The 461,373-nt window shown below is 67.6% G+C and carries 302 protein-coding genes, 6 pseudogenes and 1 riboswitch (2 of these 309 only partly in view); of the genes and pseudogenes, 171 read left to right on the top strand and 137 right to left on the bottom strand.

What is annotated here, in order from left to right; all coding sequences use genetic code 11:
• The 3 genes in view from BJ970_RS32480 to BJ970_RS32470 are tightly spaced (each overlapping or abutting the next) and all read right to left on the bottom strand, a layout consistent with a single transcriptional unit that may run on beyond the window.
• A protein-coding gene (locus tag BJ970_RS32480) for a sugar phosphate isomerase/epimerase family protein (RefSeq protein WP_221468341.1) crosses the window boundary here: on the bottom strand, window positions 1–675 show its 5' portion. Its footprint begins 333 nt before the window's first position; the window shows 675 of its 1,008 coding nt (coding positions 1–675); the start codon lies at window positions 673–675; its stop codon lies beyond the left edge, outside the window.
• On the bottom strand, window positions 668–1,438 hold the full coding sequence (locus tag BJ970_RS32475) for an SDR family NAD(P)-dependent oxidoreductase (RefSeq protein ID WP_184731349.1): 771 nt from the start codon (window positions 1,436–1,438) through the stop codon (window positions 668–670). Before BJ970_RS32475 ends, BJ970_RS32480 begins: the two co-directional genes overlap by 8 nt.
• Window positions 1,435–2,547, bottom strand: coding sequence for a 2-hydroxyacid dehydrogenase (locus tag BJ970_RS32470; protein ID WP_221468340.1), 1,113 nt, complete (start codon window positions 2,545–2,547; stop codon window positions 1,435–1,437). Before BJ970_RS32470 ends, BJ970_RS32475 begins: the two co-directional genes overlap by 4 nt.
• A 30-nt stretch (window positions 2,548–2,577) precedes the next feature.
• Between BJ970_RS32470 and BJ970_RS39205 the strand changes: the two genes are divergently transcribed.
• The 4 genes from BJ970_RS39205 to BJ970_RS32455 all read left to right on the top strand — a co-directional run bounded on the left by BJ970_RS39205 (window position 2,578) and on the right by BJ970_RS32455 (window position 5,687).
• Window positions 2,578–2,709 (top strand): hypothetical protein, encoded by a 132-nt coding sequence (locus BJ970_RS39205; RefSeq protein ID WP_281399658.1) that lies wholly within the window; start codon window positions 2,578–2,580, stop codon window positions 2,707–2,709.
• 75 nt (window positions 2,710–2,784) lie between these two features.
• Window positions 2,785–2,997, top strand: coding sequence for a hypothetical protein (locus BJ970_RS32465; protein WP_184731345.1), 213 nt, complete (start codon window positions 2,785–2,787; stop codon window positions 2,995–2,997).
• A gap of 114 nt (window positions 2,998–3,111) precedes the next feature.
• Window positions 3,112–4,929, top strand: coding sequence for a gamma-glutamyltransferase family protein (locus BJ970_RS32460; protein WP_246471921.1), 1,818 nt, complete (start codon window positions 3,112–3,114; stop codon window positions 4,927–4,929).
• A 62-nt stretch (window positions 4,930–4,991) separates the two neighbouring features.
• Window positions 4,992–5,687 carry a YoaK family protein gene (locus tag BJ970_RS32455; protein ID WP_312864581.1) on the top strand — a complete coding sequence of 232 codons (696 nt, stop codon included), beginning with the start codon at window positions 4,992–4,994 and terminating at the stop codon, window positions 5,685–5,687.
• 37 nt (window positions 5,688–5,724) lie between these two features.
• Here BJ970_RS32455 and BJ970_RS32450 read toward each other — a convergent pair whose 3' ends face one another.
• Window positions 5,725–6,459, bottom strand: a complete 735-nt coding sequence (locus BJ970_RS32450; RefSeq protein ID WP_312864580.1) for a GntR family transcriptional regulator — start codon at window positions 6,457–6,459, stop codon at window positions 5,725–5,727.
• Window positions 6,460–7,137: 678 nt separating this feature from the next.
• On the opposite strand from BJ970_RS32450, the gene BJ970_RS32445 reads away from it, so the two are divergent.
• The 8 genes and pseudogenes from BJ970_RS32445 (at window position 7,138) to BJ970_RS32410 (ending at window position 27,984) form a co-directional block, all read left to right on the top strand.
• Entirely contained in the window at window positions 7,138–13,191 is a 6,054-nt protein-coding gene (locus BJ970_RS32445; RefSeq protein ID WP_184731340.1) for a type I polyketide synthase, read from the top strand.
• Window positions 13,192–13,317: 126 nt separating this feature from the next.
• Window positions 13,318–18,714: pseudogene (locus BJ970_RS32440) on the top strand (thioester reductase domain-containing protein); the annotation flags it as partial.
• Between the two features lie 984 nt (window positions 18,715–19,698).
• On the top strand, window positions 19,699–21,051 hold the full coding sequence (locus BJ970_RS32435) for a Vgb family protein (protein ID WP_184731330.1): 1,353 nt from the start codon (window positions 19,699–19,701) through the stop codon (window positions 21,049–21,051).
• Window positions 21,052–21,381: 330 nt separating this feature from the next.
• The gene (locus BJ970_RS32430) at window positions 21,382–22,284 is read left to right on the top strand and encodes a hypothetical protein (RefSeq protein ID WP_184731328.1); all 903 of its coding nucleotides are present in this window, start codon (window positions 21,382–21,384) and stop codon (window positions 22,282–22,284) included.
• A 5-nt stretch (window positions 22,285–22,289) separates the two neighbouring features.
• Window positions 22,290–22,631, top strand: a complete 342-nt coding sequence (locus tag BJ970_RS32425) for a hypothetical protein (protein WP_184731326.1) — start codon at window positions 22,290–22,292, stop codon at window positions 22,629–22,631.
• A gap of 371 nt (window positions 22,632–23,002) precedes the next feature.
• The gene (locus BJ970_RS32420) at window positions 23,003–23,743 is read left to right on the top strand and encodes an alpha/beta fold hydrolase (RefSeq protein ID WP_184731324.1); all 741 of its coding nucleotides are present in this window, start codon (window positions 23,003–23,005) and stop codon (window positions 23,741–23,743) included.
• Between the two features lie 416 nt (window positions 23,744–24,159).
• Window positions 24,160–26,421, top strand: coding sequence for a LuxR C-terminal-related transcriptional regulator (locus tag BJ970_RS32415; RefSeq protein WP_312864631.1), 2,262 nt, complete (start codon window positions 24,160–24,162; stop codon window positions 26,419–26,421).
• A gap of 135 nt (window positions 26,422–26,556) precedes the next feature.
• Window positions 26,557–27,984, top strand: coding sequence for an amidohydrolase family protein (locus BJ970_RS32410; protein WP_184731320.1), 1,428 nt, complete (start codon window positions 26,557–26,559; stop codon window positions 27,982–27,984).
• 571 nt (window positions 27,985–28,555) lie between these two features.
• Here BJ970_RS32410 and BJ970_RS32405 read toward each other — a convergent pair.
• The 5 genes from BJ970_RS32405 to BJ970_RS32385 form a co-directional block, all read right to left on the bottom strand.
• Window positions 28,556–28,837 carry a hypothetical protein gene (locus tag BJ970_RS32405; protein ID WP_184731310.1) on the bottom strand — a complete coding sequence of 94 codons (282 nt, stop codon included), beginning with the start codon at window positions 28,835–28,837 and terminating at the stop codon, window positions 28,556–28,558.
• Between the two features lie 419 nt (window positions 28,838–29,256).
• Window positions 29,257–29,592: a hypothetical protein gene (locus tag BJ970_RS32400; protein WP_184731308.1), complete on the bottom strand. Its 336-nt coding sequence runs from the start codon at window positions 29,590–29,592 to the stop codon at window positions 29,257–29,259.
• A 79-nt stretch (window positions 29,593–29,671) separates the two neighbouring features.
• On the bottom strand, window positions 29,672–30,016 hold the full coding sequence (locus BJ970_RS32395) for a hypothetical protein (protein WP_184731306.1): 345 nt from the start codon (window positions 30,014–30,016) through the stop codon (window positions 29,672–29,674).
• Between the two features lie 201 nt (window positions 30,017–30,217).
• Window positions 30,218–30,808 carry a hypothetical protein gene (locus tag BJ970_RS32390; RefSeq protein ID WP_184731304.1) on the bottom strand — a complete coding sequence of 197 codons (591 nt, stop codon included), beginning with the start codon at window positions 30,806–30,808 and terminating at the stop codon, window positions 30,218–30,220.
• A gap of 496 nt (window positions 30,809–31,304) precedes the next feature.
• On the bottom strand, window positions 31,305–32,528 hold the full coding sequence (locus BJ970_RS32385) for a helix-turn-helix domain-containing protein (RefSeq protein WP_184731302.1): 1,224 nt from the start codon (window positions 32,526–32,528) through the stop codon (window positions 31,305–31,307).
• Between the two features lie 404 nt (window positions 32,529–32,932).
• Between BJ970_RS32385 and BJ970_RS38475 the strand changes: the two genes are divergently transcribed.
• Window positions 32,933–33,559: a hypothetical protein gene (locus tag BJ970_RS38475; protein ID WP_312864579.1), complete on the top strand. Its 627-nt coding sequence runs from the start codon at window positions 32,933–32,935 to the stop codon at window positions 33,557–33,559.
• Between the two features lie 755 nt (window positions 33,560–34,314).
• On the opposite strand, the gene BJ970_RS32375 is transcribed toward BJ970_RS38475, so the two are convergent.
• Window positions 34,315–35,532 carry a helix-turn-helix domain-containing protein gene (locus tag BJ970_RS32375; RefSeq protein ID WP_184731300.1) on the bottom strand — a complete coding sequence of 406 codons (1,218 nt, stop codon included), beginning with the start codon at window positions 35,530–35,532 and terminating at the stop codon, window positions 34,315–34,317.
• Window positions 35,533–35,785: 253 nt separating this feature from the next.
• Here BJ970_RS32375 and BJ970_RS32370 point away from each other — a divergent pair, with 253 nt between their 5' ends.
• Window positions 35,786–35,923, top strand: a complete 138-nt coding sequence (locus BJ970_RS32370; RefSeq protein WP_184731298.1) for a hypothetical protein — start codon at window positions 35,786–35,788, stop codon at window positions 35,921–35,923.
• A gap of 116 nt (window positions 35,924–36,039) precedes the next feature.
• Here the strand turns inward: BJ970_RS32370 and BJ970_RS32365 are convergent, their stop codons facing one another.
• The 4 genes and pseudogenes from BJ970_RS32365 to BJ970_RS32350 all read right to left on the bottom strand — a co-directional run.
• Window positions 36,040–36,321: a hypothetical protein gene (locus tag BJ970_RS32365; RefSeq protein WP_184731296.1), complete on the bottom strand. Its 282-nt coding sequence runs from the start codon at window positions 36,319–36,321 to the stop codon at window positions 36,040–36,042.
• Between the two features lie 233 nt (window positions 36,322–36,554).
• Window positions 36,555–37,028 (bottom strand): hypothetical protein, encoded by a 474-nt coding sequence (locus BJ970_RS32360; RefSeq protein WP_184731294.1) that lies wholly within the window; start codon window positions 37,026–37,028, stop codon window positions 36,555–36,557.
• Window positions 37,029–37,585: 557 nt separating this feature from the next.
• Window positions 37,586–38,176, bottom strand: coding sequence for a hypothetical protein (locus tag BJ970_RS32355; protein WP_184731292.1), 591 nt, complete (start codon window positions 38,174–38,176; stop codon window positions 37,586–37,588).
• A 354-nt stretch (window positions 38,177–38,530) separates the two neighbouring features.
• Window positions 38,531–39,199, bottom strand: a pseudogene (locus BJ970_RS32350) (Crp/Fnr family transcriptional regulator); the annotation flags it as partial.
• A gap of 335 nt (window positions 39,200–39,534) precedes the next feature.
• On the opposite strand from BJ970_RS32350, the gene BJ970_RS32345 reads away from it, so the two are divergent.
• The 5 genes from BJ970_RS32345 (at window position 39,535) to argS (ending at window position 46,689) form a co-directional block, all read left to right on the top strand.
• The gene (locus tag BJ970_RS32345) at window positions 39,535–41,001 is read left to right on the top strand and encodes a helix-turn-helix domain-containing protein (RefSeq protein WP_184731290.1); all 1,467 of its coding nucleotides are present in this window, start codon (window positions 39,535–39,537) and stop codon (window positions 40,999–41,001) included.
• The gene (locus BJ970_RS32340) at window positions 40,998–41,906 is read left to right on the top strand and encodes a phosphotransferase family protein (protein ID WP_184731288.1); all 909 of its coding nucleotides are present in this window, start codon (window positions 40,998–41,000) and stop codon (window positions 41,904–41,906) included. The genes BJ970_RS32345 and BJ970_RS32340 overlap by 4 nt, the downstream gene beginning before the upstream one ends.
• A gap of 393 nt (window positions 41,907–42,299) precedes the next feature.
• Complete coding sequence (locus tag BJ970_RS32335) at window positions 42,300–43,835, top strand: pyridoxal phosphate-dependent decarboxylase family protein (protein WP_312864578.1); 1,536 nt, start codon at window positions 42,300–42,302, stop codon at window positions 43,833–43,835.
• Entirely contained in the window at window positions 43,832–44,629 is a 798-nt protein-coding gene (locus tag BJ970_RS32330) for a class I SAM-dependent methyltransferase (RefSeq protein WP_184731285.1), read from the top strand. Before BJ970_RS32335 ends, BJ970_RS32330 begins: the two co-directional genes overlap by 4 nt.
• Window positions 44,527–46,689: an arginine--tRNA ligase gene (gene argS / locus BJ970_RS32325; protein ID WP_246471919.1), complete on the top strand. Its 2,163-nt coding sequence runs from the start codon at window positions 44,527–44,529 to the stop codon at window positions 46,687–46,689. Before BJ970_RS32330 ends, argS begins: the two co-directional genes overlap by 103 nt.
• Before the next feature lie 639 nt (window positions 46,690–47,328).
• Here argS and BJ970_RS32320 read toward each other — a convergent pair.
• The 3 genes from BJ970_RS32320 to BJ970_RS32310 form a co-directional block, all read right to left on the bottom strand.
• Window positions 47,329–47,721, bottom strand: a complete 393-nt coding sequence (locus BJ970_RS32320) for a hypothetical protein (RefSeq protein ID WP_184731283.1) — start codon at window positions 47,719–47,721, stop codon at window positions 47,329–47,331.
• Between the two features lie 17 nt (window positions 47,722–47,738).
• Window positions 47,739–49,418, bottom strand: a complete 1,680-nt coding sequence (locus BJ970_RS39725; protein WP_221468339.1) for a restriction endonuclease fold toxin-2 domain-containing protein — start codon at window positions 49,416–49,418, stop codon at window positions 47,739–47,741.
• Between the two features lie 261 nt (window positions 49,419–49,679).
• Entirely contained in the window at window positions 49,680–49,925 is a 246-nt protein-coding gene (locus tag BJ970_RS32310; protein ID WP_184731279.1) for a hypothetical protein, read from the bottom strand.
• Window positions 49,926–49,948: 23 nt separating this feature from the next.
• On the opposite strand from BJ970_RS32310, the gene BJ970_RS32305 reads away from it, so the two are divergent.
• On the top strand, window positions 49,949–50,485 hold the full coding sequence (locus tag BJ970_RS32305; protein WP_246471918.1) for a radical SAM protein: 537 nt from the start codon (window positions 49,949–49,951) through the stop codon (window positions 50,483–50,485).
• The gene (locus tag BJ970_RS32300) at window positions 50,482–50,820 is read left to right on the top strand and encodes a dTMP kinase (protein ID WP_312864577.1); all 339 of its coding nucleotides are present in this window, start codon (window positions 50,482–50,484) and stop codon (window positions 50,818–50,820) included. The genes BJ970_RS32305 and BJ970_RS32300 overlap by 4 nt, the downstream gene beginning before the upstream one ends.
• On the opposite strand, the gene BJ970_RS32295 is transcribed toward BJ970_RS32300, so the two are convergent.
• Together BJ970_RS32295 and BJ970_RS32290 are read right to left on the bottom strand one after the other, a co-directional pair.
• Complete coding sequence (locus tag BJ970_RS32295) at window positions 50,784–51,053, bottom strand: hypothetical protein (protein WP_184731277.1); 270 nt, start codon at window positions 51,051–51,053, stop codon at window positions 50,784–50,786. The genes BJ970_RS32300 and BJ970_RS32295 overlap by 37 nt on opposite strands.
• Window positions 51,054–51,182: 129 nt before the next feature.
• Entirely contained in the window at window positions 51,183–51,896 is a 714-nt protein-coding gene (locus BJ970_RS32290) for a tyrosine-type recombinase/integrase (RefSeq protein WP_184731275.1), read from the bottom strand.
• Window positions 51,897–52,250: 354 nt separating this feature from the next.
• On the opposite strand from BJ970_RS32290, the gene BJ970_RS32285 reads away from it, so the two are divergent.
• The 3 genes from BJ970_RS32285 (at window position 52,251) to BJ970_RS32275 (ending at window position 53,781) form a co-directional block, all read left to right on the top strand.
• A complete protein-coding gene (locus BJ970_RS32285; RefSeq protein WP_184731273.1) occupies window positions 52,251–52,841 on the top strand; it encodes a hypothetical protein in 591 nt (196 codons plus the stop codon).
• A gap of 174 nt (window positions 52,842–53,015) precedes the next feature.
• Window positions 53,016–53,366, top strand: a complete 351-nt coding sequence (locus tag BJ970_RS32280) for a hypothetical protein (protein WP_184731271.1) — start codon at window positions 53,016–53,018, stop codon at window positions 53,364–53,366.
• 79 nt (window positions 53,367–53,445) lie between these two features.
• Complete coding sequence (locus tag BJ970_RS32275; protein ID WP_184731269.1) at window positions 53,446–53,781, top strand: hypothetical protein; 336 nt, start codon at window positions 53,446–53,448, stop codon at window positions 53,779–53,781.
• 267 nt (window positions 53,782–54,048) lie between these two features.
• On the opposite strand, the gene BJ970_RS32270 is transcribed toward BJ970_RS32275, so the two are convergent.
• From BJ970_RS32270 to BJ970_RS32260, 3 genes are all read right to left on the bottom strand, one after another.
• Complete coding sequence (locus BJ970_RS32270) at window positions 54,049–55,659, bottom strand: IS1182 family transposase (RefSeq protein ID WP_446689105.1); 1,611 nt, start codon at window positions 55,657–55,659, stop codon at window positions 54,049–54,051.
• Window positions 55,660–55,737: 78 nt separating this feature from the next.
• Window positions 55,738–56,139, bottom strand: coding sequence for a hypothetical protein (locus tag BJ970_RS32265; RefSeq protein WP_184731267.1), 402 nt, complete (start codon window positions 56,137–56,139; stop codon window positions 55,738–55,740).
• Between the two features lie 68 nt (window positions 56,140–56,207).
• A complete protein-coding gene (locus BJ970_RS32260; RefSeq protein ID WP_184731265.1) occupies window positions 56,208–57,272 on the bottom strand; it encodes an alkene reductase in 1,065 nt (354 codons plus the stop codon).
• 125 nt (window positions 57,273–57,397) lie between these two features.
• Between BJ970_RS32260 and BJ970_RS32255 the strand changes: the two genes are divergently transcribed.
• From BJ970_RS32255 to BJ970_RS40440, 8 genes and pseudogenes are all read left to right on the top strand, one after another.
• Complete coding sequence (locus tag BJ970_RS32255) at window positions 57,398–57,895, top strand: MarR family winged helix-turn-helix transcriptional regulator (RefSeq protein WP_184731263.1); 498 nt, start codon at window positions 57,398–57,400, stop codon at window positions 57,893–57,895.
• Between the two features lie 317 nt (window positions 57,896–58,212).
• Window positions 58,213–58,401 (top strand): annotated as a pseudogene (locus tag BJ970_RS32250) (threonine dehydratase); the annotation flags it as partial.
• Window positions 58,402–58,613: 212 nt separating this feature from the next.
• Window positions 58,614–59,108, top strand: a complete 495-nt coding sequence (locus tag BJ970_RS32245; RefSeq protein WP_184731261.1) for a LysM peptidoglycan-binding domain-containing protein — start codon at window positions 58,614–58,616, stop codon at window positions 59,106–59,108.
• A gap of 394 nt (window positions 59,109–59,502) precedes the next feature.
• Window positions 59,503–59,715: a hypothetical protein gene (locus tag BJ970_RS32240; RefSeq protein WP_184731259.1), complete on the top strand. Its 213-nt coding sequence runs from the start codon at window positions 59,503–59,505 to the stop codon at window positions 59,713–59,715.
• Window positions 59,716–59,740: 25 nt separating this feature from the next.
• Window positions 59,741–60,385, top strand: a complete 645-nt coding sequence (locus tag BJ970_RS32235) for a WXG100 family type VII secretion target (protein WP_184731257.1) — start codon at window positions 59,741–59,743, stop codon at window positions 60,383–60,385.
• A 23-nt stretch (window positions 60,386–60,408) separates the two neighbouring features.
• The gene (locus BJ970_RS32230) at window positions 60,409–60,777 is read left to right on the top strand and encodes a YbaB/EbfC family nucleoid-associated protein (protein WP_184731255.1); all 369 of its coding nucleotides are present in this window, start codon (window positions 60,409–60,411) and stop codon (window positions 60,775–60,777) included.
• Window positions 60,774–61,415, top strand: coding sequence for a hypothetical protein (locus BJ970_RS32225; RefSeq protein WP_184731252.1), 642 nt, complete (start codon window positions 60,774–60,776; stop codon window positions 61,413–61,415). Before BJ970_RS32230 ends, BJ970_RS32225 begins: the two co-directional genes overlap by 4 nt.
• Before the next feature lie 137 nt (window positions 61,416–61,552).
• Entirely contained in the window at window positions 61,553–61,663 is a 111-nt protein-coding gene (locus BJ970_RS40440; protein WP_512700301.1) for an RNA-binding protein, read from the top strand.
• A gap of 123 nt (window positions 61,664–61,786) precedes the next feature.
• Here the strand turns inward: BJ970_RS40440 and BJ970_RS32220 are convergent, their stop codons facing one another.
• The 5 genes from BJ970_RS32220 to BJ970_RS32200 all read right to left on the bottom strand — a co-directional run bounded on the left by BJ970_RS32220 (window position 61,787) and on the right by BJ970_RS32200 (window position 65,644).
• Window positions 61,787–62,179: a DoxX family protein gene (locus BJ970_RS32220; protein WP_184731250.1), complete on the bottom strand. Its 393-nt coding sequence runs from the start codon at window positions 62,177–62,179 to the stop codon at window positions 61,787–61,789.
• 63 nt (window positions 62,180–62,242) lie between these two features.
• On the bottom strand, window positions 62,243–64,066 hold the full coding sequence (locus BJ970_RS32215) for a caspase, EACC1-associated type (protein ID WP_184731248.1): 1,824 nt from the start codon (window positions 64,064–64,066) through the stop codon (window positions 62,243–62,245).
• A 294-nt stretch (window positions 64,067–64,360) separates the two neighbouring features.
• Window positions 64,361–64,705 carry an alpha-amylase inhibitor gene (locus tag BJ970_RS32210; protein ID WP_184731246.1) on the bottom strand — a complete coding sequence of 115 codons (345 nt, stop codon included), beginning with the start codon at window positions 64,703–64,705 and terminating at the stop codon, window positions 64,361–64,363.
• A 155-nt stretch (window positions 64,706–64,860) separates the two neighbouring features.
• A complete protein-coding gene (locus BJ970_RS32205) occupies window positions 64,861–65,019 on the bottom strand; it encodes a hypothetical protein (protein ID WP_184731244.1) in 159 nt (52 codons plus the stop codon).
• 52 nt (window positions 65,020–65,071) lie between these two features.
• A complete protein-coding gene (locus BJ970_RS32200; RefSeq protein WP_246471917.1) occupies window positions 65,072–65,644 on the bottom strand; it encodes a TetR/AcrR family transcriptional regulator in 573 nt (190 codons plus the stop codon).
• Between the two features lie 47 nt (window positions 65,645–65,691).
• On the opposite strand from BJ970_RS32200, the gene BJ970_RS32195 reads away from it, so the two are divergent.
• Entirely contained in the window at window positions 65,692–66,486 is a 795-nt protein-coding gene (locus BJ970_RS32195; protein ID WP_312864576.1) for a class I SAM-dependent methyltransferase, read from the top strand.
• Window positions 66,487–66,593: 107 nt separating this feature from the next.
• Here BJ970_RS32195 and BJ970_RS32190 read toward each other — a convergent pair whose 3' ends face one another.
• Together BJ970_RS32190 and BJ970_RS32185 are read right to left on the bottom strand one after the other, a co-directional pair.
• Window positions 66,594–67,964: a sensor histidine kinase gene (locus BJ970_RS32190; protein ID WP_184731240.1), complete on the bottom strand. Its 1,371-nt coding sequence runs from the start codon at window positions 67,962–67,964 to the stop codon at window positions 66,594–66,596.
• Window positions 67,961–68,659, bottom strand: coding sequence for a response regulator transcription factor (locus BJ970_RS32185; RefSeq protein ID WP_184731238.1), 699 nt, complete (start codon window positions 68,657–68,659; stop codon window positions 67,961–67,963). The genes BJ970_RS32190 and BJ970_RS32185 overlap by 4 nt, the downstream gene beginning before the upstream one ends.
• Before the next feature lie 137 nt (window positions 68,660–68,796).
• Between BJ970_RS32185 and BJ970_RS32180 the strand changes: the two genes are divergently transcribed.
• Together BJ970_RS32180 and BJ970_RS32175 are read left to right on the top strand one after the other, a co-directional pair.
• Window positions 68,797–69,786, top strand: a complete 990-nt coding sequence (locus BJ970_RS32180; protein WP_184731236.1) for a DUF1259 domain-containing protein — start codon at window positions 68,797–68,799, stop codon at window positions 69,784–69,786.
• A gap of 94 nt (window positions 69,787–69,880) precedes the next feature.
• The gene (locus tag BJ970_RS32175; RefSeq protein ID WP_246471916.1) at window positions 69,881–70,948 is read left to right on the top strand and encodes a YncE family protein; all 1,068 of its coding nucleotides are present in this window, start codon (window positions 69,881–69,883) and stop codon (window positions 70,946–70,948) included.
• A 266-nt stretch (window positions 70,949–71,214) separates the two neighbouring features.
• On the opposite strand, the gene BJ970_RS32170 is transcribed toward BJ970_RS32175, so the two are convergent.
• Together BJ970_RS32170 and BJ970_RS32165 are read right to left on the bottom strand one after the other, a co-directional pair.
• Window positions 71,215–72,609, bottom strand: coding sequence for an FAD-dependent oxidoreductase (locus BJ970_RS32170; protein WP_184731234.1), 1,395 nt, complete (start codon window positions 72,607–72,609; stop codon window positions 71,215–71,217).
• 17 nt (window positions 72,610–72,626) lie between these two features.
• A complete protein-coding gene (locus BJ970_RS32165; protein ID WP_184731232.1) occupies window positions 72,627–73,958 on the bottom strand; it encodes an MFS transporter in 1,332 nt (443 codons plus the stop codon).
• 215 nt (window positions 73,959–74,173) lie between these two features.
• Here BJ970_RS32165 and BJ970_RS32160 point away from each other — a divergent pair, with 215 nt between their 5' ends.
• The 15 genes and pseudogenes from BJ970_RS32160 (at window position 74,174) to BJ970_RS32095 (ending at window position 91,767) form a co-directional block, all read left to right on the top strand.
• Window positions 74,174–75,184, top strand: coding sequence for a LacI family DNA-binding transcriptional regulator (locus tag BJ970_RS32160; RefSeq protein ID WP_184731230.1), 1,011 nt, complete (start codon window positions 74,174–74,176; stop codon window positions 75,182–75,184).
• A gap of 185 nt (window positions 75,185–75,369) precedes the next feature.
• Window positions 75,370–76,263 (top strand): dihydrodipicolinate synthase family protein, encoded by an 894-nt coding sequence (locus tag BJ970_RS32155; protein WP_184731228.1) that lies wholly within the window; start codon window positions 75,370–75,372, stop codon window positions 76,261–76,263.
• Between the two features lie 153 nt (window positions 76,264–76,416).
• A complete protein-coding gene (locus tag BJ970_RS32150; RefSeq protein WP_184731226.1) occupies window positions 76,417–77,433 on the top strand; it encodes a dihydroxyacetone kinase subunit DhaK in 1,017 nt (338 codons plus the stop codon).
• Window positions 77,430–78,038 (top strand): DAK2 domain-containing protein, encoded by a 609-nt coding sequence (locus BJ970_RS32145; protein ID WP_184731223.1) that lies wholly within the window; start codon window positions 77,430–77,432, stop codon window positions 78,036–78,038. The genes BJ970_RS32150 and BJ970_RS32145 overlap by 4 nt, the downstream gene beginning before the upstream one ends.
• 231 nt (window positions 78,039–78,269) lie before the next feature.
• Window positions 78,270–82,295, top strand: a complete 4,026-nt coding sequence (locus BJ970_RS32140) for an alpha/beta fold hydrolase (protein WP_246472102.1) — start codon at window positions 78,270–78,272, stop codon at window positions 82,293–82,295.
• 275 nt (window positions 82,296–82,570) lie between these two features.
• Window positions 82,571–83,563: a substrate-binding domain-containing protein gene (locus BJ970_RS32135; protein WP_184731219.1), complete on the top strand. Its 993-nt coding sequence runs from the start codon at window positions 82,571–82,573 to the stop codon at window positions 83,561–83,563.
• Window positions 83,563–84,129, top strand: a pseudogene (locus tag BJ970_RS40390) (ATP-binding cassette domain-containing protein); the annotation flags it as partial. The gene BJ970_RS32135 and the pseudogene BJ970_RS40390, both read left to right, overlap by 1 nt.
• A gap of 141 nt (window positions 84,130–84,270) precedes the next feature.
• Complete coding sequence (locus BJ970_RS40385) at window positions 84,271–85,125, top strand: ATP-binding cassette domain-containing protein (RefSeq protein ID WP_446689111.1); 855 nt, start codon at window positions 84,271–84,273, stop codon at window positions 85,123–85,125.
• Between the two features lie 106 nt (window positions 85,126–85,231).
• A complete protein-coding gene (locus tag BJ970_RS32125; RefSeq protein WP_246471915.1) occupies window positions 85,232–86,152 on the top strand; it encodes an ABC transporter permease in 921 nt (306 codons plus the stop codon).
• Window positions 86,152–87,264, top strand: coding sequence for a zinc-dependent alcohol dehydrogenase family protein (locus tag BJ970_RS32120; protein ID WP_221468337.1), 1,113 nt, complete (start codon window positions 86,152–86,154; stop codon window positions 87,262–87,264). The genes BJ970_RS32125 and BJ970_RS32120 overlap by 1 nt, the downstream gene beginning before the upstream one ends.
• Window positions 87,261–88,187 (top strand): DUF4380 domain-containing protein, encoded by a 927-nt coding sequence (locus BJ970_RS32115; protein ID WP_184731213.1) that lies wholly within the window; start codon window positions 87,261–87,263, stop codon window positions 88,185–88,187. The genes BJ970_RS32120 and BJ970_RS32115 overlap by 4 nt, the downstream gene beginning before the upstream one ends.
• Window positions 88,175–88,924: an SDR family NAD(P)-dependent oxidoreductase gene (locus tag BJ970_RS32110; protein WP_184731211.1), complete on the top strand. Its 750-nt coding sequence runs from the start codon at window positions 88,175–88,177 to the stop codon at window positions 88,922–88,924. The genes BJ970_RS32115 and BJ970_RS32110 overlap by 13 nt, the downstream gene beginning before the upstream one ends.
• A 31-nt stretch (window positions 88,925–88,955) precedes the next feature.
• A complete protein-coding gene (locus BJ970_RS32105; protein WP_184731209.1) occupies window positions 88,956–89,690 on the top strand; it encodes a FadR/GntR family transcriptional regulator in 735 nt (244 codons plus the stop codon).
• The gene (gene dgoD / locus BJ970_RS32100; protein WP_184731207.1) at window positions 89,687–90,832 is read left to right on the top strand and encodes a galactonate dehydratase; all 1,146 of its coding nucleotides are present in this window, start codon (window positions 89,687–89,689) and stop codon (window positions 90,830–90,832) included. The genes BJ970_RS32105 and dgoD overlap by 4 nt, the downstream gene beginning before the upstream one ends.
• Before the next feature lie 128 nt (window positions 90,833–90,960).
• Window positions 90,961–91,767, top strand: coding sequence for an SMP-30/gluconolactonase/LRE family protein (locus BJ970_RS32095; protein ID WP_184731205.1), 807 nt, complete (start codon window positions 90,961–90,963; stop codon window positions 91,765–91,767).
• Between the two features lie 221 nt (window positions 91,768–91,988).
• On the opposite strand, the gene BJ970_RS32090 is transcribed toward BJ970_RS32095, so the two are convergent.
• Window positions 91,989–92,174 (bottom strand): DUF4926 domain-containing protein, encoded by a 186-nt coding sequence (locus BJ970_RS32090; RefSeq protein ID WP_184731204.1) that lies wholly within the window; start codon window positions 92,172–92,174, stop codon window positions 91,989–91,991.
• 368 nt (window positions 92,175–92,542) lie between these two features.
• Between BJ970_RS32090 and BJ970_RS32085 the strand changes: the two genes are divergently transcribed.
• The 8 genes from BJ970_RS32085 (at window position 92,543) to BJ970_RS32050 (ending at window position 96,360) form a co-directional block, all read left to right on the top strand.
• A complete protein-coding gene (locus BJ970_RS32085; protein ID WP_184731203.1) occupies window positions 92,543–92,869 on the top strand; it encodes a hypothetical protein in 327 nt (108 codons plus the stop codon).
• 190 nt (window positions 92,870–93,059) lie between these two features.
• The gene (locus BJ970_RS32080; protein ID WP_184731202.1) at window positions 93,060–93,359 is read left to right on the top strand and encodes a hypothetical protein; all 300 of its coding nucleotides are present in this window, start codon (window positions 93,060–93,062) and stop codon (window positions 93,357–93,359) included.
• Complete coding sequence (locus BJ970_RS32075) at window positions 93,359–93,646, top strand: hypothetical protein (protein ID WP_184731199.1); 288 nt, start codon at window positions 93,359–93,361, stop codon at window positions 93,644–93,646. The genes BJ970_RS32080 and BJ970_RS32075 overlap by 1 nt, the downstream gene beginning before the upstream one ends.
• Window positions 93,643–93,903, top strand: coding sequence for a hypothetical protein (locus BJ970_RS32070; protein WP_184731197.1), 261 nt, complete (start codon window positions 93,643–93,645; stop codon window positions 93,901–93,903). Before BJ970_RS32075 ends, BJ970_RS32070 begins: the two co-directional genes overlap by 4 nt.
• 10 nt (window positions 93,904–93,913) lie before the next feature.
• Entirely contained in the window at window positions 93,914–94,300 is a 387-nt protein-coding gene (locus BJ970_RS32065) for a group I truncated hemoglobin (RefSeq protein WP_184731195.1), read from the top strand.
• Between the two features lie 140 nt (window positions 94,301–94,440).
• Entirely contained in the window at window positions 94,441–94,662 is a 222-nt protein-coding gene (locus tag BJ970_RS32060) for a hypothetical protein (protein ID WP_184731193.1), read from the top strand.
• Window positions 94,663–94,693: 31 nt separating this feature from the next.
• On the top strand, window positions 94,694–94,939 hold the full coding sequence (locus BJ970_RS32055; protein ID WP_184731191.1) for a hypothetical protein: 246 nt from the start codon (window positions 94,694–94,696) through the stop codon (window positions 94,937–94,939).
• Between the two features lie 281 nt (window positions 94,940–95,220).
• Complete coding sequence (locus BJ970_RS32050) at window positions 95,221–96,360, top strand: uroporphyrinogen-III synthase (protein WP_184731189.1); 1,140 nt, start codon at window positions 95,221–95,223, stop codon at window positions 96,358–96,360.
• A gap of 40 nt (window positions 96,361–96,400) precedes the next feature.
• Here the strand turns inward: BJ970_RS32050 and BJ970_RS38465 are convergent, their stop codons facing one another.
• The 5 genes from BJ970_RS38465 to BJ970_RS32025 all read right to left on the bottom strand — a co-directional run bounded on the left by BJ970_RS38465 (window position 96,401) and on the right by BJ970_RS32025 (window position 99,965).
• Window positions 96,401–96,835 carry an RrF2 family transcriptional regulator gene (locus BJ970_RS38465; protein ID WP_184731187.1) on the bottom strand — a complete coding sequence of 145 codons (435 nt, stop codon included), beginning with the start codon at window positions 96,833–96,835 and terminating at the stop codon, window positions 96,401–96,403.
• 113 nt (window positions 96,836–96,948) lie between these two features.
• Window positions 96,949–98,322 (bottom strand): caspase family protein, encoded by a 1,374-nt coding sequence (locus tag BJ970_RS38460; RefSeq protein ID WP_184731185.1) that lies wholly within the window; start codon window positions 98,320–98,322, stop codon window positions 96,949–96,951.
• Window positions 98,323–98,327: 5 nt separating this feature from the next.
• Complete coding sequence (locus BJ970_RS32035; RefSeq protein ID WP_184731183.1) at window positions 98,328–98,708, bottom strand: hypothetical protein; 381 nt, start codon at window positions 98,706–98,708, stop codon at window positions 98,328–98,330.
• 442 nt (window positions 98,709–99,150) lie between these two features.
• Window positions 99,151–99,591, bottom strand: a complete 441-nt coding sequence (locus BJ970_RS32030; protein ID WP_184731181.1) for an SRPBCC family protein — start codon at window positions 99,589–99,591, stop codon at window positions 99,151–99,153.
• Between the two features lie 125 nt (window positions 99,592–99,716).
• Window positions 99,717–99,965, bottom strand: coding sequence for a hypothetical protein (locus BJ970_RS32025; protein WP_184731179.1), 249 nt, complete (start codon window positions 99,963–99,965; stop codon window positions 99,717–99,719).
• Between the two features lie 32 nt (window positions 99,966–99,997).
• Between BJ970_RS32025 and BJ970_RS32020 the strand changes: the two genes are divergently transcribed.
• The 5 genes from BJ970_RS32020 to BJ970_RS39715 all read left to right on the top strand — a co-directional run bounded on the left by BJ970_RS32020 (window position 99,998) and on the right by BJ970_RS39715 (window position 103,014).
• Window positions 99,998–100,249 carry an FAD binding domain-containing protein gene (locus tag BJ970_RS32020; RefSeq protein WP_312864574.1) on the top strand — a complete coding sequence of 84 codons (252 nt, stop codon included), beginning with the start codon at window positions 99,998–100,000 and terminating at the stop codon, window positions 100,247–100,249.
• A 118-nt stretch (window positions 100,250–100,367) separates the two neighbouring features.
• Window positions 100,368–101,096, top strand: coding sequence for an MFS transporter (locus BJ970_RS32015; protein ID WP_221468336.1), 729 nt, complete (start codon window positions 100,368–100,370; stop codon window positions 101,094–101,096).
• A gap of 156 nt (window positions 101,097–101,252) precedes the next feature.
• Complete coding sequence (locus tag BJ970_RS32010) at window positions 101,253–102,104, top strand: MmyB family transcriptional regulator (protein WP_184731177.1); 852 nt, start codon at window positions 101,253–101,255, stop codon at window positions 102,102–102,104.
• Complete coding sequence (locus tag BJ970_RS39720; protein WP_312864573.1) at window positions 102,101–102,487, top strand: aldo/keto reductase; 387 nt, start codon at window positions 102,101–102,103, stop codon at window positions 102,485–102,487. Before BJ970_RS32010 ends, BJ970_RS39720 begins: the two co-directional genes overlap by 4 nt.
• A complete protein-coding gene (locus tag BJ970_RS39715) occupies window positions 102,487–103,014 on the top strand; it encodes an aldo/keto reductase (protein ID WP_312864572.1) in 528 nt (175 codons plus the stop codon). The genes BJ970_RS39720 and BJ970_RS39715 overlap by 1 nt, the downstream gene beginning before the upstream one ends.
• 28 nt (window positions 103,015–103,042) lie before the next feature.
• On the opposite strand, the gene BJ970_RS32000 is transcribed toward BJ970_RS39715, so the two are convergent.
• The 5 genes from BJ970_RS32000 to BJ970_RS31985 all read right to left on the bottom strand — a co-directional run bounded on the left by BJ970_RS32000 (window position 103,043) and on the right by BJ970_RS31985 (window position 107,297).
• Window positions 103,043–104,038: an alpha/beta fold hydrolase gene (locus BJ970_RS32000; RefSeq protein ID WP_184731175.1), complete on the bottom strand. Its 996-nt coding sequence runs from the start codon at window positions 104,036–104,038 to the stop codon at window positions 103,043–103,045.
• A gap of 24 nt (window positions 104,039–104,062) precedes the next feature.
• Window positions 104,063–105,235, bottom strand: a complete 1,173-nt coding sequence (locus BJ970_RS31995; RefSeq protein ID WP_184731173.1) for a cytochrome P450 — start codon at window positions 105,233–105,235, stop codon at window positions 104,063–104,065.
• Complete coding sequence (locus tag BJ970_RS31990; RefSeq protein WP_184731171.1) at window positions 105,210–106,394, bottom strand: terpene synthase family protein; 1,185 nt, start codon at window positions 106,392–106,394, stop codon at window positions 105,210–105,212. The genes BJ970_RS31995 and BJ970_RS31990 overlap by 26 nt, the downstream gene beginning before the upstream one ends.
• A 223-nt stretch (window positions 106,395–106,617) precedes the next feature.
• A complete protein-coding gene (locus tag BJ970_RS39195; RefSeq protein WP_281399657.1) occupies window positions 106,618–106,743 on the bottom strand; it encodes a hypothetical protein in 126 nt (41 codons plus the stop codon).
• Between the two features lie 293 nt (window positions 106,744–107,036).
• Entirely contained in the window at window positions 107,037–107,297 is a 261-nt protein-coding gene (locus BJ970_RS31985) for a hypothetical protein (RefSeq protein WP_184731169.1), read from the bottom strand.
• Window positions 107,298–107,908: 611 nt separating this feature from the next.
• Between BJ970_RS31985 and BJ970_RS31980 the strand changes: the two genes are divergently transcribed.
• The 3 genes from BJ970_RS31980 (at window position 107,909) to BJ970_RS31970 (ending at window position 109,223) form a co-directional block, all read left to right on the top strand.
• Window positions 107,909–108,184, top strand: a complete 276-nt coding sequence (locus tag BJ970_RS31980) for a hypothetical protein (protein WP_184731167.1) — start codon at window positions 107,909–107,911, stop codon at window positions 108,182–108,184.
• 444 nt (window positions 108,185–108,628) lie between these two features.
• A complete protein-coding gene (locus BJ970_RS37345) occupies window positions 108,629–109,096 on the top strand; it encodes an aldehyde dehydrogenase family protein (RefSeq protein ID WP_312864571.1) in 468 nt (155 codons plus the stop codon).
• Window positions 108,993–109,223: a hypothetical protein gene (locus BJ970_RS31970; RefSeq protein WP_184731166.1), complete on the top strand. Its 231-nt coding sequence runs from the start codon at window positions 108,993–108,995 to the stop codon at window positions 109,221–109,223. The genes BJ970_RS37345 and BJ970_RS31970 overlap by 104 nt, the downstream gene beginning before the upstream one ends.
• Before the next feature lie 171 nt (window positions 109,224–109,394).
• Here BJ970_RS31970 and BJ970_RS31965 read toward each other — a convergent pair whose 3' ends face one another.
• Both BJ970_RS31965 and BJ970_RS31960 read right to left on the bottom strand, forming a co-directional pair.
• A complete protein-coding gene (locus BJ970_RS31965; protein ID WP_184731164.1) occupies window positions 109,395–109,559 on the bottom strand; it encodes a hypothetical protein in 165 nt (54 codons plus the stop codon).
• An 828-nt stretch (window positions 109,560–110,387) separates the two neighbouring features.
• Entirely contained in the window at window positions 110,388–110,576 is a 189-nt protein-coding gene (locus tag BJ970_RS31960) for a hypothetical protein (protein ID WP_184731162.1), read from the bottom strand.
• Between the two features lie 848 nt (window positions 110,577–111,424).
• Between BJ970_RS31960 and BJ970_RS31955 the strand changes: the two genes are divergently transcribed.
• Complete coding sequence (locus BJ970_RS31955) at window positions 111,425–111,706, top strand: hypothetical protein (protein ID WP_312864570.1); 282 nt, start codon at window positions 111,425–111,427, stop codon at window positions 111,704–111,706.
• Between the two features lie 184 nt (window positions 111,707–111,890).
• Here the strand turns inward: BJ970_RS31955 and BJ970_RS38455 are convergent, their stop codons facing one another.
• The 3 genes from BJ970_RS38455 to BJ970_RS31940 all read right to left on the bottom strand — a co-directional run bounded on the left by BJ970_RS38455 (window position 111,891) and on the right by BJ970_RS31940 (window position 140,639).
• A complete protein-coding gene (locus BJ970_RS38455; RefSeq protein WP_246471913.1) occupies window positions 111,891–112,310 on the bottom strand; it encodes a hypothetical protein in 420 nt (139 codons plus the stop codon).
• Window positions 112,311–112,391: 81 nt separating this feature from the next.
• Window positions 112,392–139,772 (bottom strand): DUF8616 domain-containing protein, encoded by a 27,381-nt coding sequence (locus BJ970_RS31945; RefSeq protein ID WP_184731160.1) that lies wholly within the window; start codon window positions 139,770–139,772, stop codon window positions 112,392–112,394.
• Window positions 139,773–140,021: 249 nt separating this feature from the next.
• Window positions 140,022–140,639 (bottom strand): TetR/AcrR family transcriptional regulator, encoded by a 618-nt coding sequence (locus BJ970_RS31940; RefSeq protein ID WP_184732511.1) that lies wholly within the window; start codon window positions 140,637–140,639, stop codon window positions 140,022–140,024.
• Window positions 140,640–140,735: 96 nt separating this feature from the next.
• On the opposite strand from BJ970_RS31940, the gene BJ970_RS31935 reads away from it, so the two are divergent.
• The 3 genes from BJ970_RS31935 to BJ970_RS31925 all read left to right on the top strand — a co-directional run bounded on the left by BJ970_RS31935 (window position 140,736) and on the right by BJ970_RS31925 (window position 145,208).
• Entirely contained in the window at window positions 140,736–141,785 is a 1,050-nt protein-coding gene (locus tag BJ970_RS31935) for an NAD(P)-dependent alcohol dehydrogenase (RefSeq protein WP_184731158.1), read from the top strand.
• 402 nt (window positions 141,786–142,187) lie between these two features.
• Window positions 142,188–143,189 (top strand): right-handed parallel beta-helix repeat-containing protein, encoded by a 1,002-nt coding sequence (locus tag BJ970_RS31930; protein ID WP_184731156.1) that lies wholly within the window; start codon window positions 142,188–142,190, stop codon window positions 143,187–143,189.
• Window positions 143,190–143,399: 210 nt separating this feature from the next.
• The gene (locus BJ970_RS31925; RefSeq protein WP_184731154.1) at window positions 143,400–145,208 is read left to right on the top strand and encodes a protein kinase domain-containing protein; all 1,809 of its coding nucleotides are present in this window, start codon (window positions 143,400–143,402) and stop codon (window positions 145,206–145,208) included.
• A gap of 54 nt (window positions 145,209–145,262) precedes the next feature.
• Here BJ970_RS31925 and BJ970_RS31920 read toward each other — a convergent pair whose 3' ends face one another.
• The 4 genes from BJ970_RS31920 to BJ970_RS40435 all read right to left on the bottom strand — a co-directional run bounded on the left by BJ970_RS31920 (window position 145,263) and on the right by BJ970_RS40435 (window position 158,181).
• Window positions 145,263–146,738 carry a condensation domain-containing protein gene (locus tag BJ970_RS31920; RefSeq protein WP_184731152.1) on the bottom strand — a complete coding sequence of 492 codons (1,476 nt, stop codon included), beginning with the start codon at window positions 146,736–146,738 and terminating at the stop codon, window positions 145,263–145,265.
• A complete protein-coding gene (locus BJ970_RS37340) occupies window positions 146,735–150,004 on the bottom strand; it encodes a non-ribosomal peptide synthetase (RefSeq protein ID WP_221468334.1) in 3,270 nt (1,089 codons plus the stop codon). Before BJ970_RS37340 ends, BJ970_RS31920 begins: the two co-directional genes overlap by 4 nt.
• Entirely contained in the window at window positions 149,926–154,443 is a 4,518-nt protein-coding gene (locus BJ970_RS31910; protein WP_246472093.1) for a MupA/Atu3671 family FMN-dependent luciferase-like monooxygenase, read from the bottom strand. The genes BJ970_RS37340 and BJ970_RS31910 overlap by 79 nt, the downstream gene beginning before the upstream one ends.
• Window positions 154,444–157,002: 2,559 nt before the next feature.
• Window positions 157,003–158,181, bottom strand: a complete 1,179-nt coding sequence (locus tag BJ970_RS40435; protein WP_184731150.1) for a helix-turn-helix domain-containing protein — start codon at window positions 158,179–158,181, stop codon at window positions 157,003–157,005.
• Window positions 158,182–158,357: 176 nt separating this feature from the next.
• Between BJ970_RS40435 and BJ970_RS31900 the strand changes: the two genes are divergently transcribed.
• The 3 genes from BJ970_RS31900 (at window position 158,358) to BJ970_RS31890 (ending at window position 165,059) form a co-directional block, all read left to right on the top strand.
• The gene (locus BJ970_RS31900; protein WP_184731149.1) at window positions 158,358–158,543 is read left to right on the top strand and encodes a helix-turn-helix domain-containing protein; all 186 of its coding nucleotides are present in this window, start codon (window positions 158,358–158,360) and stop codon (window positions 158,541–158,543) included.
• A gap of 203 nt (window positions 158,544–158,746) precedes the next feature.
• On the top strand, window positions 158,747–164,251 hold the full coding sequence (locus BJ970_RS31895; RefSeq protein ID WP_184732509.1) for an ATP-binding protein: 5,505 nt from the start codon (window positions 158,747–158,749) through the stop codon (window positions 164,249–164,251).
• A gap of 49 nt (window positions 164,252–164,300) precedes the next feature.
• Window positions 164,301–165,059, top strand: a complete 759-nt coding sequence (locus BJ970_RS31890; protein WP_184731147.1) for an SDR family oxidoreductase — start codon at window positions 164,301–164,303, stop codon at window positions 165,057–165,059.
• Here BJ970_RS31890 and BJ970_RS31885 read toward each other — a convergent pair.
• From BJ970_RS31885 to BJ970_RS31870, 4 genes are read right to left on the bottom strand one after another with little or no spacing between them, the layout of a single operon-like run.
• Window positions 165,031–166,815, bottom strand: coding sequence for an ABC transporter ATP-binding protein (locus BJ970_RS31885; RefSeq protein WP_184731145.1), 1,785 nt, complete (start codon window positions 166,813–166,815; stop codon window positions 165,031–165,033). The genes BJ970_RS31890 and BJ970_RS31885 overlap by 29 nt on opposite strands.
• Window positions 166,812–168,602, bottom strand: coding sequence for an ABC transporter ATP-binding protein (locus BJ970_RS31880; protein ID WP_184731143.1), 1,791 nt, complete (start codon window positions 168,600–168,602; stop codon window positions 166,812–166,814). Before BJ970_RS31880 ends, BJ970_RS31885 begins: the two co-directional genes overlap by 4 nt.
• On the bottom strand, window positions 168,599–173,278 hold the full coding sequence (locus BJ970_RS39710; RefSeq protein ID WP_184731141.1) for a non-ribosomal peptide synthetase: 4,680 nt from the start codon (window positions 173,276–173,278) through the stop codon (window positions 168,599–168,601). The genes BJ970_RS31880 and BJ970_RS39710 overlap by 4 nt, the downstream gene beginning before the upstream one ends.
• Window positions 173,275–173,985: a VOC family protein gene (locus tag BJ970_RS31870; protein ID WP_184731139.1), complete on the bottom strand. Its 711-nt coding sequence runs from the start codon at window positions 173,983–173,985 to the stop codon at window positions 173,275–173,277. Before BJ970_RS31870 ends, BJ970_RS39710 begins: the two co-directional genes overlap by 4 nt.
• Window positions 173,986–174,090: 105 nt before the next feature.
• Here BJ970_RS31870 and BJ970_RS39705 point away from each other — a divergent pair, with 105 nt between their 5' ends.
• Window positions 174,091–175,701 carry a methyltransferase gene (locus BJ970_RS39705; RefSeq protein ID WP_184731137.1) on the top strand — a complete coding sequence of 537 codons (1,611 nt, stop codon included), beginning with the start codon at window positions 174,091–174,093 and terminating at the stop codon, window positions 175,699–175,701.
• A gap of 4 nt (window positions 175,702–175,705) precedes the next feature.
• Here the strand turns inward: BJ970_RS39705 and BJ970_RS31860 are convergent, their stop codons facing one another.
• The 4 genes from BJ970_RS31860 to BJ970_RS31845 are packed head-to-tail and all read right to left on the bottom strand — an operon-like array spanning window position 175,706 to window position 185,932.
• Complete coding sequence (locus tag BJ970_RS31860) at window positions 175,706–176,764, bottom strand: Gfo/Idh/MocA family oxidoreductase (protein WP_184731135.1); 1,059 nt, start codon at window positions 176,762–176,764, stop codon at window positions 175,706–175,708.
• Window positions 176,761–177,765, bottom strand: coding sequence for a saccharopine dehydrogenase NADP-binding domain-containing protein (locus BJ970_RS31855; RefSeq protein ID WP_184731133.1), 1,005 nt, complete (start codon window positions 177,763–177,765; stop codon window positions 176,761–176,763). The genes BJ970_RS31860 and BJ970_RS31855 overlap by 4 nt, the downstream gene beginning before the upstream one ends.
• Window positions 177,762–185,171, bottom strand: coding sequence for a non-ribosomal peptide synthetase (locus tag BJ970_RS31850; protein ID WP_184731131.1), 7,410 nt, complete (start codon window positions 185,169–185,171; stop codon window positions 177,762–177,764). Before BJ970_RS31850 ends, BJ970_RS31855 begins: the two co-directional genes overlap by 4 nt.
• Window positions 185,168–185,932 (bottom strand): thioesterase II family protein, encoded by a 765-nt coding sequence (locus BJ970_RS31845; protein WP_184731129.1) that lies wholly within the window; start codon window positions 185,930–185,932, stop codon window positions 185,168–185,170. The genes BJ970_RS31850 and BJ970_RS31845 overlap by 4 nt, the downstream gene beginning before the upstream one ends.
• Before the next feature lie 419 nt (window positions 185,933–186,351).
• Here BJ970_RS31845 and BJ970_RS31840 point away from each other — a divergent pair, with 419 nt between their 5' ends.
• The 6 genes from BJ970_RS31840 (at window position 186,352) to asnB (ending at window position 194,265) form a co-directional block, all read left to right on the top strand.
• The gene (locus BJ970_RS31840) at window positions 186,352–187,908 is read left to right on the top strand and encodes an ABC transporter substrate-binding protein (protein ID WP_184731127.1); all 1,557 of its coding nucleotides are present in this window, start codon (window positions 186,352–186,354) and stop codon (window positions 187,906–187,908) included.
• Window positions 187,905–188,849 carry an ABC transporter permease gene (locus tag BJ970_RS31835; RefSeq protein ID WP_184731125.1) on the top strand — a complete coding sequence of 315 codons (945 nt, stop codon included), beginning with the start codon at window positions 187,905–187,907 and terminating at the stop codon, window positions 188,847–188,849. Before BJ970_RS31840 ends, BJ970_RS31835 begins: the two co-directional genes overlap by 4 nt.
• Window positions 188,846–189,634: an ABC transporter permease subunit gene (locus BJ970_RS31830; RefSeq protein WP_184731122.1), complete on the top strand. Its 789-nt coding sequence runs from the start codon at window positions 188,846–188,848 to the stop codon at window positions 189,632–189,634. The genes BJ970_RS31835 and BJ970_RS31830 overlap by 4 nt, the downstream gene beginning before the upstream one ends.
• Window positions 189,635–189,708: 74 nt before the next feature.
• Window positions 189,709–191,205, top strand: a complete 1,497-nt coding sequence (locus BJ970_RS31825) for an ABC transporter ATP-binding protein (protein ID WP_184731120.1) — start codon at window positions 189,709–189,711, stop codon at window positions 191,203–191,205.
• The gene (locus BJ970_RS31820; RefSeq protein ID WP_184731118.1) at window positions 191,193–192,428 is read left to right on the top strand and encodes a cytochrome P450 family protein; all 1,236 of its coding nucleotides are present in this window, start codon (window positions 191,193–191,195) and stop codon (window positions 192,426–192,428) included. Before BJ970_RS31825 ends, BJ970_RS31820 begins: the two co-directional genes overlap by 13 nt.
• A 19-nt stretch (window positions 192,429–192,447) precedes the next feature.
• A complete protein-coding gene (gene asnB / locus BJ970_RS31815; RefSeq protein ID WP_184731116.1) occupies window positions 192,448–194,265 on the top strand; it encodes an asparagine synthase (glutamine-hydrolyzing) in 1,818 nt (605 codons plus the stop codon).
• A 360-nt stretch (window positions 194,266–194,625) separates the two neighbouring features.
• On the opposite strand, the gene BJ970_RS31810 is transcribed toward asnB, so the two are convergent.
• From BJ970_RS31810 to BJ970_RS31780, 7 genes are all read right to left on the bottom strand, one after another.
• Window positions 194,626–194,940: a Psi4 family immunity protein gene (locus BJ970_RS31810; protein ID WP_184731114.1), complete on the bottom strand. Its 315-nt coding sequence runs from the start codon at window positions 194,938–194,940 to the stop codon at window positions 194,626–194,628.
• The gene (locus tag BJ970_RS40260) at window positions 194,940–195,164 is read right to left on the bottom strand and encodes a colicin D domain-containing protein (protein WP_376775160.1); all 225 of its coding nucleotides are present in this window, start codon (window positions 195,162–195,164) and stop codon (window positions 194,940–194,942) included. The genes BJ970_RS31810 and BJ970_RS40260 overlap by 1 nt, the downstream gene beginning before the upstream one ends.
• Window positions 195,058–195,645: a hypothetical protein gene (locus BJ970_RS31800; RefSeq protein ID WP_184731111.1), complete on the bottom strand. Its 588-nt coding sequence runs from the start codon at window positions 195,643–195,645 to the stop codon at window positions 195,058–195,060. Before BJ970_RS31800 ends, BJ970_RS40260 begins: the two co-directional genes overlap by 107 nt.
• 61 nt (window positions 195,646–195,706) lie before the next feature.
• Window positions 195,707–195,940, bottom strand: coding sequence for a WXG100 family type VII secretion target (locus tag BJ970_RS31795; RefSeq protein ID WP_312864630.1), 234 nt, complete (start codon window positions 195,938–195,940; stop codon window positions 195,707–195,709).
• 349 nt (window positions 195,941–196,289) lie between these two features.
• A complete protein-coding gene (locus tag BJ970_RS31790; protein WP_221468332.1) occupies window positions 196,290–197,036 on the bottom strand; it encodes a class I SAM-dependent methyltransferase in 747 nt (248 codons plus the stop codon).
• Between the two features lie 193 nt (window positions 197,037–197,229).
• Window positions 197,230–198,612, bottom strand: a complete 1,383-nt coding sequence (locus BJ970_RS31785; protein ID WP_184731105.1) for an HNH endonuclease signature motif containing protein — start codon at window positions 198,610–198,612, stop codon at window positions 197,230–197,232.
• A gap of 736 nt (window positions 198,613–199,348) precedes the next feature.
• Window positions 199,349–204,241 (bottom strand): type I polyketide synthase, encoded by a 4,893-nt coding sequence (locus BJ970_RS31780; RefSeq protein WP_376775159.1) that lies wholly within the window; start codon window positions 204,239–204,241, stop codon window positions 199,349–199,351.
• Window positions 204,242–204,422: 181 nt separating this feature from the next.
• Between BJ970_RS31780 and BJ970_RS31775 the strand changes: the two genes are divergently transcribed.
• From BJ970_RS31775 to BJ970_RS31760, 4 genes are read left to right on the top strand one after another with little or no spacing between them, the layout of a single operon-like run.
• On the top strand, window positions 204,423–205,457 hold the full coding sequence (locus BJ970_RS31775) for a ketoacyl-ACP synthase III family protein (RefSeq protein WP_184731101.1): 1,035 nt from the start codon (window positions 204,423–204,425) through the stop codon (window positions 205,455–205,457).
• Window positions 205,457–207,082 carry a (2,3-dihydroxybenzoyl)adenylate synthase gene (locus BJ970_RS31770; RefSeq protein ID WP_184731099.1) on the top strand — a complete coding sequence of 542 codons (1,626 nt, stop codon included), beginning with the start codon at window positions 205,457–205,459 and terminating at the stop codon, window positions 207,080–207,082. Before BJ970_RS31775 ends, BJ970_RS31770 begins: the two co-directional genes overlap by 1 nt.
• Window positions 207,069–207,293: a phosphopantetheine-binding protein gene (locus BJ970_RS31765; RefSeq protein ID WP_184731097.1), complete on the top strand. Its 225-nt coding sequence runs from the start codon at window positions 207,069–207,071 to the stop codon at window positions 207,291–207,293. Before BJ970_RS31770 ends, BJ970_RS31765 begins: the two co-directional genes overlap by 14 nt.
• A 1-nt stretch (window position 207,294) precedes the next feature.
• The gene (locus BJ970_RS31760) at window positions 207,295–208,800 is read left to right on the top strand and encodes an amidohydrolase family protein (protein WP_184731095.1); all 1,506 of its coding nucleotides are present in this window, start codon (window positions 207,295–207,297) and stop codon (window positions 208,798–208,800) included.
• On the opposite strand, the gene BJ970_RS31755 is transcribed toward BJ970_RS31760, so the two are convergent.
• The 3 genes from BJ970_RS31755 to BJ970_RS31745 all read right to left on the bottom strand — a co-directional run bounded on the left by BJ970_RS31755 (window position 208,709) and on the right by BJ970_RS31745 (window position 212,239).
• Window positions 208,709–209,986, bottom strand: coding sequence for a helix-turn-helix transcriptional regulator (locus BJ970_RS31755; RefSeq protein ID WP_184731093.1), 1,278 nt, complete (start codon window positions 209,984–209,986; stop codon window positions 208,709–208,711). The genes BJ970_RS31760 and BJ970_RS31755 overlap by 92 nt on opposite strands.
• Before the next feature lie 153 nt (window positions 209,987–210,139).
• Window positions 210,140–210,862 (bottom strand): TetR/AcrR family transcriptional regulator, encoded by a 723-nt coding sequence (locus tag BJ970_RS31750; protein ID WP_184731091.1) that lies wholly within the window; start codon window positions 210,860–210,862, stop codon window positions 210,140–210,142.
• A gap of 288 nt (window positions 210,863–211,150) precedes the next feature.
• Window positions 211,151–212,239 (bottom strand): CaiB/BaiF CoA transferase family protein, encoded by a 1,089-nt coding sequence (locus BJ970_RS31745; protein WP_184731089.1) that lies wholly within the window; start codon window positions 212,237–212,239, stop codon window positions 211,151–211,153.
• A gap of 271 nt (window positions 212,240–212,510) precedes the next feature.
• Here BJ970_RS31745 and BJ970_RS31740 point away from each other — a divergent pair, with 271 nt between their 5' ends.
• The 8 genes from BJ970_RS31740 to BJ970_RS31705 all read left to right on the top strand — a co-directional run bounded on the left by BJ970_RS31740 (window position 212,511) and on the right by BJ970_RS31705 (window position 223,675).
• Window positions 212,511–214,160 (top strand): class I adenylate-forming enzyme family protein, encoded by a 1,650-nt coding sequence (locus tag BJ970_RS31740; RefSeq protein ID WP_184731087.1) that lies wholly within the window; start codon window positions 212,511–212,513, stop codon window positions 214,158–214,160.
• Window positions 214,157–215,083, top strand: a complete 927-nt coding sequence (locus BJ970_RS31735; RefSeq protein WP_184731085.1) for an SMP-30/gluconolactonase/LRE family protein — start codon at window positions 214,157–214,159, stop codon at window positions 215,081–215,083. Before BJ970_RS31740 ends, BJ970_RS31735 begins: the two co-directional genes overlap by 4 nt.
• Window positions 215,080–215,802: a carboxymuconolactone decarboxylase family protein gene (locus BJ970_RS31730; RefSeq protein ID WP_184731083.1), complete on the top strand. Its 723-nt coding sequence runs from the start codon at window positions 215,080–215,082 to the stop codon at window positions 215,800–215,802. The genes BJ970_RS31735 and BJ970_RS31730 overlap by 4 nt, the downstream gene beginning before the upstream one ends.
• 119 nt (window positions 215,803–215,921) lie before the next feature.
• The gene (locus tag BJ970_RS31725; protein WP_312864569.1) at window positions 215,922–217,214 is read left to right on the top strand and encodes an MFS transporter; all 1,293 of its coding nucleotides are present in this window, start codon (window positions 215,922–215,924) and stop codon (window positions 217,212–217,214) included.
• 72 nt (window positions 217,215–217,286) lie between these two features.
• Window positions 217,287–218,291: an alcohol dehydrogenase catalytic domain-containing protein gene (locus BJ970_RS31720; RefSeq protein WP_184731079.1), complete on the top strand. Its 1,005-nt coding sequence runs from the start codon at window positions 217,287–217,289 to the stop codon at window positions 218,289–218,291.
• Window positions 218,292–218,563: 272 nt separating this feature from the next.
• A complete protein-coding gene (locus BJ970_RS31715; protein ID WP_184731077.1) occupies window positions 218,564–219,781 on the top strand; it encodes a helix-turn-helix domain-containing protein in 1,218 nt (405 codons plus the stop codon).
• 860 nt (window positions 219,782–220,641) lie between these two features.
• Complete coding sequence (locus tag BJ970_RS31710; RefSeq protein ID WP_281399656.1) at window positions 220,642–221,865, top strand: helix-turn-helix domain-containing protein; 1,224 nt, start codon at window positions 220,642–220,644, stop codon at window positions 221,863–221,865.
• 517 nt (window positions 221,866–222,382) lie between these two features.
• Window positions 222,383–223,675, top strand: a complete 1,293-nt coding sequence (locus BJ970_RS31705; RefSeq protein ID WP_312864568.1) for a helix-turn-helix domain-containing protein — start codon at window positions 222,383–222,385, stop codon at window positions 223,673–223,675.
• A 578-nt stretch (window positions 223,676–224,253) separates the two neighbouring features.
• Here the strand turns inward: BJ970_RS31705 and BJ970_RS31700 are convergent.
• The 3 genes from BJ970_RS31700 to BJ970_RS31690 form a co-directional block, all read right to left on the bottom strand.
• A complete protein-coding gene (locus tag BJ970_RS31700) occupies window positions 224,254–224,445 on the bottom strand; it encodes a hypothetical protein (RefSeq protein WP_184731071.1) in 192 nt (63 codons plus the stop codon).
• Window positions 224,446–224,507: 62 nt separating this feature from the next.
• Window positions 224,508–224,861 carry a YciI family protein gene (locus BJ970_RS31695; protein WP_184731069.1) on the bottom strand — a complete coding sequence of 118 codons (354 nt, stop codon included), beginning with the start codon at window positions 224,859–224,861 and terminating at the stop codon, window positions 224,508–224,510.
• A gap of 127 nt (window positions 224,862–224,988) precedes the next feature.
• Complete coding sequence (locus tag BJ970_RS31690; protein WP_184731067.1) at window positions 224,989–225,600, bottom strand: NIPSNAP family protein; 612 nt, start codon at window positions 225,598–225,600, stop codon at window positions 224,989–224,991.
• A 430-nt stretch (window positions 225,601–226,030) separates the two neighbouring features.
• On the opposite strand from BJ970_RS31690, the gene BJ970_RS31685 reads away from it, so the two are divergent.
• The 10 genes from BJ970_RS31685 to BJ970_RS31645 all read left to right on the top strand — a co-directional run bounded on the left by BJ970_RS31685 (window position 226,031) and on the right by BJ970_RS31645 (window position 239,351).
• Window positions 226,031–226,660 carry a GntR family transcriptional regulator gene (locus BJ970_RS31685; RefSeq protein WP_184731065.1) on the top strand — a complete coding sequence of 210 codons (630 nt, stop codon included), beginning with the start codon at window positions 226,031–226,033 and terminating at the stop codon, window positions 226,658–226,660.
• Window positions 226,661–227,025: 365 nt separating this feature from the next.
• Complete coding sequence (locus BJ970_RS31680; protein WP_184731063.1) at window positions 227,026–228,195, top strand: ABC transporter substrate-binding protein; 1,170 nt, start codon at window positions 227,026–227,028, stop codon at window positions 228,193–228,195.
• Entirely contained in the window at window positions 228,195–229,271 is a 1,077-nt protein-coding gene (locus tag BJ970_RS31675; protein ID WP_184731061.1) for an ABC transporter ATP-binding protein, read from the top strand. The genes BJ970_RS31680 and BJ970_RS31675 overlap by 1 nt, the downstream gene beginning before the upstream one ends.
• Window positions 229,268–230,101 (top strand): ABC transporter permease, encoded by an 834-nt coding sequence (locus BJ970_RS31670; RefSeq protein WP_184731060.1) that lies wholly within the window; start codon window positions 229,268–229,270, stop codon window positions 230,099–230,101. The genes BJ970_RS31675 and BJ970_RS31670 overlap by 4 nt, the downstream gene beginning before the upstream one ends.
• Complete coding sequence (locus tag BJ970_RS31665; RefSeq protein ID WP_184731058.1) at window positions 230,098–230,913, top strand: ABC transporter permease; 816 nt, start codon at window positions 230,098–230,100, stop codon at window positions 230,911–230,913. Before BJ970_RS31670 ends, BJ970_RS31665 begins: the two co-directional genes overlap by 4 nt.
• Window positions 230,910–232,976 (top strand): hydantoinase/oxoprolinase family protein, encoded by a 2,067-nt coding sequence (locus BJ970_RS31660; protein WP_184731056.1) that lies wholly within the window; start codon window positions 230,910–230,912, stop codon window positions 232,974–232,976. The genes BJ970_RS31665 and BJ970_RS31660 overlap by 4 nt, the downstream gene beginning before the upstream one ends.
• Window positions 232,969–234,831, top strand: a complete 1,863-nt coding sequence (locus BJ970_RS31655; protein WP_184731054.1) for a hydantoinase B/oxoprolinase family protein — start codon at window positions 232,969–232,971, stop codon at window positions 234,829–234,831. Before BJ970_RS31660 ends, BJ970_RS31655 begins: the two co-directional genes overlap by 8 nt.
• Entirely contained in the window at window positions 234,828–235,748 is a 921-nt protein-coding gene (locus BJ970_RS38435; RefSeq protein WP_246471911.1) for an LLM class flavin-dependent oxidoreductase, read from the top strand. The genes BJ970_RS31655 and BJ970_RS38435 overlap by 4 nt, the downstream gene beginning before the upstream one ends.
• Window positions 235,745–238,687 carry an amidohydrolase gene (locus BJ970_RS39700; protein WP_312864567.1) on the top strand — a complete coding sequence of 981 codons (2,943 nt, stop codon included), beginning with the start codon at window positions 235,745–235,747 and terminating at the stop codon, window positions 238,685–238,687. Before BJ970_RS38435 ends, BJ970_RS39700 begins: the two co-directional genes overlap by 4 nt.
• A gap of 4 nt (window positions 238,688–238,691) precedes the next feature.
• Window positions 238,692–239,351 carry a GntR family transcriptional regulator gene (locus tag BJ970_RS31645; RefSeq protein ID WP_184731050.1) on the top strand — a complete coding sequence of 220 codons (660 nt, stop codon included), beginning with the start codon at window positions 238,692–238,694 and terminating at the stop codon, window positions 239,349–239,351.
• Between the two features lie 46 nt (window positions 239,352–239,397).
• On the opposite strand, the gene BJ970_RS31640 is transcribed toward BJ970_RS31645, so the two are convergent.
• Complete coding sequence (locus BJ970_RS31640) at window positions 239,398–239,970, bottom strand: TetR/AcrR family transcriptional regulator (protein ID WP_184731048.1); 573 nt, start codon at window positions 239,968–239,970, stop codon at window positions 239,398–239,400.
• A 211-nt stretch (window positions 239,971–240,181) separates the two neighbouring features.
• Here BJ970_RS31640 and BJ970_RS31635 point away from each other — a divergent pair, with 211 nt between their 5' ends.
• Genes BJ970_RS31635 through BJ970_RS31625 form a run of 3 tightly spaced genes read left to right on the top strand, consistent with a single transcriptional unit; the run spans window position 240,182 to window position 243,787 of the window.
• Complete coding sequence (locus tag BJ970_RS31635; RefSeq protein ID WP_184731046.1) at window positions 240,182–240,634, top strand: (2Fe-2S)-binding protein; 453 nt, start codon at window positions 240,182–240,184, stop codon at window positions 240,632–240,634.
• On the top strand, window positions 240,621–241,580 hold the full coding sequence (locus tag BJ970_RS31630) for an FAD binding domain-containing protein (RefSeq protein WP_184731044.1): 960 nt from the start codon (window positions 240,621–240,623) through the stop codon (window positions 241,578–241,580). Before BJ970_RS31635 ends, BJ970_RS31630 begins: the two co-directional genes overlap by 14 nt.
• On the top strand, window positions 241,580–243,787 hold the full coding sequence (locus BJ970_RS31625) for a xanthine dehydrogenase family protein molybdopterin-binding subunit (protein ID WP_184731042.1): 2,208 nt from the start codon (window positions 241,580–241,582) through the stop codon (window positions 243,785–243,787). Before BJ970_RS31630 ends, BJ970_RS31625 begins: the two co-directional genes overlap by 1 nt.
• On the opposite strand, the gene BJ970_RS31620 is transcribed toward BJ970_RS31625, so the two are convergent.
• The 5 genes from BJ970_RS31620 to BJ970_RS31600 all read right to left on the bottom strand — a co-directional run bounded on the left by BJ970_RS31620 (window position 243,759) and on the right by BJ970_RS31600 (window position 250,895).
• The gene (locus BJ970_RS31620) at window positions 243,759–246,452 is read right to left on the bottom strand and encodes a hypothetical protein (protein WP_184731040.1); all 2,694 of its coding nucleotides are present in this window, start codon (window positions 246,450–246,452) and stop codon (window positions 243,759–243,761) included. The two genes, BJ970_RS31625 and BJ970_RS31620, sit on opposite strands and share 29 nt — an antisense overlap.
• Window positions 246,453–246,603: 151 nt before the next feature.
• Window positions 246,604–248,988, bottom strand: coding sequence for an ATP-binding protein (locus BJ970_RS31615; protein WP_184731038.1), 2,385 nt, complete (start codon window positions 248,986–248,988; stop codon window positions 246,604–246,606).
• A 189-nt stretch (window positions 248,989–249,177) separates the two neighbouring features.
• Window positions 249,178–249,375, bottom strand: coding sequence for a hypothetical protein (locus tag BJ970_RS31610; RefSeq protein WP_184731036.1), 198 nt, complete (start codon window positions 249,373–249,375; stop codon window positions 249,178–249,180).
• A gap of 64 nt (window positions 249,376–249,439) precedes the next feature.
• The gene (locus tag BJ970_RS31605; RefSeq protein WP_184731034.1) at window positions 249,440–250,048 is read right to left on the bottom strand and encodes a GGDEF domain-containing protein; all 609 of its coding nucleotides are present in this window, start codon (window positions 250,046–250,048) and stop codon (window positions 249,440–249,442) included.
• A 220-nt stretch (window positions 250,049–250,268) separates the two neighbouring features.
• The gene (locus BJ970_RS31600; protein ID WP_184731032.1) at window positions 250,269–250,895 is read right to left on the bottom strand and encodes a helix-turn-helix transcriptional regulator; all 627 of its coding nucleotides are present in this window, start codon (window positions 250,893–250,895) and stop codon (window positions 250,269–250,271) included.
• A 1,208-nt stretch (window positions 250,896–252,103) separates the two neighbouring features.
• Here BJ970_RS31600 and BJ970_RS31595 point away from each other — a divergent pair.
• The 9 genes from BJ970_RS31595 to BJ970_RS31555 all read left to right on the top strand — a co-directional run bounded on the left by BJ970_RS31595 (window position 252,104) and on the right by BJ970_RS31555 (window position 266,179).
• On the top strand, window positions 252,104–253,294 hold the full coding sequence (locus tag BJ970_RS31595; RefSeq protein ID WP_246471910.1) for a YVTN family beta-propeller repeat protein: 1,191 nt from the start codon (window positions 252,104–252,106) through the stop codon (window positions 253,292–253,294).
• 459 nt (window positions 253,295–253,753) lie between these two features.
• On the top strand, window positions 253,754–258,739 hold the full coding sequence (locus tag BJ970_RS31590; RefSeq protein ID WP_184731030.1) for a WXG100-like domain-containing protein: 4,986 nt from the start codon (window positions 253,754–253,756) through the stop codon (window positions 258,737–258,739).
• 156 nt (window positions 258,740–258,895) lie between these two features.
• Complete coding sequence (locus tag BJ970_RS31585; RefSeq protein WP_184731028.1) at window positions 258,896–259,735, top strand: mycofactocin-coupled SDR family oxidoreductase; 840 nt, start codon at window positions 258,896–258,898, stop codon at window positions 259,733–259,735.
• 66 nt (window positions 259,736–259,801) lie between these two features.
• Window positions 259,802–260,938, top strand: a complete 1,137-nt coding sequence (locus BJ970_RS31580) for an NDMA-dependent alcohol dehydrogenase (RefSeq protein ID WP_221468330.1) — start codon at window positions 259,802–259,804, stop codon at window positions 260,936–260,938.
• 63 nt (window positions 260,939–261,001) lie between these two features.
• Window positions 261,002–262,546 carry a sugar ABC transporter ATP-binding protein gene (locus tag BJ970_RS31575; RefSeq protein WP_184731026.1) on the top strand — a complete coding sequence of 515 codons (1,545 nt, stop codon included), beginning with the start codon at window positions 261,002–261,004 and terminating at the stop codon, window positions 262,544–262,546.
• Window positions 262,543–263,601, top strand: coding sequence for an ABC transporter permease (locus BJ970_RS31570; protein WP_184731024.1), 1,059 nt, complete (start codon window positions 262,543–262,545; stop codon window positions 263,599–263,601). The genes BJ970_RS31575 and BJ970_RS31570 overlap by 4 nt, the downstream gene beginning before the upstream one ends.
• Before the next feature lie 48 nt (window positions 263,602–263,649).
• Window positions 263,650–264,789 (top strand): sugar ABC transporter substrate-binding protein, encoded by a 1,140-nt coding sequence (locus BJ970_RS31565; protein WP_184731021.1) that lies wholly within the window; start codon window positions 263,650–263,652, stop codon window positions 264,787–264,789.
• A 35-nt stretch (window positions 264,790–264,824) separates the two neighbouring features.
• Window positions 264,825–265,163, top strand: a complete 339-nt coding sequence (locus BJ970_RS31560) for a DUF4286 family protein (protein WP_184731019.1) — start codon at window positions 264,825–264,827, stop codon at window positions 265,161–265,163.
• A gap of 116 nt (window positions 265,164–265,279) precedes the next feature.
• Window positions 265,280–266,179, top strand: a complete 900-nt coding sequence (locus BJ970_RS31555; protein ID WP_184731017.1) for an IclR family transcriptional regulator — start codon at window positions 265,280–265,282, stop codon at window positions 266,177–266,179.
• A gap of 24 nt (window positions 266,180–266,203) precedes the next feature.
• On the opposite strand, the gene BJ970_RS31550 is transcribed toward BJ970_RS31555, so the two are convergent.
• Window positions 266,204–266,728, bottom strand: coding sequence for an NsdA family TPR-like regulatory protein (locus BJ970_RS31550; protein ID WP_246472176.1), 525 nt, complete (start codon window positions 266,726–266,728; stop codon window positions 266,204–266,206).
• Between the two features lie 154 nt (window positions 266,729–266,882).
• Window positions 266,883–266,945, bottom strand: a pseudogene (locus BJ970_RS38420) (hypothetical protein); the annotation flags it as partial.
• Between the two features lie 321 nt (window positions 266,946–267,266).
• Here BJ970_RS38420 and BJ970_RS31545 point away from each other — a divergent pair.
• Window positions 267,267–268,451: a methyltransferase domain-containing protein gene (locus tag BJ970_RS31545; protein WP_184731015.1), complete on the top strand. Its 1,185-nt coding sequence runs from the start codon at window positions 267,267–267,269 to the stop codon at window positions 268,449–268,451.
• Window positions 268,452–268,466: 15 nt separating this feature from the next.
• On the opposite strand, the gene BJ970_RS31540 is transcribed toward BJ970_RS31545, so the two are convergent.
• The 12 genes from BJ970_RS31540 to BJ970_RS31485 all read right to left on the bottom strand — a co-directional run bounded on the left by BJ970_RS31540 (window position 268,467) and on the right by BJ970_RS31485 (window position 281,229).
• A complete protein-coding gene (locus tag BJ970_RS31540; protein ID WP_184731013.1) occupies window positions 268,467–269,555 on the bottom strand; it encodes an LLM class flavin-dependent oxidoreductase in 1,089 nt (362 codons plus the stop codon).
• Window positions 269,548–270,330, bottom strand: a complete 783-nt coding sequence (locus BJ970_RS31535) for an SDR family NAD(P)-dependent oxidoreductase (protein ID WP_184731011.1) — start codon at window positions 270,328–270,330, stop codon at window positions 269,548–269,550. The genes BJ970_RS31540 and BJ970_RS31535 overlap by 8 nt, the downstream gene beginning before the upstream one ends.
• 20 nt (window positions 270,331–270,350) lie before the next feature.
• A complete protein-coding gene (locus BJ970_RS31530) occupies window positions 270,351–271,805 on the bottom strand; it encodes an aldehyde dehydrogenase family protein (RefSeq protein WP_184731009.1) in 1,455 nt (484 codons plus the stop codon).
• Window positions 271,806–271,837: 32 nt separating this feature from the next.
• Window positions 271,838–272,719, bottom strand: a complete 882-nt coding sequence (locus BJ970_RS31525; RefSeq protein WP_184731008.1) for an SMP-30/gluconolactonase/LRE family protein — start codon at window positions 272,717–272,719, stop codon at window positions 271,838–271,840.
• Window positions 272,716–273,519 (bottom strand): ABC transporter ATP-binding protein, encoded by an 804-nt coding sequence (locus tag BJ970_RS31520; protein WP_184731006.1) that lies wholly within the window; start codon window positions 273,517–273,519, stop codon window positions 272,716–272,718. Before BJ970_RS31520 ends, BJ970_RS31525 begins: the two co-directional genes overlap by 4 nt.
• Window positions 273,516–274,226 carry an ATP-binding cassette domain-containing protein gene (locus BJ970_RS31515; RefSeq protein ID WP_184731004.1) on the bottom strand — a complete coding sequence of 237 codons (711 nt, stop codon included), beginning with the start codon at window positions 274,224–274,226 and terminating at the stop codon, window positions 273,516–273,518. Before BJ970_RS31515 ends, BJ970_RS31520 begins: the two co-directional genes overlap by 4 nt.
• A complete protein-coding gene (locus BJ970_RS31510; RefSeq protein WP_184731002.1) occupies window positions 274,223–275,317 on the bottom strand; it encodes a branched-chain amino acid ABC transporter permease in 1,095 nt (364 codons plus the stop codon). Before BJ970_RS31510 ends, BJ970_RS31515 begins: the two co-directional genes overlap by 4 nt.
• Window positions 275,314–276,204, bottom strand: a complete 891-nt coding sequence (locus BJ970_RS31505) for a branched-chain amino acid ABC transporter permease (RefSeq protein ID WP_184731000.1) — start codon at window positions 276,202–276,204, stop codon at window positions 275,314–275,316. The genes BJ970_RS31510 and BJ970_RS31505 overlap by 4 nt, the downstream gene beginning before the upstream one ends.
• 34 nt (window positions 276,205–276,238) lie before the next feature.
• Window positions 276,239–277,459: an ABC transporter substrate-binding protein gene (locus BJ970_RS31500; RefSeq protein WP_184730998.1), complete on the bottom strand. Its 1,221-nt coding sequence runs from the start codon at window positions 277,457–277,459 to the stop codon at window positions 276,239–276,241.
• A gap of 64 nt (window positions 277,460–277,523) precedes the next feature.
• Complete coding sequence (locus BJ970_RS31495; RefSeq protein WP_184730995.1) at window positions 277,524–278,768, bottom strand: CaiB/BaiF CoA transferase family protein; 1,245 nt, start codon at window positions 278,766–278,768, stop codon at window positions 277,524–277,526.
• Window positions 278,765–279,991: a CaiB/BaiF CoA transferase family protein gene (locus BJ970_RS31490; RefSeq protein ID WP_184730993.1), complete on the bottom strand. Its 1,227-nt coding sequence runs from the start codon at window positions 279,989–279,991 to the stop codon at window positions 278,765–278,767. Before BJ970_RS31490 ends, BJ970_RS31495 begins: the two co-directional genes overlap by 4 nt.
• Entirely contained in the window at window positions 279,988–281,229 is a 1,242-nt protein-coding gene (locus BJ970_RS31485; RefSeq protein WP_184730991.1) for an FAS1-like dehydratase domain-containing protein, read from the bottom strand. Before BJ970_RS31485 ends, BJ970_RS31490 begins: the two co-directional genes overlap by 4 nt.
• Window positions 281,230–281,358: 129 nt before the next feature.
• Here BJ970_RS31485 and BJ970_RS31480 point away from each other — a divergent pair, with 129 nt between their 5' ends.
• Complete coding sequence (locus BJ970_RS31480) at window positions 281,359–282,261, top strand: IclR family transcriptional regulator (protein WP_184730989.1); 903 nt, start codon at window positions 281,359–281,361, stop codon at window positions 282,259–282,261.
• Window positions 282,262–282,279: 18 nt separating this feature from the next.
• Here BJ970_RS31480 and BJ970_RS31475 read toward each other — a convergent pair whose 3' ends face one another.
• Window positions 282,280–284,652 (bottom strand): glycoside hydrolase family 65 protein, encoded by a 2,373-nt coding sequence (locus BJ970_RS31475; protein ID WP_312864566.1) that lies wholly within the window; start codon window positions 284,650–284,652, stop codon window positions 282,280–282,282.
• 285 nt (window positions 284,653–284,937) lie between these two features.
• Between BJ970_RS31475 and BJ970_RS31470 the strand changes: the two genes are divergently transcribed.
• From BJ970_RS31470 to BJ970_RS31460, 3 genes are read left to right on the top strand one after another with little or no spacing between them, the layout of a single operon-like run.
• Window positions 284,938–285,417, top strand: a complete 480-nt coding sequence (locus BJ970_RS31470) for a MarR family winged helix-turn-helix transcriptional regulator (RefSeq protein WP_184730985.1) — start codon at window positions 284,938–284,940, stop codon at window positions 285,415–285,417.
• Window positions 285,414–286,223, top strand: a complete 810-nt coding sequence (locus BJ970_RS31465; RefSeq protein WP_184730983.1) for an ABC transporter ATP-binding protein — start codon at window positions 285,414–285,416, stop codon at window positions 286,221–286,223. The genes BJ970_RS31470 and BJ970_RS31465 overlap by 4 nt, the downstream gene beginning before the upstream one ends.
• Window positions 286,183–287,004, top strand: coding sequence for an ABC transporter permease (locus BJ970_RS31460; protein WP_184730981.1), 822 nt, complete (start codon window positions 286,183–286,185; stop codon window positions 287,002–287,004). The genes BJ970_RS31465 and BJ970_RS31460 overlap by 41 nt, the downstream gene beginning before the upstream one ends.
• A gap of 39 nt (window positions 287,005–287,043) precedes the next feature.
• Here the strand turns inward: BJ970_RS31460 and BJ970_RS31455 are convergent, their stop codons facing one another.
• The 3 genes from BJ970_RS31455 to BJ970_RS31445 form a co-directional block, all read right to left on the bottom strand.
• Entirely contained in the window at window positions 287,044–288,480 is a 1,437-nt protein-coding gene (locus BJ970_RS31455; protein WP_184730979.1) for an HNH endonuclease signature motif containing protein, read from the bottom strand.
• Between the two features lie 639 nt (window positions 288,481–289,119).
• Window positions 289,120–289,572 carry a VOC family protein gene (locus BJ970_RS31450; RefSeq protein ID WP_184730977.1) on the bottom strand — a complete coding sequence of 151 codons (453 nt, stop codon included), beginning with the start codon at window positions 289,570–289,572 and terminating at the stop codon, window positions 289,120–289,122.
• A gap of 151 nt (window positions 289,573–289,723) precedes the next feature.
• A complete protein-coding gene (locus BJ970_RS31445) occupies window positions 289,724–291,997 on the bottom strand; it encodes an arylsulfatase (protein ID WP_221468329.1) in 2,274 nt (757 codons plus the stop codon).
• A 164-nt stretch (window positions 291,998–292,161) separates the two neighbouring features.
• On the opposite strand from BJ970_RS31445, the gene BJ970_RS31440 reads away from it, so the two are divergent.
• From BJ970_RS31440 to BJ970_RS31430, 3 genes are read left to right on the top strand one after another with little or no spacing between them, the layout of a single operon-like run.
• Entirely contained in the window at window positions 292,162–293,253 is a 1,092-nt protein-coding gene (locus tag BJ970_RS31440; RefSeq protein WP_184730975.1) for a LacI family DNA-binding transcriptional regulator, read from the top strand.
• A gap of 34 nt (window positions 293,254–293,287) precedes the next feature.
• On the top strand, window positions 293,288–294,628 hold the full coding sequence (locus BJ970_RS31435) for an MFS transporter (protein WP_184730973.1): 1,341 nt from the start codon (window positions 293,288–293,290) through the stop codon (window positions 294,626–294,628).
• 36 nt (window positions 294,629–294,664) lie between these two features.
• Window positions 294,665–295,678 (top strand): NAD(P)-dependent alcohol dehydrogenase, encoded by a 1,014-nt coding sequence (locus tag BJ970_RS31430; protein ID WP_184730971.1) that lies wholly within the window; start codon window positions 294,665–294,667, stop codon window positions 295,676–295,678.
• Window positions 295,679–295,731: 53 nt separating this feature from the next.
• Here the strand turns inward: BJ970_RS31430 and BJ970_RS31425 are convergent, their stop codons facing one another.
• From BJ970_RS31425 to BJ970_RS31415, 3 genes are read right to left on the bottom strand one after another with little or no spacing between them, the layout of a single operon-like run.
• Window positions 295,732–296,580, bottom strand: a complete 849-nt coding sequence (locus BJ970_RS31425; protein WP_184730969.1) for an SDR family NAD(P)-dependent oxidoreductase — start codon at window positions 296,578–296,580, stop codon at window positions 295,732–295,734.
• Between the two features lie 27 nt (window positions 296,581–296,607).
• Window positions 296,608–296,973 (bottom strand): DUF6114 domain-containing protein, encoded by a 366-nt coding sequence (locus BJ970_RS31420; protein WP_184730967.1) that lies wholly within the window; start codon window positions 296,971–296,973, stop codon window positions 296,608–296,610.
• The gene (locus BJ970_RS31415; RefSeq protein WP_184730965.1) at window positions 296,973–297,578 is read right to left on the bottom strand and encodes a DUF6230 family protein; all 606 of its coding nucleotides are present in this window, start codon (window positions 297,576–297,578) and stop codon (window positions 296,973–296,975) included. The genes BJ970_RS31420 and BJ970_RS31415 overlap by 1 nt, the downstream gene beginning before the upstream one ends.
• A 367-nt stretch (window positions 297,579–297,945) precedes the next feature.
• On the opposite strand from BJ970_RS31415, the gene BJ970_RS31410 reads away from it, so the two are divergent.
• From BJ970_RS31410 to BJ970_RS31395, 4 genes are all read left to right on the top strand, one after another.
• Window positions 297,946–305,415, top strand: coding sequence for a type I polyketide synthase (locus BJ970_RS31410; RefSeq protein WP_184730963.1), 7,470 nt, complete (start codon window positions 297,946–297,948; stop codon window positions 305,413–305,415).
• Window positions 305,416–305,733: 318 nt separating this feature from the next.
• Window positions 305,734–314,346: a collagen-like triple helix repeat-containing protein gene (locus BJ970_RS31405; protein WP_446689110.1), complete on the top strand. Its 8,613-nt coding sequence runs from the start codon at window positions 305,734–305,736 to the stop codon at window positions 314,344–314,346.
• Window positions 314,347–314,405: 59 nt separating this feature from the next.
• Window positions 314,406–315,068 (top strand): transcriptional repressor LexA, encoded by a 663-nt coding sequence (lexA, locus tag BJ970_RS31400; protein ID WP_184730959.1) that lies wholly within the window; start codon window positions 314,406–314,408, stop codon window positions 315,066–315,068.
• A gap of 257 nt (window positions 315,069–315,325) precedes the next feature.
• Window positions 315,326–316,420: an LLM class flavin-dependent oxidoreductase gene (locus tag BJ970_RS31395; RefSeq protein WP_184730957.1), complete on the top strand. Its 1,095-nt coding sequence runs from the start codon at window positions 315,326–315,328 to the stop codon at window positions 316,418–316,420.
• Window positions 316,421–316,606: 186 nt separating this feature from the next.
• Here the strand turns inward: BJ970_RS31395 and BJ970_RS31390 are convergent, their stop codons facing one another.
• The 11 genes and pseudogenes from BJ970_RS31390 to BJ970_RS31340 form a co-directional block, all read right to left on the bottom strand.
• Entirely contained in the window at window positions 316,607–317,038 is a 432-nt protein-coding gene (locus BJ970_RS31390) for a DUF6069 family protein (RefSeq protein ID WP_184730955.1), read from the bottom strand.
• Window positions 317,039–317,316: 278 nt separating this feature from the next.
• On the bottom strand, window positions 317,317–317,640 hold the full coding sequence (locus BJ970_RS39180) for an ATP-binding cassette domain-containing protein (RefSeq protein WP_184730953.1): 324 nt from the start codon (window positions 317,638–317,640) through the stop codon (window positions 317,317–317,319).
• Between the two features lie 121 nt (window positions 317,641–317,761).
• Window positions 317,762–317,923 (bottom strand): annotated as a pseudogene (locus BJ970_RS40255) (ATP-binding cassette domain-containing protein); the annotation flags it as partial.
• A complete protein-coding gene (locus BJ970_RS31375) occupies window positions 317,920–318,735 on the bottom strand; it encodes an ABC transporter permease (protein WP_312864565.1) in 816 nt (271 codons plus the stop codon). The pseudogene BJ970_RS40255 and the gene BJ970_RS31375, both read right to left, overlap by 4 nt.
• Entirely contained in the window at window positions 318,732–319,679 is a 948-nt protein-coding gene (locus BJ970_RS31370) for an ABC transporter permease (RefSeq protein ID WP_184730951.1), read from the bottom strand. Before BJ970_RS31370 ends, BJ970_RS31375 begins: the two co-directional genes overlap by 4 nt.
• A complete protein-coding gene (locus BJ970_RS31365; protein WP_312864564.1) occupies window positions 319,679–321,199 on the bottom strand; it encodes an ABC transporter substrate-binding protein in 1,521 nt (506 codons plus the stop codon). Before BJ970_RS31365 ends, BJ970_RS31370 begins: the two co-directional genes overlap by 1 nt.
• Window positions 321,196–322,374 carry an MFS transporter gene (locus BJ970_RS31360; protein ID WP_184730949.1) on the bottom strand — a complete coding sequence of 393 codons (1,179 nt, stop codon included), beginning with the start codon at window positions 322,372–322,374 and terminating at the stop codon, window positions 321,196–321,198. The genes BJ970_RS31365 and BJ970_RS31360 overlap by 4 nt, the downstream gene beginning before the upstream one ends.
• The gene (locus BJ970_RS31355) at window positions 322,308–323,042 is read right to left on the bottom strand and encodes a pyridoxal-phosphate dependent enzyme (RefSeq protein ID WP_376775155.1); all 735 of its coding nucleotides are present in this window, start codon (window positions 323,040–323,042) and stop codon (window positions 322,308–322,310) included. The genes BJ970_RS31360 and BJ970_RS31355 overlap by 67 nt, the downstream gene beginning before the upstream one ends.
• Window positions 323,043–323,238: 196 nt before the next feature.
• A riboswitch (cobalamin riboswitch) is annotated at window positions 323,239–323,409 on the bottom strand.
• A 187-nt stretch (window positions 323,410–323,596) separates the two neighbouring features.
• A complete protein-coding gene (locus BJ970_RS31350) occupies window positions 323,597–324,118 on the bottom strand; it encodes a hypothetical protein (RefSeq protein WP_184730947.1) in 522 nt (173 codons plus the stop codon).
• 465 nt (window positions 324,119–324,583) lie between these two features.
• The gene (locus BJ970_RS31345; RefSeq protein ID WP_184730945.1) at window positions 324,584–325,996 is read right to left on the bottom strand and encodes an MFS transporter; all 1,413 of its coding nucleotides are present in this window, start codon (window positions 325,994–325,996) and stop codon (window positions 324,584–324,586) included.
• Window positions 325,997–326,071: 75 nt separating this feature from the next.
• Complete coding sequence (locus BJ970_RS31340; RefSeq protein WP_184730943.1) at window positions 326,072–326,986, bottom strand: NAD(P)-dependent oxidoreductase; 915 nt, start codon at window positions 326,984–326,986, stop codon at window positions 326,072–326,074.
• Between the two features lie 186 nt (window positions 326,987–327,172).
• Here BJ970_RS31340 and BJ970_RS31335 point away from each other — a divergent pair, with 186 nt between their 5' ends.
• From BJ970_RS31335 to BJ970_RS39165, 9 genes are all read left to right on the top strand, one after another.
• Window positions 327,173–327,829 carry a GntR family transcriptional regulator gene (locus BJ970_RS31335; protein ID WP_184730941.1) on the top strand — a complete coding sequence of 219 codons (657 nt, stop codon included), beginning with the start codon at window positions 327,173–327,175 and terminating at the stop codon, window positions 327,827–327,829.
• Window positions 327,826–328,989, top strand: a complete 1,164-nt coding sequence (locus tag BJ970_RS31330; RefSeq protein WP_184730939.1) for a mandelate racemase/muconate lactonizing enzyme family protein — start codon at window positions 327,826–327,828, stop codon at window positions 328,987–328,989. Before BJ970_RS31335 ends, BJ970_RS31330 begins: the two co-directional genes overlap by 4 nt.
• Window positions 328,986–330,434: an aldehyde dehydrogenase family protein gene (locus tag BJ970_RS31325; protein WP_184730937.1), complete on the top strand. Its 1,449-nt coding sequence runs from the start codon at window positions 328,986–328,988 to the stop codon at window positions 330,432–330,434. The genes BJ970_RS31330 and BJ970_RS31325 overlap by 4 nt, the downstream gene beginning before the upstream one ends.
• A gap of 365 nt (window positions 330,435–330,799) precedes the next feature.
• Window positions 330,800–331,246, top strand: coding sequence for a VOC family protein (locus BJ970_RS31320; protein ID WP_184730935.1), 447 nt, complete (start codon window positions 330,800–330,802; stop codon window positions 331,244–331,246).
• A gap of 300 nt (window positions 331,247–331,546) precedes the next feature.
• On the top strand, window positions 331,547–332,239 hold the full coding sequence (locus tag BJ970_RS31315; protein WP_184730933.1) for a hypothetical protein: 693 nt from the start codon (window positions 331,547–331,549) through the stop codon (window positions 332,237–332,239).
• 87 nt (window positions 332,240–332,326) lie between these two features.
• Window positions 332,327–333,532: a cytochrome P450 gene (locus BJ970_RS31310; protein ID WP_184730931.1), complete on the top strand. Its 1,206-nt coding sequence runs from the start codon at window positions 332,327–332,329 to the stop codon at window positions 333,530–333,532.
• A gap of 20 nt (window positions 333,533–333,552) precedes the next feature.
• The gene (locus tag BJ970_RS31305) at window positions 333,553–334,389 is read left to right on the top strand and encodes an SDR family NAD(P)-dependent oxidoreductase (RefSeq protein WP_184730929.1); all 837 of its coding nucleotides are present in this window, start codon (window positions 333,553–333,555) and stop codon (window positions 334,387–334,389) included.
• Between the two features lie 149 nt (window positions 334,390–334,538).
• Window positions 334,539–336,572: a carbamoyltransferase family protein gene (locus tag BJ970_RS31300; RefSeq protein WP_184730927.1), complete on the top strand. Its 2,034-nt coding sequence runs from the start codon at window positions 334,539–334,541 to the stop codon at window positions 336,570–336,572.
• A 72-nt stretch (window positions 336,573–336,644) separates the two neighbouring features.
• Window positions 336,645–341,297 carry a WXG100-like domain-containing protein gene (locus BJ970_RS39165; RefSeq protein ID WP_184730925.1) on the top strand — a complete coding sequence of 1,551 codons (4,653 nt, stop codon included), beginning with the start codon at window positions 336,645–336,647 and terminating at the stop codon, window positions 341,295–341,297.
• A 189-nt stretch (window positions 341,298–341,486) separates the two neighbouring features.
• Here the strand turns inward: BJ970_RS39165 and BJ970_RS31290 are convergent, their stop codons facing one another.
• Window positions 341,487–354,530 (bottom strand): type I polyketide synthase, encoded by a 13,044-nt coding sequence (locus tag BJ970_RS31290; RefSeq protein ID WP_184730923.1) that lies wholly within the window; start codon window positions 354,528–354,530, stop codon window positions 341,487–341,489.
• Between the two features lie 540 nt (window positions 354,531–355,070).
• Between BJ970_RS31290 and BJ970_RS31285 the strand changes: the two genes are divergently transcribed.
• The 9 genes from BJ970_RS31285 (at window position 355,071) to BJ970_RS31245 (ending at window position 403,810) form a co-directional block, all read left to right on the top strand.
• Window positions 355,071–355,919 carry an SDR family oxidoreductase gene (locus BJ970_RS31285; protein ID WP_184730921.1) on the top strand — a complete coding sequence of 283 codons (849 nt, stop codon included), beginning with the start codon at window positions 355,071–355,073 and terminating at the stop codon, window positions 355,917–355,919.
• Window positions 355,920–356,411: 492 nt separating this feature from the next.
• Window positions 356,412–366,740, top strand: coding sequence for a type I polyketide synthase (locus tag BJ970_RS38400; RefSeq protein ID WP_446689106.1), 10,329 nt, complete (start codon window positions 356,412–356,414; stop codon window positions 366,738–366,740).
• Between the two features lie 104 nt (window positions 366,741–366,844).
• Window positions 366,845–377,608, top strand: a complete 10,764-nt coding sequence (locus BJ970_RS31275) for an SDR family NAD(P)-dependent oxidoreductase (RefSeq protein ID WP_184730917.1) — start codon at window positions 366,845–366,847, stop codon at window positions 377,606–377,608.
• Between the two features lie 291 nt (window positions 377,609–377,899).
• Window positions 377,900–398,884: a type I polyketide synthase gene (locus BJ970_RS38390; RefSeq protein WP_184730915.1), complete on the top strand. Its 20,985-nt coding sequence runs from the start codon at window positions 377,900–377,902 to the stop codon at window positions 398,882–398,884.
• Window positions 398,885–398,967: 83 nt separating this feature from the next.
• Complete coding sequence (locus tag BJ970_RS31265) at window positions 398,968–400,110, top strand: aromatic ring-hydroxylating dioxygenase subunit alpha (protein ID WP_184730913.1); 1,143 nt, start codon at window positions 398,968–398,970, stop codon at window positions 400,108–400,110.
• Between the two features lie 55 nt (window positions 400,111–400,165).
• Entirely contained in the window at window positions 400,166–401,386 is a 1,221-nt protein-coding gene (locus BJ970_RS31260) for an acyl-CoA dehydrogenase family protein (protein ID WP_184730911.1), read from the top strand.
• Between the two features lie 65 nt (window positions 401,387–401,451).
• Window positions 401,452–402,609 carry an acyltransferase family protein gene (locus tag BJ970_RS31255; protein WP_184730909.1) on the top strand — a complete coding sequence of 386 codons (1,158 nt, stop codon included), beginning with the start codon at window positions 401,452–401,454 and terminating at the stop codon, window positions 402,607–402,609.
• 92 nt (window positions 402,610–402,701) lie between these two features.
• The gene (locus BJ970_RS31250; protein WP_184730907.1) at window positions 402,702–403,454 is read left to right on the top strand and encodes a thioesterase II family protein; all 753 of its coding nucleotides are present in this window, start codon (window positions 402,702–402,704) and stop codon (window positions 403,452–403,454) included.
• Between the two features lie 35 nt (window positions 403,455–403,489).
• Window positions 403,490–403,810 (top strand): O-linked N-acetylglucosamine transferase, encoded by a 321-nt coding sequence (locus tag BJ970_RS31245; protein ID WP_184730905.1) that lies wholly within the window; start codon window positions 403,490–403,492, stop codon window positions 403,808–403,810.
• Window positions 403,811–403,908: 98 nt separating this feature from the next.
• On the opposite strand, the gene BJ970_RS31240 is transcribed toward BJ970_RS31245, so the two are convergent.
• Window positions 403,909–405,291 carry a hypothetical protein gene (locus BJ970_RS31240; protein ID WP_184730903.1) on the bottom strand — a complete coding sequence of 461 codons (1,383 nt, stop codon included), beginning with the start codon at window positions 405,289–405,291 and terminating at the stop codon, window positions 403,909–403,911.
• A 1,016-nt stretch (window positions 405,292–406,307) separates the two neighbouring features.
• On the opposite strand from BJ970_RS31240, the gene BJ970_RS31235 reads away from it, so the two are divergent.
• The 12 genes from BJ970_RS31235 (at window position 406,308) to BJ970_RS31180 (ending at window position 420,405) form a co-directional block, all read left to right on the top strand.
• Window positions 406,308–407,687 carry an MFS transporter gene (locus BJ970_RS31235; protein ID WP_184730901.1) on the top strand — a complete coding sequence of 460 codons (1,380 nt, stop codon included), beginning with the start codon at window positions 406,308–406,310 and terminating at the stop codon, window positions 407,685–407,687.
• Window positions 407,684–408,460 carry an SDR family NAD(P)-dependent oxidoreductase gene (locus BJ970_RS31230; protein ID WP_184730899.1) on the top strand — a complete coding sequence of 259 codons (777 nt, stop codon included), beginning with the start codon at window positions 407,684–407,686 and terminating at the stop codon, window positions 408,458–408,460. The genes BJ970_RS31235 and BJ970_RS31230 overlap by 4 nt, the downstream gene beginning before the upstream one ends.
• On the top strand, window positions 408,461–409,876 hold the full coding sequence (locus tag BJ970_RS31225; RefSeq protein ID WP_312864563.1) for an aldehyde dehydrogenase family protein: 1,416 nt from the start codon (window positions 408,461–408,463) through the stop codon (window positions 409,874–409,876).
• Between the two features lie 188 nt (window positions 409,877–410,064).
• Window positions 410,065–411,498 (top strand): sodium:solute symporter family protein, encoded by a 1,434-nt coding sequence (locus BJ970_RS31220; protein ID WP_184730896.1) that lies wholly within the window; start codon window positions 410,065–410,067, stop codon window positions 411,496–411,498.
• Window positions 411,498–413,138 carry a thiamine pyrophosphate-dependent enzyme gene (locus BJ970_RS31215; RefSeq protein WP_184730894.1) on the top strand — a complete coding sequence of 547 codons (1,641 nt, stop codon included), beginning with the start codon at window positions 411,498–411,500 and terminating at the stop codon, window positions 413,136–413,138. Before BJ970_RS31220 ends, BJ970_RS31215 begins: the two co-directional genes overlap by 1 nt.
• Window positions 413,135–414,385 (top strand): alpha-hydroxy acid oxidase, encoded by a 1,251-nt coding sequence (locus BJ970_RS31210; RefSeq protein ID WP_221468326.1) that lies wholly within the window; start codon window positions 413,135–413,137, stop codon window positions 414,383–414,385. The genes BJ970_RS31215 and BJ970_RS31210 overlap by 4 nt, the downstream gene beginning before the upstream one ends.
• A 9-nt stretch (window positions 414,386–414,394) precedes the next feature.
• Entirely contained in the window at window positions 414,395–415,795 is a 1,401-nt protein-coding gene (locus BJ970_RS31205; protein WP_184730892.1) for a UbiD family decarboxylase, read from the top strand.
• A 34-nt stretch (window positions 415,796–415,829) separates the two neighbouring features.
• Complete coding sequence (locus BJ970_RS31200; protein ID WP_312864629.1) at window positions 415,830–416,783, top strand: LysR family transcriptional regulator; 954 nt, start codon at window positions 415,830–415,832, stop codon at window positions 416,781–416,783.
• Complete coding sequence (locus BJ970_RS31195) at window positions 416,770–417,411, top strand: UbiX family flavin prenyltransferase (RefSeq protein WP_184730887.1); 642 nt, start codon at window positions 416,770–416,772, stop codon at window positions 417,409–417,411. Before BJ970_RS31200 ends, BJ970_RS31195 begins: the two co-directional genes overlap by 14 nt.
• A gap of 158 nt (window positions 417,412–417,569) precedes the next feature.
• Entirely contained in the window at window positions 417,570–417,953 is a 384-nt protein-coding gene (locus tag BJ970_RS31190; RefSeq protein ID WP_184730885.1) for a hypothetical protein, read from the top strand.
• Between the two features lie 61 nt (window positions 417,954–418,014).
• Window positions 418,015–419,895, top strand: a complete 1,881-nt coding sequence (locus BJ970_RS31185) for a peroxidase family protein (protein ID WP_184730883.1) — start codon at window positions 418,015–418,017, stop codon at window positions 419,893–419,895.
• Window positions 419,896–419,940: 45 nt separating this feature from the next.
• The gene (locus BJ970_RS31180; RefSeq protein WP_184730881.1) at window positions 419,941–420,405 is read left to right on the top strand and encodes a hypothetical protein; all 465 of its coding nucleotides are present in this window, start codon (window positions 419,941–419,943) and stop codon (window positions 420,403–420,405) included.
• Between the two features lie 402 nt (window positions 420,406–420,807).
• Here BJ970_RS31180 and BJ970_RS31175 read toward each other — a convergent pair whose 3' ends face one another.
• From BJ970_RS31175 to acs, 3 genes are all read right to left on the bottom strand, one after another.
• The gene (locus tag BJ970_RS31175) at window positions 420,808–421,026 is read right to left on the bottom strand and encodes a hypothetical protein (RefSeq protein WP_184730879.1); all 219 of its coding nucleotides are present in this window, start codon (window positions 421,024–421,026) and stop codon (window positions 420,808–420,810) included.
• A gap of 241 nt (window positions 421,027–421,267) precedes the next feature.
• The gene (adhP, locus tag BJ970_RS31170; protein ID WP_184730877.1) at window positions 421,268–422,284 is read right to left on the bottom strand and encodes an alcohol dehydrogenase AdhP; all 1,017 of its coding nucleotides are present in this window, start codon (window positions 422,282–422,284) and stop codon (window positions 421,268–421,270) included.
• Between the two features lie 296 nt (window positions 422,285–422,580).
• Entirely contained in the window at window positions 422,581–424,533 is a 1,953-nt protein-coding gene (gene acs, locus BJ970_RS31165; protein ID WP_221468325.1) for an acetate--CoA ligase, read from the bottom strand.
• 488 nt (window positions 424,534–425,021) lie between these two features.
• Here acs and BJ970_RS31160 point away from each other — a divergent pair, with 488 nt between their 5' ends.
• From BJ970_RS31160 to BJ970_RS31145, 4 genes are all read left to right on the top strand, one after another.
• Window positions 425,022–426,500, top strand: coding sequence for a GAF domain-containing protein (locus BJ970_RS31160; RefSeq protein ID WP_184730873.1), 1,479 nt, complete (start codon window positions 425,022–425,024; stop codon window positions 426,498–426,500).
• A gap of 185 nt (window positions 426,501–426,685) precedes the next feature.
• Window positions 426,686–427,912: an iron-containing alcohol dehydrogenase gene (locus BJ970_RS31155; RefSeq protein ID WP_184730871.1), complete on the top strand. Its 1,227-nt coding sequence runs from the start codon at window positions 426,686–426,688 to the stop codon at window positions 427,910–427,912.
• Between the two features lie 5 nt (window positions 427,913–427,917).
• A complete protein-coding gene (locus BJ970_RS31150) occupies window positions 427,918–429,288 on the top strand; it encodes a MadS family sensor histidine kinase (RefSeq protein ID WP_184730869.1) in 1,371 nt (456 codons plus the stop codon).
• The gene (locus BJ970_RS31145; protein WP_184730867.1) at window positions 429,281–429,964 is read left to right on the top strand and encodes a MadR family response regulator transcription factor; all 684 of its coding nucleotides are present in this window, start codon (window positions 429,281–429,283) and stop codon (window positions 429,962–429,964) included. The genes BJ970_RS31150 and BJ970_RS31145 overlap by 8 nt, the downstream gene beginning before the upstream one ends.
• 98 nt (window positions 429,965–430,062) lie before the next feature.
• Here BJ970_RS31145 and BJ970_RS31140 read toward each other — a convergent pair whose 3' ends face one another.
• The 8 genes from BJ970_RS31140 to mdo form a co-directional block, all read right to left on the bottom strand.
• Window positions 430,063–430,713: a hypothetical protein gene (locus BJ970_RS31140; protein WP_184730865.1), complete on the bottom strand. Its 651-nt coding sequence runs from the start codon at window positions 430,711–430,713 to the stop codon at window positions 430,063–430,065.
• 26 nt (window positions 430,714–430,739) lie between these two features.
• Window positions 430,740–431,462, bottom strand: a complete 723-nt coding sequence (locus tag BJ970_RS31135) for a hypothetical protein (RefSeq protein WP_184730863.1) — start codon at window positions 431,460–431,462, stop codon at window positions 430,740–430,742.
• Between the two features lie 15 nt (window positions 431,463–431,477).
• A complete protein-coding gene (locus BJ970_RS31130; protein ID WP_184730862.1) occupies window positions 431,478–431,819 on the bottom strand; it encodes a hypothetical protein in 342 nt (113 codons plus the stop codon).
• Complete coding sequence (locus tag BJ970_RS31125; RefSeq protein WP_184730860.1) at window positions 431,812–432,519, bottom strand: hypothetical protein; 708 nt, start codon at window positions 432,517–432,519, stop codon at window positions 431,812–431,814. Before BJ970_RS31125 ends, BJ970_RS31130 begins: the two co-directional genes overlap by 8 nt.
• Before the next feature lie 344 nt (window positions 432,520–432,863).
• Window positions 432,864–433,778, bottom strand: a complete 915-nt coding sequence (gene mftM / locus BJ970_RS31120; protein WP_184730858.1) for a mycofactocin oligosaccharide methyltransferase MftM — start codon at window positions 433,776–433,778, stop codon at window positions 432,864–432,866.
• On the bottom strand, window positions 433,775–435,289 hold the full coding sequence (locus BJ970_RS31115) for a VWA domain-containing protein (protein WP_184730856.1): 1,515 nt from the start codon (window positions 435,287–435,289) through the stop codon (window positions 433,775–433,777). The genes mftM and BJ970_RS31115 overlap by 4 nt, the downstream gene beginning before the upstream one ends.
• Window positions 435,290–435,298: 9 nt before the next feature.
• Window positions 435,299–436,444: an AAA family ATPase gene (locus tag BJ970_RS31110; protein WP_312864562.1), complete on the bottom strand. Its 1,146-nt coding sequence runs from the start codon at window positions 436,442–436,444 to the stop codon at window positions 435,299–435,301.
• A gap of 56 nt (window positions 436,445–436,500) precedes the next feature.
• Window positions 436,501–437,793, bottom strand: a complete 1,293-nt coding sequence (gene mdo, locus BJ970_RS31105; RefSeq protein ID WP_184730851.1) for an NDMA-dependent methanol dehydrogenase — start codon at window positions 437,791–437,793, stop codon at window positions 436,501–436,503.
• 537 nt (window positions 437,794–438,330) lie between these two features.
• On the opposite strand from mdo, the gene BJ970_RS31100 reads away from it, so the two are divergent.
• From BJ970_RS31100 to BJ970_RS31060, 9 genes are all read left to right on the top strand, one after another.
• Window positions 438,331–438,531: a hypothetical protein gene (locus BJ970_RS31100; RefSeq protein WP_184730849.1), complete on the top strand. Its 201-nt coding sequence runs from the start codon at window positions 438,331–438,333 to the stop codon at window positions 438,529–438,531.
• A gap of 145 nt (window positions 438,532–438,676) precedes the next feature.
• Window positions 438,677–438,859 carry a hypothetical protein gene (locus BJ970_RS31095; RefSeq protein ID WP_184730847.1) on the top strand — a complete coding sequence of 61 codons (183 nt, stop codon included), beginning with the start codon at window positions 438,677–438,679 and terminating at the stop codon, window positions 438,857–438,859.
• Window positions 438,860–438,923: 64 nt separating this feature from the next.
• A complete protein-coding gene (locus BJ970_RS31090; RefSeq protein ID WP_184730845.1) occupies window positions 438,924–440,198 on the top strand; it encodes an ATP-binding protein in 1,275 nt (424 codons plus the stop codon).
• Window positions 440,199–440,798: 600 nt separating this feature from the next.
• Complete coding sequence (locus BJ970_RS31085) at window positions 440,799–441,848, top strand: phytoene/squalene synthase family protein (protein ID WP_184730843.1); 1,050 nt, start codon at window positions 440,799–440,801, stop codon at window positions 441,846–441,848.
• Window positions 441,845–442,195, top strand: coding sequence for a lycopene cyclase domain-containing protein (locus BJ970_RS31080; protein ID WP_184730841.1), 351 nt, complete (start codon window positions 441,845–441,847; stop codon window positions 442,193–442,195). The genes BJ970_RS31085 and BJ970_RS31080 overlap by 4 nt, the downstream gene beginning before the upstream one ends.
• Window positions 442,192–442,518 carry a lycopene cyclase domain-containing protein gene (locus BJ970_RS31075; RefSeq protein ID WP_184730839.1) on the top strand — a complete coding sequence of 109 codons (327 nt, stop codon included), beginning with the start codon at window positions 442,192–442,194 and terminating at the stop codon, window positions 442,516–442,518. Before BJ970_RS31080 ends, BJ970_RS31075 begins: the two co-directional genes overlap by 4 nt.
• A complete protein-coding gene (locus BJ970_RS31070) occupies window positions 442,515–443,273 on the top strand; it encodes a class I SAM-dependent methyltransferase (RefSeq protein WP_184730837.1) in 759 nt (252 codons plus the stop codon). Before BJ970_RS31075 ends, BJ970_RS31070 begins: the two co-directional genes overlap by 4 nt.
• Window positions 443,263–444,828 carry an FAD-dependent oxidoreductase gene (locus tag BJ970_RS31065; RefSeq protein WP_184730836.1) on the top strand — a complete coding sequence of 522 codons (1,566 nt, stop codon included), beginning with the start codon at window positions 443,263–443,265 and terminating at the stop codon, window positions 444,826–444,828. Before BJ970_RS31070 ends, BJ970_RS31065 begins: the two co-directional genes overlap by 11 nt.
• On the top strand, window positions 444,825–445,835 hold the full coding sequence (locus BJ970_RS31060; protein ID WP_312864561.1) for a Rieske (2Fe-2S) protein: 1,011 nt from the start codon (window positions 444,825–444,827) through the stop codon (window positions 445,833–445,835). The genes BJ970_RS31065 and BJ970_RS31060 overlap by 4 nt, the downstream gene beginning before the upstream one ends.
• Window positions 445,836–445,850: 15 nt before the next feature.
• Here the strand turns inward: BJ970_RS31060 and BJ970_RS31055 are convergent, their stop codons facing one another.
• The 5 genes from BJ970_RS31055 to BJ970_RS31040 form a co-directional block, all read right to left on the bottom strand.
• Window positions 445,851–446,993 carry a methyltransferase domain-containing protein gene (locus BJ970_RS31055; RefSeq protein WP_184730834.1) on the bottom strand — a complete coding sequence of 381 codons (1,143 nt, stop codon included), beginning with the start codon at window positions 446,991–446,993 and terminating at the stop codon, window positions 445,851–445,853.
• A complete protein-coding gene (locus BJ970_RS39160) occupies window positions 446,993–447,124 on the bottom strand; it encodes a hypothetical protein (protein WP_281399653.1) in 132 nt (43 codons plus the stop codon). The genes BJ970_RS31055 and BJ970_RS39160 overlap by 1 nt, the downstream gene beginning before the upstream one ends.
• A 225-nt stretch (window positions 447,125–447,349) precedes the next feature.
• Window positions 447,350–447,586 carry a hypothetical protein gene (locus BJ970_RS31050; protein WP_184730831.1) on the bottom strand — a complete coding sequence of 79 codons (237 nt, stop codon included), beginning with the start codon at window positions 447,584–447,586 and terminating at the stop codon, window positions 447,350–447,352.
• Window positions 447,583–447,762: a hypothetical protein gene (locus tag BJ970_RS31045; protein ID WP_184730829.1), complete on the bottom strand. Its 180-nt coding sequence runs from the start codon at window positions 447,760–447,762 to the stop codon at window positions 447,583–447,585. The genes BJ970_RS31050 and BJ970_RS31045 overlap by 4 nt, the downstream gene beginning before the upstream one ends.
• Before the next feature lie 275 nt (window positions 447,763–448,037).
• Window positions 448,038–449,237 (bottom strand): helix-turn-helix domain-containing protein, encoded by a 1,200-nt coding sequence (locus BJ970_RS31040; RefSeq protein WP_184730827.1) that lies wholly within the window; start codon window positions 449,235–449,237, stop codon window positions 448,038–448,040.
• Window positions 449,238–449,470: 233 nt separating this feature from the next.
• On the opposite strand from BJ970_RS31040, the gene BJ970_RS31035 reads away from it, so the two are divergent.
• Window positions 449,471–449,779 (top strand): hypothetical protein, encoded by a 309-nt coding sequence (locus BJ970_RS31035; protein ID WP_184730825.1) that lies wholly within the window; start codon window positions 449,471–449,473, stop codon window positions 449,777–449,779.
• 39 nt (window positions 449,780–449,818) lie between these two features.
• On the opposite strand, the gene BJ970_RS31030 is transcribed toward BJ970_RS31035, so the two are convergent.
• Together BJ970_RS31030 and BJ970_RS31025 are read right to left on the bottom strand one after the other, a co-directional pair.
• Window positions 449,819–451,186, bottom strand: coding sequence for a cation:proton antiporter domain-containing protein (locus tag BJ970_RS31030; RefSeq protein WP_312864560.1), 1,368 nt, complete (start codon window positions 451,184–451,186; stop codon window positions 449,819–449,821).
• A gap of 255 nt (window positions 451,187–451,441) precedes the next feature.
• Entirely contained in the window at window positions 451,442–452,689 is a 1,248-nt protein-coding gene (locus tag BJ970_RS31025; RefSeq protein ID WP_184730821.1) for an aminotransferase class III-fold pyridoxal phosphate-dependent enzyme, read from the bottom strand.
• Window positions 452,690–452,738: 49 nt separating this feature from the next.
• On the opposite strand from BJ970_RS31025, the gene BJ970_RS31020 reads away from it, so the two are divergent.
• Entirely contained in the window at window positions 452,739–454,511 is a 1,773-nt protein-coding gene (locus BJ970_RS31020) for a phosphoribosyltransferase family protein (RefSeq protein ID WP_184730819.1), read from the top strand.
• On the opposite strand, the gene BJ970_RS31015 is transcribed toward BJ970_RS31020, so the two are convergent.
• From BJ970_RS31015 to BJ970_RS30985, 7 genes are all read right to left on the bottom strand, one after another.
• Window positions 454,506–455,219: a PIG-L deacetylase family protein gene (locus BJ970_RS31015; RefSeq protein ID WP_184730817.1), complete on the bottom strand. Its 714-nt coding sequence runs from the start codon at window positions 455,217–455,219 to the stop codon at window positions 454,506–454,508. The two genes, BJ970_RS31020 and BJ970_RS31015, sit on opposite strands and share 6 nt — an antisense overlap.
• Before the next feature lie 9 nt (window positions 455,220–455,228).
• A complete protein-coding gene (locus BJ970_RS31010; RefSeq protein ID WP_184730816.1) occupies window positions 455,229–456,215 on the bottom strand; it encodes a glycosyltransferase family protein in 987 nt (328 codons plus the stop codon).
• The gene (locus BJ970_RS31005) at window positions 456,208–456,447 is read right to left on the bottom strand and encodes a DUF6137 domain-containing protein (protein ID WP_184730814.1); all 240 of its coding nucleotides are present in this window, start codon (window positions 456,445–456,447) and stop codon (window positions 456,208–456,210) included. The genes BJ970_RS31010 and BJ970_RS31005 overlap by 8 nt, the downstream gene beginning before the upstream one ends.
• 224 nt (window positions 456,448–456,671) lie before the next feature.
• The gene (locus BJ970_RS31000) at window positions 456,672–457,304 is read right to left on the bottom strand and encodes a histidine phosphatase family protein (protein WP_184730811.1); all 633 of its coding nucleotides are present in this window, start codon (window positions 457,302–457,304) and stop codon (window positions 456,672–456,674) included.
• A complete protein-coding gene (locus tag BJ970_RS30995) occupies window positions 457,301–458,200 on the bottom strand; it encodes a radical SAM family protein (RefSeq protein ID WP_184730809.1) in 900 nt (299 codons plus the stop codon). Before BJ970_RS30995 ends, BJ970_RS31000 begins: the two co-directional genes overlap by 4 nt.
• 32 nt (window positions 458,201–458,232) lie before the next feature.
• Window positions 458,233–459,849, bottom strand: a complete 1,617-nt coding sequence (locus BJ970_RS30990) for a GMC oxidoreductase (protein WP_184730807.1) — start codon at window positions 459,847–459,849, stop codon at window positions 458,233–458,235.
• On the bottom strand, window positions 459,846–461,373 hold the 3' portion of the coding sequence (locus tag BJ970_RS30985) for an ABC transporter ATP-binding protein (protein ID WP_221468324.1). It continues 293 nt past the right edge of the window; 1,528 of the gene's 1,821 nt are visible here — the last part of the coding sequence; its start codon lies beyond the right edge, outside the window; its stop codon occupies window positions 459,846–459,848. Before BJ970_RS30985 ends, BJ970_RS30990 begins: the two co-directional genes overlap by 4 nt.

Raw genomic sequence — 461,373 nt, 5'->3', positions numbered from 1 at the left:
ATGGCCGATGTCGTCGAGGAATCTGATCGCGTCGTCGGCACTGCCCAGGTAGGTGTTCTCGTACAGTTCGAGGGAGATCGCCACGCCTGCTGCGGCGGCGTGATCGCCGAGTTCCCGGAACCGCCGCACCGCCAGCTCCCGCACTTCCGGGTCGGGGGGTGCGGTGTCCGGCGGCACTGTCCAGAACCACAGTGCCTGCTGTTGTTGCGGTGTCAGCGCATCGTGGAGCCCGAGACAGACGATGTCGGCGCCTAGGAAGGCGGCCGCGTCGATGGTTCTGTGTGTGAAGGCGAGGTTGCGTTCCCCCCGGTCCGGATGGATCACGCTCTGCCGCACGACACCCACTCCCGGAACCGCGAGGCCGGCGTCGTCCAGGACATCGCGCAGGTCCGCTAGACGCGCGTCGTCGAGATCGCCGAGACGCAGCCAGGCTGTGGAAAGCTCAAGGTGGGTGAACCCGGCGTCGACGACAGGCTGCAGAAGACGACGCCACTCGGCGGGTTTCAGCTCGTCCACGGGCGTTTCGTCCGCCGCATACGCGGGAAACTGGAGCATGGCGGCGGCGATTGGCCAGTCGTCGGGAGCATGGGGAGTGCGGAGGTCGGACGGGCATGCCAACGACGGGCGCTCGGTGTGCACGGTCGTCGGCGTGCGGGTTCTCGGGGACTCAGCCAATGCGAAGACCTCCGTTGATGTTGTACGTTGCACCGGTGATGTAGCCGGCCTCTTCGCCGATGAGGAATTCGATGAGGGCGGCGACCTCGCGTGTCGTGCCGAGTCGGCCGACTGGAAGTTGCGCCAGGAATGCGGGTTTGCGTTCGTCGGTGATCCGGCCGCCCATGATGTCGGTGTCGATCGTGGCCGGTGCTACCACGTTGACGGTCACGCCACTGGGTGCCACCTCCAGTGCGAGTGCGCGGCTGAATCCCTCGATCGCTGCCTTGGAAGCCGCGTAGGTGGACTTGCTGTAAGTCCCGCCGCCGTTCTGCATTGCGGTCGACCCCAGATTCACCACCCTGCCGTAGCCACGCTCGACCAGACCGGGCACGATGCGCTTGCACGTGACGAACGTGCCGGTGGCGTTGATTCGCATAACGCGTTCCCAGGTGGCGAAGTCGGCGTCGAGAAGCGATGTCGGTGCGCTGATGCCCGCGATGTTCACGATGGCGGTGATCGGTGGCAACTCGGCCTCGAAACCGGATACGGCCGCGTCCACGGACTCCGGGTCGGCAATGTCGGCGACCGCACCCATTGCGGCGACATCGTGTTCGGCACCCAATGCGGCGGCGACCTTTTCGACCTCCAGGTCGATGTCGAGAAGGCCAAGACGCCAACCCGACGCCGCCAGCCGCCCCGCGAGCGCGCGCCCTATTCCTCGCTTCGACGCGGCTCCAGTGATGACCGCCGTACCACTGCGGAGGTCGGCGTTGTCTCTCATATCGTGTCCCTGTTGTCGTCTCGACCAGACCGAACAGCCGGCGGTAATGATGTGTTGACTACGTCTCGTGGCCGTTGCCCACGGCTGACCGCGATGAGCGCGGCCATCACGCTTGCCGAAACCGAGGCGGTGAACTGGTCCGTCCAGCACAGGGAATGCGGCGCGAGGATGACGTTGTCCAAATTGATCAGTGGGCTGTCCGTCCGCAACGGCTCTTCGGCGAACACGTCGAGTCCGGCGCCGGCCAGCCGCCCGTCCGATAACCGGGCGACGAGTGCGTTCTCGTCGACCACCGCACCACGAGCGATGTTGATCAGCCGGGCGGTCGGTTTCATCAGCGATAGTTCCGGTTCGCCGATGAGATGCTTCGTCTGGGGGGTGGCGGCGACGGCGACGATGACGTAGTCGCTCAACCTCAGCACGTCATCGAGCGAGCGCGATTCGATGCCGATCTCGGCCGCCGCGCTACCCCGGTCGGTCCGGTTGTAACCCAGCACGCGCAGCCCCAGCGTGCGCGCCCGGCGCGCGGTCTCCATCCCGACGCCGCCCAATCCGACGATCCCTACCGTCGCGCCGGCCAAGCCTGAACCTCGCCAAGCCGGGCGCTCTGCCCACCGGCCCTCCCGCACCAGCTTGTCCTTGACGACCAGGTTGTGCGCCAAGGCATACAGCAGCGCGATCGCGGAATCCGCCACCGGCAGCCGGACCGCGTCGGGCGTGTTGGTCACCGCTACACCGCGTCGAGTGCACGCATCGAGGTCAATGGCGTCAAAGCCGGCACCGAACCGTGCCACGTGCCGGAGCCTCCCGGATGCCGGTATCGAGTCGGCCGAAACTCGCTCTGGCCCCAGAACAAGTACGGCGTCGGCGTCCTGGAGTTGATCGGCCCGCAACTCCTCGACCGCATCGTCCAACACCCGCCAAGCCAAACCGGCATCGGTCAGCCGGGACAGCCCGATGTCACCAAAAACGGTGCTCCCGTCGGGCTCGGCATAACCTCTCGTGACAACGACTTGATAAACCACGATCGCCTCTCGCAGAATTCTGGAACCGCAGTCGAAACATAGGTCGACCACGCCGCGAAAAGAAGGCGCATCAAGAATGCACATGGCGCCATCGTGCTTCCCGATGGAGCAGCAATGCCACAAGATCGTGATTTTTACTTGGAAGCCGACCGCGAACCTGACGGCGACCTACCCGGATGGGAGAGCCCGGTCCTGATCAACCCAGGGGAGTTCAACTTCGGGCACGGTCCGGGTGAGGAGTGGTGACGGTACAAGATCGAAGCTGAGCAGAACGGCTATGCCCGCCGACAGGTGGCATCCGTGATGCGCGAGGAGTGACTGGTGACTGACCTGGACCGCATGGGCCGTGCCCCGTTGCACTACGCGGCCAAGGACAACGACGTCGCCACTGGGATCCGGTGCTGGGTAGTACGGGGTGGATGGATTCTGGCCCGGAGGGGGATTTCCCGATTTTGCCTGAACTTGTGGACAACCCTGCCGGAGGCGGTCGGTGTGGCGGGGCGGTCGGAGTCGGATTTGCGACGGGAGGTCTAGCGAGTCTGGCCAAATACGCAGCACTGGGGCGCCGTTTGGGGCCCTCGGAGGACTATGGTCCCGACTGACTTCGGCTTTATTGCATCCAATACTAAAGGTTTGCATACTGTTTGTATGGCTCATGACCCGCTTGCCCGGACGTCTACCGCACCGCCCGCGGACACCACGCGACCGACGCTGACCGGGTCCTTCGGCATGACCGCGTCGACCCACTGGCTGGCGACCGGAGCGGCTCAATCGGTCCTGGAGCGTGGCGGGAACGCCTTCGACGCCGCCGTCGCGGCCGCGTTCGTGCTGCACGTGGTCGAGCCCCACCTGAACGGTCCGGGCGGTGACCTGGTGGCGATCATCGCTCCGGCCTCGGGGGGCGTTCAGGTGGTCAACGGCCAGGGCCCGGCTCCTCGGGGCGCGACGATCGAGCACTTCCGGCGGGAGGGACTGACCGAGGTGCCTGGCGCGGGAGCGCTGGCCGCGGCTGTTCCCGGTGCGGTGGCGTCGTGGCTCGATCTGCTCGCCGAGCACGGGACCTGGGAGCTGGCGGATGTGCTGGCCTATGCGATTCACTACGCCGAAACGGGCCACGCGGCCGGGCGTGGGCTCTGCAATGTCATCGCGACGATGGCCGAGCAGTTCATCACCCGCTGGCCCACCTCGGCCGCGCAATGGCTCAGGGGCGGGGCCGCGCCGGAACCAGGGCAGGTGATCACGAACAAGGCCTACGCTCAAACGCTTCGTCGGCTCCTCGCCTGCGCGGCCGGCGGCGGTTCGTCTCGGGGCGAGCGCATCGGCAAGGCGGCCGAGGCATGGAGATCCGGGTTCGTCGCATCGGCCATCGCCGAGTTCGCCGCCACGGCCCACTGGCACTCCTCGGGCACCGACCATGCCGGCGTGATCGCCGTCAGAGACTTCGAAGAGTTCCGCCCGGCCTACGAAGCTCCGATGCGTCTGGAGTTTCGCGGCATCACCGTCGCCAAGCCCGGTTTCTGGGCGCAGGGCCCCGTGCTGCTCCAGACGCTGGCGATTCTTGACACCGTCGACGAGCGCCGGCTGGATCCGTCCACCGCGCTCGGGGCGCACACCATCCTGGAAGCCTTGAAGCTGGCGCTGGCCGATCGTGACTGCTACTACGGCGAGGCCGGGCGCGAACCGCGGAGCCTGACCTCGCTGCTGTCCCCTGACTATGCGCGGGAGCGTGCGGCCGCCATCGGAGAGACCGCGTCGCACGACTACCGGCCGGGCCGGGCACCGGGCCTTGAGCCACGGGTGCCGCCGCTGCTCGTCGCGGAGTCCCCCGGGCAGCAGGCCGGCGTGGGCGAGCCCACCGTGTTCCCGACCGGCGACACCCGCGGCGACACCTCCCATCTCGACGTGGTCGACCGCTGGGGCAACATGGTCTCGGCCACCCCGTCGGGAGGCTGGCTGCAGTCCTCACCGACCGTGCCGGCACTCGGCTTCTGCCTGGGCACCCGGCTTCAGATGACCTGGCTGGACCCCGAGAGCCCATCGGGATTGCGTCCCGGGCGGCGCCCGCGCACCACTCTCAGCCCCACCCTGCTGCTGCGGGACGGGCAAGCGTTAGCCGCACTGGGAACCCCCGGCGGAGATCAACAAGACCAGTGGCAACTGCTCTACCTGCTCAGGACGCTCGTCGGCAGGTACACGCCCCAGCAGGCCATCGACGCGCCGGCCTTCCACACCGTCTCGGCGATCAGCAGCTTCTGGCCGCGCGTATGGACTCCCGGCGGAGCGGTTGTCGAGCGGCGTCTGGGTAGCGAGGTCATCGAAGAACTCCTCCGCCGAGGGCACCGGGTCACCGTCTCATCGGACTGGAGCCTGGGGCGTCTCTCCACGGTGACACGCGACCCGGCGACGGGATTTCTCTCCGCAGCGGCCAACGCCCGCGGGGCCCAGGGCTATGCGGCGGGCCGATGAACGCTCTCCCCCCGAGCTCGCGAGCCACCCGGCCACGTTCGAGGCCCGGACACCGGTTCCCCGTGGCCGCGACACTGGTCCTCACCTTCTCGACGGGAGTCGCTGACGCGGTCGGCTACCTCGCCCTCGACAAGGTCTTCACCGGCAACATGACAGGGAACGTGGTGATCCTTGGCATGGGCATCGCCGGCGCCGCACGCCTTCCGGTGGCCGGCCCAGTCCTCGCACTGGCCGCCTTCATGGCCGGCGCGACGGTGGGTGGCCGGTCGATGCGCGGCGTCAGTGCCGGGTGGACACCGCGAAGCGCGTGGCTGCTCACCGTTGTGGGACTGGCCTTCGCCGCCGCCACCGGGCTCGCGGTGTCTCCCGTGACGCCGCACACCGCTCCGGCATTCGTCCTGACGGCGCTCCTCGCGGCCGGGATGGGCCTCCAAGCCTCGGTCGCCCGGCACATCGGCGTCAAGGACGTCACGACCGTCGTGGTGACGTCGACGATAACCGGTCTGGCCGCGGATTCCTGGATCGCGCGGCGCGCCCGGCAGCCCTGGTTCCGCCGGGCGAGCGCGATCGTCCTCATTGGAGCGGGCGCCTCGCTCGGCGCGGTGCTCGTCCACTTCGCGGTATGGGCAGGCGTGGCACTCCCCGCGATCCTGACGCTGCTGGTGGCCGTCACCCCCTGGATCCGGAGCGTGACCCACCGGTCCGGCAAAACCAGTGCGAGACCGGCTAGGAAACATCGCGGGCAATCCTCGGAGTGAACCGGTCAGCGGCTTGCTGCCGTCGGGGCAGCCTCGCTCAAGCCGAGGTGTCCTGCCGGTCCTCGATCCAGCGCGCCATCGCCTCCGCCGAGGACCGGATGTGCCGTCTCATCGCCGTCCCCGCGCGCCGGACGTCGCCGTTCGCGATGGCCTCGACGATGGCCTTGTGCTGCTCGTGGTTCTGCCGAAGCAGCCGGGAGTTACCGGCGTAAGCCGAGTAGGCCGAGTTCCGGGGCAAGCGGCGGCCGATGTCGGCGATGGCGATCCCCAGCTGGCGATTGCCGGAGGCCTCCAGGATGACGGAGTGGAACGCCTCGTTCGCCTCGGCCCAGAGCTGCCTCGGGTCCTCCGGCGAATCCGCTGCGCCGCTCGGGTTGGCCGACCGCTGGCGAGCTTCGTACTGCGGCCACACCGACCGCAGTCGCTCCAGCTGCCGGTCATCGATGCGCTCGGCGGCCAGCTCCGCCGCCAGGCCCTCAAGCTCCGCGCGCACGGCGCCCAGCTCCCGGATGTCCCGGCCGGAATGCCCGTTCACGCGAGCGCCCCGGTTCTGGACGATCGTGACGATCCCCTGCGCGCCCAGCACCCGCAGGGCCTCGCGGACCGGGGTCCTGCTGACGCCGAACTCGTCCGCGAGCGCCGCGTGGCGCAGCCAGCTGCCGACCGGGATGTCCCCGCTGAAGATGCGGCGCTGCAGTTCGTCGACCAGACGATCACTCAGTGATGTGTCGACCACGTTCGTCTCGTTCTCGCCCATGGACTTGCCGATCACCGTCCCACCAGCTGATTGAATGCTATTCTACTCCGCATGCACCCAAAGCTCTGAGCCTTGGCGTGCACAGCCGGTGGCTCGGTGTCACCGCTGGGCGGCTCCGGGCGCCGGTTCCTCGGTTCGCGGCAGGCCGGGAGTATCCGGTTTCTGTGGCAGACAGAGTCGGTCATCCGGATTCGTATGGTTTCGCCGGTATGTGACAGCGGGGCGGGTGTACCTCAACCGGTACAGACCGCAGCACCTTCGCTGGCGCGAATGTGCAAGGGTTGGGGTCCAAAGGGCACATTTAATGGCATGCGGCTATGCCACATCTGTTACGTTTGCGGCAACGCAAATGAGAGCACCAAGATCGTCCACGTTGGTTCGATTGGACCTGAATGTCTTGCCAAGATATCCCTTTTCTGGCAGTCGTGTTTGGATTTGTCGCGGCGCACCGGACTAAAGTTGCTGTCACGCGTCACGTTGGCAGGTTTAACGGGTATTTGACCGGGTCGGCGTTTGGTGGCGCGCTCCTCGCCGTGGTAGCCCCCTCTTTCCGGTCATGATGTTCGGAAGAAGCGCCGGTGAGACATCGTGAGTCTCGTGTGGACCGCGGCGTTTCCCCAGCATGCCAGGGAGTTCTTACCGCCGAACCGGAAGGACTTGTCGGTTCGGAAATGATCAAGGAGCGATGGCACGGTGCAACGCGATTCTGACTCGCTGTTGTGGGGACTGTCCGCGGTAAGCGCGGGCTCGTTGCGGGCGCAGGCAGGTTTGTTGCTCGACCGGCTACGCGCGCAGTCGGACTGGCGGCCGGCGGACGTGGGTTGGTCGCTCGCTCAGTGCCCAGCGGAAGGTTGGCGCGCGGCGCTCGCCGCCGACAGCCGGGATGGCTTTCTGGAGGCGCTTACGGCCCTTGCGCAAGGGCGCAGTGCCGCCGGGCTGGCGGACGGAAGCCCGGTCGATGGTGGCGTGGTGTTCGTGTTCCCCGGGCAGGGGTCGCAGTGGCAGGGTATGGCGCTCGACCTGATGGCGTCCTCGGTGGTTTTCCGGGAGCGGATGGCGGAATGCGCGGAGGCGTTCACGCCGTTCATCGATTGGTCATTGCTCGATGTCGTCAACGAGATCCCGGGCGCTCCTTCGCTGGAACGCACCGACGTCGTGCAGCCTGTGTTGTTTTCCGTGATGCTCTCGTTGGCGGCATTGTGGCGTTCGTACGGAATCGAGCCGTCTGCGGTGCTTGGGCACAGTTTGGGCGAGATTGCCGCCGCGGTCGTGGCCGGAGCGTTGTCGCTGGGCGACGGCGCCCGGATCGTGGCGCGGTGGAGCCAGTTGCAAGCCACGCTGTCCGGCCACGGCGCGATGATCTCCGTTCCGGCACATGTCGACGTCGTGCGGCCACGATTGATTGCGGGACTTGAGATCGCGGCGGTCAACGGCCCACGGTCGGTGATCGTCTCCGGCGATGCCGAGGCCGCTCGAAGGCTGCGCGACGAGTTCGCCGGGCAGGGAATCAAGGCCAGGACGATCGGCGTGGACCTGGCCGCGCACTCCGCGCACATCGACCGGATAACACCGCGACTGCGCGAGGCTTTGGCCCCGCTGCGCCCTCGCCCGCCCAAGACGCGTTTCTATTCGTCGGTCATCGCCGAAGAATTGCCCGAGGACGTGGCGCTGGACGCCGACTACTGGTGCCGCAACCTGCGTAGCCCGATCCAGTTCGAACGGGCCGTCCGCGCCGCGCTCACCGCCGGAAACGCGGTATTTCTTGAGGTCAGCCCGCATCCGGTGCTCACCGCGGCCATTCAGGAGACCGTCGAGTCGGCCGGTGTGCGCGCCGCCGTCCGCGCCTCGGTGCGTCGTCGTCAGGCGGGAATGGACAAGGTCGTGCGGACGCTCGGTGAGTTGTTCGTCGACGGCGTCGATATCGACTGGAAAGCGGTCTACCGAGACCACGACCGTCAGATCGTCGACCTTCCCGAGGCCATGCCGGAGGTCGAGGCGGATCCCGAACCACCGCTTCGCGAACGCCTGACCGGGATGTCCGAAAAGGACCAGAAGGCGTTGCTGGTCAACGTCGTCTGCCAGGAGGTCGAGGCGTTACTCGGCTCGGCCGACGCGGTGCGTCCGGATCGGCCGTTCCGCGACATGGGTTTCGACTCGGTGACCGCGCTGGGAATCCGTACCCGGATCGCCGCGGTTGCCGGAATGAGCCTGCCCGCGACCACGGTCTACGATTATCCGACCCCGGCCGAGGTGGCCGAGCTGATCAGGGTCACGCTGACGGATGCTGCACCGACGGTCGACGAATTCACGGTGCGGGCCGAGGACGATCCGGTGGTGATCGTCGGCATGGGGTGCCGTTATCCCGGTGGTGTCGGCAACCCGGACGATCTGTGGCGGCTGGTGTGTGACGGTGTGGATGCCGTGTCGTCCTTTCCCGCTGACCGCGAAGACGACTTCGCGAGCTCCTATGACGGCGAGTCCCGCCCGGCTGGCACCTTCTACCAGCGCGACGCCGGATTGTTGAGCGGAGTTGACCTGTTCGACGCGGGATTCTTCGGGATCAGTCCGCGCGAGGCCGCCGCGATGGACCCGCAGCAGCGGCTGCTGCTGGAGACCTCGTGGGAGGCGTTCGAGCAGGCCGGTATCGTGCCCGCTTCGCTGCGCGGCACCCGGACCGGTGTGTTCGTCGGCGCGATGACCATGGATTACGGCCCCCGCATGGACCAGGGAACCGAGGCGGAGGGGTACGTTTTCACCGGCAGGACCGGCAGTGTCATGTCCGGCCGGATCTCCTATCTGTACGGTTTCGAGGGCCCGGCGCTCACGGTGGACACGGCGTGTTCGTCGTCATTGGCGGCATTGCACCTGGCCGTGCAGGCGGTACGCCGTGGCGAGTGCGGCCTCGCGGTCGTGGCCGGGGTCACGGTCATGTCCGGCGCGGGCATGTTCGTGGAGTTCTCCCGGCAAGGCGGGCTCGCGCCGGACGGCCGGTGTAAGGCGTTCTCGGCGAGTGCGGACGGGTTCGGCTTGGCCGAGGGCGTCGGCGTGGTGCTGGTGGAACGGATGTCGGACGCCCGCCGGGAAGGTCACCGGGTCCTGGCCGTGGTGAAAGGCTCGGCGACCAACCAGGACGGCGCGTCCAATGGGATGACCGCACCGAGCGGCCGTGCTCAGCAGCGGGTGATCCGTGCTGCCTTGGCCGACGCGGGACTCCGTCCCTCCGATGTGGACGTCGTGGAGGCACACGGCACGGGTACCAGGCTGGGGGACCCGATCGAGGCCGGGGCGTTGCTCGCGACATACGGCCAGGATCGCGAACGGCCGCTGCTGCTGGGCTCGGTGAAGTCGAACATCGGGCACCCGCAGGCGGCCGCGGGTCTCGCCGGTCTCATCAAGATGGTCCAGGCCATGCGGCACGGTCTGCTCCCGAAGACACTGCACGTGACCGCGCCGACGTCCCATGTGGACTGGTCGGCGGGCTCGATCGAACTGCTGACCGAGCCGACGCCCTGGCCCGACACGGGTCGGCCGCGCCGAGCCGGCGTGTCCTCGTTCGGCGTGAGCGGGACGAACGCGCACGTCGTGCTGGAACAGGCCGCGGAGCCGGAGGATGACGTTGTCGAACCCGCCTCCGGCGTACTGCCTCTGTTGCTGTCGGCTCGCGACCAGGACGCCTTGCGCAGGCAGGCAGCGCGGATGGCGGAGTTCCTGGAGTCCCGGCCAGCGCTGGCGGACGTGACCTATTCGGCGGCGACTCATCGGTCGTCGATGGAGCATCGGGCGGTGGTACTCGGCCACGACCTCGACCACACGCTCGCCGGGTTGACCGCACTGGCCGATGGCACCCCGTCCGGGGATGTCGTTCAGGGCGTTGCCGAGCGCAGCGGGGTCGTCTTCGTGTTTCCCGGCCAAGGCGCGCAGTGGACGGGGATGGCGCAGGAGTTGGTGGCCTCCTCGCCGGTGTTCGCTACGCGGATGACCGAGTGTGCTCAGGCATTGGCCGAGTTCACCGACTGGGATCTGTTCGAGGTCCTGGGCGCCGCCGACGCCTTGCAGCGGGTTGACGTCGTTCAGCCCGCATTGTTCGCCGTCATGGTCTCGCTGGCCGCGCTTTGGCGATCACATGGCGTCGAACCCGCCGCGGTGATCGGTCACTCGCAGGGCGAGATCGCGGCCGCTTGCGTCGCCGGGGCGTTGAGCCTGCGCGATGCGGCTCGCATCGTCGTGTCCCGCAGCAAGATGATCCGGGACTCGCTGGCGGGTCGCGGGGGAATGGTTTCGGTTCCGCTGCCGGTCGCCGAGGTACGCGCGGGGCTTGCCGGCCGGGAAGGCCGGGTCTCGATCGCCGCGATCAACGGTCCACAGTCGACGGTGGTGTCCGGTGAACCGGCCGCGCTGGAGGAGGTGCTGACGACCTGGGACCGGGCGAAGCGGATTTCCGTGGACTACGCGTCACACTCGGCGCAGGTTGACATCCTCCGCGACGGGTTGCTGGACGTGCTCGCGCCGATCACGCCACGTGCGGCGGATATTCCGTTCTTCTCGACGGTGACCGGCGAATTCGTCGACGGCAGCGCGCTGAACGCCGAGTACTGGTACGAAAACCTCCGGCAGACGGTCCGGTTCGACGAGGCGATTCGTGCCTTCGACCGGCACGTGTTCATCGAGTGCAGCCCACACCCCGTGCTGGCGCCCGTACTGGACGCTACCGCGCTGGGATCGCTGCGACGCGGCGAAGGCGGGCTCGACCGGTTCATCGCGGCGCTCGCCGAGGCTCATGTGTCCGGCGTTTCCGTTACCTGGGAGGGAATTCTGTGTGGCAGGCGGATCGAGCTGCCGACCTATGCCTTCCGGCGGACGCGGTACTGGCTGGAGAGCGGCCGCCCGGCCCCCGCGGCGAAAGATCTCGGCCTGTTCACGGACGACGTTCTCCATGAGGTCGGCTGGGAACCCGGAGTTCTCGCGGAGAGCGGCCACGCCGATGTGGCGGTCATCGGAGCGAACCTGGCCGCCTCCAGCATCGGCGATGCGCCGGGTTATCCGGACCTGGCGGTCCTAGCCGGTGTACTCGGCGCGGGTGTTCCGGCACCGGATGTGGTGATGATGGCCGTTCCCAGCGTCGCACGTCCGGAAGTCGAGGACGTCGCGTCGCTCGTGCACGCCGCTGCGCATCAGGTTTTGGCGCTGGTCCAGGGCTTTCTGTCCGACGACCGGCTCGCCGACGTGCGGCTGTCATTGGTCACCGGCCATGCCGTCACGACCGGCAGCGAGGATCCGGCTCCCGTGTTAGAGGCCGCAGCGGTGTGGGGTCTGGTGCGTTCGGCCCAGTCGGAACACCCTGGCCGGATACAGCTGATCGATCTGGACGGCACCCCCGCGAGTCAATCGGCGCTGCGCGGCGCCTGCCGGTCCGACGATCCCCAGATCGCCATCCGCGATGGCATCGCCCACGTGCCCCGGCTGCGGCGTGCGGTCAACGTGGGCGACGCGCCGCCTCTCACGTTCCCCGCACACGGCACCGTCCTGGTCACCGGAGGAACCGGCACTCTCGGCGCGCTTACGGCACGACGCTTGGTGACCCACCACGGCGTAGGTCACCTCGTGCTGACCAGCCGCAGCGGAGCCGCCGCGCCGGGTGCGGCGGAGCTGACGGCCGAACTTGCCGAACTGGGCTGCAACGCCTCCGTCGTCGCCTGCGACGTGGCGGACCCGGTCGCCCTGGCGGCGGTACTGGACGCAATCCCCGAAGACCATCCGTTGATCGCGGTCGTGCACGCCGCGGGAGTTCTCGACGACGCCGTGATCGGCAATATCACCCCGGAGCGGCTCGATACGGTGCTGCGTCCCAAGGTGGACGCCGCTTGGAACCTGCACCGTCTCACCCGGCACTGCGCTCTGGAGGCCTTCGTCCTCTATTCGTCGATCGCGGGTGTTCTGGGCAATTCGGGACAAGCAGGCTATGCGGCCGCCAACACCGTCCTGGACGCCCTGGCCGCGCGCCGCCAGGCCGAGGGGCTGCCGGCCATCTCGCTGGCCTGGGGCCACTGGGCCGAGTCGAGCGGGATGACCGGCCACCTCACCACGGCCGACGTCGCACGCATGCACCGCGGCACAGGCATGACGGAACTGCCCACCGAACAAGCACTCGCGGCCTTCGACACCGCGTTGCGCGCTCGCGCCGACACCCTGGTTCCCGTCCGGTTCAGCCAGCAGGCTCTGCGTACGGTTGCCCTTGACGGCACGATCCCGCCTTTGCTCAGCCACCTCGCCACCGAGGCGGATCCGAGCGCGCCGACGGCACGGGGCTCCGTGGACGGTGCGGAGACTGACTCCCTCGCCCAGCGGCTGCCGGGGCTAAGTCACGCGGGGCAACAGCGTGAACTCCTCGGTCTGGTCCGTACTCATGTCGCCCTCGTGCTGGGCCATTCCAACCCGGATCCGATCAAGCCCGATGCCACGTTCCTGAGCCTTGGCTGCGATTCGCTGGCCGGCATGGAACTGAGGAACCGCCTCGCCGCGGCGACCGGACTGCGGTTGCCGGCGACGATCGTGTACAACCACCCGACGCCTGACGCGCTGGCCGGTTACCTCCGCACGAGGCTGGTGCCGACCGAACCCGAGCCCGGTGCCGATACGAGCACCACGGACACGTCCACCGATCAACGATCCAGCTTTGTCGTCAGCCGGATTTATGCGGCGACGAACGAGGAACTGTTCCGGCTCATCGACGAAACCCTCGGCGCGTGAGCGTCACCGGCCAAGCGCCAGAACCATCGAAAGTGTCTTATGAACGAGAACGAGAAGCTCGGCAAGTACCTGCGTCGCGTCACGGCGGAGTTGTTCGAGGTCCGCAACCGGTTGACGGAGACCGAAGCACGGCTTCGCGAGCCGATCGCGATCGTCGGCATGGCTTGCCGCTATCCGGGCGGGGTGGATTCACCGGAGGCGTTGTGGCAGGTCGTGGACGGCGGAAAGGACGTAGTCGGCGATTTTCCTACTGACCGGGGTTGGGATCTCGACGCGCTCTACTCCCCGGACCCGGACGCGCCTAGGCGTACTCACACCCGCTACGGCGGATTCCTGCACGACGCACCGTTGTTCGACGCGGCATTGTTCCGAATCTCACCGCGCGAGGCGGCGGCGATGGATCCGCAGCAGCGGGTGGTGCTGGAGACTGCGTGGGAGGCGGTCGAGCGGACCGGGATCGCGCCGAGCGACCTCGCCGGCACCCCGACCGGCGTGTTTCTCGGTGGCAGCGCGCAGGATTACGGTCCTCGCCTGCACGAATCCGACACCGGTTCCGCAGGTCATCTCCTCACCGGCAAGCACAGCAGCGTGATCTCGGGTCGCGTGTCGTATGTGCTGGGGTTGGAGGGGCCGTCGCTCACGGTGGACACGGCGTGTTCGTCCTCGCTGATGGCGATGCATCTGGCGGCGCAGTCGTTGCGGTCGGGTGAGTGCGACCTCGCGTTGGCCGGCGGGGTGACGGTGATGGCGTCGCCGGGGGTGTTCGTGGAGTTCTCCCGGCAGCGGGGGTTGTCCGCGGACGGGCGGTGCAAGGCGTTCGCCGCGGCTGCGGATGGCACCGGGTGGGCCGAGGGCGTGGGTGTGCTGGTGTTGGAGAAGCTTTCTGACGCGCGGCGAAACGGTCGTCGGGTGTGGGCGGTCTTGCGGGGGTCGGCGGTCAATTCCGACGGGGCGAGCAACGGGCTGACCGCGCCGAACGCGCTGTCGCAGCAGCGGGTGATCCGTGCGGCGTTGCGGTCGGCGCGCTTGTCGCCCGGTGAGGTGGACGCGGTGGAGGCGCACGGCACCGGGACCACGTTGGGCGATCCGATCGAGGCCGACGCGTTGCTGGCGGTCTATGGGCGCGAACGCGATCCGGAGCGGCCGTTGTGGTTGGGGTCGTTGAAGTCGAACATCGGTCACAGCCAGTCGGCCGCCGGGGTGGGCGGTGTGATCAAGATGGTCCAGGCGATGCGGCACGGGGTCCTGCCGCGCACGTTGCACGTGGATGAGCCGTCGCCGCATGTGGACTGGGCGTCCGGTGGGGTGCGGCTGCTCACCGAGGCGCAGCGCTGGCCCGAGACCGGCGTGCCGCGCCGGGCCGGGGTCTCGTCGTTCGGGGTCAGCGGAACCAACGCGCACGTCATCCTGGAACAGGCGCCCGAGGACACCGACCAAGCCGGTGCCGGGGTTGGTGAGCGTTCCGAGGCGGGGGTGGTGCCGTGGATCCTATCCGCTCACACACCGCGTGCCCTGACCGCGCAGGCCGAGCGATTGGCCGCGTTCCTGCGCGCTCACCCGGGTTCCGACCCGGTCGACATCGGCTTCTCGCTGGCGACCACCCGCACCTGGTTCGAGCACCGCGCGGTGGTTACCGCGAGCACTATTGCGGGTTTTGCGGGGGAGTTGCGGGACGTTTCGGTGTTGCGGGCGGGTCCGTCGGCGACGCTGTTCGCGTTCTCCGGTCAGGGCGGCCAATACCGGGGAATGGGGCGGGAGTTGGCCGGCCGGTTCCCGGTGTTCGCGGAAGCGTTTCACGCGGCGGCCGGCGAGCTGGACCGGCAGCTGGCCGGGCATGTCGGGTTCGCGGTGGCCGACGTGGTGTTCGGCACGGCCGGTGGCGAGACCGAGCTGGACCGGACGGTGTTCACGCAGGCCGGGTTGTTCGCGCTGCAGGTGGGGTTGTTCCGGTTGCTGGAGTCTTGGGGGATCGTCCCGGACCAGGTGGTGGGGCACTCGGTGGGCGAGTTCGCGGCGGCGCATGTGGCCGGGGTGTGGTCGTTGGCCGACGCGGCGGCCCTGGTCGCGGCGCGTGGCCGGTTGATGCAGGCGTTGCCGGCGGGTGGGGCGATGACCGCGGTGCAAGCCGGTGCGGACGAGGTAGTGCCGTTGCTGGGGGATCGATCGTCGGTGGACCTGGCGGCGGTCAACGCCACGGATTCGGTCGTGATCGCCGGGACGGAGCAGGCGGTGGAAGCGGTGGCGACGGTGCTCGCCGAGCGCGGCCGTAAGACCAGGCGGTTGACGGTGTCCCATGCGTTCCATTCGCCGTTGATGGAGCCGATGCTGGCGGAATTCCGGCGGATCGCGGGCACCGTCGACTACCACGCACCGGTGATTCCGGTGGTGTCCACGTTGACCGGACGGCCGGCCACCGAGGCGGAGCTGACCGATCCCGACTACTGGGTGCGGCACGTGCGAGGCACGGTGCGGTTCCATGACGCGATGTCCGCGATCGAACAGTCCACTGTGGTCGAACTGGGCCCGGATGCGACGCTGACCGCGCTGCTGCAGGACACCGGACATACCGCGGTCGCGACACAACGTCGCAACAAGCCGCAGGTCGACACCGTCCTGAGCACACTCGGGCAGGTGCACGCGGCTGGTCGCAGCGTCGACTGGCGGGCTGTTTATCCCGGCGCACGGGTCGTGGACCTGCCCACCTACGCCTTCCAGCGAGAACGCTTCTGGAGCAGCGTGCCGACCATGGCCGCGGTGTCACCAGTGGACGGGTTGTTCACCGTTGGCTGGAACGATCATTCCCGGAGCGTCACCCGAGCGGCCCGGGTGGTCCGGCTGGACGGCGAACACCCCGATCTGGGTGCCGTCGACGACGACACCGACACGATCCAGCTCCCACTGGCCGCCTCGTCCCGCGACGTGATCACCGAAACCCACGAGCGTGTCCAACGGACTGCGGCACTGCTGCGCGATTGGCTGGGCACCGAACGACTTCGCGCGACCCGGTTGGTGGTGACGGCGACCGGCGCCCTCAGTACCGGCGGCACCGACCCGGTCGACCCGGCCATCGCCGCGGTGTGGGGATTGCTGCGGTCGGCCGAGTCGGAAAACCCCGGCCGCATCACCTTGATCGACCACGACACCCACCCCGACAGCCGCACCGCCTTGCCGGAGGCGATCCACACCGACGAGCCCGTTCTTGCGCTGCGCCGTGGACGCACCTTCACCCCCGCGCTCGCCCCGCCGCCCACCTCCACCACACCCGTCCGGTGGTCTCCCGACGGCACCGTGCTGATCACCGGTGGGATGGGCGCCCTGGGCAGCCTTCTCGCCCGCCACCTCGTGACCCGGCATGGGGTCCGCAAACTGGTGCTCACCAGCCGCCGCGGCATCCATACCCCCGGCGCCACCGCACTACGCGACGAACTCACCGCCCTGGGCGCCCACGCCGACATCACCGCCGTCGATGTCTCCGACCGCGCTGCCCTGGCCGACCTCCTCGACGGGATCGACCTGACCGCCGTCATCCACAGCGCAGGCATCAACGACGACGGCACGATCAATTCGCTGACTCCCACCCAGATCGACAACGTGCTCGCCCCCAAGGTCGACGCGGCATGGCATCTGCACGAGCTCACTCGACACCTCGACCTGGACGCGTTCGTCCTCTTCTCCTCCATCGCCGGCACCTTCGGCGCCCCCGGACAAGGCAACTACGCGGCCGCTAATACCTTCCTCGACGCACTCGCCCACCACCGCCACGGCCAAGGACTGCCCGCCACCTCGATCGCCTGGGGCCTGTGGGACACATCCCAGACCGGCATGGCCGCACGCCTGACCACGAACGACATTCACCGAGTCACGCGCCAAGGCATCAAGCCCATCACGCCCTCCGCCGGCCTCGCGCTGTTCGACGCCGCGATGGGCAGCGAAGCACCCACCGTCGTCGCGAGCCCGATCGACCGAACGCTGATCGAGACGTCCGCGACAGCCCCCGGACTGCTGCGCACCCTCACCATCGGCACACCGGAGCAGGCCGACGGTCCATCGACCAGCGCTGAACAGCTGGCCGAGCTGTCCGGGGACGAACTTCGGTCCGCTGTTCGGAAACTCGTGCTCCGCAAGACCGCTACCGTGCTCGGCCACCGCGATGCCGATGCCATCGCGGACGACAGGCCGTTCCTGGAAATCGGATTCGACTCCTTGTCCGCGGTCGAGCTGCGTAACGGACTCGACGCCGCAACCGGGCTCCGGTTGGCCGCCACTCTCATTTTCGACCACCCCACGCCCAGTGCGTTGGTCAAGCACCTGATGAACCAGTTGGGCGATGGCGAGAGCCACGGGGAGACCTCACCGCGACCAGCGGTGGACTTCGCCTCGGAAATCCACCTGCACGATGCCATCGTCCCCGGCACGGGCGCACCCCGGCATGTCGCCGTCTCGGCGTTTCTCACGGGCGCCACGGGTTTCCTCGGGGCTTTCCTGCTGCGCGACCTGCTCCGGAAGACGCCTATGCACGTGCACTGTCTCGTCCGGGCGGACAACGAGAAGGACGGCCTCGACCGGATCCGGCAAAATCTGCGCTGGTACGGGCTTTGGGCGGACGACTACGGCCAGCGGATCACCGTGCTGCCCGGAGACCTGACCAAGCCACTGCTCGGTCTGGAGCCCACCAACTTCGAGAAGCTGGCCGACGAGGCCGACGTGATCTACCACGCGGGAGCGATGCCCAACTGGCTGTTCCCGTATCCAGAGCTACGTGCCGCAAACGTCGGCGGCACAACCGAGGTATTGCGCCTCGCTGCTATCCGAAGCGTGCCCGTGCACCACATTTCCTCCACCGGCGTCTATCCCACGCCCGCGGATCCCGGAACGCCATTCCGGGTGCAGGATCCCACCGGCCCCGGCGAGGCGTTGACCACCGGCTACCGCCAGAGCAAATGGGTAGCCGAACAGATCATTGATATCGGGCGGGATCGCGGACTGCCTGTCTCGGTGTACCGGGTCGACACGATCTCCGGCGCTCGGGACACCGGCGCCTGTCAAACCCGCGACTTCGTCTGGCTCACTGTCAAGGGCATGGTCGAGGCCGGCGCCGTGCCCCGCGGCCTCGCGGGACGGCTGTACTTGGTGCCCGTCGACTACGTCAGCGCCGCCGTGCTCGAACTCTCGGCCGACCCCAGCCACAACGGCCGCACATTCAACATTGCGAACGAGACCGCGATCGCCTTCGACCAACTGGTGGACTGCTTGCGCGAGTCCGGTTACCAACTGTCCGAATTGGACTGGGAGGACTGGCTGAAGCGGGTCAAGTCGGACGCCGGCAACGCGCTGACCCCGCTGCTGGACGACTTCGTCGCAATCCACACATCCGGCGCCGGCTACCCACTGGTGGACAACAGCGAAACCGCGAAAGCGTTGGCGACGACCGGTCTTGAGGACCCGGTGGTCACTCGGGAAACCCTCATGAGGTACGTGCGCTTCTTCGTCGAATCCGGCTACTTACCGTCACCGGCCAGCTAGGCGCATCGTCCAGGAATTTCGGTCGGGGTATAGATCACCTCGGGCACACAACCCACCGCACGGGTGGTCCTGGGGAACGCCAACCCAGCGCTGAAGACCCGATCGCTGATCAGCGGTCCTCGTTTTCGTGCGGCGTGGAGTTATTGGTACGTGCGTCGTCGAGTCGGCGGTGCGCCCCGTCCTTTGACCAAAGGACGCCATGCTGGATGCGAAAGTTCGAGAGTTCTTGCAGCAGCATGCGGCCAGCAAGCATTTGGTTGAAGTAATGAGGCGCATCGGGCTCATGGAATATACCGAAAACTACTATTCCGGTAGCGCTGGATCATGAAATGTAGAATCGGTGTAAAAATGATCCTCGCATGTTCCCTCGCGCCCGAGGTCGACTTTCGCATCGGGCCCGAGTGGGCGATGCTTCTTGTGTTGGCTAATCCGTCAGGGGAGGAACAACATCACTTGGATATGATCGCTGTTTTGGGCTAGTTTCAACGGCAATGGCAGCGATGTCGATCGGCGCTTGAAGGACTACATACCGGGTGCCGTGGTCGGTCTTGCCGTTGAACAACGATAAGTGCGCGCAGAGGAGGTGGCAGGTCCTCCTGACTGTGGTTCACGGCGTACGGCGGGAGCTCCCGGGGCAAGCACTTCGGCGACGTACCCGTGCACAAATTCAGATTTGTCCCGTTTCGCTGGTTTTCTATAACGATGCGTGGCACGCGGGTGTATGTCGAGAACGACGACCCGCGAAGGTTTATGGGGACGGAGTTACAAGCCACAGCGGAGACTTGTGTGAGCCGGACAAAACGCAAACGTGACAATGATGCGGTGTGGTTCACCGGCGAACATTATTGCAGTTTCATTTTCGGCGAGATCGCGGACGGGCGTGCCCGTGTCCAAGGTAGTGGTTACGGCATTACGGGCATCGCCGTACCAACGTACTGGGTAGTCAGTCAATTACTGCGAGAAAATTTGTGAACGGAGCTACTTATGCCGAACACCGTCGAGACCACACTCGTGACCGACAAACTGAGTCGTCCCACAGGGCTTGCCGTCGATGCTTCCGCCGGCATCGCCTACGTGTGCACATCAGGTTCTCTGACCAAGGTCACGCTCACCAACGGCGCCACCGCGACGGTCGCCACCGGGCTGGGCGACCCGCACACGGTCGTACTCGATGGCCAGGGACACGCCTACACTCCCGACATCGGCGGGAGAACCGGAAAGGTCGACCTGTCCACCGGAAAGAGCGAAACGTTCGGTCCTGAGGAGGCCAGTTATGCCTTCGGGATCGCGATGGCTCCGGCCAAGGACAGCGTCTATGTTCTGCACCGCTCGAGTGGGCCGCTCTTCCAGCTCGACACCACGGGAAAGCTGGTCAAGAAGTTCGACCTGCCTAGTGGCGACTACCACAGCGTGGCGATCGACCACGCCAATGCTTACGTCGTGCGCGACTTCCAGGCAATCCTGCGGGTCGACCTAGGCACTGGAAAAAACACTTCTCTCGCGGATGGTTTCTCAACGCTCTACGACCTGGCCTTGGACGGGCACGAGTCGCTCTACGTCCCCGACTACGACACGGGCATCCTGTGGAGAGTCAACCTCACCAGCGGTGAGAAGGAACAGGTCACCACGGGTTTCCAGGGCTGCCACGGCATGGGCTCCGACGGCAAGAACGCCTACGTCACCAGGCAGAGTCAAGGGAAGCTGCTCCGGGTCAGCAACGTCTTGTCGCCGGTGCGGCCGCCAACGATCACCACACCGAAGGAAAACGACCAGGTCCCCGCCGACCAGGTGATCAAGGGCACCGTGCCCGACGCCGACAAAGTCACCCTCACCGACGGTGCCACCGACCTCGGTGCCGCTGAGCTGAAAGGGACAGACTGGACGCTGAAGCCCAAAAGCACTTGGGCGTTCGGCAAACACGAGGTCAGCGCCGTCGCTCACAAGGCCACTGAGCAGTCTTTGCCTACGGCGGTCCACTTCACTGTCGCCGATCACAACCTCAAGACCGACCAGAAGCTGAACAACCACTGGCAACAGAATGGCAAGTACATCTACTCCTACGATTTGACCATCCACGCCGAGAAGGACCGCGTCTACGAATGGACCGTCTCCTTCGACGCCCGGCGTGGGGCCGTCCTGGATCCGGCCTGGGTCAAGGAATTCTGGGCCAAGGTCGACAAGGACGGATCCGACGGCAGGGTGGTGCTGTCCAACGTCGATGAGAAGCACACCATCGACCCCGACACTCCCCTCACCATCAGGGTGCGGATGCTGTGCCCGAGCGAGGACGCCATCTACAACCAGCTGGACAACCTCGTCACCCACCAAACGAAATGATCTTCTTCGGGTGGCTACCACGACGGATCCCTGAGCCCTGCTTCGAAACCCGCGTCCGCGAGCAGCGCTGGGCCGTCACCGGCGGCTGAGCGCCACCCTCGCCGTCGAACCGAACGCGGACGGGAATCGATCGTGTGCGCTTCCCGGTCACAGCCTGTCAAGCATGCCCGCTCCGTCCACAGTGCACATTCACTCCGGCGGACGGCACGCTGTTGGCGTCACAGCCCACCCCGGACTGAGCAGAACGCGCGCCCGACCCAGCATCGGACCGCCCCGTCCGGCACCTATGGAATACCGGCACCTATGGAATAACCGGAAGGAATGATATCCATGTTGCGCATCACCATCGACGTGTTCTCGGGTCGGCCCAACCCCTCCTACGAGCTCACCGACGCCGAAGCGCGCGACCTGCTCCAGGACGTCGCCCGTCGGCGGGACACCATCACCGGCGTCGCCGAAGGCTTCGACGGCCTCGGCTTCCGGGGCGTCATCGTGGAGTCGCTCACCGACGCGCTGGCCGATGAGTTCGGAGGCGACCTGCCGGCGAAATTCAAGGTCGGCGGAGGGGCCGCGGCCGACGAAGCGAACGGACTGGACATCGCCGAACGCCTCGTCCGCGGGCTGGCCGATCACGAGCCGGCGCCGGACTCGACGCCGGTCGGCGCGAGCCTGATGCAGTATCTAGTGGACCTCCTGCGTGAGCCCCCTGGCGCGGCCACCGGGAGGGACGCTCGGGGACCGGGCGAGTCGGAGCCATCCCCTCGCGACGACACCTGCGGGATCGAAAGCGACAAATTCGACCCCGACTTCTGGAATGCCGCGGACGTCATCACCAAGAACAACTGTTACAACTACGCGTCCGACTGGCGCACTGACACCTTCGCTCAACCCGGGCTGGGAGCGGGTGAAGTGTGGCAGTCGCTGTCCTGTCAGGACGTCACCAGAGCCGCGCTCGCGGATGGCTGCCACCGGCAGTTCGACTGCTTCCCGGACTCAGAGAAGCCGCGACGGCTGGTCGCGTTGGTCATGGCGCCGGACATCGACTACCACTGGTATCGGATCCATACCCACGAAGAGGGTTTCTGGGGGCATAAGCCGGGCGGCACCGCAGCACGCAACGTGGACAACAGCAATCGCCTCATCACGAATCCGGAGACTTGCGACCGGGGGATGTACACGCAGTTCTGCGGATACTTCTACACCTGCCTGTCGCAGCGGAACCGGATCAAATAACGCCCATGCGCGTGGAGCTCGACATCTTCAGCGGTCGGCCGAACCCGGCATGGGAGGCGACGCCGGAGGAAGAAGCCGCGATCCGCGCCCAGGTCGCGCTGCTGACCGACCGCTCCGGCACGGAGCTCAGCGATCGCCTTGGTTACCGCGGGTTCGTCGTCACCGACGAACCCCACGGGCGAACGATCAGGGTGCAGGGTCCGGTCGTTGAGGTCCGTGCGGCGTCGGGGTGGACGGGATGGGCCGACCCCGGCCGGTCGTTCGAAAGCACGCTCGCCGCGATCGCGCGAAGCCACATTTCACCCGAGTTGTACGAACTTCTCATCCGGGAGCTGGGATGCGCCTAGCGGCCGCGTGTCCGTTCACTCAGGCCGAGGCTACGTTGGGGAAGCGGCGTTTTCGCGCGAAATCGCCGCCAGCTCCGCACGAGGAACGCCGTTTTCGCGCGAAATCGCCAACCCCGCCATGCGGTCAGGGCGGGATGGACAGCCATGACGCCGATCACTCGTGTCTGGTTGGTTTCCGGTATGCGTGTCGCTACCGAAGGTTTGGGTAACTGGCCCTGCGCTGGAGGGGGTGCGCTGCACCCTCCCCAGCGGTGTGGCGGGGGTTTAGCGTGGCTGTCGCGGATGGTGTGCGACCGGGTAGATCGACGAGCCCACCATCTTCGCCACGTTCAACCTCACCAACCTCACCAACCTCAGTAAGGAGCCTGTGGATGCGGCTTCCGGTCGACGAAGCCGGGGACGGATCAACGGTCGTGTTGCTTCATGCCAGGCCGGCCGACCGCACGATGTGGCGCCGGCACCTGCCACTGCTCGCCGACGGCGGGGCGCACGCGATCGCGGTCGATCTGCCCGGCTATGGCCAGGCACCGGCGTCGGAAATCGCACCCTGGACCGCCGTGCTCGATACGGTCGATGCCCTCGGCGTCGACCGGTTCGCGCTCGCGGGCAACTCGCTCGGCGCGTTGATCGCCCTGCACACCACAATCCACGCCCCCGAACGCGTCACCGGGCTGGTGCTGGTCGGCTACCGGCCACACGACCAGCCAGCCTCCCCACGGCTGACCAAGGCATGGGAGCGTGAACAGGCCGCGTTGCAAGCCGACGATCTCGACGCCGCGGTCCAGGCCGGAGTGCAAGCTTGGACCGCCGAAAGCGCTGCACCGCAAGTAAAAGCACACGCCACCGACATGCTGCGCAACAACCTGAGACGGCAGTACATCGGCGGCGACACCCCGCCCGAGGTGTCCGACCCGGCAGCCCTCGATGAACTTTCCCACCCCGCCCTGATCGCGGTCGGGGAACACGACATGCCCGACTTCTACGAAGGCGGTGCGAAACTCGCCGCAGCGCTGGACGCCGGAGAACTCAACATCATCCCGGGCGCCGGCCACCTCGCACCCCTCGAACAACCAGAATCGTTCAGTCAACTACTCCTCGGCTTCCTCAACTAGCGCAACAGATCCGCCCAACCCAGAGCCTGCGGCTCGGGCCTGTCCGCTCAACGGTGCATCTGGTCCGGCACGCCGAGCCCACGTCCACGGCGGCCACCCTGGCGAGACGTCACTGTGCGTGAGCGCGGTGCGGACCCCGCCGGCTGGAAGGCGGCACCGGAGGCAACCCGCGATCGCTGCGCAGCCTGACGCCAACGGGTTCCAGGGCGGGACATCGAGGGGAAGGCGGGCTCCACTCCAATGACTCGCGCCGGTGGAGGCGAGCCGTGGGGCGATCTTTCGAATGGTTGCTTGACCTGTTCGTTATCGACGAATAAGCTGAATCGGTCATGTTCGTGGATGCACCCACCTGGCGCGCAGCTCAACCCCCGGTGGAACTCACGAGCTTTGTGGGACGTCGGCGCGAGTTGGCCGACGTGAAGAAACTCCTGAGCTCTTCGCGGTTAGTGACCATCACCGGTGTCGGCGGCGTGGGCAAAACCAGGTTGGCACTGCGGGCAGCCTCGTTGCTGAGGCGGTCGTTTCCGGGCGGTGTCTGGATCATTGAGCTGGCGAGCCTGAACGACCCTCGACTCGTCTCCGACACGGTGGCCGCCACGTTCGGCCTGCGACACCAGCCCGGCACGACGCAGTTGGCGAACCTGCCCGAGCGCTTTCGTACCCGCCCGCTCCTGCTCGTGCTGGACAACTGCGAGCACGTCCTCGATGCGTGCGCGCAGCTCGCGCACTCGCTGCTCGAACAGTGCCCGCTGATGCGGATCCTGACCACAAGCCGCCAACCCTTGGGCATCGGCGGCGAGACCGTCCTGGAGTTGGCTCCCTTCTCGGTTCCCCTGGAGATCGCAGGATTTCCGGGACGGACGAAGCCCCTTCGATACGCGGCAGTCGCGCTGCTGGAGGAGCGAGCTCAAGCCACAAACCCAGCTTTCACGGTCAGCGCGGACAACGCGCCGGTCGTCATGCGATTGTGCCGTCGGCTGGACGGCATTCCACTGGCGATTGAACTGGCCGCGGTCGCTCTTCGGTTCCTGTCGGCCGAGGAGATCGTGATGCGGCTCGATCATCGCTTTGAATTGCTGACCGGCGGAACCCGGGCGACACCGACCCGACAGCAGACCCTGCAAGACATGGTCGACTGGAGCTACGGGCTGTGCTCTCCTGCCGAACAGGTGCTGTGGGCACGGCTGTCCGTATTTGGTCCCGGGTTCGACCTGGAGGCGGCCGAAGCGATCGGTTCCGGCGATGACATCCAGACCGCCGATGTGCTCGATCTGATCAGAGGTTTGATCGACAAGTCGATTGTGACCGCGGAGCGGCATCCGGGCAAGATCCGTTATCGGCTGCTGGAGACACTCCGGGATTACGGCCGGGACCGGCTTGCCGAGCTCGGTGAGACCACCGTCGTCGGTCGCAAGCATCTCCACTACTACCGGCACGTCGCCGTGAAAGCCGAGGCGGAATGGTTAGGCGCCGGACACACCACGGTCTTCGCCCGGCTACGAGCCGAGCACGCCAACCTGCGTGAGGCGATGGAATTCTCGGCTTCCCAACCCGGCGAAGCGCAGGCCGGATCGGTGATCGCCGCCGCTCTTCGGTTTTTCTGGCTCAGCAGCGGCTATGTCTACGAGGGACGTCGTTGGCTTGATCGCCTCTTGGCGTTGACCGCGGAACGCGATTCGGTGCGTGTCAAAGCGCTCTACGTCAACGGGTACTTGAATACCACGCTCAACAACGCGCCATCCGCGACCGCACTGCTGGAGGAGGCCAGAGCGCTGGCCATGGAGCTGGGAGATCAACCAGGGGCGGCCTACGTCGCGCAGATCGCGGGGCTCACCGCCCTGTTCAATGAAGATCCTGCGCGGGCGCGCACGCTCTTCGAGGAGGCCCTTGCCGGGCATCGGCTGATTGGCGATCATGCTGCCGCTGCCTACGATCAGATCGAGCTCGCGTTGTCCGTCGCGTTCCTTGGCGATCACGAGCGCGCCGCCGCGCTGTTCCGTGAGTGCCCAGCCATCGAGGAAACCTACGGCGAACAGTGGATGAGATCGCTTGCCCTGTGGGCGCAGGGAATAGCCGACCTGCTTGCGGGCAATTATCAGCAAGCCGCCGTGGCGCAACTGGAAAGTCTCGTCCTGCGGCTCGACTTCCACGAACAGTTCCAGATCGGGTTGTGCGTTGAGATCCTGGCCTGCATAGCCAGCGCAGACGGTGACGCGGTGCGGGCTGCGACCTTGTTCGGCATGTGCCAGACGATCAAACAGAACGTCGACGCGTCGCTGTCCGGCCATAAACATATCGCGCGCCTCCACGACCGCTACGAGGCAAGAGCACGAAGGTCGCTCGGCGACAAGATGTTCCAGAAAGTCTTCCGCCGGGCCGCGCAGCTCGGCTTCGACGAGGGCATCGCATGGATAACCCAAGACCCGAACAAATCCGGGGAGATAAAAGGCCGCGCGACCGAAGAATCGCACGCCTCCATGCTTACTCCGCGCGAGCAAGAAGTGGCGGCGCTGGTCGCGCAGGGCAAGACCAACAAAGAAATCGCCGCCGACATGGTGATCGCCCGCCGCACCGCTGATTCCCACATCGACCACATACTGACCAAGCTCGGCTTCACCACACGAACCCAGATCGCCGCCTGGGTCACTCAACGGGAGACCGCACCGGAATCCGACTGACACCGCCGACGGACTCTCCGGCCGAGGTACCGATGCATGGGCCCAGACCGCACCGTCGCCGAGGCCGATCAACCCGAACGGCGGCACGTGCGGAAGGTATCCGATCGCGCGCCACACGGAGAGGAGCACGAGGCCATGCGAACTCTGATCGAGAACGCTGCGGTCGTCACGATGGACGACGTTCTCGGCGACTTCGAACGAGCCGACATCCTCGTCGAGGACGGTGTCATCGCCGAGATCGGAACGGACCTCGGCGTCGGCGATGCCGAGCGAATCGACGCCTCGTCGATGATCGCCATGCCGGGCATGGTCGACACCCATCGGCATACCTGGCAAACGGCGCTGCGCGGCATTCTGGCCGACGGGAACATCCTCGACTACCTGAGGGGATTCCGGCTGCAGATGGCCACGATGTACCGCCCGCAGGACATGTATGCGGGCAACTACCTCGGTGGCCTCGACTGCCTCAACTCCGGCGTGACCACATTGGTCGACTACTGCCACAACATCGTCACCGACGACCACGCACACGCTGCTGTCGCCGGACTGCGCGACTCGGGAGTGCGCGCGCTGTACGGACATGGCCTCCTGCCCATCACGTCGAACACGTGGTCGGAGACCCAAGGCGGGCTGGAGGAGTCGGCGGAAGAGGGGAACTTCGCCCGGCGCGCACGTCTGGCGCGGGAAATCCGCGATCAGTACTTCCCGAGCGAGGCTCAGCTGCTGCGTTTCGGCATCGCCCCGCAGGAACTGGCCATCGCTCCCTTCGGGGACGTCAAGCGCGAATTCGAGCTGGCCCGCGAGCTCGGCGCACGCATCACGTTCCACTCCAACCAGGTCCTCGTGCCCAACCTGTTCAAGGACATCGAGGTGCTGCACGCCCACGACATGCTCGGCAGCGATCTGCTCCTGGTACACGCGACATTCAGCACCGAGAGCGAATGGCGCCTGCTGCGGGGCACGGGCACCACGGTCTCGGTCTGCGCCGAGACCGAGATGCAAATGGGCATGGGATTCCCGGTTATCCGTGAGGCCACCGATAACACTCCCGGACCGAGCCTGGGCATCGACTGCACGAGCAGTACGGGCGGCGACCTGATTTCGCACGCGCGGCTCGTCCTGCAGGCGACCCGGTGGCGAGACGATCAGGAATACTACGTGCGATCGACGACTCCGACGGTCATGCGGTGGAAAACGCGCGACGCCCTGAGGTGGCTCACCGTCAACGGGGCCCGCGCCGCTGGCGTCGACGACGTGGCGGGCACCCTGGCTCCGGGCAAGCACGCCGACATCGTTTTGCTGGACATGTCGGGTGTCAGCCAGGCCGGCTGGAACCGCTCCGACCCCTGCGGCGCGATCATCGCGCAGGCCAACTCGGGCAACGTGCACACGGTGCTGGTCGACGGGCGGGTGGTCAAACGTGACGGCCGACTGGTGCACGTCGACGTCGACGGCGCGCTTGCGACGCTCGCGGAATCGCACGACTACCTCTACGACCAGATGGCCCAGCACGGCGGATTCATCCCGCAACCTCCCGCCGAGCTGCCGGTGTTCAATCGCTGAGTGCCAAGCCCTGCCTCCACATCACATGATCGCGGTTCCCGGGCAGGGAATTTTTAGTCCAACGTCCTGAATGGACCAGACGACGGACGACGGCGCGTCGTCGTGGCGGCGGATGCTGGCGCCGATCGGAAAGATCAAAGCGACTCATGCGCATGATGCATCAATCCGCTTCGGATGTGATTTGAGTACGCGGCCCGCACTCCCTAGCGTCGGTGACGCACCTCACTTGACCTGGGACGAAGGAATCCACGATGCCGCGGCGGAAGAGCATCCAGCTGGAAAGTTTTTCGCACGAGAATCCCGTCCCCGCGGCATGCCGGCTCGGCGGCCTGCTGTTCACCGGCGCGATTCACGGCGGTGGCCGCGGCAGCGACCCGGACCAGTTCTCCGACGACTTTGCCGAGCAATGCGGGCAATCGGTCAGGCGCCGAAGACTGTTCTCGCGCACGGCAACGAGTGACGACGGCAAGTTTTTAGGGTTCTTCTGTCCCGGCGGCGAGTGCGCGCATGCGGGACCGGCCCGCCGCCGGTGTGGGAGGGGAGGTGCAGCGGCGGCGGGCCGGAGCTTGTATCAGCGGATGGGTTGTCGGTTCAGATCGATGACACTTCCGGTGCGGAGTTCCGGCGACTTTTCATATGTGGTGGCGTTTTGGCATACCTCACAGGGCGCGCCGCCGCCTTGGTACATCACGAACGCTAGCGGGAGCATTTCGCGGCAGGCGCTTACGTGGTACTCCGTAACCTCGGCAGGGGTCTGGGATTCGGATTCGATGGTTTGGATGAATCCGCCTTCGGAGGCAAAGGCGTGGCTGAGGGCGTCCAGCCCGGACTGCCGCCAGGTGTATTCGTTCATGGCGATGCTTTCTGGTCGTGCTGCCCCACGGGCAGCGTCTTCTTGGATGGGCGAGCGGTCCCCGGTAGCGTCTGCGCCCACGCTGGGCACCAGCGCGGGATCGCCTGGGGGTCCGCGACGCGGGCGTGTCCGGACGGCATCTGCCGTGCACCGATTGTCCTTCTTCTCATCGCAGATCTCGATCAGCGTCAGGACGCATGCCGAGAAAGTCAGCAAGAACAACCCGGCAGAGTCTGTTGAGAAATAAAGGTTTCCTCGAAGTGATGCGGCGTATGGGGCCGTGGTCGCGGGCACATACGCCGGCCCTCTCCAGAGGTATCGGCACCCGCTGGGGGACGTCCGCGACGACACGAAGCGCTGCGGTAGCTGACGGGTCTCAGCGTTGCAACCACCACCGACCGGCTCGGGAAGTTCGGAACTCACGAGGCGATCCCTTCCACAGTGCTCAACTGGCCGGTCACGGTGCCGAACCCACGGTTTGCCACAGTGGAGGGCGCTGGGGGCAGCAGCCGTTGCGCATCCGTAGGGTGGGCACGTGCACAGTCCTGGCACTTGGTCAGAGTCCGTGCGGAGAAGCTCTCGCCGTTGAACGGAAACGCTGGCGAGTTGCACGCTGACCAGTAACCGACCCGGCCACAAACGTCAATCGGCCGGGCACCGGCGAAGATCCGGTGCTCAAGGTCCCGGAAAACGCCCACACCGACCATGTCGTGCTCGGCCGGGGGCAGCCCGGTCTCGGCGCCAACACCGGTCATCAGACGGCCCTCCTCTGCTCGGCGGTGAACCCAGTCAGCTTGTGCTCGGGCAGAAGGGCGACCTCCAGTAGGGACAGGATCATCGCGCACCACTCCGGGACTTTTGCGGGCGCGCCGCGCGCCACATGCCGCCGAGTTCGTTGAGGCGATCCAGCCACGGAGAGCCCGACTCCTTGACCCCATCCGAACCGTGCTCGCGCCGGTACAAAATCGTGAACTCCTGGCTGACACGGTCCCGGAAAACATGCACGACCTCGCCACGGGCACGCTTGCGCTGCATCGCGTACTCCAACTGCGGATGCACCTCCCGAACCAAGTCCAGGAAACCCGGCTCCTCCAGCGGAGGCAGATGAGCAGGACGTTCCTTCACATCGTCGCTGTCGGCCAGCAATAGCAGCGGCACGACTGCGTGTGCAGGACTCACCGTCATAGGGGGATCACGTCCTCGACAAGGTTGGTTGATCAGTCGTCCACTAAAACCTGCTGGGGCTTGCACGTGCCGAGCTGCTTTGGAGCGTGTCGAGCACCCGCCGAAACATCTGCGGCCTCTGCCGAATTCAGCTGATGCTCGGGGTGTCCCCAGCATCGGCACGCTGATCGTGACTTCGGCGACGGCACCGCGCGGTCAGGCTTGTGCGGTGTTCGCCGCTACTTCGCGGGCCAGGACCTCGGCCTGTTGGGTGGCTTGGTCACGTGGCATCGGGGCCATGCGACCCGCCGCGTCCACATCCCGCCCGGAATAACCCATCTTCAGGTTCAGGTTGCCGACAACGATGATGTAATCGACACCGTCCGTCGTGGTGCTGCGCACCGTGTACTCCCCGAAGCCCAGCACGCGCTCGAAGTCATTCGGCGAGTCTTCGCTGAGCCGGTCCAGCTCTTCCAACGCCCCATCGGAGCCGGATCTCGTATCACTGCTGCGGTGCAGGCTGACGTGCAAGGACAGTCTCCGTTCCAGCGGGTGCGCGCCTTCTGACCCCAGATCCCGGTACGTCCACGCGCAATAACCCGTGGTTTCCACCGACAGGGCATCGGTCTGCAACGACGCTCCGATCACCCGACTCGCCGTCGCCGGCGAGACCAAGTCGCAGATCCACGGCAACGCCTTGTACCGGTCATGGACCGGATCCAAATTGGAGTTTTCGCCGCATCCGGCCGCCAGCAGACCCAACGATGCCAGCACCACAACCGGCCACAGCGGAGTCAAGCTCCTCATTAGGTGTCAGTCTCCTTGGGACACAGTTGAACCGCTGGGCCGCCGCCACGCCGTTGGGACGGCGGCCCGGTCACGGCCTGACTCCGGCGACGACGCCAGTCCAGGCCGAGTCCATAGCCTGCGGCGAGATCGAGGAAGGCCAGTGCTCCCGCAGCGCCCGCCAGCGCTACTTCCCCAGCTCGAACACCTTTACCGCAGTGGGTAAACAGCTCAACGAGAACGCCGACGGTCTCATCCGGCAGCGAGAAATGGGTGGAGCCCGGCGAAATGTTCCACGTCGGCCGCGTACGGCCGGTAGCGGACGGCGTAGCTTTCGCGAAAAGTTTGGGCAAATACGGAGGCCACCGCAGGGGATGTCCAACAGCGCTTCCATTTCCACCGCAGCCTCCGTCGGCATCAGTCCACGGGCTAGCGGAGCGCGTTCCTTCCGACATGGAGGGCACGCTATGAGGTGGTGTGATGAGGTTTTGTCCTGTGAGGACAACTGACCTCAAGATCACCCGGTAGGGGAAACTCCCATCCGCCAGGCGAGTCCGCGCAGATCGCGGCCGCCGGCATCACGCCGGGCCTGCCGAAGCAAGTCCGCCACGGTCTCACGCACGAAGATGTTGTTACGGATCTTCTGCGGAGCAATCGACTCGGCCTTGATCAGTGACCGTATTCCCTGCTCCCGCGTTCGTTTCTCGCTGGCCAGCGCCCGGCCCAGGTCCGCGTAGAACACCGCGCGACGAGCTTTGGCCGGCAGGGGCAGGGCGTCTGGGCGCACGTGACGGGCGATCTCGGCGACCTTCGCTCCCTGCCCGAGTTCGGTTCCCAAACTCACCCGCCAGATCCCCACGTTGTCCGGACCGAAGTAGAGATATCCGAAGTTGTCGTGCCGTTCGGGAAGCCGCGAGGCCAGCTCTGTGGCCTCGCGCAAGTGATCGCGGGTGGTGTCTGCGTCCGACTGTGCCGCAGCCGCTAGAGCGGCATTGAGGTGCAGCATTCCGGCGGCCTGGAGAGCATTGGAGCAGTCCAGGTGAGGAGTCAAGGCGTCTATTCCGCGAACGCTCATCCCGTACTGGTGCGTGCGGCCCTGAGCCCCGGCGACGTTCCCCCGCAACCAGATGCCGAAGCCCAGCCATTCAGGCCGGTCCAGCTCTTGCGCACAGTCCTCCGCGAGACGGGCGGCCACCACCGGCCATCCTCGAACGCCGAGGTTCTTCGTCAGCACTGCGGCGGAATAAAACGTGTGGAGCAGACCTACCAAGACGTTCTGACGCTCATTCGGTTGTTGCACGTAGGCGGCGTGCAACTCGGTCAGCAGCCCCGGCACTACCGCACCCAGGGCGGCGTAGTCTGCGTTGGCTCGCAACGTATTGTTGAGGTGATCGACCTCGGCCGCCAGCGCCGCCCACGGCCTGGCCTGGACACCGGGGTCCACCCCCAGGTCCAGCGACGACAGCGCCGTTTCCACTTCCCGCAAGGCCGCGTGTGCGTCGCTTCCCACGGGATCGCTGGGCGCGTAAGGCGTTCCGGTCAACTCACCAGGGTCGATCCGGAGCGCGTTGGCCAGCGCCTCCAGCGTGGCGCGCGAGGTGACTGGCTGCTCTCCCCGCTCGATCCGGCCGAGGTAGCCGAACGAGATCCCCGCGAGATCCGCGGTTTCCTTCAGGGAGAGCTGACGCCAGGCACGCACCTCACGAAGGCGACGGCCCAGGGCCTTATCCTCATGGTCCATCGGGGTACACCCCTCTCGACGAGCGGCTGGAGCCGATCTCAACACACCACGGTACCCGATCTCGTCTAGTGTTCGTCACGTCAGAAAAACCAGTTCAGATAGTGATCACGGCAGCACCCGTCACCCGTGCTGTACGTAGCGCATGGCAGCTCTTTTCCCGTTCGCTTACCACCCATGACATCGCGACCTTCTCCTCACCGCAGGCTCAACGAAGGCCAACGGGCAGTTCTTGTCAGCCGAGTACAGCAGAAAAGTGCTCTTTCCAGTATTGGCCACTGGCGGGCCATTGCTTACCGCCCGAGCGAGGTCCAGAAAGTGACATTGCGTTGTGCGGGGCAGCGGACAGCGGCATGGCAAGGCCGACTAGGCTCTGCAGCAACATCACAAACTGCCGGGAGGTACCCGTGATTTGTGCGGTCATTTTCGACGTTGGTGAGACGTTGGTAGACGAGACCAGAGAGTACGGCACCTGGGCCGACTGGTTGGGGGTCCCGCGTCATACATTCTCTGCGGTGTTCGGTGCGGCCATTGCCCGCGGTCAGGACTATCGACAGGCCTTTCAATACTTCCAGCCGGGCTTTGACCTAGGCCAGGAGCGCCAGCGCCGAGCCGATGCCGGGCAGCCCGAGAGTTTCGACTCCGACCTCGCCGACGTGAGCACCCGCACGCGGTCCTCAAGCATCCGAGCATGTGGCGTGTGGGACAGTTCCCTGAGGACAGAGGGGCAACCGCCGGATGGTGTTCCCCTCGAAGGGAAGAACCTGTGTGGGAACGCGCCCCTCGGCATTGTTTCGAACGGCAGCCGCGCCGAAGAGTGTGTCGTAGAACTCCGGTTCGATCACCGCGACGGTCAGGATGTCGCCACACAAGGTCAACGCATCCAGCGTGAGGCCAAGACACCACACCTGGATCCTGCCGTCGACCTGAGCCGCATCCATGCTCGCGAAGGGCTCCTGCTGGACGTAGCGTATCGTCTTCCGCTGCCGTCATACTCGACTTGCCCCAGGAGTTCTTCGGCGTATTCCCGCTGAATATTGCGCCACAGCGAGAAGTCGGCGCGCAGCGCGGACGGAAAGACACTGGGAGGAAGGCCAGTGCTCCCGCAGCGCTCGCCCCCAGCGGGCATCGCAGTGCTTCCACCAGCGGCCCACCACTGCTCGCAGGCGCTGGCTCATGACGGACTCACCGCACCCGTGGGGCACCACGCTTCCGCAGTGACGCAGCCCCGTGAACGGTCAATTCCCATTCCTGTCCCGTGATCGTGATTCACACGCCGTCATGAGAATGACTACGCCAATTGCGATATAGCGCCGGCAGTCATAACCCAGCCACGAGCGAGAAACAGGTAGTTTTTCCTGTCAGGCAAAGAGAGTGCATCGAACAGTGGTGCATCGACACTGGTGCATCAGTGCGCGGGAGGAGCACGATCTCTGCTGTCCCGACGAAGCCACCAGCGCTACTTCCCCAGCTCGAACACCGTTACCGCAGTGGGTAAACAGCTCATCGAGAACGCCGACGGTCTCATCCGGAAGCGAGAAATACGTGGAGCCCGGCGAAATGTTCCACGTCGGCCGCGTACGGCCGGTAGCAGACGGCGTAGCTTCCGGGAAACTTCCGGGCAAATACGGAGGCCACCGCAGGGGATGTCCAACAGCGCTTCCATTTCCACCGCAGCCCCCGTCGGCATCAGTCCACGAGCTAGCGGAGCGCGTTCCTTCCGACATGGAGGGCACGCTACGAGCTGGCGTGATGAGGGTTTGTCCTGTGAGGACAACTGACCTCAAGATCACCCGGTAGGGACAACTCCCATCCGCCAGGCGAGCCCACGCAAATCACGGCCGCCGGCATCACGCCGGGCCTGCCGAAGCAAGTCCGCCACGGTCTCACGCACGAAGATGTTGTTACGGATACGCTGCGGAGCAATCGACTCGGCCTTGATCAACGCCCGGATTCCCTGCTCCCGCGTTCGTTTCTCGCTGGCCAGTGCTCGGCCCAGGTCCGCGTAGAACATAGCGCGACGGGCCTTTGCCGGCACGGCCTCAGGGCGCACGTGACGGGCGATCTCGGCGACCTTCGCCCCCTCCCCAAGCTCGGTTCCCAAACTCACCCGCCAGATCCCCACGTTGTCCGGACTGAAGTGAAGATATCCAAAGTTGTCGTGCCGTTCGGGAAGCCGCGAGGCCAGCTCTGTGGCCTCACGCAAGTGATCGCGGGTGGTGTCCGCGTCCGACTGTGCCGCAGCTGCTAGAGCGGCATTGAGGTGCAGCATTCCGGCGGCCTGGAGAGCATTCGAGCAGTCCAGGTGCGATGCCAAGGCGTCTATTCCGCCTACGCTCACCCCGTACTGGTGCGTGCGGCTATGAGAGCCAGCGGTGTGTCCCCGCAACCAGGTCGTAAAGCCGAGCCATTCAGGCCGGTCCAGCTCTTGCGCACAGTTCTCGGCGAGACGGGCGGCCATCACCGGCCATCCTCGAACGCCGAGGTTCTTCGTCAACACTGCGGCGGAATCAAAGGTGTGGAGCAGACCTACCAAGACGTTCTGACGCTCATTCGGTTGTTGCACGTAAGCGGCGTGCAATTCGGTCAGCAGCCCTGGCACTACCGCACCCTGGGCCGCATAGTCCGCAGCGGCTCTCAACGTATTGTTGAGGTGATCGACCTCGGCCGCCAGCGCCGCCCACGGCCTGGCCTGGACACCGGGATCCACGCCCAGGTCCAGCGACGAGAGCGCCTTTTCCACTTCCCGCAAGGCCGCGTGTGCGTCGCTTCCCACGGGATCGCAGGGCGCGTAAGGCGTTCCGGTCAACTCACCAGGGTCGATCCGGAGCGCGTTGGCCAGCGCCTCCAGCGTGGCGCGCGAGGTGACCGGCTGCTCTCCCCGCTCGATCCGGCCGAGGTAGCCGAACGAGATCCCCGCGAGATCCGCGGTTTCCTTCAGGGAGAGCTGACGCCAGGCACGCACCTCACGAAGGCGACGGCCCAGGGCCTTATCCTCATGGTCCATCGGGGTACACCCCTCCCGAATCGGCGAGGCCGCTCTCAACACGCCACGATACCCGATCTCGTCGCGTTTCCGTCACATCAGAAACCAGGTTCAGATTGGGGATGCAGTAGCCAGCTTGCCGGTGTGCAGCTGCGCACCGCATACATCCCGACACCTAGCACGCGTGCGAAGTCGTTCGGCGAGTCTTGGCTAAGTCCCCCAGCTACTCCAGCACCCCATCGTCCTGTGCCGCATCGAGGGTTGTGCCCAGTTGATGTCGTGGATCAACACGGTGGCGATGCGGCCGATCGCCCGGATAGCGGGACCCAACTACGCGGGCCTCGGCGAGATCACCCAAATGCGGGCAATCGGTCAGACGCCGAAGACCGTTCTCACGCACGGCAACGAGTGACGAGAGACGGCAAGCTTTGGGGGCTCTGCTGTCCCGCGGGCGAGTGCGCGCACGCGGGACCGGCCCGCCGCCGGTGCGGGGAGGGGGAGTGCAACGGTGGCGGGCCGGAGCTTGAATCAGCGGACGGGCTGTCGGTTCAGATCGACGACGCTGCCGGTGCGGAGTTCCAGCGACTTTTCATAGGTGGTTGCGCTTCGGCACACCTCACAGGGCGCGCCGCCGCCTTGGTACATCACGAATGCCAGCGGAAGCATCTCGCGGCAGGCGCTTACGTGGTACTCCGCTACCTCGGCAGGAGTCTGCGAATCGGATTCGACGGTGTGGATGAATCCGCCCTCGGACGCAAAGGCGTGGTTGAGGGCGTCCAGCCCGGACTGCCGCCAGGTGTACTCGTTCATGGCGATGCTTTCTGGTCGTGCTGCCCCACGGGCAGCGCCTTCTTTTCTTGGATGCGCGGGCGGTCCCCCGGTGGCTTCTGAGCCCACGGTGGGCACCTGCGGGGGATGGCCTGGGGGTCCGCGACGCGGGCAGATGTCCGGACGCACGGCAGGCCAGTGCTCATGCAGCGCTCGCCGCCAGTTGGCATCGCAGCTCTCGCCCCAACGGCGCAGCACCGTTCGCAGGCGCGGAATCACGACGGACTCACCGCACCCGTTACCGGGTCTGGAAAGCAGGATGCGGCGGTAGCGAGCAGCCCATCGGCGATCTGTCCACAGTGTGGTGTCGGGAGATGATTCCTTGGGGCGAGGCGTGGTCGATCAGCTCGGAGGTCGTCTGACTCGGCGAGGGCATGACGTGCACGGTGCCGAGGTTCGCCAACGAAACCAACAACCGGGGTCCCACAACTGTGGTTGTTGCGGATTTCGAGGGCGATTTCAATGGAAACCAACGCGCCGATTTCCATTGAAATCGCCAAGGTCATTTTCAGTCCTTCCATCCAGCGCACCGTCTCCGGGTAGGCGGGCTGAGGGGTTAAATGCTTGTAGACAAGAGTCTTGGCCTTGTAGTACGGGAGACATCGAATTCTGTTGAGAAATAATGGTTTCCTCGAATGCAGGCGGCGTACGCAACCAGCACCGACCGGCTCCGGAAGTTCGGAACTCACGAGGCGATCCCTTCCACGGCACTCAACTGGCCGGTCACGGTACCGAACCCACCGTGTGCCACAGCGGAGGGTGCTGGGGGCAGCAGCCGTTGCGCATCCGCAGGGTGGGCACGTGCGCAGTCTGGCACTTGGTCAGAGTCCGTGCGGAGAAGCTATCGCCGTTGGACGGAAACGCTGGCGAGTTGCACGCTGACCAGTAAGCGACCCGGCCACGGACGGCAATTGGTCGGGCACCGGCGAAGATTCGGTGCTCAAGGTCGCGGAAAACGCCCACACCGACGATGTCGTGCTCGGCCAGCATTAGCAGCTGCACGACTGCGTGTGCAGGACTCGCCATCATAGGGGATCACGTCCTCGACTAGGTTGGTTGATCAGTCGTCCACTAGGGATTGCTGGGGCTTGTACGTGTCGATCTGCTTTGGGTCGTCGGGCTCCGCTGAAACACCTGCGGCCGACTCCCGAGTTCAGCTAGTGTTGGGGTAAGGAAACGAGGCAGAAGCTCGGGGTGTCACCGGTTTCGGCACGCTGGCCGGGACGTTGGCGACGGCACCGTGTGGTCAGGTTCTTGCGGTGTTCGCCGCTATTTCGCGGGCGAGGACCTCGGCCCGTTCGGTGGCTTGGTCGCGTGGCATCGGGGCCATTTGACCCGCGGCGTCCACATCCCGCCCGGAATACCCCATCTTCAGGTTCAGGTTGCCGACAACGATAATGTAATCGACACCGTCCGGTGTGGTGCTGCGCACCGCGTACTCCCCGAAGCCCAGCACGCGCTCGAAGTCATTCGGCGAGTCTTCGCTGAGCCGGTCCAGTTCTTCCAGAGCCCCATCGGAACCGGATCTCGTGTCACTGCTGCGATGCAGGCTCACGTGCAGGGACAACCTCCGTTCCAGCGGGTGCGCGCCTTCAGACCCCAGATCCCGGTACGTCCACGCGCAGTAACCCGTGGTTTCGACCGACAGGGCGTCGGTCTGCAACGACGCTCCGATCACCCGACTCGCCGTCGCCGGCGAGACCAGATCGCAGATCCGCGGCAACGCCTGGTACCGGTCGCGGGCCGGATCCAGATTGGAGTTTCCGACACATCCGGCCACGAGCAGACCCACCGACGCCAGCACCACAACCGGCCACAGCGGAGTCAAGCTCCTCATCAGGTGTCAACCTCCTTGGGACACAGTTGAACTGGTGGGCCGCTGCCACGCCGTTGGGGCGGCGGCCCGGTCACGTCCTGATTCCCGGCGACGACGCCAGTCCAGGCCGAGTCCATAGGCTGCGGCGAGCTCAAAGAAGGCCAGTGCTCCCGCAGCGCCCGCCGCCAGCGCGCATCGCAGTGCTCCCACCAGCGGCCCAGCACTGCTCGCAGACGCCAGATCATGACGGACTCACCGCACCCATCACCCGCTTTAGGCTGTGTGTCGGGGCCGGCGCCCTGCGCTGAGGTCCGATAGCTTCGGTGACGTGGTCCGAGCTAAGTGTTGTTTCTTCGCGTGTGGCGAGCGTGGTGTGCCTGCGTAGCGGGCCAGTGGCTCGGGGTCGAGGAGGACAACGGTCTTGTCCGCCTCAAGCCGCAGCCAGCCGCGGTGTGCGAGGTCGGCCAGCGTCGTGTTGACGGTTTCCCGTGCGGCGCCGATGTACTGGGCGATCTCTTTCTGCTTCAAGCCGTGATCGACACGGATTACCCCCGCCTCCCGGTGACCGAAGCGCTGCGCGAACTGCAGCAGCGCCTTGGCAACGCGGCCGGACGCCCGAGTGAATGCCTGGTCGTACACCATTTCCGTAGTGCGGCGTACTCGGCGTGCCTCCATGCAAAGCAACTGTTCGGCGTTCTCCGGGCGGACGGAGATCCACCGCCGCAGCACCGCGCGGTCCATGCTCAACGCACGAACCTCGGTTACCGTGGTCGCCGTCGAGGCCCGCGGACCCGAGTCTAAAAGGGACAGTGCGCCGAACATGTTCGACGGCCCCAAGACCGCCAGCAGGTTCGTCCCGCCATCCCGGGTTTTGCGCCCCAGCTTCACCTTGCCCGACTGAACGATGTAGCGCCGGTCGCCCGGCTCGCCCTCGGCGAAAATCATGTTTCCTCGCGGGAACTCCACCGGTTCCAGCGACTGGGGGAGTGCTAGTGTCGGCTCAACACCCTGGAATATGCCAGCTCGGGCCAACGTTTCATCCACCGCTGAAGTCCTTGTCCACCCGTTACGTCCACCGCCCGGCCGGCAACGGCGTCCCATTGCTGGCAGGGCGAATGAACCAGTGGGGATCGGCCGGAGAGCGTCGTGCTCGGTCCTTCGCAGCGCGGGCGACGTTGGCTGTGCCATGCCGTTGATCGTCGCCATCCGCGCCGAGGTCTCCAATCCCCAACGGTGCTAGCCCCAATGGGGCTTTACAGCGCGATGGCCGATACGACTGACTATGATCGACCGCTGTAGTGGTGCACGGCACACCTCGACCGAAGGGCGTAACGCCGTGGCCCCGGGACGAGCACTTGTCCGTTAATGGAAGGCGAGCCATGAATGGTCCGCGACAACGCTGCCAGTGCTGCGGCACTGTGCTGCGTGTCGGCGTGAATGACGCGTTGTGCGGACCTTGCGCCCGCGCCGCCGGGTTCCGTGAGCCGATCCCAGAGGGCTTTTACGAGGACACGGACCTGCGCACTGCGCTGGAAACCTATGACTTCGGCGCGGTTTTCACCGCCGTGCGGCAGCAAACCGGGCTCTCGCAACTTCAGCTCGCCGACCTGCTCGGCTTGTCCCAATCCCGGGTTTCCGCTGTCGAGCGGGGCGAGCGAAGGCTGACCCACGTCAGGACTGCCGCTCGGATGGCCACAGTCCTGCGCATCCCGGCCCCCTTGCTCGGATTTCCCACCGGCCATACCGTAACGGGTAATGAAACTGACAAGGAGGTGAGTTGGTTGGAACGCAGGGACTTTCTCTCCCTGGTCACGGCCGCCACATTGGGATCCAGTCTAAATCCCGAACTCGCCCGGCTGGGCTCACTGCTGCCCGGCCAGGCCGAGCCGGTAACCCGGCCCCGAATCGGCGCGGCCGACGTCGACGCCATCGAGGCGATCACCGAAGGGTTCCGCCGGTCATCCGTGGCTCATGGCGGTGGGCTGTGCCGCGCGGCGGCCACTACGCAACTGCACCAGGCACGCCGCTTGGAGGACGCCCTCTGCTCGCCGGAGATCCGCACCCGCCTGCTGGTGGCCATCGCCAACCATGCCCGCATCGCAGGGTGGGCGGCCTACGACGTCGACGATCACGACGCCGCCCGCCGTCTGTGGACCTACGCCCTGGACACCGCCCACCGCGCCGCCGACGATCATCCCCGCGCCACCGACCTGGCAGTCCGCGTGCTCCTGGACATGGCACACCAAGCACTCCACCTCGAACGCGCAAGTGAGGCACTGCGCCTAGTGCAGCTCGCCTCGGCGACCGCCGCCAACCGCAAACACCCGGTCGGCGCGATCACCCAGGGCTACACTTCCGCGGTCCTCGGTTGGTGCCGCGCAGCGCTCGGCGAGCCAGAGCCCACCCGCCGTGCCATCGGGCAAGCCCAAGAGACCTACGCCGCCGCCGATCCGGCCACCACACCGCCGTGGACAAAGTTCGTCACCGACGCCGAGATCACCGGCCAACAGGGCTACTCCCTGTACCTGCTGTCGCTGTCCCGCCCGGAGTTCGCACCCGAGGCCATCGAGAAACTGACCAGCTCAACTACCAGATACGGCGCGGAATACGAGCGCACCCGCGCCGTGACCCTGCCCCCGCTGGCCTCGGCGCAGTTCCAGGCCGGTGATATCGACGCCGCGGTGGCCACCGGCTACGACGCGGTGAACGCGATCAGCGGACTGTCCTCCACCCGTGGCTACGCTCGACTGCGCGTCCTGGACACCGTGGCCGCACCGCACAGCGGCAAATCTGAGGTCGCCGACCTCCGTGAACATATCCGCACCGCGCTCACCACAACGGCATGAGCCTGCCAACAACACCAGATACCCGCCTGCCCGGCTTGGACGCGCTCTACGCCACCTGCCGGATCTTCGGAGTCGACCCCACCGACGTCCGCCCGTTGCAGCGACGCTCCAACGCGGTCTACCTCCTTCCACACGAGCAGATCGTCGCCAGGCTGGCCCCCGACACCCCGGTCCGTCGCCGCCGCGCACAGACCACCATCACGGTCACCCGCTGGCTGGCGACCCAGCCCGCACCCGTCGCGCTGCCACCGATGCCCGGCCAGCAGCCAGTGATCACCAACGGCGCGGTCGCCACCTTCTGGCCCCACCGCGCCACAACCTCACCGCCCTCGCTGACCGACCTGGCAGTGCTCATGCGGCGGCTACACGCGCTGCCTGACCCACCATTCCCCGTGCCCCGCTATCAACCGCTGCAACGGCTCCACGAGTCGCTGACGATCGACCAAGACCGTCAGCAACCGGCGCTGGCGGCGGCTGACCATACTTGGCTGCTCGACCGGGCCACGACACTGCTCGACACGTTCACCGCCACCCGATTTCCATTAGGGGAAGGGTTCGTCCACGGCGACGCACACAACGAGAACATGGTTCACGACGACGGCGAATGGCTGCTGATCGACTGGGACAACACCTGCATCGGCCCCCGCGAACTGGACCTGCTCACCGCCGTCCCCAACCACTTCCACGAGCCTGAGGCCGACCAGACCTCGTTCCTCGCTGCTTACGGCTACAACATCCTCGACCAGCCTGGCTGGACCCTGCTGCGCGACATCACCGAACTGCACTCCCTCGGCTCCTACATCCGCCTCGCCCCCAGCAAACCCGCCGCCGCCACCGAACTGCACCACCGCATCCGGTCCCTACGCGCCGGCGACAGGTCAGCCCGCTGGCACGCTATCCCCTAAACGGCAGCCGGGCGTCCGACACCTTTGGAGAACACCGGTCCCATCCGCCGCCCAAACCCGATCTCCAGAACCCGTATGCCCGGCCGAATGTCGGTCTGCTCCAACATAAAAGCCTGAATCTGAGGCGCAGAGATTGAGCTGATCGCATTGCCGTGCTCGTCCCACTTCGCGAGTCGCCGAGGACGTCCGACGCGGGGTTGATCCGCTGGTTCCGTGCTGCATCCACCTGTCTCGTAATGGGCTGTTGGCGTCCTCTGCACGGTCGGCCTTATCCCTGATTGCCGGTCGTGACATGAGGCTCCGGACGCACCCTTTTGGCGGGGCCACTGCGATGGCTTGGTGGCTAGACTTGATCTTTTGTGTCCGCTTTTCCCGTGTGACAAGGAGTTTCGAGTGAGCGTCCGGCCGGTGGATCGCGAATCGACTGCCATAGCACCAGCCGATGCCGAGGCGACGTCCGAGATGCTTCACCGAGTGGTCGACGTCGGGATGCGTTTCAAGCTCCAGCAGGACATCTTTGGCAAGCGGCTACCACCAGAGCGGATTCGAGACCTGCTGGTCTTCGAGCTTCCCCGAGAGTCCAGCACTCTCGATGCCGTTCTGGAGTCCTTTGAACGGACCGCCCTGCCGCCTTGCAAGAACGAGGCCAGTCCTCGCTTTCTCGGCTTCGGAGACACCGGGGACGATCCGGCCGCGCTTGCGGGTGGCCTGCTGGCCCTGTTCACGCAGCAGAATTTGATCAATCAGAGCTTCGATTCACCGAGCGCGACGTTCGTCGAGATCGCGGTGTTGCGCTGGCTACGCGACCTGCTGGGCTACGACAATCCACCGGTCGCCGACATCCGCACGGTGTGGGATGTGGGCGGCGTGATCACGCATGGCGGGACGACCAGCAACGCGGCGGCGATGATGCTCGCTCGCGAGCACAAGGAACCCGAGACCATGCACGGCGGTGTCCGAAACCCAGGCCAGTTTGGCGTGATCGTGCCGCGCGGGATTGGGCACTACAGCGTCAAGAGCTCGTTGACCTGGATCGGAGTCGGTGACCAGGCCATCGAGGTCGACACCCGTACCTTCCGCTACGACCTCGTCGAGTTGGAACGGGCGGTGCGCCGGCATCGCGGGCAGATCATGGCCGTGATCGCCTATGCCGGGGACAGCCGCACTCAGACCGTTGAGCACCTACGCCGCGTTCACGATGTGGTCCGCGCGATCGATCCCCGGATTTGGCTGCACGTCGACGCTTGCTGGGGGCTCGTGGCGGCGTTCAGCGACCAGCTCCGCCACCTCATTGACGGGATCAGCGAGTTCGACAGCGTGACCGTCGATCCGCACAAGGTGATGGCCGTGCCCTACAGCTTGAGCGCTCTGCTAGTCAGGGAGCCCTCCAGTCTGCGCGCGGTGTCGAGCTATTCGGACCTGATCATGCAGGAGGACTACGCCTTCGGGCAGGTCACTCCGTTCATCGGCACCAAGGGGTGGTTGTCGTTGAAGTTATGGATGATGATGCTCTCCCGCGGCCGTGCCGGATTGGCCGCCCTCGCCGAGCACCGCGTGAACAAAGCCCGCCGGTTCGCCGCCCTACTTGATGAGCATCCGCGCCTGCTGCGCCTGCACGAGCCCGACCTCGCGGCCGTCGCCTTTGTCTACGTGCCCAGCGACATCCGGCCCGAGCCCCCACTGCCTGAGCAGCACATCGCGCGGATCAACGAGGTAAACCAGGGCATCCACGAACGGATGCTCGCCGAAGGAACGTGGTACCTCCACCAGTTCAGCCTGCCGGACGATCACGGACGACTCCGCGCCGGAGCAACGCTCTATCCCTTGCGGTTCATGGCCAACAACCCACGCACCACCGAAGCGCACATGGCGCAAGTGATCGACTACGTGACCAAACTCGGTGGCGAGCTCGAAGGGGACATCCGGTGACCGATGTCGAGCACTTCCGCTCGGTCTATGAAACCGGCGGCGTGTACGACCGCAGCCTCTTGCCCCACTACTACGACGGCCGCGAAGACCTCGACCTGATCAGTGAACTTCTGACCGTCCACTATGGTCAGCACGCACGTAATCTCGCCGTCGTCGAATTCGGGTGTGGCACCGGGCGCGTCACCGCCAGGCTCGCGCCTTACGCACGACACCTGGTTGTCGCTGACTACAGCCCAACCATGATCGACGCTGTACGCGAGCGATACCCGCAGGCCGGTACCCTCCGCGCCGATACCCGCGATGCGGTCGCCGAACTGTTCGGCGAAGGACGCGCGGGCTCGTTCGATCTCGTCGGCGCGTTCTGGTCGCTGAGCTATCCGCTCGGTGAGTTCTTCGAATCGATGAACGCCGCGGGCATTCAACCGGTCGCCGACGTCGCCGCTGCCCGCGTCGAGGCCAGCGCGTTCGTCCGCGACATGACGCGCCTGCTCGCTCCCGGCGGGCACCTGCTGGCGCTGTTCTTCGACTCTGACACCCTCGAACAGCGGCTGGTGACCCGTCTGTGGGAGCAGATCGCGCCATTTCCCGAGGAAGGCCGCAGCTACACCCGAAATCTCCTACTGAGCGCACTTCGGGACGCCGAGGCCGCCGGAGAGGGTGCACTGACACACACGCGCCGTGGCGGCACCGCATGGGCACCGAACGCCGACCACATGTCTTCCTCGGCGGCGACGCCGCCACCTATACCCGACACCGCGAGCGCGCCGAATACGCCGTTGCCCTGCTCGCGGTGACTCTTCTTGGCGGCTCGACGAGCCTCACGCTGGACGAGGCGATCACGGCCATCACCATCGGCCCCCAGCAGGCCACCGGTGAAGACTTCCTCGGCTACACCTCCGACGGGCACCTACGCAACACGCTCGGTCGCGGGCTCGCTCGGCTCGCGCGAGACGGGATCCTCCGTCAGGTTGACGGCCGACGGTTCGAGTCTGATCGCCGCGCGTGCCAGGCCGTGATCAGGCAACTTCGGGCTGCGCGTGGGCCAGATGCTGCGCCTGGGACAATGCCCGCTGAGAAGGAGGATTACTCAGTGACGAACCACGAGGTGCTGCCGCTGCTCGGCCAGGTGGCCGACAGCGTATCCCAGGCGATCGCCCATGCCCGCCCGGAACTGGCCGGAGCCGATCCGCTCGTCCGCCGATCCGAGCACGCCGACTTTCAGTCGAACGCAGCCCTCGGCCTGGCCAAGCGCGCCCGCACCAAGCCTGCCGAACTCGCCGAAGCGCTCACTGCGGCCGTGTCCGGCGACCGCGGGCCGATCACGCGCGTCGAGGTGTCCGGACCAGGATTCCTCAACATCACCGTGCCCGATCAGCTCATCTGGAACCAACTCGCCGCCCGCTTGGCCAGTCCCCGCCTCGGCGTCGGGACGCCCAACGAGGGCCAGCGGACCGTCATCGACTACTCGGCGCCCAACATCGCCAAGGAAATGCACGTCGGGCACCTGCGCACCACGATCATCGGGGACAGCCTGGCGCGGGTGCTCGGGTTCCTCGGCGTGGACGTCATCCGCCAAAACCACCTCGGCGACTGGGGCACCCAATTCGGGATGCTCATCCAATACCTCAACGAGCACCCGGAAACCACCTGGCACCACGACGAGCTGGAACCGGGCACCTCGGCCGTCTCGGCACTCGACGAGCTATACCGCGCCGCCCGCGCCCTGTTCAACGCCGACCCCGACTTCGCCGACCGCTCACGTCAACGCGTAGTCGCCCTGCAATCCGGCGACCCCGACACCATCGCGCGCTGGAAAGAGATCGTCACCGAGTCCGAAAAAGCCTTCCGCGACATCTACGACCGGCTCGGCGTGCTGCTCATCCCCGAAGACTCGGTAGGCGAATCGTTCTACAACCACCTGCTCGCCCATGTGGTCACCGAACTGACCGAGGCCGGAATCGCCGTCGAAAGCGACGACGCGCTGGTGATCTTCTCCGAGGAAGTCAACGGCCCGGACGGCAATCCCGCCCCCTTGATGGTGCGCAAGCGTGACGGCGGCTACGGCTACGACACCACCGACCTCGCCACCATCCGCTACCGCATCCACGACCTCAAGGCCAACCGCCTGCTGTACGTCACCGACTCCCGCCAAGCCCTGCACTTCCAATTGATCTTCGAGGGCGCTCGTCGCGCAGGGTGGCTCACCGACTGCATCGAGGCCGCCCACGTGCCATACGGCACCGTTCTCGGCCCCGACGGACGCCCGTTCAAGACCCGCTCCGGCGGCACGGTGCGCCTGATGGATCTCCTCGACGAAGCCGTGGCCCGCGCCCGCGCCGTGGTCCACGAAAAGGATCCCGACCTACCAGCCGAGGAACTGGACCGGATCGCCGAGCAGGCGGGCATCGGCGCGGTCAAGTACGCCGATCTGTCGAGCTCGCGGATCAAGGACTACGCCTTCGACGTGGACCGCATGGTGTCCTTCAACGGCAACACCGGCGTCTACCTCCAGTACGCCCACACCCGCATCCGCTCAATCTTGCGCAAGGCCGGAAACCCTGAAGTCGCGATCGACCCGACCATCGAACTCCAGCCCGCCGAACGCGCATTGGCCCTGGAACTCGACGCCTACGGCACGGCCCTCACCGACGTCAGTGAGACCCTGGAGCCGCACAAGCTCTGCGGCTACCTCTACGACCTCGCCCGCGACTTCACCAACTTCTACGAAGCCTGCCACGTCCTCAACGCCGAAGAACCCATCCGCAGCAACCGCCTCGCCCTCTGCCAACTCACAGCGCGCACGCTGCAACACGGCCTCGACCTGCTCGGCATCAGCGCGCCAGAACGCATGTAACAGCAAGCGGAACAAGGCAACAGCAACTCGGTGGACAACTCGTGCCGGCAATTCGTCGGAAACCCATGAGTTGCCCACCGAGTTGCCGATACAACGGAACAACATCCCTGATCATGGCGCTACGGATGCGAAACCAAAGTCCCACGCGCAGGCGCACCGGATTCCGCGGAGGGCGGGCAGCGCCCGGGGCGTCACGGAAACCGCGCCCAGAGCCAGAATTCGTTCGGCCGTCGTTGACAGCTGGATACTCGACACACAACACCAGGACGTACGGCGAGGCTACGCAGCAGATCCACCGTTGCGGCCTGGTGGGCGGGCGGGATCGTTCCTCCGGTCGACAGGCAACAACTCGACGCTGTACGCACCGCGGCGGCAATTGTCGGCGGAGTTGGCGGAGGATTCGCGTCGCTACTTGCGGCGAGACGTCAGCGGTCCATCGAACACTTTCTCTTGCAAAAAAAGAGCTTCAACAACAGGTGACGCTCGACACCACGCATGATGACCTTGAACGCCGAACTAAGAACCAAGCTGGCCAGTGACGGAGGCGATCTCATGGCGCGTGGCGCCGGGCTCGGGAGGCCCGTTCACTGGGAGCGGCGCGGCGACAATAATACCGTCCTGTACCATCAAACGCACGGCTCAATTGTCGGACGCTGCGAGGTCATCGAAAAATGCAATGACCTGGTCGGGGGTTGCGTCGGTAGGCAAGGGGCGAGGTTCAGGTACGGCCTCCAACATGCCGACAGCTTGGCTTCCAGTCGGCAGCCGACCGAGAAACCACACGATAAAGTCGGCCCAAAACGAGGGGGAGCCATCGTTGAGCAACAGATGGCTACGTTCGAAGAACGCTCCGTGTCGCGTCTCTCCCTCAATCGCACACTCGAAGTCGAGGTACTCGACTCGGGATGATCGGGTGCGTTCCCGAAAGATCAGGGCTTGCGGGAATCGCTCGCGAAGCCACCCCTCAACTTGATCGAGGCTGACCTCCCAGGGATGCCCTTGTGGCGCGGCAATGAAGATGCCGTCTTGCATTGCGGACTCCTTAGCGCTTACGGGGCGTACCGCACGTTGCTCTTGACATGGTTCTCGGCACAGAGGAATTGCCAGTAGCCGACGGTCTCGCGGTCGTTAGTGTCGAGTTCAAGGTACTGAGCGTGATTGCTCGGGTTCTCAATCGCGCCTTGGTATTTGCTCAGCTCTCTTTCATCTCCCGTCTGCAACAGCTGAGTTTCAAACGAGTTGTCGTGTACTCCTTGGAGGCTCCGTGGACTGCAACCCTGCTTGCGGACATTCTTCGCGTCAATGATGGCACCATCAGCCGGTCGGAAGCCATCAGCCCACACCGTCCTACCGTTTTCCGCGCTCATCTTGCGTTCGGGTTCGCCGGCTACGCGGAGTTGGTAGGCACGGTCGGCTGGCGTGCCGTAGTTGGGTGGTCGCGACTCAAGTCCTTGAACCCAGGTTTGGGCGGCGGTCTGCTGGTGTGGGCTGTAGAGCGGGAAGGGCGATGGCTCGGGTGGTGGGATCGGGCCGACTGCGCCTGATTCAGGGTTCAGTGCGGTTTCGATGCGCGAGGGAGTGGTCGATGCCGGGTGTGTTGGTGCTGCCGCGCCACTCGTACCGATGGTGACCGCCGGGATGGTCGGTACCTCCCCTGGCGCCGAGACTTCCACGGGTATCCGGGAAGCCGCCTGCGCGATGATCTGTTCGGCCTCGGCAACGACGGCGGCCTCAGAGCTGGTACCCGCTGCCGCAGCCAATTCGGTTGCCGCCGCTGATGCCTCGGCAACGAGCCCGGCATCGTTCGCGCCCGCAGCCTCATCCGACGCGCCGAGCGTGAAGACGGTCAGTGCCACCCCGGCCACCGTTGCGATACCGACACCTACGCCGATGCCGATGATCGTGTCACGCACGCTGTCAACCTGATCCGCGAAGGCCGAACACATCTTGGCCAGGCTGCGACACGACGCGCTGACGTTGTCGATCAGTGGCGCTTTTTCCTCGGCGTGGTCGCCTCCGCTGGGATTGCCGGTGAAGACTGAGGCGCAGTACGCCTTGAACGCGTCGGCGGTCGCGCCTTCGGCCGAGGCCAGCACCGGCTGGGCATGGCCGGCGGCGTTGCGCTGCGCCTGGTCCATCAAGTCGGCGGCGGTGTTCCACACGTGGGCTGCGGCTCGCAGCTTGTCGGGATCGGCTTGTGGCCAGAACTTGCCGATCACTGGGATGTCGCTTTCCTGCCCGGTGCCCGTGATGTGTGGAAGGGTTTCTGCGGCGTTGCTGGGGTCGCAGTCGGAGGTCTGTGGTGGGGCCATGGCCGATGCGGTGTCGATCTGCCCGCCGTTGAATGCGGCGGCCAGGGTGTCGTCCATCTTCAGGTGCCACCAGGCGATGGTGAGCAGTTCCGCCGAAACTTTCGCTAACGCCTGACCGGCAACACCCATGGCGTGCACCGTGGCCCGCGCAGCGGGCTCGTATTTGCCTGCGAATGCCTTCCCTGTGTCGTCATTTCCCACCATGCCCGCTGAGGACTGCAAGTCCCCTGCCGTGCCTGAGGCGATGTTGTAGGCGAACTCTTTGGAGTCGAGGAACCGCACAGACGACCGAAACAGCACCTCATGGTCGACCTTGAACCCGTCAGACGAACCCACCCGTACCCCAACTGCTGCAGCCTGGACGCCAGCGATCGTGATCACCGCAGCGCGCAAGCTCGATACAAGATCACCGATCACGCTACTCAACAGATTCGATCACCGGATGGGGTTTTGGCAACATCACACTGTCGGCGGACGGGGGGAGATGCGATTTCGGGAGTCGCCACCACTGCTGACGGTGGCGGCCCTCATGACCGTGGTCAATCACCCCATGCTCACCGCCCGCGAGCCGTTGTTCCGCGACGGTCGCGACGGGTCGTCGGGGTCGATGCGACCGTCAAGCTGCCTCGAAGCTCGCGTATCTTTTCCTGCTGCGCTGCATGAGCCTGACCGCGCGCTTCATCGATCAGCTGCCTCAGCGGAATCGCTGCGGCGAGCGGCGATGATCGCGCTGATCAATGTCAAGGCGCCCCGCCAGGTCATGCTCTGCGGATCGGTACCCCGTACGGTGTCAGCTGCTGACACGGCCGTCTGTTCGGCGTCGTCGAGGCGGCCGGCGCGCAGCAGAGCGCACGTCCGCTGGTAGGCGGCACCGGCTTGGCCGAACGTGTCCTCGGCGGCCTCTGCTGCTTCTCGGGCTTGCACTGCGCGACAACGGGGCGCGTTACGTGTTGCTCAACCCGCTGGGCAGCATGGGTCGCGGGGTCAAGTCACGGGACAAGCTGGCCAAGACGACCTTGCACATGCAGGAGATCTTCGAGCTGACCGCGCCGTTTGATGGCCCGGAGCTGGACATCGCGCACATCCGCTTCCCCAACACCCACGGCAAGCCGCTGGCCGGGTGCGAGGCTGGGACGATCATCTATGTGTTCACTCCCGGCGAGGTGACCGTGTGCCCGTACCTGGTGTTCGCCGCACGTACCCCGCAATCGCGGCACGCTGACGCTGAGTTCATCGTCGGCAACATCTTCACCGACTCCGACATCGCCCGGCGGCTGGACGACTACCGCTTCCATGACCGCTACCGGGTCGGCGCGAACGCCACCTGCTCGGCGTGCTCGATGAACTCCGGCTGTGGCAAGGGCTGCCCGGCCGCCGTCGTCGCGGCCGGCGGCTGGATCGGCGACGTCGACACCGAGCAGTGCCCGATCAGCACGGACACGCAGACTGGAGGACGTCGGTTGCTGCCGCTGATGCCCGCGTGACCGGCCCGCTCGACGCGTCCGGACACCCGGCCGGGACGCTGATCACCGTGGACGGCCCCGGCGGGGTGGGCAAGTCCACCGTGACGCGCTTGGTCGTCGACGCGTTGGCCGTAGTCGGGCTGCCCGTGCACGCGACCACCCAGCCGTCCGGCGCCCCGCTCGGGAAGTTGGCCCGCCACGGCACCGACACATATCGGGGCATGGCGCTGGCGTGCCTGTCCGCCGCCGACCGCCACCACCAGCTGGCCACCGAGATCCTGCCCGCGCTGCGCGAGGGCAAGATCGTGGTGTGCGACCGCTACGTCGCCTCCTCGTTGCCGGCTTGCTCGACCTGATGTCCCAGACTGCGCTGGATCTTCGCCTTGAGCCGGTCCCGCTCCTGGCGAAGAGTCCGCAACTCGACGCGGGCCAGCTCCAAATCGACCGCTAGGCTCGCCGCGCTGGCCGAGGCGCCCGACCGCCGCTCGCGGCGGCGCACGCCCTGCTGGGACACGCGAGCCGCCTCGATGTGCTCGCGCACGCCCTCGGCGTAGACGAGCCAGTTCGACACTCCCGCGGCTTTGGCCACCCCAAGGAAACGTGATCGGCTCCCCACTCGCCTTCAACTCATCCACGGTGGCGATAACCCTGGCCCGTTTGGCCAGGCTGTCGCGTCTGCGGGCCTCGCGGAGCACATCGGCGGGCCGGCGCTTCGCGGTCACCTGCCGTCCTCGCGAGCAGAGCGAATGACAGGCATGGGCAAAGCGACCGGACCACTGATCGCGGCGTCGGCGCGCAGGCGCCGCAGGATCTTGCTGGCCTCCTCGACCTCGCGGCGCTCCTCATCGGACATGGACTCCAGTTTCGCCCGCATCGTGGTCACCACGGTCTGATAGTCGGCGATCTCTCCTTCCAGGCCCTTGACGGTGTACCCGGCCGCCCCCATTGCCCGGGCCACCTCCAGGTTGGCCTTCAGGCTCCGGACCTGGTCCTCAATGGACGGTAAATGCGACGGATCGGGCCGATACGACGAGCATCCTGGGCATTGGAACCGGATCGGGCAGGCTTTGCCACCGGCCTTGACGTTGGACGGCTCGACGCAGTTACCCCACGGCACCGCGACAGACCGCACCTCGTAGGCCTCCGCCGATGCCATCGGCGCGGGATGGCCGTGCCGGTCCACCGCATGGACCTGCAACGTGTCCACCGCCTCACGCTTCATCTTCTTCGACACCGAGTAGTACGCGGAGGTGGTATCCGCCGACCGGTGGTCCATCAAAGACTGGTGGACGTGCAATGGGATTCCGGCGTCCGCGTAGCGCTGGCAGAAGGTGTGCCGGAACGCGTAGGGGAAGATCTTGGTCCTGCCGAACGGCAACGGCGTCCCGTCAGGCCCCAATTCCTCCGAATCCAGAATAGGGATCGAGTCCACCCACGACCGGAGGACCCGTGAGAGGTTGCCCGAGTCGAGGTGCCGGTAGCGGTTGGTGAGCGCGGGGAGGTTTGGGAAAAACAGGTGGATTCTGAGCGTAGTGGGAAAGCGTCACACCTGTAATGCGCCCATGCGTGTCGTTGCAACAACGGAAGTTGTAGCCCCGCGGTTGTTGGTTTGGCCAGGGAATCTCGCCACTGTCCACGCCATGCCGTGCCCGACGAGGCACTAGCGCGCTCGGACGCTGCACTGTGGACAGACCTTGCCGCGTCCTGCCTTCCAGATCCGGTGACCGTCGCCCCCGACGGCGTGGCGGCGGCCCGTAGATTCAACCTATCTGAGGAAAGCTGACAAATGAGGATCTTGACCCCGCTGCGGCGGGTTGTGGTGCTGGCGTCGTTGGGTCTGCTCGCGGCCGGATGCGCCGGTAACCCCAATCTGAATCCGGCCATTGACCGGTACAAGGCGCTGCCGCGGATCTGCGATCTGGTCTCACCGACGACGGCGGGCCGGTTGATAGGAGAGTCTTACACGACCGACACCTTCTCGGTCGAAACCACCGGTTATTGTGCGTGGACGTACCGGGATCTGGGGTCCGAAGGCGCCCACCCGTTGGAACGGAGACTGTCCCTGCACGTCAGCCTGCACCGCAGCAGCGACACGAGATCCGGTTCCGATGGGGCGCTGGAAGAACTGGACCGGCTCAGCGAAGACTCGCCAAATAACTTCGAGCGCGTGCTGGGGGTGGGGGAGTACGCGGTGCGCAGCAAGACACCCAAAGGTGTCGATTACATCATCGTCGTCGGCAACCTGAACCTGAAAATGGAGTTTTCCGGAAGGGACGTGGACGCTGCGGGAAGCATGGCCCGGATCCCGCGCGACCAGGCCGTCGAACGTGCCCACGTCCTCGCACGCGAAATAGCGGCGAGTACCGCACAATCCTGACTAGGTGTCGTCGCCGAGGTCACGACCTCCGCCCAACACCGGCTGAACTTCGCCGACCCCGCCGGAGAGGTTCAGCCGGGTGCTCGACGGACCAAGGCAGCTCGACACGTGCAAGCCCCAGCAAGCCCTACTGGACGACTGATCGACCAACCTATCGGAGGAAGTGATCTCCCTATGACGGCGATCCCTGCACACGCAGTCGTACCGCTGCTATTGCTGGCCGACAGCGAGCATCTGAAGGAACGGCCCGCGCATCTGCCGCCGCTGGAGGAGCCCGGTTTCCTGGACTTCGTCCGGCAGGCGCATCCGCAGCTGGAGTACGCCAAGCAGCGCAAACGCGCCCGGGGCGAGGTCGTGCACGTTTTCCGGGACCGCGTGAGCCAGGAGTTCACGGTCCTGTACCGGCGCGACCACGACTCGGACGGGGTCAAGGAGTCGGGCTACCCGTGGCTGGACCGCCTCAACGAACTCGGCGGCATGTGGCGCGCGGCGCGCCCGCAGGAGCCCTGGGGTGGTGCACGATGACCGCGTCGCCACTGGAGGTCTTCGTTCTGCCCGAGCACTGGCTGACTGGGTTCACCGCCGAGCAGGGGAGGGCCGTCTGATGACCGGAGTTGTCGCCGGGGCCGGGCTGTGCCCGGCCGAGCAGAACATGGTCGGTGTGGGCGTATTCCGCGACCTTGAACACCGGATCTTCGCCGGCGCCCGGCCGATGATGGTGCGGGGCCGGGTCGCATTCTGGACGGCCTGCAACCTGCTGGCGTTTCCCTCCAACGACGCGACCTTCTCCGCGCGGCCGCTGACCAAGTGCCAGGACTGCGCACGTGCCCACCCCAAGGATGCGCAACGGCTGCCGCCCCCGACGCCATCCGCGCCAGCAAGCCGTGAGTTCGGCATCATGACCGGCCAGTTGAGGACTGCGGAAGCGATCGCCCCGTGAATTCAGAACTTCGATGGACCCTCTAGGTTCGCGGCGTCGCGCGTTCAGTGGCCGAAGCGGTCCGCAAGCGGCCTACGCCGCGGATAAACGCCCTAGGTGGCTGGTGTCGAACGGGGTTTTGAGGTGTTTGCTCTGGTCTTAGCGTGGCGGGCGGTGGGTGTGATTGCCGATCGTTTTCGAGTGTGGTCGGTGGGTTTGTGTGTCGCGTGTGCCGGTTATCGGTGGGGAGGACGTGTGGTGTTGGTGATGGGCTGGGCGTTGGTCTGGTCAGGCGGTCGTCACGGCCCATCCGCCTGCCTTGCGGGTTATCCCGAGCACGCCCAGTCGAGCGAGGTTGACCGCGGCGGCCAGCAGCGAGAAATCAGCGGCCACTTTCCGCAGTCCTCGGACACGGGCCCGTCGTCCGCCGTGGCGGTGGCGCATCAGGTGGCCGATCTTGCGTTCGACTTTGGGCCTGGTGGCGCGGTAGTCAGCCTTCCAGGCGGGGTCGGTCTGGCGGGCACGACCGGCGGCCAGTGCGGCTTCGTGGGGGCTGATGGTGATGGTGCGGCCGGTCTTGGCGGTGGTGCACTGTGCGGCCAGCGGGCAGGTGGCGCACACGACGCCGAAGTTGGCCGCCCCAGCGTGACGCTCACGGGCGCGAATGGGTGCGGTATGCCCGGCCGGGCAGGTCACGGTCTGCTGCTCAAGGTCGATATCGAAACGGTCCTTGGGAAAATGGCCTTTCACCGCAGCCGGCGGTTGCACCTTGAGCCCATTGTGGATCCCATTCTCGTCCAGCCTTTCCAGCAATTCCCCCGCCCCATAGGCCGCATCCCCATATACCGCGGCCTGACCCTCATCCCCGGCTTCGGCTTCGGCTTCGGCTTCGGCTTCGGCTTCGGCTTCGGAGGGCAGGATGTCGGACAGGAGGGTCTCGGCGGTCTCGGCGTCGCCGCTGTTGCCGGGGGTGACTTCGGTGGCGGTGACGATCTCACTGTCGGGGTCGATGGCGAGATGTCCTTTGTAGCCGTCGAAACCGCGGGCCTGCGTTTTGTGGCCATGGCGGGTTTCGGGATCGACGGTGGAGATGACCCGGTCCGGGGCGACCCGGCGGGCGATCCGGAACACCCCGTCGCTGTCTTCGGTCAGGTCCTGGCCCAGCACCGTGGCCAGCAGGCGCGCGGCCTCATCCACGCACTTGGTCCACTTCTGGCCTTCCATCAGGGTCAGCATCGCGAACCCGTCCCGGGCCCGGGAGTCGATCAACGCCTCCCGGGCGGCCTGGTCGTCCCAGTCGATCAGGGGTTTGCCCGCTCCGGCGTAGTCATCTCCGGAGGTGAGCACCGCCCGCAACCGGGCGGCCAGTCCGGCCTCAGCGGTGGCCAGCAGACCACGGATCGCCGAGCGGATCAGGGTGATGGTGTCCATCGTCGCGACCGCGTCATACAACGGGGTCGAGTCCAGCACCCTCCTGCACCCGACCAGACCCGCCTGACGCGCGACATCCAGCACCGTCTCGAAGATCCGGTCCGGCCGAGCCGAGCGGGCCAACCGGGCCCGCATGTCCACCAGCACGGTGTGCACGAACCCCGGATAGTCGAAATCCAGGCCACCGGCGGCGTACTTCCAGCGCGTGTCAAATGCGAACCGCTCCACCGCCTCCCGATCCGACAGGCCCTCGACACGCTGCAACACCATCACCACCGCCACGATCATCGGCGGCACCGACCGGCGACCCACATCGGTGAACAGATCCGCGAACATCTCATCCGGGAACAGACTGAAGCACTCCCGATGCAACACCCCATAAATCGAACCCGCCGCGACCCGGCCCTCACAGTAATCCACCGTCGATCGCAGCAGATCACCCTGCCGCGGCGCGCGTCCCAACGTCACCCCCGACATCCTGCCAAACGATCACCCCGACGGAACACCGACACACCCCGATCCTTAGCAACCCAAAACACCAGCCACCTAGGGCAAGGCAAGGCGCGTGCGGTACTTGAAGATGATCTCCTCGACCGGAACCTGCTGCTGGACGCCCTGCACGAGAAAACCGGCATTACGATTTTCCTCGGCGTGGCTCACCGGCTTCGCCGCGCACAGCCATTGAAATCGACGCAACAGCAAGTGTTTTCGAGCATCATGAGGAGAACAAAGATGGTTCCTGTGAAGGCTCGCGCCATCGCGGGACCGCAGGAGACGTTCCGCCCTACCACGATCGAGCTCCGCGATCCCGGCCCGCACGACGTGCTGTTCGACACCGCCTTCGTCCGGGCCGCCCTGGGGAAACGCCGATTTCGCGCTTGGCCCCCCGGGGGTCGATGCAGAGCTCGACCGTGGCGTGCGGCGCGGACCCGAGCCGGCCTCGATCACTCTGGAGTCCTACGGGTCCCGGAACCCCGACCGTCCCAAATGGTCGGTGTCCTCGTCAGGGATGACGGTCAGTCGGCCAATGCGGGGTAGTCGATGTAGCCTTTGTCGCCGCCGCCGTAGTAAGTGGTCTCGTTCGGGCTGTTGTATGGGCCGCCTGCCTTCAGCCTGGCGGGTAGGTCGGGATTGGCGAGGAAGAGCGCGCCGAAGGAGATCATGTCCGCCGTGCCGTTCTCGATGAGTGCCAGGTCGTCGGCGCTGGTGAAGCCGTCGGTTGCCGGGTTGAGGATGAAGGTTCCGGAGAATTCCTTGCGCAGGATGTTCGTCAGCTCGCGTGAGGTTTCGACGACGTGCAGGTAGGCGAGGCCGAGCTCGCTCAGTCGGCGGGCCAGCGCCGTGTAGGTGGGCGCGGGTTCAGGTTCCTCGATGCCGTTGTACGGGGTGCCGGGCGAGATACGCATCGCCGTGTGGTGGGCACCGATTTCCGCGGCGACGGCGCTGGCGACCTCGACGGCGAATCTGATCCGGCCTTCGGCCGAGCCGCCCCACTCGTCTGTGCGCAGGTTGGTGTTGGGAGCTAGGAACTGGTGGATCAGGTAGCCATAGGCGCCGTGCAACTCGATCCCGTCGAAACCGGCCTCCATCCCGTTGCGCGCGGCGGCGGCGAACTCGGCGATGGTCTGCCGTACCTCGGCGGAGGTGAGCTCCCGGGGAGCGACGAAGTCTTTCATCCCGTCCAGGGTGAAAACCTGGCCGGGGGCTGCGACAGCGGAAGGGGCGACGTGTACTTGGCCGTCGGGCAATAAAGCCGGGTCGCCGATCCGGCCGACATGAGAGATCTGAGCGAAGATTTTCCCGCCCTTGGCATGGACCGCCTCGGTGACTCGGCGCCAGGCTGCTACCTGCTGCGCGCTGTGCAGGCCGGGAGTGGCGGGGAAGCCCTGGCCGACGACCGAGGGCTGAGATCCCTCGGTGACGATCAAGCCGGCGGTTGCCCGCTGGGCGTAGTACGTCGCGGTGGAATCGGTGGGCGTGTTACCAGGGCCGAAGGCGCGAGCACGTCCCATCGGGGACATAGCGATGCGGTTGGCCAGGTGTAGCCCGGAGAGATTGATGGGGTCGAAAGCCGTCGTCATGGCGCCTCCTGCGCGGGTTCACGGCGATGACCGACGTTCCTTGGTCGGCCAATGATTGAGCCGGGGGCAACTCTAGGCCATTCATTGGTCGACCATCGATGGTCGGCCAATGTATTCTTGGTCTCATGACCTCCGAGCCCGCCACGCACGTCGATGAGCTCGCGGACCCCGGCCTGGGCGGCCCCGTGAGTCAGACCCTCGCCCGCATCGCCCGGCTGCACCGCGTCGCGGGCGGGAGACTGCTGCGCCCCACCAGCCTCTGTTCCGGGCAGGAGTTTCTGATGATGTTCCTGTGGAACGCGGGCACGATCCGCCAGCCCGAGCTGACCCGGATTCTCGATCTGGACCCGTCTACCGTGACGCTGATGCTCCAGCGGCTTGAGCAAGGCGGGCATGTCACACGCTCGCGCGACCCGCTGGACCGGCGGGTCATGCTTGTCCAGGCCACGCCCGAGAGCTATGAGCTGCGCTCCGAGGTCGCGAATGCCTGGACGCGTCTGGAAGAGCTTGTCCTCGACGGATTCGACGGGGGCGAGCGCGACGAGTTCGCCAGGCTGCTGGCGAAGGTGGAGAAGAATCTTCGCTCGGAGACCGAAGGCCGCCCCGAACCGCAGGTGTCGTGAGCCCGTCGGCCGCCCAGCCCGGGCGTAGGAGGTTGGCCGGTGATGTCAGGTTCCGGTTCGTGATCGACAACAGCACGCTGTGACGAAGGCGGGGAAACGCCGGGCCCCTCGATTGCCCGGCCAACGTCCCTGGACACGGCACTAACTACCGCAGCGACCGTCAGGCCAGGTTGGCGATGTCGATGACGGAACGGTAGCGGACGTCGGAGGCCAGCACGTGCTCGTAAGCCGATGTCCTTAGTGGACTACGGCAGGCGGCGGACAAGTTTGAGCGTCGCGGATCGTGCCTGTGGGCTGGTGATGCGGCGGATGATGCTTTCGGCGTAGTCGCCCCCCAGGAACCGGGGGCGCTGCGACGGTTCCTCGACAACGTAGTGGGGCGGGACGACGACATCACGTGCTTCGAGTACGTGAAGCGGAACAACCGCGAAACCGGGCCCGCACTGGTCGGAATCGAACTGCGCGCGCCGGAGAACCTGGGACCGCTGCGCGACCGGATGAAAGCAGCTCGGCGGCAGTACGGGAGCCGCGTTTGGGACTTCCTGCCGTGGCAAGCGCCCTCGGGGTCGCGTCAGGCTGGTTGGGGTAAGTCGTGGCGGAGCGAACGACGCCAACATCACGAACCGGTCGGGCGCCACCTGGCGTTGACGATGCCAGACGTCGTTCTGGGTTTTGCCGGACAGACACGTGATTCCGCGAGGGGTTGGGGGAACGAGTCATGACGATCGACGTGCAGCAGCCGAGGACATATGACTTGGTCGGCAACACTATCCAGGCGGCCGGAGTCGCCGGTGGGGCATTCGAGGCGAACTTCAAGTACCGAGTCCATGAGGGCCACGACGAGGCTACGGGCAACTTCATGGCCGGCGACGGCGCGGGCGGGCATAGCCAGTTCCAGATCACTGTCGATGTGGCCGGGGCGAGCTTCGTGCTCGACCGTCTGTTCCTGGAGGTATTCCACGTCTCTCCCAGGGACGGCGCCGAGTTGGACAAGGTAGTCGTGCCCATCATCTTGGGACCGAAGATCGTCCCGGGTTATCAGACCTACCTGGAGCACGTGGTGGCGTCTGGGGAGACGCTGTGGGGCATAGCCACCAAGTACTACGGTTCCGGGAACCTCTACTACCGGCTGGTGGCGGCGAACCCCGGCACGATCACCAATCCGAACCTCATTCAACCTGGGGACGTGATCAGGGTGCCGCAGGGCACCTGAGCCGGACCCGGTTCCGCACCGGGCAATCTCGGGCCAGTCGGCGCCGGGCGTGGCTGGTACCTGGTTACCGATCCACAACTGGGACCGAAGGTTGCGTGGGCGTGCTGGGAGTTATTCCGTTGGCTTCGGCGACGACGCGGACGTGTGCGCCCGGGATGTCGGCTGAGGTCCGTGCCACGGGAGCGCGGGTTATTGCGCGCTCCCGTGGCATGTCGTGATCGCGCGACTGCCGGAGTTCGTCGGCGCTGAAGTGTGTACAGGCGGGCGGGGGTGTGCAGGTGATGCCAGGGATTCGCTAGGTGCGCACCTTTCGGATTTTCGCGACCGTGCGGCACTGGACAGCGCGATCCCGTCTCTTTCCGGTGACAAGATTCCGGTCGCGACACCCGGGCTCATGGGACCGGACATCGACCAGCTCGAAACGATGATCGCGCAGACCGTCCGGGTTGCCTACAAGGCGACGGTCGATGCGGTCGACGGTTTCCTCAAGGAGACTCATCGGCAGTTGGACCAACTCTCGCGCGACGTGTCCGACTCCATTCAGGAGTACCGCATGCGGGACGAGCAGGCTGCGTCCGGGATGCAGGACGTGGATCACCCCCGCTAAGTCATCCAGCGTGGAGAGGGGCGCTATGGCGAATCCGATGGAGATGGCCACGTCGGGATTCTGGGAAGCGGTCAGGAGTTTCGACAAGATCGTGGACGAGACCGGTGTCAAGGTACGGAACCTGTTATCTCAGTTCGAGCTGATCGCGAAGGTCGACACCGGAAAGATCAAGGACGTCGCGAAGAACGTGTGGGGGGAGTCTGAGACCACGGGAGGGGTGCGCACCGACATAGCTGATAGCCGCAGCAGCGTCACCGATGCGAAGAGCTACATCGAAAACGGCTGGAAAGGTGAAGCGTTTATCGCCTTCAACTCGACGGCGGACAAGGCGAAGAACGACTTGGACGACGTCTCCAAACCGTTGGCCGAGCTCACTAAAGCGCTGACGGACATGGCGGACAAGTTCGAGCAGTCCGTTGGCGATGTGATGACCACGCTTGCCGGGTTTGGTGGGGTTCTTACTGCGATCGGTGGAATCTTGACCGCGTTGCTCGCTGTTCCGGAGCCGGTTGTGACTAAGGTGATCGGCATCATCGTCGCCATCGTCGGTGCGCTGGTGGCCTTGGTGGCGTACGCCGGAGCGCAGATCAAAGCGGTCGAGGATCGCCAGAAGGCTGCTGAGGCAGTCGTCAACGAGTGCACGGTCGTCATGCGGACGATCAAGAACTGACGGTGCTGGCTAAGTCGGGGGCCATGGCTATGGATATCGAAGATCGGGTCGCCCAGGCGATGCGGCAGTTGGAGAGTAACATCGAAAAAGCTCGTCGCAACCCGGAAGCCGTGTTGCAGGGGAGCTTTTCCGGGACGGCGCGGAACGTCACGGTGTGGGTGGATTCGCTCGGGAGGACGGAACGCTGCCGGATCACACCCGGCAGTGTTCTGGAAGGCGACGAGGCGCAGTTGATCCAGGCGTTCCAGGAGGCGACCAGGAAGGCGCGTCGGAAGGCCGAGAACCTGGAGTTCGAGGACGAGGCGGAAGACCACTGCGAACGCGGCGCTGCCCGACGCGGCTTTCTGGACGAGGCCGATGCGGACGAGGGGCCCCCGACATGGCTTCGATGAGTAAGCAGAGGGCGCACGCAGTCGGTGGGCGCGGCATCCGGTTCGGCGTGCTGTTCGCCGGGATGACCGTGTTCCTCGCGTCGTGCTCGCAGCCCGCGAAGGGATACCGCGAAGACCCGGGCGCCTGCTCGCTGCTGCCGGAGCACATCATCGTCGAGCAACTCGGTCCGGAGGCCGTCCAGTTCCCGAACACTGCCAAGACAGGCGACACGGACACGACCCGGTCCAGCACGTGCGAATGGGAGTCGTTCCACCCGCCCCGATGGGGAAGTCCTCCGGCGAACGCGTTGATCCGCGTGACTGTCCGGGTGTCGGTGAGCGAGGACGGCGATCCGGACATCCGTGCCGCGGAGGACGGGTATAGGATCAAGGGGCGCGCTGGCCAGGTTCCGGACAAGCCGCCGGATGTGATCGGTGATGAGTCCCGGCACGGCTTCCGACCGGGCAGACCGGAGCCGGCATCCGGTAGCCAGGTGGCCACCGTCGACTTCCGCTGTGCGAACGCCCACGTCACGGTCGAATACCGCGGATGGGGAAGTCGCGGCTTCAGCAACGACTATTCTCCACAAGCCGAGCACGAGATGGCTACCCGTGACCTCGCGCGGCAGGTTACAGCCAAGCTCGGCGAGCCGAGGTAACCAGAAGGTGCGCATCCCGTGCTTCGCTTGCGCAGCTTGGTCCAGGCCGTGCCGCGACCGGCAGGTCCGGCCGTCGAGAAAGCCCGGCGGGTGGAGACTACGCCTTTCTTCCCGAGTTCAAGCGGAAGCACCTGTTGATGATCGACCTGAACGAGGGGAAACTGCTCGGCTCGATCAAACTCCCCAATGCGGAGACCGCCAAGCGTGGCCTGGACAGCATCGCCCTGGACTGGCGATGGGACGACTGACTTCTCCGGGTTGCGGCGGAGCGCGGGTGCGCTCCGCCGCAGAACCGCCAACCGGATCGAGCGTCTGCACCGTGTTGGGCACGCGCCAGCGATCGGGGGCGACCTGCTTGTGCTTCTAGAAGGTTATGCGTTCGGGCGGGTGAGCAGGGCCGTGATGGTGTCTCGGCGCAGCCATCCCACCGTTGCGGCGAGCACGAAAAGGATCGCCGGGAGCACCGCGTTCCCATGCGCCAGCAGGAAGAGCTCGGTGCCGACCGCGCCGATCATTACGCAGGCCAACCCGAGCGCCGCCAGCCCGCACAGGCGCGGGATCAGCAGGCCGATCGCGCCGGCGATCTCCAGTACGGCGGTGAGGTACCGAAGCCAGTGGCCGACGCCGATCTCGTCAAATTTCTGCACGAAATCGTCGCCGAACAACAGGTATCCGCTGTAGAGGAAGTAGGCGGCCAGCAGTACCTGCAGGGTCCACAGAGCGCCGTTGCCGATGGTTCTTCCGATACTGGCGTGCTCAGCCATGACGGCATCCTTCCACGGATCACCTTCTGTGGCGATTTCAATGGAAATGGACACATCGTCCGGTCAGTCCTGGATGTCGACGCTGGTGAAGATGACGCTGTCCAGCTGGTCGCTTTGGCCGTCGTAGCCCGGGGGGATGAGGCTGTCGATGAACTTCAGCCCCTCTTCGGAGATCGTTCCGAACACGGTGTATTCCGGCACGAGTTGTGAGTCGCCGAAGTGCATGGCGAACGTCGTGCCGAAGAAGGCGAGGTCATCCATCACCAGGTAGCCGCGTTGGTACCGCAGCCCGGGGAAGCTCTCGGTGGCCAAGGTGTAGCCAGGGCTGCTGCGTTGACCGCACGAAATCCATTCCACGCGGCCACCAGCGCAGCGAACGCCGTTGAAGGCGCCCTGCTTGGCCAGGCTGATGAAACTGTTGACCGTGCACGGAGCCAGCGACCGGTCCAGGAGCAGCGGGATCGCGCCCCCCACGTTGGTGTTGACGGTCGCCCGGACAGTGCCTTTCGTGGAAACCGGGCCGCTGGCCGGGGGTTTCACCGGGATTCTCGACGTCTTGCCGTCCGGGGGGTACTGGCAGTAGACCGTGTCGGGTAGCGGGGATGGGCGCACTGGTGGGGGCACGAAGCCGGCCGGGATCTGCTCGGGTTGTGTCGGTTGCTGAGTTTGTTGCTGCGCGGTGGAGTCACGACCGGCGCTTGTGAGGTCGGGAAGGAACGTCATCGCAGCGGCCATGACGGCAGCCGCTGCGGAGATCGCCGTGGCGATGAAGACCTTTCGGCGCACCCCCATCCTGGGCGGCTCCGGTGTTGGTACCTGGGGTGCGTCTCCCGGCCGGGGCGGGCTCGGCCTGGTGTTCTGCTGCGCGGCTTGGTCCGGAACGACCGCGGTGCCGGGCGAGATCGTGGGCATGACGGCTTTCTCCGGAGCAGGTGCCAGCACAGCCCGCGCGGCGGCGGCAACGTCGCTGTTCTCGTCCTGGGCGAGCTTGCCCAGTGCCGAGCGGGCGGCCTCTGCCGTGGTGGTTTTCGCCGACCTCAGGAGTGCGGACAGCTCGCCCACGATCGCGCGGCGCACCGACGGCAGGGTGCTTCGCATGGCTAGGGCGACTTCGGCCGGGAGTTCGTTGGCTGTCGGGCTGTTGGCCACGATCAAGCGACCTTGAAACCTGCTGTCCAGGCCCGGAGTCTGTGGCTTGCCGGCGGCTTCGACCTCCTCGTAGATGAACTCGTAGAGCTCGTCCACGTCGATCAGGCCGTCGCCGTTGCGATCGGCGGCGCCGGTTCGCAGTCCCTGCACCAGTGCTCCGGTGAAAACCGACGGGCGCGCACTGCCGAAGACCGTGGAGCTGGCCGCTTCGCCGGGCTCGAAGGAATATTCCAGGGCTGACGAGGATGTCATGACCGCGCTTCCGCGCCCGCCCAGCTGCGCGAGCACGTCGGCGCTTTCCCCGGCGCGGTGGGCGGATCCTGGCGGGAACGCGCCCGCGAAACAGCAGTCCAGGACGACCACGATGCAGCGGGATCTGGTGTTGCTCATCTGGTTGCGCACGAACTGGGCGCTGACCGCGGTCGCGTTGAGCCGGTCGTGGCGGGAATTGGTCATCACCAGGTGCAGCTGACCGAAGTCGTCCTTGACGCCGTGCCCGGAGAGGTAGAGCAGGACCAGGTCGTCCAGCCGCGCCGCCGCGAAGAGATCCTCGATCGCCAAATTCGTTTCGTGCGCGGCCGGGTTGTGCAGCGAGTCGATCTCGTACCCGCCGATGGCCGGATCGGCGAGCACGGCGGCCAGCACGTCGGCATCGGCGCGCGGCGCCCGCAGTTGGCAAAAGGTGGGGTCCGAATAGGTGTCGGTGGCGATGAGCAACGCGCGGCGCTTTCCGGCCACGGCACCACCACCCCAGGCACGAACAGTTCCGACAGCAACACGTTGCGTCAACGCAATACGGCGCTTGAGGATAGCGAACGTCTGATCGCTCGCGGCGAGGAGGTGGACATTGGTCCGATCGTCCGTTGCCGGGCGCGGTCGTCGCGGTGCGGACGAGGCTGGAGATCAGCGGTGCGATTGACGCGACGGACACCTCGCCCCAGTCCCGGATGCCCCGTGAGGCGGGACATCCGGGTCTGCGCTCCACTGCGGCACGAAGTCAGTGGAATAACTACGTAGGCGATTTCGCGTGGGTCAGCACAGAATGATTCGGTCCAGGTACGGGCTCGCGCCACGAGACTTGTGGCTGCGGGTCTGACCCGGGGTGATCGAGAAGCACCGGCTGTCCGCACCGCGGGCCATGATGAGCTGGATTCGGTAGTTTCGCTTGCAGGTGTTGGTAACCCACACCGTGGTGTAGATGGTGCCCTTCTTCTCTTTGTCGAGCATGCACTTGGGTGCGGTGGTCTCCCGCGGCGCGACCGCGGGGCCGTCCGATGCCGCCGTGGGTGTGTCGGCTTGAGCGATCCCGCCAGCGAGCGAGCTGAACGCGAAGACGGCGGCACCGGCCACCGATAATGAGCGAAGCGTGCGAGACATGCTTATCGTCCTCCGATATCAGAAGATTCCCCCGGACCCCAGAGAGGCCAGCGGCGGTGGGTACCGCCTCGCTCAGGTGTAGCGGCTGATCTTTTTCCGGCGCTCTGCAATCGACTCGGACAACCCGATTGGCCTAGCGAGGCCGCCGGTGGCGTTCACGACGCCTCGTGAGTGCGCGCTCGGTTGAGCGTGGTCAGCCAGTCGGTGACCGTAGCGACGTACGTGGCCGGGTCGTGGCCGTGCATCGAGTGCGGCATGGTCGGGAACGCGCGGTAGGTGAAGGAGTTGCCGGTGCTCTCGACGAGCTGCCGCACGCGCCGGACCTGCTGGTCCTAGCGCAGGCAAACCGGCCTGGGGTGGCCGATTTCATTGGTTGGTGTCGGCGGTGATGTGCTCGAATAGCCCCGCCTGGATACGGGTGCGCACCCCGTTGGCCCACGGCTCATCCAGCTCGTCGACATCGAGGGCGGCCATGTTGTTGAGCAGCATGCCGAAGGCAAGAAACGACTTCACCGTCACCGGGTCAAGGCCTGCCGTATCGGCAACCGTGTCCCACATGCGGCCGACTCGCGCCCGCACCAGATCACGGACCTCGCTATCACCGCAGGCGGCAAAGCCTTGCAGCTGCAACAAGAGAGTGGTGCGGTCCGCCAGCGACTCGTAGTACTGCGCCCCCATCAGCGCCAGCGCGCTAATGCCGCGGGCCCCCTTGGCGGCTTGCGACATGCCGTCGCTGAAACGATCGAAGGCCGCGCCGACCAGCTCCAGGAACAGTGCCTTCTTGGTCCCGAACATCCGGAACACGTAGGCCTGCGTGATGCCGGCCTCGCGCGCGATTGCCTCGATCGACGCACCGTGAAGTCCATGATTCGCGAACTCGCCCGCGGCGATCCCCAGCACCTGGGATCGCCGTTGGGATCCGCTCATACGCGCAGCCATGGCGATCAGATTACTACTTACTAACTACTAACTGATATCGTGGGGTGGTGGGCGATGACACCTGGGCCAGCTTGGCTGACCACTTTGCCGATGAGGCTTATGCCTCGGCGAAGGGGCGCGTGCGCACCTATGTGTTGCACCAACAGCTGCTGGAGCATCTGCCGGCTCCTCCAGCGCCCGTGCTCGACGTCGGCGGCGGCGCGGGCCATCAATCGTTTCCACTGGCCCAAGCCGGTTACGACGTGACGTTGCTGGACCCGTCGTCGGCGATGCTGGACAAAGCTCAACAGCGACTCCAGCGGCTGCCTGGTGAGACCCAGCGGCGGGTGACGCTCTTGGAGGCCGACGGAGAGAACGCCGACGAGGCGGTGAATGGTCAACGCTTCGCCGCCGTGTTGTGTCACGGCGTGCTCGGCTACCTAGAGCAGCCCGAGCCGTTGGTCGATCAGCTGTGCCGGTGTACTGCTGCCGGTGGCATCGTCTCGATCATGGCGGGCAATGCCAAGGCGTCGGCGGTGCGCCCGGCCTTGGAACGGCGGTGGGACGACGCTTTGGCGTCGTTTGACGCCAGGAGCGAGGTTGGGGTGCTGGGACTGCCAACTCGGGCCGACACGGTGGAGGAACTCAGCGAGCTCGTGCGCAGCCGCGGCGTGGAGCCACTGCGCTGGTATGGGGTATGGCTGTTTGTCGACTGGCTCGATTTGAGTGGAGCCGAGGTGGACCCAACCGATGCACAGCAAGTGGCGGCGGCGGCCGCGGTCGAACTGGAAGCCAGCCGACGAGACCCCTACCGCCAACTCAGTCGCATCTTTCATCTGGTGGGACGCAAAGGTCCGAGCTGACAACAGCAGCCAAGTGCGGAAGTAAGGCCGCGCGTTTGCGCCGTGCTGTCGTTGGGGCGAAATGTTGTCAAAGGTCCGACCTGTTGGAGAACGAGTCCTTGCGTGTGTCAGACCTCCTGCTGCGGTCGCGCGGATGCTCGCGCGGTGGGGAAAGTGAGGGCGAGGACGGCGCCACCTCCATCGGCGTTGGTCGCGGTGACGTGCCCGCCGTTTCGGTGGGCTAGTGCTGCGGTGATGGCTAGGCCCAGCCCGGCGCCTTCGCTGGTGCGGGAGGTGTCGGCGCGGGTGAAGCGGTCGAATGCGTGTGGGAGGAATTCGGGGTCTATCCCGGGCCCGTGGTCGCGTACTTCGATGGCCACGCGACCGTTGTCGTCCGCTCGGGTTCGGTGTGCGTGGATGGTGATGGGGGTGGCTGCGTGCTGGAGTGCATTGTCGAGCAGGTTGCTCACCGCCCGGTCGAGGTCGTCACGGTTGACGCGTACCGCCAGGTCCGGCGGGCAGTCCAGGGTCACGTCCGGTCCGCTGGCGGCGATGCGGTACCGATCCACAAGGGACCGCAGGAGTGGGTGGAGTTCGACGTTGGCGGGGTGGTGGTCGCGGTCGGTGCGGGCTAGCAGGAGGAGGTCTTGGGCCAGCCGGGACAGCCGTTCGGTTTCCTCCAGCGCCGAGCGCAGTGCCGAGGTGAGTTCGTCTCGGGAGCGGGTGCGCTGGAGCGCGAGTTCGAGCTCGGTGGTGAGCAGACTCAGCGGGGTGCGCAGTTCATGGCTGGCGTCGGTGACGAACTGCCGCTCGCGGTTGAGTGCTCTGTGTAGGCGGGCGAGCAGATCGTTGAAAGTGCTGCCCAGGCGGGAAATCTCATCCCGGCTGGCCGGAAGTGGCAGGCGTTGTTCGGGGTTCTCCGCGGTGATGGTGGCGGCTCGGGCGCGCATGCGCTCCACCGGGCGCAGCGACCCGGCCGTGAGCAGGTAGGCACCGGCGGCCGCGGCCACCAGGACGAGCGGGAACGCCACTGCCAGCTCCCGCGCCAGGTCTCCCACTGCCGCGTCCCGGTCGGCGAGGCTCACCGCCGCGACCGCGATGCGGGAGCCGCTTGCGGCGCGGGAGGCGGCGATGCGCACGGGTCCGGCCAGCGTGCCGGCGCCTGGGTGCTCGACCATGATCGGGCCATGTTGGGCCCCCGCGAGCTCCCAGGGGCTCAGCAGCACTTGACCGGCTACTTCGCGAGAGCCGGCAACCACCTGCTGGTTGGCGTCGAGGATCTGCTCGGCCGAGTCTCGGCCGCCGGGCAGGACCGGCGACACCGCCTCGGCAGCGGATTGCACGTCACGCAGCCGGTATTGCAGCGTTTCGGTGATCGATTCATCCAGGGACGCTCGGGAGTTGGTCACGGTGCCGACCGCCACGCCGGTGAGGATCAGCGCCATCGTGAGTGCGAACGCGGCGGTGAGTCGCAGGCGGATGGGCCAGCGCTTGATCATCGCGGCCTCGCGTTCGCACGGCCGCCGTCCGCCCGCAGCCGGTATCCGGTGCCTCGCACGGTTTCTAGGGACGTGACTCCGAACCGGCGGTCGATCTTCTCGCGCAGGGCGCGGATGTGGACATCGACGACGTTGGAACGCGACTCGAAGGCGAAGTCCCAGCAGTGCTCCAACAGGACCTCACGGGTGAGGACCGCGCCGGGGCGCCGCAGGAAGGCCTCCAGCAGCGCGTATTCCTTGGTGGTGAGCACCACTTCGGCTTCGCCGCGCCAGCACCGCCGGCTGGTGGGGTCCACGCGCAGATCCCCCGCGGTGAGCTTCACCGGCCGGGGCACCGGGCCCCGCCGGGTCAGCGCCCGCAGCCGAGCGAACAGTTCTTTGAGGTGGAACGGCTTGGTGAGGTAGTCATCGGCGCCGCCGTCGAGCCCGGTGATGCGATCATCGACCCCGTCCCGGGCGGTGAGCATCAGCACCGGCACCCACACGTCGTTGCCGCGGAGTTGGCGGCAGACCTCGAATCCGGACAGCTCGGGCAACATGACGTCCAGCACCACCGCGTCGTAGGCGCGGCTGACCGCCGCGCCGAACCCGTCGCGGCCGTCGGCGGAGATGTCGACCGCATAGCCCTCCTCGGCCAGGCCCCGACGCAGCAACCCGGCCATCTTCGGCTCGTCTTCAACGACCAGTACCCGCATCGCCCGTTCACCTCCGGTCCCAGCCTGGCACCGCTTCGGGGTGAGCACGGCCTCGTCTTCATCGACGCTTCATGTCCAGGCGATACACCTGTGCCCAGGACCCACGGTTGCACAACCGGCATCCGGGAGGAATCCCCATGCAGGCAAGGGCAAAGATCGGCATCGGAACAGCGGTGACCCATCGCGCGGCGGTTCCCCTCGCGGCACTACTGCTGGTGGCGCTCGCCGGATGCGGCGGCGCACCGGCTCCTGGAGGCCAGAGCGGACAGCCCGGCCCAGGCGCGCATGAGCCGGTCGCCACCGCGGACACGGACTGGAAGGGCGTGGCCGACACGCTGGGCCGCGCGGGCAAGCTCACCGACGACAACACGGTCTACCGCGTCGCCCTGACCCGCTCGGACCTCAACAACATGGTTTCCCAAGGAGTTCCGATCAAACCGGGCCTGTCCCTGGGCGGCTACGCCACCTTCACCAAATACGACGACACCACGATGCTCATGGGCGACCTCGTGGCCACCGAAAGCGAACTGCCCAGGGTCACCGACGCCCTGCAGGCGCATGGGATCGAACAAACCGCCCTGCACAAACACCTGCTGGAGCAGTCACCGCCAGTGTGGTGGACCCATATCCACGGCATGGGCGACCCCACCCAACTCGCGCAGGGCGTGCGGGCGGCTCTGGATGCCACCGCGACACCGCGAGCCGCTGCGGCGACGCAGCAACCACCGATCGATTTGGACACTGCCGGCATCGACAACGCTCTGGGCCGCAACGGAACCGCCGACGGCGGCATCTACAAGTTCACCATCGCCCGCAACGACATCGTCACCGACGCCGGGCACGTCCTCCCGCCGGGCACGGGCGTCAACACCGCGCTCAACTTCCAGCCCGTCGGGGGCGGCCGGGCCGTCATCAACGGCGACTTCGTGCTGACCGCGCCCGAGGTCGAGAAAGTGATCCAGGCACTGCGCAAGGGCGGCATCATCGTGGTCGAACTCCACAACCACAGCCTCACCGACCAACCCCGGCTGTTCTACCTGCACTTCTGGGCGGCCGACGACGGCGTTGCCCTCGCCAAGACGCTCCGGACCGCGGTAGACGCCACGAATGCCAAACCGCACCAGTAGCAGCATCAAGCGCGAATGTCGATCCACGCAACGGAAAAGATCGGTTGGGCCGACCGAGCCTGGTTCGGTGGGGCACCGAGAGGGGAGGAGCGCGATGAGGCCGTCCCGGCTTGGGATCACTGCCACGTTCCGCCGTGGTCGCGGGTGGCTACTGGTTGTGCTCGGTGTCGTTGTTCTGGCCTTGGCCGTGGTGCTGGCGACGATGCATCTGTGGCCGCGGGCTCAGCCGACCGCGGTGGCTTTGCCGTTGCGCGCCGTGGGAGAGGTGGAGTTGCCGGGCGGCGGTTCACGCTTCGATTATGCGAGCTTGGACGCGGACCGGGGCGTTTTGTTCGTGGCGCATCTGGGCGCCAGTGAGGTCATCGAGGTCGATGTGCGGTCTTTGCGCGTGGTGCGCGTGATTCCGAACGTGTCGCAAGTGCATGGCGTGCTGGTCGTTCCCGCGCTGCACCGGGTGTATGCCACGGCGACGGGCAGGAACGCGATGGTCGCGCTGGACGAGGACTCCGGGCAGGTGGTCAACCAGTCTCCGACCGAAGAATATCCTGACGGGCTGGCATTTGACCCGCGCCGGAACGCGGTGTGGACGACCAATGAGAAGGGTGGGTCGGAGACGGTCATCGACGCCGTCAGCGGCGCGGTGCGGGGCACCGTCGCGCTGGGGGCAGAGGTCGGCAACGTTGCCTATGACCCGGTCGGTGACCAAATGCTGGTGGATGTGCAGGGCCGCAATGAGCTCGCCGTCCTCGACCCGTCCAGGCTCGCGATAACCAGGCGGATAGCGCTGCCGGGCTGCGACCACGACCACGGCCTAGCCCTCGACCCAGCACAGCGGTTGGCTTTCGTGGCCTGTGACGGCAATGCCACGCTGATGACCGTCGAGATGAACGCGGGAACGGTGACCGATACCGCGCCGGTCGGCCGGGAACCGGATGTCCTGGCTTACGATCCGGGCGCGCAGCGGCTGTATGTGGCCGCCGAAAGCGGGTGGCTGACCGTGTTGGACCTGCGTGATCGTCGGCCGGCCGTGGTCGGCTCGGGCTTTTTGGCGGACGGCTCGCACGTGGTCGCAGTGGATCCGACCACCCACCACAGCTATTACCCGGTGCCCACCGGATCGCGGGGCCAACCAGCTCTGCTGGACCGCGAACCCGTCTCCTGAAGAGGCGCCAGCGGGGCTTCGAACCAGACTCCGGCGAATGCCAACTTCGGCAACGCAGACGGGCACGAGTCGTTCGAACCAGGCATGTCGTCGCAAAATCAGTTCTGCTCCGGCGCATCCGGACAGGCGGGCGGGATGTCTCCGAACGATGGCGGTCACATCGACGCGACCGGTGCGGCCGGACTACCTGGCGGTTGACGCAGCCGGTTAGATCACGGCATTCCCGGGCATTGTTGGCGTTTTCGCGCGAAAGCGGTGTTTCCCGTTCAGGAACCGCCGTTGAGGGACACGATCGCGTCCCTGGCCAGAAGGCGTTGTCGTAGCAGGTCGTAGTCGCCCTTCTCGGGATGGATGCCGTGCTCGACGGCGAGGGCCGCGGCCACACCGGCGGCCTCACCGGTGACGAAGCAGGTGGCGGTAATCCGCAGGGAACCGTTGGCCTCGTGCGTCGACGACAGGCATCGGCCCGCGACCACGAGGTTGGCGCAGGCCGGGACGAACAGGATGCGGGCCGGGATTTCGAACCCGGCGCCGACGGCGTCGGTGTGGGAGAGCCCGGGGCGATCCGCGGAATGAATGTCGATCGGGAAAGCGCCGCATCCGATGGAGTCGTCGAAGCGGGCTCCGCACCGGACGTCGTCGCCGGTCATCGTGTAAACACCGACGACGCGACGGGATTCGCGGATGCCTACCCGGTCGCCGACCGCGGTGAGGTGGCAGTGCGCGAACCCCGGGACGTCCTCGCGCATCCACCGGACGAACTGGAGCACCTGGTGGCTCAGCTGCGCGTGAGCCGCGCCCGCCCATCCGTCGCCGGACCGGACCGGGGTGCGGGTGGCGTTGACGACCACCTCGCCGCGCTGCGGCCATGCGGCCAGATGCAGCTCGGTGCGGCGCAGACCGAGCTTTCCGCTTGTGTACCCGGCGGAAAGCAGCTCGCCGAGCCCCCACACGTTGGCGTGCTCGTCGGTGCCGTACCCGAGGGTGCTTCCCGGCCTGACCTCGGAAGGGTGCTCGCGCAGGTAGTCGAGGAGCGCGCCGACATCGACGCCACCCAGCTTGAACAACAGCGACGCGGGTTGTGTGTCGGCGGTGTCGGGTTGCATTGGCACGCCGGCCAGCGAAGCGACCACGGCGTCGCCGCTGGCGTCGATGATGACCGGTGCCCGGACCCGCCTCGGCCCGTTCGGGGTGTGGACGGCCAAGAACTCGATCACGTCGCCGGCCCGGTGGATGGCATGCGGGCCGGACTGCAGCCATACCTCCACGCCAGCTTCGGCGAGCATGATCGACTCGGTGAGGGCGAGCTCGGCATGGTCGACGGGGGTGCGCGTCGCGGTGTAGCCGACATCGTCGCGGACGTGTCCGGGGGAACCGCCGCCGCGGACAAGGCGGTCGACGAGTCGTTGACCGAATCCGCCGACGACCTGGTTGCCCCGCACATCGTGAAAACCGGCCGAGTGTTCCAGCAGTTGCCAGGCAAGCGTCCCGCCGACCGAACCGCTCGACTCAAGCAGCAGGGTCCGCGCTCCCTCCTCGGACGCGGAGACCGCGGCGGCGATCCCGGCCGAGCCACCCCCGACGACCACGACATCGGCCTCGACGTCGGTTGCGGCAGTGGCATCGATGTTTGCGTCGACGTCGGTGCGCTGTTCGTGCATGAGATGTACCTCGCGGTTCAGACGGGGAGCCGGCGACGGACCAGGACTCCGTACATGACGACCGTGACCAGCAGCAGGGCGGCGGAGATGATCAGGGCGGGGACGAATCCGCCCAGGCGGTCGACGATGATCCCGGTCGCGATCGGGGCGAAGGCACCGCCGAGGAATCCGCCGAAGTTCTGGATGCTGCCGACCGATCCGACCATTGTGGACGTTTGCACCACGTCGGTGGCCAGCGCCCAGTAGGAGGCGGTGGTCAGGCTGTAGGTGAACATGCCGACCGTCAGCAGGGTGACGGCCATCGCCGGACCGCTGCTCATCGCCGTCGCGGCAAGCGCGATCGCGGTCAACAGGGATCCGCCCGCGATCGTGCGGCGGCGGGCGTCCATGGCGCGCATTCCCCGCTTGACCAGCGCGTCGGAGAAGCGGCCGCCGATGATGACCGCGATACCGCCGGCGATGTAGGGCAGGGCCGAGAGCAGTCCGGCGGCCTTGAGCGAGAAGTGCTGCGCCGACTCCAGGTAGCTGGGCAGCCAGGTGATGTAAAACCAGAAGACGTATTGCAGGCAGAAGCCGCCGATGATCATTGCCCAGATCGTCGGGTAGCGGAACAGCCGCAGCCACTGCCGGCCGACCTCGGCCGAACTCGTTTCCTCCGCGCCGCCGGTGCGCTGGTTCTCCCGGATATAGGTGAGTTCCTCGCGGCTGAGCCGCCGGTGCTTTTCCGGCTTGCTGTAGACGAGCAGCCAGCCCAGCACCCCGATGATGCCCAGCGCGCCGATGAGCACGAACATCAACTCCCAGCCGAAGGCCAGCAGGAGCGCCGTGGTGATGGGCGGTGCGATGGCGAGGCCCACCTGTGTAGCGGCGATGTAGACGCTGGTGGCGCGGGCCTTCTCATGGTCGGGGAACCACTCGTTGGTCGCCTTGATCGCGCCGGGGAACAGCGGTGCTTCGGCCACGCCGAGGACCACCCGCAGCCCGAGGAAGGTGGCGATGTTGCGGGCGAGGCCGGTGGCCGCACCGGCGATCGACCACAGCAGTGCTGCCACGGTCATCAGGATTTTCGGGCCGAAGCGGTCGACCGCCCAGCCCGAGGGCAGGTTCATGATCGCGTAGGGCCAGATGAACGCCGAGAGGATCACTCCCATCTCGGTGGCGCTGAAGCCCAGGTCGTCCCGGATCACCGGCGCGGCGACCGACAGGTTCCCGCGATCCAGGTAGCTGGTGATCGTCAGTACGGTGATCGCGGTGATGATCGACCAGCGGACGTTGCGTCCCCGGGGCCTGCGTGGTGGCGCAGTCTGCTCAGGGGCGGCGGTCTCGCCGCTAGCGCTCTCTACTGCCATAACGTCACCTCACTGTGCGTTTGCCCTGTTCAGGCCGCATGGCTGAAAATGGACGACAAAATGTCATCGGTTACATCGCGTCGGAAGTGTCGGTGTCCAAGGGGCGGGCTGTCAACAGGGAGGTGGATTGTGGCCGAAATCGGGCGACCGGGGCGCATGATCGTAAAGCCGTTTTACGGAGCGCCATAATTGACTGACGGCGGAAGGGATCGGACATGGCGAACATCCGGGACGTGGCCAAGGCGGCCGGGGTGTCCACGGCGACCGTTGCGCGCGTCTTGAACGGCGGCACGCCGGTCAGTGCCGCGCGAACGGAGCGCGTCCTGCGGGCCGTGGAAGAACTCGACTACGTGAGCAACCGGATCGCCGCCAGCCTGTCCCAGGGGCGGACGAAGCTGCTCGGCCTACTCGTGTCCGATATCGCCAACCCGTTCACCGCGCAGGTCGCCCGGGGCCTGGAGGACGAGGCCATCAAGCACGGCTACCAGGTGCTCATCGCCAGCTCGGACTTCGACGCCGACCGCGAGGCGAAGGTGCTGGACTCATTCGCGCGTCGCACGGTCGACGCCGTGGCGCTGTTGTCGTCGAGCGGGCTGAGCGAGGGGGTGTCCCGGCTGGTGCGCAACCAGATCCCGACGGTGTTCGTGGACCGTCGGCCGCCGGTCGCGGCCTCGACGATTCCGCTGGTGCGGACCGACAGCCTCTCGGCCGCGCGGGAGGCCGTGCAGTACCTGATCGACCTCGGGCACACCGACCTGGGGATGATCTCGGGTCCGTCCGAGATGCCGACTGCGGCGCAGCGCCTCGCCGGCTTCCGCGAGGCGTGCCGGGGAGCGGAGCTGGTGGTCCGGCCGGAGTGCGTTCGTACGGGCTTCCTCGGCACCGAAGGTGGCTACCAGGCGATTTGCGAGCTCCTGGACCTTGAGGTGCGGCCGACCGCCGTCTTCTCCTTCAACAACGTGCTGGCCATCGGTGCTCTGCGCGCGGTCCGCGAGCGGAATGTCCGGATCCCGCACGACCTCTCGCTGGTGACCTTCGACGACACCGACCTCTTCCCGTTCGTCGATCCGCCGATCACCGCCATCGCCCAGCCCGCCTACGAGATCGGCGCACAGGCCGCGACTTTGCTGTTCGAGCGGCTGAATGGCAGGCAGGGGGCGCCGGCGGACGTCGTGCTCCCCACCGAGTTCCGCATTCGCGAATCCTGCGCTCGCGTCGGTGACTGAGCGGCGAACACCGCCACGCCTCGAACCGCTCCGCCCGGAGGCGGTGTCTTGACAGCACCCCGGCGGATCACCCATGCTGCAAAATGTCACCGGTTACATTCTGGTGTGAGTCACACCTGACCGTCATTCGACGGGCGCGGCAGAGGGCTTTGCCGCCGCACCACCACCAACCGAAGGGGACCCTCATGGCTCTTGATCTGCACGGCATCATCCCGCCGCTGGTGAGCCCGTTCACCGCCGACGAGGAGCCCGACCTCGAAGCGCTGCGCAGCGAGGTGCGCTACCACCTCGACCTGGGCGTGCACGGCCTCTGCGTCACCGGCAGCACCGGCGACGGGCAGATGCTCTCGATCGAGGACTCGGTCGCGATCGCCGAGGTGGCGGTGCAGGAAAGCGCGGGCCGCGTGCCGGTCGTCGCGGGCATCATCCGGGACAGCACCAAGGACGTGATCCGCTACGGCAAGGCGATCGCCGCAACCGGAGTCGACGCCCTGCAGGTCACGCCGGTGCATTACCTGTTCCAGCCGGACGAGGACACGACGGTCGAGTACTACCGCCGGATCGCCGACGAGACCGGCGTGCCGATCGTCATCTACAACGTGATCCCCTACGCGCTGATCCCCGCGACGACGGTCGCCAGGGTGCTCAACGAGATCCCGAACGTCGTGGGCGTCAAGCAGTCCGGCGGGAACATCCACCAGCTGGCCGACCTGCTGCACATCGCGCCGAAGGGCGGCAAGGTCTTCACCGCGGTCGACGACCTGCTCTACCCGAGCTATCTGCTGGGAGCCCAGGGCGCGATCAGCGCCACGCTCACCGTCGTCCCCGAGCTGTGCCTGCGGCAGTGGGATGCCGTTCAGCGCGGCGATCTCGCCACGGCACTGGATCTGCACAATAAGCAGTTGCCGGTCTGGCGTGCGATCGACGGCCCGAACATGACCGTCCGGATCAAGGCCGCTCTCGCGATGCAGGGCCGCAACGGCGGTTGCGGCCTTTCCCCACTGACTCCCGTTAGCGACGCCGAGCGCGCCACGCTCCGTGCCGCTCTGGAGGCCGCGGACGTCAAGCTCATCGCCTGACCGTTGACAAGGTCGAACGCCTCGACCCAGACGCATGACGCGAACACCTTCCGCGGCCGCCGACGTACCATCGGGCTGATCGGGTTCTGGCCGACAAGCACGCCCCCACCGACCAGAAGAAGAGACTCAGCAACGTCTTCGGGAGAACGTCTGATGCCCCTGCCCTTCCATCCCGCCGACGGCGACCCGGTGCCAGCTGCGCTGCGCGGGTTCGCCCGGGCTCACGCCGACCTCGTGGAACTGCACGAGAAACCGGCCCACCTCGTCGCACGGCACCGCGATCCGGGGCGCCGGGTCGGGCTGGTTTCCGGCGGCGGCTCCGGTCACGAGCCGCTGCACGCAGGGTTCCTCGGCCGAGGCATGCTCGACGCGGTCGCCCCCGGCAAGGTGTTCGCTTCGCCGCACAACAAGCAGGTCCTGGAGGCCAGTCGTCAAGCCGCCGGCCCCGGCGGGGTCATCCACGTCGTGAAGAACTACACCGGCGACCGGATCAACTTCGGCATCGCCGCGGAACGGCTGCGCCTGGAGGGAATCGAGGTCCGGCGCGTGCTCGTCGACGACGACCTGGCGACGGAGTCGGACGAGACCGCCACCGGCCGTCGCGGCACCGGCGCGACGGTCGTGGTCGAAAAGCTACTCGGCGCGGCGGCGGACACCGGGCTGGGGATCGACGAGCTTGCCGACCTCGGTGCCCGGTTCGCGGCCGCCTCGCGCAGCCTCGCCGTGGCCTCGTGCGCGCAGACCTCGATGCACACCGGGCTTCCCTCATTCCAGCTGGAGGCCGACGAACTGGAGTACGGGGTGGGCATCCACGGCGAACGAGCCCAAAAAACGATCCCGCGTCCGTCCACTGAGGACTTAATTGACCGGATGCTCGACGAGATCGTCGCCGGCCTCCCGGCCGGCCCGGACGAGGTGGTCGCCGTGGTCAACGGCATGGGCGGCACCACCCCGCTGGAGCTCTATGGGCTACACGACCTGGTGCTCGACGGGCTGGCCCGGCGCGGGCTGGCGGTGTCCGGCACGCTGGTCGGAACCCTGGTGCCGGCGCTGGACATGGCCGGGTTCTCGCTCACCCTGACCCGCATGCAGCAATCCTGGCAGGAGTGGTGGGCGGCACCCGCGATCACCCCAGCTTTCCCGCGCACCGCGAAGGAGACCGCCCGATGATCGACCAGGAAGCCGTGCTGCGCCGATACGCGCAGGCCGTCGAGGACGCCCACGCCGAACTCACGGAGCTCGACCAGCGCAGCGGCGACGGGGATTTCGGCGACAACCTGCGCGGCGGTCTGCGCAAGGCCGTGGCCCGCTTCGAGGCCGGCGGCGTTTCGGCGTTCGAAGCGCTCGGCGAGGAGTTCCTCGACGAGGTTGGCGGCACCAGCGGCCCGCTGCTCGGACTGCTGTTCACCGAGATCGCGCATGCACTGGATGGCAGGGATGACGACCAGGCCGCCGCGTTCGGTGCCGGGGCGAAAGCCGGGCTCGCCGCGATCCAGCGAGTCGGCGAAGCCGAGGTAGGCGACCGTACCCTGGTCGACGCTCTCGCTCCCGCCGTAGCCGCGATTCCGCAGGGTTTCGCCGCCGCCGCGCGAGCGGCGAAGGTCGGGGCGGACCACACCGCTGAGCTGCGCGCCCGGATGGGCCGGGCCAGCTACGTCGGCGACCGCGTGAAGGGCGAACCGGATCCGGGCGCCGTCGGGATTGCGCTGCTGTTCTGGGCGGCGGCCACTGTCGCGGAACCGAAAGCAGAGGTCGACGGCCCTCTGGGACACTGATCCGATCAATTGGAAGTTGCGCAGCCTGCAGGGTGAACCGCGACCGCGGCGGCGCCGGGCACGTGTCGTGCTCGGTGCCGCCTTGCGGTCGTTTCCGGGCGTCGCAAGGAATCCGTTTTGGCGCGCGAAATCGCCAACCCTGCTGGGCGGGACCCTCGATTACCCAGCCAACGTACCTGGACACGACACTAGTCCGGGTGTGAGCCGAGTGGGTGTTGTTGCGTGTCGGTAATGGTGCCGGAGGAGGTGCGGCGGCTTTTTCAGGTGCTGACGGGTGAGGATATGACGGATGCGGATGAGGATGCGTTGTTTGCGGTGGCGGGGCGGTTGGAGTCGGGTGCGGTGGCGGTGGAGGTGTTGGGTCCGGTGGTGGGGGAGGTGGTGGGGCGGGTGCGGGGTGGGTTTTCGGGGAAGGCGGCGGATCGGTTTGCGGAGCGGTTGGCGGGGTTTGGTCCGGTTTTGGAGTCGGGTGGTGTGGGGTTGCGTGAGTTGGCGGGGTTTGTGCGGAATTTGGCGTTGCAGGTGCAGTATTTGAAGTTTGTGACGGTGGGGGGCCTGCTGTTGTTGTTGGCTGAGGTGGTGTGGGCGGTGTCGATGGCGGGGGTGACGGGTGGGGCGAGTATGGCGTGGTTGGCGGCGCGGTTTGTGGTGATGCGGTTTTTGTTGTCGCGGTGGTGGGGTCAGTTGTTCGTGCGGTTGGCGGTGGCTCAGGTGGTGGGGGTGGGGTTGCAGTTGGTGGTGGAGGTGGGTGCGCAGGGGGCGCAGTTTGCGTTGGGGACGCGGAAGAAGTGGGATGGGCAGCTGACGGGGATGGCGGTGGGGGTGGGGTCGTTCAGCGCGTTGTTGGCGGTGCCGTTGTCGGCGTTGGGCAATGTGGTGGCCAACGCGATCACCAAGGTTCTAGTGCGGGGTTTGGGTGACGAGATCGATGCTGAGGTGCTGGCAGCGGCGGCGAAGCATGCTGTGGGGGAGCACGCGGATCAGTATCCGTTGTCGTCGATGGCGCGCTTTGCTGATGTGGTGTCGAAGAGCTTGGACGATTTCACGGGGATGTCGGTGCGGGCGATGTGGGCGGCGCGGTTTGGTCACGGTCTGGGGGAGTCGGTGGAAGAGGGTCTGACCGAGATGTTCGGCGAGGCGGGGTATGGGGCGTTGAGTGGTCAGGGGGCGCAGTGGAATCCATTCTCGTTCACGGCGGGGTTGTCGGAGGCGGTGGTTTCCGGCGTCGGGAACCTGATGGGTCTGGCGTTGCGGGGTCAGTTGATTCCCGCGGGCCGGGCCAGAGACGCCGCCAACGAGACCGAGACTTCCGATAGCCATGACGCCGGCACGGACACGTCGGAGGAGTCGAAGGCCGATTTCGGTTCGCAGCCGAGCGAAAGACCCACATTTGTGGCGACCTTCAGCGAGAAGCCCGGATCCTTGACGGAAATGTCCAAGGCGCATTCCTGGGTGCCACTGCCCGGTTCCGAAAAGGCGGACGCTGACTCGGCATTGGCGCCGGGTGGTCCGCTGGCCCCGATTCTCCTGCCTGCTGGTCCCGTCACCGAGAATGCCCCGCCGGGCGGTGTGACGGCTCCGGGCGCGTTGCGGAGGCAGGACAGGCCGGGCACGCCGCCGCCACTGTATAGCCCGCATCCGGGCGACGGCCTTTTCCGTAACGATGCAACGGGTTCTGAGGATCCGACCGGGAGGCACGGCACTCGTGCCGATTCGCCACCGTCGGCCTACGGCCAGACTGCTGGCGTTGACCAAGCCGATGCGAACTCGTCTGGTGTGGACAGTACAAGCGCTGCTGTGGTCGGCGTGCGAGCAGTAGAACCCGTGGCAGGCGAGCCCAGCGCTTCGGTGAGCCTGTCGGTTCAGGGGGCGAGGGAACGTGCCGAGTACGCCGGGTGGACCCGGTCGCCGGATCATGCCGCCGCCGCCCCGCAGGGTGCCCGGCCGCTGCTGGTGCTCGGGCACAACGAGATGGTTGTTTCCGGTGACGCGTTGGCCGAGGTGCAGGGCGTCGGGGCGGATGTGTTGGCGCGGGTCGACCCTGGTCGAGGACCGGCGTGGATGTTGTACGGGGCGGATGGGAGTCGGCCTCGGTTGGTCGATCCTCCTGCCGAGTTGGCGGGTCGGCCGAGGCCGGAGCCGTTGTTGTTCGCGGGTCCTGGTGATTCCGGTGGGTTGATGGATCGTGCGGCGCGGTTGGCGCCTGTTTTGCCGGATATCCAGGTTGTGGGTGTGCATGTGACGGCGCGGGGGAGTGCGGTGCTGGCGGATGGGCGGCGGGTCGGGCCGGAGGATTTCGTGGCGGAGGTGCGGCGGGATCGGCGGTTTGTGCCGGGGTTGAAGGTGGCGTTGCTGGGGTGTGGTGCATATCGGCGTCCGGGTCCGGGTGTGTTGTCGTTTGCCGAGCGGTTTGCTCGTGCGTTGCGCGGTTCGGCTTGGGTGGCCGATACCGATGTGGTTCAGACGGTGGACGGCGGTGTGCATGCCACCGAGGTGTCGGTGGCCTCGGATGGCAGGTTGTTGCCGAGGTTCGTGGATGGTGTGGGCACCGGTCGTTGGTCGTTGTTGGGGTCGGAGGGTGAGCTGCTGGGTTCCTCGGGCCCGGAATTGCGGGCTGCGGTGAGCTATGTTGTTCCGTCGCGGTATCCGGATGGTGCGCGGATAGAGGCTGTCGTGCGCTGGCCCGGGCAGGGGGAGCGCGAATCGGTCGACGAGCTGGTGCCCGCCCAGCGGTCCGCTCCAGGCACTTTCGTGAGCAGACGACTGCTATTCGCCACGGCATCGGCCGCGCTGGTGCTCTTTTCCCTCACCCGTGGGCAATCCGCGTTGTCCCAACCCGCCAGGCTCGCCTGGGAACCGTGTGGCGACGGGCAGGGCGAATTCGGCACCGTCGAGGTGCCGATCGACTGGGATGACCCCGATGGCGCCAAGACTCAGATCGCCATCGGCCGACTACGCGCCACCGAGCCGCAGAACCGGATCGGGGTGCTGTTCGTCGCGCCCGGCGGTCCTGGCGGGTCCGGCATCGACAGCTACATCCTCGGCGCGGGCCCGCTGCAAGGTGGCGAGTTGCGCAAGCGGTTCGACATCGTCAGCTGGGACCAGCGCGGTGTCAAGCGCAGCAACGAGGTCCAGTGCAGCGGAGACTTGCTCGCCCAGGCTCCTCGCGAGTTCCCTTCGAACGAGCGGGAATACCGGGACCTGTTGGCCTACAACGCGAAGCTGGGGGAGGACTGCCGGAATATCACCGGGCCGGTGTTCGACTTCGTCGACACCACCAGCGCCGTCCGCGATCTGGACGCGATTCGCGCCGCGCTCGGCGAGGAGCGGCTTAGCTTCTACGGTGCCTCCTACGGCACGCAGGTGGGGCAGCAGTACGCGGAGTTGTTCCCGGACCGGATTCGGGCGATGACGATCGACTCGAACATGGACCACAGCATGCGCTCCGGTGGCCGGTATATCGAAACGGCCAGTGAGGATTTGGAAGGTTCGTTCAACACTTTCGCCGACTGGTGCGAGCGGACCGTGGCGTGTTCGCTGTACGGCGAGGACGTGCGGGCGGTGTGGGATGGCGTGTATGCCCAGGCCGAGGCCGGAACTCTGCGAGATCCTGCGACCGGCGCCGCGCTGAGCGTCGGTTCGTTGCTCCGGGAGTTGATGATTGCGATGTACCGGCCGGAGGTGGTGTGGTTCGGGCTGGCGAACCGGCTGAAGGCGCTGTCGCGGGGCGGCCCGGCGGTCACTGCGGTGGCGGCTGGGGCGGAGCCGGTGCAGAACTCCTACCAGGGGATCTGGTGCGATGACTGGAGCTGGACGGTCCGTGACTTCGCGGAGTTGCGCAGCTACCGAGACAAGGCGGAGCAGGTTGCGCCGCACACGAAACTCTCGCCGTTTTGGGCCGATGTGACCTCTTGCCTGGGGTGGCCGGTCGAGGCGGGCAATCCGCAGCACGAGCTGTCGATCAAGGGTGCGCCGACGATCCTGATCGTCAAGGCCCGGTACGACGTGGCGACGCCGAGCGCGTGGAATCTCGCGGTAGCGGGCCAGATCGACAACTCGGTGCTGCTGTACCACGACGGCATCGGCCACGGCCAGTACTACCGCAGCCTTTGCGTGCGGGAGAAGGTAGACCGGTACCTGATCACGCTGGAAACCCCGGACCCGAACACCCACTGCGAAGCCGTCTACCCGACGCAGCCGCCCCCAGCAACCACAGCGATGTCAACAAGCCCACCAGCCCGCCCGGCCCTGGGCTAGGGCTGTTTTTCCGGTTTTGCCTAAAATTGGGGCTCTCCTGCCCCCGCGCGCGCCCCTGCATCGAGGGTCGTCAACACCACCCACGGACACATCAGAAGAGCCACGTTGGCTGCGAACCGCAGGAGCAGGACTGCCCCCATGCCCCGTCCGGCCCGCGTTGGTCTCAAGCACATTAATTATTAATTAATGTTGACTCTGGGTCTGCCGCGACGGACACTGATCGCACGGCCCGCCCGGTTCCCGGCGGGCCGGGTCCGAGGAACGAGGAGAACTGGATGGGCGCAACGATGCGTCGTGGCCGGGCAGGCCTGGCGCTGATGGCGGTCGTGCTGCTCGGCGTGTTGGCCGCCTGCGGCGGAAAGGTCGGAGAGAACGGCCGGTTCGGCGTCGTCTACATGGACGCGCAGGGCTTCTACGCCGGTGTCCGGGTGGGCATGCAGCAGGAGGCGGAGTCGCTCGGCCAGGCGCCGCAGTTGCTCCAGCTCAACGTGCAGGGCGACGCCTCCAAGGAAAGCACGTTCATCGATCAGGTCAGCGCTGCGAAGGTCGACGCGCTGGTCCTCTCGCCCGCCTCGGCCACGGCCTCGGTGCCCGCGATCAAGCTCGCGCACGAGAGCGGCATCCCCGTCGTCTGCTACAACACCTGCATCGCCGAGGACAGCGCTCGGCAGTATGTCTCCGCGTACGTGCTCGGTGACCCGGTGCGCTTCGGTGAACTGCTCGGTGCACGTGCCGCCGAGTACTTCCTCTCCGTCGGCAAGACCGCGCCCAACATCGCGGTGGTCAACTGCGAGTTCGTCGAGGTCTGCATCCAGCGCAGGCACGGCTTCGAGCAGGCGCTGCACGCGAAGCTGCCCGGCGCCAAGATCGTCGCCAACCAGGAGGGCTCGACGATCGACGAGGCCGTGGACGTCGCCGAGCGCATCCTGACCGCCAACCCTGACCTGGACGCCTTCTACGGCGAGGCGGGCGGCGCGACCATGGGCGCCGTGCGCGCGGTGCAGTCTCGCAAAAAGGTCGGCCAGACCGTCGTTTTCGGCAGTGACATGTCCACCGAGGCGGCCCAGGCACTCGTCGCCGAGGACGTCCTCAAGGGCGTCGTCGATATCTCCGGCATCGCCGTCGGCAAGCTCGCGGCTCGCTCGGCCGACCAGGCGCGCCGGGGTGAGCTGAAGAATTACCTCGTCGTCCCCGCCCCGATCGATCTCTACGCGGCGCCGCAGCAGGGCAGCGACTGGCTCGGCGCGCACCCGGACGGGGTGCCGTGATGGCCCGCGCCGGCCTGCCTGACCGAAACCGAACCAGCGAAGGAGAAGCTGTGGCTGCCGATGTCGCCAGCGGTTCGACCGTCATCGTGGTCGACGGCGTCACCAAGCACTACCCGGGCGTGCGCGCGCTGACCGACGCCCACCTGTCCATCCGCGCGGGGGAGATCCGCGCGTTGCTCGGCCGCAATGGGGCGGGAAAGTCCACTCTCATCCGCGTACTGTCCGGAGTGGAGCGTCCCGACGCGGGCACCGTTACGGTCGCGGGCGAAACGCTCGGCGATGGCGGCGTCCGCCGGGCCGCTGGGCTCGGCATCAACACCGTGCACCAGGAACTGAGCCTCGTCGCCGAGCTCAGTGTCGCCGAGAACCTCTACCTCGGCCGCTGGCCGCGCCGAGGGGGCGCGGTCGACTACGCCACGATGCGGGCGGGTGCCGCCGAGGTGTTCGCGCGGCTCGGCCTCGACATCGACCCCGCCGTATCCGTGGGCTCGCTCTCGCTGGCCACCCGGCAGCTGGTCGAGATCTGCCGCGCGGTGCGCGAACAGTCCCGCCTGCTCATCCTCGACGAACCCACCAGCGCACTCGCCGCCGCCGAGGTCGGCGTGGTGCTGGATACCGTCACTCGTATCGCCTCTGAAGGTGTCGCCGTGCTTTACGTCAGTCACCGGCTGGAGGAGATCCGCCGGATCGCGCACAGCGCGACCGTGATGCGCGACGGCGAGATCGTCGACACTGTGGACGTCGGCGACGCCGACACGGGCACGATCGTCTCGCTCATGATCGGCGACGCCGCGCAAGCCGCGCAACGCCCGCCGGAGCGGGATGTCGATCGCGACGCAACGCCGCTGCTTTCTGTGCGCGGGCTCTCGGTGCAGCCCAAGGTGCTCGACGTTTCCTTCGACGTCTATCCGGACGAGGTGCTTGGCATCGGTGGGCTGATGGGTTCCGGGCGCACGGAAGTCCTGCGCGCGATCGCCGGGTTCGATCCGGCCTCGGCGGGCACGATCAGCGTGGAGGGCACCGAGGTCGTTCGCCCCACACCCACGGTGATGAAGCGCCTCGGCGTCGGCATGACCCCCGAGGACCGCAAGGACGAGGGTGTGGTGCCGCTGCTGGGCGTCGACGAAAACCTCGTGCTCTCGAAGTTCTCCGCCGTCAGCTCCGGGCCCACCGTGCGGCCCGGCCGGGTGCGCAGGGCCGCGCAACGACTCATCGGACGGCTGTCCATCGCCACCCCCTCCGCCCGCACGCCAATCGTGAACCTCAGCGGAGGCAACCAGCAGAAGGCCGTCATCGGCCGCTGGCTCCACGCAGGCAGCCGGATCCTGCTGCTCGACGAGCCGACGCGCGGCGTCGACGTCCAGGCCAAGGCCGAGATCTACCGCCTCGTGCGGGAACTGGCCAAGCGCGGAGCCGCGATCGTCTTCGTGTCCGGGGAGCTTGAGGAGCTTCCGCTGGTGTGCGACCGGGTACTGACCCTGCGGGACGGTCGCGTCGCCGCAGAGCTGAGCGGGCGCGAGCTGACAACCGATTCCGTGCTCTCCGCCGCGATGGCGGCCTGAAACCCTCGACAAGGAACCAGAAATGACAGCTACCCAGACCGCGCCGGCGCAGCGTCGCGACCGCGTGGGCAGACCCTTCGCAGGCCGTTCGCTCAACGAGATCGGGTTGATCGCCGCGATCGTCGTGCTCTACATCGTCCTCGGCAGCACGGCGGCGGGATTTCTGAGCCTGGACAACCAACTCGGCATGCTGCGCAACGCGGCCACCGTCGGTATCGCCGCGTGGGGCGTCACCCTCGTGATCATCGCCGGCGAGATCGATATCAGCATCGGCCCCGCCGTGGCGTTTTCCTCGGTGCTCGTCGCCAAGGGCGCCGCCGAATGGGGCCTCGGCATCGCCCCGGCGATCCTGCTGACGCTCGTCGCCGGCGCGGCGTGGGGAGCGCTCGCGGGCTGGCTGCGGGCCCGCTTCGACGTGCCCTCGTTCATCGCCACCCTCGGTATCTGGAGCGCGCTCGGCGGCCTCGGTCTCTACCTGACCGACGCGCTGCCCGTGGTGCTTCCCGAGAGCGGGCTGATGGACACCCTGGGCGGTTCGATCCTCGGCATCCCGACGCCGGCGATCGTCATGGTGGTGCTGTTCTTCGTCTTCGCCTACGTGGCCCGCTACACCGGTTACGGCCGCTCCGTCTACGCCGTGGGCGGCAATGCTCCCGCGGCGCGGATGGCCGGCATCAACCTGGCCAGGGTCCGGGTGCTGCTCTTTGCGACCACCGGCGTGCTCTCGGCCATCACGGGTGTGCTGCTGGCGGCGCGCCTCGGTTCGGGCAACGGCGGTGCGGCGTCCGGCCTTGAGTTCGACGTGATCGCCGCGGTCGTCATCGGCGGCACGGCGCTCGCCGGCGGGCGCGGCACGATGCTGGGCACGCTGCTCGGCGTCGTCTTCATCACCGTGATCAGCAACGGGCTGGTGCTGCTCGGCGTCAACTCGTTCCTGCAGAACGTGATCCGCGGTGTGATCATCGTGGTTGCCGTGCTGGTCAACGTCGTGATCACGAAGCGGGCCCGCGCGACGAGGGAGACTTAATGAGCGTGACGAGAGGAGAGATCGCCGTGGGCACCGACGTCATGACCGGTGTGTACCTGCCCGGAGACTCGACCGCCCTCCTGCGCGAGCTGCCCGTGCCGGTACCGGGGCAGGGGCAGGTGCTGATCGAGGTGGGTGCCTCGGGAATCTGCGGCTCCGACATCGGCTACATCTACCACGAGCACAAGGGACACCGCGGCGTCGACGGCCCGGCGTACCGCGGCGTCGTGGCCGGGCACGAGCCCTCGGGCCGGATCGTCGCGACCGGCCCCGGATGCCGCCGCTTCGGCCCCGGCGACCGCGTGATCGTCTACCACATCGCCGGGTGCGGGCTATGCGACAACTGCCGTCGCGGTTACTTCATCAGCTGTAGCGCGCCGCAGCGGGAGTCCTACGGCTGGCAGCGCGACGGCGGGCACGCCCACTACCTGCTGGCCGAGGAGTCCACCTGCGTGCCGCTGCCCGACGAACTGTCCTATGTGGATGGTGCGCTGATCGCGTGCGGCTTCGGCACGGCCTACGAGGGCCTGCGCCGGATCGGCGTCAGCGGCGATGGCGACCTGCTCGTCGTCGGGCTCGGCCCGGTGGGACTGGCCGCGGGCATGATCGGCAAGGGATTGGGCGCCCGGCGCGTCGTCGGCGTCGAGGTATCGCCGCAGCGGCGCGCGTGGGCCGACGGGCTGGGGGTGTTCGACGCGACCCTCGCTCCCGAGACCGGCGCGGAGGCGACGGCGGCACTCGTCGGCGACGTGCTGGGCGCGCCGGGTGCGCTCACCACCATCGACTGCTCCGGCTCGCGGGCCGGCCGGTCCACGGCCATCGCGGCCGCCGCCGAGTGGGGCCGCGTCTCGTTGGTCGGGGAGGGCGGCACGCTCGAAACCGAGGTGTCGGACGCGTTGCTGCACAAGCAATTGACGCTCTATGCCTCATGGGTCACATCGCTGCCCGCGATGGCGGAGCTGGCAGTGCACCTCGCATGCTGGGGACTGCGCCCGGAGCGCGTCGTCAGCGACCGGTTCCCGCTGGCGAAGGCCGACGAGGCCTACCGGCTCGCCGCCGGGGCCAGTCGGGGCAAGGTGGTCCTGCTGCCGTCGGAGGAGTCCGGCTCGTGATCGAACGCCAGGACGGCACTCCCGAGGTGTGGTGGCTCGCCAACGACGGGCTGCGCCTCGGGATCGTACCCGAGCTCGGCGGCAGGCTGCTGTCTCTGTCCGGAAAGGACGGACGGGAATTGTTGTGGCGCAACGATGATTTGCTCACCGACGACCTGCGATTCCGGGATGGGCACCTCCACCGGCCGGTGTCGGGCGGACTCGGCGACTGGGTGAACTACGGCGGCGACAAAACCTGGCCGGCCCCGCAGGGCTGGGCCGGTGCCGACCAGTGGGCGGGCCCGCCCGACCCCGTGCTCGACTCCGGCGCCTACACGGTGACCACCGAGGAGCGCGCCGATGCCGCAGTCGTGACGCTCACCAGCGGTGACGAGCCCCGCACCGGGCTGCGGCTGGGGCGCCGGTTCGAATTGCGGCGCGGCGAGAGCGCCTACCGGCTCACGCTGTCCGCGCGAAACACCTCCGACCGAGACGTGCGCTGGGCACTGTGGAACGTCACCCAGCTAGCCGCCGACGGCGAGGGCGGCACCCTCGTCGGCGGGCCGGAGCACGTGACGAAGCTGCTCGCGGGCACCGGCTACCCGAAGTGGGAGCAGCGGGGCGCGGCGACGTTCATCCCGCACCAGGACGTGGTGGGCAAGCTCGGTTTCCCCGCCGCGACGGGCTGGCTCTCCCACACCGGCGGCGGCTCGACCCTGACGCAGCGGTTCACCGTCGATACCGGCGCCGAGTACCCGGACCGGGGCTCGCGCGTGGAGGTGTGGCTGGAGCACCCGCTGCCCGAGCCACTGGCGGAGTTGGGTGAGCTGAACCCGCCGGCCCGCATCGTCGAATGCGAGGTGCTCGGCCCGCTCACCACGCTACCTCCCGGCGAGGAGACGACGATGACGATCGACGTGGAGGTGAGCGCATGCACGGCTTGAACGGCAAGGTCGCCGTGGTCACCGGTGGGGCGCAGGGGATCGGTGCCGCGACCGCCGAGCGGCTGGCCGCCGACGGCGCGGCGGTCGCCGTGCTCGATATCGTCGACACCGCCGCGACCATCGCGCGGATCAGCCAGGCAGGTGGCCGGGCCATCGGCGTGTACTGCGACGTCAGCTCCGAGACCGCATGGGCACAGGCGCTTGAGCGGTGCCACGCGGAGCTGGGTGCGGTGGACGTGCTCGTGAGCAACGCCTACACCGTCGATGTCCTGCCCGCCCACGAGACCAGTGTCGCGTCGTGGGAACGTCAGCTGTCGGTGAACCTGACCGGCACGTTCCTCGGCTTCACCGCGTGTCTGCCGGACCTGTCCCGGGAACGCAACGGTGCGGTGGTGCTGACCTCGTCGGTGCACGCTCTCGTCGGCCTTCCGGGGCGGCCCGCCTACGCCGCGAGCAAGGCGGGACTCACGGGCCTGGCGCGGCAGCTCGCCGCCGAATACGGGACGGTGCTGCGGGTCAACTCCGTGCTGCCCGGCCCGGTGCTCACCGCGGCGTGGGACGGTATCGGCGAGGACGACCGGCGCCTGTCCGCGGCGCAGACCGCCGTGAAAAGGTTGGGGGAGCCGGCCGAGGTCGCGGCGGCCATCGCCTTTCTGGCAAGTGACGACGCCTCCTTCATCACCGGTGCCACGCTGACTGTGGACGGTGGCTGGAGTGTGTACAAGACCTCGTCGTGATGGGGATCGAAGAAGCAAGGAGGAGCGCAACATGAGCGGCTACAGCGGCCGTGGGGTGCACGGGCAAGTAGTGGCCGCGCTCGGTGCGCGCATCGTGTCGGGCGAGCTCGGCGGGGGAGACGTGATCGACCTTGCCGCGCTCGGCCGCGACCTGGAGGTGAGCATGACCGCGCTGCGCGAGGCCATGAAGGTGCTCGCCGCGAAGGGACTCGTGGCTGCACGGCAGAAGCGCGGCACCTACGTGCGCGACCGCGAGCACTGGAACCTGCTCGACAGCGACGTGATCCGCTGGCGCAGCGAGGCGGGCGACACCGCCGCCGTGCTGCGCGACCTCGCCGAGGTTCGCGCCGTCGTCGAGCCTGCGGCCGCGTCGATGGCGGCGCTGCGCCGCGACGAGCACGACATGGCCGAGCTCGACGCCGCGCTTGCCGCGATGGCCGACGCCGTGGGGCAGGGCGCCGCGGCCGAGGTGGCGGCGGATTTGCGTTGGCACCGCGCGATGTTGCGGGCCACGCACAACGAGATGCTTGCCAGGATGGACGTGTTCATCGAGCCCGCGCTGCGCCTGCGCGACGCGCTTGTGCACGAGACCGACGCCGACGACCCGGTGCCGAGCCACGCCGACGTGGTGGAGGCGGTGCGCAGGCGCGACCCCGAAGCGGCCGCGGCCGCGGTGACCTCGTTGCTGGACAAGGCCGCCAAAGATGCCGCCGGGGTACTCGGAACCAACGACGACACCGAAGAGAAAGCGACAGTCAGCGAGTGAAGATCACTTCCGTAGAGACGTTCCTGGTGCCGCCGAGGTGGCTGTTCTGCCGGGTTGCCACCGACGAGGACATCGTCGGCTGGGGCGAGCCCGTGGTGGAGGGCAGGGCCGAGACCGTCCGCGCCGCCGTGGCCGAGCTGGCGGACATCGTGGTCGGGCAGGACGCCCGGCGCGTCGAGGACCTGTGGCAGCTCATGACGAAGGCCGCCTTCTACCGTGGCGGGCCGGTGCTCTCCAGCGCCGTGGCCGGAATCGACCAGGCGCTGTGGGACATCCTCGGCAAGTCGCTGGGCGTGCCGGTGCACCAGTTGCTCGGCGGCGCGGTGCGCGACGAGGTGCGCGTCTACGGCTGGATCGGTGGCGACGAGCCCTCCGCGGTGGGCGAGGCGGCGGCGCGGCAGGTGGAGAGCGGGCTCACCGCGGTGAAAATGAACGGCTCGGGTCGCATCGGGCGCATGCCCACTCGCGAAGAGGTCGACGGCGTCGTCGCGCGGCTGGCGGCCGTGCGGGAGGTGATCGGCGATTCCCGGGATGTAGCGGTGGATTTCCACGGCCGCTTCGGTGTCGCCGCAGCACGCCGGGTGATCCCCGAGCTGGCGCCGCTGCAGCCGCTGTTCGTGGAGGAGCCGGTGCTGCCCGAATACGTGCACCGACTCGGCGATGTCGTCGCTAGCAGCAGCGTGCCCATCGCCTGCGGGGAACGCCTATACTCGCGCACCGAATTCCTGCCCGCGCTGCAGGCCGGGATCGCCGTGGCGCAGCCGGATCTCTCGCACGCGGGCGGTATCTCCGAGGTGCGCAGGATTGCCGCCCTCGCGGAGACCTTCGACGCGCTGCTCGCCCCGCACTGTCCACTCGGGCCGCTCGCGCTCGCCGCCAGCCTGCAGGTCGCCTTCGCGACTCCCAACTTCCTGATCCAGGAACAAAGCATCGGCATCCACTACAACACCGACGCGGAACTGCTCGACTACGTCGTCGACCGCACGCCGTTCGCGTTCCCCGAAGGCGCCATCCGCCGCTGGGAGGCGCCCGGCCTGGGCGTGGAGATCGACGAGGCCGCGGTACGCGCCGCCGACGCGCGCGGACACCGGTGGCGGCCGCCGGTGTGGCGTCACGACGACGGCTCGTTCGCCGAGTGGTGAAGCGGGAAGAGACGGCCGAGACGCTGGTGGCCTCCGGTGTGCGGTTCCTGGCGGTTTCGCCCACCCCAATCTGCCCGCGCGACTCGCGAAAGCCGAATTCGATCTGCTGAGGAGGGAGCGGCGTTGCGATGAACGAGAACTGGACGGCGTGGCCGGGGGAGCGGTTCGCCCTCGGCGAGGGCCTGCGCCGGACCGGCGACCGGCTGATCATGGTAGACATCCTCACCGGGCGGCTGCTGGTGGTGCCCGAGGACGGCGAACCACGCGTGCTGCTCACGCTCGCCGAACCGCTCGGCGCCGTGGCGCCCCGGCCCGGCGGCGGCTGGATCGCCGCAGCCGGAACGGGCATCGCGATTCTCGGCGACACCGGTATAGAACACTGGCTCGCCCGCCCCGAGGACGGTGCCGCCACGCCGATGCGCATGAACGACGGCGTCACCGACCCGTACGGCCGGTTCTGGGCCGGGTCGATGGCCTACAACAACGCCCCCGGCGCCGGGTCCCTGTACCGCGCCGACCCGGACGGCACGGTCACCCGCGTGCTCGGCGAGCTCACCGTGCCCAACGGCCCGGCCTTCGACGCCGACGGCACGACGATGTATCTCGCCGACAGCGCGCGTGGCGTGATCCACCGCTTCGCGGTCGACCCGGCCAGCGGCCAGCTTGGGGGGCAGACCGATTTCGCCGTGGTCGAGGAAGGCAGCCCGGACGGCATGACGGTCGACGCGGAGGGGTTCCTGTGGTCGGCCATCTGGGGCGCGGGCCAGGTGCGCAGGTACGCGCCGACGGGCGAACTCGACCGCGTCGTCAACGTTCCCGCCGTGCAGCCGACGAGCATCTGCGTCGTCGGCGACCGGCTCGTGGTCACCTCGGCGACGGTCGGCCTAGCCGCACCCGGAGCCCTCGACGGAGCCGTCCTGTCGAGAGCGCTCTAGAGAAAGAGTGTTGCAAAAGTGGTTTGCTCTTTTCTCCCTGGCGGGAGGCCCGTTCCGGTGCGGGTAACGGAACCTCAAACGCCGCCGGGCTCCGGGAGCGCGACTTGCTTAGGGGCCCGCGCAGCGGGGTGGGCGGTTTCGCGAAATCGTCGCAGCCCGGACGGTGCGGTCGGGTTCAGCGGCCGGTGATGCGTCGGCCACGCAGCTGGTCAGAGTGCGGCTCATTTCAGGTCGGCTTCGGTGGCGACGAATTGGCCGATGGTGTGGCCGTTGTCGTCGGAGACTTCGACCTCGTAGTTGCCGTCGGGGTAGCACTCGACGATATAGCCGACGGCTCCGGCAGGAACGTTGTCCTCGTCGAGGAACTTGTCGGTGGTGATGCGGACCCTGCTGTAGAGCTCCAGCATGATGGCTACCTCGTGAATCCCGTGAAGGGCGTATTGAGTTTAATGGATCCGTCGGGCAGCTTCATCCAGCCGCTTTTGAGGTAGCTCACCTTGCCGGCTGCGTCCCCGACGCCGTGCAGTTCGATCTCGCTGCGCTGGCTTCAACGTAGTTGCTCACCAGCGAACGCAGCTTGGCATGCAGGCCATCGCGACCTGATCCACGCCAAACCCCCAGTAACCTACTGCACCGTGATCGCCCAGCGAGTGAGCCTCACACAACACCACGATTCACGACAACCTATTCGATCAAGTTCACACCCAGATCCACCCAACAAGACCAACTAACGACGAGGAGGAAGCCGACCACCACCGCGGCCGGCAACCTCAGCTTGAAGAAGCTGACCAAGACGGAACGCTGCAAGCTCCACACCGTTCTCGTCTCGTCACACGTGCTGCTTACGGTCCGCGAAGCGCTCGCGGTGGCACCGGGCATCACCGCTGTCAGAGCGAGCGCGTTGCGACATTCCCGCACCGACGCGTTCGGGGAGCACGCGGTGGACGTGGTGATGGCCGCGCGCTTCGACCGCGCCCGCCTAGCGGCAGTGCGTTGGGACAGCACCGAGGCGAACATCATCGTGCAGGAAGCCGCCACCGGACTCGTGGTCAACCTCAAACGCACTACCCATAGCTACACGGCGAGATCGAATGCGGCGTAGTCTGTTTGGAATTCGGCGTTCCGGCCGGGGAAGCCCGACGTTGTTGCGTGCTCGTCATTCTCTTCCGGAGGCATGGGTGACGAACGTGTAACGGGATTCTCGCAAGTGGTTCCGGTGCGCGGGAGACGACGTACACGAACCATTTACCGACGACCATTTCGGTGCAATAGCCGCCTCGTACCTTCGGGTCATGCACTCATCGATGCTGTCGTCGCCGGGAGTCGAACCCCCTTCGGATCCCGCTATTGCCGCCTATTGGCACGGTTTCTGGATCGCTGCCGTGGTGATCGTGGCGGTGGTCGCTCTGGTCGTCACCATCATCACCAAGGTGAACCGGATCGAGAAGCAAGCCGCCATGACCGTCGTGCACCTGTCCGCGGGGAAGGAGGCCAGCAGTCCGTTCGAGGACCTGGTCGAGGCGAACGTCCACCTGCGCGCCCTGCTCGTACCGCGGCCTTCCACGGCGACCCAGGCGGGGGGTGTTTCGTGATGAATCCGGCCGCATCGCAGGTCGGCGTGCTGTGGGCCGTCTCGGTCGGGGTGGGGTTCGTGGTGCTCCTGGTCGTCATCGTCCTGGTGCACCTGCTGCTGAAATCGGTTCGGGCTCTCGACAAGAGGGTTGACCACGTTTGGTCCGCCGCGGTGGGGTTGTTCGTCCACACCTTGACCGCCGCCCCGCAATTGAGCTCGGCGGCGCGCAACGTCGCCTCGTTCGAGCGAGATGCGCAAGCCACCACCGATCCGACTGTGCGGACTGCGACGGGGCGGGGCAAATGAGCGAAACCTTGCTGGTGACGGGTTCGGTCGTGGTGATCGCGGCGCTGGCGGCCGTCTTGAGCGCATACCTCTACCTCATCGGTTCGGTCGTCGGCCACATCGCGGAAACCCTGGCGGAAAAGGTCGAGCCAGGGGCGCGTGAAGTCGGGGAGCACGTGGCCGCGATAGGTCCGGCGGCGACCGAATTGCGCCGACGCTTGAGCGTGCTCCGCCAATCGCGGGCGGCCGCGAAAAATGCACCGACGAACGCGGAATGAGGAGCTGGCAGTGAGCACCGGACAAACCCTCTACGAAGAAGTGGGCGGAAAGCCCGCGGTGAAAGCGATCGTCGAGAACTTCTACGACCGGATCCTGGCCGATCCGAACCTCACGAGGTTCTTCGAGGGCAAGGACATGAAGCGGATCAAGAGCCACCAGCGCGCGCTGGTGACGGTCGCACTCGGCGGTGCGTCGGAGACCTACACCGGCAAGATGATGGGGCCCGCCCACGCCGGGCTCGCCATCGACAGCGGCTCGTTCGACCGGGTTCTGCAGCACCTCGCGGATGCGCTGACCGCACGCGACGTGCGACCGATCACGGTCGAGAAGGTGCTCGCCATCCTCGAAGCGCTCCGCAAGGACATCGTGCAGGCACAACCGGTTCTGGGCCAATGAGGCCCTCCACCGTGTGTCCGCGCCATCGGCGGGGCGCTTGCCTGCTCAGGGGCGCGGGCGTCAACTCGGTCAACAACGAGCGCCCGCAACTCGGCCTGCTGCCCGGAATCTTCTCCACGAACCATTGACGAGGTTGACTGATGTCCACATTCCTGTGGTGGATCGGCGACGGCATTCTCATCCTGGTCGTCTTCCCGATCGCCGTGCTGCTCCTGCTGAGGATCATCAGGGGACTTTCGGCCGCGAACCGGGCGATCGTCAGCATCGGCAGCTTGTCCCGGGAGATCACCCAGTCGCTTCCCCAGGCGGTGGGCGAGATCTCGGCGATGGCCGAGACGGCGGATGCGCTCCGCCGGGACTGAGGAACGCGACGAGAGAACAGGAACAACTACCATGCCTTTGACCGGAGTAGTTCTGCTAGTCGCCACGGCGCTGCTGGTGGGAGCGTTGGCCGTCGGACTCGGGGCGATCATCGTCCTCCTCGCACGGATCAGCCGATCGCTGGCCAACGCGTCGCACAACCTCGGGTTGATCCCGGAACAGTTCGGCCCGCTCGGTCCGGCCGTGTTGAAGTACACCCGTTCGCTCGCCGGGCTCCGCGCGGAAGCCGACAGCACACAGGCGATCGACCATAGCTGACGTGGAAGTGGCCAAGACCGCGTGGCAGGGTTGGCGTTGTCGCGCGAGATCGGCGTTCCCTCCTTCCCCGAGGTAGTGGAGGTGTTCACAGCCCGGCTCTTTCGCTGTGAGCAACGGTTTTTGCGATTGTCACAGTGGCCTTAAACGGGCGCAACGCATGCTTACTACTAAATACGCATGGGGCACTCCAGAATTCGAAAAACGGCACGGCGTCCGCACCTGCGCCCGTTCGCAGTGTTCGGTCCGCCATTCGGCGGAGGGATCGCCGAGGGGCGGCCGAGATGGCGGTGACCTCGGCCTCCGATGGTCGCGAAATCCCGCCACTGAGCGGCTTCGCGATCGGTGTGACCGCCTCGCGCCGCGCCGAGGACCTTGGCGCGCTCTTCATACGTGAAGGAGCGCGAATACAGTACGCTCCGGCCATCAGGTTCCTGCCGTTCGCCGAAGCCGCGGAGCTGCACGCGGCGACGCGCCGGTTGCTGCGGGAACGCGTGGATGCCGTCGTCGCCACCACCGGTATCGGATTTCGCGGATGGATGGAGGCCGCGGATGGCTGGGGGCTCCGGGAGCCGCTGTTGCGTCGGCTTCGCGGCGTGCAGGTGCTCGCCAGAGGGGAGAAAGCGAGGTTCGCGGTATGTTCCGCCGGGCTGCAGGAGCAGTACTCGCCCGCATCGGAGAGCGCCGCCGAGATGGTGCGGCATCTGCTGGAGTCCGGTGTGGACGGTCGACGGATCGCGGTGCAGCTGTGCGGATCAGCACTGCCGGACGTCGTGACACCATTGCGCGAGGCGGGTGCGGAAGTGGTCGAGATCCCGGTCTACCGGTGGGCCGAGCCCGCTGATCCCGGTAAGCTGGACCGGCTGTTGGACGCGGTGCTCGAAGGCTCGATCGACGCCTTGCCGTTCACGAGCGCACCCGCTGCGAAGAGCATGTTCGCGATGGCCGAGCGCACCGGGCGCCACAGAGCCGTGGTGGACGCCCTGAAGTCGAGAGTCGTGGTGTCATGCGTCGGACCGATCACCGCACGACCGTTTGCCGCATTGGGAATTCCGACGGTGGCACCCGCACGGAGCCGCGTGGGAGCACTGGTCAGGGTGACCGTGCAGACCCTGCGGAGGCATACGACGCACATCGACGCCAACGGAACGAGCCTGGAACTGCGTGGCCAAGCGGTCGTCGTGGACGGCCGGCTGCTTGAGACCACGCCGGCTCAGATGGCCGTACTGCGGGCACTGGCAACGCGACCGGGGTGGGTGATCTCCCGCAGTGCGCTCGCCGCCGTGCTTCCCGGCGGTGGCCAGGAGCACGCCGTGGAAAGCGCGATCAGCAGGTTGCGGACCAAGTTGGGCCGGCCAGGGCTGGTGCAGACCGTGACCAAGCGCGGGTACCGGCTGGCGGTGCCCCCTGCTTCGCGAGCGTAGCCACCGATGCGTGGGAGCCGTGGAAGGAAACCGAGGCATTTCACGTCGTGGCCGGCCTCCGGGCCAGACCCAGCGGGCTTCCCTCGGCCAGTTCCCGAACCGTGACCCGGTCGAGCGACGCGAAGAACTCCTCCTGGGCCGTCCGCAGAGCGTCGCGCAGCCTGCACCCCCGCAGGAGAGGGCACGGCGGATCGTCCGTGCAGCCGACGACGTCCCCGACGCCCTCCAACTCGCGCACGATCCAGCCGACTGACGTGTTCCGGCCGAACGAAGTGAGCGCCAACCCGCCGTTGCGGCCGCGTCTGGCGTCCACGATCTCCAGGTGCTGTAGCCGGCTGACCGCCTTGGCAACGTGCGAATACGGCGCCCCGACGGCGACAGACACCTCCCTGGCGGTGATCAGTTGCGCGCTGTGCGATTGCGCGAGCCGGAGCACCACGCGCAGCGCCAGGTCGGTGAACTTCGTCAAACGCACGCCAGCACTGTGCAAAAGCGGAATGTCAGCTGCGTGTTTGTCCGATGACGTCCCTGTGACGTCTGCAATTCGTCCGGAGGTGCACTGCGTACCGACAGCGCGCCGTTTCCTTATCACGAAGTGGAAGTAGTGCCTGGAGCTCGCGTCAACTCCCGGATGCGCCGCACATTCACCAGCCAGTACACGGCGACAACCAGGGCGGTGCTGAAAAGGAACACCGCGGTGAACGTTTCGGTGCCCCAGGCTCCGACGCCCCGCGTGAGTATCCACAGCACCGGCATCCAGATCCACGCGGCCACGACGTGCCGGATGAACGCTCGTGGTCGGTGCCCGGAGGTATGCCGGTACCACATCGTGCCGACAAAGCTGCTGGTGATGCCCCACAGGAGGCCGCCCAGGACGAGCGGAAGAGGCAGCGCGCCGAGCGGTTCCAGCCCCGCCGGTACAAGCCATTTGCTGTTCACCAAGCCCTTGAGCGGAGCGAGCACCCAGAATTCGAGCATGACGGTGGGGAAGAAGACGAGGAACAGGGAGAGCACGATGCACCGACACCAACCCGGGTCAGCCGTGATCGAACTAGCGGTCTCCGGGGCAGCGGTTTCAGGTTCCACAGCACGGGCTGGCGTGCTCGAGTCCGATGGTCCGCTGGCCCGCGCGACCACCTCCTCCTGGGCGGTCGACGGTGTGGGTGGACGGGGTGGCTCCTCGGCCTCCGGCGCTGGCGTGCCCGCTCGCCAGGGGCCGGACAGCGTCCGGGCGATGTAGAGGTCGCCTTGCAACTCGCTGCGCATGTTGGGGGTCTGCTCGGGATGCGCAGTCCTGACGTGGTCGTAGATGTAGTCGTACAGTTCTTGCACGGTCACGCGGCCGTCGCCGTTCGCGTCTGCGTTGCCGGTGCCGAGTCCTTCCACGAGCGCGTTGGTGAACACCGAGGATCCGGGCGGGCCGAACTGCTGGATCGCATCGGCCTCGTAGGCGTACTCCATCGCCGAGGACGCTGTGATGATTGCCCGGCCATGGCCCTGCAGTGCGTCCACCACGTCGACGGTCTGCGTACCGCGAGAGACGAATCCGCGTGCGAAGGCCCCGCTGAAGCAGCAATCCACCATGATGACGACCCGCTTCGACCGGGAGCGGTTGATCTGGTCGAGCACGAAGCTGGCCGGAACACCGGTTGCCTCCAGCAGGTCGGTCTCGGTGTCGTGCATGGCCAACACGATCTCGCCGTTGGTGTCCTTGACGCCGTGGCAGGCGAAGAACAGCAGGAGGAAGTCGTCCGGCGCCCGGTTGTGGAAGAACCGCGAGAGCGCCTTGGTTACCTCGTAGTGCGGCCGGTTCACTAGCCTGTCGACCTGGAAGTTGCCGATGTTGTCGGCGCTGAGCAGGCCGCTGAGGCGCCAGAGGTCGACCTCCGGCGAGCGCAGGTGCCGCAACGTCGGGTCGGTGTAATCGTCGCAGGCGACGAGCAAAGCCGATTTGACACCCATCGTCCTCACCTCGCCGCGGTAGCAGCGATGAAGTGCTCGACCAAGCGTTCCCGCTCCTCCGGCGAAGCGTCGGTGAGCACGAGTTCGGCATCGCCCACCACCAGCTTGAGCTGCCGCGACCGAGAGCCCATGCGACCGAACCACTGCGCCGCCGCCGACACGACGGCACGCAGGACTTCCGGTGATAGCAGCACGAGAAGAGCGTCCGGCTCGATGCCTGCCCACCCCCGCGAGGACGCCGGAGGGTCGGCGGCGGGGACGACTTCCACATCCGCTACGTCGAGTTCGAGGAGCTCCGCGCGAAGTGCGCGGGTCAGGTTTTCGAGTTCCTCGGGGTCAGCGTCGTCGTCCGCGACGTTGACCAGGAGGCTGGTGTTGTCGCTCATGTCCACTCCCCGCTGCAAGGGAGAGTCGCGTCGAAATTGTTCCTAGGCGTCGGAGACGGAAGCCTCGATCGGCGCTGGACGGCCACGAACGCACTCGCATCGCCCCGTAGCCGTCGATACGGGGCTCCGACCCGACCTCAACGCTCCTACGGGCCCAGCTACCCGGCAACGGAAAAAGGTCCTCGCCTTCGCGCCCGCTTCGCGGGGAGGTCAGCGCGGCACCGGGCCGGGACGCCGCACACGCTCGGGGTGTTGCGCACCAACGGCGGGCGGCGGAGTTCGAGGGTGGCCGGACCCAGGCCCGCGGCTTGGGGGCGGTCAAGACCGCGCGTGTCGGTCAGAGAACGAGCCTCCAACCCCCGGCCGAGAGGGCAGGGCGGGGTAGTGGGCGACGAGCCCGTGCTTCTCAACAGGCGGCCACAGCGCGCAGTTCACCTGGCGGTCAGGGTGTGGCGAAGCGCTCGGCAAGGGCGCGTAATCCGGTGGCAAAGATGCCGTCGCGGAAGGACCCGACCAGTTCGTCGGCGTCGGAAGCCTCGCAATCGAAGACCACCGACCAGCCCACGAACGCTTCGCCGGTGGTGGTCAGCGGCAGGACCCGCACGGTCGCGCGATAGAACCGCACGGCGTAAGGGGATTCGACGATGTCGTAGGTCAGCGACCTTTCCTGGTCATCCATCGCGACGAGCGTTTCCACCACGGTTGCGCCGTCGGACATGATTAGGGAACGGACGCTGCCGACGCGGTCGGACGCGTCCCCGGCACGCAGGTCGCTGCGGGCGACGGCGGGTTGCCAGTCCGCCAGGCCGCCGAAGTCGCGGACCGTGCGCCACACCGTTGCGGCCTCGGCAGGGATGACTGCGCTGGCAAAGGTTTCGGGCATCGGTGTTCTCCGTATTCGAGTGGGGTGCGGTGACCGCAGGTAGGAAGCGGTCGTGCCGTCGACGCTAGGAACGCTGCGGCTGTCGGGGGAGGGTGTGGTGCACCCACCTCCGAAGCCGGCGAGGGCTACCGTGGCTCAGCGACACCTGCGAAAGCCAAAGGATCTCGGCAATGGCGGATGGTAAAGGTTCGGAGCGGCGGCGTCCGACGCTGCGCAGCCCCCTCGTCGCCTTGGCCGTCGACGAGGTGTCGTCGGGTGGCACCCTTGCCGTCCCGATGCTCGCGCGCGGCGAGCTGACGCCGACGCAGGTCGTCGACCTCGGCAAGCTCGGCATCGACCGGATCGTTGACCAGGGCACGCTGGGGGCGCCGCATGCGCCGCGCGACCTCAGTCGGACGCTCCGACCGTGCTGGTCGCCCTCCGAACAGAGCTGTTGCTTCGCTCGACGGCCGGCGTGCGGCACCTCCCGGTGGACGACTTCTTCCTCCGGGCCGAACGGCCCGATCTCCGCCCGGGCGAGTTCCTGAGCGAGATCGTCGTGCCGGCGCACGGCGGCGACTGGGCCGCCGGCTACTACAAGCTCAAGTTCGCCGAGTCCTCCTGGCCGGTGGTCACGACGGCCTGCCTGCTCCCACCCCCGAGCTCCCGCTTGTCGTGAGAGGTCGTGTTGGGCGGCGTCGCCGACGTGCCACTGCGCATCCAGCTATCGGGCATACCGGTACCGGACCTCGACCGGACCACGATCGACCGCGTCATCGCCGACCGGCTCGCCGCGCTTGCGCCCGAGCGCCGCTGGTCCGACCTGCGCGCCGGATCTGCGGGACATCGTGGTCGTCAACACCTCGGCTGGCGCCCTGCTCGGTCTCGTCGGGCTGTACCTGCGGCGCACCCTTCCCGAAACCAACGCGTTCGTCCAGCACGCCGGCTCCGCTACCCGACGCCGCTCCACTCGCGAGCTCCTGCGCGGCCTGGCCGAAAACCGCACCAGCCTCGCCCGCATCCTGGGATTCAGCCTCGCCAGCACGGTCGTTTACTACACCTGGGCAATCGGCATCTCCAGCTTCGCGATCGCCAGCAAGGGCGTCCCCGCCGCGCCGGCCATGTGGTCCACTGTGGTCGCCCACCTGTTCTTCATGGCCACTCTGCCGCTGTGGGGCAAGCTGTCGGACCGGTTCGGACGCAAGCCGGTCTTCCTCACCTACGGCGTGGCCTTCCTGGTGCTTTCGTTCCCGCTGCTGCTGGGCGTTACTGGCTCCGCGCTGCGGCTGGCGCTGGTCCTGATGATCGCGCTGTTCTTCCTGGGCGCCTTCGTGGGCATCATGCCGGCCTATTTCGCCGAGTTGTTCCCGACCGCGGTGCGCGCCTCGGGCATCGGGGTGCCCTACTCCTTCGTCGTCGCGATCTTCGGTGGCACCGCGCCATACGTGCTGACCTGGCTGACCAGCAAGGACCTCAGTGGGCCTTCGCCCTCTACATGGTGGTACTCGTCGCCGTCGGTGTGGTGACCACGTTGCTCACCCCAGAAACCAAGGCAAAGGATCTCACCTGAGACAACGCTGCCGTGGCGGTGGTTGTGGTGATGCCGTGACGAAGGGCACGCCGTTCGGGGAGGGTGCATCGCACCCATTCGCACCCTCGCGATCGCGATTAGCCTGGTCGGCGTGGAACGGGACAACAGGCTCGGTGATTATCTGCGTGCTCGCCGCGATGTGACGACGCCGCGGGATGTCGGGTTGCCCGATGACGGCTCCCGGCGGGTGCCGGGGTTGCGGCGGGACGAGGTGGCGCTGCTCGCCGGGGTGAGCACTGACTACTACATCCGGCTGGAACAGGGCCGCGAGCGGCACCCCTGCGAGCAGGTCCTCCAGGCGATCGCGCGGGCGCTGCGGCTTGACGACGCCGCGGCTGCTCACCTGTTCCGGCTCGGCTTGCCCGCTCTCGCTGGGTCCCCGGTGCCGACTACGACCGTCAGCCCGGATCTGCTGCGGCTGATGGACAGCCTGCGCGACGTGCCCGCGTTCGTGGTCGCGGCATCCCAGGATGTCTTGGCCGCCAACGCGATAGCGGAGGAGCTGTACCGCGGTTTCGCTCGCTTCGACAACCTGCTTCGGATGATCTTCCTGGACCCCTTCGCCCGCGAGTTCTACGGGGACTGGGACAAGGCGGCCGGTATCGCCGTCAACAACCTGCGGGCCTCGTCGGCGCAGCTCGCCGCCGCCGACGAGCGCATTGAGCGTCTCGTGGGCGAACTCAGCGTGCACAGTCCGGCCTTCGCGACATTGTGGGCACGTTACGAGATCCGCCCGCGCACACACGAGGACAAGCATTTCCGCCACCCTCGGGTCGGCGAGCTACACCTGCACTTCGAGGCGCTGGCGGTCACCAGCGCTCCCGGACAGCACCTGTCGGTCTACAGCGCGAAGCCCGGCAGCCCCAGCGGCGACGGCCTGATCCTGCTACGCCGGCTCGCCGAGCAGAACACCTCTTCGGAGAAGGGAAACATTCACTCATGACCGAACCCATCGCCCACGCCGCCGGACGCTTCGAGATCGCCGGCAAGAAGGTCGCCCGCCTCGGCTTCGGCGCCATGCGCCTCACCGGACTCGGCGTCTGGGGCGAACCCGACGACCGCGACGAGTGCGTCCGGGTCGTCCGCCGCGCTGTCGAACTCGGCGTCCAGCTCATCGACACCGCCGACTCCTACGGCCCGCACATCAGCGAGGAGATCATCCGGGAAGCCATTCACCCGTATCCCGACGACGTGCTCATCGCAACCAAGGCCGGCCTCACCCGCAACGGCCCCGACGTCATCGAGACGGATCAGGGGATGGTGCGCCTCGGCCCCAAGGCTTGGCCCCCGGTGGACGCCCGGAATACCTGCGGCAGCAGGCCCTGATGAGCCTGCGCCGGCTCGGCCTGGACCACATCGACCTCTTCCAATTACACCGCATCGACGCGAAGATCCCGCTGGCAGAGCAGGTCGGTGAGCTCAAAAACCTCCAGGACGAAGGCAAGATCGTCGCGATCGGACTGTCCCAGGTGACGGTCGGCCAGATCGAGCAGGCACGCGAGATCGCCGACATCGTCACCGTCCAGAACCGCTACAACCTCACCGACCGCAGCTCCGCCGCCGTGCTGGACTACTGCACCCGGGAGGGCATCGGCTTCATCCCCTGGGCACCGGTGGCGGCCGGCGAACTCGCCCGCCCGGGCGGACCGGTCGACCGCGCCGCAGCCGCACACGACGCCGCCCCGTCCCAGATCGCGCTCGCGTGGTTGCTGGCTCACTCCGAGGTCATGCTGCCCATTCCCGGCACCTCCAAGCTCTCGCACCTGGAGGACAACATCGCGGCAGCGAACCTGCGCCTGAGCGCCGAAGAGATCGACGAGCTCACCGACGCCGCGCTCCTGCACCAATCGTGACCAGCCAAGAGCTCAAAGGGCAGGTCCGTCAGCGCGCGGGTTCGTATGCGATCGGAGCTACCGAACGCGCGAACTCGATTAGCGCGGTGCTGACCTGCTCTGGAGCTTCCTGCTGCGTCCAATGACCGACGTCAGGTAGGACCACGGCTTCGCTTCGACCCACCACGAGCTCGTCCAGCCGCTCGATTGCGTCCCGCACTCCAGGGAAGTTCAGACACCTGTCCTGTTGGCCCACCAGGTACAAAGCGGGACAACGAATCACACCGTTGTGCAGGAAGGCGGTGAGTTCCCAGTTGCGATCCATATTGCGATACCAATTGAGGGCGCCGCTGAAGCCGGCCGAGAATTCGGCCGCATAGGCCTCAATATCGGCCTCGGTGAGCCAGGCAGGAAGGTTCGCGGGCTCTGAATAGATGTCGAGATATGTGCGACCAGCAGGGACGATGGGCGCGGGTGGCCGGGAATGAGCCCGGGGCTGGGCCGACTTTCGGGCACCGCGAAGCATCAGCCGGAAGGTCTTGCGCGGGTCCGCGCCGAGGTCCGCGTCTGCCGCACCCGGGCGTTGAAAGTAATTGGTGTAAACACCATCGCCGAAAGCTTCGACCATATCGGCGAGTTGCGACTGCGCACCACGGGGCCGGTACGGCAGGCTCATGCCGACCACCCCACGTACCAGGTCCGGCCGCATGAGCGCCGTATGCCACGCTACTTCCGCACCCCAATCGTGACCGACGACCACCGCCGCTTTCTCATCGAGAGCGTGCAGCAGGTGGATGACATCGCCAACCAAATGCATAATGGAGTACTTTTCCACGGCAGTGGGATGCTCGCTCTGGCCGTACCCGCGCTGATCCACCGCTACCGCTCGAAACCCGGCCTCGGCGAGTGCGTTAATTTGATGGCGCCATGAATACCACGCCTCCGGAAAGCCGTGTAAGAGCAGCACCAGCGGCCCGGTACCGGCTTCGGCGATATGCAGGCGGACGTCACCCGCCTGAACGAGTCGATGCGTAACCGAATTCATTGTTATTGGTCCCTAGTGGTCGGACTACCAGGTGACGGGGAACCGATCGAACCCGCCGATTACCGTTTCAATACGGCGCGGCAAGGCTTCGCAGGCGCGCGCCGGTTGCATGGTGGGGAAACGTCCGAACAGTTCTGTCAGCATCACGTCAAGTTCGACTCGCGCCAGCTGCTGCCCTAGGCACTGGTGCGGGCCGAAGCCGAAGGATGCGTGCCGAACTCGGCGGCGGGTTGCGTCCATCGCTTCGGGATGGGGACAAAGAGCCGGATCTCTGTTCGCGGCGGGGAGAAATGCTACCACGCGTTCCCCTGCCTTGATCTCCTGATCGCCAAGCGTGATGTGCTCGCGGGCCACCCGGTCTACGCCGTACTGAATGACCGTGATGTAGCGCAGTAGTTCTTCGACGGTTTCTGCGCTTTGCTTCGCGCCCGCAAGAAGGTTGCGGCGTGCCTCCGGGTTCTGACTAAGCACGGCTACGCTTTCGGTGACCATCCCGGTGATGGTCAAATATCCGCCCATCAGCAACGTCACGGCCAAGTCGGCGAGCACGACATCGGCGAATTGCCCGGTAGCGATAAGCTCGTCAAGGAGGCCGCCAGTGGGTGCGCGCCGAATCTCCTCGATCACCCGGGACATATGATCAAGGGCTTGGTCCACGACTGCCCGGCTTTCCTCCGCCGTCTGCCCTCGACGCAAGAGACCTTCGATTATTTCTCTAAATTCAGAGCGAAAAACGGGGAGAATGCCAAGTATTTCATGAATAACGCGCTCTGGTACCGGCAGGGCGAAGGTTTCGATCAGATCGGCTGATCGGTTCTCTCTTTTTGAGAGCACGTCGAGTTGTTCCCGGGCGATTTCGCGAATCCGGGGCTCCAGCTGCTGGATCCGGCGGGCAGAGAATGCCTTGTTCAGGGGCTGGCGGTACCATCCGTGTTGGGGTGGGTCATTATGCAGCAGCCGACCGATCTTGCGCTCCTCTTCGGACCAGGAAGCTCGATGCATCGGCTCATCGCCGGCGCCGAACCGGGCGTCCGAAAGAATCAACCGCACCTCTTCGTACCCCTTGGCAAGCCAAACCTTTTCACCCGTTGCGAGGGTTACTTGCTTAACTTGTTCGCTCCAGGAGGTAAGCGCGGATAAGGACTCCTCCGAAAAGTCGAATGAAGCGGTTTCAGGTTGTGTGGATGCGTTCGTCATAACCATTTCCCTGTCTGATCGCGGCGCGGACGGCCTTACCGAAATGGTCGTCTACTTGCCCGAAGGTCACCCAGTCTTCGGTGGTGAACGAGTAGGTTGCTCTGGTCATATACCAATCAACGTGAAAGTCGGCACAGCGCGCGAGCCATCGGTAATGCTGACTGAGCGGATGACCGGGATCGTCGGCGACTCGATGCATGTGCGCTATCTTGCCGCGCACTTCGGACAGCAAGTTTTGAATCGCTCGCAACTCGTCGACGTGTTGTTCCTCGACCAGGAGGGTGACCGTGTTGACCTGTCCGGCATGCATATCGTCGTCGAGATTGGCGATATCGTTGCTCACTCGGACACACCAGCCGAGGTCTAGGCAGCAAGATCGATAACGGTCGACTTCGATCGGGTCGATATCGTGCGGCGTATTGGTCATCATGGCGCTGAGCAACAGTATTGGAGTGCCTACCGCATAGCTGCCGTTCGCGAGGTGTTGGTCGAGCGTCGGCGTAGATTCGTCGTTTGCTCGCAAGTTGCGATTTACCAGGTGGCTTCGCAGAGTCTTCGCCAGCACATCAACGAAGATTTCCGCACACTTCGCCGATTGTGCCCGACGCACGGCTCCACCCATGCAATCCGCGAAGCAGGAGATGGTCTGCTCGACAGCGGAAAGCCGGCCGGTCGCACTCGCCGAAGCGCCATCGTTATCCAGCGCGCCGGAGTCGCCCTTCGCAGATCCCCGCTGGTCCGGGATGACGTTGGACGGGGTGGGAGTTCTGGCCTCGGGTACGGCGGAAAGTTTGGTGACACCTAAGCAAGCGTCCGTAAGATCTTGCAAGGCCGTTTCGGTAAAAATTCCCGACTCGTCATCTATGATGTCGTCATACATGAATAGCGTGAGACATTGGGCGGCAAACTCGCGTACCGTCTGATTGAAGGCGCCCGCAAAGGTGTACGCGGCAAGCAAAGATGACCAGGGAAGAGCCGCACTACTCCGCGAGAGCTTAATATCCGGACGGGCGCGCGTCCACTCGTCAAGGTACCGGTACACGGCTACGGCCGCTTCGCATTGCTGAAGCGGCCAACGGGCGGTACGTGTCGAATCTAGCTCACCGAGAAGTCCGGTCACAGAACAGGTCAAGTCAGCGGGTTTGTTGCCGTTGTCCACGCGGGCCTCGAAATTCAGGTAAGAGCTGAATAGGGCAGGTAAGAACTGGATAGGTTGTTCGGGTAAGAACCGAAGGGGTATTTACCGACACGTGTTAGATGGTGACGGTAGGTAGCCGCACGGTGCCGGTCAACGCGAGACCGGACGGGGCGAGCCGGAGGGGCAGACGGTAGGGCATGAAAGGGCATAGTTGGCAGGCGCTGGTTTCCGGCACGCGCTACCGTCACGCGCAGGGCCTGCCGTCCTCTGTGGCCCGCTCCGACTCGCTGCGCCGCTCGCTCGTGGCGAGCGATGCCAGTACCTCGACGCGCGGCCCAGTGGTGTAGTAGTCGTTGAAGTCTCGTTGCATCGCAAGGCTTTCCCGCTCCAACCTGGACGCGCGGTGGAAAGCTGGCGAATATGGCGAATCGGGAGTTCGGTCGAGAACTGACCGATGTGGTTCGTGAGTTGGTGTTGTGCACCGAGTCGCCACATGTGCGAGGGCTGATCAGGAGCGGTCCGAATGGGACACGCGGTCTTAAGCAGTTGGTGCCTCTACGGATAGTCGCATCCCCATGCCTCGCGAGGCACGGGGATGCCGGACCAAGAATGCGCTAGGTCGCACGACTCCTTAGGGCGTCACCGCCGCCAGACAATGCGCGCCTAGCCGACCCAAAATGTGCCACCGGCGGCCCCGAGGCCGTTGCCAGCGTTGTTGCCGGCGTTGCTGCCTGGGTTCCCGCCGGAATTGCCGGGGTTGCTGTTGTGGTTTCCGTGGTCGTGGCCTGAGATGGGTTGGACCACGTGCTGCGTAGCCGCTACACCCAACGAGTCGTTCACGGCAGCGGAAGCGACGCCGCCGAGTCCCAATGTCAAGAAGGCCGCAAGCACCAAGCCGACCACCGCGCGTGCATCTGTACGCATCGGAAAATTCCCCTACCATAGTGCAGATAATTTGCCAGCGGACCGAGCTCTGACTCCTCGTCAGAGGCGGGGAAATGCGGCGCTCGAACCGACACTAGCGGCAACGCCCCGGGAGCGACGGGCATTCCCGCATGGCCGTGATTTTTCCTAAGTTGAATTGTCGATCGTCGGTTCGATTTCCGGACGAAATCCGCGCGGCGTGGTGACCAAAGTCCCGCTATTGCGAAGGACTCATTGCCCGGAAGTACGCTTCGCGCCGAGGTGATCATAAAATGCCTGGGCGCGGCCGGGTTTGCACACCGGTGCGATGTCATCCTGATGTCGGAGCAGGGCGTCCACCGACTGCGATGGCGCCTGACGCTTCGGCGTGATCAACGCTACTTCCGGCATGACCGGCGCGAACCCGGCGCCAAGTCATACCTGTCGCCTTTGTTGTTCTTAAGGACACGCGCACTGCCGCCACCTTCGTGCTGCGCCGGATTCCAGGTGCACATACGCTGCCCCCTGATGCCAACGATCTGGGGGGTTGGATAAGGGGATCTGGGGGCTATGAGCTTGTCCGGGCATCGATCTCCGCATGAACTCCGAGCCCATTAGAAAAGGAGGAGCTAGTGCTCGATACGACGCAGCGATTCAGCTCTGCCGAGCTCGATGTCCAGCGCGTGGAGTTCTTGCCTGCACGCACTGTGCTGACGACGTTCCCGTGGGGCGGCTTCGTGATCAACGGCGGTGACGGCGGCAACGGCGGCGGTACCGGTGGCGGCACCGGTGGCGGCGACGGCGGCAATGGCGGCCCCTTCGGTCACGGCGGTCACGGCGGCAACGGCATCGGCGGCAACGGCGTCGGCGGTAACGGCGTCGGCGGGCCGGGGGGCCCGGTGTTTTGATCCGTCCCGGCATGCGCGGCGGGCCCGTCCTGCCTGGGCGGACCCGCCGCTTTGTGCCGGGCACGGGTGCTGCGCGAATTCGAGGACTACTGCTCCCTGGAGCCGGACCGGACGAGCGTCGTCCGGTAGCCGAAGGTGTCGCCGGGATGGGAGTTGGCCTTCGTGTGGCGGCAGGTAGCGACGTCGTACCAGGGCACAGTTCGCCGTAACGGCGCCGCCAGGCGTCTGCGGGCGCACGGCTGTCACGCGAGGTGCATTTCGGATGCGAATGACAGATGTGAACAAATGTGACGCCGCAGACGCATGCAAGGTCCTGAGGCGCTGTCTTTTCGAAATCTTTATGCTTGCCAGAATAGGTTTTCTGGCACCCTTGGTGGTGGCAGCACGGGCTCGGTGTCGGGGTCGGGGGTGCTGCGAGGAGCGCTTTACCTGCGTCGGGGGTAGGTGAGGCGCTCCTTTCCTATCCAGGTCGTGGTGACCACGACCGACGCGGCTGGCGTCGTGCAGCCGATGATGGCCGACCCACGACTGCGCAAGATTTCCTTCACCGGTTCGACCCGCGTCGGCAAGCTGCTGCTCGGCCAAGCTGCCGAGCACGTCCTGCGGCCCGCGCAGCGGGGGTGGACTTTCGGCACTTGGTCGCAACCGCCTTCCACGCGGAACGTGAAGGCACTGGCCCGAAGATTAGATGCGACGGTTTGTGGTGAACCTGACCCGCTGCCAGGGGTTTGCGCAGCAGCACCGTCATGTCCCTGGAAGGCGACGCAGTCGGTCTCTTCAGGAACACGAAACTTAAACGGGAGTCGACATGGCGAAAGCAGAAGTCGGGTACGAGCGCGATATCCGTCCGCTGTTCCGCGAGGAGGACATCAGCTCGATGTCAATCGCGTTCGATCTCGCGTCCTACGATGACGTGCGTGCCAACGCCGACGCAATCCTCGCGCAGCTCTCGGATGGGACGATGCCCTGCGACGGACCTTGGCCGGAGGAGCACGTCGAGCTCTTTCGCAGTTGGGTAGACGCTGACTGTCCGGCCTGAGGGAGGCTGCGGGGTCTCCTACGACGTGGCATCTCTCAATGCCTGAACGTAGCTCCCGCCCACTGCATGAACGGGAGCTACAGATAGAGCAGGACTAGGTTCTGGGCCTAGCAACTGCGGCTAAATGGGTTGAGGTTTAGGGGATGGGCTTGGAGAAAAGGCCGGAGGTGCTCAGCACCAGCCGCCCCAGCCCCAGCCCCAGCCGCCCCAGCCGCCCCAATTGTTGCCCCAGCCCCAGCCGCCCCAGTTGTTGCCCCAGCCGCCCCAGCCGCCCCAGCCGCCCCAGCTGGTGCGGTTTCCGAAGCTGGTCCGGCCGAACACTGTGCTGATCTTCATCGTGATCCCTCGCAATTCTGAACAATGCAATGGTTTTCTCGGTTTTCCGTGTCAAGCGTGTTGTGCGATTCACCAACACCGGCGCACTTCCGGAACGCGTGCTGACGCACCATGGCCGAAGTGCGCGATCAATCCCTCAGCGGGGACGCAAGAAAAGCGCCCCCATTACCGTGTTGTAGTGCATCTACCACCCTAAGGCCGAAGGCCTGCGCGTAAAGGGGACTTTCGCCCCTAATTCAATACGTGATCTTCGATCACAAGACAGGACAAGCACTTCCGCCCGTCCTTGCAGCCGCCGCTGGCTTCCTGCCCAGCACAGCGCCGCGAGTTCACCCGGCTTACCCGTAGTGCGGCTGAACCGAGACGGTGGATTGATTAGTAGCACCAACTGAATCCGAGCTGAACCCGTCGGCTCATACCTCCTTCGTCGTGGAACCCGGACCATGAACGTGCGGCGGAGTTCGACGCGCAAAGACCTAACAGGACAGATCGGACTGTCAGGAGGAGCGATGGGGAGGAGACCCAGCACACGCGATCCCACCGGCATGGTGGACTGAACACACGCCAGCCCCTGGCTTCGAAGCAGACACATCGACCAAGCGGCGTGACGATGGACGTCGTTTGCTGGCGCGCCATCTTCGCCGTCGTCGAATGATGCTCTTCCGCCAGGGTTTTCAGCGTGTGGACGACTCCATTCGCCCACTGCACGGGTGAGTTGGTAGCCGGGAGATGGTAGCCGTCTCCCGGCAGGTAGGTACTACTTACCGATGCCCCGATACCGCGCACCGCGGGTGGCGGCGAGGGTGGTCGGACGACTTCTATGGCGCATCAGCCGGTGTTCCCGCCGGAGTTGCCGGGATTCCCGTTTCCGTTCCCCTGGGGCTGGAGCTGGATCACCTGCTGCGTTGCCGCCACACCCAACGAGTCGTTCACGGCAGCAAAAGCGACGCCGCCGACTCCCAATGCCAGGGACGCTGCCAGCATCAAGCCAGCCAGCGCTCGCGCACCTGTACGCATAGGACAGTTCCCCTATCTTAGTGAACAAAAAATCACACACCGGATCGAGCTCTGACTCCTCGTCAGAGGCGGGGAAATGCGGCGCTCGAACCGACACTGGAGGAACGCGCCCAGGAGTGCCAGGCATTCCCGCGCGGCCCATGATTTTTTGGTAGCCGAATTGTTGATCGTCCGGTTCGGTATCCGGACAAAATTCGGCCAGTGCGGTGACAAAAGTCCCGGCACTGGCCAAGGCGCGGTGACAAAAGTCCCGGCACGCTATGGACTAATTGCCCGGAATTGGATCGTGATACCTCGACCGGCTGTTGTTCGTGACACATCGCCGTTTCCGCGCGATCGCCGTGCTATGCCGAGGTGTGCGCGGGAGCGGCGTTCTCGGCGGGCGGTGGTCGGCGAGAACCGCGACTCGCCGCGCCGATATGATCACAAATGATCTGGGCGCGGATGGCTTTCAAACAGCGGTGCGATGTCATCTTGACGTCGGGGCACGGTGTTTCCAGCAGAGCTTGATATTGCGGCGGAACTCGCCGGTGCTAACCGGCGTGTGTCGAAACGAGATCACTTTTCTTCAATATCACCCGCCGCTGTGACGGTGATTGAACTTCGTGGCCCGCAGGCCACCCATGACCGGCGCAAACCCGGCGTCGAGCCGTGCCTGGCGTCTTTGTTGCTCATGACGGCACGCCCCTTGCCGCCACTTTCGGGCTGCGCCGGATCTAAGGTGCACATACGCTGCCTCGTGATGCCAACGAAACTGGGGGTTGGATAAGGGGATCTGGGGGTTTCATGACCTTGTCTAGGCATCGATCTCCGCTTGGACTCCGAGCCCATAAGCAAAGGAGGAGCAAGTGTTCGATACGACTCAACCACTGAGCACTGCCGACCTCGTTGACCAGCGCATCGAGTTCCTGCCTGCACGCACCGTCTTGACGACATTCCCATGGAACGGTGGCGGTTTCGTGATCAATGGCGGCGACGGCGGCAACGGCGGCGGTACCGGTGGCGGCACCGGTGGCGGCCAAGGCGGCAACGGCGGCACCTTTGGCCATGGCGGTCCCGGTGGCAACGGCATCGGGGGCAACGGCTTCGGTGGCAACGGGATCGGTGGTCCTGGGGGTCCCGTGTTTTGATCGGTCCCGGCAAGAGCGGCGGGCCCGTGGTAACTGTGCGGACCCGCCGTTTCTGCCCAACACGCGAGTGCTGCCCGAGGGTCCCGGAAACCGCCGACCTGATCCAGCATGGCACGCGAGGTGTTACCGCCAGCGCGGGGCGTGGCCAGCGCAGCGGTTGTGTCAGTCAGCGAGTCAATACGGATCAGCGCAGATTCGGGCCACCGGCGCCACCGATGCCGTTGCCGCCGTGGCCACCGTCGGTGCCGTGGCCGAATGCACCGGCGGCACCAACAGCGCCACCGGCACCACCGGCGCTGCCGGCGGTGGCGCCACCGTTGCCGCCCTTGCCGCCATTGACGACGAAGTCGTTGAGTAAGCCGTGACCGAACGAGAACATCGACATGACCGTGCGCGCGGGCAGAAACTCCACGCGGTGCTCGGCCAGTTCGGAAAAGGTCAACGACTGAATCTTATCGAACACTTGGTCCCCTTGTTGGATGATCGGGGAATCTCTTGAATTTTGACCCAAACTAAATCGTAGACCGCTATCCTCTTTTTTCAATACCTCCGGATTAGTTGACATCAGGATAGATTTGAAACCGAGGCGGACCGAAAAGCCCATAACGGGAGCCGCTTCATGCGAGAGTGTCCGGACCGTGCGGCCTTTAAGGGCCTTTAAGGTGTGCCCGGAGTCCCGCACTGATCAGGACCCGGCTCTTGGTTCGCGGACGGGCCAGAACGGCACCATCCGACTCTCGTGTCCGTTGTCGGGCCAGTGGGATTTGTAGGCTTCGGTCAACGCCTCGCCCAGGTCTGCCTTGCCGGTAGGCCGCCCGTCGGCGGACCGGTGCTCGAATTCGATCCATCCCCGGGTGCTGGGCCGGAAGGTGACCACGCCGCCGCCGTCGACGACTCTGCGGCCGGTCACCAGCCGCCCGTCGCGGGTGCGGAACAGATTCTCGGCCGGCACCAGCACCCGGCTTCGGCCAGAATCGAGCACCTTGCCCGGAAGCTCCGGGGGAACACCACCACGAATCGCCAGCACGGTCCATCTGTCATGGAACATCCCGATGCCGCGTTGACCGAGCATCCGGGCGAACCGGTCGAGTCCGAGAGCGCGGCCGTCCCAGAGCTGGATCGCCTGGTGATCCGGGGTAGTAGTGGCCAGGATGAGGCTCGCGTCGTCGTAGAGCTGGTAGGAGTGGGCGGCCGCGACCGCCCCGGCCGTCGAGGTACCGGGGGCGGGCAGCAACATCGAGTTGTGGGGCAGGTCGATCGTTTGCGTGCGGTATTCGGGATCGTTGGAGCCGGTGTCGCGCCACGGCCGGGTCGCGGCGAACAGCTGCATCAGTTGCGTCTGGGCGGCGTGACTCAGCGGCAGCAGCTCCAGGAATTCCAGGAAGTGCTCCAGCCGCGCCTGATCGTCGAGTCTTGGGTCCTCATGGCCCAGCAGATCGGGCTCGTTGATCCACCGGTCCAGTGCCGGGTAGATCGTGGGATCGGTGGCAGCCACGATCATCGCCGCGCTCAGCTCGGTGCGCACCTGCCAGATGGCGGGGTTCAGGCTCCCCGCCCAGAGCCGGAACTCCGTGCGGTCGTGGCCGTCCTCCCGGTCGAGATGAAACTGCACCGCGTCGTGCTTGTTCGAGTTCAGGTAAAACACCGGTTCGTAAGCGGTGACGGTGTCCCAGCCCTGACCCTCGGTGCCTAGGTCCACCGGAAGCGGCATGGGGCCTGACCTCCAGAGGTTGCGGTGCGCGCCCCCGTCCCCGCTGCCCTGGACGTTGCCCAGCCGGTACAGCAGCGCTTCGGCGCTTTTGATCAACTGCGCCAGCCGCACATAATGCCGCGGAGTCAATGGCCAGTCGAAACTGACGTTCACCTGGCCCGCGCAGTTCCGGGCATCGCCGCCATACCTGCGTGCCGCCGCCAGCACCCGGGCCACATCATTCCAGGCACCGGCACGCAGAATCGGCGAGATCACCTCCACCTCGTGGTCCAGGTCCTCCTCGATCAGGGCCCACTTCCCGCCGGCCACCACGGCTTTGGCCTCATCCGGACCGAGCAGGCTCGATGCCGCGTCCTCCCAGTCCAAAAGCCCCTCGTCGTCCAGATGGGCCCCCAGGCGTTCCAGCTGCGTGACGAAATCGCTGGCGGGGAGGTGGAATTCGATCTCGAACCCCATACGCACGTCGGGCCTCGAACTCACCCCGCCCGGCACACCGCGGGGGAAATACAGGACCGGATCACGTCCCTGGGCCATAGTCTCGCGCGCCCGGTCGTACACCTGCCGCAGCATCCGGCGCCGGGCATTGCGCAACGCCCCTTCCACGGTCCTCGACCGCGGCAGCCCCGCCCGCATGCTCGTCAACTCGGCCGGAGTCCACTCCCGCCGCTCGGCCAGCATCCGCCTCGTCCGCTCCACCTGCGGACGCACCTCGGGATGGAAATCCGGGGGCATCGTCGCCAGATGCCGCTGCATCCGCCCGGTCAGCTCAGTGAACTCCGCGACCGGATCCGGCACGGAATCCACCGCAGCGGGCAGACCGGAAGCCGCCACACCCTGGCCCGGCGGTCCGGAACCCACAAGGGATTCCGCCTCGCCGAGCGGCGCCTCGGCGGGCTCTGGCGGCGGCGCAGTGGCCGGCTCCGACGCGGTGGTCGGCTCCGGCGCATCCCGATGCGCGTGCGGTGACTCAGACGCCTCGGGTTCCGCAGATCGCCGGACCCGCCGACGCTCGGGAGCATCGGCTGAACCGGAGTCACCTTCGGAACGCTCGCGCTTGACACCACGAGTCCCGTCTGCGGCGGGGGTCTGCGTAGCGCGGGGTCTGGAGAGGTCGGCATTGTCGTCGCCTGCCCACCTGATCACCGGCTCCGGGCGCGCTTGCTCGGGGTAGTGCGGCGGGGCCGAGTTGGTCAATGCGGCCCGCAGCTCCGGACCACGGGAGAACAACTCCTGCCCGTCGGCGCCCAGCAGCGACCAGTGGCCGGTTCCTCGGCCGTCGACGAACTCCGGCAGCATCCGTCCGTCGTCTGTCAGCACCGTCTCGGTGGCATGCACCGCACCGTCCCTGGTCTGCCACACCCCGCTGGCGTCCGTCGTCCACACCTGCGTCCGCAAGCTCGTCGCGAACTGCTGCGAGAACGTCGCCTCACCCGGTTCTGGTCGGCGTCGGGCCCCGCATCCGCACAACGCCGCCAAACTCGCCGCGAATCGCTGTGAGAACGACGCCTCACCCGGCCCCGGTCGCCGTCCGGCACCGCATCCGAACAATGCCACCGGCAACCCCGCGACAAAACGCCGGTCCCGCCATATCCGCTCTGCGGTCTCCTCGGGTCCGACCTCCCGGTCCGGCCAGCGCGCATTCCCTTGCCGGGTCACGTGCACACCTACCACCTGCACGCCCGGCAAATCCGAGGCCAACGCCACCGCCTCGGCCGCCACCGCGCCCTCACCCGGCGCGAAGACCATCAACGGCGCCGGACTCGCCAACCGCGTCACCTCCGCCGGTGGTTCCACCGCCAGCGGCTCCCGCCCGTCGTCCCGGAACAGCATCCATTGTGGACTGTCTCCGGTGTTCGTCCGTGCCAGCACATCCGTGCCCGACCGCCGTGCCTCGGCCACCGATTCACCGGGCACCGCCGTGTGCTCACTGCCCAGCACCACCAGTAGCCCGTCCCGGTCCGGTGAGACCGCCGCGAATCCGGGCGACCTCGTCCATGCCGGGTAGGCGATCACCTCGTCCGATCCGCGTACCGCCAAGACGGCAGGCAGAGACGGAATGGTTGCCGCCAGTGCCGCGACCTCCGCCCAGGCGCCCGTTTCCGCCCGGCCGTCGTGGGAGAGGCGGAAGGCTATCCGTTGGGCCATTCGGTCCCACAGGTCTTGCATGGCCATTGCCGAGGATGTGTCGCCCTGCCTTGGGCGTTGCCACACACCGCTCAGGATGGTTCTGGCTCGTGCCTGCAGATCGGCCACCCAGCCGGCGGAAAGTGCGCTCAACGCGCGTTCGGCCTCCTGGAACTGTTCGTTCCAGCGCCGGTGCAAACCGGCGATCTCGGTTTCCGTGACCTCAGCGGGCCGAGCGGGGCGAGCAGCGCTGGAAAGGGCTGCGTCGCGTTGCCGGTCGACCGCCGCGATCGCGGCGGCGACCCCTCCGGCGTTGCCGTAACTCGGCGGGGAATCCCGCTCATAGTGCGGCAGGATTTCCAAGGGCTCGTCGGGGTCACGGACACCCTCGGGCCGCTGCCAGTTCAGCTCCGGTGTCACGTTCCGCAGCCGGTCCATCACCTCATCGGCGTGGAACGCTGCCTGCGGGTAGCCGTCGTAGACGTATACGGGTCGGGGCGGCCCACCAACTGGGCGCATGCCTTCGGCGAGTGCTCTGGCGTACCAGCCCGGAAGAGGCACGCCATCCTCCGACTCCGTCACGATCACCACCGCTCGTCCGATGTGCCCGCCATCGGCGCGCCGGAACTGCGAGGAACGTTGCATGCGAATGCCCAGCCGAACAGGTTCCGGTAACTCAAGCACGCCAGTTCCGTTGCGTACTCTGATTTGTCCGTTCCGTACTTCCACGAAGACGAACAGCGGGTCCGGAGCGAACTCGGCTACCGCGCGCCGCAGCATGGGCCCGTCCCAGGTGCGCTCCAACGAGCCCCATCCGGTCCAGCGCGGGACGACGTCCGTTCCCGCCGGGAAACCCACGGCGTTTGGCCCCGACTCCAGGTCAAGACCGATGTGCAAGGTGTGGGACTCCAATTCCTCCCGCGGCGGGGGAGGCTGGTGCATTCGGTCGGGCGTCAACAGTCGCAGGCCGGACTCCACAACACGCCCGCCTTCCGGCATGGCGAGCCTGTCTGCCCGAATGCTGCCTTCTGCGATGTAGACGGGTCGGTCGGCGTAGGGAGTGCCCAGCAGTTCCGAGGCGAAGGCGGCGAGGTCCGTCATCGCGTCGGGGTCGTTCTGCACCCCTACTGTGACGATCACGACCGGCCGTCGCCAGTCTCCTCGGGTAGCCTCAAGGTATTCCGGATTTCGCGCCAGCATAGAGCCCAGAAGTGCCGGGTTTACCTTACTTTCCCCGCTTGGGGCGATGAAGTTTTCGTCCTCCCTGCTGGTAAGGACGACAATCGGCTGTTGGGGGCTGCGGTACCCCAGTTCCGACAACAGCCGGGAGATCCTGAATGGACGAAGCTGGTTGGGAACCTCCGCGTGGGCGCTGCCCAGCGAGGAGACGAGCAGCGGCCGCTGCGCATCGGCCGCACCGGCGGGGTGCGCCAGCAGTGCCGACTGTGCGGAGGGCGCTTCGACCAGGGCGTATGAGCGCCATCCGGTCTCGGTCTCCTGTAATTCGCCCATCGACAGGAAAACGGCCCGCCGGATCCCGTCGCCGCGCAGTCCCTCGGCCAGCGATCGCGCGTCGTGCTCGGTCAGGCCGGCGGGCCACTCGTCGAACACCACTACGACAGGGCGGGCCGGGTCGTCGCTGACGGATTCCCGGAACTCCGCACTCCTGGCCACGCTCGTGCCGAAATCCCACGGCCCGATTACCCGCGTCGCGTCGGTCGACGGATCAACCACGTGGAAACGTCCGCGCACCGACCGGGCCACCACAACCAATGGACTCCGGTGGCCGGCCTCGGAAACAACCCAGTCTTGGTCCACGACAAGCCATGGCGCCCCGCCCGGGTGGGGCGAATACCTCAGCATTGGCCCGAAGCCGTCGTCCGCGGACCGGCTCAGGCCGGCCACCGGGGACCAGCCCCGTGGCGGCACGAACCTCGGGGGATCCGCGTCGAGGTGGAGCACGGCCCCGCTGTTCGCATCGCGCTGCAACCGGAAATCCTGGTCGGTGACGAGAACCGCGCGATCCGGGTCGTTGCTCCGCACGCCGCGGGCGAACTCATGCGCGGCGTGCCGGCTGAGCCCGGTCTCGGCTCCCACCGTCACCAACAGGACAGGAGCGCCCGGGTGCGCAGTGATCGATGCCTGGTACGACGCGTTGCCCGCTACCTGGCGACCGAATTCGAAGGCCGACATGGTGCCCGACAGGGTGACGAACTCGTCACCCCATAACCGCGCGAGCACAACGGTCGTCGAACGCAACCCGAACCGTGGCGCACCGCTGACCCGGAAGCCATTCGACGACCACTGGCTCCACCAGTCCGCATCCGACGAAGTTCCCCCGGCCGCCAGCAAACGATGCGACGGACCGGGGGGAGTCAGCTCGCGCACCGACAGTTCGGCGTCGCGCAGGAGTCCGCCGACGAATGCGATATTCCTAATGTCAAACCGGATATTGTCGCCGTCATCGCGTTCCTCAACGGTAGCAAGAAAAACCGGGCCGTCGTGGCCGTATCGGCGTACTCCGCTGGCGAGTTCCTGGCGCGCCTGCTCGCTTAGGCCACGCCCGAAACCCGGCAGCACAGCGAACACAACGACGGACCTGCTGGGATTCGAGGCCGCTATCTCGCGGAATTCGCCAGCCACTCGCCGACCGAAATTACCGGCGGTCAGATCCTCGGCACGCCAGGTTCCGGGGTGGACGTAGGCGAAGGTTTCATCATGCCCCTGGCGCGCCAGCACCAGGATCGGTGATTCGTCGCGCACCTCTGCCAGCAGGCCGTCCAGGTCGGGCCCCGACTCGGCCCACCGCCGCCAAACCGACTCCTCATGGCTGTCTCGCGGATAGGCGACCGCGTCGATCACGCTTGAACCCACCGGTATCGCCAGCCGCAGTCGCGGCGACCACGGGTCCACGTGTCCGAAGAAGTGATCCCGCATTTCGACCTCGGGAGAGAGATCGGGGCCGGACGGCATGGTGTCCTGTTCGGTCACGTGGATCTGCCCGCGATGCCCCGCGTCGCGGAGGCTCTCGGCCAGCTCCCGCAGGTCCCACTGGGTCAGCCGGTGCCGTTGGTCCCTGGCGAATGTGCAGACGACGATCGCGCGGTCATCGTCCGGCGCGGCGATCCCGTGGGATCGCACATCCTTGACCACCCGACGAGCGAATTCGCGTGGGCTTACATCCTCGGTCTCCCACGTATCCGCGTCGGCGACGGTGAACCGACCTCGCGGTGCGATCCATGCCAGCACGATGATCGGAGAACGCGAGTCAACAGCCTCTCGCGCCGGACTCAGGTCCAGCGAATCCGATCCGGCCATCTGCTCGAAGTTGTTGCGACTCCTGATGTCCACGGGGTAGGCGATGGTGTTCTCTTGTGCGGAATCCAGCCGCAGCGCGAGCACGCTGGCTCGCACACCGGAGGTCAGCACGAGCCCCGCATCCTGCCCACGACCAGGCCGCGGCCCCACCGCGACCAACCCGAACCTCGAAGGATCGTGCGAGATGTAGCCCTCGGCCAGAAGGACCTGGCGGACTCTGTCCCCGCCGTCGTTGAGTCCTTCGGCGAATCGCTGGGTGAGCTGGTCGCGGCTGAGGTGCACGCCGAGTGCGGCGTTGCCGCCCAGGATGACCAGGACGATTGGGCCGTTCTGGTTGTGTGCGGTGACTTGCTGGTATTGCTCGGTGTCGGCCACCCGCTGCCCGAGCTCGCGTGGTGTGTCCAGGTGTGTGGTCGTGCCGCGAATCTTGTCGCTGATCGGGAAGGACTTCTCGGCGCCGGTCGCGGTCGTGCGTCTGGCCTCCACTACGACGATGACCGGCTCTCGATGCCCGTCGATCCCCATCTCACGCCGCACCTGATCCACATCCACCCGGCTACCCCGAAAACCCTTCCACCACCGCGACGACACCTCGTCGACCGGGTAGACCACGGTGTTTTCGGTTTGGCTGCCCAGCCGCAGCGTCACAGCCCGCGTGGCCTGCCGCCGCCACCGCGCACGCAACTCGGTTACGGTTGCCCGCCGTTGTTCGTCCCCCTGTTCCAGCCCCTGCTCAACCTGCCGCAGAACACTCGCCAAGAAGCGCACCTCCCGTCGGCGAGCATTCGTTGTACTCTCTGTCAGCTCCTGCACGAGGCTGTGCACGTCCGCAGCGGTCACCGTCGGTCCCTGCATCCGGCCGGTATCCCGAATCCAGTCCGCCACGAACCGAACATCGCCTGCGTCCGCGAAGACCGGCCGCCCGCCGAGTTCCTTGGTCAACTCAAGAACCACGTCGTCCGACCATCTGATCAACGGTCCGGGACGTGTGTGGTCGGCGTAGCGTGGTGGGGTCGAGTCGGTTAGCGCGGCCCGTAGTTCCGGGCCGGTTGAGAACAGTTGCTGTCCGTCGGGGCCGAGTAGTGACCAGTGGCCGGTTCCTTGGCCGTCGACGAACATCGGCAGCATTCGGCCGTCGTCTGTCACCATCGTGTCGGTGGCGTGCACCGCACCGTCGTTGGTTTGCCACACGTCGCTGGGACCTGTCGTCCACAGGTGCGCTCCCAAGCTGGTCGCGAGCCGTTGGGCGAACGACGCCTCACCTGTGTCTGGTCGGCGTCCGGCGCCGCATCCGAACAGTGCGACTGGCAATCCGGCGACGAAGCGCCGGTCTCGCCATATCCGCTGGGCGGTCTCCTCTGGTTCGGTTTGTCCGTCTGGCCATCGGGCGTGTCCGTGTGGTGTCACGTGCAGGCCGATCACCTGCACGTCGGGTAAGTCCGAGGCCAATGCCACGGCTTCGACGGCCACGGCGTCCTCGTCGGGGGCGAAGAACATCAAGGGCTCCGGGTGCACCGAACGCGCTATCTCCGCTGGCGGCTGTACCGGTTCGCTCCCGTCGGTCCGAACCAGCATCCATTGTGGACCTTCTCCGGCGTCTGTCCGTGCCAGCACATCGACACGCGACCGCCGCACTCTAGCCACTAATTCATCAGGCACAACGACGCGGTCGCTGCCCAGTACCACCAGTAATCCATCCCGGTCAGGGGAGACCTCTGCGAATCCCGGTGACCTCGTCCACTCCGGGTAGATAACCGGCTCATCCGACCCCCGCACCGCCAGCACGACAGGCTGGGCCGGAACACTCGCCGCCATCGCCGCGGTATCCGCCCATGCGCCGGTCTCCGACTCGTCGGGGGAGAGCCGGAAGGCGACCCGCTGGGCCATTCGGTCCCACAAGTTCTGCACGGCCATTGCCGAGGATGTGTCGCCCTGCCTCGGGCGCGCCCACACACTGCCCAAGATCACCCTGGCCCGCGCCTGCAGATCCGCCACATCATTGGCCGGCAGTCTGCTCAGCGTCCGTTCCGCCTCCTGGAACTCCTCGCTCCACCGCCGAGACACCCTCGCGATCTCGGCTTCCGTGACCTCGGCGGGCCGGGCTGGGCGGGCGGCACCGGACAGCGCTGCCTCGCGTTGGCTATCGGCCGCCGCGACCGCGGACGCGACGTCACCGGCACTCCGATAACTCGGCGGGGAATCCCGCTGATAGTGCGGCAGGATTTCCAAGGGCTCGTCGGGGTCACGGACACCCTCGGGCCGCTGCCAGTTCAGCTCCGGTGTCACGCTCCGCAACTGATCCAGCACGGCGTCGGCGTGGAAGGTCGCGTGTAGGTAGCCGTCGTAGACGTACACGGGTCGCGGCGGCCCACCGACTCGACGCAACCCTTCGGCGAGTGCTCTGACGTACCAGTCCGGAAGTGACGTACCTTCCGAATCCGCCACGATCACCACCGTTCGCGCGATGTGCCCACCCTCGGCGCGCTGGAACCCATCGGAATGCTGCATGCGGATGCCCAGCTCGACAGGTTCCGGTGACTCAAGCCCGGCTCGCCGGTTGAGCAGTACTATTCTTTCGTCCCGCACGTGCACGAAGACGAACAGCGGGTCCGGTTCGAACTCAGCCACCGCGCGCCGCAGCATCGGCCCGTGCCACTCGTAGTCCAACGAACCCCATCTTGCCCAAGGTGAGTAGACCCTTCGCGCTGGGAAACCCACGGCGTTCGGCGCCGATCCCCAGCCAACGCCGACCCGGAAGGTCGGGGACACCAATTCCTCCTGCGGAAGAACGGGCTGTTCTTGGTCATGCGTCAACAGTTGCAGGCCGTCCGGCAGGGTCATCCTGTCTGCGTGGATGTTGGCTTCCGCGATGTAGACGGGTCGGTCCGCGTTGGGGGTGCCCAGCAGTGTTGACGCGACCGCGTTGAGGTCTGTAATCGCATCTGGGTCGTTCTGTGCCCCTACCGCGGCGATCACGACCGGTCGTCGCCAGTCTCCGCGGGTCGCCGCAAGGTAATCCGGGTTCCGCGCTAGCACAGCGCCCAAAACTGCCGGGTTTATGCTCCTTCGCTCGCCCGGGGTGATGAAATCTTCGCCCTGCCTGCTGGTCAGGACGACAATCGGTTGTGGGGGTCCGTCATATCCCAGCGCCGACAACAGCCGGGATACCCCGTACGAATGGAGCCGTTCGGCAATCTGCGCGTGGGCGCTGCCCAGCGAGGAGATGAGCAGCGGGCGCTGCGCATCGGCCGCAGTGGCGGGGTGCGCCAGCAGTGCCGACTGTGCGGAGGGCGCTTCGACCAGGGCGTATGAGCGCCATCCGGTCTCGGCCTCGTGGAATTCGCCCATCGACAGGAAAACGGGCCGCCGGATTCCGTCGCTGCGCAGTCCCGTGGCCAGCGATCGCGCGTCTTGTTCGGTCAGGCCGGCGGGCCATTCGTCGAACACCACGACGACCGGGCGGGCCGGGTCGTGGCTGACGGATTGCCGGAACTCCGCGCTCCTGGCCACGCTGGTGCCGAAGTCCGAAGGCCCGAGTACTCGCGTCGCCTCGGTCGACGGATCAACCACGTGGAAACGCCCGCGCACCGGCGATGCCACCACCACGACTGGGTTTCTGTGCCCGGCCTCCGCAACAACCCAGTCCGTGTCCAGGGTGAACGGTGGCACCCCTCGTGGGTGGAACGGATACATCAGCACTGGCCCGAAGTTGTCGTCCGCGGGTCGGCTCGGCCATGCCGCCGGGGACCAGTTCTGCGGCGGCACGAACCTCGGGGGGTCTATGTCGAGGTGGAGCACGGCCTCGCCGTTCGCATCGCGCAGCAACCGGAAATCCCGGTCGGTGACGAGAACCGCGCGATCCGGGTCGTTGCTCCGCACGCCGCGGGCGAACTCATGCGCGGCGTGCCGGCTGAGCCCGGTCGCGGCTCCGATCGTGGCCAACAGGACAGGAGCGTCCGTGGAAAGCGCCGAGAACTGGTAAGGCGCGCTGAGCGCCGCCTGGCGACCGAATTCGAAGGCCGACACGGTGCCCGACGGTGTGACGAGCTCATCACCCCACAGCCGCGCGAGCACAACGGTCGTCGAACGCAACCCGAACCGTGGCGCACCGCTGACCCGGAAGCCATTCGACGACCACTGGCCCCACCAGTCCACATCCGCCGATGTTCCGGTTGCCAGCAAACGATGTGACGGATTGGCGGGAGCCAGCTCCCACACCGACAGCTCAACGGCGCCCGGACTGCCTCCGGCGAGAGCGATATCCCGAATGTCAAACCGGGTGTTTTCGCCGTTACCGCTTTCCACCGCCGCAGCAACATAAACCGGCCCGTCGTAGCCATTTCGGCGTATTCCGCTCGCGAGGTCCCGGCGTGTCTGTTCTCCCACGGCAGTCCGGTTAGCCGGCTGCACGGCGATGACGACGACGGGCCTGCCGGGAGTCGAGGCGGCTAGCTCGCCCAATGCGCCAATCAGGATCCGGCCGAATTCTCTGGCGCTCAGGCGATTGGTGGACCAGGTTCCGGGGTCGACGTAGGCGAAGCCTTCAGCAGGCTCCCGGCGCGCCAGCACGAGGATCGGTGATTCGTCACGCACCCGTGCCCGCAGCCCATCCAGGTCGGGCCCCGACTCCGCCCACCGCCGCCACTCGGCATCCTCATGGCTATTGCGGGGATAGGCGACCGCGTCGATCACGCTTGAACCCGCCGGTATCGCCAGCCGCAATTGCGGTGACCACGGGTCCACGCGTTCGAAAGACTGATTCATGACGGGATCGTCCGCGGGAGTGAAGCTGGGGCCGTGCGTCGTAGCGTCCTTTGTGGTCACATGAATCGGCCCGCGATGTCCCGCCGCGCGGAAGCTCGCGGCCAGCTCCTGCCGGGCCCGCTCTGGCAGCGCTTGCCCACGCCGTCCCCGGAAATACGTGCAGACGACGACTGGGCGGTCATCGTCTGGCGCGGCGATCCCGTGGGACCGCGCATCCTTGACCACCCGACGAGCGAACTCACGTGGGCTTACATTCTCGGTCTCCCACGTAGCCGCATCGGCGACGGTGAACTTACCCGTCGGTGTGGTCGATGCCAGCACGATGAGCGGCGAATCAGCCCCAATAGCCGCCCGCACCGGACTCAGGTCGAACGAATCCGAGCCGGCCATCTGCTCGAACTTGTTGAAACTGCTGAGGTCGGCGGGGTAGGCAATGGTGTTCTCGCGTGCGGAATCCAGCCACAGCACTTGCACGCTGGTTCGCACACCGGAGGTCAGCATGAGCCCGGCATCATGCCGACCACCAGCCCGAGCATCGACGGCCACCAACCCGAGCCCGGAAGGATCGTGCGAGATATAGCCTTCGGCGAGCAGGACTTGGCGGACACTGTCCCCGGCGTCGCTGAGTCCTTCGGCGAATCGTTGGGTGAGTTGGTCGCGGGTGAGGTGTACGCCGAGTGCGGCGTTGCCGCCGAGGATGACCAGGACGATTGGGCCGTTCTGGTTGTGTGCGGTGACTTGCTGGTATTGGTCGGTGTCGGCGAGCCGGTGTCCGAGCTCGCGTGGTGTGTCCAGGTGCGTGGTCGTGCCGCGAATCGCATCACTGACGGGGAAGGACTTCTCCGCACCTGTCGGGCTCGTGCGTCTGGCCTCCACAACGACGATGACAGGCTCTCGGTGCCCGGCGATGCCCATCTCGCGCCGGATTTGTTCCACGTCCACGCGGCCGCCCCGAAAACCCTTCCACCACCGTGACGACACCTCGTCGACTGGGTAGACCACGGTGTTTTCGGCTTGGCTTCCGAGTCGCAGCGTCACAGCCCGCGTGGCCTGCCGCCGCCATTGCGCACGCAACTCCGCCAAAGTCGGTCGCCGTTGTTCGCCGCCCTGTTCCAGCCCCTGCTCAACCCGCCGCAGAACACCCGCCAAAAAACGCACCTCGTACGGGCGAACTACTGCGGTGCTCTCGGTCAAGTCCTGGATGACGCGGTGCACGTCCGCGGCGGTCACCGTCGGCCCCTGCAACCGGCCGGTATCCCGAATCCAGTCCGCTAGTAGCCGAACATCCCGCGCATCCGCGAGGACCGGTTCCCCACCCAGCTCCCTGGTCAACTCAAGGACGTTGACAAGCCTGCCGCGCAACCGCTGCCCGCTACGCGTCTCCGGTTCACCCACACCATCCCGGTAACGCAGTTCCACCGCATCAGCCAGCCTCCGCACATCCTCCGCAGTCAGCCTCCGCCTACCGAACGACCCGCCATCCGCACGTCCAGTCGCGGCCCACCACCCGCTCAACAGATCGTCGAGCGGCCGTTCCACAGCGCCATCCGCCGACTGTCCCGCATCATGGTCGCCGCCTCGCCGCACTCGCGGTGGCTGGGGCCGCTGATTCCTGCCTTCCGCGAGCAACTCCTGAGCCCGCGTCAGGCTCACCCCGAACCTCACCGCCAACCTCATTGCCGAGGAGCGCACGGCGTCCTCATGAGCACGACGCGACTCCGGCGACGGCACTTCCGTAAGCCGCGCCCGTGCCCACTCCAGGCTCAATCCGTACGTCTCCGCCAAGCTCAACGCGGAGTAGGGCGTGCCCGCCTCATAAGCACGACGCAACTCTTGCCGCGCCGCTTCGTTGATACGGGCACGTCCTGCGGCGGCCTCGGTATCGCTGTCGTCCGACCATCTGATCAGCGGTTCGGGGCGTGTGTGGTCGGCGTAGCGTGGTGGGGTCGAGTCGGTTAGCGCGGCTCGTAGTTCCGGGCCGGTTGAGAACAGTTGCTGTCCGTCGGGGCCGAGTAGTGACCAGTGGCCGGTTCCTTGGCCGTCGACGAACATCGGCAGCATTCGGCCATCGTCTGTCACGATCGTGTCGGTGGAGTGCACGGCGCCGTCGTTGGTTTGCCACACATCCGTGGCATCCGTCGTCCACAGATGGGCCCCTAACCGGGCTGCGAAGCGTTGCGCGAACGATGCCTCACCTGCCTCGGGCCGTCGTCCGGCACCGCATCCGAACAGTGCCACCGGCAATCCGGCGACGAAACGTCGGTCTTGCCATACCCGTTCGGCGGATTCCTCTGGTCCGGCTTGACCGTCTGGCCATCGGGCGTGTCCGTGTGGTGTCACGTGCAGGCCGATCACCTGCACGTCGGGTAAGTCCGAGGCCAATGCCACGGCTTCGACGGCCACGGCGTCCTCGTCGGCGGCGAAGAACATCAAGGGCTCCGGACGCACCGAGCGCGCTACCGTTGCCGGTGGCTCCACCGGCAGCGGCTCGCTCCCGTCCGCCCGGACCAGGATCCATTGTGGACCGTCTCCGGTGTCCGTCCGTGCCAGCACATCCGCACCCGACCGCCGCACCTCAGCCACCAATTCACCAGGCACGACAACGCGGTCGCTGCCCAGGACCACCAGCAAGCCGGTCCGGTCCGGTGACACCTGCGCGAACCCCGGGGATCTCGTCCACTCCGGATAGACAACCGACTCATCCGAGTCCCGCGCCGCCAGCACGACGGGCAAGGCCGGAACGGTCGCCACCATGGCCGCAGCGTCGGCCCACGCGTCCGTCTCCGAACCCTCGCGGGAGAGGCGGGAGGCGATCCGTTGGGCCATTCGGTCCCACAAGTCCTGCATGGACATCGCCGAGGACGTGTCGCCCTGCCTCGGGCGTGGCCACACACTGCCGAGGATCGTCCTGGCCCGCGCCTGAAGATCCGCCAGCCAATCAGCCGGGAGAGTTTCCAGCACCCGCTCGGCTTCCTGGAACTCCATGTTCCACCGCCGAGATACAGTCGCGATCTCGGTTTCCGTGACCTCTGCGGGCCGGGCTGGGCGGGCGGCGACCGACCGGGCGGCCTCGCGTTGCCTGTCGGCCCCCGCGATCGCGGACGCGACCTCCCCGGCAGTCTCATAACTCGGCAGGGAATCCCGCTCATAGCGTGGAACGACTTCCGACGGCTCCTCGGGGTCGCGGACGGCCGCACGCCGCTGCCAGTTCAGTTCCGGTGTCACACTTCGCAACCGGTCCAGCACGTCATCGGTGTCGAAAGCTTCGTGGTGGTAGCCGTCGTAGACGTACACGGGGCGCGGCGGCCCACCAACTGGGCGCAATCCTTCGGCGAGTGCTCTGGCGTACCAGTCCGGAAGTGGCGCAGCATCCACCGATTCCGCCACGATCACCACCGTTCGCCCGAGGTGTCCGCCACTTGCGTGCTGGAACTGCGAGGAATGCTGCATGTGTATGCCCAGCTGAACAGGATCCGGTGATTCAACCTCGGCAGTGTGGTGGCCGAGTAATATTCTTTGGTTCCGCACTTGCACAAAGACGAACAGCGGGTCCGGATCGAACTCACCCACCGCGCGCCGCAGCATGGGCCCGTACCCGTCGTAGTCCAACGAGCCCCAACTTTCCCAGCGCAGGACCGAGTCCGGCGTCGTCGCGAAACCCACGGCGTTTTCGGCCGACTCCAACCCAACGCCGACATGCAAGCGGTACGCCGCCGACCCCCAGGCCGGGGCAGGAGGCTGCATTCGGTCGGGCGTCAACAGTCTTAGCCCCGTGTCCCACACGGTGAACAGGTAGGTCGAGACGTTGTCTTCCGCGATGTAGACGGGCCGGTCAGCGTCGGGTGTGCCCAGCAGTGCCGCGGTGAAGGCGGTGAGGTCCGTCATCGCACCGGGGTGGTGCGGCCCCCCTATTGGGACGATCACGACTGGTCGTCGCCAGTCTCCTCGGGTCGCCGCCAGGTAGTCCGGGTTTCGCGCCAGCAGAGCGCCGAAACGTGCCGGGCTTATCTTCTCTCTCCCGCCGGGGGAGGTGAAATGATCGCCTTGCCTGCTCGCCAGGACGACAATCGGGTGTTCGGGGCCGTCATATCCCAGCGCCGACAACAGCCGGGAAACCCCGGATGAAGGATGCTGGTCAGGAATCTCCGCGTGGGTGCTGCCCACGGCGGAGATGAGCAGGGGGCGCTGCGCATCGGGAGCACTGGCGGGATGAGCCAGCAGCGCCGACTGCGCGGAGGGCGCTTCGATCAGGGCGTACGAGCGCCATCCGGTCTCGGTCTCGTGGAATTCGCCCGTCGACAGGAAAACGGGCCGCTGGATTCCGTCGCTGCGCAATCCTTCGGCCAGCGACCGCGCTTCCTGTTCGGTCAAGCCGGAGGGCCATTGATCGAACACCACCACTACCGGTCGGGCCGGATCGTCGTTGACGGACTGCTGGAATTCCGCGGTTCTGGTCACGCTGGTGCCGAAATCCGAAGGCCCGAGAACCCTGGTCGTCCAGGCCGGTTGATCAAAGACATGGAAGCGTCCCCGCACCGGCTGCGCCACGACCACGAATGGCTTGCGGTGGCCGGTTTCCGAGACGATCCAGTCCGTGTCCAAGATAAGATCTCGCGGCGGTACTGCGGAGGGCGAATACCTCACCACTGGCCCGAAGCCGTCGTCGGCGGGCCGACTCAGCCCGGCCACCGGGGACCAGTTCGGCGGCGGCACGAACCTCGGGGGGTCTATGTCGAGGTGGAGCACGGGCCCGCTGTTGGCATCGCGCAGCAACCGGAAATTCCGGTCCGTGACGAGGACAGCATGATCCGGGTCGTTGCTCCAGACGCCCCGGGCGAAGGCACGCGCGGCTTGCTCGCTGAGTCCGGTCTCGGCTCCCACGGTCGCCAGCAAGACAGGAGATACATCACTGGCGACATAGTCGTCATAAGCCCGGCTGAGCGCCAGCCGGCGGCCGAATTCGAAGGCCGACAGGGGGCCCGACGGCGTCACGAACTCATCGCCCCACAACCGCGCGAGCACAATGTTCGTCAACTGCAGTCCGAATCGTTGCCCACCGCGCAACTGGAAACCACCGGAGGACCATTCGGACCACCAAAAAATATCCGACGGGGTTCCACCGGCTGCCAGCAAGAGATGCTCTGGGTTGGAGTTTTCCAACTCCAGCACCGACAGTTCGACGGCGCGGGGACGTCCTCCGGCGAGGATCACGTCCCATAGTGCGAACCGAACCTCTCCGCCTTCATGGTGTTCCACAACGGTAGCAACATAAACCGGCCCTTCGTGGCCGTATCGGCGTACTCCGCTCGCGAGTTGCCGGTCCACGTGCCAATCCGTGGAAACCCGGTCAACCGGCTGCACATTGAACACGACGACGGCCCGGCCCGGATTCGAGGACGCAATGTCGCCCAATGCGCCCGCCACTCGCCGCCCGAATGCTCCGGCGCTCAGGCCCCCGGTGACCCGGGTTTCGGGGTCGACGTGGGCGAAAGTCTGATCAGGCTGCCAGCGCGCCAGCACGAGGATCGGTGACTCATCGCGCACCTCTTCCCGCAGCCAGTCCAGGTCAGGCTCCGACTCTGCCCACCGACTCCAGGTCGCCTCGTCAGTACTGTCGCGCGGGTATGCGACCGCGTCGATCACGCCTGAACCCGTCGGGACCGCCAACCGCAATTGCGGCGACAACGGGACCACGTGGTCGAAGGACTGCTCCACGCGTGGTTCGTCCACCTGATCCAGAATGGGCCCGTACATGTCACTGTTCCGTACGGTGACGTGAATCGGCCCGCGATGTCCCGCCTCCCGGAAGCCCTCGGCCAACTCCTGCCGGGCCCGCTCGGGCATCACGTCACGATGTTCCCGGAAGTACGTGCAAACGACGACCGTGCGGTCAGCCTCGTTGCCGGCGATCTCGTGAAAACGAGCGTCCTCGACCACCCGACGAGCGAACTGGCGCGGGGTCAGCTCGTGCGTTTCCCACGCATCCCCGCTGGCGACGATGAACCCGCCCCGCGGTGCGGTCCATGCCAAAACGAAGACCGGTGAATCAGCGTCCACATCCTCCCGCACCGAACTCATATCCAGCGAATCCGAGTCGGCCAATCGCTGGAGCTCGTGGACGTTCTCCGCGTCGACGGGGTAGGCGATCGTGTTCTCTTGCATGGAATCCAGTCGCAGCGCCAGCACGTTCGCTCGCGCACCCGAGGGCAGCAGCAATCCCGCATCGCGTCGATCACCGGGCCGCGAACCTACGGCGACCACCCCAAGCCCCGAATGCGAGATATAGCCCTCCGCCAGAAGAACCTGCCGGACACCGTCGCCACCCGCACCGAGCCCCCGGGCGAATCCCCGCGTGAGCTGGTCTCGGTTCAGATGCACCCCAAGCGCGGCGTTGCCGCCTAGGATGACCAAGACGACCGGGCCGTCCTGGTTGTTCCCGGCAATCCGCTGGTACTGCTCGGTGCCGGCCACCCACCGCCCAAGCTCCCACGGGGTGTCCAGGTGCGCGGTCGTACCGCTAACCGCATCGCTGAGCAGGAACGACTTTTCCGCACCAGCCGACCGCCGCCTCGTCTCCACCGCGACGATGAGCGGCTCCCGATTCCCGGCGATCCCCATCGCCCGCCGCACCTGGCCCAGGTCCACCCGGCCGCCGTTGAAGGCTCGCCACCACCGCGATGACGCCATGCTGGCCGGGTAGGCCACGGTGTTCTCGCTGCGACCCCCCATCCGCAGCGTCACGGCCCGGGTGGCTCCATGCCGCCACTGCGCCCGCAGTTCGGCCACCGTTGCCCGCTCGCCTCGCTGTGCCAACCCCTGTTCCACCCGCTGAAGAACACCGGCCAAGTAGCGCACCTCATGCCGGCGAACATGCGTGGTGGTCCCAGTCAACTCCTGCACAAGGCCGTGCACGTCCGCAGCGGTTACCGTCGGCCCCTCCATTCGGCCGGTATCCCGAACCCAGTCCGAAACGAACCGAACATCCCGCGCGTCCGCGACGGTTGGTTTCCCGCCCAGTTCCTCGGTCAGTTCCAGGACATGCAGGAGCCTGCGCCGCAACCGCTCCGCACTGCGCGTGCCCGGCCCACCCGCGCTATCCCGGTATCGCAGTTCCACCGCGTCGGCCAGCCGCCGCACATCCTGGTCAGCCAGGCTCCGCGTAGCGGGTGGCCCGCCATCCGCACGCCCACTCGCGGCCCACCACCCACTCAACAGCTCGTCGAGCGCCCCCTCATCCACGGCAACGGGCGCGGCAGAGCCGTTGTCGGCCCACTTGATCACCGGCTCGGGGAGGGCTTGGTCGGTGTAGCGCGGTGCGACCGTGCCGGTCAGCGCGGCTCGTAGTTCCGGGCCATGTGAGAGGACTTGCTGCCCGTCGGGGTCCAGCAGTGACCAGTGGCCGGTTCCCTGGCCGTTGGCGAACATCGGCTGCATTCGCCCGTCGGCGGTGATCATGGTGTCGGTCGCGTGTACCGCGCCGTCGCTGGTTTGCCATACGGCGCTGGCGTTCGTGGTCCACACATAAGAGCGCAATCTCGCCGCGAACCGCTGCGCGAACGATGTCTCACCCGGTCCCGATTGTTGTCCGGCGCCGCATCCGAACAGCGCTACCGGCAGTCCCGCGACGAAGCGTCTGTCGCACAATGCGCGCTCGGCCGATTCCTCCGGTCCTGCTTCTCCGTCCGGCCACCGCGCACGCCCGTGGGGGGTCACGTGTATTCCCACGACCTGTACACCGGGCATATCCGACGCCAGCGCCGCGGCCTGGGCCGCCACGGCACCATCGTCAGGTCCGAAGTACATCAGCGGTGTCGGGTTGGCCAGCCGGGTTACCGCTGCCGGTGGTTCCACTGGCAGCGGTTCGCGCCCGTCGGCCCGGAACAGTATCCACTGTGGACCGTCTTCGGTTTCGGTCCGCGCGAGCAGGTCGGCGCCTGATCGCCGTGCCTCGGTGACCGATTCGCCGGGCACGATCACGTGGTCGCTGCCCAGGACCAGCAGTCGGCCCCGGTCCGGCGATATCGCCGCGAATCCCGGTGACCTCGTCCATGTCGGATAAGTGATCGACTCGTCGGCCCCCCGCACTGCCAGCACGATGGGCAGGGACGGAACGGTCGCGACCATCGCCGCGGCTTCGGCCCAGGCGCCCGTCTCCACCTCGTCGTGGGAGAGCCGGAAGGCGATCCGTTGGGCCATTTGGTCCCACAGGTCTTGCATGGCCATTGCCGGGGATGTATCGCCCTGCCTTGGGCGTTGCCACACGCTGCTCAGGATTGCGCTGGCTCGTGCCTGTAAGTCGGCCACCCAGTCGGCGGAAAGTGCGCTCAGCGCGCGTTCGGCGTCGTGGAACTGCTTGCTCCACCGTTGACGCACGGCGGCTATCTCGGTTTCAGTGACTTCAACGGGCTGTGCTGGGCGGGTGGTATCGGCCAGGGCTGCCGCGCGTTGCCGGTCGACCGCCGTGATCGCGGACGCGATCTCTCCGGCGTTGTCGTAACTTGGCGGTGAATCCCGTTGGTAGCGCGGCAGGATCTCCCGGGGCTCCGCCGCGTCGCTAGCCTGCCGCCAGTGCAGCTCGGGTGTCACGCTGCGCAGCTGGTCCAGCACCATATCGGTATCGTCGGCCTCGTGGTAGAAGCCGTCGTAGACGTACACGGGTCGCGGTGGCCCACCGACTCGGCGCAGACCTTCGGCGAGTGCTCTGGCGTACCAGTCGGGAATTGGCCGAGAATCCTCCGAGTCCGGCACGATCACTATGGTGCTGCCCTCGTGCCCACCGTCGGCGCGCTGGAACTGTGGGGAACCCTGGATGAGTGTGCCCAGTTCAACCGGATTCGGTGCCTCAAGCTGCGCGTAGTTGTTGCGCACTAATACGTTTTCGTTGTGTACGTGCACAAAAACGAACAGCGGGTCCGGGTCCAATTCCTCCATCGCGCGCCGCAGCACCGGCCCGTGCCCGGCGTAGTCCAACGAGCCCCATTTTTCCCAGCGCTCCGTGGTGTCGTTTTCCACGGGGAAGGCCACGGCGTTGACGGCCGATTCCTGACCTACGCCGACATGCAAGGTGTGGGACTCGAAGCATTCGCGCGCCGGGGGAGGCTGCATTCGGTCGGGTGTCAGCAGTCGTAGGCCGGACTCCACGACGCCCCTGTCCTCCTGAAAGGCGACCGCGAGCCCGTCCGGCCGAATGTTGTGTTCGGCGATGTAGACGGGCCGGTCGGCGTTCGGGGTGCCCAGCAATTCTGCCGTGAGGCCGGTGAGGTTCTGAGTGCTGGCGTCGGGGACGTTCTGTCCTCCTACCGGGAGGATCACGAGCGGTCGCCGCCAGTCACCGCGGATCGCGTTGAGGTAGTCCGGGTCTCGCCGCAGCAAAGCGCCCAAGGTTGAATCGAAGACTCTTTCCCCGTCTGGGGTGGTGAACCCGCTGGACTCCCTGCCTACGAGGAGGACGACCGGCTGCTGAGGGCTGCGGTACCCCAATTCGGTCAGCAGTCGGGAAAGCCCGTAGGAACGCAGTTGTGCGCCGACCTTGGCATGGCTCCCGTGCAGGTAGGAGATGAGCGTCGGCCGCTGCGCCTGGATGGCACTGGCGGGGTGAGTGAGCCGTGCCGACTGCGCTGATGGTGCCTCGATCAGGGCGTGCGACCGCCCGTTGGTGAGCTCGCCCATCGAGAGAAAGACGGGTCGTTGGACGCCGTCGCTGCGCAAGCCGGTGGCCAGCGATCGCGCGTCCTGCTCGGTCAAGCCGGACGGCCATTTTTCGAGCATGACCACGACCGGGCGGGTCTGATCGTCGCTGACGGACTGCTGGAACGCCGCGTTTCTGGTCACGATCGTTCCGAAGTCCAAGGGCCCTAGAGCCCTCCTCTTCCCGGTTTGCGGATCGAGCACGTGGAAGCGTCCGCCCACCGGCCTTGCCACCACGACGAATGGCCTGCTGTGGCCGACCTCCGAGGCGATCCAGCCGGTGTCCAGGGCGCGCTGCGGCCACCGCTGTCCTTTGTAGGGCGAATACGTCACCACCGGACCGAAGTGGTCGTCTGCGGGTCCGCTCAGCGCGGCGACCGGGGACCAGTTCGGCAGCGGCACCAACCGCGGGGGCGTCTGCATGCTGATGGGCAGGACAAGTGTGTCGCGCCAGAGGTGCTGCAGCCGGAAGTCCTGGTCGGTAACGAAGATCGTGCGATCCGGGTCGGTGCTGCGCACGCCGCGGGCGAACTCATGCGCGGCGCGCTCGCTGAGCCCGGTCTCGGCTCCCACCGTCGCCAACAGCAGAGAAGAGCTTCCAGCGGTCGGGCTTTGAGGAGAAGGGTTGCCGGACACCAGCCCCCACCGCCGAGAAGAGCTTTGAGCCGTCGGGCTCTCCTGATATGGCTCGCTGAGCGCCAGCTGGCGACCGAATTCGAAGGCTGACAGGGTGCCCGACGGTGTGACGAACTCTTCACCTGACAACCGCGCGAGCACGACCGTCGGGTTCAGTGGCCCCAGCGCGAACCCGGCGAGGTCACCCGTCCGGAAACTACCCGACGACCACCGCTTCCACCAGTCCACATCCGCCGAGGTTCCACCGGCCGCCAGCAGACGCTCCCACGGATTGGTTGTGGAAGTCAGGCTCAGCACCGACAGTTCGGCCTCGCGCGGACCTCCGCCGACCAGCGCGACATCCTGAATCCATAGCCGGATGGTGCCGCCGTAACCGCGCTGCACAGCGGTAGCGAGATAAACCGGTCCTTCGTGGCCATGCCGGCGTATCCCGTTCGCGAGTTGCTGGCTTGCGTGCTTGCCCAAGGCCACCCCGCCATGGGGCCGCACGGCGAATACGGCGATGGCCCTGCTGGGATTCGAGGCTGCTATCTCGCCCACTGCCGCGGCCACTTCCCGGCCGAATGCTCCCGCGCTCAGAAGCTCGTCCTGCGTTGTCAGGGCTTCTGGGTCGGCGTAGGTGAAAGTTCCATCAGGCTCCGGGCGGGCCAGCACGAGAATCGGTGATTCATCCCGCACTTGCGCTGGCAACCAGTCCAGGTCAGGCCCCGACTCCGCCCAGCGCCTCCAGGTGGCCTCCTCATCGCTGTTGCGCGGATATGCCACCGCGTCGAATACCCTTGAACCCGTCCGTATCGTCAGCCGCACTCGCGGCGACCACGGAACCACGGCAATGGGGTAGATGCTTTCCGTTGCACTGTCCCATGCCGTCACGTGAACCGGCCCGCGATGTCCTGCCTCGCGCAAGCTCTTGGCCAGCTCCTGTTGGGCGTGCTCTGGCAGCGCTTGCTCACGCGTCCCGGCGTATGTGTGGACGACGATGGGGCGTTCGTCGTCTGGGTAGGTGATCGCGTGGGAGCGAGCGTCCTCGATCGCGTGCTGAGCGAATTCGCGTGGGCTGACGTGCTGTGTTTGCCATGTGTTCCGGTCCGCGACGATGAATCCGCCCTGCGGTGTGGTCTGTGCCGACACGGAGATCGTCAAAGCAGCGTCACCAGACACCGGTGCCGAATCCGAGCTGTACTGGAGGAAATCCCTGTTCGTGGCGTCAATGGGGTAGGCGATGGCGTTCCATCGCGTGGAACCCATCCGTAGGGCCAGTACGCTGGGCTGCACGCCCGAGGGCAGCACCAGCCCGGCGCGTTGCCGAACATCGGTTCGTGGGCCAACGGCGATCAACCCGAGCCCGGCGGGATCGTGTGAGATGTAGCCCTCGGCAAGCAGGACCTGCCGGCTGCTGTCTCCGAGTCCGTCGGCGAATCCCTGGGCGAGATTGTCGCGGCTGAGGTGTGGGCCGAGTGCGGCGTTGCCGCCCGTGACCACCAGGACGAGCGGGCCGTCCGGGTTGCTGGTGGCGATTCGCTGGTATTGCGCGGTTCCGGCCACGCGTTGTCCCAGCTCCCGTGGGGTGTCCAGGCGCGCGGTCGTGCCGCGGATCTCGTCGCTGATCAGGAAGGACTTTTCGGCACCGGCCGTGCGTCGTCGGGCCTCGACCACGACGATGACCGGTTCGCGGTCTGGGGTGATTCCCATTTCCTGCCGGAGCTGGTCAAGGTTTATTCTGCCGCCGTGGAAATTTCGCCACCACCGCGATGAAGCCATGCTGGCCGCGTAGGCCACGGTGTTCTCGGCCTCGGCGCCCATCCGCAGTGTCACGGCCTGCGTGGCTCCATGCCGCCACTGCGCGCGCAGTTCGGGCACGGTCGCCCGCTGCTGGCCTTCCTGTTCCACCTGCCGCAGGACATCGGCCAGGTAGCGCAGTTCGTGCGGGCGGGCGTTCGTGGTGGTTTCGGTCAGTTCCTGCACGGCGTTGTGGACGTCGGCGGCGGTCACCGTGGGCCCCGGCATCCGGCCGGTGTCCCGGATCCAGTCGGCTATCAGGCGGATATCCCGCACGTTGGCGATTGTGGGTTGTCCGCCCAGTTCCTCGGTCAGCTCAAGGACGTGGACAAGCCTGCCCCGCAACCGCTCCCAGCCGCGTTTGCCCGGCCGCCGATCCACGCCATCCCGGTAGCGCAGTTCCACCGCATCAGCCAGCTCGCGCACATCCGCATCGGACAACTGCTGTCCAGCAGACGACGCACCATCCGCACGCGCGGCCCACCACCCACGCAACAACTCGTCGCCGTTGTCTGACCACTTGATCACGGGTTCGGGGCGGGTTTGGTCGGTGTAGCGCGGAGGGGTCGTGCCGGTCAGTGCGGCCCGTAGTTCCGGGCCGCGACGTGAGAGGACCTCGTGCCCGTCGGGGTCGAGCAGGGACCAGTGGCCGGTTCCCTGGCCGTCGGGGAACATCGGCAGCATCCGGCCATCGCCGGTGATGACGGTCTCGGTGGCGTGTACCGCGCCGTCGGTGGTCTGGAATACCTCGGTGTCGGTGACCCAGGCGCGCTCGCCCAGGGCGCGGGTGAACCGTTCGGCGAAGGACGGTGTGTCCGGGCGGGGGCGTTGGTAGGCGGCGCATCCCAGCAGGGCGATGTCCGGTCCCGGCACGAAACGCCGGTCGTGCTGGACGTGTGCGGCGAAGCCTTCGGGTTCGAGCAGGCTGCCGTCTGCCAGGACCGCGCGCCCGTCCCTGGTCACGTGGACGCCGACGATCTGGGTGTCGAGCAGGTGGGGCGCCAACCGTGCGGCGCGTTCGATGAGGTCGCCGGAATCGCGGGGGCCCTGGAACAGCAGTGGTTCGAGCCTGGGGCGGTCGCCTGCCGAGCGCACCCCCTGCCGTGTCCCGCGCCCGATCTCCGTCACATCACGCCAATGGTCTGTCGCCGCCGAATTCACCGCGACAGCAGCAGAAACGCCCCTTGCCCCCTCGGCGGGTGACGTGCCGGTGGAAGGCTGCCCGGCATGACGCGCCTCCGGCTGCCGTTCCCGTGGTGTGGGCTGGGTTCTGGCACTCTCGGCTAGCGTTTGGCGAGCCCACGCGGTGTCCTGTCCGGACATTCTTGCCGGGCTGGAGGCGGTGTGGGGCTCGGTGTCGCTGGCGCGGCGCGCTTGCGCTGCCGGGCTGGTCGGGACGGTGGTGGCGGAGTCGGTCGCGGCACCGAGTTCCTGGCGTCCTGGACTGGTCTGTTGCGGTGCCAGGATCGGTCCCGGCGGGCTTAGCGGGCGGGGGCGTGCGCCTTCTGCGTCGAACCGCATCCACCGGGGGCCACGCCGGCCGCGTCCCGGTACCAGCGCGACGATGTCACGTCCCAGGCTGCGCGCCACGTCCGCGGCCTGATTCGGCGAGACCACTACATCAGAGCCCGCATCGTCTCCGGAGGCCAGCACCACCGGTCCGGTACCGGCATCGTCGACCCGGGCGCGTAGGAACTCGGCAACCCCGCCGCTGGAGACCGCCTCCGCAGGCACCGGCACGCGCACCGCATCGGCGGGCAATCCCACCGGCCCCGCACCCGGCACCCGGCCACCCGAGGACACCGTGCCTGGGGACACCGTGCCTGGGGACACCGCGCCCGGGGACACCGCGCCCGGGGACACCGTGCCTGGGGATGGCGGTTTAGCACCGCGGGCGGCGTCGGTATTTCCCGCGTCCGGCCCCGTTCCCGCGGCCGCACCGGTAGCGGTGCCATCGCCCCGCGCGGGCACCTGGCCGGGCACCGCCACCCCGCCCTCGGTGGCAGCGCCCTCCCCGGCCGCAGCAGGCGGCGTCGTTTCCGGCGCCGGGCCGCCGGAAGACGCCCCGGGAGCCTGGGTGGCGTCTGTCACGGGCGTGTCCGCCGGGGAGCCGGGCTTGCCTGTTGCGGGCTCGACCGCGCGCGCATCGTCCACCGCAGTGCTTATTCTGTCCACAACAGACACCGTGTGTTCAACTGGCACACCCAGATTGCCCGTGTCAGATGTGCCGGAGTTCGCGTGGGTGGCACCGACTGGGTCGTGCACCGGGGGTGCGCTGACGCGGGATCCTGCCGTGGTGACCCCGCCATCGGAGCCCAGCGGGCCGCCCCGGCCATTACCTCTATTGTCCATAGAGGACTGTCCGGGCGTGGTGTGGTCGTCAAGCGGCGCATCGACACGGGTTTCCCCGGCCGTCACCCGGGCATCGGGAACCAACGGGCCGTCCTGGTTCACCGACCCACGAACCGGCGGCGCAGACAGCTCCGGATGTCCCATCGAATCGTCGGGACTATCCACGCCAGAGGATTCTGGGCTGGCGCGAAGAGCATCGGCGGCCTGACTGTAGCCCGGTGGCGGTGTGCCGGTAGGGGTGTCACCCACACTGGTCGCGTCGCCGGACTCCGGTGCGTGGACGCGGGCATGGTCCTCGCTTTGCGGCGGGCTGTAGGGCGGCGGAGGGGTGCCCGGTCTGTCACCCACCACGGCACCCGTACCCACGCGGCCCGGTTCGCCAGGCGAGGCAATCCCGGCGGAACCGGCGGGCAGGACAGTCGAGGTGACCGGAACACCCGGCTCGGGTTCCGGCACACCGGAATCCACATTGGACTTGTCCTTCGGGGAGCCGGGCTTGTCGTTAAGGGGCTCCACAAAGCTGGGTTTCTCGCCCGGCTGCGATCCCTTGCCCGTCTGCGACCCGGAATCGGTCGTCAATTCCTCTGACGCGTCGGTGTCGGTGTTGGAAGCCTCGGTCCCGTTGGCGTTGTCCCGGGCCCGGCCCGCCGGGATCAACTGGCCGCGCATCGCCAGGCCCGCCAGATTCCCGATACCCGAACCGATCGCCTCCGACACCCCGGCGGTGAACGAGAACGGATTCCACTGCGCCCCCTGACCACTGATCGCGCCATAGCCGGCCTCGCCGAGCATTTCGGTCAGGCCCTCTTCCAGGGATTCGCCCAGGCCGTGGCCGAAGCGGGCCACCCACATCGCCCGCACCGACATGCCGGTGTAACCCTCTAGGTTCTTGGCCACGACATCGGCGAATCTCGCCATCGAAGCCACCGGGTACTGCTCCGCATGCTCCTCGGCCACCTGCCGCGCCGCCGCCGCCAACACCTCAGCATCGATCTTGTCGCCCAGACCCCGCACCAACACCTTGGCGATCGCGTTGCCCACCACATTGCCCAGCGCCGAGAGCGGCACCGCCAGCAGCCCGCTGAACGAGCCGACCCCCACCGCCATCTCCGACATCGCCGCATCCCACTTCTTCCGCGTCCCCAACGCGAACTGCAACCCTTGCGCCCCCGCATCCATCACCACCTGCAACCCCACCCCCACCACCTGGCTCATCGCCAAACGCATGAACAACTGGCCCCACCACCGGGTCAGCAGCAACCGCATCACCGCGAACCGCGCCGCCAACCACGCCATACTCGCCCCACCAGTAGGCCCCGCCATCGCCACCGCCCAGGCGATCTCGGCCACCAGCAGCAGCAAACCCCCCACCGTCACGAACTTCAAATACTGCACCTGCAACGCCAGATTCCGCACAAACCCAGCCAACTCCCGCACACCCACACCACCCGACTCCAAAACCGGACCAAACGCCTCTAACCGCTGGGCGAATCGGTCCGCCGCCTTGCCCGAAAACCCGCCCCGCACCCGCCCCACCACATCCCCCACCGCCGGCCCCAATGCCCCTACCGCCACCGCACCCGACTCCAACGCCGCCGCCACCGCGAATAACGCATCCTCGTCCGCATCCGTCATGTCCTCACCGGTTAATACCTGAAATAGCCGCCTCACCTCCTCTGGCACCAGCAGCGACACGCAACAACACCCACTCGGCTCACACTCGTACTAGGACGAAACGATCAACGCACCGTAGTATGTGCCAGCCAGGTCCCCGCCCTAAACCGCGCGCCTCGCGCGTGCAACAACTATGCACGTTCAGCCATTAAGAATTAGAGAAAAAGGGCTCTCGTGTCTGTTCTTCTGGTGGTCGGCGGTGGTGGTTTCCAATTTCGCCTAAAATTGGCGGCTCTTGCGCGACCGGCGTGCCCTGATCGGCCAAGGGCGTTAATCGCCCGCGCCAGGGGGGTGCCGGTGGCCTGCGATGGCGATGCGTGCGGCCATCTTGGACTTGCGCACGACGAGTTCGGGGGAGTAGCCCTGCTTGGTGAAGACGCCGTCGAGCCAGAACATGCCGTAACCGTGGGCTTGGGTGAACAGTTGCTCCATCAGTTCGAGCGCTTCCCGTGGTCCGTCGGATACGGCCAGGCACGGCATCAGGAACTGATCGGTCAGCCGTCGCGTCTGCTCATGCAGTTCGGCGTGCTTGGGGCCCTGTAGGCCGTCCGCATAGATGACGTTCATGCCCGCGCGCCGCTCGATCAAGTACTCGGTGTAAGCACCGGCTGCGGCGGCAAGGGCGTCCACGGGATCGTCGTGGCTCTCCATTGCGACCCGCACCCGCTCCGCGAGTTGGCAGGCGACCGTTGCCGCGACGGCCGCGAGCAAGCTCTCCCGCTCGGGGAAATGCCGGTACGGCGCGGCGGCGCTGACCTTGGCCCGCCGTGCCACCTCGGCGACCGAGAAGCCGGCCAGGCCTCGTTCGGCGATCAGGTCGAGCGAGACGCGCACAAGCTCGGTGCGGAGGTCCCCGTGGTGGTACTTACCGCCCATGTCGTGGATCACATCTTTCACTCGGAATATGTCAGAGCTCTGTCACGTCGCTGATGTAAGAGGGTTCTTACAACGGGACCTGCCGCACAGCCGTTCCTTGGAGGGTTCATGAACACGACCACGCACGCTATCGCCGTTCCGTCGCCGGGCGCACCCCTGGTACGGACGACGATCGCGCGACGTGACCTGCGGCCGGACGACGTGCTGATCGACATCGCTTACGCCGGCATCTGCCACAGCGACATCCACCAGGCCAACGAGGACTGGGGCATGGCGATCTTCCCGATGGTTCCCGGGCACGAGATCGCCGGCGTGGTCGCCGAGGTCGGCTCGGCCGTGACGAACTACCAGGTCGGAGACCGGGTCGGGGTCGGCTGCATGGTCGACTCCTGCGGTGAGTGCGAGTACTGCCGGGCCGGCACCGAGCAGTTCTGCGTCCAGGGCAATGTCCCGACCTACAACGGCGTCGGGTTCGACGGCGAGAACACCTACGGTGGCTATAGCCAGCAGATCGTGGTGAAGGACGCCTTCGTGTGCCGGATCCCGGAGGGCATCGAGCTGGATGTCGCCGCGCCGCTGCTCTGCGCCGGCATCACCACCTACTCGCCGCTGCGCCAGTGGGGCGCGGGTCCGGGCAAGAAGGTCGCGGTTGTCGGGCTCGGTGGGCTCGGGCACATGGCGGTCAAGCTGGCCGCCGCGATGGGGGCCGAGGTGACGGTGCTCAGCCAGAGCCTGAAGAAGCAGGAGGACGGCCTGAAGCTCGGCGGGAAGGACTACTTCGCGACCGGCGACGAGTCGACCTTCGAAGCGTTAAAGGGGCGTTTCGACCTGATCCTCAACACGGTCTCGGCGAAGCTCCCGGTCGACGCCTACCTCGGGCTGCTGCGAGTCGGCGGCGCGATGGTCAACGTCGGCGCTCCCGGTGAGCCGCTGTCGTACAACGCGTTCTCGCTGCTGGGCGGCAACAAGGTCCTGGCCGGGTCGATGATCGGCGGGATCGCGGAGACCCAGGAGATGCTGGACTTCTGCGCGCAGCACGGTATCGGTGCGGAGATCGAGCTCATCGCCGCCGACCAAGTCAACGCGGCCTACCAGCGTGTCGCCGACAGCGACGTGCGGTACCGCTTCGTGATCGACACCGCCACGATCGGCGCGTGAGGGCGGCCACGGAGGCTGAGCAGGTCAGGAGCGCACTGCCTGCCGGGCGGCGGGGCGCCCGGCAGTCGACCAATAAGTCCACTAAGGATGGTTGCGTGACTTTACCAGACCAATCGAGGGAATATGCCAAAGGGCATTGGGCGCCCTGGTTTTTCTCGATCTGTTAATAAGGGGATGCCTTAACGTTTGGTGGTGCCGCAGTTGAAGATGGGGCGAACCGCTGGGGCGTTTTGTGTTGATCTTTTCGGGTGAACCTGTTGGGCTTCGTCCATCGCGTGTGCGCCTGACGGGAGTCATGGGGTATTACAGTATGGCTTTCGGGACCCCTCCCGAATGTTGTGGATATCGTTGCTGGCGATTCGCGAATACCCGATTCTTCCGACCCGGCGGAGGACATACGTCATGGTCTCCAAGTTCCGCAGCGCGGTCCTGGTCTCGATGGGCGTCGCTCTCGGCCTGGCTGCCGGCGCCACCAAGGCGGCTAGCGCCGACCCGGGCATGATTCCGGTCGGGTCCGCGGCTGAACTCCGTGCCGCGCTAGGTGCCGCCAAACCCGGCGACACGATCCGGCTGGCGCCCGGCAACTACGACGGGAGCTTCGTGGCGACCGCGAAAGGCACCGCCGAAGCGCCTATCACGCTCATGGGACCGTTAGCGGCGGTTCTTTCCAACGGCAGCGGCTACGGACTGCATCTGGACGGCGCGGAACACTGGAAGCTGACCGGGTTCTCGGTCAGCAATGCCAAGAAGGGCATTGTCCTCGACCGTTCCCAGCACGTCGTCATCGACAATGTCGAAGTGTCCCAGATCGCCGAGGAAGCCGTGCACTTTCGGACCTCCAGTTCGGACAACCTGATCCAGGAATCCCGGATTCACCACATCGGCCTGGTAAAGCCGCAGTACGGCGAGGCCATTTACTTCGGCTCGGCGAAGAGCAACTGGGACCAGTACGGGGAGAACGGTGGCCCGGACCGCAGCGACCGCAATCAGGCGCTGAACAACAAGCTGGGGCCGAACGTGGCCGCCGAACACATCGACATCAAGGAAGGCACCGAGGGTGGCCTCGTCAGGGGCAATACCTTCGACGGGCAGGGGATCGCGGGGGAGAACTCCGCGGATTCCTGGCTGGATGCCAAAGGCAACGGCTATCTGGTCGAAGGCAACACCGGCACCTTCGGTGGCGACGGCGCACTGGTCGACGGTTACCAGACGCACACCGTCGTGGACGGATTCGGTTGCGGGAACCAATTTCGCGCCAACAACGCCGACCTCGGCGGCGCCGAAGGTTATGCGATCAAGGTGACGAACCAGCGCGAATGCCGGTCGGCACCGAACGTGGTCTACCGAGACAACGAGGTCCGCAATGCGGGCAAGGGCCTAACCAACATCGACGTCACCTACTGAGCGGTTCGGAGCGATTCCGGGGCGGAGGCGGGAAGCTGACGGTCGGCGGGGAAAACGCCCCTGCTGCACGCGAATCCCTCGATTGTCCGCACAACGGGTCGCGGAGTTGGAGTTGGCGAAGGAGATACCCCGAATGACACATTCCGTGCCTAACGTGCCGTGGGCCCTGGGCCGTTCCCCCTACACTGCATGATTATGCGGAGTGGTGCGATGGTCGCTGACCGTTACCGGCTCGATGATCTGATCGGCTCAGGGGGAATGGGCGTCGTATGGCGCGCCACCGATCTGCATTTGAGACGGGTGGTCGCGATCAAGCAGGCGAGGCCCGGCGGGGGAGTGCGTGACGCCGAGCAACTGCATCGCGAAGCCCAGAATGCCGCGCGCGTGCATCATGCCAACGCGGTGACGTTGTTCGACTCGGTGCGCATCGGCGCCGAGTGCTTTCTGATCATGGAGTACTTCGAGTCGACGAGCCTGGACAGAATCCTCGCCGAGGGATACGTGCTGTCCCCGAAGCAGGTGGCGCATATCGGCGTCCAGATCGCCGGTGCCCTGGCGGTCTTGCATGCCAACGAAATCGTGCACCGCGACATCAAGCCGGGCAATATACTCGTCGCCGCGGACGGTACGGCCAAACTGACCGATTTCGGTATTTCTCGCTGGTCCGGAGCTACCCAGACGCACACCGGCGCGCTCGCCTGGACCCCGTCCTACGGCGCGCCGGAGGTTGGCGCCGGCATGCCCGCCACCCCGGCATCGGATGTGTTCTCCCTGGGCGTGACCCTGTTCTATGCGGTGGAAGGCAAGTTGCCGTTTGGGGCGGGGATCTCAGACCCACGGCGGGAGTCCGCGTTCCAGGTGCCGACGACCTTCCGTGCCGGGCCGCTCGGCCTGGTGCTGTCACAACTCCTGTTGTTCAGGGAGGACCAGCGCCCCTCGGCGGCGCGGGCCAGGGACATGTTCCAGGGGCTCCTTGCCGGATCGACGCTCCCGGTAGCGCCTCCGCCGGCGCCGGCCGGGCCCGGGAGGACCGGTCCGACCAGCAGGCGCCGCCTCCGACTTGTTGCGCTGGCGGGAGTCGGTGCCGTCGTCGTTTTGGCCTTCACCGTCGGGGTAGTGAGCTGGTTCGGCCGCGGGTTGATGCCGACAGGTTCGCCACCGACAGGTTCGACAGCCGTGCCGGACACTCCGACGGTGCTTCCGGCGGTCGGGGATCCGCGCACGGTTGATCCCTGCAAACTCACCGATCCCCACCCTCTCAAGCGTTTCGGCCCGACCCGCAGAGACGTCGATTACGGCAACTTCAATCGTTGTGACGTTCTTGTCGATATGGGCGCCGAGCCCACCGTGGATGTCCAAGTGCAATTCGAGATCTCCGACGGGACCGGGCAGCCACCAGCGGGGCCACTCAGCATCGAACTGCTACCCCGGAGCAACGATTCCTGCCTCCGCAGGATACGGCTCGCCCCTCCGGTAATGGTCTCGGTCAGAGCGAAGGTGAAGGGCAGTTCCACGGCTGACCTGTGCGCCATCGCCGATGTCGCTACGAAGACCGCGGCCGACGTGCTTCGCTCCGGCGAGATCCCCCGGGATTCCACGCGGATCCGAACCAACTCCATTGCCAATGCGGATGCGTGCAGGCTTCCCGATGGCAACGTGGTTTCCCGGATTCCCGATGTCGATCCCGCCAACACGGATCCCGGCTTCGGAAACTGGGAATGCTACTGGGAGTACGGCTCGGGCGGCAAGGCGTTGTTCATCCGCTTCAGCCAGGGCGAACCGGGCAATTCGACGTCCAGCATTCCCGTCCAGCTCGGTAGTTACAGCGCCACCGTCACCCCAAAAAATGACGGCAGCTGCGAGGTGAACGCGCTGTACCGGGAGTACTACGACGTGGACCAGAAGCCGAAGTGGGAACAGCTGGTGGTCACCGTCTGGGCGGCGCAGCCGCTGGATCAGGTCTGCGGGATGGCCAGGGACGTGGCTGCGTCCGCGGCCGAGCACCTGCCACCGCGCTGAGCGGTCACTGAGTGACGTTGTCGCACAACCAGTTCGAGCCGAAGCCCCACATCCCTACGCCACTCGCGCCGGATCGCACAGTTCCGCCAGGGAGTCGACGTATTCGCGCAGCAGCCTAGTGGCGGTCGCCGGTTCCCACAGGTCGGTGGTGTACTCCAGCCAAGCCTGGTAGCCCCGTGCGGGGGCGTCGGCCGACACGAGCCCGAAGGTCAAGTCGGCACGCGATGCGGCCGCGGCGACGTTCTCGACTCGGGTCGCAAGCCCGGTGAAGGCCACCTCTGGGCCGGGCAGGTTCTGGAATGCGAACCCGATGAGCGGCCGGTCCGGCTCCGCACCGCGTCCAGTCGCACACAGCTCGTACACCACGCGATCGATGGACACCGGGTTGTCAAGCGCCGCAAGAGACGCGGCGCACGTCTGCTTGACAAGCGTGGTGAAGGGCACCCGCATTGGTGCCCGGACAACCAGTCCGACGCCGATCCTGGTGCAGCTGACCAACGACTCGAATTCACGGCGCTCGCGGTTGGCGTAGGACATCCGAAGCACGACATCCGGGGCGCCGGACAATCTGGCCAACAACCGGCCGAGGGCGGCAGCGGTGACGGCGAACGGGGTCACACCAAGGGATTGGGCGAACGACTCGACGGCGGCCCGTGTCGGGTGGGGAACTTCCAGCCGCACGGTGTCCCCGGCACCGGACGCCCGGCTAGGTCGTGGCCGGTCAGTGGGCAGGTCGGCGGCAAGGAGCACGCCCTCCAGATGCTGGCGCCAGAACTCAAGCTGACGAGCGTCCAGGCCCGCATCGGCTTGCTCGCGTTGCCAGCGCGCGTAGTCGGTGGACTGCGCGCCGGGCGCCTCCAGTTGCGGTGCCGTCCCGGTGACGGCTGCCCCGTACAACGCCGCCAATTCCCGCAACGTCAATGACAGGGACCACCCGTCGGTGCTGATGTGGTGAGTGACGAGCATCAACGCCCACCGCCGGGTGCCGACCCGGAGCAAACGGCACACGGGCATAGTTCCCCGGCCGAGGTTGAACGGGGTGTTGGCCAGTTCGAGGCAGATCTCCTCGGCCCGCTCCGCGGGACCGTCGCGCAGGTCGTCGACGGGCAGGGTGAACGGCACGGGCGCCAGCGCCTGCTGTGACCACCGCCCCGCACCGTCGCGGACGAATCGGCAGCGCAGTCCGACGTGCCGCGCGACCAGTTCGGTGATGGCCCTGCCGAGGGCGGGCGTGTCGAGCCGACCGGTCAGCCAAATCCTCGTGCCCACGTTGAAGACCGCTGGCCTCGGCAGGTGCGTGACCGTCGTGAGCATGGCCTCCTGTTGCGCGGACACGGGTGCCTCGTCGACGACGGCCCCGGCCAGGCGAGAGAGCAGCGTCGGTTTGTGCCGCTTCAGCTCGGCCAGCAGTTCCGGGGACAGCACGCCGCGCGGAGCGTCATAACGCAACTTGTCACCGGCGGCCGCCAAGCGCACGTCGAGCACACGCAACCTGCCGAGAAGATCGTCCAGCTCACCGGCACCCGTCACAGCTCTCCCCGCATCCGATTCCCCGCCAGCACCGACGCCATGCCACACACCGTCGGGTCGGCGAAGAACTCGCTCAGTGAATACTCGGCGCCGAACCGCTCCCGTACCCGGTTCAGCAGGGTCAACGCGTTCAGCGAATGCCCGCCTAGGTCGAAAAACCGCGCATAGTCGTCGAATCCGTCGACACCGAGGACTTCCGCCCACACCTGCCGGACAGCCGCGGCAATCCGATCGTCGTCACTCGCCTGCCCGGCCTGGCGGGCCCACTTCCCGTTCTGTGTCAACGGCAGCCGATCCACCACCAGCCACCGCTCCGGAACCATGGGCCTGGGTAGCAATTCGGCCAGCCCCGCACGCCAGCGCCGAGCAAGCTCGGTCTCGCCGAGCCCGTCCGCCGCTGTCCGTTCGGCGAGCACGTGGCAGGCGAGCAGATCCCGCCCGGTCGCATCGTCGGTTTCCGCCAGCACGCGCGCGTCAAGCACACCGGGCAGCGTGCGCACCGCACAGGTGACCTCGGCCGGCTCGACGCGCACACCACGGATCTGCACCTGGTCATCGGCGCGCCCGACGAAGTCCAATTCGCCATCCGCGCGCCACCGCACCAGATCCCCGGTCCGGTACCAGCGGCAGCCGTTGTCGTCGGTGCTGAACCGCTGCGCGGTCAGCGACGGGTCGCCGTGGTAGCCGCGTGCGACCTGCGGGCCGCCGACGTGCAGCTCGCCGATCGCGCCCGGTGGCAGCACGCGCCCCGCCGCGTCGCGCACCTCAAGCCGCAGGGCGGGATTGGGAGGGCCCAGCGATGGGCTGCCGACACCTCGCGGCGACACCTCGCCCCATGAGCAGAACACCGAGCACTCGGTCGGGCCGTAGATGTTGAACACGGTGAAGGCAATGTCCTCGCGCGGCCGTGAGTTCAGTCGCTCGCCGCCGACGCACAGCACCCGCAGCGCCGCGTCCCGGGGCCACGGCTGGTCGAGCACCGCCTCGGCGACGGCGGTCGGCAGGAAAGCGACGGTGATCCGCTGCCGCACCAGCCACGCCACCAGGGCCTGCGGGTCAAGCCGCACCTCGTCGGGCACCACGTGCAGCTCGGCGCCGGTGGCGAGCGCGGGCCACAGTTCGATGTGCCCAGCGTCGAAACCGGGCGCGCTGTACCAGGACAGCCGGTCGTCCCCGGTGATACCCAGCCGGTCCAAGAACACCGCCAGCGTGGCCGCCACGTTGCGGTGCTCGATCAGCACCCCCTTGGGCGTCCCGGTCGACCCGGACGTGTAGAGCAGGCACAGCAGGTCATCGCCGGTCACGGTGACAGTCCTCAATGGACTATCGCCGCCGACGTGGAGCCGGGGCACGCCGGGTGCCAGCGCCGGGTCGAGGTCGTGCGAGCAGATCAGCGCGACCGGGCCGGCGTCGGCGAGCACCGCCGCCAGTCGCGGCACCGGTTGGCTCAGATCCAGGGGCAGGTAGGCCACGCCGGCCGCGACCGCGCCGAGGACAGCCGCAACGAACTCGTGCCCTCTGGGCAAGGCGACCGCCACTACGTCTCCGCGTCCCGCGCCCTGTTCGATCAGCCGCGCGGCGACGCCGTTCGCGGCAGCGGCCAGCTTTCCGCCGCTGTGTCGGCCCGCGGCGTCGACCACCAGCGGTCGATCGCCTCCCGGCCGTACCTCGGTGAGCGTCGTGTGGTGGGGTACCGGCTGCGGTCCGACGCTGATCGCCCGCAGCCGCTTCTCGTCCTCGGCGGTGAGCATCGGCAGGTCGCCGATTCGCGCTGCCCGGCCGTCGGAAATGGCCTCCAGGACGAGCTGGAGGTGATCGAGGTAGCGCCGCGCCGTGGCTTCGGCGTACAGGCCGGCGTCGTACCGGATGCTCAGGCGCAAGCCGGACCCGGTGCGCACGACCATCAGCGACAGTTCCAGCGGCGCCGAGGCGGTGCCCACCCCGAGCGGCTCCGCACTCACACCGGGCAGCGTGATACCCGGCAGGGCCTCGGTGTCCAGGTCGATCGAGACGGGCATCAGCGGCCTGGCCGTGCCCGGTGCGGGGTTGACCTCGGTGAACAGCGCGTCCAGGTCCACCCCGCTGTGTTCGGTGGCCTCCAGCACCGCATCCCTGGCCGCCCGCACGGCGGCCCCCGTCTCCATGTCGTCGCGCAGCACCCCGCGCAGCGGCAGCAGCGACGAGAAGAAGCCCACGGTGTTCTTGGTCTGCGGCGTGCGCCGCCCGAACGTGGTGCCGACAATGAACTCCTCCTGGCCGGAGAATCGCCTTAATACCTCCCGCCACGCGGTGAGCAGGCTCGCGAACACGCTCACCCCTTGCGTGCCGCTCCATTCACGCAGCGCGGCGGTCCGTCTCGGGTCGAACCAGGCTGTCACCGACGCGCCCATGCCCACGGCAGCGTCGGCACGAGGCCGGTCGGTGGGCTGCTGGGGGACCGGCGGCTCGGTCCCCAGGTGCGCGCGCCACCAGTCAAGGTCGGCGGGATCGTGCACGGGGCGGTCGGCGTCCAGCGGGGAGCCGCCCGGCGCTTCGAAACGCGGCGCGTCCCCGGCCACTGCCGCCCGGTACAGCTCCGGAAAGTCCGCGGCGATGAGACCGGCGGAGTGCCCATCGGTGATGAGGTGGTGGATGCCGATGATGAGCGCGTGGTCGTCCGTGCCCAGCCGGAGCAGGCGCGGAGTGAACAAGGGCCCCTGCGCGAGGTCGTACTCGCGGCGGCTTTCCTCTCGCACAACCGCCGTGATGGCCGTATCGGCGTCCTGGCAGTGGTGTTCGCTCACCGTCACCGGCACGTCGACCCTGTCCAGCACGACCTGGCGCAGTTCCTGGTCCCGGCCGTCCGGCCGGAACACCACGCGTAGCCCGGGGTGCCGGTCGACGAGGCCGCGCAGTGCGGCGCGCACCGCCTCCTCGTCCAGTGGCCCGCGCAGCCGCACGCCTTGGATCTCGTTGTACGCACTGGCCCCGGTCAACTGACAGGCCAGCCACATCCGGCGCTGAGCGGTGGTGGCCGGGCCGCTGCGTTCGGCCGGAGTGGTGAACGCGCGTCGCAACCGGTCCAGCCGGACCAGCCCGGCGGAGATCTGCTCGGCGGACAAGCCGAAGTCGACGAGCGCGGCGATCTCGTCGACCCCGGCCGCATGCAGCTTCGCCACCAGGCCCGCGCAACTCTCCTGCGTTCCGATCAGGGCTCGCTGGTCGCAGTAGCGGTGGTAGGCGTGCCGGAACAGCGCGTCCAGGTCCTCGGGGCTCGCGGCGGCCAAACCTCGGCACTGCGACCGGAATCTGTGGCCGCGGACCGCATCAGCAATGAGGAACGCAGGTACCGGACCATGGGCTCCAGCGCTTCGGCGCGAGCGGCCTCGTGGTCGTCGCCGAGGTAGGTGTGCAGCAGCACGGTGACGCGGCCGGCATCGGGATCCAGCCCGGCGGCGCGCCGGGCGCGCCGGTAGTGGTCGATGTTCTGGGCCAACTGCTCCACCGTCTGGTTCATCAGATTCGTGAGCACGCCGAGGTCGAGCCGGCCCGCCTGCTCATAGGACCCCACCCGCCCCGTCGTGGCAAGCCACATCGGCGGCTGCCCCTGGATCGGGCGGGGATGCACCCGCACGTCGATCTCGGCTCCGGAGCCCGAGCGGCGGCGCAGCGGATCGCCGCGCCACAGGCGCCGCAGGTCGGCCAGGTGCTCGAAGGCGGTTTCCCGGCGACGGGCGAACCGGTCGGGATGCAGCGCGAAGTCCTCGCCGTGCCAGCCGGTGCCGAAACCGAGCCCGACGCGCCCGCCGGACAGGTTGTCCACCACCGACCACTCCTCGGCGACCCGGATCGGGTCGTGCAGCGGCAGCACGACCGAGCCCGCGTTGAGCCGGATCCGGCTGGTCCGACCGGCCAGCGCCGCCCCGAGCACCGCTGGGTTGGGAAACAGGCCGCCGAAGGAGTGGAAATGCCGCTCCGGCAGCCACAGTGCGTGGAAACCGTGCTCGTCGGCGAACCGTGCGGTGTCCATGATCAGGTCGTATTTCTTCGGCGACCCGGCCGATTCCGCTTCCGCCGAGTCGCCGAAGAAATAGATGCTGAAGTCCGGCGCCGGACGCTCGCGCCGCGCGGGCACCGCGACGGGGCGCGGCCTGCTGGGCGGGAAGAAACCAGCCTGGCGCAGTTCCCGCAGTGAACCGCGCACGGCTTCGGCCACGTGCTCGACGTCGGTGTCGGTGTGCGCGGTGGACAAATAGAAGCTGCGCCACTCCCACACGTGCACACCGCGCAGCAGCAGGTGCTGGTAGAGCAGTTCCATGTCCGCGCGGTGACTGAAGCGGAACATCGACCCGAAGTTGTCCAGCCGCAGCGGAAACTCCTCGTTCACGAAGAAGTGGTTCAGCTCCTCGGCGAGCTGGTCGGTCCTGGCGTTGACCGACGCTTGAAGGGCAGGGCCCTCCTGCCGCAGGTGCGTGAGCACGGCCCGCGCCGCGGCCATCGAGACGGGGTGCTGCATGTGGGTGCCGCCGAAGAAAACCGTCTCGCGCTGTGGCCCGCTGTCATCGCCGTAACGCCAGAAACCGCCGTCGACGTAGTCCATGATGTCGGCCCGGCCGGCGATGGCGCCGACGGGGAAGCCGCTGCCCAGCGCCTTGCCGTAGGTGGCCAGGTCGGCGGTGACGCCGTAGTGGTGCTGGGCACCACCTGGGTGGGGCCGTAGGCCGGTGAGCATTTCGTCGAAGATCAGCACAATGCCGCGCTTGCGGGTCAGTTCGCGCAGGTTACGCACGAACTCCGTGGGACGCAGCGAGGGGTTGCGGCACTGCACGGGTTCGACGAGGACGGCCGCGATCATGTCGGCGTGTTCTTCGATGACCTCAAGGCTGCGCGGGTCGCCGTATTCCAGAATGATCAGTTCGGCCACGGCGCTGGCTGGGATGCCCGCCGAGACCGCAACGGTGCCCCCGCCACTGGCGCGGCCGAGCACCGAGTCGATGTGACCGTGGTAGGAGCCGCGGAACAGCACGATGCGGGTGCGGCCGGTCGCCGCGCGGGCGAGCCGGATAGCCGCCGAGTTGGCTTCCGTGCCCGTGCAGGCGAATGCGACCCGTTCCGCGCCGGTCAGCTCCGCGAGCAGGGCGGCGGCTTCGCCGGCGTCCGCGCCGCGCAGGCCGAAGCGCAGCCCGCCGGACAGGTGTTCGCGCACGGCCTCGGTGACGAACTTCGGTTCGTGGCCGAACAACAGGGCACCGAAACCCATGGTGATATCGACGTAGTCGTTGCCGTCGACGTCCACCAGCCGCGCGCCCTTGGCCGACCGGCCGTCGATGAGGTAGCGCATTTCTTTGGTCGCTGCGCGGAAACCGACGACCGCTCGGCTGTCGGCGAGCACGCCACGGTAGCGCTGGGTGTTTTCCTTCGACGTATGGGTTCGTTCGTTGAACCTGCGCGTCAAATCCGCGATGTGGGCGTGCTGCCCCGGACTGGTCGCCGTGTCGGCCATGCCCGAGCCGGCGGCCACGGTGACGCGCGGACCATGCACCGCAGGCGGTTCGGGGCTGGGCGCGGAGGTGGGCGTGGCGGCTGGCGCTGGTGGTACTGGTTCGGTCGGCGGTTCCGCTGGGGCACGGCGCTGTGCGATCAGCTCCGCGAGCAGCCGCGGCGTTCGCGCCACCTCCAGCATTTCCTCCATGCCTATCTTGACTCCGAACTCGCCTTCCAGCTCCACTTGCACGCCGATAAGATGGAGCGAATCCGCTCCGAGGTCCACAAAGGACCGTTCGGGGTCGATCTCGTCGGGGCTCTGGCCGAGGTGCCGTGCCGTCCGCTCCAGCACGCGATCGAACGTCCCCTGATCCGACATGACCGCCTCCACGGTGATATTGGTGTCCCCGTTCTGTCCGGGTTCGGCGAGTTCCGGCAACGACGGGCCCACCCAGTGCCTCGTGCGCCGGAACGGGTAAAGCGGCAGCGGGATGCGCCGGCCACCGCAGCCATCGAGTAGCGCAGCCCAGTCGATGTCGACGCCGGAGCAGTGCAACTGGGCCAGCGTGGCCTCGTCCGTCGGCTCCGGAGGTGCCTGCTCGCCGTCGAAGACGAAGGCGACAGCGGGGGAATCGGTGACCACGCCGGTGCTGCACCGATGATCCGTCGCGCCGCTGAGGTAGCCGTCGAGTGCGTTGACCAGTTCTTTGATCGTGTGCCCGGGCACCGCGACGCGGTGGGCGAACCGGCGGCGCCCCAGGGCCAGGGTGGTGACCAGGTCGGCCAGCCTCGTGTCTGGGTGTGCTCGCAGATGGTCGCGCACCGCCGAGGCGTACTCCGCCAGGGCTTCCGGATCGCGTGCCGACAGCGGGAGCAGTCCCGGCACGGTTCGCGCCGGCGCCGGGGCGGATGTGCTGGGTGGGGCTTGTTCCAGGATGACGTGCGCATTAGTGCCACCCATGCCCACCGAGTGCACCCCCGCCCGGCGCGGCCCGGAGCCCGGCCACTCGCGCGACTCGGCCGACAAGGTGAACGGGCTGGCCGACAGGTCGAGAGCCGGGTTGGGCCTGCGGAAGTTAACCAGGGGCGGGATGACGCCGTGCCGCAGTGCGAGCACGGCGCTGATCAGCCCCGCCATGCCGGCGCAGCTGTCCAAGTGACCGATTCTCGGTTTCGTGGTGCCTAGCGCGCAGAAGCCAACCTGGTCGGTGTGCTGGCGGAACGCCTTGGTCAGGCCGTCGAATTCGATCGGGTCGCCCTTGTGGGTGCCCGTGCCGTGCGCTTCGAGGTAGCCGATGGTCGCCACGGGCACCCCGGCCGCCTCGATCGCCCGCAACACCGCGTCTTGTTGCCCGATCGCGCTCGGCGCGGCGAACCCGGTCTTGGCCGTCCCGTCGTCGGCCGCCCCGTCGTTGGCCACCCCGGAGCCCAGGATGACCGCATGCACGGTGTCGCCATCGGACAGTGCCGAGTCGAGCCGTTTCAGCAGCACGGCCGCCACCCCGTTGCCCGCGACCGTGCCGTCGGCTTCGGCGTCGAACGCGCTGAGCAACCCGCGAGGTGACATCGTCGAGCCCTTGACGTGGCGATGACCGGTCACCTGGGGGAAGTGCAGTGCCGAGGAGCCGGCGAGCGCCAGGTCGGCCTCCCCGAGCAGCAGTGCCTGGCAAGCCAGATGCACGGCGACCAGCGAACTCGAACACGCCGTGGCCACGTTGACCGCGGGCCCGGTGAGATTCAGCCGGTAGGCGGCCTGAGTTGCCGCGTAGTCCCCGTAGTTGCCGATCTGGACCTGCTTGGCGGCCGCCCAGCCCGGTTCCCAGCCGGCGACACCGAGGTTGTTGGCCAGGTAGCTGTGCAGCGAGTGCAGCCGGTAACCGGTGCTCGCGTACACGCCGACCCGCATGGTGTCGTCCGTAACCGGATAACCGCCATCCTCCAGGGCGTGGTAGCAGCACTCCAGGAACAGCCGTTGCTGCGGGTCGGTGATCGCCGCCTCGCGCGCGCTCATGCCGAAGAAGTCGGCGTCGAACCGGTCGACGCCGGGCACCATTCCGCTCGCGGCGACGAAATCCGGCGCGCCGCGCTCGCTCTCGGGAATTCCCGCTGCGGCCAGCTCTTCTTGGGTGAAGTGGTGGATCCGGGAGGCGCCGGTGCCGATGTCGGCCCAGAAGCGCTCCGGAGTGTCCGCTCCCGGGAATCTCAGCGACATCCCGATGATCGCGATGCGGTGCGTCCACATGCCCACTGGCCCTCCCGGCGGTTCTCCTCGCGTGCCACGCGAGGCAGACACCCCGAAACCGACGTTCTCCGCCAACCGGTAGCCGAAAACCGCGCCACGAGCCCGCATCGGCGTCTGCTGATACTTTTCGCAATTCCAGCATTAGTCCTTGTGCGAATGTTGGATGCAAGTATCGGTCGCATTGGGCGCCGGTGTCCATAGCATCCTGGGGAGAGGTCCTGAAAGGGAAGATTCGAGTACGCGAAGGAGCCAGATCATTGACGACTCGGCTGCCGCCGATATGTTGCGCGGCGGTCCGGGAAGGTTCGGCGAGCGGACCGAGTACGGGAATCCCCGAGTCGAAAGCCGTGGACGTTTGTCAATAGTGTAATTGATCGTAAAATGGCCTAATTGGTAGGCCGAATGGCGGGTGTCTGTTGGGTAGGCCGTTTTACGCGCAGCTTCCGCCAAGCCCCGCGGGCACCGTCGATGCACGAGGTTGTCCAGTGATGTGCGCCGCCGCCGCGACGCGTCGCTCGTCGCGGATGACGTCGTGGCAGAAGCGGCAGGTAGCGGGAGTCTTGCGCCCGGTAGCCGTTCGTAGCTCCCTTTTGGCCTCCGGCAACCTGCCCTGCGTGAGGAGACACTTGCAAGGTTTTGTGTCTCTGGGCCGTGTATATTAGTCCTGTCCGAGCGGCAGCGGTAGACCGGAGCACTGGCGCTGACCGAGGCATTCTAATCGGATGCAAAGATAGACCCCCTCCCGGGAGCAGTTCATGTCAGGAGGGGGTCTTTTTGTGCTGCCTCAGTCTTTAGGGCATATGCAAAAATTGTGCCCACAGACCGGGCACCTTGGCGGGGTCTTGTGGCTCGGGGGTGTCGGATTCACTGTGCTCTCGCTCTCTCATCTCGCTGGGCACTGAGGGTGGCCCATAGGCCCGTCTCGGCCAAAGTCGCAAATGCATGTCTGACCTTGCCAAGACTCCGGCGGTACGGGGATTAGATCTAGGGTAAATCCATCTGTGATAACCCCCGCACCCCCGCATCGGATGCACGTGTGCGGAGTTAGGACCTCCTCTCCATGCTCGTCCCGTTCGGACACCTCAATCTGGCAAGTGCCCAAACAGATGTAGCACTTACGGGCCGGGTGGGTGGTCACGGTCACACCGCCGTTGTTACAGGGTTTAGCTTCATCTGGCAAGCACCCAAACGCGGGAAGCGGAGAGACTCCCTCTCCCGGGGACCACTTCACAAGGGTGAGGGGGTCTCTTCCAGTCTCAATCGCCCGGGCGCGGAGGGGCGTAGATCAGAGCTGGGGGCCGGCTCCGGCCCGGATAAGCGTTCCGGCATCGTCGTAGTAGTAATCCCCCTCGCCTTCCGGCGCGGCGCTCTGGTCCTTATCTGGTTCGTCCGGCATAATCTCGTCTCCTTGATCGGGTATAAGGGGACCCCCTCATCTGGGAAAAGGAGAGGCGGTCCTACGTTTACGCTTGGTAGCGCTCTCCTCGCGTGCTGCAAGGGCGTATTTGGTGGTGGCACTCGCTGGACGGACGGGGGATCCGGCGTAGGGCCTTCACTTGGTCTGGCTGTTAGCCACAATGATTGTGGTGGGTCCTTCCGCCATCCATGAGGGGCCGTGGGAACCGTGTTCGTGCTGCCCTACGACATCAGGGTCTTCGTCGGCAAAAAGACACTGGTCGGCTGCGCATTTCCACAGTACGGAGCAATCAGGCGCGAACGTTCGTCTAGGCAACTGGGGCCTCCATTCATCGTTACGCGGCGTGTGCGGTAGGCTCTTTGGTGGTCCCCGGTAGGTAGCTGCTACCGGGGACCTTTCGAGTCTCGGGATTGCTGGATGCTTATTGTCGTGGCGAGACAGCCGCGACAGATCATCCGGCCGTCTGATGCCACTTCGCCTCGTTCTTACCAGCCATTCAGTTGGCGAATTCAGGGATCGGCATCATCGGTCTCTCTTGGTAGGCCAGAGGATAGACAAAAGGGGCAGTCCGATAATCAACACTTGAGCCCACGTCTGTGCGTACATCGGCGTAAGTCCTCCTTTCCTCGATCGGTGCCGATGCAACCGGCAAGAGAATTATCAGGGCTACCGTAAGGCGCAGAAGCAGTCGCCTAAACCCAGTCAACAAAGGTCCGCTTTTCGAAGGAGTTCCACTAGCTCCGTGAGGGTGTCCGCGAGCTGATCCAAGTCGGAGGTAGATACGTCGCGACGAGGCAGCTTGAACGCCACCTGGTCAAGCTTCCACGAGACTTTACGCAGAACTACATCAAGACTGACCGTTGAGACAGAGGGGCCTTCGATGGACTCCGGCTCAGGGGCACCCGTCATAGGAATACCCGCACGCGCCTGCGGATCATTTCTCGTCGAGCTCGATTCCTGCGTCTGCGATCCCGGCAGGGCTGGAAAGCTTTCTCAATGGGTCACCCTCCATCCGTTGGAAGGACGCCCCCGCCGTCCGGCTGTCGGGGGATCGATTAACGACCGGCGGAGGCCATCCAGGAGGGATCTTGTCGGTGCCGGAGGAATGCTGGTGACACGCAGCGTGTCACTACCCGATCGGGTTAGCACACTCCCAGCTTCGTAGCGAGTCCCCGCAATTGCGGGGACTTAGACGCAGGTGTGTGGAGCAGATCTTTGACAATAGATTTTGACAAGCGCTGATTCTGAAACCAAAAGGGGGCGGCAGAAGCAGTCGACGACAACAGCGCCACCGCCTTGTCTGTATCCCCGGTCTTGAGATGGACCAAGGCGCGATCCGTATCGTGCCTGCATTTACCCAAGAGGTGTAGGGCTGAGCCGCCCCCCGGCATGGTCTTAGACGCGGCCAACGCGTCGCCGAATTCGCCGAGATTGATCGCAATATCTGTATGCTGCATAGCGATTGAGGACGGGCCAAAGATGCTGCTGTGGTAGCACTGTCCGTCGGGGACCTTTGCGGCAATTTGCCGAGCTTCACCCAAGAAATGCTTCGCCGCCACGGCGTTGCCTGCGCGGGCGTGCGCGTTACCAGCCTGCAGCAACAGAGACCCGTACACTTTCATTTGAGGGATATTGTGGGTTCTGCCCGGTTCAATCGTCCTTGCAGTTGAGGTGGACAACTCCCACGATTCCTCGTACCTGCCGGCAACCATTAGTTGCCAAGCTAGAGATCCCGTCGCGGAAGCTGTCATCACGGGGTCGCTTAGTCCTTCAGATAGGCGTATTGATCTCTGTATGGCCAGGTGCGCGGCGTCCGGGTGCCGCAGCAGTGTCAAGGTACACCCGGCAGCCCACAACACCCGGGATAGTGACTGGAGATAAATCGGCCGATCTGTGTCGTTTGACGTGGCTAGCCCGGACTCTAGTTGTCTGATCTGACGAGACAACGCCCAAACGGCGGAGTCGTGTTGCCCACTCCAGTACGTGCGCCACGCGGCGATTTCGGCAAAACGCGCCTCCTGCGTAGTCGCAGGGGCGTCCTTCGGGACGCCTACCAAGCTCACGGCGTGCCGTAGCGCCGTAACCCCTTGGTCCTGGTCGTGCTCTGGTATCGAGACTGGGACCAGTAGATCGGCGAGCGTGACATCCAGGGCCCGAGCGATCTTGTGCAGGCTCGCGACGCTGCATGTCTGCCGCACCCCCTGTTCTAGTTTTCGGATCAACGTGAGCGATAGCCCCGCTCGGTCTGCCAGTTGCTGTTGGGTGTAGAGGTCGCCTCGTAGTTGCCGTATGCGCTCACCTAGTGACAGATGGTTACTCATGGGGCCACGGTACAGCCGGGTTGATCTGTGAGGTAGAAGATGCTAAGGACGCCCCGGGTCAGTGCCCGCAGGTCGGGCAGGCGGAGTCCGCGGGTCAAACTGGCTCATCCGGCCCATAAGGCTCGGCGGTAGCAACGAGTGCGACAGATGAGCCAGTTGCGCCACACTATTGGCGGGTGCCTCGTGACCTGATCGCATCTTCTGAGCTGGCAAAAGCCCTTGGCGTGAGCCGATCAACGGTGTCTCGATGGGTCCGCGAAGGCAGGATTACACCCACTGAGATCACAGCCGGAGGACAATCCCGGTTCCGGCTCGATGACGTGCGCGGAGAGCTTCGCCGCCAGCGCGGGCAGACGGGATGACGACGAACTGATCGCGCGCCAGCCCCCGGCCGTCCGGTGTGGTCGCGGTGGCTATTGTTGGGTTTCCACAACACAACAGCTCCGGCATGCGCTATGCCGGACATTGGTCTGCCCGCCGATGATCGACCAGGGTAGAGGCAGGTGCAGGCGACGCTCCGGGAGGACGTCGCCTGCTGCGCGTGCGTACTTGGGAGGCTCAGCCGGTGTTCAGTCGTGTCGCCATCGTCAACCGCGGGGAGGCCGCGATGCGGCTGATCCACGCCGTCCGGGAACTGTCCGCGGAGACCGGCGCCCGGATCGAGACGGTCGCCCTCTACACCGACGCCGACCGCAGCGCCACGTTCGTCCGGGAGGCCGACCTGGCCCACCCGCTCGGACCCGCCTCGGCCCGCCCCTACCTCGACCACGCCGTGCTGGAACGGGCCCTGGTCGAGACCGGGGCCGACGCCGCCTGGGTCGGGTGGGGCTTCGTCGCCGAAGACCCGGCGTTCGCCGAGCTCTGCGAGAAGATCGGCGTCACTTTCATCGGGCCGAGCGCGGAGGCGATGCGCGAGCTGGGCGACAAGATCGGCGCCAAGCTGATCGCCGAGAAGGTGGGCGTCCCGGTCGCGCCGTGGAGCCGCGGCGAGGTCGCAAACCTCGAAGACGCGCTGGCCGCGGCCGAGCGCATCGGCTACCCGCTGATGCTCAAGGCCACCGCGGGCGGCGGCGGGCGCGGCATCCGCGTCGTCGCCTCGCCCGACGACCTCGCCGACGCCTACGAGCGCACCAGCCAGGAGGCGCTGCGCGCATTCGGCAGCGGCGTCGTGTTCCTGGAGCGGCTGGTCACCGGCGCCCGGCATGTCGAGGTCCAGGTGATCGCCGACGGGCAGGGCACGGCGTGGGCGCTCGGCGTCCGCGACTGCTCGGTGCAGCGGCGCAACCAGAAGATCATCGAGGAGTCCGCCTCTCCCGTCCTGAATCCGGAGCAGACCGCGGAGCTGAAGGCGTCGGCCGAGCGGCTGGCGCTGGCCGTCGGCTACCGCGGCGCCGGGACCGTCGAGTTCCTCTACCACCCGGGCGAGAAGCTGTTCGCTTTCCTGGAGGTCAACACCCGACTCCAGGTCGAGCACCCGATCACCGAGCTGACCACCGGGACCGACCTGGTCAAGCTCCAGTTGCACGTGGCGAGCGGCGGGAAGCTTGAGGGCCCGCAGCCGGCCGAGTCCGGGCACGCCGTCGAGGCGCGGCTCAACGCTGAGGACCCCGACCGCGACTTCGCGCCCGCGCCCGGCCGCATCGCGCGGCTGGTGCTGCCAGCCGGCCCCGGCATCCGGGTCGACACCGGCGTCAGCGAGGGCGACAGCATCCCGGCCGATTTCGACTCGATGATCGCGAAGATCATCGCCTACGGCCGCGACCGCGAGGAGGCGCTGGGCCGATTGCGCCGCGCGATGGCCGAGACCATGGTCGTCATCGCGGGCGGCGCGACCAACAAGAGCTTCGTGCTCGACCTGCTCGACCAGCCCGAGGTGATCGACGCGAGCGCCGACACCGGCTGGATCGACCGGGTCCGCGCCGAAGGCCGCCTCGCCGCGCACAAGCACTCCGCTGTCGCGCTGGCCGCGGCCGCGATCGAGGCATATCAGGACGAGGAGGAGGTCAGCAGGCAGCAGCTGCTGTCCACCGCGCACGGCGGGCGGCCGCAGGTGCGCCACGACCCGGGGCGCCCGCTCGACCTGAAGCTTCGCGGCGTTGGCTACCGCGTGCAGGTCGCGCGGGTCGGGCCGAAGCGGTTCCGCGTCGGGGTCGGCGCCGGCGGCGACGTGCACCCGGCCGACGTCGAGGTCGAGCGGTTCGACACGCACAGCGGCCGGATCGTGGTCAACGGCAGGCGGTTCCGGCTGACCTCGGCCACGCACGGGCCGATCCACCTGGTCGAGGTCGACGGCGTCACGCACCGGATCAGCCGCGACGAGGGCGGCGTCGTCCGCTCTCCCGCGCCCGCCCTGGTGGTCGCCACCCCGCTGGCGGTCGGCGACGAGGTCGAGGCGAACGCGCCGATCCTCGTGCTGGAGAGCATGAAGATGGAAACGGTGCTACGGGCGCCCTTCCGCGCCCGGGTCCGCGAATGCCCGGTTTCGGTCGGCAGCCAGATCGAGACCGGCGCGCCGCTGATGCGGCTGGAGCCGCTTGCCGAGGAGGGCGCCGCCGAGGACACCGCGGCGGCCGAACAGACCGTCGAGATCGACCTGCCCGCCGAGCCGTCGGACGTGCCCGTGGTCGAGCGGGTCGAGCAGCACCTGCAGGAACTGCGTGGCCTGCTGCTCGGCTTCGACGGCGACGCCCGGGACCGCAAGCGCGTGCTCACCGGGTACCTGGCCGCCCGTGCCGAACTCGGCGGCCGGCCGGTGCCCGGCGAGCTGGAGTTGCTCACCGTCTTCGCCGACATGTCTGAGCTGAGCCGCAACAAGCCGGGTGGCGACCTGGAGGTCGAGCCGGGCAGTCCGGTGCACAGCCCGCGCGAGTACTTCCACAGCTACCTGCAGAGCCTCGACGTCGAGCGCGCCGGTGTCCCGGAAGGCTTCCAGGCGAAGCTGAAAAAGGTGTTCGGCCACTACGGCATCACCGGTCTCGACCGCACGCCGGAGCTGGAGGCCGCGGTCTTCCGGATTTTCCTGGCCCAGCAGCGGATGGCGGCCGATATGGCGATCGTTTCCGAGCTGCTGCAGCAGTGGCTGGCGAGCGCGCCGCCGGCCGAGCTGCGCGAGGGTGCGGGGCTGACGCTGGAACGCCTGGTCGAAGCCACGCAGGTGCGCTTCCCCGCGGTGGCCGACCTCGCCCGTGGCGTGGTGTTCCGCTGGTTTGCCCAGCCACTGCTGCGCCGCAACCGCGCCAAGGTCTACGCCGCGGTGCGCGACGAGTTGCGCTACCTGGACCGCAATCCGGACGCCCCGGACCGCGCCGAGCGGATCCAGACCATGGTGGCCAGCGCCGAGCCGCTGGTACGGCTGATCGGCCAGCGGATCGGCCGCGGGATCGGGCGGGCGGACGGCGACCACGCGCCGCTGCTGGAGGTGCTGACCCGCCGCTACTACGGCAACCGCAGGCTGACCGGCGTCACCGCGCGCGACATCGCGGGCTGCCGGTTCATCACTGCCGAGCACACCGGCCCGGAGGGCGTGACCCGGATGGCCGCCACGGCCGCCGACTTCGCGGCGCTGCCGGACGCGATCGCCGCCGTCGGCACGTTCGCCGCGCAGGCGCGGGAAAGCAGCTTTGTCGCCGACCTGTACGTCACGTGGGAGGGCCAGCCGGACGCCGACGCGCTGGCGCTGCGGCTCGGCGAGCTCCTGGCCGCACACCCGCTGCCCGCAAGCGTCGCCCGGATCACCGCCACGTTCGCCGGCACCGGTGGTGCGGTGATGCACCACCACTTCACGTTCCGCCCGGACGGCACGGGATTCGTCGAGGACCGGCTGATCCGCGGCCTGCATCCGCACATCGCCGAGCGGCTGCAACTGGGTCGGCTGCGGGACTTCGACCTCACCCGGCTGCCGTCCGCGGACGAGGAGATCTACCTGTTCAAGGCCGTGGCGACGAGCAACCCGGCCGACGAGCGGCTGGTAGCGATGGCCCAGGTCCGCGACCTGACGCCGCTGCGCGAGGCGGACGGCCGGCTGGTGGCGCTGCCCGCGCTGGAGGACGCGGTCACCGCCTGCGTCGATGCGATCCGCAACATCCAGGCGCAGCGGCCGCAGAACAAGCGGTTCGACACCAACCGGATCATGATGTACGTCTGGCCGGCGGCCGAACTGACCGTTGACGAGCTGAACTCCATCGTCCAGCGGATCCTGCCGACCACGGCGGGCGCCGGGCTGGAGGAGGTCCAGTTCCTGGCCCGCCAGCGCACCGAGACCGGAGAGCTGACCGAGACGGCCGTACGGATCACCCTCGACGCGGGCGACGACGCGCAGCTGCACGTCGGCCCGCCGTCGGCCGAGCCGGTGCGGCCGTTGGACGACTACCGACAGAAGGTGCTGCGCGCGGCCCGGCGCGGCCACGTCTACCCGTACGAGCTGACCGACGTGCTGGCCGGTGCGGACGGTGGCTTCGTCGAGCACGACCTCGACGAGAGCGGCGCGCTGGTGCCGGTGGACCGGCCGAAGGGCAAGAACACCGCGGCCATTGTCGCCGGGGTAGTCACCACCCCGACCGAACGGCACCCCGAAGGCGTCACGCGCGTGGTGCTGCTCGGCGACCCGACCAAGGCGCTGGGCGCGCTGTCGGAGCCGGAGTGCTCGCGCGTGATCGCGGCGCTGGACCTGGCCGAACGGATGCGGGTGCCGCTGGAGTGGTTCGCGCTGTCCGCGGGCGCGCGGATCTCGATGGGCTCCGGCACCGAGAACATGGACTGGGTGGCCGCGGCGCTCAAACGGATCGTCGAGTTCACCCAGGCCGGCGGCGAGATCAACATCGTGGTCGCCGGGATCACCGTCGGCGCCCAGCCGTACTGGAACGCCGAGGCCACGATGCTCATGCACACCAAGGGCATCCTGGTGATGACGCCGGACTCGGCGATGGTGCTGACCGGCAAGCAATCGCTGGACTTCTCCGGCGGCGTGTCGGCCGAGGACAACTTCGGCATCGGCGGCTACGACCGGGTAATGGGGCCCAACGGCCAAGCGCAGTACTGGGCGCCGAACCTGCAGGCCGCCCGCGACGTCCTGATGGCGCACTACGACCACGCCTACATCGTGCCGGGCGAGACGACGCCGCGGAAGGCGGTCACGAACGACCCGCTGGACCGCGACGTCTCGGGTTACCCGCACGCGGTGGTCGGCAGCGACTTCACCACGGTCGGCGAAATCTTCTCGGCCGAGCACAACCCGGACCGCAAGAAGCCGTTCGACATCCGCACCGTGATGCGGGCACTGTCCGATCAGGACCACGCGGTGCTGGAACGCTGGGCCGGAATGGCCGACGCGGACACCGCGGCGGTGCAGGACGTGCACATCGGCGGCCGGCCGGTCTGCCTGATCGGCATCGAGTCGCGGGCGGTGCCGCGTCGCGGCTTCCCGCCCACCGACGGCCCGGACACCTACACCGCGGGCACGCTGTTCCCACGATCGTCGAAGAAGACCGCGCGGGCGATCAACGCCGCGTCCGGTAACCGGCCGCTGGTGGTGCTGGCGAACCTGTCCGGGTTCGACGGCTCGCCGGAGTCGATGCGCAAGCTGCAACTGGAGTACGGGGCCGAAATCGGCCGGGCGATCGTCAACTTCGACGGCCCGATCGTGTTCTGCGTGATCTCCCGCTACCACGGCGGCGCGTTCGTGGTGTTCTCCAAGGCGCTCAACCCGAATATGACGGTGCTGGCCCTGGAGGGCTCGTTCGCCTCGGTGCTCGGCGGTGCCCCGGCGGCAGCCGTGGTGTTCTCTGGCGAGGTGAACAACCGCACGGCTACCGACCCGCGAGTGACCGAGCTACAGGCCCGGGTTGCCGAGACCAGCGGCGCCGAGCGAGCCGCGTTGAACGCGCGGCTGGCCGAGGTCCACGCCTCGGTGCGGGCGGAAAAGCTGGGCGATGTCGCCGCGGAGTTCGACCGAATCCACAGCATCCAGCGGGCGGTTGAGGTCGGCTCGGTCGACGCGATCATCAGCGCCGCCGAGCTGCGGCCACGGATCATCGAGGCCATCGAGCACGGCCTCAAGCGCTGCCCCTGGTAGCTCAAAGACTCCGGGTGGGCGATATCGAAGAGAAGCGAAGGTGTACTTGATGGCCGAGAGGCTGAACGGGACGACGGCGGTTGTCACCGGCGCATCGAGCGGGATCGGGGAGGCGACCGCCCGTGCGTTGGCTGCCGAGGGGGCTGCGGTGGCACTGTTCGCGCGCCGCCGCGACCGCCTCGATGCCCTCGTCAAAGAGATTGACGCGGCCCCGGGCGGCACGGGACACGTCTTCGAGGTCGACGTCACCGACGCCGACGCGGTACACACCGCGATCGACCACGTCGCCGCCGAACTAGGCGGCATCGACGCGTTGGTCAATAACGCCGGCTATGGCATGTGGGGACCCGCACGCGAAGCCGACCTCGCTGAGTGGCACAAGATGGTCGACGTCAACCTGAACGGCGTGCTGGCCACCACCCATGCCGCGCTGCCGCACCTCACCGCCGCCGCGCAGGGCCCTCGCGGCATCGCCGACATCATCACCGTGAGCTCTGTCGGCGGCCGCAAAGTCTTGCCCGGCAACAACGTCTACGCCGCAACCAAGCACGCAGTCGGCGCGTTCTCCGAGTCACTGCGCCAAGAACTTGCCGAGCACCACGTGCGTGTCGGGCTCGTCGAACCGGGCGTGGTTGTCACCGAGATGACGACCAACGCCCGGAACAACGCCCCGGACGCGAGGGCCGCCTCCGCGCTCGGTGTCCTCCAGGCAAGCGACATCGCCGACGCTGTCGTCTACATGCTCACCCGCCCACGGCACGCCGCCATCAGCGAAATGCTCATCCGGCCGACCGAGCAGACCTTCTGAACGACGCTTCCACTGTGGGCGCGAGCCGCCAGTTCTTGGCGCGCGTCTGTGCGCGCCACATCTGTGCGTAGCGGCCTTGCTCACCAAGTAGCTCGGCGTGCGTGCCGCGCTGCACCACACCGCCCTGCTCGAAGACGATGATCTGGTCGGCCCGGACCACGGTCGACAGGCGGTGTGCGATGACCACCACGGTCCTGCCCGCGACGAGGTTGTCGATCGCCTGCTGCACGACGACCTCCGACTCGGTGTCCAGGGCGGCGGTCGGTTCGTCCAGTAGCACCACGGGTGCGTCCTTGAGAATCGCGCGCGCGATGGAGATCCGCTGGCGTTCCCCACCGGACAACGCCGAGCCGATCTCGCCCACCCGTGTGTTGTAGCCGTCGGGCAGGTTTTCGATGAACGCGTGCGCATTCGCGGCACGCGCGGCTTCCACCACCTCCGCGCGGGTGGCGCCGGGGCGGCCCATGGCGATATTGGCCAGGATCGTGTCGTCGAACAGGTAGACGTCCTGGAACACCACGGCGATGTGGCGCATCAGCTCCTCGGGCGCGAGCGTGCCGACGTCCACGCCGCCCAGCCGGACCACCCCGGCCTGCGGATCGGCGAACCGAGTGATGAGCCGGGTTGCGGTGGTCTTGCCGGAGCCGGACGGGCCGACCAGCGCCGTGAGGCTGCGTTCGGGCACCTCCAGGCTGACGTCGCGCAACGCCGGTTCGGTCCGGCCGTCATAGGTGAATCCAACGCCGGTGAACGTGATGTCGAACGATTCCGGCGCTCGGCCGTTCGGGCGCGTCGGCAGGGGCTCGGTGTCCAGCACCTCGCTGACCCGCCCCAGCGCCGCCTCTGACATCTCGAACAGTTTGGTCATGGTGACCGCGGCGCCGAGTGGTTCCGCGAAGCGGGCCGCGGCGACCACGATGGCCAACAGCAGCGGCAGGGTGAGCCGCGCGTCGAGGACCAGTGCCGCGCCCAGCGCCACCAGCGCGACAACCGCGACCTGGACCAGGAACTGCAACGCCGCGACGGGGACCGACGCCGAGCGGTTGGACTCGGCGTTGGCCTCGCGCTGGTGATCGAACACCTCGGCCAGCCGTGGCGAGTCCGCACCCGCCTGACCGGTGGCCTTGAACACCGGCAGACCCTGCACGTACTCCACGATCCGGCCGGCGGCGTCGGCGTTGGCGGCGTCCACTCGGCGGAAGCCGGTGTTGGACAGGAACCGCAGCCTGCGCAGCAGCGGCACGGACACCACGACTGCGACGACGAGCACCATCGCGAGGCGCCAGTCGACGACGAGCACCACGAGGCCGATCACGGCCGGCACCGTCACCAGTCGCACGAAAAGCGTGGAAAACGAGGAGATTCCGGTGGCCGCACTGGTCACGTTGCTGCCCACCACCGTGGTGAGGTCGCCCGCGTCCCGGCGGGCGAGTTCCTGCTGCGGCATCGACCGCAGCCGGTCGCCCAGCCGCGTCCGCATCTCGCCGGTGACCAGATGCCAGTAGTCGAAGGTGAAGGAACTCTCCCGCAAGCGCAGCACCCCTTCGACGGCCACCAGGACGGCGAGGACGCCGAGCCAGAACCAGGCCGTGGCGGTGTCCACCGGCTGGGCGGCCAGCGCCGCGAGCAGCGGGATGAACGTCGCGTACGCCAGGGCCTGCACGAGCGAGGCCAGCATGGAAATCCGCAGCGTCGTGCGGAATTGCGGGGCGTAAGGCCCGGCGGCCCGCATCATCAGGCCGAGTATGCGCTTCATGCGATCACGTCCTTCCCGGCGTCTGCCGATAGTCCCCAGCCCGCGGCCTGCTCATGGCGGGCCCACAGGGCCGAGTAGCGGCCGCCCGCGGCGATCAGTTCGGGGTGCGTGCCGCGCTCGACGACGCGACCGCCGTCGAGGACCACGATCTGGTCCGCGCCGGTGATCGTCGTCAGGCGATGGGCGATGACGAGCACGGTGCGACCCGCCGTCAGCCGGGCGAGGGCCTCCTGGATCGCGGCCTCGCTCTCCGGGTCGGCGAACGCCGTCGCCTCGTCGAGCACCACCACGGGTGCGCCGGACAGCATCGCGCGGGCGATGGTGATCCGCTGGCGCTGCCCGCCGGAGAGCCGGCCGCCGCGTTCACCGACCTGGCTGTCGTAGCCGTCCGGCAGTTCTTCCGTGATGAACTCGTGCGCGGCAGCCGCCTTCGCCGCGGCGACGACTTCTTCGTCGGTCGCGTCGGGCTTGGCCAGCCGGATGTTCTCCGCGACCGTGCCCGACACCAGGAACGGATCCTGGAACACCAGCGCGACGTGGCGGAGCAGGACGTCACTGGCGATGTCCCGCACGTCAACGCCGCCGACCCGCACCGAGCCCGCGTCGACGTCGTAGAACCGGGGGATCAGCCGCGCCACCGTGGACTTACCCGATCCGGACGGGCCGACCAGCGCGCACACCGTGCCCTCGGGCACCGTGAGGGTCACGTCGTCGAGGACCGGTGCGCCCTTTTCCGTGTAACGGAAGGTCACGCCGGTCAGCGATACCGAGGAATCCGTTGGCGGCTCGGGATTTTCCGGCTCGGGTAGGGGTGGCACGCCGAGCAGTTCGCCAATCCGCACGGCGCCGGCCTTGGCGTCGTTGACGTAGTTGGTCAGGTGCATCAGCGGCGCGATCGACTCGACCGGCATGGCGCCGACCAGCAGGCCCAGCACCAGGTCACCGGGCGTGATCCAGCCCGCGGCCAGCATCGGCACGCCGCCCGCCGCGATCACCAGCAGCGTCGGCAACGGCACGATCACCAGGTTGGTGAACCCCGAGGCGCGGCGCGTGGCCTCGGTCCAGGCCCCGACCGCATCGGTGAACGCGGCAACGGCATCGCCGAATCGCTGGAACGAGGTGCGGCCGTCGTCGAAGGTCCGCACGACCGGCATGCCTTGCACGAACTCGACCACCGCCGCGTTGACGTCCTCGCCGGCTTGGTTGTAGCGCGCGCGCTGCGTCGTGTGGTCTCGGGCCATCAACGAGAACGACACCATCGCGATGGGCAGGACCAGCAGGGCGACCAGCAGCAGCTTCCACTGCACGATGCCGAGCGCGACGAGTGCCGCGATCGGCTGTGCGGTCACCGCACCGAAGAACGGCACGGCGTCGGCCACGACGTTGTGCAGCGCGGCGACATCGTCCTGGACGATCTTCTTGATCCGGCCGGACCCCGTGCGCTGCACATGGCCGAGCGGCATCCGCGCCAGCGCGTCGGCAAGCCGGCGTCGCAGCACCACTTCCAGGTCGAAGCTCGCGTGGTGGGCGACTTGCTCGGCCAGCCAGCGCGCGCCAAAGGACACGATGAGGCAACCGAGCGCCGACCCGGCCCACCAAGCGAGCGCCGTGGTCGACCGTGTGCCGGAGAAGAGCTCACCGACCGTCATCGCCACGCATACGTAACCGGCGACCGATGCGATGCCGCCGAGGGCGCCGAGCGCGAGTCCCCGGCCGAGCCTTGCTCGTACCCCCGGGGAGAGCGCGACCAGGTTCTTGACCGGCCGCAGACCGGAGTCGTCGCTCATCGGGCACCTCCGCGCAGCGGTCGGGCGATGCGGTCCGCGACCTGGCCGACGATCGGTTGGTTCATGCACGAGAAATGATCACCGTCTACTTCGGACACTGTGAACTCGCCTAGGCATACGTCGCGCCAGAACGAGAGCATTTGTTCGGTGAGCCCCGGCGCGAAAGTCGAGGGGCCGGTGGGCACGAGGAAGCGCATGTCGCCGAAGTACGGCGGCGGTACGAATCTCGCGGATTGGAAGCTGTGCTTGAACACCCGGAACATGCCCAGTGCCAGCTCCGGAGGCATCTGCTGTCCGGCGACGCGCGATGCGGTCTCGGCGTACCGGGCGAAGCGTTCCTCCTGGCTGAGCGACCCGAGCTGGGCGTACACCGCGCCGGGGGCGCCGTCGAGCCGGGCGAGCGCCCCTTCCGGCACCCGGCCGCCGTTTTCCCGTACCAGCGCGGGGAAAGCCCGCGCGACCGCCTGCGGATCGAGCTCGCCGAAGCCGACCTGGTCCAGCGAGATGCCGAGGTTGGGCACGAACAGCGTCTCGAACATCAGGTCGTCCTCGATGTCGAACGCCACCAGGTGGCTGCTGACCAGAACCAGGTCGTCGAGCTCGACACCGCGTTCGCCGAGCCTACGGGCGACCTCGGTGGCGAACATGCCGCCGAGGCAGTAGCCGACGAGCTGGAACCGGGTGTGTCCGGCGGCGAGCAAGCGCTCGGTGTAGTCGTCGGCGAGGCGGCCCACGACGTCTGCCGGCGGGATGGCGCGGTAGACGTCGGTGTCGGCGATGGCGATGCCCAGCACCGGGCCGAGGTCCTGCGCGACCAGTTCGGCGGCCAGCGGCCGGAAGCACTCCATGGTGCCCAGCCCCGCGTGGAACAGCACCCGCACCGGGCCATCGCCGGTGCTGAACGGCACGAGTGCGGCGTTGCTGCCGCTGGTGACAACTTCCGCTGGCGCCGCCGCGGCGCGCAAGAACGCGGCGAGCGCGGCGACGGTCGGTTCGTTCAGCATGTGGCGCAGCAGGGTGTCGAACGGCACCGGCGCGGCCTCCGGGAGTTCTTCCCGTAGTCGGCCGGCGGTCCTGGCCATGATCAGCGAGTCGGCCCCCTTGGCGAAGAAGTCATCCGTCCGGCCGATCGCCGGCAGGCGCAGCGCCTCCGCCCACCGCGCCGCGAGGGCTTCCTCCAGCGCGTCGGCCGGAGGTTCCGGGGCGGCGGAATTCCCGCCGGAGGTGGGCCGCCAGCCGCTCAGGGTGCGGCGGTCGACCTTGCCGTTTCCGGTCAGCGGCAGGGCGTCGACGACCTGCACCCCGGACGGCACCATGTGCTCGGGCAGCCGCTCACGCAAGAACGACACCAGTTCCGGCTCGGTCACCACCGCGCGATCGGTCTTGACCCTGGAGGCGGTCACGCCGGGCAGCGTCAGCTCGGCATCGGCCGAGCCGGCCGAGGCGAGCACCACGAGCCAACCCCCCGGCGCCAACAGCTCCACCAGCGCGTCGTGGGCGCTCCGCGAGATGACGACATCGAATGTGTTGGGCTCGTAGCCCTGCACCCGGTAGTCCAGGTCGACGTCGAGAGTGCCCCGACGGTGGTCGGCATCGAGCCCGGCCAGCACGTCCGCCAGCCCGTCGACCGGGGAAAGTTCCAATATCCGCAACGGCCGCCCGGCGCTCATGGCGGCCCGGTACGCCACGGCGGCCACGGCGCGCTCCGGCGAATCTCCCGCGGCATCGGTCACCAGGCGGGCGAATCGCGGGTCGAGCGGGACCGGCTCGGTGCGGGCGCATTCCACGACCCCGAACAGCGTGCCTTCCGCGAACACCACCCCGGCGGCGGCCACGGCCGGGTGCTCCAGCAGGGCGGCCTCGATCTCGCCCAGCTCGACGCGGTGTCCGCGCACCTTCACCTGGGTGTCCTCGCGGCCGAGGAACTCCAAGTCGCCGCCCGGCCGATACCGCGCGATGTCGCCGGTGCGGTACAGCCGCTGCCCGTCGACGGGATGGGTGAAGAACCGGTGTGCGGTGGTCTCCGGGTCGCCGAGGTAGCCCTGCGCCAGCCCGGCCCCGGTGATGAACAACTCTCCGGGAGTCCACACCGGACAGTCCTGATAGGACTCATCGAGTACCCGGAAGCCCTGATTCGTGAGCGGCTTGCCGTAGGGGATGCTGTGCCAGCCCTCGGGAACGCCGTCGATGCGGTGGAAGTTCGACCAGATGGCTGCCTCGGTGGCACCGCCGAGCCCCACCAACTCCAGGCGCGGCAGTCGCGCCTGGGCCTGCGCCGGCAGCGTGGTGGGAATCCAGTCCCCGGACAGCAGCGCCAGCCGCAACGAGGACAGCGCACCCGCGGGCTCCGCGCCGAGGTATGCCAGCAGCATCTGTAGCAGCGCGGGCACCGAATTCCACAGCGTCACACCATGTTTGGCGATCAGCTCGGCCCAGTGGGACGGGTCGGCACGCCGGTCGGGATCGGGCAGCACCAGCGCGCCACCGAGCGAGAGCGGGCCGAAGATGTCATAGACCGACAAATCGAAGCCGAGGTTGGCGACGCCGAGGACACGGTCCTCGGCCGTGACGCCGAACCGGGCGTTGACGTCGACGATTGTGTTGGCGGCCGCGCGGTGGCCGATGACAACGCCTTTGGGTTTGCCCGTCGAACCGGAGGTGTAGATCACGTACGCGGGAGCATCCGGATCGCCGTCGGGTACCTGCCACGGCTCGATCGGGTCGAGTGTGTCCACGCAGGTGCGAGTGACGCCCTCGACCTCGTCGGTCTCGTCGACCCAGGACTGCGTGAGCACGTGCCGCACCCCGGCGTCGCGGAGGATGGCGGCGCGGCGAAGCGGCGGCTGGTGCGTGTCGATCGGCAGGTAGACGCCGCCGGCGAGCAAAACCCCGAGCACGGCGGCGACCTGCTCGACGCCCTTGTCCATCACGACCGCGACCCGGTCACCGGGGGAGATCCCGCCGGTCCGCAACGCGTCGGCGACGGCGGCGGCGCGGCCGGCCAGCTCGCGGTAGGTCGTCGCGCCCCGGCGGTCGACGACCGCGAGGCGGTCCGGGGTGCGGCGTGCTTGGTCGAAAACCGGCTGGTGCAGGAGGAAATCCGGCGGCGCTCCGGCGGTGTCGTTGACTCGGTGACGTTGCTCGGCCTGCCAGCCGGGCAGCGCGACGACGTGCTCGGCCTCCCAAGCCCCAGCGCTCGTGGCGAGGCGGCGCAGCAGATCCTCGAACGCGGCGAACATGTCGTCCACCAGCCCGTCCGGGAAGACGCCGTCGCGAACGTCCCAGTTGATCCGCAGGCCCCCTTCGTCATCCATGGCCTGGCAGTCGATGTACACCTGCGGGGTCTGGGTGATGCCGTATCCGTCGAAACGACCGGCGGTGGCACCTGTGCCTGCTCGGTCGCCGCCGATGCCGATGGCGCTGGTGAACACGATCGGCATCAGTGCCGACTCGCGGCCGCGCCGGCGCGCGAGCTCGCGGATCACCTCGACGCCCGAGTACAACCGGTGATCGAGGTCGTCGAAAAGCCGGTCGCCGACCGCGCGGGTCCGCTCGGCGAACGTCCGGCCCGCGGTCCAGTCGACCTCCAGTAGGTTCACCGACGTGAAGTCGCCGACCACGTCGGCCACCTGGGGATGCAGCGGAAGCCGGTTGAGCACGGTCAGGTTCAGGCAGAACCGCGCGGTGCGCGACCACCGGGCGATCACGGCGGCATAGGCCGACAGCACCGCCGACGAGGGAGTCAGGCCCCGTTCCTGAGTGCGCCGGGTGAACTCGGCCCAGCTGTCCTCGTCCAGCCGCAGCTGCTTGCGGGTGAACGAGGGCCGCTGGTCGTGGGGGGCGACGGGCAGGTCCGGTGCCGGGGGAAGCGTGTCCAGCCGGGCGGTCCAGTAGTCGAGGTCGCGCTGGTAGCGGCCGGTCTCCCGCTGCCGCAACTCGGTGAGCAGATAGTCGCGGAACCGTACTTCGAGTTCGGGCAGTTCGTGGTCGGGTTCGGCGTGCAGGGCCGCCAACTCCCCGAGGAGGAGCGCGATGCTCGCCCAGTCCGCGATGAGGAAGTCCAGCGAGACGTGCAGCACGGCGTTGGCGTCGGTGCGAGTGGCGCGCAGGTCGAACAGCGGCCAGGCGGCCGGGTCGTAGACGTGGTGGCCGAGTTCGGCGCGCACGGACTCCAGCGCCGCCTCGACGGTGCCGGAATCCGCGCCGCGCAGGTCGGTGACCGGCACCGGGTAGTGCGGCACCTCGGGCAATACCCGCTGATAGCCGTCGGCGGAGATGACCGCGCGCAGCATGTCGTGCCGGGCGATCAGCCGATTCCACGCCGCGGTCAGGCGGTCGGGGTCGAGTTCGGGGTAGCTCACCTCGACGTAGACATGGCAGGCGACGCCGCCGGAACCGAAGGCGTCGCTGCGGCCGAGCAGGTAGGCGGACTGCACGTCGGTGAGCGGGAACGGTTCGAAGCGGCCCGCATCGTCGCGTACCAGCTCGACCTGATCGCTGCGCAGCAGGTCGAGCACGGCGTCCTTGTCGGCTTTCAGCGCCGCCAGCAACTCGGCGGTGAGCACCCCCTTCGGGGCGCGGTAACGCAGGCGGTCGTTCTCGGCCCACAGTTTCACCCCCGACTCGGTCAGGGTGGCCACGAGGTGGGCGGGGGAATGCGTCTGCTGGCTGGTCACGGCTGGGGCTCCTCGATGGTCGGACGGGTGGGGACGAGCGCGACGCCGTTGGTCAGCTCGGGGTCGAGCGGACCGGCCAGACCATCGAGCTCCACGGTGAGCACGCCGGTGACGGGCGAGGCACGCGGGCGCAGCCACGGATCGGGGCCGATCAGCCGGTCGTAGTGGGCGCGATGCTGCGGTCGTATTCCATAGTGGACGGCCGAGATCCCGGTGGCGCCGTTGGGATGCTCGGTCCGTCGCGGGCGTTGCGGTGGGTCGTAGGACGACACGACGAACGGCAGCGCGGCGGGCCGCGGCGCGCTCATCTGGTAGCGGACGCGCTCGCCGTCCGGCCGGGTGCGGGTGTTGCGGAAGATCCGCGACATGGGCAGTCCGGTGGCGGCGAGGCGGTCCCGGGTCGCGGTGAGATCGGTGTCGTCGGTCTCCAGGGCGAGATCACGCCAGCCGGAGCCGGGCGCGGCCCACTTCGCGAGCCGGTCGCCCATGCCCAGGCCGAAGCGCGCCGCGACCGGCCAGCGCAGCGGACGCAGCGCCGTGGGAAATTCAAAAAACTCAAGAAATGGTCCCTCGGCAAACCAAATCAGGGCATTGCGCGCCTTCTCCGGGGCGCTTCCCCAGGTCACCGAGAAACCGAGTTCGGTGAAGTCGCGCACAATTTTGTGGATATCCTCGACTCGGCTCAGGACATGACTGCATCTCAACATCTACCGCGCCCTTTCTGTCTTCCGCCCTGATCAAGATGTTTGCAAAATCGGAGAAATCATGGTTAAGTCGCCCCCGGAAACAACACCGGACGAGGAATTCTCACCGTGCCAATCAGTCGAACGAAACTTGATTCTCTGCGCGCCCGAATCGAACAGGACGACACCTTGCGTGCCGTCGATGAATTGCGGGAACTGGCCGCCGAACTGAATTCCGGCGACTCGGCGGCGACCGCACGTGTCCGAGCCTGGAGCGCGGTGCTCGGCGCGGACGCGCGGACCGTCATGGTCGCCCTGCCGCTGGACGCGGGCGGCCGGGACGCCGCGATCGCCGCGCTTCTCGTCGGCGCCAGGGTCGTGCTGGCCGACGCGACCGCGCACCCGGCACGCACGCTGGCCGAGCTGGAGCGAACCGGCGCCGACCATGCCGTGCTGGATTCGGCCCGGCTCGCGCGCCTGGCCGCCGAACCGGCCGTGCCGCTGACCGATCTCGCGGCCCTGCGCCGCATCCTGCACGTCGGAGGCCCGGCCGCATTCGATGCCGTGGAGACCGTCCACCTGACCAGCGACCCGAGCGGCGTGGTCGGGGTTGCCGGGGCTGACCGGGAGATCGGGGCCGGTCTGATCGCCGCTATCGAATCGGTCGCGGTGGACGGGCTCACCCAGGAGCACACCGCGGAGTTCGTCGCCCGCTTCGACGAGGCCGTGCTCGCCGCGATGCTGCATACCTTGCAGGCACACGGTGTTCTCACTGATCCGGCGGTGTCGCACACAACCTCGGAAGTGCTTACCGCGGCCGGGGTTTCGCCGCGCCACCACGCCGTGGTCGAACGCTGGCTCACCGCGCTCACCGAACGAGGTGTGCTCGGTAGCGACGGCGACCGGACGCGTGGCACTGCGCCGATCGACCGGACGGTCGTTGACGCCGCGTGGGACGCGGCGCATCGGCTGTGGACCGGCCGACTCGGCGGCGCGGAGGTCATGGCGTACTTCCGGCTCAACGCGGACCGGCTGCCCCAGCTGCTGTCCGGCGCGGAGCAAGCCGCGCTGTTGCTTTTCCCAGAGGGACGCACCGACATCGCGGATGCGCTGTACCGGGACACCGCGACCGCCCGCTACCTCAACACGGCGGTCGGCGCGGCGATGCGGGTGCTGGCCGGTGGGCCTACGCCACCGCGAGTGCTGGAGGTCGGCGCCGGCACCGGAGCGACCAGCGAGGTGGTGCTGGCCGACCTCGCGGAGTCCGGAGTGGACGGTGTTGACTACCTCTTCACCGACGTGTCGCCGTTCTTCCTCGACGGCGCCCAGAAACGTTTCGCCGCCTACGATTTCGTTCGCTACGGCGTCTATGACATCGACCGGGACAACCGCGAGCAGGACTTCGTGCCCGCTAGCGTCGATGTCCTCATCGCCGCGGGTGCGCTCAACAACGCGCGCGACGCCGACGCCACGCTGCGCCGACTCCACGAACTGCTCGTACCCGGCGGCTGGCTGCTGCTGATCGAGCCGACCCGGGAGTACTTGGAGATCCTGATCTCCCAGGCATTCATGATGACCGCAGCGGAAGACGCCCGGCTGCGGTCGGGCACCACGTTCCTGTCCCGGCAGCAGTGGCACGAGGCACTGGAAAAAGCGGGCTTCACCGTGGTGCACACCACGCCCGGTGGCGAGCACCCGTTGGCTCCGCTGTCGCAGTACCTGTTCACCGCGCAGCGCTGACCGGTCACGCATCGCCCGGTCCCGGAACGGCTACCGGGCGATGCTCCTGCCCGGTCAGCAGCGTGGCGTAGCCGAGTTCGGTCGTGAGATCCCGCCACATCCGGCACAGCGTCAGGTGGTACTGCTCCGGCCGGGACGCACCGGCGAGCCCGATCACGGCCGCACGAAGATCCAGCAGGTCCCGCCCGATCGCCGAGGGCAGCACATCCCGCAGGAACTCCCACTGCGTCGGCGGCGGCCCGTCCAGCACCGATGTGGCCGGTCGCGTGAGATGCCCGGCCTCCGGCGCGGTGAAGTCGAACGCGGTGCGCACCGAGTCCGGGATGTGCAGCCGCGGCGTGAAGGACACCGGCCCGTGCGCGTCATGCAGGGTGAGGCCGCCTCCGTCGAAGCCGATCGTCACCCGGTGCAGCAGATGCATGTGGTTGTCCGGGTCCTCCGGCGCGATCTCGTTCTGCACCCGCAGCACGAGTGGAACTCCGCCGATCTCGCCGGTGACGACGGTGAACGGGCCGCTCGCCCCGCCCGAGGCGAACCGCCACGGCCGCACCGTGCCAAGCGCCTCGCCCAGCGTGTGCAGCAAGGGCAGCGACACCTGCACCGCGCACGCGGCGTCGATGTAGACCGGTCGTTGCCGGGCCGCCAGTTCCCGGGCTGCGTCGGCGAAAACACGCACCGCGGGAAGCTGTGGGTACAGGTCGCCCATCCGCATCCGCACGCCATGAGCGCGAGCCACCTTGAGGCTTTCGGCGAGGTCGTCGTGGTGCACCGGTTGCTCTTGCAACACGTGGATGCCCCGGGCGAGCAGGGTGCGGGCGAGTTCGCTGCCCGGGCCGCCCATCAACGACGACCGCACGATGACGCAGGCCATGTCGATGTCGTCGGGTAGTTCGCCGACATCGGTGTAGAGGGGCACGCCCGCGCGGCGCGCCGTGTCCGCCGACCGTCCGCTCCCACGCCCCAGCACCCCGGCGAGCTCGAACTCGTCGGGCAGCCGGGCTAGCGCGGCCAGATAGGACTGACCGAACGTGGTGCCGCACACCAGCACCCGCAGGCGGCTCACAGCACTCCCTCCTCGGCCGGGGCCAGCTCGGCGATCGAGGCATCGCTGACCGTCAGGCCACTTCCCGCGATGTTCTCCACCACCGATGCGGGCAGCACCTCGCCCGCCCGGTTCGCCCCCGGCGGGACCTCGCCGGAGAGCACCGCGACCGCCGCAGCCACGGTCACCGCGGCCGTCAGGGCCGCCACCGAATCGGCCCGCACGGCGACGGTCCGGGTGAAGGGAGCCCGGTCCCGCACGCCGTCCAGTTGAATCAGCAGGATGGCGTGCGGGCTGCGCCCGGCGACATCCAGCGCGGCGGCGTCGCGGATCGCGGCCACCGCTCGCTCGCGCGGCAGGCCACTAGCACGGTCGAGTGCCCTGAGCAGGTGGCCGTTTTCGACCACGCTGTACCACTGACCATCCACAAGGGACAGTTGGCGTGCGGTCGCCTCGTTCTCCCGGTCCAGGAACGGCAACGCGACCACCGGGCGCTCGAAGTAGGGCAACAGGACGTCGTGCTCACGGCTCAGCGCCCCCGAGCGCCGTCGCCCCTCGCGCCACGCGGCACCCGGTTCGGTGGTACCGCTCAGAAAGTCCTCCGCGCCCGCCCAGGTGAACCGGTCGAGCACCCCGGAGTAGGCAGTGAGCGAGCGGACCTCGTCGAACCCTCCGGCGAGCCAGCGCGGCAGCAGTCCGGACAGGCCGGGCGAGGCCCCCGCGGCGAACAAGACGGTCCGATCGCCTGCGTCCACCATGGCGTCGTCGCTGTCGCCGCCGGCGTCGACGTAGTCCGCGCCGACCCGGACGGCGGCTCGGGCCACCCGTGCCGCCGTGTCGTGGGACGGGCCCGCGCAATTGATCACCAGCCGCGCCCCGTCGATGAATGCGGCCAGCGACCGGTCGTCGCGTATGTCCACTCCGGACTGTCGGCTACCGGTTCGCACGTCCAGCCCGCGTGCGCGCAGCCCGGCGAGCACGTGCCCTCCGACCGCGCCCGACGCCCCCAGCAAGGCGATCACAGTTCGCCCTCCTCGATGTCGCCCATGCCCGCGCCGCCCACCTCGGTGAACAACGCGGCGGTTCGCGCGACCGTCGGTCCGGCGAACAGGCGCCGCAACGGCAGCACCACCCCATGCGCCTGCTCCACGCGCTGGAGGAACCGGGTCGCCAGCAGGGAGTCGCCACCAAGCGCGAAGAAGCTCTGTTCGCGCCCGGTCACGGGCACCCCGAGCAGTTCGGACCACAGCGCGGCGATCATCTGTTCCACCTCGTCGCGCGGCGGCTCGCCGGACTCCGGGGCCGCCTCGGCGGCCAGCAGCCGCGTCACCGCGGTCCGGTCCACCTTTCCGTTGGCGCTCAACGGAAGCCACGGCAGCGTCTCCACCCGCTCGGGCACCATGTGCTCGGGAACCCGGGTGCGGGCGTGCGACCGCAGCCGCTCGCCGTCCAGGACGGGCATGCCGTCCGGAATGGTGCCGTGCACGACCGCGAGTCCCTCGGCCCCGGCGGCTTGGTACGTGACGTCGGTGAAGCCAGTCGCCGCGAACAGCTCGGCCCAGCGTCGTGCCGGCAGCATCGGCGATCCCGCCGCGCGGCGTGCCGGGTCCAGCCCGGAGAAGCCGTGTTCCAGCAGCGCGGCCGTGATCAGGCCGATCGGCGCGAGTTCTGCCGGTTCCACGGCGACGATGAGGCCGCCGGGCCGGGCCAGGGTCCGCGCCACCGCGATGCCGTGGGTCACGTCGGGGTAGCGGTGCAGGACCGCGTTGGCCAGCACCACGTCGAAGCGGTGCCGCAGCTCGGCGGGCACCACGTCGAGCGGAGAATCCAGCGCCGTGCACCGGACCCGCTCGCCGAGCGTGTCGGCGAGCCCGGCCGCCGCGCCCCATTCGGCGACCTCCACCGGGCGTCCCAGCTCGTCGGAGAGCTTGGCGATCCGGTCGGCCACCGGGGCGAGCGCGGCACCCGCGTGCGCGGTGACCACGGCGGCCGGCGCCAGCAGTGGCTCGTCGAGCAGGACTGCGGCGGGGGTCCGGCCCGCCAGGATGTCGCGGTAGCGAGCGATGAGTTCGTGCGCTCGGCGGACCGCCGGGTCCTCGGCTGCCGGGGTCTCCCCCGTGCGGGCCAGCCAGTCACGCCACAGTCGCGCGGTGGGTTCGTGCTCGGCGGTTATCTCCCCGTTGAGCAGTTCGCGCAGCAGCGGCGCGACAGCGCCGGCCTGACCGCGGATCGCGGCGGCGAACGCGGCCGCCTCCCGAGCGTCCGGCTCGGTGCCGTCGACCACAGCCGACGGGGGCAGCGCTTCCGCTGTCACGGCCGCCACCAGCGTCCCGTCCACCACCGCCGCGACGGCCCGGCCGACCCCCTCGGCATCCCGGAGGGCGGCCTCGACCTCGCCGAACTCGATGCGGTAGCCGCGGAGCTTCACTTGATGGTCGGTGCGGCCGAGGAACTCAAGCGTCCCATCCGGCCAGTACCGACCCAGGTCCCCGGTGCGATACCAGCCGTCGGTGAACCGGGCGGCGGACGCCTCCGGATCGCCCCGGTATCCTCGGGCCAGCCCGGCTCCGCCGATCCACAACTCGCCCTCGACCCAGTCCGGGCAGTCCCGGCCCAACCGGTCCACGACGCGGAACCGCTGATTGCGCAACGGAAAACCATACGGGATCGAGCGCCACGCGGGATCGATCCGCTCGACGTCGAACACGTTGGACCAGATCGACGCCTCGGTCGCTCCGCCCAGCGCGGCGAAGCGACACTCCGGCGCCTGCGCGGCCAAACGCGCCGGCAGGTCGAGACCCACCCAGTCGCCGGACACCAAAGACACCCGCAGCGGCAGCGGTTCGGTCGAGCCGGCACCGACGGTCAGCAGCATGTCCAGCAGCGCCGGCACGGTATTCCACACGGTCACGCCCTGCCGCCGCACCAGCTCCAGCCAACGGCGGGCATCACGGCGCGCGTCCTCCTCGACGAGTACGAGCGCCCCACCGGCGGACAGCAGGCCGAACACGTCGTAGACGGACAGGTCGAAGTCCAGCGCCGAGACCGCCAGCACCCGGTCATCCGGCCCGATCTCGAACCGTTCGGTGACATTGGCGATCGTGTTCATGGCCGCGCGATGCGTGATCTCCACGCCCTTCGGCTCGCCGGTCGAGCCCGACGTGAAAATCACGTAGGCGAGCCGGTCGGGGTCGCCGGGCACCGGGGTGGCCGGCGGGAGCTCCTTGGCGGCACGCACGAACTCTTCGGTCACCACCTCCCGCACCCCGGCGCGGCGATGGATGCGTTCCTGTCGCGCGGCCGGTTGGTCGGTGCCGACCGGCACGTATGCGCCGCCCGCGGCGAGCACACCGAGCACCGCGGCGATCTGGTCGGGCCCCTTGGGCAGGCTCACGGCGACCGGGTCGCCGAACTGGATGTCCAGCGCCGCGGCGATCCGCAGCGCGCGGTCGGCCAGTTCCCCGCGGGTGAGCACGCCGTCGTCGCCGTACCACAGCGCGGGCCGGTCCGGTGCCTCGGCCGCCAGCCGGAAGAAACCTTCGTGCAACGTTACGTCGGGCAGCGCATCGTCGGTGGCGTTGACCAGCTCCCGAACGCGTTTTTGGCCCGAGGGCAGCAGGTCCGGAGCGGATGCGGTCCAGTCCCCGGTGGCCAGCCAGTCCAGCAGGCACAGATAGGCGTCGAACATCGCGTCCAGCAGACCGGTGGGGAACAAGTCCTCCACCGCGTCCCACACCAGCTCGACCCCTCCGTCCACATCGGACACCTGATGGTCGAGCCACACCTGGGGCGTCTGCGAGATGCCGTACACCGGTTCGGAGAGCAGCCCGGTGTCCCGTGCGGGCAGCCCGAGGGCGCTGGTGAACACCACCGGCATGGTCGCCTCGGCGGTGCCCGTGTTCTTGGCCAGTTCGCGCAACACCCGCACGGCGGACATCTCGCGGTGCTCCAGCGCATCCCACAGCCGGCGTTGCAACCGGCGAACGCCCGCCAGCCATGCCTCTCCGGCCTCCGGGTGGTGGTCCACCAGGACCAGCGAGGTGAAGTCGCCGATCACGTCGTGGATGTCCGGGTGCGCCTCGCGGCGGTCGAACAGGGTCACGTTCAGCGTCAGGTCGGCCCGCGCGCTCCAGCGGCCGAGCACTTCGGCGAACGCGGTGAGCAGCACGGCCGACGGGGTGAGCCCATGCTCGCGGGCACGGCCGCTGATCACCTGCCAGCGGTCGCGATCCACCCGAGCCGACCGGCGGGTGAACCGCGCGGCGGTGACCTCCGCCGGGTCGACCGCGAGCGGCAGGCGCGGCGCGGGCGGCAACTGGTCGAGCACGCCGGCCCAGTACCGCTCGGCGCGCGCGGTATCCGGCGCAGGGGCGAGCAGGTAGTCGCGGAAGGTGATGCCCACCGCGGGCAATTGCGCGTGCGGATCGGCGTACAGCGCGCTGATCTCGGCGTAGAACGTAAGGACGCTGAGCGCGTCGAACACGAGGTTGTCCGTCCCGACCGCGAGGATCGTCCGGTCCCCGCGCCGCGACGCGGTAATGGAGAACAGTGGCCAGGTGGCCGGGTCGAACACGTGGTGCGACCACCGCTCGCGCGGATCGTCCACAAAGGACAACCGGAACGGCGGGACCTCGGGCAGCACTCGCTGGTCGCCGTTGGAGTCGAAGACGGCGCGCAACATGTCGTGCCGGGCGACCACGGTGTTCACCGCGGCCTCCAGCCGGGCCACGTCAAGGTCGATGATCTCGAACTCGCGGTAGAAGTGGCTGCCGACACCGCCGAGGGTGAAGCCCTCGCCCCGGCCGATCCAGTAGGCGCGTTGCACGTCGGTCGGTCCGAACGGGTCGAAGCGGTGCTCCGGGGCGGCCACCACGGTGGATTCGGGCGCGGCCTGCCGGTCGAACGAGAGGGTGGCGGCGAAGTCGGCGAGCACCGGGTTGGTGATCAGCTTCGTCAAGGCGACCCCGGTGAGCCCGGCCGCCGTCAGCCTGCTGACCAGTCTGGTCGCCAGCAGGGAGTCCCCGCCGAGGCGGAAGAAATCCTGCTCCCGGCCGGTGATCGGCACACCGAGCAGTTCCGACCAGGCGGCCGCGACGACTTCCTCCACCGGACCTGCTGGTGGCGTCAGGTTCGAAATATCCACAGTGGAGCTACCGGCGACCGTGCGCTCGATCGCCTTGCGGTCGATCTTGCCGTTCTTGGTGATCGGCAGCGCGGGCAGCGCGACTATCCGGTCGGGCACCATCACCGAGGGCAACCGCTCGGCCAAAGCCGCCCGGGCGGCGTCCACGTCGAGCTCCAGCGGCAGCGAGTCGTGCGGGTCCTCGCCGCGTTGCAGGGCGGCCACCAGTTCGTCGGTGCTTTCGGCCAGCCGGTGGGCAAGGACGCCATGCCCGGCAGCGGCCATCCGCCACCGGGTGGTCGCCCACGGCGCGGCACCGGACACCCGGCCGCGCCACGGCACCTCGGCGTGGGGCACCTGGTCGAGGAGGTGGCTCAGGAACGAGTCGATGAGCTCGGCGGGCGGTTGCTCGGCGGTGAACGCCGCGACGATCCGGCGGTCGCCGGTCACCACGGCGACGGCCTGTGCGACGCCGGGGAGCGATGCGAGCGTTGCCTCGATCTCACCGAGCTCGATGCGGTGGCCACGGATCTTGACCTGATGGTCGGCGCGGCCGAGGAATTCGATGGTCCCGTCGGGCCGGTACCGGCCGAGGTCTCCCGTGCGGTACCAGCGCGAGCCGTCGAACTCGACGAACTTCTCGGCGGTGCGGCCGGGGTCGCCGCGGTAGCCCAGCGCCAGCCCCGTGCCGGACACCCACAGTTCGCCGGGCACCCAGTCCGGGCAGTCGTGCCCGCGCGCGTCGACCAGTCGGCACAGGGTGTTACGCAACGGCGTGCCGTAGGGCACCGCGCGCCACGCCGGGTCCACCTCGTCGACCTCGAATACGGTGGCGTGGATCGCGGCCTCGGTCATGCCGCCCAGCCCCGCGAACCGGCACCGCGAGCGCAACTCCCGCAGCCGGGCGGGCAGGTCCACGGTCACCCAGTCGCCGCCCAGCATGACCAGCCACAGCGCCTCGCCCAGGCCGGTGGTCCGGGCGGCGACGAGCAGCATGTCCAGCAGCGCGGGCACGCAGCTGACCACGCTGACGTCCCAGCGTCGGATCAGCTCGGCCCAGGCGTGCGCGTCCCGCCGCTGGTCCTCGTCGAGTAGCACCACGCTGCCGCCGAAGGCCAGGAACGCGAACAAGTCGTAGGCGGACAAGTCGAAGTCCAATGCGGACAATGCGATCGTGCGGTCGTCCGGCGTCACGCCGAAGTGGTCGTTGACCGCTTCGACGGTGTTCGCGACCGCGCGGTGCGGCACCTCGACACCCTTGGGCGCGCCGGTCGAGCCGGACGTGAAGATCACGTACATCAGGTCCTCGCCGCCGACCTCGGCGAGTTCGGTCGCGGGCTCGTGGGCCGCCGCCTTGGCAATGGTGTCGTCGGCCAGCACGACGCGAGCGCCCGCCGACTCGAACACCCGGGCCCGCCGGGCCGCGGGAACGTCCACACCGGACGGGACGTAACAAGCTCCGGCACCGAGCACGCCGAGCACCGCGATTACTTGGTCGGGTCCCTTCGGCAGGGTTATGCCGACCGCGTCGCCGGGCCGCACTCCATCCGACCGCACCATCGCGGTCACCTGCCGTGCCCGCCGGGACAGCTCACCGTAGGTCATCGAGCCGTCGACACCCCAGACCAGCGCGATCCGGTCGGGTTCCGCCTCGGCGAGCGCGAAGAACCGCTCGTGCAGCGGCTTTCCGGGATCCGCTCCCCGGGTCGAGTTGACCTCGTCGCGAACCGCGCGCTGTCCTGCGGGCAGCAGCCCGCCCACCGGCGCGTCCCACCCGGCGCCGTCGCCGACCAGACGGTCGACCAGCGCCGTGAAAGCGCCGAACATCGCGTCGAGCACGCCGGGTGCGAACGCCAGTTCTCGCGCGTCCCAGCTGAGCAGCAGGCCGCCGTCGTGTTCGGCCACCTGCGCGTCCAACCACACCTGTGGTCCCTGCGAGATCATCCACACCGGGCGGCCGAGGTTCTCGCGCACCAGCGGACCGAACAACTCACCGAATTCCAGCGTGCTGGAGAAAACCACCGGAGCGAGCACCTGCTTGCCCTGATTGGCCTTGGTCAGCTCGCGCAGCACCTCCACGCCGGCGAACGCGGCGTGCCCGGCGGCCTCCCGCAGCTCACGCTGGACGCGTCGGGCCACTTCGGTGAACGGCTCGTCCACGCCGGTGCGTACGCCGAGCAGCACCGAGCTGGAGAACGCGCCGACCAGCTGGTCGACGTCATCGTGCAACGGTTCGCGACCGAACACCGGGACGTTGAGCAGGAAATCGCGCTCGGCGCTCCACGCGCCCACCACCTCGGCGAACGCCGTGGCGAGCACCACGGCTGGGGTTAGGCCCGCCCGGTGCGCCTTGTCGCGCAGCCTGGCCGACGCCGCCGGGTCGAGCCAGTGTTCTCGGCGTCGCGCGGTGGCCGTCTCCGCGGCGGCCGTCGGGATGACCGGCAGCGCGGGCGGGCCGGGCAGGTCGGCGAGCCGTTCGCGCCACCAGTCCCGGTCTCGTTGCACCGCGTCGGCACGGAAACGGGCCCGGTCGGCGAGGTACCGCGGATAGCTGTAGTCGATGCCGGGCAGCGGCTCGTCGGGCGCGTGCAGCAGGCGTGCCAGGTCCGCGACGAGGATGCGCAGGCTCATCGCGTCCGCGGCGACCATGTCCACGTTCACGTGCACCCTGGTGGAGGTGTCGTCCACCAGCGAGAGCTGGACGTCGAACACCTCGCCCGCCTCGATGTCCATGACGCGTTCGGACAGTTCGCTGCGCAGGGCGGCCAGGCGTCGCCCGCTCTGTTCCGGATCGAGGCCGCGCAGGTCGTGTAGCCGCAGTCCGGGCCACGGCGTGTGCTCGGCGATGCGCTGGCGTCCCGCGCCGTCTATCACCACGCGGGTCATGCCGTGCCGGGCGAACAACGCGCGCACCGCGTGTTCGAGCCGGGACGGCTCGATCGGGCCGCCGTCGAACTCGGTGTAGAAGTGGGCGGCGACCCCGCCCAGCTCCTGGCCTTCGTGGCGGCCGATCCACAGCGCGTGCTGGAGCGGGTCGAGGTCGAAATCCGCCGAGTCGTCGACGATCTGCGCGGCGGTCTCGATGGTGTGGGTGCGCTCGGCGAGTTCCCGCCACGCGGCGAGCGTTGGCCGCTCGGCGAGATCGGCGAAGCTCGCCATCACTCCCGCGCGCTTGAGTTTGCCCGCCACGCGCATCATGGCTATCGAGTCCATTCCGGCCGCGATCAGGTCGGCCCGCTCGTCGAGCGTGTCGGCCGGAACACGGAGCAACGAGGCAACCGCCGCGCGCAGGTCCAACTGGGTCACCGGGGGGCCTCCTGGGCATCGAGTTCGCGCAGCATCAGATCGAGCAGTGCCGTCGTGTGCTGCGCGGGGAAGAAGTGATCGCCCGGCATGACGTGCAGGGCGAATGGTCCCGACGTGTAGTGGCTCCACCGGCCCGCCTCGTCCGGCGTGACCTCTTGGTCGTCTTCGCCGACGAGGGCAGTGACCGGCGCGCGCAGCGGGGCGCCCGGCCGGTGCCGGTAGGTCTCCTCAAGCCGGTAGTCGTCGCGGATCGCGGGCAGGAAAACCGGCCACAGCTCGGGGCTGGCGGCCAGGACGTCCGCCCCGGCGCCGCCGACGCGGACCAGTTCCGCCACCAGTCCGGCGTCGTCACGCCGGTGTATTTCGTCGCCTCGGTGCTCGCCCGGCACGTGTCTGCCGGACACGAACAGCCGCAACGGGGTCACGCCGTGGTGCTGCTCCAGAATCCGGGCCACTTCGTATGCGGCGACCGCGCCCATGCTGTGCCCGAACAGGGCGATGGGGCGGTCGAGCAGGGCTGCCAGTTCCCGTGCGACACATCCGGCCAGCGCGTCCAGGCCGGCGGGCGGTTCTTCGGCGATCCGGTCCTCGCGGCCGGGGTACTGCACCGCATGCGCCTCGACATCGGCGGGCAGGTGGTCGGGCCAGTTGCCGAAGAAGCTCGCCGAGCCGCCCGCGTGCGGGAAGCAGACCAGGCGTGCGCGTGGACGCGTGCGGGGAGTCCGGCACCGCAGCCAGCCCGTGGCGGTTCGTGGCAGCACGATCGATCGTGTCCTTCCTGGGTGGCGAGAGTCCTAGAGCACTGTTCAAGAGAGTAAGGGTAGCCTTACTCTAAAGAAAACCCCGGGGCTGCCGCAATGTACGCAAGGGCCGAGAAATTGGTTCTCTTGGCCAGGGAATTGCCGAGTCGAGATCCCGTCCGGCCGCGTGGTTCACCGGATACTAGCAGGTCATGACGGCAAATGGCGCATCGTAATGCGCCTTGACCATATGTTGCTATTCGCATAAAAAGGCTATCGTCATAGTGCGATAACCGGTTATCTCGGCGGCTTTAACGTGACCTGGGGCGCAATTTTTGGATCACCATTGCACCCTTCAGTGTCCGCTGTTAGCGTGTCTGCGCTTAGGTCAACCTAACTTACTTGGACACACGGCGCTACGCCGCATCCGGAGGTCAACCATGTGGCTCACCCGCCGTGACGTACTGCGTTCCGCTCGACTGGCACTCGGCGCCGCGGGCGCCGCTGCCTTGTTCGGCGCGTGCGGCACGAGTACGTCCGGCCCCGCCCCGGTCGAGGACACCGCGTCCCGCACGCCCAAACCGGGCGGCAGACTGCGGGTGGCGCTCACCGGCGGCGGCGCGGCCGAGGCTCTCGACCCGTTCGCCGGCCAGGCGCCGGCCGACATCGTCCGCAACGACGTGATCTACGATCCGTTGTTCTCGTTGGAAAACGGCCAGGCCGTGCCGAGACTCGCGCTCGCCGCCGAACCGACGGCGGATGGGCGGTCTTTCGTGTTGCGGCTGCGCGAGGGCGTGACCTGGCACGACGGCTCACCGTTCACCGCACACGACGTCGCCTACAGCCTGCGGTACCTGGGCGCGCCCGAACGGCCCGTCCCCAGCGAACTGACCCAGTACCTCGACCTGGCCAGCGTCGAAGTTCGTGACCCGGCCACATTGCTGGTGCGGACGCTCCAGCCGCTCGGTGACCCCGCGCTGGTGCTCGCCGCGTTCCTCGTCAAGATCGTCAAGGACGGCACGACGTCGTTCACCGCCGTCACCGCGAACGGCACCGGCCCCTACCGGGTAGCGACGTTCGAGCCCGGGCGGGAAGCCCGGCTCACCCGGTTCAACGGCTACTGGGACGCTCCGGGCGTCGCGGACGAACTGGTGCTGCTGAGCCTCACCGACCCGCAGGCCAAAGCCAACGCCGTGCTCACCGGGCAGGCCGACTACGCCGCCGACATCCCATTCACCACGGCGCGGATCGGCGCGGCCGACCCCGACCTCGAAGTGCGCACCGCGGGGCAACGCAACAGGGTCGGCTTCGGCTTCGTGCTCAACACCACGATCGCTCCGTTCAACGACCCGAGGGTGCGCCGCGCGGTGCGGCTTGCCGTGGACCGCCAAGCTCTGGTTGATGGCGTGTTCCTCGGATTCGGCGCCGTGGGCAACGACCTTTTCGGCTACGGCGCGGCACAGCACAGCGGCCGTGAGCCGCTGCGGCGCGATCCCGACGAGGCCCGCAGGCTGGTGCGGGAGGCGGGCGCGGGCGGCACGCCGATCGTGATCCGGTCCGCGGAGTACGAGATCGGGTTCAATGCCTCGACCCAGTTGCTGGCCGAGCAGCTCAAGGAGGTCGGGCTGGACGTGCGGCCCGACATCGTGGGCGTGCCTGAGTTCTACGACCCGCGTGCGGTCTCCGCGGCCAACGGCATGGCCTTCTCCCTCGGCGCTTTCCCGTTACCCGTGCTCTACGCGCGACTTGCCGCCAACCCCGCGCTCGCGCTGGCCGACCCCCAGCTCAACGCCGCGCTCGCCGCCGGTCTGGCCGAAACGGACGAGGCAGCCCGGGATCGGGCGTGGGCCACGGTGCAGGATGTGATGGCAGACCGCGGCAACACCGTCGTGTGGGGTCTCGCCGATACGCTCAGCCTGGAGCGCAAGGCGGTCGCGGGCGTCCAGACGCGCGGATTCGCCAAATACCCGTACCTCGGCCGGGCCGGTCTGGCGTGATCGCCCGCGCCGCCACGCGGCTGGTCATCGGCGTCGGCCTGCTCGCGCTGCTGTCGTTGTTGGTGTACGTCGGGGTCGACCTGCTGCCCGGCGACGCGGCGACCACCCGGCTCGGGGCGAACGCCACCCCCGAGAACATCGCGATCGCCCGGCATCGCCTCGGTTTGGACCGACCGGTGCTCGTCCGCTACGGCGACTGGCTGGCCGGGCTGGTCCACGGCGATCTGGGCCGCTCGGTCACCGGCAAGCCGGTGACCGAAATGCTGTCCGACCGAGTCGGTAACTCCGCGCTCCTGGCTGGTGCTGCCCTCGTGTTGCTGGTGCCGGTGTCGCTCGGGGCCGGTCTGCTCGCCGCCTCTTCCAGGTGGGGACGATTCGTGTCGGCGGGCGCGCTGGTCCTGGTGTCCGTGCCGGAGTTCGCGGTGGCGGGTGTTCTGGCGCTGCTGTTCGCGGTCTCGTTGCGCTGGCTGCCCGCCGTGTCGTTCATCCCGGCCGGGGACAGCCCCCTGGAACACCCCACGGCGCTGGTGCTGCCGGTGCTGAGCCTGCTCGCCGTCGGATTCTCCTACGCGGTCCGGGCGATTCGCGCCGCCACGATCGCCGCCGTCGGGTCTGCGCACGTGGAGTTCCTCCGGCTCAACGGAGCCTCATCGCGCACCGTGCTGCGCGCCGCCGTGCTGCCCGCGGTGCTGCCGGTCGCCGTGCAGGTGTGGCTGGTGATCGGGGTAAGCCTGCTCGGCGGGGGAGTCCTGGTGGAGAAGGTGTTCGGCTACCCGGGGATCGGGGAGCTGCTGGTGGCATCGGTGCAGTCCGGTGATCTTCCGGTGGTACAGGCCCTGGTGCTCTTGCTGGCCGCGATGACCCTGGTCGCGCTCGCGCTGGCCGACCTCGCCGTGCTGGCGCTGACGCCTCGGTTGCGCACGTGGGTGGTGAGCGCATGAGACGGATTCTTTTCGTGCTGGGCGGCGTGTTCGCCCTGCTGTTGCTGATGGGTCCCGAACTCGCGCCGCACTCGGTCACCGCGCCGGTCGGGATCCCGTTCGGTCTCCCGACCGCGACCAGTCCCTTCGGCACCGACCAACTCGGGCGGGATGTGCTGTCCCGCTTGCTGAACGGAGGACGGCCGCTCGTGCTCACGAGCCTCGCGGCATCCCTGGCGGGCGGGCTGCTCGGCGTGACCTTGGGTTTGGTCGCCGCACTGGCCGGACCGGAGCGACGCTGGCTGGCGGCACTGGTGCTGCGTCCACTGGACGCGCTCGCCGCTGTGCCGCCGATTCTTGTGCTGTTGCTGGTACTCACCGCCCTGCCGGCGCGCGGCGGACTGGTACTCGCGGTGATGCTGGCCGGGGCACCGCTGACCGCGCGCGTCACGATGGCGGCCGCGGCGCAGGTCACCGGCCGGGCGCACGTTGAGGCGGCCGTCGCGCGGGGAGAGAGCTGGGCGTGGCTGCTGGGCCGCGAGGTGCTGCCGCTGATCGCCCCGACCGTGTTGTCCGACGCCGGTCTGCGGTTCGTCGCGGCGGTCCACCTCGCCGCCGCGGCGGGCTTTCTGGGCCTGGGAACCTCGGATTCGGACTGGGGACTGATGATCGTCGAGGCCCTGCCCGGCGCCGTCCTGCAACCTTGGGCGCTCGCCGTGCCGATCGCCGCACTGGCCGCGCTGGCCGTGGCCGTGAATCTGTGCTCGGACTGGCTGACGCGTCGATCGCGGGTGCTGGCCGGATGAGACGACACGGCCCGAACCACGCAGGGCGTCCGGATTGGCCCGGCGATATCCGGCCGACGTTGGAGGTTTCACCCATGACGGAAGGAAGTTCCACCGGCGCGGTGGCGGCGGTGGACGGGCTGCGGGTCGAAGTGGACGGCAGGGCGGTGCTCGACGGCGTGGACCTGGAGATCGCCGCCGGCGAGGCCGTCGGCGTGCTCGGGCCATCCGGTTGCGGCAAGACGACCCTTGCGCTGGCGTTGCTTGGGCATCTGCGGGCAGGTGCCCGGCACGGCGCCGGACAGTCCTATGTAGACGGAAACCCGATGCTGCCGGCGCCGCCGCCCGGGGTGCGGGGCGGCATCGTGGGATACCTGGGCCAGGATCCGGGAGCCGAGCTGAACCCGTACGCGAAGGTGGGCGCGGCGCTGCGGCTGGCGGCAGGAAACCGGCGGGCGGACGTGGCCGCGATGCTGGCCCGGGTCCGCCTGCCCGCCGCCTTCGCCCATCGCTACCCGCACCAGCTCTCCGGCGGACAGCAGCAGCGAGTGGCGCTCGCCATCGCGCTGGCCCGCGAACCCCGGTTGTTGCTCCTGGACGAACCGACCACCGCGCTGGACGTCGTCGCCCGAGCCGAGGTACTCGCCGAGTTGCGCCGCCTGCGCGCCAGCGGCGTCGCGATGTTGTGGATCAGCCACGATCTGGACACCGTGCGGAACGCGGTGGATCGGGTGATGGTGCTCGATTCGGGGCGGCTGGTGCCCGACTCGCCCGCGGCGCGTCGGTTGGTGGCGGCCGAGATTCCGCCGCCACCAGCAACGTCGAGCGCAGAGCCGGTGTTGACGGGCAACGGAATCACCGCGCGACACGGCACGAGCACCGTGCTGCGCGGCGTGGATCTCGCGGTGCGGACCGGTGAGTGCGTGGCCGTGCTGGGCATGTCCGGGGCAGGGAAATCGACGCTGGCCCGGTGCCTGGCCGGGCTTCAGCGGACCGCCTCGGGAACGGTGGAACTGGCCGGTGATCGGCTCGCCGCCAGCGTGCGCGGGCGGACCCGGGCGCAGTTGGCCGGGATGCAATTGGTGCCGCAGAACCCCGCCGAATCGCTGCACCCCCGGCAAGACGTCCGAACGGCGCTGATCCGGCCGTTGCGCACTCTGCGCCGCCTGTCCCGCAATGCTTGCGCCGCCGAGGTGCGGCGGCTGCTGGACGCCGTGGGCCTGCCCGCGGCGCTGGCGGAGCGGCTGCCTGGCGAGCTGTCTGGCGGGCAGCGGCAGCGCGTCGCCCTGGCCCGCGCGCTCGCGGCGCAGCCGACTGTTCTGCTGTGCGACGAGATCACCTCGGCGCTCGACCCGGTGACCCAGTCGGGCGTGCTCGGATTGCTCGGTGACCTGCGGGCACAACACGGGCTCGCGGTCGTGTTCATCACCCACGACCCGGCCGCCGCCGCGATCTCCGACCGGGTGCTCGTGCTCGCCGCCGGCCGCGTCGCCGCGCAGGGCCCCACCAGCGAATTGCTCGCCCATCCCGACCAACTGCCGGTGCTGCTGACGCGCGACCGGCCGATCACGGAGGACTCGTGTCCGATCTGACTTCCACGCCGCGACTGGACGAGGAGTACCTGCAGAACCCGCACGAGCTAGCGGCCCGGCTGCGCGCGGAGGGGCCCGCCCGGCCGGTGCTGATGCCCGATGGCGTGCGCGTGTGGCTGGTCACCGGCCACGCCGACGCGCGGGCGCTGCTGACAGACCCGCGGTTGTCCAGCGACGGCGTCTACGACCGGTTGGAGCACGCCCGCGCGCTGGCCGAGGGCAAGAAGATCGAGTTCTCCCGCTCGCTGGCCGCGCACCTGCTCAACGTCGATCCGCCGGACCACACGCGGCTGCGCAAACTCGTGAACAAGGCGTTCACCAGCCGCACTATCGCCCGACTGCGCCCGCGCATCGAGGAGATCACCACCGAGTTGCTCGATGCGATGCCGGTGGGGGAGTCCGTCGACCTGCTCGCCGAGTTCGCATTGCCGCTGCCGATCCGGGTCATCTGCGAGTTGATGGGCATCCCCGCCGAGGATCGGGAGCGGTTCGCGGGCTGGTCGGGCGAAATGGTCTCCACCGCCGCGGCGGAGGAGGTCGGCGCGGCATCGGCCGCGATGGCCGGATATCTGGCCGAACTCGTCGAGAGCAAGCGGGCGAACCCGGCCGAGGACCTGCTGTCGGCACTGGTGCACGCGTCGGACAACGGCGACCAGCTGGCGGTGCCCGAGTTGATCGCGATGACGTTCGTCCTGCTCATCGGCGGCTACGAGACCACGGTCAACCTCATCGGCAACGGAGTGCTCAGCCTGCTGCGCGCCCCGGACCAGCTGGCCGCACTGCGCGCCGACCCAGGGCTGCTGCCGAACGCGGTAGAAGAGTTCCTGCGGTTCGAGACGCCCAACAACATGGCCTCCCCGCGCTACACCCGCCAGGCCGTGCGCATCGGCGACATCGAAATCCCCGCCGGGGAGCTGGTCTTGGTGTCGTTGCTCGCGGGCAACCGGGACGCGCGCCGGTTCCCGGACCCGGACCGCCTCGACATCACCCGCCCGACCGGCGCACACCTGGGTTTTGGACACGGCATCCACTACTGCGTCGGTGCCCCGCTCGGCCGGCTGGAGGGGGAGATCGCGATCGGGCGGTTGCTCGAACGGTTCTCCCGCATCGAACTCGCCACCGACCCGGCATCGCTGCGCTGGCGTAGCAGCACCCAGATGCACGGGTTGGAGACGCTGCCGGTCCGCCTGTGGCACCGAGCGCCGACGCCCGAACACGACTGAAGAATCGAGGTCGAACATCATGTGCGGCATCACCGGCTGGGTCTCCTACGACTCGGACCTCACCCAGCGGCGCGACATTCTCGACGAGATGACCGCGACCCTGTCCGACCGCGGCCCCGACGCCGCCGGCACCCGGGTGCGGCCTCGGGCCGCGCTGGGGCACCGCAGACTCGCCGTGATCGACCTGCCAGGCGGTACGCAGCCGATGGACTCGGCCGACGGCCAGGTGACGCTGGTCTACAGCGGCGAGGTCTACAACTTCACCGAGCTCCGGACGGAGTTGAGCGGCCGGGGGCACCGGTTTCGCACCGGCAGCGACACCGAGGTCGTGCTCGCCGGCTACCTGGAGTGGGGCGAGGCGGTCGCGGAGCGGCTCAACGGCATTTTCGCGTTCGCCGTGTGGGACGACCGCTCGCAGCGGCTCCTGCTGGTGCGCGACCGGCTGGGCGTCAAGCCCCTGTACTACCAGCTGACCCGCGACGGCGTGCTGTTCGGCTCGGAGCCCAAAGCGATCCTGGCCAACCCGCTCGCGCGCCGGGAGGTCGGCCTGGACTGCCTGCACGAGCTGTTGGGGCAGACCAAGGCCCCCGGCTGGGCGTTATGGGAAGACATGCGCGAGGTCGAACCGGGCACGGTGCTGATGGTGTCGGCCACGGGATCGCGGACGTGGACGTACTGGCGACTGGAGACCATCGAGCACACCGACGACCTGGACACCACCGTGGCGACGGTGCGCGAGTTGCTCACCGATACCGTGCGACGGCAGCTGGTCGCCCACGTACCGCAGGGCGTGCTGTTGTCCGGGGGTCTGGATTCGAGCGCTCTGACCGGGCTGGCCGCCGAGGTCCTGCCGCGGCCGCGCACGTTCTCGGTCGATTTCTCCGGCCAGGAACAGGAATTCCGTCCCGACGAGCTGCGGGCCACGGCCGACGCCGGGTTCGTCCGAGAGGTCGCCGCGTGGGTCGGCTCGGACCACCGAGCCGTCGTGCTCGATGCCCGCCAGCTCACCGATCCGTCGCTGCGCCGTGCCGTGGTGGGGGCCTGGGACATCCCCCTTGGGCTCGGCGACATCAACACCTCGCTTTATCTGCTGTTCCGCGCGATCCGCGCCGAATCGACGGTCGCGCTGTCCGGCGAGTCCGCCGACGAAGTGTTCGGCGGCTACCCGTGGTTCCACCACGACGCCGCTGTTTCGGCGGATACGTTCCCCTGGCTGGCTTTCTCTCACGCCATCAACACCGACCGCACCGCGGTACTGCGCAAAGACCTGCGCGATCGACTCGACATCGAAGGCTACGTCGCCGACCAGTACTCGGCGGCCATCTCGGCGGTCGACCACCTCGACGGCGAAGACGGGTTGGAGCGGCGCATGCGGGTGATTTGCCATCTGCACCTGACTCGCCTGGTGCGCGCGTTGCTGGACCGCAAAGACCGCATGTCCATGGCGACAGGGCTGGAGGTGCGGGTGCCGTTCTGCGATCACCGGCTCGTCGAATACGTCTACAACACCCCGTGGTCGATGAAGAACTTCGACGGCCGCGAGAAAAGCCTGCTACGGGCGGCGACCCGGCATCTGCTGCCGGATTCCGTGGTGAACCGGGTGAAGAGCCCGTACCCCACCGTGCAGGACACCAGCTATGTGACGGCGTTGCAGCGGCAGGTCGCGGACGTGCTCGCGGGGGATTCCGGCGCGTTCGCGCTAGTGGACGCCGAATGGGCGCGTAGGGCCGTGGCGTTGGACGCCGCAGCCGTAACGGGACCGGTGCGACAAGGCATGGAGCGGGTGCTCGACATCCACCACTGGGTGGACATCCACCGCCCGGTATTCACCTTCTGACCGCCGGTATTCGTCTCGTCCTGGCCGGGGTTTTCGACGAGACGGGCTAAGAAGCAGTGCCCCGTCACGCGCCCCGATCCGTCTGTACGGACAGCAACCGTTGATGCGGCTGATGGGAACAGGGCTGCTGATATGGCGAAGCCCCGCACCGGGGGTGCGGGGCATCGCCGGCTACGCCGTCGCCTGCACCCTGTCAACAACCCCATGCCCACCAACGACGAGGGCGACGGGACCTGATGCGCCGCAACTGCATCGCCCGCCCTGCCGCCGGAGTCCGCCGCATGTTCTCCCGCCGCGCCGCAAGCCCCGGCCGAGGCCGCTGCCCGGGCAGGTAGACGCGAAACCGGCCGGTTGCTCGCCCTACAGCCCGGCATTGCCCGGTGGAACGAGCTTCTCCAGCACTCTTGCCGCACAAGCACGCAACTGCTCTTCATCGAGGTCTTCCGGGTCGGTGCGCAGTGTCGGGTCGGCTACGTAGGCGTCGACATCGGCGAACAGGCCGTCCAGGGTCTCGAAAATGTCATCGTCGGCGACGTCGCCGGTCCCCGCTTTGAAGGCCGTCAGGTACCTCGACTCGAACTCATCTGCGCTGATCCGGTGCTCCACAAAGTCGCGGATGAGGACGATGAGGAACTGGAGGTCCGGCATGGTGGCCTTTCCCTTTCGTCTTGTCATCACCCACCACCGAGCTTACCGGTGGTGATGACGTGTTCCAGTTGCTTGGGGCTAAGCCGCCAGCCTGACCAGAACTCCCCAGTCGGCTTCTGGACGACCGCCTGGCAGGTCCGCCTGTCAAAGTACAAAATCGCTGGCTGGCCAGTGCAGATCGTCACCGATCTCGACGAGCGAGTCTTTGGCGCGGGCGAACACCGCAGCGACACTGTGCATCTTGTCGACATGGCCGTTGGGGTAGTACGGGTTCACCCAGTCCGAGATCAGGGCCAGCTCGTTCGTGTCACCGTCACCCAGGATCTCGGGCGGCTCGCTGGCCGCCGGGCAGGTGTCGGGCCACAACGGTGAAAACCCTCCGCCGGGATCGTGGCCGGCGGCGTCGGCGTCGGCGCGGCGGTGGTTTTCCGCGGACTCGGCCAGGCCGCGTGCGATGCCACCGAGCAGGCGGTGGAGTCGGACCATGCCGTCGATCACGCTGCGCACCGCTGGGGTGTAGGACTCGGCGAACGTCTGCGCCGGTTTGTCGTTTCCGGCCGCACCGGCGTGGCCGCCGAGTTCGGCCGTGAGCGTTCGGTAGACGGCCATGACGCGGTTCTGGCCATCGACGAAGTCCTGGGCGACCACGTAATAGTCCTCCGGGCGGACATCCACCGGAGTCGCGGGGCCCGGCTCTGGCGGCGGTGGCAAGGCGGGCGCAGGTGCGATCATCGCTCAGAACCCCAGATCTTCGAGTTGGCGCGTACCGCTAATTCCTGGTTGCCGTGCGCCGTCACCAGCAGCAGGTGCATCTCGCGCGCACGTTCTCATGCATCCCCGCCACTGCGGCGTCCCACTCGTCCTGCGCGGCCCGGTAGGCATTGGCGGCCTGCCCACTCCAGCTGTCCAGCAGTTGCGCGACATGGCCTTCGAACTCGGTCAGATTGACGTCGATCTCGTCGACCAACCTGCGCAGACCGTTCTCTCCTTCTTCCAGAGCGCGGAAATCCACCGCAATCTGATCCACCTCGTCCAACTCCGCAGTTCTTCGCGACCTCGGCGCCATTGATCAGCTGCTAAGCCTCACACACGTTGTTCCGGGCCACAACCGATTCGGCATAGATCAAACCTGACTGCACTATTGGTGGTTCACCCATTTCCCAGCAGTGGGGAGGCGAACGGCATGGGTAAGCGCGGTCCTGCGCCGAAGACGACCCAGTTTAGGATCCTCCGTGGTGAGCGCAGGGCCCGATCAACGACGACAAGGAACCCATGAACGGGTGCTTGGCGGGGTCGGCCAGCAAGTGTAGCGAAGCAGGCCGAGGCGCTCATGGTCGACTGGCTGTTCCACCAGCAATGTTGCGAGGCCCCGGCGGTCAGCCGGCCTGCAGGACGAAGAACAGGAAGCACAGGCCGGTTGTGAGGGCTCGGTATTCTTCGGGGAACAGCTCGCGGGCGGCCGGCACGGGCTGCGGCTCGCTGATGACGGAGATGCGGAAGCCGGCGGCGGTGAAGGCGTCGGTCATCGCGTGCAGCGGCCGGGGCCAGAAGCTCATCGGCACGGTTTGGCCGCCCATGGTCCATTCTACGGTCCAGTTGTAGGTCTCGAAGTAGTTGGGACTGCGCCCTGCCAGGCGGTGAACGCCGTAGGCGACAAAGGGATGGTCGACCGAGACGAGCAGTCGACCGCCGGGAGTCAGCACGCGCCGCAGCTCGGCCAGCGTCGGCCCCCAGTCCTCCAGGTAGTGCAGCACCAGGGACGCGATGACGTCGTCGAACACGCCATCAGGGAACGGCAGCGGGCTGGCCAGGTCGGCGACCCGCAGGTCCGCGGTACCGAGCCGCCGTCGAGCCAGCTCCAGCATCCCGGCGCTCGCGTCGATGCCCGTCACGAGGGCCCCCCGATCGCGCAGCGCCGCGAACAGCGGGCCCGAGCCGCAGCCGGCGTCGAGAATCCGCCTGCCGGCCACGTCCCCGGCGAGCTCCAGCATCGCTGGCCGCTCGTAGTAGGCGTTGTAGATGCTGGTCTCGTTCTCGGCCGTGTACGCCTCGGCGAAGCTGTCATAGTCGTTCGCCCGGGCCGGATCAGCGGGAAGTGCGCGATTTTCGGGTACCGGAGTCATGCGGCCCATCCTGGCACGCCGAGCTTGCCCGCATCCCGATGATGCGCCCGGATCGGCTGCCCGAGAGCGTGTTCTGCCACCCGTAAAACCCCATCGCCGCCGAGACGCGGAAGTACAAAGCATCAGCGAGCTCGGGACTTTCGCTGGGTGGTCGGGTGGCGGGTCGGTGTAGCCGCGAAGTCCACGGCGCCGGTCAGCTGACCGCCGCCTCGGGACGCGCGCGGCGCGTTTCGCCCGCCGGGTCCCGTTGGGTGGGGATGAGGTCCCGGAGGTGTTGGCGGTGCTGGGCGGGCTGCGCCTTGCCGCCTGGTCGTGGTCTTCGGTCGATGTCCACGGTGGACGGTGGGATGAAGACGGGTCTGCCCTCGCGCATCTGGATTTCCCATCGCTGGCTGTGCACGGTGCGGTGGTGGTGGCCGCATAGCATTGTCATGTTGGCCAGTTCGGTGGGGCCACCATCGATCCAGCTCACGACGTGGTGGGCGTCGGGGGTTCCCGGTGGCCGGTCGCAGGTGGGGAAGGAACAGGCACCGTCGCGTTGGAGTAGCGCGGCGCGCAGGTGCGCGGGTGCGGTTCGCCTGGCCCGGCCGAGGTCCAGGGGCAGGCCAGCTCCGTCGAGAACCATGGGCAGTACTTCGCTGTCGCAGGCGATGCGCCGCGCGTTCTCGGCGGTGATGGCACGCCCGGTGTTGAGGGTGCCGGGCATGCCGTGCTCATCGAGCAAGCCCAGCCCGCGTTTGAGGTCTTCGAAGTCGATGGTGATCGTGAGGTGTGGCCGTTGCCCACCGGCACGCGGTATCCCGTCGGAGTCGGTGGCCAGATCGAGCAACGCGGCGAAGCCGTCGGCATTGCGCTGCCCGACACTGCGAGGGTCCTTCTCCCCGTCGACCTCCGGGCACGGGGCGGCCAGCGGCTCGATGAGCGCAACGAATCTCGCCCCGGTCTCGCGATCCAGCCGGGCCTTGATGACCATCATCCCGTCCCGAGCGGTCCCGTAGTGCAGTTCCCGAGCGTCGTGCTGGTCGGCTTCGTCCTGGTAGGCGCCGTCCTGGTCGAGTAGATACCTGATTCGTTCGGCGATTGTCTCCAGCTCACGCGGCGGCATCTGGCGGGCGTAGCCGGCCAGGGTCGCTTCGACCTCCCCCACCCGGTGGCAACGGGCGTACTCGGGCAGCCGGTGAATGCCTGCCACGATCACCCGCGCATGCTCAAGGCTGATCGCGCCTTGCGACAGGGCGGCAGCGGTCTGGGGAAGCTCGGCGGGCATCGTCTCGCCATACAGCGAGGCCCGGTCCTCGACGTTACGGGCAACCGTCACCCGCGTCTTGGCGTCTCTCTGGTCGATGTTGAGCAGCTCCCGCAACCACACCTGCATCGACCTCGCACCACGCTCGGCATGCAGCCCCCGCCGGTCGGCCTCGGCGATGATCTGCAACTGCTCCATCATCGCCACCCGCATGGCCTGCTCACAGCGCTGGATCCGGTCGATGAGCTCGGCATCCGAGCACGACACCACAGACGAGGGCGAAGACATCATCTCCACGCTCGCGTCCCGGGTGTCCGTCAACGGTGCCATACCCTCATTCTCCCAGATTCGAACACCCATTCGCACGCTTTCAGCATCGCTTGATCAGGTAAAAACCCCACCGAAACCGCGAAAACCCCACCCAGCAACAAAAACTCATCCACCACACGCCGAAGGCGCCCCCTCACCACGACCGATCAAAAACCCTTACGGAACAACCCCACCGGGCACCAGTCCCAGCCACGACGGAATCCGCCGCCCCGGCAACGTAACCTGCCGGTTGTGTCAGCCCAGTCCGGGGCCATCCCCGCGATATAAAGCCGAACCGGGGCTGTGGGCCGGATGTCAAGCCTGAAACCTCGAAGAGGCGGCCGCCAGGCCGGGCTTGACCTCCGGAACGCAGCCCCCATACTCCACCGATCGCGGGGATGGCCCATTCAACACGGAACCTCCCACGGCCCCAACCCCCTCGAAAAGCGCGCAAACCATGCCAAGCCGCCCGCGAACCATGGCAACACGGAACCTCCCACAGCCCCAACCCCCTCGAAAGGCGCCCATTCCCCCGAAAACGCGCCCGCGAACCAGGTCAACTCGGAACCTCCCACAGCCCCAACCCCCTCGAAAGGCGCCCATACCCCCGAAAACGCGCCCCCAACCAGGTCAACCCGAAACCCCCACGGCCCCAACCCCCTCGCTGCACGGCGATCCGGCGGATGATCAACGGTGGTCGCCGAGACGCCGACGAATAGCTGCGGCTACCGATCCGGTTCGCTGTGGTTGAGCCGGGTCAGACTGACTGGGCCAGGTAAGCCGCGATCCGCGCCGGCGTGGGGTGGTTCCACAGCAACGTCGCGGGTAGCGGCACGCCGGCATCCCGCTCCAGCCGCACCCGCAGTGCCGACGCCAGCAGCGAGTCCACCCCCGCCTCAGACAGCGCCCGGTGTGTTCCGACGCTGTCCGGTGGGACGCCGAGAACCGTGGCGACCGCCTGCACGACCACGTCCAGCAGGTGTTGCTCCAATTCGGCGCCGGTGAGGCCGTCCCAGGCCGCCATGTCGTGCGATGGTTCGTCGGTCGTGAGACCGGACAGCACCGACGGGCGCGAGCCGTTGTGGTCGCGGCGCACCCGGAGCACTGCGGTCACTCCTCCACCGGGGCGGCCTAGCACCCGGTCGAACGCGCGGAGCGCCTGTTCGGTCGTGATGTCGGCGGTGCCGCGAGCATCCAGTTCGACGTCGGTTGCGGATGCCGAGGTGGACATGCCCAGACCGCGCCAGCTCGTCCACGCGACGCTTGTCGTGCCGGGCCCGCGATGGGTAGCGAGTGCGTCGAGGAACGTGTTGGCCGCCGCGTAGGCCGCCTGGCCCGGTAGCCCGAGCAGCGGTCCGGCCGACGAGAACAGCACCAGGAAGTCCAGCGAATCCGTGGGGAAGAGCTCGTGCAGCACCAGGGCGCCCGCCACCTTCGGGCGCATCACCTCGGTCAGCTCGGCCCGTCCCACCGCACCCATTAGTCCACTATGGACCGTTCCGGCGGCGTGCACGACACCCGCGACGGGCGGTATCGGCAGCGCGGCCAGCGCGGCACGAGTGTCCTCGGTGGAGGTGATGTCGGCGGCCACCGGGAACACGGTGACCCCGGCTTGTTCCAGTTCGCGCACGGCGCGCCCGCGCGGGTCGGCGTCCCACTGCCGCCGGGGCGGCAGGCCGGTGCGGCCGAGCAGCACCAGCCGACGCGCGCCCCGCTGCGCCAGATGCGCGGCGACCCGAAGGCCGAGGGCACCCAGGCCACCGGTCACGAGGTACGTGGCGTCGGGACGGCAGAGCGGTTGCGGTGATCCCGTGGCCGCCGGGGTGAGCCGGGGCGCGAAGAGCTCGCCATCGGCGATGGCAAGCACCGGTTCGGACCGGACGGACAGGGCACGGCCCACCGCTTCCACGTCGACGGCCGCCAAATCCTCAGGCAGGTCGATGGCGCCGCCCCAGAAGTCCGGGTGCTCGCTTGCGCCGACCCGGCTGACACCGTGCAACGGAGCCAGCGCGAGATCGGCTGCCGATTTCGCGGTGCGCAACCCCCTGGTCACGCACCACAAGCGCGGCTTGGGACCGGATAACGCGTCGATCGTGCGAGCCAGCTCGACCAGACCATCGGCGGCGTCGACCGGGCTCGTGTGCACCGGGGCGAACAGCACGTGCCGGGCGTCGGCGAGGTCGGCGTTCAGCGGGACGCTCAGTGCCGAGGCGAGCTTGGCGTCACCCAGGACAACCACGCCGGTCAGGGGCACCTGCCGGTCGGGCGCGGCGAACGGTTCCCATCGCAGGTCGTAGTTCAACTCGGGCAGCGAATCGGCGGGTTCGCCGTCGAGCTCGGCGTAACGCAGCCCGGTGAACCACGCGGTGCCCGAATCCCCGGCAATGTGGACGTCCACAGTGTGCGGACGTCCCGGATCGGCGCGCACGGTCACGGTCGCCGACTGCGGTGCCGGGCCTTCCCAGCCGCACGCATCGACGTGCGCGGGCATCCGCAACACCGGAGGGCCGTCGAACACGACGGACGCGAGCGACAACGCGGCGTCAAGCAGCGCCGTCCAGCCGTCGGCCCGCACCTGTCCGCGCAGCGCGCCGAGACCGCGCCGCAACTCGGTGAACTGCCAGTCGTATCCCATGTCGCCCACCCCCAGCTCTGCGAGCCGGGTGACGACGTGATCCAGTGAAAGGTCAGTATCGGCCTCCGCGTCCAATGCCGTGCCAACGCTGCGTTTGTCAATGAGGGCGCTGGTGTTGACCACCCAGTCGCCGTCCGCGCGGGATGCGATCCGCAACGCCGCGCCGTCCCGGACCACTCGCACCTCGCGTGCCGTCTCTTCCGGCACGGTCACCGGCGTGCGCAGCCGGACATCCCGCAACGCGGCGCACTCGCCCGCGGTGAGCAACGTCGTGATCAGCACCGCAGCGGGCACGATTTCAGTGCCGAGCACGGGATGCCGACCCGGATAGGGGCGCGTGCGCATCTCCAGCGTGGTCGGCCACACGCGGGTCGTCGTGCCGGGCAGGTCGACCGGCGCACCAAGCAGCGTGTCGGGTGGGAATTCGTCCGCTGGACCGGCCACCCAGTGACGAGTGTGCTGCCACACCACGCCGGGCAGGTGGGTAAACCGGCCGGACGCCTGCAACACGGTCCAGTCGGGGTCGACCCCCTGTCGGTAGAGCTTGCCCAGCGCGTCGAGCAGGCAATCGCGCTCGCCGCGGTGGCGGCGCAGGCTGGCGACCGCCATTCCCGCTGCTCCTCGGTCGTGCAGGATCTCGGTGATGGAGTGGCTCACCACCGGGTGCGCCGAGACCTCCAGGAAAAGCCGGTGCCCGTCGTCGATCGCGGCGTCGACGGCGTCGCGGAACCGGACCGGATCGCGCAGGTTCGCCGCCCAGTACGCGGCGTCCGCCATTGGCGCGGCGCGCGGGTCCGCCACCGCGGTCACGTAGCGGGGCACATCGCCGCGAGCGGGCACCAGGTCCTTGACGGCCTCGGCGAGCCGTACCGCGAGCGGTGCCATCTGGGGGGAGTGGAACGCGACGTCCGAGTCGACCCGCCGCACCACGCGACCCTCGGCTCGCAAGGCCGACGCGACCTCGTCGACCGCCTCCGGACTACCGGCGAGCACGGTCGAGGCGGGTGCGGCGGCGATCGCGGCCACCACGTCGCCACGTCCGGCGAGGAACTTCTCGGCCCGGTCGAACGACAAGTCCACCATTGCCATCGCCCCGCGCCCGGCGACCTCGACCAACAGCCGGGATCGCCGGCAGACCAGCGTCGCGCCCTGTTCCTCGGTCAGCTCACCGGCGACGACCGCCGCGGCGATCTCGCCCACCGAGTGGCCGATCACCGCCGCCGGGGTGATCCCGCGCTGCCGCCACACCGCCGCCAGCCCCACCTGAATCGCGAACAGCATGGCCTGAATCCGGTCCACACCCCCGAGGTCACCGGACTCCAGCACCGCACGCGGCTCGACCCCTAACTCGGCGCGGAAGACCGGGGCGAGCCGGTCGATGGTCGCGGCGAAAACCGGTTCCTCGGCAAGGAGTTCGCGGCCCATGCCCGGCCACTGGGCGCCGTGGCCGGAGAAAACCCACACCACGCCCGGAGCCGCTGCCACCGGCTCGGCGGGCTCGACCGCGCGCAGGCCGGCTATCAGGGATTCGCGGTCGGCAGCGGCGACCACCGCGCGGACCGGCAGGTGGGCGCGGCGGTGAGCCAGGGTGTGGCCGATGTCGGCGAGCGAGAGGTCGCCGACCGCGTCGGCCAGGCGCGCGGCCTGGGCCCGGACCGCGTCGGCTGAAGCACCGGACACCGGGTACAGGCGGGCCTCGGCCCGACCCGCATCGGCCGTGCTTGGCACCACGGGCGGCCGTTCCAGCACGACGTGCGCGATGGTCCCGCCATAGCCGTAGCTGGCCACCCCGGCGTAGCGGGACTCCAGCGGGCGTGTCGTGGTCACGACCTCCAACCCGGAGTCGGCCCAGTCGATGTCCGGTCGCAGCCCGTTATCCAGCACCGTCGCCGGGATCACCCCGGAGTGCAGCACCATCGCGGCCTTGATCACGCCGGCGATCCCGGCGGCGGCCTCGGTGTGCCCGATGTTGGGCTTGACCGCGCCGACCAGGCAACCGCCTTGGCCGAGCACTGTGGACAGGGCACCGATCTCGACGGGGTCGCCGGCCCGAGTGCCGGTGCCGTGCGCCTCGACGTACCCGACCTCGCGCGGGTCGACGCCCGCGTCGGCGTAGGCGGCGCGCAGCAGGTGTTCCTGCGCGGTGCGGGACGGGGCCATGATGCCCTCGGTCCGGCCGTCCTGGCGCACCGCGCCGCCGCGCAGCACGGCCCACACGTGGTCGCCGTCGGCCAGCGCGTCGTCGAGCCGCTTGAGCACAACGACGCCGCACCCCTCGCCTCGGCCGTAGCCGTCGGCAGCGGAGTCGAACGTTTTCGACGTGCCGTCCGCCGAAATGGCACCCGCCTCGTCGAGCACTGCGGTCAGGCCGGGGCCGGACATGATCATCACTCCGCCCGCCAGCGCCAGCGGCACCTCACCCGAGGCGATCGCCCGGCCGGCCTGGTGCAGTGCGACCAGCGACGATGAGCAGGCGGTGTCGACGCTGAGGCTGGGACCGCGCAGGTCGAGGGTGTAGGAGATCCGGTTGGACACCCCGCATTGAGACGCGCCGATCCCGGTCCACGCGCGGACCCCGGGAAGGTCCTCCAGCAGCCGCCTGCCGTAGTCGTCGGACCCGACCCCCAGGTACACCCCGGCGTCGGTGCCGGCGAGTGAACGCGGGTCGATCCCCGCGTGCTCCAGCGCCTCCCAAGCGACCTCCAGCGCGATTCGTTGCTGCGGGTCGAGTTGTTCGGCCTCGGTGCCGGAGATGCCGAAGAACGCGTTATCGAACCCCGCGATGTCGTCGAGAAACGCGCCCCGCGCGGTCACCCGCGACAGCGCGGCCGCATTCTCCCGGGAGCGTCGCCGCGCGGCGTCCCAACGTTGATCCGGCACGGTCCCCACGGCGCGGGAGCCCGACATCAGGAAGGAGAACAGCCTTTGCGGATCGGTCACCCCGCCCGCGAACCGGCATCCCATGCCGATGATGGCAACGGATTGACCCTGTAAACCGGAGGAGATTTCGTTCACTGTTCTCGCCAAAATTCGTGTGGTCGTGTGCTGGACGGCGTTCAGCACAGCAACCACACGCGCGTGCGCGCGTGAGTAGCCGCTACTCAATCCCTGGGTGATCGCGCGCACATACTCAACCCGCGGGATTGAGTACCCGCTACTCATGTCATGAGGGCGGCACGCGTGATCACCTTGGCCGGTGCGCACCGATGGTCTTTATCTCGCCGGTATCGGCGGCTACCTGCCCGACCGGGTCACCACGGAAGAGGCCGTCGCCCGCGGCTGGTACGAGGCGGCCGACCGGGACGAATCCGAGATGCGAGCGGTCGCGGTCAGCCCTTCGACGCCGGCGCCGGACATGGCGGTCACCGCCGGGCGGCGCGCGCTATCCCGGTGCGGCCACGAGCCGGACGACTTCGCGCTGCTGGTGCACAGCAGCACGCACCCGCAGGGACCTGAGGGGTGGTCGGCACCGCATTACGTTCTGCTGAACACGCTGAATCGGCCGATCCCGGCACTGGAGCTGCGCCAGGGTTGCCTCAGCATGCTGGCCGGCATCGAAGCGGCCTGGTACCGGCTGCTCGCCGACCCGGGCCATGACGCCGCACTCGTGACGACCGCCGACAATTTCTCCACGCCGCTGGCGGACCGGTGGCGGGCTTCGCGGCTGTTCCTGCTCGCCGACGGCGCGTCGGCCGCGGTGGTGTCGCGTCGCCACGGCTTCGCACGGGTGCTCGCGATGGGGTCGCTGTCCGATCCGAGAATGGAGGGACTGCACCGGGCGGGCGAGACCCTGTTTCCGCCCGGCGCGACCATCGGCCGCGGCCTGAACTTCCACGAGCGCAGCGAAAAGGTGCGTGCGCAGTGGGCGGCGGGCGAGGCTCCGCCGATCCTGCATTTCGGCGACCAGGTCGCCGAAATCACCCGGCGCACGCTGGCCGAGGCCGGGCTGACGATGGCCGACATCGGCCGCGTGTGCCACCCGGGGTATGCCCGCGGCGCGCTGGACGCGATCTTCCTCGACCCGCTCGATCTCGACGACGAGAGCAGCACGTGGGAATTCACCAGCACGGTCGGACATACCGGCGCCGCCGATCTGTTCCTCGCGCTCGAACGGCTGTGGCGAGGCGGTGAGGTCCGGCCTGGCGACCGGGTCTTGCTGGTCGGTTCGACCACCGGCATGGAGGCCGGGTGCGCGGTAGTGGAGATCGTCACCGACGGGGAAGGGAACTGATGCTGGAGGGATGCACGCCGTGGCCCGAGCGGGTCGCGGCCGAGTACCGCGCGCAAGGGTATTGGCGCGGGGAGTCGCTCGGCGCCCTGTTGCGGACGGCTGCCGAGAAGTTCGGTCCGCGCACCGCGCTGGTGTACGGGCAGCGGCGGACCACCTATGCCGAGCTGGACGAGTGGGCCGACCGGCTCGCCGCCGGATTCGCCGGCCACGGGATCCGCCCCGGCGAGCGGGTGGTCGTCCAATTGCCGAATCTGCCGGACTTCGTGGCCATCTGCTTCGCGCTGTTCCGGCTCGGCGCCGTGCCCGTTTTCGCGCTGGCCGCGCACCGGCAGACGGAACTACGGCACCTGTGCGAGCTCAGCGGCGCATCCGTCTACATTGGACCAGCGGTGCACCGGGGCTTCGACCACCGCGAGCTAGGCCAGGCGCTGCGGGCCGAACTGCCGCACCTGCGGTCGCTGTTCGTTGTCGGCGAACCCGCCGGCGACGTGCTCCCATTGCCTTCCGCCGATCCGCTTGACCTGCCCGAGCCGGACCCGGCCGATGTCGCGTTCTTCTTGCTGTCCGGCGGGACGACCGCGCTGCCCAAGTTGATTCCGCGCACCCACGACGATTACGCCTACCAGTGTCGGACGGCGGCCGAGGTCTGCGAGCTGACCGCGGACGATGTCTACCTCACCGCCCTGCCGATCGAGTTCAACTTCGCCTGGGGCTGTCCCGGTGTGCTCGGTACGTTGCAGGCCGGTGGCACCGTCGTGGTCGCCGAAAGTCCCACGCCGGACCAGTGTTTTCCGCTCATCGAGCGCGAGGGAGTCACGGTCACGGCTCTGGTGCCGTCGTTGACCCAGATCTGGGTGGAGGAGGCGGCGTGGACGGCCTCGGACCTCGGCTCGTTGCGACTGGTGCAGGTCGGCGGCGCGCGGATGAAGCCGGAGTTCGTGCGCGGCATCGGCCCGGCGCTGGGCTGCACGCTTCAGCAGGTGTTCGGCATGGCCGAGGGGTTGCTCACCTTCACCCGGCCGCGCGGCTCGGCCGAACACGTCCTGGACACGCTGGGGCTACCGATCTCGCCCGGCGACGAGCTGTCCATAGTGGACGAGGGTGGTGCGGTGCTGCCGCCGGGCAGCACCGGCGAACTGCTCACCCGGGGCCCGTACACACTGCGTGGTTATTACCGCGCGCCGGAACACAACGCGCGGGTGTTCACCGCTGACGGCTTCTATCGCACCGGCGACCTCGCCCGGCTCACCGAGCGCGGTGAGCTCGTCATCGAGGGCCGCATCAAGGAGATGATCATCCGGGGCGGTGACAAGATCTCCGCCGGCGAGGTGGAGGCATACCTCGTCGAGCACCCCGCGGTCGCCACCGCAGCGGTGATCGGCGTGCCCGACGAGTTCCTCGGCGAACGCACCTGCGCCTATGTCGTGCCGCACGGCACCCCGCCCACGCTTAACGCGTTGCGCGAGGCGATGTTCCGGCGAGGTGTCGCCGAGTACAAGCTGCCCGATCGGCTGGAGCTGGTGGACGCCTTACCGCTCACACCGATCGGGAAGGTCGACAAGAAGGCACTGGTCGCCATCAGGGAACTGGCCGCTATCAGGGAGGAGCGCGATGAGCATCAGTGAGGCCGAGCTGCGCGACACCGTCGCGGCGGTATTGGGAATGCGACCGGACGAAATCGCCGGGGACGCGAATCTGGTGCAACTCGGACTGAGCTCACTGGAGACGATGCGATTGGCCAGCCGGTGGCGCCGGGAGCGGCGGCAGGTGTCGTTCGCCGCGCTGGTCGGGCAGCCGACGCTGAACCAGTGGCTCGATCATCTCAACGGGAGGTAGCGTGCCGGTTCTGCTTGTCCAGGACGGGTGCGTATACACCGCCGATGCGCAGGCCCGCGTGCTGTCGCGCGGGTGCGTCCTCGTTGTCGACGACCGGATCGACGCGGTCGGCACCGCCGATGAGGTCGGCGCCGCCGTCGCGGCACTGCCCCCGGACCGGCTGGCGGAGCTGACCGTGGTCGACGCGAGCGGCATGGCGGTGCTTCCCGGCTTCGTGAATCCGCACTGGCACGAGACTTTCGCGTTGCGACTCACCAACCAGAACGCCTTGCGCCCGGTGTCTGACCGAGACGACGTCGGCGGGCCGCTCAGCGGAGGCGGCGACCCGTATGACGTGTCGGCATCATTCGACGCCTCGGCAGAGCTCGCCGAGCGGCTGACCCCGGGCGAGGCAGAGGCCATCGCGCGCTATTCGATGTGGACGCAGCTGCGCTGCGGCGTGACGACTTTAGGCGACACCGGCTCGGTCAACCGGCCGGAGGCGTTGGCAGCCGCGGCGCGGTCACTCGGCATGCGCTGCGCGATCAGCCTGTGGACCGGCGACGCGGTGTGCACGCCCGATTCCCGCGCCCCGGTGCGGACCAGGGACACCGAGATGCTGTTGGCGCGCACCGAAGATGTGCTGCGGCTCGCGGCCACCGATGCCACGGGTTTGCTGCACGCCCGTCCGTCCGCGATCTACCTCACGAACATGACCGACGAACTGGGCGCGGCGCTGGCGGGGCTCGTCGAACGATACGACGTGCCGTTCACCACGCATGTGGCGGCGCTGCGCGCCGAGGCGCGCGCGTTGCGCGAGCACTTCGGGCTGACCGGAATCCGCCGACTCGCCGAACTCGGGTTGCTTACCGACCGGCTCATGGCGGTGCACTGCGGGTTCGTCGACGACGAGGAGCAGGAGTTGTTGCTCGGCGCGGGCGCGTCGATCACCATCTCACCGGCCAAATACGGCTGCACCGGCGAAACGGTGTTGACCGAGACAAACTCGGTCGCCGACCTGCGTCGCGCCGGGCTGGCCGTGTCGATTTCGACGGACGGATCGCCACTGCCGGCTCCCGGCATGGTCGAGGCGATGCGCGCCGCCTGGCACGGCTTCGCCGAGCGCTCCGGTGACCCGGCCGAGGTGCGGCCGACCGACGCGCTCGCGATGGCCACGCGCATTCCCGCGCGCGGCCTGCGCTGGGCCGGCATCGGGTCGATCGAGCCGGGCAAGCAAGCGGATCTCGTCTTGGTGCGCACCGACGACTGGCGTTATCTGCTCCAGTCACGACCGCTGGAAAGCCTGTTGCTGCTGGGCGGATCGCGGGACGTCGACACCGTGCTGGTTGCGGGCCGGGTCGTGGTGTCCGACGGGCACGCCGTCGGTGCCGACGAGGATGCGCTGCGGTCGGACTACCTCGACGCGCTGGAGTCTTTCAGCTCGCGGTGTTTCGCGATCGAGGCAGGCCCGCTGATCCGCCGCGCCCGGCGGCGGCCAACGCCGCGGCGAGATCGGCACGCCGGGTGATGCCAAGCTTGCCGTACGCCCGTTGCAGATGGTTCTCCACCGTCCGCACGGAGACCACCAGCAGTTCGGCGATCTCGCGGCTGGTCAGGTCGGCCGCAGCGTACTCGGCGACCTCGCGTTCGCGCGCTGTCAGGTTGTGCGGACCGCTTGCGCACGGCAGGGGCGGGTTGGCTCGCGGCGGCCGACGTGCCGGAGCACGGCTCGTGGCGGTCGTGACGGTGCCCGCGTCCAATTGCCCAGCCGCCGCGAGCTGCGCCCGCAACCTGCGAGCGGTGAGTTCCGGCATGGCGGCGGCCACGACCTCGGCGCACAGCGGGACGGTCAATCGCACGTGCACCCCGCCAGACGCCTCGTCGACCGCGAGTACTCCGCGCCGGTTGAGCGATTCGGCGGCGTCCACCAGGCCCGGCACCGCGTCGAGGCACAGGGTTCCGGCGAGAGCGACCAGCTCGACCAGTTCGGTCTCGTCGGCGGTGAGCCGTCCCAGCCGCATCCGGACCACGGCGGTGAGCCTGCCGTCGGCGCAGGACAGCCCGGACCAGCGCCATACTCCGTCGGTGTAGTGCAGACTCCCCTCGACGACGGCGTGCTCGGTGAGCTCGCGTAACAGCATTGCGTTACCCGCAGTGAGCATCCCCATGCCGCTGACAGCCGCGTCGTCGACCTCCGCACCGAGGCGTGCCCGCAGCACCTCTGCGATCTGGCTGTGGTTGAAGGGGCGCACCTCGATCCGCTCGGCGAGCCCGTCCAGCCATAGTCTGCAGATCCCTTCCGGTGCCCACACGTCCTCGCACACGGTCGCCACGACACGGTTGCGCTCGGCACGCACTAACTGATGCAGATGTGCGGCGACATCCGGGTCTAGTTGATCGGCGTCGTCGATACCGATCATGTTGCCCGCAGTAACGGGCAGGCGCTTGAGGTATCCGAGGGTGCAGGACGGCAACAGCGCGGTGTGGTCCCCGGCTCGGTCGAGCGCGGCCGCCAGTAGCGCGCTACGCCCGGTTCCCCGTTCGCCGGTGAGTACGACGCCGCGTCCCGACGTGAGCGCGGCCCGGATCTGCTCAAGCTCGGCCTCGCGCCCCGCGAGCGGCCACCGCGGGCGTTGCTGGGTCGGGTCGGCCGTCTGCAGTGCTGGACCGCCTCGGACGTCCGATTCCCAACCCTCCCGCGACCGCGGTCGCATGGCGCGCGTCACCTCACCCCCCATAACAGCTCTCCACGATTAGGTGAGCCTAATTAGTGGGTATGTCGCCCACAAGGTGCATTAGGCCACGTTCGGCTACCTCAACGTGCTTCATCAAGCTTGATCGGGCGCGAGAGGAGCGTTGAACAGTGCTCACCCTTTAGTCGCGCGGCGGCGAGCGGCGCGCTTGCGCAATGCCGGCAACCGGGCCTGTGCGCCGTCCAGCGCGCGCCGCATGCAGTAGCGATAGAAGTGGGCGTCGTGTGCTCTCAGGTAGTCCATGTTCTTCGAGCGATCACGCAGCCATTCTGCCATCGTGGCCAACCCCGGCCGGTCCGACTCCTGGGCGATGTCGACCAGCCGACGAGCGCGTTCGAGCCGCTTGTCCGGCGCGCTGTTGCGCTCGTCCTCCGCCGCGATGAGGCTGAAAGCGGTGTTCGAGAGGTAGTTGAAGATCATCGGGGCTTCGGTGCCGAATCCGGCGCGCCGCAGGGTCTCGATCCCCGCATCGATGATGCCGTGCGAGTCCACCACCGGACCGAACACCAGGATCTCGCGGGCGACACCGTGGTACTGCAGCGCGACCTTCCGAATGTCGGTGAACAACGTGCTGAACCAGTCTCGCCAGGAAAGGTCCGCGGAGGGTAAGGGGATCTGCGCGAGCACCTTCCGCGCGACGGCCTGCACGATCTGGCTGCGATCACCGACATGGTGGTAGACAACTGCCTGCGCGACTCCCACCTCCGCGGCGAGCGCACGGATCGACCAGCCGTCCAGACCGTGGCGAAAGGTCAGGCGCACGGCGGCATCGACCACCTCGTCGGGAGTGACCGGCGGCAGCCCCACAGCAGCGCGGGAGCGAGGAGGGGTAGACATCACCTCCAGAGGATATGGGCGGTTCACGGCGATGGCACCGCCCGCGCCCAGCGACTGGGACGGCATCCGGCCCGTATGATCAAGGTTCGCAAACCGTTTCGCTGACGAGAAACGCCTTGGCAATCTCGTCGCTCGTCAGACCGCCGACCACCCGCCGGATCTCGGTCTTGAAGCCCGGGCCGGTGATCGGTGTCCCCACAGACCGGCAGGGCCGAGTTTCTGATATGTGATCCAAAGTCGCGCCCATCATCCGGCGGTGGTTCCCGGGTGTCCGTGTCCCCGCGGCCGTCAGCCGCGCCACCGGGACAGCACGGCATCGGGATCGGCGCTTGCCGCGCGGGCGTTGGTACCCGGAAGGGTGCTGGGCGTACGGCTGAAGCGAGGAGCCGGTGCGGCGTGGACCTCCTCGCCGACGCGGACGTAGGTCGGCCGGTCCGAGAACAGCGGGTCGGCCAGCGCCGACTCCACGCTCGCGACGGGAGTGACGCAGGCATCCCGCTCCCGGAACGCCTCGGTCCACTCGGCCAGGGACCGTTCGCCGATCGCATCGGCGACGCGCTTCTTCATGGCCGGCCAGGTATCCCGGTCGTACTGATCGGGGACATCGGCGAGTCCGAGCACGGCGATGAACTCGCGGTAGAAGCGCGGTTCGACAGCGCCGACGGCCAGGTGCCCCCCGTCGCAGGTCTCGTATACCTCGTAAAACGGGGAGCCGGTGTCGATTGCGTTCGTGCCGGGTGGCTCCCGCCAGGAGCCGTTGGCCTTCCAGCCGAGCACCGAACTCATCAGCAGCGCGGCGCCGTCCACCATCGCCGCGTCGACCACCTGTCCCCGGCCCGACTTGCCCCGTTCGACGAGGGCCGCGAGCACTCCCGCGAGCAGCAACATACCGCCGCCGCCGAAGTCGCCCACGAGGTTCAGGGGTGGCGTGGGCCGTTCACCACTGCGTCCGATGGCGCGCAGCACACCATTGGCGGCGAGGTAATTGATGTCATGTCCCGCCTCGTGCGCCCGGGCGCCGTGCTGCCCCCAGCCGGTCATGCGCCCGTAGACCAGGGCAGGGTTGTCCGAGGTGCAGATCTCCGGCCCCAGCCCCAGACGTTCCATGACCCCCGGGCGAAACCCTTCGAGCAGGACGTCGGCGTGTGTGATCAGGGCACGTGCGGTGTGCCGATCGGTCTCGTCCTTGAGGTTCAGCTCCACCGCCGGACGCCCGCGCCAGATCGGGCCAACGTGATCATGAGGGTCCTCGGAGTTGCGTGGCGGGGCATCGATCCGGATCACCTCCGCGCCCATGTCGGCCAGCATCATCGCCGCGAACGGCACCGGTCCGAGTCCCGCCATCTCGACGACCCGCAGCTGATCCAGTGTGCCCATCGATCCTCCCATTGCCGCAAGACTTGATAATGTATCAAAAAAGCGGCAAGCTTACCGGCGTCGCACCTGAACCTGGTCGGCACCAGGCCGGCATGCGATGGGTACAACAAAGGGAAGGAACCAGCGGGCCGCCGGAGCATCGCCTTATCCCGTTGCGGCGTGGCGGTTCCCGGGCGCGTGGCAAGCCTCGTATCAGGACTGCCCGCACCCTTCCCTGGGTGCCGTCGCTTGCATGTAGTCGTCCCCGACGTCGAGGACGAGGAGGAATGTCATGTCTCCCAGACCCAGCGCCACGACCTGTAGTGAGTTGATCCGCGCGTGGGCTCGGTACGCGCCCGAGGATGTCGCGTTGACCTTCGAGGGCGTGCACACCACCGTGGCGGAATTCGATGGTGAGGTCGACCGCTGGGCCCGTGCGCTCCTGGCGGCAGGTGTGCAGCGGGGTGACGCGGTGTCCATCCTGTGCGGCAACCATCCCGACTTCCTGCGGCTGTCCTTCGCGGCGGCCCGGGTCGGCGCGCACCTCGCGCCGCTCAACACCTGGCACAAGCCCGAAGAGCTGCGGTACACGCTCGATCACTCCGACGCCGTCGTACTCCTCGCGGTGGACCGTCTGCGCAACCAAGACTTCAACGCGGCTCTCGCGACGATCATCCCCGAGTTGACCTCGGCACCCGCGCCGGACCGGTTCGGCAGGTTCCCGTCCCTGCGGCAGGTGGTCGCGCTCGGTTCCGCGCTGCCGCGTGCGACGCCACTCGGGGAGTTTCTTCGTCGCGCCGACGAGGTCGGCGACGCCGAGCTGCATGCACGTGAAAAGCAGAACGCCCCGGATGACCTGATGTTCCTCTTGTACACCTCCGGCAGCACCTCGAAACCCAAGGCGGTGCAGATCCATCAGGGGCCGTTGATCGAGAACGGCTACCAGATCGGCGAGCGGCAGGGCATCGAACCCGCCGACCGCAGTTGGCTCGCCACCCCCTTGTTCTACGGTCTCGCCGCCGAGCAAGCGCTCATGGCGGCCTGGACCCATCGCGCGAGGGTCGTGCTGCAGGAGGTCTTCGACGCCCCGGAGGCGTTGGAGATTCTGGCCCGGGAGCGGTGCACGGTGTACTACGGATTCGGGAACCTGACGCGGAAACTGCTTGCGACACCGGGGTTCGACCGCTCTCGTATCCACCTCCGCAAGGGCATGATCGGATTCTCCGTCGAAGACCGCCAGCTCGCCATCGACCGGCTCGGCGTGACCCACGGCGTGAGCGTCTACGGCATGACCGAAATGTACGGCCTGGTGGCGCTGACGCAGCACACCGACACCCGCGAGACCGTACTGTCGACACAAGGTTTTCCGCTTCCCGGCAACGAGATCCGCATCGTCGACCCGGACAGCGAGACCCCGCTTCCCCAAGGGGAGATTGGGGCGATCCAGGTCCGCGGCCGCGTGACGACTGGATATTTCAAGGATTCCGACCGCACCAAGGCGTCCTTCACCGGCGACGGCTTTTTCCGGACGGGAGACCTCGGCTCGTTGGACGCGGAGGGCCGGCTCGTCTATCACGCGCGGGCGACCGAGATGCTCAAGCCCGGTGGCGTCAACGTCGCCCCGCAGGAGATCGAGGCACTGCTCGACGAGATCCCCGGAATCCAGCAGGCCCACGTGTGCTCCGTCCCCGACACCAGGGACGGTGAGGTCGTGGTGGCCTTCATCGAGGCCGACCCCGAAGCCACCCCGCCCGAGCTGATCCGCGAACGGATGCGTGCACGCGCGGCGTCCTACAAGGTCCCCCGGCACTTCATCTACCGCAGCGACGCGGAAATGCCGCGCGTTGCCAGCGGAAAGATCCCGCGCCCGCTCCTGCGCGAAGAAGCGGCGCGCGTCCTGGCCGCCATTCCGGCCGGTCCCGCATCGGGGGTGTCCTCATGACCGCCGCATCGACGCCGAGCACGGGCGTGCGGCTTCCCGAAGGCGCGCGTTTCCTCGCCCAGGGCCTCGGGTTCACGGAAGGCCCGGCGGCGCTCGATGACCATGCGGTGCTGGTGGCCAGCATCAACCGCGGTCACGTCTACCGGGTCGATCTCGACGGCTCCGGCGCAGAGCTCGCGGTCGAGACCGGAGGCGGCCCGAACGGGATCGCCGTCGGCAGCGCCGGAGAAGTGCTCATCGCCCAGAACGGGGCGACGGTCATGCCATCGCGGTCGACGCTCACGGCCGCCCCGTCGATCCAGCGATGGGCGGCGGGAACGTTGACGACCGTCGTGCCGGACGGCGTTGATGCGCCCAGCGATTGTGTCGTCGGCCCCGACGGCAGATTCTGGTTCACCGACCCGCCAGACCACTCGCTGGACGGCACCCCGGCCCCCGGCCGGCTGCTGTCCTGGGACGCCACCACCGGGGACCTCCACGTCGAGCGAGACGGGCTGTTGTTTCCCAACGGGCTGGCCTTCGACGCCACCGGTGAGCGGATCTACGTGGCGGAGACGGCACCCGGCCGGATCACCAGATTCCGGCTGACCGCACACGGTTGCCAGCCCGACGGGTGGTCGGTCGAGCTGCCTCATGGCAAGCCGGACGGGATCGCCGTCGACGTGCGCGGCTGGCTCTGGGTCGCCGGCAGCGTCGGCGGTAATGTCATGGCCTTCGATGCACGAGGCGATATCCAGCAGGAGATCCGGTTCGGGACCGGCTCACTGGTCACCAGCGTGTGCTTCGCCGGGCCCGGGCTGGACACCTTGGTCGTGACCGCGGCCAAGGGCGGGTCGGTGATCGCCCTTCCCGCCCCCCATCCCGGTCTCGCGTTGCCCGGGCTCGCCCTGTCCGCCCGCACAGCGAGGGAATCGAGCTCATGACAACCGACCCACGCGCGCGCCTCGAACGGGTACTCGGGCCGCTCTCACCGGCATGGGAGGACCTGCTCGACCGCGACCCGGAGTTCGTCGAGGCGTTCGCCGGCTACCTCGCGGCGTGCCACGACGCCACCGTGCTGCGACCCCACATCCGTGAACTGCTCCTGCTGGCACACGACGCGACGATGACGGTGCTCGACGAGCGGGGAGTTGACCTGCGCATCGGCCGGGCCCTGGACGCGGGCGCGACCGAGCGCGAAGTCCTCGACGTCCTGGAACTGCTCACGCTGATCTCCACGCACAGCCTCACCACCGGGATTCCCCTCGTTCCGGTGGATGCCGAACCGCCGGCACCGGAGTCCACGCGAGGCGGCTACTGGGCTGCCTTCGAAGAACGATTCCCCGGCTACCACGCCCGCATGGCGGCTCTGATGCCCGAAGCCTTTGCGGCGTACCGGGGGTTGGGACGAGTGCTCTGGCGCTCCGAGGGCCTGCCGCTCAAGTGGCGCGAGCTGGTCTTCGTCGTCGCGGACTTGTCGACCACCCATCTCTTCCGCGACGGCGCCGCGCTGCATGTCGCAAACGCCCTGCGCTACGGCGCAACCCGCGCCGAGGTCGTCGCCGCGATCGGGCTCACGGTGCCTTACACGGCGCGCACCCTCGAAATCGGCGTCGCCGCACTCGCTCGGCGTCTCGGCGCACCGAAACCCCCACCGGCCTGAGACCGCACCCGACACCCCAGAACCGCTCCGCAGGATCTCGCATTTCAACAACCCCGGAGGCAACGATGCCGACACCACGGACCACACCGTCTGCCCGCCATGTGGCCATGGCGAGCTGCGTGGGTACCACGATCGAGTTCTACGACTTCCTGATCTACGGCACCGCCGCGGCGCTGGTCTTCCCGAAGCTGTTCTTTCCGGGACTCGGCGCCACGGCGGGTGCCGTGGCGTCCTTTTCGACCTTCGCGGTCGCCTTCTTCGCGCGACCGGTCGGGGGTGTGGTGTTCGGGCACTTCGGCGACCGGCTCGGACGCAAACGCACGCTGACGACGACCTTGCTGATCATGGGAATCAGCACCGTCCTCATTGGAGCGTTGCCCACCGCGGAGACGATCGGTGCTGCCGCCCCGATCCTGCTGGTCGTGCTGCGCTTCCTGCAGGGATTCGCGATCGGTGGTGAATGGGCCGGAGCCGCCCTGCTGGCCACCGAGCATGCACCCAAGAAGCGGCGCGGCTTTTACGCGATCTTCCCCCAGCTGGGAGCGCCTTTCGCGTTCATCCTGGCCAGCGCCACGTTCCTGATCACCAATCTCACGCTCGGCGATACCGACACGCGTTTCCTGGCGATCGGCTGGCGGATTCCCTTCCTGCTCAGCATCGTCCTCGTCCTCTTCGGTCTCTACGTCCGGGTCCGGCTCGAAGAGACACCGGCGTTCACCGCGGCTCAGAACACCCCGAAGCAGCACGCGGACAGGCAGGTTCCGATCGTGTCGGTGCTGCGAGCGCAGTGGCGTGAGGTGCTGATCGGTACGGGCGCGATGACCGGCAACTTCGCGATCTTCTATCTCGGGACGACCTTCCTCACCTCCTACGGGACCAACCAGCATGGCGGGCTCGGATTGCCGCGCCACACCGTGCTGGCCCTCGGGATCCTCGCTGGCGCCGTTCTCTGCGTCGTCACCGTGGCATCGGCTTTGCTGTCCGACCGCGCCGGGCGGCGCGCGATGGTGGTGTGGGGCAACGTGATCTCCGCCGGTGTCGCACTCGCGCTGTTCCCGCTCCTTGACATCGGCACACCGTGGGCGTTCGCGCTAGGTATCTCGGTGACTATGGGGGCCTTCGGTTTCGCCTGGGGCTCGATCGCGGCACTGCTGCCCGAGCTATTCGAAACCGAGCACCGCTACACCGGCGCCAGCGTCTGCTACAACGTTGCGGCCATTCTCGGCGGCGGGCTCGCCCCCATCGCGGCGACCGCGCTCGCCGCCACGTACGGCAGCTTCTCCGTCGGCGTCGTCGTTGCCGTTCTGAGCGTGCTCAGCTGGCTCGCCGCCCGACTGGTGCCCGAAACCCGAGACCGCGACCTCACGGTCTCCGGGCACCCTGCGGCACTCCGGGCCACCGAGGAGGTTTGAGCTGCGCCCCCAGGCAGAACTCGCAGAAGGCGCCCGTCGTAAGAGCAGTGCACTTGTGAGAGGAGAAATGCGATGCGAGCAGTCGTGGTGGGCGCTCCTGGGGGACCCGAGGTAGCACGAGTGTGTGAGGTCGAGCGCCCGTCACCCGCGCCGGATCAGGTCCTGGTCCGGGTCGCGGCGTGCGGTATGTGCGGGCATGACCAGGCCGACCGGATGGGGCTGACGAAGGCTCCGCTGCCCGGGATCCTTGGTCACGAGATCGCCGGGACCGTGGCCGAGATCGGCTCGGCGGTCCGCCACCTGAAGGTGGGCGATCGGGTGGCCGCCAAGCAGTTCACGCACTGCGGCCGCTGCCCGGACTGCTACGCCGGGCGCGATGTCGACTGTGTCGCCCGGACGTTCACCTACGGCGGGTACGCCGAATTCGTCGCGCTGCCGGAGTCGTCTCTGTTGACGGTTCCGGCGCACGTCGGCCTCGATTCCGCCGCCGTGGTCGCCTGCACGGTGGGAACCTGCTTGCAGGCGCTGCGCGGTATCGGCCGGGTGGTGCCTGGGGAAACCGTGGTTGTCACGGGCGCGGGCGGCGGGCTCGGCCTGCATGGGGTGCAGGTGGCCAAGGCCCTCGGCGCGACGGTGATCGCGGTGACCGGGTCCGCCGCCAAAGCCGACGCGCTCACCGGGGCGGACCACGTGGTCGACACCGGGCAGGACTGGTGGCCACGGCTGCTCGAACTCACCGACGGCCGGGGCGCGGAGGTCGTGCTGGACAACGTCGGGCATCCGGCCGTGTTCCGGCAGGCATTCCGCGGCCTCGCGAAGCGCGGGCGTTACGTCTTCACCGGCCAGGTGTCCGGTGACCCCGTGCGGCTGCATCCCGCCTTCCTGTTCCACAAGGAGGCTGTGCTCACCGGATCCGCCTCCACCACCATGTCGTCCTTCGCCGACGCGTTGGCAATGGTCGCCGACGGTCGGGTCACTCCCGTCGTCACCACGTATCCGCTGGCAGAGGCCACCCAAGCCTTCGCCGACCTGGATGCCCGCCGCGTCGCAGGCCGGATCGTCCTCACCACCGGGTGACCGACCCCTACGACCCCGCCGATCCCGGCCCACTCCGCTAGCAGGCCGGGATCAGCGCGTGCGCCCGGACGTCGGCACTGCGGGAGGACCTACGTGCACAGCGGGCGCTCTACAGCCGTGTCGCCGTGGCGGGCCGTCTCCCGCAGCTTGGCTGCATGATCGGGTACTCGCTACCCTCAACGTCACCTCTTCGCCGGAGGTCGATAGCCCCCGGGGTAGCTCCCCGGGGGTACGGCGAAGAGCACAACTCCGGCGAAAACAGGTGGTGTCGCATGGGCCTCGATGATGCCTACATTGGGCGGCGTGTCAGGGAAATCCGCACGTGGCGGCGCATGAACCTCGCCGCCACTGCCGAACTCGCAGGAATCTCACCCGCATACTTGAGCATGATCGAACGTGGCTTACGAGCAGTCACGCGCCGCCCGCTCCTGGACGGCTTGGCGCAAGCGTTGAGGGTCTCACCGGAAGACCTCACCGGGCAGCCCTACCGACCCGCCGATCCGCTGTCTGCCGAAGCACAAGCCGGTATCGCCGCAGTGGAAGCGGCACTCGACGCCTACGACCTTGGCACAGACCCCAGCATCGAAGCGCGCCCTTGGCCGGAAATCTCCGCAGACATACAACGGCTCAACGACGTTCTGAGAGCCGACGCGGACTATGCGTCGCTAGGCACGGTCATACCTGGCCTGCTCGCCGAGCTTCACGCCGCCTACGTTCATGACTCCGTACGCCGCCGTGAGGCGTTGATCGGCTTGATCTACACCTACCGGTCAGCCGCCGGTTTCACGAAATGCCTGGGTGTCCGTGGTCTGCCGCTTGTCGCTGCCAGGCTTGCCCAACAGTGCGCGGAAGAACTCGACAGTCCAGAGTGGATCGGGTTTGCCGCATTCATCCGGGGCTATTCGGGTGGGGCACTTGACCGGCCCCACCAGTACACACATGCGGTGCGAACCATCGACCGGGTGCAGGGCAGTCTTGACGATCCGAACGTGGTCCAGGCTGCCGGCGCGCTACATCTGAACGCGGCACTGGTCTGTGCCTCCCAGCGTGACCCCGAACGTGCACACGATCACGTGTCAGAAGCCGAAAACCTCGCCACACGGCTTCCTGACGTGCGACAGAACTTCGGTTGGCTGTACTTCGCTCCCGAGAACGTTGGAGTGTGGCAAGTCAGCTTGGGTACCGAACTTGGCGAGGGCGGTCGGGTCGCCGAGTACGCCCGCACAGTTCAGCCCCGCATGATCGAAGGCAAGGCGCGGCGCGCTGCGTTCCTCGCCGACGTAGGCCGAGCGCTAGCCAGCGAACGGAAAACCAGGGCTGAGGGTATCGAAACGCTCGCCGAAGCCGAGCGCACAGCGCCCCAACTTATTCGGAACAACCCGCTTGTCCGAGAGACAGTGACTGACTTGCTCGCTGCCGCACGTCGGGAAGCTGGGGGGCGCGAACTTCGTGGTCTGGCGTTTCGCATGGGTGTAGCGCCAACCGGGTGATGTTCGCGGCTGCTTAACAAGCAGTAAAGGCGCTGCGGCTGATCACTCATAGCTTTCCGGTCATACGGGATTTGCTCGAACAGGTCCTGCAAGGACTGCAACGGCGTCTGTGATCAGATGTGAGATAGGTCCGCTCTCGGGATGCCGTCCAACGGCATGCAACCCCAGGGCCGTCGTCAATAAGACCCTCGCCGACCGGTGCCAGGACGGACCACACGAACGCGTTGCATAGTCAAGTTGCTGCTTACTGATGACGATTAGGCCATATGGGCTACGTGGTATATGGACCTTCAATCGAATGCGAACGTCTCGAGCAACTGCATGACTTGCTCTCCCCCCCCGCGGTTGGCAACCGGACGGAACGTTCGACAAGAACGAGTCGGGCTACTTTCTCGGGCCGGAAACGTGCTGGGAGTACGAGGGCAGCTTCGAAAGTGAGGCATTCCATCGCCTAGACGATGTGACACCTGCTCCTCTCGAATGCAGGTTCTCGTTCACTGACTGGGGCTCGGCCGATGGTGTCACCGTCGACTCCTTTGGCGCCTATAGGGGCTGCGGTGAGCACGACATCTGAGCGATCTTCGTGCCCGATGGTGAGCACTTCTATGAGCGTCTTGCAGAGGTCCTAGACGCGGAGGAGCCGAGAGCGCGCGCAGCGGATGTGCGTGCGCTGATGGAGTGGCGGGCTTCGATCTTTGAATCCGCGGGTTCCGCAGTGGGGGGCGTCTCCCGCAGCTTGGCCGCATGATCGGGTACTCGCTATCCTCAACGTCACCTCTTCGCCGGAGGTCGATAGCCCCCGGGTAGCTCCCCGGGGGTACGGCGAAGAGCGCAACTCTGGCGAAAACAGGTGGTGTCGCATGGGCCGCGATGATGCCCACATTGGGCGGCGTGTCAGGGAAATCCGCACGTGGCGGCGCATGAGCCTCACCGCTACGGCCGAGCTGGCGGGCATGACCGGCGGGTACCTGTCGATGATCGAACGCGGTCTACGTGCCATAACCAAACGATCAGTGCTGGAAGCATTGGCGCACGCACTGCGAGTCTCACCAAGCGAACTCACCGGCCAGCCCTACACAGCCGCCGACCCGGTGTCCGCCGAAGGCCGGGCGGCGCTCAACGAAGTCCGCGTAGCCCTCGACGCCTACGAACTCGGCCTAGATCCCGAGATCACACCACGTCCTTGGCCGCTTCTGGCTGCCGATGCCCACCGGCTCAACACCGACCTACGCGCCGACTACGCGGGGCAAGGCGCGATCCTCCCCGATCTCCTGGCCGAACTGCACGCCGCCTACGTGCGCGACCCCGAGCACCGTAGGGACGCCTTGATCGCGCTTATGTACGCCTACTACGCGGCCACCTGCACCACCAAGAACCTAGGCGGCGTGGACGGCTGGCCACTGCTCGCCGCTTTGCACGCCCGCAGCGTCGCCGAAGAACTCGACGCCCCAGAATGGCTGGCCTACGCCGCCTACCTGCGTGCTTACGCCACCGGTCAACAGAATCGGCCCCACCAGCACGCCAGCGTGATACGAGCACTGGACCAGATCGGCCCGCACACCAACACCGACATCGTGCAGGTCGCCGGGATGCTTCACCTGTCCGCCGCGCTGGCCTCCACCGCGCAAGGCAAAGCGGAAGAGGCCCGCCTACACCTCGCCGAAGCGACCCACCTCACCACCCACCTGCCGGACAATCCCGATCAGAACCCCAACTTCGCTTACCTGTACTTCAGCCGCGACAACGTCGGGATTTGGTCTGTCGGTCTGAACACGGACCTTGGCGAAGGCGGGCGGGTCGCCGAGATCGCACGCGACGTGCATCCTGAGACGATTCCAGCCCCTGACCGTCAGGGCATTTACTGGTCTGATCTCGGCCGGGCGCTGGCCTGCGAACCAGCCACTCGTGATCAGAGTGTGCAGTCCTTGATACGTGCGGAGAGGATCGCTCCACAGCTCATCCGTACGAGGCCACTGGTACGAGAGACCGTTTTGGGGTTGTTGCCCAAGGTTGCACACTCCAGCAACACCAGCCGGGAGCTTCGGGGGCTTGCCTATCGCATGGGCATAGCGCCAACCCGGTGATCCTGCTCGTGCCTTAACAAGCAGTTAAGGTGCTGCGGCTGATCATTCATAGTCTTTCCGGTCATGCCCGAGAAAGTCGACAAGCCAGGGACTGCCGTGTAGCCATAAGCGGTCAGGAACCGGGACCGGCCCGCCTCAGACTCGTGGGAATGGTTGGGAATGCCGGTGAGCAGGTCCAGCCCGCGAGGGCCGATGCAGGTGCCGTCCCAGTCGATCAGCAGCCATTCGCCTCCAGCAGGCGAACGCAACCAACATCCGCCTCGGCGACGTCCGGGTTCGCCGCCCGCGCCCATTCGGCCGCCAACCAGGCCGAACACCAAGGCAGCGGTACTGCTGGCCGACACAGCGGCCTACGTTCGCGACAAGCATGCGACCAGATAGCAGGACGCCCTCGGGGCCGATTCGACAGATCCCCGAGGGGAGCAAAACGTCCCCAAGGGGTTCCACATCAAACACCCACCTCGGCCGCGATCGGCGGCATCGGACCAATCCGAGCCTCCCGCAACCACGCACGTGCGTGATCGAACTCGTGCTCATCCGCGGGTATCGGCCCTTGCGGCGTTCAAAGTACGCTGGGCAGGAAGGTGTTTACGCCGAGGACGGTGATCTCGTGGACGTGGAAGACGCGCACATCGGACGGCGGGTCAGGGAGATCCGCACATGGCGTGGTATGAGCCTCACCGCTACGGCCGAGCTGGCGGGCGTGACGGGGGCGTACCTGAGCATGATTGAGCGCGGTCTACGGCCAGTGACCAAACGGTCCGTGTTGGAAGCCATAGCGCAAGCCTTGCGGGTCTCCCCAGTCGATCTGACCGACCAACCCCGCGAGCCCTCGCGGGCAGCCTCGGTCGAGGTCATAGCGGCCATGACCGCTATCGAGGACGCGGTGACCAGCTGGTGGGTAGGCGAGGTTCCCGACGTGCCGCCCAGGCCGTGGCCGGAAGTAGCGGCCGACCTGGACCGGCTCAACCGGACGCTCCGTCCCAACGCCGATTACGCGGCGCAGGGAGCCCTACTACCTGGACTGATTCGTGACCTCCTCGCAGCGGCAGAGACCGATACGGAGCACCGCAGGTCCGCACTAGTCGGGTTGATCGCTGCCTACAAGGCGGCTGCGTACCTCGCACACGATCTCCGCTTCGCCGGGCTGCCAACCCTAGCCGTGGACCGAATGCGCGGAGCTGCTGAGGAACTCGGCGATCCAGTGTGGACCTCGTACGCTGCTTACCAGCGTGCGCAGGTCCTCAGCGGGGCTAACCGCCCCCGGCAATACGAACTCGCGGTGGGAGCCGCCGACATTGCTCCCGCCTCACGCCCAGAGGTTCGCGGGATGGCGAACCTGACTGCGGCGCTGGCGGCAGCGTCGCAGGGCGACGCAGACACAGCGCAAACTCATCTTGCGGAGGCCGCGTCCCTGGCGGAATTGATTGATGCCGACGTGAGCCCTTGGTGCCAGACGAACTTTGGCAGGACCAATGTCGGAATCTGGCGAGTATCGATCGGCGTCGAGCTTGGCGAAGGGGCGCGGGTCGCGGAGATCGCCGATTCGGTGCGTCCGGGAACCGTCTCGCGGTCCCGGCAAGCTGCGTATTGGATCGACTACGGGCGCGCCCTGCTCTCCGAGCGCAAGACCCGCGAGGACGGGTTAGCGGCCCTACTGCGGGCCGAAACGCTGGCACCTCAGAAAGTGCGCAGCAACGTTTTTGTGCGAGAAACCGTGACCGATCTGCTGGCTATGGCAAACCGGCAGGCCGGAGGACGCGACTTGCGCGGCCTCGCGTATCGCATGGGCGTCGCCCCAACCGGGTGATCCTGGGAGCTGCTTAACTGGCTGTTAAGCCCGAGCTTTCGATCGTTCATAGCTTTGGGCCATGCCTGAGAGGGTTAACAAACCGGGGACGGCCGTGAAATTCGTCTACCGGTGCAGCGTGCAAGGATGCGAGTTCGAGGACCGCTATCGGGACGCTGTGGCGGAGCACGAGCGGGGTCATCCTGCGCAGGAGTCGCCAACGCCACAGCAGGCGGGTGCCTCGTGACAGCGGCGACGATGGCCCGCATCGTGTGGGTATATGACCTCGGGTTTGTTCACGAGCAAAAGCCTGGCGCTTTCGAGGCCCGACGCGGTGGCAGTTCGAGGGGATGTCGCACAACTGCCCCTGTCCTCGGGCCAGCAAACTCTGCGTCGACGACGCGCTACGAGAGTACGCCCTTACGCACGACTACAAGGCGAGTGCGTGTGTCGCATCGGCCCTGTCCGACGCAAGCCGAGCAGGTCGGCGAGCTGGATTTGGGACAGGACGGTCTGCTGCCGCACGGCGGCGAAGTCGTAGTTCGCCAACGCGGCGCGTAGATCCGCGTCCTCGCAAAAGTTGGAAGAGCTGGACCGGCTCAGCGAAGACGCGCCAACCGCTGCTGTTGCTGGCCGAAAGCGATGATCTGAGGGAACGTCCCGCGCATCTGCCTCCGCTGGAGGAGCCCGATCAAGGCCCAGCCTCCGGCGCGGCACGACTCGGTGAACGTGGCGGGGCCGAAGTGCGGCATTCGCCGCAACCGACCCCGCCGCGCCGGGGGACCTGCCATTGTCGGGATCGTCAGCGCATCCTTGACCAGGTCGGCCAAGCGGGGTGCCGCATGACGGCGCGTTATCCATGATCGCCGGGTGTGGGCCGGGAGACCAGTGCATCGAGCTCGACCTCACCCGGAGTGCTCGAAAACTCTTTGAGCGAACCGAAGACCGGGTCCCACCCGGTGATCTGGAGGTTTTCGATGATGCCGTGTTCCCAGAAGGGATCGGTCGTGAGGATGGCACGCAGGGCCGTTTCGTCCTGGGCCCGCATCACCAGCAGGCCCTGCCGCACCGGTGTGCCGAGCGAGGGGCCCGAGGCCAGCACGACGCGCCGCTCGACCTGCTCGCGGATCCAGTCCACATGGGGTCCGAGCCAGCGCTGCCAGCCGTCCTCGTCGGGGTGTTCGAAGCGGACGAAGAAGATGGCCATGTCAATTCCTTTCGGTGGTGGCACGACGGCACGGCCGGACGTGCCGCACCGGGCGTCCGCCGGAGACGGAATGTCCCGTCTCCGGCGGAGCAGCCGCACTGGCCGCCCAACTGGGCCGTCGCTGTGGTCAATGCAATGGGGAGAACGGCGTCGGGATCGCGATGGTCGAGGTGGCCCGTGCGATGTTCTCCGGCCCGCCCTTCGGCGGCCAGATGCCCTTGCGGTAGGACTCTCGGCGGATCGCGAGACGGTCGTTCAGGTCGCGAAACGGCCAGATATGCGTGATGCGCGGGACACCGTCGAGCGCATACATCGCCACCGTCAGCGGGTACATCTCGGTGCGGGCGGGCACGGCGTCCCGCCAGCCTTCCATCGTCGGCGTCAGGCCACCGATCTTGAGCTCGTAGGTCCGGAATTCGTAGACACTGCCGAACTCGCCGGACTCAACGGGCGGCAAGAAGGGGAACGCCTCGTAGGACGAGACCGCGAACCCGCGGAGGTGTTCGCCGATCCCGAACGGGTCGGGACTGGTCAGGACGCGTCGACGTTCGGCGAGAAGGTCATCGTCGTGCTCGAAGCTCCGGAGTACGAGCAGCCGTCCGCCGATCTCGCCTATATCGGTTTCCCAGCACCCGAGCAGCACACCGGACGACGCGGCCGTGTAGGCCTCCAGGCGGGGGAGGGCCTTGGGAACATCCCAAATCTGCTGAAGGTCGAGGGTGGCGAGTTCATACTTCACGGCTGTCCTCAAAGAAGGCGGTGGATCGGTCGACCCGAAAAACAGTATATATGATCAGATCTGTCCTTGAGTTTCGCGCTCGTGTCGCTGGCAGTCAAGCGCGAGAAGGGTAACCTGGACGACGTGGTGGTCGGCGACGAGCGGCCGTATCAGCGGTTATTTGGTCAAATCTAGGCTGACGGGGCGGCTGCGGGTCACCTCACCTCCTTGATCGTCACCCGGGCGCCAGAAGGAAAATTTGTATCAAATATATAATTTCGCCCGTTAGGGCGGGCCTGCTGATGTGCGGCATCGGTGATCCTCGCGCCACTTGCGGAACTTCTTCGCGGGCAAGGTGATAGTTTATCCAATATCGCAAGGCGGACGAAGGAGATCTGGGATGGCCGGACGGGCTCGCACAGGCGCTGGCCCCCGCATGCAGCGGCGTGCCATGAGTGCCGAGGTGGCCGAGCACATCCGGACGATGATCTTCGACGGCAGGCTCAAGGCCGAGCAGCGCGTTCCCCAGGACGCCATCGCCGAAGAGCTCGGCGTGAGCCGGCTCCCGGTCCGCGAGGCCCTGATCACCCTTGAGGCGGATGGCTTGGTCTCCTCCGAAACGCATCGTGGCACGTTCGTCGTCCCGATCCGGTCCGAGGACATCACCGACCACTACCGGCTCTACGGGATGGCCCAGGGGCTCGCCGCGGCGGGAGCGGTCCGGCGGATCACCGAACCCGTGCTCGACCGGCTCGATGAACTGCATGCCCAGATGAGCTCCAACGACGACCCGGATCTGCTGCACGACCTGAACTGGGAGTTCCACACGCTCATCAACAAGACCGGGGCGAGCCGCCGGACCCTGTCGGTCCTGCGACAGCTCTCGCACAACCTGCCCCGCGAGGTGTACAGCCTGGCCGCGGCCGCAAGCCCCGAGGCGAACCGTGGCCACAGCCGCATCATCGCCGCGCTGCGCGCCGGCAACGAGGCCGAGGCCGATCTCGCCAGCCGCGAGCACGTCCAGCAGGAAAGCCATCAGGTCGTTGCCGCGCTCAAACGCGACGGCATCCTCGCGGACTGACATCCCGTCGGCACGGCCAACCGAGCAATGACCGCGCATAGCGACCTCTCGCGGTGCCCGGCATGTGCCGAAATAGTCCATTGTGGACTTTGTAGATGTTGTCTCGGGTCGTGCCCGCTGCCTTTTAACGACGCGGAGAATCAATCCGCCGGCGTGGCTCAGCGTATTCCGCCGGATGCTCTCCGTTCATGACCGGGTCATCGAATGATCCACCGACCGAACCTCGGCAAAGCGGCAAGGTTTCGTCCGTGTAGCGGTGATATTGCGGACCCTCGCGCGTTCTCAGACTGTGGTCAGTCTGTCCTCCATGGTTGTCGTATGCGACTTCGTATGCGAATCTTCATGCCCTGAACGTCCTGGTGGATGTGGCCGACGCGGTCCGGATCGGGCCAGATTTTCGCTTGCTGAGGAGATCGCACATGAACAACTTCTCCATGACGCGGCGTGATTTCCTCCGCGTCGCAGCCCTCACGGGCGCTGCGGCAGGAGCCACAACGGCTCTCGGCGCGTGCGGAACTCCCGGCAAGTCGCCCGCGTCGGCGGGCGATGCCGCCGGGACAGAGATCACGATGTTCCACTGGGCGGGCGCGCAGGGGAAGGTGCCGCAGGAGGTCGGCAACGCGTTCGCCTCGGCGAGCGGGGTGCGTGTCAAGTACATCGAGGGAACGAACGCCGACACGTTCCCCAAGCTCGTCTCATCGGTGCAGATCAACGCGTCACACCCGCTGCTCAACCTCGGATTCTTCAACGCGCAGAGCTTTTCCCAGGGCAACGACAAGGACTTGTGGCTGCCCGTGCCGAAGTCGGTCACCGCGATCGACCAGGTGCTGCCGAAGTACCAGGTCGCCGACCGCCAGGGCGCCTACCTGGTCATGGACGCCATGGGACTGGTCTACAACAAGAAGGCGTTTCCGACGCCGCCGAGGTCCTGGATGGACCTGTTCGCCGCCGCCAACCGGGGTAAGGTCACTACCTGGGACGCGCCGTCGTTCAGCGTCAACGCGCTGCCGGTGATCGCGAAGCTCAACGGCGGGAGCGAGTCGAACCTCAAGCCCGGCATCGACGTGTTCTCCAACGCGGCTAAGGCAGGCCAGTTCCGCGGCTTTATCTCCTCCATCGACGCGCTGCGCCAGCAGCTCAATTCCGGCGAGGTCGTCATCGCACCCGGTTTCCAGGGTGTGGCCGAGCCCTGGATCCAGGCCGGGGACCCGATCGGCTTCGCCGTCCCATCCGAGGGCGTGATGGCCTTCCCCGAGGGGTTTCAGATCGTCAAGGGTTCCAGCGACGCCCAAGTCGACGCTTCCGCGCAGCTGATGAACAAGATGTTCTCGCCGGAGAACGTCAGTGCCTACTGCAACGCCACCGCCACTCTTCCGCTCGTGAAAGGCGCGTCGCTCGACCCGAAGTACGCCGACCGGCCGAGCTTTCAGCTCGAAACGGTTGAGAAGGCCATCCAGCTCGACTGGACCGCCCTCGTCGCCAGCATCCCGACCGCGACGACCGCGTGGAACGACCAGGTCAAGGCCCACATCTAATGGCTGGTCAGACAGCCGGATTCGGTGCCAGCTCGGTCGAGGCCCGCGGGTTGACCCGTCGTTTCGGCGGCAATACGGTCCTCGCCGCGGTCGACGTCACGATCCCGGCCAGCAGTTTCTTCTGCCTGCTCGGGCCGTCGGGCTGCGGGAAGACGACGCTGCTGCGGATCATCGCCGGGCTGGACGTCCCGGACGAGGGCACGCTGCGGATCGGCGGAATCGACCACACCCGGACCCCGGCGCACCGCAGGCCAACGAATCTCGTCTTCCAGAGCGGAGCGCTGTTCCCGCACATGAACGTCGCCGAGAACATCGGCTTCGGCCTGCGCACCCAGCGGAACATGCCGAAGTCCGTGGTGCGGCGGCGCGTCGCGGAAATGCTGGAGCTCGTCGCGATGGAAGGCTACGGCGACCGTTCCCCGGCCACGCTCTCCGGTGGGCAGCGCCAGCGCGTCGCGATTGCCCGTTCGCTGGTCCGCCGCCCGGACGTGCTGCTCCTCGACGAGCCGTTGAGCGCGCTGGATCTGAGCCTGCAACTGCGGATGCGCCGCGAGCTGCGGACCTGGCAGCAGGAAACCGGTACGACCTTCCTCTGCGTCACGCACAACCAGGCCGAGGCGATGGAGTTGGCCGACCAGATCGCCGTGCTGAACGCCGGCGTCATCGAGCAGGTCGGCAGCGGCCGCGAGTTGTACGAAGCGCCCCGCAACCGGTTCGTCGCCGACTTCATCGGCGAAAACAATATCTTCGACGGGCCGGTGGGGGACTCGGTTGACGGCGTCGCCTTCCCGGACGTCGACGGCGACGGTCTCGAAGCATTCGCCGTCCGCCCGGAGGATCTTCGGTTCGTCGCCCTGGACGACGTCACCTCCCGCGGCACGGGTGTCGTGCGCACCGCGAGCTTCACCGGCAAATCACTGCGGGTCGGGGTGACCACGGTGACGGGCCGCGAGCTGCTGGCCGAGTTGGCGCCGTCGCAGGGCGACTTCGTCCCGGGACAGAAGGTGGGCATCGCGTTCGCAGCCGCGGACGTTCGTCGGCTCGGCCGACCGGTGCGCGACCAGGTGCAGGCATGACGGCCGTCCGACGCAGGCTCGGCCTCCTCTTGGTGGCCCCGGGGACTGCGTATCTCGTCCTCGCCTTTTGCTCCGTCGTGCTGTTGCTGGTCACCTACAGCGTCCGGACGGAGCAGACGTCCACGCTCTTTGCCGCGTTCGATCTCGGCACGTGGCGCGGCGCGCTCGCCGACGGCTACCTGTGGTCGACGGTCGGCACCACGTTGCGGCTCGGCCTGCTGGTCACCCTGATCTGTGTGCTGATCGCTTACCCGCTGGCCTGGTGCATCCGCACGCTGCGCCGCAACTGGCAGATCGCTGTGATGCTCTTCGTGATCTTCTCGCCGATCCTGGTCAGTGTCGTCGTCCGTAGCTATGGCTGGGCGATGCTGCTCCGCACCGGTGGGCCGCTGGGGGGCGTGTTCGACGACTGGCTCTACCACGAGCCAGGGGTGGTTCTGGCACTGGTTCACGTCGAGTTGCCTTTCGCGTTCTTCCCCATCCTGGCCGCCGTGCGTGCCGTCCCGGCCGAGCTCGGCGAGGCCGCGGCCGACCTGGGAGCGGAGGCCGCGCGGCGCTTCTGGCGGGTGCAGTGCCCGCTCACCATGCCGGGTCTGCTCAGCGGTGCGCAGCTGACCTTCACCCTCACGATCAGCGCATTCGCCACACCCGCGTTACTCGGCGGTGGGCGGGTGACCGTGCTGGCGCAGAGCATCTACCAGGACATCCAGCAGTTGCAGTGGCCGCGGGCCGCAGTGCAGGCCGTCGTGCTCCTCGTGCTCACGCTGATCGTGCTGGCGGCTTTCACGCTCGCCGGCCGGCTCATCCCCGGTTCGAGGAGGCCATCGTGAGCCGCTGGCTGCGCCGGGTTTTCCTGACCGTCATCGTCGTTTTCATCCTGGCCCCGCTGGTCATCGTGCTCGTTGCCTCGGTGAGCACGGATGAGGTGTTGAGCGGCTGGCCGTCCGGCCTCACCACACGCTGGCTGAGCGAGGCCCTCGGCTACGAGCAGTTCCGGGTCGGATTCGTCTACTCGGTGCGCGTCGCGGCCATCGCCACGGCGTGGTCGGTGCTGCTGGGCACGAGTGCGGCCTATGCCATCCACCGGTTCGACGTGCCCGGCGCGGCGTTCCTGCGGACGGTCTTCATCGCGCCGCTGAGCATGCCCCGGGTCGTCGTGGGCTTCTGCTTCTTCGTGCTCTACGCCTCGCTGGTCCCGGCCGCGTACGGGACGGTCGGTGGGGTCGCGTTCGGGCACATCCTGCTGCTACTCCCGTTCGTGGTCTCGCTGGTCGGCGCGGGCCTGGCCAACCTCGACCCGGAGCTGGAGGAGGCCGCCCGCGACCTGGGTGCCTCGCCGCTGAAGACGTTCCTGCGGGTGACTCTGCCGCAGATCCGTGCGTCCCTGATCATCGCCGTCGTCTTCGGCTTCCTCACGTCGTTCGACGAGGTCGACCTCTCGGTGTTCCTGATGCCCGCCGACACGACCACGCTGCCGGTCGCGATTTTCCTGCGGCTGCAACAGAACCAGGACCCGACCACTTCGGCCGTGTCCAGCCTGATGATCATCGGCTCCCTGCTGCTCGCCGGGTTCGTGGCTCTCGCCGGGCGTCGGGCCGGACTGTTCGCGGCACCGAAGCGTAAGGAGGAGCGGACCACATGACCGGCACCACCGAGCGGCGTTACCGGCTGGGCGTCGACGTCGGCGGCACGTTCACCGACATCGTCCTGGCCGACGCCGCGACCGGCGAGCTCGTTCCCGACAAGGTCCCGTCGGATGCCGAGCAGCCCGCGCGCGCGGTCCTGGCCGGCGTTCGCGGCGTGCTGGAGCGCGCCGGCGTCGTCCCCGGCCAGGTCGAGTACTTCTCGCACGGCCAGACATTCGCGCTCAACACCGTGTTGCAGCGTTCGGGCGCTCGCGTCGGGCTGCTCGTCACCCGTGGATTCCCGGACCTGCTCGCCATCGGCCGACTGCGCCTGGACGACCCGATCGACCTGTTCACCGCCGAGCGCACCCCCCTGGTTGCCGAGGCCGACGTCCGGGAGATCGGCGAACGGGTCACCGTCGATGGCGAGGTCGTGCGTGCCCTGGACCCGGACGAGATTCGGCGCGCGGTCCGCGGGCTGGTCGCCGACGGGGTGCAGGCCGTGGCCGTCACTTTCCTGCACTCCCACCTGCATCCGGCGCACGAGCGCGCGGCCGCCGCGGTGATCGCCGAGGAGTTCCCCGACCTGCCGGTCGCCTGCTCCGGGCAGCTGTGGCCGGAGGAGAAGGAGTACGAGCGGGCGACGGTCGCGGTGCTCGCCGCGCATGTCGGCGGGGCCTTGGGCGCCTACCTCGACCATCTGGCGACCGAGCTGCGTGGGCTGGGGCTCACCTGCCCGCTGCACATCACCAAGTCCAATGGCGGCGTGGCCTCCATCGATCGCGAGCCCGGCGAGATGCTGCTTGCCGCGGTGGAAACCCTCCTGTCGGGCCCGGCTTCTGGTGTCGCCGGCACGATCCGGCTGGCCACCGCCGCTGGCGTCGACCGGCTGATCACGATGGACATGGGCGGGACCAGCGTGGACTGCGCGGTCGTCGACGGCGCGGTCCCGTACTCGACGGAGAGCCTGATCGGCGAGTTCCCGCTGATCATCCCGTCGGTCGAGGTGTCCTCGATCGGCGCGGGCGGCGGCTCGATCATCCGCGTCGACCCGGCCGGGGTGCTCAAGGTCGGCCCGCGAAGCGCGGGAGCCCGGCCCGGGCCGGCGTGCTATGGCCGCGGGGGTACCGAACCCACCTTGACCGACGCCTACGTCGTCTGCGGCTACCTCGATCCCGCGGACTTCGCCGCCGGCACGGTGGAGATCGACGTGGACGCGGCGCGCGCGGCGCTTGAGCCCGTCGCTACCCGCCTCGGGCTGGGTCTCGAAGAGACCGCCGAGGCCGCGGTGTCGGTTGCCACGGCGATGATGCATGCGCAGCTCATGCCGCTTTGCGCCCAGCACGGCATCGACCCGGCCGAGCTGGTCATGGTCGCCTACGGCGGTGCCGGGCCGGTCCAGGCCGCGCTGCTCGCGCGGGCGCTCAATATGCCCGAGGTCTTCATCCCCGCCTCGCCCGGCACGCTCTGCGCCTACGGAGCGCTGGCCACCGACATGCGTGTCGACCTCGTCGCTCCGGTCGCCGCCGTCACCGACGAGGTGCTGTGCCAGACCTGGGACGACCTCGCGGCCCAGGCCCGTTCCTGGTACGAGGCGCAGGACCACACCCTGCACCCGGACGTGCGGATCACCCGCTGGGCCGACGTCCAGCTCGACGGCCAGTCGTTCACCCTGCCGGTCGTGGTCGGCGACGGCGTCCCCGCCACGGTCGCGGCGTTGCGCGACGCCTTCGTGAGGGACTACTTGCAGGCGTACGCCGTCGATCCCGGCGACGCCAAGATCGACGTCCGAAGCCTGCGGATCACCCTGGCCGCCACCGCCGCGCTGCCGCAGGCGGACTGGCGGGCAACCAACGCAGTCGAGGCGCTGCCGCACTTGATCATCGAGAACGGGCGCGTGGTCAAGGGGCGGGTTTACCGCCGGCCCGGCCTGGCCGCCGGTGCCGAACTGACCGGCCCGGCGGTGGTGTCCGCGCCGGACACCACCGTGTTCGTGCCGTCCGGTTTCCGGGCCCGGGTCGACCGGTTCGGCAACCTGCGGATGCGCGCCGAAAGGCAGGAGGACAACGCCGATGCGTAGCTCACCGATCCAGCTCGAAGTGCTGGCGCATCGCTTCTCCGCGGTGGTCGAGGAGATGGCGGAGAACATCCGCCGCACCAGCTTCAGCACGTTCGTCAAGCAGACTGCCGACTTTGGCACTTGCCTGGTCACGCCCCAGGGCGAGGTGTTCGCCGCGCCCCGGCGGATCTCGGGCAACACGATGATCGGTGCGCCCGCCCGGGTCGCGATCGAGTCGCTGGGCGAGTACCGGCCCGGCGACGTCGGAATCAGCAACGACCCCGCCGCCACCGGTGGGTTGGTCACGCACCTTCCCGACCTGTGGACCTGGTGCCCGCTCTACGCCGGCGAGGAGATCGTCGCGTTCGCGCTGAGCTTCGTCCATGCCTCGGACATCGGCGGAAGCGTGCCGAGCTCGATCGACTGGGGGCTGACCGACCAGCACCAGGAGGGGCTGATCATCCCGCCGGTCCGGCTGATCGACGACGGTCGCCGCAACGATGCCCTTTTCGCGATGATCGCCCGCAACTCACGCGTCCCGCGAGAGAACGTGGGCGACATCGAAGCGCAGGTCGCGGGCCTGCGCACGGCCCAGCGCCGGATGAGTGAGATCCACGAGGCGTTCGGCGCGCAGGCACTCAAGGACGCGATCGCGGACCTGCTCGACACCGCCGAGAGCCGCGCGGGCGACATGCTCGGCGAATTGGCCGACGGCAGCTACGAATTCGTCGACTACCTTGAGGGCCAAGACGCGGTCGCGGCGGATGGCACCCGGACCGTCGCGGTGCCGCCGACCCGGTTGCGGCTCGAACTCACCATCTCCGGCCGCACCGCGCATATGTCGTTCGAGGGGACCTCGCCGCAGGTCGTCGAGGCGATCAACCTGCACACCGGCGGCGAGCCGGGGCATTACATGCTGGCGTTCGCGCTGGTGAACTGGTTCTACTCGCGGGACAAGTCGGTGCCCTACAACTCGGGCCTGGTCCGGCCGCTGACCGCGACCCTGCCGCCGGGTTCGGTGGTCAACCCGAATCCGGGTGCGCCGTGCGGTGTCCGGGCCGCGGTGTTCTTCCGGATCATGGACTGTGTGCTCGGCTGCCTGGCGCAGGCCGCGCCGGACGCGGCGTTCGCTGCCGGGGCGGGCGCCGTCGCGATCGCGGCGATCTCCTATCGCGACGCGGCCACCGGGCGCCGCCGGGTGTCCGTCGGTCAGCCGCTGACCGGCGGTTCGGGCGGGCGCCCTGGCCTGCCGGGCTTGCGTGGCACCAGCTACATGGGCGGCTGGCTGCGCAATGTGCCCAACGAAGTTCTGGAGACCGAAGTCCCCGTGCTAGTCGAGCAGTACCGGTACCGGCGGGGGTCCGGCGGCGACGGGGCGTTCACCGGCGGCGACGGGCTGATCATCGAATTGCGCAGTCTCGATGACGACGTCACCTTCGCCGTGCGCGGGCTGGAACGGCTCACCTTCCAGCCCTGGGGGGTCCGCGGCGGCGAGCCTGGGCAGCGGGGCCGCGCGACGCTCAACCCCGGGACGCCCGGGGCGCGCGATCTCGGCCGGGTCGGGACGGTCACCTTGAACCGCGGCGACGTGCTGCGGGTGGAAACGCCCGGCGGCGGAGGGCTCGGCGAGCGGCCCGCTGACGGCGACCTGTTTGCCCTCGGCGACGCCCGCGACGCCTACGACCGACGCTGGCCGGCCCGGAGCCAGCGCGCGCTCGGCGACGCCGTCCTCGGGGCGGTGCCCTTTTCCCGCCAGGCCACCACCTATCGGGCCCTCTACCTCGACGCCGACCGGCGGGCCGGCGACGGCCCGGTGACCGACGAGATCGTGCATGCCGCGCTGGCCGCGGCCGGACTCAGGAGGAACGCGCTTTGACCGCACTGCGTTTCGGGCTGATGACCCACGAAGCCGCGCCCTGGCCCGAACTCGTCGAGCGCTGGCGGGGCTTCGAGACCGCAGGCTGGGACGCACTGTGGGCGGGCGACCACCTCTGGAGCGGCGTCGACGCGCACGGCACCCCGCTGAAGCCGCGCTTCGACGCGTGGCTACTCGCGGCCGGGATCGCCTCGGCCACCTCGACGGCGACCGTCGGGACGCTGGTCAGCGCTATGGGCATGCGCAACCCTTCGGTGCTGGCCAAGCAGGCCCTGACGTTGGATCACATGTCCGGCGGACGCACCGTCGCCGGGATCGGCGTGGGCGGCAACCCCAAAGACCTCGCCGCCGCAGGGCTCGACTCCTTCCCGGTGGCAGAGCGCGGGCCACGGCTGGCCGACTATTGCGCCGTCCTGCGTCCGATGCTCGACGGCGGAGCGGTCGACGTGAACCTCGCCCACCACCGGGCGAGCGGCTTCTTCGCGCCGGGGCCGGTCGCGGACCCGATCCCGCTGCTGATCGCCGCGCACCTGCCGGCGACGATCAAGGTCGCCGCCCGCTATGCGGACGTGTGGAGCACCTACGGCACGCTATTCAGCCAGCTTGCCCGCGGCGTCTCGCTGAGCCCGGAGGAAAGCGTGGCCGTCACGGCCCGGCGCTCCCGGCTGCTCGACGCCGAATGCGAGCGCGGCGGTCGCGACCCCGCGTCTGTGCGGCGCTCGTTCATGCTCGCCTTCACCCAGGACACGCCCTGGGTGTCGGTCCAGCACTTCCGCGACACGATCGGCCGCTACGCCGACATCGGCATCACCGAGTTCATGTTCCCGTTCCCGTTGCAGGGCAAGCACAATCCGGACGTGTTCGCCGAGGTTGTGGAGTCCGTGCTGCCCCGGTTGCGGAAGGGCGAGCGGCCATGACGGCGGACCTGATCGCGTTGCGCCGGCAGTTGCACGCCAATCCGGAAGTGGGGCTGCACCTTCCCCGTACACAGCAGACGGTGCTCGACGCGCTCGGCGGGCTCCCGCTGGAGATCACGACGGGGGACCGGTGCACGTCGGTGACGGCGGTTCTGCGCGGCGCGCATCCTGGCCCGACTGTGCTGCTCCGCGGCGACATGGACGCATTGCCGATCCGCGAAGACACCGGGCTCTCCTTCGCCGCCACCGGCGACGCCATGCACGCCTGCGGGCACGACCTGCACACCGCCGCTCTGGTTGGAGCCGCCCGGCTGCTGTGCGCCGAGCGCGACACGCTGGCCGGTGCGGTCGTGTTCATGTTCCAGCCGGGGGAGGAAGGTCACGGCGGCGCGCAGGCGATGCTCGACGAGGGCCTGCTCGACGTCGCCGGTACCCGGCCGGACGTCGCCTATGCGCTGCACGTCCTCGCCGACAAGCCGCACGGGCTGGCGTTCTGCCGTCCCGGACCGATCATGGCGGCCTACTCGGTGCTGGAGGTGACCTTCGCGGGCCGCGGCGGGCACGGCGGTCGTCCGCATGAGGCCCTTGACCCGGTGCCGGCGCTGGCCGAGACGGTCACCGCGCTGCACACCTACGTCGCCCGACGGTTCGACGCCTTCGACCCGGTAGTGCTCACCGTCGGGGAGTTGCGCGCCGGCTCGGCGCCGAACGTCGTTCCGGATCACGCCGTGCTGCGCGCCGGGGTGCGGACGTTCTCCGAGTCTGCGACCACCAAAATCGCGACAGAGCTACCTGCGGTGGCGGCCTCGGTGGCGGCCGCCCACGGGCTCACCGCCGAGGCGCACGTCCGCCCGGTCATGGCACCGACCGTGAACGACCCCGCCGCGGCGGCGGTATTCGCGGACACCGCGACCCGGCTCTTCGGCCGCAGCCGCTATCGCGAACTTGAGCACCCGCGCACCGGTTCGGAGGATTTTTCCGTGGTGCTGCGCGAGATTCCGGGTGCCTACGGCTACCTGGGAGTCGCCGAGCCGGGCGCGACGGCGCCGGATGGCAACCACTCACCCCGTGCTCGCTTCGACGACAGCCTGCTGGCCGACGCCTCGGCGCTCCTGGCCGGCCTTGCCCGGCACCACCTGCTTGCCAAGCACCGCTTGAAAGTCCCACAGGAAGGCCGCGCCATGCCCGCCACCTCCACTGCCCCTCAGTCGCCGAGCCCAGCGGCCGTTCCGTCGACGGGGCGCGGCGCCGACGTCCTCGTCGACGCCCTGGTTCGCAGCGGGGTGACCACCGTGTTCGGCGTTCCCGGAGACACCGGCGTGGTGCTCTACGACGCCTTCTACCACCGCATGAGGGACATCGAGCACGTGCTGGCCCGCGACGAGCGGCACGCCGCCTATATGGCCGATGCGTACGCCCGGGTCACCAATCGGGTCGGCGTGGTCGAGGTCTCCAGCGGTGGCGGGTGCACCTATGCCGTCGGCGGCCTGGGCGATGCGTTTGCCTCCGGGATCCCGGTGCTGCTGATCAGCTCGGACATCCACGCGGGGAGCCGGGGGAGCGGGGCACTCACCGAGATCGACCAGCGCGCCTTGTTCTCTGCGGTGACAAAGGCACAGATTGTCGTTGAGCACGCCGATGACGTGTCGGCCGCCGTGGAGACAGCGTTGCGGACCGCGACAACCGGCCGTCCCGCGCCGGTCGCGCTAATCGTGCCCGAGAACGTTCTGGACGAGTGCACCTCGGCCACGGCTCGGGACTGCGGGATCGAGGTTCCGGCGCGGCGGGACGCCGCCGACGAGGCCGCCATCGCGATGGCCGCCGCCGCGATGGTCGGCGCGCGGCGTCCGGTGATCGTTGCCGGAGGCGGTGTCCACAGCTCGGGCGCATACGATGCCCTGCACGAGCTGGCCGAGGCGCTCGGGGCGGGCGTCGCCACCACGATCCACGGCGTCGGCGCGGTCGCGACAAGTGACCCGTGGCGGATCGGCGTCGTCGGCAACAACTCGGGTCAGCCGGGCGCCAACGCGTACGTCGCTTCCGCCGACGTCGTCCTGCTCGTCGGGACCCGAGGCAACGCGACAGACACCAATAGCTGGACGGCTCCGGCGAAGTACGGGCAGACAGTGATCCAGCTCGACATCGAGAAGGCCAGGGCGGGCCGCAACTTTCCGGGCTCCCTTCCGCTGGTCGGTGACTGTCGCGCGGTGCTGGCCCAGCTGCTCGGCGCCGTCACTCCGGTTCCGGCGGAGGTTCGGGCCGAGCGGCTCGACGCCGTCGCCGCGGCCCGTGCCGACGCGACGCCGCCGACCGCCTCGGCCGAGTATGCCGCGGGGGTCCTCTATCCCAGGGCGATCGTCGAGACTGTTCGCGGACTGCTCGGCGAGGGCACCACGGTCATCGCCGACCCGGGCACGCCCACCCCGAATGTCGCCGCGTTCTGGGCGCAGTCCCAGCCCGGCCGCGAGGTTGTCATCCCGCGCGGACACGGCCCGATGGGGTACGCGATCCCCGCCGCGATCGGAGTAGCGAAGGCCCGCCCGGGGCGGCCCGTCGTATCCGTGACCGCAGACGGCAGTTTCGCGATGGCCTGCGGCGAGCTGGAGACGGCGGCTCGGTTCGAGTTGCCGATCCTGTTCGTGCAGTTGACCAACCACAGCATGGGCTGGATCAAGATGTTGCAGCACCTTTACACGGGAGGGCGCTATTTCGGGGTGGACCCGGGCCCGACCGACGCGGTCATGGTGGCGAAGGCCAACGGCATCGATGGTGCGGCGGTGACCTCGATCGAGGAGTTCACGAAGGTCGTCAAGGAATTCACGGCCAAGCCGCGTCCGTACTACGTCGACGTCGTCGTGCCGCACATGATCGATTACGCGCCTCCGGTCCCGGCGTGGGACGCCGGTCTTGCCGGTCCCGGCGAGCGACCGGTGTACTGATCAAATGACTACCAATGAACCGGATCGGCCGGGGGGCCGCACGCGGTTGTCCGACGAGGTCTACCGCGAGCTGCGGGGCAACATCGTCGATGGTCTGATCCCCGCCGGCTCGCCACTCGTGGAGGACGAGATCGCCGAGCGGCTTGGGGTATCCCGCACCCCGGTCCGGGAGAGCATCCAGCGGCTGGCGGCGGACGGGCTGGCCGAGTCGCGCCGTCGCCGCTGGGTCGTCCGGTCCTACTCCGCCGCGGAGGTCGTGGAGATCTACGGCGTCCGCGCCGCACTAGAGTCGCATGCCGCTCGGCTCGCCGCGCTGAACGCGACGGATGCCCAGCGGGCGGCGATCGAAGCGCAGCGAAAACTAATGACCACTGAGGACGCGACTGTGCTCGCGGAACGCGCAAAGGCCAACGACGACTTCCATGATCTGATCAGTGGTGCGTCGGGTAACAAGCGGCTGCTTGAGAACCTCCGCGAGCAGCGGCTGTTTCACTTCAACGCCCGCGTTGCCGCCGTCTACAGCACCGACGACCTCCGGCGTTCCTCGCGCCAGCACGGCGAGCTCATCGACGCCGTGGTCAACCGGCGTGCCGTGGCTGCGGGCGACGTCGCCCGCGCGCACGTCGAGTTCTCGCTCGATCTCGTCCTGCGCAAGCTCTACTGATCAGGCCGTGGACGGAATCAGTCCGCCAAGGTGAGAGATCTGCCGATCAGCTGCCCGGGCGCATGCCTCGCCACAGCAGGTCGGTGAGGCTTGCGGTCTGCCGCTGCCAGTCGCTGCTCGGGTCGAGGTACAGCAGGCCGCCCAGGCCGCGCAGGACCGTCTCCGGTTCCAGGTCGGCGCGGACGGTTCCGGCCTCGACGTTGGCCTTCAGCAGTGTGGCGACCGCGCCGATCAGGGTCTCGTGGGCGTTCGTGGGCAGTTCTCCCTGGGACGCCGTCGCGGCGCGAAGGGCTTTGGCCAGGCCCCGCTTGGTCATCATGTAATGCGCCAGGTGATCGGTCGTCCATACCCGGAAAGCCTGTTCCGGGGTGTGCGTCTCAAGCAGGTTCGGCACCACGTCGACGAGGTGTCGCACCTCGCGCTGGTAGACCGCCAGGATGAGCGCTTCCGGGGTGGGGAAGTGCCGGTAAACCGTGCCGACGCCCACTTCGGCCTGCTTTGCGATGGCGTTGAACGAGACCTCGCCCGACCTGGCCAGCGACTCCGTCGCCGCGGTGAGGATGCGCTCGTGATTGCGCCGGGTGTCCGCGCGCCGACGGCTGACCGATCCCGTCGTCATCATCCCTCCCGTTGTCCGCCTCATCCGCCTTGAAATGTAGTGCACCAACCGCTGGGGGCCGAAGCGGCGTGGTCGCGGCGATTTCGATGGAAATCGACGGTCGGTGGGTGGGCCGTTTGCGAAGCGGATTGTTATCCGCTAGCCTCGCCGAGGTGAAGCGGATGAGTATCCGGTTCGCTCCTACGCGGACGATCTGCGGAAAAGAGATCCGGTGGACATCTCACTCGAAATCAACGGCAGGACCGAACAGCTGAGCGTCGATCCCGGTGTGACGTTGCTGGACGCGTTGCGGGAACGCCTCGGCGTCACCGGTCCGAAGAAGGGCTGCGACCGCGGCCAATGCGGCGCCTGCACGGTGCACGTCGGCGGCCGGCCGGTGCTTTCGTGTCTCACCCTGGCCGCCACCGTGAAACAGCGCGTGACAACGGTGGAAGGACTGTCCACAGGAGACCAATTGCATCCGGTCCAGCAGGCGTTCGTCGACCAGGACGCCCTGCAGTGCGGGTTCTGCACGTCCGGGCAGGTCATGTCGGCGGTAGCCGCGGTCCGGCAGGGCGTCGAGGACGTCCGGGAGTTCATGTCCGGCAACCTCTGCCGCTGCGCGGCCTACCCGAACATCATCGCGGCAGTCGAACAAGCGAGGCAGGCCGATGCGTCCCTTTGAACTCACCGAACCCGCCACCGTGGAAGCCGCGCTCGCCTCGCCCGGCACGTTCCTGGCCGGCGGCACCACCCTCGTCGACCTGATGAAGATCAACGTCCTGACCCCGCGGCACGTCGTGGACATCAACGAGCTGCCGCTGCGAGGCATCCACGCCGGCGACGGGCTGCGGATCGGCGCGTTGGAGCGGATGAGCGACATCGCCGAGCACCCCGGCGTGTATCCGGTCATCTCCCGCGCCTTGCTGCTGAGCGCTTCGCAGCAACTGCGGAACATGGCCAGCATCGGCGGAAACCTGTTGCAGCGCACACGGTGCACGTACTTCCGCGATGTCGCCATGCCGTGCAACAAGCGGGAACCGGGCAGCGGTTGCCCGGCGATCTCCGGGGCCAACCGGATGCATGCCGTGCTGGGCACGAGCGAGAGCTGCGTGGCAACGCACGCCAGCGACTTGGCGGTGGCGCTCGTCGCACTCGACGCGGAGGTCCGGCTGGTCAGCGCCGCCGGAGGCCGCACCATCAAGCTAGCTGACTTCTACCGCCCGCCGGGCGAGGCCCCGGAGGTGGACAACGACCTTCGCCCCGGTGAACTGATCACCGAGGTCCTGGTCCCGAGACTGGACTGGGCGTCGCGTTCCACGTACGTCAAGGTGCGGGATCGGCAATCCTACGAGTTCGCACTGTGTTCCGCCGCGGTCGCACTGGACGTCCAGGACTCACACATCATCGACGCCCGGGTGGCGGTCGGTGGCGTGGCGACCGTTCCTTGGCGGCTCGCCGCGGTCGAGGCGGCCCTGCGCGGTGCGCCCGCGACTCTGGCCTCCTTCGAGGCCGCCGCGTCCGTTGCGGCCGACGGTGCCAGGCCGTTGTCCGGCAACGGTTTCAAGGTGCCCTTGCTGAAGCGGACCGTTGTCCGCGCGCTGCTCGAACTGACCGAGGGGAGCCGTTGATGACCAGTCGGCTGGACGGTCCGGTGAAGGTCACCGGACGGGCAAAGTACGGGGCGGACAACAACTTTCCCGGCATGGTCCACGGATACGTCGTGCTCAGCACGATCGCCCACGGCGAGATCGCGGCCATGGACGTCACAGCGGCGAAGAGCGCTCCCGGCGTGATCGGCGTGTATTCGCCGTTCGACTCGCTGGAGTTGCGCACGCCGAGCTTCCCGCCCCTTGGCGAGACATGGGTTCCGCTGCAGGACAGGGAAGTCACCTACTACGGCCAGCCGATCGGCTTCGTGGTGGCGCAGACCTACGAGCAGGCCCGGGACGCGGCGATGCTCATCGAGGTCTCCTACCTTGCGCGGCCGGCACTGACCTCGCTTCGGGACGGCCTCGACTCGGCTGAGGACGCGCCGTCGACCCGGGACGGTTCGCCGCCGTCCCTCACGGTCCTCGCGTCCGGCGTCGAGTCCATTGAGGACGCACTGGCGGCCAGTCCGATGGTCGTCGAGGCGACGTACACGACCGCGACCCAGAACCACGCCGCGATGGAGCCGCATTCCGCGGTCGCGGTATGGGACTCCGACGGCCTCACCGTCTACAGTGGAAATCAAGGTGCCAACATCCAGGCGGCGGAGCTGGCCACGGCGCTGGACACGGATCCATCGTCGGTCCGCGCGGTGAATCCCTTCGTGGGCGGGGCTTTCGGCGGCAAAGGCCGTACGTCCGCACCGGCGTTCTTAGCTGCGGCCGCGGCCAGGGCCCTCAACCGGCCGGTCAAGGCCGCGCTCAGCCGGGAACAGGTCTTCACCGCGACCGCGACCCGCCCCGCGACGGTGCAGAAGATCGCCCTCGGCGCGGACACCGACGGCACGCTGATCGCACTGCGCCACGACTCGTGGTCCAGCACGCCGGTAGACCGTTCTTTCGTCGAACCGACTTCGCACGGCACCTCGCGGGAGTGGTACGCCACCCAGAACCTGGCCATCAGCCAGCGGATGGTGCCGCTGAACATCCCGCCGACCACGTTCATGCGAGCGCCGGGTGAGGCGCCCGGGTCCTTCGCGCTGGAGAGCGCGATCGACGAACTCGCGGTCGCGCTGAACATGGACCCGATCGAGCTGCGCCTGCGCAACGACTCAACCGCGCCGCCCGGCAGGGACCTGGAGTGGTCGAGCAAACACCTCGATGAGTGCTTCCGCGTCGGCGCGGCCCGGTTCGGCTGGGCGGACCGCTCGCCGCGAGGCCGCACCGATGGCGACTGGCTCGTGGGTCTCGGCACCGCCACCGCGATGTTTCCCGCCCTCCGGTTCCCGGCCACGGTCGAGGTAACGCTGCGGGCAGACGGCACGGCCGTGGTCGCGACCAGCGGGGCGGATCCGGGAACCGGCCTGCTGACGGTGCTTTCCCTGGTGGGCGCCGAATCGTTGGACATCTCGCCGGACCGGATCACGCCGCGGCTCGGCGACTCGGCGTTGCCACCCGGTGGCATGTCCGGTGGCTCGACCGCCACGGCGAGTGCGGGTTCGGCCATCATGATCGCCGCGGCCGAGGTGATCGACGATCTGCTGGCCTTGGCGTCGTCTCCGGGGGCGCCGTTCGACGGCGTGGAGGTCTCGTACGCGGACGGTCGCGTGCTGGGAGGCGGCCGGACGATGACCTTCGGCGACGTGCTGCGGGCGGTCAACCGCTCGTCGATCTCCGCGACCGGTTCGTCGGCTCCCGGCGAGGAGTTGACCAAGCATTCGTTCAGCTCGTTCGGTGCCCAATTCTGCGAGGTCCGAGTGCACAGGTGGACGCGCGAGGCTCGGGTGTCCCGCATGCTCGGCGTGTTCGACGCCGGCCGGATCATCAACGAGAAGGCGGCTCGCAGCCAGCTCATCGGCGGCATGATCTGGGGTGTGTCGGCCGCGCTGCACGAGGGCCTGGAGATCGAGGCGAACGGCCGGCTGGCCAACGGTGACTTCGCGAGCTACCTGCTCCCGGTGAACGCGGACATCCCCGAAGTCGACGTCCGCTTCGTCGAGTACCCGGACACGCTGCACAACGCCGTCGGTGCGAAAGGACTGGGCGAGATCGGCATAGTCGGCATGGCGGCGGCTATTGCCAATGGCATTTTCAATGCCACCGGCATCCGCGTCCGCCACATTCCCATCATGATCGAGGACCTCCTGGACGACGGGTTTGTCAGCCGGTTGCGGGGCAGGCGAGCGTGACCACCGGCGCGACTGGGCGGCTGCGCTGCGCGCAGTACCAGACCACGTTTGGGTCCACTGCGCCGTCGGCGTCGACTCGCAGGATCGCGACTGGCTTGTCCTCGGGGACATTGCGCCCGAGCGTGCCACCGAAGTCGAGCACCCCGGTGGCCCCTTCGACCGTGCCGGACCCGCCTTCGTGGATGTCGTTGAGCTCGCGCCACACCGCGGCTGGGCTGACCGGGATGCCGTCGCCGTGCAGGTGCTGCACCGCGCTGACCATGCTCAGTACCGCGTCGTGCGCCAGCGCGGCATGGCCGTCCAGGGACCGGCCTTCGGCGGTGCGCTCGAAGGGGAACAGCCGGAACAGCTTGTCGTAGAAGACCTGCTCGGCCTCGGTCAGTCGGTCCTCGGTCAGTGGATCGTCGCCCGACGGGCCGATCGCCGCGGTCTGGTACAGCAGCGGGATCTTGCGGTTGCGTTCCCGCATCCGCTGGTCGGCGACGTAGCGGGAGGTGTCGTGCCCGCCGAGGATCAGCGGCGGATCGCTGCGGCAGCCGTTGCCGACCCCACCGAGGAACAGGTCGAACTCAGGCACGCCTCGCCCGGCGTAGTACACCAGTCCGCGGAACCCGCACGCGGACTGACCGGCCGTCCACGCGTCATCGGCACCGAAGGCGCGCGACTCCACGGAGAAACCCTTGTCGTGCATGGCGTTCTCGATGTCCTGGCGCAGGTTTGTGCTGTAGACGTCGGCTGGATCTTCGGAGTAATAGACACGCACGCTGCGGTCGAAGGCGCCCATGCCGAGCACGTCGTGGCCCTGGAGGTAGGAAACCAGTTCGGCGGCGACCCGGGATTGGCGCTGGTTCTGCGGGGCGACCTGGTAGTACATCGGGAACTCGGCGCTCGTCTTGTCCGCGGTCAGCGGGGCGGCAACCATCGGCAGCCCGGCTCGGGTCAGCATCCGGATGGTCTCGTCGGTCGGAGTGCTGCTGCGGTCCAGGCCGATCACCCCTACCAGCGTCGGGTCGCGGTCGGCGAGTTCGCCCAGCCTGCGGGCGATCTCCGGCCCATGCAGCATGTCGCGCCCCGCGTTGGCCAGCAGCACGCGGACCAGGGGAGTGCCGTCGCGCTCCAGCGCGTCGCGCTGTGCGACAGCGACCCCGGCCAGCTCCTCGCGCTTGGCCACCAGCCCGCCCGCGTCACCGGAGGACGAGGTCAGCGCGCCGACGTAGGCGAGGGTGACGAACGGGCGCTTCGGCGATTCGCGGTGCAGCGCCTCCGCGCGCCGGTTGTTGTCGAGGATCTGCGCGCGCACCGCGTCGATGTGGGGGTCGATGTGGTGGTCGGCGGGTTGCGGAAGGGGGTGGGAACCGTCGGAGACGCCGATGCATTCGTCGCCGATCAGCGTCAGCGATGGGCTCAGCCCGGGCCATGCCTCGCAGTGCCGGTGGCTCCACGTCGCGTATCCGGTGGCCAGCGCCGCCACCAGCGCTACCACTGCTCCCACCGAGGTCAGGCGGCGCGACCACCAGGGCGGGCGCCGAACCACGAAGGTGTAAAGCGGGAGATCGCCCTGCTCACCGGAGACGGGGATGCGGATCGGCAGATACCAGGCGACCTCCCTGCGCTGCTTGCGTGCGAGGTCGAGCGCGTCGCGCCATTCCCGGTAGCCGTTGCCTGCCTCGGCCGGCGGGTAGGCCTTCGGCCGCGCGTTCCGGGAGTCCGGCGCGGTCCGGTACGGCGGCACGTACCGGCTGCCGGTGATCAGCAGCAACGGGTCGGCCCGCCCGGTGTCGTTGCGGACGTCGTTGATCAGGTCCAGCAGCCGGTACCCGCCGTTGAACAGCGTGATGTGGTCCAGCAGCACTACCGCGTTGGTCGTGTGCCGTGCCGAGCCCGCGTACGCCTGCCGCAGGTCTTCCAGGAAGGCGTTGGTGAGGAACTTCAGCAGTTGGTCAGGCGATTCCCGGTGCCAGCCCGGCGCGGTCAGCCGTTCGGCGAATCCGACGAACGTCCCGGGGTTCTCGGCCGCCAGGTAGGGCTGGCGCAGGAACCACCGGAACTCCGCGCTCAGCAGCGGAATCCGCCCGCTGGACTTGATCCGGAACCACACCGGCGGCAGCGTGCCGATCAGCACCGGGGCCCACCGCAGCCACGGTGGCAGGTTCTGGCCGTGCTGCTCCAGGGAGTCGAGCGCGCCCGACACCCGCTGGTCGATGCCGCGCTCGCGCAGTTGCCGGCGCAGGACCTTCGGCGTGTTCTCGCCGCCAAGCCGCACGTCCTGATCCATCAGCCAATTCGCCAGCGACAGCCGAGGAAAGCGCAGCCGCCCGGTCCGGGAGTTGCGGGCCTGGGCAAGTTCGTGGGCGATGTTGACCAGCAGGTCGCGAACCTGCTTGACGTCGGCGTGCGTGGGCTCGGCCAGCCGCTCCGGCCCCGCGTCCCGGGGCAGCCGGATCGGGCCGCTCAGCTCCACCAGCGCGTGCGGGATGCGGTGCGGTCTGCCCTCATCGAGGCGGTGCGAGATCGCCTGCAACAGGTCCTCGTGCTCCTCGGGGCGGACCAGGCACAGCATCGGCAGCTCGGTACGGTCTCGCGGGCGTCTGGTGTAAAGCGTGCTGATCAGGTCAAGAGTGTCCCTCGCGCCGTCGAAGGACGGCAGTTCGTCGTTGTCGGACATGGTCGTCGCGGCTCCTCGTGCGTGGGCTGCCGCAGCGTAGCGATAAGCGATCAGATTCGGGGCCGGAATAGGCCACCGACCGCCGGGCCGGGGTAATCGGGGCTGGGCGATCCTGCGCGCGCGAGGATCAATCAGCCTTGCCGTTCGGCGGTCACGCGTTGTCGCCAGTGCGTCGCTGGGCGTATGCCCAAGCGGCCACCTGGGAGCGGGAGGTGAAACCGAGTTTGCGGAGGATGTTTTCGACGTGGGTTTCGGCCGTGCGTAGGGAGATGACGAGCGCGGCGGCGATTTCCTTGTTGCTGTGTCCTTGGGCGACTAGGTCGGCGACTTCTCGTTCGCGGCGGGTCAGCAGGGCCGTGACCTGTCCGGCCGGTGCCGGTTCCGGCCGCTTCTCCCCGAGAACGTATGCGAGCATGCCCTCATACGTGAGATTGCGACCGCGCTCCACGGTGTCCTCGAATACGGTGTCGGCCAGTGCTTCGCGCGTTTCCTGCGCACATGTTTGGTGAAAGCCAACCAAATGTTTGAAAGCGCGGAACGACGTGCCGACGTCGCGGAAGAGGGCTCCGGCGGCGCCGAGCAGGGTGGCGGCCCGTTGGTACTGTCGCTGCTTGGCTGAGACCCAGGCCAGCACCTCCAGGGACCGCGCAGCGGCGAGCGGATTGAGGCCTTGTTCTTGGCTGAAGCGGAGGTATTCCTCTTGGTAGTGGCCGGCTTCGGTGATGTTGCCGTCGGCCCAGGCGGCGACTCCGACGAGCCACATGGCCTGGCGGAATGCGGGTCCTGCGTGGGTGATGGCGAGGATGTGCCGGCGGCATTCCTGGACGAGGTCGTGGTCGCCTTGTAGTCCGGCGGTGACGCCGGAGGGCAGCAGGGTCAGCAGGGCGAGGTTGGGGTCGGGTTCGTCGGTGTGGGCGAGGATCGTGCGTGCTCGGTGCAGGGCGTGGGCGGCGGCGGGCAGGTCGCCGGCGAACAGGGCGCCCATGCCTTGGACGTGGGCGGCGTAGGCGAGGGTGAGGGGGTCGCCGAGTCGTTGGGCGAGTCGGTTTCCTTGGTCGAGTAGTCCTTGGGCGATGTCGGTGTCGCCTTGGGCGATGGCCAGTTCGGCGTCGAGGAGGAGGGCTTTGGCGCGGACGACGGTGGGTTGGGGTGCTTGGGCCAGGGCCAGGTGGAGCCAGCGTCGGCCTTCGGTGAACAGACCCAGGCCCCACCAGCAGGGCCAGGGCAGGGTGACGACCAGGCGCATGGCTTCGTGGGCTTCGCCGGGTTGGCCGAGGCAGAATTCGACGGCGGCGCGGAGGTTGGACAGTACGCTGCGGATGCGGTTGAGCCAGTGTCCTTGCTGGTCGCTGACCCATTCGGCGCGTGCGCGGGCGACCAGGTTCTGGTACCAGTCGCGGTGGCGGCGGCGCAGGGTGTCGTATTCGCCGGTGTGGTGGAGGTGTTGTTCGCCGTAGTGGTGGACGGTTTCCAGCATGCGGAAGCGTTTGGTGGTGCCGTGGTCTTCGCAGATGAGGATGGATTTGTCGATGAGTCCGGCGATGACGTCCAGGAGGGCGGCTTGGGGGAGTTCGTCGTCGGTGCAGATGCCTTCGACGGCGTCGAGTTCGCAGCCGCCGACGAAGACCGATAGGCGGCTCCAGAGGGTGCGTTCGGGTTTGGTGCAGAGTTCGAAGGACCAGTCCAGGCAGGCTCGGAGGGTTTTCTGGCGGTCGGGTGCGGTGCGGCTGCCGCGGGTGAGTAGGAGGAATCTGTCGATGAGGCGGTCGAGGATCTGCTGGGGGCTCAGTGTCGGGAGCCAGGCTGCGGCCAGTTCGATGGCCAGGGGTACGCCGTCGAGGCGGTGGCAGATGCCGGCTACGGCGCGGTAGTTGGTTTCGGTGAGTTCGAAGGTGGGCACGGCGGCTTTGGCTCGGGTGGTGAACAGGGCGGCGGCTTCGGATTCGATGAGGTCGGCCAGGGTGGGTTGGTTGTCGGGGTGGGGGGTGGACAGGGGTGGTACGGGGTAGGTCATTTCGCCGTGGATGCGCAGTGGTTCGCGGCTGGTGGCCAGGATGCGCAGGCGTGGGCAGGTGCGCAGTAGGGCGTTGGCCAGCAGTCCGCATCCGGGGATCATGTGTTCGCAGTTGTCCAGGATCAGCAGGAGGTCTCGGTCGGCGAGGTGGTCGAGTAGTCCGGGCAGGGTGGGTTCGGCTGCGCCTAGTTCCATGGCCACGACGTGGGCGACGAATTCGGAGCTGTCCATTTCCCAGCCCAGTAGTTCCGGGTCGCGGATCTTGGTCAGGTCGACGAACCACACGCCGTCGGGAAAGGCGCGGCGGGCCTGGGCGCCGACCCGTAGCGCCAGGCTGGTCTTGCCCACGCCGCCGACGCCGGTCAGGGTCACCAGCCCGGAGTTGCCCAGGATCGTCCGGATCTCGCTCAACTCACGCCTACGCCCGACAAAGCCGCGCGAATCAGGTAGCTGCCCGCTGGGGCGCGTGCCCACCGAGCCGCGGTGCTCATACTCGGAGTCGGACCGACAGTTAGTAGGCATTACCAGCCTCCCCCGTCTCATCGACAAGGGCGAGCCATGCTGACACGGACAGCGCGGACAATAACCGAGGTTCCACGCTGTTTGAGCGCATGTCAATTCCGCCCCGGGGCAAGGCTGGCGCGGGCTTTGATCACCGGCCAGCCGCGGACCGCACGACAGGCTCAGGCCGGGCGGGCCGGTGCCGGTTTGTCAGCAAACCTCGTCGCCGTCGACGACCCGCAGCGCGGCGTCGTAGCCGCAGTGCGGCGTCCACGTGCCGTAGGCGTCGCGGGTGCACCACTGGCCGAACCGGTTTCGCCGGATTCGGGAAGCGGTGCGCGGCAATTCGCCGATCTCGGCGACTGCGTCGGCGGGGATCTCAACAGGAGTCACGGCGTGCGCGGACATGCGAATACCTCCGTGGCGCAGCTCATGGTCAACAGTGGACGCTCTGGTTTCGTGGAGTCGGTCATCACGCGACCTCCTCCCGCCGACGCCGCGACCGCGAATCAATCCGCAGCCGGCGCTGCTCGCCGACATACCGGTGCTTTTCCCGGTACATCGTCTTGTCCGCGGGCTCCAGCAGGTCCTCCACGCGGGCCAGCGGATCGGTCGTAGCGGCGGTACCGATGCTGGCGGTGATGGTGATCGGGTGATCGTCGACGCACAGCGGCTCGGCGATGGCGGCGGCAAGGTCATGGCGCAGCTGCTCGACTGTTTGGTCGTCCGGCGCGTTGCTGATCCAGAAGGCGAATTCGTCGCCAGAGAGCCGAACGGCGAGGCGGCCGGGCCCCTGGTACGCCCGCAGGCGGCGGCCGATCTCGATGAGGACCCGGTCGCCGACGCAGTGGCCGAAGGTGTCGTTGACGGGCTTGAACCCGTTGAGATCCAGCAACAGGACCGCGACGCGGCGGCCAGGAGAGCGCGAGCTGCGCCGGGCAATCCGTTGTAACGCCAACCTGTTGCCGAGTCCGGTCAGCGGGTCGGTGCGCAGGCGGCGTCGCAGGCTCGTGACGTGGACGCCGGTGAAGGCCCACCCGAGGGCGGTGGCGGCCACGAAACCGACGCTGGCGGGGTTCATCGCTGGCCACCCCCCGTGTAGGTGGATCCCACTTGCTGGGGCAGAGATGCACAGTGCCGGCATCCCAGGAGCACCCGCATCCCTCGCGGCGGGACCGGCCGCGAGGGATGCGGGGCTCGACGCCGCACAGCGAGCACGGCGGGTTGGGAAATTCCAGGGGACATGTTCATCTCTTCCGGAGCGTGCGGGCCCCGCCGTCGTGATTCCGATCCTCGAGACCTCAGATGAGGCCCGCGCGGATTGCGTAGGCGACGGCGTGGGTGCGGTTGTTGAGATCGAATCGTTTCATGAATTTGTAAAGGATGTTCTTGATGGTGCGTTCGGAGAAGTGGAGTTTTTGCGCTATCTCCTCGAGATCGAATCCTTCGGAGACGAGCCGCAGCACATCGGTTTCGCGATTCGTGACACCCGAGGCAGTCATATCTTGCGGTGCGAGCACGTCGCGGTAGGTCCGCTGGACCTGCTCCATGAGCGCGCCTTGCAGCGAGGCGGGGAGAAACCCGCCACCGCCGCCGACTGCGCGAATGGCTTGGGCAAAGGCAATGGTGGAGAATTGGCGATGCCACAGAATGGCGCGCACGCCCAGTTCGACCGCCGTGGCAATGTCCGCGTGCCAACGGTTCTGCACCACGAGGAGCAGCGGTGTGGTGGCGTTGGGGCGCAGGCCCCGGAGGGATTCCAAGGTGGCTGCTTCAGCGGTTTCCATGGCGACGACTAAGACCTCGGCGTCTTCGAAGGTGGTCTGGATGTGCTGTTGCTGGTCCAAGCACTGGGCCAGTCCCGCACGAGTCAGCGGGTTCGGTGCGAAAATGGCCACGCGGATCTTCGCTGTTGTTCCGCCATCCATGGCAATGCGCCTCGTTCCGGCAATACCAGTATCGGTTGCGCTGGCCGTCCGTGGTGCCGACGACACTGAGCTCGGGTCGGAAGTTGTTCAGGCCGGCGACTCGGTCACGCAGGAGCGTCGCTCGGGGCATCTCACCCTAGGTCGGTTAACACAGCGGGCGGCGGTTGCAGACGGTGTCACCATCTGATGAGACCATCCGATGAGACGTACCCCTGAATTTTGTTTGGCCGGGTTCGGATAAAAAACTAGCTGATCACTCACGAGACACTCGGAAGCGACGACGAACTCTCGAGTGGCGGCACCGTTCGAGGGCAAGGTCGAGCAAATCTTCGGGACTCGTGGTGCGATTCTCGAGCTCAGGCAGCGGACGCATGGTCGCAAACTCCTCGGGGCTGGCCTGTCTGTCGGGGGGCAAAGAACTCAAACGAGCCACAACGCCATCCTCGCCAAAGCCCGCCAGATGGAGCACCGGAGAACTACCGACGGCGCTACGTAGGCGGCTGCCTACGGGGCTCGTCGGTGCCGTCGACGATATTTGCCGGACGGTGCCGGACAAATTACAGACGGCCACCTCGCTCAACTCAATCGTCGACCACTTCCGCGATTCGGTAGGGGCTTTCACCGTCCCGTGACGGGCCCGGACACAGCCGGCTTTCGGCGCACCCTTATCGCCGTTCAGTTACGTTATATTGCGCCCCCTTGCCGGCCAAGATTACCCGGCGCGCCTACTGGCGTATCCGGTGAATTCGGATCGCTCGTCTCGGCGATCGAGGGCGTGGACTTCATCTCGTCGATCAAATGTGAGGCCGCCTCAACGTTCTGCGGTCAACGAACCTGCCTCGCGAACCGAGGCCATCTTGATGTCCGGTTCAGGAGGGCTGAGTCAACTCGACGAGCTTCGCCGGTCGGGATATCGGGCCCCGAGGTCGTTGCGCAAGCAGCCATTTCCGGTAGCTCAGAGTGCAGCGCTTGTCGGCTTCTCCGGTTCGGCCGCGGGCCGGAAACCTGTCCGGACCTTCCCGCGAACCGCGTCCCAAGCCTTCCGGGGACGAACACCAACCACGCCACGTTGCCGATCACACGGCGTCATAAAAACGAAGCCAACTGCCCCGTGATCACCCAGGAAGGGGCTATAGCGAGTTCGGAAGTGTAGTGTTCTGCCGTTTCTGTTCGGCATTGGACCTTTGTAGCTTGTAGCCTCGCGTGCCATGCGGGTCAGGAAAGCGCTTCTAGTGATGATCGGCATTCTCGGATTGGTGGTGGCAGGCTGCAGCGCCCCGGAATTGGACCGCAAGGTGCTCGCCGACGTGCCCGAGCCGGCGGCTCTTCCGCCGGTGCCGGTGCCGGTGCAGACCGACGTCCTGCCGGGAATGCCGCCCCTGCTCGACCCCGGTGACGTGTACGCGGCGACGCGCCCCGGCCGACTGTCGGAAGCCATGAACGGGGTGCGCAACCTGGTGTACGTGCCCAATAGCGAGGACAACACGGTGTCGGTGATCGACCCGAACACCTTCAAGGTCGTCGACACGTTCCCCGGGGGAAACGAGCCGCAACATGTGGTTCCGTCCTATGACCTGAAGACGCTCTATGTCACTGCGGACAAGGTGCCCGCCGGGACGCTCACACCCATCGATCCGAAGACCGGCAAGCCCGGTGCCCCAAGGCAGATCCAGGACCCTTACAACCTGTACTTCACCCCGGACGGCAAGTCGGCCATTGTCGTCGCCGAGTTCTACAAGCGACTGGATTTCTACGATCCGCACACCTGGCAGGCGCAGGGACAGTTGCAGGTGCCGGACTGTGCCGGGGTCAACCACATGGATTTCACCGCCAACGGCAAGCTCGCGCTGGTGACGTGCGAGTTCGCCAACAAGATGATCGTGCTCGACGTCGCCGGGCGCCGACAGCTACACACCTTCAAGCTTGACCGCGCGCCCAACGGGATGCCACAGGACAGCCGGTTGACGCCGGATGGCAGGACGTTCTACGTGGCCGACATGATGGCCGGGGGCGTCTATCTATTCGACGGTGCGGCAAGCCGGCAGATCGGCTTTGTGCCCACCGGCAAAGGCGCGCACGGAATCTACTTCTCCCGTGATTCCCGGCGGGCGTTCATCTCCAACCGCGGGGAGGGCAGTGTGTCGGTCCTGGACACCACCACGCACCAGCCCATCGCCAAGTGGCACATCCCCGGCGGCGGAAGCCCGGACATGGGTGGGGTTTCCGCCGACGGCAAGCAGTTGTGGTTGTCCGGCAGGTACCGCAGCGAGGTCTACGTGATCGACACCGAAAGCGGGCACCTGCTGGCCCGCATCCGCGTCGGCGCCGGCCCGCACGGGCTGACCTACATGCCGCAGCCAGGTCGATACTCCCTCGGGCACACCAGCAACCTCCGATGACGCCGTCCGCTGCGCGGGAGCGGCAACTCGGGTGCACCGCTTCAGCTCCCGGCCATGAACCCGATCAAGTTTTGTAGACCAGGCACGAGCGACCTCAGTAAGGTCGGGTAGGTGCCTGAATATGCTAATGATGTAGTGGCGAGGCGGACAGTGTCGACGCTGCAGGTTAACGCCAGAGTGGGGGTTGGGATCCGCGCCAAGACAGGCACGTTCACAACAGCTGGCACCCGAAGGCATCGTCGCCCCTGTGCCGGAATTCACGGAAGGGGCGGAGAGCACGCTCCGGAATTCGAACGGGCAGGAATAGTTTCCCTTTTCTCCGTTTTCTTGACAGCTGAACGCGCATAGTCGCCGCACCTGCTTGGTGCACGGTCTAGTGCCGGGATTTGGCTGACTTACATTACGGTGCTGTTGGTCCCTTCGGCCGAGTCCGAGTTCGATCTGATTGGGTGTTGTCGCGTGTCTGTGCTGGTACCGGCGGAGGTGAGGCGGCTTTTTCAGGTGTTGACCGGTGAGGACATGACGGATGCGGATGAGGATGCGTTGTTCGAGGTGGCGGGGGCGTTGGAGTCGGGTGCGGCGACGGTGGAGACGTTGGGTCCGGTGGTGGGGGATGTGGTGGGGCGGGTACGGGGTGGGTTTTCGGGTAAGGCGGCGGATCGGTTCGCGCAGCGGTTGGAGGCGTTTGGTCCGGTATTGGAGTCGGGTGGTGTGGGGTTGCGGGAGTTGGCGGGGTTTGTGCGGAATCTGGCGTTGCAGGTGCAGTATTTGAAGTTTGTGACGGTGGGTGGGTTGTTGCTGTTGTTGGGGGAGGTGGTGTGGGCGGTGTCGATGGCGGGGTTGACGGCGGGGGCGAGTATGGCGTGGTTGGCGGCGCGGTTTGCGGTGATGCGCTTTCTGTTGTCGCGGTGGTGGGGGCAGCTGTTCATGCGGCTGGCGGTGGCCCAGATTGTCGGGATCGGGTTGCAGGTGGTGATTGATGGTGGGGCGCACGTTGTGCAGTTCGCGTTGGGGACGCGGAAGAAGTGGGATGGCCAGCTGACCGAGATGGCGGTGGGGGTGGGGTCGTTCAGTGCGTTGTTGGCGGTGCCGTTGTCGGCGTTGGGCAATGTCGTAGGCAACGCGATCACCAAGGTGTTGGTGCGCGGTCTGGGTGATGAGATCGATGCTGAGGTGTTGGCGGCGGCGGCCAAGCATGCGGCGGAGGAGCACGCGCAGCAGTACCCGGTCTCATCGATGGCGCGCTTCGCCGATGTGGCCTCCAAGTGCCTGGACGATTACACGGGGATGTCGGTGCGGGCGATGTGGTCGGCGCGGTTCGGTCACGGGCTGGGGGAGTCGCTGGAAGAGGGCCTGACCGAAATGTTCGGCGAAAGCGGGTATGGGGCGCTCAGCGGTCAGGGGGCACAGTGGAATCCGTTTTCGTTCACGGCAGGGCTGTCCGAAGCGGTGGGCTCGGGCATCGGCAACATCGCGGGCCTGGCATTGCGCGGCGGGTTGACCCCGGTGGGCCGGGCCCGGGACATCGCCGGCGGGGAGAAGGATTCCGGCAGCGGCGGCGCGCGCACCGACACCGAGGCGACCGGAGACTTGAAGGTGGAGTCGGGGTCGCAGCCGGGTGAGAAGCCCGGCTCCCTGGAGACTCGCGGCGAAAGGTCCGGCTCCCCGAACGGTCTGTCCGGTGTGGACTCTGGGGTGCCGGTACCAGGTGTATTCGAGACTCCGAAGGACGCCGGGTTGTCGTCGTGGTATAAGGGCGATGCGACGGCTTTGGGTGCACTGCGGGATCAGGAAAGGCCGGGCCCGCCGCCCTACAGCACGTTTCCGGGTGATGACCATATCCGCGGTGATGTGGACAGCCTTGGTGATTACCCGGCCATTTCGCCGGTGCATGAAGGTGAGGTGACGGCGGGCGACGCCGGTGTCGGCGCACCGCCGGAATATGGAGCCCTTGCCCACGGTGACCACGCGGAAGCTCGTTCATCCGGCATGGCCAGTCAGAATGACTACCAGCGTGACACCGCGATGCCTGACGATGCGGTGACTGCAAAGAATTCCCGTACCGATACGCCACTACGTGACGACCGCCTCAGCATCGGGGTGCCGGGTATTCCGGTGGACGGTGTGCGGGTGGCAGAGCCTGCCGCACGGGTGCCCGAATCGCTGGTGGGCGGGTCGGTGACGGACCCCTCTGATGTGCCCGGTGTGGCTTCTGATTCCGTGGTGTCGGAAACGATTTTTCCTGTGGCCGGGGTGGTTCCGGTTGCCGAAGACGGGATCATGTTGCCGGAACAGGGGGCTGCGTGGGATGGAGCGGCCGTTCCGTCTGTGGGGGCGGGTACCAGCGTGAATTCGGTTGCGGGGAATGTGGAATCGGCGGACCCGGCCAGTGGCGTGCCGCCGTCGCTGCTGGCGGAATGGTCGGTGTCGCCGGACGCATCGGGCGCGGTGGTTTCGGGCGGTCCGGAGTTGGGTGTGGAGCCGGTGAGGTTGCCTGCGGGTTCGGTGCGAGTGTCGGTGCCGGTGGATGTGGTGTCCGGTGGTGAGGTTGTGGAGTTCGTGCGTGGCCGGGTGGGTGGTGCAGGTGCAAGTCCGGTGGTGTTGGTGTCGGGGAAGGGTCCTGGTGTGGTGTCGTGGGTGCAGGCGTCGGAGCTGGCGCGGGGGTTGGGGCGTGATGTCGTTGCGGTGATGCCGGGGCGTGGTCCGCATGGTCCGCGGTGGATGCGTTTCGATCCCGACGGCTCCCGTCCCCGCCCGATCGATGGACCCAGCCGGACGGGGACGACGCCGAAGCGGCTCAGCGAGGGGCGCGACTGGTTGGATTCTTTGGCGAATTCGTCGACTACCGTTCCGCCGGTGGAGCCGGTGCGAGTGGACGCCGACGCTGACTCCACGGCACGCGACACGGTGGTGCCCGAGTCGGGCATGCAGGGCCATGCCGAGGGGAGTCCGGTATCGGCCGGTGTGACGGGGTGGACGGTGTCGTATCTGCGTCGGGCCGTAGAGCGGGCGCACGCGGCGGGTGGTCCGCCTGATGTGGCGGTGCGGATCGTGCAGGGCACGCATGATGTGGTGACGCTGGCGCGTGGCGATGCCGATCTGTCGCTCGATGATGTAATTGCCTTGGTCGCGGCGAAGTCTGGCGAGGCTGGCCGCGCCGAGGCGGTGCGGTTTTCCCGGGAATTGGCGGCACGTCTTGGTACGGAGGGCACGGGGCTGGCCGTCCATGCCGGAGCGGAGCAGGATCAGGTAACGGATTTCCCGGGGTCCGGGGAGGTTGCGGAGAGCGGTCAGGTCGGTGGTATGGCGGCGGGGTTGGTGGAGGTTCCCATGACGTGGGGGCTTGATCCGGCTGCCCCTGAGCTGACCGAAGATACGGTGTGGTGGTTTGATCCGGAGACCGCGGAGCAGGCGTGGGAGCCGGCAAGGGATATCGAGGATCCAGGGGCGAATACTGCTGATCCGGCGGTGGCATCCGAGGTCGAGCCGGTGGTGGGGGTGGAGGTGGTTGAGCCGGTGGTGGGGGTGGAGGCGGTTGAGAGGTCTCGGCTGGTAGCTGAGTTGACGGCGTCGGTGAATGCTTTGCAGGGGCTTTTGCCGGGTGCGCCGGAGGGTTACCTGCCCGGATTGCGGCAGCGGGTTGAGCTGTGGTCGGCGATGTTGGGGCGGCAGGGGTTCGACGGTGTGGAGCTGGCGGGTTTTCGGCAGCGGGTGAACCTTGCCGGGGCGTTGGTTGAGCGGGTGCGGCGGGAATTGAATATTCATCGTTCGCCAGATTTGTTACCGGTCCTCGGTCTCGGGCTCGGGCCAGGTGCAGCGGAGCTGTCTGGTGCGGACAGTGATCGTGGTGTCGGCGAAACGAATCCGATTGCTGAGAGCAGTGGCCGCAAGCGGGGGCGCTCCGATGACGTGGTCGATGAAGGTGCTGAACGTAGGCTGGCGGGACCAGGTGGCACGTCCGGAAAACGAAGCAGGGATAGGCAGTTGAGAGAGGATGCGGTAGCAGAGGCACGTCGTGCTCGTAGCGCGGGCGAGCCCTACACCGGCAAGGAGTTGGGGAAGAAGTTCGGGAGGAACGAAAGGTGGGGTCGAGCACGGCTTGCGGAACTCCGTCGTGACGCTGACGGGAGCGGGCCGGAATCGGATGACTCGGAGCAGGTGCGGGAGGAGGCTCGGGCGGAGGCGCGTCGTGCGCAAGATGCTGGTAGACCCCACACCGGTGTCGCGTTGGGGCATAGGTTCGGGAAGAGCGACTGGTGGGGATTGGCGCGGATCCAGGAGATGAGGGATGCGGGCAATAGGAGCTCGCCGGATTTGGACGAGCAGGTGCGGGAGCAGGCACGGGTGGAGGCGCGTCGTGCGCGCGACGCGGGTGAGCCCTACACCGGCAAGGCGTTGGGGACGAAGTTCGGGAAGGGCAGCTCGTGGGGTTTGGCGCGGCTTCGGGAGATAAGGGATGGCGGGGAGGGGAGCGGGCCGGAATTGGGGGACCCCAAGCAGATGCGGGCGGAGGCGTGGGTGGAGGCGCGTCGTGCGCGTGACGCGGGTGAGCCCTACACCGGGCTGGCGTTGGGGGAGAAGTTCGGGAAGAGCGAAAGGTGGGGTTCGTCGCGGCTTGCGGAGATCAAGGATGAGGGGGATGTGAGTCGGCCGGAATTGAATGAGCAGGTGCGGGAGGAGGCTCGTGTGGAGGCGCGCTGTGCGCGTGACGCGGGTGAGCCCTATACCGGACTGGAGTTGGCGAAGAAGTTCGGGAAAAGCCGCGCGTGGGGTTTGGCGCGGCTTGCGGAGATCAAGTATGAGGGTGTTGCGAGTCGGCAGGATTTGGGTGAGCAGGTGCGGGCGGAGGCTCGTGTGGAGGCGCGTCGTGCGCGTGACGCGGGTGAGCCCTATACCGGACTGGAGTTGGCGAAGAAGTTCGGGAAGAGCCACTCGTGGGGTTCGGCGCGGCTTGCGGAGATCAAGGATGAGGGTGTTGCGAGTCGGCAGGATTTGGGTGAGCAGGTGCGGGCGGAGGCTCGTGTGGAGGCGCGTCGTGCGCGTGACGCGGGTGAGCCCTATACCGGACTGGAGTTGGCGAAGAAGTTCGGGAAAAGCCGCGCGTGGGGTTCGGCGCGGCTTGCGGAGATCAAGGATGAGGGGGATGTGAGTCGGCAGGATTTGGCTGAGCAGGTGCGGGAAGAGGCTCGTGTGGAGGCGCGTCGTGCGCGTGACGCGGGTGAGCCCTATACCGGACTGGAGTTGGCGAAGAAGTTCGGGAAGAGCCGCGCGTGGGGTTCGGCGCGGCTTGCGGAGATCAACGACGCCGGTGCTGCGCAGGGTTCTGGGAGTGGTGTGTCGGCAGGGACTGGGGGCCTGGAGCCGCAGCTGTTTTCCGATTTGATGGCGGTGGCTGAGTGGACGCAGACGGACCCGCGTGCGGATTTTCCGGATCTTGAGGTGTAATCCCCGGGTGATGCGGCGCTGTGCGAGCGCGTCGATTTCCCTTGAAGTCGCCGAGATCCCTGCTTCGCCCCTTGACATCCCTCCACGGTATGACGAGACTCACACCGTTTTCACCAGACTACAAGTGTCTCGTATATAAGACAACAAGGGGTGTTGATGTCACGCCAAGGACGAGTCGCGGGGAAGGTCGCGCTGGTTACCGGGGCCGCCCGGGGGCAGGGTCGCTCACACGCCGTGCGCCTGGCCGAAGAAGGCGCCAGCATCATCGCCATCGACGCCTGCGCCCCGGTCGAATCGATCAACTATCCACTGTCGACTCCCGAAGATCTCCGGGAGACGCAGCGGCTCGTCGAGGAACACGACGCGCGGATCAGCACGCACATCGCCGACGTCCGCGACCAGGACGCGCTGCGGCGTGCCGTGCGCAAGGGCGTGGCCGAGTTCGGTCGCCTCGACATCGTCTGCGCGAACGCCGGTATCGCTTCGTTCGGGCGGGTGTGGGAGCTTACCGACGACCAGTGGACCGAACTGCTCGACATCAACCTGACAGGTGTCTGGCGCACCGTCCGTGCCGCGGTGCCCGCGATGATCTCGGCCGGTCACGGCGGGTCCCTGATCCTCACCGCCTCCTTCGCGGCCAACAAAGGGGTGCCCAACATCGGCCACTACGTGGCGTCCAAACACGCCATCCTCGGTCTGATGCGCACGCTCGCCGTCGAGCTGGCCGAGTACGGGATCCGCGCCAACACCGTCAATCCGTCGTCGGTGGGCACTGGAATGTTCTTCAACGAAGAGACCTACAAGTTCTTCCGGCCGGACCTCGACCGGCCCGGCCGGGACGACATGGCGGAGGTGGCGGCCGGGCTGAACCTGCTCCCGGTGCCCTGGGTCGAGCCGGTCGACATCAGCAACGCGGTGGTCTACCTGGCCTCCGACGAGGCTCGTTACGTCACCGGCAGTCAGCTCGCCGTCGACGCCGGCGCGGTCGGCAAATGATCCGGCGCGACCTGAGTCGTGCCTTTCGGCAAATCCCCCAGCACACGCCTACGAAGGGGCCTGACAATGACGCCGGGTCGAATCACCACGCAGGGAGCGCTCCTCTGGAAGCCGGGAACCCGATCGGGCTGGAGCGTCGAGGAGATCCAGATCGACCCGCCGAAATCCGGTGAAGCACGGGTCAAACTCGCCGCGTCGGGCCTGTGCCACAGCGACGACCACCTCGACACCGGCGATGTCGACCTCGGCGGCTGGGCACCCGTGCTCGGTGGGCACGAGGGTGCCGGCATCGTGCAGGAGGTGGCGCCGGATGTGACCGCCGTGCGGCCCGGCGACCACGTCGTCCTGTCCTTCATGCCGTCCTGCGGTCAGTGCGCGATGTGCGTCAAGGGCTACTCCACCCTGTGTGAGCTCGGCGCCGGTGTGCTCCGCGGCACTTCCCCGGACGGCACGCATCGAATCTTCGCCCGTGGTCAAGGGGTCGGCTGCATGTCCTACCTGGGCACCTTCTCGCCGTACGTGTGCGTATCGGCCAACGCGCTGGTGAAGATCGACGAGAGCGTTCCGCTGGACAAGGCTGCTCTGCTCGGCTGCGGGGTGCCGACGGGCTGGGGATCGTCCGTTTACGCCGCCGATATGGAGATCGGCGACATCGTCGTCGTGATCGGCACCGGCGGTGTGGGCATGAACGCGGTCCAGGGCGCCCGGCACAAGGGCGCGAGTGTCATCATCGCCGTCGATCCGGCGCCCTTCAAACGCGAGCAGGCGCCGATCTTCGGTGCCACACACACCGTCGAAAGCTGGGGCGAGGCGAAGACGCTCGTCGACCGGTTGACGAATGGACAGGGCGCGGATCGTGTCATCGTCACGATAGGCGTCGTTCCGCCCGAGGTGATGCATCCGGCGCAGTCGATGACCCGGCGAGGCGGGACGATCGTGCTGACCGGGGTCGTGCCCATGGGGGTCCGGGAGATCCCGCTCGACCTCTTCGACTACGTGATGTCCGGAAAACGCTTACACGGCACGCTGTATGGAGACACCAACGCCCGTGCGGACATCCCATTGCTCGCCCGTCTGTACCGGGACGGCGCTTTGCGGCTGGACGAACTCGTCACCCGTACCTACCGCCTGGAGGACATCAACCAGGCGTTCGCGGACATGCACAACGGTGCCAACCTGCGCGGCGTCATCGTCTACGACTGAACTTTTCCGCCCTTTCCGTATCGCGTGTCCCGCGGGTGATCGCTGCTGTCCACAGGAGTGCTCATGACAACGCAGTTTCCCGACGACGCCGCCGCACCATCGCCCGGGTCTCTACCGATCCTGGAAATCCGGCGCCTGTCCAAGACCTTTCCCGGGACTACGGCCCTGCTGCACGTCGACCTCGATGTCGAAGAAGGGGAAATCCACGCCCTGGTCGGCCAGAACGGGTCGGGCAAGTCCACCTTGATCAAGGTCCTCGCCGGATATCACCGCCCGGATCCCGGCTCGGAGATCCGCCTCGGCACCGAGCCACTGACCCACGACGCGATCGCGGATCACGACAGCCTGCGGTTCGTCCACCAGGACCTCGGTCTGTTCCTGGAGCTGAGCGCCGTCGACAATCTCGCTCTCCGCAGCGAATTCCTGACCTCGGCGACCGGACGCATCCAGTGGCGCCGGCAGACCGCCCGCACGCTCGAACTGCTCGAAGGCTTCGCCGTCGATCTAGACGTGCGGGCACCGCTTAGCGCCGCGACTCCGGTTCAGCGCACGGTGGTCGCGATCGCGGCAGCGCTGTCCGGATGGGACGGAGGCGCCGGGGTGCTGGTGCTCGACGAGCCCACCGCGGTGCTGCCGCCCGCCGAGGCGGCCCATCTGCTCGACATCGTGCGGCAGGTCCGGGACCGGGGCACGAGCATCCTTTACGTTTCTCACCGGCTCGACGAGATCATCGAGGTTGCCGACCGGGTCACCGTCCTGCGCGGCGGCCGGGTAGTCGAGACCCGGACGACCCGGGGGCTGGACCCGAACTCCCTCGCCGCGATCATGGCCGGCGACGAGGTCGGCACCGGATACCGCGCGATGCTGCCCTCCGCGCAGCGGAATCCGGTCGTGCTGAGCGGGCGGAACCTGTCCGGCCGCTATCTCGACGGCGTCTTCTTGGAGCTGCATGAGGGCGAGATCCTTGGCGTTGCCGGGCTTCCCGGCTCGGGCAGTGCCGAACTGGCCCCCGCACTCGCCGGCGTGCTCCGCGAGGCGACGGGGGAGGTCCGTCTCGGCGAAGGTCCCGTCACACCGGTGTCCCGAGCGGCCCGGCTGAACCTCCCCATCGTCCCCTCCGACCGGCTCCAGGACGCCGTTCTCCCCGGAATGACCGTCGGCGAGAACCTTTCGATCGGGATACTTGAGCGGCTGCGCACCGGTCTTTCGTTGTCGCACCGCAGGGAGCACGACGCGGTCGCGAACTGGATGGACAACGTCCGGGTCACCGCGGCCGGCGGGGACGCGCCGATCACCACGCTCAGCGGCGGAAACCAGCAGAAGGTGATGATCGCCCGCTGCCTCGCCCGGGAGCCCCGCGTCCTGCTCCTCTGCGACCCGACCGCCGGCGTCGACCCGGCGGCGCGTCAGGCGATCCACGAGATGGTCGCCGAACGGGCCCGGCAGGGGCTCGCCATCCTCGTGACGTCCGCGGACATCGGCGATCTGCTCGCGATGTGCACGCGGGTTCTCGTGCTGTGCAACGGAAAAGTGGTCCGCGAGCTGATCGGGCACGAGATCACCGAGCACGGCTTGATCCGTGCGATGGAAGAAACGGAACAGCGATGACTCCCTCCAAGGCCCTGCAGGACGAGCCGCGCACCGCCGCCGGAACGGACGGACCCGCTGGCGCCGAGGCCCGGCGTCACGCCCCGTCTCGCTCGGTGTGGGCGGCGCTGAGCCCGAGGAACATCGGTGCCGTCTACATCCTCGTACTGATCGTGGTCGGGTTCAGCGTCTACCTGCCGATCAGCTACCCGACGCTGGCGACCGTGAAGCAGGTGTCGAACGGCTACTCGATCATCGCGATGGCCGCGCTCGCCCTCGTCGTCCCCCTGGCGACGCGCACGTTCGATCTCTCCTTCGCCTACGTGATGACGCTGTCCGGCGTGACCGCCGCGCATTTCGTCGTGGCAGGCCTGAACACCGTGCTCGCAATGGCTTTGGGCATGCTCGCGGCGATCCTGATCGGCGCGGTCAACGGCCTCGTCGTGGTGGCGATGAAGATCGACTCGTTCATCGGCACTCTCGCCACGGGCTCGCTGGTCCAGGCGTTCATCATCTTCTTCACCAACGACCAGATCATCACCGACGTCCGCCTCGCCGGCGGCTTCTCGGATCTCGCCCAGGTTCAGGTCGCGGGCTTCACCGGACCCGCCTTCTACAGCGTTCTCATCGCCGGTCTGCTCTGGTACGTCCTGGAACACACCGTCTCCGGACGCCGGGTGTACGCGGTCGGCTTCAACCCGGACGCCGCGCGGCTCGCGACCATCAACGTGCGCAAGATCCGGTTCGTGGCACTCGTGGTCTCCTCGGCCATCGCCGGTTTCGCGGGCCTGTGCCTGGCCTCGTCGCTGAGCGCGGGTTCTCCCACCGCGGGCACGGCGTACCTGCTGCCTGCCTTCGCCGCCGTGTTCGTCGGCGCCACCCAGCTCAAGAACGGCCGGTTCAACGCCTGGGGAACGCTCCTCGCCGTCGTCATGCTCGGCGCCGGCACGGTGGGGCTCAGCCTGTCCGCCGCGCCGAACTACGCCGCGGACATGTTCACCGGCGTGGTTCTCATCGCGGCCCTGGCCGCCACCGGTCTGCAGCGGCGCCGGACCAGACGCGGCGCACGACGCTGATCTTCCTTTCCCGACCACACTTTTTCCGAAACAAGGGAGTTTCTCCGAATGGCTGTCCACAGCAGATTTCGTTGGGCTCGTCGCGCGGTGCTCGCCGCGGTGACGCTGCTCCTGACGATCGTCCTCGCCGGTTGCGGCGCCGGCGAGCGCGGTGCCGCGGCCGGTCCCGTCGATCAGAACGGGCTGCAAAAAGCAAAGGATCTCATCACGCAATTCAGTTCCCGCCCGACCGAGCTCAACGTGACCGCCCCGGTCGGCAAGGCGATTCCGGCAGGAAAGACCGTCGACTTCATCAGCTGCGCGGCCGCGGACTGCAACGTGATCGCCGGCGTGCTGCGCGCGTCGGCCGCGAAGCTCGGCTGGACCCTCAATGTCATCAACACCGACGGCAGTCCCGAGTCGCAGCAGCAGGCCTTCGCCCAGGTGGTGCGGGACAAGGCCGACGGCGTGATCTACATCGCCATCGATCGCAGCGTCTACGAAAGATTCCTCCCCGAGCTCAAGGCGAACGGCACGTGGATGGTCAGCGCGTGCTCGAACAACGAGCCGGGCAACGGGATCGACTACGCGATCTGCACCCCGGATCAGCAGAAGGGCGCGGGGAAGTTGATGGCCGCCTACATGGTCGCCGACAGCGGGGGCCAGGCCAACGCCGTCTACTTCAACGTGCCGGCATTCGTGAACCTGTCCAAGATGCAGGACGAATTCCTCGGCACCATGAAGGAGCTCTGCCCGAGCTGCGGGACGGCCACCCAGGACATCCCGGTGACCGCGCTCGGCAACGGCGTGCCTCAGCTGATCGTCGGCTACCTGCGGGCACATCCGGAGGTCAACTACGTGTCGCTGAGCATCGACAGCCTGGCGTCCGGGCTGCCCGCCCAGCTCAAGGCCGCCGGCCTGGACCACGTCAAGATCATCGGCGAGGGCGGCGGCGACACCACGTGGCAGTACATCAAGACCGGCGACCAGATCGCCTCCGTTCCCTCGCCGTTCGTGGAGACCTACCTGGCCGGGCTCGATTCCATCGTCCGGCACGTTACGGGCGTCCCGCAGGTCCCGTCGCAACTGGCCCGTTTCTGGGTGGTCACCAAGGACAATGTCGCGCAGACCGATCAGAAGGTCGCTGGCGCGACGCCGGTGGTGGTCGGCAGCGACCGGATGTTCCACCAGCTGTGGGGCGTCAGCTGACCGCCGTCCGAGCAGCGTCCGGAGAGGAGCCCGCGATGAGCAAGATGATCCACGCAGTGTTCAGCGATGCGGTGAGCCAAGACCGTGAGGAGGAGTTCAACGACTGGTACTCCCGGGTCCATGTCCCCGACGTGTGCGCCATTCCCGGGGTGGTCGGCGCCCGGCGCTTCAAGCTCGCCGACGTGCAAAGCGCCTTCGCCGGCCAGGTCGCGCACGGGCAGCGCTACCTGGTGATCTACGAGATCGACACGGACGACCCCGAAGAGGTGGAACGCCAGCTGCGGGCCCGCTTCGCGGACGGGCGGCTTCGTCCCACCGACACGATGGCCGCGGACCCGCCGCCGATCGCCGTCTACTACAACGAGATCAGCTAGCGCGAGGCACGCGGGAGGCCGGTTCCGGTGGGCCGGCCTCCCACGGGCGACCGGACTCGATGCACAGTTGCGCGCTAAGCTACTTGTTCGTCGGTTCGTCGTCGAAAGGTGTGTGAGTGCCCACCGCGGTTCCCGCGATCGATCGCGCCATGCAGATCCTCGATCTTCTGCGGGAGCGCCCCTTCGACGCGATGACCCTCAGCGACATCTCCCGAGCCGTGGGGATCCACAAGGCCACGTGCGCATCCATCCTCGCCACGCTGAACCGCCACGGCTTGGTTGAGCGTGCCGACGGGCGCCACTACTCGCTCGGCAACCACCTCGTCGAGCTCGGTCACGCCTACACCCAGCGTTACCGCCAGTACTCCCTCGGCCGCCCCGACATCGTTCGCCTCGTCGCACAGACCGGCCTCAGTTGCGCCGTCATCGCCCGCGACTGCGAGGACGTTGTCGTTCTCGACATGGTGGGGACGACCTCGCCGGCGCACCTGTCCATGCGCGTCGGGCGCCGGGTCCCGCTCGTCCCGCCGGTCGGCACCATCTTCAAGGCCTGGGCCGAGCCGGCCGAGCTGGAGGACTGGCTCGACCGCATGCAGCACGAGTTCGGCGGGGACCGTGCCACCTACCTCGGCGCCGTCGCCGCCCTGCGCTCCCGCGGCTACTCCCTCGGCGGCGAACACGACGTCAACCTCGAACTTGAGGCCGCCATCCGCCGCATCAACTCCGCACATGACGGCGACGAGCGCGTCCTTGAAGTCGCCCTCATCGTCGCCAACAAGATCCGCAACTACCAGGGTCCGGGCGCACCCGACGACGAACCGGTGAATTCCGTCATCGGTCCCGTCTTCGACCACACCGGGCAAGTCGTCATGACCCTCAATCTCTTCGGCGAGCTCGGCGAAATCCGGAGCAAGGACCTCTCCGGGATCACCCCGCAACTCCTGGAGACCACCATCCGGATCACCCAGAAAACGGGCGGCCGCCTGCCCACCGGCTTTCCCACCCCAAACCCCTGACCGGGTCCGACCAGTAGTGGTCGACTAGGCGGGTAGCAGGTTCTCCACTGCGCCGATGCGGAGGTCCAGCCGGGTGGAGTTCACCCCCTCCGCGGCCTTTCGGGCGCGGTTGATCGTCGTCCGCGCGGCGTCGAAGACCCCGGCGCGGGCGTAGGACTCGGCTAGCCACGTCTGGTAGAGGGCGATCTCTCGGGCGTGCTCGGGGGTGTATGCCGCGATAGCGCCGGAGAGCAGTGGCTCAGCGGTGAGTGGGTCACCCAACTCGATCAGGCAGCGCCCGGCCATCACGTCGATTTCCTTGCGGTCCAGCCAGTAGACCCACTCCGGTTCCTCGACCCCGGCGGACCGTTGTTCGTAGGCGTCGTCCACCGCGTCCAGCGCACGCTGGGTGCCGTCCCGATCGCGGGCGCGAGCGCTGGCCCAGGCCACCCGTTCCAGGAGCAGCGCCCGGACAATCGGGGTGGTTCGGCCCTCGGTGCCCTTCACGGCCGAGCGGGCCAGTAGTGCCGCGTCGGCCGGGTCGCCGACGTTGGCAACCTGGTAGCTCAAGCTGGAGAGGAGCTGTCCGGCTAGCGCGGGGTCGCCAGGTGTCGGCCACCAGCCATTCGTGAGCGACCCGTAGCGGATCATCCGGCGGGCCATACAGGGTGTCCACGGACACGTTCAGCGCACGGGCGTACGCGGTGACGTGCTCGGGCTTGATCGCCCGTTTCCCGGTCTCCAGCAGGCCGAGAAGCGGCTTGCTGTAGTGCGTGCGGGCGGCCATCGCGGACAGGCTCACTCCGGCGGCCTCACGGGCCGCCCGCAGGTTCGCGCCGAGGTCAGACACCGATCACCACCTGTAGACGCCAGTAGACGCCAAACCCATTCACATAACCCCGTGTGATGACGAGGCTACAGAGTGTAGGGTGGGGCTGCCCCGGCCGGTGATCGACTTTCCCCGCCGGGGGTGGATGTTTTACGTGTGAATGAGATCGAACTAGGTCACGGCAGTGGGCAAGGACAAAAACGATCACTCGGTCGAGGACGACAAGCAGACTGGCAAGACCGGCAAGGACTTGGACCCGGACAAGTACGAGGACGACGAATGACCATCGCTGCCAGCGACGACGGCGTACGCACGCTGATCGATGAATTGCACTCGGCCGGGAACCTCCCGGCCGAGTGCCGTTCAGCGCTGCGCGCGGTTCCGCGCGAGTGGTTCATCCCGGCCCGGATTTGGGTGCAGGAGACCGAGGACGGGCCGTATCAGGCGGTGGACCGGGCCGAAAAACCGGACCGCTGGCTAGCGGCGGTGTACTCGAATCGGGTCATCGTGACCCAGTTCGATGACGGGGCGACCGAGTGGCCGGAGGTCGGCGACCGGCCCACGTGCTCGGCGTCCATGCCTTCGGTGGTCGTGGGCATGTTGGCCGAGCTGGGCGCGCGGCCGGGGCATGTGGTATTCGAGGTCGGCACGGGTACCGGGTGGAGTGCCGCTCTGCTCGCTCATATCGTTGGTGCGCAAGGGAAAGTCGCCACGGTGGAGATTGATCCGACACTGGCGGCGGATGCCCGGAAACGTCTGGAGGTGGCCGGTTTCGCCGAGGTGGACGCCAGGCTGGCCGATGGCGTGGCCGATGTTCTGCCGGACACGGTGGATCGGGTGATCGCGACGGCGGGTGTCCACATGGGACAGTTGCCGTATCCGTGGGTGACGCACACCCGGCCGGGCGGGGGGATCCTCGCGCCGATGCGGGCCGATCTCGCGTCCGGGCCGCTGGTGCGGTTCGTCGTCGGCGAGGACGGGACCGCGAGCGGGCACGCGGCCGACATGCAAGTCGGATTCATGGAACTACGCTCGCACCGGGTCGCGTCCGATCCCGTTGGGGCACAACGGTTTGACGATCCGGCGGCCGAGATCACCTATACCGATCTCGGCCCGTGGGTGCCGTTGCTGGCCGATGATCATCGCTGGCCGATCGCGGTAGCCCTGCCGTCGTGCCGGGTGAACGTGTGGGAGCGCACCGACGACCGGCCCGGCGTGGCGTGGCTGCGTGATCCGCTGTCCGGCTCGTGGGCCAGCGTCGTCCCGGAGGGCAAGGGCCGGTACGTGGTCCGGCAGGCCGGGCCGCGCCGGTTGTGGGATGCCGCCGAGTCGGCCTACCGGTGGTGGAAGGAAAGGAGCGAACCGCCGTTGTCGGCGTGGGAGTGGACCATCACCCCGGACCGGCAGAGCGTCACCCTGCCGCCCGATTGGCCCAATGAAAATCAACACGCCGGTTTCCGTTGAAATCGCCGCCGGATTTCAGATACGGAGCGTTCGGGCTTCTGCGGGCACGGCGAGCTCGTCGAGCAGGGGAACGACCACCGATTCGCAGAGATAGGCGAAGTGCTCCCGGTTTTCGGCCGGGTCCGTGCCGGGCGCGAGCCAGGTCAGCAGGAGGTCGGTGTACGGGAACTCCGTCGCATGCGGGACCAGCTGCTCGACCACGGAAGCCGCGGTCCCGGTGATCGTCCGGTCCTGTGCCTCGCGTTCCCTGGCGATGTTGACGTTGACGTCCGCGCTGGTCCAGGTCGTGGCGCGGGAATACCAGTCGAACATCGTGGTCATGCGGTCCAGCCGGGCCCGGGCGCGGGCATCGTCCTCGTCGACCGAGACGAACTTGGACAGCGCCCAGTACCGGGGCGCGGGACGGCCGAGGGAGTGCAGTTCCTCCCGATATGCGTCATTGATCCGCCGAAAGCTGTCGTGGTCCATCACCCAGGAAACGTTGAGGCCGTCGGCGAGGCGGGCCGCCCGGCGCGCGGCGGCCGGGCTCTGGACGCCGAACACGAGCGTCGGGTCCTCCCGTGGCAGCGCGCCGAGCCGGCCCGCGACCGTGAAATGCCGGCCCGGCGGGACCTCCTCTCCGGCCCAGAGGGCGCGGCAGGTTTCCACGATCTCCTCGAACCGGCTGACCCGGTACTTCACGTTCGTGCCTGCGGCCGCGAACTCCTCGGGACGCCAACCCAGGCCGACCACGAAGGTCGCGCCGGCCCGGGCGAGCCGGTCGATGGTGACGACCTTCTCGGCGACGTCGATCGGCGAGAACAGCGGGAGCTGGATGAACCCGCTGTTCAAGTGGGCCTCCGGCCAGGCGGCCGCGACGTAGCCCAGGATCGTCCACGGGTCGGCGAACTGCTGCGGGTGGGACATCCAGTGGTGCCCGGAGCCATAGAAGGTCGGCGCGACCCGTCCGAACGACGACCAGACCGACGCGAGGTCGGTCCGCGTGGCGATCTGGCGGTCGATGACTTCGCGGAACGTGTCGTGCGCTCCGGTGAGCACTCCGAGTTGGGCGCTGGGGTTGAGCATGCGCAGGGTGACGCTCGGCGTCGGGCGGTTCTCAGGCACTGAGGCCTCCATCAACGGGGATCCAGGTTCCGGTGACGTAGCGGGACTCGTCGGAGGCCAGGAACAGTGCCACCTCCGCCGTGTCGGCCGGTTCGGCGGCACGCCGCAGCGGAATGCGCTCCGCCCGCACGGCCACCTGCTGCGCGAAGTCCTCGTCGTCGGCAAGCCCGACCCGGTCCGGGTCGACGAAGGTCCGCAGCATCGGGGTGTTCGTCGGCCCCGGGCAGATCGCATTCGCCCGGATCCCGTCCGGGCCGAGCTGGCGCGCGACCGAGCGCATCAGGATCTGGGTGCCGCCTTTTGTCATGCCGTAAAGCGGACTGCTGGGCGCGGCCATCAGCCCGGAGATCGACGATGTGTAGATGATCGACGCCGACGGCGCCGCGGCCCGCAGCAGCGGTACGGCCAGACTCGTTCCGAAGAACTGGCTCTTCAGGTTGATGTCGACGGTGCGGTCGAACTGCTCCTCGGTGAGGTCCAGTCCGGGCGGGCCGGGCACACCGGCGTGGTTGAACAGCACGTTGAGCCGTCCGTACTCGTCCTGAACGAACCTCATCAGACGCCGCAAGCTCGCTACGGACGCGACGTCGGTCCGCAACGGTTTGGCTTCGCCGCCCTCGGCCAGGATCTCCGCCGCGGCGCGATCGGCGGCGTCCCCGTCCAGATCGGCGATGACCACGGCAGCCCCTTCCGCGGCGAACCGGCGGGCGGACGCCAAGCCCATGCCCGACGCGCCCGCGGTGACCACGGCGATCTTGTGGTCGAGTCGTCCCATGTCTCCTCCTCCCCGTCTAATCAGGCGATCCCGATGGTCTTCTTGCGCAGGAACTCGTCCAGTCCCGCGCGGCCGCCCTCGCTGCCGATCCCGCTGCCCCGGAAACCACCGAAGGGGGCGCCGGGGTTGCGCCGGTTGGCGTCGTTGACGTAGACGGTGCCGCTCTTGAGGTTGGCCGCCAGCCGGGTCGCGGTGCGCAGGTCACGGGTGTGGACGTAGTTGGACAGGCCGAACCGGGTCGAGTTCACGTCCCGGAGCATCTGCTCCTCGTCGGTGAAGCGGAACATCCCGAAGACGGGCCCGAAGATCTCCTCCTGGCCGAGGGGGCTGGCCGGGTCGACCTCCTCGAAAACCGTTGGCTCGACGAAGTAACCGTTGTGAAACTTCTCCGGCACCTCGGGTCGGCCCCCGCCCAGCAGGAGCGTGCCGTCGCCACGCCCCCTGGCCCCGTCGACGAAGTCCAGCACGCGGTGCTGCGCCGCCCGGGTGACGAGCGGCCCCATCATCGTGGACTCGTCCTCCGGGTCACCGACGACGACCCCGCCGACGGCCGCGACGAGCTTTTCCCGGTATTCCGGGTAAACGGCGTCGTGCACGAACAGCCGCGAGCCGAACTTGCAGGACTGCCCGGCGTTTGACATCTCCTTGGACGCGAGGGTGACGGCCAGGTCGATGTCGGCGTCCGGTAAGACGATGTAGGCCGATTTGCCGCCCAGCTCGAAGCAAAACGGCTTCACGAGGGCCGCGCCGGACCGCATCATCGCCGTGGCCGTGGCGATCCCGCCCGTGAAGGAGATCTTCTCGACGTCGGGGTGCACGGTAAGCGCCTCTCCGGCCTCGGCCCCGCCGACCACGATGTTGACCACCCCCGGCGGGATGCCGGCTTCCAGGCATGCCCGGCCGAACAGGGCGGGGGTGTAAGGGGTCAGCTCGGATGGCTTGACCACCACGGTGTTTCCCGCCGCGAGCGCGGCGGGAATCTTCATGCACAGCGAGAGCAGCGGAGAGTTCCAGGTGATGATGATGCCGACGACGCCGTAGGGCTCCAGCCGCGTGTACTCAAGGGTCCCGTCGTCGGCGGACGCGGTGATGTCGCCGCCGACCTTGTCGGCATAGCCGACGTAGGTGCGGATCCACTCGCATGCGAGCTTCAGGCGCCATTTGAATCCCTGCCGCGGGATGCCGGTCTCGGCGCTGGAGACGGCCTCGAAACGATCCCCCCACGACTCGACGACCTCCGCGAGGCGGGCCAGGCGGTTGCGCCGCTCGACCGGACCGAGCGCTTCCCAGGCGGCGGTCGCGTCTTTCGCGGCGGCGACGGCGGCGGCGACCTCGGGCGCACCGCCGAGCGGGACCTCGCCGTTTGGCTCCCCGGTGGCGGCGTAGTGGTGGGTCATGCTCGGTCCGGAGGCGTCGCGGACGACCTCCCCGCCGATGATCATCTCGCTGACGAGCTGACTGGTGGATGTGTGCACGGGGCGCTGCCTTTGTTTGGTGGGGGAGTGGGTCAGGAAGTGAAACTGGTGGCGCAGGGCGGCGGGCAGCAGCCCGCGGTACCGCTTGCGGTGACGAGGACCGCGCCGTCGAGATCGGAAGGTTTCTCGCCGGCGTCCACGATGTGCGCGTAGGCCGAGGTGACGACGAGGTCGGTCAGGTCCGGGCCGGCGAAGGCCACCGAGGTCGGGTAGCGCACTGGTACCGGGATGCGTTCCTGGAGCACGCCGTCCGGGCCGTAGCGGTGCAGCTTCCCGCCGCCGAAGAGCGCGACCCAGATCGCGCCCTCGCCGTCCACGGCGAGCCCGTCCGGCATCCCCTCGTCCGCGTCGATTTCGGCCAGCACGCGCCGCTCGCCGAGCAGGCCCGTGTCCAGGTCGTAGTCGAAGACGTCGATGCGCTGGCGGCGGCTGTCGACGAAATACAGCCGGTCGCCGGCGGGCGACCAACCGAGGCCGTTGCCGAGGATCACCCCGGCCACCTGGACGGATGCGTGCTCGACGTCGTCGAGCCGGTAGAGGGCGCAGTGCGCCTCCCGCTGCGGCCGGTCGAGGGTGTCGAACCACAACCGGCCGTGCGGATCGCATTTGCCGTCGTTGATGCTGGTCAGCGGCAGGTCCGGCTCGACAGGGAGCTGGGGGCGCGCGATTCCCGTCCCGGGCAGCGCGCCGATCCCGTCGGCCACCGAAACCAGGGCCGAGCCATCGGCGCAGGGCAGCACGAAGGTGACGCGGTCCCCCACCCGGCGATCGGCCGTCGTGCCGCTGTCCCAGGACGTCCGCCGGAAGAGCCCGTTGTGCACGTCCACGTGCCAGAGCTCGGCAGACCCGGGCAGCCAGGTCGGCGCCTCGCCCAGCCGGGAGCGCGCCGGTCCCAATGGTTCGAACGATCTCATCCCGCTGCCTCCTGGGGAGTCACGCCGAGCAGACTGACGGCGACGTCGGGCCGCGTGAGCAGCTCGTCGAGGCGACCCTCGGCGAGAATGCGGCCGGTGTCCATGACGATCGTGCGGTCGCAGAGCCGCTGCATCAGCTCCATGTCGTGCTCGATGATCAGCACCGGGACGCCGAGCTCGCGGCGCACGCGCTGAATCGCTTCGGCCATCTGGTCTCGCTCGCGGACGCTGAGGCCGGAGGCCGGCTCGTCGAGCAGCAGGATCCGTGGCTCGCCCGCGACGGCTCGGGCGAGATCGGCCAGTTTCGCCTGCCCGTAGGTGAGCTCGCCGAGCCTGCGGTTCACGGGTGCAGAGAACCCGACGAGCTCAAGCGCCTGGGTCACGCTGGCACGTGCCTGCCGTTCGTGGCGCCGCGCGCGAGGAAGCCGCAGTGCGTATTCGACCGCCGTCGCCCGGCGGTCGTGGGCGTCGCGAGCGAGCATCCCGACTTGCAGCGCGGTCAATGCTCCGAAAACCGCAGCGGTCTGGTAAGTGCGCGACACTCCGGCCCTGGTCACCTGGAACGGCTTCATCCGCCGGATGTCTCGGCCGAAAAGCTCGATCCGGCCGGACGACGCATCGACGCTGCGCGAGACGCAGTTGACGACGGTCGTCTTGCCCGCGCCGTTCTGCCCGAGCAGGCCAAGTACCTCATCGCGCCGCAGGGTCAGCGACACTCCCTGGACGGCGCGGATTCCGCCGAAGCGCACTTCGAGGTCGGTGATCCGCAGCGGGTCCGGAGGCGGTTCGGTGGTGATCATCGCGCCTCCCGTAGGTCCGCGGCGGGCGCACACCGGCCGCGCTCGAACGCGTGGATGGTGTCGGCGAAGCGCTCGGCGACCGCGCGGGTCTGCTCGACGAGCACGATCGCGATACCCCTGCCGCGCAGGTCGAGCAGCGCCTGGCCGACGAGCTCGACCGCGGCCGGGGACAGGCCCTGCGACATCTCGTCGACCATCAGCACGACCGGCTCGCGGCACAGCGCGGTGGCCATCGCGACCAACTGCCGCTCGCCGCCGCTGAGTCCGCCGCCGTAGCGGTCCAGCCAACTCCGCACCCGTGGGAAGGTGTCCAATACCCCGTCCCGGACGGAAGTGCGCCGCGCCGCCGGGATCCGCCCCGTCGCGAGGGTCAGGTGCTCGCGCACGGTCAGGTCGGTAAAGACCTTGCCGCGGTCGGGGATGAAGGCGATCCCGGCGGCGGAGACGGCCTCGACAGGGGTGCCGACGATCTCCCGCTCGCCAAGCCGCACACTGCCGCCGAGGATCTGTGCCGGCGACCGCCGCTCGACCCCGGCGATCCCTTGCAGGAACGTGGACTTGCCCGCGCCGTTGGGCCCGACGAGGGACGTGATGCGGCCCGCGTGGACGTCGAGATCGGCATCGCGGACCGCAAGCGGGCCGTTGTGGTAGCGGATCCGCAGGCCGCGCACTTGCAGCGCCGGCAGGGCGGTGACGTCGGCGCTCATCTGACCGGCTCCTCGACGGGACGCCCGGCCGCGGCTGGCTGGGCGGCATCGGCCGGCTCGGGTGGGGTGTCCCCGGTGTCCCGCCGGACGAGGCGGGCGAGCCGCGGACCGAGCGCCGCGAGCCCGCGAGGTTCGAAGGCCAGGAACAGCAGCACCACGATGCTGTAGGCGATGATCTGCACGTACGGCAGGCCGCCCGCACCGTTGAGAGCAACGATCCAGTTGCCCGCGTCGGTGGCGGCCAAGGCAGCCACGCCATACGGAATCAGGGTGATCGCGCAGGCCCCGAGGAACGGCCCGGCCATCGAACCCAGCCCGCCGACGATGATCATCGCCACGTAGGAGACGGCCACGGTCAGCGGGTAGCTCTCGTATGAGATCGCTCCGGCGTGAAAGCCCGACAGCGCACCGCCGAGCGAGATGATCCCGGAGCCGACGGCGAAGGCGAGGACCTTGACCCGCACCACGTCCACCCCGGCCACCGAGGCCGCGGCCTCGTTTTCCCGCACCGCCATCCAGGCACGACCGAGCGGTCCGCGCACGAGGCCGGCAATGAGCAGCACCACGATCGCGACGACCACGGCCACGACGACGAACCAGGTGCCGTCGTCGAGCAGCACTGTGCCGAACATGCTCGGCGGGGCGAACGGAAAGCCCGACAGGTACTGGGAATTCTCCCCGAGCTGGAGCTGTTCGATCCCGAAGACCACAATGGACTGCACTGCCAGCGTCGCGAGCACCAGGTAGAACCCGCGCCAGCGCAGGGCGATGGCGCCTACGATCCCGCCGCACACGAAGCCGGCCAGGACGCCGGCCAACACCGCCACCAGGAAATTCCCGATCGTGCTGCCCAGATACCACGCCGTCATGCCGCCGATGGCCATGAATCCAGCGTTGCCCATCGACGCCTGCCCGGCGTAGCCGGTGATCAGGTTGAGCCCGTAGGCGCCGATCGCCGCGAGCAGCACCAGCACGCCCTGCCCGACGAGATCGGCCGGGCCGAACTGGGCCCAGACCGAACCGGCCGCGAGGATCGCGATGATCACACCGGCCGTCGCGAACTCGCCACGGGGCATCCGAATCCGTGTCATAGTCTGCTGAACTCCCCGTGTCCGAAGAACCCGTGCGGCCTCACGATCAGCACGATGAGCAGGAAGGCGTACGGCGCGACGTCCGTCCAGCCACCGCCCAGGTAGACGGCGGCCGAGGACTGAACGAGCGCCAGGACGAAAGAGCCGACGAGGCAACCGATGATGCTGTCGAGCCCGCCGAGCAGCAATGCTGGGAAGATCGCCGCGCCGAGGCCAGCGGCCGTCGTGGGGTTGAGCGCCGAGGAAGTCGCGAACACCACCACGCCGAGCGTGCTCACGAACGCCGCGAGCGCCCAGCTGACCGTCGCCATGCGGCGTGGGCTGACGCCGAAATAGCCGGCGAGGCGGGGGTTGTCCGCGGTCGCCCGCATCGCCATTCCCAGCCGCGACCGGGACATCCCCAGCGCGATCGCCCCGACCACCACCAGCATCAGCAGCACGCCGGCGATTTCCAGGCTGCTGACCATGAACGATCCCGCCCGCCATTCCCACTGGGGGAGCGGCACCGAGAGCTTCCGTTCTCCCGATCCCGCGATGTACGGGATGAGCGCGCCCAGCGCCTCGGCAAGCACGATCGTGCCCAGCACCACGCCGATGTCCGTCGACGCCCCGAGGTTGCCGCGCGCGCCACTGATAGGCGCCAGCACAAACCGGTAGAGCAGCCCGCCGGCGACGAGCGCGAGCACCGAGCCGACGAGCAGGGCCAGGTAGAAACCCAGGGCGGACTGCAGGGCGTACACGAAGTACGCCCCCATCAGCCCGACCGCGCCGGCGGCGAAGTTGAGCACGCGAGTGGCCCGGAAGATCAGCACCAGCCCGAGGCTCAGCAGTCCGTAGATCGCGGTGAGAATGACGACGCCGTTGAGCGCGCTGGTCAGGGCGGTCATGCTCGGCCCCCGCCACTCGGCCGTCCGCGGCCGGTCACGGCCGCCTCGGGTAGTTGTAGGTGCCCGGGGTCGGCTCGACCTTCTTCTGGTTCGCGTTCCAGGTGTAGACGACCTCGGTGTGCAGGCCCTGCGTGGTGTCCGCGGAGTAGGTCACCGGACCGGCGGTGAAGCCCTGGGTGTCGATGGTCCCGATGTTCTTGATCGTGTCGAGGAACTTCGCGGAATCGCAGTCGGCGCCGCATTTCTTCAGCACCTCGGTGATGATCTGGGCCTGCAGATATCCGTACTGCGTGACGTGCGATGTCGGGTCGACGCTGCCGCCGGATGCCTTGACCCGGTCGAGGTAGTCCTTGACGGCGGGAGCGTCACCGCTCGGGTAGCGGATCTCGCGACCGACGTAGATCGACGGGTAGTCCAGGTCGGCGAGCTGGTCCTCGTGCGGGCCGCCTTGGCTGGTGAGGATCGTCGCCGTCACGCCGGCCGCCTTCAGCGCCTTGATCAGCGTGGTGCCGGAGGTGTCCGGCGCCATGAAGATGTAGTCCGGCTTCGCGGCGGCGATCTTGGCGGCCTGCGCGTCGAAGTTCAGGGTGCCGACCTTGTAGGACTCGTCGCCGACCAGGGTCCAGCCCTTGTCCGCGGCGATTTTCTTGATGTTCTCGCTGAACGACTCGCCCTCGGTGGAGATGTGGTTCACCGTGAGCACCCGCGGGCTGCCGCCCTTGATCAGGTTCGCGGTGGCGAAGTCGGACAGCATGAACGCCTCGTCGGAGATCACCGGTCCGCCCGCGCCGAAGATGTACGGCGACGCCGGCGGCCGGTTCAGCGAGGCCACCGGCGAGGCGATCAGCACGGGGATCTTGAGCTGGTCGATGGTGCTGACCGCGCCGGCCGTGGCGCCGGAGACGATCAGCCCGCCGATGGCGATCGGCTTCTGCTGCGCCAGTTTGGTAAGGCTCTGGATCGTGGTGGCCGTGTCGAACCCGCCGTCGGCCTGGCTCAGCTTGATCTGCTTGCCGTTCACGCCGCCGGACTTGTTGACGTAGTCGAAGTACGCCTGCATCCCGCCGCCGAGGTTCGAGCCGTAGACGGCGCTCGGACCCGACAAGGCGAGGGACGCACCGATGAGGTATTCCCCGGTATTCGAACCGGAGCCGGAGCTCCCGCTGCCGCCGCAGGCACTGACAACGGTGAGCGCGACCGTCGCCGCGGCGGCGGCCACCATGCGCGCGATCGGCATTCGACCAATGCGGTTCATCGTTGAACCTCCCGGGTTCTTCAGACGTTCGTCTGGCGAGGACGGCCCCAGCGCCGCGCATTCTCTAGAGGACGTGCCGGTCGCGGAGCCGGGTGATGTCCTCGGCGCTCAGGCCGAGCTCGCCGAGAACTTCGTCGGTGTCGTGGCCGCGGGCCGGCCCCGCGTGGGTGACGGTCAGGTCGTAGTTGGGCAGCTTCGGGGCGATCCCCTGCATCCGGACGAGCCCGAGCTCGCTGTCCGGCACCTCGATGATGTTGCGTCGCTCGATGAAGAACTGGTCGTCGAAGATCGCCTTGACGTCATAGACACGCTCGTAGACGACTCCGTTGACGAGCAGCGCCGCCTCGATCTCCTGGTACGTGTGCTTAGCGGCCCAGGCGACGACGCGCTTGTCGGCGGTGGAGAAGAAGCCCTCCAGGGTGTCCCGGTCGCGGCTGGCCAGCACGGTCTCGATCCGGTCGATCAGGTCCGTGGCCTCAACCGCGGTAAGGATGCGACGGATCGTGGCCGCGCCCACCGCGCTCGCGGTGAACCACACCTCGTCCGACGAGCGGTAGAGATTGCGCAGAACCCCGTGGCTGCCGATGAAGTTGCCGGGGCGATGCGGGACGATGCCGAGCTGGTCGTAGCCGATCACCTGGGTCGGGATGATCCGGAACATCGACTCCACCAGGGACGCATCGACCACCTGCACGCCCTCGGGCGCGACCCCGCGAAGCTTGCCGACGAGCGCGGCCATCGCGCCCAGGCAACCGAAAGTGCCGGTGACGCCGTCGGCCAGCGTCGTGGACGGGAAGACCGGCGGGCCGTCCGGCATGCCGGTCAGGTGGGTGAAGCCGCTCATCGCCTCGGCGACCGACCCGAACCCGGGTCGTGTGCGGTATTGGCCGGTCTGGCCGAACCCGCTGATCCGGAGCATGACCGCGCGGGCCCCCGCGGCCTGTAGTTCCTCCGGTCCGAGCCCCCAGCGTTCCAGGGTGCCGGGCCGGAAGTTCTCGATGATGACGTCCGCGTCGCGGGCGAGGCGCAGGGCGATCTCCCGGCCTTCGGGGGTGGAGAGCCGCAGTGTGATCGCACGCTTGCCGCGGCCGGCGACCTTCCACCACAGCGAGGTGCCGTCCTTGAGCGGCAGCATGGTGCGGACCATGTTGCCGTCCGGGTGCTCGACGGCTACGACGTCGGCGCCGAAGTCCGCGAGCATGCTCCCGGCCAGGGCTCCCGCGTACTGGTGGGCCAGGTCGAGAACCTTTAGGCCGGTCAGCGGGCCGCTGCGGCGCGCCGCGTCGGTGGCGGGCGTCGGGGCGCTCATCCGGTCTCCTCTCGTCCGACGACGCCGGCCTCGACCAGCGCGTCGATGTCTTGGGGGGTCTTGCCGAGCAGGTCGGCCAACACCTGTTCGGTGTGCTCGCCGATGTGCGGCGAGGTGTGGTGCCGCGCGTCCGGCCAGGCAGCCGAGCGAATCGGGTTGGCGGCGACATGTCCGGAGCGGGTCTGGGCCTCGTCGCGGACCTCGATCGTCGTGGCCGACTCCCGGGCCTGTAGCGAGTCGAGCGCTTCCTGCACCGAGTTCACCGGGGTGCACGGCACGTCGTTCGTTTCGAGGACGGCGCACCAGTCGTCGCGGGTGCGGCCCGCGAGGATCTTCTCGATCATCGGCACGAGCACGTCGCGGTTTTCCACCCGCGCGGTGTTGGTCGCGAACCGTGGATCGTCGATCCACTCCGGGTGGCCGAGCGCGGCCGCCAGCCGGCGCCAGAATGCGGCGGTGAACGCGCCCACGATGACGTAGCGGTCGTCGGCGCAGCGGAACGCCTGGTACGGCACGATTTGCGGGTGACCGCGACCGAGCCGGGGCACCGGGGTGCCCAGGTCGAGCACGCCCGGGATGTAGTTGGCCATCAGGGCGAGCGTGCTGTCGAACATGCTGACCTCGATGTGCTGGCCGTCGGGGTGTGCGTCCCGCACGAGGAGCGCGGCGAGCACGCCGGAGAGTCCAAAGAGGCCGGTGGCGTAGTCCGAAATCGGGACGCCGACCCGGACCGGATCGCCCTCGGGTTCCCCGGTGATGTCCATCAGCCCGGTGACGCCTTGCATGATGATGTCGTTGGCCGGCCGCCCACGCCAGGAACTCGCGGCGCCGAACGCCGAGATCGAGCAGTAGACCAGGCCCGTCCGCAACGCGCGCAGGTCCTCGAAGCCCAGGCCCAGCTTGTCCAGCACGCCAGGCCGGAAATTCTGGATCACCAGGTCGCAGTGCGCGGCGAGTTCGCGGGCCAGCGCAACGCCTTCGGGGGTGTGCAGGTTGATCGACACGCTGCGCTTGTCGGGGTTGAGTGCGACGAAGTAGTCGGAGTGCTTCGGCCCGTGCATGGGCTCGCCCATGTAGCGTGCGCCGTCCCCGCGGCCGGGCTTCTCGATCTTGACGATCTCCGCGCCGAGGTCCGCGAGCCACATCGTGGCGTACGGACCGGCCGCGGCGTGGGTGAAATCGAGGACCCGGTAGCCCGCCAACGGGCGGGTCGCCGCGGTCACGGCGCGACCGCCGGGAGCGGCACCAGGTCCGGTGCGGTCTGGGCGAGGTATGCCGCCCGGTCCTGGCGGCGGGACCGCGCGGCGGCGACGGGGCTCGGGCCGCCCCGGCGCGGCAACGCGAGGACCGCGCGGCCGGGCATGGTGTTCTCGCCCAGCTGATTGGTGCAGGCGAATTCCAGCTCGACCACGGCGTCCCCGTCGTCGTCGACCCACTTGCGGGTCACGGAGCCGCCGATGCGGGTGAGGTCGCCGAAGTAGTTCATGCCGCGGATCTGGGTGCTCGCGGACTTGAGGAACGAGTTGTCCCCGGCCCAGTCGGTCAGTGCCTGCAAGGTCCACTGCTGGCGCTGGATCCCGACGTCGTAGGGCGCGGGCAGCCCCGATGACCGTGCCGCGTCGACGTTTTCGTGGACGCGGATGTTCGGTTCGAGCACGCCGATCGCCGGGTTGCGAAACGCCCACTTCGGGTGCTTGCGGTAGTGCTGCAGGGCCATCGCGTGCGCGGGTTGGTAGACCGGCTGCGAGCCCAGGTACCAGGAGATCATGTCCGTCGCGCAAAGCGGGCCCTTGAGCAGATCGGCCATCCGGTCACCGACCTGCACGTCCTCCCAGAAACGGTCGACCGCGCCGCGGCGCTCGTAGGCGAGGATCTCCGCCTCGATCGCCTCGATCTCCTCACGCTGCCAGACCTTCATCTCCCGCGCGGCCTTGGCGCCGCGCTTGCGGCTGCGCCGCCGCTCGCTGCGGATCGAGTAGGACTCGGCCTCCGCTAGGACGAGCCCGTCCTGCGTCGCGTACACGGTCCGGAAGAAAACCCACACGGACGGGCCGGCGAATGTGCTCTCCCGTTCCTCGATGCGGTCGAGCCAACAGCTGACCGTCGGCGACGTGCCGAGCGGGATCGGCTGAAAATAGCGCCACGTCGTCCCGGCGTGCAGGCCGTGGACACCGGGCAGACCGACCTGCACGTAGGTCGGATGCGTCGAGTAGAGGATGCCCTGCGGTGCCACCGGCGCCCCGAAAACGCTGCGCCGCGCGTGGTCGTGGTCCCACCACAACGGGTTGTCGTCGCCGATTCCCCAGCAGTAGCGCCGGACCGCGTCGAAGTTCAGCTCGGTGTTCAGGATGAACGGGCGGCGGAGCTCGACCCGCAGGAGGTCGCGCATGCGCGCAAGTCCCTCCTCGGTGATTCTGCCCTCGCTGAGCAGGCCTTTGTCCATTGTGGCCTCAGCTGACATGGCACTCCTCGGGACAACTCGCGCTAGTGGGGACGACCGGGCCGCTGGTGATGGCAGTCACTCTGCCCAACCGCGTGTCTCGTTGTCAAGACACTTTTATTGAGTAAGAGACGATGGCAGGCTGGCGTCATGCCGTCACCCGTGCCCGCGATCGACCGCGCCGCCGAGATCCTCCGGTTCCTGGCGTCGGACCCGCGCACCACGCGCACCCTCAGCGAGATCGCACGAGCAGCCAACGTGCACAAGGCCACGTGCGCCTCGATCCTTGCCGCGCTTGAGACGCACGGGATGGTGCACAGAGACACCGCGACGCTGCGCTACGCGCTCGACTCCGGCAGCCTCCGGCTAGCCGAGTCGATGCGGCAGCGCTACCCGGCTTACACGGCGTCGCGCCCGGAGATCGCACGTTTGTCCGTGGAAAGCGGGCTCAGCATCGCCGCCATCGTCCGCGACGGCGACGACCTGGTGATCCTGGACGTCGTCGGCGACACCACCCCGTCGCACCTCGCCTTGCGCATCGGCATGCGGGTCCCGCTCGAACCGCCCATCGGGACGATCTTCAAGGCGTGGGGGGCGCGCGACGAGATCGACCGGTGGGTGAAGTTGCTCGTGCAACAGTACGGTGGCGACCGCGACCGGCACCTCGCCGCGATCGCGGCCCTTCGCACGCGGGGCTACTCGCTCGGCGGCGAGCACGACCTGGACCTCGAACTCGCCACCGCGCTGCAACGGGTGAACCAGCAGGACGGCGACGTCCGGGCGCTCGAAGTGGCACTGATCATCGCCGACAAGCTGCGCAACTCCCGGCACAGCAAGCAGCCCAACGCGGACGAGCCGGTCAACTCGATCATCGGCCCGGTCTTCGGCCCCGCAGGCGACGTCGTTCTGACGCTCAACGCTTACGGCCCGCTCGGTTCGGTCCGCCGCCGCGACCTCGACCGGCTGGTCCCGGTCCTGCTCCGCGCCGCGACCCGGATGACCCGCCTAACCGGCGGCCGGCTACCCGCCGTCTGGCCACACGGCGAGCCCTGATCCGCCGCCTGGCGGGTCTCAGCCGCCGGGAGCCGGTTGGAGCCGGCGGCGGGCCGGGGCGCGTCCGACGGGTTGGCGGGGTGGTGGGTTCTGCGGTGGCGGTGGGATCGGCAGGGTGATCGGTTGGCCCTGTGTGAGCACAATCGGCTTGCCGTGGTGAGAGGTGTGCAGCGACGGGCCGTCGAGCAGCGCGTAGATCGCCTCGTCGCGGCGGATGGTGACGCAGATACGGCTGTCGTTGAAGCATATCCGGAACGCGATGCGGCTCAGCTCGGGTGGCAGCCGAGGCGCGAAGCTCAATGTGCCGCCGTGGTCGCGCATTCCGCCGAATCCGGCGACCGCGGCGATCCATGCGCCGGAGAGCGCGGCGATGTGCAGGCCCTGGTGGACGTTCTGGTAGATGTCGTGCAGGTCCGCCAGGGCCGCTTCGCCGAGGTAGTCGTAGGCCAGTTCGAGGTGGCCGACTTCGGCGTTGAGCACCGCCTGCACGCACGAGGACAGCGAGGAGTCGCGCACGGTCAATGCCTCGTAGTACGCCATGTTCCTGGCCTTCTGCTCCGGGGTGAAGGCGTCCCCGCGCAGCCACATCGCCAGCACCAGATCCGCCTGCTTGACCACCTGCTTGCGGTAGAGGTCGAAGTACGGGTAGTGGAGCAGCAGCGGGTAGTTTTTCGGCGGGGTGTTCGCGAAGTCCCATTGGGCGTGCCTGGTGAACCGCTCGGACTGCGGATGCACTTCGAGCATTTCGTCGTAGGGCACCATCATCCTGTCGGCCGCATCCCGCCAACGGGCCGTTTCCTCCTCGTCCACTCCCAGTTCGCGAGCCACTTCCGGACGCAACTCGCAGTGGGCAGCCGCCTCGTGCAGGTTCCGCTGCGCCATTAGGTTCGTGAAGACGTTGTTGTCGACGACGGCGGTGTACTCGTCGGGCCCGGTGACACCGTCGATGCGGAACCGGCCGTGCGTGTCGTGGTGGCCCAGCGACGTCCACAGCCGCGCGGTCTCCACCAGCAGTTCCAGCCCGGTGGAGGCCTCGAATTCCTTGTCTCCGGTGGCGGCGAGGTAGCGGGCGGTGGCGTCGGCGACGTCCGCGTTGACGTGGAACGCCGCGGTGCCGGCCGGCCAGTAGCCGGAGCATTCTTCGCCGTTGATCGACCGCCACGGGAACGCGGCTCCGGCCTGGCCGAGCTGCGCCGCGCGGTTTCGCGCTTTGTCCAATGTGGAGTGTCGCCATTGCAGTGCGCTGCGGGCGGCATCCGGGACGGTGTAGGTGAGCAGCGGCAGCACGAATGTCTCGGTGTCCCAGAACGCGTGCCCGTCATAACCCGGGCCGGTCAGTCCCTTCGCCGGGATCGCCCTGGTCTCCCCGCGGGCACCGGCCTGCAGCACGTGGAACAGGGCGAACCGCACCGCCTGTTGCAGTTCCGCGTCGCCGTCGATCTCGACGTCGGCGGCTTCCCAGAAGTCGTCGAGGTAGGCACGCTGCTCGTCGAGCAAGCCCCGCCAGCCGCTCTGCCGGGCGCCGGCCAGCGCGGCCTCCACCTGCGCGCGCAGCGCCTGCGGGGACCGCTGGCTGGACCAGCCATACGCGACGTACTTGGTGAGCGCAAGCTTGTGCCCCCGGGGTACCTCGGTGGCCACGCTCAGGCGGGCCAGGTCTTCCTCGGTCCGGTTTTCCGTCCATATCGGACCCGGCGCGTCCACCTCGTGATCCATCGCCGCCGCCATCCGCAGGCCGGACTTGCGGGTGTGGTGGCCCAGCACGGCACGGTTGCCCTCACCCACGGCGAAGTCGGAAACCAGCGCGCCTTCCAGCACCGCGGCCACTCGCGGATCGCCGCCTTCCCGCTCGATCGGTTCGTTGGCGAGCAGTTCGGACTGAACGACAAGCTGTGCCTGTCCGTCCAGCGGCTCGACCTCGTAGTGGATCGCGGCGATGGCGCGTTGGGTGAACGACACCAGGCGTTCCGAGGTGATGCGCACGCGCCGCCCGGTAGGCGAGACCCACTCGGTGTGGCGGCGCAGCGTCCCCGACCGGAAATCGAGCACGCGTTCGTGGCGCGGGGCCGAGCCGTAGCGCATGTCCACCGGTTCGTCCTCGACCAGCAAGCGGATGATCTTGCCGTCGGTCACGTTGACCACGGTCTGCCCGTCTTCCGGATATCCGTAACCGGCCTCGGCGTACGGCAGCGGTCGTCGCTCGTAGAAGCCGTTGAGGTAGGTGCCGGGCAGGCCGCTGGGCTCGCCCTCCTCGAACGAGCCCCGGAACCCGATGTGGCCGTTGGACAGCGCGAAGGTCGACTCGGTACGGCGAAGTGCGTCCAGGTCGAGCCACCGCCACCGCAGTTCCCACGGGGCCACCTCGTAACCAGGTAGCTGAGGAGTCGTCACAGCGTCCACCACCCCTTGTTTCAGCGGTTCTCGGCCAGGAGATCGGCCAGGTCCGACACCACGACGTCCGCGCCGTGCGCCCGGCGCCACACGCGCCCGGTGCGTAGCGCGCTCCCGTCCCGGCTGGTCCATGCTCGCAAGTTTTCCGGGCGCGCCGGAGTCCAAACTTCGATCGAGCACGGCCGTGGGGCGTCATCGTGCTCCTGGTCCTTCGCGCTATGCGTGAATTTTCTACCCTTTCGGCTCGCACTAGGAATAAATCGTAATAAGAGGTATGTTGTGGTTATGAGTGATCCGGTGCTGCTCGGCGACGAGCTGATGTCCGTGCTGGCCGGGCTGCGTCGGCGGGTGCGCCGCAAGCTGCGCCCGCAGGTGCCGGGGCCTAGGCTGCGCGGAGCGCACATCGAGCTGCTGCGCGCCGTCGAAGCACGCCCGGGGATCGGCGTGAGCACGGCGGCCCAGGCACTGCACATGGCGCCCAACTCGGTCAGCACGCTGGTCAACCAGCTGCTCGACAACGGGATGTTGAGTCGGCAGACGGACCCGGACGACCGGCGCGCGGCGCGGCTGTACCTCACCGGCGCCGCCAAGCACCGCCTGGAGCTATGGCGCAAGGCGCGTTCGGAACTCGTCGGCGGCGGCATCGCCCAACTCTCGGAGCCGGAACTGGACGTACTGCGGCGCGCGCTGCCGGTGCTGCACAGCCTGCTCGCGAACTTGTCCACCGACGAGACGCTCGAACCGGGCGACGGGGAGGCGTTATGACTGGAGAGCTGGCGGTGCGTTGTGCGGGACTGCGGCACAGCTTCGGGGACACGGTCGCCGTCGACGGCATCGACCTGCGCATCGAATCCGGCATAGTGTTCGGGCTTCTCGGCCCGAACGGCGCCGGGAAGACGACCACGATCCGCATGATCGCGACCCTGCTGACCGCCCCGGCTGGCGCGATCGAGGTGTTCGGCGTCGATGTGAACCGGCGCAAGCTCGCCGTTCGTAGGCTGATCGGCTATGTGCCGCAACAGCTTTCCGCGGACTCGGCGCTCACCGGGCGGGAGAACGTTGCGCTGTTCGCGCGGCTCTTCGACGTGCCGCGGGCGCACCGGCGGTCCGCGGTGGAGGCGGCGTTGCATTCGGTCGGACTCGACGACGTCGCCGAGCGGACCGCGGGCACCTACTCCGGCGGCATGATCCGCCGACTGGAGCTGGCCCAAGCACTGGTCAGCGCGCCGCGCCTGCTGGTGCTGGATGAACCGACCATCGGGCTTGACCCGATCGCGCGTGCGGCGGTGTGGCAACGCATCGACGAGGTGCGGGCCGCCACGGGGATGACAGTGCTCGTCACCACGCACTACATGGAGGAGGCCGCCCGGCAGTGCGACCGCGTGGCGTTGATGCACCACGGCCGAATCCGCAACGAGGGGACCCCGCGAGAACTCTGCGCCGCGGTGGGCCCGGAGGCAACGCTCGAAGACGCATTCCGGGCGGTGACCGGTGACGCGCTGGGCGACGAGACAGGGGAGGGGTTGCGCGATGTCCGTGCCGTACGACGCGTCGCACGTCGTGTCGGTTGAGCCGCTGCGGCGCGGCCCGGTGGGCCTGGTGGTGTCGCGAATCGCGACGATGTGCCTGGTAGAGCTGCAGAAGTTGCGGCACGACCGCACGGAGCTGGTCACCAGGGCGATCCAACCGGCGCTGTGGCTGCTCATTTTCGGCGAGACTTTCACCCGGCTGCGGGTGATCCCGACCGGGAACGTGCCGTATCTGGACTACCTGGCGCCGGGCATCCTGGCCCAGTCGGCGCTGTTCGTCGCGATTTTCTACGGCATCCAGATCATCTGGGAGCGCGACGCGGGAGTGCTGGCCAAACTGCTCGTCACGCCGACGCCGCGAGTCGCGATGGTCAGCGGCAAGGCGTTCGCCGCCGGGATACGCGCCCTCGCGCAGGCACTTGTGGTGTTGGTGCTCGCCGCGGTGCTGGGCGTCGCCATGACGACGAATCCGCTGCGACTGCTGGGCGTGTGCGTGGCAGTGGTGCTGGGCTCGGCGTGCTTCTGCTGCCTTTCCATCACCATCGCCGGACTCGTGCTCTCCCGGGACCGGCTGATGGGCATCGGGCAGGCGATCACCATGCCGCTGTTCTTCGGTTCCAACGCGCTGTACCCGGTGGACCTGATGCCGGGCTGGCTGCAGGTGGTCAACCTGGTCAATCCGCTGAGCTACGAGGTGGACGCATTGCGGGGCCTGCTGATCGGCACGCCCGCGGACTTGTCACTGGACTTCGGTGTACTGGCCGTGGCGGCAGTGACGATGATCTGCATCGCCTCCGCCCTGCTGGGCAGGCTTGCCCGCTGACCGGGTTGCGTTGGGGAAACGCCGTTCTCCCGCCTGGCCTCAAGGGGTCGATGCAACACCTGCTGAAATGATCTTCGAGGAGTTGTTGTGGTGTCGGACCGCCGCTTCGGGACGCGAGCGGCGCGTTTCGCCCGCCGGGTCCCGTTGGGTGGGGATGAGGTCCCGGAGGTGTTGGCGATGCTGGGCGGGCAGTGCCTTGCCGCCTGGTCGCGGTCTTCGGTCGATGTCCACGGTGGGTGGTGGGATGAAGACGGGTCTGCCGTCGCGTATCTGGATTTCCCATCGGTGGTTGTGCACGGTGCGGTGGTGGTGGCCGCATAGCATTGTCATGTTGGCGAGTTCGGTGGGGCCGCCGTCGATCCAGCTCACGAGGTGGTGGGCGTCGGGGGTCCCCGGTGGCCGGTCGCAGCCGGGAAAGGAACAGGCACCGTCGCGTTGGAGTAGCGCGGCGCGCAGGTGTGCGGGTGCGGTTCGCCTGGCCCGGCCGAGGTCCAGGGGCAGGCCAGCTCCGTTGAGAACCATGGGCAGTACTTCGCTGTCGCAGGCGATGCGCCTGGCGTTCTCGGCGGTGATGGCACGCCCGGTGTTGAGCGTGCCGGGCATGCCGTGCTCGTCGGGGAAGCCCAGCCCGCGTTTGAGGTCTTCGAAGTCGATGGTGATCGTCAGGTGCGGCCGTTGCCCACCGGCACGCGGCATCCCGTCGGAGTCGGTGGCCAGATCGAGCAACGCGGCGAAGCCGTCGGCATTGCGCTGCCCGGCACTGCGAGGGTCCTTCTCCCCGTCGGCGGTTTGCGGGCACGGGGCGGCCAGCGGCTCGATGAGCGCAACGAATTTCGCCCCGGTCTCGCGGTCCAGCCGGGCCTTGATGACCGTCATCCCGTCACGGCCGGTCCCGTAGTGCAGTTCCCGAGCCTCGTGCTGGTCGGCTTCGTCCTGGTAGGCGCCGTCCTGGTCGAGTAGATACCTGATTCGTTCGGCGATTGTCTCCAGTTCACGCGGCGGCATCTGGCGGGCGTAGCCGGCCAGGGTCGCCTCGACCTCACTCACCCGGTGACAGCGGGCGTACTCGGGCAGCCGGTGAATGCCCGCCACGATCACCCGCGCGTGTTCGAGGCTGATCGCGCCTTGCGACAGGGCGGCGGCGGTCTGGGGAAGCTCGGCGGGCATCGTCTCGCCGTAGAGCGAGGCCCGGTCTTCGACGTTGTGGGCGACCGTCACCCGGGTTGTGGCGTCTCTCTGGTCGATGTTGAGCAGTTCCCGCAACCACACCTGCATCGACCTCGCGCCGCGTTCGGCGTGCAGCCCCCGGCGGTCGGCCTCGGCGATGATCTGCAACTGCTCCATCATCGCCACCCGCATGGCCTGCTCACAGCGCTGGATCCGGGCGATGAGCTCGGCATCCGAGCACGACACCACAGACGAGGGCGAAGACATCATCTCCACGCTCGCGTCCCGGGTGTCCGTCAACGGTGCCATGCCTCCATTCTCCCAGATTCGAACACCCATTCGCACGTTTTCGGCATCGCTTGATCAGGTGAAAACCCCACCAAAACCACGAAAACCCCCACCCCACAACAAAAACTCATCCACCACACGCCGAAGGTGCCCCTCACCGCGACCGATCAAAACCCTTACGAAACAACCCTAAGCCGACCGGCACCAGTCCCAGCCACGACGGAATCCGCCGCCCCGGCAACGTAACCTGCCGGTTGTGTCAGCCCAGTCCGGGGCCATCCCCGCGATATAAAGCCGAACCGGGGCTGTGGGCCGGATGTCAAGCCTGAAACCTCGAAGAGGCGGCCGTCAGGCCGGGCTTGACCTCCGGAACGCAGCCCCCATACTCCACCGATCGCGGGGATGGCCCATCCAACACGGAACCTCCCACAGCCCCAACCCCCTCAAAAGGCGTGCGAATCATGCCAAGGCGGCCCGGGAACCAGGTCAACACGGAACCTCCCCCAGCCCCAACCCGCTCGGAAGGCGCGAATCATGTCAAGGCGCCCGGGAACCAGTCAACACGGAACCTCCCACGGCCCCAACCCCGTCGAAAGGCGCGCAAACCACGTCAACGCGCCGAAAATCCCTCAGGCCGCGGACTCCGCATCCTCCAACTTACTAGTCGTTGCCCGCCGGTGGGTCGGCGAAGATTCCTTCGAGCATGCCCGTGGCCTGCCCGATCTCGATGAGGTAGCCGTCCGGGTCACGCAGGTAGCACCGGATCTCCGCTTTCCGGTCGATCGGTTCGGTGAGGAACTCGGCCCCCTTGTCCCGTGCCTCGGCATAGAAGGTCGCGATGTCGGCCACCCGCACGTTGATGAATGCCGAGACCGGATCGGACGGTTCCGGTGCGCGCAGAACGACATCGGGCTTGTCGGGGGTGGGGCCGCCACCCGGGTTCATGATGATCCAGGAATTGGCCACCTTCACGATGCAAGGGTTCTCCTCGAGTACGACGTGACCGCCGAGGATGTCGGCGTAGAACTCGCGTGCGCGGCCCACGTCGCGGACAGTCAGGAAATGCGTGAGCACCAGCCCGTGCTCGGGTGTCGGCCAGTCGTCTCGCTGCATGGTTTCCCCTCCCGTACAGGCACTTGGCCCGCGGATGGCCTTCAACCCTAGGACCGATGGACCAGCGCCGCCACTGGCCGGCGCGGCCGCGCGCTGGTGCCGGGGTTTCCCCAATTTTCGGCAAAATCGGAAACCGCAGTCGCCCCGTGGCTCAGTCCTGGGCGAGGGCTGCTTGCCAGACCTCCTCGGCGGTGTCCTGTTGGTCGTTGTCGAGGTCGACGACGACCTTTCGCAGGGTTCCGGCGAAGCGGAACGGGCTTTGGTACCGGTCGCTGACGGGCGAGGGGCTATTGTGTCCGGCTTGGGTGGACAGGCAGCCGAAGCCGCCGGGCAGGGTGCGGTCGAGGTGGCAGTTCGCGGACGCGGTGTCGTCGATGTAGAGGGTGGCCTCGGCGCCGAGGCCGTTGCGGTCGAGGCGGACGGCGAGGCGGGTGTCGCCGGTCGGGACTGGGAAGTCGCTGGTGAGCACGACGTGTCGGCCGGCCAGGTTGTAGTCGAACCACAGCTGATTGTCGACCACGAACAGCGAGAAGCCGGCGGCTCGTCGTCCGTGGGCGAGCAGGACCCCGTCGGCGTCCTTGTCGGGGCGATGGACGTCCGCGGTGATGGTGAACGATCGTCCGGCGAAGTCGGGGCCGAGTACTCGGTTGAGGGCTCGGGTGCCCGGGAGGAATTCGTAGCGCGTCCGGACCGACGCGGCGGGGTCGACGGCCTCGGCGCGTTCTCTCTTGCGGTCGTCAAGTGGCAGGACGTCGTAGCGCTCGGCCTCACGCCACCAGGCCGCGACCATGTCCTCGACGAGTTCGGGGTATTCGCCGGCTCGGTCCTGGGTTTCGGAGCGGTCCTCGTCGACCTGGTAGAGCTCCCACTGGTCGTGCTCGAAGGGCTCGCCCGGCTGGTGATGGGTAATGATTTTCCAGCCATCACGCCAGAGTCCGCGCTGGCCGGCGGTTTCGAAGTACTGCCGGTCCCGCGTGGTCGGTGCGTCGGCGTCGTGGAAGGTATAGCGCATGGACACGCCGTGCAGCGGTTGCTGTGCAATGCCACGGTAGGTCTCGGGCGCGGACACGCCAGCGAGATCGAGGATGGTCGGGGCCAGATCGATGACGTGGTGGAACTGGTCGCGGACGCCGGGTTGGACGCGACTGCCGGCCGCGGGCTTGACGATGAGCGGGGTCCGGATACCGCCGGCGAAGGTGTAGGACTTGTAGTACTTGAACGGGGTGTTGCCGGCCTGTGCCCATCCCGCCGGGTAGTGGTTGTGCGTCCAGGGGCCGCCGAGCTCGTCCATCGCGTCGATGTTGTCCTGGAAATCGTCGGGTAGCCCAAGGAAATACCGGTACTCGTTGAGTGATCCGTGTCGGCCGCCCTCGCCGCTGGCGCCGTTGTCGGAGAGCAGCATGACGACGGTGTCGTCGAGAAGCGCTTGCTGCCGCAGGAAGTCCAGCAGCCGTCCGATTTGGGCATCGGTGTGTTCCATGAATCCGGCGAAGGTCTCCTGCATCCGCGCGCAGAGCTTGCGCTCCTGCGGGGTAAGGCTGTCCCAGGCCGGTACCCCTGGGTTGCGCGGTGCCAGCCTCGTTTCCGGCGGGACGACGCCGAGACGGATCTGCTCGTCGAGCACCCGGACGCGTTCGACGTCCCAGCCCTCGTCGAACACTCCGCGATAACGCTCAATGAACTCCCGGGGCGCCTGGTGCGGGGCGTGGCACGCGCCGAAGGCCAGGTAGGTGAAAAAGGGACGGCTGGGATCGGCCGTGACGTGGTCGCCGATGAACTCCTTGGCCCGGTCGACGAGATCTTCGCTGAGGTGATAGCCGTCCCCGGCCGGCGGATCCACGCGGTGCTGGTCGTACCAGAGTTCGGGTGCCCACTGGTCGTCCTCGCCCCACAGGAATCCATACCAGCGGTCGAAACCGCGGCCGGTGGGCCATTGATGGAACGGCCCCGAAGGACTCATCTGCGCGGGCCCGGCCAGATGCCACTTGCCCAGCGCGTGGGTCCCGTACCCGCGCGCGCCGAGCATCTCGGCCAGGGTGCCCGCCGACGGCGACACCGAGCCCCGAGCGTTGGGGTAGCCGGTGTCGAAATCCGCGAGGAAACCCATGCCCACCGAGTGGTGGTTGCGCCCGGTGAGCAGGCAGGCACGCGTTGTCGAACACAGCGATGTCGCATGGAAGTTCGTGTAGCGCAGCCCCGAGTCCGCTAACGAGTCCATGTGCGGCGTGCGGATCCGCGCCCCGAAACATCCCAGCTGCGCGAACCCGACGTCATCGAGAACGATCACGACGACGTTCGGCGCGCCGGCCGGCGGGCGGATCGGGGCCGGCCACGCGGGTGTGGACTCGGCGATGGTGCGCCCCACCGTCCCGGCGAAGGAGTGCGAGTTGCTCGGCGGACACGGCCGCTCAGTCATGTCAGTCATGGCGTCTCTCGAAGTGCGCGCCCATATCGAGCTGGGCCTTGACATCAGCGACGGCGGGCGCGGAGTATTGGCAACGTTGACAGCACGATAGTGCCACGCATCCTTAGCGCTGACAACTTTCTCGTCTTTGTGTTTCCCCGTAAGGGCAAAGGAGCCTGCTAGTCATGACCGGCGATATGTCAACGTTGCCAGGCGGCCCGTCCGATGAGACAGCATCGGGCCGGTCGGGTCGCCGCCCGACGTTGCGTGACGTCGCCAAGAGAGCCGGCGTCTCCTACCGCACGGTCTCCCGGGTGATCAACGGGGAGAAGTTCGTCGCGCCCGAGACGACGGCCGCGGTCAACGCCGCGGTCCAGGCACTCGATTTTCAGCGCAACGACATTGCCCGGATGCTGCGGCAGGGCGATACCACCATGACGATCGGGCTGGTCATCGAAGATCTGGTGAACCCCTTCTACGCGCGGTTCGCCCAGCAGGTGGCCGCCGATGCCAAGCGGCAGGGATACGTGATGCTCACCGCCAGTGGCGAGCACAACCCGGACGCCGAACGCGAGGCCATCGACGCGTTCTTGCGGCGCCGGGTCGACGGCCTGCTGGTCTTCCCCGCCTCCGCCGATCACGGCTACCTCCAGCAAGAGCTCAACCGGGGCACCCCGCTGGTGTTCGTCGACGCCACGGCCAAGGGCATCGACACCGATGCCGTGGTGGCCGACAACCACGGTGGCGCACGCAAGGCGGTCGACCATCTGTTGCGCCACGGCCACCGGCGGATCGCGCTGCTGGCCGAAAGCACGCGCCTGGACGTCGCGCAGGAACGTCTCGCCGGATATCAGGACTCGCTGACGCGCGCCGGTGTCGCGGTCGACTCCGAGCTTGTGCACCTGGATCTGCGCACCACATCCGATGCCCGGGTTGCGGCCACGACCGTGATGTCAATGCCCGAGGAGCGTCGGCCGACGGCGATCTTCACGGCCAGCAACCGCATCACCATCGGCACCCTGGAAGCCCTGCAGGACCTCCACGAAGGCGTCGCGCTCGTCGGTTTCGGCGACTTCGAGACCGCCGGCCTGCTGTCCCCAGGCGTGACCGTCGTCCGCCACGACCCGGCCGAGATGGCCAAAATCGCCGCCCGCCTGCTTCTGGAAAGGCTCACCGGCGCTCGCACGGCGCCGCCCAGCACGGTGCGGATTCCCGTCGAACTGATCAGGCGCGGTTCGGGAGAACTGCCGCCGCCCTTGCCCCCCACCCACCCCTAGCCCAAGCTCAACCGCACGACCATTGAGGAGCACCATGGCCACGCACAACGCTGATCGGCTCACCAAGAGACAGGTGCGCGTCGTCGCCCTGTCCTCGGGCGGTGGCTTCGTCGACGGCTTCGACCTCATCATGCTCGGCAGCGCGATCGTCCTGATCACGCCCGCGTTCAAAATGGGACCGTGGGAAGTCGGGCTGCTCACCGGGGCCGCCTACGCCGGTGCCTTCATCGCCGCGATCGTCGCCGGTTTCCTCACCGACCTTCTCGGACGACGCGCGATCTTCATCGCCAGCCTGGCGCTGATGGCGGCGGCGTCGGTCCTGTCGGCGGTAAGCCCAGCGTTCTGGTTGCTCGTGGTGGCGCGATTCCTGGTGGGGGTCGGCATCGGCATGGACCTGCCGACATCGGGAGCGATGACCGCCGAGTTCGTGCCCGCACGGGTGCGCGGCGCGGCGTTGGCCTGGTGGCAGCTCGCCTGGACAGTGGGCGCGTTGGCCTGCCCGGCCGTCGCTGTCGCGATGCTTCCGATCGGTGACGAAGCGTGGCGGTGGATGCTCGGTTCCTGCGCTATTCCCGCCCTGGCGATCCTGGTCATGCGGCATTCGGTTCCGGAGACCTCGCAGTGGCTGGCCGCCAAGGGCCGCACCGCCGAGGCCGAGGAAGTCAGCCGGTGGGCCGGGATGGACGCGCCGGTCGCCGAAAAGCTGGAAGGTTCCCAAATTCAGCGCAGCCTCGCGCTGTTCACCGGCCCGTACCGGCGGAACATCGTCGTGCTCTCCGTCCTGTGCATCTGCGGCAGCATCGCGTCGCTGTTCCTCGGCTCCTACTCTGCGTTCCTGGCCAGCTCGCTCGGAGCCACCACCACCCGCGCCGCGATCCTGTTCGGCATGGTGATCTGGGCGGCCTATTTGCTGGGCAACATCGTCAACATCGCCGTCACCGACCGCGTCGGCCGCAAGCCGCTACTCATCGGCGGCGGCGTGATCACCACGATCGCGCTGGTGCTTGCCGCCCAAGTCGGTCTTTCCAAAGAACACGTCGGCACCATTTTCGTGATCCTCGCGGCCGGCGGGTTCAGCTACTGGTGCGGAGTGAACCAGGCCATCTGGCAGTACACCGCGGAGTTGTTCCCGACGTCGGTGCGCGGAACCGCGCGCGGCTTCACCACCGGCTGGACACGGTTCGCCGCGGTGCTCAGCAGCGTCTTCACCCCGATCCTGATCAAAACGATCGGCTTCTCCGCGGTGATGCTCGTGTTCGCCGCGTTCGCGCTCGGCATCATCGTGTGCGGCATCCTGCTTCCCGAGGTAAAGGGCCGCGATCTGGCCGAAATCGCACCCGAGGGGCGCGAAGCCGTGCTGGCCGAAAAACAATAGCCGCCGCCTGACAGACTTCTTAGGAGATGCCCCAGCATGTACAACCAGGCTGCGGTGCTGCACGCCCCGCACGATCTCCGCATCGAGGAACGTCCGGTGCCCACCCCAGGACCACGGGAGGTGCTCATCGAGGTCCGGGCGGTCGGGATCTGCGGCTCCGATGTCCACTACTACGAGCACGGTCGAATCGGCGACTTCACCGTCACCTCCCCCCTCGTGCTTGGCCACGAGGCGATGGGTGTGGTCGTCGGTCACGGGCCCGGGGCGTCCCGCCACGCCGCGGGGACCCGCGTGGCCATCGAACCCGGTGTGCCTTGCGGCCGGTGCACGGAATGCCGCACCGGCCGCTACAACCTCTGCGCCGACGTCGCGTTCTTCGCCACCCCGCCGGTCGACGGCGCATTCGCCCGGTACGTCACCGTCAACGAGGACTTCGCCCATCCCGTCCCCGACCAGGTTTCCGACACCGCGGCCGCCTTGCTGGAGCCGTTGTCGGTCGGGCTGTGGGCCGTCGGCAAAGCCCGGGTAGGCCCCGGCGACAGGGTGTTGATCACCGGCGCCGGACCGGTCGGGCTCCTGGCCCTCCAAGCCGCCCGTATCGCCGGGGCAGGCCACGTCGTGGTCACCGATGTCAACCAGCACCGGTTGAACACCGCCGCCGCACTCGGCGCGGACCGAACCCTGCGACCCGGCACCGACCCGTTCGACGACATGCGCGCCGACGTGCTGCTGGAGTGTTCCGGAGCCCCTTCCGCAGTGAGCACCGGGATCCGGGCGCTGCGCCCGGCCGGCACCGCAGTGCTGGTCGGCATGGGCCCCGGCAGCGATATACCGCTGCCCGTCGCACTGATCCAGAACCGCGAAATCACCGTCACCGGAACTTTCCGCTACGCCAACACCTATCCCGCCGCGGTCGCCCTCAGCGCCTCGGGCCGAGTGGACCTGGACACGCTGGCGACCGGGACGTTTCCGTTGGCCGACACCGAAATCGCACTGCAAGCCGGCCGCAGCGACCCCACCACGATCAAACCCGTTGTCATACCGGCATAACCGTCACTTGGGGCGATGGGAAATCGACGTGCCGATTTCCCATCGCTCGGGCGTCAGGCCATGTGGCGGTGCGCCGTTGTGGCGACCCGCGAGGCGATGTCCTGGCACAGGCCCGCCGCTCCATCGATGAGGGGGATCCACCGCGGGCCGATGTTGCCGCGGCCGCGGACGATGGCGGCGCAGACCAGGTTCGCGGCGTCGTCGAGGTGCAACGGCGGCAGTCGGCGCAGATGCGCGGTTGGGGCGCTCATGCGGGTGTCGACGAATCCCGGGTAGACGGTGGCGAGTCTGATGCCGTCTTGGCGCAGTTCGGCGACGGTGCCGCGCAGCCAGATGTCGAAGGCGGATTTCGATGCCTGGTAACCGGCCCAGCGCGGCCAAGGCGGCAGCCGGGTTGCGAACGTGGCGACGTTGACCAGGAGTCCGCCGCCATGTGCCCGCATGAGCGGCAGCAGCCCGAGGGTGAGCTTGACGGGGCCGAGGTAGTTGATGTTGATCAGGCTTTGGTGCTCGTGGAAGCGGTCGTAGGAGTCGTGAATCGCTCGCCGGACGGATTTGCCCGCGTTGCTGACGAGGATGTCGACGCGGCCAAACTCGTCGCGAACGTATTTGGTGAGGTTGTCGACCTCGTCGAAGTCGGTGAGGTTGGTGCGCAGCGCGATCGCCGCGCCGCCGTCGGCCGTGATCTCCGCGGCAAGATCGTCCAGGTGGTGCTGGGAGCGTGCGACCAGGACAACGTGCGCTCCGGCGGCGGCGAGTTTCCTTGCGGTGGCGCGGCCAATGCCGTGGGACGCTCCCGTGACCAGGACGGTCTTGCCGGTGACGGCGCGCGCGAGCCCGCGTTCGTTCACGCGCCGGTACCCGTAGAACAACCGGGAAACCGTCCGCTTAGCCACGCCCATGGTCGTCCTCCTGAAGCCTTTCGGTCATCATTTTTCGATCGCGCGCCAGGACACCGCCAGCGCCCCGCCGATCAGCGCCAGCACCATGCCGATGAGGAATCCGCCCAGGTTCGTCGTTACGTACGAGGTGAAGGCGAGCGCGATGATGCCCGCGCCCAGCAGGTTGTGCCGCCAGGGCTTGGTCCACAGCAGGATTCCGCAGCCCACGAGCGCGGCGGCCACGAGAAGCGAACCGATTCCCGGACCGCCCTGGATGAGAATGAACCGGACGCTGAGCACCGGAACGACCGCGAGTTCCATACCCGCGAACAGCGTCAGCAGGCCGGCGAGGAAGGGCCGGGTGGCCCGCCATTGGCTGAACGCGGTCACCGAGTCGCCGATTCCGCGAGCCATCAGAAGCATTCCTCGGCGCCGTAGACGACTTTGAATCGCATGTCGGTCAGATTCATCGTGCCGACGGCGAGGGTGTTGGTCTTGACCCGCAGTTGGTCGATGGACACCGAATCGGCACGCTGAAGGATCCCACCGATGGCGCCGGGGTCCTCGTGGCCGGGCGGGCGCGGTCCCAGGTGCAGCTCCCGGAAGGTGGTGTTGCCGGCCAGGTCGGTCAGGTTCAGTGCCAGATTTTTCACCGTGACCGGTGCCTGTTTGCCGGCGGTGATGCGGACCGTGACAGGTCCGGCGGGGCTGGGGATCACGACGGATTCGCATAAGCCGCGTATCTCGGCGGATACGACAGTGGTGACGCCGACCGGCAGGCGTCCGTCGGGGGTGTTCTCCAGCCGGGGGATCTGCAGGAAGCCGTCGCTGTCGAAGCGCTCCGCGGAAACCTTGAACGGCAAGCCGGAAAGGTTGAACGAGACCGGCAGCGCGGAAGTCGCGGTGAGTACCAGCAGAACCCCGGTGGCGAGGAGGTTCGCGAATAGAACCATGGCGAAGCGCGCTTTCCTGGTGCGTCCCGGCCGCGCGGGTTCCTGCTCTCCGGATGCATCGGTCATTCCCGTGCGCCTTTCCCGTAGACGAATCCCCTATGCCGAATCCCGTATGACGAAACGAAGGACGATCACGCGAAAAGTCATGCCTGTTCGGTGCGTGCGCAGTCTAGGGAGGCGACGGCGATGCCCTTCGATCGGGCTAATGATGCTCGGATCAACATATTCAACTTAGTGAATACAAACGTCTCGCGTTGCCTGTCGCCGTCGTGTGAATGTTGCTCACGCTTGATCCGGAGGGTGCTAGGGTGACGCCCACGTTTCTCTTTTCGGCTTCATGTTTGCGTTTTCGGGCGGTCGCTGCCGGGTGTGTCCTTGCTGGCCGGTGACGATCACTGCCGGCAATGAATAGTGCTCGCTAGAAGGGCTTTGAATGCGTCACGCTGCTGAAACTGCTTCGGATGCCTTGGCCGTGGTCGGAATGTCCTGCCGGTTGCCGGGCGGGCTCAACAGCCCGGACGAGTTCTGGTCGGCGCTGCGGGCCGGGCGCGATGTCATCGGCGAGCCGCCACCGGGGCGTTTCGATCCGGAGCGGTTCCTGGACGCGGACCCGCAACGCCCCGGGAAGACGTACACCTTCGCCGGCGGGTACCTGGCCGACATCGCAGGATTCGATGCGGAGTACTTCGGGATCTCGCCGCGTGAGGCGCATCTGATGGACCCGCAGCAACGCCTGCTGCTGGAGATGACCGCGGAAGCGTTCGATGATGCGGGGATCGCGCGGTCGCGGGTGGCGGGGTCGGACACCGGGGTGTTCGTGGGCATGTCGGACCTGTCGTACGCCGCGCTGCAGCAGTCGGTGCCGCGCGTCATTTCGTCGCACAGCATGAGTGGTGCGGCGCTGTCGATGGCAGCGAACCGTCTTTCCTACGTCTTCGACTTGCGTGGGCCGAGCATGACGGTGGATACGGCGTGTTCCTCGGCGCTGGTGGCGATGCATCAGGCTTGCGAGGGCCTGCGGACCGGCCGGTTGGGGCTGGCGGTGGTGGGCGGGGTGAACCTGCTGCTCAACCCCTACAACTTCGTCGGGTTCTCGAAGGCGACGATGCTGTCGAAAAAGGGGCGGTGTGCGTCCTTTTCGGCCGAGGCGGACGGCTATGTGCGTGCCGAGGGCGGCGGTATCGTCGTGCTCAAGCGCCTGTGCGATGCGGTGGCCGACGGGGACCGGGTGCACGCGGTGGTGCTGGGCAGTGGCACCAACGCCGACGGAAGGGCGAGCGGAGCGCTCGTCCCGGCGGCGGAAACGCAGGCGGCGCTACTGCGCGGGGTGTATGGCGGTTTCGGGATCGACCCCGATGATCTGGTGTACTTCGAGGCGCACGGCACCGGCACCCCGATCGGTGATCCGGTGGAGTGCGAGGCCATCGGCCGGGCGCTGGGGACTCGCCGCGGTGCGGCCCTGCCGCTGGGGTCGGTGAAGACGAATCTGGGGCACCTCGAACCGGCCTCGGGAATCGCCGGTGTGCTCAAGGCGGTGCTGGTGTTGCGCCACGGCACCATCCCGGCCTCGCTGCACGCCGACCCGCTGGATCCGGCGATCGACTTCGACGGCATGGGGCTGGAGGTGGTCCGCGCCGCCCGCCGGGTGGACGTGCGGGAGCGCTCCGTGGTCGGCGTGAACAGTTTTGGTTTCGGCGGCGCGAATGCGCACGTCATCCTCGGGGCCGCGCCGAACGCCGCCGCAGCCGCGTTGCCCGCGGATCCGGCGACCCGGCCACTGCCGCTCGTGGTCTCCGCTCGGACGCGGGAAGCTCTCGTGGCGGCGGTAAAACGCACCGCCGAACGACTGGACGCGACGCCGTTTGCGGAGTTCTACGACGCCTGCTACACCGCCGCCCGACGGCGTGAGCAGCACCCGTATCGCGCCGCGGTGCTCGCCGAAACCCCTTCCGCGGCAGCCGAACTCCTCTCGGCGCTGGCCACCGACGACGCGGCACCCGGGTCCGGGCCGGCCAGCACGGGTAAACGGGTGGCGTTCGCGTTCGCCGGGAACGGAACCCAGTGGGCTGGGATGGGTGCGCAGCTGTTGCGCGAGGAACCCGTTTTCGCTGTGGCCGTCCGCGAGGTGGACGCCGCACTGGCTCCGCTGCTGGGCTGGTCGGTGGCCGAAAAGCTGGCCGCCACGACGGAGCCGGCGGCGATGACGGCCACCGAAGTCGCCCAGCCCGCGCTGTTCGCACTCCAGGTCGGCCTCGTGGCGCTGCTCGCCGAGTACGGGGTGCGCCCGTCGGCGGTGGTGGGTTACAGCGTCGGTGAGGTCGCTGCCGCCCACGTATCCGGCGCGCTCGATCTGGAAACGGCGGCTCGGGTTATCGTCGAACGCAGCCGGATTCAAGGACGCACGGCGGGACAGGGCCGGATGGCCGCGATCGGCCTCGGTGCCGAAGGCGCCCGGGAATTGCTCGCGGCCTACGGCGGCCGCCTGGAGATCGCCGGGATCAACGCCGCCGACCACGTCACGATCTCCGGGGACGGTGAATCCCTGCGCGCCCTCGCGACCCAACTGTCCGAGAGCGACGTCTTCGTACGCGAACTCGATCTGGATTACGCGTTCCACAGCCATGTCATGGACCCGACCGAGACCGACCAGCGCGGAGCACTCGCTGATATCGTCGCGTCGCGCACTCGCGTACCGCTGGTGTCCACAGTGACCGGTGCTCCGATCGAAGGGCCGGAGCTGACCGGCGACTACTGGTGGCGCAACATCCGCCAGCCGGTCCGTTTCGCCGCCGCGGCCCGGCATCTCGTCGAGCAAGGCGTCGATACCGTGGTGGAGATCGGCCCGGACGCCGCACTCAAGCCTTACCTGCGTCGCGCCGGAGCCACGGCCGTTCCGACGATGACCCGGTCGGCAGCGGGCGGGGACGCGGTGCGTGCCGCGGTTGCGACAGTGATCGCCAACGGCGTCGAGATCGACTGGTCCGGCTACTTTCCGCTCCCGGGCCGGGTGGTGGACCTCCCCGCGTACCCGTGGCAGCGGGAGCGGTACTGGCAGGCCGAGCCGAGCATGTGGCTGCGGTCGGTAGGCGACGGGAACACGGTCCACCCACTGCTGGGCGACCGAGTTCCGGTAGCGGAACCCACCTGGCACAACGAGATCGAACGAGCCCGACTGCCCTGGCTGGGCGACCACTTGGTCGACGACACCGTGGTAATCCCGGCCGCCGGCTACATCGAGATGGCCCTAGCCGCCGGACGGCAGCGGTTCGACTCCGCCGCCGAGCTGGACACTCTGGACATCCCGACCGCATGCGCGCTGCCGTGGGATTCCGAAATGGACATGCGGCTGCAGACCTCTTTGTCCGATGAGGACGGCGTGCTGCGGATAGCCAGCCAGAGCGACTCGAAAAGGGAGTGGCGTCTGCATGCACGCGGGCGCGTGCGCCCAAGAATCGGGCGCGCTCCCAACGAGATCGACCCAACCGCGTTCCGCGAGTCCGCGGCCACCCGCATTGGCGGCGACGAGTTCTACGACCGGTTGGACGCCACCCGCCTGAGCTGCGGCCCGACGTTCCGGCTGCTGCACGAACTGTGGACCGTCGGTGACAAGGTCCTGGCCCGCTACTCCCACGACCTGCCCGACAACGACTTCGAGGCCCACCCCGCGGTACTTGACGCCGCCCTGCAAGCCGGGGTGCCGTTGCTGCCGGGGATGAACGAGAGTCCAGGCGCGGCCGCACGGACCGCATACCTGCCCATATCGATCGGCCGCGCCCGGGTGTGGGCCCGACCGACGCCGCACGGATTCATTCATGTGCGGCTGCGTTCAAGAGTTCCGCGCGAGGTGTGCTGGGACGTCCTCGTCACCGACGAATCCGGCCAGGTGACCGTGGAAATGAGCGAGTGCCGGGTACGGCGGGTCGGCACGATTGCCGACGGTCGTCCCACCGAACTCGTCACGGTGCCGTTGGCCGCACCGCGCCACGGACAAGAGATCGAGGCGAGCGCACTCCCGGAGCCTTCCGAGGTCCTGACCGGTGCCGAGGAGGCGATCGCCGAGCTGCGGGCCACGAAAGGCACGCAGGTTCGTGCGGTCCTGCCGCTGATCCGTCGGTTGTCGGCGTGCTGTGCAGTGTCGGCGTTTCGGACGCTGCTCGGCGACCGCTCCGAGTTCGCTACGGTCGACCTGATGGAAGCCAGCGTGCTCCCAAAGTACGCGAAGCTGGTTGACGTGTTCGTCGGCATCGCGCGGGAGCATGGACTGGTGACCTCGGCCGGCGCGGGAACCTGGCGCATCGTCGAAGCCCCCGCTCCCGAACCGGTGCTGGCCGAGGTCCTTTGGCAGCATCCGGACGACGCCGCGGCGGCCATGCTCTACGGCCGGTTCGGCCTGCACCTGGTGGATATCCTGTCCGGTCGCAGTGACCCGCTGGATCTGGCTTTCCAGGACAGCGGCAGCGAAATCATCGAGTGGTTCTACGAGAAGGCGTCGTTGCCGGCCTTCTACAATGGAGTCGCCCGCGATGTGGTCCGGTCGATCGCCGAAACCATTCCGGCGGATCGGTCGTTGCGAATCTTGGAGGTCGGCGCTGGGACGGGCGGCACCACTTCGGCCGTCCTGCCGGTGGTGCCATCCGATCGCACGTCGTATGTGTTCACCGATGTCTCGTCGTCGTTCTTCCCGCGAGCGCAGGAACGGTTCGCCGACCACGGTTTCGTCGACTACCGGCAGCTGGATCTAAACCAGGACTTCGGCGAGCAGGGCTTCGCGCCCGGTCAATTCGATTTGATCATCGCCTCCAACGCGCTGCACGCCACCACGGAGCTGGGTAGTGCGCTGCAACGGCTCGGCGAACTGCTGACCGACGGCGGGCAGTTGCTCGTCTACGAGGCACACGACACGTCGCTTTTGGCGCTGGCCTTCGGACTCTTCGACGCGTTCTGGGCATTCACGGACATCGACCTGCGTACCGCCTCGCCGCTCGTCGCGGCAGACCGGTGGCCGTCGCTGCTGCGCGAGTCCGGCTTCGACGATGTCATCCAGATCGGTCTTACCGACGATGAGGAACCCGAGTCCTCGGTGCTGCTGGCCAGAAGGCGGCGGGACGCTTCCCCTGCACGGACGCGCCCGGCCGGGGACGGCGTCACGCGCTGGCTGATCGCCGCCGAGAGCCCGGCCGATGCCGACCTGTTCGTGAAACTCGGCCGGGAACTGGCTGAAGCCGACTGCGTCTCGGTTGACCAGGTCGAGATGAGCACCGACTCGGACGTGTGGTTCGACCTGGTTCCGCCCGGCGAGGGCCCGGTAGACGTGGTGCTGCTGTTCGGTGCGGGCGAGTCCGAGCCGGAGGACATCGTGCGGTCCGCAGCGGTGATTCGCGCGGTGGCCGACGCGGCCCAACGAGTGGACGCCGAGGTGACGTGCTGGCTGGTCCTTCCCTCCGCCGAGGTCGAGATCGGATCAGGAACGGTCGAGCCGGTGTCTGCGGCGGTGTGGGGTATGGCGCGGTCGGTGGCCAACGAGTCGCACTGGATGGAGCTCAACCGGATCGCGCTGGAACGCGGAACGGATTCGGCCGCGGACGCAAGACGGTTGAGCGTCGAGCTACTCGATCCCGACGACGAGGACGAGATCATGCTGACCCCACGGGGGCGGTTCGTCCCGCGCCTGAGGCAACGACCGGCCGGGACACTCCCCGTCGGAGCCGACACGGACCGGCCCTACACGTTGGCACTGCGTGACCAGGGCCTGTCCTACCGCCTGGCTTGGGTCGAAAGCACTGCCCCCCGACTGGGACCGGACGAGGTGCTGGTGGAGGTCCGGGCGGCCGCGCTGAACTACCGGGACATGATGGTGGCCGTCGGCCTGCTGCCGCCGGTCGCCGAAGCCGAGGGCCACATCGAGTCCGAGCAGTTGCTGGGCTTGGAGTGCGCGGGCGTGGTGTGCGAGACGGGTTCCCAGGTGACCGATCTGCGGGTCGGAGACCGGGTATTCGGGATGACGGTCGCGGCGTTCGGGTCGCATACGGTGGCCAGCGCGCGGTCGGTGGCGCGGATCCCGGAGGGGATGTCCTTCGCAGCGGCGGCGACGATCCCGATCGCCTACCTCACGGTGCACTACGGGCTTGGGCATCTTGCGAGCCTCGCACCGGGGGAGACCGTATTGGTGCACGGTGCGGCCGGTGGGGTCGGCTTGGCGGCCATCCGGTTCGCCGAACTGTGCGGGGCGAGGGTGATCGCCACGGCGGGATCCCCGGCCAAGCGGGACTGCCTGCGGATGCTCGGGATCCGGCACGTGCTCGACTCACGCAGCATGGAATTCGCCGACGAGGTCCGGGAGATCACCGGTGGTCGCGGCGTTGACGTGGTGCTCAATTCGCTCAGCGGGGACGGCATCGCGCGCGGCCTGGAGGTGTTGGGCACCAACGGCAGGTTCGTGGAACTCGGCAAGCGCGACATTTACGGCAACAGCCGGATGCTCATGGGCACGCTGCGGAAGAACATCAGTTTCTTCGCGGTGGACATCGGCAATCTGCCGTTGGGCCGCCCGGACTTGGCGGCCGATCAGTTCGCCGAGGTCGCGCGTCGCCTCGATGCCGGGGAGTACCGGCCGCTGCCCCACCAGTCGTTCGCCGCCGCCGGCATCGACGACGCATTCCGGTTGATGCAGCACTCCCGGCACGTCGGCAAGCTCGTGGTCTGCTTCGACGAACCCGTGCCAGTGGAACGAACCGCCCTACCGAGCCTCGCCCCGGACGGTACGTATCTGGTCACCGGTGGGCTCGGTGGGTTCGCGTTCGCGGCGGCACGTCGACTGGCCGAACGCGGCGCCCGGCACCTCGCCCTGGTCGGCCGACGGGGACCGGCCACTCCTGGAGCCGAGGAAAAGGTCGCCGAACTCGCCGCGCTCGGCACCGAGGTCTCCGTGTACGCCGCCGACGTCGCCGACCGCGACGCCATGCGCGCGGTGTTTCAACAGATCGACGACGGCGGGTACCCAGTGCGTGGCGTCGTGCACGCCGCGATGCACCTGGACGACGAGATCCTGATCGACCTCGACGATGATCGCTTCCGAGCCGTGCTGTCACCGAAGATCGGCGGTGGGTTGGTGCTCGACGAACTCACCCGTGGACGTGACCTCGACTTCTTCGTCGTGTTCTCGTCCGGCTCCGTGGCGATCGGCAACGTCAAGCAGAGCGCGTATGTCGCTGCAAACGCCGCCCTCGAAGCCCTCGTCCGCGTCCGCCGGCGGCGTGGTGAGCCGGCACTGGCGATCCAGTGGGGCGCCATCAGCGACGTCGGTTACGCTGCGCGCACCGGGATATCGGTGGCGTTCGAGCGATTCGGCATAGGGACCGCGACCGCACAGGAGGCGCTGGACATCTTCGACCGGCTGCTCGGTTGTGACGACCCGGTGGTCACCGTGGCGAACTTCGAATGGGGACAGGCAAGCGAATTCCTGCCCGTGCTCAAAGCACCCCGCACCGCCGGTCTGCTGCCGCCGGAAATCGAGGGCACCGGCTACCGTGTCGACCAACTCGTCGAGCGAATTCGGGCGGAGTCCGTCGAAGCCCGTCGCCGGTTGGTGGACGACACCCTGGCGCAACTGGTCGCGGTGGTCCTGCAGACCACGCCGGATCGGCTGGACCGAAACCGATCATTGGACCAAATGGGCATGGACTCGCTGATGGCGATGGAACTTCTGCTCAAGGCACGCAAGCAGTTCCAGGTGGACATTCCGCCGATGGCGCTGGCCAGCAGCGTCGGAACCATCAGCGGCATGGGGCGCATCATCCTGGATCACCTCGGCTTCGGCGTCGCGACCGAGCCCGGTGAACCAATGAACGGAACCGGGACGGGAGACGAGCAAGGCCCCGCAGCCACGACAATGTCCCGCGAATGACACCCTCTCGACAGCGGTTTCCCGGCTAAAATCGGGGAATTCCGGCACCCGGCGGACTACGAGTCATGCGTGTCCGCCGGGGCGGCTGGTCGAGCTGATCAAGCGTTGCCGCCCAGCTCGCGAGGCGCGCACGCTTCTTAATGTGCAGGAAAGGAATTTCTTCCCTTTTTTCCGGATTTCGATGGCTGAACGCGCATGGTCATCGGAAGAGCGGCGTGCGTGGTTCAACGGGGCCGTAGGGCGGGCTCATACTACGGTGCGATGGTCGTTTCGGCCTAGTCCGAGTGTGAGCCGAGTGGGTGTTGTTGCGTGTCGGTAATGGTGCCGGAGGAGGTGAGGCGACTTTTTCAGGTCTTGACCGGTGAGGACATGACGGATGCGGATGAGGATGCGTTGTTCGCGGTGGCGGAGCGGTTGGAGCAGGGTGCGGCGACGGTGGAGGTGTTGGCACCGGTGGTGGGGGAGGTGGTGGGACGGGTGCGGGGTGGGTTTTCGGGGAAGGCGGCGGATCGGTTCGCGGAGCGGTTGGAGGGGTTTTCTTCGGTGTTGGAGGCGGGTGGTGTGGGGTTGCGGGAGTTGGCGGGGTTTGTGCGGAATTTGGCGTTGCAGGTGCAGTATTTGAAGTTTGTGACGGTGGGGGGTTTGCTTCTGTTGTTGGCTGAGGTGGTGTGGGCGGTGGCGATGGCGGGGGTGACGGGTGGGGCGAGTATGGCGTGGTTGGCGGCGCGGTTTGTGGTGATGCGGTTTTTGTTGTCGCGGTGGTGGGGTCAGTTGTTCGTGCGGTTGGCGGTGGCTCAGGTGGTGGGGGTGGGGTTGCAGTTGGTGGTGGAGGTGGGTGCGCAGGGGGCGCAGTTTGCGTTGGGGACGCGGAAGAAGTGGGATGGCCAGTTGACGGGGATGGCGGTGGGGGTGGGGTCGTTCAGCGCGTTGTTGGCGGTGCCGTTGTCGGTGCTGGGCAGTGTGGTGGGTAATGCGATCACCAAGGTGTTGGTGCGTGGTTTGGGCGATGAGATTGATGCTGAGGTGCTGGCAGCGGCGGCGAAGCATGCTGTGGAGGAGCACGCGCAGCTGTATCCGGTTTCGTCGATGGCGCGTTTTGCCCGTGTGGTGTCGAAGAATATTGAGGATTACACGGGTATGTCGGTGCGGGCGATGTGGGCGGCCCGGTTCGGTCACGGGCTGGGCGAATCGCTGGAAGAGGGCCTGACCGAAATGCTGGGCGAGGCGGGGTATGGCGCGCTGAGTGGTCAGGGGGCGCAGTGGAATCCGTTCTCGTTCACCGCCGGGTTGTCGGGGGCGGTGGGCTCGGGTATCGGGAACCTGACGGGTCTGACGTTGCGAGGCCAGTTGATTCCGGCGGGCCGGGCCCGAGACACCACCAGCGAGAATGAAAAGTCCGACAGCACGGAGTCGGATACGGCCGATTCGTTGCCGGTCGACCCCGAAAAAGCGCTGGCGGGTGACCCGACCGGCGTATCGGATGGCGGCGTGGTCGGCGAAGATGCGGCGGTTTCGTTCCGGACCAGGGCTGTGCCGTCGGGTGGCCCGGTGCCGGGGGCTTCGGTTCCGGAGCCCAGTGTTGCCCCGTCTGCCAGTGTTGCCCCGCCTGTCGGGCAGTTGCCTGGTGGTGGGCCAAGGGATGCGGATGCCGGTGTTGCGGTAGGTGAGGACTCCAGGACCGGCGTGTCTGAAAAGCCAAGGGATACCGGGGCGCTGTCGTGGCTTGATGGTGATGCAAAGGCACCGGATGTGCTGCGGGCCCACGATACGCCGGTTAAGCCGCCACCCCCTTACATCCCGCCTCAAGGTGACGACCACGTCCGAAGTGATTCGCCGGGTTACGACGGTGCTGCCAGCGTACGGGATTCCCTTCCCGCTGCGCCGCCGCCGGCGTACAGCTCGGTTGCTGGTGGTAATGACCACGCCGGTCCTGGCGGGTCTTCTGTGCGCGATCACGATGAGTCGGTGGGGAATTCGGCACCCTTGCCGAGGTCGGGTTCGCTCGACCAGGACGGCTTGCTGGTCGAAGATGGTGGGGCTACGGAGGGGAATTCCCATGCCGATCTGCCGCACGAGCATGTCGGTACTGGTCCGTCCGGTGTGGACAGTTTGAGTCCTTCAGTGGAGGGCGTGCGGGGGGCAGAGGCTGCGTCACCCGTGCTCGCTTCAGTCGCGGACAAGCCTTTGACGGGTGCGACCGATGTGCCCGGTGTGTATTCGGGCAGCGCGGTATCGGAGACGACTTCTCCCTTGGCAGGGGTCATTCCGGGCTCCGACGGCGGCGGGGCAGCGGCCGGTGTGGCGGGGTGGACGGAGTCGGACCTGCATCGGGAGGTGGAACGCGCCAAAACGGTGGGCACACACCGTGGTGTGGCGGTGCGGATCGTGCAGGGCACGCATGATGTGGTGGCGTTGGTGCGGGGCGATGCCGGTGTGTCGCTGGATGATGTGGTGGCTTTGGTCGCGGCGCGGGTTGGCGAGGTCAGTCGTGATAATGCCGTGCGGTTCTCCCGGGAGTTGGCGGCCCGCCTTGGCACAGAGGGGACGGGGTTGGCCGTCCACGCCGGTGCGGGGCCGGACCCGTTGGCGGATCTCCCGGGGTTGGAGGAAGTTGCCGACGCCGGTCAGCGCGATGACACGACGGCGGAGTCGGTGGATATTCCGATGACATGGGGGTTTGATCCGGCTGCCGCCGAGTTGGTGGATGACCTGGGGTCGTGGTCGGTCGATTGGCAGACCGTTGAGCAGGCGTGGGTCTCGGTAGGGGACGAGGTCGGCATCGGGCAATCGGGTGGCGTGTCGGCGGAAGGCGGCACGGTCGCAGGTGTGGCCGGGCGATCTGCGGATGCTCCTGGTGGCGTGCCTTCAGGTGTGGGTGTGGCGGGGGGCGCATCGGTAGGTGAAAGGAGCGAGAGAAACCGGATTCGCATCGATGATCCGGTCGATGGCGGTGTTGTGCGGGGGCCTGAGGAGCCCGCTCGATCTGGGGTGGATCAGCAGCAGGTGATGTTGTACGAGGACGTCTGGGCCGAAGTGCGTCGCGCTCGTGACGCGGGCCAAACCCACACCGGTGAGACGTTGGGCGCGAAGTTCGGCCGGACCGCGGCGTGGGGTCGGTCCCGGCTTGCGGAGTTCAGGAGGAGGGAGGGCGGTAAGACCCGGACACAGTTTATTACGGAGCAGCGGGATGCGGAGTTGGAGCCGGTGTGGGCGGAGGTGCGTCGTGCTCGTGATGCGGGTCAGCCCTACACCGGTGGGACGTTGGCGAAGAAGTTCGGCAAGAGCAATTGGTGGGGTAAGGAACGGCTTGCGGAGTTCAGGAGAGCGGAGGGGGAACAGAATGCGGAGTTGGAGCCGGTGTGGGCGGAATTGCGTCGTGCTCATGACGCCGGTGAACCCCACACCACCCGGTCGTTGGCGAAGAAGTTCGAAAAGAGCGGGGGGTGGGCTGCGCAGCGGATCGCGGAGTTCAGGAGGCGGGAACCGGATATGAGCCGGGCGCAGTTGGTCGCCGGGCAACGGGAGGCATTCTCAGCGCAGGTGTGGGCGGAAGTGAGTCGCGCTCATGACGCCGGTGAACCGCACTCCGGTGCATCGCTGGGCGCAAAATTCGGAAAGAGCAAGTCGTGGGGTAGGCAGCGAATTGCGGAGTGGAAGAGGCGGGAGGGTGGTCGGTCAGCCCAACCGGCGGAGACGGTAACGGCACTAGCGGCCGATGCCGGTGCAGGGTCGGCTGAACACGCTGAGGATCCAGCATCGCCCTTGCGGGATTTGGTGCCGATTGATCAGATCGAGGACGAGGGTTCGCTGGGTCCCAGCTGGGATGTGGCCGACGACGACGCGGGTGCTGCCACGGTCACGCGTGCCTCGGCGGCGGATGTGGATGTGTCCGGCGAGCGTCCTCGGTGGGGCCTCGGTACTGGAGGGACAGACTCGGCCGTCCACACTGGCGGCGTGCCGGATTCGCGGACGAGCAATCCGGTTGCCGAGCAGGCGGCCGCGAGCGAAGGGCTTGGTGGCATGGCTGCCGAGTCGGCGGGTGGTTCGGTTGAGCCGTTGGGGTCTCGGCCGGAGGGGACGGAGCCTTCAGCTGGAGGGGTGGCAGGGCCGGCCTCGGTAGGTGGGAGCAGTGGGCGAAAGCGGCGTCGTGTCGGTGATCCGGGCGATGGCGGTGCCGTGCCGGGTTCTGCGGGGGCAGCTGGTCGGCGTGCGCCTCGACCGGATGATTATCAGCGGAACGAGGAGTTGGGCGTGTGGGACGAGTTGCGTCGGGCGCAAGAAGCGGGTCATCCCCACACCGGTGAATCGCTGGCGCAGGTGTTCGGCATGAAGGCGAGGTGGGGTTACAAGCGGATTGCGGAGTTTCTGGCGCAGGAGGGGGGTGCGAGTCGGAGGGAGGTGGTTGCGCAGCAGCGGGATGCAAAGTTTGCGGAGGTGTGGGCCGAGTTGCGTCGCGCACAAGAGGCGGGGCAGCCCCACACCGGCCAATCGTTGGCGGAGAAGTTCGGGAAAAGCAGGTCGTGGGGTAATAACCGGCTGGTGGAGTTCAAGGCGGAGGGCGGGCAGAGTCGGGCGGATGCGGCCAAGCGTGAGCGGGAGGCGTTGTTCGAAGCGGCGTGGGCGGAGCTGCGTCGGGCTCGTGACGCCGGTAAGCCCCACACCGGTGGGTCGTTGGGGAGGGCTTTCGGGAAGGGCGCGACCTGGGGTTCGGAGCGGCTAGCGGAGTTCAGGGCGCGGGAGGAGGGTGCGAGTCGGGTGGATGTGGTTTCGGGGCAGCGGAATGCGGAGTTGGTGGCGGTGTTGGCGGAGGTGCGTCGGGCTCATGATGCCGGTGAGCCGCACACCGGTGAGTCGTTGGGGAATGTGTTCGGCAGGGACGCGGCGTGGGGTTCGGAGCGGCTTGCGGAGATCGGCGCGCGCGAGGAAGGGTTGAGTCGGGCGGATGTGGCTGCGCGGGAGCGGGAGTTGGTGTGGGAGGAGCTGCGTCATGCTCGTGATGCGGGTCGTCTTCACACCGGTGAGTCGTTGGGGACGCTATTCCGCAGGAGCGCAGTGTGGGGCAGGGACCGGCTTCTGGAGTTCAGGACGCGTGAGGAGGACCTGAGTCAAGCGGATGCGGATGGCCAGGAACGGGAAGAGGTTCCGGAGGCGTCGCGGTCTGAAGGTGATGTCCCGGCGGCTGCGGATGTGGCTGAAGCCGAGCGGTCGCGGTTGGTTTCGAACTTGCAGGGATTGATGGGCTCGTTGCGCGGCCTCTTGATTGGTGCGCCGCAGGCGTATCGGCCCGGTTTGCGTCAGCGGGTCGCGGACTGGTCGGCGCGGATGGAGCGGGGCGAGCTGAATGGCGTGGAGTTGGAGAACTTGCGTAGGCGGGTGGGGCAGGCCGCGGAGTTGGTGGAGCGGGTGCGAGGTGAACGGTCGGCCGCTGGGTCGGCTCCCGTCATCGGGACGCTGCGGCAGGCCCATCTTGAGGCGGCGATTCGCGAAACGTCCGGCTTAATGGCGGCGGCTGAGACGATGCCGCGGCAGGTGGAACCCAACGTTGTCGAGCGATCTTTCGCCCTTGCCGAGACGGGCCTGCCGGCGCGGGAAAGGCCGACACCGGCGAGGGTGGCGGAGTGGACGGACTCGCATCTTCGTAGCGAGGTCGAGCGAGCCAAGGCGGTGGGCGGCCCTCGTGACCCGGCGGTGCGGATCGTGCAGGGCACGCATGATGTGGTGCAACTGGCGCGCGGGAACACTGTTGTTTCGCTGGATGATGTGGTGGCCCTGGTCGCGGCGAGGGTTGCTGCGAATGGCCATGATCAGGCGTTGCGATTTTCCCGGGACCTGGCCGTCAAGCTTGGTGTGCGGGGGACGGCGTTGTCCGTCCGCGCTGGGGCGGGTCCGGACCCCGGGACCGATGTCCCGCAATCGGAAGAGTATGCGGGGAGCAGACAGGCTGTTGGCAGTGCCGCTGAGTCGGCGCTTTTGGGATGGTCCAGCGGTGTTGGGTGGGGTACCGGACTGGAGATGACGGCGGCGGAGGATGTGTCGTTCCTGGGAGCCGGTTTCCACCTCGGGGCCGGCGGTGAGCAGTATGCGGGCCCGGGTGCGGCGGGATCGTTGGTGTCCATTGAGGACACTACTCGCGGTGTTGCGGGAACGGCTTCGATTGCTGAAAGCGGTCGCCGTAAGCGGCGGCGCGCCGACGCATCGGTCGGAGAGGGGGCTGCGCGCAGGCTTGCGTGGCCCAGTGACCAGGCGGGTGAAGCGGCCGAAGGACTTCAAGGTGTGCAGCTGTTGCAGGAGGCGGCGCGGGTGGCGGCGCGTCGTGCTCGTGATGCAGGTGAGCCGTACACCGCTGTGGCGTTGGGGGAAGCGTTCGGCAGGAGTGAAAGGTGGGGTGCGGCGCGGCTTGCGGAGATCAGGAATGAGGGTGGTGTGAGTCGGCAGGAGTTGGTTGAGCGAGAGCGGGAGGCGGCGCGGGTGGAGGCGCGTCGTGCTCGTGACGCGGGTGAGCCCTACACCGCTGTGGCGTTGGGGGACAGGTTCCAAAGGGGTCTGAAATGGGGTGCGGCGCGGCTTCGGGAGATCGGGGATGAGGGTGGTGTGAGTCGGCAGGATTTGGATCGGCAGGACCAAGAGGCGGCGCGGGAGGCGGCGCGGGTGGAGGCGCGTCGTGCTCGTGACGCGGGTGAGCCCTACTCCGCTTCGGCGTTGGGGGAAGCGTTGGGGAGGAGTGAAAGTTGGGGTGCGGCGCGGCTTCGGGAGATCAGGGACGAGGGCGGTGCGAGTCAGCAGCAATCGGATGATCAGGAGCAGCAGGTGCGGGAGGCGGCGCGGGTGGAGGCGCGTCGTGCTCGTGATGCGGGTGAGCCCTACTCCGCTTCGGCGTTGGGGAGGCAGTTCGGTAAGGGCAAGACTTGGGGGCGGCAACGACTTGCGGACATCGCGGATGAGGGTGGTGCGAGTCGGCAGGAGTTGGGTGAGCGGGAGCGGGAGGCGGCGCGGGTGGAGGCGCGTCGTGCTCGTGACGCGGGTGAGCCGTACACCGCTGTGGCGTTGGGGGACAGGTTCCAAAGGGGTGTGAAATGGGGTGCGGCGCGGCTTCGGGAGATCGGGGATGAGGGTGGTGTGAGTTGGCAGGATTTGGGTGAGCGGGAGCGGGAGGCGGCGCGGGTGGAGGCGCGTCGTGCTCGTGATGCGGGTGAGCCCTACACCGCTGCGACGTTGGGAAACGAGTTCGGGAAGAGCCAATGGTGGGGTGCGGCGCGGCTTGCGGAGATCAGGGATGAGGGCGGTGTGAGTTGGCAGGATTTGGGTGAGCGGGAGCGGGAGGCGGCGCGAGCGGAGGCGCGTCGTGCTCGTGACGCCGGCGAGCCCTACACCGCCGCGACGTTGGGAAACAAGTTCGGGAAGAGCCAAGGGTGGGGTGCGGCGCGGCTTCGGGAGATCGGGGATGAGGGTGGTGTGAGTCGGCAGGCGTTGGATGAGCGGGAGCGGGAGGCGGCGCGGGTGGAGGCGCGTCGTGCTCGTGACGCGGGTGAGCCCTACACCGCTGTGGCGTTGGGGGACAGGTTCCAAAGGGGTGTGAAATGGGGTGCGGCGCGGCTTCGGGAGATCAGGGATGAGGGCGGTGTGAGTGGGGCGATATCGGGGGATCCGGAGCAGGAAACTGCTGCCGCGCCGCAGCCGGCTTCCGAGTTTGATTCGCCGGCATTCGGAGAACGGCCCCGGGGTGATGTGCCGGAGGTGACAGCGGCTGAGCGGTCGCGATTGGTTGCCGACTTGACGATGTCGGTGGATGCCCTGCGACGGATTCTGTCCGATGCGCCGGCGAATTATATGCCCGAGTTACGGCAACGGGTTGCCATGTGGTCGGCGATGTTGGCGCGGGGTGGCTTTGATCGCGTAGAGCCAGCGGACCTGCACAAGCGAGTCAACGATGCTCGGGCGTTGGTCGAGCGGATAGGTAACGAGGTGCGGTCGCAACTCGCGCCCGCGGCCCAGCGGCAGCAGTTGGTTTCTGAGTTGATGGCATCGGTGGATTCGCTGCGGCAGCTTCTGGTTGATGCCTCGGCGCCTTATGAGCCTGAATTGCGTGCACGGGTGGAGTACTGGTCGGACGTCGCGCAGCAGCATTCCCGCCAGAGTTTGGATGTAGTGGCATTGCGGAACGAGGTGCAGGCCGCTGCCGCTGCTGTCGCGATGGTGCGGCAGACGCGGCGTGATGTTGCGCTGCAGGAGATAAATGCGTTGCTGGGTGCGGCTGATGCGGCGTTGCGGGAGGTGATGGATCGGCAGGGGCCTGATGTCGTGGCGGGATTGTTCGCTGGTGCCGATGAGGTGCTGGGTGTTGGAGCGGCGGAGCCGTTTCGGCTGGCTATGGCGTATCAGCTATTGCGGGCTCCGGACGATCGGGCGGCAGCTGAGGCGTTGCGGCAGCGACTGCGCGGGTACCTGGACGTGACCATGAATGTGACTGCGGCTGCGAGATCGGAGGTGGGCGGTGGTGGGTTCCTTCCGCAGCCGGGCGGTGCGGTGTCGGCGGTGGAAACGCCCAGCAAGGCAAACAGCCTGGATGCTGACGACGCTGCTATGGAGCGGGAGCGGCGAAAGCTGTTGGAGCGGCTCTATCGGCTGGCGGATGTCGGCGATGATGACGGGGCAAGCGGTGCTGGTGTCATGAACCGAGCGGATGCGCAATCTCGGCTCGACGCGGCTGTCGAGAAACGTTCGACGGAGGGCGCCGGGCGCGTTTCTCTCGGCTGGAGTGGGGGACAACGCCGTCGGTCTTGGCCTATTCGTACGTGGCCGAATGAGACCGGCTCGGCTGGGAATCCCGGTCCGGCTGGAAAACCCAGCCCAGCTGGGAATCCCGGTCCGGCTGGAAAACCCGGCCCAGCTGGAAAACGCAGTGGCTTGCCCTACCGGGGAACCGCCGAATGACGCATCGACGGTGCGGGCCGGTGGCTCAGTGGCCAGCGTCTACCTCTACCATTCCAGGGGTGGGCGCCTATGACGATCTTGATCAGTTCGAGCACTTGGACACCTCGACCTTGCCGCTGCGCCAGCAGCGAATCCTGGCCGCGATCCGCGATTGGGTGGTCAGGTACGGGTATTCGCCGAGCACGCGGCAGATCGGAGATGCTGTCGGCCTGCGGTCATCGTCGTCGGTGTCGAAGCACCTGACGAGTTTGGAGGAGAAGGGTTTCCTGCGGCGTAGTACTACGATGTCGCGACCGATCGACGTGCGCGTCTTCCTGCAACCGCCCTCGGCGCGGGAGTCTGGCGATGACTCGGTGCCCGTGCCCGTGGTCGGCGATATCGCCGCGGGAAGCCCGATCTCGGCAGAAGAGCACGTCGATGACATGCTGACGTTGCCCCGCGAACTTACCGGGCGAGGTCGCGTTTTCGGTCTTCGGGTGCGTGGTGACTCGATGATCGACGCCGCCATCTGCGACGGCGATATCGTTGTGGTGCGACAGCAATCCGAGGCACATTCGGGACAGATCGTCGCCGCGATGATCGACGGGGAGGCGACCGTCAAGGTGTTCCGTCGCCGCAACGGCCACGTCTACCTGGAGCCGCGCAACCCGGATTACGAGGTCCTCGACGGCGATACGGCCGTTGTGCTGGGCAAGGTCGTCTCGGTACTGCGAAGCGTCTGAAGCCCCGGTACACCCGCCGAAGGCCCGCCGGGACTTTCGCAACCGGACCAGCATTCGGGGTGCCAGTACTCGGCTGGCGGGCCGAGCGTAAATCGCCAATCTGGGTGAACCGGCACTCCCGTATTTCGTTGGTAGAGCTCATCATGCCCCCGTCGATCGGCGCCCGGGACGAACCGCGTGCTTCCTTGATCGCGTCGAGGAGATCACCGGGCGTAGGATCGCCCTGCGGAAGATCAACTCCTAGGAGGAGCTAAGACATGGTCAAGTCCTGGGTTTTCGACATCTTCAACTATCCCTACGGTGCCGATCCCGAAGCCTTCGACCCCGCCAAGGCTCAAGAACTCTACGACTGGCACTTCGACTCCTGGCTCAAGCTCGAAGAGCTGGGTTACGACGGGCTGTTCTTCAGCGAACACCACTTCACCGCCTACAACGTCAGCCCCTCGCCGAATCTCCTGGTTGCCGCGCTTGCCAAGCGCACCAGCCGGATGCGCCTCGGCGTCATGGGCAACATCATCCCGTTTCACAATCCGCGCCGCCTCGCCGAGGAAATCGCCATGCTCGATTACCTCACCGATGGGCGGCTCGAAGTCGGCCTAGGCCGTGGCGTCGACGAGCAGGAGTTCGTCAAGGAAGGCGTTTCGATGCCGACCACGCGCGGGTACTTCCAAGAAGGCATCGAGCTCATGCACAAGGCATGGCGGCAACCGGTGTTCAGCCACCACGGCGAGCACTTCAACTACGACGGCGTCACGATCTGGCCCCGGCCGCTCCAGCAGCCCAACCCGCCGGTCTGGCTGCTCACCCTCAGCCCGAGTACCATCGAGTTGTGCGGCACCCAGGGCTACAAGTGCACGTCCGCTTTCCAGACCGTGGAGAAGACGAAGGAGGCCTTCGATCTCTACCGCCGGGCGGCCGACAAGGCCGGGCATAAACCGGGCGCCGACGACTTCGGCCTGATGCGCAACGTCTTCGTCGCCGACACCGACAAGGAAGCACGTGAGATCGCCGAACCGGCGCTCGAAGTGCTCTTCGGGCTGTTCCGGGACGCTGCCATCTTCAAGGATCTCGACAACCTTCCGGCCGGCTACGAGTTCTACTCCTCGTTCTTCCGCCCATTCGTCGGGACGGGACACACCGATTGGAACGCGCTGATCGAGGCGGGCATTATGTGCGTCGGTTCGCCGTCCACGGTTCGGGACCAGCTGCTCTCCCAGGCTCGGGCGCTGCAGTGCGGGAACTTCTTCTCCTGGAATTCGTTCGGCCACCTGACCCCCGAACAGACCATCGGCTCGTACGAGCTTTACGCGAAGGAGGTCATGCCCGCGCTGCACGAACTCGACCTCGACTGACCGAAGCAGTCGTATCAGGACCGGCTGAGCAGCCGCGCGGCGGAAATCCGTCGGTCACGTCGGCCACGAACCGGGCGGCGAGGTCGCCGACGGCGGTCAGCCAGTGCCCGTCCGGGTAGTGCTCCTGGCGGTGGGCTCCGGTCACGTGAACGATGCGGAGCCCGCAGGCCCGGCTGATTGGATCGCTTATGTCGGGGAAGACGACGGGGTCGGATCGGGGACGGGAAGCACCCGTTGATAAACGGGCACGCTGATGGCCGCGATGACGATGTGCATCACCATCAGGGCCAGCACGGGGATGAAAGGCATCGACGCCACGAAGTACAGGACAAGGTCCGGAATGAACGACACGCCCACGACGATCGGCACCAGGCGGCGCAACAGCGGCTCGGGGTGCTTCGCGCGGCGACGGATCACGGCCCAGCCGATCGCCCCGGCAATGACGCCGAAAACAGTGGAGGGCAGGTACACGACCGGCTCTAGCCCCATGAACTCCATCGGCGGCATTGCGCCACTGGCGTGCGTCAACGTCCCAACGGCAAGGTTGATGGCCGAGGCCACTACCGCAGCGAGCGCGATCGCCGCGATCGCAGTCGTGTTGTTTGGACGGTTGGACATGGATTCCCCCCCTTGGATGGCTGCGGTTTTCCCATTTTGCCTAAAATTGGGATTTCATTCTCCAGTCCGCACCGAGTGCACCGAGTGCACCGAGTGCACCGAAGGCTAGCGAACGCGGCGAGAGTGGGCTAGGACATGCTTCGCGCCTTGCCCGTGTCGCCGTCGAACAATGCACGGAATGCCCTGTTAGGCGGGTATGTGCGGGAGAGCGGGGTTCGGCGTCGCACGAGCTACCACCCGGAGATCTCCCGATTCGCGGAACAAGAATTCACGGCGGTTCAGTGCTCCAGTTCTTGGCTGGCCGCGCTGGTGGTTGTCGATGCGTGGCCATTAGCGCTTTCCACCAGAGCCCGCGCGATCGCCGGCAGGTCGTGGCTGATCAATATCAGCCCGACGTCGGTGGTGCGGGCGGCTTCGGTGAGCAGCCCAAGCAGTTCTGCCTGGTTGATCAGGTCTTGGCCGGAGGTGATTTCATCGCAGATCAACACGGCCGGGTGCGCGAGCAGTGCGCGTGCCAGCGCTGCTCGTTGCAACTGTCCGCCGGACAGTGCGTGCGGTCGACGGTCGGCCTCGGGCGGGGCGAGGCCGAGTGATTCGAGCATGCTTTGCGCATCGCTTCGGGCCTGCTCGCCGTCGAGTCCGCGGGCCAGTTGCGCGATCGGGGCCGAGCAGATCGGTGCCGAGCAGGTCGACCGTTCCAGTCAACGTGACGCCGCCGCTGTGCTCGCCTTGCAGCGCTCTGCCCAGCGTCGTCTTCCCGCTGCCGGATTCCCCGATCACGGCGGTGATCTCGCCGGGCCGGACATCGATGTCGATGTCGATCAGAAGGTTATGCTCACCGGCGCGGGCGCGCAGGCCCCTCGCGCGGAGGATCGGTGTGCTCATGCGGTCGTGCCCTCGTTCCGGCGCATGAGCGCCTGATCCACCAGCAGGTTGATGCCCATGCACAGCGATATCAGCAACAGCGCCGGTACCAGGACGGCGAAGGGCTGGAGGAAGAGAGCTTCCTTGTTGCGTTCGACCAGCACCGCCCAGTCGCTGGCGGACGGGGCAAGACCGAGGCCCAGGAAGTTCGCCGACGCCAGCAGGTACAGCACGAGGCTCAACCGGGTTCCGGCGTCGACGAGAACGGGTCCCAGTACCGCGCGCCCGATGTAGCCCAAGTGAATCCGCCACCAGGACTCGCCTTGCATCGTCATCGCCTCCACCGCCGTGCGGCAGCCAGGAGCCAGTGCGGCGCTGCGGACGATGCGGACCACCGCGGGCAGTTGGAGCACCGCGATGGCCACGGTCAACGTGACCACGCCCCGCCACCCGGTAGCGGCCAGCACGAGCAGCACCAGCAGTCCCGGGAGCGCGAGGATGAAATCCAGGAAGCGCAATAAGGCACCGTCGGCCCAGCGGTTGCGGCGGCCGGTGACGAGCAGCGCGAGTGGCATGCCGATCACATAGGACAGCATCAACGACAGGCCGGCGAGCGTGACGATCGAGATGCCGCCGCTGAGGACGAGGGCGAGCACGTCCCGGCCGAGAACATCCGTTCCCAGCGGGAAGTCCGAGGTCGGTGGGCGCAACGGCCCGGCCGTGGATCGCACCGTGCCGGCGAAAAGCGGTCCGAGCAGTGCCGTGAGCGCCGGAACGCCGAAGAACGCCAAGCCGAGGACCACGGCCGGTACCGAGAATCGACGCCGACTCACGCGACCACCTCGCGTTGCGGGACGAGCAGCCGGGAAACGACGTCGGCAAGCAGATTCAGCGCGATCGTGGTGATCGCGAACACCAGCGCGTACCCCTGCACGGCAGGCAGATCACGCGCCATGACCGCGTCGATGAACCCGGAACCCATCCCGGGCAAGGCGAAAACGGCCTCGACGACCACCACGCCGCCGAGCAGCCCGTCGACCGCGCGCGCGAGTTGCTGAACCGCTGGGCCGAGCGCGTTGGGCAACACGTGCCGGAACACGACCGTTCGTTCGGTCAGTCCGTGGAGCCGGGCGTGCATGGCGTACTCGGCGCCGTCGGCCTCCGACACCCCGATGCGCACTTGCCGTGCCAGGGCGCAAAGCTGCTTGCTCACCAGCACGGCGACCGGCAGGACGAGAACGGCCGGTCGCGCGGCGAGTGACCATCCCGATGCGCCGGCCGCGGTTGCCGGGAGCCAACCGAGTCGGACGGCGAACAAGGCGACGAGCAAGAGAGCCAGCGCGAATTCCGGGATCGAGTTGAGCAGGACGATGGTTCCGTTGAGCATGCGGTCGAGCAGCGAGCCCGGGCGCAAACCGGTGGCCACGCCGACCGCCAGGGCAAGCGGGATCACCACCGCGAGCGCGAGGACCGTCAGCAGGGTTGTGGTGGCAAAGCCCCGGGCTATCTCGTCGGAGACGGCGACGCCGGTGAGCAGTGATTCCCCCAGGTCGCCGTGGGCCACACCGGCCGACCACGCCACGAAGCGCTCCCAGAGCGGGACATCCAGGTGCAACTGTGCGCGGAGCGCGGCGACCTGCTCATCGGTCGCGTGCTCGCCCAGGATCACCACGGCCGTGTCGCCGGGCAGGGCCGACGTGAGGGCGAAGACGGTTACTGCGACCGCCGCGAGTTGCGAGCCGGCAACCGCCAGCGGCCGCAGCACCAACCGCCGCATCAGACGAGGACGGCGTGGTCGAACCGCGCCCAGTCCAAGGAGTTGGGCGGGGCGGCCCGGATCCCGCTCACCGCGCTGGACACCGCGACGTTCCAGTCGCTGAAGCCCCACACCAACAGGCCGCTGTTGTCCCGCGTCAGGCGCTGGGCGTCGGTGAGCAACCGTGCCCGCTCCGCCTCATCGGCGGTGCTCATCGCCCGGGTGAAAAGTGCGTCGAACTCGGGTGACCGGTAGCCGGTGTAGTTGTTGGCGCCGGCGTCGCCTCGCATGCGTTGCGCCATGAAGGTGGTCAGGGGCAGGGTGGCGGTACGGGTGTGGGCCGCGACGCCGCTCTTCTTGATGTCGGAAAAGTACGTCTCGGCCGGCCCGATTCGCGGGGTGGCTCGGATCCCGATCTCGCCCAGTTGCTGGGCGATCAGGGTCGCGGCCGACTCGAAATAGGGATCGGCCGCGCTGGTCATCAGCTCGAACTCCAGCCCGTCGGCCGCGGCCTGCCGCAGCAGGCCCCGGGCGAGGTCGAGGTCGCGTTCGCGTTGCGCCAGGTCCTGCGGGTAGTACTTCAGCCCCTTGCCGAACAGATCGTTTCCGACCTGGCCGTGTCCGCTGAGCGCGACATCCAGCAGGCCCTGGCGGTCAACACCGGACAGGATCGCCTGCTGCAAGCGAGGGTCGTTGAAGGGTGGGCGGTCGATCTTGAGCGCCACGGCCTGCATGGTGCCGTGCGGTGCGGCGAGCACCGTGGTGCGGCCGTCGCCCTGCAACAGACTCGCTGAGTTCGCGCTGACGTCGTGGACGTAGTGCACTTGGCCCGACATCAGGGCGGCGACCCGGGCGCTCCCTTCGTTGATCGGAACGAATTCCAGCTCGGCGGGAGTCGGGGCACCGCCCCAGTAGCCGTCGAAGCGGGCGAACACCGCCGGACGGCCGGGCTGGAATGAGACGAACCGGAACGGGCCCGAACCGACCGGCGCGGCGAAATCCGTGGTGCCCGCCGGGATGATCTCCGCTGCGGGCGCTCCCCATGCCGAGGGGAACTCGAAATTCGGGGCGGGCAGCACGAGTTCCACTTCGGTTGCCGATCGTGCGCGGCTGGCGGCGAAGTCGACGGCGGCGAACTGCTGTCGTGCCGGAGAAGCAGTGGCGGGATCGGCGATGCGGCGATAGCTGTAAAGCACATCTTCGGCGGTGACCGGACGGTTGTCGTGGAAACGGGCGTTGCGCAGCCGGATCAGCCACCGCGTCCCCGTGGCGTCGGGTTCCCACGACTCGGCCAGGCGCGGCACCACGCTCATATCGTCGGCGTAGCCGACCAATGTGTCGAACAGCGCTTTGGTCCGCGCCTGGTCGACGAACAAGGAGCTGGTGTGCGGGTCGAGCGATTCCCTCGCGCCCGACGTGGGAAAGGCCACCCGCAGCCGCCCGTTCGAGCCACCCGCTGCACCGCCGCATCCGGCAAGTGAAGCCAACGCGACCGTCCCCAACGCGCCCTTGAGCAGACTTCGTCGACTGACGTCAATCACCGGCGATTTTCCTTCCCCGTCATCGTGGAATCCCGAGCCGACTCGCCGGCCCGGTCCAGCAGCCCTCGTCGTTCCAGCACTGCGGCACCGGCTCCGCCGGCCAGCCCGACGGCGAGCAAAGCCAGCCACGGCGCCCACCGCATCGGCGAATCCCCGGTCGCGTCGAGCAGTGCCCCGACGAGCCAGCTCACCCCGGCCGCGACCAGGCTGGACACCAGGTAGTAGAAGCCGTAGTAGGTGCCTGCCAGCCGTTCGCTGCCCACGATCGGCAGCAACTCCATCGCGAACGGATTGGTCACCGCCATGCCGACCGTGAACAGCACGGTCGCCAGCAGCACCGGAAGGCACCCCAGCACGACCCCGGTCCAGCCCGGCTCGGCCGGCGCTGCGAGCAGCGGACTGCTCAGCAGCACAGGGAGGAAGGACACGCCCATGCACATCAGCCCGAGCGAGACCGATCGACCCGCGCTCCACCTCCGCCGACACCACTGCGTGATCCGGACCTGCCCGGCTATGCCGACCACGGTCGACACCACGAACACGGCGGCCACGGATTCGCTGAGCCCGGAAACACGCTGTGCTTCCAGCGGAAGCATCAGATAGAGCTGGTTGTAGAGCGCGAAGTACGCGGACAACGCGAGCGTGAACGCCAGGAAGCGGCGGTTGTTGATCAACACGCGCCAGCTCCCTAGCACACTGTGCTGCTGCGATTGGAGATCCCGGCCGGGCAGCACGATGATCTGGGCCACCGTGAGAATCGCGAAGGCGATGCCCGCCACCCACGCGATCACCCGGAAGTCGACGGTGAGCAACGCGGCACCCAGCAGCGGCCCGACGAGAGTCCCGGCGTGCGCGAAAACGTTGAACACCGCGAACGCTTCCGCGCGTCGGTCCCCGGCCTCATGCATGAGGTAGGTGCGGACGGCCGGATTGAACAGGGCACCCGCCAGACCGGTGAGCACGGCGGCGGCGCACAAGCCCGGCAGCGAGGTGAACACGGCGAACAACCCGAAGGAGACCACCCGCAGCGCGCACCCCGTGATGATCATCGGTCGGCACCCGAGCCGGTCCGCGGCGGTTCCCCCGAGCAGGAACATCCCCTGCTGGCTCAGGTTCCGGACGCCGAGCACCAGCTCTGCCAGTAGCGGTGCGGCCCGTCCGGGAACACCGCGCACATCAGGTCGGAGTCCAGCTCCCGAGCGCACCACGCGGCGGCCAGAGCGACGGCACCGGTGCTCCATCCGCCGGTGACGAACGAGCCGGCGGCGAGCCGGCGGCACGCGTCCAAGGCTTCCGCGGGGCCGATCCAGTGCACTTCATCGAAGATGTCGTAGGCGACGTTGTCCGGATGGATGCTGCTTCCCAAACCACGCATCAGCCGGTGCGCGGCCGGCTGGCCGAAGACGGTCGAGTCGGTCGAATCGAACCCCACGATCCGGATATGCGGCCAACGCTCGCGAACCACCGGCGCGATCCCGGCACCGTGTCCACCGGTGCCGACACTGCACACCAAGACATCCAAATGCTGGAACTGGTCAGTGATTTCCCGGCCCAGGGCGAGGTATCCGGCGGGATTGTCCGGGTTGTTGTACTGGTCCGGCCAATAAGCACCGGGTAATCGAGCGAGCAGCTCGCCGACCCGATCGCGCCTGCTCCGTTGCCACCCGCCCGTGGGGTGCGGCGGGCGCTGTGCACTTTGGATGGTCAGGAAAGCGATCGAGGTCCGGACGTTGTCGAGCCGCCATGCGGCCGATCGCGTCGGGTCTTCGGCGCGTACTCGGCCGATCGTGGCGTGTAAGGCCGAATGTGGCGCCGACGACGGGCAGAGATGAGCAGCGAGCACAGGTGTCTCCACGCAGGTCGGGGTCCGCCCATCGGCGGACGGGGGTGATCAGACCTGCGCGGCCGGAATGGCGGTGCTGACGACGTCAGGGTGATGCGTCAAACGAACGTGCCTGTGGCGGCGATGCCGGACAACGGCGACGTGCGCGGCGCGGTGCTGCACCTGAGGTACCTCCTCCGGGGCTCCGCGACCCCGTACGAATCGGCACGACGACGTCAGTCTCCTGACTCATGGATCACTGCGCTCCGCTCGCCTTCCCGCCGTTTCACCGGCAGTGGCACAGGTGGCGGTAGCTCCCCATTCACAGTGGCGGGACCGTGCCGGATTCGCACCGGCTTCCTGGGCGCCGTCGAATGAACTTGTGTGGGGTGACATTTGCAGTCCCGGCGACGCCCGTCAAGACACGTGCCCGAGATCACTCTCGTTCCTGCGCGCTGGCGCAACTCGGTCCACGGGGGATTCGTGGCGCGGTGCCGGGCGACTAACCCGTCATCGTCCTATCGGTGCAATGGATTCGTCGGTGCGGAGGCAGCCTCGATATGTGCGAGGCGTTTCTACGCGGTTTCGCGCTCGGCCAGGACCCGGCGCGCGATTCCGAGCACCGGCTGGCACCCGGGCAGCGTCCGTGGGGTCGACGTCGGTGCTACCACCCAATGCGGTGTGACCGGGCTCGGCCACCGCGACGGCAGGATTAGCTTGGTGCCTCGCGCAATCGCGCTGACCTTCGCGGTGCGGAGATCGGCGGGCACGTCGTGCGTCGCCATCCGGCACGGCCTGGTCAGGAAGGTCCACGTGCGCTGGTTCGGGCTGCGCAGGATCGGGCCGGACATCAGGCTGATGGCGAGCCCGGCGGCCACCCGGGTGCCGAGTTCGGCAGGCATCGTGATGGCATCCAACGCATCGCCGGTCACGGCGATGATCCGTCCCGTCGCGGCATCGATGTCCAGCGAGCACCCCAGGAGTTCGGCGTAGCGCGCGGCATCCTGCGCGAGCTCGCTCGGCTGATCGCCAGCGGTTCCCGGGTCAATCGGTTTCGACTGTGCGAACCATGATGTTGTCGCGGTCATCGTCATCATCTCCGGAATGGAACTGCGCGGCGGGCCGGCTGCGGCCCGCTGTGTTGTTGTCGGGATTCGGGGCGGGCTGCACGCGTCGTCGCTGCGGGGGGTTCCTGACGTCCTCGCTGTGACGGCTGCCACCACGATGACCGATGTCCGGGGTGTGCGGCGCGTTGTGCGGTGTTCGTGGCCCGCTTTTCTACGCGGAATTGCCTGAATGGACACGAAGACTTTGGTTTGGATCGGTTGCACGCGAGAGGCGATGGCGAACAACGTGGTCAGCGCGTCAACGGCACAAGTCCATTGAGGCATGCGCGGAGGGCGGTTTCGCGGGGCGCCGAAACACGGCCAGTGGCCGGTGTTGTGCGAAGCGTAATACCGGTGCGCGGCCCTTGGCGGGTTTCCCGCCGTGGGCCACGCACCGGCCTGGGTGCGGAGTGTTTAGATGTACTTGCGAACCAGGCGCCCGGCACCTGGGGTGCTTCAGGACTGCGCGGGTTGGCTCCGGCGCTCGCCGCGCGACTCGTCGTCGGAGGTTTCCACGTCTTGTCCGACGGGGTCCCAGCGGATGGAACCCAGCGTGATGAGGCCCGCGATGGGCACGAGGGTCAGCAGCAGCATGGTGGTGGACAGCCCGAACGAGGCGAGGATCAACGGGAAAGAGTAGAAACCGATGATCGTGCCGACCCGGGAGACACCTTCGGCCCAGCCCATTCCGGCTCCGCGGATTTCGGTGGGGTAGGACAGCGCCGCCATCGTCTTGCCCTGCGCGCCCGGGCCGAAGGAGTGCCCGAAGATCAGCAGGCCAACGAGCAGCGCCGACACATACGCCCAGGAGGTTTTGCCCAGTACTCCAAGGGCGATGAGGCTGGCCGCGACGATGACGTACCCGATCAGGGCCAGTTTGCGCAGTCCGAGCCGGTGGGTCAGGAACGGCTGCGTTGTCCCGCCGAGGACGCCGAACAGGTTGATGCCGATGGTGGCGATCAGGACCGACAGGGTGTCCGCCCCGAAGATCATCGCGGCGATCACCGGGATGTAGAAGCCGACCGCGTAATACTGAATCGCCTGTGTTCCGCTGATCACCGACGCCAGCACGGTCCGGGCGCGGAACCGGGAGGTGAAGATTTCGCCGATGCCGACCTTTCGCCGCGGCGCGGCCTGTTCGGCGGTGGCGTCGGGTTTCACCCGGACCTGGATGCCGTAGCTCTTCTCCAGGATCTTCCCCGCCTCGTGCAGCCCGAGGTTGTGCGCTGCCCACATGGGGCTTTCCTCGGTGTAGGCGAGTCGCAGTAGCAGCACGATCAGGGCCGGCACGGCGCCGAACCCGACCGCCCACCGCCAGAGGTTCTCCGTCACGCCGGCGAAGTAGAACGGCATCACGATCAGGCCGGTGGAGACCACCGCCAGATACCAGATGGACTGCCAGAAGTTGACGTACTTGCCCTTGTCCTTGCTGTTGGTGAATTCGGCGACGAAGCTGAACGTCACCGGCATGTCGATGCCCACGCCGACGCCGAGCAGGAACCGGAACAGCAGCAGGAGTTCGAGGTTCGGGGACAGTCCGGCGCCGATCGCGGCGACGACGAACAGGGCGAGGTCGAGGATGAAGAGCTTGAACCGTCCGATCTTGTCGACGACGTAGCCGCCGACCAGCGCGCCCAGCATCGCGCCGACCGCCATGATCGCGGTGACGCTGCCGAGCTCGAACGGGCTCAGCCCGAGCTGGTGCTTGAGCGAGTCGATGCCGATGCCGAGGCTGGTGAAGTCGTAGGCATCGACGAACACTCCGCCCAGCGCGATGAAGGCGAGGATCTTGGTTCGCCGCGTGCCGGTCGGGTGGGAGTTGACGTAGTCGATGATGTCTCGTTTGGAGCGTACGACCAGTTCAGCCATCGCACGTGACTCCTTTGTTCCGGGCGGGCGAGCGGTCGGTTTCGGCGGGGCCGCGCTGCCGGCGGCGTGCGGCACTCATGGCGTGTTCGGCGTGGTGTCGGGGGCAGAGAGCAGTTCGTACAGCTTGTGCACGGCACCGGTGTCCTCGCCACTCCAGCCGCGGCTCGCCGTCAAGTTGTTGATCTGGTTGACGCAGGTGGCGATGAAGGCGGGGCTGCCACTGCTGTTGGCGAGTTCGAGTGCCAGCCGGTTGTCCTTGCGCAGCAGGCCGAGCGCGAACGTCGGCGAGTAGTCGCCGGCCGGCATTTTCGCGGCCAGGTCGCGGAACAGGCCGGACACCGTGGCCGCCCCGGAGTCGGCGACCACCTGGGCGAACACCTCGGGGTCCAGGCCGGCGAGCCGGCTGATGTTGATCGCTTCCGCGGTGACCGCATTGATCGCCCCGAACATGAGGTTGTTCAGCAGCTTCACCACCGACCCGGTGCCCACTTCGCCCACATGCGCCACGCGCGTCGCGACGGTGCCCTCCAGGATCGGACGGACCCGGTCCACGGCTTCGGCATCGCCGCCGACCGCAAGGGTCCAGTTTCCGCACCGCTCCGGGCGGCCGAGCACCGGTGCATCCAGGTAATGGGCACCGGCGGACCCCAGCACCTGGGCCGCCGTGCGTGCGCTCGCGGGGTCGATCGTGGACAGGTCGATCACCACGGTGCCGGCCGCTACCTTGCTCAGCGGGCCTTGCGCGGCGGCGATGACGTCCTTCGGAAGCGGCAGCGAGAGCACCACCAGCGAGACGTTCTGCACCGCTTCTTCCGGGGTGTCGCAAACGCGGACCCCGGCCTCGGCCGCGGCGGTCTTGGCCGCAGCGGACAAGTCGTATCCCGACACCTGCGCGCCGGCTTCCCGCAAGCGGGCGGCCACCCGGCCGCCCATGGTGCCCAGCCCGAGTACGGCTGCGGTGTGGTTCTTGGCAGAGCTTCCTTGCTCCATGTGGATCCTTGCTCCTTGCTTCGCCAGGACTGATCGGCTGCGATGGTCCAGTTATATGCACAACCGGCGAGTTGCATGTAGATTGGACCCAGTGCATGTAACGTGTCAAGGTGTTGGGGGCTGCGCATTCGGCGCCGCGATCTGCCTCGGGGCCGCGATCTGGCCCGGGATTGGGAAGGAATGACGATGAAGGTTTCATCCGCGGAGCGCATCGCGGACGCGGTGTACCAGCATCTGCGAGAGCAGATCTTCTCCGGTGAGTTACTGCCGGGCGCCCGGCTGAGCGTGCCCGCCCTCGCCGAGGAGCTTGAGGTCAGCCGCAGCCCGGTGCGCGACGCGGTGCTGCGGCTAACGCAGGAACGGCTAGCGCGGGAGGAACCGCGTCGTGGCGCGGTGGTGGCCCGCGTGGGCGCGGCGGAGCTGGCGGCCCTCTACGACGTGCGCGAAGTGCTGGAAGGGCTCGCGGCCCGGTTGGCCGTGGAGAACGCCGGTCGCCGGTTGGTCGACCGGCTCCACGAAATCCTCGCCGAGCACGAAGAGGCGGTCGAAGCCGCCGATCTGGAACGGCACCTGGAGGCCGACATGCGCTTCCACGCGCTCGTCCGGCAGGCCGGCGGAAACCCCGAGGTGATCCGGCTGCTCGACGACATCCAGACCCAGATCCGGCTGGCGATGCGCACCACGACGGTCACGGCCGGACCCCGGCATGCCTTGGCCGACCACCGCACGATCCTGGCCGCGATCGAATCCGGCGACCCTGCCGAGGCCGAGCGGGCGGCCCGGGCTCACATCTCCCGGCTGCGGTTGGCGCTGTTGGCGTCGGCGAAGGAGGAGCAGCAGTGAGCGCGGAGACCCAGGCGTCGATTGTGTCCGCTCGGTTGCGGGTGCTGCGCGCGGCCACCGGTGACGGCATCGCCATGTCGTTCGCGCCGTTGACGCACCGGTCGATGGTGCTGGTCGAGCTGGCGACCGCGGACGGTCGCGTGGGCTTCGGGGAGAGCTGGACGAATTACCCGGCGTGGGCGACGACCGAGCGGGTCGCGACGCTGCGCGAGGGTGTGCTCCCGCTGGTGCTGGGGCAGGATTCCCGCCGGATCACCGAACTGCAGCGTCGGTTGGTGGCGGCCCTGGAGCCCGTCGGCCGTCAGTGGGGCGCACCCGGGCCGATCATGCAAGCGATCAGCGCGGTCGACATCGCGCTCTGGGACCTGCACGGCCGGACCGCCGGTCAGGCGATCTCGTCGCTGGTCGGCGGCCGGGTACGCGACGAAAGCCCGGTATACGCCAGCAGCCTCGGCCCCAAAGGCGTGGCACAGCAGGGAAAACGGTGCGTGAACGACGGGCACACCGCGGTAAAGGTAAAACTGGGCTTCGACCGGGAACGCGATGAGCGCATCCTCGCCGAGGCACGCGAGGCAATAGGGCCGGACATTGAGCTCTACGCGGACGCCAACCAGGCGTGGAGCGTCGACGAGGCGGCCCGGATGGCCCCGGTACTGGCCGCTTTCGACGTCGCGTGGCTGGAGGAGCCGGTGCGCGGAAACCGGCTCGACGAACTGGAGGAACTCCACCGGCGCACCGGCATGATGATCGCCACGGGCGAGAACGTCTATGGCCGCGAAGAGTTTCGCCGCTACGCGGCCTCACCGGCGATCGCGATCCTGCAGCCCGACATCGCCAAGACCGGCGGCTTCACCGAGGCCCTGGCCATCTGCCAGCTCGCCGACGCGTACCGGAAACCGGTGCTACCGCACCTCTACGGTGGCGCGGTCGCCTTCGCCGCCACTCTGCAACTGGCCGCCTGCGCACCCGCCGTGCAAGGCGTCGAATACGACATCCGCGACAACCCCCTGCGTGATCCGCTGCTGATCGACGCACCACGCCCACGGCGCGGCCGGATCCCGCTGCCGACCGGATCCGGCCTGGGCATCGACCTGGACCCGTCGGCCGTACTCAAGCGCACCGAACCCGAGGACCCGTCAGAAGAGGAGCTCAGCGCATGACCGCAACCGAGGCCACCGTGCACACGCTTGCCGGAGTTCGCATCAACGGCGAACCCGTCCAACCGGCTCAGCCTTGGCGCACCGTGGTGACCGAGCCCGCGACGGGCCAGGACCTCGCACAGCTCATCGGTGGTGGGAAGGCCGAGGCGATGGCGGCGTTGGACGCGGCGGCGAGCGCCGAACGGCCGTGGGCCGAAACCGCCGTTGCCGCGCGGGCCGAGGCGCTGCGCGCCATCGCCGCCGACCTCCGGGCCGAGCCCGGCGCCGAACAACTGGCAGTGGCGATCAGCCGGGAAACGGGTAAGCGGATCGCCGAATCCCGCGCCGAGGTCGGCCTGTCGGCGGCCTTCTTCGAGTGGTTCGCCGACGCGATCCGCAGCCGCCACGGCCAATCCCATTCGGTGGTGCCCGGACTGCGGCACGAGGTGATCCAGCGCCCGCTGGGCATCGTCGCCGTGCTGACGCCGTGGAATTTCCCGGTCTCCATCCCCGCCCGCAAGATCGCCCCCGCGCTGGCCGCCGGGTGCCCGCTGCTGTTCAAACCCTCCGAGGTCGCGCCGGAATCGGCGCTGAGACTGGCCGAGATCGTCGAAGCGCACGTTCCCGCCGGCGTGCTCAACACCGTGGTGGGCGACCCCGCCGAGGTGTCCGGCAGCTGGCTGGACGACCCGCGGGTGCGCGGGTTGACCTTCACCGGCTCCACCCGAGTCGGCCAACTGCTCGCCGCGCAGACCGCCCCCAACTTCACGCGAAACGTGCTGGAACTCGGCGGGAACGCGCCCTTCGTGGTGCTCGCGGAAGCCGATCTGCGGCGGGCCGCGGAGGTGCTGGCCATCGCGAAGTTCCGCAACAACGGCCAGTCCTGCATCGCGGCGCAGCAGGTCTGGGTACCAGACCACCTCGTCGACTCGTACGCGAACGCCTTCACCGAAGTCACCGACGAACTCGTGCTCGGCGACCCGCTGGACCCGAGCACCACACTCGGTCCGCTCGCGTTGCCAAGCGATCCCGGCCGCGTCGCCGAGGTCGCACAGGACGCGGCGGCCTCCGGTGCCACCGTCGTGACCGGCAAAGTCAACGTGCCGGCGAACGGGTATTTCGCCGCGCCGGTCCTGTGCCTGCAACCGGGTGCGGACAGCCGCGCGGTCACCGAGGAAATCTTCGGGCCGATGGCGGTCCTGCGCGGCTACCGGGATGTCGACGAGGTGATCACGGCTACCCGGACGCAGCGGTATGGACTGGGCGGATACGTCGTGGGCGACCCGCTCCGCGCCACCGCGGTCGCGCAGGCGCTCGACGTGGGAATCGTCGGGGTGAACAACGCCACCCCGAACACCCCGCTGGTGCCCTTCGGCGGGCTCAAGCACAGTGGACTCGGCTGGGAAGGCGGCCAGGCGGGCCTCGATGTGTTCCTGACCCAGCACACCACCGCGGTCGGAGCTTGACCGGCCGGCAGGCGTGATTCCTCGGCGAAGACGGTCAGCGCAACGGCCTCCGGGGTCGGTAGCTCCGGCACCGGCCCCGGACGAGCCGATGCCGGCCTCTGGTCGGGGGTTGCGGCGATAGGGTGCTGGTCTGCCGCCCTTTGGGTGGCGTGATTTCGGCGGGCGTGATGATCGCCTCTTTCCGCGCGGCCGGCATCACGGAAAGTTGATCTGTGCCACACCGTGTTGGCCCAATTGAGGGCGCAAACGTGTGAATCCTGCGACGACAACCAGGTTTCGGCTTTACTCTGCCTGCTAGCACGAAGTGCGTGTTAACCGGTTGTCCCACGGCCGAGCGTGGTTGTGGCGAGAGGAGTTTCCGGCGCATGGTTTTCGAGAAGATCGACCGCATCGTCATCAAGGTGCGCGATCTGGAAAAAGCCAAGGAAGATTACTCGAAGCTCTTCGGCATCAGTTTCACGGATGTCGTGCAGAACTCCGAGAACCTTCGGGTGAGAATGCCGCGGTTGACGCCGGAGGAGATCGACGCCGAGGTCGGCGGCCGCAGGTTCGCCATCAGTGACAGTGGCATCGAGCTGATGCAGGCGGGGCCCGGTGAGGACGAGGGGCTGTACTGCCTCCTCCTCAAGGTGACAGATCAGGATAAGGCGAACGGCAACCTGGCGGATTCGGGCGCACCGTGCATACTCGACATCACCTGGGGAGGTCTGACCGAGGCGGTGTACGCCCTGCACGGATCAATGGTGGGCATCGCCTCCTACGGCGCGGACTCGCCATTGAAAGCCCTCGAAGAAGCGCCCAGCACATCGTAGTGCCCTTGGTCGCCCGCTCTGGTCGCCCGCTCTGGTCGCCCGCTCAGCGGAACTCCTCCGCTGAGCGTGACATTCACTGCCAACTCCGGAAACCAGCCGGATCGATTCGACGGTCGATGCTGCCTTCGGTCGGCCAGAACGCACTTCTGGCCAACTGCTCCTCGTGACGAATCGACCGAACAGTCTTCCGGGCTGCGGGGATCGCAACGACAGACCAGCGACGAATGACCGGAGAAACCGCGCTGACGAGAGGCAAACGCGCCGAATAAGGCACCGACGGCGCAGCGAGGAGGAAAAAGGGTGTACGGCGCGTTCGTAGTACTGGTAGTGCTGTTCAACCTGGCATGGCTCATATCCGTGATACATCTGGGTTTCCGCGACCGCACCTGGGGTTTCCCGGCAGGCGCGGTGCTTTTCAATATTTCCTGGGACGCTACGGCGGCGTTCGGCGGATATGACCAGTTGGTGCTGGCACAGGGTGTTCCGCAATGGCTGCTGATTTCCCCGTTCGTCATCGGAGACCTGATCTGCGTGTGGCAGATCGTGGTCTACGGCCCCAGCCAGTTCCCACAGGTGTCCAAACGCACCTTCTACCTGGTGTTCGGCCTGATGGCGGCGACGATGTTGTGGGCCGTCCCCGTCTTCAACCAGGGCTTTTCCGACGAGAGCCACGGAACCTACTCGCACTTCATGACCCTGCTCGCCGTTTCCGTGCTGCTTCCGGTGATGCTTTACAACCGGAGGTCCCTGGCCGGGCAGTCGGTGGCAGCCGCAACACTGTGGCTTGGTTTCGTCGTGACGATCGCGGCCTTGGTCCTCGTGGCGCCTTCACTGCCGTTCCCGATGGACGCGCACCGCGAGCTCGCCATCTACCTCTGCTTGGCATCGGTCGTCGCGTCCACTGTGTACTTCATCGCGGTGCTGCGCATGAAACAGCGTCAGGGATCGGAGAATCGGCAGCTCGAAGTCGCCACGCCTCGGCCTGTGGGGTAGTGCCGCGGCCACGAGGGGGTTTTGGCGGATCCCCCTGGTGCAAGAGAGAAATGGCTATTTGTCCAGTGCGGACTCAGGAGGACTTTGGTGGAGCCGAGGAGCCGACGCAATTACCCGTTCAGTGAGAACCACCAGCTTGACCTGGATCCGCAATACCGCGAGCTCCGCAGAGACGAGCCGGTATGCCCGGTCCGCCTGCCGTTCGGGGATTTCGACGCGTGGCTGATCGCCCGGTACGAAGACGTCAAGACGGTGCTCTCCGATCCACGGTTCAGCCGTGCCGCGGCGGAGGGTGACAGCATCCCGCGAATCGGTGCGGTCAACGTGCTTCGCCGCCCCTCGGTCATGACCACGGATCCGCCGAAGCACACTCGCCTGCGCAAACTCGTATCGAAGGCGTTCACCGCCCGCCAGGTCGAGAAGCTGCGTTCGGGGATTCAGGAGAACGTAGACGGCCTGCTGGACGACATGGTCGCCAAGGGACAACCCGCGGACCTGATGGAAGATCTGGCCGCGCCCCTGTCGATCTGGGTGATTTGCGAGCTGCTCGGGGTGCCGTTCGAGGACCGGCACGACTTCCGGCGTTGGTCCGAGGACATGCTGTTACTCAGCCCGGACAGCGCCGATCGGGTGCGCAACGCGCTCGATGCCCTCGACGACTACCTGGCTGGACTCGTCGCGCAGCGGCGGAAGAAGCCGACCGACGACCTGCTCGGTGTCCTCGTCCAGGCCCGCGACGGTACGGACGCGCTCGACGAGGACGAGTTGGTGGAGTTCGGCGTCGTCCTCTTGGTGGGTGGGCACGGCAGCACCATGAACCAGATCGGCAACTTCGTGTTCAGCCTGCTCACGGCGCCCACCGAGCTGAAACGGCTTCAGGAGAATCCGGCGCTGCTGCCCAACGCCATCGAAGAACTGCTCCGGCACGTGCCGTTCGGCGCGGCCGTCGGCGTCAGTCCCCGCGTTGCCACCGAAGACGTCGAACTGTCCGGAGTCACCATTCGCGCGGGGGAGGTGGTGCTTCCGGCGGTGGCCTCGGCCAACCGGGACGAGGAGGTGTTCGATGACCCCGAGCGGCTGGATATCGGCCGGGAGCGCAAGGCCCACCTGGCCTTCGGCCACGGTCCGCACCACTGCCTCGGGGCGCAACTGGCCAGGATGGAACTGCAGATCACCATCGAAACCCTGCTGGCCCGGTTCCCGACACTCGCTCTCGCGGTGCCCCCGGAGCAGGTGAAGTTCATGCGGCAGAGCTTGCTTCGCGGACCAGAAGAGCTCCCGGTGGTCTGGTGAGCGACCCGAAAGGTAGTGACATGACGCCTGTTGCCTCGTCGTCCGCTGACAACCACCACCCGCGGCCGATCACGATCGAGGCCAGCCGCCTGCAGGGCAAGGTCATCGTGATCACCGGGGCCTCGGCAGGTATCGGTGCGGCGGCCGCACGGCGGTTCGCGGCGGAGGGAGCCCACGTCGCACTCCTCGCCCGGCGGGAGGACCGGCTCAAGCAGGTGGTAGCGGAGCTGGAGGACGCCGGCCAGTCGGCGCTGGCGCTGCAAGCAGATGTTGCCGATGAGAGCTCCGTTCGCGCGGCCGTGACGGCCGTGGTCGACCATTTCGGCCGTCTCGACGGCGCATTCAACAACGCCGGCGTGCTGAGCGAGGGCAAGCCGCTGCACCAGTCCAGCAGCGAGCACTTCCGCCACGTCCTGGACGTCAACCTGCTCGGCGTCTACTACTGCCTGAAGTACGAGATCCCCGCGCTCATGGAAGCCGGCGGGGGTTCGATCGTGAATACCAGCTCGGTGGGCGGCCTGATGGGGGCGCCGATCGTCGCGGACTACGTCGCGAGCAAGTGGGGCGTCATCGGCCTCACCAAGACCGCGGCGCTGGAGTGCGGGCCGGCCAACATCCGGGTCAACGCCATAGCCCCCGGGCCGACGCGCACGGACATGCTCGACATCATGCTCCCGACCGAGGAGGCCAAGGCCGCCGCTGTCGCGGGATGGTCACCGATGAATCACATCGCCCTGCCGGACGACGTGGCGCGAGTGGCCCTGTATCTCTTGTCGGACGAGGCGCGCTGGACCACCGGCGCCGTGCTGCCCGTGGACGGCGGCCAGCACGTCGGCCAAGCGTGGGGGATGGGCTGATGCCCGATTCGGCGAGCCCTGCCTGATGGCACCCGTTCTACGGACGGTGAAAGGCCGATGCGGGGTATCTCGGCGCGATGCGCCCCGTCTGTCGGCGTTCGGCAAACCCTTCGACTTCGCTATTGATCCTGATTGGTGCGGTGAACCCCATGCTCGTGCTTGGCCTGAACGGGAACTTCTCGGACGAGGACGCCGATCTCGTGCCGGACATGCCAGATCTCTTCTTCCACGACGCCGCCGCCTGCCTGGTCAAGGACGGTGAGCTCATCGCCGCGGTCGAGGAAGAACGGCTCAACAGGATCAAGAAGACGACCAAATTCCCCATCAACGCGATCCGGGCATGCCTTGCCGGGGCCAACGTCGAGCCCCGTGATGTGGATGCGGTCGCGTACTTCTTTCCCGAAGCGAACACGGACCTGGTGCTCAACCACCTCTACACCGACAACAGCGACATTCCGGCCCGCTACACCCGAGAACTGATCAAGGAACGACTGAAGACGGGGTTCGACTGGGACCTTCCCGACGACAAGCTGTTCTACACCTCGCACCACGTCGCGCATGCCAGGTCTGCACTCATGCGATCGGGCATGTCGGAGGCGCTCGTGGTCGTCATGGACGGAATGGGCGAGGAAAGTTCGGGCACCGTCTACCGGGCGGACGGGGAAGGGCGCTTGGAATGCCTGGCGAGCTACCCGATCGCTAGCTCGCTGGGACTCCTCTACCTGAACGCCACGGAGCAGTTGGGTTACAAGTTCGGTGATGAGTACAAGGTGATGGGACTGGCGCCCTACGGCGACCCCGATACTTTCCGCGAGATCTTCGAGTCCCTCTACACCTTGAAGGAGAAGGGCAACTACGAACTCAGCCCGGGATACCTCGGCAAGCTCGTGGGGACCGCGTTCTTCGCACACAACGTCCCGCCACGGCGGCGCGGCGCGGAGTTCACCCAACAGCACAAGGATCTGGCGGCCGGGATCCAGAAAACGGTCGAGAAGATCGCACTGCACGTCCTGGCGTACTGGGCAGAGCACACTGGGCTGCGGAAACTGTGCTTCAGTGGCGGCGTGGCGCACAACTGCAGCCTCAACGGGGAGATTCTGCGCTCCGGCCTGTTCGACGAAGTCTTCGTGCATCCGGCATCCTACGACGCGGGTGCCGCGGAGGGCGCGGCACTGGAAACGGAGTACCAGCTCCAAGGCCCCGGGCCGTCCCGGCCGCGACTGCGTAGCGCGAGCGTTGGCCCCTCGCTCGGGACGAACGACGAGATCGCGGAGCAGCTTAAGGCTTGGGAATCGATGATCGAGGTGGAGCGCCCGGCGGACATCGTCGAGGGAGCCGCAGCGTTGCTGGCCGACGGCGCGGTGCTCGGCTGGGCTCGGGGCCGATCGGAGTTCGGGCCGCGTGCTCTGGGCAATCGCAGCATCCTCGCGGATCCGCGGCCGAAGGCCAACCAGACCAGGATCAACGCGATGGTGAAGAAGCGGGAGAGCTACCGTCCGTTCGCTCCGGTCGTCACGCCCGAGAGCGCTGCTAGCTACTTCGAAATGCCCGACACCACAGGCAATTTCGACTTCATGTCGTTCGTGCTGCGAGTCCGGGAAGACAAGCGGGACGAACTGGGCGCGGTCACCCACGTGGACGGGACAGCTCGGGTGCAGGTCATCGATCCGGCGGTGAACGAGCCGTTCCATCGGCTGGTCGCCAGGTTCGGGGAGATCACCGGAACACCGGTGTTGCTGAACACGTCGTTCAACAACAACGCCGAACCGATCGTGCAGAACGTCGAGGACGCTTTGGCGTGCTTCCTCACCACGGATCTCGATTATCTCGTCGTCGAGGACTTTCTGATCAGGCGTCGCGCGGGCGGGCCCTTGGCCTTCGACGACTTCGTCCTCCGCTTCCGGCCGGTGACGAGGTTGACACAAAGCATGCGGATCACGCCCGCTGGCGAGCGTGTGCTGACGCGAGAAATCTACCTCGCGTATGGCGGGGGACCGCGAGCCGAGGTATCACGGGAACTCTTCTCCCTCCTGGAGGGAGTCGACGGGCGAACAACCCTGCGGGAACTCGCAGCCTCGGCAGGCGGCCTCAGCGAGGAAATGCGGTCCGAGCTTTACGGCCTGTGGCAAGATCGGTACTTCTTCCTCGCCCCGCGGCGATTTCAATGGAAATCAGCGCGTTGATTTCCATTGAAATCGCCTCGAACACGCTGTCAGGGGGCCTGGTTCGAGTGTGATCTGATTGGGTGATCGCGCGTGTCTGTGTTGGTGCCGGAGGAGGTGAGGCGGCTTTTTCAGGTGTTGACGGGTGAGGATATGACGGATGCGGATGAGGATGCGTTGTTTGCGGTGGCGGAGCGGTTGGAGTCGGGTGCGGTGGCGGTGGAGGTGTTGGGTCCGGTGGTGGGGGAGGTGGTGGGGCGGGTGCGGGGTGGGTTTTCGGGGAAGGCGGCGGATCGGTTCGCGGAGCGGTTGGAGGGGTTTTCTCCGGTGTTGGAGGCGGGTGGTGTGGGGTTGCGGGAGTTGGCGGGGTTTGTGCGGAATTTGGCGTTGCAGGTGCAGTATTTGAAGTTTGTGACGGTGGGGGGTTTGCTTCTGTTGTTGGCTGAGGTGGTGTGGGCGGTGGCGATGGCGGGGGTGACGGCGGGGGCGAGTATGGCGTGGTTGGCGGCGCGGTTTGTGGTGATGCGGTTTTTGTTGTCGCGGTGGTGGGGTCAGTTGTTCGTGCGGTTGGCGGTGGCTCAGGTGGTGGGGGTGGGGTTGCAGTTGGTGGTGGAGGTGGGTGCGCAGGGGGCGCAGTTTGCGTTGGGGACGCGGAAGAAGTGGGATGGCCAGTTGACGACGATGGCGGTGGGGGTGGGGTCGTTCAGCGCGTTGTTGGCGGTGCCGTTGTCGGTGCTGGGCAATGTGGTGGGTAATGCGATCACCAAGGTGCTGGTGCGTGGTTTGGGCGATGAGATTGATGCTGAGGTGCTGGCAGCGGTGGCGAAGCATGCTGTGGAGGAGCACGCGCAGCTGTATCCGGTTTCGTCGATGGCGCGTTTTGCCGGTGTGGTGTCGAAGAATATTGAGGATTACACGGGTATGTCGGTGCGGGCGATGTGGGCGGCCCGGTTCGGTCACGGGCTGGGCGAATCGCTGGAAGAGGGCCTGACCGAAATGCTGGGCGAGGCGGGGTATGGCGCGCTGAGTGGTCAGGGGGCGCAGTGGAATCCCTTCTCGTTCACCGCCGGGTTGTCGGGGGCGGTGGGTTCGGGTGTCGGCAACATCGCGGGTCTGGCGGTGCGGGGCGAGTTGGTTCCGGCTGGCCGGGCCGGGGATGCCGCTGGCGGGGAGAAGGGGCCGCTGGGTGGGCGGGGTCTGGAAGGGTTGGGCACGCCGCCGCCGTACAGTCTGTCGCGGGGCGATTTTCTCGGCGGTTCAACGGGTTATGGTGGGGTGGCAGGGGAGAGGGATTCCCGTGCCGGTACGCCGCCACCCGCCTATGGTTCGTTGGCTGGCGATGCCGGCGCCGGATCGCCGCGACTTGATGATCACGCCGGCTTCGCTCCTGACGGCTCTCGTCCCCGCCCCGTGGAGGCGCCCGGCTGGAGTGCGGACGCGGACCGCGAAGGCCGCGCCGGGTTGGAGGGTGTGGCGAGTTCGTCGACCCGGGCTCCCGAAGGCCCGGTCGGGACCGTCGTCGCGGGACCGGCCGAGGCGGGCGGGGGAGAAGCGGTGCCGGTGGGCGCCGGTACTGAGTCCATCGAGAACGACACGGCCGCATCCGGGTCGGGCATGCGCAATCATGCGGGGGAACAGGCGGGTTCGACCGGTGTGGTGGGGTGGTCGGAGTCGGATTTGCGGAGGGAGGTGCAGCGGGCTCGGTTGGTGGGTGGGTCGCGTGAGTCGGCGGTGGGGATTGTGCGGGGCACGCATGATGTGGTGGTGCTGGCGCGTGGGGATGTGGGTGTGTCGTTGGAGGATGTGGTGATTTTGGTTGCGGTGCGGGTTGATGAGGTGGGTCGTGGTGAGGCGGTGCGGTTTTCCCGGGAGTTGGCCGACAGGCTTGGTACGCGGGGGACGGGGTTGGCTGTCCGTGCCGGTGCGGGACCGGATCCGCAGACAGCGGCCCCGACGACCGAGGAACCCGCGGCCGACGAGGGGTCGGGTGTTTCGATGACGTGGGAGTTTGATCCGGCCGTTGAGTCTGCGTTGGATTCGATGGAGGTAGCGGGATGGTCGTGGGGTGATGAGGCGGGGGCGAGGTCGGATGATGTGGAGTTCTCCGGGTTTGGCGCGAGCGTGGCTAGTGCCGGCGCAATGGGTTCGACGGCTGAAGGTGCTGCGGAGTCGCAGAGACGGCTTGCGGAAATTAAGGCTGAGGGCGGTGTGAGTCGGTCGGTCTTGCGGGAGCAGAAGCGGGAGGAGGCGCGTGTGGAGGCGCGTCGTGCTCTTGATGCGGGTGAGCCCTACACCGGTGCGGCGTTGGGAAAGAAGTTCGGGAAGAGCACCGCGTGGGGGACGCGCTTGCTTGCGGAAATCAAGGCTGAGGGTGGTGCGGGTCGGTCCGCTTCACGGGGGCAGGAGGGGGAGCGGTTGCGGGAGGAGGCGCTTGCGGAGGCGCGTCGTGCTCGTGACGCGGGTGAGCCCTACACCGGTGCCGCGTTGGGGACGACGTTCGGGAAGAGCACGGTGTGGGGTTGGCAGCGGCTTGAGGAAATAAGGGCTGAGAGTGGTGTGCCCTGGCGGGCTGTGCGGGAATCTGAGCGTGAGCGGGCGCAGGAGCGGGAGGAGGCGCTTGTGGAGGCGCGTCGTGCTCGTGACGCGGGTGAGCCCTACACCGGTGCGGCGTTCGGGGCGAAGTTCGGGAAAAGCACGACGTGGGGGCACCAGCGGCTTGCGGAAATCAGGGCTGAGGGTGGTGCGGGTCGGTCCGCTTCGCATTGGCAGGAGGGGGAGCGGTTGCGGGAGGAGGCGCGGGTGGAGGCGCGTCGTGCTCGTGACGCGGGTGAGCCCTACAGCAGTGCGGCGTTGGGGAATAAGTTCGGAAAGGGCAAGGGGTGGGGGCACCAGCGGCTTGCGGAAATCAGGGTTGAGGGTGGTGCGAGTCGGCCGGCTTTGCCAGCGCAGGAGCCGGATCCGCAGTCGGACGTGCCGGTGTTCGAGGATCGGGCGGGCAGCGGCCAGGTCCGTGGTGCGGCCGTTGACCCGGCGGATGATCTGGCGTTGTGGGGGTTTGATCCGGCCGTTGAGCCCGCGTTGGATTCGATGGATGTTGCGGCACAGGGGTGGGGTGATATGGCGGGGGCGGGGTGGGATGAAGCGGGGTTGTCTGCTTTCGGTGAAGACTTCGATGTGGACGTGGCTGATTTTGGATTCGAGGGGATGGATGTTGGTGAGAGCAGTGGGCGTAAGCGGGGTCGTGAGGAAAGTTCGGTCGATGAGGGTGCGGATCGTAGGCCCGCGGGTCCGCAGGGTTCGCCAATTCTGCCGGAGGCTCGGGGTGGCAGTGCGGCCGTTGGTGGTTTGTCGGGGGTGGAGCCGTGGGCGTGGGGTGTTGATGAGGTGCCGGGTGAGGGTGTTCTGGATCTCGCGGCGAGCGGGGGTTACCTGGATCCGGAAGAAGTGGAGTTCTTCGGGTTTGGTGCGGGCGTGGCTGATGGTGGTGTCGGCGCAATGGGTTCGAGGGATGAAGGTGCTGCGGAGTTGCCGGTGGATTTCGGTGGCGTGGCTGTGGGTTCGGAGCCGGAAGGGGCGGATGCGGCAGAACGGCCGGAGACTGTGGAGCTGTTGAACGAGAAGGCGCGTGCCGAGGCGCGTCGTGCGCGTGACGCGGGTGAGCCCTACAGCAGTGCGACATTGGCGAAGAAGTTCGGAAAGGGCCAGTCGTGGGGCAAGGCACGACTTGCGGAGATCAAGGATGAGAAAGGTTTGACCTGGTCGGCTTTGCAGGAGCAGGAATGGGCGGGGGAGCGGGAGGCGGCGCGCGTGGAGGCGCGTCGTGCGCGTGACGCGGGTGAGCCCTACAGCAGTGCGACATTGGCGAAGAAGTTCGGAAAGGGCCAGACGTGGGGTCGGGCGCGGCTTGAGGAGCTTAGGGTTGAGGGTGGTGTGACACGGCAGGCTGCGCAGGGCCAGGAATTGGAGCGGGAGCGGGAGGCGGCGCGGGTGGAGGCGCGTCGTGCGCGTGACGCGGGTGAGTCTTACAGCGGTGCGACGTTGGGGAAGAAGTTCGGGAAGAGCGCGGCGTGGGGGCTGCAGCGGCTTTCGGAAATCAAAGACGAAGATGGTTCGCGCCGGTCGGTTTTGCAGGCGCAAGAGCAGGCGCAAGAGCAGGAGCGGCTGCGGGAGGCGGGGCGGGTGGAGGCGCGTCGTGCGCGTGACGCGGGTGAGCCTTACACCAATTCGGCGTTGGGGAAGAGGTTCGGAAAGAGCGATTCCTGGGGCAAGGCACGGCTCATGGAGATCACGAATGAGGGTGCTGGGACCCGGCGGACTGTGGTGGAGCAGGAGGGGGAGCGGTTGCGGGAGGCGGCGCGGGTGGAGGCGCGGCGTGCGCGTGACGCGGGCGAGCCTTACACCAGCACGACGTTGGGGAAGAAGTTCGGAAAGAGCAGGGTGTGGGGGCACCAGCGGCTCGCGGAAATCAGGGATGAGGGTGGTGCGACGTGGTCGGTCGTGCACGGGCAGGAGGGACAACGGTTGCGCGAAGAGGCGCGGGCAGAGGCACGTCGTGCCCGCGATGCGGGTGAGCCCTACAGCACTAAGTCGCTGGGGAAGAAGTTCGGAAAAAGTGCGGCGTGGGGCAAGGACCGGCTTGATGAGATCGCGAAGGAGGTGGGCGGTTCTGCCGGCGAACTCACAGGTTCTGGGGGCGGTGTGCTGGCGGAGGGTGCCCCGTCGGTGGATGTGGATACGGCTGAGTGAACGCGGTCGGGTGTTGGGTCGGGTGGTGTGGCGGGGTGGTCGGAGTCGGAGTTTTTCTTGGCCTGGAGGGAAATCCCAAGTTTAGGCAAAATCGGGATTATCCGACTCGGTGACGAGCTGACCACGCGCGATAGGAAGGAGGCGACACCGGATCAGGCCTGAATGCGGGCGACGCTCGGTGCCATGCTCTCAGGGGAGGTCGAACTCCGCGTCGAGCATTTCGATGATCTCGTCGGCCGTCGCGGAGTCGAGATCCTGGCCATCGACATCGACCTCGGACGCAGCGCGCCGGTCCCGCACATTGCGTAGCAGCGTCGTCAGCCTCGTCTCGATCTGCCGGTTCACGCGGTCCTCCATGGCGGACATGTCGGCGAGTGCCGACTGGAGTCTGTCGAGCTCGGCGAAGACCTGCTCATGCTTTTCCGCTTCCCCGTCCACCAACGCGGACAGCAGGAACTGGGCGAGGGCCGCCGGAGTCGGATGGTCGAAGACCATTGTGGCGGGCAGCCGAAGCCCGGTCGCGGTTGCGATCCTGTTCCGGAACTCCATCGCCGAAAGCGAGTCGAAACCCAGCTCCTTGAACGACCTCGTCGAGGATAGGTCGTCGCTTGCGCCGTGCCCGAGCACGGTCGATGCGGTCTCCCGAACGACATCGAGAAGCATGCGTTCCTGCTCTGGAGGCGTGAACATCTCCAGCCGTTGCCGCAGGTTCGCAACCGGTGCATCGGCAGTCTCCGCGTCGGTCACGGACTTCGCCGGAAGCAGGTTCTGAAGCACCGGAGACACCTCCCGGGCCTGGGCATCCGTCCGCAGCGCGGTCAGATCGAGATGCATCGGGATGAGCACGTCTCGATCCGTTAGCAGGGCGGCGTCTAGGAGCGCCAGTCCGTCCTCGGTCGAGAGCGGGCGAATCCCGGAACGGGCCAGCCGCTGCCTGTCCACATCGGTCAGATGGCTGGTCATCCCGGTCGGCAAGTCCCACAGTCCCCAAGCCAGGGACATGCCTGGGAGACCTTGCCGGCGCCGATGCTGGACCAGGGCATCGACGAACGCGTTCGCCGCAGCGTAATTGGCCTGGGCGGCGTTGCCCAACAGACCGGCCGCCGCCGAGAACACCACGAACGCGTCGAGGTCTTGATCCCGGGTCAACTCGTGCAGGTTCAGGAGTCCGTCGACCTTTCCCCGCCACACGGCGCCGAGCTGCCGAGGTGTCAACGACTCGATTATTCCGTCGTCAGTCGCACCGGCGGTGTGCACCACTGCCCGCAGCGGGCGGTTCTCGGGGATCGCTGCCAGGACTTCCGCCAGAGCGTCCCGATCAGCCACGTCGCACGCCACGACGTCCACGCTTGCTTCGAGCTCGGACAGTTCCAGGCACAACTCCCGCACACCTGCGGCCTCGATGCCGCGTCGGCTTGCCCAGACGATGTCGCGAACTTGGTGGGTTCGCACCAGATGCCGGGCAAGTGCCGCACCCAGCGTTCCGCCGCCCGTGATCAGCACGGTCCCGGATTGCCAGGCTTGGGGCGATGATCGGTGCAGGTCCTTTTTTCCCGAGGCTGGGGCGGAAAGCCGAACCATGCGGGGGACCAGTAGCGCGCCTCGGGATACCGCGAGCTGCGGCTCGTCCGTGGTGAGGGCTGTGCTGATCAGACTGGAGGACACCCGATTCGATCCGAGGTCGAGCAAGCCGAACCGGTCCGGATGTTCGGTCTGGGCAGACCGCAGCAATCCCCACACCGCGGCAGCCGCCAGATCCTCAGGTGCCTCAGCACCAGCGGCGACTGCATCACGCGTGGCCACCACGAGACGCGACGAATTCCACCGGGTGTCGGCCAGCCATTCCTGGATCACCGCGAGCACGGCACGGACGCCGTCGAACGCGTCGACACCGTCGGTAATGGGAGCAGGGAAGGTCACCGGGAACACCACGGTCTCGGGGACATCCCGTCCGGCTGCCACGGCGTCGGCCAGCGCGGCGAGATCGGGATAGGATTCCGCACCCGTCGCCTCGAAGAGATCGTCGAATCGACTTGCCACACCGTCCTGCCCGGCGCCCAGCAGAGCCCACCGGCCCGTGTCGACGACCTTGTGACGAGTCGCGGGAAGCCAGGCAAGTTCGAAGAGCGAGTGAGTAACCGCAGTACGGCGAGCCTTCTCCCACAGCTCGCTCGTCACCGGCCGCAGCACGAAGGAATCGATGGAGAGGACCACCCGGCCCGCCTCATCGGTGGCCGTGACCGACATCCCGCCCCGGTCGCGTTTCCGCGCGTGGACCGAGATTCGCGCCGAATCGGTCTTGCCGATTCTCACGCCCTCCCACTCGAACGGCGCGAGCACAACGCCGGGATCAAGCTCCGCTTCGGCCTCCATCGCAACGGCGACCACCTGCAGTACTGCATCGAGCACGCCGGGGTGCATCGCGAAACGGCCGTGCGAAACCCTGTCTGGCAGCAGGACTTCCCCGAAGAATTCGTCCCCACGCCGCCACATCGCATGCAGCCCACGGAACGCGGGACCGTATCGCAAGCCTCTTTCCGCAAGCGTCTCATAACGGCCGGACAACTCGATACGAGTCTCGCCTGGGGAGGGATGTTGTGGCACGGGCTCGTGTCCCTGCCAGTCCGCTGGGGATGCTACGGCCGTGGCATGGCAGACCCAGTCCGCTTCGGATGCCGACAGTTCGCGAGGACAGGAGTAGACCCGCAAAGAGCGCCGACCGGATTCCTCGGGGCCGATGACGAGCTGCACGGCGAGATCGTCCTGCTCGGTGAGCACCAACGGCGCGTGCAGGGTCAGCTCGTCAACACTCGCGCATCCGGCCTGCTCCGCAGCCCAGCAAGCCCACTCAGCGATTGCCGCTCCGGGAACGGTGATCGTGTCGAACACGACGTGGTCGGCCAACCACGGGTGGTCCTGTGTGGAGAGCCGTCCGGTGACCAGCCAACCCATGCCGCCTGCTAGCGCGACAGGAGTCGCCAGCACCGGATGGCCGCTCGGATCGGACGAGGGACGCGAAGGCTTGAGCCAGTATCGGTTTCGTTGGAAGGGGTAGGTGGGGAGGTCGATGTGGTGGGGGGTGTGGTGGTTGGGGGTGGGGGTGAGGGTGATGGGGAGTCCGTGGGTCCAGGCGTGGGCGAGGGTGGTGAGGAGTTGGTGGTGGTCGCCGTGGTGTTGGGTGAGGGTGGACAGGATCAGTGGTGTGGTGCTGGTTTCGGGGGTGGTGTTTTCGTGGGTGGTGTGGTGGGTGAGGGTGGTGTCGATGGCGGTGGTCAGGACGGGGTGGGGGCTGGTTTCGATGTAGTGGTGGTGGCCGTGGTTGTGCAGGGTGTGTAGGGCGTGGTCGAAGCGGACGGGTTGGCGGAGGTTGCGGGCCCAGTAGTCGGGGGTGAGGTCGGTGTGGTCGAGGAAGTCGCCGGTGACGGTGGAGCACAGGGGGATGTCGCCGGGGGTGGGGGTGATGCCGGTCAGGGCGTGGGTGATCTCGTCGGTGACGGTGTCGATCTGGGGGCTGTGGGAGGCGTAGTCCACCGGCAGCCACCGGGTCCGTATCCCCTGCTGCCGGCAGTGCTGGACCCAGTCGGTCAGGGCGTCGCGGTCGCCGGAGACCACGGTGGCGGTGGGGCTGTTGACCACGGCTACCGACAGCCGGTCCTGCCAGGGTTGTAGTTGCTGGGTGACGTCGTCGGGGGGCAGGGCCACCGAGACCATTCCACCCTGCCCGCACAGGGCGCGGAGTGCTTGGGCGCGCAGGGCCACGATGCGGGCACCGTCGGCAAGGGACAGGGCGCCGGCGACGCAGGCGGCGGCGATCTCGCCCTGGGAGTGTCCGACCACGGCGGTGGGGTGGATGCCGTGGGATTGCCAGACCCGGGCCAGGGACACCATCAGCGCCCACAGCACGGGTTGAAGGACCTCGACCCGCTGAAGGCAGGGCTCCTGGGTGGGGTCGCGCAGGACGGTGAGTAGGTCCCAGTCGGTGTGGGGGGCCAGGGCCTGGGCGCAGGCGGTCATGGTCTCGGTGAACACCGGGCAGACATCCAGCAGGTCACGGCCCATGCCGGGCCATTGCGTGCCCTGCCCGGGAAACACCAGCACCACACCCCCCTCGATGTTATGGGCGGTGCCGGTGATCACCCCGGTGCTCTCCCGCCCCTGCGCCAGCGCGGTAAGCCGCTCGCCGAACTCGGCCGGGGTCGTGGCCAGGACCACCGCCCGGTGGGGCAGCGCGGCCCGGCCGGTGGCCAGCACCCGCCCCACCCGGGCCACCTCCAGCCCGGGGTGCTCGGTGGCGAAGGCGGCCAGCCGGTGTGCTTGGGCCCGCAGGCCCGCCGGTGAGGCACCCGACACCACCCACCCCACCACACCAGCCGTTGCGTCCACATTGGACGCCGCCACGTCCGCACCAGCAGCCGTGGCCGTGGTGGTGGGGGTGTCGGTGTTGTCGGGTCGGTTTTCTGTGGGTGGTTGTTCGAGGATGAGGTGGGCGTTGGTGCCGCTGGCCCCGAACGAGGAGATCCCCGCCCGGCGCGGCCGCTGCCCCCGCGGCCACGACCGGGCCTGAGTCAAAAGCGACACCCCACCCGTCGACCAGTCCACATGCGGTGTGGGCTCATCCACATGCAACGTCCTGGGCAGCCGTTGGTGCTGGAGAGCCATCACCATCTTGATCACACCCGCGGCACCGGCCGCGGCCTGGGTATGACCGATGTTGGACTTCAACGATCCCAGCCACAACGGACGATCGGCCGGCCGGTCCTGACCATAGGTCGCCAACAACGCCTGGGCCTCGATCGGATCACCCAGCCTGGTGCCGGTGCCATGCGCCTCCACCACATCCACCTCACCGGGCGCAAGCCCCGCGTTGGCCAGGGCCTGGCGGATCACCCGCTGCTGGGCGGGTCCGTTGGGGGCGGTCAGGCCGTTGGAGGCGCCGTCCTGATTGACCGCCGAACCCCGCACCACCCCCACAACCCGATGCCCCCGACGGCGGGCATCCGAAAGACGTTCCAGCACCAGCATCCCCACCCCCTCCGACCAGCCAGTGCCATCCGCGCCCGCCGCGAACGCCTTACACCGCCCATCAGAAGCCAGACCCCGCTGCCGGGAAAACTCCACCCACAACGCCGGCGTGGCCATCACCGTCACACCACCCGCCAACGCCACCGAACACTCACCCTGCCGCAACGACTGACACGCCCAATGCAACGCCACCAACGACGACGAACACGCCGTATCCACCGTGACCGCAGGCCCCTCCAACCCCAACACATACGCCACACGACCGGACAGGACGGCCGCTGAAGTCCCGGTGAAGACCTGGCCTTCGCTTTGCTCGTTGGGGTTGGCGAGCCCGCCTGCGTATCCGAGCGAGGAGGCGCCCAGGAACACGCCTACCTCTTGTGCGCGCAGTGAGTGCGGGTCGATGTTGGCGTGTTCCAGCGCCTCCCACGAGGTCTCCAGCAACAACCGCTGTTGCGGATCCATCGCGGTCGCCTCACGCGGCGAAATCCCGAAAAACTCCGCATCGAACTCCGCCGCATCATACAAAAACCCACCCTCACGCACATACGACGTACCCGCATGATCCGGATCCGGATGAAACAACCCCGCCAGATCCCACCCACGATCCGTCGGGAACCCACCAATCGCATCCCCCTCCGAATCCACCAACCGCCACAACTCCTCCGCCGAACCCACCCCACCCGGCAACCGGCAACCGATACCCACAATCGCAATGGGTTCGTCCACGGTCCGCGCCCGAACGGTTTCCCTGGAAGGTTTTTCGGACACACCCGTGAGGAGTTCGCCGAGGCAACGCGCCACGGCGCTCGGTGTCGGGTGATCGAACACCAGGGTCGAGGGAAGCGGCGTCCCGGCCGCGGCGCTGAGCCGGTTGCGCAGCTCCACCGCGATTAACGAGTCGAAGCCGAGATCCTTGAAGGTCATCCGGCTATCGATCCGTTCGGGATCCCGAAGACCCAGGACGATGCCGGTGTGGGTGCGGACCAAGTCGAGGAGGACCTTTTCTTTCTCCTGAGCCGACGCCCCGGCGAGCCGGCGACCGAGTGTGTTCGTCTTCGCCGTACGCGGAGGGGATACGAGTCCACGTAGGACAGCGGGGAGCGTTTCGGTACTGGTGCGCAACGCGTCCGTGTCCACATCGAGCGGAATCAGATTGGGTTGGGCCAGGGTGGTTGCGGTGTCGAGGAGCGTCAAACCGTATTCGGTGCTCAGGGGCTGTAGTCCGACCCGGGCGAGGCGATGCCGATCGGCCTGGCCGAGTCCGGCGGTGATGTTGCTTGCTGATTCCCACAGGCCCCAAGCCAGTGACTGGCCGGGCAGGCCGAGACCCCGGCGATACCGAGCCAGCGCATCCAGGAATGCGTTTGCCGCCGCGTAGTTGCCCTGGCCCGGGTTGACCAGCACCGCGGCGGCGGAGGAGAACAGCACGAACGCCGAGACCGGGCGGTCAGCGGTGAGCTCATGCAGGTTCCACGCGCCCTGGGCCTTGGTCCGAAACACCGCAGCGCATCGTTGTGGCGTCAGCGCCTCGATCAATCCGTTGTCGGCGGTGCCCGCGGCATGAACAATCGCCAACGGCTGCGAATCATCGAGGTCTGCCAAAAGCTCGGCTACGGCCTGGCGGTCGGCCACATCGCAGGCCACCACCCGAACCCGCGCACCCTTTTCGCTGAGTTCCTCGACCAGCTCGCGTGCACCGTCGGCCGCCAGCCCCCTGCGGGAAGTCAACACCACATCACGGACACCATGAGCGCTCACGAGGTGACGGGCCACCAACCCGCCCAGCAGGCCGGTACCGCCGGTGATCAGCACGGTCCCGTCCGGACCCCACGGCGAGGGCACCGCTTCGCTCGCGGAAGGCACGCGCGCCAGTCGAGGCACCAGTACCTGAGCATTCCGCACCGCGAACTGGGGCTCACCCGAAGCAACCACATCGGCGAGCGCACCGAGATCCACGGCCGCGTCGTCGACATCGACGAGCACGAACCGGTCCGGATGCTCGGACTGCGCGGAGCGAACCAGCCCCCACAATGCGGCGCCGGCCAGGTCCACGACCTCGTCCTCGCCAGCGGCGACCGCGCCACGGGTTACCACGACGAGCCGTGAACTGGCGAACCGTGCGTCCCGCAAGAATGTTTGCAATTGCTGCAACGTTTGCCCAACGGCGTCCTGCGCCAACGATGGGACATCGGCGCTAGAGCCGCGGCCAGGCACCCGCAGAAGCACCCACTCGGGCATCGAATCGTTCGCTGCTGTCGCCTCGCACAACTCCGCCATTTCCGCGCAGTGCCAAGAGGAATCGCCATCGTCCGGTGTCGCGGTCTGCTCCGAACGTGCCAGTAGCCGGTTGGTTTCGGATGCTCCCGTCTGCGACATCGGCAACGTAACCCAGTCGAGGTGGAACAACGAATCACGCCGCGAGAGACCATTTCTCGACAGTTGATCGCCGAGGTCATCGGCTATTGGGTTGGGGGGTAGCCAGAATCGTTCGTGCTGGAAGGCGTAGGTGGGCAGCTCGACACGGGAAGCGGTGTCTTCTGGGTAGAGGGCCGTCCAGTCCATTTCGATGCCGTGGCCCCACAGGTGGGCGAGTGCGGTCAGGACGGTTTCGGTCTCCGGCTGGTTTTTGCGCAGGGTGGGAATCGCGGTGTGCATGTCCCCTGGGAGGGTTTCGCCGATCATGCCGGACAGGGTGGTGCCGGGGCCGAGTTCGACGAAGGTGTTCACGTCCTGCTCGTGCAGGGTCCGGACGCCGTCGGCGAACCGGACGGGGTGGCGGACGTGTTCGACCCAGTAGGCCGGGGTGCATAACCGCTCGGGTTCGGCGAGGTGTCCGGTCAGGTTGGACACCACCGGCAGCACCGGCGTGTGGTAGTCGACCTGGTCGAGTAGGGCCCGGAATTCCTCCAGCATCGGCTCGACCAGCGGGGAGTGAAACGCCCGGTTGACCGCCAGTGCTTTGGTCTTCAGCCCCTGCTGTCGTGCTTGTTCGGTGATCCGGGTGATGGCGGTGTCGGTGCCGGAGAGCACCACCGAGGCGGGGGTGTTGACCGCCGCGATCCCCACCTCGGCCTCCCGGCCCTCCACCAAGGCACGCACCCGGTCCTCACCGGCGCGGATGGACACCATCTTCCCGGCGGGGAGCTGCTGCATCAGCCGCGCCCGAGCGGCCACCACACGGCAGGCATCCGGCAACGACCACACCCCCGCCACATACGCAGCAGTGATCTCCCCAACCGAATGCCCGGCCACCACATCCGGCCGCACCCCGAAAGAATCCAGCAAACGCGACAACGCCACCCCGAGCGCGAACAACCCCGCCTGAACGAACCCCGTCTCCCCCAGCAGAGAGGACTCGGGTGAGCCGGGCTCGGACCACACCACCTCCCGCACACCATGCTCGGCCCGCATCAAAGGATCCAGCCCGGCGCACACCTCCTCGAACGCCTCCGCGAACACCGGAAACCGCTCAGACAACTCCCGGCCCATCCCGGACCATTGCGTGCCCTGACCGGAAAACACCCACCCCACCCGGCCCGCACCACTTACCGCACCCGCCAACGCGGCACCGCGCACCACACCCCGGATCTCCTCGTCCCGAGCCAGGGCCCGCAGACCAGTCACCAGCTCTTCCCGGGACGTGCCCAGCACGACCGCACGGTGTTCCAGCGCGGCCCGGGTCACCGCCAACGACCACCCCACCTGCGCCGGCACCAACCCCGCACCGTGCTCGGCGAAATCAGCCAACCGCCCCGCCTGGGCCCGCAGACCCTCCGCGGACCGGCCCGACACCACCCACGGCACCACACCCACCACGCTCGGCGAACCCTCACCCGGTGTATCACCGGTGGGCTCGGGGGCCTGTTCCAGGATCAGGTGCGCGTTGGTGCCCGAGATCCCGAACGAGGACACCCCCGCCCGGCGCGGTTGTCCCGTCTGCGGCCAGGGGCGGGCCTGGGTCAGTAGCGACACCGCACCCGCCGACCAGTCCACATGCGGCGTCGGCTCATCCACATGCAGGGTCCGGGGCAGCTGGCCGTGCCGCAGGGCCATCACCATCTTGATCACACCCGCCACACCCGCCGCCGCCTGCGCATGACCGATGTTGGACTTCAACGACCCCAACCACAACGGACCATCCGCGCCACGATCCTGGCCATAGGTCGCCAGCAATGCCTCGGCCTCGATCGGGTCTCCTAGCGTGGTGCCGGTGCCGTGGGCCTCTACCGCGTCCACCTCACCCGCCGACAACCCCGCGTTGGCCAGCGCCTGCCGGATCACCCGCTGCTGCGACACACCATTCGGCGCCGTCAACCCATTCGACGCACCATCCTGATTGACCGCCGAACCCCGCACCACCGCCAACACCCGATGCCCATGACGACGCGCATCCGACAACCGCTCCAAGACGAGTACGCCCACGCCCTCGGACCACGCAGTGCCGTCCGCCGCCGCCGCGAACGACTTGCACCGCCCATCGGGAGCCAAACCCCGCTGCCGCGAGAACTCGACGAACATCCCGGGAGTCGCCATCACGGCGACACCGCCCGCCAGGGCCAGCGTGCACTCGCCCTGCCGCAAGGACTGACAGGCCCAATGCACCGCCACCAACGACGAGGAACACGCCGTGTCCACCGTCACCGCGGGCCCCTGCAACCCGAGTACATAGGCCACGCGACCGGAGACCACGCTCACCGTGTTCCCGGTCAGGACGTGGCCGCTGTGCGCTGCCTGCGCTTGGTGAAGTCGTGGACCGTACTCCTGGTCAGTGGCGCCGACGAAGACGCCGGTTGCGGTGTCCCGAAGCGATAGCGGGTCGATACCGGACAGTTCCAGCGCCTCCCACGCCGTTTCCGCGAGCAATCGCTGTTGGGGGTCCATGACCAGTGCTTCCCGGTGGCTGATCCCGAAGAAGGCCGGGTCGAACTGGTCGGCATCGTGGAGGAACCCGCCCCGCCGGGTGTAGGACTTGCCCGGAACGCCGACCTCGTCGGAGAACAGGGCGTCCAGGTTCCACCCGCGGTTGTCGGGGAACTCGCCGATCGCCGCATCGCCGTTGCGCACGAGTTCCCATAGCTGGTCCGGTGAGGACGCCCCGCCCGGGTAACGACAGGCCATGCCGACGATGACGATCGGATCGTCCTCGGTGTGAGTCTCGGGCGGGGCGTCGACCCGCGACGGGGACTGCGACGCGAGGTGTTCCGCAAGGCTTTCCGGTGTCGAGTGCGAAAAGAATGCTGTGGTCGGGATGTTCTTCCCCGTGACAGCGGTCAGGCGAGCGCTGAGCTCCACCGCGGTCTGCGAGTCCAACCCGAGATCCTTGAAGGTCCGATCCGGTTCGGGGGACGCGCCCGACGGATAGCCCAGCGCCGACCCGACTTCCGCAAGCACTACAGCGAGGGAGGTTTCCCGATCTGGCAAGGCCACCGAGCCTTGCGTGATGGAGCGCTCGGCCGGCTCCGGAGCCGCCGCTTCCTGGTACGGCGCTTGCGCGTTGCCTGGCGAGTAGTTGGTGCGGACCGAGTCGATCCAGTACTTCTCGCGTTGAAAAGCGTAGGTGGGCAGGCGGATCGCGCGACCATGGTACGGCTCATACACCGCTTCCCAATCGAGCGGGACGCCGTGGCTGAACAGGTTCCCCAGCGCGGACAGCCAGGTGTGCGCCTCCGGTCGTCCCTTGCGTTGGGCGGAATCGACTACGAACGAATTCGTCCCGGGCGAGAGGCTGTCGCGTGCCGCACCCGCGAGCACCATGTCCGGCCCCAGTTCCAGGAAGCGCGTGACACCTTGCGCTTCGAGGCACCGAACGCCGTCGGCGAACCGGACGGTGTGCCTGACTTGGCGAGCCCAGTACTCGGGCGAACAGATGTCTTCCGCCGGGATGACCTCTCCGGTGACATTGGAGACGACCGGGATGAGCGGTGGGTGAAAGGTCAGACCCCGAGCGGTGTCGACGAGGCTTTGCAGCATCGGTTCCATCTTCGCCGAGTGGAACGCGTGGCTGACATTCAACCAGGTTGTCTTGCGGCCGATCTTCTCGAAGTGCGCAGCGATCCGCTCAGCCGCGTGTTCGTCCCCGGAGACCACGACGGCCATCGGGCTGTTCACCGCGGCGATCGATGCCGGCTCGCCGCGCAGCAACGGCAGCACTTCCTCCTCTGTGGCCTGGAGCGCCACCATCGCGCCGTCCGACGCGAGCTGCTGCATCAGGCGGCCACGAGCGGCGACCAAGGTGCAGGAGTCTTCCAGCGACAGGACACCGGCGAGGTGTGCGGCGGCGAGTTCACCGATCGAATGGCCCAGGAGGAAGTCGGGGCGCAGGCCGACATGCTCAGCGAGTCGGAACAGCGCCACCTCGATCGCGAACACGGCAGCCTGCGTGTACGACGTCTGGTCGAGCAGCGCCGCCTCCGGCGATCCCTCGTCGCCGAACACGATTTCGCGAAGCGGGCGTTCCAAGTGGTTGTCCAGTAACGAACTAGTCTCGTCGAAAGACCGCGCGAAGACCGGAAAACACCCGTACATTTCCAGTCCCATGCGCGGTCGCTGCGCTCCTTGCCCGGGTAGCAGGAAGGCGACCTTTCCCGGCCGCGCGACTCCCCGTGCCATGCCGGGCCCGCTCTTGCCGTCGGCGAGCACATCGAGCGTGTCGAGAAACGATTGCCGATCCTCGGCGACCAGTACCGCTCGATGCCTGAAGCCGGTCCGGGTGGTGGCGAGCGAATATCCGATGTCGGCAAGGGCGAGTTCGGGGTGGTCCGCGAGATGCGTCCGCAGGCGACTGGCCTGGTCGGCCAAGGTCTGTGGACTCCGCCCGGAGATCGTCCATGGCAGCACGGCAGGACTTGTCGAGTCCGCGGGTGTGTCGGCTGCCACCGTCGGCGCTGCCGCTACCACGAGATGGCAATTGGCGCCGCCGATGCCGAAGGAACTCACCCCGGCCAGCAGCGGTTGGTCGGGAACGGGCCAGTCCGTCAGCGATCGTTGGACCGTCAGGTTCAGGGCGTCCAGCGGGATTTCGGGATTCGGGGTCTCGAAGCGCGGATTCGGCGGAATCCGTCCGTGCGTCAGGGACAGCACGACCTTGAGTAGGCCCGCGACGCCCGCGGCGCCTTCCAGGTGGCCGATGTTGGTCTTGACGGACCCGACGAGCAGCGGGTGGCGACGGCCGGGCGCGTTGCCGACGACCGCGCCGAGCGCGGCGGCTTCGATGGGGTCGCCCAGTTTCGTCCCGGTGCCATGTACTTCGACGTACTGCACGTCGGCCGGGTCCGTGCCGGCGCACTCGTAGGCGAGTCGGAGAACCTCTTCCTGAGCCTGCTGACTGGGTACCGTGAGCCCCGCGTCGGCACCGCCGTTGTTCGTCGCTCCGCCGAGGATGACACCGTAGACGCGATCACCGTCGGAGACGGCCTGGGAGAGCCGCTTGAGCACGACCAGCCCGGCTCCCTCGCCACGGACGTAGCCGTTCGCCCGGGCGTCGAAGGCGTAGCAGCGGCCGTCCGGAGACAGGGCGCCGGAGCGTGCGGCCACGACGAAGCTTTCGGGCGAGAGGTTGAGATTGACACCGCCGGCCAAGGCCAAAGTCGATTCCCCGCGCCGCAGGCTCTCGCAGGCGAGATGGACGGCCACCAGCGACGAAGACTGGCCGGTGTCGACGACCATGCTCGGGCCCGCGATCCCGTAGTGGTAGGAGATGCGGTTGGCGATGATGCTCCGGTGCGAGCCCGTGATCGTGTGGTGGGTGATGCTGTCCGCACGACGCCGGTAGAGCATGGTGGCGTAGTCGTCCCAGATCGCCCCCAGGAACACGCCGGTTCGGCTCCCCCGGAGCCGCTCGGGCAGGACTCCGGCATCCTCCCACGCCTCCCAGCTCAGTTCCAGGGCGAGGCGTTGCCGGGGGTCCATCTCGGTCGCTTCCCGTGGCGAGATGCCGAAGAAATCCGCGTCGAACTCGTCCACCCGAGGCAGGAAACCCCCGCGCCGCAGGCATTCCCGCCACGGTGCGGACTCGTCGAGTCCGAAGAACTCATTGCCGTCCCAGCGGTCCCACGGTGTCTCCGTGATCGCGTCCGCGCCGTCACGCAGCAGCTGCCAGAAGTCGTCGGGGCGCGGAGCATGGGGGAGTCGGCAGGAAATTCCGACAATCGCGATCGGGCCATCGTATGCCGACTCGAACTCCTGCTGCTTGGCGTCGCACCGAGGCATGCTGCTCTCGCTCCAGTCTGGTTTGATCTGGGTACCGGCTACGGCACTTCCAAAAGACGGACCCACGGCTGATCGCGGGCCCTGGTCCCAACATCACTTGAACTGTTACCAGGGATGCGAGCGATAGTCTAAACACACCGGTGCTCTTCTCGGGTAAAGTCCAGCGAGGTGACTTTTGGGAAGCGGTTGTGCCCCAACGGACCAGCCTTGATCATCCGTTAAGGGTGTCCATCAGGTTTCTTGAGGTATTTTCGTGTGGCGCGAGGAGTATCTGGTCCCGGAGCTGCGGGGATCCTGGCCGCCAGTCGCCTGGCCGGAGGAACCCGAATGGGTGATTGAACCCTATCGGGCGAGCGTGCAAGATTTTGCTTGCCGCTGGGGCCGTGGGCATCGACGCTACGAAATCGGCAAACCGTTTGAATTTCTTTGTCGGTGTCGCAGACAAAGCTTCCGCTTATGCGGATGTAGGTGGGTAGTCGTTGTTCAAATCAGAATGGGACGGGCGTCTCGCCGTGCGCGGAAGGGAAGACAGGGCCGACGATGGAACTCGCGAAGGGGAATGTGGCAGTCGTCACCGGTGCTGCGAACGGGATCGGCCGAGCGCTCGCCAGTTCCCTGGTCGAACGCGGTATCCACGTGGTGCTCGCGGACATTGACGACGCGAGCCTGAGACGAACGGCGGGCGAGCTTCCCGGTGAGGTCCGCAGCCGGGTGGTTGATGTTTCGGACCTCGCGCAGATGGAAGATCTCGCGCGGTTCACGCTGGCCGAGTTCGACCGCGTGGACCTCGTGATCAACAATGCCGGCATCACCGGTATCGGTGCCGGGCCCTGCTGGACGGTGCGCCCGGACGACTGGGATCTGGCCTGGTCGGTCAATGTCGGCGGGGTCGTGAACGGAATCCGAGCCTTCGTCCCGCATCTGGTAGAGGCCGATCGCGGCCATGTGGTCAACGTCGCCTCGATCGCCGGACTCGTCACCCGGCCGTTCGTGGCCGCATACACCGCGAGCAAGAGCGCTGTCGTCGCGTTGTCCGAGTCCTTGCGCGGCGAGTTGTCGGGCATCGGGTCGGGCGTCGGGGTGTCGGTGGTCTGCCCGGGACCGGTGCGCACCAGGTTCTTCGAGTACCTGGCGGCAGGGCCGCAGGGTTGTCCCGACTACTTCGCGCGATCGAACCGGCTTGTCGCGACCCTGCCGGCATCCTTGCAGGCCGAACTCGGCGAAGCGATGGTCGGCGCCGCGGCAAGCGCGCTCGCGCCGCAGCAGGCGGCGCAGGTCATCGTCGACGCGGTCACCGCGGACCGATTCTTGATCCTGACCGATCTGGACAGTGGTCGCGAGGTTGAACAGACGTGGGAGAAAAGACTTGCGGAAGTCCGCGAACGGTGATCCGCCGAATTCGGTGTGTCGGCGGTTTCCGGATGATGGCGGCCCGCCGCCGTCGTGGTCGCGAATGATGTGCCTTTCTTCCGTTTTCCGAAATCGCCGGGACGAAGCCAAGTCGGGATCGGCCGGAGTGGCGCGAAGACGCCCGGCCGCGGATTCTGGTGCCCCGGATTTCTCGACGAGATCACGCCGGGTCGCGGGTTCCGCATCGAATCGCGCAACTGTTGTATCCAAGCAACCAATTAACTTAAAAGTCATATGCGGGCGGTCGGCGAGTCGAGTGGCGCGTGGACCCGGTGCGCAGTCGGCACGGTGCCGATCCGATTCGGCCGACTTGCCTGCTGGCGTGATTTGGCCAGGCGCGCCCTAATGTCGGCTGTTGGTCTGTAATGGTGTTGTCGGGAAGAGTTTGCTGACTCGCAACAAATCCGTGGTCCTTCGTGCTCATCGTCGCGCGACGTAGGGGCCCGTGTTCCCCCGAATATCCGAGGGACTGTGTCCGGTCCGCTGTGTCCAGAGAATGATGAGGTGACGACGGTGACGAGTGAGGAGCAGTGGCTCACCTACCTGAAGCGGGCAACGGCCGACCTGCACCGCACCCGCCAACGGCTTCGCGCCATCGAGAGCAGTGCCCGTGAACCGATCGCCATCGTGGGCATCGGCTGCCGCTTTCCGGGTGGGGTGGGTTCGCCGGAGGAGCTGTGGCGGCTGGTGGCCTCGGAGGGGGATGCGGTTGGCGGCTTTCCGGCCGATCGTGGTTGGGATTTGGCGGAATTGTTCCACCCGGATCCGGATCATCCGGGTACGTCGTACGTGCGCGAGGCCGGATTCTTGCATGGCGCGGCCGAGTTCGATGCCGAGTTTTTCGGGATCTCGCCGCGTGAGGCCACCGCGATGGATCCGCAGCAGCGGTTACTGCTGGAGACCTCGTGGGAGGCGCTGGAACACGCCGGTATCGACCCGTTGTCGTTGCGGGGCAGTCAAACCGGGGTCTATGCCGGTTTGATCCACCACGATTACGGGGCGCGTTCCGGCGACATCCTGGACCTTGAGGGGCACCTCGGACAGGGCAGCTCCGGCAGTGTCGTGTCGGGGCGTATCGCCTACACGCTCGGGCTCGAAGGCCCAGCGGTCACTGTGGACACCGGGTGTTCTTCATCACTGGTGACGCTCCACCTGGCGGTACAGGCGCTTAGGCAGGGCGAGTGCTCCCTCGCGCTTGCGGGGGGCGTTACCACGATGGCCACCCCCGTAACGTTCTCGGTCTTCAGCCGCCAGCGAGCACTTGCGCGGGACGGTCGATGCAAGGCGTTCTCCTCCCGTGCCGATGGAACCGGGTTCTCCGAAGGCGTGGGCCTTCTCGTGCTGGAGCGGTTGTCCGACGCCCGGCGCAACAAGCATCCGATCTTGGCGTTGGTTCGGGGATCGGCGATCAACCAGGACGGCGCAAGCAGCAACCTGACCGCGCCCAACGGCCCTTCGCAGCAACGCGTGATCAGGCAGGCGCTGGCGAATGCGGGCCTGGCTCCCGATGACGTCGATGCGGTGGAGGCGCACGGCACCGGTACCAAACTGGGCGATCCGGTTGAAGCGCAGGCACTGCTGGCAACGTACGGTCAGGACCGTTCTGGTGACCGCCCGTTGTGGCTCGGCTCGGTCAAGTCCAACATCGGGCACACCCAGGCCGCGGCCGGCGCGGCGGGTGTGATCAAGATGGTGATGGCGCTGCGGCGCGGTGTCCTGCCGTCGACGCTCCATGTCGACGAACTCACCCCGCACGTGGATTGGTCCGCGGGCACCGTCTCGGTGTTGCGGGAGTCGCGGCCTTGGCCGGAACTGGATCGGCCCCGCAGGGCGGCGGTGTCCGCTTTCGGCATCTCCGGGACCAATGCGCACGTGGTTCTGGAGCAGGCGCCGGATCGCGACACCCAACCGTCGACCGATGCGGTGGATCCGAGCAGCGCATCCGACGGCTCTGCCGAGGACAGGCCGTCGCTGCTGTTCTCCGCGAGTGGTTCACCGGGTCCGGTGCCCTGGGTGATCTCGGGTCGAAGCGAGGAGGGGCTGCGCGCTCAGACGGGTCGCCTGGCGGACTTTGTCCAGGAATCGCCCGGACTTTCGCCGGGTGATGTGGGCTGGTCGTTGGCCAACACCCGGGCCGAGTTGGAGCACCGCGCGGTGGTGCTCGGCTCGAACCAGGCCGAGTTCGTCGAGCGGCTTCGGGCAGTGGCGGAAGGCCGTGACGCCGACGGTGTCGTGCGGGGAATGACGACCGGCGGCGGAGACGGTCGCGTGGTGCTGGTGTTTCCGGGCCAAGGCTCGCAATGGCCCGGCATGGGGCGAGAGCTGCTGGACTCCTGCCCGGTTTTCGCCGAAGCGATGGACGAATGCGGCCAGGCGCTGCGTCCCTTCGTGGACTGGGACCTGCTGTCGGTTGTGCGGGGCGCGGCCGATGCGCCCGGGCTGGATCAGGTGGAGGTGATCCAACCCGTTCTGTGGTCGGTGATGGTGTCCCTGGCGCGGCTGTGGCAGGCGCACGGGGTGCGCCCGGCGGCTGTGGTGGGCCACTCCCAAGGCGAAATCGCCGCTGCCTGCGTGGCCGGCGCGCTGTCACTCGACGACGGGGCGCGGGTAGTGGCGCTGCGAGCGAAGGCGTTGCGCGCCTTGCAGGGCCGAGGCGCGATGGCGGTCGCCGCTCTTGGCGCCGAAGACGTCGTGCAGCGGTTGGCGGCATGGGAGGGGCGGTTGTCCTTGGCCGGGGTGAACGGGCCGCGCTCGGTGGCCGTCACCGGCGACCCGGATGCCGTGGAGGAGTTGCGCCGCGCGCTCACCGAGGACGGGGTGCACTCGTGGCGGATTCCCGGGGTGGACTGTGCCACGCATTGCCCGCAGGTGGAGCCGCTGCGGGAAGAAATTCTGGCGGCATTGGCGCCGGTTCGCCCCCGTCCGGCGTGCGTGCCGATGTTGTCGACGAGCACCGGGGAGTGGGTCGAGGGCCCGGAGCTGACCGCCGACTACTGGTATCGGAACATGCGCGAGCCGGTGTGGTTCGCCCCGGCCATCGAGCGGTTGCGGGACCAGGGCTTCGAGTACTTCGTCGAATCGGCCCCGCATTCCGTGTTGACCACCGCAATGGAGCAGCTCCTGGAATCGTCTGACCGCGGTGGTCTGGTAGTGCCGTCCCTGAAGCGAGATCGCGGTGGCTGGGACCGGATGCTGGAGTCGCTGGGGCGCGCGTGGACGAATGGCCTCGGCGTGAACTGGTCTCCGGCGTTCGGCCCCTCGGCGGGCCACGTGGACCTGCCGACGTATGCATTTCAGCGGGAACGGTTCTGGTTGTCCGGCCGCGCCGGTGCGGGAGACGTGACCGAGGTCGGGCTGCAGCCCGTGGAGCACCCGTTGCTGCGGGCGGAGGTGGAGCTTCCCGAGTCCGACGGTTGGGTGTTCTCCGGCCGGATCTCGTTGGAATCGCATCCCTGGCTGGCTGATCACGAGGTGTTCGACACCGTGGTGGTCCCCGGGGCCACCTGGGTGGAGGCAGTGGCGGCCGCCGGCGGCCGAGTAGGGGCCAATCACCTGGTGGAGCTGGTGCTGGAGACACCGATGGTGCTCCGAGCTGAGGACGAGATGTCGGTCGAGGTGATGATCGACGGGGCCGACACCGAGACGGGGCACCGAACGGTCGGGGTGTATTCCCGTCCGTCCCCAGCGGACTCACCCACCCCCTGGACCCGCCACGCGCGCGGACTGTTGGCCGGAGACAACGCGTCGAACCTCCGACCACCGGACGAATTGACGGGAGTTTGGCCGCCCGATGGTGCGCGCGTGATTCCCGTGGACGGCGCGTATGACCGGCTGGCCGCGAACGGTGTTGGGTACGGGCCTGTTTTCCAAGGGGTGCGCAAGATCTGGCAGCGAGGCGCCGAACTCTTCGCCGAAGTCCGGTTGCCTGCCGCAGCCGAGAACATGGCGGCGCGGTTCGTGCTGCATCCGGCATTGTTGGACGCAGCGGTACATGCCGGAACGATGGGCGCGGAGACGGCTACGGACGATGTGCGGCTGCCGTTCTCCTGGAATGGGGTGCGGCTACGGGAGACCGCGTCGTCAACGCTGCGGGTCTGGCTTTCTCCCACCGGACCGGACGGTGCGTGCGTACGCGCGGTGGACGAGACCGGCCGAGAGGTCTTCGCGATCGAGCACCTTGAGCTGCGACCAATGGCGCCGGAACGGTTGGCGGCGGCGGGCGGCTATCGCGACTCGCTCTTCCACACCGACTGGACCCCGCTGTCCGTGGCACCGTCTTCCGGCCCGCCTGAGACCGAGTGGCTCGTCATAGGCAGCGACGACGCGATACGGAACTCGGCGGATGCCGCGCTGCGGCATGTGGCTGGTCTCCATGAGTTGAGCGCCGCCGATGACGATCGGCCGGTCCCGGAGGCCGTGTGCCTCATTTGCCCCTCCGATGCGGGCAATGACGACATTCCTTCGGCGGCACGGTCTTTTACGGGATGGGTGCTGGAGCACCTGCAGTGGTGGTTGGGTGCGGGGCACGCTGCGGGATCACGGCTCGTCGTCGTCACCCGAGGCGCGGTGGCCGCCGCCACCGGTGAGGCTCCAGATGTGGCCGCGGCCGCCGTGTGGGGATTGGTGCGCTCGGCGCAGTCGGAGCATCCGGATCGGGTCGTGCTGGTCGACACCGACCGCGACGGCGTGGATCCCGGCCTGCTGTCTGCCGCGGTGAGTTCCGGCGAACCCCAGATGGCTGTGCGGGACGGGAAGGCGTGGGTGCCTCGCCTCTCACGCGTGTCGCCGGCCGAAGAAACGGCCGCCTCGGCTTGGAACCCCAACGCGACTGTGCTGATCACGGGCGGCACCGGGCTGCTCGGGAGCTTGGTCGCACGCCACCTGGTGGCCGCCCACGAAGTGCGGAATGTGGTGCTGGCATCCCGAAGCGGGATGGATGCCCGGGGAGCGCGAGAGCTGTCCGCCGAGCTCTCCGAGCAGGGTGCGCGAGTCGATATCGTGTCCTGTGATGTGTCGGATCGCGACGCGGTGGCCGAGTTGCTGGCGCGTATCGATGCTCGGGCACCACTGGCGGTGGTCCACACCGCCGGGACGCTCGATGACGGAGTGATCGAGTCCTTGACGGCGCAGCGATGTGCCGCAGTGTTGCGCACCAAGGCCGAGGGAGCCTGGAACCTGCACGAGTTGACCGCGGACCGGGACGTGTCGGCGTTCGTGATGTTCTCCTCGGCCGCGGGGCTCTTCGGCAACCCGGGGCAGGGAAACTACGCCGCCGCCAACGCATTTCTGGATGCGCTGGCCGAGCTTCGGCGCGGTCTCGGCCTGCCGGGGCAGTCCTTGGCGTGGGGCCTGTGGGAGCCGGAAAGCGCAATGAGCGCGGAGCTCGGGGGCGTCGATCGCAACCGCATCGCGCAAGCCGGAATGCGAGCGTTGAGCCCGGAGCACGGGCTGGCGCTGTTCGATGTGGCGACGACTTTCGACCGTCCCGTACTAGGCGCGTTCCACCTGGACACCGCCGCCCTGCGCACCCATCAAAATCCCGAGTTGTTGCCGCCGCTGCTGCGTGACCTCGTTCCCGTGCGGACGCAGCGCCGCGAACGTGGGCGGACGGACCTGACCGAGCGGTTCGCCGGGATGTCGGCCTCGGAGCGGGACCACCTGGTGCTGGAGCTGGTCCGCACTCACACCGCTGATGTGCTTGGCCGTCGTGGCCCCGAGACCGTAGAGGTGGGCAGGGCGTTCAAGGACTTCGGATTCGACTCGCTCACGGCGGTGGAACTCCGCAACCGGCTCAGCACCGCGACCGGCATCAGGCTTCCGTCGACCTTGATCTTCGATCAACCCACGCCGGCGGCGGTGTCGCGGTTCCTGTGCGATCAGCTGGTCGGCATGTCCGGACCCGCGAACCACGGCCCGGTGCCACATGCCCAGGTCGTCGACGAACCCATAGCGATTGTGGGTATCGGTTGCCGGTTGCCGGGTGGGGTGGGTTCGGCGGAGGAGTTGTGGCGGTTGGTGGATTCGGAGGGGGATGCGATTGGTGGGTTCCCGACGGATCGTGGGTGGGATCTGGCGGGGTTGTTTCATCCGGATCCGGATCATGCGGGTACGTCGTATGTGCGTGAGGGTGGGTTTTTGTATGACGCGGCGGAGTTCGATGCGGAGTTTTTCGGGATTTCGCCGCGTGAGGCCACTGCGATGGATCCGCAGCAGCGGTTGTTGCTGGAGACCTCGTGGGAGGCGCTGGAGCATGCCGGTATCGACCCGTTGTCGTTGCGGGGCAGCCAAACCGGTGTCTTCGCCGGGTTGATCAGCAACGACTACGCTATGTTGCTGGAGCGTGACCGCAGCGCCGCCGAAGGCTACTTGACCACCGGCAGTGCCGGCAGTGTCGTCTCGGGTCGTGTTGCCTATGTGTTGGGGCTGGAGGGCCCTGCGATCACGGTGGACACGGCGTGTTCGTCGTCGCTGGTGGCGTTGCATTGGGCGTGTCAGTCGTTGCGGCAGGGCGAGAGCACCCTGGCGCTGACGGGCGGCGTCACCCTGATGGCGACACCCGCCGGACTCGTCGAGTTCTCGCGGCAGCGCGGTTTGGCGCCCGATGGACGGTGCAAGGCGTTCGCCGCGGCGGCGGATGGCACCAGTTGGTCCGAGGGGGTGGGCGTGCTGGTGCTGGAGCGCCTGTCGGATGCACGTCGGCACGGTCATCGGATTCTGGCGGTGGTGCGCGGTTCCGCGATCAACCAGGACGGGGCGAGCAACGGTTTGACCGCGCCCAATGGCCCGTCGCAGCAACGGGTCCTCAGGCAAGCGTTGGCGAACGCCGGTCTTGCGGCCAGCGATGTGGATGTCGTGGAGGCGCATGGCACCGGCACGACCCTGGGCGACCCGATCGAGGCGGAGGCGTTGCTGGCGACCTATGGACAGGACCGGCCGGCGGACCGTCCATTGTGGTTGGGTGCGTTGAAGTCGAACATCGGTCACACGCAAGCGGCGGCGGGGGTGGCCGGTGTGATCAAGATGGTGATGGCGCTGCGCCACGGTCAACTGCCGAGGACACTGCACGTGGACGAGCCGACCCCGCATGTCGACTGGGCCGCCACCGGTGCGGTGTCGCTGCTGACCGAGGCTCAGCCCTGGCAGGAGGCGGACCGCCCGCGCCGCGCCGGAGTGTCGGCATTCGGGATCTCGGGCACCAACGCCCACGTGATCATCGAACAGGCGCCCGCCGACGACACCGAAGCAAGACGTGCCGTCGACATCACCGAGCCCGCTACCGTGCTCGAACCGGACGAATCGACCTGCCCGCCGGTGCCGTGGGTGCTGTCGGGCCGGTCCGAGGGCGCGTTGCGAGCCCAGGCCGAGCGCTTGGCGGAGTTCGTGCGCTCGTCTCCGGAAATCTCGGTCGTTGACGCGGGGTGGTCGTTGGCCACCACGCGGGCCGCCCTGGAGCATCGTGCGGTCGTGCTCGGCTCGAACCGGGCCGAGTTCGTCGAGGGGCTTCGCGCGCTGGCCGAGGGCCGTGACGCGGCGAGTGTCGTGCGTGGTGTTGCTGCTGGAGCACCGGATTCCGGGGTTGTGCTGGTGTTTCCGGGCCAAGGCTCGCAATGGCCGGGAATGGGCCGCGATCTGTTGGGGTCCTGCCCGGTGTTCGCCGCGGCGATGGCCGAATGCGCGGCGGCGCTCTCGCCGTTCGTGGAGTGGGACCTGTTGTCGGTGGTGCGTGGCGAGGACGAGGCTGCGACCTTGGACCAGGTGGATGTCGTCCAGCCCGCATTGTGGGCGATCATGGTGTCTTTGGCCCGCGTATGGCAATCCCACGGGATACGCCCGACCGCGGTGGTGGGCCATTCGCAGGGGGAGATCGCCGCCGCCTGCGTGGCCGGGGCGCTGTCGCTCGACGAGGCGGCCAAGGTCGTGGCGCTGCGGTCACAAGCCTTGCGGGCGTTGTCGGGTCGGGGTGGCATGGTTTCGGTCGCACTGTCGGCGGAAGACGTGGCCCGCAGTCTGCAGCCCTGGCAGGGCCGGTTGTCCGTGGCGGTGATCAACAGTCCCAGCGCGACCGTGGTCTCCGGAGATCGCGATGCCCTCCAAGAGTGGGTGGCGGCGTGTGAGCAGGAGGGGGTGCGGGCGCGGTGGTTGCCGGTGGACTACGCCTCGCACTGCCCGCAGATCGACACCGTCGCCGACCAGATCATCCGGTCCCTGGACGGGATTAATCCCGTCGCCGGGGAGATCCCGATGTGCTCGACGGTGCGGGGAGATTTCCTCGATGGCAGCGAGCTGACCGCACAGTACTGGGTCGACAACCTGCGCCAAACCGTCCGGTTCGACCAAGCCGTCCGGACCCTGCAGGCGCACGGCCACCAGCGCTTCATCGAGACCAGTCCGCACCCGGTGCTGACCACCGCGATCGATACTACCTTCGGCACGTCGATTTCCCTTGAAATCGCAACGCCGCCGGTGGTATTGGGCACCCTCACACAAAACCATGGCGGACACCACCGGCTCCTCACCGCCGTTGCCGACGCCTGGACGCACGGCCTCCCCGCCACCTTCACGCCCATCTGGGACGGCCACCGTCCGCACCGTGTCGACCTGCCCACCTATGCCTTCCAGCGCGAGCGTTACTGGCTGGATGCCGCGGAGCCGGCACCGGCCGACGAAGCGAGCGGTGCGAACGCGTGGTTGTGGGAGTCGGTCGACAAGGAAGACGTGACGGGGATCGCCGCCGCGTTGGGTGTCGAGGCCGATACGCGGCTGACCGATGTCGTTCCGGCATTGTCGGAGTGGCGCCGCCAGCGGCAGGACCGCTCCACCGTGCAACGGTGGTGCTACCGAGTGCAATGGCGGCCCATCACGGCTGCTGGCGGCGGCAAGGCACTGTCCGGTCGATGGCTGCTCATCGTTCCCGGGCAGGCGGCCGAGCTCGGATGGGTGCAAGAGATGGCGGAAGCTCTGCGCGCCCGTGGTGTGCAGGACGTCAGGCTCCTGCCGGTGACCGCAGAGGACGCCGATCGTGAGCGGCTGGCGGAACGGCTGCGGCACATCCTCGACAGCGAGGAGTCGGAACCCGTGCGCGGCATCGTCTCGTTGTGGGCCTGGGACGCGCAGTCGCACCCTTGGTGGAACTTGCCGACGTGCTTGGCCGGAACCGTCGCTTTGGCGCACGCAATGGGGGACTGCGCAGTGGCGGCTCCGCTGTGGGTTCTGACGCAGCGAGCGGTGGTGGCCGACGAGACGCAGGACGTTGCAGATCCCGTCCAGGAAGAGCTGTGGGGCCTTGGCCAGGTGATCGGCCTGGAACATCCCGACACATGGGGCGGACTGGTCGATCTCCCGTCCGAAGTGGACTCCGAGGTACTGGAGCGGATGACGGCGGTATGGGCGGCCGCTCACGAGGATCAGGTGGCCATCCGTCCGTCCGGGCTGCGAGTGCGGCGGTTGCTCCGCTCCACCGTCGGCAGTTCGGCATCGCCGGCCTGGGTTCCCAGCGGGACGGTGCTCGTGACCGGTGGCACCGGCGGCGTGGGTGGTCAGGTCGCCCGGTGGCTCGCGCGGTCGGGCGCGTCGCACGTGGTCGTCACCAGCCGCCAGGGGCCGGACGCGGCCGGGGCGAAGGACCTGGAGAACGAGCTGCGTGCCCTCGGTGTCCGGGTGACGGTCGCGGCCTGCGACGTGGCCGACCGGAGCGCGGTCGAGCGCCTGGTCGAGAAGGTGATGTCGGACGGGGCTCCGATCCGGGCGGTGTTCCACGCGGCCGGCGTGGGACAGGAGACGCTGTTGGCGCAGACGGGCCTGGCCGACTTCGAGAAGATCCGGGCGGCCAAGGTGACCGGTGCGCAGAACCTCGTCGACGTGCTTGATCACGGGTCGCTCGACGCGCTCGTGCTGTTCTCCTCCGGGTCGGGCGTGTGGGGCAGCGCCGGGCATTCCGGATACGCCGCGGCCAACGCGTACTTGGACTCCTTCGCCCAGCGGCATCGCGCGGAGGGCCTTCCCGTCACCTCCGTGGCCTGGGGCCTGTGGGAAGGTCCCGGTCTCGCCCAGGGCGAAGGGGAGGACTTCCTCCAGCGGCGAGGCTTGCGGCCCATGCCGTCCCCTCTCGCGCTCAGCGCCTTGGCGCAGCTCCTCGGAACGGACGAGACCTGCCCGGTGGTGGCCGACATCGACTGGGAGACGTTCGCGCCCATCTTCACCGCAGCACGCGCGCACCCGCTGATCCAGGATCTTCCCGAGGTGCGCACCGTTCTCGCGAGCGAGCCGGAATCTGCCTCCGAGAACGGCGAGGCCCTCATCGCCCGGTTGGCGGGCCTCGCCCTAGACGACCAACAACGCACCCTGCTGGAGCTGGTGAGAACGCAGGCTGCCGCAGTTCTCCGGCACACCGGATCGGAAACCATCGATCCACGCAAGGCTTTCCGGGAGCACGGTTTCGATTCCTTGACGGCCGTGGAGATGCGCAACCGCCTCGTATCCGCGACCGGTTGCCGGTTGCCGGCCACCCTCGTGTTCGACCACCCGACCCCGGAGGCGCTGGCGGACTTCCTCCGCATCACGCTGTTGGGCGTCGAGGACGCGGCCGAAAGCGTGCTCGGAGAGCTCGAACGGATCGGAACGGCACTGTCCGGATTGGACCCCGACCCGACCGACCGGAAGCGAATCACCGCATGCCTGCGCACGTTGCTGCGGACGTGGGACGACAACGGGGACGAGACGGCGCACCACGAGCTGCAATCGGCAAGCCTGGATGAGGTTCTCGGCGTCATCCAAACGGAATTGAGAAGACAGCGCAACTGAACAGTTTCTCCACCTGTCACAGCCCTTTCAGCGGAACCACCCGCGTCGTTGCCTGAACACACGGCGCTGTCGCTCTCGATCGAGATGAGAGGTGTCCTTTCCCGATGCGTCGTGAAGAAGAGCTCATCGACAACCTCAAGTGGGTGACCTCCGAGCTGCTTGAGGCGCGCCGGCGTCTTTCCCGGATCGAGAACGGGGAACAGGAGCCCGTCGCCGTCGTGGGCATCGGCTGTCGTTTTCCCGGAGGGGTAGCTGGTCCGGAAGACCTGTGGCGATTGCTGGCTTCGGAGCGCGACGGGATCGGCGCGTTTCCGTCGGATCGTGGTTGGGATCTGACGAATCTCTACCACCCGGACCCGGACCATCCGGGAACGTCCTACGCTCGCGAGGGCGGTTTCCTCCATGACGCGGCGGAGTTCGATGCGGACTTCTTCGGCATCTCGCCGCGCGAGGCCGTCGCGATGGACCCGCAGCAGCGGTTGCTGCTGGAGACCTCGTGGGAAGCGTTTGAACACGCGGGTATTGCCCCGACGTCCCTTCATGGCAGCGACACGGGGGTTTTCGTCGGGTCGACGTACTACGACTACGTCACGGGAATGCTCAATGCGGGAGAAGCCGCCGAGGGGTATCTCAACACCGGTAGCTCTGGGGCGGTGATGTCCGGGCGCCTGGCCTACACATTGGGCTTGGAGGGGCCCGCGGTGACGGTGGACACGGCGTGTTCGTCGTCATTGGTGGCGGTGCATTGGGCGTGTCAGTCGCTTCGGCAGGACGAGTGCAGCCTTGCCCTGGCGGGCGGTGTCGCGGTGATGGCGACCCCCGCGGTGTTCCGCGAATTCAGCCGCCAGCGGGGTTTGGCGCGGGATGGGCGGTGCAAGTCGTTCGCTGCGGCGGCAGACGGGATGGGCCCTGCCGAGGGCGTGGGTGTGTTGGTGTTGGAGCGGTTGTCGGATGCGCGTCGTCATGGGCATCGGGTGTTGGCGGTGGTGCGGGGTTCGGCGGTCAATCAGGATGGCGCGTCGAATGGGTTGACGGCGCCGAATGGTGTGTCGCAGCAGCGCGTGATCCGGCAGGCGCTGGCCAACGCGGGGTTGTCGGCGGGTGAGGTGGATGCGGTGGAGGCTCACGGCACCGGTACCACGCTGGGGGACCCGATCGAGGCTCAGGCGTTGTTGGCGACTTATGGGCAGGATCGTGGCGCGGATGGTCCGTTGTGGTTGGGGTCGTTGAAGTCCAACATCGGTCATGCGCAGGCGGCGGCGGGTGTGGCGGGTGTGATCAAGATGGTGATGGCCCTGCGGCACGGCCAGTTGCCCCGGACCCTGCATGTGGATGAGCCGACGCCGCATGTGGACTGGTCGGCGGGTGCGGTGTCGCTGCTGACCCAGGCCCGCCCCTGGCCGCAGACGGGACAACCGCGCCGGGCGGGGGTGTCCTCGTTCGGGATCTCGGGCACCAACGCGCACCTGATCCTGGAACAGGCCCCCGAGCCCACCGGTGATACACCGGGTGAGGGTTCGCCGAGCGTGGTGGGTGTGGTGCCGTGGGTGGTGTCGGGCCGGTCCGCGGAGGGTCTGCGGGCCCAGGCGGGGCGGTTGGCTGATTTCGCCGAGCACGGTGCGGGGTTGGTGCCGGCGCAGGTGGGGTGGTCGTTGGCGGTGACCCGGGCCGCGCTGGAACACCGTGCGGTCGTGCTGGGCACGTCCCGGGAAGAGCTGGTGACTGGTCTGCGGGCCCTGGCTCGGGACGAGGAGATCCGGGGTGTGGTGCGCGGTGCCGCGTTGGCGGGTGCGGTAAGTGGTGCGGGCCGGGTGGGGTGGGTGTTTTCCGGTCAGGGCACGCAATGGTCCGGGATGGGCCGGGAGTTGTCTGAGCGGTTTCCGGTGTTCGCGGAGGCGTTCGAGGAGGTGTGCGCCGGGCTGGATCCTTTGATGCGGGCCGAGCATGGGGTGCGGGAGGTGGTGTGGGCCGAGCCCGGTTCGACCGCGGCTTCTTTGTTGGGGGAGACGGGGTTCGGTCAGGCGGGGTTGTTCGCGCTCGGGGTGGCGTTGTCGCGGTTGCTGGAGTCTTTCGGGGTGCGGCCGGAGGTGGTGGCCGGGCATTCGGTCGGGGAGATCACTGCTGCGTATGTGGCGGGGGTGTGGTCGTTGCCGGATGCCTGCCGGGTGGTGGCCGCTCGGGCGCGGCTGATGCAGCAGCTCCCCGCCGGGAAGATGGTGTCGGTTCGCGCCGGTGAGGACCGGGTGCGTGGTTTGGTGGAGGGCCGGGAGGCCGAGGTGGGGCTCGCGGCGGTCAACACCCCGGGCTCGGTGGTGCTCTCCGGCACCGACACCGCCATCACCCGGATCACCGAACAAGCACGGCGGCAGGGGCTGAAGACCAAAGCACTGGCGGTCAACCGGGCGTTTCACTCCCCGCTGGTAGAGCCGATGCTGGAGGAATTCCACACCGTGCTCGACCACGTCGACTACCACACGCCGGTCCTACCGATCGTGTCCAACCTGACCGGAAAACTCGCCGAGCCCGAGCGGTTATGCACCCCGGCCTACTGGGTCGAACACGTCCGCCACCCCGTCCGGTTCGCCGACGGCGTGCGTGCCCTGCACGAGCACGGCGTGAACACCTTCGTCGAACTCGGCCCCGGCACCACCCTGTCCGGCATGATCAGCGAAACCCTCCCCGAACACACCCACCTGGCGACCCCGACCCTGCGCAAGAACCAGCCAGAGACCGAGACCACCCTGACCGCACTTGCCCACCTATGGGGCCAGGGCATCGAGGTGGACTGGACCGCCCCGTACCCAGAAGACACGGCTTCCCATGTCGAGCTGCCCACCTACGCCTTCCAGCACGAACGATTCTGGCTTTCCCCCAACCCAAAGGCCGCCGACCTTAGCGCCACCGGGCTAGGCCACGATTCGCTCTTCCACGTCGATTGGCGTCCGGTGCCGGTGTCGTGCTCGAACTCAGCGCGCTCCGACTGGGCTGTGTTGGGTGACAGCGATGAGCTGAGCACCGCATTCGGATCGACAGAGATGACGTTGGTCCGCGCCGATGATCTCGTGGGCCTATCCGCTTCCGTCGATGGAGACGTTCCTGATGTCGTCTGGTTCCCCTGCCTGTCGGGGCCAACGGATGGCGATCCCGTCCAGATGGCCAACGCCTTGACGGCACGAGTGCTGGAGCAACTGCAATGGTGGCTACACCAGCAGGAGTTCGCTGGATCGCGCCTCGCGGTGGTGACTCGCGGTGCCGTCGCGGCCACTGCGGATGAGGTTCCAGACGTGGCTTCGGCTGCCGTGTGGGGCTTGATGCGCTCGGCGCAGTCCGAACACCCCGGTCGGCTCGTGCTGGTCGATGTTGACGGTGACCGGTTGGACCCCGGTCTGCTGTCCGGCGTGCTGGAGTCTGGGGAATCGCAGGTAGCGCTTCGGCGCGGAGAGGTGCGGGTGCCTCGGCTCTCGCGCGTCGCGGCTGCAGAAAACCCCGTTGCGCAGCCGTGGAGCCCGGATGGGACTGTGCTGATCACCGGCGGTACGGGCTTGTTGGGTGGCTTGGTGGCCCGTCACCTGGTGAGTGCTCATGGCGTGCGCCGCTTGGTGTTGGTGTCCCGAAGCGGGATGGCGGCCGAGGGCGCGCGTGAGCTGGTCGCCGAGTTGACCGAGCAGGGTGCGCGGGTCGATGTGGAGCCGTGCGATGTGGCGGACCGTCGCGCAGTGGCCGAAATCGTGGACAGAATCGACCCCGGGGCGTCGTTGGCGGTAATTCATGCGGCCGGAACGGTGGACGATGGGGTCGTCGAATCGTTGACACCGCAGCGGTGTGCCGAGGTTTTACGCACCAAGGCCGAGGGTGCGTGGAACCTGCACGAGCTCACCGCGCGCCGTGACGTGTCGGCATTCGTGCTGTTCTCCTCGGCTGCCGGAGTGTTGGGCAATCCGGGGCAGGGCAACTATGCGGCGGCTAACGCGTTCCTGGACGCCTTGGCGCAACGTCGGCGCAGCGCCGGGTTGCCAGGTCAGTCCCTGGCGTGGGGATTGTGGGAGCCCGCCGCCGGAATGAGCGGTAAGCTCAGCGATGCGGACCGGAATCGCGTGGCGCGTTCCGGGATCCTGGCATTGACCGTGGAGCAGGGATTGGCGTTGCTCGACGCGGCTACCACGCTGGACGAACCTGCATTGCTGCCACTCGGCGTGGACACAGCCGCGCTGCGCACCCATGCCTCCCCAGAACTGATCCCTTCGCCGTTGCGCGGGCTCGTCCCGAACACGCCCAGGCCCACCGCCCGGGAGGACGGACGAACGGCGCTGGAACGACGTTTCGTCGGCCTGTCGGACCATGAGAAGCAGCAAGTTCTGTTGGAGCTGGTCCGCGAACGCACCGCCATCGTCCTGGGGCACCAGGGGATCGAGTCCGTCGCGGCCGGAAGGGCGTTCAAAGACCTCGGCTTCGACTCGTTGACCGCGGTGGAGTTGCGGAACCGGCTCAGCGCGGAGACGGGGGTGAGTCTTCCCGCCACCTTGGTGTTCGACCACCCATCGCCTCGTGCGTTGGCCCGCCATCTCGGCGAGGTCCTGCTCGGCACCACCCACACCGCGAAGGTGGCAGAGGTTCGGCAGCCGACGCTCGACGAACCCATCGCCATCGTCGGAATGGGCTGCCGCCTACCGGGCGGCGTGGGCACGCCGGAAGAGCTGTGGCGATTGGTGGTCTCGGAAACGGACGCTGTCGGCGGTTTTCCCACCGATCGCGGTTGGAATCTGGACGGGCTGTACCACCCGGATCCGGACCATCCCGGCACCTCCTACGCGCGCGAGGGAGGATTCCTTTACGACGCCGGGGATTTCGACGCGGAGTTCTTCGGGATCTCTCCGCGCGAAGCGGTCGCGATGGATCCGCAACAGCGACTGATGCTGGAGACCGCGTGGGAGGCGCTGGAACACGCCGGCATCGATCCGTTCTCACTTCGCGGGAGCGACACCGGTGTGTTCGCCGGGGTCGCGTACCAGGACTACGCCACGCTGACCGGCAATCTGCCGACCGTGGCCGGATATTCGACCACCGGCAATGTCGGTAGTGTCGTGTCGGGCCGCATCGCCTACACATTGGGCTTGGAAGGCCCGGCGATCTCCGTGGACACGGCGTGCTCGGCGTCCCTGGTGGCGCTCCACCTCGCGGTCCAATCACTGCGGCAGGGCGAGTGCTCGCTAGCACTGGCGGGCGGGGTCACCGTCATGGCGACGCCGGAACCGTTCCCGGAGTTCAGCCGGCAGCGTGCCCTGTCGCCGGACGGCAGGTGCAAGGCATTCTCGTCCGACGCCGACGGCACCGGCTTCTCCGAGGGCGTCGCCCTGGTGCTTTTGGAACGCCTGTCGGAGGCGCAGCGGCGTGGGCATCGGGTGCTGGCGGTGGTGCGGGGTTCGGCGGTCAACCAGGACGGCGCGTCGAACGGTCTGACCGCCCCCAACGGACCATCGCAGCAGCGGGTGATCCGGCAGGCGCTGGCCAATGCCGGCCTCGGACTGGGCGATATCGATGTCGTCGAGGCGCATGGTACGGGCACGAAGTTGGGCGATCCGATCGAGGCTCAAGCGCTGCTGGCCACCTACGGACAGGAGCGGCCGACGGACCGTCCACTGTGGCTGGGAAGCGTGAAGTCCAACATCGGCCACACGCAGGCCGCCGCAGGTGCGGCCGGGCTGATCAAGATGGTCATGGCGCTGCGAAAGGGTGTCCTGCCGAAAACGCTGCACGTTGCGGAGCCGAGCGCCCAGGTGGACTGGTCGGCGGGCGCGGTGTCCGTGTTGACCGAGGCGCGTTCTTGGCCGGAGATCGACCGCCCACGTCGCGCCGGCGTGTCGGCGTTCGGCATCTCCGGCACCAACGCGCACGTCGTCCTGGAACAAGCGCCGCCGCAGCCGAAGGAAACGGAAGCCGCCGACGGCACAGTCGAACGCCTGGCAGACGTGGCCGCTGCACCACCCGCACCCGATGTCATCCCGTGGGTCATCTCGGGCAGGTCCGAGGCGGGGTTGCGAGCGCAGGCGCAGCGCCTGTCGGAGTTCGTGGCGTCCTCCAACTCAGGGCCTTCGCTTTCGGACCTGGGCTCGTCGTTGGCGACCACGCGCGCCGCGCTGGAACATCGGGCCGTGGTGCTCGGTACCACACACGACGACGTCCTTGATCGCCTGGGCGCGGTGTCGGATGGCCGCGAAAATCCGGGCGTTGTGCGCGGGGTGACGGCCGAGGCCACGGATGATCGTGTGGTTTTCGTGTTCCCGGGGCAGGGATCGCAGTGGTCGGGCATGGGGCGGGATCTGCTGGACTCGTGCCGGGTGTTCGCCGACGCGATGGCCGAATGCCGTGATGCGCTCTCGGCCTTCGTGGAGTGGGACCTGCTGTCGGTGGTCCGCAGGGCCGAGGGAGCGCCGGGCCTGGACAGGTTGGATGTGAACCAGCCGGTGCTGTGGGCGGTCATGGTCTCCCTGGCCCGGGTGTGGCAGGCGCACGGGGTCCGCCCGGCGGCGGTGGTGGGCCACTCGCAAGGGGAGATCGCTGCCGCCTGCGTATCCGGCGCGCTGTCGCTGTCCGACGGCGCGCGCGTGGTCGCGTTGCGCTCGCAGGCAATCCAGACGCTCGCCGGGCAAGGGGCGATGCTGGTCGTGGCGTTGCCGGTGGAGGAAGTGTTCGGGCTGATCGCGCCTTGGGAGGACCGGCTGTCGGTGGCCGGGGTGAACGGGCCCAGGTCGGTGGCGGTGTCCGGCGATCCGGACTCGGTGCGGGAGCTGCACGGCAGGCTCGCCGAGCGCGGTGTGCAGTCGTGGCAGGTTCCCGGAATGGTCTGGGCGGGTCATTCCGCGCAGGTGGAGACGTTGCGCGAGGAGGTTTTGACTGCACTGGCACCGGTGACTCCGCGATCGGGGCGACTGCCGATGTTTTCCACGATCACCACGGAGTGGATCGACGGCACGGAGCTGACCGCCGAATACTGGTACCGGAACATGCGCCAAACCGTGTGGTTCGGACCGGCCGTTGAGGCGTTGCGGGACAAGGGTTTCGGGCGCTTCGTGGAGTCCTCGCCTCATCCGGTGCTGGTCACCGCGATGGAGCAGACCCTCGAAGCCGGCGGCGGCAATGTGGTCCTGCCCTCATTGCGCCGAGGCGATGGCGGTTGGCCCCGGATGGTCGCGTCGCTGGCACGTGCCTGGGTCAACGGCATCGACGTGGACTGGTCCGGCGCCTTCGGTGATTCCCCGAACCGAGTCGAGTTGCCGACGTATGCGTTTCAGCGGGAACGCTATTGGCTGTCCCGCTCGGTGGAGGCCGGCGATGCGACCGGATTCGGGCTGCGACCGGTGGGACATCCGCTGCTGGGCGCGCAGGCGGAACTGCCCGAATCCGATGGCAGCGTTTTCTTCGGACGCGTGTCGCTGGAATCGCACCCCTGGTTGGCCGACCACGGGGCGTTCGGCGCGGTGGTGGTACCGGGAGCGACCTGGGTGGAGACGGTGATCTCCGCGGGCGAGCAGGTCGGCGCGACGCGGCTCGAAGAACTGGTCCTGGAAGCCCCCATGGTCCTGGCGCCGGATGACGCGGTATCGCTGGAGGTCGTGGTCGAAGGCCCTGAGGGCGACGACGGCCACCGGTCGGTGGCGGTCTATTCGCGGCCATCAGCCAGCCGACCCGATCAGCCCTGGACCCGTCACGCGCGCGGCCTTCTCGCCCCAGACCAGGGCGAACCCGAGTTCGTCTGGGACGGCACGGTGGACGGGACCTGGCCACCGCCTGAGACGAAGCCCGTCTACGGCGCGGACTACTACGAACGCCTCGGGCGCACCGGGTACGACTACGGCCCGATCTTCCAGGGATTCCAAATCGGCTGGCAGCGGGGGGAGGAGGCGTTCGCCGAGGTGCTTCTCCCGGCGGAGGCCAACCCCGGGTCGGGGCGCTTCGGGCTCCATCCCGTTCTACTCGACGCCACACTGCATCTCGTTCCCTTCATGGGAAGTTCCGCATTCCTGGACGAGATGGAGCAGCTCACCGATCACGTTCGCGTACCGTTTTCCTGGAGCGGGGTGACCCGGCATGCGACCGAGTCACCGAAGCTGCGGGTGCGGATGGCGCGCCTGGGGCGCGACCAGGTCCGCATTGACGCCGTGGAGGAATCGGGCAGGCCGGTGCTGTCGGTGGACTGCTTCGAGACCCGCCCGATGACACCGGCGCAGCTGGCCGCCGCGTCCGGTCAACACGATTCCTTGTTCCACGTCGCTTGGACTCCCGCTGCCCCGGTGCCGCCCGGGGCAGGGGCCGCCGAGTGGGTCGTGGCCGGCGACGGCGGGAGTGCCGTCGCGAATGCGCTGAAGTCAGCAGGAAAATCCGTGACTTGCGCTGCGGATCTGGCCGACCTTGCCGGCAACGCGGCTGCATCGAGTCGGACTGTTGTTTCGACCGTGCCGACCGCGGCGGACGGCTCGGGCGTTCCTTCGGCGGCGCTCAGCGCGGTCAACGAAACACTGCAACGGTTGCAGGCGTGGTTGGCTGCGGAGCAGGTGACCGGCGAGCGGCTTGTCATAGTGACCCGAGGAGCGGTCGCGGTAAGTCCGGACGAGGGCGCCGACGTGGCCGGTGCTGCGGTTTGGGGGTTGGTGCGCACCGCGCAGTCCGAGCACCCGGACCGGTTCGTGCTCGTCGATCTCGACGATGGTGCGGTGCCGTGGGAGTCGGTGTCCGCGCTGGCGGGCTCGGGTGAAGGGCAACTTGCGGTGCGGGACGGCACCGTGTGGGTGCCGCAGCTGGCCCGGGTTCCGGTGCTGGAGCAGACCGTTCCCGCACCGTGGGGCGAGAACCCAACCGTGTTGATCACGGGCGGCACCGGGTTGCTCGGTAGCGTGGTCGCCCGCCACCTGGTGCGCACGCATGGCGTGCGTGACCTGGTGCTCGCCTCCCGCAGCGGCTTGGCGGCTGACGGGGCAGGGGAGCTGTTGGACGAGTTGACCGCGTACGGTGCCCGAGCCCGGGTTGTCGCTTGCGACGTCGCGGATCGAACGGCGGTGGCGGACCTACTCGCCGATATCGATCCACAGGTGCCGCTGGCGGTGATTCATGCCGCGGGAACGTTGGACGACGCGATGATCGAGTCGTTGACGCCGGACCGGTGTTCCTCGGTTCTGCGGACGAAAGCCCAGGCTGCCTGGAATCTGCACGAACTCACTGCCGATCGCGTGGTGGCGGCGTTCGTGTTGTTCTCCTCCGCGGCGGGTGTGCTGGGAAATGCCGCGCAGGGGAACTACGCCGCGGCGAACGCTTTCCTGGACGCCCTGGCCCGGCATCGGCGTAGTCGCGGCCTCCAGGGACAGTCCCTGGCGTGGGGCTTGTGGGAGCCGGCGCAGGGAATGGGTGCCGGGCTCAGCGATGCTCATCGGGAACGCCTGGCTCGGGGCGGCATGCCGCAGTTGACCATTGACCAGGGCATGGCCTTGTTCGACCTCGCCACCACGTTGGACCGCCCCGCGCTGCTCCCGCTCCGCCTCGATGTGGCCGCACTACGCGAACACAGTCCTTCGGAGCTGCCCTCTCTTTTCCGTGGCCTGATCGCCGGTTCAACCCAGCGCTCGCGCAGCGCCGGCAGCGCAAGCGCGGTCAACCTTGCCCGCCGTCTCGCCAGCCTGCCGGCGGACGAGCAGGAACGAGCCTTGGTCGAGGTCGTTCAACGGGAGGCGGCGGCGGTGCTCGGGCACGCGGGTCCGGACACCGTCGACACCGGTCGGGCGCTGCGGGAACTCGGTTTCGATTCGATGACCACCGTCGAATTGCGCAACCGCCTGAGCACGGCTATCGGGGTGCGGCTGCCGGCAACACTCGTCTTCGACCACCCGACTCTCGACGAGCTCGCCCGTTCGCTGCGCACCGAGCTGCGTGCCTCGGCCGACATCGCCCACGCGGACCAGGATCCGGCTGAAGAGCCGGTGGCAGTCTTCGCGTCCACAGAGGACGATACCGAGCTGCCGGATTCCCTCGCCGACCTCCTGCGCCGGGCTTGGGCCATGGGCAAGTTCGATGAAGGATTCGAGCTGGCGATGGCCGCCGCCGCGGTGCGGGAGGTCTTCACGACCACGCGGACGCTCACCCGGAAGCCGCAGGTCGTGGATCTGTCGCGAGGAGCTGCGCTGCCCCGGCTGATCTGCTTCCCGTCCATCGTCGCGCAGCACCTTGGCGAGTACGTGTACGCACGATTCTCCGCGCATTTCCAAGGAAATCGTGCCGTTTCGACGATGCGGGGCATGGGGTTCGCCAAGGGAGAACCGTTGCCGGCAACGCTGGACCTGGCCGTCCAGGTCCAGGCGGAGGCCGTGGGGGAATGCGCGGACGGCGCGCCGTTCGTTCTCGTCGGTTACTCGGCGGGCGGATGGCTCGCCCACGCCGTCACCAGGTACCTCGAACGCCAGGGCAATGGTCCCGCCGCGGTGGTCCTCATCGATACCTACCTCGCCGAGGAGATTCCGCCCAGCTGGACCGGCGCCCTGTTGCCGAACAATGAGGACATTCGGTTGATGGACACCACTGCGCTCACCGCGATGGGGGCCTACATGCGCTTGTTCGACCAGTGGCGGCCCGAGCCCGTTCAAGCGCCGACCGTCTATGTTCGAGCGGGCGAGAGTTTGTCGCTCGGCTCCCTGGAAATCCCGGACCGGCTGGAAATCCCGGACCGGCTGGAAATCCCGGACCGGCCGGAAATCCCGGACCGGCGGATTCTTCAGGACAGTGCCGACGTCGTCCTCACGGTGCCCGGCAACCACCTGACGATGATGCAGGACCATGCGGAGGCCACGGCAAAGGTGTTGCGAGACTGGCTGAACGAGGTCTCATGAGCCGGAAAATACACATGTGCCATGGGATCCGAGACTCGCTGCGGAGTGGTCGGGTATGCCGTGATCCGGTACCCGCTCAGGTTTTGCGTGCGTGATCACAGGATCGGGTGATGCGGTCGGCCCGTGCGCGGTGGCATGATGGTGATCATGCGGTAGTTCCTCGTGCGGCTTAGCCAAAGTCAGGTGACCGCACCGGTGGAACGACCCCCGCGCCCCGCCGCCTGATCGCGCCCCCCATTTTCGTCAAGAGCTTCGGACGACCAGGTCCTCGAAAGAAACGGAACGGCTGCCATGGAAAACGAGGAGAAGCTTCTCGACTACCTCAAGCGCGTGTCGGCCGAGCTGCGCCGCACGCGGCAACGTGTTGTCGAGCTCGAGTCCGAGGCGCGGGAGCCGGTGGCAATCGTCGGAATGGCCTGCCGGTTGCCGGGTGGGGTGGGTTCGGCGGAGGAGTTGTGGCGGTTGGTGGATTCGGAGGGGGATGCGATTGGTGGGTTCCCGACGGATCGTGGGTGGGATCTGGCGGGGTTGTTTCATCCGGATCCGGATCATGGGGGGACGTCGTATGTGCGTGAGGGTGGGTTTTTGTATGATGCGGCGGAGTTCGATGCGGAGTTTTTCGGGATTTCGCCGCGTGAGGCGACCGCGATGGATCCGCAGCAGCGGTTGTTGCTGGAGACCTCGTGGGAGGCGTTGGAACACGCCAACATCGACCCGCACTCACTGCGCGGGAGCGACACCGGCGTCTTCGCCGGCGTGATGTACGACGACTACGCCGCGCGCCTGGCCACTGTCCCGAGCGATTTCGAAGGCTACCTCGCGAACGGTAGTGCGGGCTCGGTCGCATCCGGTCGTGTGGCGTATGTGTTGGGGTTGGAGGGGCCTGCGGTCACGGTGGATACGGCGTGTTCGTCGTCGTTGGTGGCGTTGCATTGGGCGTGTCAGTCGTTGCGGCAGGGTGAGTGTTCGGTGGCGTTGGCGGGTGGTGTGACGGTGATGGCCACGCCGGCGTTGTGGGTGGAGTTTTCCCGGCAGCGGGGTCTGGCTTCTGATGGGCGGTGTAAGGCGTTCGCGGCGGGCGCGGATGGCACTGGCTGGTCGGAGGGGGTGGGGATGCTGGTGCTGGAACGTCTTTCGGATGCCCGCCGTCGGGGGCATCGGGTTGTGGGGGTGGTGCGGGGTTCGGCGGTCAATCAGGATGGCGCCTCCAACGGCCTGACCGCCCCCAACGGACCCGCCCAGCAGCGGGTGATCCGCCAGGCCCTGGCCAACGCGGGGCTTGCGCCCGGTGAGGTGGATGTGGTGGAGGCGCATGGCACCGGCACCAGGCTGGGTGATCCGATCGAGGCCCAGGCGTTGTTGGCGACCTATGGTCAGGACCGGCCGGCCGATCGTCCGTTGTGGCTGGGATCGTTGAAGTCCAACATCGGTCATACCCAGGCCGCGGCCGGTGCCGCGGGTGTGATCAAGATGGTGATGGCTCTCCAGCACCAACGGCTGCCCAGGACGTTGCATGTGGATGAGCCCACACCGCATGTGGACTGGTCGACGGGTGGGGTGTCGCTTTTGACTCAGGCCCGGTCGTGGCCGCGGGGGCAGCGGCCGCGCCGGGCGGGGATCTCCTCGTTCGGGGCCAGCGGCACCAACGCCCACCTCATCCTCGAACAACCACCCACAGAAAACCGACCCGACAACACCGACACCCCCACCACCACGGCCACGGCTGCTGGTGCGGACGTGGCGGCGTCCAATGTGGACGCAACGGCTGGTGTGGTGGGGTGGGTGGTGTCGGGTGCCTCACCGGCGGGCCTGCGGGCCCAAGCACACCGGCTGGCCGCCTTCGCCACCGAGCACCCCGGGCTGGAGGTGGCCCGGGTGGGGCGGGTGCTGGCCACCGGCCGGGCCGCGCTGCCCCACCGGGCGGTGGTCCTGGGCGCGTCCCCGGCCGAGTTCGGCGAGCGGCTTACCGCGCTGGCGCAGGGGCGGGAGAGCACCGGGGTGATCACCGGCACCGCCCATAACATCGAGGGGGGTGTGGTGCTGGTGTTTCCCGGGCAGGGCACGCAATGGCCCGGCATGGGCCGTGACCTGCTGGATGTCTGCCCGGTGTTCACCGAGACCATGACCGCCTGCGCCCAGGCCCTGGCCCCCCACACCGACTGGGACCTACTCACCGTCCTGCGCGACCCCACCCAGGAGCCCTGCCTTCAGCGGGTCGAGGTCCTTCAACCCGTGCTGTGGGCGCTGATGGTGTCCCTGGCCCGGGTCTGGCAATCCCACGGCATCCACCCCACCGCCGTGGTCGGACACTCCCAGGGCGAGATCGCCGCCGCCTGCGTCGCCGGCGCCCTGTCCCTTGCCGACGGTGCCCGCATCGTGGCCCTGCGCGCCCAAGCACTCCGCGCCCTGTGCGGGCAGGGTGGAATGGTCTCGGTGGCCCTGCCCCCCGACGACGTCACCCAGCAACTACAACCCTGGCAGGACCGGCTGTCGGTAGCCGTGGTCAACAGCCCCACCGCCACCGTGGTCTCCGGCGACCGCGACGCCCTGACCGACTGGGTCCAGCACTGCCGGCAGCAGGGGATACGGACCCGGTGGCTGCCGGTGGACTACGCCTCCCACAGCCCCCAGATCGACACCGTCACCGACGAGATCACCCACGCCCTGACCGGCATCACCCCCACCCCCGGCGACATCCCCCTGTGCTCCACCGTCACCGGCGACTTCCTCGACCACACCGACCTCACCCCCGACTACTGGGCCCGCAACCTCCGCCAACCCGTCCGCTTCGACCACGCCCTACACACCCTGCACAACCACGGCCACCACCACTACATCGAAACCAGCCCCCACCCCGTCCTGACCACCGCCATCGACACCACCCTCACCCACCACACCACCACCCAAACCAGCCCCAGCCCCGAAACCAGCCCCGAAACCACCAGTCGCGAAAACAGCACCACACCCCTGATCCTGTCCACCCTCACCCAACACCACGGCGACCACCACCAACTCCTCACCACCCTCGCCCACGCCTGGACCCACGGACTCCCCATCACCCTCACCCCCACCCCCAACCACCACACCCCCCACCACATCGACCTCCCCACCTACCCCTTCCAACGAAACCGATACTGGCTGGATGGCGGCGAAAAGCCGTCGAGCGTGGAAGAAAGCAGCGGCGCCGATGCGCCGTTGTGGGAATCGGTCAGCAACGCGGACGTGGCCGGGATCGCCTCGATGCTGGGTGTTGACGACGATGCGCCCCTGGGCGAGGTGGTTCCAGCGTTGTCGCAGTGGCGGGACCGGCAACAGGATCGTTCGACCGCCGAGCGCTGGTGTTACCGAGTGCAATGGCGATCGATCACCACAACTGGTGCAGTCGGCATGCTGTCCGGCCGATGGCTGCTCATCACCCCCGAGCGGCCCGAGGCTCTTGCCTTGGCGGAGCGGATCGCCCAGACGTTGACATCCCGTGGTGCGCGCGAGGTCGCAACGGTCCCGGTCGATACCGCCGATACCGATCGCCAGCGGTTGGTGGCACTCCTGCGGGAAAAGCACCTCGGTCACGCTGCCGACAGCGATGCCGCCGACCATGACGACGTCGCAGTGGAAGGCGTGGTGTCGTTGTGGGGGTGGGACGAGCAGTCGCACCCGGACCACGAAGTGGTCCCGGTCGGGATGGCCGGCACGCTCGCATTGGTGCAGGCGTTGGGTGATTGCGATGTGGTCGCGCCGCTGTGGTTGCTGACGCAGGGCGCCGTCGCGGTCTCCGACGCGGAGGAGATCACCGGCTTGGGGCAGGCGCAGTTGTGGGGCTTGGGCCAGGTCGTCGGCCTGGAACACCCTGACAGGTGGGGCGGTCTGGTCGATCTTCCGTCCACAATGGATGAAGCCGCACTGAACCGTCTCGCGGCGGTGTTGGGCGATGGCACCGAGGACCAGGTGGCGATCCGCCCCCACGGATCATGGTCTCGGCGGCTCATCCCCGCTCGGCAACAGCGGGCCGCCGAGAACGGCGGCTGGCGGCCGCGAGGAACCGTGTGGGTCACAGGTGGCACGGGAGGTGTTGGTGCCGAGGTCGCGCGCTGGCTCGCGCGGTCGGGCGCGGACCATCTGGTCATCACGAGTCGCCAAGGCCCGAATGCGGTTGGAGCCGACACGCTGGCCGCCGAACTGCGGGCGTTGGGCAGTCGCGTGACGATCGCGGCCTGCGACATCACCGATCGAGACGCGGTGGCGAAACTGGCGCGTGAGATCGCCGCCTCGGGCGAGTCGATCAGGGGTGTTTTCCACGCGGCCGGAATCGGTCAGGACATGCCTCTCGATCAGACCGGCACCGCCCGGTTCGCCGAGATCTGCGCGGCCAAGATCGCCGGGGCGCAGAACCTCGTCGAAGTCCTCGACCACGAGGCGCTCGACGCCCTGGTGTTCTTCTCGTCCGGATCGGGAGTGTGGGGCGGCAGCGGCCAAGGCGCTTACGCTGCGGCGAACGCCTTTCTGGATGCTTTCGCGCGCACCTGCCGGGCGCGGGGACTACCGGCGACCGCTGTCGCCTGGGGACTGTGGGACGTCGACGGACTGGCCGACGGTCCCGATCCCGACTCGGTGCGCTCCAGCGGGCTACGGCCCATGCCGCCTCGGCTGGCGCTCACCGCGCTGGCCCGCGCCCTCGACCAGGCCGAAACGAACCTGACGGTCGCCGACATCGACTGGCAGCAGTTCACCCCGCTGTTCACGGCCAGCCGACGCCGCCCGCTCATCGGCGAGATTCCGGAGGTTCGGGAGGCGCTCTCCGGGGCGGCGGACACCTCCGGTGACGAGAAGTCGACCGACCTCGGACAACGCCTAGCCGGGCTTTCCTCCAGCGAGCAGGAGGAAATCGTGCTCGAACTGGTCTGCACCCAGACCGCTGTGGTGCTCGGGCAACACGATGCCGGAACCATCGACGTTCGCCGGGCGTTCAAGGACCTCGGACTGGATTCGTTGACCACCGTGGAGCTGCGGAATCGGCTCATGAAGGCGACCGGTCTGCGGCTGCCCACGACACTGGTCTTCGACCAGCCGTCCCCGACCGCGCTCGCAAAGGACCTGCTGAGGCGGACGCGGGGCGCGGAGGCATCGGTGCGGGTGTCGGTGGCCGCGCCCGCGGACGAGCCGATCGCGATCGTGGGGATGGGGTGCCGTTTCCCGGGGGGCGTGAGTTCTCCGGACGAGTTGTGGCGGTTGGTGGTCGCCGAGCGGGACGTGATCGGGTCCTTCCCGGAGGACCGGGGCTGGGAGCTGGCGAAGCTGTACCACCCGGACCCGGACCACCCAGGCACCTCTTACGTGCGGCACGGCGGTTTCCTGTACGACGCGGCGGACTTCGACGCGGAGTTCTTCGGGATCTCGCCACGCGAAGCCGTCGCGATGGATCCGCAGCAGCGGTTGTTGCTGGAAACGGCATGGGAAGCGTTGGAACACGCCGGCATCAACCCGCATTCCCTGCGGGAGAGTCACACCGGGGTGTTCGTGGGAGCACCGCCATCGGGCTACGGGGACGGTCATCTCGACGCCGAGCGAGGCGTCGAGGGCTACCTGCTCACCGGCGGTTCCCCGGCCGTGGTGTCCGGCCGACTGGCGTATGCGCTGGGGTTGGAAGGCCCTGCGATCACGGTCGACACCATGTGTTCGTCGTCGTTGGTGGCGTTGCACTGGGCGTGTCAGTCGTTGCGGCAGGGCGAGTGCTCTGTCGCGTTGGCCGGCGGTGTGACGGTGATGGCGAACCCGGGGTCGTTCGTCCAGTTTTCGCGGCAGCGGGGCTTGGCGGCTGACGCTCGGTGCAAGTCGTTCGCGGCCGCGGCGGATGGGACGGCGTGGTCCGAAGGCGCGGGCGTGCTCGTATTGGAACGGCTCTCGGAAGCTAAGCGCAACAACCATCCCATTCTGGCCGTGGTGCGGGGTTCGGCGATCAACCAGGATGGCGCGTCTAATGGCCTGACTGCACCGAACGGCCCAGCACAGCAGCGGGTGATCCGGCAAGCCCTGGCGAATGCCGGCCTGGCACCCGGCGATGTGGACGCGGCCGAGGCCCACGGTACCGGTACCGCGCTGGGTGATCCGATCGAGGCCGCGGCATTGCTCGCCACCTACGGGGCGGAACGACCGGCGGACCGTCCACTGTGGTTGGGTTCGTTGAAGTCCAACATCGGGCATACCCAGTCCGCATCGGGCGTCGCCGGCGTGATCAAGATGGTCATGGCGCTCCGACACGGGCAACTGCCGAAAACCTTGCACGTGGACGAGCCGACGCCGCACGTTGATTGGGCCTCGGGTGCGGTGTCGCTGTTGACCGAGCCCCGCTCCTGGCCGGACACCGGCGGTCCCCGGAGGGCAGGCATCTCCTCTTTCGGGGCCAGCGGCACGAACGCGCACGTGATCGTGGAAGCGGCGCCCGCGGTTATCCCCGAGACGTCGAGCACGGTCGAACAGGCCGGATCGTCCAGCGGGGGTGCGGTCCCGTGGCTGATCTCGGGCCGGACTACTGCGGGACTGCGTGCGCAGGCACGACGTTTGGCGGAGTTTGTCGATCGGTCCGAAGAGCTGTCGATGCACGATGTCGGGTGGTCCTTGGCGTCCACTCGCGCGATGCTGGACCATCGTGCCGTGCTGATCGCGGACTCGCGCGCGGACTTCGCGGCGCAGTTGCGCAGCCTGGCACACGGCGAAGAATCGCCGGGCGTTGTGGTGGGAGGAGTCACCGGAGGCCGGACGGCTTACCTGTTCTCGGGTCAGGGATCGCAATGGCCCGGCATGGGGCGGGAGCTGTACGACCGGTACCCGGTGTTCGCGAATGCCTTCGACGAGGTGTGCGCCGTGTTCGACGGGATGTTGGACCGCGCGTTGCGCGAAGTGGTGTTCGCGGAGCCGGGGTCCTCGGCAGCGGACCTTGTTTCGGAGACGAGCTTCGCTCAGGCGGCGTTGTTCGCCGTGGAGATCGGGCTGTTTCGCCTGCTGGAGTCCTGGGGTCTGTCCCCGGACTACGTCGTGGGGCATTCGCTCGGGGAGATCACCGCGGCGTATGCGGCCGGCGTGTGGTCCCTTTCCGATGCCTGCCGTCTCGTGGCGGCGCGGGGCAGGTTGATGCAGTCCCTGCCGAGTGGTGGGGTGATGGTGTCGGTCCGCGCGGACGAGGAAGAGGTACGCGCGCTGCTGGCCGGCCACGATCAGGAGGTGGCCATCGCCGCGGTGAACGCTCCGCGCTCTGTGGTGCTTTCCGGTGCTGGAGCCGCGGTCGCCGACATCGTCGACCTTCTGCGGGCCAAGGGCCACGAGACGAAGCAACTCAGGGTGAATCGCGCCTTCCACTCACCACTGCTGGACCCCATGCTGGCGGATTTCCGAGCTGTCCTGGAGGGGCTGGATTACCGGGAGCCATCGATCCCGGTCGTGTCGAACGTGAGCGGGCAGATCGCCGCATCCGGTGACTTGTGCTCCGCGGAGTACTGGGTGCGGCATGCCCGGCAGCCCGTCCGTTTCCGCGACGGAATCCAGTCCCTGTGGGAGGCCGGTACCACTCGGTTCCTGGAAGTGGGGCCCGGCGGGAATCTCGCGGGCATCGTCCAGGACTGCCTGCCGGAGCACGAGGACGCGGTGGTGACTCCAACGCTGCGCCACGGTCACCCCGAGACGTCAACGGTGCTTGTCGGGCTCGGAAAGCTCGGTGTCGCCGGTGTCCACGTCGATTGGGAGAAGGTCTTCGACGGTCTCGGAGCCCGACGAGTGGACCTGCCCACCTACGCCTTCCAGCGCAAGCGATTCTGGCTGGATGCCTCGCACGGAAAGGCAGCAGTGGCCTCCGCGGGGATGACGACCACGGAGCACCCCTTCTGCGGGACCGTGATAACCCTGGCCGAGTCCGGTGAGGTCGTGCTCTCCGGTCGCCTGTCGCTGCAATCGCAACCCTGGTTGGCGGACCACTCGGTCAGCGGCTCCGTCCTGTTCCCCGGTGCCGGTTTCGTGGAGTTGGCGCTGCATGCGGGCGATCAGGTCGGGTGTGGCCGGGTGGAGGAGCTGACGTTGCAGTCGCCGCTCGTGCTGCCCGAGCGGGGTGGGGTGGCGTTGCAGGTCGTGGTGGGTGGGCCGGAGGAGTCCGGTTCCCGGCGGGTCGGCGTGTACTCGCGGTTGGAGGATTCGGACCCCGATGTGGGGTGGACGTGTCATGCCACCGGTGTGCTGAGCGTTGCGGATGCCGTTACCGGTTTCGACTTTTCGGTGTGGCCGCCCCGGGGTGCGGTGTCGATACCGGTCGGCGACCTGTATGACCGGCTTTTCGACTCCGACCTGGTGTACGGGCCGGTGTTCCAGGGCCTGCGCCGGGCCTGGCGACGGGGAGACGAGGTCTTCGCCGAAGTCCGGCTCCCGGAGGAACTCGCCGCCTACCACCAATTCGTGATGCACCCGGCGTTGTTGGACGCCGCACTGCATGCGGGAGCGCTGCGTACGGTGCCGGAGACCGCGGAACACGATGCGCGGCTGCCCTTCTCCTGGACGGGTGTGTCGATGTCCGGCACGGGGGCATCCGCACTGCGCGTGCGCGTTACCGGATCGGCTGGGGACCAGGCGTCCTGGGAGCTGGCGGATGGTTCGGGGCGTCCGGTGGGCTCGATCGAGTCGTTGACGACGAGGCCGTTCGCTGCTGATCAGATCGCTGGTGCGGTGCCGTCCGGGCAGGGTGATTCGGTTTTCCATGTGGAGTGGGAGCCGATGCTTCCGGCGTCGCGCCAAGGCGACTCGGCGTTGGTTGTGGTGGGCGACGATCGTGCGACGTTCTCGGGCGCGGCGGGCGTGTCGGTGACGGGCGTGGAGGATCTTGCTGGGCTGGCTGAGGGGAGTGATGTTCCGGGGTTTGTGTGGTTGTCGTGTTCGGGTGTGTCGGTGGGTGGTGATCCTGTTGTGGTGGCGGGGGATGTGGTGGGTTGGGTGTTGGGGCGGTTGCAGGAGTGGTTGGGGGAGGGGCGGTTTGGTGGGTCGCGGTTGGTGGTGGTGACGCGGGGTGCTGTGTCGGTGGGTGTGGGTGAGGGTGTGGATGTGGGGTTGGCTGCGGTGTGGGGGTTGGTGCGGTCGGCGCAGTCGGAGCATCCGGGGCGGTTTGTGTTGGTGGATGTTGATGGTGGTGAGGTTCCGGTTGGTGTGGTGTTGGCGGGGGTGGGTTCTGGGGAGTCGCAGTTTGTGGTGCGGGGTGGGCGGGTGTGGGTGCCGCGGTTGTCGCGGACGCCGGTTGCGGAGCGGGTGTCGTCGCCGTGGGGTGAGGATGTGACTGTGTTGATCACGGGTGGTACGGGTTTGTTGGGTGGTGCGGTGGCGCGTCATGTGGTGAGTGCGCATGGGGTGCGGGACCTGGTGTTGGTGTCCCGTGGTGGGTTGGAGTCTGTGGGGGCGGGGGATTTGGTGGCGGAGTTGTCCGAGTTGGGGGCGCGGGTGCGGGTGGTGGCGTGTGATGTGGCTGATGGTGGGGCGGTGGCTGGGCTGTTGGCGGGGATTGGTGCGGAGGTGCCGTTGGCGGTGGTTCATGCTGCGGGGGTTCTTGATGATGGGTTGGTGGAGTCGTTGACGCCGGAGCGGTGTGCGGCGGTGTTGGAGGGGAAGGCTCGGGGTGCGTGGAATTTGCATGAGTTGACTGCTGGGCATCGGGTGCGGGCGTTTGTGTTGTTTTCGTCGGCGTCTGGGGTGTTGGGGAGTCCTGGTCAGGGGAATTATGCGGCTGCTAATGCGTTTCTTGATGCGTTGGCGGTGTATCGGCGTGGGTGTGGTTTGCCGGGGCAGTCGCTGGCCTGGGGCCTATGGGAACCGGCCGAAGGGATGGGTGCTGGGCTCGCCGACGCTCACCTGCAACGCATGGCGCGAGTGGGGTTGCCTGCGTTGACGGTTGAGCAGGGATTGGAGTTGTTCGACACCGCTACTACCTTGGACCGGCCCGCCTTGGCCCCGCTTCGACTGGAGCTGGCGGCACTGCGCACGAACACAACGCCCGAATCGGTATCCCCGGTGCTTCGCGGGGTTTTGCCAGCGCCGAGGCGTCGCCGCGAGAACGCCCCGGAGACAGACGAACTCGGCCTGTCTCGGCGTCTTGCCGGATTGTCGGTGTCGGAGCAGGAGCAGGTTTTGGTGGAGTTGGTTCGGGGTCATGTCGCGGTGGTGTTGGGACATGATGCCTCCGAGACGGTGACTGCCGGGCGTGCGTTCAAAGATGTGGGATTTGATTCGCTGACGGGTGTGGAGTTGCGGAATCGGTTGCGGGCGGCGACGGGTGTGGCATTGCCGGCGACGTTGGTGTTTGATTATCCGACTCCTGTCGCGGTGGCGCGGTTTTTGCGGGAGCGGCTGGTGGGTGCGGAGGAGCCGGTCTCGGCGGGTCGTGCCGTGGCGGTTGCGGTGGATGAGCCGGTGGCGATCGTAGGTATGGCGTGCCGCTTCCCGGGTGGGGTGAGTTCTGCTGAGGGGTTGTGGGATTTGGTGGTCTCGGAGGGGGACGGGATCGGGGAGTTCCCGGTTGATCGTGGTTGGGATTTGGGTGGTCTCTACGATGCGGATCCCGATCATGCCGGGACGTCGTATGTGCGGCATGGTGGGTTTTTGTACGAGGCGGCGGAGTTTGATGCGGGGTTCTTTGGGGTTTCGCCGCGTGAGGCGGTGGCGATGGATCCGCAGCAGCGGTTGTTGTTGGAGGTGGCGTGGGAGGCGTTGGAGCACGCGGGTATTGATCCGTTGTCGTTGCGTGGCAGTGAGTCCGGCGTGTTCGCCGGGGCGATGTACCACGACTACGGGGGCGGACTGGCCAAGATCCCGGCCGAACTCGAAGGACACTTCGCCAGCGGCAACGCCGGTTCGGTCATATCCGGTAGGTTGGCTTACACGTTGGGGCTGGAGGGTCCTGCGGTCACCGTGGACACTGCCTGCTCGTCGTCGCTGGTGGCTTTGCACTGGGCATGTCAGTCGCTGCGGCAGGGAGAAAGCAGCCTGGCCCTGGCGGGTGGCGTCACTGTGATGGCCAACCCGGGCCCATTCGTGCAGTTCTCCCGGCAGCGGGGGTTGGCTCCAGATGGGCGGTGCAAGTCTTTCGCGGCGGCAGCGGACGGCACTGCCTGGTCCGAGGGCGTGGGCGTGCTGGTGCTGGAGCGCCTGTCGGACGCGCAGCGAAACGGACACCCGGTTCTGGCCGTCGTGCGGGGCTCGGCCGTGAACCAGGACGGTGCGTCCAACGGGCTGACCGCGCCGAATGGCCCCTCGCAGCAGCGGGTGATCCGTCAAGCGTTGGCCAACGCCGGTTTGGAGCCTGCTGACGTTGACGTGGTCGAGGCCCACGGCACCGGCACCACGCTGGGAGACCCGATCGAAGCCCAAGCCCTGCTGGCAACGTACGGCCAGGACCGCGCGGATGCTCCGCTGTGGTTGGGGTCGTTGAAGTCCAACATCGGCCATGCCCAGGCGGCGGCCGGTGTGGCAGCTGTGATCAAGATGGTCATGGCCCTCCAGCACGGCGAAATGCCCAAGACCCTGCACGTGGACGAGCCTTCCCCGCATGTCGAATGGGATGCTGGTGCGGTTGCGCTGCTGACCGAGCACCGGCCATGGCCGGAAACCGATCGTCCGCGCCGCGCCGGAGTGTCGTCGTTCGGCGTCACCGGCACAAACGCCCACCTGATCCTGGAGCAAGCGCCCGACCACGAGGACGACGTGGCAGGCAATGACGCCTCGCGCCCGACCGAACAGTCCATACTGGACGAGCCAGGATTGGCTGCGCAGCCGTCGACCGGCCTGGTGCCGTGGGTGGTGTCGGGTCGCTCCGAGGCAGGTTTGCGCGCCCAGGCCGAGCGCCTGGCCCGCTTCGCTGCGGAGTCGCCGGCTTTGTCGTCTGTTGACGTGGGATGGTCGTTGGCGACCGCGAGGGCAGGCTTGGAGCACCGGGCGGTCGTGCTCGGTTCGAGTCCGGCCGAGTTCGTTGCGGGGCTGCACGCATTGGCGGAGGGCCGCGAGACGGCCGACGTGGTCAGCGTGCCGGGTGGCTCCGCCGTGCCCGGCTCCGGCGGCGTTGTGCTGGTGTTTCCGGGACAGGGCTCGCAGTGGGACGGGATGGGACGGGAGTTGATCGAGTCCTGTCCGGCATTCGCCGAGGCGATGGGCGAGTGCGCCCAGGCGCTCGGGCCGTTCGTGGATTGGGATCTGCTCTCGGTTGTTCGCGGCCAGGATGGCGCGCCAGGGTTGGATCGGGTGGACGTGGTCCAGCCGGCGTTGTGGGCGATCATGGTCTCGCTGGCTCGGGTCTGGCAAGCACACGGGATACGTCCGGCGGCCGTGGTGGGCCACTCCCAGGGCGAGATCGCGGCCGCATGCGTGGCGGGGGCGTTGTCACTGGCCGATGGGGCACGCGTGGTGGCGTTGCGTTCTCGCGCGTTGCGCGTGCTGTCGGGCCGGGGCGGCATGGCCTCGGTCGAGCTGTCGGCTGAGGAAGTCACGCAGCGTTTGCATCCCTGGCAGGATCGGCTGTCGCTGGCGGTGGTCAACAGTCCTGCGGCGACCGTGGTTTCCGGCGACCTCGACGCACTCGCCGAGTGGGTGCAGGCATGTGAGCAGCAAGGGGTGCGGGCGAAGTGGTTGCCCGTGGACTACGCCTCGCACTGCGCGCAGGTCGACCTTGTCGCCGACGAGATCACTCGGGCTCTGGCCGGCCTCACCCCCACCCGGGGTGAGATCCCGATGTACTCGACCATGACCGGTGACTTGATCGAGGGCAGTGCGTTGACCGTCCAATACTGGGTGGACAACCTGCGGCAACCCGTCCGGTTCGACCGAGCCGTGCGCGCCGTGCGAAAACAGGGCCACCAGTGCTTCATCGAGGTAAGCCCGCATCCCGTGTTGACCACCTCCATCGACACCACACTCACCACTCCGAGTGAGGGTCAAGCCGGTGCGAGCGAGCAAACCACGGGTACGCCCGTGGTGCTGGGCACGCTTACCAAGGATCACGGTGACCAGCGCCAGTTGCTGCGGTCCCTGGCACAGGCTTGGACCCTGGGACTGCCTATCACCTGGACCCCTTCCTGGACCGACTACCGCCCCCGGCGAGTGGCCCTGCCCACCTACAGCTTCCAGCGCAAGCGGTACTGGTTGGACTCCTCCCACGGGGCAGGAACGATCGCCTCGGCCGGGCTGACGGCCGCGGACCACCCGGTGTGCGCAGCGGTGATGACACTGGCGGAGTCCGGCGGAATGGTTTTGTCGGGCCGCTTGTCGTTGCAGTCGCATCCATGGCTGGCCGACCATGTCGTCGAGGGGGCCGTCCTGTTCCCCGGTGCCGGTTTCGTGGAGTTGGCGCTGCACGCGGGTGATCAGGTCGGGTGTGGCCGGGTGGAGGAGCTGACGTTGCAGTCGCCGCTCGTGCTGCCCGAGCGGGGCGGGGTGGCCTTGCAGGTCGTGGTGGATGGACCGGAGGAGTCCGATTCCCGGCGGGTCAGCATGTACTCGCGGCTCGAAGGTTCGGACCCCGATGTGGGGTGGACGTGTCATGCCACCGGTGTGCTGAGCGCCGCCGATTCCGTTGCCGGGCTCGACCTTTCGGTGTGGCCGCCCCAGGGCGCGGTGTCGGTCCCCATCGACGACGTGTATGAGCGACTTGCCGCGTCAGGACTGGTCTACGGACCGGTGTTCCAGGGCATGTGCAACGCCTGGCGGCGCGGGGACGAGGTCTTCGCCGATGTCCGCCTTCCGGAAGAGTTCACGGCCGACAGCGGATTCGTCATGCACCCGGCCTTGTTGGACGCGGTGTTGCACGCGGGTGCGCTGGCCGACCGAGCGGTCCCGGACGCCGAGGACGAAACTGTGCAGTTGCCGTTCTCCTGGTCCGGTGTGTCGGTGTACGGGGCCGGGGCGTCCGAGTTGCGGGTGCGCCTCACCGTCCCTGCGCCGGAGCGGATGTCGTGGGAGCTGGCGGATGGTTCGGGGCGTCCGGTGGGCTCGATCGAGTCGTTGACGACGAGGCCGTTCGCTGCTGATCAGATCGCTGGTGCGGTGCCGTCCGGGCAGGCTGATTCGGCGTTCCATGTGGAGTGGGAGCCGGTGATCCCGTCGTCGGATGTGGGCGATTCGGTTGTGGCCTTGGTGGGCGACGATCGTGCGACGTTCTCGGGCGCGGCGGGCGTGTCGGTGACGGGCGTGGAGGATCTTGCTGGGCTGGCTGAGGGGAGTGATGTTCCGGGGTTTGTGTGGTTGTCGTGTTCGGGTGTGTCGGTGGGTGGTGATCCTGTTGTGGTGGCGGGGGATGTGGTGGGTTGGGTGTTGGGGCGGTTGCAGGAGTGGTTGGGGGAGGGGCGGTTTGGTGGGTCGCGGTTGGTGGTGGTGACGCGGGGTGCTGTGTCGGTGGGTGTGGGTGAGGGTGTGGATGTGGGGTTGGCTGCGGTGTGGGGGTTGGTGCGGTCGGCGCAGTCGGAGCATCCGGGGCGGTTTGTGTTGGTGGATGTTGATGGTGGTGAGGTTCCGGTTGGTGTGGTGTTGGCGGGGGTGGGTTCTGGGGAGTCGCAGTTTGTGGTGCGGGGTGGGCGGGTGTGGGTGCCGCGGTTGTCGCGGACGCCGGTTGCGGAGCGGGTGTCGTCGCCGTGGGGTGAGGATGTGACTGTGTTGATCACGGGTGGTACGGGTTTGTTGGGTGGTGCGGTGGCGCGTCATGTGGTGAGTGCGCATGGGGTGCGGGAGCTGGTTCTGGTTTCGCGCAGCGGATCGCAATCCCAGGGGGCCGAGGGGTTGGTGGCGGAGTTGTCCGAGTTGGGGGCGCGGGTGCGGGTGGTGGCGTGTGATGTGGCCGATGGTGGGGCGGTGGCTGAGTTGTTGGGGGAGATTGGTTCGGAGGTGCCGTTGGCGGTGGTTCATGCTGCGGGGGTTCTTGATGATGGGTTGGTGGAGTCGTTGTCGCCGGAGCGGTGTGCCGCGGTGTTGGAGGGTAAGGCTCGGGGTGCGTGGAATTTGCATGAGTTGTCTGGTGGGCATCGGGTGACGGCGTTTGTGTTGTTTTCGTCGGCGTCTGGGGTGTTGGGTAGTCCTGGTCAGGGGAATTATGCGGCTGCTAATGCGTTTCTTGATGCGTTGGCGGTGTATCGGCGTGGGTGTGGTTTGCCGGGGCAGTCGCTGGCCTGGGGCCTATGGGAACCGGCGCGCGGCATGAGCGCCGGACTTACCGACAGTGATCGGGACCGTATTGCGCGCATGGGATTGCCCGCGTTGACGGTTGAGCAGGGACTTGCACTGTTCGACACCGCAATGACCTTGGACCGGCCCGCCTTAGTTCCGATCCGACTGGAACTCGCGGCACTACGCGCGAACCAAACCTCTGTATCGGCATCCCCGGTGCTTCGTGGGCTCCTGCCCAAACGAACCCGCCGTCGCGAGCTCGCTCAGCGGAGCGAAGATTCCGGCCTGTCTCGGCGTCTTGCGGGGTTGTCGGTGTCGGAGCAGGAGCAGGTTTTGGTGGAGTTGGTTCGGGGTCATGTCGCGGTGGTGTTGGGGCATGATGCGTCCGAGACGGTGACGGCTGGGCGTGCGTTCAAGGATCTCGGGTTTGATTCGTTGACGGGTGTGGAGTTTCGGAATCGGTTGCGGGCGGCGACGGGTGTGGGGTTGCCGGCGACGTTGGTGTTTGATTATCCGACTCCTGAGGCGGTGGCGCGGTTTTTGCGGGAGCGGCTGGTGGGTGCGGAGGAGCCGGTCTCGGTGGGTCGTGCCGTGGCGGTTGCGGTGGATGAGCCGGTGGCGATCGTAGGTATGGCGTGCCGCTTCCCGGGTGCGGTGAGTTCTGCTCAAGGGTTGTGGGATTTGGTGATGTCGGAGCGGGAGGGGATCGGCGAGTTCCCGGCCGATCGTGGTTGGGATTTGGGTGGTCTCTACGATGCGGATCCCGATCATGCCGGAACGTCGTATGTGCGGCATGGCGGTTTCTTGTACGAGGCGGCGGAGTTTGATGCGGGGTTCTTTGGGGTTTCGCCGCGTGAGGCGGTGGCGATGGATCCGCAGCAGCGGTTGTTGCTGGAGGTGGCGTGGGAGGCGTTGGAGCACGCGGGTATTGATCCGTTGTCGTTGCGTGGCAGTGAGTCCGGCGTGTTCGCCGGGGCGATGTACCACGACTACGGGGGCGGGCTGACCAAGATCCCGGCCGCGCTCGAAGGACATTTCGGGAGCGGCAATGCCGGTTCGATCTTGTCCGGTAGGTTGGCTTACACGTTGGGCCTGGAGGGCCCCGCGGTCACCGTGGACACCGCTTGTTCGTCCTCGCTGGTGGCGCTGCACTGGGCTAGTCAGTCGTTGCGGCAGGGGGAGTGTTCTGTCGCGTTGGCCAGCGGCGTGACGGTCATGGCGAACCCGGGCTCGTTTGTGCAGTTCTCGCGGCAGCGGGGGTTGGCTCCCGATGGGCGGTGCAAGTCGTTCGCGGCGGCGGCGGACGGCACTGCCTGGTCCGAGGGCGTGGGCGTACTCGTCTTGGAGCGCTTGTCCGATGCCCGTCGCAACGGGCATCGGGTGCTGGCCCTGGTGCGGGGTTCGGCGGTGAACCAGGATGGCGCGTCGAACGGGTTGACCGCGCCGAACGGTCCCTCGCAGCAGCGGGTGATCCGGCAGGCATTGGCGAATGCGGGGTTGTCGGCGGGTGAGGTGGATGCGGTGGAGGCTCACGGCACGGGTACCACGCTGGGGGACCCGATCGAGGCTCAGGCGTTGTTGGCGACTTATGGGCAGGATCGTGGCGCGGATGGTCCGTTGTGGTTGGGGTCGTTGAAGTCCAACATCGGTCATGCGCAGGCGGCGGCGGGTGTGGCGGGTGTGATCAAGATGGTGATGGCCCTGCGGCACGGCCAGTTGCCCCGGACCCTGCATGTGGATGAGCCGACGCCGCATGTGGATTGGTCCTCTGGTGCGGTGTCGCTACTGACCGAGGCCCGCCCCTGGCCGGAGACGGGACAACCACGCCGCGCGGCCGTGTCCTCCTTCGGCGTCTCGGGCACTAACGCACACGTGATTCTCGAACAAGCGCCGGCTGATCCGCCGCGTTACATCGACGGATCGGCGCTGCGGTCCCCGGAAAATGTCCGGGAACTGACCGCACAGGCGGAATCCTGCGAACCGCCCGCGGAGGACGGTGCGCCGGGTTGTGTCCCGTGGGTGGTGTCGGGTCGGTCTGCGGAGGGTCTGCGGGCCCAGGCGGGGCGGTTGGCTGATTTCGCCGAGCACGGTGTGGAGTTGGTGCTGTCGCGGGTGGGGTGGTCGTTGGCGGTGACCCGGGCCGCGCTGGAACACCGGGCGGTCGTGCTGGGCACGTCCCGGGAAGAGCTGGTGGCCGGTCTGCGGGCCCTGGCCCGGGACGAGCAGACCCCGGGCGTGGTGCGTGGCGGTGCGGGTGTGGGTCGGGTGGGGTGGGTGTTTTCCGGTCAGGGCACCCAGTGGCCCGCCATGGGCCGGGAGCTGTCTGCGCGTTTCCCGGTGTTCGCGGAGGCGTTCGAGGAGGTCTGTGCCGAGCTGGATTCTTTGATGCGGGCCGAGCATGGGGTGCGGGAGGTGGTGTGGGCCGAGCCCGGTTCGACCTTGGTTTCTTTGTTGGGGGAGACGGGGTTCGGTCAGGCGGGGTTGTTCGCGCTGGGTGTGGCGTTGTCGCGGTTGCTGGAGTCTTTCGGGGTGCGGCCGGAGGTGGTGGCCGGGCATTCGGTCGGGGAGATCACTGCTGCGTATGTGGCGGGGGTGTGGTCGTTGCCGGATGCCTGTCGGGTGGTGGCCGCCCGGGCGCGGCTGATGCAGCACCTGCCGGCCGGGAAGATGGTGTCGGTCCGCGCCGGCGAGGACCGGGTGCGTGTTTTGGTGGAGGGCCGGGAGGCCGAGGTGGGGATCGCGGCGGTCAACACCCCGGGCTCGGTGGTGCTCTCCGGCACCGACACCGCCATCAGCCAGATCACCGAGCAAGCACGGCGGCAGGGGTTGAAGACCAAGGCTTTGGCGGTCAACCGGGCGTTTCACTCCCCGCTGGTCGAGCCCATGCTGGAGGAATTCCGGGCCCTACTCGACCAGGTCGACTACCACACGCCGGTGCTGCCGGTCGTGTCCAACCTGACCGGACACCTCGCCGAACCCGAGCAGCTGTGCACCCCGGGCTACTGGGTCGAGCACGTACGCCAGCCCGTCCGCTTTGCCGAGGGCGTGCGCACTCTCCACGACCAGGGTGTGACCACGTTCGTCGAACTCGGCCCCGGCACGACCCTGTCCGGCATGATCGGCGAAACCCTCCCAGGGGACATCCACATCGCGGTGCCCACCCTGCGCAAGGATCAGCCGGAGACCCAGACCACCCTGACCGCACTGGCCCGCCTGTGGGCACACGGCGCACCGGTGGACTGGACACCGCTGTACCCACAAGACAGCGCTGACCGTGTCGAGCTGCCCACCTATGCCTTCCAGCACGAACGGTTCTGGCTTTCCCCCACCACCACACCAGCCGACCTGACCACCGCCGGACTCGGCACGCTGCACCACCCCATCCTCACCGCCGAAATCCCCCTCCCCGACACCGATGGACTCCTGCTCACCGGCCGCGTCTCCCTGGAAACCCACCCCTGGCTGGCCGACCACACGCTCTTCGACACACCCGTGCTGCCGGGCACCGCATTCGTGGAACTCGTCGCATTCGCGGGTGACCGGTCGGGATGTGGACACGTGGCGGAGCTGACTTTGCAGGCGCCGCTTGCTCTCGCTGAGCGGCAAGGGGTGGCGTTGCAGGTCGTCATTGGCGGCGCGGAGGAATCGGGCTCTCGCACGGTGACCGTGTACTCGCGTCTTGAAGGTTCCGCCCCCGACGATGCCTGGACCCGTCATGCCAGCGGCGTGGTGAGTGATGTCGCCGCGGTGGGCGAGTTCGACTTCTCGGCGTGGCCTCCGCAGAACGCGACGCCGACGTCGGTCGACGACGTGTATGACGGGCTCGCGGAGACGGGCTTGGTGTACGGCAAGGCGTTCGCGGGTCTGCGGTGCGCGTGGAAACGCGGCGAGGAGGTCTTCGCCGAGGTCGATGTGTCGGCGGATGCATCGGCTTCCGGCGCAGGCTTCGTGATCCATCCGGCACTGTTGGACATGGCGCTGCACGCTGGGGCGCTGGCGGAAAGGTCGGATACGCCGCGTCTGCCGTTCTCGTGGAGCGGAGTATCAATCGTGCCCACGGAGACCTCCGCGCTGCGCGTGCGGCTGATGACGTCGGGCGAAAGCGCGGTCTCCTTGGAGTTCGCGGACGATTCCGGTTCCCGCGTGGGCATGGTCAAGTCATTGCTGACGCGGCCGATTTCCGCTGACCAAATGCCCGGCGCCGGTCGACGACGCCATGATTCGCTGTTCCGGCTCGACTGGGTTTCGTCGTCCACGCCGTCGTCGATGCTGGCTGAAGACGACTGGGCACTGGTCGGTTCGGAGAAAGCCGTCGCGGCGGTCTGGGCGGGTTCAGCGCAGCGCCACTCCGATGTCGCGAGCTTGCGTGCGGCGGTCGAACACGCCGACTCGGTTCCGGACCGGGTCCTGCTGTGCGTGCCCGCCGGCGATGCGGATTCCGGTGTCGTGGCCGGCGCTCGGGAGCGGACGCAATGGGTACTGGAGCACGTGCAGGCGTGGTTAGGAGAGGAGAGGTTCGCCCGGTCGCAACTCGTCATCCTTACTCGAGGTGCCGTCTCGGCTTCTGCGGGTGAGATTCCGGACGCGTCGTCCGCCGTCGTGTGGGGGTTGGTGCGGTCGGCGCAGTCGGAACATCCGGGCCGATTCGTGTTGGTCGATGCGGATGACAGTGGACCGGACCTGGGCGTGCTGTCCGGTGTGCTGGCCTCGGGGGCGACGGAAGCGGCGGTGCGCCAGGGGACGGTCCGCGTGCCGCGCCTGTCGCGAGTGTCCGATGCGTCCGAGCCGGTTGCGTCGCCCTGGGGCCCGGAGGACACCGTGTTGATCACGGGCGGCACGGGCTTGTTGGGTCGGTTGGTGGCTCGCCACATGGTGAGCGCTCATGGTGTGCGCCGACTGGTGTTGGCCTCTCGAAGCGGGATGGCGGCCGAAGGTGCGCTGGAGCTGGTCGCGGAGCTGTTTGGGCACGGCGCTCAGGTGGATGTGGTGGCTTGCGACGTGGCGGATCGGGACGCGGTGGCCGAGCTGCTGAACGGCATCGACGCCCAGGCAAGGCTGGCGGTAATCCACGCCGCGGGGACGGTTGACGACGGGGTGGTCGCGTCGCTGACACCGCAGCGATGTGCCACCGTGTTGCGGACCAAGGCCGAGGCCGCGTGGCACCTGCACGAGCTCACCGCGGATCGCGATGTGTCGGCGTTCGTCATGTTCTCCTCGGCGGCGGGAGTGCTGGGCAACCCAGGCCAGGGCAACTACGCGGCCGCGAACGCGTTCCTTGACGCGCTCGCTCAGTACCGGCGGTGCCACGGGTTGCCGGGCCAGGCCCTGGCGTGGGGACTGTGGGAACCCGCCGGCGGGATCAGCGGCGGACTTGGCGATGCCGACCGGAACCGCTTCGACCGAGCAGGCATTCGGCCGCTGAGCACAGAACAGGGCCTGGCCCTGCTCGACACCGCCACTGCTCTCGACGCCCCCGTTCTGCTCCCGCTGGGCGTGGACACCGCAGCGCTGCGGACCCACGCTGCCCCGGAGCTTTTGCCCTCGCTGCTGCGGCAACTGGCTCCAACCTCGACGCGCCGGAACGGGCACACCAAACGAGAGGAGGACCTCACAAAGCGTCTCGCGGGGATGTCTTCCGAGGAGCAGCGACAGGCACTACTGGAGCTGGTGCGCGCCAACGCGGCACTTGTGCTTGGCCACACCAACGCGCGCATGGTGGACCCGGGGCGAGGATTCCTCGACCAGGGCTTCGACTCGCTCACGGCAGTGGAACTGCGAAACAGGCTCGGCGCGATCACCGGCACGAGCCTGCCGACCACCGTCATCTTCGACCAGCCCAATCCTCTCGCGCTCGCCCAGCACCTCCAGGAAATCCTGCTTGCGCGACCGCAGGAGAAACACCAGGAGGCATACGCGGAACTGGACAAGGTCGAGACCGCACTGTCCGCATTGGACGACGTCGGACGCGTCAAGATCAGGCGGCGCCTGCGTGCTCTGCTCGCGACGCTCGATGACGGGCGCGCCGAAGTCCCGGATGCAGACGTCGATGACGAGTTCGAGTCCGCTACCGCGAACGAAATTTTCGAATACCTGGACAGCAGTTCAGATGTGTAGCGGTGACCGAGCCCGCCGGCCTGGGATTGCTCGGGTCGGCAGGCTAGGAAGCCCCTTCAGGCAAAGGAAGGGAACCGCCCGACATGTTACTCAACTTCTGGTATGCGCTGGCCTTTTCGGACCGGGTCTCGCGCTCGCCGCTGCGGGTCCAAGCACTTGACCAGCAGATCGTGCTGTACCGCGCACAGGATGGTGCGGCGGTGGCGATGAGCGACCTGTGCGTCCATCGCGGCGGTGCGCTGTCGCTGGGACGGGTCGAGGGCGATTCCATCGTGTGCCCGTTCCACGGCTGGACGTACGGGCGGGACGGGGTCTGCACGCGCATACCGGCGCAGGCCGACGCGAGAATCCCGGCGAAGGCGAAGGTGGACTCCTATCCTGTCCAGGAACGTTACGGACTGGTCTGGGTTTTCCTCGGTGACCTACCCGAAGACCAGCGACCGCCCCTGCCGAACTGGCCCGAATGCGAGGATCCGAAGTACCGGAGCATCCGTGGCGAGTACCGCTGGCAAGCCAACTATGACCGGGTCGTGGAATCCAGCATCGACTTCGCGCACATTCCGTTCGTGCACGGTGCGTCACTCAAGGAAAGCATCGACGCCAAGGTGTCCGATGTGGAGCTGACGGAGTGGAGCGGCGAGGCGGATGCGTGGCAGGACGGTTACGGGAGATTCTCCTGGCACCTGCCCTGCATGAATCGGGTCGTCGTGCCCTACGGCCGGGAGTCGGACATCGCCGAAGGAAAAGTCCGGCATACCTTGATCATTTTCCAGGCGCACGTTCCGGTATCCGAAGAGGTGACCCATACGAACTGGATCGCACTGCGCAAGCCGGTAGCTCCCGTCGTCGATCGGGTACTGGACTGGGTGTTCCAACGCACGATGAAGAATTTCAGCGACCAGGACGCGCGGATCGTGGAGAACCAGCGCCCGCAGTTGCTGCCATTCGACCTCGCGGACGAGTTGCACATCAGGGCGGACGCGCTCCAGGTCGCATATCGGAGGCGTCGGCGCCAGCTGATCGAACAGGGCTGGCCGATGGTCGATTCGCAGGCTGGGCGCGCCGATTCGGTCAAAGTCATCGGGTCGCCCGCGCGCCGCGCCGATCAACGGTCCAGCAGCTGGGTGCATCGCAGCCAGAACGAGACACCGAATGACCCCTCGACCCAGGAAGAGCGACTGTTCGAGAAGACGTCTGGCCCGCCGAATACAGAACACACGCCGTGAGGCGCGCAGGCGAAGACCGCGAGAACCAACAACGCTGGGTGGTGGAACGGGAGTCATGGGCATCAGCGCGGGACGCACGGCGGCCGAGATGCTCGCACTGGCAAGGCAGCTCGGGCCCCTTCTCGACGGGGAGGCGCGGCAAGGGGAGCTTGAGGCCGCCGTGACGGCAAAAGCGGCCGAGGCGCTGTCCAACGCGGGTTTCCTGCGGATTCAGGTTCCGAAGTCTTTCGGTGGTGACCAACTCGCCTACGTCGCCGTGTTGAAGATTTTCGAGGAACTCGCCCGAGCCGACGGTTCCGTCGCTTGGTTACTGCGAGCCCTCGTTCAGCATGCCGGATTGTTCTCCACGCTGCTTCCGGACAGCGGCGCGAAAGCCCTGTTCGCGGAACCGGCGAAAACGCCGGCCATTGCCGGCATGCCGGCTCCCCTTGGCAAGGCCGAGCGAGTCGAAGGCGGGTACGAATGGGTGGGAAGATACGGATTCGCGTCCGGTTCCACCTGCGCCACCCACTTCACCGCCGGCGCTCTCGTCGTTGAGGGTGGCGAGCCGGTTCTCGCCGACAACGGCGAACCCCTGGCTGTCTGCGCCGTCATCCCGCGCGAGGACGTGCGAGAACTGGGCAACTGGGAGGTCTACGGAATGGAGGCCACCGCCAGCATTGACTACGAGATCGGTCCGCTGTTCGTCAGCGATGACTTCGTCGTACCGCTGACGCCGTTCCCCACCCGGTTGGCGCGTGAAGGATCCCCGTCTTTCAAGCTCGGCCCGAAGATCGCGTTGCCGACCGGTCATTCGGCGATCATGCTCGGTCTGGCCCAGCGAGCGCTGGAAGAAGTCGCGCTCCTCGCGCCGTCCCGCAGACGTCTCGGCATGCCCTCCGCGCTGTCCGACCAATCACTGTTCCGACACGACCTCGTGCTCCGCCATGCCGAGCTGACGGCCGTGCGGGAGCTCTTCTACGTCCGCATGACGGACGCCGAAGAGTCCGTGACGGGTGACAAGCCTGGGCCGCTCGACGCGGTACGCAGTGACCGGTGCACGCAGGTGGCCCGCCATCTGCATGATGTCGCCATCCGGTGCGTCAACTTCGCACACGAGTGGGCAGGCTCGTCCGCGCTTCGCCGCGGAACCATCGGCCGCGTCTGGAAAAACGCCAACGCCGCCAACACCCACGCGGTCCTCGACCGCAACAACCTAGTCGACGCGGCGTCCACCATCCTGGAAGAACTCGCGACAGGTGCAAAACACTTCATGCCCGCCACGAAATCCGGATAGGTGGGTCGCGCCGCTGTGTGTTTCACCCCCTTGCTCGCCGACATCGCGATCTGGTAGGAGTATCAATGGATATCGCCCAGCGCGACCTGCCGAGAGATCTGCGGTCCCTCACCGGAATGCGGTTCGTCGCCTCTTTCGTGGTGCTTCTCGTCCATGCCCTGATCATCGCGGCGAACAAGGACCCCAGCCTGTGGAGCCTGACAGCCGTCACGTCACTGCTGGCCCTGCGCGCGGTCGGCTTCTTCTTCGTGCTCAGCGGATTCATCCTGACCTGGACCAGGGCGGGTCAACCAGGGGACACCACGGCCCGGTTCTGGCGTCGACGTCTGGTCCGGGTATACCCGAATCACGTTGCGACCTGGGCGATGATGATACTCATCGGCAGCTACGTCCAGGACGAATTGTCCTCGCCCGGTTCGATCCAGTCGGGACCCGCGATCGCCAACCTGTTTCTCGTGCATGTCTGGGCCCCCGACCCGAAATACATCAACTCGGTGAATATCGTGACGTGGTCGCTGGCCTGCGAGGCGTTCTTCTATCTGGCCTTCCCCTTGCTGTACGCGTTCACGCAACGTCTCACCGGGGAAAGCCTGCGACGCTGGACCCTGCTGACCTTTCTCGTCACTCTGCTGATTCCCTGCCTGGTGCTGCTTGTTCCTGGCGGGCCTCCTTTCAATAGTGCGATACCCGTGCCGGTCGGCCAGGTCTGGCTCGGATATGCCCTCCCGCTGTGCCGGCTTCCCGAGTTCGTTCTGGGGATGCTCGTTGCCCACATCGTGCGTGCGGGCGGGTCGGTCCGCATACGGCCATATCAGGCGGTTGCCCTGCTGGTCGCCGCGACCTTGCTTTCGGGTGTGCTGCCACCGGTTTTTTCCATGGGGCCCTTTCTTGCCGCTCCGTGCGCCGTTCTGATCGGAGTCATGGCCAGCCGTGACGTGCGGCGGGCCCGGTCGGTGATGAGTAGCCGAGTCGTCGTTTATCTCGGTAAGTGCTCGTATGCGCTCTACATGGTGCATTATCCGGTGATCTTGTTCTGCTACCATGCCGCAATCGCGCCCGGGAAACCGCTGGACAATCTGCCGGGCGGCGTGGTCGTCATGTTCGTGCTCGTTCCGGTGTCCGTGCTCGCTTCCATCGTGCTCTACCACATCGTGGAGCTTCCTTTCATGCGCTGGTTCGCGAACCCGGCTGCTCCACGGGTATCGGGGGCGGCGGCAGGGTAGTCCCCCAGACCGTGCCGTTCAGGGTCGGATGTTCGTGGTACGACGAGACCAAGTGATATTCGTGAGCTTGCCCGCTCCGCAGTGAGGTGATCATGGTCAGTGATGAGAACAGTGTGTGGACGCAGCGTTTCCGGTCGGCGTCCGGGGCCACCAGTCGCCTGGTGTGCTTTCCGCACGCCGGCGGCAGCGCGAGTTTCTTCTTCCCCCTGTCCAAGGTGATGCCGCCCAGCATCGATCTGCTCGCGGTCCAGTATCCGGGTCGACAGGATCGCCGCTTCGAAAAACCAGTCGACGACATCGCGGTGCTGGCGGATCGGATCGCCGTGGCGCTGGAGGCGGATCGGGACGATCTTCCGATGGTCTTCTTCGGGCACAGCATGGGCGCCACGGTCGCCTTCGAAGTCGCGAGACGACTCGAAGCTCGCGGGATCACGCTCGCCGATCTGGTCGTCTCGGGCCGCCGCGGCCCCACGGCCCAACGCCAGGAGTGGGTGCACAAGCTCGGTAACACGGCGCTCGTGGAGCACGTGCGTTCGCTGGACGGCACCAAGGCCGGGGTCCTGGACGATCCCGAGATCGTGCGCATGGTCCTCCCGGTCATCCGCAACGACTACAAGGCCGCGGAAACCTACCGTTACCAGCCGGGCCCCGATGTGAGCTGCCCGATCACCGCGTTGCTCGGCGACCACGACCCGCAGGTCACGGTGGACGAGGCCAAGGAATGGGCGGCCCACACCAAGGCCGGGTTCGACCTCCACGTTTTCGAGGGCGGGCACTTCTACCTGAACGACCACTGGCCCGAGGTCATCGAGTGCCTCCGCGAGCGCACTGCCTCGGCCTCATGAATGTAGGGCTCCGCTGATGGAAAGCGAGGACGGCTGTGGACTCGAACCATGCATCACTCCAGGCTGCTACGCCGACCTCCCCGCAGGTCGCCGCTTCGGATGTGCGCCGCGAGATCCGTCGGCTGATCGACGCGTTCGTCGTCGCGCAAAGACCGCCTGACCCGCTTGCCGAAGCCGGCGTTGCATGTCTGGAGGCCGCCGACTGCATCAGCGGTGTCCTCGCCGAGCGGCGGCAGTCCGGCGAAACCGTTGCGGACGAGGCATTCCAGGAGGCATTGCGCGCGGTCCGGGCCGCGACGCTGGCGATCCGTTTCGCGCTGACAGCCGAAGTCGATCGCCGTCGATCCGCTGAGTGACCGCCGTTTTCGCGCGAAAACGCCAACCCCGCCCTGGCCCGTGCGGGCCAGGGCGGCCAACGTCCCGGCGGTCGATGTCGCAGCTCTTCTCGTCGCCGCTATTGGTCCTGGTGCGCGATGAGGTGCTGGAGTTTCTCGTAGGACGAATCCTCGCAGGGGCAGAGGAGTTCGATGTCGACCAGCAGTTCCTTCCCGGCTAGAACGACATGCTTTGGGTCAGGGTTGTGGAGGAAGATCGTCCCGCCCTTCTGTTCGATTTTACCCCAGAAGGTCTTGGCCCAGTCTGGGTCCGGGATGACGCGTTCCGGCGCGTCGAAACTTATGGTCCACAGATGCACATCCGTGTCTTTGGCGTGCAAGGTCAGACGGAAGGAATAGATGCGCGGTGGTTCGGGCGCCTTCTTTTGCCAGTGGCCTCGTAACGCCTGATCCACCTTCAGGTTGTGGTCCACGACCAGGAAATTGACGACGGCAGGGACGGACTCGTCGTTGCCCTTATGGGCCACGGCCTGGACGCTGGCCTTTCCGAGGGGCCAGTCCGTGCTGGGGGTGAACGTCCAGTCGTGACCGACGAGGTTGGCATCGCCCAGTTCACTGCCGGACCCCGAGAGCATGACGACCTTGTCGGCATCGTCCACAGTGCCCTTGATCACCTGACGCGGGGTGACCTCGGCTCCGTTCGTTGGTTCTGTGATGACCGGGGACTTGACCGGTGGCTTGAGCGCATGCTCGACGAAGAGGAGTTCTCCCTCGTCTTCATTGGTGACGTAGGCGTTCTGGCTGCCGTCGGATGCCATTCCGTGCGTGCGGCCGAGTCCCGCGGCGACCTGTTCCTTGTCTCCGGTCTTCAGATCGACATGCCAGAGAACCCCGGTGTCCGCGTCAGGGGCGTAGAGCGAACCGGCATTGTCGAGGGCGAAGTCGAACAGCTTGTTGAATCCGGTTGCGAGATCGGAGTACGTACCGTCCGTCAGTTTGACCCGCGTGATGGTCGTGTAGTCGCGTACCACGTACGCGTATCCGTCATCTCCGACCGTCACGCTGTGGTACTTGCCAGCAGGAAGCGAGTATTGGTGGATGAGATCGCCGTTAGTCTTGAGCGCGTACAGGGTGTTGCTCCTCCAGGTCAGGACGTAGATGGTGTCCTTCGCCGAGTTCAGTGCGACGCCGAGCGGTTCCTGCATCGTCGGGCCGATCGACACTTTCGTACCCTTGGAAAGATCGACCTTGTACAAAGCGCCGGTGTTTGGGGTGTCATCCGGCGTGAAGGCGGTTGTTTGATCATAAAGAGCGATCGTGTGGATGTCACCCATCCCTGATCCTACGACAGGTGTCTTCGTCCCATCTTTGAGCGACACCTTGGTCAGGGAATCTTGCGTGCACACATAGGCTACGTTCGCTTTGCTGTCGATGACTAGCCCGTAAGGGCGGTCGAGGCCGGTGGCGACAACTTTGGGCGTTGCCTTGGCAAATGTAGTCACAGCGTCCTCCAATCACAGGAATCCGATCTTTCCCAGTTGCAGAGCGCCGATCTTCGAGAAGCATCCACCCGGTGTCGGAAGAAGCCGCCCGAGTCTCAGCACGTCGTCGCGCCTGAATACTTGCGCCAGGTGACGCGTAGTAACGGCATAGATATCGACTGCGAGCGCAATATCGGTTCCAGGCTTGATGATCCGACCGAGATTGCGCGGCCCCTCGCTCAGTCTTGGCTAGGCTCGGCCGCAGGAATATGCCATGAGTGTGGAGTTTTCCAGGCGGGGGGACCGAATTCGCGGTCAACAGCCCCGCAACGCCAACGTAGGCTCGGTACGCAGCCCGTGCAAATCGAGGATGGATGCTTCAGCGACAAGCTCGCCACCAACGGTTGGTGGCGCCGATGGCAACCTGCAAAAGTCCCCAAAATTGGCCGATAGATCTGGTCGAGTTCACGAGCCGGGCGGGGGAGTGAATCGTTCCCAGAGGCGGTGTGGCGGGCTGATCGCGGGTAGGTCGGCGTAGTGCAAGACGGACCGCCCGGCCAGGAAGCGAGTGATGGGGCTGCGGTACCGGGCCGGGCGCGGTATCGAGGTTTGCGTTTTCGCGGGGTAACCGGGGCACTACGGTGGGTTTCGTGCCCGAGGTGATCCTGTACCCCGACGAAGGTTCCCGGACGAGGCTAGTGGGCGGCGGCTGTTGTTCCCGATCCTGCCCTGAATGTGGAAATCCCGTCGCGGTGCGGTGCCGCGCATCGCGATCATCCCGAGCGCGACGTGCGAGGTCGTCGAGGTCGAACCGTTGACACGCCCCGGCGCCTACCGTACGGTTTCGACCGTCCGAAACGGATGGTCCCTAACGGATGATTTCTTCCACGCCATTGCTGCTGCGGAAGGACGGGAATGGATCTCGGGACAGTTCTGGTCTTGGTTGCCGAGCGCCCCGGCACGCCCCGAACCAACACGCGGGGGCGCGACCACAACGAAATGATCTCTCGGCACTCCAACGTTGAAGGCGACGAGCGATGAGCAGTCCGTTTACTACACCTGTTTCCAAGTCACCTTCGGCCCGGTCGGCGCGGGCCGCGGCCTTCGCCTCCGTCGCGGGGTGGTCGTTCGATCTTTTCGACCTGTTCCTGCTGCTGTACGTGGCCGGCCCGGTCGGCAAGATGATCTTCCCGGCGACCAGCCCGACGTTGAGCATCGCGGCGGTTTTCGGGTCGTTCGCGGTCAGCATCGTCATGCGGCCGGCGGGTGCGGCGATCTTCGGTGAACTCGCGGACCGCAAGGGACGCAAGAACATCATGGTGTTCGTGATGGCCGGGGTCGGCATCTCCACCGCCGCGATGGGCCTGGTCCCCACTTATGCCGCGATCGGTGCGGCATCGCCCATTATCTTCCTGGCTCTCCGGATCATTCAGGGCTTGTTCGTCGGCGGCGTCACCGCGACGACGCACACGCTGGGCACCGAGAGCATCGGGGCTCGCTGGCGCGGCCTGATGAGCGGGTTGATCGGTGGTGGGGGCGCTGGTATCGGTGCGGCGCTGGCCAGTCTCGACTACATCGTCATCAACCGGTTCTTCCCCGGCGCCGCGTTCGGCGAGTGGGGCTGGCGGGTGCTGTTCTTCACCGGCCTGCTGGGCGCGGCGCTGAGCCTGTTCGTGCTGCGCAACGTCGAGGAATCGCCGATGTGGCAGTCCGGCGGGAGCGCCGGATCGGCCAAGCGCGTGCCGTTCCGCGAGCTGATCGCGGGGCCGCGGCGGAAAGTCTTCGCGATCAACGTCGCGGTCGCGGCGGGCGCCGGAGCGCAGTACTACCTGACGTCGGGCTTCATGCCTACGCTGCTCGGCGAGGTCGTGCCCGTCGAACCGGCCGCGCGTGGCGCGATCCTGTTGGCGTCGAGCCTGATCGTGGTCATCGCGGCCGTCGCCGCGGGGGAACTCAGCGAACACATCGGGCGGCGCCGCACCATGCTGGCGATCGGCTGTCTCAACGTGATCGCGTTGCCGGCGGTGTTGTGGGCGATCGCAGCTACCGGCGCGGATGGCGTGTCGCTGATCGCGTTGCTGTGCATGCTTTTGGCCTTCCTCGCAAACGCGGCGTACGCACCGGTGATGATCTTCCTCAACGAGCGGTACCCGACCGCGCTGCGTTCCCGGGGCACGGCCGTGTGCTGGAACGTGGGTTTCATGCTCGGCGGGCTCACGCCGACCTTCGTCAACCTGCTCAGCCCAGAGCTGAGCGACGTCCCATCCCGGCTGATGGTGTTCCTCGTCGTGGCTTGCCTCGTGTTCGTCGTCGCCGCGCTGGCGAGCCCGGAAACGCGCGGCGCGTTGGACCGACGGGATTGCGCTGCCGCGCCCGTGCCCACGGACCGGACGACCACTGTGGAGGCTGACGGATGAACACCGCAGCGCTGAACGCGAAGACGGTCCTGCTGACCGGAGCGGCCGGTGACATCGGGGCCGCCTACACGACCGCGTTCGCCGCGCTGGGTGCCCACGTCATCGCGGCGGACCTGCCGCGGTTCACCGACACCGGAACCCGCTTGGCGGAGCAGGCCACCTCGGCAGGACCCGGCAGCGCCGTGTTCGTCCCGTGCGACATCACTTCCGACGACGATCTCCACGCCGCCGTCGAACTGGGCACCGAACGGTTCGGTGGGGTCGATGTGCTGGTCAACAACGCGGCTATCTACCAGGGACTCGGCGCGAAGCGCGGCCTTTCGGAGCTGACCAATGACGACTGGGACACCGTGCTCAGGGTCAACGTTCGCGGCTCGTGGCAAGCGATTCGCGCCGTCGTGCCGGTGATGCGGGAGCGCGGCGGCGGTCGCATCGTCAACATCGCCTCCGTGGTGTCAAGGACCGGCGCGGCCGGGTTCGCGCACTACGTCGCCTCGAAGGCCGCCGTCGAGGGACTGACCCGGGCGGCGGCGCGTGAGCTCGGCCAGGTGGGCATCACCGTCAATGCCGTCTCGCCGGGCCTCGTCGACGACGCGGCGACCCGCGCGATCAACGACGAGACCTACGTCGCGCAGATGGCCCGGACGCGCAGCCTGCCGCGAAGCATGTGCCCGGAGGACCTGGTCGGTGCCGTGTTGTGGCTGAGCGGTCCGGAAAGTGCGTTCATCACCGGCCAGACGCTGGTCGTCGACGGTGGCGGCGTGTTCGTCTGAATGTCTCTTCGGAAGGCAACGATGCTGACAGCAGAACCTGGACTTTCACTGCCCGTTGATCCAAGCACCTTGCGGCAGTTGGAGCCGGTACCGCCGGCGACCCCTGCCGAGATCGAGGCCGCCGTGGGCGCGGCGACCGCGGCGATGGCGGGTTCCTGGCCTCGGGATCACCGCCGCCGCGCGGAGGTTCTGCACACCTGGGCCCAGCTGCTGCAAGACCACGCCACCGAACTCGCCGCCGACCTGGTCCGGGAGACCGGGAAGCCGATCGGTGAAGCGCGAATCGAGGTGGCCGGGGCGGTCGATGCACTGCGGTTCAACGCCGGCCTCGCGCGGCTGCCGCTTGGCCGCGCGGGAAGCCTGCCGGACGGTTCCGAGGCCCACCTGGTCCGCGAGCCCGTGGGGCCGACCGTGTTCATCACGCCGTGGAATTGGCCGGTGCTGCTGCTCCTGCGCGACATCGCGCCGGCCTTCGCCGCAGGGGTGACCGCGTTGGTCAAGCCCGCGCCGCAGACCGTGCACGTCACCCGGCGGATCATCGAGATCGGTCACCAGGCAGGCGTGCCACGCGACGTGCTGCACGTTCTGCCCGGAGGCGTGGAGGTGGGCTCCGCACTGGTGCGGCATCCGGACACAAGAGCGGTCGCGATCACCGGGTCCACGACGGCCGGGCAGGCCGTGATGCGTGACGCGTCCGAGACCATGACCCGGCCGCTGCTGGAACTCGGCGGCAAGGCGACCCTGGTCGTGCTCGCCGACGGCGATCTGCGTGCCGCGGTCGAGACCGCCGCGCGGGCAGCGGTGATCACGAGCGGCCAAATGTGCATGGCATGCACCAGGATTCTGGTCCACGCCGACCACGCTGCCGAAGCGGAGGACATGCTGCGATCGCTGCTCGGGGCCACCCACCCCGGCGATCCGCGTTCGGCCGACACCAGGCTCGGACCGTTGATCTCCGAGGCCGCCATGAACAAGGTGGGCGCGATGGTGGATCGAGCGCGCGCGGACGGCCGGGTGGTCATCGGCGGCGAGCAGGTGCGCCCGGACGCGCTCCCGGGCCACTTCCTCACTCCCGCGCTGGTCGCCGACCTCGACGTGACGTCTCCGGTGATTCAGGAGGACATCTTCGGTCCGGTGCTGTCGCTGGAAGTCGTCGGCGACGACGCGGAGGCCGTCGCGCGGGCCAACGCCACCCCGTTCGGGCTGGCCGCGTCGGTCTGGAGCCGGGATCTCTCGCGTGGGTTCGCGGTCGCAAGATCCCTGCAGGCCGGCACGGTGTGGATCAACGGCTACAACCATTCCTACGCGGAAATGCCATCCGGCGGTGTGCGCATGTCCGGCCTTGGCCGGACGCGGGGAGTGGAAGGCGTTGAACAATTTACCGAACTAAAGCACGTCCATTTTTCGCTGCGTTGAATTCGCATCCGGAGTGCTTGGCGTTTTCGCTGTTCAACCGGCTTTTGGGGCATTCTGTCCGGTGTTATCAGGGTTCGCTATGGCTCTCATTGTGAACTGGTTCTGGACAGCTGACCGGCCGAAACATAGTTTGAGCGTGGCGCAATTCACCTGAGACGTGTCGCAGCGAGGCGACGCAGGAGGCTCCGATGGAATCAGCGTGGCTGATCGTGCTCATAGTAGCGGCATACATCGCGATACTTGCGGTGATCAGTTTTCTGGCGGGCCGTTCATCCCGAACATCGAACGGTTTCACCAGTGGCGGCAAGGTATTTCCGGCGATTCTCATCGGATTCCTGCTCGCCTCGGAGTTCATCGGCACGACGGCCAGTATCGGCACGGCGCAGGAGGCGTATTCGGTCGGTATTTCGGCGGCCTGGAACATCGTCTCGCTCGGGGTCGGCTTCATCCTCTTCGCCTTCCTGGCGGCGCGCCGCTACAGCGCACTCGGTGAGAACACGATCTCCGGTGCGCTCGCCCGCACCTACGGATCCAGGGTCCGCACCGCCACCTCGGTGATCATGGTGTGCGCCCTGCTGATCGTGGCGGTCTCGGTCTACGCCAGCGGCGGCGCCGTCCTGGCCAGCCTGCTCGACATCAACCGTTACTGGGCGATCGTCCTGGTCGGGGTCCTGGCCACCATTTACGTCAGCATCGGCGGGATGCGGTCGGTCGTCTACACGAACTTCGTGCACGCCGTGATCAAAATGGTCGGCATCATCATCGTGGCGGTGATCGGCTACCAGCGGGTTGGTGGCATGGACAAGCTGCGTGCCGCCGTGCCGCCCGAGATGTTCGCCTGGCACGGCGTCGGCTGGAGCCAGATCATGGCGTGGATGATCGCCGGCGTCGGCGCGATCTTCGCGACCCAGTACGTCGTGCAGGCGGTCACGACCGTCGGTGACGACCAGAAGGCACGGCGAGCGGGTTTCTATTCCGCGCTGATCCTGGTGCCCTACGGCATCCTCGCGGCCTTCATCGGCATGTGCAGTTCGGTGCTCTACCCACACATCAAGAGCATTCAGGCGTTGCCCGCGTTCGTCGTCGACATCGATCCGCTGCTCGCCGGTGTCGTCGTCGCGGGCCTGTGCGGCGCGATGTTCGGCACCATCGCGGCCTTGACCATCGGCTCTTCTACCTTGCTGCTCAAGGACTTTTACCAGCCGTACTTCAACCGCGAAGGTAACGACCGCAAGAATGTGGTGTTCCTCCGGCTGGCCACGTTGATCAGCGGCCTGATCCCGATCTCGCTGGCGCTGTTCGCCTCGGACGTGCTGACCGTGACGTTCCTGGCGAAGTCGTTGCGTGCGGCCCTGGCCGTCCTGGTGCTGCTGATGTTCTACGCGCCCCGCTACGGCACCAAGAGTGGTGCCTTCTGGACGATCATCCTGGCGTTGCCGGCGACCATCGGCTGGTTCCTGGCGGGCAACCCCTTCGGGATCGACAACGCCTACATCGCGGTCGCGACCCCACTGGTCGTCATGACCCTGAGCCACTTCTTCGGCAAGCGGCGCACATCCGATGAAGCGCGCGATGCACCCACGATTGCGCGGCCGGCCGTGGTGAGCGAGGAGAAAAGCTGATGGGAACCACCGTTGCCGCCAACCTCGTCGGCACCCTGCGCGAACACGGCGTTCGCCGAGTGTTCGGGGTGCCTTCGGAGAGCTTTACGACGTTCATGGACGCCATGCTCGACGACCCCGGACTCGAATTCGTCGCGGCGCGCCACGAGGGCGGCGCGGCGTTCATGGCCGAGGCCCACGCCGTGGCCGGTGGTGGTGTCGGCGTCGTCATGGGCGGCCGGGCGGTCGGAGCGGCGAACCTGTCGATCGGGGTGCACACGGCGCGAGAGAATTCGACGCCGCTGCTGGTGCTGGTCGGCCAGATGAACTCGGCGCACCGGGGCCGCGAAGGGTTCCAGGAGACAGATCTGGCCGATTTCCTCGCGCCACTGGCAAAACATGCGGTGGAGGAATCCGATCCGCGGCGGGTCCCGGCGGCCGTGGGGCGGGCGCTGACCATCGCGCGCAGCGGGCGACCTGGTCCGGTCGTCGTGTCGCTGCCGGAAGATGTGTTCGCCGCCGAGGTCGACGCGCCGCCGTGCCGCCCCGCGCCGATCCCGCGCCCCGCACCCGCTCCGGGCGAGGCACAGGCGTTTCACGAAGCGTTCGCCGCCGCGCAACGGCCGCTGATCATCGCCGGAGCGGGCGTGCAGCGCAGTGGCGCCGAGGCAGCGCTGCTGGCGTTCGCCGAGAGGTGGAACGTGCCGGTGATGGCCGCGTGGCGACGCCACGACGCCTTCCCCAACGAACATCCGCTCTACGTCGGCCACCTGCAGATGGGCACGCATCCCGAGTTGGTGGACACGGTGCGGCAGGCCGACATGATCGTGGCGCTGGGCGCGCGGCTCAACGAGATCACCACCCAGGGCTACACCGCGATCTCGCCGTCGCAGCGGATCGTGCAGGTCGACATCGAACCGTCCATGATCGGCAAGACCCATCCGGTCGAACTGGCGATCGTGGCGGATGTGGCGACCGCGCTGGAGACCTTCGCCGGTCCGGAAGCGCCCCGGGCGGCGCAGTGGGCCCGGCGGCGCCGCGCCGTGTACGAGCGGGTGACATCGGTGGAGGTCGATCTTCACGAGGACCGGGTGGACAACCGGCAGATCATCCGAGTATTGCAAGAGAACCTGCGCGACGACGCCGTGTTGACCAACGACGCCGGCAACTTCGCGGGCTGGATGCACACGTTCTTCCGCTTCCGGCGACCACACACCTACGTCGGAGCGGCGTCCGGGGCGATGGGCTATGCGTTGCCCGCCGCCATCGGTGCGGCGCTGGCGCGGCCGGATCAAGTCGTGGTCTCGCTGTCCGGCGACGGCGGTTTCATGATGACCGTCCAGGAACTGGAAACCGCGGTCCGGCTCGGTGTCCCAATCATCTCGCTGGTGTTCAACAACAACATGTACGGCTCGATCCGGATGCACCAGGAACGGCAGTACCCGGCCCGCGAGATCGGCTCCGCACTGGGCAATCCGGACCTCGTCGCGCTCGCGAAGTCCTTCGGCGCCTTCGGCGTGCGCGTCACGGCCGACGCCGAATTCGCGCCGGCCCTGCAGGCCGCGCTCGCCGAATACCGCCCCGCCGTGATCGAGATCCGCACCGATCCGGAGCAGATCTCCGTGTGGCAGACGATCACCCAACTCCGGGAGGGGCGTTGAGCGACCGAGGCCCCTTCGCGCTGAGCTTCCGGCCGCGCGGCGGCGCGGGCGGCTGGGGGCCGGGCAGTCGGGTCGGTCCGGAAGCGCGCCGGAAGCGGTGGATGCCCACGCTGACCGACGTCGAGCGCCGCGCCCGGCGGCGGGTGCCGGGGTTCGCCTTCGACTTCGTCGACGGCGGTACCGGCGAGGACCTGGGCGTCCGGCGCAACCGGGCGGCGCTCGACGGAATCGAGATCCTGCCCCGCTACGGCGAGATCACCCCGCCGAAGACCGAAGTGACGCTGTTCGGCGACACCTACGCCAGCCCCACCGGCATCGCGCCCACCGGCCTGGACGGGCTGGCCTGGCCCGACGCCACCCGCCGGCTGGCGACCACCGCCCGCGCGGCCAACATTCCCTACATCGCGGGAACGTTGGCATCGGCGTCCATCGAAGAGGTCGCACAGTTGTGCCCGGGTCAGGTGTGGTTCCAGCTCTACGGGATGCCACGCGACGAACACCGGGTGACCTTCGACCTGGTGCGCCGTGCCGACGAGGCCGGGGCCAAGGCGCTCGTCGTGGCGGTCGACGCACCAGTGCGGTCAAAGCGGCCCCGGGACCTGCGGCACGGACTGGTGGTGCCGTTCCGGCCCTCGGTGCGCACCGCGTTCCAGGTGGCCACGGCTCCCGCGTGGGCGCTGGAGGCGGCTCGCACCCGCATCCCGGTGTTCGGCAACATCGGTCGTTACCTCGGCGCCGAGCCGACGCTGTCCGAAGTCGCCGGCTTCGTCCAGAACGAGCTGCGCGGCGGGTTCAGCTGGGAAGATATCGCTGCGCTGCGGCAGGCTTGGCCGAGATCGCTTGTGGTGAAAGGCATTCTGCATCCGGCGGATGCGGAGCGGGCCGTCGAGCTGGGTGCGGACGGGGTGTTGGTGTCCAACCACGGTGGTCGGCAGTCCGATGCGGTGCCGCCGGCGGTCGATGTCCTACCGGCCATCGCGCGGCGGGTCGACGGGGCCGCGACGGTGCTGTTCGACAGCGGCATCCGCTCCGGGCTCGACGCGGCACGTGCTCTCGCCCTCGGCGCGGACGGCACGTTCTGCGGGCGGGCGTACCTGCTTGGGCTGGCCGCCGCGGGAGCGTCCGGCTCGGACTACGTCGCGTCGATGCTGTCGGAGGAGTTGAAGACGGCGATGGGGCAGCTCGGCGCGCCCTCCTTGAAGGCATTGCGTGGACTCGATGTCCGGCACCCGACGGCGTGGAACTGAAGGAGAACGATGGGATCTACAGACGCGGCGCTGCCGGTCGGTGCGGACCTCAGGACGTGGCTGGCCCGATTGCAGGCCACCGGGCGGCTTTCGCTGGCGCGGCCGGGTGCCCGGTTGCGCTTCGAAGTCGCCGGTATCGCCAACCGGCTCGATGGCACCAGCGCGTCGCTGTTCCCGAAACCGGACGGGCACCCGGTACCGGTCGTGTCCGGGCTGCTGTCGCAGCGGGCGTGGATGGCCGAGGCCCTGGGCGTCGGCGAGGGCGAACTCGTGGAGCGGTTCCAGGACGCGTGCCGGAATCCGATCCCTACCGTCGAATCCACTGCGGACGCGTCATGTCAAGAGGTGATGCACCACGAGGTGGACCTGGCGGAACTGCTGCCGATACCCACCCACAACGAACACGATCACGGCGCCTACATCACCGCCGGACTGCTGATCGCCAGGCGCCGGGACACCGGCGTGCAGAACGTGTCGATCCATCGCTTGCAGATCAGCGGCCCGAACCGACTGGGCGCACTGCTGCTTCCCCGGCACACCCTCGCGTTCTTCCAGGAGAACGAGGCCGCGGGCGCGGACCTCGACATCGCGATCGTCATCGGCGTCGACCCGCTCACCCTGATGGCGTCGCAGGCCGCGGTGCCGATCGACCACGACGAACTGGAGATCGCCGGCGCCCTGCGCGGCGCCCCGTTGCCGGTGGTCAAGTGCGTGACGAATGACGTGCGCGTCCCGGCCAACGCCGAGATCGTCCTGGAGGGCCGGTTGCTGGCCAGGGTGCGTGAACCGGAGGGCCCGTTCGGCGAATTCCCGCAGTACTACGGCGAACGAGCCGAACGGCACGTCATCGAGCTCTCCGCCGTGACTCATCGGCAATCGCCGCTCTACCACACGATCGTCGGCGGCGGACTGGAACACCTGCTGCTTGGCTGCATCCCACGGGAAGGCTCCTTCCTGTCGCACCTGCGAAGCACCTTCCCGTGCGTGCGGGCCGTGCATCTGCCGCAGGGTGGCGTCTGCCGTTACCACTTGTACGTGCAGGTGCATCGGCCCGCACCGGGCGAGGTCAAGAATGTCATCCTCGGTGCGCTGGGGACGCACTACGACATCAAACACGTGACGGTGGTCGACTCCGACGTCGACGTGTTCGACCCGGCGGAGGTCGAGTGGGCGGTCGCCACCCGGTTCCAGGCCGACCGCGACCTGGTGGTGGTGCCCGGCACGCAGGGTTCCAAACTCGATCCTTCCACCACGGACGGTATCGGGGCGAAGATGGGGCTCGATGCGACCGTCCCGCCCGGGGCGACCGGCATGCGGTTCACCAGAATCCGGGTGCCCGGCGAGACGGACCTCGACATCGAGGAATTGACCGGTCCGGCACCAGTGGACTGGCAGGCAGCGTGCCGGTGAGCCGAGTGGCTCCGGCGCCGACCGAAGGGAGGCCATCGTCGAACTGCGCCAACTGACGTACTTCGTCTGCCTCTACCGCGAGGGCACGATGACCCGCGCCGCGCAGCGGCTCAACATCGTCCAGCCCGCGGTGTCGTCCCAGATCGCCAAGCTGGAAAGCGAGCTCGGCCAGACGCTGTTCGAGCGCGGCCCCAAGGGCATGACACCGACGCAGGCGGGGGAGGAGGCATACCAGCTCTTCGCCCCGCTGCTCGACCAGATCGCCGACGCGCGACAGGCGCTGATGGGCAACCGCGGCCAGATCAGCGGCCAGGTCCGGGTGGGACTCATCGCGTCGGCGACCAACGATGCGCTGTCCAGCACGCTCGCGTACTTCGTCGACCAGCATCCGGAGGTCGAGATCCACGTGACCTCGGGCTTCAGCATGGAACTGGTCAACGCGGTGCGCAGCGGCGCACTGGACTGCGCGGTCATCAACCAGAACTTCAGCCAGGACGATCTGCATTGCCGGGAGATCGTCAACGAGGAACTGATGGTCGCCCTCGGGGCACAGACGCGGCTGCCGACCGAGAACCCCGTGCCGCTCTATGCGCTCAGCGGACTCAAGCTGGTGCTGCCGTCCCGCAGACACGGGCTTCGCATCGTCATCGAGGACGTGCTGCGCGGCCACTCGATCGAACTGCGTCCGCGACTTGAGCTGGACGACCTGTCGGTGATCGAGAACTTCCTGCGGCGTACCGACTGGGTGTCGATCCTGCCCGTGACGCTGGTCCAGCGGGGCGTGGCCGACGGGGGACTGCGCGTTCACTCGCTGGCCGCGCCCGGAATCCACCGCAGGATGATCTGCGTGCGGGATCGGCGTCGACCGATGTCCGCCGCCGAGTTCCTGTTCATCGACGTGCTCAGCCGCAAACTCACCGCGCTGCGCAACGCCGCGATGTCCTATTCGGAAGAGCCTGTCGTGAAGGGCACCAATGTCGAACTATGAGCACAAGCCAAGGCTTGTCGTGGGGATCTCCGGTGCTTCCGGCGTGGTGTACGGCGTCCGGTTGCTGGAGCTATTGCGGGACACGCCAGTGGAGACGCACCTCGTCGTCTCGAAAGCCGCCCGGATGACCTTGGCCTACGAGACGGACTTATCTTTCGCCGCGGTGCAAGCGCTCGCGGATGTCTGCTACCCCAACAACGATGTCGGCGCGGCCATCGCGAGCGGATCGTTGCGCACGATGGGCATGATCGTGGCGCCATGCTCGGTCAAGTCGATGTCCGAGATAGCCTCGGGCACCACCGGTAGCCTGCTGGCCCGGGCGGCCGACGTGGTGCTCAAGGAACGGCGCAAGCTGGTGCTGATGGTGCGGGAAACGCCACTGCATCGCAACCACCTGCGGACCATGACCGAACTCAGCGAACTCGGCGCCGTGATCGCACCACCGGTGCCCGCGTTCTACGCCAAGCCGAAGACGCTGGACGAACTGGTCGACCACACGGTCGGCCGGGTCCTGGACCAGTTCGACATCGACGTGGGCACGGTCCACCGCTGGCGAGACAGCCAGCCGCCATCGCCATTTGCCGACAGCGGACCACAATGGCTCGACGGAGACCGCAACGCGTTATAGCACTCACGAGTACCGGTAGTCACCGGTCGCGGGCTACCCGGGGTGCGCCATGTGGTCGGGGGAGCTGAACCGGATTTGAACCCCGAGGTCTATTTCACCCGCGCCGAGGCTCCCGGACGATGGCTGTGCGGTCATCGTGCGGGGCAAGCGGGGGGACGATGGTTCGGTACCGGAGATGTCGCGACAATGCGCGCTACCTGCTCGCGAGTGTGCGGCTGGCGAACGGCGTTGCCGGTCTGGTTGCTCCGCAGGTGTTGATCAGGCGAATCGAGGGCAAACGCGAGCCGAGCCCGGCGGCGATCTACGCGTTCCGGCTCTTTGGGATCCGGACCGTGCTGCTGGGTCTTGACCTGTTCCTGAGCCACGGGGACGAAGCGCAACAGTCGCTCCGCGAGGGTGTCGTCATCCACTCCTGCGATGTGGCGACCGTGACGCTGCTGGCCATTCAACGCCGGATATCGAGGCGAACCGCCGCCCTGCTGGCGTTGATCTCGACCGGAAACGTCGCTCTGGCGCTCAGCGCGCTCCGGTCGAAGCCATGACGCCGCCGGTGAACGGAGTGCCCGCTCGACGGCAAACAAACGGCACATTACGGGGAAAACGATGGCCAAACGCACGCACAGCGAGCCGAGGACCGAGGACGTCGCGCCGTCCACATCCGGACCGACGCACCCGCACGCGGCAAGCTACCGCAGGACGCCATTGTGGCGGTTCTACACAGCAGTGGCCCAAGTCGTCGATCGGATGATCGGCTGGGACAGGCTGCCTGTCCCGTTGGGCCTCCTGGATCTCATCGGATTGCGCACCAAGCTCCGGCAACAGAATCTCCATGACACCTCGCACCTGCCGGCGGTGAACAAGCCGCAGCTGGAGCCTCCAAGACCACGCCATAAGGTCAACCGCACCGCGGACGGCAGCTACAACGACCTGCACCAGCCCGACATGGGCATGGCCGGATCGCGGTTCGGCCGCAACATCCCGCTGGACCGCATCCCGGCGGCCACCGAATCCGCGATCATGACACCGAATCCGCGCGAGGTCAGCCGTGCGCTGCTGACCCGGACCGAATTCAGCCCCGCCACATCGGTGAATTCACTCGTCGCGGCCTGGCTGCAGTTCATGATCCGGGACTGGTTCAGTCACGGGACAAGCCCCACGGAGAACCCGTGGACGGTGACGCTGGCCGAAGACGACCCGTGGCCGGAACGGCCCATGCGCATCATGCGAACACCGGACGACCCGACTCGGCCACCGGACCGACCAGATCTGCCGCAGACGCGCGTCAATGTCCTTTCCCACTGGTGGGACGGCTCGCAGGTCTACGGCACGAACATCGACGACCAGAAGTTCCTCCGCACCGGCGTGGGCGGCCGGCTGCACGTGCTCGACAACGGGCTGCTTCCGCTGCCGGAAGATCCAGCCAAGGATCCGTCTCGGGTACCGGGATTCTGGCTCGGCACCGAAATGATGCGGACCCTTTTCACCCACGAGCACAACGCGATTTGCGATCGGTTGCACGCCGAGTACCCCTTCTGGGACGACGAGGAGCTTTTCCAGCGTGCCCGGCTTATCAACGCCGCGCTGCTCGCGAAGATCCATACCGTGGAATGGACTCCGGCGGTGATCAGCCACCCGACGACCAAGGCCGCACTGCGGGCCAACTGGTTCGGGATCGCCGGGGAGCACCTGCACCGCGCCTTCGGACGATTCGGCGACAGCGAGGTCCTCAGCGGAATTCCCGGCGGAAAAACCGACCACTACGGCGTGCCCTACGCCCTCACCGAGGAGTTCGTCGCCGTGTACCGGATGCACCCGATGATCCGCGATCACTGGGCGTTGCGCTCGGCGGCGGACGATTCGGGAGTGCGCGATTGCGACTTCGGCGAGCTGGCGGGGCCGCGCGCACTGGAGATCTTGCAGAGCATACCGATGGCCGACCTGCTCTACTCTTTCGGCACGCTATCGCCGGGACTGGTGACGCTGCACAACTTCCCCAGGTTCCTCCAGGAGTTCGAAAGGCCGGACGGACACCTGCAGGACCTCGGGGCCACCGACATCCTGCGCTCCCGAGAACTCGGCGTGCCGCGCTACAACGATTTCCGCAGGCTGCTGCACCTGGCACCGGCCTCGAACTTCGAGGCACTGACCGACAATCCGGAATGGGCAGCAGAAATCCGCGATGTCTACGGCGGAGACGTCGAGCAGGTCGACCTGAGCGTCGGCATGTTCGCCGAGCCACGACCCACGGGTTTCGCCTTCAGCGACACGGCTTTCCGCATCTTCGTGCTGATGGCGTCGCGTCGCCTCAACAGCGATCGCTTCCTCACCGAGCACTACACCCCGGCCGTCTACACTCAGGCCGGTCTGGACTGGATCGCGGACAACTCGATGCAGACCGTCCTGCTCCGGCACCACCCGCAGCTGCGCAGCTCGCTGGCTTCGGTCGACAACGCCTTCGAGCCGTGGCGACTCCCGGTCGATTGAAATCGCCGAACCGAGAGCGCCGGGCGACCGCACAGGAGAGGTGGGATGACGGTGCGGCGAGATCTCACCGAAACCGACTTGCTCGGTGCGGGAAATACCCAACTGGAGGCCCTGTTCCGGGCGAGCCCTCCTGGAGACATCCCCCGCGGGCCGACCCGGGGAACCGCCATCATCACGCCGGGGACTCGCGCAACCATCGTCCTCGCACGGCTGGTCCACCTGTTCGCGTGGCAGGGCAAGGTTTTCGATCGGGACGGCAGAGCGTTGACCAACCGTGTCGGCCCCTTCGACCTGCGCGCCGTTCGTGCCACGGTCGGTCCCGGGTTGAGCTGGCTGGATGGACGGGAATGCATCGTCATCGACTACTCTAGGACATCGTTCGTCGCACGGGCCGTGCGTGACGAAATCCGCCTTGTGGCACCGGATTTGTACTTCGGTGCCGTGTGGCTCCGGCGTCGTCGCGTGGCGTGGTTCCTGTTACGGGTCCCGCCGTCCACACCGACTGCATAGGCGATCTCGTGCGAAACGCGCCGTGGTTTGGAAGCGGCCGGTTGGCGTGACAGGACAAGATGCCAACCGGCCGCGAACGAACCGGTGCCGGGTCGGGGGAGGGGTGCTCCGGCCCGGAGCGCGACCGACAACGGCCCGTGCCTTAGAGCGGATCCAGCCCGTGTTGGACTCGGCGGAGGAGCCGCCAGCTTCGGTAACGTTCGTTCACGCCGACGGTGACTTCCCTGGCGTCGCAGTGGCAGTGCCAACAGGCGCAATGCCACCGCGTGAGAATTGCGGCGTACGCCTCGGCTCGCACTGAGGTCCAGCGGTGGTGACCGGCCAGGCAGTCAGTGCACCGAACGGACGCGAACGTCTCGGTGATCTCCGTGGTGGCTAGGTCCCGGTGTGAACAGGCTTCGATCACTGCGAACCCCCAGCGGGATTCTTCGCGTCCAGGTAGCCCTTGAGTATCCGCATCATGCGTTCCATGTCGCTGACGAGCAGCTGAAGATCAGCGTCCGTCACGGTTCCCGTGATGAGCTGATGGGCGGACTTCCTGATGCACCCCTCGGTCACCCGAAGCAGGAAGGTCAGTTCAGCCTGGGCCGAATAGCGCTTCCCGCCCTCGATGGGCGACATGACACGTTCGTCTCCCCTTCGCGCTCATCGAGCCCCCGCAAAGGCCCGTGGGGTGCTCCTGGAAAGATGTCCTGACCAGGCATTACCGCTCTCCGATACTCGGTGAAGGCTGGGAACTTCGACTGCTGACGGCGAACACAGCGATGCCCCGGTACGCCGTACCGGGGCACCGTGTAGCGGTTTCAATGGAAATCGCCGCTTTGGTCGGGAGCTTGACTCCCCAACACGGTAGATCTTTGGGTCAGCTGCGGAGGTCGAACACCAGGCGGGCCTTGACCTGGCCCTTCTTGACCTCCTCGAAGCAGGCGTTGACCTCGTCGAGGCCGCGGGCCTCCCGGATCACCTTGGTGCGGCCCTGCTGGTGGAGTCGGAACACCTCGTCCAGGTCACCTCGGGTGCCCACGATCGAGCCGACGATGGTGATGCCGTTGAGCACGGTCTCGAAGATCGGCAGCTGCACGTGGTTGTCCGCCGGCAGCGCGACGAAGACCAGCTTGCCGCCTCGGCGCAGTGAGCGGTACGCCTGCTCGAACGCGGACGGCGCCACTGCGACCGAGATCGCGGCGTCGGCGCCGCCGAGGTCCTTGATCGCCTGCACGGGATCCTCGGTGAGCGCGTTGACGGTGTGGTCGGCCCCGAGTTCCCGAGCGAGTTCGAGCTTTTCGTCGACCACGTCCACCGCCACTACCCGTGCGCCGAAGATCTTGGCGTATTGCAGCGCCAGGTGCCCGAGCCCGCCGATGCCGAACACGGCGACCGTGGACGCGGGACGGGCTCCGGAGAGCTTCACGGCCTTGTAGGTCGTCACCCCGGCGCAGGTCAGCGGCGCCGCATCCAGCGGGTCCACCCCTTCCGGGACCTTGGCGACGTACTTCGCCGACGCCTTGGCGTACTCGGCGTACCCGCCGTCGATGGAGTAGCCGGTGTTGAGTTGCGTCTCGCACAGGGTTTCCCAGCCGCTGGTGCAGTAGCCGCAGACGCCGCAGGCGATCCCCAGCCACGGAATCGCCACCCGATCGCCCTCGGCCACTTCGGTGACCTCCGGGCCGACGCCCGCCACGATACCGACGCCCTCGTGCCCGGGGATGAGCGGGAGCTTGGGCTTGACCGGCCAGTCCCCGTGCGCCGCGTGGATGTCGGTGTGGCACAGGCCGGACGTTTCGATCTTCACCAGGACCTCTCCCGGCCCCGGCTCGGGCTTGGGAACGTCCTTGATGGTCAGCTCCTTCGCGAAGTCGTGGACGACTGCGGCTTTCATGGAAACTCCTAGTGGTGCTTGTAGATTCGCGAATCGGCTAGCGATCCGTTGGACGTTCTTCCTGGCTTGGCGCTGCGGAACCAGGAATCCTTTGTAACCGTCGGCGACGCCGGGGGGAGCTCTCCGAACGGTCAGTTCCGCGCTGTCAACGGGATGGGTGCTGGCGGGACCGAGGAGAAAGCCTGAATCCGCTGTTGCACGAGCGAAAACGGCACACAGCGGGCGCGTGGTTACCGCCCGGCAGGTCGCGGACGGCGATGGGATGCGTCGGCTTGCCGGGGTCTGGTCGGCTCTGCTCAGTCTTCGGTGGTTTTGCTGAGGCCTTTGGAGATGAGGTCCATGACCGAGGAGTCGGCGAGGGTGGTGACGTCGCCGATTTCGCGGTTTTCGGCGACGTCGCGCAGCAGTCGTCGCATGATCTTGCCGGAGCGGGTCTTGGGTAGTTCGGGCACGACCATGATCTGGCGGGGTTTGGCGATGGGCCCGATTTCGTGGGAGACGTGTTCGCGTAGTTGTTTGAGGGCGGTCTGGCCGGAGGCGGTGTCGTCGGTGCCGCCGCGCAGGATGACGAAGGCGACGATGCCCTGGCCGGTGGTGGGGTCGGAGGCGCCGACCACGGCGGCCTCGGCGACGTTGGGGTGGGAGACCAGGGCGGATTCGACCTCGGTGGTGGAGATGCGGTGTCCGGAGATGTTCATGACGTCATCGACCCGGCCCAGGAGCCAGATGTCGCCGTCGTCGTCGTATTTGGCGCCGTCGCCGGCGAAGTAGAAGCCCAGGTCGGCGAATTTCGACCAGTAGGTGTCCCGGTAGCGTTGCTGGTCGCCCCAGATGCCGCGCAGCATCGCCGGCCAGGGCTCGTCGAGTACCAGCAGGCCGCCGTTGCCATGGCCGACCGGGGTGCCGGTCTCGTCGACGATCTTGGCCGAGATTCCCGGTAGGGGTTGTTGGGCGGAGCCGGGTTTGGTGGGGGTGACGCCGGGTAGGGGGGAGATCATGATGGAGCCGGTCTCGGTCTGCCACCAGGTGTCCACGACGGGGGTGCGGTCGCCGCCGATGTTGTGGCGGTACCAGATCCAGGCTTCGGGGTTGATGGGTTCGCCCACGCTGCCCAGCAGCCGTAGTGAGGACAGGTCGTAGTGGGCGGGGATCTGGGAGCCCCATTTCATGAAGGTGCGGATGGTGGTGGGTGCGGTGTAGTAGATCGTGACCCCGTATTTCTGGACGATTTCCCAGTGGCGGCCTTCGTGTGGGGTGTTGGGGGTGCCTTCGTAGATCACTTGGGTGGCGCCGTTGGCCAGGGGGCCGTAGACGATGTAGGTGTGGCCGGTGACCCAGCCGATGTCGGCGGTGCACCAGTAGGTGTCGGAGTCGGGTTTGAGGTCGAAGACGGTGTGGTGGGTGTAGGCGGCCTGGGTGAGGTATCCGCCGGAGGTGTGCAGGATGCCTTTGGGTTTGCCGGTGGTGCCCGAGGTGTAGAGGATGAACAGGGGGTGTTCGGAGTCGAAGGCCTGGGGGGTGTGGGTGTCGGGCTGGCCGGCCCTGGCCTCGTCCCACCATTTGTCCCGGGTGTGGTCGAAGGCGACGTCGGTGTTGGTGCGTTTGACCACGATGACGTGTTCCACGCTGGGGGTCTGGGCGACTGCTTCGTCCACATTGGCTTTGAGTGGCATGGCTTTGCCGCGCCGGTATTGCCCGTCGCAGGTGATGACGACCTTGGCGGCGGCGTCGTTGATCCTGGTGCGTAGGGCTTCGGCGGAGAATCCGCCGAAGACCACGCTGTGCAGTGCTCCCAGGCGGGCGCAGGCCAGCATCGAGTAGACCGCTTCGGGCAGCATCGGCAGGTAGATGGCTACCCGGTCACCGGCGCCCACGCCCAGTGCCGCCAGTGCGTTGGCGGTGCGGCAGACCTCTCGCTGTAGTTGTGCGTAGGTGATCGTCTGTGAATCGCCTGGTTCGCCTTCCCAGTGGATGGCGACCCGGTCCCCATGTCCGGCTTGCACGTGCCGGTCCACGCAGTTGTAGGCGACGTTGAGCCGTCCGCCCACGAACCATTTCGCGAACGGCGCGTCCGACCAGTCCAGGACCTGATCCCATTTGGTGTCCCAGTCCAGCCGCTCGGCCTGCTTGGCCCAAAACGCCTCCCGGTCCGCCGCGGCCTCGGTGTACAACGCCGACGTGGCGTTGGCCTGCGCCGAGAACTCCTGAGACGGCGGGAATGTCCTGCTTTCGGTGAGCAGATTGTCCAACGTGCTATGCGAGTGCTTGCCCACTTCCGACCTCTCGACGCGATCGTACGACGGCGTGATCGCCTTCTTCGCTTGCGGCTTTCCCGGATCCGTCAGCCGGTTAGACGAACGTATGGCGGTCAACGTTGCGGCGACGTTGCGCCGTTGTTCGCTCCGAGCGCGGCGGCAACCCGCTGGCCGACAGCATCGACCGGACCGATCGCCTCGACCCGCGCCAGCCAATCGTTTCCGTTTCTCTTCGGTGAGCACGCGGGAGCCGCGCCGCTTGCAGAACCATCGTTCGCGCTGGTGCGGCCCTTCCCGGACCGTCGTGACCTGGGCCGAGCATGCTCTGGTGTGGCGAGAAGCTAGGAGCAGCGACGTTGCAACGACGTTGCAACGGGGACGATCCGCACCGGGGAGACACTTGCCTGTAACCGAGTTACCCCGCACTATGAACCTTTCGGCGACCGGATGTTCCCGCGTTCTCGACACTCCTGCGCAGGCGAATGGGCACCAGCTACGACACCTCGGTTGACCCGCTCGAGCGAGCCCGGCTCCTTGAGCGGACGCATGCTGCCGTGCTGTCCGGCGACCGGGTCTCGCACGAGCCGCGTCCCGTCGTCTTCGAATCCTGGCGACGTTGCCTGGAGGCCCGGATCGACCCCGATCTCCGGCAACCGCCGCTGGCATTCGACCACGACCGGCTCGACGACGTCCGGCAGGCGCACCCGCTGGCGCGCTGGGTGCCGATGCTGCGCCAGACGCTGCTCGAGGCGGCCGACGGCACCAGCCACGTCATGATCGTCACCGATGCCGACGGCAACATACTCTGGCGACAGGGACATCCCCAGGTCTGCCGCGACGCCGACCGGGTCCAGCTCGCCGAAGGCACCCGGTGGGCCGAAAGCGCGGTCGGCACCAACGCGATGGGCACCACGCTCGCCACCGGAGCTCCCGTGCAGATCCACTCCGCCGAGCACCTCGTGCGGAACTACCACTCCTGGACCTGCGCCGCCTGTCCGGTCCGCGATCCCGATACGGGCGCGCTGCTCGGCGCGGTCGACCTCAGCGGCCCGCTACACACGATGCACCCGGCGCTGCTCGCGCTCGTGGTGGCCAGTGCGCGGCTGGTCGAAAGCGAACTTCGCTGGCGCCTGGCCGCCTCGGACGACTTATTCCGGGGGCGCAACGCGCACCATCTCGCCGGGTCCGGCCGGGCTGCGGCGCTGCTGAGCTCCAGCGGGCGGGTCATCGCGAGCGCCGCCTCGACCGGGTTCGTGCCGGGGCAGCGGATCGGCCTCGACGAGAGCGGAACGGTCCGGTTGGACGGCGGTGAACACGCCGAGCTCGAACCGCTCGACGGCGGCTATCTGCTGCGCGTGGCACCACCCCGGCCCCTTCGCAAGCCGCAGTTGTCGTTGCACCTGCTCGGCGACGTGGTCCCAACGGCCACAGTGGACGGTGTGCGGCATGAGCTGAGCCTGCGGCACGCCGAGATCCTCGCGCTGCTGGCGATGAACCCCGGCGGCCTGACCGCGGAACGGCTCGCGCTGTTGCTGCACGGGGAGCAGGGAAACCCCACCACGGTCCGGGTGGAGATCCACCGCATCCGCAATGCCCTCGGCCAGAACGTGGTCAAAACCAGGCCGTACCGCATCGCCGCGGACGTGGACAGCGACCTGCACGCCGTCCGCGAGGCGCTGCGCCGAAGCGACGCCGACGCCGCCGTGGACCGCGCCGGACTTCTGCTGCCGCACTCGGAGTCCCCCGCGATCCGCGCCGAACGCGACGAGCTCTCGGCGTCGCTGCGCGGCTGCGCACTGGGCACCGGGGACCCAGAACTGCTCTGGCGCTTCGCCAACACCGATGCGGGGCGTGTGGATCTGGAAGTGCTGGAAAGAGCACGGGATCTGCTGCCGCCGGAGGCTCCGCAGCGCAACGTGCTCGAAACCCGGCTGCGCCTGCTGCTGGAAGAAGTGGGTTAACGTACCTGTCCGATCGGCCAGGTCAGGGGTGCTCATCTGGGCAGTTCCGAGGTAGAGTCCCCGGCTGTAGGTTCACCTGTGGTTTACGCCACAGTCATGCTTCTGGTCTGCTTGCAGCCGCCGCGGCACACCGGCCGGGCTCGTTCGCGGGCGAGGCTCAATGGTGAGTCGGGAGGACCACGAGAATGCCGGAGCTGGAAATCGCATTCGAACATGTGGGCGTGCCACGCCAACCCACCCGCAGCGAAGTCGGCGCACCGCGTCCGGCCCTGGCGAAGTTCCACGCGCCGGAGATCGTGTTCGGCCACGATTCCCTGGCCGAGCTGGGTCACTCGGCTCGGCGGCTCGGCGCGCGTCGTCCCTTCCTGGTGACCGACCCGGGCATCGTGGAGGCGGGCTGGGTGCACGAGGCAGTGGGTCACCTGCGCGAGGTGGGGCTGCACCCGGTCGTCTGGCACGAGCTGACGCCGAACCCGAAGGATCACGAGATACAGGCCGCCTACTGCGAATACGTCCAGACCGGCGCGGACGTGATCATCGCCGTCGGCGGCGGCTCCTGCATCGACGCGGCCAAGGGCGTGGCCATCGTGTCCGCCAACGGCGGGCACATCCTGGACTTCGAGGGCGTCGACCGGGTCGTGAGCCCCATCCCGCCGCTGGTCATGGTGCCGTCGACCTCGGGGACCGGGGCAGATGTGTCCCAGTTCTGCGTGGTCACCGACACCACTAGCGCGACGAAGGTGACCATCATCAGCCGGACGCTGGTCCCCGAGATCTCGATCATCGATCCACGGCTGCTGACGACCATGCCCGACTGGCTGAACGCGGCGACCGGTCTCGACGCGCTCACCCACGCGATGGAGTCCTACGTCTCGCTAGCGCACAACGTCCTGACCGATCAGCACTCGCTGCACGCCGTGCACCTGGTGACCAGAAACCTGCTGCCGACCCTGCTGGATCCGGCCGATCAGGAGCCGCGAACCGCGATGGCGCAGGGATCGCTGGCGGCCGGGATGGCGTTCACCAACGCGATTCTCGGCGCCACCCACGCCATGAGCCACCAGGTCGGTGGGCTGCTCGATGCGCCGCACGGCGTGATCAACGGGGTCCTGCTGCCGCACGTGATCCGGTTCAACGCCGAACAGAGCCCGACCCGCTACGTGCCGCTGGCCGCCGCCGCGGGCATCGACATCGACCGCGTACCCGCGGCGGAGGTCGCCGAGGTGCTGGCCGATCGGGTCCGCGAGCTGGCCGACTCCGTCGGCGTCCCGCGCGGGTTGTCCTGTCTCGGGGTCGGCGAGCACAACGTCGCACACCTGGCCAGGACCACGATGAAGGACGCGTGCCTCGCGACCAACCCGCGCCAGGTCACCCAGGAGGAGATCGAGTCGCTGTTCCGAAAGGCCATGTGAGGTCGGTGTCCGGTAGTGGCCGCGTCCGCGCGGGGGAAACGACGCTCGGTGAGCTCACCGGGGTGCGGTCGAGCAAGCGGTCGTTCTACCCCGAGTATCGGCGTTCCACCGAGCGGCTGGCCGTGGCCGTGCAGGCGCTCGATGAGATCTCCCGCGCCGTCGTGCGCTCGGCGGAGGGACCGCGCGCGTTGGTGGAGGCGGTCGTCCTGGCCGCCGTCGAGCACCTGCAAGCCGAGTGGGTGCTGCTGGCCGTCGCCGACGGGGCGTTGCGCGGGATACGTCCGGGTTTCCTGTTCGCCCGCGACGGCGAGCTGATCGACCAGGAGGACGATCTGCCCGGCGAGGTCCGCGAGCAGCTGGAGGTGATCCGCAAGCGCCCGTGGGAGCTTGAGCCGGGCGAGGCCGGGCCGGGCCGGGTGCGCGCGCCGATGCTGCTCGACGAGGAACCGGTCGGCGGCGTCGTGGGTCGGCCCGGTGCGGGAGTGGAGGTCACCGAGACCGACCTCGCGGTCCTGCGGGTGTTGGCCAACCAGGCCGCGGTGGCGCTGTACAACTCCTACCTGTTCCACACCGCCGCCCAGCTGAAGGGGCGCGCCGAACAGTTGAACGAGGAGGCTTCCCGGCAAGCCAAGGACCTCGTCGAGCGCAACGCCGAGCTGCAGGAGGTCCAGCGCCGGCTGACCGAGGCGATGCAGCGCCAGGTTATCGACGAGGAACGGCACCGCATCGCGCGGGAGCTGCACGACAGCGTGACCCAGGCCGTGCTCAGCGCGGGCATGACCGTGGAGGTGTGCCGGGCGGAGCTGGCGGCAATGGGCGCCGACGGGCGGCAGGTCGCCGAGCGGCTCCAGGCGGCCAAGGACCTTACCCAGCAGGCGGTCGCCCAGCTGCGGTCGTCGATCTACGCGCTGCACCGGGGCGCCGACGAGGGCCCGGGCTCGCTGCCTGTGCTGCTGGAACGGCTGTCCAACGTGCACCTGCCCACCTACGTCGACGTCGCGGTGCGGATCGAAGGCAAGCCGGTGCCGCTGCCGGGGGAGGCCGAGCATTCGTTGCTGCGGCTGACCGGGGAGGCCCTGTTCAACACGGCGACCCACTCGGGCGCGGACCGCGCGTCGGTGCACCTGAAGTACGAGGCCGACCGGATCGTGCTGTCGATCGCCGACGACGGCACCGGGGATCCCGCGCAGCTGCGGCGAACGCTGCGGGCGGCGCGCACGAACGATCTCAACGGGCACCACCGGGGGTTGGCGAATATGGCCGCCCGAGCCGAAGAACTCGGTGGTGAGCTCAGCATCGGCAGGGCGCAGATGGGCGGGGTGCTCATCAGGCTGGAGGTGCCGATGCCGCTGGCGGAAGGGGACGCCGATGTCTGAGGAAGCCGGGTGGCAGTCCGAGGGCGCGGCCAGCGCGCCGCCGGGGCCGGTCCGAATCGTGATCGTCGACGACCACTCCATCGTCCGGCAGGGGTTGCGGTCGCTGCTGGAACGGGAGCAGGACCTCGAAGTGGTGGGGGAGGCAACCACCGCGGCGGAGGCGATCGCGGTGGTCGGCCGGACGCGGCCCGCGGTGGTGCTGCTGGACCTGAAGCTGTCCTCCGGCGAGGACACCGAGGGCCTGGCGCTGTGCGAGCGGTTGACCGGGGAGCACGAGGACCTAGGTGTTCTGGTGCTGACGACCTTCCTGGACGAGAAGCTTGTGGTCGACGCCGTGCACCGCGGTGCACGGGGCTACGTGGTCAAAGACGTTGACACCACCGAGCTGGTCCGGGCGATCCGCGCGGTGGCCCGGCAGGAGAGCGCGTTCGATTCGCGCTCGGCCGCGGCGATGGTGCAGTCGATGAGCAACCGGTCCGCCGCACCGGAACTGACCGAACGCGAGCTGGGTGTGCTCCGCCTGCTGGCCACCGGGTCCAGTAACCGGCACATCGGCGGCCAGCTCTACATCTCCGAGACGACGGTGAAGTTCCACGTGCGCAACATCATGCGCAAGCTCGGCGTCTCCACCCGCGCGGAAGCCGTCTACGAAGCCAGCAAGGGCGGACTGATCTGAGCATCCGTCGCGCTCTCGGCCCGCCGCAGCGAGCCGTGAGCGACGGACGAGATCGGCCCTCGCCGCCTGGTCTGGAGCTGGCGGCGATTTCGCACGGATCACTGTGGCTGTACGGCAACGTAGATCTGTTTAGCGACGTCGCGCGCGCCATCGCGGCACTGCTCGCTTCGTGGGTCGTTGTCCTCCTTGCCAGAATTGTAAGACGTGATCATCGCCGCGTTCTCGTCGAGAACTTCCAATTTGCAGCTGTCGCCTACTCCAGGATCCGCCCAGCGGGCTTCCGAGCCGATGCCCAGGCTGCTCTCCTTTTCTGTGCCTGACGGCACGTTGACGTTGAAACCCGTTTTCGCGAGCTCGGCGCCGGAGTGGAAGCCGTACACGTCTTGCTGGTTTCCATAGAGCTCAACTCGGAAGGTGATGAACGGGCCATCGTCTTTCGAGGTTGTAAAAGTGCAAGTCTGTGAGAACCGATCTGGACCCTCAGCGCGCTCTGGCTTCAACGGTGGCGGCAGATCGGGCACCTTCTGCCGGATTTCCGGGCAGCTTTTGAAGGTGGCGAAGGCGTACTTGACTGGCCCCGGCGGTGGGCTGCTCGACATCGTGCCAGCGCTGGATGTGGGCGTCGGGTACGGCGATGTGGGCGTCGTGTAAGGCTTGGCGCTGGGAACGCCGCAGCCGCCGGTGAACATCATCGCCGCGGTCAGCAGAGCAACCGGCCGATTCCAGGTGCGGTGGAGATTTGTGCTCATGGTCCCTTTTCGTGATGGGCAAAGACTCAGCCGTTGACTGCCTGCGGCCATTGTCCTTGGGGAAGTTTTTGGTCAGTCATCATGCTCTTGAGGTCCCGCACCTTGCTGAGCGCCTCCATGAACCTCTTGGCGATGCCCACCAGGTTGTCCAAGGCTTGGGTGACAAGGGTTCCGATGGCACCTGCGAGATCGTTGATCGCGAACGGGATCTCAACGACCGTCGCCGCTTCGACCGAGGCGGCGACGAGGGCGCCCAGGAAACCGGTCGCCATCTTGGCCAGCTCGGTCATGTACTCGACGTTGTATTTGGCGATGTCCATGAGCCACTTGCTGCCTTGGTCCGCCTTGCTCGCGAGAGCGCCGATCGCATCGTTCTGCGCCGTAACCTTCTCGTTATATGCGTCGCTTGCTTTGCCTTCCCAGTAATAGGAGAGGTGGTTCTTCGTATGGGTGAGTCCGTTCACGGGCGCCTGAACGTTGTCGGTCCAGTTGAAGGACTGCACAATCAGTGACACGACGGGCAGGTGATGTTCCACGGCGGTCTTGATCAGCTTCACCAGCTTGTCGAGACCCTCGCGTATGGCGTCAAGAGTCGGGTTGATAGCGAGCATCACCGGACCGAGTACGAATTGCCAGTCATTGATGTGGTGGACGGCGGCGTTGAACTTGTCGATGCTCTCCTGCGCTTTTTTCTCCAGGCCATTGAACCCTTGGTTCAGCAGGCTGGTCAGTTCGTCAGAACCGGTCATGTGGATCGTCAGCTCCTACACGTGGTAAGCCTTGTCGATGTCGATCTCGTTGATGCTATCGGTTCTGTCGTATTCGTCGGCGATCTTCCACAGAGCGCGGTCGATCTGATTGAACTCGGTGATCGCGCCCTGAAGCATTCGCTCCATGAATGCCCGGAATTCTTCGTACTGCTCGGCCTCAAGGGTGGCGTTGACGCCCCCCGGGATGAGGGTAGTGAGGTCGCCGACGAAGAACGCGGGAGGTGACAGGTACGCGTTCTTCACCGCTTGCAGGATCGGCTCGGTATCGTCGGCCTTTGTCTGCCAGCGCTTGGCTTCTTCTCGCAGCTTTGAGGTAACAACTTTGTAGTCAGTCATGCCAGTCCTCGAAAATATTGAAATCCGCGAAGTACTCGTCGTCCGCGTCGCTGCTGCTGTTGCTGTGCAGCTGCGCCGAACGAGAACGTTCCCCTGGTGCGGCCCCGAGACTCGCCCGGACGAACAACTGCAGGATGTCCTCGGACAGGACAGTGTCCGACGGGTGGTCCAGGGCCTGGGGGTTGCCGTTGATCGCGATCGGACCCCCGCCGCGCATTTGCATGGTGAGGTAACCGAGCGGGCTGCGGATCTCGGTGACGCCCTCTTGTGGAGCTTGCTGTCGGCGGCGGATCGCGTCGTACTCGTCATCGATGGCGTTGAGCCGAGACCGGGTCTGGGCCACCCACTCCTCGAGCGACAGCTCTGTGGGGTCCACGTAGGTGTCGTCCGGCGCGGGCGCACTCGGCGGACTCGCGGGACGATGGGTGAGCTCCACGGCAAGCGCACGCTGAACCGCGGTCACATATGTGTTGTAGAGCGCGGCCGGGAATGCGTCCGGCCGGATGTGGTCGTTCCACCGCGACCGAATCTGAACATTTGTCACCATCCAGAACTTGTCAACGGTGACAATGATGAACCCGCTCGGGTCGCGGGCCTCGTACGTGTTGGCCGGCTGCGGTTCTACGCCGTCTGGACAGGTGAGTTCGGCCAGACGAGCCCGCAGTTGCGCTTTGTCGGGTACCTCCAGTGTTGCAAGCACAACGTTGTCAAGTGGCATAATGGCCCCCAAATTTCTCGACAGGGCATCACGGAGCCGCCCGAGCGGCAACCGGTTCCGGGAGAACCGGGCCGACGTTCGACGTGGCACTGTTGATGTTAGGGCGCGTCGTCCGGAACGTGTGGCAAATTAGGGAAATTCGGCTGGAGGGTTCGTTTCGTTCAACACCCGCCCCTGCCAAACCCTCGACTGGGTGACACCATCACAAACACTGGCCAAAGCACTCGGTGTTGCAACCACCCCTGAGACCGCACGCGCGAAAACGGCGTTTCCCCAGCGCCTTGGGGAAACGCCCCGAGACCCCGATTGGCCGCCCGGGTCCTCGATTAGGCGTGGTCGACGATGAGCCAGCCGCCGTGGTGTACGTCGACTTCGTACGGTAGTCCGGTGCCGTTGCCGAGCCGGTGCAGTTCGGCGGTGTCGAAGGTGCGCACATGCCCGTAGGCGGCTGTTGGTTCCGGCTCGAACGGGACCGCTACGACGACCCGTCGCCGCGCCAACCGGAGCGCTTCGGCGAGAACGGCTTCGCCGTGCTCGGGTTCGAGGTGCTCCAGCAGGTGGATGACCGTCACCGTGTCGACGGCCTGGTCCGGTAGCGGCACCCGTGCGCCGTCGCAGACCAGCGTGCCCAGTTGTAGGCCCAGTTCGCGCGCGATTGTCCGCAGCAATGTGACGGTGCCACTGGCGATGTCGGAGGCGACGACCGAGGTGCCGGGGCGTTCGGCCAGCAGCAGGGCCAGGAAACCGAAGCAGGAACCCACGTCGAGGACCCGACCCGGCGGTACCAGCTCCAGCACCCGTGAGTAGACCGGCACCATCGCCGAGATCGACGAGTGCGGGGTGTCGGGGGCGTCCCGGGTGAGCCGGATCCGGTCGAGGGTGTTGCGGTAGAAGGTGGACCAGGCGTCGACCGAACCATCCACAGTGGACCTCACGATGCCGGTGAAGACCCGTTCGAAGACCTCCGCCCCGGTCAGCCAGCCCGGCGCGAACAGCTCGTCGGCCAGCTTGCCCGCCACGTCGTTGTCCAGCTCGTGCGGGCCGAACCGGTGGCTGACCAGTACCCGGTGCCCGTCGCGGTGCAGGCCGAAGTGCCGGGTGCGGGTGATCGGGACCCGGTCCGGCGGCGGGTCGTGCCGCTCGTGCACCACGACCACCGCCTCGGCGCGGTAGCAGCCAGGACTGCCCTCGCCCAGCGGATTGATCGTGGCGCTGCCGGAGAACTGCCGTGCATCACTCACCGCCCCACCGCCTCCGCGGACAACGCATCCGACGTGCGGGCCAGGCCGGCCAGATCGCGCACCACTTCGACGCGATCGCAGTGCTCGGCGTAGCGCGGCAGATCGCACCGGCCCAGACCCCAGGAGTAGCGGGGTTCCGGGGTGAGCCAGATGGTTTCGCGCACCCGTCGCGCCATCTCCGCGAAGGCCGTCACGGCCGGATCATTACCGTTGCCCCGGCCGTCGCCGAGCACCAGCAGGGTCGTCCGCCGGGTCAGCGATGATCCGTGCTCGTCGAGGAAATCCCGCAGCGTCGCGCCGTAGTCGGAGTTGACGTCGACGTCGAGGACTCCGCCCGTCGGCAGCCCGTCGAAGACCAGCCCGAGTGCCTTCTCCGGCGGGTGTTGCTCGAACAGGTCGGTGATTTCGACGATGTCGGCGACGAAGGCGAACGTGCGCACCCGGCTGAACAGCGCTTGGAGGCCGTGCACGAGGTGCAGCGTGAAGCGGGCGGTGCTGCGCACCGACAGCGACACGTCGGCCAGCACCACCAGCCGCGGCTTGTCCTCGGCGCGCTTGGTCGTGACCGGCCGGAAAGGGACCGCGTCATAGCGCATGTTCCGGCGCATTGTCCGTCCAGAGTGGACCCTCCCGTGCGGGCTGGTCACCTGCTTGCTGGTGCGCGCCCCGCGCAGGCTCCGGGCCAGCCTGCGCAGTGAGCCCTCCAGCTCCTGGCGCTCCCGTTCGTCGATCCGGTCCGTGACGCCGGCGGGCGTGACCGATTCGACCGACCGGTGTTCCAGCCCGGCGAGCTTGCGCAGGTGTTCCTTCAGAAGCGCGGGCAGATCGTCGAGTACCCCGGACAGCCGGTTGCGGGGCAATTCCGGGTCGGAGCCCGAATCCGCCAGCCAGTCCAGCAAAAGCCGTTCCTCGGCGATGGTCAGATCGGTGTCGATCTGCTGCCCCGTTTGCTGCGACAGCTGTCCGGGCGTGCCCGCGTTGTGCAGCCGGGAGGTCTCCAGCTGCACGCCGGCGCTGTCGACGCGTCCCGCCCCGGACTGGTCCCGGGCGAGGACTACCTCGTCGGTGATCGACGCGAGGTCGATCTTGTTGGCCTCCTGGTGCAGGTTGTACTGCTGGGCCAGGTCTTCCGGGTCGAAGAAGTCCCGCAGGTCCTTCGGGGCGTCGTGGCTGTGGCCGTCCTGCGGTGTGCTGGAGGGCTCCTCGGAGGCGGTGAAGCGTTCGAGTTCACCCGTGTCGGACAGGTCGTCGTGGGTGTGGTCGTGTCCGTCTCCGTCGGTGGCTTCGACCACCCGCCGCAGGCGGAAAAAGGCGTCGAAGACCTCGTCGAACACCTCGTCGTCCCGGCGGTCCTTGATCAGCGCGATCCGGAGAGCGTCGCGCAGCACGGACCTGGACGACAGCATACCGGGCTGCGATGCGCACCGCATGGCGTCGGTCGCCTCGGCTCCCGACACCCGCACCCCGTGCAGGCGCAGCAGGCGGACGAAACGGTGCAAGCTCGTTTCCATATCGTCCCCTCAGAAGGGAAGTCTGCGGGTGTCGGGCGAGCGGTTGGCACCGGAGCGCTGCAACGGCCCGCTGGTCCGCGCGCCGTAGTAGCCGTTGTCGTGCCTGCCCGGCCGGTCCATTGCGGCCCGGACTCGCTTGCCTTCCTCGTAGTGCTCCACCTCCGCGCCGTCGTGCCCATGACCGTGCCCATGACCATGGCCGTGCAGGTGCTCGGGAACGTCGCGATTAGGGTCCCGCAGCTGGGGAATCAGTTCCCGCGCGCGGTCGAGGTCCCGTTCGTACTTGAGGACGACGTTCGCCGTGTCCGACAGCAGGGCGGGCCCCAGCTCGTCGACGCCGAGCACGGCCAGCGTGCGCGCCCAGTCGATCGTCTCCGAGATGCTCGGTGCCTTGCGCAGCGGTAGCCCGCGGATGTCGCGCACGACCTCGGCCAGTTGGGCGGCCAAGGCGTCGGGCAGCCCGGTGCGCTTGGAGCGGATGATCTCCAGCTCCCGCTGGACGTCGGGGTAGTCCAGGAACAGGTGCAGGCACCTGCGTTTGAGCGCCGCCGACAGATCGCGGGTGTTGTTCGAGGTCAGCACGACGTACGGGGGCGTCGCGGCGCGGTAGGTGCCGATTTCGGGCACCGAGACCTGGTATTCGCCGAGGCATTCCAGCAGCACCGCTTCGAGCGCCTCGTCGGCCCGGTCAACCTCGTCGATGAGCAGCACGGCGGGCTGCTCACCGCGCACCGCGTCCAGCAGCGGCCGGCTGGCCAGGAACCGCTCGGAGAAGAAGGCGCTGTCCTGGTCGCCGATCGCGTCGACCGCCGTGTGCAGGTCGGGCGCGTCGGCGACGAGCTCGCCGATCTTGTCCCGCAGCATCTGGGTGTAGAGCAGTTGCTTTCCGTAGTCCCATTCGTAGAGGGCCTTGGTCTCGTCCTGCCCCTCGTAGCATTGGAGCCGCAGCAGCCGCCTGCCGGTCGCGGTCGCCAGCGCCTTGGCCAGCTCGGTTTTGCCGACTCCGGCGGGTCCTTCGAGCAGCAGCGGTTTCTCCAGCCGGGTGCTGAGGAAGACGGTGGTCGCCAGGCGCTGATCGGCGAGGTAGCCGCCCTCGGCGAACCGGTCCAGGACCTCCTGCACCGACTCGAACGGGGCATCGGTGGTGTCGTGCACGGTTCCTCCGCTTCTGGGCGGGGTGGCGGGCCCGGCCCGCCACCCCGCCCGCCGGTTCAGCTGAGCAGGTCGTCCAGGTCGCCGGTCATGCAGTGCTCGACGACCGGGCGGACCGTGTCGAACGTGCATTCCTTGGCGTTGCCCGGAGTGCAGGCGTCACCGAGCACGTGCCGGGTGATGGCGTCGACGTCTTCGGCATCGCCCTTGATCTCCTTGCGGCGCTCGTAGTACTTCGTCGGCCCTTCACCGAGCCGGTTCTTGGAATAGGTGTCCTTCTTGACGTCCACGAAGCGCTCCGTGATGCCGACATCGCGCAGCAGCCGGACCGACGCTGCCAGCGCCGCGTCCGCGGCCTGCACGTCGGTCATCCCGTGGGTGTCGATGCCCATCGCCCTGGCGATGTCGGCGAAGCGCTGGTAGGCGACCGGCATGTTGAATGCCCACACGCGGGGCAGCGCGATCGCGTTGTTGAGCCCGTGGTGGGTGTCGTAGAACGCGCTCACGGCGTGCGAGATCGAGTGGATGATCCCGAGGCCACCGGAGTTGAACGCCTGCGCGGCGATGTACTGCGCGTACATCATGCCTTCGCGCCCGGCCAGGTCCTGGCCGTTCCAGGTCGCCTCCCGCAGGTGCTGCGCGGTCAGCTTGATCGCGTGCAGCGCGTTGCCCAGCGACGGCTGGAAGTTCAGCCGCGAGACGTAGGGCTCGGAGGCGTGCGCGAGGACGTCGAAACCGCACTGCGCCGTGTAGTCGACCGGGCAGTCGTAGTACAGCACCGGGTCGTCGATCGCGAGGCTGGCGACCGAAGCGTCGTCGAAGGCGACGTATTTGTGCGGGTTCTCCGGATCGGTGGTGGTGTCGGTGATGACGTAGGCCCACGAGGTCTCCGAACCGGTTCCCGCGGTCGTGGACACCGCGATGTGCGGCGGGTTGTTCGGGTTTTCCGACTTGTTGAAGCCCTCGAAGTCGTTGACGTTGCGGCCGTCGTGGGCCACCGACACCCGGGCCCCCTTGCAGGCGTCGTGCGAGGAGCCGCCGCCGATGGAGATGAAGCTGTCGCAGCGGCTCTCCTGGTACAGCGTCACCGAGTCCATGACGTTGTAGTCCTTGGGGTTGGACTCGACCTGGTCGTAGAGCACCGGCTCCAGTCCGTGGTACCTCAGCGACTCCACGATGTTGTGCACGATGTCGGTGCCCCGCAGGCCGGAGGTCATCACCAGCGGCTTGGTGAAACCGAGCTTGATCGCCTCCGGACCGATCATCTCGTGCGCCCCGGGCCCCATCAGGGCCCGCGGGAATGGGTGGAACTCCTTGAGCGGGAACGGCTTGAGCAGCTCCTCGACCTTCATCCGACGTCTCCTCTCCTGCTGACTTCCACTCGTGACGTGGGTCACGGCGCGGATTGGTGGGGACGCTAGGCCGCCGCGGCGGCCGGCCGGTAGACGCCGAGCGGCAAACCGCCGCTGTGGACACCCAAGACCGGCCACTCAGGCGGTGCGGCACCTGTCCGATCGGACAGGCCGGGAAGGACCGCCAGCACGGCGAACCGGCCGGGCGCCGGGGGCTAGCTTCGGTTCGACCACCGCAAAGACTGCCGTCGCAGAAGGGAAGTCGTCATGTCCGACCAGACCCCGAAGTCCCCGAGCCGGACCTTGATGCCGACGTGAGCTCGACCGCCGAGAAGCGCACCGCCGAATGCGCCGTGCTGATCCATTGCGGGCATCGGTTGCCGGAGGAGTCGCTGTACCGGCCGAGCATGCCCCGGGCCGGCGACTGCGTTGCGCCGCGAACGGTCCTCGAAGCGGTGCTGGAAGGCCGTCGGACAGCCGTGCGCTTCGGTGGTACCCCCGTCACCACCGAAGCGCGAGCGGCGGAACCCGCGAGGAGTGGTCCGCTCCGCCCGCGCATGCGATCGCGCCGCCGGCCGGGAGCCGCAGGAGCGGCTGGTGGAACTCACCGGCGCGTTCAAGGCGCGCACCTCCGCGCGCGTTGTGGGCCCGCTCCCCGCGCCAGAGGCCGTCGACGAACTGCTCGGTTACCTCCGTGAGCGCGGGTACCTGCCGGAAAGCGGCTTGAGTCGACCATGAACCTCGCTTCACTGCGGAACAACTGCCGCGCGGCGGCCTCCGGCGCTACTAGCCGCTCGCGCTGTCGATCCGCAGGCAAGCCGGCCCGATCGCGGATCTTCGAATCTACTGTGGACGTATTGGTGAGTGCGGCCGCGCGGTTCGGGTGGATCCGATCACCTTCGCCGCGCTGCGCGGGCTCGACACCCTCGCCTACCGGGTGGGCACCGCGAGCCCGCGCCGCTGGCCCCGGAGATCGCGGAAATCCGGTGTGGACGATCTCGGCATCGATTCCGAGAACGATTCGAGTGTGCGCTGGCTCATTGCGGGCTCCGGGCGCGGCGGTTAGTTTCCGCAGTAACCAGCTCGCGGGCGATTTCCCGCCGTGCGGTACGAAATCCGGGAGGTGAGCCATGCCGTCGTGGCGGGTGCGCGATTTTCACGATGACGATCTGGACCAGGCGATCCGAATCTGGGACCAAAGCAGGGAGGACGGGGAGCCGGCGTTCTCCGCCGCCGAGGTGATCTCCATCGCGGGGGCCGGTCACCCGGCGATGGTCGCCGTGGTGGGGCAGGACGTCGTGGGCATGGCGGCAGCGAAGGTGGAAGGAGAGCGGGCCTGGCTGGCGCTGTTCGCCCTCCACACCCGGTGGCGCAACCGCGGCATCGGCAGCGCGCTGCTGACCGAGCTGGAGAAGAAGCTGCGCAGCCAGGGGGTGCATCGCATCGCGAGTCTGGTCCCCGAGGGGGCCCCGGGGTTCCGGGCGATGGTCAACTCCGGCTACCGGCCGCGCACCGACCTGACCTACTTCGAAAAGGTTGAGGAGCTCGACCCGGCCGACTTCGACGTGCTGGAAGAGCTCGGCGGCAGGCTGTTGCCCCCCGGGCAGTGGGACGCATTGGCGGGCATGCAGCGCGAGAAGGACGTGATCGAACGACGGGTCGTGCTCCCGATCTCGCATTCCGAGCAGGCCGAACGCCACGGGGTACTGCCGCCGAAGGCGATCGTGCTGTTCGGGCCGCCGGGCACCGGCAAGACCAGCTTCGCCAAGGCGGTCGCCTCCCGCCTGAACTGGCCGTTCGTGGAGCTGTTCCCATCGCGCCTGGCCGCGTCGCCCTCGGACGGGTTAGCGGCCTCGCTGCGGGCGGTGTTCGCCGAGCTGGAGGAGCTGGACGATCTGGTGCTGTTCATCGACGAGGTCGAGGAGATCGCCGGGACCCGCTCCACGCCCGCGGCCGGTCCCGCGCACGGGGTGACCAACGAACTGCTCAAGCTGATCCCCGGCTTCCGCGAGCACGACCACCGCCTGCTGGTGTGCGCCACGAACTCGGTGAGCTCCCTGGATTCGGCGTTCCTGCGGCCGGGCCGGTTCGACTACGTCATCCCGGTGGGCCCGCCGGACCCGCCCGCCCGGCGGGCGATCTGGTCGCGCTACCTCGGTCCGGCGCGCGACAACGTCGACCTGGACCTGCTCGTGGAGCGTTCCGACCTGTTCACCCCGGCCGATATCGAGTTCGCCGCGCGCCAAGGCGCTCAGGCGGCCTTCGAGCGTGACGTCCTGCACAACGACGACCAGCGGGCCACGACGAAGGACTACCTGCGAGCGATCTCCGACGCTCGGCCGACGCTGACCGCCGAAGCGATCACCGAGTTCGAGCAGGACATCGAGGCATACACCAGGCTGTGATCGAAGTACTGTCCATCAAGGACGGATGCGATCGACATCCGGGGATTTAGTCCCTGATGTGGCAGGACTTTCGTCACCAGCCGATGAGTTCCCCCCGCAGCTGGGGAAGCGCCGGTGGAAAGTTTGTCGTTCTTTCCCGAAATGCCTCGGTAGTGACGGGCCATGCCGGCGGGTCGCCGGCCCGGCGACCCCACTTCCAAATTCACCCGGACGGGTGGTTTGGTTTCGGAACCGGGGCCCAGCCCCGTGGGGATGTTGCGATTTCCCTTGAAATCGCGGTCCACCACCACGGAAGCCGGGCGACGACTTGCGGCACCGCAAGGCCACGAGCATTGTCGTGCTGGCGCTGCGGCGCCGTCGGGTTTGGGCATGTGGTGCACCTGGGGGCGCCGACCACCGGCCGAGGGGGGACCGACGATTGCGTGTGGTGAACGGCGCGAGTCATCAAGTAGTCCAGGCCGGGCTGCACTTGACGGGCCGCGGTCGGCGGGTCGTGCTGCTCGAACGCGAGCCGGCGCCGGGTGCGCGGACGGACAGCCTCCCCGGACCTCCGGGCGACCGACGAGGCAGTCGGTCAGTCCGATGCGCAAGGATCCCGCGATGAGTGGCGCGGAGCTGGACGCCGCGGGCATCACCGATCCAGAACTGAGACTGGCCTACGCGTGCTGCCGGGAGCTCAACGCCCTGCACGGCCGCACCTACTTCCTCGCGACCAGGCTGCTTTCCCGGGCCCAGCGGCCCGCAGTCCACGCGCTGTACGGGTTCGCCAGGTGGGCCGACGACATCGTCGACGTGGCGCGACCGGGGGAGTGCGATGCGGACCGGGCCGCTCGCTTGGACGCGGTCGCCCGGGAGCTGTTCGCGGGTCTGGACCGGGGCGGCAGCACGGTGCCGGTGCTGGCCGCCGTGATCGACACCGCGTTCCGTTACGGCCTCGACCGGGGCCTGTTCCAGGACTTCCTGCGCTCCATGCGGATGGATCTGGAGGTGACCCATTATCCGGACCGGGCCGCGCTGGACCGCTACGTCCGCGGCTCCGCGGAGGTGATCGGGCTGGAGGTGCTCCCGGTGCTGCGCACGGTGGGGGCCGTGGAGATGGCCGCCCCGCACGCCGCCGCGCTGGGCAAGGCGTTCCAGCTGACCAACTTCTTGCGCGACGTGGCCGAAGATCTCGATCGCGGGCGGATCTACCTGCCCGCCGACGAACTGGCCGCCCACGGTGTGGATCGAGACCTGCTGCAGTGGTGCCGGCGGCGCGGCTGCACCGACCTGCGGGTGCGCGAGGCGCTGGCCGAGCAGCACGCCACCACCCGCCGCATCTACCGGTTCGCCCGTGCCGGCATCCCGCTGCTGGATCCGATCTCCCGGCCCTGCGTGGAAACCGCGGCGGTGCTCTACCAGGAGATCCTTGACCGCATCGAGGCGGCGGATTTCGCCGTGTTCACCCGCCGAGCGGTCGTCGGCAGGTGGCGACGGTTCCGCGTGGCCGGCGTCGGGCTGGGACGTGCGGCGTGGGCGCGTCGCGTTGATCGGGTAGACGGTCCCACCGGTGCGCATCGCCCCCGCACCCGACCGGCCACGGTTCGCACCGCTAACCCGCCGCAGCACGGCATCGCCCACCGCGACAGCTCCCGGGGTGGTGGCAGATGACCGACCGGTGGCAGTACCTGCTGGTGATGGCCGCATGTCTGCTGGTGACCATGCCGCTGGAGTTCCTCGGCGCGCGGGTCTACCGCCACCCCGTGCGGCTGGCCAGGGCGGTGCTGCCGGTGGCCGCGGGGTTCCTCCTGTGGGACGCGGTGGCGATCGCCGCGCGGGTGTGGATGTTCAACCCGCGCTACGTCACCGGGATCGAGCTGGCCTTCGGCGTGCCGCTGGAGGAACTGGTCTTCTTCCTGGTCGTCCCCGCGTGCGCCCTGCTGACCTACGGCTGCGTGGAAGCGCTGCTGCGGCGGGCGCGCCGCAGCGGTCAGCCCTCTGGTGGCGGGGCGCGATGATCGGGCTTGGGTACACCCTGCCCGCGCTGCTGTCGGTGTGCGCGGTGCTGGCGTGGGAGTTCGCATACCTGCGCACCGGTCTGCTCACCAAGCCGGGCTACTGGATCTCGGTCGCGATAGTGCTCGGGTTTCAGGTACCCGTCGACGGTTGGCTGACCAAGCTCGATGCGCCCATCGTGTTGTACAGCCCGGAGCACGTCAGCGGGTTGCGGTTTCCGTGGGACATTCCCGTCGAGGACTTCCTCTACTGCTTCTCGCTGATCACCGCGGTGTTGTTGCTCTGGGAGCGCCTGCGTCGGCCAGCGGATGGGGTGGTGTCGTGAAACTCGACAGGACGGGTCTGCGCCGGGATGCCGTGCCCGCCGCGTTCGACACCGGAGCCGCGGCCTACGACCGGCTCGTGGCCGTTAACCCCGGCTACCACGACCACCTCCGCATCTCCGCGCGTCGCATGCGGTTGCCGGACGAGGGCGCGGGCCTGCGGCTTCTGGACGCCGGGTGCGGCACCGGGGCATCGACCGCTGCGCTGCTCGCCGTGGCCGGGCGCGCCGAGATCGTGGCCGTGGACGCCTCGGAAGGGATGCTTCAGCAGGCCAGGCGCAAGCCGTGGCCGTCTTCGGTGCGGTTCGTCCACGCCCGCATCGAGGACCTGTCCGAGTCCGGGGTGCGTGGGCCGTTCGACGGGATCTTCGCGGCGTACCTAGTGCGAAATCTGGCCCAGCTGGACACCCAACTGCGGGCCTTCCGGCGGCTGCTGCGACCGGGCGGGACGCTCGCGGTGCACGAGTACTCGGTGCGCGACTCGCTGCGGGCCAGGGCGGTGTGGCACGCCGTGTGCTGGAGCGTCATCATCCCGGCCGGGCTGGTGACCACGGGGCGAACCGCGCTGTTCCGGCACCTGTGGCGCAGCGTGCGGGCTTTCGACGGGGTCGCCCGGTTTCGCCGGCGGCTCACCGACTGCGGGTATACCGCCGTGCACGACGAGACCATGACCGGCTGGCAGCGTGGGGTGGTGCATACCTTCCTGGCCAGCGCGCCCGCCGAGGGCTGCGGAGAGGAGCCGCGGCATGCGTGGTGAAACCGATCGTCGCGTCGTCCGCCACCGCGCTCCGGACGGGGTGGCGGACGCCCGGACGCTGGGACGGCGGCCGCATGTTGTCGTGGTCGGCGGCGGCATCGCCGGGCTGTGCGCCGCCACCGGGCTGGCCGAGCGCGGGGTGGGCGTCGAGGTCATCGAGCGGGAGGACCGCCTTGGCGGACGCGTCGGAGGGTGGACCGAACAGCGCCCCGATGGCAGCAATGTGGCGATGAGCCGCGGTTTCCACGCCTTCTTCCGGCAGTACTACAACCTCCGCGCGCTGCTGCGTCGCGCCGACGCGCGGCTGAACTGCCTGACTCCCCTGGATGATTACCCGCTGGTTGACGGCGCGGGCAGGTGGGACACCTTCCGGGGCCTGCCCCGCACCCCACCGTGGAACGCGCTGCTGTTCGCCCTGCGCAGCCCCACCTTCCGGTTCGCCGACCTCCTCCGGCTGAACCCGCGCGCCGCCGCACCGCTGGCCGCGGTGTCGGTGCCCGAAATCTACCGCCGGCTCGACCACATCGACGTCGATACCTTCCTCGATCGCATCCGGTTCCCCGCGGCGGCGCGGCATTTGGCGCTGGAGGTGTTCTCCCGCAGCTTCTTCGCCCCGCCGGCGCAGCTTTCGGCCGCCGAGCTGGCCACCATGTTCCACATCTACTTCCTGGGGTCGAGCGAAGGACTGGTGTTCGACGTCCCCGAAGCCGGATTCGACCGGAGCTTGTGGTCGCCGTTGGGAAAGCACCTCACCGCGCTCGGCGTCGATTTTCGCCTCGCCACCACCGCGCGGAGTGTCGAGCTCGCCGGCAGCCGCAGGTTCCGGGTGCTGCTCGACACCGGACGCGGCATTGATGCCGACGGCGTGGTGCTGGCCACGGACGTGGCGGGGCTGCGCCGACTCCTGGACGCCTCGCCCGGGCTCGCCAAGGCCGCCGAATGGGCTGATTCGGTGCGCGGGTTGCGCAACGCACCGCCGTTCCTGGTCCAGCGGCTCTGGCTGGACCGGCCCGTGGCAGCCCACCGCCCGGCGTTCCTGGCAGCGGGCGGGTTGGCGCCGATGGACAACGTCAGCGTGCTGAACCGGTACGACCGCGATGCCCGTGACTGGGCGGCCCGGCACGGCGGCTCGGTCGTGGAGCTGCACGCCTATTCGGTCCCCTCGAACGGGAGCCCGGAGCGCAAGCACATCGACCGTCTGCGCCGGGAGCTTGTGGGTCGCTTGCACCAGCTGTATCCGGAGACACGGCGGGCGGGCGTGCTGGAGGAATCGGTGCTGTGGCGCGCGGACTGCCCGCTGTTCGGCGTCGGTGACTTCGCCCGCCGCCCGGGGGTGCGCACCCCGCATCCGGGGCTCGTGCTCGCCGGGGACGGGATCAGGATCGACGTCCCGGCGGCGCTGATGGAGCGCGCCGCGACCACGGGCTGGCACGCGGCCAACTGCCTGCTCGCCCGCTTCGGCGTGCGTGGACACGAACTGCGGTCGGTGCCGACCAGGGGCCGCCTGGCGCCGCTGCGCCGACTCGCCGAACTGGCAAGGGAGGCCGAACGGTGACCAGGTTGTCCGCCCTGCTGCCCAAGTGGCCCCAAAACTGGCCGCTGCAACCGGTTCCCCGGACCCGCTGGGCGCGGCAGGAACCGACCTACCGGGACGCCGATCCGCAGGTGATCGGCGCCGCACTCAAGCGGGCCGAGGCCAGACCCGCCGGGAACTGGTTCGTCTTCGCCGCCAGCCGCGGCATCCGCGCCGGACGGCCGCTCGGGTGCCGGGTCGCCGGGGTGGAGTTGGTCGCCTGGCGCGCTGCCGCAGGCCGCCTGGTGGTCGGCCCCGGGGCCTGCCCGCACCTCGGCGGCCCACTCGATCAGGCCACTGTGGACGGTGGCGAGTTGGTGTGCCGGTGGCACGGCCTGCGCATCGGCACGGGTGGCTGCCACGGTTGGTCGCCGATGCCTAGCCACGATGACGGCGTGCTCGCCTGGGTCCGGCTGGACACCGTCGGCGGCGAGAAACCGCTGCCCGCGCCGGTCGTCCCCGCCAGACCGCCGGAAGAGTCCGCTGTGGACTCTGTGGCCGAAGTGGTGGGCGTCTGCGAACCGTCCGACATCGTCGCCAACCGGCTCGACCCCTGGCACGGCGGGTGGTTCCACCCTTATTCCTTCACCAGGCTGCGAGTGCTCAGCGCCCCGGGCAAGGTCGATGTGCCGCCGGAGCAGGACAGGTTCCTGGTCGCGGTGACCTTCCGGGTGGCCGGCCGCCTTGGAGTTCCCGTCCACGCCGAGTTCACCTGCCCCGAACCGCGCACCGTGGTGATGCGGATCGTCGCCGGAGAAGGCGTCGGCAGCGTGGTCGAAACACATGCCACTCCACTGGGCAACGGCCGCGACGGGCGCCCGAGAACAGCGGTCATCGAGGCCGTCGTCGCCGACTCCACCAGACCCGGATTCGCGCTCGCGCGTGCCTCAGCGGCCCTGCTCCGCCCGGTCATGGCGCGAGCCGCCGCACGGCTCTGGCGCGACGACCTGGCCTACGCCGAGCGCCGCTACGCCCTCCGCACCTCCTGACGCCTACGGAAATCTCTACGGTGATTTCCATTGAAATCGCCGATCATCGACGTCCAGCCACACGTAGTGTTGCCCGCCATCGACGGTGAGACCGAAGCGAGTTCGCGCCGGACGGTTCAGCGATGCCCACCAATCGTGTGCGGCGGTGACCTCGGACCACAGCGAACGCGGGCCGATTTCCCGTACCGGGTAGACACCGTGAGCGGTGGCCTCCGGCGAGACGTTCACGGTCGCGATCGAGCGGCTGTCTACGTGGTACACCAGCAGCTCGAAGGTGTCCGGGTCGTCGTAAGCGATACTCTTTTGCACGTCCGGAATCCGCATTCCGACGGCAAATGAGCCATCGCCGAAGGCGACTTCGGTCGGGGTGATGGTGGTGCTGGATTCCCGTGCTTCGGTGCTGGCCTCGATGATCTCGCCCATGTCCGCGGCTTGCCCGAACGGGTAGCGCTGGGCGCGCAGACGCATGAACGCGGCGTCTCCCACGACCGATCCGGATGCGGAGTGACCATTGTGGACGGTGAGTCGGACGAGGACACCGTTGTGGTAGTCGGTCCCCCAGGGGGTGAGGATGATCCCGCCGGGCGCGACCTGCTCCAGCCACGCGGGCGGTATGCCCGCGACGTTGATCGACGCGGTGCAGATCAGTCGGTCATACGGTGCCCGCGCGGGGAAACCATTCAGCCCATCGGCGCAAGCTACGGTTGGCCGATACCCCACGCGGGTGAGGCTCGCCCTAGCGTCGGCGACGAGCGCTGGGTCCACATCAACCGTGGTGACGTTTGCGCTGCCGAGACGTTCGGCAAGGAGTGCGGCGTTGTAGCCGGTGCCGGTGCCCACTTCCAACACCCGCTGCCCATCGCGCACATCGAGGGCTTCCAACATGGTTCGCACGACGCTCGGCTGTGAAGCCGAACTCGACACCTGACCCCGAACCTCGGGCCACGGCGTGGCCCCGTCGTCGATCTGGGTAACGATCGGAAGATCCGAGGCAACCACGTTCGACCATGTCTCGGGATCGGTGTCGCGGTCGATCGGCCGCAGACGCCCCGAATCGTCGTTGGCCCAAGCACGGGCGGGGATGAAGGAGGCGCGGTCCACCGCCCGGAACGGCGCATCCCACGCCGTTCCGGGCGTCGCGGCGGAATTCGTGCTCATCAGTGCCTGTTGCCCGTGTCCGGGTCGGGCGGTCCCTGCGGGCCGTTGCCCTGTGGCTTGTGCGGCGGATCCTGCGAGTCTTGTTCGGTCTTGTCCTCGTGTTTGGCTGTCAGGACGTGAGCCGGTCTCATCGGTGATGTGCTCCCTTCCTTTTCCAGTTTCATCGTGTGGATCGGTTCGAGAGCTGTAGTCACCGGACGGGTGGCACTTGTCGGCTTCCTGCCCGCCCGATCGAGGCCATCGAGCCGTTTCGCGCCTCGTCGATGGCGCGCCACGGTGCTCGGTGTCCTCTCCGTTGAAGTGGTGCCGATGCGGGTGCCGGTCGGGGGGCGAACGTGCGGCACCCGCATCAGCGTCTAGGCGACCGCAGCGGGCGGTCTGTGGGCGGCGCGGCGGGCGGCACAATTCCGGCAACCGACCACGCTGACGTGTGCGAGAGTCGGTGCATTGCCACCGATCACCCGCATCTCGCACAGGGTCCAGCTACGCCGGGCGTGTTCCCGCTCGTGGGCTTGGCGGTGGTGGTCCACCCAGATATCAGCGAGTTCCGCACCAGCGTCGTCAGAGGTGAACCACGGGGACGTGCCGCTCACCCGGCCGCACCACCCGGATTGTGGCTGACACCGGCCGAGGCGCGAAGGTTGCCGTGGTGGGCGTCGGCCTCATGCTGGGCGACGACGTCGGCATAACGATCTTCGAACCGGCAGTCTCGGGCCGGGCAGCGGTAGGCCCACAGCAGGGGCGTGGGTTTGGTGACCTTCTCCGGCATCGGTGGTGTCCTCCCCAGTCCTCGACGTCAGGGGTGGAACCGGCCGAGTCGTGATCCTGTTCGTGTTCCCCGGCCGATCCCACGTCGGCCGTAGCGAGATCGGCCGTTGGGGCCGCTACAGCCCAGCCGCGCCGGTCGGGGGTGCTCAGACCCTGCGCCGTATTTTGGAGTACCCGCCATTGCGACATGTGACCGAACATAGACGGAGAGTGATCGATCGCGGGGTACAACCTGTACCCAGTGTGGTTCGGGTACAGGCTGTACCCGGCGACGCCCTAAACGAGGTCGAGGTGACGCCCAAGGCCCTGTGCGTCGGCGCGGACGGTGTGACCGCCATGCTCGGACAGGTCCTTGATCGCGGCGCGGGTGAAGAGGTTGAACCTTACGGTTTCCGGGCTGATTTGTTGCGCCCTGGCCAATAGGTGCACGGCCGCAACGTGCTCACGCGCCTGGTGGTAGGCCCTCGCGGTTTCGATCGTGTGGAACGACCGCCGAGTCTGTGAGGTCATGCCGTCGAGGTCGAGTCGGTCGGCCTGCCGGATGGCCTCGTGCGGGCGCATCAGGTCCACGAGCATGGTCACGGCGTAGGCGTCGACCATTGATCGGCCGAACCGTAGCCAGGGGTGCTCGTAGCCGCCGGGAAGTGCCTTCGCCGCTCGGTCTGCATCGTCCCAGTACCGCCAGGCATCGCCGTCGCGACCGACTTTGGCGAAGGAAAGCGCGCACGCGAGGCGCAGCAAACCCCAGAACGCCCGCTCATCGTCGGAACGCTCAGGGTTAAGCAAGCCGGCAGTGTCGAGCGCGAGTTGTACGCGAGCCTCGTGCTGCTGGCCGGCGTCTCGGAAAACGTGGTTCATGTACCAGGCCGCCGCGCTCATCGCCAGCGGGTCATCCGTGCCCTGGGCGGCGGTCATAGCGCGGTCTCCGCACAGGTGCACTAGCTCGGGCGCTGGCTGGAACGACAGGAACAACTGCACGAGGTGGTAGGTCTGGGCCTCTGTTGCCAGCATGGTCCGCCGGTCCCGGTCGTCGACGCGGGGAACCGCAGTGCGAACGTCGTGAAGTAGGGATGGGAGCAGTCCAGCGACGGCTGTTCGGTGTCGAGCGCTTCCGTGCCATAAGTCCCATAACTGCCCGACTTTCGCAACAAGACCGGCAACGTCGACCGGCCCCGGCTCCGTGCTGATCGGATAGCTCGCGAGAGCCCGCGCAATATCGGGCAGTCGATCGTGCGCGATCTTGCCATAGTGCGTACCCGCTATCCTGGGGTCTCCGATGAGTTCTACGAGTTCCACACCGAGTCGATCGGCGAGGGCGAACAGCATCGACGGACGGGGCATCAGATAATCGCCCTTTTCCAGCCTTTTGAGCCATTCCGCGCTGCGGCCGACGAGACCGGCGAGAACAGGACGGGACATGCCCTCGCGGTTTCTCAGTCGCTTGAGCCGTTCACCGAACGGCAGATCAGGGTTCATTGTGAGTCCCCTCTTCCCCGGGCGGTGGTCACCGCCCGGTACCTTTAGTCGTCCCTGTGGGTGTGTTTCCTCGGGCGACGTGCTGATCAGAGTATCGGTGCGAACGCGGCCGGTAACAGACTTGGACCGATCACCTCGATGGCGGACGACCCAATCCCCAGAATGGAGCAGCCAGCGGTATCGACGTGATTCGGTTTGCCACAACACAATTCTGCCTAGAGAGACCGTCCCGCGTGAGTGATGTCGAGTTCCATCGGGTGCCCACTGCGGAGGTTTACCGCGAGGTCTTCGCGCGCTACGAGTACGGAGACGAACACGTCCGCTTGTTCAAGGACCGTTTCGCGATCCAGCACCAACGGCCAGGTGTGGGACTGATCGTCGCCACCGGCTCGGATGGCAGCATGGCAGGCTTCGGCTTCGGGCTCACCATGCCGTCAGCAACCACGTGGTGGACCGGCCTCACAACCGACGTGGAGCCCGAAGTCACGGAGGAATCACCCGGCCGAACCTTTATGTTGATCGAGCTTCACGGGCGACGCTGACGGTTCACATGACTCCGGGGCGGGGGATCCCGATTTTGCCTAAAATTGGGAAATTCCGGACCCGCCGGGGTCCGGACGGCGTGCAGGGCCCGGTGCGTCCGGCATCGTCGTACCGTTGTCGCTCCCGTCGTGCGAGGCGTTGTCCGGCCCTCCTTCGGCCACCACGGTCCCCGCTTTTCCGGCGGTTTGCAGAATAACCTCGTGGATCCGCTTCGACGGGTACAGCCTGCGCAGCAGCGGCCCCGCCATTGCGGTGGTCAGCAAGGCCATGACCACCATCAGCGAATAGAGTTCGCGATTCAGCACGCCCAACTGCAGCCCGACGGTGAGAATGACCAGTTCGGTGAGCCCTCGGGTGTTCATCAGGATGGCCAACGCGGTGGCATCGCGACTGTCTACTTTGCTCGCCCGTGCCGCGAGGTAGGTACCGCCGAACTTCCCGCCGACCGCGACGAGGAGGATCAACACCAGATCGCCAACGCTGGCGAGGTTCATCGCCGACAGATCTACCTTCAGGCCAGCAATAACAAAGTAAACCGGCAGGAGCAGGACCCCGCCGATCCGTTCCATGCTCTCCCGGAGCTTGGCCGGAGCGCTCCCGGTGCCTTCACCCGGCATGATGACGCCGAACAGGAACGCGCCGAAGATGAAGTGCAGCCCCATCCATTCGGTCAGCGCGCCCGAGACGAGCAGACCGGTCAGCGCGACGGGGAAGATTCGGCGCTGACCGTCGCCCCGCGACGCGCGGAACCAGCGTTCCAGAAACGGCCGCACCACCAAGAACATGACGAGGACAAAGGGAATGACGAAGACGATGAGCCACTGCGGCCTGCCGTTGCCACCGAGCAACGTGACGACCACGGCCAGTGTCGCCCAGGCGATGACATCGGAAATCGCGGCGCACGACAGGGAAAGCTCCCCCAAAGGTGTCCGGATCAGCCCGTGGTCGGAAAGAATTCTTGCCAAGACCGGGAAAGCCGTCACCGACATGGCCGCGCCCATGAACAGGACGAAGCCGAGATGATGGACGGCGGGGTACCTGGTGACCAGATGCAGGGCCAGCAGGCAGCCGAGCCCGAACGGCAGCAGCATCGAGGCCAGCGACACGGTGACGGCGGTGCGCCCCTTTCCCCGCATCGGGTTGTCGTTGAGTCCCATCCCGACCAGGAACATGAACAACGCCAACCCGACGTCGGCCAGCGCGCCGAGGTGCGGGCGGACGGCCTCTGGGATCAAGGCGGTGCCGACGACCCCGTGAAAGAAGAGCGGTCCGACGAGTATCCCGGCGCCGATCTCACCGATTACCGGGGGCTGCCCAAGGCGCCGCGCCAGCGCGCCCAGCAGCTGGGTGAGGACCAAGATGAACGCGAGCGCGAAAAGCAGTGGTGCGACTTCAACAGAGGCCACGGTAGCCACTCCCGAGTTGTGGGCCAGATCGGTGCTCCGACGAGGTTCTCCCTGCTGGGACAGCGAATTCCAGGTGGGCTCTTGAATGGGCGGGCCAGCGCCAGCAGGATACCTGCCGGGAGGTAAGCATGAAGTCACCGAGGGAAGAAAAATGGCAACAGGATGCGACTTTTTGACACATGCGCCCAAATGTCGTAGGACACGGTCGGCTGTTTAGGGGGCAAAGCGCGAGGGGGCGGCGCGCCGCCGTCCGGGTCAGTCGTCGAGATACTTCGCGACCAGTGCGGCCGTTGTCGCGCGAGTGCGGGGGCCTTCGGCCAAGCCGTCCATGACGGCCCAGGCCGAGGTGTAACGGGCCTCGTCGTCCACCTCGGTCGCGGGCCAGCGGCCCGACAGTTCGGCGCACACCTTCTTGAAACGGGCCACCGCATCGTCGATGACCGCTGTAGTAAAGGCCGCGGACGGAGCCTGGTTGTCGCCCCGATAGAACAGCAGCCGCTCCGCGGCGGCGGCCTGGTAGAACTCCCGTTTGACCTCCTTGTTCGCCGGCACGAACTGGAAAAGCGGACCGGAACCGACGATCTTGACCGGAACTCCGGACTCGACGAGCGCGCGGCGGGCTTCCGCGACGAACGTGGCGCCGGCGTCGCCGATGACCGCCGTGGGAACACCCGTTGCGACGCGGGTCAGGGTCGCCTCCGCGGCGGCGAGAATGGCGGGCTCGAAGAAAGAGGTGAACGAGATGTCCTCCATCGGGGCAAGAAGAGCCGCGCGTCCTCCGACGGCGGCCACCGCCGCCCCGTTGGCCATGCCTTTCGCGACTGTCCACACTGCCGGTTCCAGTAGATGTGCGGTGGACAGCCCCGACCGGTAGCGCAGGCCGACCTTGACCTCGTCGACGATCACCGGCACCCCCGCCTCCGCCGCGAGCCGGCCCGCCGTCCGGTACCAGGATTCCGACAAGTGCAGGTGATCAGGCGACACGACGACCGCTGCCACCCGGTCCGGGGTGCGTAGCAGGTCGGCCAGGACGTCGAGGTCGAAGAAGAAGTCCACCACGCCCGATTCGTTCGGCGTGAACGGTTCCGGGGCGGGGAACCACATCGGATCGTAGCCGTGGTAGCCCGCGCTCAGCAGTAGTGGCTTGCCGACGGCCTCCCGCACCGACAGCGCCGCAGCCCGCAAGGCCGAGGTGCCGGTGCGGAACAGGGCGACGGCTTCGCCGCCGCAGAGCTCGCGCAACATGTCCAGCACCGTGTCCAGCGCCGGACTCCATCCGGTCGCGGCGCCCCGCTTGCCGGCGGCTGCTTCCGCGACCGCCTTGGCGACCTCGTCATCACCGTGTCCCAGCGTCACCGAACCCCTGGCGTTGTCGAAGTCGATCCAGGTGTCACCGTCCACATCGGTCACATATGCTCCGGAAGCCGCCACGAACGTCCTTGGCGTGCCGTCGATGTGCCGGGGACAGGTGGGGTGCTCGGCCAGGCCGACTCGGTTAGACATGCGATGAACTCCTTGTGATGCAACGGTTTTGCCGGTATGTGTGGGAACCATGGACGTCGAGACGAGTCGCCGGGCTCCGGCCGGGCCAGCTGTCGGATTGCCCCCGCTGCACCGCGGAATGCTGGAGACCGCCGCCCGCTGCGGCGATGCTCGTTCGTTGTGGGCTTTCGCCTGCTGGACCGAGCAGGTACTCGCTGACACCTGTGCGGCAGCGGGGCACGTCAACGTGACCTGGAATCGGCATCTTCGCGACGTGCGCACGCGATGTGCGCGCCTGGCCGCCGACATGGTCGCGGGGAGTCCACCGGACCCCGACAACGTCCGCGCGCTCGGCGCCGTCATGGCATGCGCGACTGCGGGGATCGAAGGGCTCTGGGGCGTCCGGACACCGGTGTTGGAGCACGCCGCGGACTGGAAGACACCGGAGAGCTTCGCCTATGACCTCAGCGATCCCGAGGTGTGCCATGCACAAGCCGCGCAATGGCCACCGGGGCCGGTGCTCGTGGTGGGCGTGCGCACAGGCGGGTCCTATCTGGCCCCCCTGTGGGTGGCGGGCCTCGACCGGCCGAACGCCGCATACACGACGATGCGTCCGCTGCGGGAGCACGGCGGTATCGTCTTCGCGCCCGGCGAATTGCCTGCGCGGCTTGTCCCGGGCACGACCGTGGTGGTCGTGGACGATCAGCCTGATACCGGACGGACTCTCGTCGAGGTGTGCGACTTGCTGGCCGCGCGGTACCCCGATGCGCGAGTCGTCCTCACCTCTCCCGGGCGGCAGTACGAGCGCCGAGGGGACGAGTTGGTGGCGACGGTCGACACGCTGCCGCTGTGCTCGGCCCGCCCACGCGTGTGGGAGCTGCTCGGCTCCCGCGACCGGCCGCGGCTGCTCGCCCGCCTCGCCGAGGCCGGGCTTCCCGACGGGCTCACCGTCGAGCCCTTCAGCGGTCCGTTCGACCGGCGATACCCCGCCGCGCAGCAGTGGCTGCCATGGACCGACCGCGCCAGCACCAAGCCCTTGCGCATCGACCCCCGGCACGCGCCGTTCGTACTCTGCCGCGACGCTCGGCCCGCCTACGTCGCACGCTTCATCGGCGAGGGCCCGCACGGGAGATGGAGCGCTGCCCAGCTCGACCGATTCGCCGGTCTGACGCCTGTGTCGACCGCGTTCGTCGATGGTTACCTGGTCACCCCGTTCGATCACAGCCTGCGCCCCCTCACCACAGTGCTGTCGGAATCCGACGGCCACGTGCGGTTGGGCGAGGTCGCGCGGTACTGGCGCATCCTGGCCGCGACGAGCTCGGTGTGCCGGGTTCCCGCCACGCTCACGAAGCAGTTGCGCGCACCGCTGCGGCATGCCCTCGACCGGCTGCGCGAACGGATCGGTGGCCCGCTGCCGGTGGACGGCGTGTGGATCGACCGGCATGTCCCCGAGTCCGTACCGCGCGGCGGGGCGGAGGGTTTGCTCGTGCGTTCCTCGCTGCCATACGCCCACCAGCGATGGCACTGGCAGGTGGCCGGTGAGCAACTGCGGCGGTTCGGCATCGACTCGATATGGGGAGGGACGCTGTGCGTGGACGCGGAGGTATCGGCATTCCTCGTGGAGAACCACACCGACCGGGCTGTGTCGGAGCGAACCTGTGCGGTGCTGGACGAACTGCTGCCGCCCGGCGTGGTGACGGGCGCGCTCGGCCGGATAGGCGAGGCGCTGCTGTGGAACCTCAAGACGTGGAACCGTCGCCGCCCGGTACTTTCCGGGGCCGCCACCGAGCGGATCATCGCGGACCTGGAGCGTCTGCGGGACGCGGTGCTCGCCCTGTCATGACGCGCTCCAGTAGCGTTCGCCCAGGCCGGTGGGGGAGATCCGGCCCGCGTGGGCCAGCATTTCGTCGATGTTCTCCTGGTCGGTCTGGCTGCCATAGCAGCACATCCCGGCGATCTTCGCCGTGGCGAGCTCACCGAACTCCACCGTGCACACCGGCCGCAGCCCCCGGGTTCGCATCGAATCCTCCACTGTGGATAGCGGATGGTGTGCGGCGTAGGGGATGTCCTCGTAAAACACGGCATCGGGGGCTATTTCGCGCACCGCGTCGTGGACGATGCGATGGTCGACGTGGTTGCCGACGGCGCCGGGAGCCACGACCACCTCCGGCCGGAGTCGCCGCACCAGCGTGCGGATCCGGTCGGCGACCTCGTCGGCGACCGGATCCGCTGCGGCATCCGCATCGAGCTCGGTGTCGTCGTCGTAGCCGCGCAGACTCGCGTCGCGGAGATCCCAGCTCAGTGTCCGGATTCCCCGGTCGCTGCCGTAGCGCCGGTCCTCTTCGGCGCGTGCGCTGGACACCGCGTCCGGCCCCTGGGCGCGCAACTCCCTGGGCAGCGCCCACGTCGACCGGCCGAACACGGTCACCAGCGTCGCGCCGCAGTCGCGCAGATGGCGCTCGACCAAGCCGCCGCAGGAGTAGGCGATGTCGTCCGGATGCGGCGCGACCAGCAGGACACGCCGCCCCGTTGGTCCGAACGGAAATGTCACGGGTCCTCCTCAGGGCAGCTCGGCGATGACGGTGGCGTAACGGCGGGCGATCTCGGCCCAGCCCGCCTCGGCGCGCGGCCGCGGGCTTGGCGTACCCGGTTCGGCCAGCAACCGCTCGGTGAGCGCGTCGAGATCGGGCGCCTGCCAGGAAGCGAAGCGGCCGAGCTCGCCCGCGCCGCCCAGCGCCACGACCGGGACGCCGACCTGCACCGATTCGGCGGCCAAGAAGTTGAAGGTCTCGTGGAACCGCGACGGCAGCACCAGGACGCTCGCGCCCGCGAACACCCTGGTCCAATCCGCGCGAATGTCGTAGAAGTCGACCAGATCGACGAGGTCGTGGTAGGCGAAGCGGGCGAAACGAACGCGCGCCTCCCGGCCGGTGCGCGACCAGCCGGAGAAGATCAGCCGCAGCGGCCTGCCGTGCGCCAGCAGCTTTCGCACGCAGCGCTCGGCGGCGTCGTTGTCGATCTTGCCCAGTTGCAGCACCAGCGGGCCGCGCGGGTCGCCCGCGTCCACGCGCGGCAGGTGATCGGCGGCCCACGGGATCACGTGAGCCCGATGGAAGCAGCGGGTCCACGCCGCGGGTCTCAGGAACACCTCGGTCATCGGGCCGTCCGGGCGCGCTCGGGCCGCGATGCACCGCCCGGCAGCCCCGGTCGTATGCGCGGGGCAGGGCGGCGGGGTGGACAGGTCGGGGGCGATGCGGCTGACGTCGTGCCAGATCCGCACCACCCGCGCGGACAGTCCGGGCTCGCCCGACCCGGTGAAGATTTCGCTTTCCACCAAGGGGAACACCGCGTCCACCCGCTCGCGGCGCACCCGCGCGGCGACGGTCTCCGGATCGCCCTCCCGAGCCGGGTAGCAGTCGACTTCCACGCCTGCGCCGCGCAGCCCCGCGATGAGGTGCCACAACGCGGTTTCGACCCCGCCCCAGGATCGGGTGGTGTCGAACCCGTCGTCGTAGACCTCGATCAGCACCCGCGGCCGGTCAGGCATCGGGGTGCGCGTCACGGACCCGCTGGCGGAGGTCGGCCAGGACGAGCCTGCGTTCGTTGGTGTCCAGCAGATCCAGCGTCCGGTCGAACACCGCCTCCAGGCGGTGCACGACGCCGACATAGTCGCGCGGGTCGACGTCGACGTAACCGTCGGCGAGGACATCCGCGGGCTCCTCGCCGGTTTCCTCGCAGACGCACTTGAGCACCAGCTGATCGGTGAACAGGTCGGTCATGATCGTTCCTCTCCTTCGGTCTGTTGTATAAGCGGCGTAAGCCGCTTGCGGTGTGGGACTCAGCTTGCACCGCTGCGGGTTCTCAGACGTCGTCTGGCGAGGACAGCCCCAGCGCCGTGTTGGGCATACATAAGTCGGGGATCCCGGAGTCCAGGCGGCGTGTGAGGTTCCGCGACCGGCACCGCTATGCAAACCACTTTGAAACACTCTCCTTAATCGGGCGGTTACACCAGGCCGCCCAGATGTGCTTTGGTGTTGGCAGTGACCAGGGTCGGCGGGCCGTCGCGGGGGACGTCGATGACGAACACACCGGTCCGGCTCACCTTGAAACGGAACGCGGAGTACACGCAGGACTCCAGCCCGAGTAGTACCAGCAGCAGTGCCTGGGTCGTTTCGGCGTGGGAGACCATGACGTACTCGCCGTCCGCCGAGCACCGCTCATGCAGGAAAGATCGCACCCGATGGCGTTGCGCGGCCAGGCTTTCCACGCCAGGCGCGACTTCCTCGTCGGGACGCAGCATCCGTGCGTCCAGCACCTCCTCCCACTGCCGCCCCGACATCGGGGTCGCGAACCGGGCGGGGGCGCCGACCTCGGCCAACCGCGCGTCGGTCGTCACCCGTACCCGCAGGGCCATCCCCAACTCGGCGGCGGTGGCCGCCGCCCTGAGCTGAGGACTGGCGAACACCGTGGGCCGCTCGACCACGGTCGGCAACGCGGCGGCGAGCAGCGCCGCCTGCCGCACACCCAGCGCGGTCAGCGGCGAGTCCGCGTCGAAGCCCGCCATCTCCGCGTCGTCGGCGATCAGGTTCAGTTCGGCCTCGCCGTGTCGGGCCAGGACGAATCGCCGCCCGTTCACACGACCGGCAGCAGCCGGTGCTGCGGTACCTGCATCCTCGGACGGGAGTTGTTGAACTCCTGGTTGGCGATGCATGTGCCGCACGGCCACTGGTCGTACTCGCGCTCCTCGCCGAAGCCGTGGAACAGGTGCTTGGGAACCGAGTAGCAGTCGCACTTGACCATGTTGATTTCGCCGTTGGACACCTGGAAGTTATAGCCGTTGGTGATCTGGTCGCACACCGCGTCCCTGGTTCCGTTGTCATAGATGTAGCGCCACCGCCGGAAATACTCGGCGGGAGGCAGAAATGCCGCCTTGTGCAGCTTCGTGTAATCGAGGTACACGGTCAGCGGCTGCCCCTTGAACGCCAGGAGCGGCATGATGTGCAGCAGGCCGCCGTAGCCGCGGCCGTTGAGGTAGTCGATGAATTCGTTCATCTCGTCGATCGTTTGGTCGTGGTAGACCAGCTGCAACTCGGCGTCGAGTTCGACCGCGGCGTCCATGATCCGGTCGACCTGCTCCTGTTTCAGGCCCCGTTGGGCGTTCATCCGCGCCGTGTGCCCGTCAACGGAGAACACCCACAGCAGGTCGTTTCTGCCCTGCAGGCACCTGGGCAGCTTCGTGCCGTTGGACAGGACCTCCACGACGTAGCCGTCGTCAGCGGCGCGTCGCTGCAGGTGGTCGAGGATTTTGGGGTAGAGGGTGATCTCCCCGTCGCATTCGACCCGGAATAGCACCGAATCGGCGGAGTAGCGGGCGAAGATGCGCTCCAGCGAGGCGATCGTCGCGGCCTGGTCGACCTTGGCCTTCTTGACCTCGCAGTACTGGCAGCGGATGTTGCACGCGCCGTCGAGGACGATGTTGCGGTACTTGCGGACCTGGTTGACTTGCGGCGGCCAGTTCACGGTGTCGCTCATGGTGGCTCCTCGGGTGCGGTGCGGATGTGAACTCAGGCGACGGTCGAGGTCTTCGTCCGCCGTGCGATGGCTTCGGCCGTGCGCAGTGCGTGGGCCTGGATGGTCAGCGTCGGGCTCAGTCCACCGGGATAGGGCATGACCGAGCCGTCGGCGACGTAGACGTTGTCGGTGCTGTGAACGCGGCCCCAGGGATCGGTGACGGAGGTGGTCGGGTCGAGGCCCGCGCGGCAGGTGCCGTGCAGGTGGGTGCTGCCTTCGATGAAGTCGCTGGGCTCGGTGCGGACGGTTCGCGCGCCGCACTGGTGCAGCAGCCTCCGGCCACGGTCGACCATGTACGCCAGCCTGGCGAGGTCGCGGGGGTCGGGCCGGTAGTGCATGCGGATGACGGGAACGCCGTCCTCATCGACCTGCTCGCCGAGGGTCACACGGTTCTCGGGGGAGGGGTGGTCGGCCAGGATGGTCTCCACGCGCAGGACCGAGTCCGCACCCGTTGCGTCCGGTTCATCGGGTTTGGCCTCGTAGAGCAGGCCACCGACCCCGGTTGGGCAGTCCTCGTCGACATAGTGGTCGGTGAAGGAAACCGTGGAGAACGGGCCGGGCAGCGGTCGTCCGTCCGCACTGCCGGTGAGCGGGTCCACCTCGCCTACGACGTACTCGCTGAGTTTCATGCACAGGCCGCGGCCCACCATGTCCGACTCGTTGCCCACCCCGCCGGGCGCGTAGCGGGTGCGTGAGCGCAGCAGCAGCGCCGCGGTCTGGACCGCGTTGCACGCCAGCACGATCGCGCGAGCTCGGACCCGGTGGAGCTGGCGGGAAAGCCGGTCCAGGACAACGACCTCATCGACCCGTCCGCGAGCCCGCTGGTCGAGCGCGAGCGCCCGGACTCCGGTACGCAGGGTCAGCCCGGGATGGTCGGCGAGCGGGCGCAGGAAAACCGAGACGACATCGCTCTTGGCCGCCGTGGGGCACTGAAAGCTGATGCACAGCGATGCCGCCGAGCAGCCCGGCCGACCGAGGCGGGCATCACGGTTGATCGCTAGTGGAGTCGGGAACGGGCGGTAGCCGAGCGTCTCGCCTCCGGCCCAGAGCCGCCGACCCGCTGCGCTTCGCGGGTGCCCCGGGCCGCGTCCGTGCCCGCTCGGGCCGTTGTCTCCGCCGCAGACGCCGAGCCGTTGTTCCATCTCGGTGTAGTACGGGGCGAGATCGGCCAGGGTATAGGGCCAGCGCACGTCCAGGCCGCGCACCCGGATCAGGTCGGACGGGTCGAAGTCGAAGTCGTGGTAGCGGAAGGAGGCGCCGCCGTAGAAGACGGTGCCGCCACCCAGGTTGCTGGTCGTCCACGGCCAACCGCGCTCGATCCAGTCGCCGTCGTCGCCCGGGATCTCCGCCCGCCGGCACAGCTTGTCCAGTTGCCCGTTGGTGATACCGGGCGCGAGCCGGAAGCCCTCCTCGATCAGCAGCACGTCCAGACCGGCACGCACCAGATGGTCGGCTGCGACCGAACCGCCCGCGCCGCTGCCGATCACGCACGCGTCGTACACCCTGCGGGTGTCCTCGCCGGCCAAACCGTCGCGATGGGCGGAGCCCAGCGCCTGCGGATGCCAGGCGTGGGAGTTGTCGCGAGGCAGCGCCGCCCGGAGCCTGCTCATGGTGCCGTCTCCTGTTCGGTTCGCACGGGCTCGTTCCTCGGCGCGATCAAGGGGGTCGCGTCCGCCGCCCCGGTTGAGGCGGACCGCAGCAGCATGGCGAAACGGCCGTCTTCGGCGGCCAGTTGCGCGGGTGGGCCGTCCTCCACGACCCGGCCACCGTCCAGCACCACGACCCGGTCCGTCTCCGCGACGGTGGACAGCCGGTGCGCTATGACAAGCGCGGTCCGTCCACTCAGGACCGTCGCCGTGGCGGCGCGAACGGTGCGCTCGGCGGCGGCGTCGAGCGCGGCGGTGGCCTCGTCCAGAATCAGGACCGGGGGGTCGGCAAGCACCACGCGGGCCAGTGAGACGAGTTGGCGTTGCCCCGCCGACAATCGCGCTCCCCGCCGATGCAGGTCGGTGTCGTATCCCTCGGGCAGAGCGGCGATGAATTCGTGCGCGCCCACCGTGCGCGCCGCCCTGATGATGGCGTCCCGATCCGCGGCGGGATCGCCGAAACCAATGTTGTCCGCGACGGTGCCGGAGAACAGGAAGGGCTCCTGCGGAACGAGCACTACCGCGCGGCGCAGCTCCGGGTCCGCGACCGAGCGCAGGTCGATTCCGTCCATCGTCACCGCACCTTCGTCGGGGTCGTAGAACCGGGCCAGCAGCTTGGCGATGGTGGACTTTCCCGCCCCGGTGGGGCCGACGAGGGCGACGCTGTGGCCGGGAGCCAGGTCGAGAGTCAAGCCGTCGAGCACCCAAGGGCCCTCGCGCCGGTAGCGGAACCGCACCGAATTCAACCGCATCGTCTTGCCGGCGACAGTGGGCAACGGTACCGGACGGTCGGTGGCGGGCAGGCTGACCGGAGAGCGTAGGAGTTCCGCGACTTTCTCCAGCGCTGTCGAGGCAGACGAGTAAGCGTTGGCGAAGGACGCCAGTTCATCGATGGGGTCGAAAAGACGCTGCACGTACAGCAGAAACGCCGCGAGTTCGCCCAGCGGCAGCATGCCGGCGGCGATGCGGGCAGCGCCGATCCCGATTACCAGCACCAGCGTCAGGTTGCCGAGCAGGACGACGCTTCCGGTGAAGCGCCCGTTGACCGATCCCGTCGCCGACTTGGCCGACAGATACTCCCGGTCCGCCGCCGCGACCGCGGACTCGCTGCGGTCCTGCACGCGGAACGACTTGACGGCCCGCATGTTGTCCAAGGTGGACATCAGCTCGCCGGTAAGGGTGGACTTGACCGCACGCACCCGCCGGTAGTTGTGCCGCGACCAGCGCAAGAACCAGCGCACCAGCGGCCACATCGGCGCGAGGCAGGCCAGCACGACCAGGCCGAGCGGCAGATCGAGCCACAACATGGCCGCCACGCACGCCACGGTCGAGAGCAGCGCGGAGAACAACCCGTCCAGTCCCATTTCCAGCAGGTCGTTGAGCGCTTCGATGTCGTTGGTCATGCGCGAGACCAGCGGCCCGGAGCCGTAGGACTCGTGGAAGGATTGCGAAGAGCCCAGGATCCGGCCGAACAACAGGCGCCGCAGG

Source organism: Saccharopolyspora phatthalungensis (assembly GCF_014203395.1).
Lineage (GTDB): Bacteria > Actinomycetota > Actinomycetes > Mycobacteriales > Pseudonocardiaceae > Saccharopolyspora > Saccharopolyspora phatthalungensis.
The sequence above is the reverse complement of the archived record's forward strand: the minus strand, read 5'-3'. Positions and strand labels throughout refer to the sequence as shown.

Excerpts from the sequence above, each read along its gene's own strand:
- BJ970_RS32430 (WP_184731328.1), top strand. The coding sequence starts at position 21,382 with ATGTTGCGCATCACCATCGACGTGTTCTCGGGTCGGCCCAACCCCTCC.
- BJ970_RS31505 (WP_184731000.1), bottom strand. The coding sequence starts at position 276,204 with ATGACCGCCCTGACCAGCGCGCTCAACGGCGTCGTCATTCTCACCGCG.
- BJ970_RS31130 (WP_184730862.1), bottom strand. The coding sequence starts at position 431,819 with ATGACTGACTACAAAGTTGTTACCTCAAAGCTGCGAGAAGAAGCCAAG.
- BJ970_RS31740 (WP_184731087.1), top strand. The coding sequence starts at position 212,511 with ATGTCTCCCAGACCCAGCGCCACGACCTGTAGTGAGTTGATCCGCGCG.
- BJ970_RS32055 (WP_184731191.1), top strand. The coding sequence starts at position 94,694 with ATGCCTTTGACCGGAGTAGTTCTGCTAGTCGCCACGGCGCTGCTGGTG.
- BJ970_RS39195 (WP_281399657.1), bottom strand. The coding sequence starts at position 106,743 with ATGCAACGAGACTTCAACGACTACTACACCACTGGGCCGCGCGTCGAG.
- BJ970_RS39715 (WP_312864572.1), top strand. The coding sequence starts at position 102,487 with ATGAGCCTGCGCCGGCTCGGCCTGGACCACATCGACCTCTTCCAATTA.
- BJ970_RS31710 (WP_281399656.1), top strand. The coding sequence starts at position 220,642 with ATGGGCCGCGATGATGCCCACATTGGGCGGCGTGTCAGGGAAATCCGC.
- BJ970_RS31320 (WP_184730935.1), top strand. The coding sequence starts at position 330,800 with ATGGTTTTCGAGAAGATCGACCGCATCGTCATCAAGGTGCGCGATCTG.
- BJ970_RS32475 (WP_184731349.1), bottom strand. The coding sequence starts at position 1,438 with ATGAGAGACAACGCCGACCTCCGCAGTGGTACGGCGGTCATCACTGGA.
- BJ970_RS32245 (WP_184731261.1), top strand. The coding sequence starts at position 58,614 with ATGACGATCGACGTGCAGCAGCCGAGGACATATGACTTGGTCGGCAAC.
- BJ970_RS31825 (WP_184731120.1), top strand. The coding sequence starts at position 189,709 with ATGACGGAAGGAAGTTCCACCGGCGCGGTGGCGGCGGTGGACGGGCTG.
- BJ970_RS31925 (WP_184731154.1), top strand. The coding sequence starts at position 143,400 with ATGGTCGCTGACCGTTACCGGCTCGATGATCTGATCGGCTCAGGGGGA.
- BJ970_RS31185 (WP_184730883.1), top strand. The coding sequence starts at position 418,015 with ATGGCCAAACGCACGCACAGCGAGCCGAGGACCGAGGACGTCGCGCCG.
- BJ970_RS31190 (WP_184730885.1), top strand. The coding sequence starts at position 417,570 with ATGGTTCGGTACCGGAGATGTCGCGACAATGCGCGCTACCTGCTCGCG.
- BJ970_RS31640 (WP_184731048.1), bottom strand. The coding sequence starts at position 239,970 with ATGACGACGGGATCGGTCAGCCGTCGGCGCGCGGACACCCGGCGCAAT.
- BJ970_RS32280 (WP_184731271.1), top strand. The coding sequence starts at position 53,016 with ATGACGGCGATCCCTGCACACGCAGTCGTACCGCTGCTATTGCTGGCC.
- BJ970_RS31065 (WP_184730836.1), top strand. The coding sequence starts at position 443,263 with ATGCGTGGTGAAACCGATCGTCGCGTCGTCCGCCACCGCGCTCCGGAC.
- BJ970_RS32035 (WP_184731183.1), bottom strand. The coding sequence starts at position 98,708 with ATGAGCGACAACACCAGCCTCCTGGTCAACGTCGCGGACGACGACGCT.
- BJ970_RS32230 (WP_184731255.1), top strand. The coding sequence starts at position 60,409 with ATGGCTATGGATATCGAAGATCGGGTCGCCCAGGCGATGCGGCAGTTG.
- BJ970_RS32120 (WP_221468337.1), top strand. The coding sequence starts at position 86,152 with ATGAGCGTGACGAGAGGAGAGATCGCCGTGGGCACCGACGTCATGACC.
- BJ970_RS31695 (WP_184731069.1), bottom strand. The coding sequence starts at position 224,861 with ATGGCCATCTTCTTCGTCCGCTTCGAACACCCCGACGAGGACGGCTGG.
- BJ970_RS32275 (WP_184731269.1), top strand. The coding sequence starts at position 53,446 with ATGACCGGAGTTGTCGCCGGGGCCGGGCTGTGCCCGGCCGAGCAGAAC.
- BJ970_RS31410 (WP_184730963.1), top strand. The coding sequence starts at position 297,946 with ATGCGTCACGCTGCTGAAACTGCTTCGGATGCCTTGGCCGTGGTCGGA.
- BJ970_RS31800 (WP_184731111.1), bottom strand. The coding sequence starts at position 195,645 with ATGATCGCACCTGCGCCCGCCTTGCCACCGCCGCCAGAGCCGGGCCCC.
- BJ970_RS31020 (WP_184730819.1), top strand. The coding sequence starts at position 452,739 with ATGGACGTCGAGACGAGTCGCCGGGCTCCGGCCGGGCCAGCTGTCGGA.
- BJ970_RS31205 (WP_184730892.1), top strand. The coding sequence starts at position 414,395 with ATGGGATCTACAGACGCGGCGCTGCCGGTCGGTGCGGACCTCAGGACG.
- BJ970_RS31965 (WP_184731164.1), bottom strand. The coding sequence starts at position 109,559 with ATGAAGATCAGCACAGTGTTCGGCCGGACCAGCTTCGGAAACCGCACC.
- BJ970_RS31830 (WP_184731122.1), top strand. The coding sequence starts at position 188,846 with ATGAGACGGATTCTTTTCGTGCTGGGCGGCGTGTTCGCCCTGCTGTTG.
- BJ970_RS39205 (WP_281399658.1), top strand. The coding sequence starts at position 2,578 with ATGCCACAAGATCGTGATTTTTACTTGGAAGCCGACCGCGAACCTGAC.
- BJ970_RS31370 (WP_184730951.1), bottom strand. The coding sequence starts at position 319,679 with ATGCGGCGGTTGGTGCTGCGGCCGCTGGCGGTTGCCGGCTCGCAACTC.
- BJ970_RS31880 (WP_184731143.1), bottom strand. The coding sequence starts at position 168,602 with ATGAGCGACGACTCCGGTCTGCGGCCGGTCAAGAACCTGGTCGCGCTC.
- BJ970_RS31890 (WP_184731147.1), top strand. The coding sequence starts at position 164,301 with ATGGCCGAGAGGCTGAACGGGACGACGGCGGTTGTCACCGGCGCATCG.
- BJ970_RS40385 (WP_446689111.1), top strand. The coding sequence starts at position 84,271 with ATGCGCGACGGCGAGATCGTCGACACTGTGGACGTCGGCGACGCCGAC.
- BJ970_RS32155 (WP_184731228.1), top strand. The coding sequence starts at position 75,370 with ATGGCTCTTGATCTGCACGGCATCATCCCGCCGCTGGTGAGCCCGTTC.
- BJ970_RS31995 (WP_184731173.1), bottom strand. The coding sequence starts at position 105,235 with ATGACGAACGCATCCACACAACCTGAAACCGCTTCATTCGACTTTTCG.
- BJ970_RS30995 (WP_184730809.1), bottom strand. The coding sequence starts at position 458,200 with ATGAGCGACACCGTGAACTGGCCGCCGCAAGTCAACCAGGTCCGCAAG.
- BJ970_RS32060 (WP_184731193.1), top strand. The coding sequence starts at position 94,441 with ATGTCCACATTCCTGTGGTGGATCGGCGACGGCATTCTCATCCTGGTC.
- BJ970_RS31480 (WP_184730989.1), top strand. The coding sequence starts at position 281,359 with ATGCCGTCACCCGTGCCCGCGATCGACCGCGCCGCCGAGATCCTCCGG.
- BJ970_RS32105 (WP_184731209.1), top strand. The coding sequence starts at position 88,956 with ATGAGCGGCTACAGCGGCCGTGGGGTGCACGGGCAAGTAGTGGCCGCG.
- BJ970_RS32170 (WP_184731234.1), bottom strand. The coding sequence starts at position 72,609 with ATGCACGAACAGCGCACCGACGTCGACGCAAACATCGATGCCACTGCC.
- BJ970_RS31335 (WP_184730941.1), top strand. The coding sequence starts at position 327,173 with ATGAAGGTTTCATCCGCGGAGCGCATCGCGGACGCGGTGTACCAGCAT.
- BJ970_RS31305 (WP_184730929.1), top strand. The coding sequence starts at position 333,553 with ATGACGCCTGTTGCCTCGTCGTCCGCTGACAACCACCACCCGCGGCCG.
- BJ970_RS31985 (WP_184731169.1), bottom strand. The coding sequence starts at position 107,297 with ATGCGTACAGATGCACGCGCGGTGGTCGGCTTGGTGCTTGCGGCCTTC.
- BJ970_RS39720 (WP_312864573.1), top strand. The coding sequence starts at position 102,101 with ATGACCGAACCCATCGCCCACGCCGCCGGACGCTTCGAGATCGCCGGC.
- BJ970_RS31510 (WP_184731002.1), bottom strand. The coding sequence starts at position 275,317 with ATGACACGGATTCGGATGCCCCGTGGCGAGTTCGCGACGGCCGGTGTG.
- BJ970_RS31575 (WP_184731026.1), top strand. The coding sequence starts at position 261,002 with ATGACAACGCAGTTTCCCGACGACGCCGCCGCACCATCGCCCGGGTCT.
- BJ970_RS32400 (WP_184731308.1), bottom strand. The coding sequence starts at position 29,592 with ATGACCGGTGTTGGCGCCGAGACCGGGCTGCCCCCGGCCGAGCACGAC.
- BJ970_RS31230 (WP_184730899.1), top strand. The coding sequence starts at position 407,684 with ATGAACACCGCAGCGCTGAACGCGAAGACGGTCCTGCTGACCGGAGCG.
- BJ970_RS40435 (WP_184731150.1), bottom strand. The coding sequence starts at position 158,181 with ATGAGTAACCATCTGTCACTAGGTGAGCGCATACGGCAACTACGAGGC.
- BJ970_RS31645 (WP_184731050.1), top strand. The coding sequence starts at position 238,692 with ATGACTACCAATGAACCGGATCGGCCGGGGGGCCGCACGCGGTTGTCC.
- BJ970_RS31685 (WP_184731065.1), top strand. The coding sequence starts at position 226,031 with ATGAGTGCCGAGGTGGCCGAGCACATCCGGACGATGATCTTCGACGGC.
- BJ970_RS31790 (WP_221468332.1), bottom strand. The coding sequence starts at position 197,036 with ATGACTCCGGTACCCGAAAATCGCGCACTTCCCGCTGATCCGGCCCGG.
- BJ970_RS32080 (WP_184731202.1), top strand. The coding sequence starts at position 93,060 with ATGCACTCATCGATGCTGTCGTCGCCGGGAGTCGAACCCCCTTCGGAT.
- BJ970_RS31325 (WP_184730937.1), top strand. The coding sequence starts at position 328,986 with ATGACCGCAACCGAGGCCACCGTGCACACGCTTGCCGGAGTTCGCATC.
- BJ970_RS32095 (WP_184731205.1), top strand. The coding sequence starts at position 90,961 with ATGAACGAGAACTGGACGGCGTGGCCGGGGGAGCGGTTCGCCCTCGGC.
- BJ970_RS31670 (WP_184731060.1), top strand. The coding sequence starts at position 229,268 with ATGACGGCCGTCCGACGCAGGCTCGGCCTCCTCTTGGTGGCCCCGGGG.
- BJ970_RS39160 (WP_281399653.1), bottom strand. The coding sequence starts at position 447,124 with ATGAGACCGGCTCACGTCCTGACAGCCAAACACGAGGACAAGACCGAA.
- BJ970_RS31735 (WP_184731085.1), top strand. The coding sequence starts at position 214,157 with ATGACCGCCGCATCGACGCCGAGCACGGGCGTGCGGCTTCCCGAAGGC.
- BJ970_RS31430 (WP_184730971.1), top strand. The coding sequence starts at position 294,665 with ATGTACAACCAGGCTGCGGTGCTGCACGCCCCGCACGATCTCCGCATC.
- adhP (WP_184730877.1), bottom strand. The coding sequence starts at position 422,284 with ATGAAAGCCGCAGTCGTCCACGACTTCGCGAAGGAGCTGACCATCAAG.
- BJ970_RS40260 (WP_376775160.1), bottom strand. The coding sequence starts at position 195,164 with ATGTCGACAAGATGCACAGTGTCGCTGCGGTGTTCGCCCGCGCCAAAG.
- BJ970_RS31485 (WP_184730991.1), bottom strand. The coding sequence starts at position 281,229 with ATGTCAGCTGAGGCCACAATGGACAAAGGCCTGCTCAGCGAGGGCAGA.
- BJ970_RS31715 (WP_184731077.1), top strand. The coding sequence starts at position 218,564 with ATGGGCCTCGATGATGCCTACATTGGGCGGCGTGTCAGGGAAATCCGC.
- BJ970_RS31495 (WP_184730995.1), bottom strand. The coding sequence starts at position 278,768 with ATGAGCGCCCCGACGCCCGCCACCGACGCGGCGCGCCGCAGCGGCCCG.
- BJ970_RS32000 (WP_184731175.1), bottom strand. The coding sequence starts at position 104,038 with ATGAATTCGGTTACGCATCGACTCGTTCAGGCGGGTGACGTCCGCCTG.
- BJ970_RS31870 (WP_184731139.1), bottom strand. The coding sequence starts at position 173,985 with ATGTTGAGATGCAGTCATGTCCTGAGCCGAGTCGAGGATATCCACAAA.
- BJ970_RS31415 (WP_184730965.1), bottom strand. The coding sequence starts at position 297,578 with ATGACCGATGCATCCGGAGAGCAGGAACCCGCGCGGCCGGGACGCACC.
- BJ970_RS31565 (WP_184731021.1), top strand. The coding sequence starts at position 263,650 with ATGGCTGTCCACAGCAGATTTCGTTGGGCTCGTCGCGCGGTGCTCGCC.
- BJ970_RS32320 (WP_184731283.1), bottom strand. The coding sequence starts at position 47,721 with ATGCAAGACGGCATCTTCATTGCCGCGCCACAAGGGCATCCCTGGGAG.
- BJ970_RS32180 (WP_184731236.1), top strand. The coding sequence starts at position 68,797 with ATGCAGGCAAGGGCAAAGATCGGCATCGGAACAGCGGTGACCCATCGC.
- BJ970_RS31450 (WP_184730977.1), bottom strand. The coding sequence starts at position 289,572 with ATGCAGCGAGACGACTGGCCGACACCCGAGCACGGGCTGGTGCTCACG.
- BJ970_RS31425 (WP_184730969.1), bottom strand. The coding sequence starts at position 296,580 with ATGGGCGTGGCTAAGCGGACGGTTTCCCGGTTGTTCTACGGGTACCGG.
- BJ970_RS31560 (WP_184731019.1), top strand. The coding sequence starts at position 264,825 with ATGAGCAAGATGATCCACGCAGTGTTCAGCGATGCGGTGAGCCAAGAC.
- BJ970_RS31345 (WP_184730945.1), bottom strand. The coding sequence starts at position 325,996 with ATGGCTGAACTGGTCGTACGCTCCAAACGAGACATCATCGACTACGTC.
- BJ970_RS31455 (WP_184730979.1), bottom strand. The coding sequence starts at position 288,480 with ATGGCACCGTTGACGGACACCCGGGACGCGAGCGTGGAGATGATGTCT.
- BJ970_RS31285 (WP_184730921.1), top strand. The coding sequence starts at position 355,071 with ATGGAACTCGCGAAGGGGAATGTGGCAGTCGTCACCGGTGCTGCGAAC.
- asnB (WP_184731116.1), top strand. The coding sequence starts at position 192,448 with ATGTGCGGCATCACCGGCTGGGTCTCCTACGACTCGGACCTCACCCAG.
- BJ970_RS31935 (WP_184731158.1), top strand. The coding sequence starts at position 140,736 with ATGAACACGACCACGCACGCTATCGCCGTTCCGTCGCCGGGCGCACCC.
- BJ970_RS31620 (WP_184731040.1), bottom strand. The coding sequence starts at position 246,452 with ATGTCCGACAACGACGAACTGCCGTCCTTCGACGGCGCGAGGGACACT.
- BJ970_RS31255 (WP_184730909.1), top strand. The coding sequence starts at position 401,452 with ATGGATATCGCCCAGCGCGACCTGCCGAGAGATCTGCGGTCCCTCACC.
- BJ970_RS31390 (WP_184730955.1), bottom strand. The coding sequence starts at position 317,038 with ATGTCCAACCGTCCAAACAACACGACTGCGATCGCGGCGATCGCGCTC.
- BJ970_RS32425 (WP_184731326.1), top strand. The coding sequence starts at position 22,290 with ATGCGCGTGGAGCTCGACATCTTCAGCGGTCGGCCGAACCCGGCATGG.
- BJ970_RS32220 (WP_184731250.1), bottom strand. The coding sequence starts at position 62,179 with ATGGCTGAGCACGCCAGTATCGGAAGAACCATCGGCAACGGCGCTCTG.
- BJ970_RS32375 (WP_184731300.1), bottom strand. The coding sequence starts at position 35,532 with ATGGACCATGAGGATAAGGCCCTGGGCCGTCGCCTTCGTGAGGTGCGT.
- BJ970_RS31260 (WP_184730911.1), top strand. The coding sequence starts at position 400,166 with ATGGGCATCAGCGCGGGACGCACGGCGGCCGAGATGCTCGCACTGGCA.
- BJ970_RS31140 (WP_184730865.1), bottom strand. The coding sequence starts at position 430,713 with ATGAGCACAAATCTCCACCGCACCTGGAATCGGCCGGTTGCTCTGCTG.
- BJ970_RS31570 (WP_184731024.1), top strand. The coding sequence starts at position 262,543 with ATGACTCCCTCCAAGGCCCTGCAGGACGAGCCGCGCACCGCCGCCGGA.
- BJ970_RS31630 (WP_184731044.1), top strand. The coding sequence starts at position 240,621 with ATGCGTCCCTTTGAACTCACCGAACCCGCCACCGTGGAAGCCGCGCTC.
- BJ970_RS31785 (WP_184731105.1), bottom strand. The coding sequence starts at position 198,612 with ATGGCACCGTTGACGGACACCCGGGACGCGAGCGTGGAGATGATGTCT.
- BJ970_RS31525 (WP_184731008.1), bottom strand. The coding sequence starts at position 272,719 with ATGAGATCGTTCGAACCATTGGGACCGGCGCGCTCCCGGCTGGGCGAG.
- BJ970_RS31720 (WP_184731079.1), top strand. The coding sequence starts at position 217,287 with ATGCGAGCAGTCGTGGTGGGCGCTCCTGGGGGACCCGAGGTAGCACGA.
- BJ970_RS39180 (WP_184730953.1), bottom strand. The coding sequence starts at position 317,640 with ATGCTCGAATCACTCGGCCTCGCCCCGCCCGAGGCCGACCGTCGACCG.
- BJ970_RS32460 (WP_246471921.1), top strand. The coding sequence starts at position 3,112 with ATGGCTCATGACCCGCTTGCCCGGACGTCTACCGCACCGCCCGCGGAC.
- BJ970_RS31470 (WP_184730985.1), top strand. The coding sequence starts at position 284,938 with ATGAGTGATCCGGTGCTGCTCGGCGACGAGCTGATGTCCGTGCTGGCC.
- BJ970_RS31155 (WP_184730871.1), top strand. The coding sequence starts at position 426,686 with ATGCCGGAGCTGGAAATCGCATTCGAACATGTGGGCGTGCCACGCCAA.
- BJ970_RS31040 (WP_184730827.1), bottom strand. The coding sequence starts at position 449,237 with ATGAACCCTGATCTGCCGTTCGGTGAACGGCTCAAGCGACTGAGAAAC.
- BJ970_RS31075 (WP_184730839.1), top strand. The coding sequence starts at position 442,192 with ATGATCGGGCTTGGGTACACCCTGCCCGCGCTGCTGTCGGTGTGCGCG.
- BJ970_RS31755 (WP_184731093.1), bottom strand. The coding sequence starts at position 209,986 with ATGCGACCGCGGTCGCGGGAGGGTTGGGAATCGGACGTCCGAGGCGGT.
- BJ970_RS31610 (WP_184731036.1), bottom strand. The coding sequence starts at position 249,375 with ATGTCCGCGCACGCCGTGACTCCTGTTGAGATCCCCGCCGACGCAGTC.
- BJ970_RS31010 (WP_184730816.1), bottom strand. The coding sequence starts at position 456,215 with ATGCCTGACCGGCCGCGGGTGCTGATCGAGGTCTACGACGACGGGTTC.
- BJ970_RS32145 (WP_184731223.1), top strand. The coding sequence starts at position 77,430 with ATGATCGACCAGGAAGCCGTGCTGCGCCGATACGCGCAGGCCGTCGAG.
- BJ970_RS31025 (WP_184730821.1), bottom strand. The coding sequence starts at position 452,689 with ATGTCTAACCGAGTCGGCCTGGCCGAGCACCCCACCTGTCCCCGGCAC.
- BJ970_RS31765 (WP_184731097.1), top strand. The coding sequence starts at position 207,069 with ATGAGCATCAGTGAGGCCGAGCTGCGCGACACCGTCGCGGCGGTATTG.
- BJ970_RS31420 (WP_184730967.1), bottom strand. The coding sequence starts at position 296,973 with ATGGCTCGCGGAATCGGCGACTCGGTGACCGCGTTCAGCCAATGGCGG.
- BJ970_RS31195 (WP_184730887.1), top strand. The coding sequence starts at position 416,770 with ATGTCGAACTATGAGCACAAGCCAAGGCTTGTCGTGGGGATCTCCGGT.
- BJ970_RS32150 (WP_184731226.1), top strand. The coding sequence starts at position 76,417 with ATGCCCCTGCCCTTCCATCCCGCCGACGGCGACCCGGTGCCAGCTGCG.
- BJ970_RS32070 (WP_184731197.1), top strand. The coding sequence starts at position 93,643 with ATGAGCGAAACCTTGCTGGTGACGGGTTCGGTCGTGGTGATCGCGGCG.
- BJ970_RS32405 (WP_184731310.1), bottom strand. The coding sequence starts at position 28,837 with ATGAACGAATACACCTGGCGGCAGTCCGGGCTGGACGCCCTCAGCCAC.
- BJ970_RS31500 (WP_184730998.1), bottom strand. The coding sequence starts at position 277,459 with ATGAACCGCATTGGTCGAATGCCGATCGCGCGCATGGTGGCCGCCGCC.
- BJ970_RS31770 (WP_184731099.1), top strand. The coding sequence starts at position 205,457 with ATGCTGGAGGGATGCACGCCGTGGCCCGAGCGGGTCGCGGCCGAGTAC.
- BJ970_RS31465 (WP_184730983.1), top strand. The coding sequence starts at position 285,414 with ATGACTGGAGAGCTGGCGGTGCGTTGTGCGGGACTGCGGCACAGCTTC.
- BJ970_RS31265 (WP_184730913.1), top strand. The coding sequence starts at position 398,968 with ATGTTACTCAACTTCTGGTATGCGCTGGCCTTTTCGGACCGGGTCTCG.
- BJ970_RS31580 (WP_221468330.1), top strand. The coding sequence starts at position 259,802 with ATGACGCCGGGTCGAATCACCACGCAGGGAGCGCTCCTCTGGAAGCCG.
- BJ970_RS31215 (WP_184730894.1), top strand. The coding sequence starts at position 411,498 with ATGGGAACCACCGTTGCCGCCAACCTCGTCGGCACCCTGCGCGAACAC.
- BJ970_RS31960 (WP_184731162.1), bottom strand. The coding sequence starts at position 110,576 with ATGCGTACAGGTGCGCGAGCGCTGGCTGGCTTGATGCTGGCAGCGTCC.
- BJ970_RS32185 (WP_184731238.1), bottom strand. The coding sequence starts at position 68,659 with ATGCGGGTACTGGTCGTTGAAGACGAGCCGAAGATGGCCGGGTTGCTG.
- BJ970_RS32435 (WP_184731330.1), top strand. The coding sequence starts at position 19,699 with ATGCCGAACACCGTCGAGACCACACTCGTGACCGACAAACTGAGTCGT.
- BJ970_RS31290 (WP_184730923.1), bottom strand. The coding sequence starts at position 354,530 with ATGCCTCGGTGCGACGCCAAGCAGCAGGAGTTCGAGTCGGCATACGAT.
- argS (WP_246471919.1), top strand. The coding sequence starts at position 44,527 with ATGGGCACCGAACGCCGACCACATGTCTTCCTCGGCGGCGACGCCGCC.
- BJ970_RS31840 (WP_184731127.1), top strand. The coding sequence starts at position 186,352 with ATGTGGCTCACCCGCCGTGACGTACTGCGTTCCGCTCGACTGGCACTC.
- BJ970_RS31970 (WP_184731166.1), top strand. The coding sequence starts at position 108,993 with ATGGCGAAAGCAGAAGTCGGGTACGAGCGCGATATCCGTCCGCTGTTC.
- BJ970_RS32030 (WP_184731181.1), bottom strand. The coding sequence starts at position 99,591 with ATGCCCGAAACCTTTGCCAGCGCAGTCATCCCTGCCGAGGCCGCAACG.
- BJ970_RS32210 (WP_184731246.1), bottom strand. The coding sequence starts at position 64,705 with ATGTCTCGCACGCTTCGCTCATTATCGGTGGCCGGTGCCGCCGTCTTC.
- BJ970_RS32225 (WP_184731252.1), top strand. The coding sequence starts at position 60,774 with ATGAGTAAGCAGAGGGCGCACGCAGTCGGTGGGCGCGGCATCCGGTTC.
- BJ970_RS31045 (WP_184730829.1), bottom strand. The coding sequence starts at position 447,762 with ATGCCGGAGAAGGTCACCAAACCCACGCCCCTGCTGTGGGCCTACCGC.
- BJ970_RS32240 (WP_184731259.1), top strand. The coding sequence starts at position 59,503 with ATGGGACCGGACATCGACCAGCTCGAAACGATGATCGCGCAGACCGTC.
- BJ970_RS31615 (WP_184731038.1), bottom strand. The coding sequence starts at position 248,988 with ATGCCTACTAACTGTCGGTCCGACTCCGAGTATGAGCACCGCGGCTCG.
- BJ970_RS32075 (WP_184731199.1), top strand. The coding sequence starts at position 93,359 with ATGAATCCGGCCGCATCGCAGGTCGGCGTGCTGTGGGCCGTCTCGGTC.
- BJ970_RS32135 (WP_184731219.1), top strand. The coding sequence starts at position 82,571 with ATGGGCGCAACGATGCGTCGTGGCCGGGCAGGCCTGGCGCTGATGGCG.
- BJ970_RS31175 (WP_184730879.1), bottom strand. The coding sequence starts at position 421,026 with ATGTCGCCCATCGAGGGCGGGAAGCGCTATTCGGCCCAGGCTGAACTG.
- BJ970_RS31545 (WP_184731015.1), top strand. The coding sequence starts at position 267,267 with ATGACCATCGCTGCCAGCGACGACGGCGTACGCACGCTGATCGATGAA.
- BJ970_RS32090 (WP_184731204.1), bottom strand. The coding sequence starts at position 92,174 with ATGCTGGAGCTCTACAGCAGGGTCCGCATCACCACCGACAAGTTCCTC.
- BJ970_RS31660 (WP_184731056.1), top strand. The coding sequence starts at position 230,910 with ATGACCGGCACCACCGAGCGGCGTTACCGGCTGGGCGTCGACGTCGGC.
- BJ970_RS31440 (WP_184730975.1), top strand. The coding sequence starts at position 292,162 with ATGACCGGCGATATGTCAACGTTGCCAGGCGGCCCGTCCGATGAGACA.
- BJ970_RS31160 (WP_184730873.1), top strand. The coding sequence starts at position 425,022 with ATGGGCACCAGCTACGACACCTCGGTTGACCCGCTCGAGCGAGCCCGG.
- BJ970_RS38455 (WP_246471913.1), bottom strand. The coding sequence starts at position 112,310 with ATGGGCTTTTCGGTCCGCCTCGGTTTCAAATCTATCCTGATGTCAACT.
- BJ970_RS31055 (WP_184730834.1), bottom strand. The coding sequence starts at position 446,993 with ATGAGCACGAATTCCGCCGCGACGCCCGGAACGGCGTGGGATGCGCCG.
- BJ970_RS32190 (WP_184731240.1), bottom strand. The coding sequence starts at position 67,964 with ATGATCAAGCGCTGGCCCATCCGCCTGCGACTCACCGCCGCGTTCGCA.
- BJ970_RS32165 (WP_184731232.1), bottom strand. The coding sequence starts at position 73,958 with ATGGCAGTAGAGAGCGCTAGCGGCGAGACCGCCGCCCCTGAGCAGACT.
- BJ970_RS31750 (WP_184731091.1), bottom strand. The coding sequence starts at position 210,862 with ATGTCTACCCCTCCTCGCTCCCGCGCTGCTGTGGGGCTGCCGCCGGTC.
- BJ970_RS31810 (WP_184731114.1), bottom strand. The coding sequence starts at position 194,940 with ATGACAAGACGAAAGGGAAAGGCCACCATGCCGGACCTCCAGTTCCTC.
- BJ970_RS31275 (WP_184730917.1), top strand. The coding sequence starts at position 366,845 with ATGCGTCGTGAAGAAGAGCTCATCGACAACCTCAAGTGGGTGACCTCC.
- BJ970_RS31115 (WP_184730856.1), bottom strand. The coding sequence starts at position 435,289 with ATGGAAACGAGCTTGCACCGTTTCGTCCGCCTGCTGCGCCTGCACGGG.
- BJ970_RS32140 (WP_246472102.1), top strand. The coding sequence starts at position 78,270 with ATGGTGCCGGAGGAGGTGCGGCGGCTTTTTCAGGTGCTGACGGGTGAG.
- BJ970_RS31535 (WP_184731011.1), bottom strand. The coding sequence starts at position 270,330 with ATGGGACGACTCGACCACAAGATCGCCGTGGTCACCGCGGGCGCGTCG.
- BJ970_RS38460 (WP_184731185.1), bottom strand. The coding sequence starts at position 98,322 with ATGGGTGTCAAATCGGCTTTGCTCGTCGCCTGCGACGATTACACCGAC.
- BJ970_RS31605 (WP_184731034.1), bottom strand. The coding sequence starts at position 250,048 with ATGAACCCCGCCAGCGTCGGTTTCGTGGCCGCCACCGCCCTCGGGTGG.
- BJ970_RS32385 (WP_184731302.1), bottom strand. The coding sequence starts at position 32,528 with ATGGACCATGAGGATAAGGCCCTGGGCCGTCGCCTTCGTGAGGTGCGT.
- BJ970_RS31515 (WP_184731004.1), bottom strand. The coding sequence starts at position 274,226 with ATGAGCGCCGACGTCACCGCCCTGCCGGCGCTGCAAGTGCGCGGCCTG.
- BJ970_RS30990 (WP_184730807.1), bottom strand. The coding sequence starts at position 459,849 with ATGAGCAGGCTCCGGGCGGCGCTGCCTCGCGACAACTCCCACGCCTGG.
- BJ970_RS32390 (WP_184731304.1), bottom strand. The coding sequence starts at position 30,808 with ATGAGGAGCTTGACTCCGCTGTGGCCGGTTGTGGTGCTGGCATCGTTG.
- mdo (WP_184730851.1), bottom strand. The coding sequence starts at position 437,793 with ATGAAGGTCGAGGAGCTGCTCAAGCCGTTCCCGCTCAAGGAGTTCCAC.
- BJ970_RS31885 (WP_184731145.1), bottom strand. The coding sequence starts at position 166,815 with ATGAAGCGCATACTCGGCCTGATGATGCGGGCCGCCGGGCCTTACGCC.
- BJ970_RS31085 (WP_184730843.1), top strand. The coding sequence starts at position 440,799 with ATGAGTGGCGCGGAGCTGGACGCCGCGGGCATCACCGATCCAGAACTG.
- BJ970_RS31435 (WP_184730973.1), top strand. The coding sequence starts at position 293,288 with ATGGCCACGCACAACGCTGATCGGCTCACCAAGAGACAGGTGCGCGTC.
- BJ970_RS32025 (WP_184731179.1), bottom strand. The coding sequence starts at position 99,965 with ATGCGGCGCCCCCAGCGTGCCCTGGTCAACGATCCGGTCGATGCCGAG.
- BJ970_RS31595 (WP_246471910.1), top strand. The coding sequence starts at position 252,104 with ATGCGGGTCAGGAAAGCGCTTCTAGTGATGATCGGCATTCTCGGATTG.
- BJ970_RS31350 (WP_184730947.1), bottom strand. The coding sequence starts at position 324,118 with ATGATGACGATGACCGCGACAACATCATGGTTCGCACAGTCGAAACCG.
- BJ970_RS32260 (WP_184731265.1), bottom strand. The coding sequence starts at position 57,272 with ATGACGACGGCTTTCGACCCCATCAATCTCTCCGGGCTACACCTGGCC.
- BJ970_RS32160 (WP_184731230.1), top strand. The coding sequence starts at position 74,174 with ATGGCGAACATCCGGGACGTGGCCAAGGCGGCCGGGGTGTCCACGGCG.
- BJ970_RS31520 (WP_184731006.1), bottom strand. The coding sequence starts at position 273,519 with ATGATCACCACCGAACCGCCTCCGGACCCGCTGCGGATCACCGACCTC.
- BJ970_RS31395 (WP_184730957.1), top strand. The coding sequence starts at position 315,326 with ATGGTCAAGTCCTGGGTTTTCGACATCTTCAACTATCCCTACGGTGCC.
- BJ970_RS32365 (WP_184731296.1), bottom strand. The coding sequence starts at position 36,321 with ATGAACGAGTACACCTGGCGGCAGTCCGGGCTGGACGCCCTCAACCAC.
- BJ970_RS32255 (WP_184731263.1), top strand. The coding sequence starts at position 57,398 with ATGACCTCCGAGCCCGCCACGCACGTCGATGAGCTCGCGGACCCCGGC.
- BJ970_RS38390 (WP_184730915.1), top strand. The coding sequence starts at position 377,900 with ATGGAAAACGAGGAGAAGCTTCTCGACTACCTCAAGCGCGTGTCGGCC.
- BJ970_RS32235 (WP_184731257.1), top strand. The coding sequence starts at position 59,741 with ATGGCGAATCCGATGGAGATGGCCACGTCGGGATTCTGGGAAGCGGTC.
- BJ970_RS31135 (WP_184730863.1), bottom strand. The coding sequence starts at position 431,462 with ATGACCGGTTCTGACGAACTGACCAGCCTGCTGAACCAAGGGTTCAAT.
- BJ970_RS31910 (WP_246472093.1), bottom strand. The coding sequence starts at position 154,443 with ATGTGGACGCACCGCATCGCGATCATCGGGATGTCGCTGAGATTCCCG.
- BJ970_RS31600 (WP_184731032.1), bottom strand. The coding sequence starts at position 250,895 with ATGGATGGCGGAACAACAGCGAAGATCCGCGTGGCCATTTTCGCACCG.
- BJ970_RS31730 (WP_184731083.1), top strand. The coding sequence starts at position 215,080 with ATGACAACCGACCCACGCGCGCGCCTCGAACGGGTACTCGGGCCGCTC.
- BJ970_RS32420 (WP_184731324.1), top strand. The coding sequence starts at position 23,003 with ATGCGGCTTCCGGTCGACGAAGCCGGGGACGGATCAACGGTCGTGTTG.
- BJ970_RS31585 (WP_184731028.1), top strand. The coding sequence starts at position 258,896 with ATGTCACGCCAAGGACGAGTCGCGGGGAAGGTCGCGCTGGTTACCGGG.
- BJ970_RS31300 (WP_184730927.1), top strand. The coding sequence starts at position 334,539 with ATGCTCGTGCTTGGCCTGAACGGGAACTTCTCGGACGAGGACGCCGAT.
- BJ970_RS31005 (WP_184730814.1), bottom strand. The coding sequence starts at position 456,447 with ATGACCGACCTGTTCACCGATCAGCTGGTGCTCAAGTGCGTCTGCGAG.
- BJ970_RS39700 (WP_312864567.1), top strand. The coding sequence starts at position 235,745 with ATGACGGCGGACCTGATCGCGTTGCGCCGGCAGTTGCACGCCAATCCG.
- BJ970_RS31220 (WP_184730896.1), top strand. The coding sequence starts at position 410,065 with ATGGAATCAGCGTGGCTGATCGTGCTCATAGTAGCGGCATACATCGCG.
- BJ970_RS32345 (WP_184731290.1), top strand. The coding sequence starts at position 39,535 with ATGAATGGTCCGCGACAACGCTGCCAGTGCTGCGGCACTGTGCTGCGT.
- BJ970_RS31655 (WP_184731054.1), top strand. The coding sequence starts at position 232,969 with ATGCGTAGCTCACCGATCCAGCTCGAAGTGCTGGCGCATCGCTTCTCC.
- BJ970_RS31080 (WP_184730841.1), top strand. The coding sequence starts at position 441,845 with ATGACCGACCGGTGGCAGTACCTGCTGGTGATGGCCGCATGTCTGCTG.
- BJ970_RS40440 (WP_512700301.1), top strand. The coding sequence starts at position 61,553 with ATGATCGACCTGAACGAGGGGAAACTGCTCGGCTCGATCAAACTCCCC.
- BJ970_RS31930 (WP_184731156.1), top strand. The coding sequence starts at position 142,188 with ATGGTCTCCAAGTTCCGCAGCGCGGTCCTGGTCTCGATGGGCGTCGCT.
- BJ970_RS32370 (WP_184731298.1), top strand. The coding sequence starts at position 35,786 with ATGTCGTGGATCAACACGGTGGCGATGCGGCCGATCGCCCGGATAGCG.
- BJ970_RS31145 (WP_184730867.1), top strand. The coding sequence starts at position 429,281 with ATGTCTGAGGAAGCCGGGTGGCAGTCCGAGGGCGCGGCCAGCGCGCCG.
- BJ970_RS32175 (WP_246471916.1), top strand. The coding sequence starts at position 69,881 with ATGAGGCCGTCCCGGCTTGGGATCACTGCCACGTTCCGCCGTGGTCGC.
- BJ970_RS31180 (WP_184730881.1), top strand. The coding sequence starts at position 419,941 with ATGACGGTGCGGCGAGATCTCACCGAAACCGACTTGCTCGGTGCGGGA.
- BJ970_RS31745 (WP_184731089.1), bottom strand. The coding sequence starts at position 212,239 with ATGGGCACACTGGATCAGCTGCGGGTCGTCGAGATGGCGGGACTCGGA.
- BJ970_RS31090 (WP_184730845.1), top strand. The coding sequence starts at position 438,924 with ATGCCGTCGTGGCGGGTGCGCGATTTTCACGATGACGATCTGGACCAG.
- BJ970_RS32050 (WP_184731189.1), top strand. The coding sequence starts at position 95,221 with ATGGCGGTGACCTCGGCCTCCGATGGTCGCGAAATCCCGCCACTGAGC.
- BJ970_RS31445 (WP_221468329.1), bottom strand. The coding sequence starts at position 291,997 with ATGACTGACATGACTGAGCGGCCGTGTCCGCCGAGCAACTCGCACTCC.
- BJ970_RS31700 (WP_184731071.1), bottom strand. The coding sequence starts at position 224,445 with ATGGCAGGTCCCCCGGCGCGGCGGGGTCGGTTGCGGCGAATGCCGCAC.
- BJ970_RS32410 (WP_184731320.1), top strand. The coding sequence starts at position 26,557 with ATGCGAACTCTGATCGAGAACGCTGCGGTCGTCACGATGGACGACGTT.
- BJ970_RS31675 (WP_184731061.1), top strand. The coding sequence starts at position 228,195 with ATGGCTGGTCAGACAGCCGGATTCGGTGCCAGCTCGGTCGAGGCCCGC.
- BJ970_RS31225 (WP_312864563.1), top strand. The coding sequence starts at position 408,461 with ATGTCTCTTCGGAAGGCAACGATGCTGACAGCAGAACCTGGACTTTCA.
- BJ970_RS31235 (WP_184730901.1), top strand. The coding sequence starts at position 406,308 with ATGAGCAGTCCGTTTACTACACCTGTTTCCAAGTCACCTTCGGCCCGG.
- BJ970_RS32340 (WP_184731288.1), top strand. The coding sequence starts at position 40,998 with ATGAGCCTGCCAACAACACCAGATACCCGCCTGCCCGGCTTGGACGCG.
- BJ970_RS32355 (WP_184731292.1), bottom strand. The coding sequence starts at position 38,176 with ATGAGGAGCTTGACTCCGCTGTGGCCGGTTGTGGTGCTGGCGTCGGTG.
- BJ970_RS31460 (WP_184730981.1), top strand. The coding sequence starts at position 286,183 with ATGTCCGTGCCGTACGACGCGTCGCACGTCGTGTCGGTTGAGCCGCTG.
- BJ970_RS31405 (WP_446689110.1), top strand. The coding sequence starts at position 305,734 with ATGGTGCCGGAGGAGGTGAGGCGACTTTTTCAGGTCTTGACCGGTGAG.
- BJ970_RS31250 (WP_184730907.1), top strand. The coding sequence starts at position 402,702 with ATGGTCAGTGATGAGAACAGTGTGTGGACGCAGCGTTTCCGGTCGGCG.
- BJ970_RS32200 (WP_246471917.1), bottom strand. The coding sequence starts at position 65,644 with ATGGCTGCGCGTATGAGCGGATCCCAACGGCGATCCCAGGTGCTGGGG.
- BJ970_RS31340 (WP_184730943.1), bottom strand. The coding sequence starts at position 326,986 with ATGGAGCAAGGAAGCTCTGCCAAGAACCACACCGCAGCCGTACTCGGG.
- BJ970_RS31625 (WP_184731042.1), top strand. The coding sequence starts at position 241,580 with ATGACCAGTCGGCTGGACGGTCCGGTGAAGGTCACCGGACGGGCAAAG.
- BJ970_RS32110 (WP_184731211.1), top strand. The coding sequence starts at position 88,175 with ATGCACGGCTTGAACGGCAAGGTCGCCGTGGTCACCGGTGGGGCGCAG.
- BJ970_RS32285 (WP_184731273.1), top strand. The coding sequence starts at position 52,251 with ATGAGGATCTTGACCCCGCTGCGGCGGGTTGTGGTGCTGGCGTCGTTG.
- BJ970_RS32470 (WP_221468340.1), bottom strand. The coding sequence starts at position 2,547 with ATGTGCATTCTTGATGCGCCTTCTTTTCGCGGCGTGGTCGACCTATGT.